Genomic DNA, 346,298 nt, shown 5'->3' with positions numbered 1-346,298 from the left:
TTTATTATATATACGCAGGAAACAAGAGAAAATGTATGGGAGAATTGCTGTTGATAAAGAAGAAATAGATTTTTTATATAAAAACCGGAAATATAACTTTAGATATGCTAAAGATTATTTGATAAAAAAAACTGAATTAAGAAGTGAAGTATAACAAGTAGTAAAAAGATAAGAATATAAGTAATTTGTTCTAAATAGATTTACCAAAAATTGGATGAAATAATGATAAATTTTAAATTAAAATTTTAATCAAGTTAAATCTATTAAAATCAAAATAAAAACTAATTATAAAAAATTTTGAATCAGAATGTTAAATTGTGAAAAAAATTTTTTAATTTTGCAGTCCGAAAAAATATATAAATAGAACAAATGTCAGGTATTATTGGAAAAAAAATTGGCATGACCAGCTTGTTTGACGAGGAAGGTAAAAACATTCCTTGTACTGTTATAGAAGCGGGTCCATGTACAGTTTTACAGGTCAGAACCGAAGAAAAGGACGGCTATTATGCGGTTCAGCTAGGTTTCGATGACAGAAGTGAAAAAAATGTCGGCAAAGCCCTTTTAGGTCACTTCAAAAAAGCAGGTTCAACACCAAAAAGAAAAATGGTGGAGTTTCGTCATGGGTTTGACGGATTGAAAATTGGAGAAGAAGTAAAAGTTGATTTATTTTCAGAAGGAGAATATGTTGACGTTACCGGAACTTCAAAAGGTAAAGGATTCCAAGGGGTGGTTAAAAGACACGGCTTTGGAGGAGTTATGCAAGCAACACACGGTCAGCATAACAGATTAAGAGCTCCGGGTTCTATTGGAGCGGGATCAGATCCATCCAGAGTATTTAAAGGAATGAGAATGGCTGGAAGAATGGGTGGAAATCAAGTGACAGTGCAAAATTTACAGGTTATAAAAGTGGACAATGAAAAAAATCTTTTAATTGTAAAAGGTGCAGTTCCGGGTCCTAAAAATTCATATGTAATTGTAAGAAGATGGAATTAGTAGTACTAGATAGAAGCGGAAAAGAAACCGGAAGAAAGGTTACTTTAGACGAAACAATATTTGGAGTTGAACCGAATACACATGCTGTTTACTTAGAAGTAAAGCAATATTTGGCATCACAGAGACAAGGAACCCATAAATCTAAAGAAAGATCCGAATTAAGTGGATCAACTCGTAAACTTCACCGTCAAAAAGGAACAGGAGGTTCCCGAAAAGGGGATATCAACAACCCTTTGTTCAGAGGTGGAGCAAGAGTATTTGGACCTAGACCAAGAGATTACAGGTTCAAATTAAATAAATCATTAAAAAGAATAGCAAAAAAATCAGTTTTTAGTCAAAAATTAAAAGAAAACAACTTAAAAGTAGTTGAAGACTTAAATTTTGAAGCACCTAAAACAAAAGATTTTACTAAAGTTTTACAAGATTTAGGACTAGCTAACAAAAAAGCTTTGTTTATTTTAGGGCAGTCTAATAAAAATGTATACTTGTCATCACGAAATTTACAAGACGCTAAAGTATTAGGATATAACGAGATAAGTAGTTATGATATCTTAAAAGCGAATGAAGTGGTTTTGTTTGAAAGCTCAGTAGAAAAAATACAAGAAAATTTAAGAAAATAGAATTATGTCTGTACTCATAAAACCTATTATATCAGAAAAAGCTAACGAAATCGCTGAAAAAAGAAATCGTTATACTTTTTTAGTAAATACTAAAGCGAATAAGTCAGAGATTAAATATGCTGTAGAACAAGCTTACGGAGTTAATGTAGTTGCAGTAAGAACATTAATTTCTGCACCTGTTGTTAAATCAAAATATACAAAAACAGGTCTTCAAGTTGGAAAAACTAATAAATTGAAAAAAGCAATGGTTGATATAAAAGAAGGTCAAACCATTGATGTATTTGGAAATATATAATTTATAAAGAATCATGTCGGTAAGAAAATTAAAACCTATCACCCCCGGACAAAGATTCAGAATTGTTAACAATTTTGAAGAAATCACTACTTCAAAACCAGAAAAATCCTTACTAAGAGGAATTTCTAAATCAGGAGGTAGAAATAATTCCGGAAAAATGACCATGCGTTATACCGGAGGTGGACACAAGAAACGATACAGAGAGATCGATTTCAAGAGAAATAAGTTTGGCATTCCGGCTACTGTAAAATCAGTAGAATATGATCCAAACAGAACTGCATTTATCGCATTATTGGTTTATGCAGACGGTGAAAAACGCTACATTGTGTCTCCTCACGGTATTAAGGTAGGACAAAAAGTCGTTTCAGGAGAGAGTGTTGCTCCTGAAATTGGAAACGCAATGAAATTAAAAAGCATACCTTTAGGTACTGTTATTTCATGTATTGAGTTACGTCCCGGACAAGGAGCAAAAATGGCAAGAAGTGCCGGAACCAGCGCACAACTTATAGCCAGAGACGGTAAATATGCCGTTCTTAAAATGCCTTCCGGAGAAACTCGTATGATTTTAGTTGAATGTATGGCAACAATTGGTTCAGTTTCCAATTCAGATCATCAGCTAATCGTATCTGGTAAAGCAGGTAGAAGCAGATGGTTAGGAAGAAGACCAAGAACAAGGCCGGTAGCAATGAACCCTGTAGATCACCCAATGGGAGGTGGTGAAGGTAGATCAACCGGAGGACATCCAAGATCTAGAAAAGGTATGCCTGCAAAAGGATACAAGACTCGTTCAAAGAAGAAAGAATCGAATCGTTATATTTTACAAAAAAGAAAATAATCTAGTATGGCACGTTCGTTAAAAAAAGGACCTTATATTCACTATAAATTAAACAAGAAAGTTCAAGCAAATATAGAGTCAGGAAAAAAAGTCGTGATTAAAACATGGTCTAGAGCATCAATGATATCTCCGGATTTCGTTGGTCAAACGTTTGCAGTACATAACGGAAAACAATTTGTACCGGTATATGTAACTGAAAATATGGTTGGACATAAGCTAGGAGAATTTTCACCTACTCGTGTGTTTAGAGGTCATGCAGGAAATAAAAATAAAGGTAACAGATAATAAGCAATGGGTAACAGAAAACAAAATAGTGCAACAGCACGTAAAGAAGCTAAGAAAAATTTAGCAATTGCTCGCTTGAATAATTGTCCTACCTCGCCTAGAAAGATGAGATTAGTAGCAGATATCATTAGAGGCGTTGATGTTGATAAAGCATTATACATATTAAAATATTCAAAAAAAGAGGCTTCAATCAGATTAGAAAAACTTTTATTAAGTGCCATAGCTAATTGGCAAGTTAAAAATGAAGGCAAAGACATCGAAGAAGCTAAACTTTATGTAAAAGAAATTTTTGTTGACGGTGGATCTATGTTAAAAAGATTACGTCCTGCTCCTCAAGGGAGAGGATATAGGATTAGAAAAAGATCTAATCATGTAACAATTATTCTAGGAAACAAAAACGAAGTAAATTAAGTATGGGACAGAAAACAAATCCAATAGGTAATAGATTAGGAATCATTCGAGGATGGGATTCTAATTGGTATGGTGGAAAAAACTTTGGAGATAAAATAGCAGAAGATTATAAAATCAGAAGATATTTAGAAGCAAGATTATCCAAAGCAGGTGTTTCCAGAATTTACATCGAAAGAACTTTGAAATTAGTTACTATTACCATCACCACAGCAAGACCTGGAATTATCATAGGAAAAGGTGGTCAGGAAGTAGATAAATTAAAAGAAGAGTTAAAAAAGATTACTAAAAAGGAAATTCAAATAAATATTTTTGAAATTAAAAGACCTGAACTGGATGCAAAATTAGTTGCAGAAAGTGTAGCTCGTCAAATTGAAAGCCGTATCTCATATAGAAGAGCTGTTAAAATGGCTATCGCATCTACAATGAGAATGAACGCTGAAGGAATTAAAATTATGATTTCCGGACGTTTAAATGGTGCTGAAATGGCAAGATCAGAATCTTTTAAAGAAGGAAGAATTCCTTTGTCAACTTTCCGTGCTGATATCGATTATTATATTGCTGAAGCTCATACAACTTATGGTCGCTTAGGGGTAAAAGTATGGATTATGAAAGGCGAAGTGTATGGTAAAAGAGAGTTATCTCCGTTAGTAGGTCTTCAGAAAAAGACTCAGAAAAGAAAAGTTAAAGAAAGAAGATAAAAAAATATCTTAGGTAATTATGTTACAACCAAAAAGAACAAAATTCCGTAAACAGCAAAAAGGACGTATGAAAGGTCTTTCTTACAGAGGAAGTAAATTAGCATACGGTACTTTTGGAATTAAAGCGTTAGATTCAGTATTTATTACTGCAAGACAGATAGAAGCTGCACGTATTGCTGCCACTCGATATATGAAAAGAGAAGGACAATTATGGATTAAAATATTCCCGGATAAGCCTATTACCAAAAAACCTGCTGAGGTTCGTATGGGTAAAGGAAAAGGTGCTGTGGAATATTGGGTAGCAAGAGTATCGCCGGGAAGAATTTTATTTGAAATAGGGGGAGTTCCTTATGATGTTGCAAAAGAAGCATTACGACTTGCAGCTCAAAAATTACCGGTGAAAACTAAATTTGTTGTTGCTAACGATTTTGTGCAATCATAAATAATAAAATCGATGAAAGCAGTTGATATAAGAAATTTAAGTCAAGAAGAAGTTAAAGCAAAATTAGCTGAAACAAAAGCTGAGTATGCTAAACTAAGATTATCACATAAAGTGTCTCCAATTGGAAATCCGATTCAATTAAGAGAGATGAGAAAAACAATAGCAAGGTTGTTAACAGCCTTAAAGTAATTTAAAATCCGAAAAAGAATTTAATTTCAATTATGGAAAGAAATTTAAGAAAAGAAAGAATCGGAGTAGTATCTAGCAATAAGATGGATAAAACTATCGTTGTTAGTGAGACAAGCAGAATGAAACATCCCATGTATGGGAAATTCGTTTTAAAAACTAAAAAATATACTGCTCACGATGAGAAAAACGAATGCAATGAAGGAGATACCGTTCGCATTATGGAAACTCGTCCATTGAGTAAGAGTAAAAGATGGAGATTAGTAGAAATATTAGAAAGAGCTAAATAATTTAGAGATGCTACAAACAGAATCAAGATTAAAAGTTGCAGATAATACTGGAGCAAAAGAGGCTTTAGTTATCAGAGTGTTAGGAGGTTCAAAAAGAAGATATGCATCTGTAGGTGATAAAATAGTTGTTACTATAAAAGATGCTACTCCATCAGGAAACGCTAAAAAAGGTCAAGTATCCAAAGCAGTAGTTGTTAGAACTAAAAAACCTGTAAGAAGGAAAGATGGTTCTTATATTAGTTTTGAAGATAATGCATGTGTATTGTTAAATGCAGCAGGAGAAATGAGAGGAACTCGTGTTTTTGGACCGGTAGCCAGAGAATTACGTGATAAAGAGTATATGAAAATTATATCATTAGCTCCTGAGGTATTATAAGGTAAATTAAAAAAAATGGCAAAAGTTAAAATAAAAAAAGGAGATAAAGTTCAAGTTCTTGCCGGATCTTACAGAGGAAAGCAAGGACAAGTTTTAGTAATTTATCCTGAAAAAAACAGAGCGATAGTTGAAGGAGTTAATATAGTTAAAAAACATAGAAAACCTTCAGCAGAAAATCCTCAAGGAAGTATTATTGAAAAAGAAGCTTCTATACATATTTCTAACTTAGCTCTATTGGATCCAAAATCCGGAAAACCAACAAGAGTAAGTTATAAAATGGATGGTGAGAAAAAAGTTAGAGTTGCAACCAAATCAGGAGAAGTGATTTAATTAAATTTGAAAGATTATGCAATACATAGCAAGACCGAAACAATTATATAAAGATAAGATCATCTCTGCTCTAAAAGAGGAATTTGGTTATACATCTGTAATGCAAGTTCCAAAACTAGAAAAGATTGTGATAAGCCAAGGATTAGGGGCAGCAACAGCAGATAAAAAAATTGTTGATTATGCAGTTGAAGAAATTTCTTTAATTGCAGGACAAAAAGCAATACCATGTCTATCTAAAAAAGATGAAGCCGGTTTCAAATTAAGAAAAGGAATGCCAATCGGCGCAATGGTTACCTTACGAGGTGATAGAATGTATGAATTTTTAGATAGATTAATTACTGCTGCTTTACCTCGTGTTAGAGATTTTAATGGAATAAAATCAGATGGTTTTGACGGTAGAGGTAACTATACATTAGGAATTACTGAACAAATCATATTTCCAGAAATAAATATTGATAAAGTGAAGAAAATTCAAGGTATGGATATTACCTTTGTAACTAATGCAAAAACCGATAAGGAAGCAAAAGCATTATTAACCCACTTTGGATTACCATTTAAAAAGAATTAATTAATAGTATGGCTAAAGAATCAATGAAAGCGCGTGAGCGCAAAAGAGAAGCACTTTCAGCTAAATATGCCGCTAAAAGAAAAGCTTTAAAAGAAGCCGGAGACTACGAAGCACTTCAAAAGCTTCCTAAAAACTCTTCTCCGGTAAGATTACATAATAGATGTAAGCTTACAGGAAGGCCAAGAGGATATATGAGAGTTTTTGGAATTTCCAGAGTAACTTTTAGAGAAATGGCTAACGAAGGATTAATACCGGGAGTTAAAAAAGCTAGTTGGTAAAAATTAAAAATTAATAGATTTTAAAAGTAGAATTTAAATTCTATACTCTAAAATTAAATAAATATGGTTACAGACCCAATTGCAGATTACTTAACAAGAGTAAGAAATGCCATGAGAGCAGGACACAAAGTTGTTGAAATTCCTGCATCAAAAATTAAAAAAGAGATTACTAAAATTCTCTTCGATCAAGGATATATCCTTAACTACAAATTTGAAGAAGGTAGTGTACAAGGAATTATTAAAATTGCTTTAAAATACGATAAAGCAACTAATCTTCCTGCTATCAAAAAAATTCAAAGAGCATCTAAACCGGGCTTAAGAAAATATTCCGGTTGTAAAGAACTTCCAAGAGTTTTAAATGGATTAGGTATCGCTATTATCTCAACTTCAAAAGGAGTAATGACAGATAAGAAAGCTAGACAAGAAAATGTTGGTGGAGAGGTAATTTGTTATGTTTATTAAAAAATTGAAGAAATGTCAAGAATAGGAAAAGCAATAATAAATATTCCAACAGGTACTACCATTGATTATAAAGATAATGTAGTTACAGTTAAAGGAAAAAACGGTGAGTTAAAACAAGAACTTACCGGAGGAATAACTATAAATATTGAAAATTCTGAATTAGCAGTTCAACGTCCATCCGACAGTAAAGAACATAAATCTTTGCATGGATTATACAGAGCTCTTATTAATAACATGATAGTTGGTGTATCTGAAGGATTCACCAAAAAATTGGAATTAGCGGGGGTAGGTTATAGAGCATCTAATCAAGGCCAAAAATTAGAATTGGCTTTAGGATTTTCGCATTTAGTAGTTATAGAGTTACCTCAAGAAGTAAAAGTGGAAACTTTAACAGAAAAAGGTAAAAATCCAATAATTACTTTATCTTCGTATGATAAACATTTATTAGGGATGGTTTGTGCAAAAATAAGATCACTTCGTAAACCTGAACCTTATAAAGGTAAAGGAGTTAAATTTGTAGGAGAACAAATCAGAAGAAAAGCAGGTAAATCTGCATAAAAAATTAAGTTATGGCATTAACTAAAAGAGAAAAAAGAATAAGAGTTAAAAGGAGAGTACGTAAAAATATATTCGGTACAGCTGAAAAACCTCGTTTGTCAGTTTTTAGAAGTAATAAAGAAATTTACGCTCAACTTATAGATGATAATTCTGGCAAAACTTTAGCTTACGCATCTTCGCGTCAAAAAGAAATTGCCGGAGAAAAAGGAACTAAAACTGAAATTTCTGCTTTAGTAGGTAAGAAATTAGCTGAAAATGCTAAAGTAGCCGGTATTGAAACTGTAGTTTTTGATAGAAATGGCTTTATATATCACGGAAGAGTGAAAGCCTTAGCTGATGGTGCTAGAGAAGGAGGTTTAAAATTTTAATACATTAAAAAATTATGTTAGGAATAAATAATATTGAAAGAGTAAAACCGGGTGGGTTAGAACTTGTAGATCGTTTAGTAGGTGTACAAAGAGTAACAAAAGTAACCAAAGGTGGTAGAGCATTCGGATTTTCAGCTATTGTGGTTGTAGGTGATGAAAAAGGAGTTGTAGGATTCGGTTTAGGTAAATCAAAAGAAGTGGCTAGCGCTATTTCAAAAGCTGTAGAAGATGCTAAGAAAAATTTAGTTAGAGTACCGATATTAAACGGTTCACTTCCACATGAACAATCTGCAAAATATGGCGGTGCTGATGTATTTATACGTCCGGCATCTCATGGTACAGGTTTGATTGCCGGAGGAGCTGTTCGTGCCGTATTGGAATCTGCAGGAGTTAAAGATGTACTTTCAAAATCTAAAGGATCTTCAAATCCGCATAACGTAGTAAAAGCAACAGTAAAAGCACTATTAAACTTAAGAAGTGCTGAAACTATTGCACAACAAAGAGGAGTTTCACTTTCTAAAGTATTTAAAGGATAAGAACATGGCAACGATAAAAATAACTTTAAAAAGAAGTTCAATTAAAAGACCGAAAAATCAAAAGCTTACTTTAGAAGCATTAGGTTTAACTAAATTGAATAAGACCGTTGAACATGAAGCAACCCCACAAATATTAGGTATGGTTGCAGTAGTAAAACATTTAGTAACTGTTGAAGAATAATAAGATATGAATTTACATACTTTAAAACCTGCACAAGGTTCAACACATAATAGCAAGAGACTAGGTAGAGGTCAAGGAAGTGGTAAAGGAGGTACTTCTACTAAAGGTCACAAAGGAGATAAATCTCGTTCAGGACATAAAGATAAAGTAGGATTTGAAGGAGGTCAAATGCCTTTACAAAGAAGGATTCCTAAATTTGGCTTTAAGAATATCAATAGAAAAGAATATGTAGGTATTAATTTAGACACAATTCAAGGTTTAATTGATAGTAATAAAATTTCTACTGAAATCACCAAAGAAACTTTAATCGAAAATGGGTTAATTTCTAAAAATGATTTAGTTAAAATTCTTGGTAGAGGAGAATTAAAATCAACCGTTAATATAACTGTTGATAAATATACTAAATCAGCAAAAGAGGCTATAGAAAAAGCCGGAGGGAAAGCTAACATCTTATAAAATAGCATGAAAGGATTTATACAGACATTAAAGAATATCTGGAGTATAAAAGAGTTAAGAGATAAACTTATTTTCACTTTTGTTCTAGTATTGGTATACAGATTTGGTACGCATGTTTCACTTCCTGCTATCAATATGGTTGAAGTAGATAATATTCTTGAAATCTACAAAAACAATGGTGGAAACCAACAGGCTACCGGCCTGTTAGGGTTATTATCTTCATTTACGGGAGGTGCATTCAGTAAAGCATCAATTTTTGCTTTAGGTATTATGCCGTATATATCTGCTTCTATTGTGGTGCAATTAATGGGATTAGCTATACCTTATATACAAAAACTACAAAAAGAGGGAGAAAGCGGTCGTAAGACGGTTAATCAGATTACTAGGTGGTTGACAATTTTAATATGTTTAATACAAGCTCCTGCCTATTTGACATCTATTACACAAGTCTTTCTACCTATTGAGCAATTTAGAACAGCCTATTTAGTAGATCCCAATAATATTTTCTTATTTTGGGTGCCAAGTATTATAATCTTAATTTCAGGCACAATTTTTGCTATGTGGATGGGGGAAAAGATAACTGACAAAGGAATCGGTAATGGGATATCTATTTTAATTATGGTTGGTATTTTAGCAGGTTTTCCAACAGCATTTGTTCAAGAAGTTGGTGTACAAATGGGAGATACCGGAAAAGGACTTATCATGATGTTTATAGAAGTAATTGCTTGGTTGTTAGTTATCATATTATGTATTATGTTGACTGTAGCCGTAAGAAAAGTTCCTGTACAATACGTTAGTAGAACAAAATCTGGATCATTACGTTCCATAACAAATGCGGCAAGGCAATATATACCATTAAAAGTTAATGCAGCCGGTGTAATGCCAATCATTTTTGCACAAGCATTAATGTTCATACCGGGTTTATTGGTACGTTCTGAAACAACTACTAATACTTTTTGGGCAGGATTTAGTCAAGTATTTAGTTGGCAATATAATTTATTATTTGCCCTATTAATAATTGTCTTTACCTTTTTCTACACAGCTATTACAATTCCTATAAATCAAATGGCTGATGATTTAAAAAGAAATGGAGGATTAATTCCACGTGTAAAACCAGGTAAAGAAACAGCTGATTATTTAGATGATGTTTTATCTAAAATTACACTACCTGGAGCTATTTATTTAGCTCTTATAGCAGTTCTTCCTGCAATAGTTAAAATTATCGGTCTCACCGCAACCGATAAATTTGCTTTATTTTTTGGTGGAACTTCTTTATTAATTATGGTAGGTGTATTATTAGATACTGTACAACAAATTAATACTTATTTATTAAACCACCATTATGATGGTTTAATGCAGTCAAGATTAAGTAGAAATCCGAATTAATATATGGCAAAACAAAAACATATAGAACAAGACGGAACTATTATTGAAGCATTGTCTAATGCAATGTTCAGAGTAGAATTAGAAAATGGCCACATTTTAACCGCACATATTTCTGGTAAAATGAGGATGCATTATATTAAACTATTGCCTGGAGATAAAGTACGGTTGGAAATGTCACCCTATGATTTATCAAAAGGAAGAATAACTTTCAGATATTAAAATAGAAAGAAAAATGAAAATTAGAGCATCACTTAAAAAAAGAAGTTCAGATGATATTGTTGTAAGACGTAAAGGTCGTCTATACATTATAAACAAAAAAAATCCTAAATTTAAACAAAGACAAGGTTAATACTATGGCTAGAATTTCCGGTGTAGATTTACCAAAAAATAAAAGAGGAGTTATAGGCCTTACCTATATTTACGGTGTTGGTAAAAGTACTGCAGCTAAAGTTTTAAAAGATGCAGGAATTAGTGAGGATAAAAAAGTTTCTGAATGGAATGACGATGAAGTTAATGCTATCAGAAAATTCATTTCCGAAAACGTTAAAGTAGAAGGAGAATTACGTTCTGAAATTCAATTAAATATTAAACGTTTAATGGATATTGGATGTCAGAGAGGTATCAGACATCGTCTAGGTTTACCACTTAGAGGTCAAAGAACCAAAAATAATTCTCGTACAAGAAAAGGTAAAAGAAAAACTGTAGCTAATAAGAAAAAAGCCACTAAATAATAAATAGAAACATGGCAAAAACAGCATCAAAAACAGCTAAAAAAAGAAAAGTTAAAATTGAAGCAGTAGGAGAAGCTCATATCCAAGCCTCATTTAATAATATTATTATCTCTTTAACTAATAAAAACGGAGAGGTAATATCATGGGCATCTGCTGGAAAAATGGGTTTTAAAGGCTCTAAAAAAAATACCCCTTATGCAGCTCAAATGGCAGCTGAAAATTGTGCGCAAGTTGCGTATGAATTAGGATTAAGAAGGGTAAAAGTTTTTGTGAAAGGTCCGGGAGCTGGAAGAGAATCCGCTATTCGAACTATTCATAATGCTGGTATTGAAGTTAGTGAAATCGTTGATGTAACTCCTATACCACATAATGGATGTAGACCACCAAAAAGAAGAAGAGTTTAATACTATTAATATTATTCAAATTTTATAATGGCAAGATATATTGGTCCAAAAACGAAAATAGCTAGAAAATTCGGACAAGCTATTTATGGGGAAGATAAGTATTTTGAAAGAAGAAAATACCCTCCAGGACAACACGGTCCGAACAAGAGAAGAGGTGCTAAAAAATCTGAATATGCAGTTCAGTTGGCTGAAAAACAAAAAGCAAAATATACTTACGGTATATTAGAAAGACAATTTGCAAATTTGTTTGACAAGGCACAAAGAAGTAAAGGGATTACCGGTGAAGTATTATTACAATTATGTGAATCAAGACTTGATAACGTGGTTTATAGATTCGGTTTGTCTAATACTAGAGCAGGATCTCGTCAATTAGTATCACACAAACATATCACAGTTAATGGAGAGATTGTAAATATACCTTCTTATCTATTAAAACCTGGTGATGTGATTGGAGTTAGAGAAAAATCTAAATCATTACAAGTAATTAAAGATGCTTTAGCTAATAATTCTCATAAAACTTATGAATGGTTAGTATGGAATGATGAAAAACTATCAGGAGATTTTAAAGTAGTTCCTGAAAGAATTCAAATTCCTGAAGATATCAAAGAACAATTGATAGTCGAATTATATTCTAAATAAAACAAAAAATTAGCTAAGATTTATATGGCAATTTTAAACTTTATAAAACCTGATAAGGTAATTTTAGTTGAATCAGATGATTTTAAAGGTCAATTTGAATTCAGACCCTTAGAGCCTGGATTTGGATTAACCGTTGGAAATGCTTTAAGAAGAGTTTTATTATCTTCGTTGGAAGGGTATGCTATTACATCAATAAAAATTGAAGGAGTTGAACATGAGTTTTCAACTATACCGGGTGTAATAGAAGATGTGACTGAAATCATATTGAATCTTAAAAAAGTTAGATTTAAAAATCAAATCAATAAAGGTGGAAATGAAATTGTAACAGCTCAAATTTCCGGAAAATCAGAATTAACAGCCGGAGATTTAGGTAAATTTATTTCTTCTTATCAAGTTTTAAATCCTGATTTAGTGATTTGTCATATGGATAAATCAGTTAAATTTAATATAACTTTTAATATAGATAAAGGAAGAGGGTACGTACCTGCAGAACAAAATAAATCTAATCACGCTCCAATAGGAACTATAGCAATTGACTCTATTTATACTCCAATCAGAAATGTTAGTTATAGCATTGAAGATTATCGTGTAGAACAGAGAACTGATTACGAAAAGCTTATTTTAGATATTCAAACAGATGGTTCAATAACTCCTCAAGAAGCTTTAACAGAAGCAGCTAAAATATTAATTCATCATTTTATGTTATTTTCTGATGAGAGAATAACACTAGAAGCAGATGTTGTTTCATCCGCAGACACTTATGACGAAGAAGCTCTTCATATGAGACAGTTATTAAAAACTAAACTAGTTGATATGGATCTATCTGTTAGAGCTCTTAATTGTCTTAAGGCTGCAGAAGTTGAAACTTTGGGAGAATTAGTTTCCTTTACAAAATCAGATTTAATGAAGTTTAGGAATTTTGGTAAAAAATCTCTAACCGAATTGGAAGATTTAGTTTATTCTAAGAATCTGACTTTTGGTTTGGATGTTTCAAAGTATAAATTAGAAGCAGAATAATAAGAAATCATGAGACACGGAAAAAAGTTTAATCATTTAGGGAGAACTGCATCACATCGTAAAGCTATGCTTTCCAATATGGCTACTTCCCTTATTCTTCATAAAAGAATTAACACAACTGTTGCTAAAGCTAAAGCATTAAGAACGTATATAGAACCATTATTAACTAAATCTAAAGAAGACACTACTCATAATAGAAGAACGGTTTTTAGTTATCTTCAGAATAAAGAGGCGGTTACTGAATTATTTAGAACAGTAGCAACTAAAATTTCTTCTAGAAATGGTGGTTATTGTAGAATAATTAAAACTGGTTTTAGATTAGGAGATGGTGCAGATACAGCTCTTATCGAATTAGTGGATTTTAATGAAACCTATAATTCAGGAGAATCTAATAAAAAAGTAACTAGAAGAAGTCGTCGTTCAACCAAAAAGGCGGATTCTGCAGAATCAACATCTGAAGCTGTAGTTAATGAGACTAGTGAAGTTGAATCTGAGAATAAATCAGATGAAACAAAAGAATAAAAAATAAACTCAATTTTATAAAAAGCAGGTTTAAAAAACCTGCTTTTTTATTTTATACTTATCCCTTTATACTTACATAGATTTTCAATAATCGTTTTATTATAGATCTACATATTAGTATCTATTCTATATATTATTGATAAAATAATTAATTGAAACTTTAATATTATTTATAAACGTTTAAATGTGACTGTATTTCAATAAAATAGATTAAAAGGTCTTTTACATTAATAATAAATTAAATTATATTAAAATAAAATACTCTATGCAGGTCAAAACTGAATATTTAATCTAATATTTTTATTTAAGTGTTTCACTTATAAATTAATAAAATCATGCTTTATAAGTTGGTTTTAAAGCTTTTAAAATTATTTTAGATACTTAAAAACAACTAATTATATTATATAAATAGTAAATTGAAACTAAAAATATAACTTAAAAAGTAGGTAGGGTTTAAATACTTTTAAATAAAAAAAGCCTCTTAATATATAAGAGGCTTTTTTATATCATTAGTTTTTTTATTCTGCAGAATCAAGTAATTTGAAAACCACTCTTCTGTTTTCTTTATTTTTCCATTCAGGACATTTAGAAGCAGGTTTACATTCAGGATATTTAGGGTTAGTGAATCCCATACCTTTACCTGTTAATTGATAAGGAGGCACACCTTTAGAAACTAAATATTTAATCACAGAAGTTACTCTTCTTTTTGATAGATTAAGATTGTAAGCATCTGTTCCTCTAGCATCAGTATGTCCTTCAACTAAAAATCTTGTACCTTGACCGTATTTAATTATAATATCAGCTACTTGATCTAAAATAGGTTGCGATTCTAAAAGAATTTTGTCTGAATCAAGATTAAACTGGATACCTCCCATAGTTGCAATAAGTGGATTAATAGCATCCTCAGCAAGTTTTTGCGGTTCAGGACATCCATCGTTTGATGCAGGACCAGGGAAAGTAGGGCATTTATCATATAAGTCAATAATACCGTCCATATCTACGTCTAAAGCTCTACCGGAACCATCAACACGAGCACCTTTAGGAGTGTCTAATTCTCTATCCCAATCATCACAAACACCGTCATCATCTTTATCCCCAAAAACACAAACTTCTAATTGTTGTTGACTTGCTACATCATTGATTTTTGTAAACATTTCACGTAATGGATCAACCCAACCTAAATATTCATTATGTTTTCCTATTTTATACGTTACCCCCAAAGATGTTGTTAGGAAGTTATCGGATTTACTTCCTTTATGCAAATCAGCGTAATGACCGTTATTACCGGAACCATCAAATAGTTCATCACCAGTAATAATGTATATAGCTCTCACTGATGCATCCCATCTTTTGTTAATTTTATATGTTAATCCGGTACCCACCTGAGCAAAAATAGACTTAAGGCCCATATCTTCATCAGCCATAGTTTCATAAACGGTTGAACCTTTTTCTAAAAATTTAGTTTTAGCTTTATATTGTATTGTTCCTAAACCGGCATATGCATGTAGGGCCCATCTGTAAGGAGATCTGTTGTCAATTCTTCTAAATAAAGAAGAAACGTTTAAATCTCCTAAAACGCTTAATGCGAAATAATTAGTTTTAGCGTCTACTTTATTTGAACCATACCCCTGCTTGGTTTCACCAAACTGACCTAATAAACTTAATCCAAAGACATGTGAAATTTGTTTATTTATTGAAGCTTGAAAATCATATCCAACTCTCCATTTGCTAGATGCCCCGTTATCTACAGAGGTAAAGTCAGATGTAATTAACCACGGAACACCTCCATATATAGATACAGACCAGTCATTAAATTGCTTTTGATCATTAGTAAACTTTACATAATCATCAGTGAAATTACTACTATCTACATTTTGAGCTTGTACATTTAAGCATGTACAAATAACTGCTAGTAAAAATAGAATACATTTTTTATTCATAACTATAATTAATTAGTAAGTATATTAAGTCTTCTCCTATACAAAATGATTGAAGGTTGTAAAATTATCAAAATTTTTTAAATAAAAAAATATATTAAAGCAGTTCATATAAAATTTTTTTTGAAAAATTTCTTTTTGAAATATGACTAATATGAGGTATATTTAAAGAAGCAGAGTAAAATGTTATAGAATTAAAATATATTATATCAATATCTATAGTTCTATCCTCATATTTTCCGCTAAAATAACTGTCATTAATTCTACCTAATGATCTTTCAATTTCTTTAATAGATTTTAAAAGTTTAATAGGGGACAAATCGGTACTAACGATAATTCCAATATTTAGATAATTATTTGACGAATAATAATCTTCAGGTTCAGATTCGATTATTTTGGTTTTTTTCAAAATTAAACCAATTTTAGAATCTATTAAATTTATAGCTGATGTTATATTATTTTTTTTATTTCCTAAATTGCTGCCTAGTAACAAAGTAACCTTATTCATCTACTAATTAATTATTTGTTAATAGAAAGAAATGAAAAAATTTATCATTCAAGTATTGGCAACCATTGTTGGTATTGTGTTGTTAACCAGTATAGTTGTATTTAGCTTGATTTTAATAAATATTATAGCATTTATTCCATCTAAATTTGTTGTTAAAGATAAATCAATTTTAGAAATAAATCTAAACAATTCCATTTTAGAATCCTCAAATGATCGAGAAGTACCAATTTCACTAATAAATAATGTTAAGCATGTTTATTTAAAAGATATTTTAGATGTAATAAATCATGCTAAAACAGATGATAAAATAGAAGGAATAAGTCTTAAATTATCCAATATAAATGCAGGATATTCACAAATAGCAGAAATTCGTCAAGCCTTGCTAAATTTTAAAGAAAGTAAAAAGTTTATATACTCATATAGTAATGAATGTGATCAAAGATCATATTATTTATCTTCTGTGGCCGATTCTCTATACATTAATCCAAATGCAAGTATAGAGTTGGCAGGTTTATCTGCAGAAGTTTTATTTTATAAAAATTTAGGACAAAAGTTTGGAGTAAATTTTGAAGTTATAAGACACGGTAAATATAAATCAGCCGTTGAACCGTATCTTAGAGATAATCTTTCAGTAGAAAATAGATATCAGTTAAAAAATTTGTTACAGAATTTTTGGAATAAAATATCATCTGATATAATCTCTTCAAGAAAAATTACTAACGAGAGTTTAAATAAATCTGTAGATAGTTTATATGGTTTTATTCCAGAATTGGCATATAAAAATAAATTAGTAGATAGGTTGATCTATGAATCCCAATATGATAATTTAATTAAGAAGAGATTAGGTTTGTCAGATGAAGATTCCATTAATAAAATATCTTTGGAACAATATAAAGAATTTACTGAAGATGTTTCATTTATTAATGATAAAATAGCCATATTATATGCATCAGGACAAATATATACAGGTAAAGGAGACACAGAGGTTTACTCCAAAACATTTATCAATCTTATTAATGAAATAAAAAATAATGATGATATTAAAGCAGTGGTTTTACGAGTAAATTCACCTGGAGGAAGCGCTAATGCTTCAGCTGAAATATTGTATGAATTATATGAGCTAAAAAAGAAAAAACCTTTAATAGTATCATTTAGTGATATAGCAGCCTCCGGAGGATATTATATTTCTATGGCTGCTGATAAAATTTATGCCCAAGATAATACACTAACAGGATCCATAGGCGTTTTAGGCATGATTCCGGATGTTAAAAAATTAGCCAATACTATTGGTATTACTTCAGACTATGTTTCGACAAATTCAAACTCTAATTATTATTCAATTACCCGGGGAACATCTAAAGGATTCAAAGAAATAATGAATAAGGGGATTACTATAACATATAATAAATTTGTTAATGAAGTAATGAAGGGTAGACATATGACCTATGCTCAAGTAGATTCGGTGGGACAAGGTAGAATATGGAGCGGAAGGGATGCATTAGAAAAGGGTTTGGTAGATGAAATCGGCGGATTCAATGAGGCTATTGAATATGCTGCAAAAAAAGCAGGGGTAACATCCTATAATTTAGTTTCCTATCCCGAAGAAAAAACCAATTGGGATCTTATAGTAAATATGTTTACCTCTGATGACAATGATGATTTGAATCAATCGGGTATAATAGAAAACCTTATTAAATATGAATTAGGTAAGGATCATTATAAATTATATCAAAAAATAAAAAATATAGAAAGTAATCAAGGAATAATCTACTTAATGCCGTATGATGTAGAAATTAAATAACGGATAAAAAGTCTTGAATAAAAATATTCTAACTAATATATCATTTTCAATAAAGATGTTATATCTTTGCAAAACTTAAAAGTTTGAGAAAAGTATTTTTATAATTTTTTCGAGAATTTATTCAACCAAATAGTACAATTATTTAAAAGTTAAATGGGATTATTTGATTTTCTTACACAAGAAATAGCAATTGATTTGGGTACAGCAAATACCTTAATCATTCATAATAATAAAGTAGTAGTAGACAGCCCTTCTATAGTAGCAATAGATAGAAGAACCATGAAGCCTATTGCAGTCGGAGAGATAGCTAAGCAAATGCAGGGGAAAACGCATGATGATATAAAAACTATTAGACCTTTAAAAGATGGTGTAATAGCTGATTTTGGCGCGTCCGAGCATATGATCAGGGAATTTATAAAACAAATTCCGGGAATTAAAGGAAAAATTTTTAATCCTTCATTGAGGATGGTTATTTGTATTCCTTCAGGTATTACAGAAGTTGAGAAAAGAGCAGTAAAAGATTCTGCAGCTAAAGTAAATGCTAAGGATGTAAAATTAATTTATGAGCCAATGGCTGCAGCTATCGGAGTTGGAATTGATGTAACACAGCCTAAAGGTAATATGATTATAGATATAGGGGGAGGAACTACTGAAATAGCAGTTATAGCTTTAGGAGGAATTGTTTGTGATAACTCTATTAAAATTGCAGGAGACGTATTTAATAATGATATCTTATATTATTTAAGAACTCATCATAATTTGTTTATTGGAGAAAAAACAGCAGAACATATTAAAATGGAGGTAGGTTCAGGGCTTGAAGAACTGGATAATCCCCCTGAAGATCTACCAGTTCAAGGTAGAGATTTAATTACCGGTAAACCTAAAGAAATTATGGTTAATTATAAAGAAATGGCCAGAGCTCTAGATAAATCTATTTTAAGAATCGAAGATGCTATCATGGAAACTTTATCAAGAACACCTCCGGAATTATCTGCAGATATCTATAATACCGGTATATATTTAGCAGGAGGAGGAGCTTTACTTAGAGGTCTCGATCAAAGAATAGGAAGGAAAACAGGATTACCTGTTTTCATAGCTGACGATCCATTGAGAGCAGTTGTGAGAGGTACTGGAATTGCACTAAAAAATATTGAAAAATTTGAGAATTTTTTAATCAAATAATAAATTATTCTTAAGATAAAACTTATTAATGTCTGTATTGATAAATTTTCTATCAAAAAATAGTAGATTTCTGCTATTTCTATTTTTGCAGATATTAGCTCTTTTTTTTACGTTTAACAGAAATGTTTATCATAATTCGATACTTGAAGAAAAAATAATTTCATTTACCGGTTATGTAGATTCTAAAATATCTTATTTAACGTACTATATAAATCTCAAAAAAGAGAATGAACGTCTAATAGAAGAGAATAAAGAATATAGAAATAAATTTCTAGGGAAAACCGGAAAAATTAAGCCTGAGTTTTTTGCTATGTTAGATTCTACAAAATATAAGCAAAAATATTATTATACCACTGCTGATATAATATCAAACTCAATTACAAGGTCAAATAATTATTTAATTATAGATCGAGGGACAGATCAAGGTGTTAGTCCGGAAATGGGCGTTGTTACCTCAACCGGCGTTGTAGGAATGATTATTAATTGTACGAAAAATTATTCCAAAGTTATTTCCATTCTTAATAGGAATACCAGGATAAATGCCAGATTAAAATCAAGTAAATATTACGGTACATTATTATGGCAGGGAGAAGATCCCAGAATCATGCATTTATCAGATATACCTAAATATGTAGGTGTAAAGATAGGAGATACTATTGAAACGGATGGAAAATCTAAAATATATCCTGAAGGTATATTAATTGGAAGAGTGAGCAGTAAATCCATAGATGAGGAGACCGGTAATTGGAATATTTCAGTTGAATTATTTCAAGATATGGGAAATATACAAAAAGTATATGTAGTGGATAAACTGGATAGAGAAGAAATTAAAAGTTTGAAAGATTCTATAAATTAATAATGCTTAACAGATACACATTAATAAATCTCATCTTAATTCCCATCTTACTATTATTGCAAGTTTTTGTATTTAATAATATCTATTTTTTCCATAAATATAATCCTATCATATATATTATTTGGATCATTTTTTATCCATATGATAAATCTTTTAATTATCTGTTTTTAATTTTTTCATTCCTTTTGGGATTTGGAATTGATTGTTTTATGGACACCGGAGGCGTTAATGCTTTCTCATCCGTATTAATTTCTTATATAAGAAATACAGTACTTCGATATATCTCAGATTTAGATCGAGAAATGAAAATATTAAACTTTTCAGATTTAAATTTCCTTCAATTACTATCGTATATAATAATAATTATATTAATTCATCATTTAAGTCTTTTTATTTTAGAAAGTTTTAAAATATCTATGATATTAGATGTAATAGAAGACGCTCTTATAACATCAGTATTTTCATTTTTATTTATCATTATAATTTACGCTTTCTTTAAAAATAAGATCGGATAGTGAAAAAATTTCAGATTATAATAGGGGTGTTGATTTTCTTAGCGTTACTGTTTATAGCGCGTATATCCTACCTACAATTATTTACAGAAAAATATAAGCTTAACGCAGCAAATACTTCAATAAAAGCAGAATATCAAATTCCATTACGGGGATATATAATGGACAGAAACGGTAAAATATTAGTAGGAAATACTCCTTCCTATGAGTTGACTTTTACCCAATCACAGATGGAAAAAAATTTTGATACCTTAGGTTTTTGCAAATTAGTTAATATTTCGAAAGCTGATTTTATAAAAAAAATCAAAAGTATTAAATCTAATAAGAAAATTTATAATAACCTGGTTCCTATGACCTTTATGAAAGGTCTGACAAGTGAAGATTTAGCCAGAATACAAGAAAAACTTTTTAAATATAATGCATTTTCAATTGTTAGAACTCCTGAAAGAAATTACTTGGTCCATTCTGCAGGAAACATATTGGGTTATATTAATGAAGTTAATGAAAAATATATAAAATCAGATTCATCTTATTACATGCCCGGTAATTTAGCTGGTATGACAGGAGTAGAAAAATCGTATGAAAAATATTTACGAGGAATAAAAGGAATTAAGTATATACAAAAAGACAGAAGATTAAGAAGTATAGGCTCATATAAGGATGGAGAGTATGACCAGCAAATGCAGAGTGGTAAAGATATAACACTCTCAATTGACTATGATTTACAAAATCTGGCAGAAAAATTGTTAGTTAATAAAAGAGGCGGTATAGTAGCTTTAGATCCCAATAATGGAGAAATATTGGTTATGGCCTCAGCTCCCGTTATTGATCCTTCAGTATTTGTAGGAAGAGATAAGAATAAACATATATATTCTCTTCAAATGGATTCAATGAATAAGCCAATGTTTGATCGAGCAGCTCAAGCAGCATATCCTCCAGGATCTACTTTTAAATTGATAAATGGTTTAGCTGCTTTACAAATGGGAGTAATAGATGAAAAAACAACCTTTATATGTAAGCATGGTTTTCATTATGGAAACAGGAAGATAGGTTGCCACTGTGGATATTTTTACACTCCTATTGCTATGGATAAAGCTATTCAAAAATCATGTAATAATTTCTTTGCAGAGGCTTACGTAAGAATACTTAACAAGTATCCGGGTAACATTGAAAAAAGTATTGATGAATGGAGTGATATAGTTAAAAGTTTTGCCGTCGGTGAATTTATGCATAATGATTTAGCAGTGGGAAGTAGAGGAAACATTCCGGATGCAAATTATTATAATAGACGTTACGGAAAGGATAAATGGAATATCTATACTATAATTTCGAATTCAATAGGGCAAGGTGAAGTTTTAGCAACTCCTTTACAAATCGCAAATTATACGGCTGTTATTGCCAACAGAGGATTTTTTTACACCCCTCATATTGTAAAAGCTATTGATGGAAAACCGATAACAGATCCTCAATTTACTGTACCCAAACAAGTAAAAGTCGAGAAAAAATATTTTGATATTGTTAATAAGGGAATGAGTATGGTAGTTTTATCGGGTACAGGTCATAGGATTTTTACCAATACATTTAGTCAGGAAGGCAAAACAGGTACCTCACAAAATCCTCATGGAAAAGATCATTCCATATTTGTTTTAATAGCTCCCGTAGATAAACCAAAAATAGCTATAGCTGTAGTCGTTGAAAATGGAGGTTTTGGAGCTACTTATGCCGGACCCATGGCCTCTCTACTTGCAGAAAAATATCTTACCGGAACCATTGAAAGAAAATCAATGGAAGAAAGCATCATAAAATCTGATTTCAGTAATGAATATTTGAGACAATGGAATGATTATTTAAAAAGAACAGGGAAATATGTTCCAAATAATTTACCTCAAGCGTTAAAAGATAGTATAAATAAGATTAATTCGAATAAAAAACTATCATTAAAAGAAAAGCAACGATTAATACAAAATATAATTAATCAGGGAGAAGCAGCTAAAAAATTAGATAATTTTATTGGTGATTAAAGATGAATAAAATTTTTAGGGGAGTAGATGGCTTAATGTTATTTTTATATTTGCTTATAGCCTTATTTGGTATCGCAAATATATACAGCGTTGATAGTTCCAGTGGTACTAAACAATTCATCTGGCTGTTAATATCTTTAACAGTAGGAACTTCAACCTTTCTTGTTCGTCCTAAATTTTTTGAGAATTTTGCGGGCTTATTTTACTTATTTGGCTTATGTTTACTTACCGGTGTTTTACTATTTGGAAGCTATGTTAATGGAGCTAAAGCCTGGTATCGAATTGGAGGTTTTAGTTTACAACCGGTAGAATTAGCTAAAATTTCCACAGCATTAATGTTAGCTAATTACGTAGATTCTCCTAATTTTAATATTAAAAATAATCAATCATTAGGAATTGCATTTCTAATTATATTTATTCCCATAGTATTAATTTTGCTGCAACCCGATGTAGGATCCATTTTAGTTTTTACTGCTTATTTTATCGCTTTATATAGAGAAGGAATGACGGGATGGTTGTTCATCATTGGTTTTTATTTTGCGATTTTATTTCTGACTTCCATCTGGGTCCCATCATGGATCGTTATTTTAATATTAACACTTTTGCTGTTTCTATTATTATTTTTGCTTAGAAAGAAAATTAAATGGAATCAACACCTTAATATTTTATTTATCATAGTATTTGTACTAATATCAAGTGTTATAAGCATATCCTCACCTTTTATATTCGAGCATTTACCAAAGCATCAAAAAGAAAGAATATTAGTACTTTACGAAGGAGAAAAAAAATACAGAGATACCGCAGGATATAATTTGCTTTATTCTAAAACAGCCATAGGATCGGGAGGTTTCTGGGGTAAAGGATATAAACAAGGTAGTGTTACAGCAGGTAAATTTGTGCCGGAGCAACAAACAGACTATATATTTTGTACAGTGGGTGAAGAATGGGGATTTGTAGGATGTACCCTATTGATCGGGCTATATACTTGTTTAATAGCAAGAATATATTATTTGGCAGAAACACAGAAAAGCGCATTCTCCAGAGTTATGGGATATTCATTAGCTTCCATATTATTTATGCATTTTTTAATTAATATAGGAATGGTAATAGGATTGTTTCCAACTGTAGGGATTCCATTACCTTTCTTTAGTTATGGTGGTAGTTCACTATTAGGATTTTCCTTATTTATTTTTATATTCTTGCGTTTGAATTATTCTGATAAAAATAGTCTTATCTAGATATCCATTAGTATTAACTAATTTTTGACCATTTAATTTTATTCTTATGATATTTTAAGAAGAATTTTCTTATAGCTTGATTTTTTTCCTTTGTAAGATCAGGATCATCTTGTAATAAATGATCTACACAAGATTTAGATAATGATACTATTACCTTATCATGAATCAAATCTGTTTTTTTAAAATCAATTGTACCGCTTTGCTGAGTTCCTAAAATATTACCTGGTCCTCTTAATTCCAAATCCACTTCAGATATTCTAAATCCGTCGTTTGTTTCACACATTGTTTTAATCCTTTTCTGTGCATCATTCGATAGCTCTGATTTGGTCATCAAAATACAATAGGATTGTTCAGCACCTCTACCCACTCTTCCTCTTAATTGATGCAATTGAGATAATCCGAATTTCTCTGCACTTTCAATAACCATGACACTTGCATTCGGAACATTTACTCCCACCTCAATAACAGTAGTGGCAATCATAATTTGCGTCTGATTATTGACAAATCGTTGCATTTCATATTCTTTATCCGCTGCTTTCATTTTCCCGTGAACGATGCTTATTTGATAATCAGGCATTGGGAAATCTCTGACTATACTTTCATATCCATCCATAAGATCTTTATAATCAAGACTTTCACTTTCTTCTATAAGGGGATATACAATATATACTTGTCTGCCTTTTTTAATTTCATTTTTCAAAAAGCCAAAAACGGATAGCCTGTTTGAATCTGTTCTATGATAGGTTTTAATTTCTTTCCTTCCACTTGGTAATTCATCAATTATAGATACATCCAAATCACTATAATAACTCATGGCCAATGTTCTCGGTATAGGAGTAGCCGTCATCACTAATATATGAGGAGGTATCGAATTTTTCCCCCACAATCGAGAGCGTTGTTCAACTCCAAATCGATGTTGTTCATCAATTATAGCTAAACCTAAATTTTTAAATTGTACTTTTTCTTCAAGTAAAGCATGTGTACCCACCAATATATTTATTTTTCCCGACAGTAATTCTTGATGAATTAGTTTTCTTCCCGAAGTCGAAGTTGATCCCGTTAGTAGATGGACAGAAATATTCATTTCATCAACCAATTTACAAATGCTTTTATAATGTTGAACGGCTAAAATTTCAGTGGGAGCAATCATACAAGCTTGAAATCCATTATCAATAGCTAAAAGCATGGATAAGAGAGCGACCATCGTCTTTCCACTTCCTACATCACCTTGCAATAACCTATTCATTTGAATATTTCGGCTAAGGTCTTTACGAATTTCTTTAATTACTTTTTTTTGAGCATTTGTTAATTGGAACGGAAGATGAAAATTATAAAATTCATTAAAATGATGTCCGACATTAGAAAAAGGATTTCCTAAATTTATACGTTGTCTATGAATTTTTTGTAATCCAAAACCAATTTGAAAAAAAAACATTTCTTCAAATTTCAACCTGTATTCGGCCTGTTGTAATTCAACGTAAGAATTTGGAAAATGAATTTGTTGATAAGCTTTTTTACGAGAAATTAACTTATAATTTACTAAAATTTCTTGCGATAAGTTTTCCTCTATTTGATCATCAATAGCGACTAAAATTTCCCTAATTGATTTTTTAAAAAAACGTTGATTGATCCCTCTTTTTTGTAATTTTTCCGAGTTTGAATAAATTGGTTCTAAAACTATAGGAGCTAATTTTGCATCATTCATTTTTTCGATTTCCGGATGCGCAAGGGTTAATTTTCCATTAAAAGAATTTACTTTACCAAATAATAAAACTTCTTCATGTAAAGGAATGCTTTTTACTAACCAATTCGTTACATTGAACCAAATAAGTTCTAATTTTCCGGTACTATCTTCAAATATACCTGTTAATCTACTTTTCTTGTTAAAAGTAGTTTCTTTTAAAGATATTATTTTACCTCTTAATTGAATTTCAGCAGAAGAAGAGCCTAATTGATTTACTTTATAAATTTTACTTTTATCCACATATTTAAAAGGAAAATAATTAAGTAAATCCTCGCATGAGTGTATATTAAGCTGTTTTTTTAATAAGTTTGCTTTTTCAGTTCCTATACCTTTAACATATTCAATAGAAGATTGAAGATATAATGCACTCATATTACAAAATTAAGAAACTGATCTTACTATAACTAGCAATAGAGATATAAATTAATTGAAATTTACTATTTAAAGAAAACACATAAGAAGGGAATTATTCCCTTCTTACGTGAAAGTATATATTTGAGTATCTTATTTAATTAAATTACTGATATCAGATATTTTAGAAGTAATTTTTAAAATTTTATTTTTTTGATCTACTAAAATTAGAGTAGGGGTACCGGTTATATTTAGTTCTTTTACAAATTTACTATCCCAATATATTAAATCTGAATCGTTTAACCAAGAAGTTTCTTTAATAGCATTTTGCCAATCCTCTTTATTATAATCAACAGAAAGGGCTATAATTTCACCACCCGATTTTTTAAAATTTTCGTAAAACTGTTTAACATATGGCATTTCTTGTTGGCAATGACTACACCAAGAAGCCCATACCATAATTAATTTATATTTAGTTTTAATGTCATATAAATACGTATACTTATCGTTTAATTTTTGCGTAAATTTTATGTTTGGAATTATTTTTCCTTCCTTTATAGAATTATTGTCTTGAATTGTTTTTTTAAGTTCCGCACTTATTTCGCATGTTAGTGATTCGGCTCTTTTCATATATTTATCAGTAAGATTTACTAAACCATATCCATTTAGAAAATTGATAGTTGCGGATAATATCTCTTGTCCTCTGCTTGTTTCTTCACCAACTTCATCCAATAAAACTTCTATAGCTTTATCAATTTTATTTTCCCAATCTTTTTGAGAAGTGGCTCCCATTGCAGACAGTTTAAAATAATTATATAAAAGAGATTTACCAACACCGGAAGTTTCAAATTCTTGTCCGGCATTTTTAAAATGATCTAAAATTAAATTTTTATTAGAAATAGCATCGCCGTTTCCTATTTCAGTGTTTTTAATTAGATCTGAAGTTTTTAAATAATAGGATAAAAATGGAAATTCAGAAATATCAGGTTCATTCATTTCAGATATTCTTAGAATTTCATTTTTTAAAGGTATATAAAAATCATCTTTAGAATTATAATAAAAATTTATATTTTGTAATTGAGGAAGAATTGAATTTTTTTTAATATCATAGTTTAAATAATTTTGATAACGTTCATTAATTTGATTACCCGGTATATTTATAATAAATTCATCATTTGCAGTAATTGATGCGCTAAAATCTATATTGGTATTATCAGAGATGAATATGTAATTCTTCTTGGCATCCAGTAATGAAATTTCAATTATACCGGAATAGTTATCTTTAACAGGAATTGAAAAAGATCCATTTGAATTTGTAGTTATGTTTCCTATTAAAATATCATCAAATGCTCTATCTATTTTTACTAATATTCTTTTATTAGAATAATTGGCAATAGTACCTTTAAATGTAAATTGAGCTTGAGCTATTAAGCTTATTAGAACTAATAAGAATGTAATTGAAATTTTTTTCATAAAAAAAGCCTTGTTATTTATTTAACAAGGCTAATTTATGAAATTTAAATCTTTATACAGATTTAATTCTTTTCTTTTTAAAGATATAAAACATTATAAAAATAGCACTTATTAATAAAAAAGGCACTATAAAATTAATTGGAGTTGAGTTTGGTTCCATTATACCTATCCCACCACCATAGGCTACTACTTCACCTTCGGCGTTTGGAATTGGAGGTACTTCTTCCGTTTCAACTACAACTTGCAAAATATTGTAAGCAAAAGATTGATTATAAACTAAAGCTATGAATATTATGGAAAATAATTTTTTCATTTCAATTTTACTTTATTATTTAACTATTTTTTTAGTTACTTTCTCACCAGTAATTTGATTCGTCACTACTATAACGTACAAAGATGACGATGTAGTATGAATAGGTAGCAAATAATCATTTTGGGTATCGATATTTGTTTCTGTGGAAATTAACTGACCTAAAACGTTAAATATAGTTACTTCTGCTTTTTTCCAATTTTGATCAAAGTGAATTTTATATTCATTTCCGGTCTTATAAATAGTTGTTAAACTATTTAAAGTAGTAATGTCTTCATTTCCTAAAGTTCCAGGCTCTTTCCAGAAAATTTCAAATCTGTCGTTAGTTGATTCATTAAGAGTTACAGAATAGGTAAAATTAGAATCAATTTCTTTAATAACTTTTAATTGTTTATCATGAAAATAAAATTTTGCATTAGGATTATCAAAGTTATTTTTTCCTTCTTCTTTTATAGGGTTCATGTTATACTTAAGTTCTGATTTAAAGGTAAATTCTTTTCCTTTATCCAGAGTATTAACAGTTACACCTACTGGAACAGCAACTTTAGAAGAATTATCCGAGTTAATTACATTAATATATAATTCAGTATCTTCATAGCCGGGGTATTTTCCACCATTTATAGATTCCGGTATGGTATAGATATTGGTAGACACATCATTATCATTTTCTGTATTGGATTTGATTTTAGCTTCAAATTCATTTAATTCTCCGGTGATCAAATTTGGACCGGCTGCAAGATATGTGTTACCATAGAAAGTTTTACCGGAAACTAATTCAAGATTTAATTGATATAGATCTTGTGAATTAGATTTTGATCGTGTACCCCATACTTTTCCCTTATTGAATTCATATTTGGATTGTTCAAATGTTTGAGGTTTACTATCTTTATATAAATCAACTTTTACGTAGTCACTTTTCGCTTTGATGAAAAAATTAGTCATTGGAGGGATAATTCTTATATCATCACCAATTATTTGTCCATTACTATCAAATGTAAACATTTGTGTTTTTCCTTCATATCGGGTAGTTCCATCCACAATTTTATTAGTGATTGGTCCATCACTTGCGCCTCCTATTATGTTTGGAATTTGATCTTTAAGTAATATAGTTATGTCAATATTGGAAGTATAAGGATTTACCATACGCAACATCCTATCCCAGTATCGGTTTGAATTTAACACTTCATCAGTAGTAGTTTTAGTAAATTTAATAGTAGAAGCAAACGGGTCATCCAAATAAGTCCAATAATATAATCCATAAGGATTTTTAGCATTATTTCCAATATTATAGCCTGTAGCAACTCTACTACTTATAGGTACAGATAAGTCTGCTGCAGAAGCTGTACCTCCGTCAGTAGGTTTAGTGCCCGCAACATAAGGAGTTCCTTGAAATGAAATTACACCATCAAAATTTGATCCGGTATTATACAATTCTTTTCTAAAAGAATAATATTTTCCGGGAACAAAATTTTCATCTTTTTGAAATGGATCGTATCTAAATCGATCTTCTCTCCATGTAAATAAAGGGTGACGATTCCATCTAGAGCTATTTTTACAATTATTATTAATATAAAATAGCCCACAAACAAGCTCTGGTTTTAGTTGATTATTAGTTAAATCACCTGAGAAATTATCATAGGTATATTTGATAAAAGGTATACCGAAAAGAACCTCACCGGAACCATAATCATATAGATGTTTTTGAATAGTAACACCTCCAACAGTACTTTTATTGTTTACGATTATTAATTGACCATAGTTTTTTTCATCGTCATAAGTTATAACAAACTTATTTGGATCTCCATTATTTTTTAGAGTACCTTCTGATATTTTAACATTACCTTTATTAGTAAATACATCAGAACTGTTGTCTATGGTTATATCTCCAGTACTAAATAAAGTCGTACCTGGACTCACAAAGAACTTAGCACCGTTAGTGGTGGTTATTTGTGAATTGCTTGCAATACAACCCAGTACAAAAAGCAAGGGTATAAATTTCATTTTCATTTATTAAGCATTTATTAGTTAAATTTATTTATTAAATATAATATATACTAGTAGTGCAAATATAAATAAAAATATTATTCGCAAGTCTTTTTTTTTTATTTTATTGATTTGTGTTTCGTTAACGCAACAAATTTATCCATATCTATAAGTAAATTTCCGTTATAATTGTCAATATCATAACTAATTTTAGAAAATAGGTTTTCAGAGATACTTCGCAACCCTCTTGCCCCTAAACCTAAAATTCTGGTTTCTTTTACAATTTCTTTTAATACGTCATCGGTAATGGAAAGATTGATTCCATCTAATTTAAATAGTGCCTGATATTGTTTGATTATTGCATTTTTAGGTTTAGTAAGAATTTGTAACATAGCCTCATCATCCAATGGCTCTAAATTAGTTATTACAGGGAATCTTCCTAATAGTTCGGGAATAAGTCCGAAAGTTTTTAAATCGGTAGCATTTACCTGAGATAAAATGTGTTCTTCTTCAAGTGTTTTTTCATCAGTTTTGCTGAAACCTATCGTGTTTTTATTTAGTCTGTTTGAAATAATTTTATCAATACCTGAAAAAGCTCCCCCTGCAATAAATAAAATATTTTGTGTATTTACTTGAATGTATTTTTGATCGGGATGTTTTCTGCCTCCTTGAGGAGGAACATTAATAATACTTCCTTCTAAAAGTTTTAATAAAGCTTGTTGCACTCCTTCCCCGGAAACGTCGCGGGTTATACTTGGATTATCGCTTTTTCGACTAATTTTATCTATTTCATCTATAAAGACTATACCTTGTTCAGCCTTTTCAACGTTATAATCAGCAGCTTGTAATAATCGACTTAATATACTTTCAACATCTTCACCCACATATCCGGCTTCTGTTAAAACAGTTGCATCAACTATAGTAAAAGGAACATCCAAAAGTTTAGCAATTGATTTGGCAATTAGAGTTTTTCCGGTTCCTGTTTCACCAACCATCAATATGTTGGATTTTTCAATTTCAACCTCCCTGTCAACTTCTAAAGAATGTGCTAACCTTTTATAATGATTGTAAACGGCAACAGATAAGGTTTTTTTTGCGTTTTCTTGACCTATTACGTATTGATCTAAAAATTCTTTTATTTCTTTAGGTTTTCTTACTTGCAATTCAAAATTGCTGTCGTCTTTAAAATTTTCTTCCTGTATAACAATGTTATGTGCTTGTTCAATACAATCATTGCATATATGTCCGTGAAGTCCGGCAATTAATAGTTGAACTTCAGATTTTTTTCTTCCGCAAAAAGTACATTTTTGTTCCATAAGCTTTAATAAAGCTGATATTAATTTAAAATTCAGGTTTCAAAATTAATTTATTAATTAAAATTGAAACCTGAAAAATATTTTTTAGTTTATATTATTAAAGAAAATAACTACGATTACTTTTTATATAAAGTATTTTTAACAGCGGTTATTACTTGGTTCACATTCGGATACCATTTAGAAAATAAAGAAGAAGAGTAAGGGGCTGAAGTATCAGCAGTTGTAATTCTTTTTATAGGTGCATCCAAATAATCAAAAGCTTTTTGTTGTACCATATAAGCAATTTCACTTGCAACAGATGCAAAAGGCCATTCTTCAATTAATAATACCAAACGATTGGTTTTCTTAACAGAATTAATAACGGTGTCATAATCTAAAGGTCGAACAGTTCTTAAATCTATAACTTCTGCATTAATGCCCTCTTTTTCAAGTTCAGAAGCAGCTTGTAAAGCAACTTTCATTATTTTACCAAAAGAGACTATAGTTACATCGGATCCTGGTTTCTTGATGTCTGCAACACCTATAGGGATAAGATATTCATCATCAGGAATCTCCATTTTGTCGCCATACATTTGCTCAGATTCCATGAAAATAACAGGGTCATTATCTCTAATAGCTGATTTCAATAATCCTTTGGCATCATAAGGATTGGAAGGTACGATAACCTTTAATCCGGGACAATTAGCAAACCAACTTTCAAACGCTTGAGAGTGAGTAGCTCCTAACTGTCCAGCTGAAGCGGTTGGACCACGAAATACGATTGGTACATTCCATTGACCACCGGTCATTTGATAAATTTTAGCTGCATTATTTATGATTTGGTCGATTGCAACCAAGGAAAAATTAAATGTCATAAATTCTACAATAGGACGGCATCCATTCATGGCTGCGCCAACACTAATTCCGGTAAAACCACTTTCTGCAATAGGGGAATCAATGACTCTTTTGGCACCGAATTCGTCTACCATTCCTTTGGAAGCTTTATAAGCTCCATTATAATTAGCAACTTCTTCGCCAATCAGATAAATGGAAGGATCTCTTCTCATTTCTTCGCTCATAGCTTCACAAATTGCTTGTCTAAATTGAACTTCCTTCATTGTACTTAAAATTATTACGGCAAAAGTACAAATTTTTTGAACAATCAAATTCTTTTATGTTTAAAAAGAAAAGAAAATTTGTATAAAAATTAAGAAATAATTTTATATAAAATAAATTGACTATAGGTTTTTGTAGTATTTTATATTGTTAATATGTTAATTTTTCGAACGTTATCAATTTTTGATATACTGTAAGTTGTTAATCTAAGTTATTAGAGTTGTTGTTATTATGAAATAATTTTAGGTATAATAACAGAAAAAAAATACTGAATTATAAAACAGTTTGACTTTTTATTTTATTTAGGATATAGGAACATTCCAAATTTCTTGTACATGCCCAATCATTTCTATAACAAGGTTTATTTCCAAAAATCGAACAAGGTCGGCAAGAAAGATCATTTATTTGTATCACATCATTTAATTGTTGACCATAACCTAAAAAACCGGCAAAAGGGTGAGTAGCTCCCCAAATTGAGATAACTTTGGTTCCCACTAAAGACGATATGTGCATATTGGCAGAATCCATAGTTATCATTAAAGGCAATTGGCTAATTAAATTCATTTGTTCCTTTAAGGTAATTTGCCCTGATAAAGAATGAATATTTGGATGCATTTTCTGCCAAGAATCAAGAATTTCAGTTTCTTCCTTTCCGCCTCCAAATAAATATATTTGATAATCATCTTTTGCAAGATGTATGCAAATATCTTTCATTTTATCTAAAGGTAGCATTTTTTCCTTGTAATTTGCAAAAGGTGCAATGCCTATAGAATTTTTCTTCTTTATGGGGTTTGATGATAATTTATGAGATAATTGTAAATCAAATCCCAATCTTCTGAAAACATCGGCGTAATATTCGGATACGGGGCGAAGTGGAAAAAGTTTTTTATTTTTTCTTCGAGTTAATAATTTTTTTTCTTTTCGATTTTTATCAAGGGTAGCAATTTTTTTTACATGTTTAGATAAAAATAATTTTAAAATTTTGGTTCTTAATACATTGTGTAAATCAGCTACCATAGTAGGTTCGTAAACCTTTAATTCATCGGCAAGTTTTTTTAAACCAAAAATTCCATTATAGTTTTCGATATCTACCCCTATAAAAGTTATATTAGGAATTGATTGAAAAAAAGGAGCAAAAAAATGGCGGGTAACTATCAGCAACTCAACATTTTTATTTTGCTCGATAAATTCTCTTATAACGGGTACAGTCATTGCGACATCTCCCATTGCAGAAAAACGAAAGACTAAAATTTTTTCTTTGATCTTACTCACTTTTTTTACTAATTATTTTTTTGCAGAGTAAGCAATTGCGTAATATTTAATTTGTTTAATCATTGCCAATAACCCATTAGCTCGAGTAGGAGTTAAAAATTCTTGAAGACCTATTTCTTCAATAAAATTTTCATCCGATTTTAAAATGTCTTCAATGGGTTGCCCTGAATAGATGCGTACTAACATGGCTGCTATTCCTCTCGGTAAAATGGCATCAGAATCTGCTTCAAAAAATAATTTACCATTTTCCGAACGAGTAGTTAACCAAACCTGTGACTGACATCCTTTGATTAATTTATCTTTAGTTTTATCTTTTTCAGGCATTTTGGGCAGTGATTTACCTAATTCTATAACATATTCATACCGTTGTTCCCAAGAATCAAATAAATTAAATTCATTTATAAGTCCTTGTTGTATTTCAGAAATTGTCATGGAAAAAATATTTAATTAATTAAGTCGAAACCGGTATAAGGAACTAATACCTTCGGTATTTTAATTCCTTCTTCCGATTGGTGATTTTCAAGTAAAGCAGCTAAAACTCTAGGTAATGCAAGAGATGAACCATTAAGTGTATGGCATAGCTGATTTTTTCCTTCTGATTTATATCGTAATTTTAATCGGTTTGCTTGAAAGGTTTCAAAATTTGATACTGAGCTAACTTCCAACCATCTTTCTTGAGCAGCCGACCAAACTTCAAAATCATAAGTAATTGCTGAGGTAAAGCCTAAATCCCCGCCACATAGACGTAGTATTCGGTAAGTGAGTTGTAGTGACTCCAATAAAGATTTTACATGTTCAACCATTTCATCCAATGCCTCATAAGAATTTTCTGATTTTTCGATTCGAACAATTTCAACTTTTTCAAATTGATGTAATCTATTAAGCCCTCTAACATCTTTACCATAAGAACCGGCTTCTCTTCTAAAACAAGGAGAATAAGCAGTTAATTTAATTGGTAGTTGATTTTCGTTTAGCAATACATCCCTGTACATATTGGTTACCGGAACTTCTGAGGTAGGAATCAAATATAATTTGTCTTCATTAATATAATACATTTGACCTTCTTTGTCAGGAAGTTGTCCCGTGCCATATCCGGAAGCTTCATTTACTACAAATGGCGGAACAATTTCCATATAACCGGCTTCAGCATTTTTATCTAAAAAATATTGAACCAAAGAGCGTTGCAATCGAGCTCCTTTTCCTTTATAAACGGGAAAACCGGCACCGGTTATTTTTACTCCTAATTCAAAATCTATTAAATCGTATTTTTTAGTAAGTTCCCAATGAGGTAAAGCATCATTTATGATATTTTCATGTGCAGTATGCTTAAATACCTCTAGATTAGCCTCTTCATTTGTTCCTGCTGGAACTAAATCGTTTGGAATATTGGGTACTTCATATAAAACTAATTTTAACTTTTCCTCTGTTTCAGATAAATTTTGTTGCAATTTTTTAGTGGATTCTTTTAAAGAAAGAGTTTGTGATTTAGCTTTTTCGGCTTCATCTTTTTTACCTTCTTTCATTAGAACTCCAATATCTTTTGAAATTTTATTCATTTCCGAAAGCTGAGAATCCAAATCAAATTGTATTTTTTTTCTGGATTCATCCAGTGAAATAATTTCATCGATAAGCTCTAATTTGCCGAAATTTCTTTTTTTTAATCCGGCTAAGACCTTTTCTTTATTATCTTTAATATATGCAACCTGTAACATATCAATGTAAACTTTAAATGGCAAATTTAGTGTAAAAAAATAAATATCTAATAAGGAATAGAAAAGCTCAGTTAAATATACGTTCAGACATTAAAAAAATATCTGATGAATAAAAATCATTTAAAGATTTAATAAGATGGAAAAAGTACGAAAAAGCTCTTCAAGTAAGAAATGATCGATTTATTTAAAATCTAAAATGACTCATCAAGGATATACTGTTTAGGTGTTTTTCCAAACATTTTTTTGAAAGAGGTTATAAAATGAGAAGTGCTTTTATAACCTATTGCCAATGCAATTTCGTTTATTGGGTAATGGTTATTCAACATGTGAAGCGCTTTTTTCATCCGTAATTTTATAATATAATAATGAATGGTACAACCATAAGCCTGTTTAAATCCCGTTTTTAATTTTAGTTCATTTAAATGAATAATTTTAGATAGCTGGTTAATGGTAGGCGGTTCTTCGTAATGTGTAGTTAGATAGGCATTAGCTAGTTCAATTTTTTTGAAATCATCCCCTTTTATAGACTTTATTTCTTTCTTGTTGGCTGATAATTTTATAAAGATTTTTAAAAATAATTCTTTTAACTTAATCTGATAATAACTGTGTCCGAATACTCCCGTATCTTTAATTTCAATTAATTCATTTACAACTGTAAGCATATTGAAATCAATCGGTAAAACTATTTCGTTGAAATCAGAATGAGTATTCCGTTGAATATCTTTACAAAAAAAACTATCCGAAAACCACTTTTCATCTTTTAAAATTGAAAAAATAAAAGGTTTAGATATAAAAATACTAATAGAATAAAATGTCTTTTCATAAGGATCTATCTTAATTTTTATATTATTTTTATTTTGATAAGTCATTTGTAAAATACCGGGCTTAATGCCATAAATGGTTTTATTTATAGAAGATTCAATAGTTGCTTTTCCTTGTAATAATAATGATACTTGAATGTAATCCTTTTCAATATTTAATGTTTGAATACAATTATGCACTACAGTAAATTTTTGAATAAGAATACATAAACCACCGGTATATATACTTTTTTGAATACCACTGGCAAAATGTGTTTTAAAATGGTTTGTCTTAGTAATTATAGGTGAATTAATATTTAATCTGTCTTCCAATTCAATAGTCAATAAAAGCTCTTGATTTATTTCCGAATAAATATTCATAATACTATTTATATTATTTTTTATACCAAATATGATATTATTATATGATTATTTAATTATACTTTCGCAAATAATATTTATTTAGTCTAAACAAAAATAAGAAATAAAAAATTGTTGTGGTCTTAAACTTACTGCTCCATGAAAGTAATTATCAATATTCTAATTATATGCTCATTTTCAATCTGTTTATACTCTCAAATGGCAGTAGTAGAAGGAATAGTTACCTCTAATTACCAAGTATTGGAAAATTGTTCTGTTCAGGTAGATAATATAGATTATATAACTAAAACCGATCAAAAAGGATATTATAAGATAATGCTTCCGGAGGGAAACTATTGGTTAACGTTTTCAAATCCTAAATTTGACACCCAACGTATTCCTGTTTATTTAAAAAAAGGAGAAAAGAAGAATATATCGATTAAACTTAAACCTATAACCTATACCGATATTGATAATGTTGTAATTATCGGAAAATCAGCCTTACAAAAAACTAAAGAAACCCCGTATAATGTAACTGTTTTAGATGCTAAATCATTTTATAATAGCTCATTAGATTTAGCTCATATGCTTGAAAAAGCACCCGGAGTAAAAATAAGAGAAGCCGGAGGGGTAGGTTCGGATCTGTCAATTTCTTTAAATGGTTTTACGGGAAAACATGTTAAAATATTCATGGATGGTGTTCCTATGCAGGGTTTCGGTTCTGCTTTTCAATTAAACAATATTCCGGTAAATATAGCGGATCGAATTGAGATATATAAAGGAGTGGTGCCAATTGAATTTGGTACCGATGCAATTGGTGGAGTTATCAACATTGTGACGGCGCAAAGTACTAAAACCTATATGGATTTATCGTATTCTTCTGGCTCATTTAATACCTACCGAACCGATTTAAATATGGGGCATACCTCAAAATCAGGATTTACGATTCAACTCAATGCTTTTCAAAATTATTCAGATAATAATTACAAAGTAAAGACTTCTATATTGGATTTGAAAACAAATGTCTTTTCATCCGAAAAATTTTGGGTCAAAAGATTTCATGGAAAATATCACAATGAAACAGGTATTTTAAAATTAGGCTTTATTAAGAAACGATGGGCAGATAAATTTCTAATAGGGATTACATTAGGACAAGAATTTTCCGACATACAAAATGCCAATTTAATGGAAATTGTTTACGGAATGAAAAAACGAATGGGTACAACTGTTATGCCCTCTTTAGTCTACGGGAAAAATAATTTTTTGATCAATAAATTAAATGTTAAACTCACGGCAAATTATAATAGAAATTATAATAAAAATACGGATACAGCAGCCAGACAATACAATTGGTTAGGAGACTATGTACCCAAAAAAACTAGAGGAGAAGGTATTTATTCTCTTTCAAAATTTTATAATGATAACTATTCATCAACAGCAAATTTAACGTATCGATGGAATGATATGCATTCCTTTGCTGTAAATGATGTTCTTTCCGGCTACAAAAGAAAGAAATCCGATCGGGTTTCTATAGTGGAAATCGGTTCCGTGCGCGATACTATGAGAAGAACCAATTTAAAAAATATTTTAGGAGGTTCTTATAGTTTTAATTATAAAAATATATGGAATGCGAATGTTTTTGGTAAATATTACTATCAAAAAGTGAGAGGTCCTAAAAATATTTCTACCATAACCAATAGTACAAAATATATTGAGAACACGGAAAAATTTAACACCAACGGGTATGGCTTAGCCGTCACTTATTTTTTGAAAGATTTTCAATTTAAAGGATCATTAGAAAAGGCATACCGTCTGCCCACAGATAATGAACTCTTTGGGGATGAAGTATTAGAATTGGGAAATTCAGTTTTAAAAGCAGAAAATTCCATGAATTACAATCTAGGAATCCTTTTAAATAAACAATTTAAAAATAATAATGTTATCTACTTTGATATCAGTGGTTATATAAGAGATACTAAAGATTATATCCGAAGAATTATTGAACAACATTATGGAACAGCAACTTATGTCAACCATGGAAAAGTAAAAAATATTGGAATAGATGCTGAAATAAAATTCTATTACAGAAATAAATTTTCGTTAGGAGGAAATGTAACTTACCAAAATTTAAGGAATAAAGAGCGATATTCTTCCGTCAGTGGAAACAGGAAAGATATCACCTATAATGACAGAATACCCAATGTACCTTATTTTTTCGGAGCAATTGATGCAGCATATTTTATTAACGATCGGGTAAAAAGAAAAAATAATTTAAGTATTGGTTATACATTCAACTTTATTGAAAAATTTTATCTTAATTGGGAAAGTTTGGGAAATAAAAAGTCGAAATACACTTTACCCCAACAACTATCACATGATCTAATTATAAATTACACTTTATACAAAAGTGCATTGAGTGTTTCATTGGAACTTAAAAATATTACCAATGAATTTCTTTATGACAACTACAGTTTACAAAAGCCCGGTAGGGCATACTATATCAAGCTAAGATATTCATTTTCAAAATCACATAAAAAGTAAATAAATCAATAATATGAGAAATAGATCATTTAAAAGAAAATACCTATTAATAGCAGCACTATCAGTTTTCATAATCGGATGTGGAAGCGATGACAATGATAGCATATCAGAAAATCCGGGTACAGATTCAGCTACACAAAAATTTGTTATTGCTGCAACTATGGGCAGTTCCAGCTATATGTTAACTTCCGATAATCTGGATATAGGCAGAACCTCGCTATCGGGAAATGGCGTGGAAGTAGGAAGAGTATTTACACATTTTATAAATAACCACTATAAATCATTAGTAGGGCTGGTATACGGACAAGGGGGAGCATACGTTGGATATTGCTTCATTTTGGCTCCAAACGGCAAAATTCAAAAATTAAAAGGAGATCAGGATATGGGATTTCAAGTAAACAGTTATAATACCGTTGGAAATTTCGGAAATTATATGATTGCTGCACGAGGATCACAGGCTTTAGCAGACGGAACGACAGGAGCCATCTTCAGTTTTATAGAACAAGAAGGAACAAATATGTCTATAACTCAAAAAACATTACATACCGATAATATTGTTGGAAACGGCTATAATCCAACGATTAGCGGAATTGTTGATACCGAAAATGGTGAATTTCTTACCTCAGCCGTTAGTCCCAATGATCCCGATAAAGTGCATGTGCTAGCTTTAGACGCAAATTTAAATGTTAAACGAATTTATTCGGATGATAGAATCAGTTACTCTGCGGGAAGATGGCGATCTGCCATGTATTCTCAAATAGGAAAAGATGATAACGGAAATACCTATGTATTTTCAGGTTCATACGAAAGCGCTACCACAAAACCTGCGGGTGCGTTATGTATAAAAAAAGGAAGTACCGCCTTCGACAAAGATTACTATTTTAATATTGAACAAGCATCAGGGGGCTACCGATTTCGTAAAGTATTTCATATAACGGAAGACTATTTTCTGTTAGAATTTTATAACGAATTGGACTATAACATTATAAGTCCTGCATCTCAATATGCAATTCTAAAAATGAGCACAAAAAATTTTAATTGGTTAAGAGATGGTTTCCCATCTAAAGAACAAATTACGGCAACCGGATGGCCATTGAGTTATGACGGTAAAATATATCTTCCGGTTACCACTTCTAATGAACAGCCTACCGTATACGTGATCGATCCTAAAACTACTTCAGCTAAAGCAGGATTAGTGGTTGAAGCAGATGGCATTACGGGATTATCCCTGTTAAAAAAACAATAAAATTCAATAAACTCTTAAATAAAATATAGTATGAAAAAAACAAATTTTATCCAAAAAGTATTAGTAAGCTTTTTGGCCGGATGCATGACTATATCATGTAGTAGCGATGATGATAATACGATAGCCACACAACCCATTCCTACTAAAGCAGATAAGTTTGTAATAGCGGCTGCTCCCGGGAGTGGAAAATTAGGTACAGGAACTTATTTTTTGACTGTCAATCATTTAGATAGCGGTAAAGATAGTATTTCAGGAAATTCTAATTCAGTGAAAACAACCAGTTCTTTTACACAGATCGTAGTAAACAATGCAAGCACATTGGTTGGATTTATTTATCCCAACGGATCAGATTTAGGGCAAGGAAAATCAGGATGCAGAGCATTTAAATATGACACAGATGATAAAATGAAAGAATTACAAGGAAGTCCGATAATTATTGGTAGATTTTCAGTAACAGGAAATTTTGGAAAATATATTTATGCCATATCCAATAAAGACAACAGCTTACTGTATGAAAGAAATGGAGATAATATTTCCATGATAGATAAACCTATCGATTTAAGTTCGCACATGATTGATGACAAAAAACCAACCATTACAGGAATTGCAGACAGAGGAAATAACGAAATAGCTGCTGCATTTAAATATACAAATTCAGATAATGTTTATGTTGCCTTGATGGATTATAATATGACTATTAAATCTGTCATTAACGATTCGCGTCTAAGCTTTTCAGGAGGCCAATGGAAAGGTGCTGTATATTCTCAAATTTGGTCGGATGGATCAGGCAACGTATACGTATTTTCAGGAGCCGGATCCGGGAATACCACTGCTAAAAAAGCCGGTGCTTTAAAAATTAATAAAGGGTCTCAAACATTCGATTCAAATTATTATTTTGATATTGAAACCGCATCAGGAGGATATAAATTCAGAAAAGTTTTTCCGATTACTAAAGATTACTATTTACTTGAATTTTACAACGAAACAGCAAATACCGGAAACGGTTCCAAAGCAACACGTTTTGCAGTCGTTAAAATGGAATCCAAAACTTTTAAATGGGTAGAAGGAATTCCGGACTATACACAAATATCAAGTAATGGATGGCCGTTAGCATATAAAGGTAAAATATATTTACCATTAAATCCGGTAAGCGGAAATTCAGCCATATATGCCATAGATCCGGTAACGGCAACAGCCAATAAAGGATTTGAACTTTCCAATGATAAGGAGCATATTAGAGCGGTCACTTTCTTGAAAAATTAATTAATTTTACTCAGATAATTTTTTAATAAAAGCAGTTGATTTATTCAACTGCTTTAAACTATTTTGTTTTTATTTAGTCTATATAAGTATTATTGAAAAAAAATTACTATTATAGTACTCTCATTTAAAATATAAAAAAAATGAAAAGAAGTTTCATAACTCTACTTTGCATGGCATCCATTTGGATGAATGCTCAAATAAATAATACCTTGTTAGATAATAACTTTTGGAAAAATAAACCCGATTTACAAGCAGTTGAAACAGAAATTAAAAAAGGTAACAGTCCGATTGAGTTTAATGATAACAAATTTGATGCTGTTACAGTTGCCATACTAAATGAAGCCCCTTTAGAAACTATTAAATACCTGTTAAAACAAAAAGGAAATGACATAAATAAATTAACTCATGATAACAGAATTTATTTACATTGGGCAGCTTTAAAAGGAAACACAGAATTAATAAAATATTTAATCGATAAAAAGAGTAATATTAATTTAGAAGATTCCCACGGGCTCACTCCTTTAGTATTTTCAGCTAATGCAGGACAAACCAATGTTGAAATCTATCGCTTGTTTTTTGATGCCGGATTAAATCCTAAGCAAAAATATAAAAACGGGGCAACCATATTGCTTTTAGCTATTCCCTATGATTCTGATCTTCACCTTTCCGATTACTTACAATCCAAAGGTCTTTCTTTATCGGACACAGACGATAAAGGAAGCACAGCATTTGATTATGCGGCCAGAAAAGGCGATATAGAATTACTAAAAAAATTAAAATCTAAAGGGGTAAAAAGCACCAACAATGCTCTTTTACTGGCAGCAGAAGCTACACGGAGAACAGCCAATACCTTAGATGTTTTTAAATATTTGGTAGAGGATATAAAATTAAATCCTTTAGTTGTCAACGACGATCAACAAACCGTACTTCATTTAGTTGCTACAAAACCTGATCAGGCAGAAATTATCAACTATTTTATTTCTAAAAAGGTTGATCCACAAAAAAAAGATAAAGAAGGAAATACAGCATTTATAAAAAGTGCTTCAGGAAAAGATATTAAAAATACACAAGTATTTTTACGTTTAGTTAAAAATATCAATGAAGTAAACAATAAGGGAGAAAGTGCTCTAATGTTAGCAGTAAAATCTAGTACACCGGAAATGATTGTTTTGTTACTTGCTAATGGAGCTAATATAAATCAGAAAGATAACAAAGGAAACAGTTTGGTTTATTATCTTATCCAATCCTATCATCCTAGAAATAAAGATTTTGATGCAAATTTAGAATTACTAAAAGATAAAGGAGTTGATTTTAATGCAAAACAAGAAGAAGGCAATACCCTCTATCATTTAGCAGTCGGTAAAAATGATATCAATTTGATTAAAAAAATTTCAGGATTAAAAGTAGACGTTAATACAGCAAATAACGAGGGGATAACTCCTTTACAAAGAGCTGCAATGATTGCTAAAGACGATACTATTTTGAAATATCTGCTATCTTTAGGGGCAAAAAAAGACCTAAAAACAGAGTTTGGAGAAACAGCCTATGATTTAGCAAAAGAAAACAAAATCTTAACTCAAAATAAAGTATCCGTTGATTTCTTAAAATAATCTATTATGAAGATGAATATTAAAATAGTAGCTTACAGTTTACTTCTAATGTTGTTGCCTTTTATGGCCCATGCGCAGACTCATAAATATAAATGTTTACTTCAAATGAATAATTATATAGGAGAAGGTGCCTACATAGTAGTATCATTAATTTCTCCGCAAGGTCAATATGAAAAGACATTATACATAATGGGAGAAGATAAAAGATGGTATAATACCTTAAAAGAATGGCATAAATACAATTCAAAAAAGAAAACTATAGATGCTAAAACCGGAGCATCAGTAACCGGAGGAGATCGGAGCATAACCACGTTGGAAATTGAAGATTCTAAAATTGATAAGGGTTATAAACTCCGATTTGAAACCGCTGTTGAAGATCAAAATTATTATGTAAAAGATCTGGAAATCCCTTTAAATTCTCAAGCCTTTACGGGTAAAATATCCGGAACGGGATATATAAATTATGTGAGACTAAGTAAGATTCAATAATTCAATGACGCTTTCCATTTGGAGATATGCTCACTTAACTTTAGCATTAGTTTCTTTCATATTTTTGAGTATGGCTTCCATTACGGGATCCATACTTGCTTTTTATACCATTGAAGAAAATACGTCACCATACTGCATTCATGATTTAAATCGTATAAGTATTGCGCAAACTCTTTCAGCATTACAATCTAATTTTCAGGAAATTTCAGAATTGGAAATTAATGAAAAATCGTTTGTAAAATTACAAGGTACCGATACGAATGGGGAGGAGGTAGTAGGATACATAAACCCTAAAACGGGAACTATCATAGGAAAACCTCAAAAAAACAATTCTTTTATCTTGTGGGTTACCTCATTACATAGATCCTTGTTTATGCATGAAACCGGACGCATACTTGTGGGTATCAATTCATTTTTACTTTTTTTAATAGCAACATCGGGAGGTATACTTATAATAAAAAGACAAAAAAAATTCAGCAATTTTTTTTCAAAAATAAAAAAAGCATCTTTTTCTCAATATTATCATACTTTATTTGGACGTGTACTGCTTATACCTATTGGTATAATTTCATTAACCGGAAGTTATCTATGTTTAGACAGGTTTCATTTTTTTTCCAAAGAAGGTGAAAAAATTATTTATAATTCCGTTCAAGGTCAAAATACAACAAAGAAATTATTATATAAAGATATCCCTCTTTTTTCACAAATTAAACTTTCAGAAGTTCGTAAAATAGAATTTCCGTTTTCCGATGATCCCGACGAATGTTTTATTTTAAAATTAAAAGATAAAGAATTAACCGTCAGTCCTTTAACAGGAGCTGTTGTCTCTCAAATTAATGATCCGATTTCAAAAAAATTAGCAACTCTAAGTTTAGACCTTCATACCGGCAGAACCCATGTGGTATGGGCTGTCATTCTATTTATAGCCGGTGTATATATATTGTTTTTTATAGTTTCAGGATTTACCATAACTTGGAAAAGGGGAAAACGTAGTTTTAAAAATAAATACCTCCCTGAAGATAGTAAAATTATACTTTTGGTAGGATCAGAAAATGGAAGTACGTTCAACTTGGCTCATTTAATTCATCAACAAATGGTTTCGCAAAATTATCGATCCTATCTAACAGAGCTTAATAAGTACCAAGTATTTCCAAAAGCGGAATATATACTAGTTTTAACTTCAACCTATGGACTGGGAGATGCTCCCTCAAATGCGCGTAAATTCGAAACACTTCTAAAAGAAAATCCACAAAAGCAAAACGTTAAGTTCAGTGTAGTAGGGTTTGGTTCAAAGTCCTATGAAGATTACTGTTTGTTTGCTAAAACTGTAGACGAACAAATCAAAAAAGAGGCATGGAGCGAACCGATATTAGATTTGCATACAGTAAACGACCAATCAATTGATGAATTTACAACATGGATAAAAGAATGGAATAATAAAACGGGTATCAAACTATATGCTGATGCTAAATTTTATACAAGTAAACCTAAGAATCGTATAAAAATGAAAATAGAGGAGGTTTACATACCCAATGATTCTAAAGAAACTTTTATAGTACAAATAAATCCCGGTAAACAAAAATTTAATTCAGGCGATATCCTGGCTATTTATCCTTGTAAAGACAATAAGGAAAGATATTATTCCATAGCCAAAGTCAATCATAACATACAGTTATCAATAAAATATTATCCGAACGGCTTGGCGTCCGAATATTTAATAAATCGGAAAAAAGGAGATACCATATATGGGAAAATCATAACTAACACCTCTTTTCATTTTCCTGTAAAAGCAGAAAAAGTAGTTATGATTGCCAATGGAACAGGAATAGGTCCCTTTTTAGGAATGATCGATCAAAATTTAACCAAAGTTAAAACTTATTTGTATTGCGGATTCAGACAACGAAGTGAAATGGTAGATCAATATATTTGTTTTTTGAAAGAACAAATAAACAAAGGATATTTAGAACAATATAATTTTTCGTATTCATCAGATACAGAAAATAAATATGTGATGGATTTAATTCAAAATGACAGAAATTTTTTTGTTAATTTATTGGAAGAGGGAGGAGTAATCATGATTTGTGGAGCCTTGCGAATGCAACTGGAGGTAGAAAAAGTCTTGGATGAGGTAGTTTTTGTAGATAGCCTAAAAAAATGTAATGATTACAAAAGAAAAGGACAAATTGTAACCGATTGTTATTGATGAATTTCAAGAAAAGTAGTAAAAATATGAGAGAGAAATATGTTCTATTGGCAGCATTATTTATATTATCTTACATAAACGGTAGTTCGCAAGTACAACGAAACCGCACGGCAACTTTAATGGGTTGTAAGTTTGATTTTTCAATAATAGCTGAAGATTCCCTACAAGCAGAAAAATACATAGATAAGGCGATCGATGAAATAGTACGGATTGAATATTTAATATCGGATTGGAAGCCTGATTCACAAGTTTCAAAGGTTAACCAAAATGCAGGTATACATCCTGTAAAAGTAGATCGAGAAGTATTGGAACTTACCCGAAGAGCAATTAAAATCTCAGAGATTACAGAAGGAGCATTTGATATAAGTTTTGCAGCTATGGATAAAATTTGGAAATTTGACGGTTCTATGAAAAAAGTGCCGTCAGAGGAGCAAATTAAAGAATCCATAAAAAAAATAGGCTATAAAAATATCATTATAGATACTTTACACTCTACTCTCTTTTTAAAGCTTCCCGGAATGAAAATCGGATTTGGATCCATAGGAAAAGGATACGCAGCTGATAAAGCAAAAGAACTAATGGTAAAAAATAATGTAAAAGCGGGGATAATTAATGCATCAGGAGATATAAGTGTTTGGGGGCATAAAATTAATGGAGAATATTGGAACATTGGAATAATTAATCCCTTTGAGCCTTCGGATATTACAGGTTTTTTTACACTTAAAGATGAATGCGTCACGACATCCGGTTCTTATGAAAAATATGTCGAATTAGAAGGTAAAAAATATTCTCATATTATCGATCCTCGCACGGGATATCCTGTAAAAGGAATTAAAAGTGTCAGTGTGATAGGTCCGAATGCAGAAACGGCCAATGGATTCAGTACCTCAATAATGGTACTTGGAGTAAAAGCCGGACTCAAACTCATTAACCAATATCCGGATTATAGTTGCCTCATTATTACAGAAACGGGGAAAATCCGTAAATCAAAGTATTTTAAAACAAAAGTAGAATTTTATAATAAAAAATAAAGTCTGCAGCCCGACTTTAACTTTCTACTAATCGCTGAAACAAATTCATCCATTTTTGCATGATTATATCCTGTGAATAACGCAGAATATTTTCAGAAGACGCTTTTCCCATTTGTTTTCTTATACTTTCATTTTCTATTAAGTAGGAGAGTTTTTGAGCAAAAATTTCTTTATCATTAAAAGGAACTAATAATCCGTCTACTTCATCATGGATAATTTCTTTAGGTCCGCATTTGCAGGTATAGGAAACAGGAGGGACTCCATGAACCATAGATTCAATTAATGTTAATGGAAATCCTTCATATTTAGAGGTCATAGCATAAATGGAACTATTTAGCAAAACTGAACTTATATCCGAAGTCGCCGGATGTAATTCAATGTTGGAATTTAAATTTAATCGATCAATCATTTCTTCAAGCTCTCTTTTTTTCTCACCATTACCATATAATAATAATTTCCAATCCTGATGTTTTTTAACGATAGTGTTCCATATTTCAATAAGATGATCAAACTGTTTTTGCTGGTTTAATCGGCCTAAGCTAATAACTATTTTATTTTCTAGAGGTGCATGATTTTTAGGTAATATAGTAAGTGGATTTTCAATTACATCAAGGTTGGGAAGAGTATTTCCCCAGGATTCTCTGTCTTCATTCGTTAAAACTATAAATCGGTCAAAATTCTTACCAATATCATAATCTGTTTTACGGTATAAATACGTTATGATTCTCCCTAGAAAATAATTATCCAATTTTGAATAATATTGTGCACGTTTGTATTTAGCGAAATGTCGTTCTATAATTTTTTTACTTCCATCATTTAACTCATATATATATTTCGAGTACTTACAAAAAGTGGAAATAGCAATATCGGGCTTAATTTCCTGAAATAGATTTCCGATTGTTTGAAGAAAAATTTTTTTATTTTTTTTAAAATTAATATGTTTTTTCAATCCCCTGTCTTTTTCAAAATCCAAATTCAAATAATGAAATTTAATACGGGAATCAAAGCTAAAAAAAGGCTTTTGAGAAGATGGGTATATAACGACAATATGCACTTCATAGCCTTTGTCAACCAAATAATTGGCTTTAATTGAGATCACACGTTCTATTCCTCCGGAATTATGAATATTACCTATACAGTATGCAATTTTCATTTAGGAATTGGTTTTTAATTACGATAACGTCTAAAAAATTTATACAATATTATGCAAATATTTTTTAGCTGTAATTATTTGAATTTTAACTTAGGAAAGTTTACTCTAACATTAAGTATAAACTTTTAGTCTATAAAGAAAATTCAAGGTTATAAGAAATAGTATTTATAAAAAAGAATTAATAAATATTTCAATATATATAATTAAAATCCAAAAAAAATTGATATATTTTTTTAGAGTTTAAATAAATTGTTTTTTAAAAAATGAGTTATATGATAGTTGGATTATTTGATTCCCTTTTTAGCAAAGTATTCTAAAAAGTGATCGGGATGAGCTCCGGTTCGATCATTGGAATCTAAAGAATCTATTTTTTTTACATCTTCATCACTTAAATAAAAATCGAAAACATCAGCATTAGAAATTATTCTTTCTTTTTTAGTACTTTTTGGAATAGTAACTACCCCTTTTTGTAAATCCCATCGAATAATAATTTGTGCTACATTTTTATTATACTTATGAGCTAATTCTAAAAGTAAAGGTTCGTTAAACAAAGCCCCTCTTTTTAAAGGAGACCAAGCTTCGTATTGAATTTGATTTTTTTTGCAAAAATCCAACAAATCCTGTTGCACTAAATTGGGATGGAATTCCATTTGATTTACCATAGGAACTGTTTGTCCCAAATCTATGATTTTTTGGATATGATGCTGTAAAGAGTTACATAAACCTATTGCACGTATTCTACCCGCTTTATATAATTCTTCCATTGCTTTCCACGCTTCCAAATAAAAATCCGGATGAGGCCAATGGATTAAATATAGATCAAGATAATCAAGACCAAGTTTTTCCATGGATTCATCAAATGCTTTAAAAGTGTCCTCATATCTTTGTCTGCTGAACCATATTTTGGTAGTTACAAAAATTTCTTCACGAGGAATTGAAGCAGATTGGATGGCTTTTCCAACTCCCTCTTCATTATAATAATAAGCAGCCGTATCAATATGACGATATCCTGCATCTAAGGCATCATGTATAGCAGTGATTACTTCTTGTCCTCCCTCAGCTTTATATACGCCTAAACCCAAATAAGGCATTTTTACACCGTTGGAAAGAGTAGTTGTTCCTGAAATATCTGTAATATTCATGATTCCTGTATTATAATTTAATCAAATATACGAGAAATATTTTTTTGCCGGAAATTATGGAATAAGGAATAATTTCCTATAATTTTAATTAGTAAACATGCAGTTAAATATATAAAAAATCTACCATAGCGTTAGCTTTAGGTTTAGGAATGTTTCAATTTAGGATGATAAGTTTTATCCTGGATATTGCTCGAGATATTTAAAAATTTTCAATCGAAAAGTACCAATCCAGAAAATATCTTCAAGTTCAAACATAATTTTTATAAAACTTTTTACTAAATGATTAACTTATAGTAAATCTAGGTAATTATTTTATTCTAAACGTAATAAAGCTGATTTGATTTTATAGATGATTTCCTCCATTTCTTCTGTGGTAAAACTTCCAAATCCCAATCTTATAGCAGATAAATCGTGGGTTTGGTAAAGCAAAGACTTAGGAATGAGCAAGTCTTCCTTTAGACAATACTCTCGTAATTTCATCAAATTTACCGATGAATTCCATTGTGTCCAAAAAGCCAATCCACCGGTTGGCAAAGAAAAATTTAAATAATCCTTCAAATGAGTGTTTAATAAAGATGCCAGATAATTTCTTCTTTCTTTATAAATAGCAGAGGTTCGTCTCAGGTGTCTGTTAAATTCACCCTCTTCAATAAGTTCGCCCAAAGCATATTCCATAAAAATATCTCCTTGCCTGTCAAGCATGTTCGATAATTTTTGCATTTCTAAAATTAAATTCTCAGGAGCGACCACAAAGCCTTTACGGAATCCCGGGGCTAAAGATCTTCCAAACGAACCGATATAAACGACCATTCCCGAGGTATCTGCACTTGCAAGAGGCAGAATCCGATTGTTTTCGTAATGAAAATCATAATCATAATCATCCTCTAAAATAATGAATCCGTACTGTTGAGATAATTCCAATAATTCCATACGACGTTTTACACTTAATGAAACCGTTGTTGGATAATGATGGTGTGGAGTTATATATAACATACGAATCTTTCTTTTGTGACAAATTTTTTTAACAGCATCCGGAGAAATGCCTTCTTCATCAACAGGAATGGTTATTATATCTGCACCGACTTTTTGCAAAATCATATTGATCAAAAAATAACTAGGTTCTCCGACCAATACAATATCTTTTGGGGTAATAAGTAATTCTGCTGCGATATAACCTCCCATTTCGATGCTTCGCGTGATAAGAAGATTTTTTGGTGAAATATGTAATCCCCGAGATATATTTAAAAAATTAGATAAGTTTTTTTTTAGAAATTCACTTTTTTCAGGAACTTCATTATTTCCTTTAGTAAAATGTCTTTTTCTTTTAAGGTTCGATGAATAGAGGCTCGACAAGGTATTCATTTGTAAAAGTCGAGTATCGGGTCCTCCATCGTTTAACATCCATGAGCAAGTTGAAGATTCAAAGGGGTTATCCAATAAATTGGAAGTTCTATATGAAAATCCCGTTTTAGAAGGATAATGAGTCAGAGAATCTTTAGATATGGATTTAATTTTTTTATTAGTCACATTGTCTTTTTGAATGATAAAACTGCCTTTATTGGGATGAACTTCAATCCATCCTTGTGCATGCAATTCATCATATACTTTAACAATCGTGTTGCGATTTACATGAATAAGGTTACTTAAAATACGCGTTCCGGGAAGTTTCGTACCTATACTTAAATAACCTTTTTGAATAGCATTGATGATCTGAGTGGTAATTTGAAGATATACAGAAACTTTAGCGTTTCGGTCGATATGTATCAAGCTATAATAAGGTAGTAAATCCGGACTAGTCATAATAATAAAACTGGTATAGTTTATCATCCGGAAAGTTACTACTTTTGTATAAACTAACTGTTATAAAAATAAATTTTAACTAACTACTGCGAAAATTTGCTGTGAACCATAGAATATGAAACTATTTTATTCAATTAATGCCTTGTTTATATGTTTAGTACTGGTTGCGCAGGAGAGTAAAGAACTTGAAGGAGTTGTAATTCAAGGGAAAACACTTTCCTTACCTTTTAATAAAACTTCACAAAATGTTCAGATAATTACGAAAGAACAAATCAAAGCTATGCCTGCCTCCAGTATTGAAGAAGTTCTTTCTTATTATTCAGGAATAGATATAAGACAAAGAGGAGCGCATGGAGTACAAGCCGATGTTAGTATAAGAGGAAGTTCTTTTGAACAAGTATTAATTCTTATCAATGGAATACGCATGAATGATAGCCAAACCGGACATAATACCATGAATCTTCCGATAGATTTAGCATCCATTGAACGAATTGAAATAATTAAAGGTCCTGCTGCTCGTCGTTTTGGACAAAATGCATATGCCGGTGCTATTAATATTGTTACTCGTCCGTCTACCAAGAATGATATAACAATTTCAGGATCTTTAGGTGATTTTAATACGACATCTTTAGGTGCATCAGTAAATGTATCAGGTAAAAAATTTTCTCAGTTTATTCAAGCGGAAACTTCACAATCTGATGGATATCGTTATAATACGGACTATCAAGTTAAAAATGTATGGTATCAGAATCAGTATAAATTAAACGGGGGAGAACTTCGTTTACAAGGAGGATATATTGATAAAAAATTTGGAGCTAACGGATTTTATTCATCCCCATTTGCAAAAGATCAATACGAAGCGATTCAAACTTCCTTGGTTAGCATTGGTTGGAATCAAAAATCAGGTAAATTCAAATGGGAATCCAATGCATATTGGAGAAGGTCCCAAGACGAATATATTTTCGAAAGAAATAATCCTTCAAAATATAGAAACCTTCATATAGGTAATAATGCAGGAATCGAAGCCAATACAAACTATTCATCTTCTTTAGGAATCACCGGCGTTGGATTTGACTTTAGAAAGGAATATTTATCTTCCAATAATTTAGGTGAAAATCATCGGACAGTTTATTTTGCATTTTTGGAACATCGATTTATGTTTTTTAAAAACAGATTGGATATTACTCCGGGAATTAGCTTTTCCGACTACTCGGATTTTGGGAATTTTTGGTATCCGGGAATTGATATTGGATACAGTATAAACCAACAAAATAAATTATTTGCTAATTTAGGAAAAACCTATAGAGTTCCTACGTATACAGATCTTAATTATACAGATCCGGTCACAGAAGGAAATACTAATTTAAAACCGGAGAATGCTTTGTCATATGAATTGGGATATCGATTGAATCATAAAAACATAAAAACTACCATCAGCCTTTTTAGAAGGGAATCAAGAAAAAGTATAGATTGGACAAAAGATAGTGAAGAAGGTAAATGGAAGCCCGAAAATATTTCAAGAATAAATACGGATGGTGTAGAGGTTGATTTTAATTATTCTTTTACGGCTCTCTTCATAAAATCAATCAATTTAGGTTATACCTATTTGGATAAAAATTTAAAATATTCTGACCGAGCATACTCCAGATCATCTTTAGATAATTTAAGACATCAGTTGGTTGTAAAAGTAGAGCATAAACTCCTCAAGAATATATCCAATCAAATAATTTATAGATACAATGACAGAGTAAACTTAGATGATTACCATTTATTGGATGATCGTCTTATGTATCAAACCAATCATTTACAGTTATACATCCAAATGACCAATATACTCAATACTAAATATACAGAATCAAATTTGGTACCTATGCCGGGTAGATGGATACAAGGAGGAGTAGTTTTTAAGAATTTTTTATAAAGTTTGTACATATATGTTAATAGCCATACATTTTTAAAATGTATGGCTATTATATTAATAAAGCTAAATTAAATGTTTAAATAACAGAATATTTTTATTTATTCATAAAATTTAAGCTTGTTTTTAAGTTCGGTCATCTCAAGTTGAAGTTTACGTATTTTAAAAAGTAAATTTTTTACAGCATCAATTCCTGCAAGGTTTATATCCATGTCATAAAACATTCTGGAATAAGATTCCAAATCGGAAAGAATATCAAAAGGAATGTATTTTATTTCCTCCTTTTGAACGGTATGGATAATACCCAAATTTTCTAAATCCTCAATAAATGATACATCTACATTATAATGTATGGAATATTCTTCTATAGTTATCAAATCATTTTTCATGTATCAGATAATTTTATGATTCTGCTAATTGTTTAAATAAATTTTTTTGCTTTTCAGAAAGATGAGTAGGTATTTTTACTTGGTAAATCACGAATAAATCTCCATGTTCTCCTTCTTTTTTATACACAGGAAATCCTTTACCTTTCAATCGCACTTTAGTTCCATTTTGTGTACCCGGACTCACTTTGAGTTTAACTTTACCATCCAGAGTATCAACGGTTATTTCTCCCCCTAAAACAGCTGTATAAAGGTCTACTTCTGCAGTAGTGGTTAAATCATTATGTAATCTTTTAAATTTAGGATCTTCCAAAAGATTAAAAGTAATATATAAATCTCCGTTAGGCCCTCCGTTTGCACCCGGGCCCCCTTGACCTTTCAATTTTATTTGCTGACCATTAGAGATACCTGCAGGAATGGTAATACGTATTTGTTTACCGTTTACGTTAAGAGTTTGTTTGTGTGTATTGGCAGCGTCTCGCAAAGAAAGACGTAATTCTGTGGTATAATCTTGCCCTTTAAATTGAGAACTTCTTCGATGAGTTCTACCGGTTCTTCCACCAAAAAGATCACTAAAAAAATCAGAAAAACCTTCCGTACCAAAACCTTGGGAAAAACCTTCAAAAGGATTACCGGAATTATCATAATAGTATTGACCACCACCGCCTCCTTGTTGTTGACGTGCTTGTTCAAATTGTTCTGCATGTTTCCAATTTTCGCCGTATTGATCATACTTCTTACGTTTTTCGGGATCGCCCAAAACTTCATTAGCTTCATTAATCTGCTGAAATTTTACATTAGCTTCTTTATCATTAGGATTTAAATCCGGATGATACTTTCGGGCTAATTTTCGGTATGCCTTTTTGATATCATCCTGAGAAGCATTTTTACTTAATCCTAAAACTTTATAATAATCAATATATGCCATATAGTGTAAGTCAAATTTTTTATATTCGTGGATATTTCGTGTATAAAGTATCGGTACAAATTCTAAACCAAAGTACACTTTGTCATATATTTATCTGATATATGCAGTTTAACTTCACTACTGAAAACTTTTACTAAACTTATTATAAATCTAACAGAATAAAAAATATTGTTAACTAAAACGGAGTCCCGCATTTGAAAAGATAAATAAGAGGTAAGAGGAAATGATCGATTAATGAAATAAATTTTTAAATGTATGAATTTCTCTTTTTTATAAAGCTTAGCATACTTCATAAAAAAATAAAACCATCTATACGAAGATAGATGGTTCCATTTATAAAATAATTGATATTATAAGATAAAAAACCTCAAATTAGCTTAATCTTGAAGATTTACCACTCTTTATAACAGAGTCAATCAAATTGTCATTTGATTTAGTATCCTTGGTAGCTACAACAGAGTCGATAGATAGGGCATATAAAGCATCAATGGTTGATAGAGTACCTAAAGCTGAATTTTTTCTACCGTTAAAAGGAAGCGTATCAGGTCCACGTTGACATTGAGCATTAATGTTGATTCTACCTACTTGACAACATAGGGCATCAACAAGATATGATACAGTATCTTCATCATTACTGAAGATGGCTGCTTGTTGACCTTTAGTTGAATTGGTAATATAGCTAATCGGAGTTTCAAGATCGTCAAAAGGAACTATCGGAATGATAGGAGCAAATTGCTCATTATTATATAATAGATTCATTTTCTCATTAGCCGGATAAATTACAGTTGGGCTAACTAATGAATTTAAAATTTGTCCTCCTCCATTTTCTTTATTAATAATTTCACCGTTATTTTCTAAAGCTTCATCAATACATTTTTGAACATATTGAGGTTTGTCCGGTTCAGCTAACGGAGTAATGGTTACATTATCATCCCATGGCATTCCCACTTTCAATTTAGAAATTTCCTCAGTGAATTTTTTATTAAATTCATCAGCAATTGAAGAGTGTACAAATAGTATTTTTAAAGCTGTACATCTTTGTCCGTTGAAAGAAAAAGTACCCAAAATAGCTTCTTTAACCGCTAAATCGATATCAGCAGTTTTGTCGATAATAGCTGCATTTTTAGCGTCTAATCCTAATACGGAATGAAGACTGTTTGCATTAGGATGTTCTTTAATCATTCCATTTACTACCTTACTGGATCCGATAAATGCTAATACATTAATTTTACCTGATTGCATTAAAGTAGGAATAACATCTTTACCTCTACCGTATAAAGTATTGATAACCCCTGCAGGAAAACATTCTTTAAAGGCATTTAATAAAGGTTCAAACAATAATGTACCACGACGCGGCGGTTTGAACAATACAGTGTTACCCATTAATAAAGCAGGTATCAAAGTCGCAAAAGTCTCATTTAACGGATAATTGTAAGGGCCCATACAAAGGACAACTCCGTAAGGAGATTTTTTAACCTGAGCAACCACCCCTTCATCTGTTTTTGTACGAGATGAATTTATATCTAATTCTTTCAGAGCTTCAATAGAACATTTTATTGCATCAACCGTTCTGTCGAATTCTTTTTCGGAGTCTTTATAGCTTTTACAAATTTCCCAAACTAGTAATTTTACTACTTTTTCTCTTTGCTCAACCATTTTAACGATGAAATTTTCCATCGCCGAGATTCTTTGAGAAACAGACATAGACGGCCATTCTCCTCTTCCTCCGTTAAAAGCTTTTAAAGCAGCCTGTAAGGCTTTTTCAGCTTCTTTAGTAGTACAGATTGGATAGCTGCCTAATTTAGTTTGTACTAACTCATCTGTAGAGTTTGAACGGGTATAAATAGGAGAATAAACTTCTTGAAATGGACCTTCCCATTCAATAAATTCTCCATCGATCAATACTCTTTTCTGAGAGATTTCGTTTTGAAGTCGAAAATGTTCAGGAATTTCATTTTCTTTTGGAAAAAAATTTATTAAGTTCTGATTCATAATACTTAATTATATTTATTGAGCAAGAAAAAATTTACTTTCAAGCTAATTAGCGTTTGCAAAGATAATAAGTTTATTTTTTTTCGTCATGATTATTTTTAGATTCATATGAAAGAAATAAAATAAATATTGAAATTAAAAGAAACTTTATTTTCTAAAGTATTGATGGATAATTATATATAGTTAATTGAAACAAAATTATCTTTTAGCATATTTTAATTGTTTGTATCCAAAATTTATATTGGAAAGACGCAAAATTTTATGAAAATGAAAATATTTAAGATTAATGTAATTTATTTAATACAAAATTATTTGAAGATAAAATTACTATAGTATAAATAATTTAAAATAATTAATGATTATGAGAAGTTTGAATTAATTTTTCAAGTTTACTGTTTTTTCTACCATATAAGAAGTAAATTGATAATCCGATCAATAGCCATAGTATAAACATTCCCCAATTAGACCATCCTAATTCCGTCATTAAATATAAATTAAACAAAATACCCAGAATAGGTATTAGCGAAAATTTATATTTAAATGCACCTATAGATAGACCGAACCAGATAATCCAAAAAATAGCTAATAAAGGTTTATCAGTAAGGATTTCCTTATAATTGGTTTGAGTTAAGAACAAAATGATTGCCAAACAAAAAGATAAAGGTATTAAATATTGACCGTTGATATAAATTAATTTAAATTTTGCTTGGTGAGAAAGACCTTTGTTATCTAAATATAAAACTCCGGAACAAACTAAAATAAAAGCGAAAAAAGTTCCCACACTTGTCAAATCCACAACCAACTGCATATCCAGGAACATAGCAGGTATTCCCACAAAGAAACCGGCAATAATAGTTGCAAATCCGGGGGTGTGATATTTTTTATGAATTGTACCAAAAGGCTTCCACAATAAACCGTCTCGACTCATGGTCATCCATATTCTCGGTTGTCCGATCTGGTAAACAAGAATGGCTCCTGTCATGGCGATTACCGCACTCACGGAAATGATTCCGGCTATAAAATTTATTCCTATTTTATTGAAAACATACGCCAACGGATCATCAACGCGTAATTCTTTATAATTAACCATACCGGTTAAAATTAATGCAATTGAAGCATATAAAACGGTACAAATTATAATACAATATAGCATGGCGCGAGGCAAATCCCTTTGTGGATTTTTAGCTTCTTCAGCTGTAGTTGATATAGAATCAAACCCGATAAAAGAAAAAAATACGGCAGCCACTCCTCCCATAACTCCTCCTAAACCATTAGGAAAGAAAGGCGACCAATTATCCGGTTTTATATAAAAAACACCAATCAAAATAATACCTATGATTACAGATAACTTAATCCAAACTAAAGCATTACTTACACGGGTAGATTCTTTAATTCCTACGTACGCCAGGGTGGTAACTAGTAAGGTAATTAGTCCCGCCGGTAAATTAAATATTATTTTTATGTTGGCAATTTCCGGAGCAGATTGATATATTTCCGATAGTCTAACATCATTTTGGGATAGACTTTGAGGATGTGCCAGATATTCAAGATAAGCTCTGTGAGCATTCCAATAATCAATGGAAAGCCAATCAGGCCAATGAATGCCAAAACCTTGTAACATAGAGACAAAATATCCCGACCAAGAGATTGCGATCACCATGTTTGATACAGCATATTCAAGTATTAAAGCCCACCCGATAGTCCAAGCAAATATTTCACCTAAAGAAACATAAGCATAAGTATAAGCGCTGCCGCTCACCGGAATCATAGAGGCAAATTGCGCATAACATAATGCGGTAAAAATACAAGCAACAGCCACTAAGATAAAGAGTAATGAAATGGCGGGTCCACCTTCATAAGAGGCTCTTCCGATGGTACTGAAAATGCCGGCGCCTATAATCGCAGCAATTCCAAAAAAAGTTAAATCCTTTACAGTTAATACTCTGCTTAATTCAGATTTTTGTGTTGTATTCTGTAAATCAGATATATTTTTTTTACGAAAAAATGTGTTAAAATTCATTCCGGCTTTTTTGAATTTTTAAATAAGGGAAATGATATCAAGTGCAAAAGTATAAATATCTTTTAATTCTTGTTTAAATATTGAAAAATTTTTACAAATTTTCATAAAAAAATAATGATTTAGCTAGTTTAAAATTATCTCATTTATTATAAAAATTAATAGAAAATGAAACACATAGTAAATCCTCAGAAGTATAATTTTTTTTAAAAAATTATGAACAAATAATGAGTCTCTACTTTGGAAGAAGTCTTACAATTGTTACCGTAAAGCAGCTATATTGTACTAAATTTTGAGACAAAAAGAGTAGAGTTCTTACTTATAGTGTGAGGTTTTCATATCCCTATTGACATAGATAAATCCTTTCCAATCATTATGTCACTTTGGCAGATAGGGTAAATATTAAAAAAACTTGAAAGACTAAAGATTTTTTGGGAAATTATATGAGTACTTAATTAATTTCCTACAAAAGTTTTATAAAAAGTCTTATTAATAAATTTAGAGGAAAAATTTTTTGCAACTAATTTAAAAGGATGATCTCGTTTAGCAATGGGAGTTAATATCTAGATAATAGATATCAAAAAACATAAATTATTAGTAAAAAAAATAGTTTAGATTAGATAAATTAAAGCCTCAAAATTTAAATTTTGAGGCTTTAATGTGTTTATCTTTTTTAATAATATGAGTTATTTTTCTTTTTAGGCGGATAATAATTAAATATTTTTTGAATGGCTTTATTTATTTGTTCATCTTTATTTTTGATATTACCAACATCAAAACCGTCAACCATACCCTCCCAAACTAGAATATTTTTTTTAGCATCCACTAAATGAAACGTTAGTTTTCCTTCACGAGTTTCATAAACTGTACTGGAAGGAGCCCAATAATATCCCCATCCCCACGGACCGTTCCAATAAGGATCATTATCAACGTTAATAACTTTTTTTGATGAAGCAAGAACATTGACGATCAAATCTCCGTCGGCACTTTCGGTTAACCCCTTGCTTTTTAATTGATCCTCTAAAGCACGGATGATACGACTTTTGTCAATATCATTCAATTTTAATTTATCGATACCCTGTTGATAAATGGTAAAAGATTTATAATTTGAAAAATCAACCGTTTTATCAAAATCATAGGAAGTAGTTAATGCACAGCTGGAAAGTAAGATGCAAAAAGCAGTCATAACTAAAAGTTTTAATTTCATAGACCTTTATTTTTTTAATTAATATTTCAGAACTAAAAATTTTCTCATCTAATATTATACCAAAAATTATAAAAATTATAACCGAATTTGATATAAATGATTTCTTTAATTATTTCAGGCTTATATCCAAGTGGATAACAAAAAATTTATTGATTAAAAACTTGTAAATTTGGAAAATTAATGACAATTTAGAACACTAATTTGAACACTAAACTTAAAAGAGTAAACAGAACTAACTTGTAGTATATTTATATGAATAATAAGATTATAGCTATTGATTTTGATGGAACAATTGTAGAAGATAAATATCCGGAAATTGGTAAACCGATGATTTTTGCTTTTGAAACAATGAAAAGACTTCAGAGCAGAGGTTTTCGATTAATTCTTTGGACTTATAGACATGGTAAGAGATTAGATGAAGCCGTAGAATTTTGTTATAAAAACGGAATTGAATTTTATGCAGTCAATTCTAGTTTTGAAGGAGAAATATTTGATAGAGAGACCCAAAGTAGAAAAATAAATGCCGATTATTTCATTGATGACAGGAATTTAGGTGGATTTCCCGGATGGGGAGAAGTTTATGAAATTATAAAGGAAAAGATAGAATTTGGCGTAGAGGGAAGACAAGTGTTGGCTTATTCAAAAAGAAAACATAAAAATAAGAGAGGTTTTTTTTCAAGAATTTTTAAATTATGATACAATTAAAAACAAAAGAAGAAATTGAATTGATGTACGAAAGCGCTCAATTAGTTTCTAAAACTTTGGGAGTACTGGCTAAAGAAGTTAAACCCGGAGTGACTACCTTACACTTAGATAAAATTGCTGAAGAATATATACGAGATCACGGTGCTATTCCCGGTTTTTTAGGATTGTATGATTTTCCTAATACATTATGTATGTCTCCTAATGAACAAGTGGTTCACGGTATACCTAATAATAAGCCGCTCGAAGATGGAGATATAATTTCCATTGATTGTGGAGCCTTAAAAAATGGATTTTACGGAGATCAAGCGTATACATTTTCTGTAGGAAGCATTGATCCTGAAGTTGATAAAATGATGCGAATTACTAAACAAAGCTTATATGCAGGAATAAAAAAATGCAAAGCAGGAAATAGAATAGGGGACATAAGTTTTGCGATACAGTTAATTTGTGAAAATGCAGGATATGGAGTAGTACGCGAATTAGTAGGTCATGGTTTAGGTAAAGAAATGCATGAAGATCCGCAAGTTCCCAATTATGGAAGAAAAGGCAGCGGTCCGAAAATAGAAGAAGGGTTAGTAATAGCAATTGAACCGATGGTCAATTTAGGTACTTATAAAGTTAAATTCCATAACGACGGTTGGACAGTAACCACGCGGGATAACAAACCATCTTGTCATTTTGAACACGATGTTGCAGTAGTAAATGGAGAGCCTAAATTACTTTCTACCTATAAATACATATATGATGCTTTAGGCATTACTTCCAATGAAGAAGATGAATTTTTATACCAACCCGCGCAGAATTAATTTAGTTAATGAAGCAAGTATTTAAGTTTTTTTTGAATTTAATGCCCAGACCGATTCTTATTAAATTCAGCTATTTCTTTGCTCCTTTTTTTGCGTGGTTTTACAAAGGAGATCAATTTGTAGACCCAATAGATGGTAAAAAATATCGAAAATTTTTGCCGTACGGTTACGGTAAACCTAGAAATAATGCTTTAGCACCGGGGACATTATCTCTTGAAAGACATAGGTTAATGTGGTTGTATTTGCTAAGAGATACTGATTTTTTTTCAGCTAATTTAAAAGTTTTAAGTATTGCTCCGGAGCAATGCTTCCTAAAAAGGTTTAAAAAATTAAAAAATTTAGACTATATAACCGCTGATCTTTATTCTCCTATTGTAGATGTTAAAGCGGATATTTTGAACCTGCCTTTTAAAGATAATGAATTTGATGTGATTTTTTGCAATCATGTTTTGGAACATATAGAAGATGATCGTAAAGCAATGTCAGAATTATACAGGGTGATGAAACCGGGAGGATGGGGAATTTTTCAAGTGCCTATGAGATATGGATATGACAAAACATACGAAGATTTCTCTATCACAGACAAAGAAGAAAGAAAAAAACATTTCGGACAATATGATCATGTGAGATGGTATGGGTTGGATTATTTTGAACGTTTAGAAAACGCGGGGTTTCAAGTAGAGCAAGTAAAGTATTATGAAACTTTACCCGAAAGTGAAATGGAAAAATACGCATTATCGAAAAATGAAATTTTACCGGTAGTAAGGAAAAGGTAAAAAAATATATGTAACTTCTAAAAATCAATCAACATTACTGAAAATATGCAGCAACAGGAAAGAGTAGAGAAATTAAAATTAGAATCGTTAAACAGAAAATCCCTTGAAGATTATAAAGAAAGTGAGAAAATTCCCGTGATAGTATTGCTGGATCAAGTTCGTTCCATGCATAATGTTGGATCGCTTTTCAGAACCTCAGATGCTTTTGCTATAGAGAAAATTTATTTATGCGGAATTACGCCGTGCCCTCCTCATCGTGAAATCCAAAAAACAGCCTTGGGTGCTACGGAAAGCGTTGAATGGGAGCATCAGGAAAATATAAGTGAATTAATAACTAACTTAAAAAACGAAGGGTATATTATTGTAGGAGTTGAACAAGTGAAAGGTAGCATTTTATTACAAGATTATCCAATAAACAAGGAACAAAAGTATGTTCTAATTTTCGGAAATGAAGTTGAAGGGATCAGTGATTCTATTCTCCATTTAATAGATATTTTTATTGAGATCCCTCAATCTGGAACAAAACACTCTTTAAATGTAAGCGTTTGTGCCGGAATAGTTCTTTGGGAATGGTATCGTAATCTTTTAAGATAGTATTAAAAAAAAGTTCGGAACTAAAATTCCGAACTTTTTTATAGTATAAATTAATAATTTTATCTTACTACATTTCGAGAATATAAGCAAAAACTAACGGAGCTACAATAGTTGCATCACTCTCAATAATAAATTTAGGAGTATCAATATCTAATTTCCCCCAGGTTATTTTTTCATTGGGAACAGCCCCCGAATAAGAGCCATAGCTTGTAGTTGAGTCAGATATCTGACAGAAATAGCTCCAGAACGGAACATCTTCCCACTCTAAATCTTGATACATCATAGGAACTACACAAATAGGAAAATCTCCGGATATTCCTCCGGCTATTTGGAAAAATCCTACACCTTTACCTTCCGAATTGTTTCGATACCACTCGGTTAAATATATCATATATTCAATACCGCTTTTCATGGTTGAAGCTTTTAAATTTCCTTTAATCACATTAGCAGCAAAAATATTACCCATAGTACTGTCTTCCCAACCCGGAACAACAATAGGTAAGTTTTTTTCAGCAGCGGCCAACATCCAACTGTCTTTTGGGTCTATTTCGTAATATTGTTCCAATACTCCCGAGCGAAGCATTTGATACATATATTCATGAGGGAAATATCTTTCTCCTTTATCGTCTGCGTCTTTCCATATTTTTTCAATATGTTGTTGGATACGTCGAAAAGCTTCTTCTTCCGGAATACACGTATCTGTAACGCGATTTAAATGATTTTCAAGCAATTCCCATTCTTGTTGAGGAGTTAGGTCGCGATATTCAGGAATTCTCTTGTAGTGGGAATGAGCCACCAAATTCATGATGTCTTCCTCTAAATTAGCACCCGTACAAGAAATAATGGATACCTTATCTTGGCGAATCATCTCAGCCAAAATTTTTCCTAATTCAGCGGTACTCATGGCACCTCCCATAGTAATCATCATCTTACCCCCATCTTTAAGATGAGCTACATAACCTTTAGCAGCATCTACTAAGGTTGCAGAATTGAAATGTAAAAAATATTTTTCAATAAATTCCGAAATAGGTTTATTCATTGTAAATTCTAATTTTTATTTTAAATTATTAAACATTTTTTTCTTTTTTTTCAGGAAAAGTTAATGAAAGCAATACTGAAATTACAAGTACTCCTGCCACAACTCCTAAAGAAACTATAGATGAAATATGTATAAAAGGAGCTACCAACATTTTAACTCCTATAAAACTTAAGATCACAGCCAATCCATATTTTAATTTACTGAACATATACATAAAATTAGCCAGTAAAAAGTAAAGAGATCGCAAACCTAAAATGGCAAATATATTAGAGGTATATAATATAAACGGATCATTAGGTGCAATAGCGAAGATAGCAGGTATGGAGTCCACGGCAAAAATTAAATCTGTAAATTCAATGATAACTAGAGCAGTAAATAAAGGGGTTGCCATTTTAATCCCATTTTTGACTGTAAAAAATTTACTTCCGTCTAATTCATCAGATACTTTAAAAAATCGTTTTACAAAACGAGCACCGAAACTCTCATTTAGATTTTTTTTGTCGGAGTTGTCATCATCTTTGGATGTCCAAGAATGAATACCGGCATAAATAAGGAAGAATCCAAAAATAGTTAAAATTATATTAGGTCTGAAAAACAGCATTTGACTATAATCGGCATGTTCCGCACTTTGTTGGTCTAAAATAAAATGAAAATTTCCGACGGAAAAAGGTGGAAGATAGGTTTTATTAATCATTTCTACACCTAAGAAAATAAATACGGCGCGGAAAGCCAAGGCACCAATAATACCCCAAAATAAAATTTTATGTTGATATTCTTTTGGAATTTTAAAAAATCCAAAGACCATTATAAATACAAAAAGATTGTCAACGGATAGTGCTTTTTCTATCCAATAAGCAGATTGAAATTGAGAGAATTTTTCAAGGGCGAATTTTGATCCATCAGCCTCCTTAAAAACAAAATAAATAATCCCACTGAAAATCATGGCTAATGATATCCAAACTACCGACCATATCGCAGCTTCCTTATTAGAAACAGCATGAGATTTTTTATTGAGAATTCCTAAGTCAAGAAGTAGCATAATAATAATCGAAACCGCGAATATGGTAATTAATCCGGGATGATTAAGCATATTGTCCTGCATGTACAGCTATTTAAAATTATTAATCCCAAAGGTACTTATTTTTAAATACAAGGGCAAAAAGTAAAAATAATTTAAATCTTGTAGAAATTGTTAAAAAAATAAAAGATAAAATATAAAATTGTATAATATTAATTTAGTATTTGTAATTTTACCGAAAAATGAGAATATCAGATATACATACAGTAGAATTAGACGGTATTGATAAAATCATTTTAAAAGCATTAATGGAGAATTCGAAAATACCGGTTTCAACAATAGCAAAACAGGTAGGAGTTTCATCCACAGCAATTCATCAACGAATTAAAAAACTGGAAGCAGCAAAAATCATAGAAGATCCTGTTACCCCTTTAAATTATAAATTATTAGGATATAAAACTACCGCTTATGTCGGTATTTTTCTTGAAAAATCAGCTCAGTACAAAGAAGCCATTAAAAGCATGGTGCAAATTCCTGAAATTATCGAAGCACATTTTACAACAGGAAATTATGCTATTTTCATCAAAATATTATGTAAAGATAATGATCATCTCATGTCGGTTTTAAGAAATGAGATACAAAATATTAAGGGAATTGAAAGGACTGAAACTATTATTTCTTTAGAACAAAGTATTTCACGACAAATTATACCCTAAAAACACAATTAAAAATTATAAGATAAATGAATATAACAAAGTATTTAGATTCAACTTACCTTAAGCTACCTTCTCAAAGTGGATTAACCGAAGAACAAACTTGGGAAGAAGTTAAAAAACTTACTGAAGAAGCAATTGAAAATCATTTTTATTTAGTAATGATTCGTCCCGAATACATTAAAAAAGTGAAAGAAATGATTCAAAAAGTTGATTCTGAGGTAAAAGTAGGAACCGTCATTGGGTTTCATGAAGGTACCTATTCATTAACTGAAAAAATCGCAGAGGCACAGAAAGCTATTGAAGATGGAGTGGATGAGTTGGATTATGTAATCAACTACGAGGCTTTTAAAAAGGGAGATATCGATTTAATTAAACAAGAATTTATTACCGGAACGTCATTAGGTTTAAAAGCATCCAAAGTGGTTAAATGGATTATTGAGATTGCGGCATTAACTGACGAACAAATCCAATCTATTTGCACTTATTTTTCCACCTGGGCTCAAGAAAACTTTGATAAGAATGATTTTGGTAACATTTTTGTGAAATCTTCCACCGGTTTTTACCAAGCAGAAGAAGGAAAACCAAATGGAGCGACGTTCCATGCAATGGAAATTATGCTTAAATATTCTCAACCCTTGCCGGTAAAAGCAGCTGGTGGAGTTAGAACCTATGACGAAGCAGTGAAAATGATTGAAATGGGAGTAAAAAGAATTGGAACTTCATCGGCAAAAGCCTTATCTCAAAAAGGTAATACAAATGATTCATACTAATGAAAAAACTAATTAATATAGCGCTAAAAGCTGCTATAGAAGCTTCTCAAGAAGTCCATAAAATATATGAGGGTGGCTTTTCAGTTTCCTTAAAAAAAGATCAATCACCCGTAACAACGGGTGATCTTAAGTCAAATGAAATTATTACCACTTATTTAAAACAAACATCAATTCCTATTTTAAGTGAGGAAACCGAGCACGAATCGGAAAAGGTAATGGAAAGTTGGGAAAAATATTGGTGTGTAGATCCAATTGACGGAACTAAAGAATATGTGAATAAAACTGGAGAATATTGTATTTCAATTGGCTTACTGACTCCCGAAACTTCTCTGCTCGGAGTTTTAGCGGCTCCCTCTATGGGATTGTTTTACTTTGCTGCGGAAGGATTAGGTAGCTATAAATGGAATGGAAAGTATGAAGATTTATATGCGTTACTGAATGAAGATGATCTTACGGAAAAACTACTGGAACAATCCGTTACTTTACCTTTAAAACCCGATTTAAAAAAATATACCGTTTTAACAAGTCGTTCCCACTATAGTCATGTGGATGAAGAGTATATAAAAAACTTAAAATTACAACATTCAGAAATTGTTGTTTTACAGATGGGAAGTGCTATTAAAATCGGCCTGGTAGCTGAAGGAAAAGCAAACGAATATGCACGGTTAAGTCCCATTAATTTTTGGGATATTGCCGGTGGACACGCCATTGCCAAATATGCCGGATTGAATATCATAGATTATGAAACCAAAGCACTAATTACTTATAAAAATCTTTCATCATTAAAAATATCGGGGTATATCGTTAAAAATAATTAATGTATTTTTACCTGTGACAAACATACTTTTATGAGAAAAATATTTTTGATAGGGCTCACCTTTATTTTCTTATGTTCTTCTTGTGAAAAAGAATATAAGGTAATTGACGGGACATCAAAGGAAACCTTTACTAAAAGTGTAAAATCTATCTCGTCCAAATTGACTATCCTACAACAGGATAAAATTCAAGAAGCGGTTAAACTGATTTATAAGTTTAAAACTGAAGGATCCGATGAAAATAAGAGATGGGAACAACTCTATACTTTACTTAATGGTAAAAATGCCGAACAAATTTTCGATATAGCAGAGGATATAGCAAAGAAAAACAAGATCCCTTGGTCCAGCACTTCCATGAACTCAGTAGATCCTTCTGTATTCGATAATGATTTAAAGCCATTAACAGAAGCTGAACAAAAACTAAAACAAATAGAAAAAGCAACACGGATTAATATTCGTTATTCTCCGATTAGCAAAGATGAAACCATCAATGATGGATTTTATTTATACCCCGAGTTAATCGATGATTCAGGAGCAGAAATTTTTTATGCTGATTTACCATTAACTTTATCCATATCATTTATAAACAATGGTACCATTATTTATGTAATCGATAGAGAAATTAATTCTTCGGCAGTGGGAGATCCCTCATTAAATAAAGGTATTAAAATTCCTTTTTTTATGTTTGATAACAAAAAATTGGCAACATCTTCCCTGGATGTTGAAATAAAGATTAATGCCGAAGATAAATACCTATACGGTAAACTGTCGGGTATTCCTATAGATTTATCCAAAACAAGAGATGCATCCACTCCTATAGAGGATGAAATTAATAAACAAGTTGCGTTGGACAATGTTAAAAAATTTATACAATTAATTGGTGATAAGCAATATTCCGAAGCTTATAATTTAGCACAGAATCCTAAATGGACTTCTTTAGATCAATTTTCGTCTACAACCAATGGATTTGGAACCATTGCTGCTACTAACTTAATAAACGCACAATTAGAAGAAAAGAATGATGATAAACAAACTGTTAATGTACAATATCAGATCAAAGACATTAATGGAAAAATAAAAACTTTAACTCAAAATTTTATACTAAAAAAAGTTAAAGATAATTGGTTAATAACAAATACAGAAACTAAAGAAATAAAAGAAGATACTTGGAAATAAGATTATTTTAAGTAAAATTAAAAATGAATTGAATGAAAGAATTAAGTTTAAGCCAAGAAATAGATTTACATATTGATAGAGTTCAAGATTTTCCAAAAGAAGGCATTCAATATAAAGATATTTCTCCCATATTTTTAAATGCAGATTTGTGTACCAAAATTGTAAAAGCTTTTGCTGATTTAAGTAGAGGTAAAATTGATGCAGTTTGTGGTATTGAGAGTAGGGGGTATTTATTCGGAGTTCAAATTGCCAGGGAGCTTGGTTTGCCGTTTATATTGGTACGTAAAGCAGGGAAATTGCCTCCTCCGATAATCTCCCAAGAATATGATTTAGAATATGGTTCAGCAATTATTGAAGTTAAAAAAGGACACATTAAGCCGGGACAAAGAATTCTAATTCATGATGACGTTCTAGCAACAGGAGGAACAGCTTCTGCATGTGCTAAATTAGTTCAAAATTGTGATGCAGTAGTCTCTCAATTTAGCTTTATATTGGGACTTTCCTTTTTAGGAGGTCTAGATGAGTTAAAAAAGTATACACAAGATATTAAATTACTGGTAGAATATTAAATTTAAAAAATCGATTTATAAATATAACAACGCTCTGTTTATAATTAAACAGAGCGTTATCTATATATGAAATTTTAACTAAGTATCAATTTACATCCCAAACTAATTTTGTTTTCATATCATCAGGTCCTCCCAATCCTTTAACAGCTTCATTATAATTTTTTGAATTCTGTGTAGAAAGATGAGAAGGATAAGGAATACGAGTCGGTAGATCAGTCATATTATTGATTAAAGGTATAAAAGTATAGGTAGTTCCTTCGGGAGTTTTATTATACGCCGGAAGAGTATGCGATTGATTAGGTAATAATAAAGTTTTAGGATACCCGGTTCTTCTATATTCAGCCCATGCCTCATGAGGTTGCATATAAAGTGCAATATATTTTTGTGTTAGTACATTTTCTTCGTTTGCCGGCGGCAAAATGCTTAAAAAGGCTGTTTGTTCTGCAGCAGATACATTCCACTTATCAAGCGAAGCTTTTACACCACTTTCATAATGTGCTTGATCCCAATTATTTAATTCGGATAATATAAATTCAACTTCAGCATATTCCATAAGTACTTCACCTCTGTTAATATGTAAAACGTCATAACTAGGGAAAGAAATAGTGCTGGAGGTGAACACTTCAGATGCCATTTCGCTTTTAACACCATAAGGCATTCCTTCATAATCATCTAAATTAGTGGATGATATATACGTATTATTTTTTACATCATCGATACTTGCTTTTTTAGGAGAGGAGAATTTATAAAGTCTTGGATCAGCAGAAAAATTACCTGTTTTTCCTTTTAATAATTCAATAAAAGTATTGGTTACTGCAAAATCAGTTCTATTTTTAACAAAATAAGCCATCCACATTGGATTAGCATCAGATGTAGTATTTCCATACGCAAATACTGCGTTATCATCATTAGATGTAAATACACCCATTGAAATCGCATCATTAGCTTCGGCTAAGGCTTCAGGTAAAACGCTTTTTAAACGATTAGCTAATCTTAGACGTAATGAATTGGCAAATTTTTTCCATTTTACCGCATTACCTTCATACATGTGATCTCCTGTAGTGACTTTTTCAGAAGGATCAAGTTGGCCGGAAGCTTCTTTTAATTCTTTTAAAATGTCTTTATATATGGTTATTTGTGAAGCAAATTTTGGAGTTTTATATTTTTCAACCTGTAAAGCCTGAAAATCCGGATTAGATTGTCCCCCGTAAGACCAATAAGGAACATTTCCGTAGGTATCTGTAAGTTGTATAAATAAATAACTTAACATTATTCTTGCGATAGCTATTTGATTGTTTATAGCACCAAATTGCACATTGCTTATCGGATCGGCTTCTACTAATTCAATGGAGGTTTTAAGATTTTCTGCAGCGCGATAATAATCTTTCCATAAGTTTTGATTAGCTCCGTCTCTATACTGATATCGATCTTCTTCCGTATAATTTACCTGACACCAATACTGTATCCAAGGAAGAACCATTCTTCCGGATCCCCATTCATCTCGAGTGTTATCAATGAAATATCGGCTACCGTATCTAAAAGTAGTATAACCGGGAACTTTCTCCGGATTATTGGGATTGGTATTGATGTTTTCAAAATCATTGTCGCAAGATACAGTGGCAGATAGAAAAATTAGAGAAGCTATATAAATGGTTATTTTTTTCATATTGAATATTTTAATTTAGAACTTAACTTGCACATTAACTCCAAATGATCTGGTTGTAGGCATCGATCCCCCTTCAATTCCTGAAGCATTTCCACTACCATAATTAGCAACCTCAGGATCCATGGATTTCCAATCTAATCCCCATACAAATAAATTTCTTGCAAAGGCAGAAAATGTTATGGAATTAATAAAATCTCCTAAATATTGAGAGGGAAGAGAATAAGCTATTGACAATTCACGCAGTTTGATGTAATCCGCGTCGAATACATTTTGTGCACTAGGTCCACTAAAAAAATGCTTAGAATACTCTGTTGCCGAAACTCTAATATCATTAGGTTTTCCATTTTCTTTAACACCGTCTACAATAATACCGTTTTCTCTAATTCCATTTGCAGCAGTTTCAGGTAATATTCCGGAGCTCATACCCCACATATGAGTAGTTGAAAAATATTTACCGCCTTTTTGCCAATCAATTTGAAATCCTAAATTCCAATTTTTGTAAGTGAAGGAATTTCTAAAGCTCATATTAAAATCGGGAAGTATTGATCCTAAGGGTACGTTTTTATCGGTTTTCAGATATAGCCCATCACTACCTACTACTTTTTTTCCATCTTTATAAACAAAGTCTGTCCCGTAAATTTGTCCGTATCTATACCCGGGTAGTGCAACGACAAAAGCATTAAATGGAGCTTTAGCTATGGTTAGTGAACTTAAATCCTCACTCAAAGATTTGATTTCATTATCAGATTTTGAAAAATTATAATTAAAATCCCATCTAAAATTCTCTTGTCTAATTGGAACTATATTCAATGAAACTTCTATTCCTTTATTAACTAATTTTCCGGCATTCATCATTGCATATTTGAAACCGGCAGAACCGTCTAAAGGTACTTTAGTTATTAAGTCTTTGGTGGTAGTTTGATATAATGAAATATCCCCATTTAATCTTCTTTGGAACATTTGAAACTCAACCCCTAATTCAAAAGATTCCAATTTTTCGGGTTTTAATTTATCTGTTTTAGCAACAGTTGTTAACCAAAACCAAGGATCTTTTAAATACAAGCTGCCATAATTCGGATCCTCATCCTCATCTATATTGTAAAATGTATTGATGAGTTGATAAGGGTCAGTATCATTTCTAACTTCAGAATATCCCCCTCTAATTTTTAAAAATTCCAACCAATTGCTGGTAAGATATCTAGTAACTACAAAACTGGTTGCTACCGATGGATAGAAAAAAGAATTGTTTTTAGAAGGTAATGAAGAAGACCAGTCATTTCTACCGGTAGTTTCTAAGAATACAAAATTGTCATATCCTAAACTAAATGAATAAAACAAACTGTTTACTCTTTTCTTCTCTTTTTCATTCATAACTAAAGACGGCTCTAATGAATTATTTAGATTATACCAGTCTCTTATAATTAGCCCTCCTTTAGTTTTCCCATTCATTCTTCTATATGTGTATTCCCTTCGATTAGTTCCGGCAAAAGAATTAAGTGAAAAGTTCCCTATATTTTTGTCATAATGTAAAGTTGCTTCATAATTTAGATCAGTATATTTTCTCTCTGAAATTTTAAATTGAGAAAGAGCATGTGATCCAACAGCAGTCCTGTTTTCTGTATGAAGAGTATAGGTATCAAGCATTACCTTTCCATTTACATACATATCTTTTGTTAAATTATAAATTAAACCGGCAGTACCATACAAACGATCTCTATTGTCTTTATTGGTATTTTTGTTTATAGTCCAATAAGGATTATCTGAATAAGCGGGTTTTGGATTATCCCAAGATTCTCTGTTCCAAGTTCTTTGTGTACCGTCTGCTAACTCATATTTTTGTAGATCATTATAGTCTAATGAGGTTTGACCAAAATGAAACATTTTTTGAATAATGTTGTTATTGTCATATCCCACTTCAGGTCTGTTGAAACCTCTTGTAGAAGTATAAGCTGCAGAAGCATTTATTTTTAAATCATCAGATAATTTAGAATTCAGATTCATGGATAATGAATTTTTGGTTAAGTCTGAATTTGGAGTTATTCCGGATGATTTAGTATTATTATATCCCAATCTGATATTAGTATTTTCAACGCTTCTGCTAAAAGAAATACCATTATTGTACGTTACACCGGTCTTGAAAAATTTCTTGTAATCATTTTTAGGATATATCCATGGTTTTGCAACTAAATAATCATTTGAAAATTCAGGATCGAATGCATTCCAATGTAAAACTTTAACATTCGGATCGTATTTTGGCCCCCAAGATTCATCGGTTCTATAGTCAACCACCAGATAATCCACACCATTAATATTTTTTGTTGCAAATGTTTTGCTTCCGCCACCACCATACAATTTTTGCTGATGAGGCATTTTGTAAACTTTGTCAAATACAACACCTGAATTAAAGACAATCTCAGTTTTACCTCTTTTTGCTTTTTTTGTAGTAATCATTATAGCTCCATTCATTGCTCTGGATCCGTATAATGCCGCGGCAGTAGCTCCTTTAAGTACAGAAATATTTGCTATATCGTCGGGATTAATATCACCGAATGAATCTCCATAATCAATACCACCGGCACCTCGTTCAGTGTTTTTATCATTGATATTTTGATCAATTAAAGGAATACCGTCTACAACAATAAGAGGTTTATTGGATTGAGATAGAGACCTCATTCCTCTTAATCTGATTTGTGTTGAACCTCCCATGGTTCCACTATTATTAACGATTTGCAATCCCGAAACTTTTCCCGAAAGTGAATTAATTGGATTACTTTCCCTGGTAACGGAAAGATCGTCGCCATTTACTGATTGAGTCGCATAACCCAACGACTTTTTTTCTCTTGTAATACCTAAAGCAGTTACCACGACTCCTTCAATTACTGTTTCCTTTTTTTCAGCAGGTTCTTTGTTTTCTGTAACTAGAGGCTGTAGAACCACATCATAGAAACTTTGATCATTAACAATAAAACTTGCAGTTTCGTCATCAAATGATAAAATTTCGATGGTTTGTCCGGGTTCAGCATCAATTGAAAAATTTCCTGAGTCGTCAGTATACGTTTTTTTGGTAGATCCTTGTATCGTAACAGAAACATCAGCTTGTGGCTGACCGTCACTCCCAAGAACTTTCCCGCTAATCGTTTTCATCTGAGCCCAGGCAAAAGCCGAACCCAAGAAGATAAACGAAAATCCTAAGAAAATTCGGTTTACTCTCATATCTAATACATTAATTTATCGTTTCAAATATATAATATATTTTTTAATTATCGTAAAATAATTGTTAAATAATTACATAATTCACAAATTAATTCCTTTATTTAGTTGTCTATATTATAAAAATATCGGCCTTTTATGATGTAAACTATTAAACCATTAATAAAAAAAGCCGAGGGTTTACCTCGGCTTCATTATTATTATAAATAATTTGTTGACTTTTAGACTATTTATGCTTGACCTTTAGGACCAAAATTTAAATGGTAGGTATCATCTTTAACTGCACCAAATTGTTGTTCAAATTTTTGAATATTATCAGTTAAAGCTGTTAATAATCGTTTCGCATGTTCAGGAGTTAAAATGATTCTTGATTTAACTTTAGCCTTAGGGACTCCCGGCATTATTTGTATAAAATCTACTACGAACTCAGTCGGAGAATGATTTATTAATGCCAAATTTGAAAATACCCCGGAAGCTACTTCATCCGTCAATTCAATATTTAAGTCTTGTTGATTCTGATTTTGATTTTCCATTTCGAATTAGTTTTTGGTTAAATTTTTTCGGTTATCATTTCCTCAAATTCCTTATTCGAACCTACAACTACGTGTTGATATTCAGTTAAACCGGTACCGGCAGGGATTCTGTGTCCTACAATAACATTTTCTTTCAATCCGTTTAGATAATCAACTTTACCGGCAACAGCAGCTTCATTTAAAACTTTAGTTGTTTCTTGGAAAGATGCTGCAGAGATAAATGATTTGGTTTGTAAAGAGGCTCTTGTAATACCTTGTAGTACAGGACTGGCAGTAGCCGGAAGCGCTTCTCTAGCTTCTACCAATTTCTTATCTTCACGTTTCAATTTAGAATTTTCATCGCGAAGTTCTCTTGAAGTAATGATTTGTCCGGCTTTTAATTCCAAACTGTCTCCGGGATCAGTAATAACTTTCATTCCGAAAATACGATCATTTTCCTCAATAAAGTCAATTTTATGTTCAAGATTACCTTCTAAGAATTTAGTATCACCGCAATCAACAATTTCTACTTTAGTCATCATTTGACGTACAATAATTTCGAAATGTTTATCATCGATTTTTACCCCTTGTAATCGGTATACTTCTTGAATTTCATTTACCAAATATTCCTGAACGGCAGTAGGCCCTTTGATGTTAAGAATATCGTTAGGAGTTATAGCACCGTCAGATAAGGCATCTCCAGCATGTACGAAGTCATTTTCCTGTACAAGAATCTGATTAGATAATTTAACCAAATATCTTTTAATTTCACCGGTTTTAGACTCAATAACTATTTCTCTATTACCTCTCTTAATTTTACCGTAACTAACTACACCGTCAATTTCTGAAACAACAGCCGGATTAGAAGGATTTCGTGCTTCAAACAGCTCGGTAACACGTGGTAAACCACCTGTAATATCCCCGGCTTTAGCTGATCTTCTTGGTATCTTTACTAAAATTCTACCTGCCTTAATTTTTTCACCATCATTTACGATAAGGTGTGCACCAACCGGTAAGTTAATTGATTTTAACTCATTCCCTTTAGTATCTAATATTTTTAAGGTAGGAATTAATTTTTTATTTCTAGATTCTGAAATTACTTTTTCTTCAAATCCGGTTTGTTCGTCTATTTCTAATTGATAAGTGGAACCTTGCTCAATTTGTTCATATTCGATCTTACCGGCAGTTTCTGAAAGTATAATTGCATTATACGGATCCCATTTACAAATGATATCTCCTTTCTTAACTTCATCACCTGATTCAACTAATAAAGTAGAACCATACGGGATATTGGTAAGCATTTGAATGTTTCCTTCCGCATTTAATAATTTAAATTCTGTGGAACGAGAAACAACGATTGAAACTTTATTTCCGTTTTCGTCTTCACTTTCAACAGTTCTAATATCATCAAACTCAACTTTTCCGTCTCTTTTAGCAACAATGCTGCTAACTTCTGCAACGTTTCCTGCAGTACCTCCCACGTGGAAGGTTCTTAAGGTAAGCTGTGTACCCGGTTCACCGATAGATTGAGCTGCAATAACTCCAACCGCTTCCCCTTTGTTGATTAATTTATTGGTTGAAAGGTTTACACCATAACATTTAGCACAAATACCTTTTTTAGATTCACAAGTTAATGGCGAACGAACTTCTACTGATTCAATTCCGGATTGTTGAATTAGTTTAGCTATTTCGGAAGTTATCATTTGATCTGCTTCAATTAATAGCTCATCTGTATCAGGATGGTATACATCATGAAGAGATACACGTCCTAAAATTCTTTCAGATAATGGTTCAACAATTTCGTCATTCTTTTTCAACGGGGAAATTTCGATACCTCTTAAAGTTCCACAATCTTGCTCATTAATAATAACATCTTGAGCCACATCCACTAAACGACGAGTCAAATAACCTGCGTCAGCGGTTTTTAATGCGGTATCTGCAAGACCTTTACGAGCCCCGTGAGTAGAAATAAAGTACTCTAAGATGGAAAGTCCTTCACGGAAATTAGAGATAATAGGGTTTTCAATAATTTCACCTCCGGAAGATCCCGCTTTTTGAGGTTTGGCCATCAATCCACGCATACCTGCTAACTGACGAATCTGTTCTTTAGATCCCCGTGCACCGGAGTCAAGCATCATATATACAGAGTTGAATCCACCTTTATCGGTTTTCATTCGTTGCATGATTAAATCTGTTAATCGTGCATTGGTATTAGTCCATACATCAATTACCTGATTATATCTTTCATTATTGGTAATTAATCCCATATTATAGTTAGCTCTGATCCCGTCAACCTGTTCATTCGCTTCCTGAATCATGATTTTCTTTTCTTCAGGAGTTTTAATATCTCCTAAGCTAAATGATAATCCACCTTTAAATGCAGTAGCATATCCTAAGGTTTTCATATCATCCAAAAACTTAGCAGTAGTAGGGAAATCGGTTCTTTGTAATATGGTACCGATAATGTTACGTAATGATTTTTTAGTCAACACTTCATTGATGAAACCTACTTTTTTAGGTACGATTTTGTTAAATAACACACGTCCCACAGTAGTTTCAATCATTTTTTCAACTAATTCTTCACCTTCTACAACTGTTGCTTTTACTTTAATGATAGCATTTAAATCTACTGCTTTTTCATTATAAGCAATGTCTACCTCTTCAGAAGAATAGAAAATAGATCCGTGTCCTTTAACTTTAATTTCATCCGTAGGTGTTAATGATTTAGTCATATAATATAATCCTAAAACCATATCTTGTGAAGGTACTTGAATAGGAGATCCGTTAGCCGGATTTAAAATGTTTTGAGAAGCCAACATCAATAATTGAGCTTCCAAAATAGCTTCCGGTCCTAAAGGTAAATGCACCGCCATTTGGTCACCATCAAAGTCTGCATTAAACGCAGTACAAACTAATGGGTGAAGACGAATAGCTTTTCCTTCAATCATTCTAGGTTGAAATGCTTGAATACCTAAACGGTGAAGAGTAGGGGCACGGTTCAATAATACCGGATGTCCTTTCATTACATTTTCCAGGATATCGTAAACTACCGGCTCTTTTCTTTCAATAATTCTCTTGGCAGATTTTACAGTTTTTACAATTCCTCTTTCAATTAATTTTCGAATGATAAAAGGTTTATAAAGCTCTGCAGCCATATCTTTAGGAAGTCCGCACTCATGAAGTTGAAGGGAAGGACCTACAACAATTACCGAACGAGCAGAATAATCCACACGTTTACCTAATAAGTTTTGACGGAAACGTCCTTGTTTTCCTTTTAAAGAATCAGACAGAGATTTTAAAGGTCTGTTAGATTCAGATTTAACCGCAGATGATTTTCTGGTATTATCAAATAAAGAATCAACAGCTTCCTGAAGCATACGCTTTTCATTACGTAAAATAACTTCAGGGGCTTTAATTTCGATTAATCGTTTTAAACGATTGTTTCTGATAATAACCCTACGATATAAATCATTTAAGTCAGAAGTAGCAAAACGCCCTCCATCTAAGGGAACTAACGGACGTAAGTCCGGTGGAATTACAGGTATCACTCTCATGATCATCCATTCCGGTCTGTTAATGCGACCATTGGAATTAGCATCTCTGAAAGATTCAACTACTTGTAATCGTTTTAACGCTTCTGTTCTTCTTTGTTTGGAAGATTCATTATTGGCTTTATGTCTTAATTCATAAGATAAAGCATCTAAATCTGTTCTCTTTAAAAGTTCTTCCAAACATTCTGCTCCCATTTTGGCAACAAATTTATTTGGATCAGAATCATCTAAATATTGATTTTCAATTGGAAGAGTTTCTAATATATCTAAATATTCTTCTTCCGTTAAAAATTCAAGATGTTCTAATTCTTCACCATTCAATTTTTTAGCTATCCCGGCTTGAATTACTACAAAACGTTCGTTGTAGATAATCATATCCAGTTTTTTGGATGGAATACCTAATAAATATCCAATTTTATTGGGTAAAGAACGGAAATACCAGATATGTGCCACAGGCACTACCAAGTTGATATGTCCGATTCTTTCACGTCTAACTTTTTTTTCCGTTACTTCAACTCCACATCGATCACAAACAATTCCTTTGTAACGTATTCTTTTATATTTCCCACAAGCACATTCGTAGTCCTTTACCGGACCGAATATTCTTTCACAAAACAAACCGTCTCGTTCAGGTTTATGAGTCCGATAATTGATTGTTTCAGGTTTTAAAACCTCTCCTCTGGATTGTTGTAATATACTTTCCGGAGAAGCTAATCCGATTATAATTTTACTAAATTTGCTAGTTCTTTGTTTAACTGCCATTATTTTGTAATCAATTAAATTGAAAAAAATTTAAATTTATTAAGAGTTAAGAAAGAAATATTTATTCTTCCAATCTTACATCCAACCCTAAACCTTGTAATTCATGTAAGAATACATTAAATGATTCAGGTATACCCGGTTCCGGCATTGGTTCACCTTTAACAATTGATTCATAGGCTTTAGCTCTACCTATTACATCATCAGATTTAATTGTTATAATTTCTCTTAGAATGTTTGATGCTCCGAAAGCTTCTAAAGCCCAAACCTCCATTTCTCCGAATCTCTGACCTCCAAATTGAGCTTTACCTCCTAATGGTTGCTGAGTAATTAATGAGTATGGTCCGATTGAACGTGCGTGCATTTTGTCATCAACCATATGTCCTAATTTCAACATATAGATAACTCCCACAGTTGCTTTTTGCTCAAAACGTTCTCCGGTTCCGCCATCATATAAATAAGTAGTTCCCCACTGTGGTACTCCTGCTTCTTTTGTAAGTTCATCGATTTGCTCGGAAGTAGCTCCATCGAAGATAGGAGTTGCGAATTTTTTACCTAATTTTTTACCGCACCATCCTAAGATAGTTTCATAAATCTGTCCAATGTTCATACGGGAAGGTACCCCTAATGGGTTAAGGACAATATCTACCGGTGTTCCGTCTTCTAGGAATGGCATATCTTCATCACGTACAATTCTAGCAACAATACCTTTGTTACCGTGACGACCTGCCATTTTATCTCCAACATTTAGTTTACGTTTTTTAGCAATATAAACTTTTGCCAATTTAACGATACCGGCCGGTAATTCATCTCCAACAGAAATAGTATGTCTTTCTCTATTTAGAGAACCTAGTAAATCGTTATGTTTTATTTTATAGTTGTGAAGCAATTCTTTAATAGAATTGTTTTTGTTATCATCTAAGGTCCAATTTTCTCCGGCTAAATTAAAATAGTCATCAATACTAGATAAAAGCTTTTGAGTGAATTTTACTCCTTTTGGTATTACTTCTTCATTTAAATCATTATAGATTCCTTGAGAAGTTTTACCATTTAGAAGGACATATAATTTCTCTAATAGTTGATTTTTTAAATCATTAAGCTTAACTTTAAATTCAGCTTCTAGTTGTTCAATTTTTAATTTTTCGTCCCCTCTTTTACGTTTGTCTTTAATGTTACGTGTAAATAATTTTTTATTAATTACCACACCTTTTAAAGAAGGTTCTGCTTTTAGAGAAGCATCTTTTACATCTCCGGCTTTATCCCCGAATATGGCACGAAGTAATTTTTCTTCTGAAGTTGGGTCAGATTCTCCTTTAGGAGTAATTTTTCCTACTAAAATATCTCCGGGTTTAACTTCTGCTCCAATACGGATCATACCGTTTTCATCAAGGTCTTTAGTAGCTTCTTCACTTACGTTTGGAATATCCGGTGTAAGTTCTTCCATACCTAATTTGGTATCACGAACTTCTAAAGAATATTCGTCTACGTGAATAGAAGTAAACCAGTCTTCGCTAACTGCTCTTTGATTAATAACAATCGCATCCTCAAAGTTATAACCTTTCCAAGGCATGAAAGCTACTAGAAGGTTTCTACCTAAAGCAAGTTCTCCATCTTCAGTAGCATAACCTTCAGTTAAAACTTGACCTTTAGAAACTCTATCACCTGCTTTAACGATTGGTTTAAGCGTTATAGAAGTACTTTGATTGGTTTTTCTGAATTTCGTTAATTTATATGTTTTACTTGCAGAATCAAAGCTAACTAATTCTTCTTCTTCGGTTCTGTCGTATTTAATAGTAATAATGTTAGCATCTACATATTCTACTACTCCTTCACCTTCTGCATTAATTAAGATACGTGAATCTTTAGCTACTTGAAATTCTAAACCGGTTCCTACAATTGGAGCTTGAGGTTTCAATAAGGGTACTGCTTGACGCATCATGTTTGAACCCATCAAAGCACGGTTCGCATCATCGTGCTCAAGGAAAGGAATTAATGAAGCGGAAATACCTGTAATTTGATTAGGTGCAACATCCATCAGATCCACCTTATCAGGTTCAACAACCGGATAATCAGCTTCCTCTCTGGCAACGATTCTCTCATCAAGAATTTTACCGTCGCTGTCCATATTGATGTTCGCTTGAGCAATAATTTTTCCTTCTTCCTCTTCCGCAGTTAAATATTGAGGCTCAGATTCTAAATCTACTTTACCGTCAACAACTTTTCTGTATGGGGTTTCCATAAATCCTAAGTCATTGATTCTAGCGTAACAGCCTAAAGAAGATATCAAACCGATGTTCGGTCCTTCCGGAGTTTCGATAGGACAAATTCTACCGTAGTGAGTGTAGTGTACGTCTCGCACTTCAAATCCGGCTCTTTCTCTTGATAAACCACCTGGACCTAATGCAGACATACGTCTTTTATGGGTAACCTCAGATAGTGGATTGGTTTGATCCATGAATTGAGATAACTGATTGGTTCCAAAGAAAGAGTTGATAACTGAAGTTAAGGTTTTAGCATTGATCAAGTCAATAGGAGTGAACACTTCATTATCACGAACGTTCATTCTTTCTTTAATGGTTCGAGCCATACGAGCTAAACCTACACCAAATTGACCGGCTAATTGTTCACCAACAGTTTTAACACGACGGTTAGATAAGTGATCGATATCATCAACTTCAGCTTTTGAGTTGATTAATTCAATTAAATATTTAACAATTGCGATAATATCGTCTTTTGTTAAAACTTGAATATCTTCTGATATATTTAATCCTAACTTTTTATTAATACGATAACGACCTACTTCACCTAAAGAGTATCGAGCATCAGAGAAGAATAATTTATCGATAATTCCTCTAGCCGTTTCTTCATCAGGTGGTTCAGCATTACGTAATTGACGATAGATATATTCTACAGCTTCTTTTTCGGAATTGGTAGAGTCTTTTTGTAATGTGTTATGAATTATTGAGAATTCATTGCTGTTTTCTTTATGAACTAAAATAGTTTTAATTCCGGAATCTATGATTAAATCAAGATGTTCCTTTTCTAAAACAGTTTCACGGTCAAGGATAATTTCATTTCTTTCAATAGAAACCACCTCACCGGTGTCTTCATCAACAAAGTCCTCGAACCAAGTATTTAAAACTCTTGCAGCTAGAGTCCTTCCTAACATCTTTTTTAGGTTGGATTTATTTACTTTTACTTCTTCTGCAAGATCAAATATTTCTAATATATCTTTATCACTTTGATAACCGATTGCACGAAGCAAGGTTGTCATCGGAAGTTTTTTCTTTCTGTCAATGTAAGCATACATCACGCCATTGATATCGGTAGCAAATTCCATCCAAGATCCTTTAAATGGAATAATTCTGGAAGAATATAATTTAGCACCGTTGGCATGATAAGATTGTCCAAAAAATACACCAGGTGAACGATGTAATTGGGATACCATAACTCTTTCAGCACCGTTTATAATAAACGAACCGCTTGGTGTCATATAAGGAATAGGCCCTAAATATACATCTTGAACTACTGTTTCAAAATCTTCATGTTCGGGGTCGGTACAATATAATTTAAGACGTGCTTTAAGTGGTACACTATAAGTTAATCCTCTTTCAATGCATTCTTCAATAGAGTATTTTGGAGGATCAACAAAATAATCTAAAAATTCTAAAACGAACTGATTCCTAGTATCGGAAATAGGAAAATTTTCAGTAAACGTTTTAAAAAGTCCTTCGTTTTTTCTTTGATCAGGACGAGTTTCTAATTGAAAAAAATCCTGAAATGATTTAACCTGTATATCCAGGAAATCAGGAAATTCAATTTGTCCTTTAGAGTGAGAGAAACTAAATCTCTTAGGGTTTTGAGTTTTTGACGCCAATGATTTACTCATATGATATATTAAAATCTTTAAAACACAAATAGGCTTAGACCTTACCAATGTTAAATTGGAGGCCTAAACCTTTATTTTTAGGTAGAATGAATTATTTCAATTCAACTTCAGCTCCAGCTTCTTCAAGCTGTTTTTTAAGACTTTCTGCTTCGTCTTTAGCTACTCCTTCTTTAATTGGAGTAGGAGCTCCATCTACAGCATCTTTAGCTTCTTTTAGACCTTTACCTGTAAGATCTTTAACTAATTTAACAACAGCTAATTTGTTAGCTCCTGCAGCTTTAAGAATAACATCGAATTCTGTTTTTTCTTCAGCAGCACCGGCATCAGCACCAGCAACAGGTGCAGCCATAGCTACAGCAGCAGCAGCAGGTTCAATACCGTATTCTTCTTTTAATATTTCAGCTAATTCATTAACTTCTTTTACTGTTAAATTTACTAGAGTTTCAGCTAATTGTTTTAAATCTGCCATTTTTAATTTTGTTTTAATTTTTGTTTAACAACTATTTATTATGAGTGTGAAATTATTCTTCTTTTTCAGATAAGGTTTTAACCAAACCGGCAATGGTATTTCCACCGGATTTAAGGGCAGAAACAACATTTTTAATTGGAGATTGAAGTAATCCAATAATTTCTCCAATAAGCTCTTCTCTGGATTTAAGATTTGCCAATGTTTCTAATTGAGCATCTCCTACAAATACTGCAGAATCAATCCAAGCAGCTTTTAGTAATGGTTTTTCAGTTTTCTTTCTGAAATTTTGTATTAATTTAGCCGGAGCATTTCCTTTTTCTGAAATGAAAATAGTAGAGTTTCCTTTTAGACTTTCAAAAACACCTGAAAAATCTTTATCTTCTACATTTTCCATTGCTTTTCTAAGAAGGGTGTTTTTAACAACTTTCATTGAAATTTCACCTTTGAAACAAGCTCTTCTTAGTTCTGAAGTCTGTTGTGCATTTAATCCATCAGTATCAGCTATATATAATACATTTGTACTTTCAAGTACTTCCTGTAATTCTTTAATTACCTCTGTTTTTTCTTGTTTTGTCATGTTTTGGTAAAATTAAAATTAGTTAATACCTTTAGGATCAATAGCAATACCCGGACTCATAGTAGACGATAGGTATATACTTTTCACATAAACTCCTTTTGCTGCCTGAGGTTTTAATTTTATTAAAGTAGAAATAATTTCTTGTGCATTCTCTTGAATATTTTTTGCATCAAAAGATACTTTACCTATTGCAGCATGTACAATTCCATATTTATCTACTTTAAAATCTATTTTACCTGCTTTCACTTCTGAAATTGCTTTTCCTATTTCAGTGGTAACTGTTCCGGTTTTAGGATTGGGCATTAATCCACGAGGACCTAAAACTCTTCCTAAAGGACCTAATTTACCCATTACTTGAGGTTGAGTAACAATTACATCAACATCTGTCCATCCATCTTTTATTTTTTGTAGATAATCATCCAAACCTACATAATCAGCACCTGCGTTTTTAGCTTCTTCTTCCTTATCGGGAGTAACTAAAGCTAAAACACGAGTTTCTTTACCTGTACCATGAGGTAAAGATACAACTCCACGCACCATTTGATTAGCCTTACGTGGATCTACTCCTAAACGTACAGCTATATCAACGGATGCATCAAATTTAGTATAATTAACTTCTTTAACTAAATTGGAAGCTTCCTCTAATGTATAAAGTTTTGATTTATCTACTTTAGCAACTACTGCTTTTTGTTTTTTCGTTAAAACTGCCATGATTCCTACAATTAATTATTAAAGGGATTTTGCCCAGTTACTCTAATACCCATAGATCTTGCTGTACCTGCAACCATGCTAACTGCTGACTCTATAGTAAAGCAATTTAAATCTACCATTTTATCTTCAGCAATTTGTTGTACTTGACTCCAAGTAACGGATGCTACCTTATCTCTGTTTGGTTCGCCGGAACCTTTTTTAGCTTTAGAAGCTGCTAAAAGTTGAACGGTTACAGGAGGAGTTTTAACTACAAAGTCAAAAGATTTATCCTCATATACAGTAATGATAACCGGTAATACTTGTCCTTGCTTTTCTTGTGTTCGGGCATTAAATTGTTTACAAAACTCCATAATGTTAACCCCGGCAGCACCTAATGCAGGTCCTACTGGTGGTGAAGGATTTGCTTGACCTCCTTTCACCTGGAGTTTTACCATTTTAAAAATTTTTTTTGCCATTTTAATTTTTACTTAAAAATGTTTTATTTATATCTGTGGAAGCAGCCTATATTTTTTCTACTTGAGAGAAACTTAATTCAATGGGGGTTTTTCTTCCGAAAATCAACACCATCACATCTAATTTTCTTTTCTCTTCATTTATTTTTTCGATGGTTCCATTAAAACCATTAAATGGACCATCAATAACTTTCACGGTTTCACCAAATACAAAAGGAATGTTTACGGTATCTTCAGATTCTGATAATTCATCCATTTTACCGAACATTCTACTCACTTCGCTTCGTCTCATTGGAAGTGGATCTCCTCCTTTAGTAGCACTTAAAAAACTAATTACGCCGGGTATATTCTTTATAGTATGTGGTAATTCGCCAATTAAATTAGCTTCAACCATAACATAGCCGGGATAATAGACTTTTTCTTTACGAATTTTTTTTCCGTTTCTAATTTGTACTACTTTTTCCATAGGTACAACTACTTGGCCAAGATTTTTTTTAAGATGTTCGTATCTTAAAACTTCATTTTCAATATACATTTTCACCTTAGATTCTTGCCCACTGATCGTTTTCAGTACATACCATTTCATTTCATCCATCGCTTCCTAATATTAAGATTTTAATCCTATTAATATAGAATAAATATTCTGAAGCGCTTTAGCAAAAATCCAATCTACACCAAAGCAGAACATAGCCAAAATGATCGATGTAATCGCTACAACAGTTGTTGAGGATTGCAGATCGGACCATTTAGGCCACTCGACGTGATCTTTAAATTCTTCTATTGCGCCCTTTAAATACTTAATGAGTCCGTTCATTTATTATTATTTTGCGCGGGCGGAAAGATTCGAACTCACGACCTTTGGTTTTGGAGACCACTGCTCTACCAGCTGAGCTACACCCGCTTAAAAAAGAAAGAACTTTAAGTTCTTTCTTTTGTTATGATTAAATTAATCTAAAATCTCAGTTACCTGACCTGCACCAACAGTTCTACCACCTTCACGGATAGCGAATCTTAAACCGTTATTAAGTGCGATTGGTTGGTGTAATTCAACTGTAATAGTTAAGTTATCACCAGGCATTACCATTTCAGTTCCTTCCGGTAAAGTAATTGTACCGGTTACGTCAGTAGTTCTAACGTAGAATTGAGGACGGTAGTTATTGTGGAATGGAGTGTGACGTCCACCTTCTTCTTTAGTTAAGATATAAACCTCTGCTTTGAATTTTTTGTGAGGAGTGATTGAACCCGGTTTAGCGATAACCATACCACGACGGATATCAGTTTTTTCAATACCTCTTAATAATAATCCAACATTATCTCCGGCTTCACCTCTATCTAATATTTTTCTAAACATTTCAACTCCGGTTACAGTAGATGTTAATTTTTCATCTCCCATACCAACGATATCTACAGCTTCACCTGAGTTAATAACTCCGGCTTCAATACGTCCTGTAGCTACAGTTCCACGACCTGTAATAGAGAAAACGTCTTCGATTGGCATTAAGAATGGTTTATCTTGGTCACGTACCGGTAAATCAATCCAGTTATCAACTGCTGCCATTAATTCATCAACAGTAGCAACCCATTTTGGATCTCCGTTAAGTGCACCTAAAGCAGAACCTTGGATAACAGGAGTGTTATCTCCGTCATAATCGTAAGAAGATAATAATTCTCTTACTTCCATTTCAACTAAGTCTAATAATTCAGGATCGTCAACCATATCCACTTTGTTCATGAATACAACGATTTTAGGTACGTTTACCTGACGACATAACAAGATGTGCTCTCTTGTTTGAGGCATAGGTCCATCTGTTGCAGCAACTACTAGAATAGCTCCGTCCATTTGAGCAGCACCGGTAACCATGTTTTTTACATAGTCAGCATGCCCCGGACAGTCAACGTGTGCATAGTGACGGTTTTCTGTTTGATATTCTACGTGTGCAGTATTGATTGTGATCCCTCTTTCTTTTTCTTCAGGAGCTGCATCAATTTGAGAGAAATCTCTTTTTTCTGCTAACCCTTTTTCTGCTAATACTTTTGTAATAGCAGCTGTTAAAGTCGTTTTTCCGTGGTCTACGTGACCGATTGTACCTATATTAAGATGTGGTTTGGTACGCTGAAAAGTTTCTTTTGCCATGATAAATATGTTTGTTTATATTTCCAAAAATGAGTGCAAATATACTCAATTTTTTTTAAATAACAATAGCTTATAAAAAATAAATACTTTTTTATAAACAACTGTTTTGTAAATATGTCTTTAAGAAAGTTTAGGCTTATTAATAATTTGTGATTGTATGTTTGGATAATTGAGAGCCAATGACGGGAATTGAACCCGTGACCTCGTCCTTACCAAGGAAGCGCTCTACCCCTGAGCTACATCGGCTGTTAAAAAATTGAGCGGAAGACGAGGGTCGAACTCGCGACATTCAGCTTGGAAGGCTGACGCTCTACCAACTGAGCTACTTCCGCTTATTTTTTGATTACCTTTGTAATTCGGTTGCAAAGGTAGAAATTTTTTTTGAATTACAAAATTTTTTTTAATTTTTTTTGTGGGGAGAGGAGGATTCGAACCTCCGAAGGTAAAAACCAACAGATTTACAGTCTGTCCTCGTTGGCCGCTTGAGTATCTCCCCTTCAAAAACGAGCCGGTAGAGGGATTCGAACCCACGACCCCGAGATTACAAATCACGTGCTCTGGCCAACTGAGCTATACCGGCGTTAAATTTTTTATTTCAAAGAAAATATTTCGTTATTTTTCTAAGATCATTATCTTCGTCTAACGGATTGCAAAGGTAGATAAATTTTTAATATTTCCAAATTTTTATGAAAAAAAAATATGATTTTTTACCTACATTTTTTCTTTCCTTTTGAGTATCATCTTTTTAGCGGCTTCACAGGCTAAATCAATACTTTCTTCAAATGTTGGGGACGTTTTTTTAGCTACTAATTCATCACCGGGAACTTCTAAAACGATTTCCGTAGTCTTATTTTCTTTATTTCCAACGTTTTCCAATTTTAGGAATATATTAGCATTGATAATTTTGTCGTAATATTGATCTAATTTTAAAACTTTTTTATTTAAAAATGCCAATAGGGTGTCTTGTGCATTAAAATTTACTGCTTGTACGTTAATTTTCATCTTTTTTATTTTTAAGCCCAAAAGGATGGGACCGGTTGAATACTTTTTTTAAATCTTCTATTGTATTATGTGTATAAACCTGTGTAGCTGCTAAACTACTGTGACCCAATAATTCTTTTATGGAATTGATTTCGGCTCCGTTGTGTAAGAGATGACTTGCAAAGGTATGACGGAGCATATGCGGACTTTTTTTATCCTTAGTAGTTACCATGCTAACATACCTATGAATTAGGTTATATACATACTTTTCACTTAAAATTTTACCGTTTTTATTGGTAAATAAATATTCATAAGGTATACCAAAATTGATTTTATAGGCTAGAAATGCATTTATTTGCTCTGATAATTTTTGAGTTATAGGAATTAATCTTTCTTTATTTCTTTTTCCTGTAACTCTAATCGTGTGATTTTTTAAATCGATTGTTGAAGTTTTAAGTTGCAGGAGTTCCATTCTTCTGATACCTGTTTGATAAAATATCTCAAATATGAGATGGTTTCTAAGAGTTTCAAAGGAATCTGAATTATCTTTTCCTGCCTCACAAGAATTTATATAAGTTTCGATTGAATAAATTTCATCTTCAGTATAAGGAAGTAAAACTTTCTTCTTTTGTTTAAGATTTTTTAAGTGTAGGGTTGGACTTGTATCCAAATAACCAATTTTAAGCAAAAATTTAAAAAAGCTTCTTATAGAAGAAATTTTTCTATTGATGGAATTTTCCGATAAATTTTTATTGGATAGATGAATAATGAAATTCCTTAGTTGTTTGGCAGTAGCATGTTCTGCATCAGAAATGCTTTCAGATTCTAAAAGAAAGCTTTGAAGATCCAGCAAATCTCTTTCATAACTTTGTATGGTAAGAGGAGAATAATGCTTCTCTAAGGTAAGGTATTCAAGAAATTTTTGTAACATATAAAAAGCCTACTTTTCAAAATTAAAAATAATTTCGAAAAATAGGCTAATATTTTATAGAAAAAGTTTCTTATGCTTCTTCTTGACTTTGCAATCTTTGTTTGTAAGCTGCTCTAATAACCTGTTGTCTTTTAGTAACAGAAGGCTTAATAAACTGTTGTCTTTTTCTTAATTCTTTAACAACACCGGTTTTATCGTATTTTCTTTTATATTTTTTTAGAGCTTTATCAATAGACTCTCCATCTTTTACTGGAATAATTAACATAATAACATCTCTTTTTTGTTCTTCATTTATTTCGAAGTGCAAATATATGAAGATAATTTGCAAACGCAAATTTATTTTTAATATCAACGAAAGATTCGGTTGAATTATTAGAAATATTTTGTTTTCCTTTATAGAGGTATATAACAGTTATAGGGTAATATCTCATTTTTTATAGTAAATTTGAACGTTAAATATAAATATCTAACCAAGTATATATATGAAATCTCAAGAAGATGTTTTAAAAAAGGTAGTTGCCCATGCCAAGGAATATGGGTTTGTTTTTCCTTCCAGTGAAGTTTATGACGGATTATCAGCCATTTATGATTACGGTCAAAATGGTGTTGAATTAAAAAATAATATTAAACAATATTGGTGGAAAGCAATGGTGCAGTTGAATGAAAATATTTTGGGATTGGATTCTGCTATATTTATGCATCCTACAATTTGGAAGGCTTCAGGGCATGTTGATGCGTTTAATGATCCGTTAATTGACAATAAAGACAGTAAAAAGAGATTTCGTGCGGATGTTTTAGTGGAAGATTTTGCGGAGAAGTTTGAAGATAAAGCAAAAAAAGAAATTGAAAAGGCAAGAAAACGATTTGGAGAAGCTTTTGATTTGGAACAGTTTGAGACTACTAATCCTAAAGTTTTAGAATATAGAAAACAAAAAGCAGATATCTTACAAAGATTAGCTAAATCTTTGGAAACTAATTTAGCAGATACTAAAGCTTTAATCGAAGAACTGGAAATTGGTGATCCCGAAACAGGTTCTAAAAACTGGACAGAAGTTCGTCAGTTTAATTTAATGTTTGGGACAAAATTAGGCTCTACTGCTGATTCTGCTACCGATTTATATTTAAGGCCTGAAACGGCACAAGGAATTTTTGTAAATTACTTAAATGTTCAAAAGACAGGAAGAAAAAAATTACCTTTTGGAATTGCACAAATTGGTAAAGCGTTTAGAAATGAAATTGTGGCTAGACAATTCATTTTTAGGATGAGAGAGTTTGAACAGATGGAAATGCAATTTTTTGTTCCTCCGGGCACAGAGCTGTCTTATTTTAAAGAATGGAAAGAAAAACGTTTAAATTGGCATTTAGCTTTAGGATTGGGTAAAGATAACTATAGATTTCACGATCATGAAAAGTTAGCCCATTACGCAAACGCTGCCACCGATATTGAATTTAATTTTCCATTCGGATTTAAAGAATTGGAAGGTATCCATTCCAGAACCGATTTTGATTTATCGGCACATGAAAAATATTCCGGTAAAAAACTTCAATATTTCGATCCGGAACAAAATAAAAGTTATGTTCCTTATGTAGTGGAAACTTCTATAGGATTAGACCGAATGTTTTTAGCTCTTTTATCTAAATGTTTAAAAGACGAAACATTGGAAGATGGCTCATCAAGAGTTGTTTTAAGTTTGCCTCCTGCTTTAGCGCCTAATAAAGTAGCTATATTTCCATTACTTAAAAAAGATGGATTGCCGGAATATGCAGAAAAGATTTTCAATGATTTGAAATTTGATTATAATGTAATGTATGAAGATAAAGACGCCATTGGTAAACGATATAGAAGACAAGATGCTATCGGTACTCCTTACTGTATTACCGTAGATCATGACACGCTTTCCGATCATACGGTTACTATAAGAAACAGAGATACTATGAAACAGGAAAGAGTTTCAGTAGATTCCTTACGAACTATTTTAGGAGAGAATGTTGAATTAAAATCTCTTTTAAAGAAAATATAACCATAATATGCTTCCGTTACTAACGGGACATATACTTATTCCTATCTTTTACTATTTTCAATTATAAATTAATTTTTATAATATAGGAAGATAGGAATATTTATTTATACATATTTAATTTAATTCTTACTTATTAAATCACTAACATAAATACGACGGATTTCATACATTTACAATTATGAAAGATTATACATATACTTATAAAATTTCAGCAGATGATTATCTTACTCATCAGCTTTTTAGTGCTTCGATGAATGAAATAGTAAAACAACAAAGGAAAAAAGGCCTACTTTTATGGACTTCCGCTTTTTTTGTACTTGCTGTAATTTTTGTTTTTTTAAAAAACTATGCATTAGCCGCTTATTTTGGAGTATTTGGAATTGGTTTTATATTTATTTATCCGATTTATTCTCGTTGGATATATAAAAGATTTTATAAACGTTTTGTTTATAGAAATTTTAATAAAACACAATTAGAGACCATTGGACTTACTTTTACAACGGATGATATAATCCTTTCCAACGGTGAAAATGAAGGAAAAATACCTATTTCCGGTATAGAACTAATCTATGAAATTCCTTCGCATTTTTTTATAAAGTTAGACAGGGGAAGAAATATTATTATTCCTAAATCTCAAATTGAAACTAAAGACACACTTACTAAAACTCTTACTGATTTAGCTGAATCAAAATCGATCCCGTATAAAAGAATGTTAGATTGGAAATGGAAATAATTTCGATTAAGACCTTTTACTGTTTAACTATGGTTAATACATTATGTAAAGGTATAGGCTAAGTAATTTTAAATTTATAAAATTGTTTAGGTGAGATGTATAAATTGAACGTATATTTTTTATCTTTGAATTCCAACCTAATAGAAAAATAAATCATGAGTAATTTCGATATAGTAATCATTGGATCGGGGCCCGGGGGGTATGTCTCAGCCATTCGTTGTGCACAATTAGGATTTAAAACCGCATTGGTCGAAAAATATTCCCATTTAGGAGGCACCTGTTTACATGTGGGATGTATTCCTTCTAAATCCTTGCTAGATGCTTCCGAGCTTTATGATAAAGCTTTACACCAATTTAAAGACTTCGGGATTGAAATTACTAAGCCAACGATTGATTTTAGCAGAATGATTCAACGGAAAAATGAAGTCGTTGAACAAACAGGTAAAGGAATCGATTATTTAATGGATAAAAATAAGATTACGGTTTTTCATGGTTTGGGTTCTTTTAAATCTCCCAATCAATTGGAAGTTAAAGATGAAAAAGGAAATATAAAAATCCTTGAAGCTCGATATTTCATCATAGCAACCGGTTCCAAACCTGCAAACCTTCCGTTTGCTCCCGCAGATAAAGAACGTTTGATCACTTCGACAGAGGCATTAAATCTTAAAGAAATACCTAAGCATTTATTGGTTATCGGGGGAGGAGTTATCGGATTAGAACTAGGATCTGTATACAAAAGGTTAGGAGCAGAAGTGACCGTCATTGAATTTTTAGACCGGTTAATTCCTACTATGGATGGCGGTTTATCTAAGGAATTACTGAAAGTGTTAAAAAAACAAGGAATGAAATTTTCTTTATCCACTCAAGTTACCAAGATAGAACGTAAGGGAGATAAAATATTTGTTCAAGCTGTGGAAAAGAACGGCAAGGAAATCAGGTTTGAGGGTGATTATTGTTTAGTCGCTGTCGGAAGGAAACCCTATACTGAAAATCTTGGATTGGAAAAGGCAGGTATTGAATTGGATGATCAAGGAAGAATAAAAGTAAATGAACATTTGCAAACGAACATTCCGAATATATATGCTATAGGAGATGTGGTTCGTGGACCAATGTTGGCACACAAGGCGGAAGAAGAAGGAGTTTTAGTTGCCGAACAGTTAGCAGGACAAAAACCTCATATAGATTATAATCTTATACCCGCTGTGGTATATACCTGGCCGGAAGTTGCGGGAGTAGGAAAAACTGAAGAACAATTATTAAAGGAGGGGCGTAGTTACAAAATAGGACAATTTCCCATTCGTGCTTTAGGAAGGGCTCGAGCCAGTGGCGATACGGACGGATTTGTAAAAATATTGGCTGATGAGGCTACCGATGAAGTATTGGGAATTCATATGATAGCCGCTCGTGCTGCCGATTTAATTGCGGATGCCGTGACTTTATTAGAATATCGAGCATCTGCTGAAGATATCGCTAGAATGAGCCATGCACATCCTACCTATGCTGAAGCCATAAAAGAGGCTGCCTTAGAAGCTACCGAAAAAAGAGCAATTCACAGTTAAAATAGTTATAACATCAGATTAAAAAAACACTTTCAATATTATTTGAGAGTGTTTTTTTATTTTTTATCAATTCAGTTAAATAAAACAAATGATTTGAATAAAATCAGTAAAATAAAAAAAGAGATTTTAACACTAAAACCTCTTTAAATTATTATCTAAATTGAAATCCTTTATTTATTCAATAACTTTTCCAATAATTCATCTTTTTCTTTCAGCATGCGCTCGTATAAAGCCTCCTTTTCGTTATAGAGTTCTACAATTTTATCAATAGGATTGAAGGTACAATTTATTGGATTATTTAAAAATGAACTTTCTACTTTATCATTAAAAGTGTTTATATAATTGAAAGTAGCTTCATCATTCATATTTTTAATAGCATCAATCGGAACGTTAAGAGTTTTGGCTACTTTTTTTAGTGTAGAATCATCGATAAATTCTTTTTGCTCAAGTTCAGAAACGGATTGTTGGGTAATATCCAAATCAATAGCGATCGCCTCTTGTTTTATACCTAACATTTCGCGCAATCGTTTGATATTTCTACCATGATGTGTTTTTTGAGGAGCAATATCTAATTTCATTCTGTGTTACTATTTATTTATGTATACAAAAATACTAAAAATACGGCTAAAAATAATGTATTTGTGAAATACATCTCATTAATTGTATTATACAAGTAAGTACTTGTAAAATACCATCTCAATAATGAGCTAATTTTGACAATATAATAACAAATGAGAATGACAGATACTAAAGATTTTTGGCTTGATAAAGCGCGTCATTATTTACAATCTTCTCAAGGAACAGAGGATCTTGGATCGGGAGTTGCGTTTGAAAATTATGTGCAGTTGGGAGCTTTGCTTTACTCCATTATTCATATTTCACAAAAATCGTTGTTTTTTAAAGAAGATAAATTAGAAGAAGAGGTGCGTACAGATATATATAATCTATTGGATATAGCTAAAAAATTAATTCCACGTTCCGAATTGGAATTTTTGGATGAAATTAGAAAGGAAATAGCGTAATATCTAGTTATTGTTAGTTTTAAAAAACCGGAATGATTTTTAAAATCATTCCGGTTTGATATATGTAACATTTTAAAATGAAAAATTATTTATTTTTATAAAAGTTATATACTACCTGAGAAATATCGGCAATCATTCGAGCATTGGTTTTGTCGTCTTCTTTGGAATCTTTAATAAATACTGCAATAGAATATTGTTTCCCATTGGGTAAATAAACAAAACCGATGTCGTTATCGGCGGCTTTTAAACCTTCCAAATTTCTGGAAGAACTGCCGGATTTATGTCCAATTAAAACTTTTTTTGGTAAAAGAGCTTTTAACTTATCCGAACCTGTTTCAGATTCTGTCATTGCTTGGAATAAGAAATCTTTATAATTTTTACAAAAGATATCTTTATTTATAAAAATATCCAATAAACGGGCAGCTTCTAACGGAGTCGTCCAATTTATATATTGGTTATTAAAATCTTTGCTCATTTCCTCTTCGGTTGCTTGAATGGAAAAATTTTTACTTCCTAGTGTACGTAAATACAGATCTGTCATTTTAGTACCGTTCATATAATAATATAAAGCATCAGAGGCATTGTTGTCACTTTTGGAAACCGTATAATTTAACAAATCGCCAATAGGAATAGTAAAATTGCCTTCAGGATGCTCTTTTGCTAAAGGGCTGTAAGTATCTTTTTTTATGTCTGATTTTTTCAGATAAATATTAGATTCCAAAGAAAGTAAATTTTTGTTCATATAGTCCAACAAAGCAAGTGCTTGATGAAATTTAAAAACGCTCATCGCCGGATACTCCATATCGTTATTAACTGTTAAGGTATCTTTTCCGTCGAAAATTACGGCCACTCCCACAGTGGCTTTCTTATTCTTAGTAATGGAATGAATTTTTTTTTCTAAACTTTGCATTTGCGCTTGTAGAACACAAAAAGGCATTGAAAGAAAAAATAGTAATTTAAAATATTTCATAAGATAAAGTTAAATGCAATTTTTTAAATAAAGAAATTATTTTTTATTTCATTAATAAAATTTATTTCTTAATTGCTTTCTTTTCTCTAACTAATGCATTTTTTTTATCTTTATATGTTCTTTCAAGTTCGTTTTTTTGAATTTTTATTTCATTTTTGCTTAATTGACGGTTATTTTCAATTCTTTCTTTATCTCTTTTATGTCTTTCTTCTAATTGATCAATTTGAGCGTCTAATTCTTTTTTCTTTTTGTCGGCAAGCTCTGAGTGGTGATCGTATGCATGATCATGAGAGTTCGAGTAATTTAAATTATCTTGTTTTTGTTGAAGTGAAAGTTCACGTTTTTTTTGTGCTTTTTCGTATCCGGATAAATTTTGATTTTTGCCTATCTCTTTATATTGTCTACCGTATTCTTTGTTCATTTCTTTTCTTCCGGATTGAGCAAAGGCAGATGTGGACAGCATTAATAGAAATGCTAAGGTTAAAAACTTGTTCATTATTATTTTGGTTTTATAAAATTAATTAACAAAGAAAACCAATCTAAAAATATGCCAGTTTTAAAAGCTTTTATGTGTTTAATTACTAGCTACATAACTGTAATTTCGTAAATCATTTGAGGTAAAATTAATTAAAATTAAGATAAAAATTCTTCAATTTCATCAATAGATAAATTTTTCTGATCGCCCGTTTTTATATTTTTAAGTGTTACTGTATTCGTATTAATTTCATCTTCTCCATAAAAGGCTACAAAAGATATTTCCTTTTTTTCTGCGTAGCTAAATTGTTTTTGAAGTTTAGATTTTTCAGGATATAAATCACAAGCAATGTTTTTACTTCTAAGTTCTTTAATTAGTTTCAATGCTTGAAGACATTCATTTTCACCGAAATTGAAAAAGAGAATTTGTTTTTGATGTAATGTAGCCTCAGGGAAAAGATTAAGTTCTTCCATAACCAAATATATTCGATCCAATCCGAAAGAAATACCTACTCCCGGCATGTTTTTAACTCCGAATATTTCGGTGAGGTTGTCATATCGTCCACCTCCGCCAATTGATCCCATGGAGATATTTTTAGCTTTCACTTCATAAATTGTTCCGGTATAATAATCCAAACCTCGCGCAAGGGTGAGGTTGAAGATCAGTTCTGCAGAGGTAAGACCAATTTCTTTTACCCGATTGTAGATAAATTCCATTTCTTGTATACCTTCTTGCCCTATTTCAATATCTGTGAGTATATCTTTAAGTTGAGAAATTTTTTCTTCAAAAGTTCCTGAAAGTTCAATAATCGGAATAAGTTTTTGTAAAGAATCTTGTCCAATACCTTTAGTTGACATTTCTTCTAAAACTTTATCTAAACCAATCTTGTCCAACTTGTCCAAAGCAACGGTAAAATCGATTAATTGATTTTCGATAGATGCATATTGAGCGACAGCTGCCAATAACTTTCGATTGTTTACATGAATTTCAATTGGAATATGTAAATCCGAAAAAGCCGAATCATATAATAAAGTAAGATTTACTTCATGCCACAAACTGGCTGAACCGACAATATCGGCATCGCATTGATAAAATTCACGGTATCGTCCTTTTTGAGGTCGATCTGCTCTCCACACCGGTTGTATTTGGTATCTTTTGAAAGGTAGAGGAAGTTGCCCGTGATTCATGGCAACGTAACGTGCAAAAGGTACGGTAAGATCATACCGCAAAGCTTTTTCTGAAATAGAACCGATTATATTTTTGGAACTCCATTGAGACATATCCGGATTCTTTTTTTTCGCTTCAGCCAGAAAATCACCGCTGTTTAATATTTTAAAAATTAAACGATCTCCTTCTTCTCCATATTTACCGGTTAATGTATCTAAATTTTCAAAAGAAGGAGTTTCCAACGGTTGAAAGCAAAATTTTTCAAAATTGGATTGCAACTTAGTAATTATGTATCTTCTCTTTTGTAATTCTTTAGCGGTAAAATCTCTGGTGCCTTTAGGAATTCCGGGTTTCATTTCTTTATGTCTTATTTTTAAAACAAAGGTATAGAAATGTTTTGATTTTTTTTTAGGTAAATAAGGCAAAAAAAAGAGCATAAAAATATGCTCCTTTTTACATGTATATTGAAATATAAAATTTTTACCTGAAAGGAGAGGTAAGAGGAATTTCGGAATCCGGTTGTTTCGTAATTCGGTTTCGTAAATCTCTACGCGTAATTTCAATTATCCAGGTCCAGAACGCATGTCCGAAAAATTCTGAGAAATGTTCTGCAAAAGGCTGATCCCACGGGGCAGGTACCGTTCCCAGTATTGGCATTATAATAATATGGAACATTATATAAATAAATATTCCGAAGGCAGTTCCCTGCCATAATTTAATTTTAGGATAATATTCTGCAACTAGGCAATAGAATATTGCACAGATAATTGAGAAGGAAAAGTGAATAATAAAGCTCATGATCGGTCGCGGATTATCATTAAAATAATACATGAGATGGGAAAGGTCATGAGACATTCCCAGTTGTTCCAGGAGGTGTTGCGGCGGATTGGTCATATCTCTTTCGGGAGTACGGGGAGGAAATGGAACTTCCCAACCGAATTTGATAAAACCTGAAATGATTCCTGAAATGATTCCTACCCATACGGCAACATTTTTCTTAGGATGTAAAGCATTTTTCATAAACAGAATTATATAAATGATTAATTAAAATAATAATGTAATTTTTTGATACTAATGTATGCTATTTAAAAACATATGTTTAAAATTATTTTCAAAAAAAATGCCTAAAATTTCACATTTATTCAGTATAATACTAATTAAATTACAATTTTATTCATGAAATTGATAGGATGGTTAAATAGTGTTTACTTATTTCTGTATTACCAAAGTTTTAGTAATTATTTAAGGAACTATGATTTTAGCATAAATATATTCAATGTGTTTATGTAACCAGTTCACAGGGGTATATATTAAAATATTGATAATATTAAATTTATTAAATTCGCATTCAAAAATTGATTGTATAATGCATATTCCTGATATTCCCAGTTATTTTGCCTTAAAAGCGATTCACATTATTTTTATGGTAAGCTATTTTGCGGGGATTTTTTACTTAATACGTTTATTTGTTTACTTTATAGATACCAATGAAAAACCGGAGCTTGAGCGTGAGATTCTTAGAAAGCAATACATATATATGATTTCTCGTTTATGGGATATCATAACGGTACCGGCAGGAATTATAATGCTTATTACCGGAACATTAATGATGATTAATACCCGCGGGGATATTACTTTTTACATTTTAAGAGAACCTTGGTTCCATATTAAGCTGGTATTTGTTGGAGCGTTGGCTCTATATCATTACTGGAGTTGGAGGTGTATTAGGAGAATAAAGGCCGGAAAATTCAATACGACTTCTATTAAGCTCCGTATGATGAATGAAGTTGCTACTATTATTTTATTTGCCGTAATATTTATAGTTATTTTTAAACAATATTTTATGGGAATGTGGCTAAGCTTATTGATCAGTTTTATTGTTCTGGTTCTTGTAATTATGTTGGTTGTAAAATTAGTTAACAGAAAAAAGAAAAAGTAAGAATCGTATGTTTTCAATTTTTAAAAAAGAACTTTGGGCATATTTTGGAACATTAGGAGCTTATATTGTTTCGGCTGCTTTCTTGTTAATCTGTTCGTTATTTTTATGGTTTTTCGATAATGATTTTAATGTTTTCAATGTAGGACTGGCTACATTAAATAACTTTTTTATACTTGCTCCCTGGGTGCTGATGTTCCTATTACCTGCCTTGACAATGAAAAGCATTGCGGAAGAAGAGCAAAACGGTACTTTGGTCTGGTTATTTTCTCAACCTTTGTCTGTTTCATCTATTGTTTTAGGTAAATATTGGGCGATTCTGATTTTAGTCTTATTTTCTTTACTTCCTACTTTTACCTATGTTTATACGATTAATTATTTGAGTTTACCGAAAGGAAATATAGATTCAGGAATCATTGTTAGCGGATATATCGGATTACTCTTTTTGTCTATGACCTTTGCTTCAATTGGTATTTTTTGTTCTTCTTTAGTAAAAAATCAGGTATTAGCGTTTGTAACGGGTGTCTTTTTTTGTTTTATTTGTTTTTATGGATTTGAAAATTTGGCATCGTATAATCTGCTAGGAAATTTAGATTATACCTTGCAAAAAATAGGATTCTTTCAACATTATACCAGTTTTACCAAAGGGATTGTAGATACAAGAGATATAGGTTATTTTATCTTTGTAATAGTTGTTTTTCTTTTATTATCGATTCGAATAATCAACAGCAAAAAGTAATGAGATATTTAAAAAAGATAAATATTAGCTTAGTATTCCTACTTATTGCAGGACTTATATTGGCTAGTGGTTTTTTTTATAAAAGGTTTGACTTAACTTCGGATAAACGATATACGTTAACTGAAAGTACACGTCAAGTATTAAAAAAAATTGATGAGCCGATGCAGATTGATGTATATTTAGAAGGAGATTTTCCTGCAGATTTTAAACAACTGCAGTCTGAAACTCTCAGTCTGCTGGACGAATTTAAAAGGTTAAATTCCAATATTAATTTTCAATTAATAGATCCAATAAAGGAAAAATTATCACAAGAGACATTAGAAGCTATGGGTATGGCTCCTTCGGCTCTGCGGGTTGAAAAAGATGGAGCATCATCTCAACTAATTTTATTTCCTTATGCTACCATAAAATATAAAGGCAATGGGCAAACAGTCCCCTTAATAATTTCTCAGGCAGGAATAACAGGAGATGAGCAAATGGCTAAATCTATAGAAAACCTGGAATACGGTTTTATCAGTGCTATTGATAAGTTATCCAATAAACGTTTGAAAAGTGTAGGTATTTTAGTAAATCAAAAAGAACTGAACCGATTGGAAATGTTCAGCCTGGCTAACAGGATTCATCAAAGTTATAACTTCGGACCTATTTTTCCTAAAGATAGTCAGACCTTGTCACTTCAGGATTTACCAACTCTTAAGAAATTTGACGCCATACTGATTGCCAAACCAAGAAAAGCTTTTACTGATAAGGAAAAACTAACGATTGACCAATATATCATGAGTGGAGGTAAAACACTATGGGCAATTGATCAAGTTAATGCCGAAATGGATACTTTGCTTAAGTCCAGTAAAATATTGGCTTATCCGTATGATCTTAATTTAACTGATTTATTATTTTCTTACGGAGTAAGGATAAATTCCGGAATTGTTAAGGATATAAAAAATCCTACCTATATAAATTTACAGGTTGGAGAAATACAAGGAAATGCACAAAATGCAAGAGTACCTTGGGTATATTTTCCTATGGGATTTTCATTGAATAATCATCCGATAACCAAAAACATTAATCCGGTATCCTTTCAGTTTCCTACTTCCATAGATACCTTAGATACTCCCGGAGTTAAAAAAACAATTCTCTATCAAAGTTCTTCCTATACGTCGCTTCAAGGAGTACCCTCCTATATATCACTTGAAGAAGCAAAATTATTTGAAAGAGACAACGTAAATTGGAACGAATACAATAAAGGTCCTAAGATATTGGGAGTTTTGCTTGAAGGTAAATTTACCTCGGCATACAAGGATAGGATAGAGTCTAGCGGAATTAAAAATTTTGTGGACCGGTCAAACAATAATAAGATGATTGTTATATCCGATGGAGACATAGCAAGAAATCAGGTGATAAAAGGTCAACCCTTGCCTTTAGGTTTTGATTATTCAACAGGTATTACTTATGGAAACGAAGAATTTTTAATAAACGCCCTGGACTATTTATTAGATGATCACGGTTTAATGCTTTTAAGAAACAGGACGGTACAAATGAGAATGCTGAATAAGCCTCTAATTGTTCAGGAAAAATCATATTGGCAATGGTTAAATTTAGGGGTTCCTATCGTTTTAGTCAGTATCGTAGGGGGGGCTTTTATATTTGTAAGAAGAAAAAAGTTTAGTAAAAAATAATTATGGCTGTATTATATTTACTTCCTGCCTATTTAGGTGAAACCTCTCCCAAAGATATATTTTCTCCGAGAGAAATCGAACTATTACATACGTTAAAATTTTTTGTTGCTGAAAATCAAAAATCGGCTAGAAAATTTATTAAATTTTTGTGTCCGGATATAATTCAAAGCGAATTAAGTATTTCAATATTAGATAAAAGAACCACGGAAAATGAATTGGATTATCTTTCACAGCCTTTGAAAAATGGGGAGGATGTTGGATTAATTTCAGAAGCGGGATTACCTTGCATAGCAGATCCGGGTAATATTTTAGTTTCTTGGTGTCACAGACACGATATTCGAGTAGTTCCTATTACAGGTCCTTCTTCCATTATATTAGCTTTAATAGCCAGTGGCTTGAATGGTCAAAATTTTGCTTTTAACGGTTATCTTCCCATAGATTCCTATGAAAGGAAAAAGACAATAGTAAATCTTGAAAAGGTTAGCAGAAATCAAGGATCTGCACAAATCTTTATGGAAACACCGTATCGCAATCAAGCGTTATTTGATGACTTAATTAAATACTTAAATCCAAAAACTTCTTTATGTATTGCCACGAATGTTACTCTTCCTAACGAGTCTATTAAAACATTATATTGCAAAGATTGGAAAGCTAAAAAACCAAATTTTCACAAAGAACCCACCATTTTTATAGTACAAGCTTAAATTTTATTTTACACTTTAGCGTGTTTATCTATCTAAAATTGAGGGGTAATAAAAAACGTACTATTTACACTATAAAATAATTTTATTAATAAAACCTTTTATAGAACCATAATTAGATTATTTTTGCATCAAGAAAGTAAGAGATATCTTTAAAAAGATTTTTAATGATCTTTCAAGACATGATTACTTAAATGTAATCGCTTTCTCATTTTTTTGTGGTTTTAGTTTGAGGTCGCTTATGCGACCTTTTTTTATTAAAAAAAACAGATGTTTTAAGTTACCAACTATTCTAAAGAATAACCGATGAATTTTTTTGTCAATAAGCGGGTCTGATCTTTCTTAAAAACTTTTTTTCTCAACCGGGTAACGGGCAGTAATCCATTTTCATCACTAAGAATAAAAAATTCATCTGCAGATTGAGCTTCGAAAGGAGATATTGGGGCTTCTTTAAAGATGTAATTTGTTTTTTCTCGTAGAAAAAGGATGTAATTTTTCTTTAAAACAGATTGGATGGCTCCCTCAGTAGAAGGAGGGGAAACAATTATATTATCTTGAATTAAAAATATATTGCCTAATACAGATCTAGCTATTCTTTTTTCACTATTCAGCAAAATAACGTCCTGTAACTCATTTTCTATTGCATATTGTTCTGCTATGCTATTAAGAGGCTGATAAATTAATAAATCAGACAATAAATTGGGATATATAAGAACTTCTTTATAAACATCAACTTCATTTTCAGTAGTTACAAAGAAATTTTTATGGGGTACAATTTGTATTATAAATGAAGGGGGATGATTTTGGATATTTCTATAAATTGTTATTTTTACTCTACCTTCTGTGGTGTTTAATTTTTCAGAGAGTATTTTAATTTGATTTTCAAATAATTCAGGAGTAAAAGCTAGAGGTATATCTATCCTCATTTTTCTCATGGATGCCATCAATTGGAAATATACATATTCCCAATAAAGGAGTTTATTTTGAAATAGCCAACAGAAACCATTTACAAAATCCCCGGAAAAATAATTGTTTTCAGTGTAATTGATTACTAATTGATTTTCTTCAATACATTTTTGATTGAAAATAATTTTCATACTAAATAATTAGTATTTTTTTGTGTTAGTAGTTTTTTTGTTGGCCCTAATACGGGGATTAATTATTATTTAAGAACCTATAATCTTTTTTAGGTCTTCAATTAAATTTTCCCAATATAATTTAGAGTGTTCTAAGTCGCTTTCTTCGGCAAAATCAGTAATTACAAGAGCTACGTCACTGGTTACATCATCAACATGTATCGCAAGTTCCCAAAAATATTTGGTTCCTTCATCTTCTTCCCATCTGAAACGCACAAATGATTCTTCTTTATATCGTATTAAGTTGGCTGATTCTTCTTGATCTCCCCATACAAAAGTAAATTTATCTCCTCTTTCAATTACGTCATCTGCTAACCATTCACTCATACCTGAAGAAGTTCCAATATATTCAAACAAAAGAGTAGTGGAACATTTCATAGCAAATTCTAATTGGTATTTTATCTTATTCATATTAATATTTAGATTTCAAGTTGCAATATATAAATTTGTTCTATATTTTAAAAATTATATTGCTTAATGAAAAAGTTTTGATTTTACTTCATGATATTTAAGTTTTGATAGTAATAGTAGGATTTTGCAATATAAATAAGAAAAAAATAAATCAATTTTATGTTGCATGAATAAAATATTATAATTTCATTAACATTTTTTAGGTTTTTTTAAAATTTTATATATACATTTGTTCCCTAAGAAGTTGTCTTGGTTGAAAATTGAAATTATTAGATATATAGAATAAAATTTTACTCTATTAACTAACAAATATCATAAGTGATGATAAAAAGAACTGACTGTGAATTAGTTCATTCTTATATTAATGGAAATGAAAATGCTCTTAAAACATTGTTGGATAGGCATAAGTTAAAGATATATAATTATATCAATCGAAAGGTTAATAACCCGGAGTTAGCTGAAGATCTATTTCAAGATGTTTTTATAAAAGTTATATTAACTCTTAAGGAGAAAAAATATAACGAAGAAGGGAAGTTTCTACCATGGGTTTTGAGAATTTCACATAATTTAATTATCGATCATTTTAGGGTTTCGAATAAAACGAAAATAATTAACGAATCCAGTGGACAGAATGAGGATTATAATATATTTGATTTTGTAAAAGTATCCGAACTATCCATAGAGGATTTAATAATAAATGAGCAAATTAACCTGGATCTTAAAAGACTTATAAATGAGCTGTCTGAAGATCAAAAAGAAGTTTTAGAATTACGCTTTTATAAAGGTTTAAGCTTCAAAGAAATTGCAGAAGAAACAAATGTCGGGATTAATACGGCATTAGGAAGAATGAGATATGCAATTTTAAATCTAAGAAAACTAATTGAGACCAAAAATTTAACATTCATTTACAATAATAAAATTTAATTTAATATCGTTATCTATACTATAACAACTAGTAAAGAACAATATTCAATGTACAAAAAATCTATTAATTTGTCAAATGAAAGGAGAGGTCCTTCCGATTATACTATAAATTTAATTTTAAACTTTTCAAAAAGTATAAAAATTATTGAATTAAATAAAATTAAACAGTCAGTAATTTATTGCAATTAAAAGCTGCCGGTAGATATATATAATTTCAAAAATTATATATATCTATTAGTTTTTTACATTAATTTTCTGAAATATCATTATTTTTTTGGAAAAATAACTTAACTACTACAGGGGCGGTGGTTACTATAACCATTACTAATACTATAGTTTCAATATAACGTTTCAAATCGAAATTAAATTCCTTAAGGAATATTTGGTAAAGGTAATGTCCCGCAAATAATAAGGAAAAAGACCAAGCCGTTGATCCCAAAACATTATACAATAAGTATTTACCCTTATTCATCTGAACAATTCCGGCAATTATAGGTGCAAATGTTCTCAAAATAGGTAGAAACCGAGCAAGAATAATGGCTCTTCCCCCATGTTTTTCATAAAATTCTTTTGCTTGGAAAAGATATTTTTTTTTGAATAAAAAGGTATCTTTTTTATTATAAAGATAAGTTCCGCTTTTTTTTCCAAACCAATAACCTATTTCATTACCAATTATACCGGCAATTGAAATTAGGCACGATAATAAAAAAACACTTAAAAAATCTGATTCAATATAAAAAATTTCTCGAATTAATTCCTTACTGTATATACCTGAGAGAAATAATAAACTATCTCCGGGAAGGAAAAATCCGGCAAAGAGACCCGTTTCAGCAAAAACTATAAATAAAACTAAATAAATACCGCCTAACTTTATATAAAACTCCGGATTAACTAATTGGCCCCAACTAAAATCATTCATAGGAACAAAGAAAAATTAAATATTAACAGGTGCAAAGATATTAATATTTAATTAAGAAAAATATTGTTATAGGAGTTCGATGTTGTGTTAAAAAAATTAACATATTTATAATTAATGGCTACCCAAAAAAATAATAGGTAATAAAAATGGCTGTGATTACGCCTAATAAATCGGTCAGCAAACCTGCAGAAAGAGAATATCTAATTCTTTTAATACCAACACTTCCAAAATAAAGAGCAACTATATAGAAAGTAGTATCTGCACTTCCCTGAAATATACAAGTAAGTCTTCCTACAAAAGAATCAGCACCATAATTTTGCATGGCCTCAATCATCAATGCACGGCTACCACTCCCACTAAGGGGCTTCATTAAAGCAGTAGGGAGTGCAGGTAAAAAATCGGTATTGATATGTAACGAGGATAAGCAATAAGAAATAGAATCAATTAGATAATCCATTATACCACTGGTTCTCAATAAACTGATAGCAGCCAACATGGCTACTAAATAAGGAATTATTTTTACAGATACTCCGAAACCTTCTTTAGCACCATCAATAAAACTATCAAAAACATTTATTTTTTTTATAAAAGCGCCTGTAATAAATACAACGGGAATTAGTAATAAAAGTACGTTGCTAATCACTCGAGAGGCTGTACCACGCTCAAAATTTATATATTCTTGGTTAGTTTTACTGATCAACTCAGGTGTTATTTTTTTATCTTTTATGTTAATCTCTTTCTGAAATGAATCAGGATATAATTTAACGAAATCTTCTACAGTTACATTTTCAATCGATAAAGTTTGAGGGTTGATATGAGATACATACTCGACAGCATATTTTGTCCGAGAATCTGTGGAATATTTTATGAAATAGGAAAGCCCAAAAATCAGTACTAGAGCCCCTAGTAGACCGATCAATATTTGGCGACTAAATAAGTTTAAGCGTTGTTTAATTCCTACTATAATTATACCGAATAAAGTTGTGCAAAAAGTTCCCACAATACATGGTACGAATATATCGGTAGGATCTTGTGCACCATTTAAATAACGGTAGAGCATAATGGAAGTCGGGATTAAAGTTAGTCCAGAAGTATGCAAAACTAAAAACATGATCTGTGCATCCGTTGCAGTATCTTTTTTAGTATTCAGCGCTTGCAAACTGTCCATTGCTTTTAATCCTAAAGGAGTGGCGGCATTATCCAGCCCAAGAAGATTGGCACTAAAATTCATCATCATATTTCCTATTGCAGGATGACCTTTGGGAATGGAAGGAAATAATTTGGAAAAAAAAGGGGAAACCAGTTTAGAGAGAAAACGTATAGCGCCTGCATTTTCACCAATTTTCATTATTCCTAACCAGAAAGTCATCATTCCTGCCAAAGGTAAAGCTATATCCATTACTGCTACTTTAGTAGTACTAAATAACCCGTCAACCATATGTTTAAAGATTACCGTATCTCCTAAAAACAGGAACTTAAGAATTCCTACAAAAAAAGATAAGATAATAAAGGCAATCCAAATATAATTAAGGGTCATTTATTTGAGGAGATTATAAATTTTTAGGTAATGGATTAAAAAAAGAAAAGCTAATAATTATTAGCTTTTTCTTTGTTTTTTATATTTTATTTAACTTCTTTATTCATTAACATGTCAACACAATGTGAAATGGTATTTTTTAAATCTTTTCTGTGTGCTATAATGTCTATAAAGCCTTTTTCTAATAGGAATTCAGAAGATTGGAAACCTGGAGGTAAATCTTTTCCGATAGTTTCTTTAATTACTCTTGGTCCTGCAAATCCGATCAATGCGCCGGGTTCTGCAATTATAATATCACCGGTAGAACCATATGAAGCGGTTATTCCTCCAAAGGTTGGATCGGTTAGTACAGATATATAAGGAAGTCCGGCATCACTTAATTGAGCTAATTTAGCTTCAACCTTCGCCAATTGCATTAAAGATAGCCCTGCTTCTTGCATTCTAGCACCTCCGGATTGACTTATAATTACATAAGGTAATTTATTTTTAATACAGTAATCGATGGCTCTTCTAATTTTTTCTCCAACCGCAGATCCCACAGATCCTCCGATGAAACTAAAGTCCATACAAGAAATATAAATTTCTTTTCCATTTACTTTACCTACAGCATTTCTTATGGCTTCAGTTAAATTAGTTTTAGATTGTGCTTCCTTTAATCGATCTTTATACGGTTTGGAATCGACGAAATTTAAAGAATCTTTGCTGTGAACTTTTACGTCAAGTTCTTTAAATTTACCATTATCAAATAAAATCTGGAAATATTGGGAACTACCAATTCTAACATGAAAATCATCTTCCGGACTTACATAGAAATTAGCTGTTAATTGATCTGTTTCAATAATTTTTCCGGATGGAGTTTTATAGTATAATCCCTCAGGAACCTCTCTCTTTTCGCTAATGTCAGTACTGATGTTTTTTTTCTGTCTAGTAAACCATCTCATATATTCTGTTTTACATTTAGATTGTAAATATAGGAAAAAATTGTACAAACGGAATTTTATGTTAAAAAATCCTTAATAGGATTAATCAATCGTGTTTATGACTACCGTGTCTTTGCATTTAGTAAATGTAACTTTTAAGCTTTCATAATGAAGAACATAATGAGGACAAGGCAATGCTTGAGCATTACTCATCTTAAAATTTATTTTACCTTTACTAAGAACCGTATCTTTTATAAAATTGAGAGATATTTTTTTTAGTTTAAGACTTTCCAGACTTTGATTTGAAAACTTTAATGGTTTAGTTTTTATTTCAGCTAAAACCCTGTCATTGGGCAAGTATGACCATGAAAATACCTTATTTCCAAATACAAATAATATAAATACAAGACCCATAAAAAAACCCGTAAGATAGAGTCTTAATCTTTTAGAAAATGACATGCTTAAATAATTAGTAAGTGAATGTCTTGGTAGGGTAGGTCATACCAAGAAGATATCTGTCTATTAGTTATTCTGCCTTTGTACATATAAATGCCTTGACAAATTCCACGGTTTTTTCTAAACATAGCTTCAAATCCTCCTTGATTATTCAGATTGAGAAAATAACTTAAAAAGAAATTACTTAAAGCTTTTGAAGCGGTTCTTGCAAATTTAGAAGTGATGTTGGGAACACAATAATGTAGGACTTCATGTTTAATAAAAGCTTCATTTTTAGCATTTATTTCTGAAGTTTCAAAAACGCCTCCGTTATCGATGCTTATATCAATGACAACTGATCCCGGTTTCATTCTTTTAACAGTATTTTCTGGTACAATAATCGGAGCCCTAAGTTCTCCCTTTAAGCAACCAATGGCAACATCACAGCGAATTAACGCTTTGCTGAGCTCTTTCGGGTCTATCGTAGACGTATATAACCGTCTTCCCAGTAATTCTTGAAGTCTTCTAAGTCGAGTAAGAGAATTGTCAAACACTTTTACGGTGGCCCCTAATCCTAAAGCCGAACGTGCGGCGCTTTCTCCAACATTTCCTGCTCCTATAATTACTACGTTGGATGGTCTAACGCCGGTTATTCCTCCTAGTAAAAGTCCATTTCCCCCATGAGTTGAAGATAATAATTCAGCGGCGATAAGTATGCTGGAAACTCCTGCTATTTCACCAATAAGTCGTACAATGGATAATTCATTATGGCTGTCTCGTATATATTCAAATCCTAAAGCCGTAATCTTTTTTTTAGAAAGTTCTTCGAAATACTCTTTGCATTGAGTATTTATTTGTACAGCTGAAATCAAATAGGAGTTTGGCTGCAGGTGCTTTATCTGATCTGTAGATAAAGGTTCAACTTTTAAAATGATGGGTTGAGACAGAACCTCTCTAGGATCGTATGAAATTTTTGCCCCTGCTTCGCAATATAAAGCATCGGAATAATGAGCCCCTAAACCGGCTCCACTTTCCATTATAATTTCAATACCATTAGAGCTTAGAACCGATACAGCATCGGGAGTGAGAGCAATTCTGCTTTCAATAAAATGATCTTCTTTAGGAATACCAATACTGCATTTTCCTCCTTTTTTTATCACTTCAATTCGTTCCTCCAGGGGAATCAGCTCTTCTTCAGAAAAAGGTGTATAAATACCCATATTAGTTAAATGTTAAATGCCTGGTTTGATCCATCAAATTTAATAAAATTTTATGATGTTCAGGTAATTCATTTTCACATATATCCGGCCATTCTATAAAACAATAATTATCGGAATCAATGTATTCATAAAAACCAATATTTATTAATTCTTCCATATATTTAATTCGATATAAATCAAAGTGATAAATTCTACCAGTAGGACACAGATATTCATTTACTAATGAAAAAGTAGGACTGGTTATATTATCCGGACATTCAAGTGTTTTGCATAAATATTTTATTAAAGTGGTTTTTCCGGCACCTAAATTTCCCTTAAGTGTAAAAATTTTATATTTTGAATTTGAAATTATTTCTTTAGCAACATCTTCTAAGTCTGAAAATGTATTAATAACAAAATCCATATAATTTATTTTTTAAAAAGATTATAAGAATAGTAACTGCAAAAATAAGTAAATAAATATTTTTATATTTGTTATTTAGAATTCTTCAAAAAAAGAAGTATGAAGCTAAGTTATAAATCACTTTCCATATTTATTGGAATTGGGTATTTTATAATAGGAATATTAATTATTGTTTATAAAAAGTTTTTTATTGAATTAGAACCGGAATACTCTTGGATTTTAGGGGGATTATTAATAGTTTACGGATTTTTTAGAGCTTACCGAGCGACTAAATATATTAGACAAAATGAACAATAGATTAATAATCAGATCCATAGTATTTTTAGCTTTTTTTATTATATGTATTTCGTGCCAAGAAGATATAAAAAAGAAACAAGCGTATAGGCAAGGAAATATAACTTTAGCTATTGATCCGTCACTTATGAATTTAGGCTCTGCTTTAGTTGAAGTTTTTCAATCCTCTTATCCCGAAACAAAAATTTTATTCAAGCCGGAAGTTGAAGATTTAGTGATCGGTGATCTTTTGAATGGTAAGGTTCCCATAGCAATGACTACCAGGGATTTATCTTCAGAAGAAGCCGGAATTTTATACAATCATACTAACGTTACTTATATTTCCACACAAATAGCGTGTGATGCAACCATTTTTGTTGTGTCAAAAGAAAGTTCCATTAAAGAAATTGACCAAAGTTCTTTAAAATCAAATATTATTTCAAACGATAGTAAATTTGTATTTGATGGAGGAAATTCAAGTAATTTTAATAATTTAAAAAAAAAATTAGGGTTTAATCTGACTAAAAATCAAAAAATTAACTCTTTTTCAAATGGAAAAGAGGTAATCCAATTTATTAGTAAAAATAGCTCTCATATAGGAATTATTGGTTTGGATGTATTAAGTGAAGAAAATAGTAATGAAGTGAAGGAGTTCCTTTCAAAAGTGAGAATATTGCCTATAAGAAGAACGGATGGTAAATTAATAAATCCAACGGTGCCTAATTTGCGTGAAGGTATATACCCTTTCACCAAAAGAGTTTTTCTATTAAATGCTGAAAACAGTTTTAAAATAGGGAGCAGTTTTTCAAGATTTTGTGGCTCTCAGAGAGGACAGCTTATTGTTAAAAGGGCAGGACTTCAACCCTATTATTTGTATGAAAGAAGGATTGAACTTCATGGAAGGTAAATTTGAAAAAATTGTTTAAAAAAAATAAATAAGCTTAATACTATTTAAATACAAATAATAGTTAAAAATAAAATAAATAAGAAAAAAAATAAAGACTTAGAATGAATTACGCGAAAAAAGAAATAGGTGCAACATTTGTAATCTCTGCTATGATGTTATCAGGATTTATGAATGCACAAAGTATTCAAGAGGGCATTAAGTATTTAGGAAATGATCAATATAGCAAAGCCCAAAATACTTTTGAAAAATTAGCAGCTCAATCACCATCGTCAGACAATTATTATTATTTAGGAGCATATTATTTATCAATTTCTAAACCTGATATAGAACAGGCCTCACAAAATTTTAATAAAGGATTGGCTTTAGATACAAAATCTGATTTAAACAAAATCGGATTGGCGACAATAAAATTATATCAAGGAAAAAAATCGGAAGCAAATGCAGATTTTGAATCCATCGCCAAAGGATCAAAGTACAAAAATGCGGATGTATTATATCAAATATCAAAAGCCTATCAATTATTTACCAATAAGCCGCAAAGTACGGATTATGATAAAAGTATCGAATATGGCCAAAAGTTATTAGACTTGGTTAAGAATAAAGATAAGTCCGAATACTATATAGTATTAGGAAATGCCTATTTTGAAAAAAAAGATCCGGGTAAGGCAGTTTCCAATTATACTAAAGCCTTAGGAATTGCCGAAGATAAATCCATACCTTATGCATTAATAGGAAACATATGGGGGAGAACCAACGGACAAGGAAAATTAGCTTCAGAAAATTTTGACAAGGCCATAGCAGCTAATCCTAATTATCCCTTAACATACAAATATTTGTCAGACTTTAATGTGAGAAGCGGTAATTATAATGAAGCTTTTAAAAACTTACAAAAATATATTTCTTTGTCAGGGAACAACGATGCCGAAACACAATTTGAATTAGCTAAAGTTTCCTATTTTATTAAAGATTATGCAAAGTCTTTAGATTTACTGACTAAAAATTGGAATGATATATCCGATCCGTTAAAATTTAAGTTAAAAGCATTGGATTTAATTGAAAATTCTGATTTTTCCGAAGCCTATAAAAATATAAATCAATATTTACAAACCATTCCAGAATCAAAAAGAGAAGGTTCGGATTATGGAGTTTTAGGAAAAATACAATCCTCATTAATTAAAACTGCGAGCGGTCAAGAAAAAGAGGAATTAACTAAAACCGCGATATTAAATCTAACCAAAGCCATCGGTCAAGGAGATAAAACTTACGATTACCAATCAATTCTTTTATCCTTACAACCGGGAGCTAAAACAGAAGCATCTATAACTAATTCCAAAATCGAGGCTTTGAAAAAATCGGTTGCGGCTGATGCCAACGATACAACTTCATGGTATAATTTAGCTTTAGAACAATACGAAGCTAAAGATTACTTAGGCTCTGTTGCTTCATGGGATCAATTGATTTCTCTAATTCCTACCTGGGAAGTAGCTTATGCCGGAAAAGGTATGGCATTATACGCGTATGATTCGAGTGATAAAAGCGGTCTTACAGCTCAAGCCTTCCAAAAATATATTGATATGGTTGAACCGAAGAAAGAATATTCAGCCAATGAAAAAGCATATTTAGCTATTGCCTATACATTTTTCGCTTACAAAGAATATCATGAAGGAAATAAAGATAAAGCAGAAACTTATTTGAACAAAACATTATCTGTGGATCCTCAAAATGCAGATGCTTTAAATCTTCAAAAACTTTTACAATAATTTTTACAATTAACAAGATTAAAAGGCTATTTCATTTAAATGAAATAGCTTTTTTTATTGCTAAACTTTATAAGTTGTAAAGTTCAAAAAAATTTAGAAAATATAAGTTTAGATTTAATATCTGAAAAGGTAGAGATTGAATTCTTGGTTAGGCTTTAAAATTGACGGGTAAGAATTAATATTTAATTAAAAAATTCTAACTCAATCTGAGTTAGAATTTAAATATTTTAAAATTATACTAGTTATAATTGAGTGATTTTCTCGTAATTATCTTCAGGTAAATTCCATGAACAAGATGTAGCCTTATCATTTAAGATGGCTATTTTTCTATTTTCATAATCAAAAATTCTAACACCTTTTAAAGAAGTTTGAGGAGTATGATAGATATGTAAGCTAACAGATATTTCCGAAGAATTATTAACTACCGAATGAATACCTCCTAAATCTTCAGGAAAAATAGCACCTTCAGGAGCTACGCCTTCCCCTTCGTATACTATGAAATTTTTATCTTCCAAGTAACTAACTTCTGTAAGATTTCCTTTTAAAACTTTTATTAATCCGTCGTAGTTTAAGTGGTCATGAATGGCTGTTTTATTATTTATCCCCCAAAGCATTAAAATCGCACAGCATTTATTAGCAAAAATAGGTAAACGAACATAACTGCCTTCCGGAACATTTACTTTATTAATAGAAAAAGCTGCCTCGTAATCATTAAAATTATATTTAAATAATTCTGATGCAACTTGTTCGTAATCAGAGTTACTCAATTTTAGATTTTCTATACTGTTAAGTAATTCTTGACTTTTATTTTTAAATATCGTTTCCATAATCATTTATTTATTTTGATTTTAAACAAAGATAATAAATATGAATTTAATATCATCTAATTCCTATAGATTTAGTGGTAAATAAAAACATTTTTTTTAGTTCATTTTTTCAAATTGACTTATAATAGAATGTAAGGGTTCTAAATTCGATATATTTTAATTTAAAAAGGCTATCTAAAAAGATAGCCTTATAAATGTTATTTCAAAATATTTTTATGAAATTAATTCAACTGTTTTATTTTCATTAGTAACAGTAACAGTAATCAATGAATGTTTAGAAAGCGATTTCATGGCTTTGTCCCATTTTTTTCCACTTAGTCCGGCCAGAGATTTTAATTCATTTAATTCCATAGAAGAATTATTATCTTGTAATAGTTTGATGATAATTTTTTCTTCCTCAGAATGTTCGATGGAAGATGCTTTTTGTTCGGGTTTCATTTGCGGGAAAAATAATACTTCTTGTATAGACGGATTATTAGTAAGGAACATAATTAATCGATCCATTCCTATACCTAAGCCAGCAGTCGGAGGCATACCGAATTCCAATGCACGTAAGAAATCCTGATCAATAAACATTGCTTCATCATCTCCTTTTTCAGACAATTTTAATTGTTCTTCAAAACGTTCTCTTTGATCTATGGGATCATTTAATTCTGAATAAGAATTAGCAATTTCTTTTCCGCAAACCATTAATTCAAAACGTTCGGTTAATTCAGGATTATCGCGGTGCTGTTTGGTTAGTGGAGACATTTCTTTGGGATAATCAGTAATGAAGGTTGGTTGTATAAAATTACCTTCACACTTTTCTCCGAATATTTCATCTATGATTTTTCCTTTACCCATAGTTTCATCAACTTCAACACCCATTTCTTTTGCTGCATTTCTCAATTCCTCCTCAGATTTTCCTGTTATATCAAAACCCGTAAATTTTTTAATAGCATCGGTCATGGAAATCCGGGCATATGGAGCTTTAAAATCAATTTCATGCTCTCCAAATGTTGCTCGGGTAGTTCCGTTAACTGCTAGGGCGCAATGTTCCAATAATTGTTCAGTAAACTTCATCATCCAATTATAATCCTTATAAGCAACGTAAATTTCCATTGCAGTAAATTCAGGATTATGTGTTCTGTCCATTCCTTCATTTCTGAAGTTTTTAGAGAATTCGTACACTCCTTCAAAACCGGCAACAATAAGACGTTTTAAATATAACTCATTTGCAATTCGTAAATATAATGGAATATTTAAAGCGTTATGATGGGTTATAAACGGTCGAGCCGCAGCTCCACCGGGAATAGATTGAAGTATAGGGGTTTCAACCTCAAAATATCCCTTATCATTAAAAAAGGATCTCATTGCATTAAACAGACGAGTCCGTTTAATAAAAATATCTTTAATATGGGGATTGACTACTAAGTCAACATATCTCATTCTATATCTTAATTCAGGATCATTAAATGCATCATGGACTTTTCCTTCTTCATCAACTTTAGGTAGAGGAAGCGGTCGCAATACCTTTGAAAGAAGTTTAAAATCGTTAACCATTACGGTTTTTTCGCCCATTTTAGTAACAAATAATTCTCCTTCAACTCCTATAAAATCACCTAAATCGAGCAATTTTTTATAAAAATCGTTATATTTAAATTTATCATCGTCGGGACAAATTACATCTCTGTTAAAATACAGCTGAATACGCCCGGTGGTATCTTGCAGCTCAGAAAATCCCGCTTTTCCCTGAATACGATTAGACATAAGTCTTCCGGCAATCACAACCTTTTCTCCTTCTTTAAATTGATCTTTTATTTCTTGGGCAGTATGCGTAACTTTATATTCTGCAGCGGGATATGGATCGACACCCGCATCCTTAAGTTTTTGTAATTTTTCTCTTCGAATTAGTTCTTGTTCTGAAAGTTGCATAATAACAATTTTATCGTGCAAATTTAGTAATAATCTGTAAGTCCTTTAAAATGTTTACCGTATTTATTTACTATTCTTTTCAAAAATTCTTCATGATAACTTATACTTCTTAAGAAAAATTTAAATATTGATAATTTTTTGATATTATACGTTTTGATTTTTTTGAGGAAATACTAGTTCTATAAAAAAAGGTAGACAATGAGCGTCTACCTTTACAAATATATTACTAAGAAAAATTACCTTACAAATGCAATTTCAGTAACCGGGCTTCCGGTCAATGGGTCTAATATTCCATTTGCTATATATCCGTTAGCATCTTTAATAGTTATATTTTTAACATAACTAATTTTAGATATATTGAAGAAATTGATTTTTCTGAAAGGAATACACATATTGAATTTAAATGAGTTAGAAGTTATATTATATGGTAATACTTTAACTGTTTTATTAGACTCAAGAAGAGTACCATTATCAGCATATACATCATAAGTTATTTCTAAATCACCGGAAATTGTTTTTCCTGGTAAGCTGTATTTATAATCTAACAAAACATCATATCCAAAAGAGGTCAAACCGCTACATGGTACAATGGTTGCTTTACCCGCTTTAAAATTTGAAAAAGAAACAGAATTAATATATTCTCCTTTTTTCCATATATTTATTGATTTTTTGAAAATATCGGTGCTATAGGCAGGTAAACCTAAACTTGAAAAAGTGAATGCCGCAGAAGTATAAACGGTTCCTTGTGAAAAACTTTTAGAGTCATCTGAAGAAGTTCCGTTACCGATATTAGAAGTTTTAAGTCCTACAGTTATTTTACCTTTAACATCAATTAATTTAGATTGGAAAACTTGAACTTGAGGTATGATGATGAATTTCATGTCGGTTAAAACTTCTCCGTATAAATTATTATTAAATCCGTCTATTTTTTGAATTCCATTTTCATAGATATAATCCGGATTATTATTAAGTGTAAATTTAACTCCTAATTTTACATTACCTTCTGCTTTAAAGCTCACGTTAGATCCTCTATAAACGTTTGCTTCAATTTCAGTTGGAAAATTAATTTGGTTTACACTAATTTTAACCGGAACGTCTCCTAAATATTTGCCGGTAGGAATTTTAATAGTTACACTATACTTTTTTAAATAATCGATAAGAATTTGTGGGACATTATCAATAAAATCATGAGAAAATTTACCCTTAACATCTTTATCTAAAGTTATAGTTGGGTTATATTCTGTATGGCTGTTAAAATACATCTCAATTACGCTAGGTATAACGCGTGATTTGTCAAAACCTAATTTCACAGCAATTGAAGGGGTTAATTTACTGTCCGGATTAAAAATTAGTCCTTTTACACGAAATTCTTTATTAAAAATCAAAGGATGAAAAACATAATCTTTATCGTATGCATTTTTAAGCGCTAGTAAAGAACTATTCTTATTTTTGTTAGTATCATCAATATTTAAAGATAAGCTTAACGTACCGTTTTCAAAAACATCGCCAATATTGGCATCCGTTGTTTCTAAATTATAAATATCATTTTTCTGATTAATTGAGGTGATATTTCTTATATACGTCGAATCTTGAGTAATTAAATAAACCGTGTTACCCGGGATTAATTCTTTTCCGATTTTTTCAGATATATTATTCAAGCTAATAAATCCTCTAGATAACTCCTCTTTAGTACTAAGAATAGAACTATTTTCCGTATTCAAGGTTACTAAATTAGGATTTACTTCCACATTATCAAATGAATAGGTTACTCCTTGTATAGAACCGGACTGATTGATAATTTTCTTATCATTCAAAGAATGGGAAGGTGATGATCCATCATGTAAATCTTCATTATTACATGAATATAGCGCTAAAATAGTGCTAAGTGTTAAAAGAATTTTTTTCATAAAAATTGTTATTAAAAAATTAGTAATTCATTTTAAATCAGTTGTTTATAATTTTCATTAATATAGTTTTTAATTCCAGATAAATATATATTATTTTTTAATATATAGAAATAAAATATATTAATATTTATCTAAATATTTTTTATATATAATTATATAATAATTTATATGTAATAATATTTATAGAATTGATATTGTTGTGAGAAATATTTAATGCTAGATACATTTTTAAAAGAATTTTGCAAGTCTAGTTTGAAAAGAACATGTGGATTTAATTTTAAAATATTATTGAATGAATCACAAATATTATAAAAATTTTTAAAAAAATTATATAAAATAAATTTAATTTTAGTGGTTGCATCTGTTTATTGATATAATTTTATAGTTTTTTAAATTGTATGAATTTATAGGGTAACAAATTTTTTTAAATAAAATATACGAATAGTTCTTTAAATAAGAGATAAATAAATTTATCAAACAATTTAAATAATCAAATTATTAAATTAAATTTTTTACCCAATATAATATATAGCTGAAATTAAAAAAAAATGGTAATATTAAAAAATAGGGGTTTATCTTAAAATTTATAAATATTTTCAATTTTTACCCGTTAAAAAATAGATGTTTATTTTGTTTTTAATTAAAAAATTATATTTTTGCTGTATAAAATATTGGGTATGCGAAAATATATTTTAGTTTTAATTTTAATTGTTGTAGGTTTAGTAAGCCTTTTTTCAAATACGTTATTTTCAGCAGAGTCTTCAAAGGCTGTTGCAGAAGGCATAAGTTTTAATTCTGCTGACGTAGCTTGGATGTTAGTAGCTTCAGTGCTTGTTTTTTTAATGACTCCCGGAGTAGGTTTTTTTTATGGAGGAATGGTCAATAGTAAAAATATAATAAGCACTATATTTCAGAGCTTTATAGCAATGGTGACAATAACCGTTTTATGGTTTATCTTCGAGTTTGGATTGGCATTTGGACCGGATATAGGGGGTATCATAGGAAATCCATTACCTCATATGTTTATGCAAGGAATTGGAACAACTTCTGCCTGGGTAGGAGCGCCTACGATCCCCATACTTTTATTTGCCCTCTTTCAATTAAAATTTGCCATTATAACTCCGGCATTAATTTCAGGAGGTGTTGCAGAACGTATAAAATTCTGGGGTTATTTATTATTTATAGTTATGTTTTCAATTTTTATTTACTCCCCCCTGGCACATGCTACATGGCATCCGGAAGGAATATTGGCAAAGGCAGGAATATTGGATTTTGCCGGAGGCACAGTAGTTCATATGAGTTCCGGTTGGGCGGCATTAGCAGGTGCTATTTTTTTGAAAAAAAGAAGAGATACAACTCTAGCATCTGCACAAATACCTTATGTAATTTTAGGGGCCAGTTTGCTTTGGATTGGTTGGTTTGGATTTAATGCGGGATCATCGTTTGCGGCTAATGAGTTAGGTGTACTGGCTTTTGCAAATACAACGGCAGCCTCTGCTTTAAGTGCTTTAACTTGGGGATTTTTAGAAAAAATAAATGGAAAAAAATTATCTTCAGTAGGAGTTTGTGTAGGAGCAGTAGTGGGTTTAGTAGCTATAACCCCGGGTGCAGGATTTGTTTCTTTAGGACATTCATTGTTTATCGGATTAATTGCCAGCGTGATTAGTTTTTACATGGTTAAATTTTTCCATACTAACGGGGTAGATGACACCTTAGACGTTTTTCCTTGTCATGGAGTGGGAGGTATGGTAGGAATGCTCTTAACCGGAGTTTTCGCGGATAAGTCTATAAATGAAGATATTCCTTCAAACGGATTGTTTTTTGGAGAGACCTCATTGTTTGTTAATCACTTTATAGCAATGATTGCCGTTTCCATATTTGTTTTTTTTGGAACGTTATTATTATTATTTATTGTAAATAAAATTATTCCATTAAGGGTTGATCCTGATAAAGAAGAATTAGGTTTAGATATAACACAACACGGTGAAAAAGTTTTTTAATAGTTATTAGAATATTTATTCAATGTTTATTTTAAAAGGTGCTTAATAGGAAAAGGATTTCGTAAGAAATCCTTTTTCTTTTATAATTTTGTATAATAAATAGTATGAAGAAAAATAAAATTATAGCAGATTATTTATTAGCATTATTATGCTTTATTATTTTTCTTGTGCCCATGGTATTTATATTTATTGCGGTTACATTTGACACAGGTATGATTGGAATCTTTACTCAAAATAGAATAGGTAAAAACGGTAAACATTTCAATTTGTTCAAATTTAGAACGATGAAAGGGGTATATACATCAACGGTCACCACACATAATATGCAAATCACCCAATTAGGTAAATTTTTAAGAAAATATAAATTGGATGAATTACCCCAAATTTTAAATATTCTTATGGGTGATATGTCATGGGTGGGTCCCAGGCCCGATGTTCCGGGTTATGCGGACAAATTAGAAGGGGAAGATAAAATTATTCTTTCCGTAAAACCGGGGATTACAGGTCCGGCTCAACTAAAATACAGAAATGAAGAGGAAATTTTATCTAAAGTTGAAAATCCACAATTATACAATGATACGATCATTTGGAAGGATAAAATTAATATAAATAAAGATTATGTGAAAAATTGGTCATTAACGGGAGACTTTAACTATCTGTTTAAAACTATATTTGTAAAATAAAAAAATAAAATTATGACTAAGTTGGCTATTTTTGATTTAGACGGAACTTTACTTAACACGCTAAATGATTTAGCTGATTCGTGTAATTATATTTTAGAAAAAAATCATTTACCGGTACATGCTTTAGATTCATACAAAAATTTTGTCGGTAATGGAATGACTCAATTGATTGAAAGAGCTTTGCCATCCGAATCAAAAAGTGATCTTGAGGTAATTGAAAAAATTAAAGATGAATTCATTGAATACTATACTAAGCACTCAGCTATAAAGACAGCACCATATGACGGAGTAATTGAAATGTTAAAATCACTGAGTTCCATGAATATAAAACTGGCAGTAGCATCCAATAAATTTATGGAAGGTGCTCAAGCATTAGTAAAAAAATATTTTAGTGAAATAAAATTTTCATCTGTTTTTGGACAAAGAACTAAAGTTCCCATGAAGCCGAATCCACAGATTGTTTACGACATTATGAATGAATTAGGTATAACAAATAAAGAAGAAATAATTTATGTTGGAGATACCGGAACAGATATGCAAACAGCTGTAAATGCAGGCATAACAAGTATAGGGGTTCTATGGGGATTTAGATCCGAAGAAGAACTTAAAAAATATGGAGCCGAATACATAGTAAAAAGACCTGAAGAAATTTTAAGGTTAGTAAAAAATAATTAAAATCTAACTGCCATAAGTAAATTAAATCATGAAAAATTCAAGAGTGCCTATATTAGATGGACTAAGAGTGTTAGCTATAGGAATGGTTGTTTTAGGACATTATTATAATTTTTCAAAAAATGAAATAGTTAAATTTTTAGCTTATCAAGGATATTTAGGGGTTCAAATCTTTTTCATTATATCCGGTTTTGTTATTTCTATCTCATTGGAAAATTCTAAAAATTATTTACAATTCTTAAAAAAAAGATATATTCGGTTAGCTCCGGGGATGTTTATTTGTTCAACATGTACTTTCTTATTTTTTAGTTATATATACAAAGGCGAAGGATATTATAGTTCTAAAAATATAATTAATTATTACATAGCTAATACATTTATAGATCCAAACTTCGTAGATATATTCGTCGGTTATACCAAATATTACTATATAGATAATGCATATTGGAGCTTATGGGTTGAGGTGAATTTTTATTTTTTAATAGGATTTTTATATTTTCTATCGCCTAAAAAAATGATAAGAAATTATATATTGACTTGTATAATAGGTATCCCGATTTTTCTTTTATTTTCAAGTGAAATAGGACATGATATTTTGAAAAATTTTATATCACCGGAAAAAATTAAATACTATAAATTTGTCAGTAGAGGATTTATTTTTTTTCATGAATGTTTATGGTTTCTTGTGGGGCTTTTTTTATATAAATTATACAACAATAAAAAAGAATATAAGAACATAAGCATAATGATTATATTGATATTTATTTTGTCCATTTGGGGGAAAGATATAAAGCTGTTGTTTATTTACCTTTCCATTTTGTTATTGTTTTTAATTTTCGTTTATTTTCCAAAATATCTTTCTTTTTTAAATAATAAATGGGTTTGTAAATTGGGTGTTGCCTCATATTCTTTGTATTTAATTCACTATCATATTGGAGTGGCTACCATAAATAGTATCTATGATTTTTTAGGAAAGGAAATACTTTTCATACCTTTACTTATTGCTTCATTAGCTTGCATTTTTTCATTACTAAGCTATAAGTATTTAGAAACCCCTATATCCAGAGTTTTAAAAAAAGTATTATTAAATAAAAAGATTTGAAAGAATAATGAAAATTCATTGAAAAATTCAAAAAGATTTTAATAGAAAAAAAAATTTTATTAGCTTTGCACGCAAAATAAATGGCCGCGTAGCTCAATTGGATAGAGCGTCAGATTACGGCTCTGAAGGTTGAGGGTTCGACTCCTTCCGCGGTCACTAAAGTAAGTCATTTTAAACGAGTCAAATAGCTTGTTTTTAATGACTTTTTTTATTGAAATTAGAATTTAACAGTGTTTATTTAATGTATACTGCTTAATTATATTTCATCAAAATAGATAATAAGCATTTACTAAAAGAAATTAACTAAATAGTAAGCAAATTAACTTCAAATGTGAAATACGATTAAATTAGAGTGAAGTTCATTAGTGTCTAATATTTTTTTACCAATACATATAATAAACTTTCCATTGTTCTAAAATTATTTTACAATAATTAAAGAAAATTACAAGATACTTACATCCTATACGTTCTTTTATATAATTAGTTTAGTAAATAGATACATCGTTAAAGTATTCTTTATGAAATCTCTTAAATTTCAACACGTTATATTTTCATTCTTCCCTCTAATTTTTGTTGCTCAAGAAAGAGCTTTATTTATATTTAAAGATTCGATAGAGAATAATAAAATTAAGTATGTAGATCATTGGGATGTAAAACATTATGATCTAATCATTGAACCGGACTTTACAACTAAATTTTTAAAAGGATCAAATAAAATCAAATTCCTAAATAAAGGATCTGACATTATTCAAATTGATTTACAAAATCCAATGAATATTGATAGTATTTTGACTGTAAAAAATAACCGTGTACCCTATATAAAAAAAGGGAATTATTACTATTTAGACTTAAGTCGCAATGCAGAAAAAGAAAATGTCGATCAGGAACTCATTATTTATTTTAGCGGAAAACCTAAAATTGCAGAAAATGCTCCCTGGGATGGAGGTTGGATATTTTCTAAAGATAGAAATGGTAAAGATTGGATGACTGTTGCTTGTGAAGGCATTGGTGCCAGTGTATGGTTTCCATGCAAGGGCTATTTGGGAGATGAGCCGGATGAAGGAATGACCTTAACTATTGTTACCAATAACCACTTAAAAGGTATAGGCAATGGGAAACTAATAGGTAACTGGAATGAATCACAAAAAAATTATTTTAAATGGCAGGTGATTAATCCCATAATTTCATACAATATAATTCCCTATATAGGAGATTACGTAAATTTTAAAGATGAATATAATGGAGAAAAAGGAAATTTAGAATTAAGTTATTGGGTTATGCCTGAAAATTTAAATAAAGCTAAATTTCAATTTTCACAAGTAAAAAAGATGCTTGAAGCATTTGAATATTGGTTCGGCCCGTATCCTTTTTATGAGGATGGTTATAAGATCGTTGAAGCGCCTTATTTGGGCATGGAACATCAAAGTGCAATTGCTTACGGCAATAATTATAAAAATGGCTATTTAGGTCAAGACAGAAGCGGCACGGGTATAGGGTTGGAGTGGGATTTTATTATAGTTCACGAATCCGGACACGAATGGTTTGGCAACAATATTTCTAATGCAGATATTGCAGACATGTGGATACATGAAGCATTCACTACCTATTCGGAAACGTTATTTGTTGAATATTTTTATGGAAAGGAAAAAGCAAATAGGTATATAATTGGACAAAGAAAAAATATTAAAAATGATATTCCCATTATAGGAACGTATTCTAAAAATAAAAAAGGGAGTATAGATATGTATGATAAAGGAGCCAATATGATACATACCATTAGACAAATTATAGGAAATGATGAACTGTTCAGAAATATACTCAGAGGTTTAAACCAAGATTTTTATCATCAAACTGTTACTTCGAGTCAAGTAGAAAATTATATATCAGATAAATCAGGAATTAATTTTTCTAAAATTTTTGACCAATATTTAAGAACTATAGATATACCCGTATTAAATTATTATATAAAAGATAATACCTTATTTTATAAATGGTCAAACGTTGTTAAAGGCTTTTCAATGGAAATAAACACGTCCATAGGTAAAATCAAACCTACAGAAAATTGGAAATCCGTCAAATCTAAGGATTTAACCAATAAATTTTATGTTGATGAAAATTTTTATGTTAAAATCTATAAATCAAATGAATAACTCATTTCTTTTTTAACTTTTTAATAGTAATAATTGAAATACTTAAAAATCCTATCATCGTAGCAAAAAGATAGGTTAAGAACATAAAATTTAAATACTTAGCAGGTATGGGATCATACCAATAGATAATAATCATTTCTGCTGCCTGAAAAAATAGTAATATACCGACTATGTATAAAATAATGAAAAACATATACTTCATTATATCGGTAGTTTTTAGTAAAAACCGATAAAGCATAAATGAAATAATAATAAATCCAATAAAGAGCAAACTATAAATAAAGTAAACCATAAAAAATAGTATTAATCAGTAATCTCATCTTCAGCGGAACTCTCCTCGTTTTCCTCCGTAGAATTAAGTTTTTCCATTAATACTTTATCTATTCTATATGCATCTTTATCTACAATTTCAAATGAAAATCCGTTATAATTGAATTTTTCAGCAACTTCAGGAATATACTCCATGTGATAAATAATAAATCCGGCTAACGTAACATATTCATCATCGTCTAATTCTATAATAGTATCATCAAAAAAAGAATTTAAATCTCTAATTCCTATATTTCCGTTAACTAAATATGAACCATCTTCACGTTGCACAATTTCTGTCTCTTCTTCATCGCTCTCAGGCATGTCACCCACAATACCTTCAATAAGGTCTTGCAAAGTGATAATACCTTGAAAAGTACCATATTCATCTACAACAAAACCCATATGCTGTTTATTTTTACGGAATTCTTGTAAAATATCAACAGAATGCATATTTTCATGAATGAAGATCGGAGTTTTTAAAATGGTTTTTATATCAAAATTTGGAGTGTTTATATTTTCATAAAATTCTTTTATAGCCAAATAGGCATTAGCTTCATCTAAATTACCGTCACATACGGGAAATTTGGTAAAATTGCTGTCTTTAATTTGCTTTTCAATTTCTTCGAAACTATCTTTTAAATTAATCCATTCAACTCTTTTGCGGTATGTCATTAAACTTTTTGCTTTTTGTTCTGAAAAAGCAAAAACGTTCTGATGCAATTCACTTTCCTCTTTTTCTAAAACCCCCTGTAAACTTGCCGTCTTAAGCATATAAATTAATTCGTCCTCAGAAATTTTTTCACCTTCCACATTTGAAATTTTAAATATCTTGTTAAATACATGGGTTGAAAATGAAAGGATTTTAACAAACGGATACAAAGCCATTGAAAAAACTTTGATAATTGGAGCAACAGTCAACGCTATTTTTTCAGGATTTCTCATGCCGAAAGTCTTAGGAATCAACTCTCCCAAAACTATGGATACATAAGTAATTAATGCTATAATGACCATATAAGAAAGTTCATTAGCATGGGTTGCTGTCAATGAGAAATGCTCAAAAAATGGAGTAACGTATTTTACTAAGGTAGCACCACCATAAGCACCCGATACAATACCGATCAAAGTTATACCCACTTGAATAGAAGATAAAAAATCTTCCGGTTTTTCTAAAAGACTGAGTACTATTTGAGCCTTTTTATTTCCTTTTTTTACTTTATTTTCAATTTTTTGCCTCTTAACTGATACTAAGGCAATCTCAGATATAGCGAAAAAGGCATTTAAAAGAGTTAATAATAAAAGAATTCCTATTTCTAACATTTTAATATAAAAAAAATTAAGTTTATTCCCAGGTAGTTGTTTCAATCATTTTAATAATATCTTTTTCAATATATTCAACAGCAGGTTGTAAAGAATCAGGCCGAGGCTGAACTTTAAAATATAAATTTCCTGAAAGGAAATGTTTAATACTGTCTGTTACATAAAATTGAATATTTGAAGCAGATTCGCCTCCCAATCGATAAAGATTCCCAAATACTTTTTTTTCCGGATAGGAAAATGATTTGGTTTTTATAGAATTGGCTTTTATGGTATGTTCATATACAAGTCTCTGAGCTTCTTTTAATAGCGAATTTAAATTCCCGTTAACCTCAGAATAAGTTAAATATAGAGTTGCTTTCATGAATGGATAACTAAAATTGTACCAACAATTTTTGTGTTTATCCGCTACTTTAGTAAGGTCTGAATACTGAAATTCAAAAGGACATTTTTCTTTTTTAAAAAGTATGTAATTGGGTGCAGGGTATTCTAATCTTACCTGGCCGATTGGCTTAGGTAAATATTCTTCTTTCTTACAACTAAGTACTAAAAAAGAAAATAGAATAATAAAATATAAAATATATAATTTTTTTAATGAATTACTCATCTAATAAATAAATTTGGTATTTAAATAAATAATGTATATAACGAATTTTTAGATACAATACGTGTATTATCCCATCTATTACCTATGAATAGAAACTTTTTATATAAATATTTTATCTTGTAAAAAGAATATTTTTGAGGGGATAAAGCATATGCTAAAGTAGTTGATGCACATACCTGTAGATTTTTGCTAAATAACTTACAGAAATTATTTCTCTTAAAATAATAGGAGAAGAGAAAAATATAAAATAAGAGGATATAAATTAATGAAACACTCGTGGGCCCGGGCTCGTCCATATAAATTGAAATTTTATTATAAGTATTTTTGAAGTTTAAAAATCATGTTGAATTATGTCTTCATTTTCAGGTTGTTTACCCAATAAGTTGGATAAAAATAATATATTATCTGCAATAACTTCGGTAATATGTTTAGTAATACCGTTATCATCAAATTTACGGGTTTTAAGTTTTCCTTCAATGTAAACTTTACTTCCTTTTTTCAAAAATTTTTCACAAAGTTCTGCCAGTTTATTTCTTGCCGTTATATTATGCCAATCAGTTACATCTACTTTTTCTCCGGTTTCTTTATTCATATAACTTTCAGATGTGGCAACCGGAAAGTTAACAACAATATTTCCATCACTAAACCTATAAGATTTTACGTCAGTACCTAAATTCCCAACTAAAATTACTTTATTAATAGATGTACTCATTTTTATATATAAATTGATCGCATTGATGAGCAAAAATAATAAAAAATTTAATTATAAAATAAAAAATTTTCCATAGGTTTTGGAAAAGCGTAGCTTTTTAAGTTGTTTTTATTCAAAATTATAGCATTTATTTTATGGGCGACTTGATAAAAATCATTTTCATCAATTTCAATTTCTGAAATGGTAATAGTTAACAATCTATGACTAAGCTTATGTTTGATCTGATGGTTATGGATAATTTGGTAACTCTTAAAATTTTGGTCAAATAAGGGAAATTCATATAGCCCTTTCCAAATCGAATTGTTATTTCTTTTTTTTATTAATGTTAAATTTTTACAAAAAAGATAGGCATAATGTATATTTTCTTCTTTAATTTTAACCGAGGAAGATTTAATAGGAATAACGCTTTGTAAATTATTAGTATAGGCCAAACATTCCTCCTGAATAATACATTGATCGCATTTTGGATGTAACGGTGTGCAGACCATTGAACCGAAATCCATGATCGCTTGATTGAAATCACCCGGATTTTCCGGCATTAAAGGTTTAATTAAATTAAAAAAGTAGGTAAAAGTGCTACTTTTACTTATATCTTTTTCTGAGCCAAAAACTCTGGAATATACTCGAAAAGCATTACCGTCCAGGGCAGGCACTTTTTCATTAAAAGATATTGATGCTATGGCAGCTGCAGTGTATTTTCCGATTCCTTTAAGTTTGATTATTTCATTATAAGAATTAGGGAAAATACCATTTAATTCATTTACAATGTATTTTGCGGTAAAGTGTAAGTTATGCGCTCTAGAATAATACCCCAATCCCTGCCAGGAATTTAATACTTCATCTTCGGAGGCATTTGCCAGAACTTCAACATTAGGAAACCGTCGAATAAAATTTAAATAATATTCATATCCTTGATTAATACGAGTTTGTTGAAAAATAATTTCCGAAATCCAAATGTTATAAGGAGAAAGAGTTTCCCTCCATGGCAGCAAGCGTTTATTAATTTTATACCATTTCTGTAAAAGACTAATAAAATTCACACTTTTAAATGTTTATAAGTTTTACTTTCCAAAAATAATATTATATTTGCAAACTCAAAATTTAATTAGAAGTATAATAATATAATATTAAAAGTATGACAAAAGCAGATATCGTAAATTCGATTTCAAGTAAACTGGGTCTTGAAAAAGTTGAAACTCAAAAAGTCGTGGAGGTTTTTATGGATGAGATTAAAACTGCTATGGCTAAGGGTGATAATGTTTATTTAAGAGGTTTTGGAACTTTTTTAATTAAAAAAAGAGCAGCTAAAACAGGAAGAAACATTTCTAAAAATACAACTATTAAGATTCCGGCTCACAATGTACCTGCTTTTAAACCAGCTAAGTCTTTTGTTGAAGACGTAAAAACAAATGTTAAAGTCAAAAATTAGTAATAATTAATAAATAAAAGAACACTATGCCAAGCGGAAAAAAAAGAAAACGTCATAAGGTAGCGACCCATAAACGTAAAAAAAGAAGAAGATTAAACCGTCATAAAAAGAAAAATAAATAATTTTCTTCTAACATAAAACTAAGGTTTTTTTACTTAAGATATTTGTACATTCTTTACCAAAGTTTAAACTCAAAAACAATAGGTAAAGAATGTTTTTGTTCAAAAATGAATGTGTATAAGGGTGGATAATTAATGTAAAAGATGAGTAAAGAATTAATAGTATCATACGAACATTCAAAAGTTAGAATTATAATATTAGAAGGAGGGAGGATTCAAGAACTTCATGAAGAAGAAATAGGAAATAATTTTACGGTTGGAGATATTATTATGGGCAAAGTAAAAAAACTTGCCCCAAGTCTTAATGCTTGTTTCGTAAACATCGGATACGAAAAAGATGCTTTTTTACATTATCTTGATTTAGGTCCACAAATTAAATCTTCATTAAAATATTGTAAAGGAGTATCTTCCGGTAAAATAAATTCCCCCAAATTAACTTCGTTCCCTTTTGAAGAAGATATAAATAAGGACGGAGTTATACAAGATGTTCTAACTCCTAATCAGGATATACTCGTACAAATTACCAAAGAGCCTATTTCAACCAAAGGTCCTCGATTATCTTCCGAAATTTCTTTAGCCGGAAGGTATCTTGTATTGATTCCTTTTGCATCCAAAACATCAGTTTCAAGAAATGTATCTACTGCTGAAGAAAAAGACAGGTTGAAACAAATCGGAGAACAAATACGCCCTAATGGTTTCGGACTTATTATTAGAACGGTAGCAGAAGGTAAATCCGCTCAAGAATTACAATCGGAATTAACTAATCTTTTAAATAAATGGAACAATGTGTGCTTTCGTAATATTAAAAAAAGCAAAGCACCTGCTAAAATTTTGGGAGAATTAGATAAAGCTTCATCAATTCTTAGGGATAATTTAAATGAAGATTTTGTTAGTATTGTATGTGATAATGAGGAACTGGCCGGAGAGATGAAAGAATACCTCAATAGTATAGCTCCCGAAAAATCTAAGTTAGTTAAATATTACGATTCCCATATTCCCATCTTTGAATATTACAATATAGATAAGCAAATAAAACAATTGTTTGGTAAGCATGTTAATATCTATCAATCGAAAGGCGCATATTTGATAATTGAACATACTGAAGCCATGCACGTTATAGATGTTAATTCAGGGAACGTTACAGCCAATCAAAAATCCCAAGAAGATGCAGCCTTACATATCAACAAATTAGCTGCAGCAGAAATTGCACGTCAATTACGTTTACGGGATATCGGAGGAATCATCGTTATAGATTTTATTGATCTTACTTCATCTCAGCACAAAAAAGATCTTTATGAGTATCTAAAAAAGGTAATGAAAGATGATAAAGCAAAACATAAAATCTTACCTCCAAGTAAATTTGGAATAGTTCAAATCACCAGACAAAGAGTACGCCCTCAAAAACAGTTGAATACAACAGAGGAAAACCCTAATATTAATGGAAAAGTAGAATCTCCTATTGTATTAGTAGATAAAATTCAACAACAAATCTTAAATGCCATAGTTTCTAATAAAGGCAAATTGTATTTGCATACACATCCTTTTGTTGCAGCATATTTAACTAAAGGCATTAAAAGCATACGCAATGAATGGTTTCTAAATTACAAACGATGGATTAGGGTAATTCCTAGAGACAGCTTTAAATATCTTGAATTCCAAATTCAAAACGAAGAGAAGGAAGTCATTTATAAATTTTCAAATTAAACTTTATACTTATTTTTCATTCCTTACAAGCTCTATCTACCCTTCTTTTTTGGGCAGAAAATCTAATTGAATAGTAGATTTAAGCTTAAAAATCCGGTTTCATAACATTCCTAGAAACAACAATCATAATTCGACTTTTACTCAAAAATTTAGTAGTATATCAGATTTTAGAAATAAAATTTCCTATCCAAACACCCAAAATTCCTATAAAGATGCTGATACCTATATATAAAGCTAAAGTGAAGAATTGATGATTTTGATATAATTGCAAATTTTCCGCTGAAAAAGTTGAAAAAGTAGTATATCCACCACAAAAACCGGTTATTAATAGTAATTTTATTTCATTATTTATAAAATTAAATCGTTCAGATAATCCTAAAAATAATCCGATGACAATACATCCGCTACAATTTATAAGAAAAGTAGCTAAAGGAAATATTCCTCCATAATATTTTTGGATATAAAGAGATAATAGATAACGAATGATTGAACCTAAAGATCCACCTAATCCAACTAAAAATATATTATAAATCATAAAATTTTCTTTATCTAAATCTTTACTATTAATAAAAAGAATATTTAGTTAAAAAGTTTTTGCGTCGAATCCTTAAATGCCGTTGTCATCATCATCATCTTCATTACTATACCATTTGCTATATTTAATATAATTGGAAGCCGTCTGATGAATTTTATTTTTCATTAAATCATCTGAAACCATACCTATTTTTTTTGCCGGAATTCCTGCCCAAATTTCACCACGTGATATAAATGTACCTTGGGTGACTACAGCTCCGGCAGCAATAATTGCATTGCTTTCTACAGTTACCTCATCCATGACTATAGCTCCCATACCAACCAGAACATCATCGTGAATGGTACATCCATGGACAATTGCATTATGACCTATAGATACGTTATTTCCAATAAGGGTAGGATGTTTCAGATAGGTACAATGAATGACTGCATTGTCTTGAATATTTACTCTGCAGCCAATTTTTATAAAATTAACATCACCACGGATTACAGTATTAAACCAAACAGAACTTTGGCTTCCTATGGTCACATCTCCGATGATTACGCATGTTTCTGATAAATAACAATCATTTTCAATAGAGGGAAATTTATCTAATACTTTTTTAAGTAGCGCCATATTTTTTAATAATATTATAAGATTCTGTTTATAGATACTAGCAAGTTATGTAATTTTGAAGAATTAAACTAAATGACATGAAATTAAAAATTGAAAAAACTCCCAATAAAAATATAATTAAATTCGTTGCCCCCTCAACATTAGTAGAAGGCAGTTATGAAATATCGGATATAAAAAAAGCGGGTGATATTCCTATAGCACAAGAATTACTTCAATTGCCATTTGTGTCTCATATTTTTATTACAGCAAATTTTATTGCTGTTCAAAAAAATGATATGGTAGAATGGGATATCGTTTTAAATGAAGTAAAAGAACTTATTGAAGACGAATTATTGGCAAATCCTTCAGTTGTTTTACAGCCGCGTAATACTCCCATATCTGTGTATGTTGAAATGACACCTAATGCCTCTGTGATGAAATTTGTTACCAACAAAATTTTAGTTGAAGGAATAATTGAATTAAAAAATGTAAGCGAAGCTAAAGAAGTCCCTTTAGCACAATATTTATTTAGTTTTCCTTACGTAAAAGAAGTGTTTATATCGGATAATTTCGTTTCCATAACTAAAGCCGATGATTATCAATGGGAAGATATCTCTATGGAACTAAGGTATACCATTTCTGAATATTTAAGAGAAGAAAAAGAGATCAGCAACATAAAAAATTTTTCCACCTATAAAACTACAGATTATACGGAAAGAGAATTTTCAGAAATTGAAGTTAAAATTAAAAATATTTTGGATGAATATGTGTTACCTGCAATTGCCGGAGACGGAGGTAATATAGAACTTATTTCTTTCGATGAAGAAACGAAAGTAGCTAAAATGCTTTTACAAGGGGCATGCAATGGTTGTCCATCCTCAACATTTACTTTAAAAAATGGAATTGAAGAACTTTTAAAACAAATGTTACCTAATGAAATTGAAGCAGTAGAAGCGATTAATGGGTAAGTAACTTATCCATTAATCCTTTGTAAGTTTTTCAGCAATACTAGTACAAGCTTCATTCAATAGGTTGAAAACATTTTCAAAATCTTCTATATCACCGTAATAAGGGTCAGGAACACTTTGTTTGACAGCGGTAGGAGATTCAGACATAATTAGCTTAACCTTTTTCTTATCTGCTTCTTTTTTTGCTTTGAAGATTATATCGCTGTAGTTGGCATGATCCATAACATAAATGGCGTCAAACTCATCGAAATCAGAAGTAATAAATTTTCTGCCTCTTAGCTGAGAAATATCAATATTGTTTTTTTTACAAACTTGAATCGCACGTTTATCAGGTTTTTCATTTACGTGATAATCGGTTATACCTGCACTATCTACAGTAAAACTATCGGGAAGTTTTGAACGTAAAATTCCTTCTGCCATAGGAGAACGACAAACATTACCTAAACAAACCATTAATATTTTCATATATCAGAAGTCAATTTTTTATTTAAATCGTCAACATAAGATTTGAATAACTTATCTGTTTCAAATAAGTTGTCAACCGTTTTACATGCATGTAATACAGTTGCGTGATCTCTTTTACCAATTTGAATACCAATTGAAGAAAGAGAGGCATTGGTATATTTTTTAGCGAAATACATAGCTAATTGTCTCGCCTGAACAATATCTCTTTTTCTGGTTTTTGATTGTAAAGCATCAATTGATACTTTAAAATAATCGCAAACCAAGTTTTGAATATAATCTATGGTAATATCTTTTTTGGAATTAGTAATAAGATTAGAAAGTGTTTTTTCAACAAGATCTAAGGTTATTTCCTTTTTATTGAAAGTTGCCTGAGCAATTATGGAATTTAGAGATCCTTCCAGTTCTCTAATATTGGTTTTTATATTTTTAGCAATATATCCTAAAACTTCATCAGAAAGCGCAATACCATCAAATTCCATTTTTTGTTGGAGAATTGCTAACCTTGTAGTATAATCAGGGGATTGTATTTCAGTTGAAAGTCCCCATTTGAATCGAGAGATTAATCGTTGCTCAACATCTTGAATGTCTACCGGCGATTTATCCGAAGTTAATATAATCTGTTTTCCGTTTTGATGTAAATGATTAAAAATATGGAAAAATACTTCTTGTGTACCTTTTTTGCCCGATATGAAATGAATATCATCGACGATCAACACATCAATCATTTGATAAAAATGAATAAAATCATTTCTATTGTTTGATTTTGTAGCTTCCTGGAATTGTTGACAAAATTTTTCCATGGAAACATACAAGACAGTTTTTTCAGATTGAATTCTTTTAACTTCTAAGCCGATAGCATGAGCCAAATGGGTTTTTCCTAAACCTACACTACTATAAATAAATAAAGGGTTGAAAGAAGTACCGCCGGGTCTTTTAGCAATTTGTTTTCCCGCAGAACGGGCAAGACGATTAGAATCTCCTTCAATAAAATTATCAAATGTATAATTTGTATTGAGTTGACTATCAATTTTTAATTTTTGTAATCCGGGAATAATAAATGGATTTTTAACTCCTCTTTCAATAAATAGGGGAGCTTCGACTTCCTGAACCTTTATTTGTGCTTTTTGGGAACTTGGAATGTTAACAGTATAGGAATTTTCAGATTGTTGGTTTTTTTCCATCATAATGGAATAAACCAATTTGGCATCTTTTCCCAAATTTTTGGTTAAGGCACTTTTTATTATCTTTATGTAATTTTCTTCAAGATATTCATAGTAAAATTTACTGGGTACCTGTATGGTTAATATTTTATCTTGAAGCTTTACGGCCTTGATAGGTTGGAACCATGTAAAATAGGATTTCTCAGAGATATTATCTTTGATATATTGTAGACAGGCTTCCCATATTGAAATCGCAGAATTTAACATTTTTTTAAATTTGTATAAAAAATAAAGGATAAAATTTTACCCACCTTTTAGATCACAAAATTGTTAATTTATTTTAGAAAAAAAAAGAGGATTACCTGTTGTATTTTTAGAAATTTATTAGTAAGTAAATATGTATTCTATCTTGGATGAATTAAAGCTTAAAAAGTAAGAACAAGATAGGATAAATTGGATAAAAAATAATAGTTCCAGAATATTGATTATTAGTAATAATTTGGATCGTATAAATTCGAGCTATTTAAGGCCAATAAAGGGATTGCAGAATATGAGCCAATAGTTGTGAAAAACAATTTATTCATCAAATAGGCAAAAATAGAATTGAAATTTTGTTGAACAAATTATTTATTTTAATATCCATCATTTTTCTAAAGAAATAGCTATATTTTAGGTCTGTGAAATCAAAAAACAAGATGATTTTTTATGGCTTTTAAAGAAGGAAAATAAGTGTTATTTTGGATTAATAAATCGGTAGAAAATTTGTTGCTCAGTTCGATAAGGGAGCTATAAAATTTTATTTATGGCAATAAAATTTTGGGCCAAATAAGAATCGAATTTTTCAAAAAATAATTCTTTATTTTTCATGGGGACTTCTACTTCAAGATAACATTTATCGGAAAAAGTGCTTGATAATATTTCAATCGATAATTTTTTTAAAAGAGTCATAACAGAAGATTGATACGCATAATCAAATAAGAGCTCATAGTTCTCACTTAATTCCTTAGAAATGATTTTAGCGCACTCAATAGTATATTGAGCACTTTCTTTATAAGCTTTTATCAATCCCCCAACTCCAAGTTTAGTTCCTCCAAAATATCGTACTACAATTAAAAGTACATTGGTTAGTCCTGAAGAGAGCAATTGATTATAAATAGGCAATCCGGCAGTACCTGAAGGTTCTCCATCATCATTGGCTCTGAATAGCTCTCCCGAAATGCCAATTCGAAAAGCATAACAATAATGCGTTGCATTGGGATATAATGTTTCACTAAATTTTATATAATCCTTTACTTCTTGTTCATTATTGACATTAAATATTAGCCCGTAAAATTTACTGCCTTTAATTTTTAAAAGAGCATCCGTTATTTCAGTATCAATAGTTTTATAAATAAATATATCATCCATGTATATTTAAGAAATTGATTTATAGATAATTGATTAGTATATCGTTGATGGATTCTTAAGATATGAAATAAGGTTGTCTCCCACCAATTCTTGATAACTAATATCTCCGAAAAGAATAGGAGCATTAGTGCCATTTTTTAATATATTTGGAGACGTGATGATCATTGCTTCGTCCCACATTCCTTTATCAATAAAATGTTGTAAGGTTTGTTTACCGCCTTCGATAATTACCGATTGGATATTTTTGTCGTATAAAACATTTATAATTTGAGGAACTAAATCCTTGTCAAAATCTAATTGAAAATAATTTAAATGAGTAGTTTTTTGAGATTTTTTTTCAGTAAAGATAAAAGTCTCAGCTTGGTCATCAAAAATAGAATGACTGAGAGGAATTTCTAAATTTTTATCGATGAGTAATCTTATTGGGTTATTACCATAAACAGATCGGGTAGTTAAACTAGGATTGTCTATTAAAGCAGTATTTTTTCCGACTAATATAGATTGTTCTTCATTCCTTAACACATGTGTTTTTTGTATTGAAAACGGATTGCTGATCCAGAACGGATAGTTTCTATCTCTGCCGTTATCTATTTTCTTATTTAAAGTTTCTGCCCATTTTAAAATAATATAAGGTCGTTTTTTCAAATGATAAGTAAAAAATCTTTTATTTAATCTTTTACATTCTTTTTCCAAAACACCGGTAACTACTTCTATACCCGAATTGCGAATTATTTCAATTCCTTTACCGTTAACTTTACTCGTTGGATCCTGAGTACCGATCACCACTTTTTTAAACTTTAAATCCTTTATTTTTAAAGCGCAAGGAGGAGTTTTTCCGTAATGAGCGCAAGGCTCTAAGGAAACATAAATAGTACTTTTTTTAAGTAAACTTTGATCTTTAATCGAGGAAATGGCATTAATTTCAGCATGAGCTTCACCGGATTTTCTATGCCAGCCTTCTCCAATTATTTTATTGTTGTAAACTATAACAGAACCTACTAAAGGATTAGGATAAGTGGTTCCCAAACCATTTTGAGCAAGATATATACAACGCCGCATGTAGACTTCATCGACATTATTACCCATAAATACTTTTTATAAGCGGTGAAATAGATTATTCTTCCCCGGTTTCTTCAGAAATACCTTCACCATCTTCGTAATTTGAATCGCTATTAGACAAATTTAAATTAACCAGTTTTGAATAAGTCTGTTTTAATTCATCCAATTTAGTTTTTTTAGATTCAATATTGTTTAATGTATTCTGTAAAAGCGGATTGTTTTGATTGGCATTTGAAAAGTATGATAAATTATTCTCCAATTGAACAATTTCATGTCCCAAATCTTGAATTTGCTTTCTCATTTTTCGTAGATCTTCATCCAGCTTTTTATCATCTTTAGATTGCTTATAATTTTCTACTTTAATATTTAATTGAATTTCATCAATGATGTTTTTATCAATATCGAATTTTTTAATAAGATTTTTAATAGCTGAATTAAATTCTTTATTGATGTTCATATTCTCTCTGGGAACTTTTCCTATTGAATTCCATTGAATGCTGTAATCATTGATTTTAGCAAGGGCATCTTCTTTATCAGTAGCAGAAATGGAGGAAATTTCTTCCAAAAGACTTTGTTTTCTTTTTAAATTTTCGATCCATTCTTCATTAACTTTATTATTTCTTAATTTATATCGGTTAAAGAAATAATTGCAATTTTCTCTAAATTCATCCCAAAGTTTATCAGAATATTTTCTTGGAACATGACCAATATTTTTCCATTCATTCTGAATCTTTTTATAAAGATTTAAAGCAACTTCCCAATCTTCGCTGTCCTTATTAGCTTTAGCGATTTCCAATAGGTCGTTTTTCTTTTTAAGATTTTCTTGTTGGATCTTTTTTAAATCTTTATAAAATGTATTTTTCTTATTGTTGATTTCATGAAGCAGACTTTTAAATTTGCTCCACGTGTCACTACTGGTTTCTTTAGGAATTCTTCCTGTAGTAAAGAAAGCTTCTCTTAAATTTTCTATTTTCTTAACATTATTTTGCCAGAAGGAATGATCGGGATTTTCAGCGGATGCTATGGTTTCAAGTTGAGAAATGATGGCTTGTTTTTTCTCCAAATTCGCTTGTTGCTCTTCTTTAATTTTTTCAAATAGTTCAGATTTGCGTTCGTGAATTTTTTGAGTTATTGCTTTAAATTCTTGCCACGTACTTTCTCTAAACTCTTCCGCCACAGGTTCTGCTTGTTCTTTCCATAGCTTGTGCAAATATTGCAGCTCATTTAATGCTTTTTGCACACTTGGCTCAGTTGTCAATTCTTCGGCTCTGCTAATAATAGCTCTTCTTTGTTCCAAATTATGTGCATAATCTAATTCTTCTAGTTCCTTATTTAATTTGATGAATTCATGTGCATTATCTAAATGATGAAAATATGTTCTGAAAACATCACCGGCTCTTGATTTAGGAATCTTACCTGCATTATGCCATCTTTCTTTTATATCTCTGAATTTTTTAAAAAAAGAACTGATCGATTCCATAGGGGTTGTATACAGCTCTTTTAATTCTTCAATAATCTGAAGTCTTTTATTGAGATTATTTTGCTCGTTTTGTTCTTGTTCTTTATAATATGAGTTTAGTTTTGTTTTATAGTCGTGGTAGGCTGAATTGAATTTGTTTTTTAAGAATTGATCGGGTTGATAACTTAGCTCGTCTCCACCTTCATCAAGGAACTTTTGTTTTCGTTCCGTTTCATGTTCATCAAATTTTTTTAAAAATATATCCCTTATGGAATTGATATTTTCTCCAATTAATTGAATTGGATAATGATTGTGAAGATGTTTAAGCTCATCAATGAGTTTTTCTAATGAAAAAGATTCATAATCTTTTTCAGGAATGGTTGTTTCTTCAACGGATTGATCCTCCTTGTTATTTTCAGAATTTAGCTCATCAATAGAATCTTCCTTAGAAGAATTTTTATTATATGTTGATTCTAAATTTTGAGTTGATTCAACCTTTTTTTCATTTCCTTCTGCATTATGCAGGTTATCCGATTCAGTACCCATATTTTTGATATTTTTCCAAACAAAAATATAAAAAATATTGCAAATGTGCGATATAAGTGATAATAAAATGTAAATAGATTAAATATTCAAAAAAACATTATTTTTATGTTGTTAAATAAATAAATCAAAAAAAAATATTAGAGTTAAATAAATCACAAAAAGTGTTAAATAAAGTAGAAATTCAATTTTTTTAGATTTTAAAAATTTAAAATCTAAAAATTATATTAACAAATTCTTAAAGATATAAAGCACAATGTAAATATTACTAAAAAAAATTTTATCTTTTTTTACTATATCAATTTATAAGATGACTAATTAAATTGACGAAGAATTTAATTTATGGAAGATGAAATATCCATTTAGATAGTAATTATAATAAAAAACTATAGAATATAAATATTAAATCCATTCAAGATCAAATATTTCAGAAAAGTATTTTTTAATAACTTTTTTTACCTCATCCGGTTTTACGGATATTCCTAACTCTTTTTCCAAAGAAGTAACATATTTGTTTTGTATGCCGCAAGGAACAATATAGTCAAAATAGGAAAGGTTGGGGGATAGATTAAGGGCAAAACCGTGCATAGTGACCCATTGGGAGGCCTTTACACCAATAGCACATATTTTTCTGGCCATAGGTTTATTTACATCAATCCATACACCTGTTTCGCCGTTAGATCTTTCTCCTTTAATTCCATAAAAATTTATGGTTTTTATAATTACTTCTTCCAACAAGCGCATGTATTTATGGATGTCATTGAAAAAATTATCAAGATCAAATATAGGATATCCAACAATTTGTCCGGGACCATGATACGTAATATCTCCGCCTCGATTGGTTTTAATGAACTGAGCATTAATTTCTTGAAGTTTGATATTGCTGATAAGAAGATGGTCTAAATTACCATTTTTACCTAAGGTAAATATATGCGGATGGGAAACAAACAAAAAATAATTGGGAGTAAGATTTATTTCGTTAGTTATTGATTTTTTGTTTTTTAATTTGATTGAAACAATATATTGGAGTAATTTTTCTTGCAACTTCCAAGTTTTAAGATAATCAGCATGAAGTAAATCTTTATATATTACTTTTTTATTTTGGATTTTATTCATTAAGCTAAAATAATTGTATAAATATAAAAAAGATAATATTTATATATGTTATAAATGAAATATTAGGATTAATGACTTGTTAAAATAAAGTGGGGGATTAGGATAAGGGAAAAAAATTTTAACATTAATGTAACGTTATTATATGTAAAACCCTTTCAATAGAAACTATGAAAGGGTTCATTAACACTAAAAAACTTTATTAAAGAACAACTAATTATTGATGCAAATATACATCATTTTTCTTAAATACAAAATTATTTAATAGATTTAAGTAAAAATTGTTAATAAAACGTTTAAACTTGTTACTATAATGTTAAGGCTAAAGTTTAAGGTAAAAAAATAATTTGCGCTCATTTTATTTTCAAGAATTAATATATATTAATTTTTTATTCACATAAATCATTAAAAATGCAATTTCTTTACTAGTGCAAAATGAAATTTTTAAATTAATTTTGCTTTAAAAATTAGTGAAGATATAGATATAAATAATACAAATATGAGTTTAGAAATTAGTGATCAAACATTCAAAGATGAGGTATTAAGTTCCAAAGAACCAGTTTTGGTTGATTTTTGGGCTGAATGGTGTGGACCATGCAGAAGTTTAAAACCTATAGTTGATGAATTATCTGAAGAATTTAAAGGAAAAGTAAAAGTTGCTAAAATTGATATTGATGCCAATCAAGAAGTTTCAGTAGAATATGGAATCAGAAATATTCCTACACTTTTATTCTTTAAAAACGGACAAGTTGTTGACAAAGTAGTAGGGGTTCAGCCAAAAGAAAAGCTAGCAGAAAAAATGAATGCATTATTGGATTAATCCATTTCTCTGATGAAAATAAAAATATCCTGAAATATTCAGGATATTTTTATTTATATAAAATGCTATTTAAAAGTATATTAAATTTTACGCATACGTAAGCTTTTAGGAGTTATTTCAAGATATTCGTCATCTTTAATATATTCCATAGCTTCTTCTAATGAAAATTCAACTTTAGGGAAAATTTTAGCAGCTTGGTCAGATCCGGAAGCTCTCACGTTAGTTAACTTTTTACCTTTAATAAGATTTACTTCCAAATCATTATCACGACTATGTTCTCCGACTACTTGACCTTTATATATTTGATCTCCCGGTTCAACAAAAAATTTACCTCTATCCTGAAGTCGATCGATTGCATACGCCAAAGCCTGTCCCGTTTCAGATGAAATCATAGATCCGTTTTGTCTTTGCGGAATAATGTCTTTTACCGGTTCAAAATCTTTAAAACGATGATTAATAATGGCTTCTCCGGAAGTTGCTGTTAGAAGAAGGTTACGTAATCCGATAAGACCTCGAGAAGAAATATCAAATTCCAAATGTTGTAAATCACCTTTAGGTTCCATCACTTTTAATTCTCCTTTTCTTTGAGTAACCAATTCTATAGCTTTGCCGGATACAGCATCAGGAACATCAATTACTAAATGTTCATAGGGCTCATGCTTAACACCGTCAATCTCTTTAATAGTTACCTTTGGTCTACCTACTTGCAATTCATATCCTTCACGTCTCATAGTTTCGATAAGGACAGATAAGTGAAGAATACCTCTACCAAAAACATTGAACTTATCTTCGGAATCAGTTTCTTCCACTCGAAGGGCTAAGTTGATTTCAGTTTCCTTCATTAATCGATCTCTAAGGTGTCTTGAAGTAACGTATTTTCCTTCTTTACCGAAAAACGGTGAAGTATTAATTGTAAACAACATACTCATCGTAGGCTCATCAACCGCAATACGAGGCAAAGCTTCCGGTTCGTTTAAGTCAGCAATAGTATCACCAATTTCAAAATCATCAATACCGATAACAGCACATAAATCACCGCTTCTTACAGATTCAACAGGTTTTCTTCCTAAACCTTCAAAGACTTGTAATTCTTTTATGCGTATTTTTTTATTTTGACCATCTTCCTGGCAAAGAGTATAATCTTTACCGGAAATTAAATCTCCACGATACACACGACCTATGGCAATTTTTCCCACAAAACTTGAGAAATCAAGAGAGGTAATTTGCATTTGAGGCGTTCCTTCTACATAAGGTGCTTCCGGTATTAATTCAATAATTTTATCTAATAAATATGTAATGTTATCAGTAGGTTGTTTATAATCTCCAGACATCCAACCTTGTTTAGAAGAACCGTATACCGTTTCAAAATCCAATTGTTCTTCAGTAGCATCTAAATTAAACATCAATTCAAATACCTGATCATGTACATGTTCCGGTTGGCAGTTTTCTTTATCAACTTTATTAATTACTACGATGGGCTTTAATCCCAATTCAATTGCTTTACTAAGAACAAAGCGAGTTTGAGGCATTGGTCCCTCAAACGCATCCACAAGCAATAATACACCGTCAGCCATTTTAAGAACACGTTCAACCTCTCCACCAAAATCCGCGTGTCCGGGAGTGTCAATGATATTAATTTTGACACCTTTATAGTTAACCGATACATTCTTGGATAAAATGGTTATTCCTCGTTCACGTTCCAGATCATTATTATCCAGAATCAAATCCCCGTCATTTTTTTCAACAACATTACAAGACTGAATAATTTTATCTACTAATGTTGTTTTTCCATGATCGACATGAGCAATAATTGCTATATTTCTAATTGATTGCATATATGATATTAAAATTCAGGTGCAAATGTAAGATATTATTGCTAAATATATGGTTTTGTGTTAGTAAATAAAAGCATACTATTATTCATAATTTAAGGTTTTATTAATTGAAACTTAAAATCACTATTAAAATGAATAATTTAATTGTACTTTTGATTAGTATTTAAAAATTAGAAAATGAAAATATCTTATATCGTATTTTTTTTAGGTATTGCTTTAAGCATAAGTTCATGTAACAAATCTAAAAAATCAGAGAAGGCCCCAAATACGACCCAATCTAAAGATAGTACTCTGGTGGTACAATCTACGTTATTAGATACGATAAGTTTATCTCCAATTAAAAAAGTTCCGAAATTTGAAAATAAAGAGGTGGACAACTTTATTCAGGAAACTAAATTATATTTTGAGCAAATAGCAGAAGCTACTCAAGCAGGTAATGATAGTAAAATTTTAGAATTGCAACTTAAAGCTAATGATATAGATGAAAATTACAAAAGGGTTTTAAAAAAATTAGATACCGAACAACAAAAAAATCTTAGAAATTGGTATATGCAATTAGTCGATGCCGCATCCCAATAATAACAGCATATTTTTTTATCATCTTTAAACAGATCAGTAAATAATATAATTATTATTTTAAGTATAAAACAGATATTCATCATTATACATTATCTAAAATAAACTAAAATAGTTTTATCTTTATACAGATAAAACTATTTTTTATGCTAATTAAAACGTATGGAAGTTCTGTCTATGGTGTCAATGCTCAATTAATCACCGTTGAAGTAAATGTAGATAAAGGAGTAGGGTATCAGTTGGTAGGTATGCCGGATATGGCAATAAAAGAAAGTGCACATCGAATTTCGGCAGCCTTGAAAAACTGTGGATATAAAATGCCGGGTAAAAAAATCACAGTAAACATGGCACCTGCAGATCTAAGGAAAGAAGGATCAGCTTATGATTTAACTATTGCTGTTGGAATATTGGCAGCATCCGAGCAAATAAAAGGAGATCATCTCGATCAATATTTAATTATGGGCGAATTATCTTTAGATGGTTCTTTACAACCCATAAAAGGTGTTTTACCTATTGCATTACAAGCAAGAGAAGATGGTTTTAAAGGCTTTTTTCTTCCTAAACAAAACGCTAAAGAAGCCGCTATAGTCAATGATCTCAAAGTTTATGGAGTTGACAATATAAAAGAAGTTATTGATTTTTTTGATAAAAACATTCAATTAAATCCAACCATAGTAAATACAAGAGAAGAGTTTTTTGAGAATAATAATAAATTTCAATTTGATTTTTCAGAAGTCAAAGGTCAGGAAAATGTAAAAAGAGCTTTGGAAATTGCTGCTGCCGGAGGACACAATGTACTTTTAATCGGTCCACCGGGAAGTGGAAAAACCATGTTGGCAAAAAGAATTCCTTCCATCTTACCTCCATTAACCTTATCGGAAGCACTAGAGACAACCAAAATACATTCCGTTGCCGGAAAATTAGGATCAGAATCTTCTTTAATGACTGTAAGACCTTATCGCAATCCTCATCATACCATATCGGGAGTAGCTTTAGTTGGAGGAGGAAGCTATCCACAACCCGGAGAAATTTCTCTTTCTCATAATGGTGTACTTTTTCTGGATGAACTGCCTGAATTTAATCGGCAAGTATTGGAAGTCATGAGACAACCTTTAGAAGACAGGATTGTAACTATCTCAAGAGCAAAATTTACGATCACCTATCCGGCCAGTTTTATGTTGATTGCTTCCATGAATCCTTCTCCTTCCGGTTATTTTCCAAATGACCCTAAAAATACGAGCACTATACAGGAAATGCAAAGATATATGAATAAAATATCCGGCCCGTTACTCGATCGAATCGATATTCATGTGGAAGTTTCACCCGTTCCTTTTGATGATTTGTCGGATAAAAGGAAAGGAGAGTCAAGTTCAGAAATAAGGGCAAGAGTGGTAGAAGCAAGGAAAATTCAAACTCAAAGATATAAAACAGCGGAAGGAATCCATTATAATGCTCAAATAGGTCCTAAACAATTAGATGAATTTTGTTTGTTGGATGACATCTCTAAAAATTTACTAAAATCTGCCATTGAAAAATTGGGTTTATCTGCCCGTGCCTATGATCGAATCTTAAGAGTGGGCAGAACGATAGCAGATTTAGATAAATCCGAAATTATCCAAGCACACCATATTGGAGAAGCTATACAATATCGTAGTCTTGATCGGGAAGGATGGTGTAAATAAATGTAAATTTTTAAAAAATTATTATTAATTTAAACAAAGAAAATAATAATAAATTATGATAAGAAATGTTCAACTATCCGATGCATTAAGAATAGCTGAAATTTATAATTATTATATTGAAAATACGGTCATTACCTTTGAAGAAAAAAAAGTTAGTGCCCGGGAAATAGAAAACAGAATTCAAAAAATATCGGCAAAAGGCTATCCATATATAGTATATGAAAAAGAAGGAATAGTACTAGGATATGCATATCTGAATACTTGGCGAGAACGTTCGGCTTATGATATAACATTAGAAAACAGTATTTACCTGGATTATAATCAAACCCATCAAGGAATAGGCAATGAATTGCTTACAGCCCTGATTGAAAAATCAAAAAAGATAGATATACATTCCATTATAGGAGTAATATCCTTACCGAATGAACCCAGTAGAAAATTGCATCGGAAAACAGGATTTAATCTGATAGGAAATTTTAAAGAATCAGGAAAGAAATTTAATCAGTTGATAGATGTTGAATTTTGGCAATTACTACTGGATTGAATAAATTAAATCTAAAAAAAAAAATCAAAATAAATTTAAAAAACAGTAAAAATGATACATCATATTGTAATGTGGAAGCTTAAAGAAAGCGATAAAAAAAATAATGCTTTAAAAATAAAAAATGATTTAGAAGCCTTAAAAGATCGTATTAAGGAGTTACAGTATATCCAAGTAAATACCAATATGGAGATTGCTCCACAGTCAAATTTTGATATACTATTAGATTCCCGATTTAAAAATTTTGAAGATCTTACTTTGTATGCAAATCATCCGGAACATCTTAAAGTGGTGGAGTTTATAAAAACAGTGGTTGATCAAAGAGTAGCTATCGATTACGAAATATAATTAAATAGTAATCGTTTAGTATAAAGGATGTTTACTTACGCTATACATCCTTTTTTATTCTTGCTTTATGGATAATATAAACTCATACTACCAATCTAACCTCAACTACTAACTAAAATATCCGATTATTGCTTCCCCCAAATACGATCTATTTATGGGTTAAAAGATGGATGGTGAAATGCGAATAATGTAATTTTTTAGAATATTTATCTATAAAAATTACAAATTATTTATTAAATGACTCTTTTTTTTAAAATTTAAACAAAGATGATTAAATTTGCATCCACTATTTAACAAATTAATTATTCATGAAATTACCGGCAATAGTTCAATTGCATATTATCGTATTTATTTGGGGATTTACCGGTGTAATTGGTAAGCTTATCTCTCTTAATGCTATACCTTTGGTATGGGGTAGGACCTTAGTTGCAGCTTTTATTTTATTTTGTTATTTATATTTTTCAAAAGGAAAAAATTTTAAAATTTCCAAAAAGCTGATGTTCCAACTTTTGGGATGTGGAGTAATTGTAGGTACACATTGGTCATTGTTTTATGGATCCATTAAAATATCCAACATTTCTATTGCCACTTCAACCCTATCAACAGGAACTTTATTTGTAGCTTTTTTAGAGCCCTTTTTTTTCAAACGAAAAATCAAAATTTCTGAAATAATTTTAAGTTTAGTTATTATAATATGTATACTTTTTATCTTTAATACAGAAATGAGTTATTGGAAAGGTATACTACTTGGTATCGGATGTGCATTCCTGTCGGCCTTATTTTCTGTAGTAAACGGAATAATGCATTCAAAAGAAAGTCCCGAAATAATAACTTTCTATGAAATGGCAGGAGCTTTTGTAACCTTGACGGTTTTTATGTTTTTGTTCAATGATTGGGAAGCTATAGCTACCATAAAAGCTTGGGATATCCTATGGCTTTTAGTGTTGGGCGGACTTTTAACCAGTTTTCCTTTAGTTATGACCATGAAGCTGATGAAACACATTACGCCTTTTACACTTATGCTTTCCATAAACCTAGAGCCTGTATATGCTATTTTAATAGCCTTTTTAATTTGGAAAGATTCAGAAAAAATGAGTCCTGTATTTTATATTTCAACAGCTGTCATGATTGCTGCCATCTGTTTTAACGGTTATTTAAAATCTAAAAATAAAAAGATCCAAAATCAATAAAGTTAGCATTTGCATTATTTTTGAGTTTACATAAGATTAATATTAGACATATGCGTATTGTCCCTAAAATTCTTATGATATTCAGATTCTTACTAGCTCCCCTAAGCATTATTTTATCTTATCACTATGGGGAAGCATGTGTTCCCATGCTTGTTTTAATACTATGCCTGGGGTTGACTTCCGATATATTAGATGGAATTATTGCCAGAAAATATCAGGTAGCAACTGAAAATTTAAGAAGAATGGATAGTTTTATAGATATTATATTTTGGCTGTCTCTTGCAACTTCAATAGGAATAGTTCGACCCGGGATCATAGAAGCCAATTTGAAATTTATTATAGGTTTAGTAATATTAGAAGGAATAAGTGCGCTAATTAGTTTCTTGCGATTCAGAAAAGAAGCTAGTACCCATGCGTATTCTTCAAAATTTTGGGGTTTAACTTTATTTTTAGCGCTTATATCAATACTGGGTTTTAATTACGGTGGATTCTTTTTATATCTGACTATAATTGTGGGATATATTTCCTATGTTGATGTTTTGCTTATACTTGTACTATTACCTCATTGGATGCATGACGTACCGAGTTTTATTCATGCTTATTTAATTAGAAAAAAAATTAATTTAAAAAAGGGTACATTGGGTTCAGTTACTAATTAAATATTTTAGAAAGTTTATATAAAGTAGTTCATACCAATCGGAAACAACTTATTTTAAAAAATTTAAAATTTTAATTTTAAATGTTGAAAGATTACAAAAAAGACCTAATTATAGCGCTATATTCCTTACCGGGTATATTAATAATCTATTGTTTCGGATTTATCTTCAATAATATCATTTTTGCAAGTATTGCTGCAGGAGGTGCTGTGACGGCGGGATATGGAGCAAATAAAAAAATATTAAAATATCCTTTCGCGCCCATGATCATAGCCGTTCTAGGAATGAGTATATGTGCTGCATTGGGATCATTAATAGGACATTTCTATTTTTGGTATATAATCTGTTGTGTATTATTAGCCTGTTTAGCAACTTGTGTGGGAACTATCGATCAAAATGCTTGGTGGATTGTTTTACAATGGTCTATTGCTTTTTTTGTAGGAGGCTATTATGTGGGGGATATTTATGCCGCTCTGCATAGAGGTGTTTTAATTCTTGCAGGAGGTTTATTTCAATCTATTTGTATTATTTTTCTCATTGAGAAATCATCATTTGAAAGAAATATCAGTAACCCAGAAGAACTTCTGATCATTTTTAAAAACATATATGAAGATATTGATAAAAAAATACGCTTTCATATGACCATCATCTATACTGCATTAACCATATTAGTTTGTTTTTTCTTTATTACTGTTTTCGATATCAAATATTATTACTGGGCTGTTATGACTGCCTTAGTTATTTTGAAACCTGATTTTATTGATACCCTGAAAAAAGCAAGTATAAGGTTGATGGGAACACTTCTGGGAATTATTATAGCTTCTTTTTTAATATGGTGGTTTCCATCAAGATATATCATGGCATTGGAAATTCTGATATCTTTATATGTATGCTATGTATTTGCCAACCACAGATATGCAATTTTGTCAACCTTTTTAACCATTACAACTGTATTAATGTTTGCTATTAATGGATCTTCGGGTAAAGAAATTGCTATGGACAGATTAATTGCCACTTCTGTAGGTGGAGTATCGGCCATATTAATTATGAGTTTAAGTTTATTGCATATTCAATTTTTAAAAAGTAAAAACTAATAATGAACTTTTATGATTAGTGGTTTTTATTATTTTTTAAAACTTCTTCAAAATGATTTTCAGCCCAAGTGATCATCATCTGAATGGAGGGCATTAAACTGATACCTGTTTCCGTAAGACTATATTCAACTCGAGGCGGGATTTCAGCATAGGCTTTTCTTTTAATTAAGTTATATTTTACCAAATTTTTTAGCGTGCCGGTAAGCATCTTTTGAGAAATATCAGGAAGTTCATTTTTTATTTCTCCGTAACGCATCGTTTTTCCGGTATATAAAACAGCTAATAATAATAAAGACCATTTATCGCTAAATCGGCTTAATATATTTCTTATCGGACAGATGGGATATTTTAAATCGAGTTTATGAGCTTTCATTTTTCTATCAAATATACATATTACTCTCCAATAGAATACAACTATAAATAATAAAGTAATAAACTTAGTTAAATAAATGTTAAAATCAAACATATAATTAGTTGATAATCAATAATTCTAACTTTAGTGGTTCGTTACGATCCTGCTTGTAAACATAAGCTGTTCGGGCTAAATTCGAATCATAAACTTATTTAAATATTTAAACATGAAAATATCAATACTAGGAACAGGAAATGTTGCACAAGCGTTAATTAACGGATTAATTAATGAAAAGTATAATGTAATAGTTGGTTCAAGAAATTTTGAAAAAAGAAGTGAAAATATAGAAAAACTAAAACAAGTTCATAAAACCCTATCCATTGTTTCCTACCAAGAGGCTGTTGCATTAAGTGAAATTATACTTCTTTCAATTCCCGGATTTGCGCTTATAGAAACCATAAAGGATATTGGAATTAAAAATATTGAAGGAAAAATACTTTGGGATATTATAAATGCATTTTCATCGGAAGCTCCGGCTAATGGAGTAATAAAATTAATTTCATCTCAGGACGAATCTCTGTCAGAAAGTGTACAAAAGCTTTTGCCATTATCGCATGTTGTTAAAGGTATGAATACCATTGGTGCGCATCTTATGTATCAGCCTTCACTGAAAGAAAACGGTACTGCATTTATTGCCGGAAATAATGAAGAGGTTAAAAATACAATTTCTACAATAATTAAATCTTTAGGTTGGAATACCTATAATGCAGGTAAACTAGAATCTTCACGAGCATTAGAGTATATGGGACAATTATATGTAGCTCAAGGTATTTTATATAATAAATGGAATTCGACATTTAAATATATCGATTAAATTTTATCATATAATAAAAATTATATAAATTAAATAAATTGAAATTCGATGAAAATAAATATTATAAAAAATACATATTTTCTACTTTTTGTTATGATTATAAATATTTCAGAAATAAAAGCACAAAAAGTTATAGATTTAACGGCGAGCCATTTGAAAGCGATAAATACATTTATGACATTTGAAGAAATGGATGGTGATAAAGTGGTAAGAGTCGTAAAGGATCCATCAATTAAAAAATTTGATGAACCAACTTATGTACGAATCAATAATGTAAATTTTACCAATGGGATCATAGAAGTGAAGGTGTTAAGTCGAATTTTAGATGATGCTCCGAATTTTGCCAGAGGATTTATTGGAATAGCCTTTCATATAAATGATTCAAACTCTAAGTTTGAAAGCATATATGTTCGCCCTTTAAATGGAAGATCCGAGAATCAGGAACACAGAAACAGGACCATACAATATTTTTCTTATCCGAATTATAAGTATCAACGATTGAGAAATGAATTTCAAAATAAATACGAGTCCTATGCAGATATGGCTCTAAACGAATGGATACAGTTAAGAATTGAAGTTCAAGGGCAAAAAGCTCAATTATATATAAATGATAATAAACAACCCTCACTCATCGTAAATGATTTAAAATTAGGAGGAAATGCGACAGGAGCTATCGGACTCTTTGTTGATGTAGGCACTGAAGGATATTTTAAAGATTTGAAGGTTTATCTACAATAATAAAACCTAAAATAAAATTCCGACTTTAAAATAGAGCCGGAATTTTTATTAATTCAACCTGAAATCTAAATACAGATCGTTTCTTAATACATCTAGAATTTGTTTATTTATATTTACTCTTCGGTTCATTGACTGTGATTCTAAATACACATTGTTCTTTTTATCGATAATTTCAAAGTGTATATCTTTTGAACCTGCATTTTCATCACATACTTTATTTAAAGTAGTAATGGTATTTTCATCTAAATTTTCCAAGTTTATCTTAATGGTTAATTTTTTAGCATGTTTTCCGATTACATCGCTAAGTTCTTCGATATTCAGCACGTTTATATATACAAAGCCGTTATCTTTAATCATTCCTACCGTGATTTTTACTAAAACAAATAAATTAGGAATAAGATATTTTTGTAAATCCAGATAATTCTTTTTAAGCTTAAGAGAAATAGTACCTGTTTTATCTTCCAAATCAAAATAGGCGATTCTTGTTCTGCCGTCGTTTATTTCCTTGTGCTCAAAACGAGAGATCATACCGGCAATATAAACTTCCTTATTAATATAATGTTCTTTATTTTCATTAATTTCGGAAATATCAACAGGTTTAATCAAAGCAATTTCGTATTTGTAATTATCCATTGGATGAGCGGATATATAGATACCTACTACTTCTTTTTCTCTGCCCAATTTATACATGGTACTCCATTCTTCCGTTTCAGGAATTACCGGTTTCATAACATCAAATCCTTCATCCCCCAAGTCTCCAAATAATGAATTTTGAGCAGAATTCTTATTATCCTGATAGGCAATCCCGTATCTTACCAGCTTTTCAATAGTGCTTGTACCATTTTCTTCTTTAAAAAATTGGGCACGATTATTATTGGCTAATCCATCAAAAGCCCCTGCCAATACTAAATTTTCTAGAACTTTTTTATTTATATTTTTTAAATCTGTCCTTTCAAAAAATTCAAACAGATTTTTATATTTTCCCTTAGTTTGTCTTTCACTTACTATAGCTTCAACAGCATTTTCACCGATTCCCTTAATGGCTCCCATACCAAAACGGATAGCACCTTGATCATTTACGGTGAATTCATAATCACTTTCATTAACATCAGGTCCTAACACTTCCAATCCCATATTTTTACATTCTTCCATAAAGAAACTCAATGTGGTAAGATTGTTAAGGTTATTGCTGAGCAATGCGGCCATAAACTCTGCAGGAAAATGAGCTTTTAAATAAGCGGTTTGAAAGGCAATAAAAGCATAACAAGTGGAGTGAGATTTGTTAAATGCATATTGAGCAAAAGCTTTCCAGTCTTCCCATATTTTTTTTAATTTATCTTCAGGATGACCTCTTTCGATAGCTCCCTCAAGAAAACGAGCTTCCATTTTATTTAAGACTTGAATTTGCTTCTTACCCATAGCTTTTCTTAGCACGTCCGCATCACCTTTGCTAAATCCGGCTAATTTTTGAGAAAGAAGCATTACTTGTTCTTGATAAACAGTAATTCCGTAAGTATCCGCAAGATACTCTTCCATATCCTCTAAATCGTAAGAAATTTCTTCCTTTCCATGTTTACGATTGATAAAGTTGGGAATATATTGTAAAGGTCCGGGACGATACAAGGCATTCATGGCAATCAAGTCCTCAAACTTATCGGGTTTCAATGCTTTGAGGTGCTTTTGCATTCCGGGGGACTCGTATTGGAAGATCCCAACTGTATTTCCATTTTTGAATATCTCATAGGTTTTATCATCATCCAAAGGAAAATCATCGGGATTTAAAACTTCACCGGTTCTTTTTCTAATAATTTCAATGGTATCGGCAATAATCGTCAAGGTACGTAAACCTAGAAAATCCATTTTTAACAATCCGGCACTTTCTACCACGGAGTTGTCAAATTGGGATACCAACAAAGAGGAATCTTTGGCTACAGCAACCGGTATTAAATTGGTAATATCTTCCGGAGTAATAATTACTCCACACGCATGAACTCCCGTGTTCCGTAAACTACCTTCCAGTTGGTAAGCATTTTGTATTACCCTCCCTTCCAGGTCATATTCATTAAATTTTTGTTTGAGTTGAAGCACTGGAACAGACTCCTCCTTACCGAAATCTTTAATTAACTCACTTTCTGTTTTATTTTTTAGCTTAGTTAGATTTAAGGTAGAGGGTAGGTTTTTTGATAAGCGGTCCGTATCGCTTAAGGGCAATTCAAGCACTCTTCCTGCATCCCTTATTGCGGAACGTCCGGCTAACGTACCGTAAGTAATTATTTGAGCAACCTGATTTTCTCCGTATTTATCTACCACCCATTGAATGATTTTTTCACGTCCTCTATCGTCAAAATCGATGTCTATGTCGGGTAAGGATACCCGATCCGGATTTAAGAAACGCTCAAAAAGTAAATCGTATTTAATAGGGTCTATATTAGTAATTCCTATGCAATAAGCAACGGCTGATCCGGCTGCAGAACCTCGTCCCGGACCAACAGATACACCCATTTTACGCGCTTGAGAGGTGAAATCCTGTACAATGAGAAAATAGCCGGGATATCCCGTTTTGGCTATGGTTTCCAACTCAAATTGTAAACGATCTTTAGTATCTTCGGATAATTGGTCACCATATCTTTTTTTAGCTCCTTCCCATGTAAGATATGCTAAGTAGGCATTTTCTCCTCGCTTACCTCCGTCCACTTCATCTTGAGGGTCTTTAAACTCATCAGGTATATCAAATTTAGGAAGTAAAACATCTCGGGTTAATTGATAAGGTTCAAATTTTTTAATAAAATCTTCAAAATTTTCAATTGCTTCCGGTATGTCTGCAAACAATTGAGCCATTTCTGTTTGAGATTTAAAATTATACTCATCATTAGGAAGACCGTATCTTTTACCAAAACCTCTGCCCTTAGGGGTAGATTGTTTTTCTCCGTCTTTAATACATAAAAGGATATCCTGGGTTTCTGCTTCTTTTTTACTAATATAAAATGTATCGTTTTGAGCTAAAACCTTGACTCCGTATTTTTTTGCAAATTTTATTAAAACTTTGTTGAGGTGTTCTTCTTCATCTAAATGGTGCCTTAGTAACTCTACATAAAAATCATCACCAAATAATCCATGCCAATAGATAAAGGCCTCTTCTGCTTGCTTTTCTCCCACATTTAAAATTAGGCTGGGAATTTCTGAAGATAAACTTCCGGTAGTTGCAATTAAATTTTCTTTATATTGTTCAATAAGTTCTTTACCAATTCTGGGATAGCCTGCATACAAACCTAGTTTATATCCTAAAGTTGATAATTTAGAAAGATTTTTAAATCCTTCATGATTTTTAGCAAGTAATATCTGAGTATATCTACGATCCGGATTATCTTTTGTAAACTTATTTTGTAAATAAGTTTCAGATATATACAGTTCACAACCGATAATTGGTAAAATCTCATTTTTTAAAGGTTCAGAACCATTGCCTTCTAAAATTTTAGCATTATGATCTTTAATAGATCCATTAGCTTTTTTTATTTCATTGAGAAAAGCAAATGCACCCATCAAGTTGCCCGTATCCGTTACACCTAAAGCGGGCATGTTATATTCTAAGGTTTTTTTTATTAAATCAGAATGTTTACTGGTAGAAGTAAGTATTGAATAAACCGAATGATTGTGAAAGTGGAAAAAAGATGAATAATTTATTTCATCTACAGATTTTTTAGTACTTTCTGTTTTCCCTTTTAGTTGCTTATTAAAATCTTTAACCTGTTCACGAATAACAATATCAAAAGGTTGAAAAGGTTCAGGATGATTTTCAATAAAAGCTCTTAATTCTTCTTCTGTAAAATTCAGCTTATTAGCACTTATTTGGTTTCGTCTAACCAACTCCCAAAATGCCTGAGCAGTAGCATTAACGTCTGCCGCAGCATTGTGTGCCTCATCAAAACCATGCCCAAATAATTTTTCATATAATTCGGAAAGTTTAGGAAATTTAAATCCACCTCCCATACCTCCGGGCAAAGCACAAAAATTAGTTCCCTCACGAGCTGTATCTATTAACGGAAGATCCGCAATATGGTTTTCAATTGATTTTCGATAAAATTCAGCTCCGACAATCGGGATGTCGAATGCTATATTTTGTCCGACTAAAATCGGATTATCTGCCAGTACCGCATTAAATTGATCCAATACGGTTTTAAGATCATGACCTTCCGCTAATGCTTTTTCGGTACTTATACCGTGAATTTTTTGAGCATTGAAAGGTATGTCGTATCCTTCGGGTTTAATTATATAGTCATAGTTTTCAATTAAATCACCATTTTCATCATGTAACTGCCAGGCAATTTGAACCATTCTAGGCCAATTGTCTGAATCGGAAACAGGTGCATTTGCATTGGCAGGAAGACCTGTGGTTTCAGTATCAAAAACTAGGAATTTCATACTACAAAGTTAGGGATTTCTTTATGAATGTAACTTTTAAATCTTAAGTTCTTTCAATATTTCATTCCTTAAAAATAAAATTGAAAGATATTGGAATTGAATAAAATAGAGTGAAATTTTACACTAAAAAAATTACGGGTAAAGAAAGATTAGTTTCAATTTAAACAGAATGTAAAATATAATTTAACAGCCTGAAATTTTACATGTATTACATATAAAATATTTATAAGCAAATCATTTATTAGGTCTAATTTTTGATTTTTTATTTTACTAAAACAATAAAAAAACATAGTGTATGGAAAATATTATTGAAAAACTTCAAAAAGAAGTAGGTCTCAGTGAAGATCAAGCGGTGAAATCTTTAAATGTAATAAAAGAATATATGGATAAAGAAGATTTACATGTTGATTGGGAAAAATTCTTTAAAGGGAAATACGAACATTTTAAAGATTCAGTATCTAATTTTATTAGTAAAATATCCAATAAGGCAGAAGATTGGAGTGACAAAATAGGAGATAAGGTAGAGGATTTAACCACAGATGCTAAACGAAAAATTAGAGATGCATCTAAAAAAGAATAGATTAAGTTTTTAACTTATATAAATTTGTGCAAGAAGCTTATCAATTAAGCTTCTTTTTTTATTTAAAAAAATCTTTTTTTGATTTAGAAATTGATATTTCAGCTATAAAAATAAGATAGATTTTTAATGAATTAATTTAATTAGGACTGAAATTGAAATCTAGTTTAAATACCTATTATTTGTTTTAAATTCATGATAAAAAATTACTAATGTTTTTAATATAAAAATAGTTGATAAACCATAAAATATGTATTTTTGTATCTCTTCTATAATAGGATAAAAATGTTAGTATTAAAATTTGGAGGCACCAGCGTAGGAAGTGCAGAACGTATAAAAAATTTAGCTGAATTAACTAAAGGTCAAAAACCAAAGATTGTTGTTTTGTCTGCCATGAGTGGGACAACTAATGCCTTAGTAGAAATATCCCAAGCTCTGTATGAAAAAAATACATCTAAAGCAAAAGAATTAATACAATCTCTAGAAGATAAATACAGAAAGGAAATAAAAGACTTATACAAGAATGAAACCATTACCAAGAAGGGGAACGAACTTTTGGATGATTATTTCAATTATATAACTTCATTCCTGGACTTTCCTATATTTACTTCCAAGGAAGAAAAAATAATTTTGGCTCAAGGTGAACTTTTGAGCACTCATATGTTCCATTTTTACATGAGTGAAATCGGAGAAAAAACGATATTGCTTCCGGCCTTAGAGTTTATGAGAATAAACAAAGACGGTGAACCGGATTTTCCTTATATAGAAGAACGTATTAAAGAAGAAATTAAAAAGTATCCTGATATAGATTTTTTTATTACTCAAGGATATATTTGTAAAAATGCTCAAGGAGATATAGATAATTTGCAAAGAGGGGGAAGTGATTACACAGCTTGTATAATTGGAGCCGTAATTGATGCTGAAGAAATACAAATATGGACCGATATCGACGGGATGCATAATAACGATCCTAGATTTGTTAATAAAACTCATCCCATAAATGAATTAAGTTTTGATGAAGCTGCAGAATTAGCCTATTTCGGAGCAAAGATTTTACATCCAACCTGTATTCTTCCTGCACAGAAAAGAGGAATACCCGTAGCTTTGAAAAATACAATGCAACCTGAAGCTAAAGGTACTTTAATAGGTAATATTAATACTCCGGAAGGAATTCGTGCCGTAGCAGCAAAGGACGGTATTTACGCCATAACCATAAAAAGTGGTAGAATGCTATTGGCGTATGGATTTCTAAAGACTATTTTTGAAATATTCGATAAATATAAAACCTCTATAGATATGATAACCACTTCAGAGGTTGCTGTTTCATTAACCATTGACAATCCTTCTAATTTAGAATATATATTAAAGGAATTAAGAGAAATAGCCAATGTAGAATATGAAAAAGATCAAACCATTATTGCCATTGTGGGAAATATTGCAAAAAATGAATCAGGTTATGCTGTTAAAATTTTGGAAGCTCTTAAAAATATACCTCTTCATATGATATCTTATGGGGGAAGTGAGCATAATATATCTGTAGTAATTGACAGCAAAAGTAAAAAAGAAGCATTACAGGCATTGAATACTACTCTTTTTGGATATTAAAAATATAAGATAATTTAGTTAAATTTAAATAATAGATATATCATTAATCAAAATACCTTTAAGTTAATTACTTAAAGGTATTTTTTATATCGTAATTATACTATTAATCTAAATTGTAAATGCAATTTTATCGATGTAATGATTCTAATTGATTTTTGAAAATAGATAACATGTAACATAATTATATTTTTTCAATACTAGAATCTATAACTACTAATTTTTACTTTAAAAATATCAACTAAAAATAAGTGCAAGTAATATAAAATTTACCCTAAAAAACATTAAATAAACTTGAACAAATGAAATAAAATAAAGTAAATGAATTTTAGCGTTACGGTATAATAAGAAAAATACAATGCTATGAGTGTTAATTATTTATATCTGGATAAATTTGTTTATTAGAAAATAAAAAATCAAAGTTGAACTATAATATTGATAAAAAATTTCTAATTTCGCAAAAAAATCTTAGCATGAATTTGGTAATTGTTGAATCGCCCGCAAAGGCCAAAACAATAAAAAAATTTTTAGGAAATGACTTTGAAGTTGAATCAAGTTATGGTCATATAACTGATTTGGCAAAAAAAGACATGGGTATAGATATGAAAACTCTAGAGCCCATATATCAAGTCTCCTCAGATAAAAAAGAAGTCGTTAAAAAACTAAAATCATTAGCAAAAAAAGCAGATACTGTATGGTTGGCTTCCGATGAAGACCGTGAAGGGGAAGCTATTGCTTGGCATTTATTTAATGAATTACAACTTAAATCAGAAAACACTAAAAGAATTGTTTTTCATGAAATAACCAAAAATGCCATACAAAAAGCCATTCAAAACCCAAGAAATATAGATATTAATCTGGTTAATGCACAACAGGCTCGAAGAGTGTTGGATCGATTGGTAGGATTTGAAATGTCACCTATTCTTTGGTCTAAAATAAAAGCCGGATTATCTGCAGGAAGAGTACAATCTGTGGCTGTACGTTTGATCTGTGAAAGAGAAAAGGAAATTGAAAAATTTATTCCGGTTCCTACGTATAAAGTTGAAGCAGATTTTTACAATAAATCTCATAATTTATTAAAAAGTAAATTAAATACTGATTTTCAAGACTATTCTAAGGCATTAGATTTTATACAAAGAGCCCAAGGTAAAACATTCACTATATCCAATGTTGAGACTCGCCCAAGTAAAAGAAGTCCATCAGCCCCTTTCACTACATCTACTTTACAACAAGAAGCTGCCAAATTAGGATTTTCAGTTAGTAGAACAATGATGTTAGCTCAACAGCTCTACGAATCGGGGTACATTACCTACATGAGAACTGATAGCGTAAATTTATCTGAAGAAGCGTTGAATTCTGCAAAAGATGTAATTATTGGACAATATGGAAAAGAATATTTAAATACACGACAATATACAACAAAAAATAAGTCGGCTCAAGAAGCTCACGAAGCAATTCGTCCAACCAATTTATCCGTACAAGAAGCAGGGGCAGATGATTCACAAAAGAAACTATATCATTTAATTTGGAGAAGAACTTTGGCCTCACAAATGGCCGATGCTAAATTAGAAAGAACAATTGTCGATATATCAAATCCGGAATTAAAAGAGAAGTTCGTAACAAAAGGAGAAGTTATTGTCTTTGATGGATTTTTAAAAGTGTACCAAATTCAAAAAGAAGAAGATTCAGCCGATGAAGACAATAATGAAGGACTCTTACCTGTCGTAGAAAAAGGAGAAGAAGTACAGCTATCTCAAATTATTGGCGAAGAAAAATTCAGTAGACCGGCAGCTAGATATAATGAAGCCTCTTTAGTAAGGAAATTAGAAGAATTAGGAATCGGGCGTCCTTCCACATATGCTCCTACTATTTCTACAATTCAAAAAAGACAATATGTGGAAATCAGAGATTTAGATCCCAAACAAAGGGAGGTTAAGAAGATTCTTTTAAAAGATGATATTATAAAAGAAAGTGTTGAAATTGAAAATTATGGAGCTGATCGAAGAAAATTAATGCCGACAGATATAGGATTAGTCGTAAATGAATTTTTAACTGAACATTTTCCAACCATATTAGATTATGGCTTCACAGCCAAGGTTGAAGAAGACTTTGATAATATAGCCGGAGGAAATGAAAACTGGAAAGAAATGCTGACCGGTTTTTATGATGATTTTCACCCCCATGTAGAAGAAGTAAAAGAAACGGCAGAAAGAGCTACAGGAGAAAGATTATTAGGACAAGATCCTATAAGCGGTAAAAATATTTACGCTCGCATAGGCAGATTCGGTCCGATGATTCAAATGGGTGAAACCGAAGATGAAGAAAAGCCTAAATTCGCAGGTTTAATGAAAGGGCAACACATAAATTCAATAACTTTAGAAGAAGCGCTTAAATTATTTGAATTGCCTAAGTATTTAGGAGATTATGAAGATAAAAAAGTTGAAGTAAATACGGGAAGATTTGGTCCTTATGTAAAACATAACAGCAAGTTTTTTTCCTTGAAGCCTAAAGAAGGAGATGAAATTTCAACCATTACTTTAGAAAGAGCTATCGAATTAATAGAAGCGAAAAGGGAGGCAGACAGAAATAAATTTATCAAAGCATTTGAATCAGAAGATCCAATTATTGAAATTTTAAATGGAAGATGGGGGCCTTATATTAAACAAGGAAAAGAAAATTATAAAATCCCTAAAGACACGGAAGCCGATAAATTAACTCTCGAAGATGTCAAAAAATTAATCTCGGAATCAGGTAGTAAAACTAAACCTAAATCCAAAACCAAATCAAAAAAGAAATAAGTGGAAGCATTGCGAGATTTTTTGCATCCGGTAGATGAATCCTTAATATATGCTCAACCGGATTCTATAGGAAGCAAGATACAATTTTACTGGGATAAAAAACTTGAAGAGAACAGTGTTGTAATTATTGGTTGTCCCGATTTAAGAGGTACCGGCCATAAAAAAGAGTTTTCCAATTTAAGGTTGATCCGTGAAGAATTCTATCAATTAGTATGGAATGATTGGAATTTAAAGTTATATGATTTGGGAGATATAATTCCTGGAAATGAATGGGAGGATACAGATTTTGCTCTCAAAAAAGTATTGGAAGAATTATTGGAAATGAAGGTACAACCCATAATCTTAGGTGGAAATATGGGACTGAATTATACCGCCTATAAAGCACTTTCTATACTAAAAAAGCCTTTAAATTATACCGCAGTTGATACGAAAATTGAAATTGGAAATACAGAAGGAAAGCTAACGGATAAAAATTATCTTTCCAAGATGATAGTTGAAGATTTTAATTTACTTTTCAATTTTACCAATATAGGATATCAAAGCTATTTCGTACCACAATCAACATTAAAAAAATTTAACACCTTAGATTTTGAAGGCATACGTTTAGGGAATATAACAACAAATATAAAAGATTCAGAACCTATATTCAGAAGTTCTGATTTTGTAGGGATCAATTTGGACTCTGTAGAGTCATATGATGGTACTCTCTCAACCGGAAGTACGGTAAACGGATTCACCAATCGTGAAATTTGTAGTTTATCAAGGTATATAGGTTTATCTAAACAGGTAAAAATAATAGGGATCTATAATTTTTTAGGATATTCATACAATAAAATGAATGAAAAATTAGTTTCTCAAATTTTGTGGTATCTGATAGAAGGTAAAAATCAGCAAGAATATTATGAAAATGATGAATACATAAAATACACTGTCTTACATGAAGATAAAGAGTTGGTCTTTTTAAAAGATAAATATGTTGACAGGTGGTGGTTGGCTATCGATTTTGAGGACAATGAAAATTTTCCTTTCTTAGTACCTTGTTCATTAAATGATTACAAAGAAGCTTTAGAAGGAAATGTTCCCGAGCGATATTGGAAAACTTTCAAAAAGTTTTTATAAACGGTCACAGATAAAATTAACGCTGATTTTAATAGAAGAACAAAAAAATTTTTAAATAAAATAAAAAAATAGTAGTTTTACAATTTTTAAAAGAAACATTTTGGTTATAATGAGAAAAGTATTTTTACTCTTATTGGCAACGTCAACAATAATTTCTTGTAATTCATCCAAAAAAGGAAGAGCAGGAAAACCGGGATCACAAGGAGAGATTGTAGTTACGCAAAAGAGTCAGCAATGGAATAACAAAAAACCGTATGGTATGGTTCCTATTCCGGGTGGAGCTTTTGTTTTAGGGCAATCTGACATGGATTTCACCGGCACAAACACAAAAGCCCCTTTAACTACTGTTACCGTATCAGCATTTTATATGGATGATACTGAAGTAACCAATGCTGAATATAGAGTATTTGTAAACTATGTGAAAGATTCCATTGTTCGTTCCTTATTAGCAGAAAGAGGAGGTGAAGAAGGAGGTGAAGGAATAGGACGATATTCTTATTTAAACAAAAAATCAGAAAAAGAACAAACTGCATATCAGCAAATGTTGGAAGAACAGGGGGGTAGAGAAGGATATGACGAATCTAAAAAGTTAGATTGGTCGGTGCCTTTAGAATGGAATACTTCCAGATACCCGGATGTTGCTTATGCAGAAGTACTAGAATCATTATATTACCCGCCGGAAGAAAGATTCAACAATGAAAGAGTTATAGATGCTAGAAAATTAATTTACCAATTTACATGGATTGATCAACTGGAGGCAGTTAAAAATAAAGGTAGAGGTAAAGATTTTCTTAGAAGAGAAGAAATAGCTATTTATCCGGATACTACTGTATGGCTAAGAGATTTTAATTATTCTTTTAATGAGCCTTTATTTGAACAGTATTTTTGGCATAAAGCTTATTCTAAATATCCTGTAGTAGGGGTAACATGGGATCAAGCAAGAGCTTTTTGTGCTTATAGTACAAAATCCAAAAACGATTATAACCAAAGCAGAAAAAGAAAAATAGATAAAGTATTTCCGTATAGATTACCTTCAGAAGTTGAATGGGAATATGCTGCACGAGGAGGTTTAGAAAATGCTCCTTATCCATGGGGAGGACCTTATCTAATAGATGATAGAGGTTGCTATTTAGCTAATTTTAAACCTAAAAGAGGGGATTATATGGAAAATGAAAATGGTTATTTATACACAGCCCCTGTTAAATCTTTCCGTAAAAACGGGTTTGGATTATATGATATGGCCGGTAATGTTTCTGAATGGACTGTTTCCGCATATAATAATAGTTCTTATATAATATCATCCACCTTAAATCCTTATTTAGGAAATAGAATTGAAGACCCTCGAAAAGTTATAAAAGGAGGATCATGGAAAGACATAGGTTACATGCTTATGGTGAGTGAAAGAGATTGGGAACATAAAGATTCAGCCAGAAGTTTTATTGGTTTTAGACGAGTTCAAACCATACCGGAAGGGGCTAAGGGTAGATTCCCGGTTGTTAAAAAACATGCTCCGGTAAGATAATTAGTACTGATAATTAAATAATATATAGATAATAATTTAGAAAATTTAGAAAAATGGCAAATCAAACAAAATCAAAGGATAAAGTGTTAAATATGGTGTACTCTTTAGGTGCAGCAGTAGTTATCATTGGTGCTTTATTTAAAATTAATCACTGGGGATTAGGTCCTATAACCGGTAGTACCATATTGGCAATAGGTTTAATTGTAGAAGCTTTTATATTTGTGGTATTTGCGTTTGATCCACCTCCGGCTGAATATGAATGGGAAAAAGCATATCCGGAATTATTAGACGGTTCATCAGCACAGAGAAAATCAAAATCTCAAATACAAGACTCATCCATACAAGAAGCAGAAATATCTTTGTCAACTAAATTAGATCAAATGCTTTCTCAAGCTAAATTAGATGCAGGATTATTGGAAAGATTACGAGGGGGGATAGAAAACTTTGGACAAGCAGTTGAAGGAATTAACAAAACAGTAGAAGCTAGCTCTGTAACAGAAAAATATAAAAACCAATTAAGTATAGCTTCCTCACATTTAGAAAATTTAAATGCTTTATACCAATTGCAATTAGATAATGGAAAAAAATATGCAGAAGCGAACCAAAAATTTGTGGATGATTTATCCAAAGCAGGAGAGTATTCTCATACATTCCAAAAACAATTAGCTGAATTAACAGCAAATCTAAACAACTTAAATAAGGTATATGGTGGTATGCTTAATGCCATGAAAGCTTAATAATTTTAAATTTAAAAATTAAATAAGTAAAAATGGCAGCAGGAAAACAGACACCACGCCAGAAGATGATAAACCTAATGTATTTAGTGTTTATTGCTATGTTGGCAATGAATGTAGACAGAGAGGTTTTACGTTCTTTCGAAGGTATAAATGAATCTTTACAATTATCCACAAAATTAACGGATGAAAACAATAAAACCTTTTATGAACAAATCGAAGCTAAAAAAGCCGATGGAAATGAAGGGTATGTAGAGATAGCAAAAAAATCAGATGAAGTAAAAAAACAAGCGCAAACAGCTGTAGATGCGATTGAAGAAGTAAAAAATCGTTTAGCGACAGCTGCAGAATATACTCCTCCTTCAGCAGGTGAAGAAACTAATTATAACTCGCTTCAAAATACAGATGTAGTTAATAAAGTGTTCTTTGCAAATGATAACACAGCTACAAAAGATGTGCAAGATATGATTGCAAAGGTTAAAACATTTACCCAATTTATTTTGCAAGGAGCGAATGAGAATGCAAAGAAAAGGATTGATCAATTATTTGATTTTACAGATAAACAAAATAAACCGTGGATTGTTAATCAATTTTATGATCAACCTATGATTTCAGCTCTAACTAACTTAACAAGATTACAATCAAATATTAGAACTGAAGAAGGAAACAGAGTTAGAGATTTATTAGCTAACAAACTGCAAGATGAAATCGAATTGAAAGCCTTTGTTCCAATCGTTTCTGCACCTAAATTCGTTAGAGCAGGAGAGAAATTTAATGTTACAATTGGTTTCGGTGCATATGATAACTCATTAAAAGGATCTATAACTCTGAACGGACGAAATATTCCTTTATCAGAAGGAAAAGCTATAGTTAATATGGTTGCTTCCGGAGTAGGAAAACAACGTTTATCAGGTAATATCTCATACCAAACAGCAAATGGTATTAAAACAGAATCGTTCGACGAAACATATGAAGTTGTTCAAGATGTTGTTAAGGATTTACCAACCGGAGGAACTGTAGTAGCAGATAAAATGAATGTAGTTTATAGAGGTGTAGATAACCCTATGAGCGGGTCGGTTACCGGAGTTGATGCATCTACTATTAGTATGAGTACTTCAAACGGTAGTCTTTCAAGATCAGGAAAAGGTTGGATATATAAAGCAGGTTCAGGAACAACTACAAACTTTACCATTTCAGGAAAAACTTCTTCTGGAAAAACTGTTTCAACAACTGTTGCATTTAGAATTAAGAATGTACCTAAAGCGCAAGGTACCATACGAGGTGCGAATGTAGTAAGTATGCCGCCTAGCTCCGTATCTAATCAAACTGTATCAGCAGCTATACCGGATTTTGAATTCCCTGTTACCTTTAATGTTACCGGATTTAAATTGAAGAGACCGGGAGCTGCAGCAAGACCTTATTCCGGAAATTCGCTAAGACCGGCTGCAGATTATTTAAAAGGATTAAAATCAGGTGATCAAGTATTAATATTTGATATTTCTGCTACAGCATCCGGAATATCTCAACAAAGTATTTCACCTATTCTTATAAATGTTCAATAAAAAAGAAATTAATAATACTATTTTTAACATGAAATCTTTATTACTTAGCTTAACAGTCTTAATAAGTTCAGGAGCATTTGCACAAAATATCTTAAATGCAAAGTCCCCTGTTGAATTAAGAGAAATGAGAGAAGAGAGGTATGATATTGTAAATGGAACGGATACAATTTCTACTGCTCCGACTGTCTTACCCTATGGGTATATTGAAGATAAAGATATTTTATGGTCTAAAGTAGTATGGGAGATTATAGATTTAAATGAAAAATTAAATCAACCTTATTACTATTCTTATGAGGATGTTTCAGCTACTTATATCTCCCTATACGATGCTCTTTTTAAGGGTATTGATTCAGGAAACATAACTGAAGTATATGATGATGATAACTTTACATCAAGAATTTCACCCGAAAATCTTCAAAATAAAATCCAAGCAATAAGAGAATCCGAGTGGCTTCAAGATAAAAGAGCTTCCGGGGAAGAAATTACTGCTCAAGATTTGGTTGAAGGAGTAGATCATTTTAAAACAGATACACGTAGCGTGAAATTAATTAAGATTAAGGGAATGTGGTATATAGATAAACGATTAGGTCAAATGAAATATCGTTTATTAGGAATTGCACCTATGGGACCGGATCCTCAAGTCATGGGGCTTTCAGAAGCTGCTATGCTTGGATATCAAGGAGATGAAGAGTTGATCGACTTATTTTGGATATTTTATCCGGGAGCCAGAGAGGTTTTATCCAGTTGTACAGTGTATAATCCTAAAAACGGATCTTCAGCAATTACCTATGATGATGTTCTTAACGCAAGACGATTCAGTTCCATTATTTATAAATCACAATCTGAATATGGTGACGGGTTGATATCAAATTATATACCCGGAGATGCAAAATCTCAGCTTGAAGAAAGTAATAGAATTAAAAATGAAATTCTACAGAAAGAAAACAATATGTGGAATTATTAATCAATGAATTTTAATAAAATACAGTCCTGAATCACACAAATTGATTCAGGACTTTTTTTTTAACTTTACAAATAAAATACACTACTTCCGATAATATAAAAAGTATGCTAGATTATCTTATTATAGGTCAAGGATTGGCAGGTTCCTGTTTGGCTCATAAATTATATAAAGAAAACAAATCATTTAAAATAATGGATATAGTTTCCAATTCGGCTTCATTTGTTTCATCGGGAATGTATAATCCCGTGGTGTTAAAACGATTTACGCCCGTTTGGAACGCAGAAATTGAAATTGATAAATTACGTGAAGAATTTACAGAATTTGAAGATTTATTACAGGTAAAACTAGTTTATAATTCAAATTTATACAGAATTTTTGCGAATGAGGACGAAGTTAAAACTTGGAAAAAAAAGTCTGTAAGGAATGAAAATTTAAAACCTTTTTTAGATCCTGAAATTTATGATTCGATCAATCCAAATATTATAGCAAAATTTGGAATGGGAAGAGTTTATAAGGCAGGAAAGATATTTGTTAGAGAACTTTTAAGGGAATTTAGAAAATTTTTACTTAACGAAAATAGGATAATTGATGATATTTTTGATTTTAATCAATTAAATAATGAGATAAATCATTATGAATATAAAGGGATTAAAGCTAAAAAAGTCGTATTTTGTGATGGATATGCTTTAAAGTATAACCCTTTTTTTAGCTATCTTCCTATGGAAGGTGTCAAAGGGGAAACCATGGTAATTCATGCCAATGGATTAGGCCTCACTGATATCGTTAAAGCTAAAGTTTTTATTATGCCTATGGAAAAAGACTATTATTATATAGGAGCTACTTATCATTATCGTGAAGTAAATGATGAAATATCTGAAGAAGGACAAAGCGAACTAATTAATAATTTGAATAAATTTTTAACTATTGATTATAAAATTATTAAAAAATTCGCAGGAATACGACCTACAGTTATTGATCGTCGACCCTTATTAGGAGAGCATTCTGAACATAAAAATATGTTTATATTTAATGGTTTGGGCAGCAGGGGAGTTATGTTAGCCCCTATTATGGCTGAAGAGTTATTTGATTATATGGAAAATGGAAAAGAATTAATGTCAGAAGTAAATATTAATAGATTTAATTTATAAAATGGAAAATTCAAATATTATTGTAATAGGTATTATTATAATTACCAGTGTACTTAGTTTTAAAGGATTTAAAGATCAGAATTTTTTTAACCGTTATAAGTTTAACATCGATGCTATTTTAAAAGGAAAACAATGGGAAAGGATGATTACTTCAGCATTTTTACACGGAGATATTGCTCATTTGTTTTTCAATATGTATACCTTTTATTTTTTTTCAGTCTTTTTACTAAATTATGGAAACCTATTTTTTCTTATAACTTACTTCGGATCCATTATAAGCGGTAATTTATTGGCATTATGGATGTATAAAAATAATCCACAATATAGTGCAATAGGAGCTTCAGGTGGTGTATCCGGGATCTTATTTGCTACAATTATTATAAATTCAGAAATTTCAATAGGAATTTTTCCTTTACCATTTTCTATTCCGGGATGGATTTTTGGTGTTGTTTATTTAACCTATTCTTTATATGGAATGAAGACTCAATTGGGTAATATTGGACATGATGCTCATTTAGGAGGAGCACTTTTTGGTATTCTTTGCGGGCTCTTGTTTGTTAGTGAGTATCCCTATTATCCTTTTACTAATTTTAGACCCATTTATTTATTATTAATGCTAATTCCTATCGCATATTTAATCTACTTAATTGTTAATAAACGCAAAGAATAAGCACTTTTAATCAACCATAATTTTTAAATGTTTTTTATTTTAAGTAATAGTGATTGTATTATAATTAAAATTTAAGATATAATTTAATTGGTTAAAATAATCATAGAAACAATTACTTAATTTACTTTAAAATCTTATATCCTATTTTACAGCTTAAACATTGTTTTTTTAAACACTTATTTTCATATAAATATAAAAATGCTTGAGAGTCTAAAGCAGAATTAATTTTAATACCTAATTGATTATAACTTTTTATAATCGAATTATTTTCAGCTTTAACTTCAGAAAGTATTTCAAAAATTTCTTCTTCCATAGGTTTTCCTATACTTAAAGAATAAGCATATTTTATGGGAAGAAATGCATTTAATATTAGCAAATCTTTTAGTGAGTTAGATAATTTTTTTTCAGAAATTGACGATGTTTTTTTATCAAAAACATAATGATCATTCCAATAGCCGGATGCTTTGACATCATCTAATAGCCGATAATACTGATTTACAGATTTGATACCTATGATATAAGAAAATAAATTTTGATAAGTAGAGATAATGTTTGCAAGTTGGGATAATCTAATGGTAGGAAAATTTGAAGGCCTTAATCTCAAATATTTTACATCAGTAATTTTTTCCGGTAGATTAAATTTTGATTGCAAGAATTTAAATTCTTTATATAAATCTTGAGGATACGTATCAACGCTATTTTCCAGTTTATGAGTTGTTCCAAATAATAAAGATTCGGTTTGAAAAAGATTTTTTGAAATTTTTCTGATAATCCCATACTCTAAATATAAAAATATATATTCAAATGCATAAGCATTTATTTTGAGACCTAATGTATACCCTAAAACAGTAGTTAGGGTGGCTTCCCAATCATTCTTTTTTCTTTTCAAAATTTCATAGATACGTTCACATTTATTTTTTAATTTATCCAAGTATAAATTTTCTGAGAAAGAAAAAATATCAGAAATTAATGAGGTGTCAATTAAATTTTCGCAAGGGATAAATTTGAATGTTTGATGATCCAAAAATTCATAATTATTATAAATCTCATTGGAAATATAGGATTTCAATTCAAGAACAGGAAAAGATAAATTTCGGATTTTATCGTTATTATTATCAATTTCGTATACAACGTGAAGAATTATATTTTTGTAATAATTATTGAGATCATGTTTATGCTTAAACCAATCCGATGATTTTACATGAATTTCAACATTACCGTTCCATTCAATATCATCTATTTTTAACTTAGCAAAAATAAAATCCGGGCCTTCATTCGTATTATAAGTTCCCGCTTGAATTATTTCAACTTTTTTGCCATCATTAGTATACAGCTCTAAAGTGTTAAATTTTTTAAATTGCCAAATATAATGCAGTAACTTTTCTTTCATAATTTAGTCTTATTCAGGTAATTAATAAGATAAATTTAATGAAAATAAAAAAAGTTTTAGCTAATTACTAAAACTTTTTCTACAATGAATTGATATTTTTATCTTTTATCTATATCGATATAATCTCTTTTAGGACTGCCGATATAAATTTGTCTTGGTCTGTTAATAGGCTCATTATTCATTCTCATTTCTTTCCATTGAGCAATCCACCCGGGCAATCTGCCTAAAGCAAACATAATAGTAAACATCTCTGTAGGAATGCCTAAAGCTCTGTAGATAATTCCGGAATAAAAATCGACATTAGGGTAAAGCTTTTTCTCAATAAAATAAGGATCATTTAAAGCTACCTCTTCTAATTTCTTAGCAATTTCAAGGGTTTCATCTTCAACACCTAATCTATTGAATACATCGTCTGCCACCTTTTTTATTACCTTAGCTCTAGGATCAAAATTTCTGTATACCCGATGTCCAAATCCCATAAGACGGAAACTATCATCTTTCGATTTTGCTTTATCAATCCATTTTTGAAGATCACCTCCGTCATTTTTAATCATTTCGAGCATTTCGATTACTGCTTGATTAGCTCCTCCGTGTAAAGGTCCCCAAAGAGCTGAAACTCCTGCAGATATTGAGGCAAATAATCCGGTCTGAGCTGAACCTACCATTCGGACAGTCGACGCAGAGCAATTTTGCTCATGATCAGCATGAAGTATAAGCAATTTGTTGATGGCATCAACAACTACTTCATCAATTTCTAGATCCTCAGTTGGCATTCTGAACATCATTTGATAAAAGTTGTGAGGATAATCCAGTCTGTTGTTAGAATAATTCAAAGGTAAACCCAATTTTAATCGGTATGTCCAAGCGCATAATACAGGAAATTTACCCAATAATAAGGTATATGCGTTATATAGATCTCTTTCAGATTTAACATTAACAGCGTGAGGATTGAAAGCAGTTAAGGAACTGGTAAGGGTAGATAAAACACCCATTGGATGAGCAGAGCGAGGAAATGCTTTTAAAATTTGTTTCATTTCTTCACTTACCAAACTATTCTTTTTTATGTCCGCTTCAAATCTGTTTAATTGTTCCAGAGTAGGTAGCTCCCCTTCTAACAATAAATACATAACCTCGGTGAAGGTTGATTTTTTAGCAATTTGTTCAATGGGATATCCTCGATAATATAATTGACCTAAATCTCCATCAAGATATGTAATTTTACTTTTAGTTGAACCTGTATTTTTGAAGCCGACATCTAAAGTAATTAGTCCGGTTTCATCTCGTAATTTGGATATATTTATGCCTCTGTCGCCAATAACACTCTCAACAATGGGATATTCATATTCTTTGCCTTCATAGGATAATTTTACTGTGTCTGACATATTTTATTTTCTTTCTTATTTTATTAGTTGTTTTATTCCTTGAATATATGAAATTAAAATTAGTAGAAAAAAAATTATAAAAGAAATATTGAAAAAAAACATTCAAAAACAGTAAATTAGAAGAAAAAGTTAAAATAAATATCGTCTATTTTTATAATTTTTTGGAAGTATGGATAAGTGTACTTATCAAATATGGGAGGAAATCCCAAAAAATTCTTATTCTTCCCATATAAGTCAATAATTTTTAATGGAGATAATTTAGTCGAGAATTTATGCAATAAAAAAACGGAAAGAATTAACTAATCTTTCCGTTTATCTTTATTTATAAAATAAATTATCTTTTAACTTTAAAAGCTTTGAATTGAGGATAAACAGCAACTTCTCCTAAGTTTTCTTCAATTCTTAGTAATTGGTTGTATTTAGCCATACGATCTGATCTAGAAGCAGAACCTGTTTTAATTTGACCACAGTTTAATGCAACGGCAAGATCTGCAATCGTATTATCTTCTGTTTCACCGGAACGGTGAGACATTACTGCAGTATATCCGGCATTTTGAGCCATTTGTACAGCATCAATAGTTTCTGTAAGAGTTCCGATTTGATTAACTTTAATTAAGATTGAGTTTCCTACTCCTTGTTTAATACCGTCTTCAAGTCTTTTAACATTGGTAACAAATAAATCATCACCTACTAATTGAACTCTTTTACCGATTTTTTCAGTAAGTATTTTCCAACCTTCCCAATCGTTTTGATCCATTCCGTCTTCAATAGAAATAATTGGATATTTTTCAGTTAATTCAGCTAAATAAGAAGCCTGCTCTTCACTGGTTCTTACTTTACCTCCTTGACCTTCAAAAATAGAATAATCATATTTATTGTCTTTGAAGAATTCAGATGAAGCACAATCTAGAGCTAGCATAACATCTTGACCCGGAGTGTATCCTGCTTTTTTGGTAGCATCTAAAATGGTATCTAATGCATCTTCAATATTTTTAAAGTTAGGAGCAAAACCACCTTCATCACCTACAGCAGTACTTAAACCTCTGTCATGTAAAACTTTTTTAAGAGAATGGAAAATTTCAGTTCCCATACGAATAGCAGTAGAATAACAATCTGCAGCAACCGGCATAATCATAAATTCTTGAAACGCAATAGGAGCATCAGAATGCGCACCTGCGTTGATAATATTCATCATTGGAACAGGTAGAACTTTACCGTTTACACCTCCAACGTATCGATATAATGGTAATCCTAATTCTTTAGCAGCAGCTTGAGCAACAGCTAAAGATACGCCTAAAATAGCATTAGCACCTAATTTACCTTTATTAGGTGTACCATCCAGGTCAATCATTGTTTTATCTATTAAAGCTTGTTCAAAGACATCAACTCCAACTAATTCAGGTGCAATAACATCATTTACATTTTCAACAGCTTTTAAAACTCCTTTACCTAAATATTCTTTTCCTCCATCTCTTAATTCAACAGCTTCATATTCACCGGTTGATGCTCCAGATGGAACAGCTGCTCTACCCAAAGTACCGTATTCGGTGATTACATCAACTTCAACTGTTGGATTTCCTCTGGAATCCAAGATTTGTCTTGCATGAATTTGTGCTATTAGACTCATAATATTATAAAATTTGTTTGTTAAAATTTTATACAAAAATACTCATTTATTAATATATAGAGGTTATGAAAAGTTTATTTTTTATTGTATTGTTGATGCTATAAAATATAAAATTATTTATGGAGAAATAAATTTTAAACAGACCGGCATATCAATTTTTATATTTTGATTGGTGTCTTGTAAAAATCCTGTATTTTGGTCAACGGAAAATATTTGAATGGTATCACTATCTTGATTAGCTACTATCAAAAATTTACCATTAGGAGATATAACGAAATTTCTGGGATTGATATTAGTTCTTTCATAATCAATGGGAGTTAATTTACCTGTATTCTGATCGATACTGAAAATTGATATTCCATCTTTTTTTAATCTATTGGAAGAATATAAAAACTTGCCATTAGGATGTATATGAATATCTGCACTTCCCTCGGCCTTATATTCATCAGAAACAGTCGTCTGAATTTCTTCTAAATTTCCATCCTCATATTTAAAAACAACTACTGTTCCACCCAATTCATTAATTAGATAAGCAAATTTTTTATTTTGATGAAATACGAGGTGTCGAGGTCCTGAACCGGGTGCAACATTTATATAAGCCGGATCAAAAAACGTTAGAAAATTCTTTTCTGTGGAATAATTTACATTGAACTTATAAATTCTGTCACTTCCTAAATCCGTAGCAAAAAGATATTTATAATCGGGAGAGAACACCACGCAATGAAGGTGCGATTGATTTTGTCGTACATCGTGTACGCTGCTCCCCGAAAAATTAACCTGTTGAATCATGGGACTTAAACTTCCGTCAGGTTTTGTTTTAAAAACAGAAATACTTCCTCCTATATAATTTGCCGTAACTATGTATTTATCTTGATATTCAATAGTAATATAACAAGGTGCAGCGCCATAGGCTGCCTGTGAGTTTTGAAAGGAAATTTTTCCGGAAGCTTTATCAAATAAAAAGGAATTTACTATGGAACTTTCTTTATCATCATTTTCACTAACTGAATATATATGATTTTTTTTATGGTTAATAACCAAATAGGATGGATTATTAACTGAAACATTATCAATAAATGAAGTACTTCCGGTTTCTGAATCAAAATCATATATATAGATACCGTTGCTTTCTCCATCAGTATAAGTACCTATAACTAAATAAAATTTCATTTTGTTTTTTTAGTATTAAAATAATTATTTAAAATTATTAAAAAATATTTATATAAAATTATTTTTATTTTTAAAATTTTGAAATATAAATAAAGTAAAAATACTTTATAACATAATTTCCTGGTTTATATAATGAATATTTATTTCTGTTTTTTTCAGTTAAGTACAATATTTGATATAACATTAAAAAACATATATTTTATAGCTTCTTTTTTTGAGTTTTTTCGAAATTAAGACGTAAAAATTTTGTTTTTATATCTTATAACTTAACTACTCTACAACAATTACTTACTACTACATAATTTTTGGCAAAGAAATCTAAATAAGTGTTATTTAAATTATAAATAAATAGAAATTATTTAAGGAACAAAAAGTGTAATTAAGGAATTTAAAAATTTCATTTAATACTTTACTTAGTTAGTAATATAAAATAGTAATGTGATAAATGAATCATATAATAAAATAATAAATATAAATAAATTCATCAATTTATAAATAATATAATATTAAATAATTAAACATGGGAATTTTACAAAATAAAACAGCATTAGTTACAGGTTCAAGTTCAGGTATTGGTAAATCTATTGCGGAAAAATTTGCGCATGAAGGCGCTAATGTTATTATAACTTATCATTCGGGAAAGGAAAGAGCAGAAAATTTGGTGCAAGAATTATCAGGATTGAACGTAAAAGTTAAAGCATATCAGGTGAATGTTTCAGACTATAATGAAACGCAAAGTTTTTTCAATTTGGTTAATCAAGATTTTAACGATATAGACATTTTAGTTAACAATGCGGGAATTAATGGTAAAAATACATATGTGGAGGATATGAACTTGGAAGATTGGGATAGAACTATAAAAACCAATTTATATGGACCGTTCTATTGTATCAAAGAATTTTTAAAACTTAAGAAAAAAAATAATTCATATAAAGGATCAAGAATTATTAATGTGACTTCTATACATGAATATATTTGCAGACCGGGAGATGCTGATTATAATACAGCTAAAGCCGGAATGAGGAATTTGGCAAGAACTTTGGCTATTGAATTAGCATCAAGAGAATTAACGGTTAATAATATTGCTCCGGGAATGATACTTACTCCTATCAATAAACAATTTACAGATGAAGCGAAATTATTAAAAGAAAAAGAAGATATTATCCCTATGAAAAGAGGCGGTACACCGGAAGAAGTTGCTAATGTAGCCTTATTTTTAGCTTCCGATGCAAGTTCTTACGTTACGGGTTCAACTTATACAGTAGATGGAGCATTGTCAATATTAGGGCAAAATGCCTAAGTGATTTCACACTATATCTTTAAAATATGAATATTACAGACTTTTTAATAGCCTGTATTCCTATTTTATCTTGGGGTTTTGTTCCCGTTATTGCTACCCTAATAGGTGGAAAGGTTATAGAACAATCATTTGGTATTGCAATAGGGAGTTTTATATTTGCTTGCGTTATATATGCCATTAAACATCCTGCTTTAAATCTTCATATTATAGGAATTGGAATCGTATCCGGATTATTTTGGACAATCGGATCGGTTGGACAATTTATGGGATTGAAATATTTGGGAGTTTCAAAATCAATGCCAATATCCAATGGGACTCAGATCATAGGTACTTCTATTTTAGGAGTATTTTTAGGAGATTGGTCTACTCTTACTTCAAAAATATTTGGTTTTACCGCATTGGCGTTAATTATTGTAGGAATTATTTTCACGTCATATAAGGAAGTAATTGAAAATGATGATGCTAAAAAAATAAATTGGAGTAAAGGAATATCAGTTAATTTATTATCATCCTTAGGTTTTACATTATATGTTGGTATTTTAAAATACTATAATATTGATAGTTGGTCGAGTCTTTTACCTCAATCTGTTGGCCAACTACTAGGTATTAATATTATAGCATTTTTATATTTCAAAGTAAATCCCTATAATCTTAATTCTTTGAAAAATAGTGTTGTAGGGGTGGTGTGGGCTATAGGTAATTTAGCTATCTTAATTTCTCAAATGAAATTAGGCTTATCAGTAGCTTATCCGGTTGGTCAAGCATCTATAATTGTTTCGGTAATTGCGGGAGTTTATTTTAACGAAGAAAGAAAAACCAAAAAAGAGTGGATATCATCTATAATTGGTATGACTGTGATCGTGGTAGGATTGTTTTTTATTTATTTGTCAGGCGTATTCGATAAATCCTAAGTTAGGAATAGATACATTAGTCTTTATTGAGGCATATGAGAAACAATTTCTCATATGTAAACTAGTGATAATATTTATACGCTATAAAAAATATAATTGAATAATATATGAGTTGTAATTAGATAGAAATTACAATCAAATATTTTCATTTAAGCCTAAGGATAATTTGCTGAAATTGATTTCATTTTCATCTCCTGTATTTTTACCTAAAACATCAGATAACTTTACAGCATTTAAATAATCATCAGAAGGTTTTTCTTTTACATGAGTTAATTTAATTACCATATTAAGAGGCTTAACACCCACATCATTAGACAAGTATGTCCCGATGCCATAAGTGTCATGGATTCTGTCTTTGACATGTTCTTTTATTTTTTTAACCTCATTTAAATTTAATGAATCACTAAATACTATAGTTTTTGAAGAAGGATCGATTCTATTTTTCTTATAAAAATCAATAGTTTTTTCTGTAAATTCTAGTGGATCTCCACTGTCACAACGCACTCCGTCAAATAATTTTGCCAATTTTAAATTAAAAGATTTAAAAAATGATTGTGTTGTATAGGTATCCGTTAAGGTAATACCCAGGCTTCCCTGGAAAACATCCACCCAAGCTTCCAGAGCTTTAATGTTAGCTGAGCGATAACCGAATAAAGCTCCATGGTACATAAACCATTCATGAGGCATAGTGCCGATTGGAGTTGTATTATATTTCATGGCAAGATATACATTGCTGGTTCCTTTAAAATATTTATCGGAATTTTCCTTTAATACTCCTACAACTTTATCTTGAACATCGAAAGAATACCTTCTACGAGTACCAAACTCAGAATAATCGGCTTTTAAATTTTTAAGTCCAATCGCTTTTTCTTTAGCTTTAATTTCAATATCTTTTGGCTTTGTGCCGATCATTTCAAAATACAATTCCGATATCATAGCCATAAGCGGAACTTCCCATAAGACAGTTCTATACCAATATCCTTCAACATACAAGTTTAATTTTCCGCCTTCTTGGGAAATATGAACTTCATCAGGATTGTATCTGTACCCTTCTAAAAAATCTACAAAAAACGGATCTAAAAAATAGCATCTTTTTAAAATAAAATTTTTTTCATCATTAGTTAATTTCAAACTAATCATTTTATTTATTTCTTCTTTCAGTCTTTCTGCAAAACCTTTTGGAAAATCATCTTTTCCTCGATTTATAAAGTCATATCTAACATATGCCCATGGATATAATTTTTGAATGGCATGCATTACTGAAAATTTATATAAATCGTTGTCTGTAAAATGCTTAATTATCATAATTAAAATATGTTTTCTAAAAAGGTATTTGTCAAAGTTACAATTTTTATGATTAAAACTATTATTAATAAGCCATTTAATTAATAAAACCTTTTGTTTTTATCGAATATAAGATAAAAATAAAAAGATTATATTTATCGGATCAAAAACAATATAGGGTTAAAATGAAAGCATTAATAGTAGTTGATATTCAAAACGATTTTCTTCAAGGAGGAAGCTTAGCCGTACAAGGGGGTAAAGAAATAATCCCCATTATTAATTCCATTCAGGAAAAATTTGATTTGGTTGTTGCCACTCAAGATTGGCATCCCAAAGGACATAAAAGTTTTGCTTCGCAACATAGTAATAAAAGCGTGTATGACAAAATAGATTTAAATGGTATAGAACAGGTTCTATGGCCGGATCATTGCGTTCAAGGCACTTTTGGAGCCGAAATATCTTCGGAACTGAATCAAAATAAAATAGAAGCGATCTTCAGAAAAGGAATGAATACTATTATTGACAGCTATAGTGGTTTTTATGATAATGGAAAATTAAAATGTACGGGTTTAGGAGATTTTTTAAAGGGGAGAGGGGTGAAAGAAATTTTTGTCTGTGGATTAGCGGCTGATTATTGTGTTTACTTTACAGCCAAAGATGCTCTGGAATTAGGATTTACATCCACTATTATTGAAAATGCTACAAAAGCTATTGATGTATCAAATTTTGAAAATATTAAAAGAAATTTTATACAAAGTGGAGGTAATATTATTGAAAAAATATAACAATAATATTTTTAGAATTATTTTAAAATTAAATACTAGTATAAGTATATATACTATTGATTTTATTGTTTTATTTAATCATAATAAAAAAACCCCGTTATAGAACGGGGTTAAAACTAACTACTATGAAAATTCACTGCCTTATGAACATTTATAGTTAGACAAATTCCATGCCATAAAATTTCAACTAGTTTAATTATTATAAATTATATGTGTTTATATAATTTTTAAGATAATTTTTAGTAAATAAATTATTTTTCTTTTTAAAATGAATATGAATTAACGTTTTTTGATCTAATATGTTATAAAATCTTCCATTTTAAATTATTTCAACAAATAATTATTTAAAAGAATAATATGAAGCATATATTGGAAAAATAATAATATTCTGTATTTAATTTATTAATAAAGTTCTTATCAATTTAAAAAGAACGGGATTTAAAAAAAACTTATCTCAAATCAAACTTATTATTCAATTGTATTTTTTTAGCTGACTAATTCGATAATGAATTTAGTTAAAAATAATTTTTCTGTTAATAAAAAAGCCCCGTAATACGGGGCTTAAAACTAACTACTATGAAAATTCACTGCCTTATGAACATTTATATTAAAACAAAATTCATGCCATAATATTTGTGCTTAATTTATTTAATTGTAATAATCTGTTGATAATAATTTTGTAATTGAAATAATATATTTTAAATAAAGTACTAAATAAAGAAAGTCCCATTAATGATAATGGGACTTAAAACTAACTACTATGAAAATTCACTGCCTTATGAACATTTATGTATAAACAAAATTTATGCCATAATATTTGTGCTTAATTTATTTAATTGTAATAATCTATTGATAATAAATTTGCAATTGAAATAATATTGTTTAAATAAAGTACTAAATAAAGAAAGTCCCACTATTATTAGTGGGACTTAAAACTAACTACTATGAAAATTCACTGCCTTATGAACATTTATATGAAAACAAAATTCATGCCATAAAAATTATATTTAATTTAATTAAATGCAATAATATAATTAATGTTATATATTATATGAAATAATAATCTTTTAAATTTTGTTAAATAAAAAAAGTCTCACTACTTAAAGTGAGACTTAAAACTAACTACTATGAAAATTCACTGCCTTATGAACAATTGTTTATAGGCAAATTCTATGCCATAATAGTTATATTTAATTTATTTATATATTATAAATATGGTAAAATTTTATACGTTATGAAATAATATGTCTTATTGATTACTTTAAATAAAAAAGTCTCACTACTTAAAGTGAGACTTAAAACTAACTACTATGAAAATTCACTGCCTTATGAATAATTATTTAAAAACAAATTTCATGCCATAATATATAATCATATGATAGTAATATATTATAATTTTAATAATATTATTATATAATTAAAATAATATATTGATAAAATGACTTAAATAAAAAAAAGTCCCGCAAATGAATGCGGGACTTAAAACTAACTACTATGAAAATTCACTGCCTTATGAACAATTATTTTAAAACAAAATTCATGCCATAATTTTATGAAATTGTTATTTGTATATAATATTTATTCTAGAATAATTAAATGTTATAAAATTTTGGGGATGATATAATTGTATAAGATAAAATTTTAATTAAGATTATAAAAAAGCCCTATTAATAATAACAGGGCTTAAAACTAACTACTACGAAAATTCACTGCCTTATGAACATTTTAAGTAAGGCAATATTTGTGCCATTGAGTTGCGGAAGTAATTTATAAATTTTAAAATTTAATGTTTACTACTATGAAAATAGTAATAAATATATCATAAGGTGTTTTGTAAAATAAATATTATCAATATTTTAAATATATAAATAAAAAACCCCATAATTAATGGGGTTTAAAACTAACTACTACGAAAATTCACTGCCTTATGAACATTTATAGTAAAACAATATTTGTGCCATTTAGTTGCGCAAGTAAATTAAATATTTTAAATATAAGGTTTAAAATATCCTTAAAAAATTATAATTGTATGATGAGTATTGTGAAAATGTCAGAATTAATTTTTTGTTTTAAATAAAAAAAAGCCCTATTAAAAATAACAGAGCTTAAAACTAACTACAACAAAAATTCACTGTCTTATGAACATTGGACTTGAACACTCAATAGTGCCGGTAAAGCCTATTGGTTTAAAAACTGAAGCAAAAGCCTGCTAAAAACTTCAAACATTAAAGAAACAGTACCTTAACGCATTGATGTAGGACTTGGGCAAATGAATATTAACTATTTTATACAACGAGTTAAATCTAATTGCTAATTACTTGAGCTGTATACCCATTTGTATATTGCTGCCAGTTTATTAAGACAGCACTATAAACCCTCTAAAAACTGGTTAATGGTTGTTGATCGTTATTATTATCGTCCGGCCGGAGGTAAGCAGCAGTATATTATCAATAGCAAGTAAAAATCCATCCGGATCGTCTCTTATATCTAGATATTAATACTATTTCCGAAGAACTTTAGTAAGAAGAATAGATATTACCTTCATTTTGCTGATAATCGACTTATTTTATCTTATAAATAATAAAAATTGAAAATGTAACTTATTTCAGCAGTTCACTAAAAGTAAGCTTAAAGTGAATATTAATCAAGTAATGTTACCAAGTCTTAGTTTCCATAAAATAAATATGGATGTACATAGTAATGGAATACAAATTAAATTAACTAGTTGCCAGCCAGATAGGTACATTAAAGCGCCGGCTGAAAATGAAGCAACGATATTACCTGTATATACAAATAAGGAGTTTAATCCTTGAGCTTTTGTTTTCATGGCTGGACTGTATGTTTTTGTCAATAGAAGTGTTCCTCCATTGAACATAAAATTCCATCCTATACCGGATAAGCCGAGTTCAATCATATAAATTTCAAGAGTTTGGTTAGGTAATAAAGTTAATAAGCAACCTAATGCACTACTTAAAACTCCGATGGTAACTAGCCCCTTAAGCCCAATAATTTTCACTAAGCTAGGATTAAAAAAGGACGGCAAATACATCATAATAAAATGTACCTGCAAGACAATAGATGCAGTCGTTAAAGCAAAGCAAGATTTATGCAATGATAATGGTGCGGCATTCATGGTTAGAGTCATTACAGCAAAAGCAATAGTACAAATAATACTAATCTGAATAAAATTCGAGCTTAATAACTTATGTTTGTGATCTGATGTTTTAATTACATCTGGAGTAGGGCTAACCGTACGTCCTAAATCACTGGAAAGGAATAACTGTGATAAGGCTAAACAAACACAAACAGCAATAATAGCTACAAAAGAACCAGCGTAGGGTACCGGTGAAAATAGCTCGGAAAAGTGACTACTGAGAAAAGGACCGGCGATACCACCTATCACACCGGCCCCCATTACAACAGATATTGCAGAAGCATGCTCCTTTGGGTTTTTAGCGGCATCAATTGCAGCAAACCGATAATATTGACCAAAAGCACTAAAAATACCTAATAACAAAGCCCCTAGGACGAGTACATAAAAATGATTCAACAACAAGGCTGAACAGCATATTATTCCTCCTAAAATTCCCACACCGGCTTTAAATATAAATCCACCTTTACGACCAAGTATCCCCATCAACCATGAGGCAGGATATATCATCAATAAAGTACCAATAACTGTAGCAGTTACTGGTAGTGTATTAAGTGAAGGGCTGGGTGATAAATATGAACCGGAAAGGCTTGAGACGGTTGTTAGCATCGAAACAACAGTTGTAGTTAATGCCTGTCCCACAGCCAACACAATAATATTTTTCGATGGTAGATGCATAACATTCACTCCTTTTATATGAAATTGATTTAATAAATTAATTATGTTTATTCAATTATGCATGTTATTTAAAGCTTCATTTATTAACTCTTCAGTTGGTATAAGTCCCAGCTCAACCATACATAATGGCTGTTGTGAACCAACTAACCAATCAAATAAAAGATATGACTCACCTGACTTAAGCTGAACAGGAACAACATTATTACGTATAGTAAATTCTGCAAAGCTTTCAAAAATAATATCTTTGGATTGAAGACAACCCAACAAAACATGTTGAGAAAACTGATTACCACCACTATGTCCTAATGTATAAATAGCAGGTTTATCCTTTTAATCTCGTTTTTTCATGTACTGTTAATCTTAATGTTTTTCTACCTGATAAGTAAATAATACCAGCACTTTCATCATATATGTAAGGCAATATATTTACGAATTGATTTCCAAGCTACATTTTGTATAAAAGAAATAGCATCTTCTAGAACCTCCTCATTTTCGAACTGTGCCGACCATTCGGTTTGATGGTGATTAATTATTAAACTATTAATTGAGCCTCTAATTAAATGATTGCAAGATAAAAAAACTAATCATTATACCACTGATGCTTGCAAATTAGTCTCGTGAGGTAATTGATATCTAGAGGTTCGTGATGGATCAAATAAATTATCCCAATCAACATTTAGTAAAATTGCATCAAACCTTGCTGCAACATTTCATTGATTAAATTGGAAAGTATTTCCCTTTCACCAGCAATAGCAGAATGACTATTTCCTCCCACAACACTAGAATATAGTACAAATTTGATAATGTTTTGGTTAGATATATAGGACAAAATCTATGCCATTATACCATTATAAATATTTAATATAATATAAATTCGGGTGAGTTGAAATTGTAAAAGACAACTATTAATTGTCATTCTATATAAATCAGTATAATATATTTATTATGTTGCTATGATTCAATATACTACTGTTTGTGAATATAATTTTTATTTAAGTTTTTAATTAAATAATTATATTAAAAGTAACAATTAAATTATTAAATAAAAACACTTTAAATATTCTTGTATTATTAGCTATTTCAATGGTGATTGGTAAATTATTTAATAATTTAAAATTTAGTTTAATAAATTTAATTGTAAGATTATGTTAAAATAAAAATTATTTATTATCCCAATTTTTATAAGGATTTTTCATAAGCACTGAATTGTAATATTTGGGATCATCTGTGACTTCTTTCCCTAACCAATTCGGTTTCTCAATATTTTCATTTTCATCATCTAATTCAATTTCTGCAAGGATTAGTCCTTCGTTCTCCCCGTAAAATTCATCTACTTCAATTATTTTATCTCCAAAGGGAACAATATATCTTATTTTATCTATAATACCTACTTCACATAATTGTATAAGTTCATTAGCCTCTTCTTTTGTGATTTCCTTTTCCCACTCAAATCTGCTTATACTATTTTTTTTATTTGAACCTTTAATGGTTAAAAAACCTTGATCGTCTTGGATTCTAACACGTACAGTTCTTTCAGGTATTGAAGATAGATATCCTTGTTTAATTTGTAAACTTTTAATAGCCTTCGATTTAAATTCTCCTGTAATTAAATATTTCCTTTCAATTTCTTGTCCCATATGATGTAATAAACAATTTTATTGAATATTTCATTTGTAAATTATAAAAAAATACAAATTTTTGAAGTTAATTTTTATTCTTTTTAGCTTTCCAAAGTTGATCTAAATATTTATATCTGTCGGAAACATATTGAGAATACATTTTAGAAATAATATATCCCTCTTTTCCATCTAAAAAACCAAATTGAATAATATAATGATGGAGAAAACGATATATAGGTTTAATATAGTGATGTAGAAAATTAGATTTTTTACCTTTTTCAAATAGTTCTTTAGCTTTAAGTCGGGAATATTTATCTAACTTATCTAAATATTTTTTTTCAGAATTAAAAGAGTAATGGTCCAATCTATTTTTTAAATAACCCGGTTCGGTTTTACATTCTATTTCTTCATGAACAAGTTTACTGCTTTTATATAAGGATTTATCCTTTTTAAATAAACGTATTACTTTATCATTCTTCCATCCGCTATGTTTCAGGAGTTTGTCTTTAAAGTAAAAATTTCTTTTTATCCAATAGGCGTCTTTAGGGTTAAGGGAATTTACAGTATTTAAAATTTCATTAATTAAAGGAGTGGGGATATGTTCGTCTAAATCAAAAAAGACGATCCATTCATGAGTTGCGCGTTCAATTGCAAAATTCTTTTGATTAGTGAAATTATCAAATACTCTTTCAATGAAAATTACATTAGGATATTTTTTGAAACGTTCCTTAGTTTTATCTGTGCTAAATGAATCCACTACAATTATCTCATCGGCAAAAGAAATGTCTTTCATAAAACGATCTACATTATCTTCTTCATTATATGTGATACATAAAGCGGTGATTTTTGGTTTATTGTCTTTAATTTCTTGAGGTAAATAGGAATTTGTTTTCTCAATTCCTAAGATATTTTGTAAAAAATGATCAATTTTGCCAAGTAACATTTTCGGTTTCATTAGTTTATAAAAAGGTTCAGGCTTACGTAAAATTTCTTTAAGAGGATATTCCGTATAAATTTCAGGATATATATCCATAAGATGAAAACTCTTATGAATAAATAAATTTTCATAGCATCCCCAATCTTTTCTGAACTTGTGTGGGGAAAAAATTGAAAAAGTGGGCTTTTGTATAGCCTTTGCAATATTAACAGCTCCTCCCTCGTTGGCTATAAGTGCATTGCAATTAGATAAAATGGAAGCAAATTCTCGAATATTATTTCCAAGAATGGAAGTAAATATTTTTTCTTTATGTTCAATTTCTTTTAAAAGATCATCCGCTTCTTTTTGCTGACTAGGAATATAATTAAATAAAATATCTATATCATAATATTTTAACAAGTAATTGATTAACTCCGCCATATACGATAGAGGCCAAGATTTTTTTAAACTGCTTCCCAATATACCAACCATTAGGACCGGTTTAATAAAACTGACTCCGGAACTGATCATTAATTTTTTAGCATTATTAATTTCTTGATCAGTTAAAAATATTTCGGTTTGAAAATCAATTTTTGTGATATCATCTACAAAAGGAGAAAGTAAAAGGCATCTATTTTCAATAGAAGTACAATGGATAAATTTAGGAAACTTTTCCTCTACAAAAACATCCGTATAAAAATATTTAAAAAAAGGCTTATCATAACTAATTTTCCTCTTAGCTTTAGAAAACAAAGTTATGAAACGACTTTGTAATTTAGCGTAAGGATCTAAAAGTATATCATATTTTTCATTTTTAATATATTTTGTATACTTCCATAAAACAGAAAGCTTTTTTAATTCAATATCATCAAACTCAATTATTTTGTCGATATAAGGATTGTTTTGAAGGATATAACTAGCATTGTTATAACAAAAAAAATGAACTTCGATGTTGGGAAATATTTTTTTTAAATTTTTAGCAAGTACACTGGCCACTAAAACATCCCCGATAAATTTATTTTGTATAATTAATGCTTTTTTCAAAAATATAATATTTAGTTATAAAATAGTTCGGCAAAATTAGAAAAAAAAAATTATTCATAATTAAGAACATAGGTCATGTAATAATTATTTATTTTTCTATAGTAGGCATAATATTTAACACTCGCTTTTTCATCAATAATCCAACATACAATAGGTTTATCACTTTTCAATTGAAAGGGTTCTACTCTATAGTGATTTAAAAAAGACCATAAGTTTCCATGGTGTATTTTATATAAGGCTTCTTTTAATCCCCATAAAATATGATAATAGTCCTTTTCCTCACCTTTCGGTATGAATTCAAATTCATCCTTTCGAATAAACTTATATTTTATAGTATTAATTTTTTCATCTCTTTCCAATTCAATATCTACTCCAATATTAAAAGACGAAGCACCAACACAAACTACCCCATGTGAATGAGATACGGAAATATTGTAAGTTCCTTCAACATAGGGTTTTCCTTCTTTAGTGTATTTCACGGTATTATCTAAACCTAAAGCCATCAAACAAGCTCGTAATCCCAAGTATTCTCGTTTTCTTTTAGGGGTTAAGGAATCATATTTACCTTGTCTTATGTTATCTAATTTTAATATCCGTAACAATTCCTCATTAGTTTCACTGACTTTCCAAGTAACTATTCTCGTAAAATAATCAGGTATAATAAAATCTACAATAGGCATTTAAGATAATTTAAATAGATTAGTAAGTAAATATATAAAATTATAATAATTCTCTTATAACTCTGAATTGTAAAATACTTTGTAATAAAACATTTTCTTTTCTTCATCATACCCTTGCTCAAGAAAATCTTCGGAAGCTTCAGGTCTGTTAATGTCTAATTTAATTTGAATATATGTATCTAATTTGATATCAGTTTTAATTTTTCTTTTTTCCCTAGCTAATGCATTGGTTGACACATCAAAAATTTCCGAAAATTGAACCCCCGAGTTTTCTGAATAATCTTTTTTATATGATTTGAATTCATTAACCATATCATAATTTTCCAATAATTCCTTTTCTAAAATTTCTTCAGTTATCGTTTCGTTTTCATTGAATACTTGAAGACAATTACTGATAAATTCAGTTTGAATTTTTTTTCCTTTTTCCTCAAAAATTACTTGTTGTGAAAAATCAGATAATAAATTAATATAATTTTTTGTTTGATACGAATCATCTTTAATATAATCTACTTCCAGAAAAGACTTTTTCCAATATTCGGATTCAACATGAGCATCATCATGTACCAATATTTTATAACCACTTTCTTTATGTGTATTGAGTATTAAACAACTCTTATCAATGGATGAATCTAATCGAAAACCTTTCTGTATGGCGCATTCAACAATGTCAGAATGCTTAAATCGAAGAAATTTGTTCTTATTTTCAAGTTTGAATATCCCGATGCCGGAAATATTAGATTCCTGTCCAATATCAATATCATTGAATAAAGCAATAAAAATTTCGCCTTTTTTAATTTGTGGGTGATTAGATCTTTCGTAAAGATGATCCAAAACTTTGTCTGAAAAACTTACAAAATCGATAGCATCTTCAAAAACATCTTTACATAAAGAATATAAAATATTAAAATTTATGTCTTGGGTATAATGAGTAAATTCATAGTATTCCAAATTTTTTTTAAAAGGAGAAAGAAAATAGGGTTGCATAGCCTCTTCCTCTTTTTCATTTAAATGAAATAAATCACCGGCATAAATGTTTTTTTCTTCACGTAGTTTATTACCGGAAAATTGTAAAGTTAATTTGGAAATTACAGCATGTTTTAAATTAATCGTCATAAATTTGCCTGATAAAGAATTACAAAAGTAATTCATTTAAAAATATCAGTAAATAATATTCATTACTAATTTATTTTGATTAATGAAATAATGTAATTTACTCAAAACAAACTCCTTGTCTTAAAATAAATTAGTGAAATCCAAAATCAAAAAATCTTATTTTCATTTAAAACGATATCAATATTTTTTTAGAATTCAGTTAAAGTTATTTAAAATAAAAACATTTATAAATTGACTCTAATATTCTTCTAAAAAAATTGAATAGAATTTTTATTAATTTTTTATCTTATTTATTACGGAAATTCTACGAAAAACTAAACAGTTACATTAAAATTAGAAATTTTAAATAGTTTATATTTGCAAACATTTAATAAAATATGGGAACCACTCTAGAAAAAGAAATTAAAAGAAGGAAAACTTTTGGAATTATATCACATCCAGATGCTGGTAAAACAACCTTAACAGAAAAATTACTTTTATTTGGTGGAGCAATTCAAGAAGCAGGAGCTGTAAAAAGCAATAAAATCAAAAAAGGAGCAACCTCAGATTTTATGGAGATTGAAAGACAAAGAGGTATTTCGGTTGCTACTTCTGTATTAGCCTTTGAATATAAAGGAAAAAAAATAAACATATTAGATACACCCGGGCATAAAGATTTTGCCGAAGATACCTATAGAACACTAACTGCCGTAGATTCAGTAATTGTTGTTATAGATGTAGCCAAAGGAGTTGAAGAACAAACCGAAAAATTGGTTCAAGTTTGTAGAATGAGGAATATTCCTATGTTGGTATTTATCAATAAACTCGATCGCGAGGGTAAAGATGCTTTTGATTTATTAGATGAAGTTGAACAAAAGTTACAATTAAGGGTTACACCATTATCTTGGCCCATCGGTATGGGATTAGATTTTCAAGGAATCTTTAATATGTGGGAGAATAATTTTAAATTCTTCACCGAAGAAAAAAAACAAAAAGTAGGAGAGAGTATTGAGATTAAAGATATTAATGATCCAATAGTCAATGAACTTATTGGCGACCAAGCAGCTGAAAATCTTAGGAATGAACAAGAATTAATACACTCGGTTTACCCAAAATTTTCAAAAGAAGAATATTTGAACGGAACCTTACAGCCGGTATTTTTCGGTTCCGCATTAAATAACTTTGGAGTTCAGGAATTATTAGATGCATTCGTTGAAATTGCACCTAATCCGCTTCCTAAAATGAGCGATATACGATTAGTAAAACCGGAAGAAACGAGTTTTACGGGATTTGTATTTAAAATTCATGCCAATATGGACCCTAAACACCGAGATCGTTTAGCTTTTGTGAAAATTGTATCCGGAACTTTTAAACGAAATACCAATTACCTGCATGTTCGTCAAAATAAAACAATGAAATTTAGCAGTCCTGCAGCTTTTTTTGCCGATAAAAAAGAAGTTGTGGAAGAAAGTTTTCCAGGAGATATTGTTGGTTTGCACGATACCGGTAATTTCAGGATCGGGGACACCTTAACAGAAGGAGAAAAATTAAACTTCAAGGGAATTCCATCGTTTTCACCGGAACATTTCCGTTATATAAATAATGAAGACCCTATGAAGACAAAGCAGTTGGCAAAAGGTATTGATCAATTAATGGATGAAGGAGTTGCACAATTATTCACGTTGGAAATGAATAATAGGAAAATCATAGGAACAGTGGGTGCGCTGCAATTTGAAGTAATACAATATCGTTTAGAACATGAGTATTCAGCAAAATGCAGTTATGAACCAATTCATATACATAAAGCATGTTGGGTGGAAACAGAGGATGAAAAATCATCGGAATTTTTAGAATTTAAGCGGGTGAAACAAAAATTCTTAGCTAAAGATAAGTTTGGGCAATTAGTGTTCTTAGCTGATTCAGCATTTAGTATAACTATGACTCAAGAAAAATTTCCATCGGTAAAACTTCATTTTACGAATGAATTTTAGGTAAAATATATAAAAAGTATTGTAAAAGAGAGCTAAAATTTTTTAGCTCTCTTTTTTTGACGAACAATAGTATCTGTTACTATTATCTTAAAATATAAAATGCTATGCCTTCATATCTATAGATATTAATGGGAATATAACTTTTACCTTTACCTAAAACTAACGAACCATCTTCGGAAATCCAGATTTTAATTTCATTTTTGTTGGTGGTGAGCAAATGATCCGATTTCTTTTTATATGATTTGTAAAAACGATAAACCGGAATTGTATTCGGTTTTTGAGTATTGAATGCATAACCGGATATGCCTTCAAAAATCCATCCTCCTTGTCCACCGTTTTTTAATTCGTTCCAATCGAGTGTAGATAAACGATCACCGTTTAAAAAATTATAATATCTGTATATAGGATAAGATCCTTCAACTTGATTAGCATATATTTTTCCTAATATCCCTTCAAAATGTTTATTTCCTAATTCATTATAATTAGATGTATAAAAATGCTGTCCGTTTATATTATATCTGTAGAAATTTTTTGTTTCCACATAGGCATACCTACCGGGATATTGTTCAGATATAAATCTTTTATCCATTTCGGAAAGTGCGGTATTCCAATCGCTTGACCACCCATTTAAAGTTAAAGATGCAGGAATAGAATAAAGCATGATTGATTGACTGTCAAAAGAAGAATAATTAGTTGTAGTTGAATTATATTTATTTAAAACATTACTATCAACATACGCTTGGTTCCAATAATTAGGTTCTCCGGCATAATATTCATATACTTTCTGTCTATTCCACTGAATATTAGCAGCGGGGCTTTGATGCTCATGTTGTAAACCAAGTGCATGTCCGAATTCGTGAATTATTGTCCTTGAAAACTCGTAATCAGGAGTTGAATCTGTAAACCACCCGAAATTCATGGTAGGAATACGTTGAGTAATAAATCTAGCATCAGTTCCAATATAAGACCAAGACTGACCACTATTATCAAAATTTATTTTTATATCAGCATATTGATAAGCAGGAACATATTCAAAGTTTAAATTAGCATATTTCAACCATTCACCGGCAAATTGTTTTACTTTATTCTGTAAATAAGAGTTTCCGTTTAAAAATTTAATTTTTATAGTTTGTCCTGTATTCCATTTATTAAATTTATTAATTACTCCATTAGCAATAACTTCTTGAGTTGAATCTTGGGGTTGAATAATGTCATTTGGTAAATAAGCATCTAAACAAAAATGTTCTTTTTGAGCTGTACTTTTGTCCGGAACAATATCAGAATTTAATGAATCTTCAGTACAGGAAACCATATATACCAATAGGCTTACGTTTAATAAAAATATGTAGGAAAATTTATTCATATTTAAGATTTTTTAAGGTTTTATAAATCCAGGATAAATGTTTAAGAATATTACTTTATATAAAATAATTGGAGTTATATAAAGTGATTTTAAACATTTATTTATTTCTTGGATATTGCTTAGCAATAAATTTCTTGTCTGTAGAAGATAATTTATAATTGGGTTGACTATACCAATGATTTAAGGTGAATGAAGCAGGAAATGAAATAAGCATGATAGAATGTTTATCAAATGCCGAATAGTTAGTTAAAGCTTTGCTGTATTTATAAAAAATTTCAAAATCCACTTTATCCTTATTCCAATAATTAGGTGCACCTTCAAAATAAGCATATACTACCGGTTTATTCCATTTTATATTTGAATTAGGGTTTTGATGTTCATGATGTAATCCAAGAACATGACCGAATTCATGAAGAATTGTTTTAGATAATTCATTTTCAGGAGTAAAATCCGTAAACCAACCAAAGTTCAATGAAGGATTATGTTGAGAAATATATTTTGAATCGGTGCCCACATAAGACCATGATTTTCCACTGTTATCAAAATTGATTTTAATATCGGCATATTGATCCGCAGCAACATATTTGAAATTTAAATTAGCGTATTGTAGCCATTCGCTTGCATATTTTCTCACTTTATCTTGCAAAAATTTTGAACCATTTAGAAATTTAATTTTAATAGTATCCCCGGGATTCCATTTTTTTACAACTGTAGTTACACCGTAACCGGAAACTTCCTTATCCAATTCTGAGGTCTGAAAATTATCTCCGGGTAAAAAGGCATCCACACAAAATTTTTCAGTTTCTGAGGATTTGTTTTCAGGATAAATGTCAGAAGTTAATGATTCCTCATCACAAGAAACCAGGAAAGCAGATGTAAATAATAGTAAAAAAAAAGTAAAATTTTTCATAATCATAATATTTATAAATTTATCAAATATAGAAAAAAATATTTAATTTTATATTCTGAATTAAAATTCAAAGTATATATAATATTGTGATTATGTGATATAAATGTATTTTTAAATTATTATATGATAATTCTATTAGATTAACCGGTTGTCTTTTATAAAATTTTTAATTCTGCAAAAAGCAGAGGTTGAATAAAAATTTAATTATTTAGATTTATAAAAAGATAAAAAAATAAGTTTATTATAATTCAAATAATAAGTAAGTTTGCCTATCAGTTTAATAGGAATTAAACTTTGTTATTTTTTATATTGAATAAAATAATATTGCTTGTGAATAACCAATTATTTAAAATAGATCTTCGATTTTATACTTTGTTTTCTAAATATGTATACGTGCTAATCTTTCTATTTAGTACAACGATTTATCAATCACAAACTCTAAAAAAAGGCGAATTAGCGGTTGGTATTGACCTAACTTATGCTCCCTATGCCTATTTAGAAGGAATTCCCAGAGGTTTTGACCCTGACTTAATGAGATTAATAGGAGATAAATTAAATCTTAAAGTAGTCTTTAAAGATACCAGAATAGAAAATATAATTATGGGCTTAAATGCAGGACATTATGATCTTATAGCATCAGCATTGTATATTAATCCGCAACGAGCTCAACAAGTTTCGTTTTTACCCTATCTACAAACCGGAGGTGTATTAGTTGTTAGAAAAGACGAATCCTACCGTCCGTTATCCTTACAAGACTTATGCGGAAAGAAAATTTCTTCCATGAAAGGGGCGGCATGGATTCCTAAATTGAATGATGTTACCAAGAATTTCTGTTTTAAGAATAATAAACAAGCAATTGAAGTTAAAGAATACCCCAGCGCTCCCGAGGCTTCACATGCGTTATTATCCAAAGGCGTGGACGTACAATATGAAGATGCGGCAGTAGCTAAAATGTTAATTGACAGATTAGGAGATAAATTGGTAATTTCTACACACGAAATGATAGATCCCGTATTAATAGGTTTAGCATTTAAAAATGATAACATAGCCTTAAAAAATAAAATCGCACAAGTTATACAAGAACTAAGGAAATCGGGAGAATATCAGCAGCTGTTGGACAAATATAATTTGGCTTATCCAAGTCAAGAATTACTACATAAATATAAGATAGATGAAGAATCGATTTCATCTCAAGAAAAGAATACAATTTTCGATTGGAAATATTTTAAAAATCAATTTATTAACACAGATTTTTGGAAAGCTTGTTTAACTGTAATCGAGTTAAGTACATTAACTTGGTGTATAGGAGTAGTTTTAGGCTTTTTGGTAGCATTAATGAGACAGAGTTCTCATTCTTTTTTAAGAACTATTTCCAAGGGTTATATTTGGTTTTTCAGGAGTTTACCTTTATTGGTATTATTAATATTTATATATAATCTACCTCAAATTTGGCCTAAAAGCTCGATAATACTATCTAATCCCTTCATATCCGGTTTAATAGCCTTAGTTTTAAGTGAAACAGCCTATATAGCGGAAATACATAGAGGAGCATTACAAGCTATACCCAAAGGACAATATGAAGCGGGAAAAGCACTGGGTATATCCTACTGGGGAATCATGAGATTGATTGTTGCCCCTCAAACATTTAGGATAGCCTTACCGTCACTCGCTAATCAATACATTACCATAGTTAAGTTAACCTCATTGGTATCGGTGATTTCCTTGACTGAAATATTGATGGTTGGACAGCAATTGTATACACGTAACTTTCTGGTTATGGAAACCCTGTTAGCAGTTGCTATCTATTACATACTAATAGTTACTTTCGTAACATGGGTTATTAACAAATTTGAAGCAAAATTTGATGTCCATAAAAAAAGCACAGACATTGATAGTTCAATACAAGTTAATTTTGAAAAATTAAGAGAATATTCGAAGATAAAAAATACGAATAAGGGCTCAACCGCTTTAGAATTAAAAAATATAACAAAAACATTTGGAGCTACATTAGTATTAAATAATATATGTTTAAGCGTTCCTTGGGGAAAAGTAATTAGTATTATAGGTCCATCAGGATCCGGAAAAAGTACCTTAATAAGATCCATAAACGGTTTAGAAACAATAGATGAAGGAGATATTGAAATGGGAGAAGTTTCTCTTATAGCTAAAAATAAAAGTAAATTTCATAAATCAAAAATGAAACTTCAGGAAATGAGGATAGGTATGGTTTTTCAATCGTATAATCTTTTTCCACACAAAACGGTCTTAGAAAATATTATGTTGGCCCCTTTATATCATAAAAAAAATAAAGATAAACAGCTGCTGCGTATGTACGCATTGGCAATGTTAGATAAAGTAGGTATGTTGGTTCATGCCAATAAATACCCCCACCAATTATCAGGAGGGCAGCAACAGCGGGTAGCGATAGCAAGAGCATTGGCTATACAGCCCGACATTATGTTATTTGATGAACCTACATCCGCTTTAGATCCTGAATTAGTTCAAGAAGTATTGAAAGTTATAAAAGAATTATCTACTGAAGGCATGACTATGATAATTGTTACTCATGAAATGAAATTCGCATTTGAAGTATCAGATAGAATTGTTTTTATGGAATCAGGAAAAATTTTATATAATGAAGAACCTCAACAAATGAAAAAATCCAAGGATGAAAGATTGCTAAAATTCATTGGAAATGTTGCTCCCATTGATTATACTATTTAAAATAAACATAAGTAAATACAAGTATGAAGAATCAAAAAGAAGAAATAGGTATTTTACAAAGAAGAAAAATTGAAGCAGAAATAATAAAACCCATATACGATATTTTAAAGAGAGAGTATGGACTTGAACAGGCAAAATCGATTATTGAAGAAGCCGTAGCTAATGCAGCCATTCAGGCCGGAAAAGATTTTGCCCAAAAAGAAGATGGACCAACCTCAGTACAAAGTTTTGTAGCTCTCCAATATTTATGGGAAAAAGATGATGCACTAGAAACAGAAGTGGTTGTTAATAATGAGAACCAATATGATTATAATGTGAAAAGATGTCGATATGCAGAAATGTATCATGAAATGGGATTGGGCGAAATTGGATTTTTACTATCCTGCAACAGAGATGCTAAATTTATTGAAGGATATGCTCCAAATGTAAAATTAACTCGTCCCCATACTATAATGAATGGAGACGGTTTTTGTGATTTTCATTATAAACTAGAAAAAGGGAAAACAGATATTTCCAATGAATGATAATTTACATATAAATTCAAAGAGACTACAAACGTGGTTAGCCGATTTCGCTACCATAGGAGGTACACCAAATGGAGGGGTACATCGTTTAACGCTCACAGATTTAGATAAACAAGCTCGTGATTTGTTTATATCTCTGGCGAAGAAAGCCGGGTGTTCAATAAAAATAGATGCAATGGGAAACATTTTCGCCAGAAGATCCGGTGAAGATAACCGTTTGAGCCCTGTCCTTATAGGTTCTCACATAGATAGTCAGCCCTTAGGAGGTAAATACGACGGTATCTATGGGGTTTTAGCTGCCATGGAAGTTGTTTACTCATTGAATGACCATAATATAAAGACTGATCGCCCCATAGATGTTGTAAGCTGGACCAATGAAGAAGGTTCACGTTTCGCTCCTGCCATGATAGGTTCGGCCGTTTTTTCAGGTTTAACTTCTTTACAAGATGGTTGGTCGTGTATAGATAGTGAAGGAAATACCATTAAACAAGAATTAGAAAGAATCGGATATGCTGGAAAAGATAATTTTTCAAATTATAAAATCCATGCTTCACTGGAACTGCATATTGAGCAAGGGCCGATATTAGAAAACCATAATGAATTAATAGGAATCGTGACCGGCGCTTTAGGTCAAAAATGGTACGATGTAGAATTCACAGGGATGGCCTCTCATGCCGGAACAACTCCTATGGAAGTACGTCAAGATGCCTTACATGGGCTTGCCGAGGCAGTTCTTGAAGTCAACACGATAGGAAAAAATGAAAAACCGGAGGGCAGGGCAACCGTTGGAATGGTAAAAATTACCCCAAATTCCAGAAATGTTATTTCCGATAAAGCTTGGTTTTCAGTTGAATTTAGACATCCTTCAGAAAAGGGATTACAAAGGATGGATCAACAATTGTTCGAAAAAATACATCAAATAGCCGAGAAATTAAATCTAACCTATAACATCCGTCCTATATTATCCTTTCCTCCCTTACCTTTTGATGATACCTGCATTGAAGTGGTACGCCAAGTAACTAAAAATCTAAACTATCCCCATAGAACAATGGTTTCAGGAGCCGGACATGACTCGTGTAATATTTCTAAAATAGCCCCGACTTCCATGATTTTTATACCTTGTATTAAAGGAATAAGTCATAACGAAAAGGAAGAAATTAAACCGGAATGGATGAGTGCCGGTGCTAATGTTTTATTAAATGCAGTAAAACATTTATCTAAAAGATAAAGAATAAACCAATTAATAGATTAAATAGATTAAGTGGGTAAGGTAGAGCATTAAAGTTCTACCTTTTTAATTAACATTATAGATGAAATCGAAGGTGAAGTAAATATGCTTAGACAATATGTCAGCTTGCAAAAAATTAATTATGACAAATGTTTATATAATGCTTCATGGCATAATCATTGAAATTGCATAAACAATTATATAAGTAATAGTAGTATTTAGTATAATTAATAACCATAAGTAATTAAAGAAAAAATATAAACATGAGTAAAATTATAGGAATTGATTTAGGAACAACGAATTCTTGTGTAGCTGTAATGGAAGGTAGCGATCCTACCGTTATTACTAATGCTGAAGGAAAAAGAACTACTCCATCCGTAGTTGCTTTTATGGAAGATGGAGAAATTAAAGTGGGGGACCCTGCTAAAAGACAAGCAGTAACCAATCCACACAATACCGTATATTCCATAAAAAGATTTATGGGTACTAGATTTTCATCAGATGCAGGTGAAATTTCAAGAGTTCCTTATAAAGTAGTAAAAGGTGATTCCGATACTCCAAGAGTAGATATTAACGGAAGATTATATACTCCACAAGAAATTTCTGCTATGATTCTTCAAAAAATGAAGAAAACAGCAGAAGATTTCTTAGGAGAAACTGTAGATCGAGCAGTAATTACAGTTCCTGCTTATTTTAATGATGCGCAAAGACAAGCAACGAAAGAAGCAGGTGAAATTGCCGGTTTAAAAGTGGAAAGAATTATAAATGAGCCTACCGCGGCAGCCTTGGCTTACGGATTAGATAAAGCTCATAAAGACCAAAAAGTAGCAGTATATGACTTAGGTGGAGGTACTTTTGATATTTCTATTCTTGACTTAGGAGACGGAGTATTTGAAGTATTGTCAACTAATGGAGATACACACTTAGGAGGGGATGATTTTGATGATGTAATCATTAATTGGTTGGCAGAAGAATTCAAATCTGCAGAAGGTGTAGATTTAAAAGCAGATCCAATTGCATTACAAAGATTGAAAGAAGCCGCTGAAAAAGCGAAAGTAGAATTATCTTCATCTACTCAAACAGAGATAAATTTACCTTATATTACCGCTACAGCTTCCGGTCCAAAACACTTGGTAAAAACGTTAACAAGAGCAAAATTTGAACAATTAGCAGCCGATCTTGTTAAAAGATCTATGGAACCTTGTAAAAAAGCGTTAGAAGATGCAGGATTAAAAACTTCAGATATTGATGAAGTATTATTGGTCGGAGGTTCAACACGTATCCCGGTGATCCAAGAAGAAGTTGAAAAATTTTTCGGTAAAAAACCTTCCAAAGGAGTAAACCCTGATGAAGTGGTTGCTATTGGAGCTGCAATTCAAGGAGGTGTATTAACAGGAGATGTAAAAGATGTTTTATTATTAGATGTTACTCCGCTTTCCTTAGGAATTGAAACTTACGGAGGTGTATTTACCAAATTAATTGATGCCAATACCACCATTCCAACTAAAAAATCTGAAACGTTTTCAACTGCAGCAGATAATCAACCGGCAGTTACTATTAGAGTAGGGCAAGGAGAGCGACCTATGTTCAACGATAATAAAGAAATCGGAAAATTCGATTTAGTGGATATACCACCGGCACCAAGAGGAGTCCCACAAATTGAAGTAACCTTCGATATTGATGCTAATGGTATTTTAAGCGTATCGGCTAAAGATAAAGGAACTGGAAAAGAACAATCCATAAAAATTCAAGCATCTTCCGGATTAAGTGAAGCAGAAATTGAAAAAATGAAGAAAGAAGCAGAAGCTAACGCTGAAGCAGATAAAAAGAGAAAAGAAGAAGTTGAGAAATTAAATTCTGCGGATGCAATGATTTTCCAAACAGAAAAACAATTAAAAGAATTTGGAGAAAAATTACCGGCAGAGAAAAAACAACCGATTGAAGATGCGTTGGCAGACTTGAAAAAAGCACATGAAAGCAAAGACATTCCGGCAATTGAAACGGCAATGGAAAAAATTAATGCTGTATGGGCTTCCGCTTCAGAAGATTTATATAAATCCGGTCAAACAGCTGAAGGAGCAAATCCGGGAGCTCAAGGCGGAGGAGAAGGATCATCAAGTAATCCTAATCAAGGGGGAGATAATGTTGAAGATGTAGATTTCGAAGAAGTGAAATAAAAATAGAAATAATACACAGTATAATTGGAAAACCTCAGAATTTTAATTCTGAGGTTTTTTTAATGTATATATAAGAGGAAAAAACAAATTGTACATTTTTGATAAATTAAAAAATTAGGAAAATTCAATCTAGTAAAGGGTTTAAATGATTTTGAAAATATTGGCTAGAAAAATAAAATTTCTACTTACTACCATTAAAAATGCTTAATACCTCATCTTTATTAATAAACATTCTAAAAATCCTTGAATCCTATAGAGGCATAATTTAAAAGGGTTTATTTAATATTTAAAACTAAAAAAGAGTATGTATTATCATAACTCTTTTTTTATTTGTTTTATATGATAAAGAAAAGTTGGTTAGTCTATTAATTAGTCAAAACATGAAAAAACAGTATATTAATGTATGAATATTGCTTTAAAATGGTAAAAAAAGCAGAATAATAAATTATTCAAAGTCATAATATATTTAAAAAAAATAACTGACTATAGATTTAAGTAATTAATAATCAGTCATTTGTTTTAATTGTATTAAAGTTAAATGTGTATATTAAAGTAAATTTTATTATATGAGATAATTGATAGATATGATCTGCATAGTTAAGTGGGGTTGTTAACTTATTTGGATTCAATTTTATATATAATACTAAAAAGATATCAGGCTATAATCATTGCGAAGACTTTTTAGCATATGTTACTTTTGATGAAAAAAAGCAGATGCAATCCTTATTTAAACTTGTAAACAAGAATAAATTATCATTTTATTATTAAAGCAAAATATATTATACAAAAAAAGCCTTAAAAATAAAAGGCTTTTTTTGCGTTTTATGTACAATTTGTTTTTCTAAAATGACACATTTTATTTTTCCAATTATAAATTAAAATAAATAAAAAAAATGTTAAAAATTGTATTTGGTATATAACCAATTAAAAATGCAGCAATATTTGTTAAAAAAATCATTTTAAATTTTTATTTACAAATATTTTTTCTTAAAAAATTAATATTAATTTAATAGAAAACGCAAAATTTGCATGTAAAAAAATAAATTAAGTATCAAATTACTTTATAAGAGAGTATTTATTTATATTTGCATGCTAAATTTAGATATTGTTTATAAAAATATAACTGAATAATTATGCAAAGTTAATTTATTTGTATATTGATCCAATATAAATTAATAGTAGATATGATGTTTTTTTTAACATAATGTTAACTTTGGCACGGTATTTAGTATAGTTTTAACACGAAATTAGCTAAATTTAGGTTCTACTACGTTTTTAAGTGGAAGAATTAGAATTAAATAAATTTTGAATTAAATTATTTTACAAAAAAGAAAATTATGAAAAAGTTAGTGTTGTTTGCAGCAGTAGTTTTTGGATTATCAACTATGAATGCACAAAAAAACAGTATTTTATTAGGAGGTAATGTAGGTTACAATCACACCGAAAACAAATTTGGAGGAAATTCAGGAAAACAAAAATTGGACACTTACGAATGGGCTCCTTATTTAGGATATCAATTTACTGATCATTTAACTATTGGAGCAAAAGTAGCTTTTACAAAAGCGGATTTAGATAGTAAAGCACTTCAAGAATCTAATTTACTTGATGGAGATACTAAAACTTCAAAAATCGGAGGTTTTATACGTTATTCACAACCATTAAGTGAAACTTTTGCAGTATATGCTGATTTGGGTGCAGGTTGGCAAGAGCAAAAAACCAAAGGACATGATGCTTTCGCAAAATATGAAAATAAAGCAGATGGATTTTACATAGGATTTAACCCTGCACTATTCATTAATTTCAAAAATAATTTTGGATTGAATTTTAGCATTGGTGGAGTTGAATACAACCATTTAAAAGAAAAAGGAACAAAAAATAAATCTAACGGGGTTGATGTAACGTTTGGAAATGCTTTCAATATTGGTATTTCTAAAAACTTTTCACTATAATTTAATTATAGGATAAAATTATTTAACGCAAGTTATATAACTAATTAAAAAGAAAAAGCATGAAAAAAATTATAATAGCAACCCTTACCCTTTTTAGTGTGTTGTCTGCTCAAGCTCAAAAGAATTCTATCCTTTTGGGTACAGATTTTAGCCTTAAAAGAGTTAATGGTTATAATGAAGAAAAAACCAATAATGTTACTTTTACACCTGTAATAGCTTATGAAGTAGCTGATAATTGGTTTGTAGGAGCCAAAACCAGCTTATCTTATGATAAACATACTTATGAAAAGCTTCCAAACTACAGTATTCAAGATAAAGCATACGAAAGTAGAATTGGCGGTTTTGTTCGTTATTATAAACCTTTTAGTGAAATTTTTGGTGTATACGCAGATTTAGGAGCCGGGTATCAACAATACCGTTCTGACAGCAAAAAAACTCCAGGTAATTCTATCTACAATGAGGCAGATATGTTAGTTGAAAATAGAGTTAGAGGATATGGATATTACATCGATTTTGCCCCTGCTTTATTTATAAACTTTAAAAATAATTTTGGTTTAAATGTTTCTTTTGGAGGAGTTGAATGGAGCGATACAAAAGAAAACGTAGCCTTGGATTATAAAAATTATAACAAAAGCAAAGATTTTGACTTAACGTTTGGAAAATCTATTCACGTAGGAGTTACTAAAAAATTCAGTTTTTAATTTTATAAATTAAAAAAAATAATATAAAAAACCTCTGATTTATTTCAGAGGTTTTTTTGTTGATTACATGTGATAAATAAGTAAATTTGCTAGTATTTACTAATAAATAAATGTATTATGGCATTATCTAAGATTAATCCAACAGAAACCCGTGCATGGCAATTATTAAAAGAACATTACGACCAAATAAAAGATAAACACCTTCGTCAATGGTTTAAAGAAGATCCTCAAAGATTTGATAAATTTTCAATACAATTTAATGATATTCTTTTTGATTATTCTAAGAACAGAATAGAAGAAAAAACATTGAAATTATTAATCCAACTGGCTGAGGAAACCCAAGTTAAAGAAGCAATTGAAAAACAATTTAGTGGCGATAAAATTAATGAGACAGAAAATAGAGCAGTTTTACACACAGCTTTAAGAAATCGAAAAAATACACCGGTAATAGTTGACGGAGAAGATGTAATGCCTAAGATAAACAAAGTTCTTTCGCAGATGCAAAAATTTTCTGAATCAGTAATTTCAGGCGAATGGAAAGGGTATACAGGAAAAGCAATTACTGATGTGGTTAATATTGGTATTGGTGGTTCTGACTTAGGACCTTTGATGGTTGTAGAAGGGCTAAAATATTATAAAACCAGACTCAATTTACATTTTGTATCCAATATTGATGGAACTCACATAGTAGAAACATTAAAACCGTTAAATCCGGAAACAACAATGTTTATTGTGGCATCTAAAACATTTACTACTCAAGAAACTATGACCAATGCTCAAACAGCAAAAGATTGGTTCTTAAAATCAGCAAAATTAGAATCTGAAGTAGCAAAACATTTTGTTGCCCTATCAACCAATCAAGAAGCCGTAACAAAATTTGGAATTAGTCAAGACAATATGTTTGAATTTTGGGATTGGGTAGGTGGAAGATATTCTATTTGGTCAGCTATTGGACTGAGCATATGTTTAGCTGTCGGATATGACAATTTTACCGAATTGTTAGAAGGAGGAAATGAAGTTGATATACATTTTAGAAATACGGAACTAAATAAAAACATACCGGTAATTTTAGCTTTATTAGGTATTTGGTATAATAACTTTTTTGGCGCTGAAGATGTTGCTTTACTTCCCTATGAACAATATTTACATCGGTTTGCAGCCTATTTTCAACAAGGAGATATGGAATCCAATGGAAAATATATAGACCGGAGCGGTAAAAAAGTTGATTATCAGACCGGACCAATAATTTTCGGAGAACCGGGAACTAATGGACAACATGCATTTTATCAATTGATACATCAAGGAACAAAACTTATTCCTTGTGATTTTTTTGCAGGTGCCCAAACACTAAATAAAGTCTCAGATCATCATGAAAAACTTATATCCAACTTTTTCGCACAAACAGAAGCATTAGCTTTTGGTAAAACGGAAGAAGTAGTTTATAAAGAATTAAAAGATCAGGGGAAAAATGAAGAGGAAATTAATAAATTAAAACCATATAAAATATTTGAAGGAAATCGTCCAACCAATTCCTTTTTGTATAAAATTCTAACACCTAAATTATTAGGAAAATTAATTGCTATATATGAGCAAAAAATATTTGTACAAGGAGTTATCTGGAATATTTTCAGTTTCGATCAATGGGGCGTAGAATTAGGCAAACAATTGGCCAACAAAGTGCTGCCTGAATTATCAGGAGATCAAGAAATAACTACACATGATTCTTCAACTAATGGGCTGATAAATGCCTATAAAAAAATGAGATAATTTTATATATGTCTAAATAAAAAAAAGATCGACTCATTAGACGATCTTTTTTTTATTCGTAAAATCAAAAGTTTACGGTTCACTATAAAAAACAAATTACAGCTTTATCATAGGTTTTTAAAATAATATAGAGTTAAACGCTTTAGGTCTGATATTTGCATTTTATAAATACAAATCAAATATTAATAAATAGAAAACTAAAAATTTAAAATTATGATCAAAGAACAAAACGTAGTGAAAAGCACTTACAACGACTCTTCAAAAAACAAAAAATTAGGTAAATTTTTTGGTGAAATTTTTTCATATAACAGCAGTTTAAAACTATATCATTGGCAAGTAACCGGCAAAGGAAGTTATGCAACACATATTGCTTTAGATCAGGCTATTGATTCAGTATTAGATGTAATTGACCGCTTGGTTGAAACAGCTTATGCTCAATTTGGAGATATTGAAGTAACTATTAAAGAAACTCCTACGCCTAAAGATATTATTAAACATTGTGAGAATTTTTACCTATTACTACAAGACGGTAGAGAATTATTTGTCGATGACTATGCATTGTCCATTTTTGATGATTATCAAGAAGCCATTCAACAATTATTGTTTAGATTGAAAAGGTTACAATAATCATTTATTTATTATTATAGAGTATGTAAAACCTATATAACATAAATTTATTTTGAAAACAAAAACCAAAAAACCTGTGTCTGAAAAAGTAAGGCACATAGAAGCCAACATAGGGCTTAGTGAAGAAAATAAACAATTAGTGTCCGATGCACTAAACAGATTGTTAGCCAATGAATATTTTCTTTATACGAAAACCAGAAAATTTCATTGGAATGTAGAAGGTCCACATTTCAGATCTATACATTTATTATTAGAAGAGCAATATAAAGAAATTGCAGAAATTATTGACGAAGTGGCAGAAAGGATAAGGAAATTAGGTCATTATGCGCTGGGATCATTTAAACAATTCAGTGCAGTAGTTGACTTACTAGAACATGACGGAGAAGAAGTAGATGACGAAAAGACTATATTAGTAGAATTATGTCAGGATCATGAAACGATCATCCGTTTGATCCGGGCAGAATTTATACCAACTGCTGACCAAAATAAAGATGATGGAACCAGTGATTTTTTAACCGGAGTTATGGAACAGCACGAATCTATGGCATGGATGCTACGTGCCTCAGCTAAATAATTATAAATTAAGTACAAAAAACCTCTTTTAAAGAGGTTTTTTTTGTTACAAACCTGAATATTTAGCTATAATTTTTTCAAACCACAATTGTGGAATTATGGTTTTAACCCAAATAGATAATTTTTGGATAGCTGTTCCAAAATAATAATGGGGTTTTAATTTATTTTTTTGAGTAAATAATTTTTCTATAAAGGGAGCAATAGTCTCGGGGTCTAAACCATTTGAAACATCCGCATTCATATGATCATATACTTTATCAAAAACTTTAGCATAGTCAACCGAAATATCACTTTTAATCCTATGAGCTGCTATATCTGTTCGTATGTCCCCTAAATTTACTGTACATACCTCAATACCCGAATTTTTTAATTCATAACGCAACGATTCTGTAATCATGTCTAAAGCAGATTTTGAACCCGAATAAAAACCTCTGAATGGTAGACCCATTTCACTTCCAATCGATGATATATTAAAAATTTTACCTTTATTACTTTTACGCATAATTGGTAAAACCTTTGAAGTCAGATAAGAGGGTGCCACAATATTTAGGGTGAATAAATCTAAAATTTCATTTTTTTTAGCGTTTTCAACAGGCCCAACCATACCTTTACCTGCATTATTGATTAACAGATCAATGGTTGAATTTTTAGCAAGAATTTGATCTAATGCATCATCAACTTCTTTTTCATTAGTTATATCAGTTGGAATAGTAGTAAATTTAGCATTTTTAGGTACTGAACGACTCAAACCGTATACATTGTAACCCTTCTTAAATAAATAATTTCCCAAAGCCAATCCCACGCCGGATGAGGTTCCTGTAATTATAATTATTTTAGACATTTTTATAGTTTAATACTAAACAAAAATAAAATTAATTTTAAAATCTAGCTATCCAAAAAGAAAAAAGGAATGACATACTCATTCCTTTTAAACCAATTAAAATTCAAATTTTAAGTAAGTCTATGAGTACAGATATAGTCAATCAGACCATCAATAGGTCTTCGTAAAGCTATACCTAATTTCATTCCATTTTCAGATAATTTTTTCTCTAATTCATCTTTTAAATAAAAACCGATGGAACCGTTAAAATTGATTGGTACTTGAGTGCAATTATCGTATTGTTTTATATATAAATCGATAAAGGTTTGAATTTGTTTATCAATGATTTGCTGGATAAATTCATGATCTTTGTTTTGAATAATAAATTTAGCAAATGTGGCAAGATAAGCATTGGGATTAGGTTTTTTATATAGATTTTCTTTTATAAAATCTATATCCATATTATACTCTTTCGACAATTTTATTGATAATTCATGAGGAAGTGTTTTAAAATTATAGGCACGAATCAAATCTGCTCCTAATTTATTACCGCTGCAATCATCCATTAAAAGATATCCTAGAGATAAAACTTTTTGATGTAAAAGTTCTCCGTCATAATAACTGCAATTAGATCCGGTACCTAAGATACATACTATGGCTTGAGTTCCCGGAGGCGTGGTTGCATAAACGGCTCCATAGGTATCTTCTTCAACCACAATTTCTTCAGCATTAGGGAAAGATTCTGTTAATGCATTTCTTACAATATCTTTCATATTATCAGTTCCACATCCTGCCCCATAAAAAAATATTTTTTTTACAGCGGGTTTATTTTGGTAAATGTCAAAACGTTCATTTAATCTTTTGATCATTTCCTCTTTATTTATGGCTTCGGGACTTAAACCTTTAGTTTGTGTTGAAAATAGACGATTGCCATTATTATCAATGGCTATCCAATCGGCTTTAGTAGCACCTGAATCTGCTAGAAGAATCATATTTTTTGTTTTTAATTTTAGTTATGTTTCAAAAGTACAAAATAAAAATATTTATAATAAAAATAAATATTCAATAAATGCTGGTTAAATTATCTTATTAGTAATGGTTGATGTGCTCAATTTATTACAACTGATAAGTATATATACTAATGTTTGAAATAGTTAAACTATCTCTTTACAGACTAAAATTAATAAAAGATATCATTGAAACAGTAAATATTTATCAATTATTGATTTAAATCATATGATTAGGTTTAAAAAATAAAATAAATTTAATTTTATACGTATTAAATTTATGGATACTCTGTTCTGCCAATAGAATATAGAGAAATTAAAATTTTGTTAAAAAATTAACATTTACTTCAATTAAGTCAATGAAGTAGTAAGGTTTCCAAGCATCAAAAACACCATTTTAACCTTGATATTAGATAAAATTATTCATTTATAAATATGATATTAATCAATTACAATATTGTTAATTATATGATAATGATATATTTAAATGTGTAATGATTTAAGGTTAGCTTACATCTCTTTGATAATTTATACTATAATAGGATATTTAATTTATATTTGTATAAACACGTTAAACATACATGTTTATAGTAATTTTTATAAAAAATAAATTAAAAAACTACATATATGAGAAGAAAGATTTTTACTACTTTAACAATCTTGTCTCTTTTTTTTTCAAAAGCGCAGCAAAAAGAATTTATTTTAATCGATAATGGAAATGGAGTCAATTTAGGATATTCCCCATTATCAGGTGTAAAAATTATAACTGTTGACGGTTTGAAATTCAAAGACCTTAATAGAAACGGAAAACTTGATAAATATGAAGATTGGAGATTATCCGCAGATGAAAGGGCTAAAGATTTAGTTCAAAAAATGTCCTTGGAACAGATTGCAGGATTAATGCTTTATAGTAATCACCAAGCCATACCTTCAAACGATAGTGGATTCGCATCAGGAACCTATAATGGAAAAATCTTTTCTGCCAGTGGTGCACAACCTTGGGAACTATCAGACGCTCAGAAAAAATTTCTGCAAAAGGATAATTTAAGACATATATTAATAACTTCGGTTCAAAGCCCTGAAGTTGCGGCACGATGGAACAATCAAATGCAAGCATACGTGGAGGGGTTGGGATTAGGAATTCCGGGAAATACAAGTTCAGATCCCCGACATTCTGACCAAGTTACCGGAAATATAAAATCTGAATTTAATGCAGGAGCAGGAGGTGCCATATCTCTTTGGCCGGATGGGTTAGGCTTAGGAGCAACATTTGATCCGTCACTTGTACAAAAATTTGGTAACATAGCAGCACAAGAATATAGGGCTTTAGGAATAACTACAGCTTTATCTCCTCAAATAGATTTAGGTACAGAACCCCGATGGTATAGAATCTACATGACATTTGGAGAAAGCCCGGAACTAACTACAGATATGGCCAGGGCCTATATAGATGGTTTCCAAACATCTTTTGGTAAAGATGAAATTGCAGATGGATGGGGATATAAAAGTGTTAATACTATGGTTAAACACTGGCCGGGTGGAGGACCGGAAGAGGGCGGTAGAGATGCGCATTGGGCGTTTGGAAAATATGCGGTATATCCAGGAAATAATTTTGATACACACATGAGCCCTTTTGTTAACGGAGCTTTTAATCTCAATGGAAAAACTTCCAAAGCTTCAGCAGTTATGCCTTATTACACCATTTCATATAATCAATCAAAAGACGGAAGTAATTATGCAAATGGCTTCAATAAATATATCATTACCGATTTACTTAGAGATAAGTTCGGATATGATGGGGTGTTATGCACAGATTGGCTGATAACAGCCAATGAGGGTAAAACTCCGGATGAATTTAAAGGTAAGCCTTGGGGAGTGGAAAATAAAACCATAGCTCAAAGACATTATATTGCCTTAATGGCCGGAATGGATCAATTTGGAGGCAACAATGTTATGCAACCCATATTAGAAGCCTACAAAATGGGAGTGAAAGAATACGGTAATAAATATATGAGAAATCGTTTTGAGCAATCTGGAATTCGATTATTAAAAAATATTTTCAGGCTAGGTTTGTTTGAAAATCCCTATTTAAACGTTGAGCAAAGCGTTAAAACAGTTGGAAATCCTGAATTTATGCAAGCGGGTTATGAAGCACAAATAAAATCAGTGGTATTGCTTAAAAATAAAAAACGAATACTACCTATAAAAGATAAAAAAACGGTATATATACCAAAAAACTATCAACCTTCCATAAAAGATTGGTGGGGAAAATGGTCTGAACCAAAATTAGATTATTCGGTTAATATAGAGTTAGTTAAGAAATATTATCATGTTACAGAAGATCCTGAAAAAGCAGATTTTTCCATAGTCTTTGTTTCAAGTCCTCAAACTAACAACGATGGCGGGGGATATGATATAGCCGATAGAAATAATGGAGGAAATGGATATGTTCCCATCTCCTTACAATATAACAGCTATACGGCTACAAATGCGCGTGAGCACAGTATAGCAGCAGGAGATCCCGTAATAGATCCTTCAATTAAAGATCGAAGTTACAAAGATAAAACGGTTACCGTTTCCAATTCATCCGATCTATCTACCATATTAACTACAAAAAGTCAAATGGGAAATAAACCGGTCATAGTAGTAGTAAATATCAGTCGCCCTATGATTTTTAATGAATTTGAATCTAGAGTTGATGGAATAATAGCAAGATTTGGGATTGGAGAACAAGCCATAATGGATATTATTTCCGGGAAATACGAACCCTCCGGATTATTACCCCTTCAAATGCCCGCAAATATGAACACAGTTGAAAATCAAAAAGAAGATATTCCTTTTGATATGGAATGTCATCAAGATAGTGAAGGGAATGTCTATAATTTTGGTTTTGGTTTAGATTGGAAAGGAGTTATCAAAGATTCTAGGACAGCAAAATACGGCATAAAAAAATAAATAAATATTTTAATTAATGATTTATCACAATTAAAAAAACAAAATTTATAATGATATAAAATATAAAGCTATAAACAAACTAAAACCACAAAAAGATTAATTAAGTATGAGAAGAGCAGTTAAGTCTCTTAGTGCTTTTATGATTGTTTCTACTATGAATTTGATACAGGCACAAGAGAATAAATCTGATAGTTTAAAAACTAAAACAGATGTAAAAAAAGATCAGAACACATCCGTGATGTTAAATGCCTCAGCCGATAACGGTCCAAGAAATGTAAACATTGGTTTACCGGCAAGTGTGGGAGGAACTACTATTTTAGAAAATGGCTTACCGGTTGTGATGGACTACGTCGTACAAATGCCCGTGAGGGCCTGGAGGTCAGATTCCAGTTTTGAAAAAATGGACGTATTAGATGTTGCTAAGACCGCTATAAGCGTAGGGGATGTGGGGGTATCAGTAAATACTTATACCAATAAAGGAACAGATAAACTACAAGGTAAAGGTGAATTTGTCACCAATTCTTACGGATTATTAAGAGGAAGCTTTAATGTTAGCGGACCTATGAAAAACGAATTTTATTATTCGGTTAGTGCTTATGCTAATATGGATCCCGGGACATTTACATCTGCCTTTTCGCAATTTTTAGATAAAACTCAAATTTATAAAGTATTTATAAATAAAAAATATAATAATGGAAAAGGAGAAATTGGAGTACAATATAAATTTATCAGCTCACAAGCGATAACAACTAAACAAAATCCTTATTACTATCGTTCCAATGGAAAAGTAGATGCTGTAGAAGGGTTCAAATTAGGCAGAGATTCCTATCTGGAAAAATCCGGTTTGGTGCATTATATAGATCCGCTTTCAGGAGAATATACTACTCGAGATATAATGAAAGGAAGTGGAGGAGAAAATCATATTTTCGATATCATCGGAAAAAATAGCCTTACAAATGGGATGAAGCTGGATTATATTTTTAGATATCAATATGCTGAATCCGGATATTTTAATCCGTACTATTCGTCCATAAGCAACCCGGTTGAAGGTAAGACACGTTTCCGTTATGTAGGTTCCGATAATATTTATAATGGAAAAGTACAATCGGTTTTAATGCTTTTCACCCCCCGAGCTCCATTCAATACTTATATGAGCCGCGTGGAATTAAGCAAAAAAACGACTAAACACAATTGGAATATCGGATTTAATGAATGGTATTACCACATCAACAATTATAATACGGCCTCTTATTCCTATTATCATGAAGTGGCTCCAAATCCATCACTGTTAATTCAAGAAAATTACGATCCACTTACCGGGACTTGGACACCAAGAAAAGGTTCAGACGAATTCGGAGGATATAATCATAATGGCGCTATGCAATATTATACCGGAGGAGAAAATAAGATGGCTGTATATGGTACTGAAAAATGGACGCCTTCCGATAAAATACAAGTGGGTGGAGGTGTGAGATTGGAATGGCAAAATATTAACGGAGAATGGTATAAAGGAGAAGACAGAAAATTAGCCGGAACAAATTGGGTATCCGGAAATAAAACAAAAGTTAAAAAAGATTGGATTAATAAAACTTTTACAGTCAATGCACTATGGAAAATCATCCCTTCATTTGGACTTCAAGGAGAAGCAACCTATGGTGAATTGGGTGGAAAGTTAAGTAGTTATGCAGGTGCAGACGACCCGGGAATTAAAAAGTCAAAAATACCCGGAGCTTCTTTCGGAGTATACTTTAACCATGCTTTGGTAAGAGTAGTATCAAAAGTTACCTACATTCAAAGAAGTAATTTTACGAATAATTCCACTTTTACCAATCCAAAAGATCCAACCGATTACATGAAAAAAACTATTAGCTATGACGTTAAAACCATAGGATGGACAACCGATGCCTTGGTTACACCATTTAAAAATTTTCAATTTCATATGTTACTTACCCTACAAAATCCCGAATACAAAAATTACAAATTTGAAGCATATGATGTAAAATATGATTACGATGGAAATATAGCACGAAGCGTTTCAAAAACCATAATAGAATTAGATCCAAGCTATAATTGGAAGAAATTTAAATTTTGGGGAAGTGCGCGATATTTCAGTAAAGAATATGCAAATTATACGAATTCATTATTTTTTGCAGGAAGATGGGAAACTTTTGCGGGTATAGATTTTAAATATAACAGTAACCTGAGTTTTGGAGTAAGTGCAGTTAACTTATTAAACCAAAGTGGAGCACAAGGCTCTATATCTGGAACTAATACAGCTGTAGATCCTACTCCTTATTATAATAAACCGGTAGCAGGAACTTACATCCGACCTTTTACCTTGGAATTTAAAACTAAGTTTAAATTTTAAAAAATAAAAAATGAGCAAGTATTGGATTTATTATACATATAAGTTGGTATTCTTTTTATTCCTTCTAATTCCTTTAAGCCCTATTCATGCACAAGGCAATATCAAAAAGAAAATAATGAAGCTGATTAGCTACAATGTTTACTGGGGAATGAAACAGGACTCAACCAAAGATAAATCCAAATTTGCTGAATGGATTCGTAAACAAGATCCGGATATTTTGGCCTTGCAAGAAATGAATGGATTTACTGCAGGAATTTATGAGTTTGCCCCTGAAGGAGCGAATCCAAAAAATTTAAGAAAATTAGCTGAAAGTTATGGTCACCCTTATTGTGTTATTGTCAGAGAACCCTCTACCGATGGCTCTGTAACTTTTCCGGTAGCTATAACTTCAAAATACCCGATTGTAAATGTTCATCGGGTATTAGATAATAATATTCATGGATATATAGAAGCTGAAATTGAAGGATTTCATTTTATAGTTACTCATTTTCACCCATTTTCATCTGAGAAAAGAGGCTATGAAGTGGATCAAATTTTAGCTACCATTCAATCCAAACCATCTAATGATAAATGGTTGTTTATGGGGGATTTAAATTCAGTTTCTCCATTGGATAAAAGTGCATATAAAGATAATAAACTCAGAAATTTTATACGGGAAGACAGAAAGAAAAGACAGTATAATTTGAATTTAGGCAAAGACAATGAGTTAGATTATACTATCCAGCAAAAAATTCTTGATTTTGGATTTATAGATGCACTTCGTTTATTCCATCCTGAATTTGAAGCGACTGCACCAACTAAATTATTTTATGATCAATCTAAATCTCCCGTAAGATATGATTATCTCTATGTAAGCGGAAATATGAAAAAAGATCTTGTAAAATGTGATGTAATTAAAGATGAATTTACGGATATCTATTCAGATCATTATCCTGTAGTGTTGTATTTTAATAATTAAAATAAATAAAATGTAAATAAATGAAAAACTCTGTACTACTAAACATTAAGTTGATAGTTTTCATGCTATTGACTGTATCAATTAACCCACATGTTTATGGGCAAAATAAAAAAACATCAAAACAAGATAAGACGGTAATATTATATGTTACCCGCCATGGTAAGACTATATTGAATACCATGGATAGAGTGCAAGGTTGGGCAGACACCCCTTTAACACCCGAAGGAGTGGAAGTGGCTAAGTTTCTAGGGGAAGGAATTAAAGATGTTAAATTTAAATCAGCTTATTCCAGTGACTTAGGAAGGGCCAGGCAAACAGCTCGTATAGTCTTAGATACTAAAGGACAAGAAAAATTAGCAATAACAGAAGTACCTCAACTAAGGGAAACCAATTTTGGTAGCTATGAAGGTGATTTAAACTCGAAAATGTGGGGAGATGCGGCTCTTTATTTACACTATAAATCTTCTAAAGAACTTTTTGCCGATATGGCCAAAAATCCTGAAATATTAAAAAGAGCCATGAACACATTTAAAACATTGGAAACCTTAGGAATAGGAGAAAATTATGAAGATGTTAAAACTAGAGGCCAGAAAGCTATTCGTGAAATAGCAGAAAAAGAGGCTTTATCAGGAGGAGGAAATATATTATTAGTCGCTCATGGTATGGCAATTAGCGTTTTTCTTTCAGATCTAGACAGTAGCGGTAAAAAAATAGCAGGAACACACATGGGAAATGCAGCAGTTTCCAAAGTAATCTATAAAGACGGAAAATTTACGATTGAATCTTTTGGAGATATGAGTTATGTGGAAAAAGGAAAAAAGGTATTAGGCAAATAAAATAAATCAAGTAAGAAATTAAAGAACAACTAAAATTTACTGCATTCTAAATAATTGAATAAGATGATTTATACGCATTTACATAATAGTATAAATACTTTAATTTATTGTAATATATGGTTTTCATGAAAAACTATCATTAAGTCGGCTTTAAAATTTTTAGTGTTTGATACTGTTATAATTCATCAATTTCAAAGAACATAAAGCTCTGTATATAAAAAAGAGCAGAGCACGTAACCACTGAAATAAAATTTATAAAAGATGAGAAATAAAAATAGTATATATTCATTGTCAGTACTTTTATTACTGATAAGTACCAATGAAATATATAGTCAAAATCAAACGAAAAATGATACGATAAAAGTAGACATAGAACAGAAAAATGATAGGAATGTCATGTTAAATGCAGCAAATAGTACCGGTCCCAGGGATGTAAATATCGGTTTACCTGCTTCAGTAGGAGGTACTACTATTCTTGAGAATGGATTGCCGGTAGTATTCCACTATTGGCCGGAACTACCTACTAAGGCATGGAGATCTGATGTTACCCTTAATCGTACGGGGTTATTTGACTTAGGACAAACCTTTATCAATATTGGAGATGTAGGTTTTTCCTTAAATACCTTTGATAATCTAGGCACAGATAAGCTTCAAGGTATAGTTAATTTGGAATCTAATCATTTTGGATTAATGAGAGGAAGTGCAAATGTGAGCGGACCTGTAAATACTAAGGGACTTAAATATTCAGCCGGTGCTTATCTGAGCTTTGACCCGGGAACTTTTAAACCATCAATTATAGATAAATACTATGCCGATAAGACCCAAATGTATAAAATGGCCTTAACTCAAGACTATAAATACAGAGGAGGAGAAGGCTCTATTTCAGTATTATATAAATATGTTAATGTTAAAAATCTAACGTATAATTACAGCCCTTTTATGTATGGAAAAGATGGGGATGTAAGTGAAATATCGGGATTTAAAATTGGGCGGAAATCATATCATGAAAGATCTGGAAAAATAACATTAATGGATGCTTTTACCGGAAATTTGGTAGAAAAAGATATATTAGACGATTTCGGTACAGAATCCCATACAGTTGATCTACTGGGTAATAACAAATTTGATAATGGATTTTATTTAAATTATATGGTTCGTTACCATTCATCCAAAGTGGGAATTTACATACCTATTATGGCAGGAGTTTCCGAAGCAAAACCGGGAGAGTATGTATATGCTGATACGGGAGAAGCCTATATGGGAAATAACGCACAAGGAGTATTAATATTAGCAACCAGAAAAACTCCTGTTAAATCTATAACCGGTACCATTGAATTAGGCAAAAAGATTGGAAACCACGATTTGAAAGTTGGTTTAAACGAATGGCATTATAAAGTGGATAAATATGCTACAGAATCAGCAATGTATTTTCAAGAGGTAGCACCGAATCCAAGAAAATTAATTCAAGTAGGAGGTACGGCAAATGCCAATGGAGATTTTAATTTAAATCAAGGGTTAGAATATCATAATGGGAATGAAAATAAATTAGCATTATATATATTAGATAAATGGTTATTGGCGGATAAATTAGAATTAAATTTGGGTGGACGTATTGAGTATCAAGCATTACGGGGAGATTACCAGGACAGAAATTTAGGATTGCAAACATTAACAGGACCTAAAACCGATATTGATAAAGATTGGGTTAATCAATCCTACATGTTAAATGCAGTATATAAAATGACCTCTAAATTTGGTTTACTGGGTGAGGTTAATTACAATGAACAAGCCGGACACTTAGAATACTATAACATTGGAGTTGATCCTAATATCAAAAAATCTAAAATACCAACTGCAGGGTTTGGAGTATATTTTAATCATCCGTTAGCAAGTATAGTTTCTAAGGCAACGTATATTACCCGTAATGAATATCGTTCAACAGTAAATTTTTCCAATCCCAATAATCCGGGAGAAGTGAAAAGAGAAACTACTAATTATGATATTGAAACCATAGGATGGACTACAGATATCATATCAAAACCCATAAAAAACTTTGAATTACACTTTTTAATCACTTTACAAAGTCCAAAATATAAAAATTTTATCGGAGAAGTTAAATTTAAAGACGGTGCAGCAGCTAAATACGATTTCACAGACAAATATGTAACGGGTATTTCTAAAGTTTTATTAGAGATTGATCCGAGTTATGTTTGGAAAGATTTAAGGATTTGGGCGAGTGCAAGATATTTCAGTAAACAATATGCCAATAGACCAAATACAATATATTTTGCAAGTCGTTGGGAAACTTTTGCCGGTTTACAATATGCTATTACCAAAAACTTAAGTTTCTCTTCAACTGTGATAAATTTATTCAATCAAAGGGGAGCTAAAGGAGATATGGGGGATTCTGATTTGATCTTAACTTCTGAAGAAGCTAAAAAGAAGGAAGGAACTATTCTTTCAGGAACATACATCCGACCTTTTACAGTTGAGTTTGGTCTTAAATACTCTTTTTAACCTATAATAATAATTAAAAATAATACTAAATATGACTAATAAAGAAAAAAATTATGCATTACCTATAGCAATGATGTTTGCCCTGTTTTTTATGATTTCATTTGTAACAGGCTTACAAAATCCGATGGGAATAATTGTCAAAAATCAATTTGGCGCATCCAACTTTATGTCTCAACTAGGTAATGCCGCAAACTTTATAGCCTATGCATTTATGGGTATTCCGGCGGGTATGCTGTTACAAAAAATAGGATATAAAAAAACAGCCTTAGTAGCCATTGTGGTTGGATTTTTAGGCGTTGGAATTCAATACTTATCCGGAGGAATGGAAAGTTTTGTTGCCTATTTAATAGGAGCTTTTGTTTCAGGATTCTCTATGTGTATGTTAAATACCGTTGTAAATCCTATGCTAAATACGTTAGGAGGAGGAGGTAAAAAAGGGAATATTTTGCTGCAATTAGGCGGTTCAATAAACTCAATGGGAGCAACTATTGTACCTGTATTGGTAGGGTATTTAATCGGAAATGCATCACGAGCAACCATAAAAGAAGCAAATCCCGCTCTTTTCTTGGCCATGGGGATTTTTGTCCTTGCCTTTATCGTGTTGTTGTTGGTGAATATACCGGAACCTTTTTTAGATAAAAAAGAAAAAATTGAAGGAAAATATAGCGCATTTTCATTTAGACATTTTTGTTTAGGAGTAGTTGCCATATTTATATATGTAGGTATTGAAGTAGGAATTCCCAATACCGCCAATTTATTTATGACTTCTGCACCAGACAAAGGAGGTTTAGGTATTGATACAACTGTGGCTGGAACGGTGGTAGGAACCTATTGGTTTTTAATGCTCATCGGTCGATTAATAGGAGCATCGTTAGGAGCTCGTATTTCCAGTAAGGCTATGTTGGCCTTCACCTCACTGCTAGGGTTAATATTCATAGTTTTAGCAATAATTAGTCCTATTTCATCTACGGTCAGTATGCCTGTATTTAAATCGGATATATCTATAGGTTTTGCAGAATTACCTATTACCATCGTATTTTTTGTATTGTGTGGATTGTGTACTTCCGTAATGTGGGGAGGTATATTTAATTTAGCGGTAGAAGGATTAGGAAAATACACATCAGCAGCATCCGGAATTTTTATGATGATGGTATGTGGAGGAGGAATTTTGCCCCTTATACAAAATTATTTTGCTGATTTATTTGGTTTTTTATCCAGTTATTGGTTGATTATCATAGAATTTGCTTATATCCTTTATTATGCATTAATCGGAAGTAAAAATGTAAATAAAGATATACCCGTTAACTAATCATATTTTTATATAAAGATATATTCCCCTAACATTTTAGGGGAATTTTTTTATAGGTAAAACGCATATTTTAAACTACAGAAATTAAAAAACCTACGAACATTCCACTAAATACTAAAAGTAATTTTTGCCAATTTAAGGAATGCTTCTCATTACTTTCAAATATAATCACAGAAGAAATATGTAAAAAAATTCCGGCTACGATACCCAATAATTTAGGATAAATATGAGGATCTAAGAATGAACCAAAGAAAGCCCCAATAGGAGCTGAAACGGCAAACAAAACCAGAATAGAGAAAGAATATATCCTTTTAATAGGTAAAGAAAATAAAAAGGTAGATAAAACAATGGATTCCGAAACTTTATGGATGCTTAGCGCCCATAAGATATTTGAAGAATGCATGGAATGATCATGAGCACCATGATTATGTATATGATGAACTTCCAATGGAGTTCCTTCTAAAAATGAATGAATAAACAAACCCAGCATTACACTAATCGGAATAACGCTGTCCGTATGATGTTCTGAGCTGTGTAAGTGACCGTGTTCGATTCCCTTAGATAATCCTTCTAAAATTAATTGTATGGAAACCCCGATAATAATCCATATTCCTGCATTTATTCCTCCATCTATATACAAGGAAGGAAACATGTCTAAAACAGTTATTGCTAAAAGCAATCCCGCACTAAACATTAAAAGTTGTTTATTAAATTTTGAATTATTTTGGAAAAAATAAGCTATTCCTGCTCCGATGATTACAGCAGAAATCAATACGACATAATCCATTTATTTTTCAAAAATTAAAATTAGACGGGGGGAATTTTTTTCATCAAATGGGAGGAGTTGATAATCACCGAATACATTTTTTAAAGTAAATCCTACTTTTTTCGCCAGACTTTCAAAATAATTCAGTTTAAAAGTTCTTACTCTTTCTTGAAAATGAAAATTTTTACCTTTGTCTTGAAATGTAATATCTTTTATAATAAAACCATCTTCAATTTTCCTTTGCAGATGAAATAAAATACCGTCTACTTCTTTGTCCTCATGTTTAACAAGCGTATCCATTGCTAAGGAAACATTCATAAAATCCATCACAAATATTCCTTTACTTAACAATTGTTCAAAAACAGATTGAAAAACTTTTAAATTGTCTTCATCATCACTAAAATAGCCAAAACTGGTAAATAAATTGAAAATGGCATTAAAATGGTTCGGAAAATTGCTTCTTCTCATATCTGCAACAAAGAATTTAAGATGTTCATTTTCAAAACGCTTTGCATAAGCAATGCTTTCCGGTGCAAGGTCAACGCCTATAACATCGTATCCCAATTTATTTAAAAAAATACTATGTCTACCTTTACCACAAGCCAAATCTAAAATTTTACTCTCCTTACGTAAGGCAAGGTATTTTAATAAATTTGTTATAAACTCTTGAGCTTCCTGATCATCACGATTTTTATATAATATATGATAATAAGGAGTATTAAACCATTCTGCAAACCAATCCATACCTCAAATTTAATACAATTTTTTTACCTATTAATAACATTATCCCTAGAATTAGTAAGATTTTTTATTTATAATAGATAAGTCTTATTTTAACTTATTTTAATTTTAAAAACCAAAAGATCATTATAGTATATCTAGTATTATAATTTAATAATTGAACTTGAAATATAAATTTATATGGCTTTGTGTTCAGAATACTCGAATTCATGATTTTATAAAACTTATTGGGATTTATCATTTGGTTTTATTTTAATGGTTAGTATTTTTTACTTAGGATTTTTGAAAAGAAAATTAGTTTTTTAGATAGTAGTATATTGAAATATAGTTGGTTAATAAATTAAAAAAAGCTATAATAGACTATTTTTTAAGTATTTATATTTCTAAGAGCTAAAAGGATGTAATTTTTATTAAATATTGATTAACTTAAAGTAAATCAGTAAAAAAGAAGATAAAAATTAAGTTTAATTAAAATTTTTTTAGTATATTTGCGCCTCGATTTGGCGAAAGTAAGAAAATCGTAATAACATCAAGTATAACCACTTCCTAAGCATCAATTTCGCCTTTATCTTACATTGAAAAGCAAAGGAATACAATGTTTATAAAAATATGTCCGAAGAGACTAAAAATTTAGTAGAAGAGCAAGAAACTCTTAAAAATGCAAATGTTGCTCCTGAGCAATTTGACTGGGATTCTTTTGAATCCGGATTAAATGCTGAGGATAGAAAAGAAAAGTCTGAGTTAGAAAAAATGTATGATACTTCTTTGAGAGAACTTGACGAAAATCAAGTTTTCAAAGGTAAAGTTGTTCGTATTACTGACAAAGAAGCAATCGTTGATATAAACTTTAAATCAGAAGGAGTTATCTCTTTGAATGAGTTCCGTTACAATCCGAATCTTAAAGTTGGAGATGAGGTTGAAGTTATGGTTGCTCAAAGAGAAGATAAAACCGGCCAATTACAACTTTCTCATAGAAAAGCAAGAATGCTTAAAGCATGGGATAGAGTTAATGAGCTTCATGAGACCGGCGAAATCGTTGAAGGTTATGTAAAATCAAGAACTAAAGGAGGAATGATTGTAGATGTATTTGGCATCGAAGCTTTCTTACCGGGTTCACAAATTGATGTAAAACCAATCCGCGATTACGATCAATACGTAGGAAAAACTATGGAATTTAAAATCGTTAAAATTAACCACGAATTTAAAAATGTAGTTGTTTCTCACAAAGCATTGATCGAAGCAGACATTGAAGATCAGAAAAAAGAAATTATCGGACAACTTGAAAAAGGTCAGGTATTAGAAGGAGTTGTTAAAAATATAACTTCTTACGGAGTATTTATTGATTTAGGAGGTGTAGACGGATTAATCCACATTACAGACCTATCTTGGAGCAGAATAAATCATCCATCTGAAGTAGTTCAATTAGATCAAAAAGTTAATGTGGTAATTCTTGATTTTGATGATCAAAAATCTAGAATCCAATTAGGAATGAAACAATTAGAACCACACCCTTGGGATGCATTAGATCCAAACTTACAAGTAGGAGATAAAATCAAAGGTAAAGTAGTTGTTTTAGCAGACTATGGAGCTTTTGTAGAAGTTGCACCGGGAGTAGAAGGATTAATACATGTTTCTGAAATGTCTTGGTCTACTCATTTAAGATCAGCTCAAGATTTTGTTAAAATCGGGGATGAAGTAGAATGTGTTATTCTTACCTTAGATAAAGAAGAAAGAAAAATGTCTTTAGGTATGAAACAATTAACTCCGGATCCATGGACTGATATAACAGCAAAATATCCAATTGGTTCTAAACACAAAGGTACAGTAAGAAACTTTACCAATTTTGGAGTATTTGTTGAATTAGAAGCAGGAGTAGACGGTTTAATTTACATTTCAGATCTATCTTGGACTAAGAAAATTAAACATCCTTCCGAATTCTGTTCAGTTGGTGACGTATTAGATGTAGTAGTTTTAGAATTAGATACTGATGCTAGAAGATTGAGCTTAGGTCACAAACAATTAACAGAAAACCCTTGGGAAAAATACGAAGTTAAATACGCTGAAGGAACTGTACACACAGGTAAAGTAGTTCAGCTATTCGACAAAGGAGCTACTGTTCAATTTGAAGACGCTGAAGTAGAAGGTTTCTGTCCATCTAGATTATTAGAAAAAGAAGACGGTTCTAAAATTAAAAAAGGTGATGAAACTGAATTCAAAGTAATTGAATTTAATAAAGAATTCAAAAGAATTGTAGTTTCTCATACCGGAACTTTCCGTGAAGAAGAAAATAGAGAAGAAACTGAAAAACAAGTTAAATCACAAAATCAAACTGTTGAAAAATCTACTTTAGGTGATTTAGACGAATTACAAGAATTAAAAAGAAAAATGGAAGAAGGACAATAATCCTTATAATATAACCATTTCCTAAAATAATTCATAAAGAACCGTATTTATTTACGGTTCTTTTTTTATTTAATATAATCAACATGTAAATTTGTTATTTAGATTAACTTATTGAATATAAATTTATTACCTATTATACCGCCTGTTTATATTTTATCTTTAAAAAAATAAACTTTATACCGGAAAAAATTTATATATAATTTTGTACAATATTTGTAATTATATAAAAATTAAGTTTAATGATAAAAATTTAAATATGAAGGTATCATTTTTTTCAACACAGCCCTATGATATAAAATTCTTTAATGAATGTAACAAAAATTTTAATTTTGATTTAGAATATTTTGAACCCAATTTGGATGAACATACAGTCAATATAATTGAAGAAGGAACCGATGCCATTTGCGTTTTTGTAAATGATAAATTAAACGAAGGGGTAATTAAAAAACTAAAAAAAAGAGGAATTAAATATATAGCATTAAGAAATGCAGGATTCAACAATGTAGATTTAGAAGCTGCTAAAAAATATGAAATAAAAGTATGCAGAGTTCCTGCGTATTCTCCTCAAGCTGTAGCAGAGCATACATTGGCGATGCTTTTAACCTTAAACAGAAAAACACATAAGGCATACAATAGAGTTAGAGAGCAAAATTTTTCCCTTAATGGATTACTGGGTACCAACATCTATAAAAAAACGGTGGGTGTTATAGGAACAGGTAATATTGGTAAAGTATTTTGTAAAACAATAAAAGCCTTAGGTACAAACGTATTAGCTTACGATGTCTATCCCAATGAAGAACTAAAAAAAGAAGGATTTCAATACGTTACCTTAGAAGAATTACTAAAACAATCCGATATAATTTCTTTACATTGCCCTTTAACACCTGAAACACATCACATAATAAACAAACATACGATAAGCTTAATGAAAAACGGCGTGTATTTAATTAATACCAGTAGAGGAGGTCTAATTAATACACAAGATATTATTGACGGATTAAAATCTAAAAAAATTGGAGCATTAGGAATTGATGTTTATGAACAAGAAGATAAATTATTCTTTAGGGATTTATCTGAAACCATCATTGAAGATGACAAAATACAATTATTACTTTCGTTCCCTAACGTTTTAGTAACGGCGCATCAAGCATTTTTCACAGAAGAAGCATTAACACAGATAGCATTAGTAACATTAGATAACTTAAGACAATTAAGCAAAAACAACAGTATTGACAATAAAGCGGCAGAATTAGTATAGGTAGCGAAACTTTATTTTCATTTTTGAAAGTTTAAAAGAACATAAAATCGAATTTCAACTTCATATAGGGTAAAAAAATAAATTCTATATATATTATATTTCTTTATAAAATAAAATATATTTTAAGTATTTTTTTTAAAATTATAAATAATTTGATTAATGTTTGATATATAAATAAAAAAAACTTGATTTCATCAGGTGATTTTAGATAAATAAAATAAAATGTTATTTTTATTAATCAAATTTTATTTTAATAACTTATAATTCAAAAAAAGTACTTATTTTTACCGATGTGAAGATAAAATGAGAATCGATACTAAATTTTTTCAAAAAGAAGCATTTTTTGTAGCGCAGGAATTATTAGGGAAAAAAATCGTAAGAGCTTATGATTCCGGAGAAATAGTAAAATATACTATTACGGAAACAGAAGCATACGGAGGAGAAGAAGATTTAGCCTGTCATGCAAGTAAAGGTAGAACCAAAAGAACAGAGATTATGTACCATGAAGGAGGAAAAGTATATGTTTATCTGATATATGGAATATATTGGATGCTAAACTTTGTTACGGGTAAAAAGAACGAACCTCAAGCAGTATTAATAAGAGGCGTTGAGGGATGTTCCGGTCCGGGACGAGTTGGCAAATTATTACAGTTAAATAAAGATTTTTATGGAGAAGATTTAGCTTCTTCTAAAAAAATTTGGGTTGAAGATTCTCAAATTAAACCAAATTTTATTACCACCGTACGAGTAGGAATAGACTATGCAGGAGAAATTTGGAAGAATAAACTTTGGAGATTTATAATAACTTGAAACTAACAATACTTATGAAGATATTAACATCAACGCAAATAAAAGAATGTGCAAGTCAATTCATCGAAAGTGAAATGACAACATCCTTAGATTTAATGGAAAAATCAGCTTTAGCTTGTTTTGAATGGCTAAAAAGCAGATACTCGAACGAATATACCTATTACATTTTTTGTGGAAAAGGAAACAATGGAGGAGATGGTTTAGCTTTAGCTAGATTGTTGAACAATGAAAATTATAATGTCGAAGCCTTTATCATACAATCTTCTTCTGACTTTACAGAAGATACTCAAATCAATTTTGATAAATTTCCAAAATCAGTAGATTTTATTGAAGGAGATGATTTTGAAGTAAACGAAGAAAAAGCGATTATTATTGATGCTTTATTTGGTATAGGATTAAATAACAAATTGAAAGGAGAAGCTGAAAAAATAGTTTCAAAATTAAATGAAATCAATGCTATAAAAATTTCAATTGATATACCTTCAGGATTATTTACAGATTCACTTCCCGAAGAAAACCAAACGGTGTTTAGAGCAGATGAAACCTTGACTTTTGAATTTTATAAAAGATCTTTTTTACATCCCGAAGCTGCACAATACGCCGGTAAAATACATGTACTGGATATAGGTTTGGATAAAAAATTTATTGAAAATGAACAAACCGATAATTACCTTATAGAAAATGATTTTTTTGAGAAAAATTATAAAAGAAGAAGTCCGTTCAGTAATAAAGGAACTTTCGGAAAAGCCATTATAATTGGGGGAAGCTATGGAAGAATGGGATCTATTACCTTTTCTACATTGTCTGCTTTACGCGTGGGTACCGGATTGGTATTTACCGGAGCTCCTGAATACGGCAGTTTAGTACTTCAAACCGTTGCTCCCGAAGCTATGTTTTTCTCATGCGGAGATAAATATATAGAAGATATACAAATTCCATTTAAAAATTATACCATAGGTATAGGCCCGGGGCTGGGTACAGAGGTATTAACAAAAATGGCATTTGAAAAAATGCTGCAAAATGAAAAAAATCCGATGGTTTTGGATGCTGACGCACTCAATATAATTTCAGAAAGCAAAGATTTATTAAATTTAGTTCCTAAAAATTCTATAATCACTCCACATCCTAAGGAATTTGAGCGATTGTTTGGGAAAACTAATTCTACTTTAGAGCAATGCGAACTAGCCAGGAAAAAAGCAAAAGAGCATGAAATTGTTATAGTCATTAAAGGGCATAACACAGCAATTTTATTACCGGATGGTCTTTGTTATTATAATGCTACAGGTAATGCCGGAATGGCAAAAGGGGGAAGTGGAGACGTTTTAACAGGTATTATCACCGGACTATTGGCACAAGGTTATGACTCGAAATTGGCAGCTATTTTAGGGGTTTACATTCATGGTAAAGCAGGGGATTATGCCTCAGAGAAATTTTCTCAAGAAGCTATGACAGCTCAAAGTATAATAGAGTGTCTTTCCGATGTTTTCTTGGAATTAAATAAGTAAACACAAATAAAAATAATTTTTTAGTAAACATTACCGGCATTACACTTAATACTTAGCGACATAAGAAATCTATTATTCCAATAGTTTTTAATTCCGGTAATGTATTATTAAATAAATAACTTAATCTTCTGAAAAATCTACGATTAATTTTCGGTATTTATCCAATAATTTAGATTTAGAAAGCATTCCGATAAATTGATCATTTTCAACAACCGGTAAGTACAAAGAATTTGAATTATCGAAAACTCTAAAAATAGTTTCATTATCATCAAGTAAAGAAATACACTCAGATGGTTGGGTTATAAGATCAACAATATGTAAACTTTCATAACGTTCCTTATGGAGCAAAATATTAATAAGATCATCCAAAATGATATATCCTTTAAATTTCTGATCCGAATCTTCAACGATAAAAAACTTTTTACTTGAAGAAGGAATTACTTCATTTATAAACTCAGAAAAGGATAAAGATAAAGAAATTTTAACGAAGTTCTTTTCAATAAGATTTTTAATATTCATCCTACGAATAGCCTCTTTGTCTTTATTATGAGTAATCATCTCATTATTTCTTTTTAAATTATAGGTATACACAGAATGTTTATCAAAATGATATTTCACAAGATAAGCAATGGTAGAAGTAATAATTAAAGGAAATAATAAACTATATCCTCCTGTAATTTCAGCAATAAGGAAAATCGAGGTCATGGGAGCATGCATGATACCTGCCATTACACCCGCCATTCCCACTAAAGTAAAGTTATGTTCAGAAAGCTTGGTGAAGCTAGTAAGATTAATAATTTTTGTAAATACAAAACCTAAAATTCCGCCGGTAAAAAGAGCAGGAGCGAATACTCCGCCAATACCCCCCGACGAAGTAGTAAAGCTACTGGCAACCACTTTTATAAACAAAATGCCTACTAAAAAAAGAATAAGAAAATAATCATTTTCTCTCAATATATAAAAGAATGAATTTTTTGCTATACTTTCCGGGTGAGAACTCATTAAATGTTGCAGCCCAATATACCCTTCACCAAAAAGCGGTGGAAAAATAAAGATCAAGATACCTACTGCTAAACCGCCCAAAATAGCTTTTAAATAAATGCTTTTACTGGTAGAAAATTTCTTCTCAATTAAACGACCGATTTTTATAAAATACAATGAAAAAAAGCCACAAATAACACCTAAAATTATATAGTAAGGAATTTTCGATTTATCAAATGGTTCAAAAATCGCAAAATAAAACGATATATTATCACCTAATAAAAAATAGGAAATTAGAGCCCCGGTGGTTGAAGATATTAAAATTGGTATTAATGACCACATACTTAAATCGATCATAATAACTTCAAGCGAAAAAATAATGGCAGCTATCGGAGCCTTAAAAATACCTGCAATGGCTGCGGAACATCCACAAGCAATGAATAAAGTTCTTAATTTTAAGTTAAGTTTAAATTCCCGGGCTATATTAGACCCAATGGCTGCTCCTGTATATACAATGGGAGCTTCGGTACCTACAGATCCTCCAAAACCGATGGTTAAACAACTGGCTATAATCGAACTGTATGTATTTTTTTTATCTATTATACTACGTTTCTTGGAAATGGCAAATAAAACTTTTTCAACTCCATGACTTATATCCATTTTAACCCAATATTTAATAAAAATAACGGTCAAAATAATACCGATGGTAGGGAAAAAAATAGTCCAATAATTGAAATTAAAATTTTTATTATGATAAATTAGTTCTTCAGTTAAACTAACTAAATTTTTTAAAATTACCGCACTTATTCCTCCAATTATTCCAATTAATGTACTTGCTAAATAAATAAATGCTTGAGGATTTTGATTCCTGAATTTTCGTATTACGATGTTATATTTTACTCGTAATTTTTTAATTGAATCCCAATAGGACTCAAAATATTTTTTTATAATAGATTGATTAATTTTCATTTATTTCATCATCAACATCTATTGAGCCAACAGTATTTTTATACAAAGAATAAACAATGGCTTGAGAAAAAGAGTATGTGAAAATAATACCTACAACACACAAAAAGATTCCTAAAACTTTACTAATTAAACAAGAAATTACTAATAATAAAAATACTTTTCCAAATTTCTTATTTACGATTCTAAAACTATAAGTAATAGCTTGAATTAAGGGGACATCATCAATAATTATAAAAGCTCCGGCTAAAATGAAAGCAGGTGTAAAATAAAGAGAAGGAATAAACAAAAAGAAAGTACTAATGAAATGTAAAATTAGTACGATGAAAGCTAATCCAATAAGTTTAAAAAACTTAGTACCTTGATAGCCACTTATTAACTCTTTAAAACTTGCTTTTCCGTTTCTATCTTTTTGATAAGCACAATAAACAACGCCTGCAGTTAAAGGGTATAAAAGAATTCCAATAACTGAAGACAATAAATTTTTTACAATTATTAAAGGATTTGATATATAGTTTTGAACTAATGGGATAATTTTGTTGAACGCTTGAGGATTATTTAATTTATTAATCGCTTTAATAAATTCCAGATCAATTATATTAGTTCCTAGATAACGGCCCAATAAATTATTAATTAAGTTAGTAAAAAGATAGGTAAACAAAACACAAAATACTCCATAAAAAATAATATTTTTCCAAGCGGTAAACCCGTCCATAATTACTTGATTAACAGATAAATTATAACCGTTCTCCTTTAATTTATCTAATTTACTTTGTAGAGTACTATTCATAAATAATTTATTAGCTTACAAAATTAAACAAATATTACCTATAATATATATATTTAGGCGCATTTCGTAAGGATAAGCCCGTTAAAAATAAATATCTGAAAAATAAAATATAAAAACCATTGGAAATGCTAAGTAGGTATATTATTGCGATATAATTAAAACAATTATGTATTTTAAAAAAATATAAATTCATGGATATGTAACATTTAATTTAAAAATATACTAATTAAGTGATTGTCTATAAGTTAATAAATTATAAATTCTATATATTTTTATCATATAAACTATAGATAAAAAATAGTATCTATGTTATAAAATAAAAATATTTACTTTTGTATGTCAAAATATTATTAAAACAATGTCACGAGAAAAAAATTTAAGAGAAGCTGCTTTAGAATATCATAGTTCCAAACCAGAAGGTAAAATAGAAGTTATACCTACCAAACCACATTCAACTCAAACAGATTTATCATTAGCCTATTCTCCGGGAGTGGCGGAACCCTGTTTAGAAATACAAAAAAATAGTGCAGATAGTTACAAATACACCTCAAAAGGAAATTTGGTAGCAGTAATTTCCAACGGAACAGCCGTGTTAGGGTTGGGAGATATTGGTGCAGATGCTTCTAAACCGGTTATGGAAGGTAAAGGTTTATTATTTAAAATTTTTGCCGGAATCAATGTTTTTGATATTGAAGTAAATGAAAAAGATCCGGACAAATTTATTGAAATAGTTAAATCGTTAGCTCCAACCTTTGGAGGTATTAATTTAGAAGATATAAAAGCTCCTGAAGCTTTTGAAATCGAAAAACGATTAAAAGCGGAATTAAATATTCCGGTAATGCATGATGACCAGCATGGAACAGCAATTATATCAGCCGCTGCCTTATTAAATGCATTGGAAATTTCCAAAAAAAATATTGCAGAGGTAAAAATTGTAGTCAGTGGCGCAGGTGCAGCGGCCATTTCTTGTACTCGATTATACAAAGCATTAGGAGCCAGCCCACAAAATATATTAATGTGCGACAGCAAAGGGGTGATATATAAAGGTCGAACCGGATTGAATGAAGAAAAGCTTGAGTTTGCTGTAGATACTCCGGATAGAACTTTGGAAGATGCTATGAAAAACAGCGATGTATTTATTGGATTATCTAAAGGAAACTTGGTTTCTCCTGAAATGCTTTTGTCTATGAATGAAAATCCGATTGTTTTTGCCATGGCTAATCCAACTCCCGAAATTGATTATAATCTGGCAGTTGAAACTAGAAAAGATGTTATTATGGCTACCGGTAGAAGTGATTATCCTAATCAGGTAAATAATGTCTTAGGTTTCCCATATATTTTCAGAGGAGCATTAGATGTTAGAGCAACTGACATAAATCAAGAAATGCAATTAGCTGCAGTTAAAGCCTTAGCTGATTTAGCTAAACAAAACGTCCCTGAGCAAGTGATACAAGCCTACAATGTTAAAAATATGAAGTTTGGAAGAAATTATATCATCCCTAAACCATTTGATAAACGATTAATAACTAAAGTTTCGATGGCAGTGGCTAAAGCTGCAATTGATAGCGGGGTAGCACAACACATTATTACTGATTGGAATGCATATGAGGAAGAATTATTAGATCGAATGGGAAGTAACGATGAAAAAATTATAAGACAATTCAAGGCAAAGGCTAAAAGTAATCCCAAAAGAATAATTTTCGACAATGCTGAAGAATACAATGTATTAAAAGCTGCGCAAATCATAGCTGAGGAAAAGATCGCTCAACCAATTTTGTTAGGTAAAAAAGATCTCATTGAAAAAACAAAGCAATACTATAATTTAGAAATTGAGGCAGAAATATTGGATATTGATACAGTTTCGTCTACTCATAAATTTGACAAATATGTAGAATATCTTTATGATCTAAAACAAAAAAATGGTAAAGGAATAACCTCTAGACAACAAGCCGCTCAATTATTAACTAACAGAGAATATTTGGGAGCCATTGCTGTTGAAATGGGTGAAGCAGATTCATTTTTAACCGGATTTACTAAAAATTATACGGAAGCTTTAAATCAAATTATAAAAGTAGTAGATTATTCTGAATCATCAAATATAAAAGTAGCATCTGCCATGATTCTTCTTTCTAAAAATGGACCGATATTTATCGCGGACACTTCATTAAGTAGAAATCCTTGCAGTAATGACTTAGATTTAATAGTTCAAATTACAGCCGATTTCGTAAAGAAAATGAGTATTGAACCTAGAATAGCTATGGTATCTAATGAAAATTTTGCAGGAAATTCAGTAGCATCTAAAAGTGTTGATGCAGTGGTTAAGAAACTTAACCAAACTAATCCTGATTTACTGATTGACGGAGAAATTCAGCCCGAATATGCATTAAATGAACAATTAATAAGTGAATTTCCTTTTAGCAAATTAGGAGGTAAATCGGCAAATGTTTTAATATTCCCAGACATAACATCAGCTAATTTAAGTGCGAGTTTAGCAAAAGGTATTGGGTCTATAAAATCTATTGGTCCGGTTCTATTAGGATTAGATAAATCTATTCAAATAATTACAGAAAATTCTAAGGTAGAAGATATAGTAAATCTAGCAACCCTTGCTGCCCTTGCTGCTCAAGAAAAAAAATAATTACTATTTCCGTAAAATAAGCAAAAATGATAACCCATTTATCAGGAATTATTTTTGAAATATCCCCTTCCAGTGTAGTTATAGACTGCAATGGAGTGGGGTATTTTGCCACTATAAGTTTACAAACCTATAAAGACATTCAAAATGAAAAAAAAGCCTTAGTATATATTCAAGAAATTATACGGGAAGATTCCCATTCGTTATATGGATTTTCAACTAAAACCGAGCGATCCTTATTTAATCTTTTAATAAGTGTTAATGGAGTAGGTCCGGCTTCCTCCATTATGATGTTGTCCTCAATGTCTGTATCGGAAATAACCTCGGCTATTTCAGGCGGCAACAACCTGGCACTTCAAAAAATTAAAGGTATAGGAGCTAAAACCGCTCAAAGAATAATAGTTGATTTGCGGGATAAAATTTCTATATTTGAAACGTCTGAAATATTAGATTATAATTTAGGCAATAAAAACAAATCTGAAGCGTTAAGTGCATTGGAGGTGTTAGGTATTTCTAAAAAAATTACCGAAAAAATAATTGATAAAATTTTAAAGGATAATCCGGATATCGAAGTAGAAGAGCTTATCAAGGATACTTTAAAAAAACTATAAACGTTGAAAGTGTTAAGGTATATTCGTGACTATTTGCTATTGGCAACCATATTTTGTTTAAGTGGTAGTGTTTTATTTGCTCAGGAAAATGATGATGAACAAGTTTTGCAATTGGATGACCCTGTAAAATATGAGGCGTATTATGATTATAAAAGTGGAAATTACATATTATATCCCAAGCTGGGAGGTGTAGTTGTCGGTACTCCGATAACTATGACAGCCGAGGACTATACCCAATATGTAATGCAACAAAAGTTTGATGAATATTACAAAGAACGTTCACGTTTACAAGATGAAATAGGAAGAGCGAAAAAAGAAGGAAGAGAAGTAGAAAAAAAAGGCTTTATTCCGGGTATTACGGTTAAATCCAAATTATTTGAGCAAATATTCGGAGGTAATAAAATTGAACTAAAACCTTCAGGATTTGCATCCTTTGATTTAGGAATATTGCATCAAAAAATAGACAATCCGCAAATTTTACCACAAAACAGAAAGAACTTTACCATCGATTTAAGGCAAAGAATACAAATGAGTCTTATAGGAAATGTTGGTAATAATGTACATTTAGGAGTAAACTATGATACTCAGGCAGGTTTCAACTTCGAAAATAAATTAAATTTAGCATGGATTCCGGGCTCAGGAAGTGGGGCGAACTTACCCAATGGGACAAGCGGTGGAGAGGATAATATAATTAAGAAAATCGAATTTGGTAATGTAAATATGCCCCTTAGCACCAGTTTAATTACAGGCGCTGAATCACTTTTTGGAATCAAAGGGGAATTTCAATTCGGAAGAACATTTTTAACTACCGTATTTTCAGAACAACAATCCGAAGCCCGAAATATAACAGTTCAAGGAGGAGGAGTAATTAATACATTTAAAATTAAAGCAATTGATTACGATGAAAATCAACATTATTTCTTAACGCACTATTTTAGAAACAATTACGATAAAGCTTTGGAGAGTTATCCGGTAATAGGTTCAACCATTAACATCACTAAGATGGAAGTGTGGAGAATCGATTTAGGAAACTCAAACCTTCAAGAGCAGCATCCCGTTATAGCATTAAGAGACTTAGGAGAAAGTACCACGGGACAACTTCCCGATAATTCAAATTTAAATTTATATAGTACCATTTCAAATCTATCGGGAATCAGGGACGCTTCCACAGCATACAATAGCGTGAATGGTGTTTCTTTACCGGTTGTACCCACCTCAAGTTCTTCAGCAACTATGAAGAATTATGAAAGTGGAAAAGAATTTGTTGTTCATAAAAGAGTAAAAAAACTTTCTGAATCAGAATATACTTATAATCCACAATTAGGATATATATCATTAAATCAAAAACTAAATAATGATCAACTTTTAGCGGTAGCATTTCAATATACAGATTCCAAAAATCCGGGCAAAATATATAAAGTTGGGGAATTTTCCAATGAAGTGACCGGAGTATTGATCTTAAAATTGCTAAAACCTAATCAAATCGTTTCTCCTGAATCACCTATGTGGGATTTGATGATGAAAAATATCTATTCAATGGATGCATCTCAAATTTCTCCTGATGGTTTTATGGTTAATGTTATGTACCAAGATGCCTCTCAAGGAAAAATCAATTATTTACCGGATCCAAATGTAAGAAATTTACAGTTATTGCAATTATTAAATTGGGACAGGTTAAATCAAAATAACGATGCTACCAGTAGTGGTAAAGGAGATGGTATATTTGACTTTGTAGAAGGAATTACCATAAACTCAGAGAAAGGTAAATTGATATTTACTAAAGTAGAACCATTCGGGGAATTCTTAAAAAGTAAATCAGTAGACGAAAAATTTATATTTGAAAATTTATACAAAAATCTAAAAGGAGGCAATACAGTCACATCAGATCCTCTAGCAAATCGATACACTATTGAGGGTAGATTTAAAGGCAGTATAGGAAACGGTATATCTCTGGGAGCATTTAACGTTCCGAGAGGGTCAGTTAAAGTTACGGCAAACGGTCAAACATTAAATGAAGGAATTGATTACGTAGTGGACTACCAAATGGGAATGGTAACCATTATCAATGAAACCTACAAAAATTCAGGAGTTCCGATCAATATAAGCTTGGAGAATCAATTTGCATTCAATATGCAGAAAAAAAGGTTCATGGGATTAAATGTAGAACATAAATTCAGTGATGAATTTATAGTGGGAGCTACCTTTCTTAATTATAAAGAAAGACCGTTAACGCAAAAAGTACAATTTGGCTCTGAACCGGTTAATAATTCAATGATCGGATTTAATATGATGTTGAATAAAGAATTTCCTTTTTTAACAAAACTTACCAACTGGATTCCGGGAATTAAAACGGAAGCAGAATCCAATGTAAGTTTTAAAGTAGAAGGAGCAGCTTTATTACCTGGAGAAAATAAAACAATCAATGATAATTCTTACATTGATGATTTTGAAACAACTGCATCAAAAATAAGTCTTAAAGAACCCGGCTATTGGGGAATCGCAAGTAAACCCGAAAAAGGTGGATTTGGTACCACTTATATGAATGATATAAGAAATGGCGATGGAAGGGCATTGATTAGTTGGTATAATATTGACCCTAGATTTTTTGGAATTGGTGGAGGTCAACCATCGGGGATAGATAATAATGCATTATCCTTACACTTACAACGAAGAGTTAAATATCAAGAAATCTTTACGGATAGAGATTACATAGCCGGAGAACAATTATACATGAATACGTTTGATGTATCTTTTTATCCCAAAGAAAGAGGACCGTATAATTTTAATACCCGTAATGAAGACCCTGAATCAGAACGATGGGGAGGTTTAATGAGACCCATATCGGTAACAAATTTCGCTGAAGCGAATATTGAATATCTTGAATTTTGGATGATGGACCCGTATGCTGACAGTAAAACACCGGGATCTAATCCATTAGGTAGTAAGCCTGAATTAATTCTTCAGTTAGGAAATGTGTCTGAAGATGTATTAAAAGATGGCTTTATGCAATATGAAAATGGTATCAGTGACGATATGAGTCAAATGACAACCACTAATCTTGGGAAACAACCTAAAAATTATCCGTTAGTATATGCTTTTGATACAGAAGGAGAGGCCAGAAGAAAACAAGACGTTGGATATGACGGATTAACAAGTTTTGAAGAAGCAGATTACTATAAAAATAAAGGATACGATATAGGTAGTAACGCCAATTATGTAAATCCTATAACGGGTGAAATAGACCCGTCTGCAGACGATTACGTATTTTATTTACATGGCGCATGGGATTCTTCCAATGAAAAAAATTCAATTATAGGAAGATATAAATACTACAGGAATTTAGAAGGCAACTCACCTTCAAATTCTATGGATGCTTCTTCAGCATCTCCGGATACTGAAGACTTGAATAAAGATTTTAACTTAGATGAGACAGAAAATTATACACAATATCGTCTTTCTTTATTAGATTCCGATTTAAGAAATAATCAAAATCCATTGGTTGTTGATAAAAAAGAGGTTGAAGTATCATTACCCAACGGAAAAAAAGGAAATACAACTTGGTATTTGGTTCGAATCCCCGTGAATGCATATGAATTTGGTTCCGCTGAAATTTTAAATAATGTACGATATATACGTATGTTAATGAAAGGATTTTCCAATACTGCAACGTTGCGTTTTGCAACTCTGGATTTAGTTAGAAGTGATTGGAGAAAATACGAAAAAAATATTTCCTCAGTTAGTGGAGAAAGCAAACAAGATACAGACGAAGGAAATGCAACCCTTTTACCGGTATCAAATGTCATCATCAGCGCTGTTAACTTAGAAGAAAATTCTACATCGCGTCCACCATATGTATTGCCTCCGGGAATAAGCAGAGAAATTTTAGGTAATACTACCGGAACGCAAATGCAAAATGAATCCTCATTAAAGTTAGAAATAAAAGATTTAAAAAATTCAGAACCTAGAGGTATTTATAAAAATATTGCATTAGACATGAGACGTTACAAAACATTAAAAATGTTTGTACACGCTGAAAATATGCAAGATGCCTCAAGTAATATTGTAGACAAAGAAGCTAAGTTTTTCATCCGTATCGGTAGTGACTTGTCAGATAATTACTATGAATACGAATTTCCATTAAAATATACTCCGAATACTGCTACGTCTGCTGTTGATATATGGCCGATTGAAAATACAATTGAATTAAAATTAAAAGATTTAGTAGCTGCAAAAAATGAAAAAGATAAGAATAACTTATATAATAGTACTGTTCGATATCGCAGTTATGTAACCGGTAGTGATGATAAAATCATCTATGTTAAAGGTAGACCTTCCATAGGAAATGTTAATTCAATAATGATGGGAGTAAGAAATACTTCCAGCATAGACAAGCATGTTGTTTTATGGCTGGATGAACTTCGTTTATCTGATATTGATAACGAAGGAGGATATGCAGCCAATGCAAGTATCAATTTTAATTTGGCTGATTTTGCTCAAGTATCTGCGTCCGGAACGTATCAATCGGTTGGTTTTGGAGCAATCGATAGTAAACCGAGTGAAAGAAGCCAAGACGAAACCAAACAATATATGGTAAGTGCTGCCGTAAATGTAGATAGAGTTCTTCCGGATAAATGGGGAATGAAAATACCGGTTAGCATTAGTATGTCTGAAACATTTATAGATCCAAAATATAATCCGTTGGATAATGATGTGAAGTTAAAAAATGATCCAAGAAAAAATGAACTTAAAAAAGTGGTGAGAAGCTATTCCTCACAAAAAAATATTTCTATTTCGAATTTAAGAAAAGACAGAACTACCAGTAAAACGCCTAGATTTTATGATGTAGAAAACTTATCGGCTTCTTTTTCTTATTCCACTGATTATTTTAGAGATATATATACAACTTATAACATATACCAAAATTTACAAGCCTATATTGATTATAACTTCTCACCTAAAGGTGTTTATTATCAACCATTTAAAAAAATGAGAGCGGTGCAAGATACCAGCCGATTCGCAAAATATTTAAAATGGTTAAAAGAAGTTAACTTTAATCCGGTTCCTTCTCGTTTATCTTTTAAAGCTGATATTGCGAGAACTTATAATGAATTCCAATACAGAGACATCAATGCTTATCTCAATAATAACCCTAACAGTTATACTCCTATTTTTGCCAATAATTTCTTGTTCGGTTGGCAATACAATATAGGATTTAATCTAACTCGTTCGCTTAAATTAGATTTCTCTTCAGGAACTAGAACCATATTAGATGATATAGGAAACGGAGTACCGGACGACGGAATGATCTGGAATGGATTGTTTACTGCAGGAAGACCTATCAATTTCAATCAAAGATTCCAATTAAACTACAGAGTACCTATACATTTACTTCCTTATTTAGATTTCACTTCTATGGAAGTAGGATATACAGGTCAATACGATTGGCAGGCTGGTTCTAATTTCCTAACTTCATACGATCCTGCAAATGCCGATCCAAGAAAAAGAAGTTTGGGAAATACCGCACAAAATGCACAAACTATAACAGTCATAGGAAATGTTGATTTCAGTAAATTCTATAATTATTTTTCAAACTATAAAAAATTTGAAGAAAAAAAACGTAAGAGACAAAGAGAAATAGATTCTTTAAATAGGGCTTATGAAACAAATTTTGCCTTAAAAAAACCTAAATCCTATAAAAAATATACTATTAAAAATAAGTATAAGGCTACAGATTATTTATGGATGATTGCAAGTAGTTTTAAAAGAGGTCAAATTCAGGTAAACGAGAATAAAGGAACAATTTTACCGGGATTCTTGCCTGAACCAAGTTTTTTTGGAGTTGGTAGATATGCCGGTTCAACAAGTGGTCCTACATTCGGGTTTTTATTTGGTTCTCAATTCGATTTAAGGAATAAAGCAGTAACAGAAGGTTGGGTTTCTTTAAATGAATATATGACCAGTCCATATGTGAAAACCAATAATTCGCAATTGTCAGCTACCCTTCAATTAGAACCGATTAACCATTTACAAATTGATTTAAATATCATTCGTAATCATCAAAAGACATTATCTCATTCAGGGTTTAATTCTATAGATCCATTAACAGGACAAATTGCTAATACATTCGTCAATCGATCTGCTATGTTCAGTTCTTCAGTTATATCTTTTGCGACTGCATTCAAATCAGGAGATTATGTATATAATAAAATGATTAGCAATTCAATGATTTTATCACAAAGAGTGGCTGCAAAACAAGGGCAACCTATAGTCGATACTAATAATGACGGATATGTAGATGGTTATGGGTTAACCAATTCAGAAGTTTTATTACCTTCTTTTGTATCTGCATTTTCAGGAAGAAGTGCAGGAAGTCAAAAGTTAGGTTATAAACGCAGTATGCCGGTTCCAAATTGGAAAATTACCTATGGAGGATTAAAAAATATTCCATTTATTAATTATTGGTTCAAAGAATTTAGAATTAATCATAGTTATATTTCAAACTATACCGTTAATGGGGTACAAACCAATCCCGATTATTATTTGGCACAAAACGATTCAACAGCACCTGAACGAGATTTAAACGGGAACAGATATAACTATTACACCTACGGAACAGTAGTTATGTCAGAAGGGTTCAGTCCACTTGCAGGAGTAGATGTCACTATGAGAAATAATATCCAAATTAGAATAGCTTACAATAAAGATAGAATCTATTCTTTAGGATTAACAAATTACACCCTACAAGAAGATTATGGCAATGAAGTAGTTTTCGGTCTGGGATATATTGTAAAAGATGTTAAGTTAAAATTGCGTTATCGAGGAGCTACTAAACCGGTAACGGGCGATTTAAATATTAGAGGAGACGTTTCTATTAGAGATAACAAAACTACCATTAGACGATTGGTTGAGTTGGATTCTCAAGTAACGGGTGGACAAAACTTAGTTTCATTGAAATTTTCAACAGATTATAACTTTACTAAGAATTTTAATCTTAAATTCTTCTATGAGCAAATGATTACTAAATACAAGGTTTCAACTGCATATCCGCTTTCAACGATAAGAGCGGGATTAAGTGCTACATTTACTTTTGGAAATTAATTATATATGTAAAGATAAAATATTGATATGAAGACTCCATCGGATTTACTTTATAGTTCTAAACATATTTGGATAAAAATTGAAGGTAATACAGCACTTATCGGTATAACTGATTACGCACAACAACAATTGGGAGATGTTATTTATATAGATGTAAATAGCCTCGGTAATCAACTAAAGTTAGATGAAATTTTTGGAACAGTGGAAGCTATAAAGACCGTATCAGACCTTTTTATGCCTCTTGATGGAAAAGTGCTTGAAATGAATCTTGAGCTTGAAAATTTGCCGACTTTAGTAAACACCGATCCTTATGGAAAAGGTTGGATTATAAAGGTTCAAATACAAAATAATACTTTACTAGATCAACTATTGAATGCTGAAGACTATAAAAAACTGCTTACTTAAACAGTATAAAAAAGTACGTATTATACTTTTCTTATATTTTGGGATATTGACATGGTTATTATTACGAGCCCCTCAAGGAAATAAAAATTTATTAAACTATTTTCCTCATTTCAGTGATAAATTAATCCATACCCTAACATTTTTAGGATTAGCTTTTTTAGCTAAAATTTCTTTTCCTAAAAAAAATCAATTGCTAATAATAGGAATAGGTACTCTCTATGGAATTTTGATTGAATTTTTACAAGAATATATGAAATTGGGAAGGACCTTTGAATATTCTGATATGGTGGCGGATTTTATAGGTTGTATAATTGGTTATTTTATGGCAAAAAAAATGATTGAAATATTATAAGCTATTTTTTTACTTGAAATCAATGATTATTCGAAAATATAATTTTAATCGAAGATAAATTTTCATAAATCAATAGAAATTTTAGAAATTTAAAAATACTCCCGTTCGATACATATAGCAGTTTTACTTCTAAATTAGATAAAATAAAAATGTTTTGCATATAAATTTTATAATAAAATACCCTTAAGACTTAAGATAAGTGTAAAAAGTAAGTATGAAAAGCATTTTTTTATTCTTATAAAAAATAAAAAATAAAATTAGAGTTTATTGATAAAATTGTGTAAATTAGCACGTTGAGATTGTTATTATACTTCCTTCTACTTTTTAATTTGAATAGCTAGTTTTTAGTCTGATTTCTTCTCAATTAATTTTTTACCAATTTTTTAAAATTTTTATATGAACATTTTTATTTCAAACCTGAATTACAGGTTGACCAACGAAGATTTACATGACTTATTTTCAGAGTACGGAGAAGTTGAATCAGCAAAAATAATACAAGATCGTGAAACCGGAAGATCCAGAGGTTTTGGATTTGTTGAAATGGCAGATGCAGAAGCTAAAACGGCAATTCAGGAATTAAATCAAAAAGAATTTGACGGTAAAGTTATTAATGTCTCAGAAGCTAGACCAAGAGATGAAAAACCAAGAAATAACTTTAGAAGAAGTTATTAATTATGGGTTTACTAATTAATAAGTAAAATAAAAAACGACTGAATTCTATTCAGTCGTTTTTTTTACAGGTCAATGTAAATAATTTTTATAATTTAAAATCAAATCCCAAATAAAACATTGAAGATACAATAGGAGCATAAATTAAAGAAGTATCGAAATAAGAACCAAAAGGGTTTTCCGGATTTATAATAGGATTTCTTTGTTTATAGCCTCCCAAATTTTCCACTCCTAGATAAGATCTAAACTTATCTGTAAAATATCTGGATAGTTGAGCATTCATTAAAGTATAATTAGGCGAAAACGATTTTCGCTGATATTCTATCGGGTTTTTAGAAGTATCCGGAAGTCTTTGTTTTCCTATATATTGCAATGTAAAGTCTAATGCCCATTTACTTTTGTTTTCAGTTTCTAGAGTAGAATATGATATAGAAAATAAACCTCTATTTTTTGAAGTAAAAGGAACTTGTCGCCTGCCATCCATATAATCGGCTTTAATATCATACCATTTATAAGCAAAATGCAATTCCAGATTGGAAATAGGAATAATATCCCATACTGCCTGAAAAGTATTTGAAAAAGATTTTCCATCTAAATTATAAAACCAAAGCGCCTGAGACGATCGATCCAAGTCTATAAGAGCTTGTTTTTTAAAATCCGTTCGGTAAAAATCGATCGTAAATGTATTCTTGATAGCTCCAATTTTAAAATCTTGAATTATACTACCTCCATAGTTCCATGCAATTTCAGGTTTTAAACCATAAATATCGCCATGGTTTGATTGAATATGTACCTTACGAGACGAAGCAAAATACTGCATATTTTCAGAAAATATATTGGCTGTTCTCATGCCTTTTCCCGCAGCTAATCGAAGGGTTGTTTTAGGCAAGAAAGAATATTTAATATTAATTCTTGGTAACACTTGGTTTCCCGCCAAATTGTGAAAATCAGTTCTGGCGCCCAATACTAAAGTTACATTTTTAATTGCAGTAGTAGTATATTCGGCAAAAATCCCGGGTGCATTTTCAGTTCTTTTGTAATTGGAATTTTCAAAATCCTCATTGAAAGCATCATGAAGATAACTTGCACCTAAGGTATATTTGTGATTTGTGTTACCAATGATACTTTCAAATAATAAATTGGTAAAAAATGAATTTTCATTTCCATTATATATTCTTTGACCGAAATAACTATCAATAGTATGATGGATAAATTTAGTTTGTAAACCTATACTTTGATAAGGTTTAGTAAGAAAGACAAATCCGGTTTTATTCCAGATTTCAAAATGTGTATTTTCAATACCTAGTCCATAATGATTTTGAGTCAAACGGTCAGTTGATTCTCTAAATTTTTTTTGACCTCCGATTTGTTTATCATAAAGCGCCTGAATACCTATTTGAGAACCCCATCCGTTTTTTTTAATACCATCATAATGGATGATATCCATTACATTTAATTGTTTGGAAAGAGGACTATCAAGATATCCGTCATGATTCATATCTTCTTTAGCAAACCTTCCGCTCAAATGAGTTAATGTGGTATTACTCCAATTATTGGAAATAGAAGATGCATTGACAACATTAAATTCCAAACGAGCATTTTGATTTGCAAAAAAATTGATAGTGGTAAAATTTTTATCTTTATACTTCATCAATTCAGTATTTATTTGACCGGTTATAGCCTCGTAGCCATTAGTAACTGTGCTGCCTCCTTTAGTAAGTTGAATGCTGTTTATCCATGTGCCTGGTATAAAATTTATACCACTGGCGGTGGACAATCCCCTTACCTCAGGCATATTATCAACGGTTAAGGAAGTATATTTCTGATCTAGTCCTAACATTTTAATTTGTTTTGAACCCGTTACTGCATTGGTTGTAGAAATATCCACAGTAGGATTTGTTTCAAAACTTTCAGCCAAATTACAACAGGCGGCTTTCAACAATTCCGTTTTATTAATTGTATAGGTAAGAGCAGCAGAATTGGCTTTTATACTTACCGCCTTGGCTCTTTGTCGGACAACAATCTCATCCAATACTTTCTCAGAAGAAGAAGGTTTGGGTTCTAAAAAAATATCTAGGGGATGATCGACATCATCAATTTTAATTTCTTGAGAAATAAAGCCGTCCTTTGCAGCTTCAATAGTATACAGCCCGTCGTGGTACATCAGCTCAAAATTGCCTAAGCTGTCGGTTACAGTTTTCATAATCGGGTGTTCTTTCCAATTTACATCAGCTCCCTGAACGGGTATATTTTCTCCATTTTCCAAAGTAGTTAGTATACGACCTTTTAATGTTTTATGCTGGGCTACAGCCAATAGACCGTAAACGAGCAAAAACATACTTATATATTTTTTCATTTTTTGTTATTTAGTTATAAAAAATTGATTTTTAAACCGGCATTACTGAATGTTGATTATATACAATAATGCGAAATATCCTATCTTATATAAAATAGAATAAGCTGAATCATGAAAAAATATACGTTATCCGTAGTAGGTATAACGGCAATAAAATTTATATAATTGATAAACAGGGGGAGGAGGGTTACAGTAAAGTTGAGCTATACCCTCTTGTTGAAAAGATGCCCAATTAAATATATTCCAATTTACATTGGGAATAATTCCTAAAACTGTAAAAATTAAATGTTGAAAATTGGAATCAAATGAAAAAAAGCTATTTTCGTTCGATTTTATTAGGACGTCCTTACAGCAAAAATCTCTTTCAAAAGAAGGATAATCCTTTTTCTCAGAATGTTTTAATTCGTTGGAAAATTTTTTGAAATTAATGGTATAGCCAATATTTTCCCCGTGACACCAATTTTGGTATACGAAGAGATTAAGATTTGCAAATAAAACCAAGCAAATCAAAAGTATAGACTGAATTAATTTCATCAAGTAAAGATAAAAAAATTATTTGGATTGGCAGGTTGAAATTAATTGCATGATATAAAAATCAATGATACTAATGCTTAAAATGACGAATTCCCGTAAATATCATAGGAATATTGTATTCATTACAAGCCTCAATGCTTTCTTTATCACGTATGGAACCTCCGGGCTGAATAATAGCAGTTATACCATTCTTTGCAGCGGTATCTACTACATCTCGAAAGGGAAAGAATGCATCAGAAGCCAAAACCAATTGATCGGTTCTTTTTTCTTTGGCGCGTTCAATTGCTTCTTGAGCCGCCCATATTCTATTAGTTTGTCCCGAACCAATACCCAGGGCTTGAAAATCGGAAGCAACCACAATAGCATTGGATTTAGCATGTTTAACTATTTTTTGAGCAAAAATTAAATCTTCCAATTGTTTTTTGTCAGGAGCTGAATTTGTTACTTGTGTAAAATCAGTAGCTGTAGCATGATCCACGTCCTGAACTAATAAACCGCCATCTACCTTAACGAATTCAATTGAATCCGATACAGGGTTGTTTACTTTTATAACGCGCAAACTTTTTTTAGAAGATAATAATTGTAAAGCTTCACCCGTAAATGATGGAGCAATAACTATTTCTAAAAAAACGGTAATCAATAAACGAGCCGTTTCCTCATCAACTGTTCGATTAAAGGCAATGATCCCTCCAAAAATTGAAATTGGATCACATTCAAATGCTTTTTGATAAGCTTCAACTATAGTATTACCCAGAGCTACTCCGCAGGGAGTAGAATGTTTTACCGCACAACAAGAAATTTCTGAAAATTCATTAACAACCTTATACGCCATATCCATATCTCGGAAATTATTAAATGAAAGTTCTTTGCCTTGTAATTGTTCAAAGTCTTTCATAGCTCCGTTTTTGGTTTTATCTATATAAAAGGCTGCTTTTTGATGGGGATTTTCTCCATACCTTAGATTTTCGACTTTTTCAAAAGAAGTGTTCAAATACTTAGGATAATCATCCTGCAAAAGATAGTTGGAAATGGCTGCATCATAGGAAGAGGTCAGGTTAAACACTTTACCGGCCAATTTTTTTCGCGTAGCTAAAGAAGTATTTCCATCTTTTTTTAACTCTTCTATTACTAAACTATAATCTTCAATTTGAGATATAACTGTTACAGAGTGAAAATTTTTTGCTGCAGATCGTAGCATAGTAGGTCCGCCTATATCAATAAATTCTATCATTTCCTGCTCTGATAACCCTTTATTTAGTTTATCGAAAAACGGATACAGGTTCACAATAACCAGATCTATGGTTTTTATTTTAAGATCATGAATGGATTGTAAATGTTCTTCTTTTGTTCTGGAAGCCAGTATCCCCCCATGAATAGATGGATGTAACGTTTTAACTCTTCCATCCAATATTTCAGGAAAACCGGTATATTCACTAACTTCGGTGACATTAAGGCCGTTTGATTTAAGATGCTTATAAGTTCCTCCGGTTGAAATAATTTCATACCCTTGAGATTGTAAAAAAATTGAAAAATCAATTATATTGGTTTTGTCTGAAACACTTATTAAAGCTCTTTTCATTACTTAGATTTTACATTTATTCGGTAATTAAATAAAAGGCTTTTCCTTTTACATCATCATCAACAGATTGAGGGATATCCTGATATTCTTCCCAGTAAATATTTTTAAGTTTAACTCCATTTTCTTTAGCATATTTATCTAAAATGTAACGGGTTTTAAAAAGGGTATGAACGTTTTCATTTATAGGAGATTTGATAGCTTTTCCGGCAGGTAAAGTTATCAAGCTCATAGCAGAATTAGGAGGGTTTATATTGGATTCCACGGGATAACCTGTATAGAAAATGGTACTTTTAGCCAATGTGTCAAAAGTACTGTAATAAACAATAGGATTATCAATATCTTTATAAGAATATTTTAAACTATCTGTTAAATAATTTGATATTTCATGTAAAGATTTATACATAGCTTTATAAACATCCTCGGCATTTGTGGAAGTTTCATTTTTAATGGCTAACAATTGAATCCCTTTGAAATCAATATATTCAGCATCACCTTCGTGGAGTTGTTTATTGGATCGTCCATTCTGCAATAGTATAGAAAGTTTATCAAGACTTTTATTTAAGCTTTCTTCCAATTTTTGAGAATATAAATAAGCAAAAATGCGAGTAAAATAAGTAAAATTTTCTGTTGTGAGGTGGATGGTTACATCGGTCACTCCTCCGTTTGATTTAAAATCTATATCCTCGATACAAACTACACCGTTTTCTACAAAAATTATTTGAGATTTTATGGTGTTATTTATTTTACTTTTTAAAATTTTATATTCTCCTTTACCTATAGAATGATCCTTAGCATTATTCCAAGTTAAACTGCTTCCTGTACCTTTATAAGGGGCAAAATAATTAATCCGTGTATTTACAGAATCTTCATTAATTAACAAGCCCCAAGAAGCGTAATTTTCAAGATCATTAAATTCCGCAAAGACTTCACTGATTGGATTGTTAAATTCTTTAGTAGTTGTAATTTCTATTTTTTTTGGAAGAAAAGATGGCATTATGCATCCGGCAACAATTATCAAAAAAACTAAAAAAAGAAAAATATTAACAATCTTTTTCATGTAAATAAGAAGTTATTAGACGTAAATAATGAATTTAGTGTGAAAACACAAAGCTACAAAAAACATATATACAGACGTATAAAAAGACTATTAATTTTAAAAAGTAAGGACACTGAACTATGCAATGTCCTTACTTTAAATATTTTAAATTATTACAATTATTTATCGGTACTAGGATTGCTTTCAGGAGCTAAAACAACACCTTCTATTCTTACCGGTAAATTGGGTTTTTTCTCATCATTAGAAGATATGGTAATGGTTCTGCTGAATCTTCCTACATTAGAAGTATTGTAGGTTACCGTAATTTCTCCTTTTTTTCCCGGAGCGATCGGTTCTGTAGTCCATTGAGGTACAGTACATCCGCAAGAAGTGTTTATATTGGAAATAATTAACGGTTTATCTCCTACATTTTGAATTTTTATAATTCTTTTACCATTAGATCCTTTGTTTACATTCCCATAATCTACCGTATTATTTTCATAATTGGTAATTTTAATTTCCTGAGCATTGCTGCAAATGTATACTCCCAATAGGAATGCCGAACTTAAAACGAACTTTTTCATGTTTGATATATATTTAACTATTTTTTTAACTATTGAACTTCCCCTTTAATTTTTAAAAGTTTTCTTGAAATTTTGGGATCATTACTGAATACCTCAATTGATTTTGAAAATTTACCGAGATTCTTTGTATTATACTTAACATTTATTTCACCTGATTTACCCGGTAAAATAGGAGTTCGGGTCCATGAGGGTACAGAACAATCACATGAAGATTTAACGTTAGAAATAATCAAAGGTTTGTCACCTGTGTTGGTAAATTTGAAAATTTGATTACCGTCAGAATTTTTTTTAATTATTCCATAATCTATCTGATCTTGACTGAATGTTATAGATTGAGCGGAAATGAAACTTCCTAAAAATAGGAGAAAAACTAATATAGCAGTTTTTTTCATACTTGTAAAGATATAAAATTTTAAATTCACTTTATCTTAATTTTATTTTCAAAAATAATACCATCTACTAATATAATTGGTAATAAAAATGATTTTTTTAAAATCATAAACAGAAGGTACTATCTAAATTTAGCTCTTTCATAGGGTAGGGGCCATAAGGTGTCTTTTTCTAAAATATGGGCGGCTTCCAAAGCAAAATATGGATTGCGTAACAGCTCTCTACCCAGGAAAATTAAATCAGCTTCGTTATTTTCGAGTATTTCTTCTGCTTGAACAGCTTGGGTTATCAATCCAACCGTTCCGGTTATTATGGCAGAATTATTTTTTATTTTATTGGCAAAAGGCACCTGGTAATTAGGCTTATTGGGTATTTTAGCATGAGGAGTTAACCCACCGGATGAGACGTCTAAAACCTCTACACCTAAATTTTTTATTATTTCGGCCAATTCTACTGATTCATCTACACTCCATCCGCCTTCTATCCAATCGGTGGCAGAAATTCTAACCCATAGAGAAATTCTTTTAGGAAGTATCTGTTTAATTGCTTCTATAATTCTAACCAAAAATCGAATTCTATTTTGAAAATTACCTCCGTAATCATCTTTTCTTACATTACTTAGAGGAGATAAAAATTCATGAATAAGATATCCATGAGCGGCGTGTATTTCAATAATATCATAACCAGCTTTCACAGCTCTTTCTGCACCTTCTTTAAAATCATTAATAATGATATTTATTTCATCAATAGAAAGTTCCCTTGGTTTTTGGGAATTGCCGTCGAAAGGGACAGGAGAAGGCGCTACAATAGCCCATTTTTTATATCCTTCATCCAGTTTTTCATTGGGAAGCCAAGGAATAGGAGTACTGGCTTTTCGTCCTGCATGAGCTAATTGGATACCCGCTAAACAGTTATTATCGTGTATTGATTGCACAATTTCACTTAATTTAAGAATATGTTCGTCTTTCCAGATACCCAAATCTTTATAGGTAATTCTACCTTGGGGAGAAACGGCAGAGGCCTCTTGAATAATTGCCGCAACTCCTCCCACCGCACGGGTTCCATAATGTATTAAGTGCCAATTATTGGCAAAACCATCATGAGCAGAATATTGACACATGGGAGACATTATAATCCTGTTTTTTAGCGTGTTACCCTCTAAAGGTAAAGGTTTAAATAATTTTGACATACTATTTTTAGGTTTTTATTGTTTTTTTAGATAATATATAATAACTATGATGTTGTTTTTAAAACATATACAAATCAAAGTTAATAACTTTACAATGGATACCCCAATTAAAAATAAATTATATTAAAAAATATTATATTTTTGTAATTATAATATTTATAAAAGTATGATAGGATATATCAGAAATTCCTTGACATTAGTGTTAGCTTTTAGCATATCTTTAAGACTCTGTTCTCAATCACTATCATTTTCTGAATCTCAGATTATTATGTATAAAGAAAATAATCTGATTAAAGCAGCCGAGAAGCAAGAAGAAGCCTATCAATTTGACTTAAAATCTTACAAAGGATTACGTTTTCCTCAATTAGACATTTTTGGAGCCGGTATATACCGAGATAAAAAAATTGGAACCAATTTAAATGGTGCCAGATCAGAAGTTGCAGATGCTTTAAATATTTCAGATCCTGAAGAATTAGGAAATTGGGATGTAAATCTTCTCAAAAGAGATATAGCCTTAGGAGGAGTTAAATTTACTTGGCCATTGTTCACAGGAGGAAAAATTAATGCCGCAATTGAAGCTTCGAAATTAAAGGCAGAAATAGGAAATAAAGAGTTAGTAAGTACTAAAAATAAGTTGATCTCGGAATTAGCCGAAAGATATTTTCAAGTTAAACTAGCTGAAGATGCAGTTTTAGTAAGAAAACAAGTGTTGGACGGAATGAATCAACATTTGTATAATGCCACTAAAATGGAACAACAAGGGTTGATAGCACCTGTTGAAAAACTTCAAGCAGATGTTGCCGTATCAGAAGCTAATCGACAATATCTTGCCGCTCAAAAAGATGCTGAATTGGCAAGGGTAGCATTGGCAAATACTTTAGGAATAGATCAAGTTAATGAAGAATTAACAACTCCATTTTTTATTGTTCCTTATTTACATCCGTTAGATTATTACCAGGATTTCGCCGTTGAAAATTATCCGGAATTACAAAAGCTTCAACTTCAAGTTGAATTAACCGAACAATCAATTAAATCTAAAAAATCAACCTATTATCCAACCATATCAGCCTTAGGAAATTCAATTTTAATTCATAATAACCCGATAGGAGGTATGAAAAAAAATAGAAAACCCTGGTCTTTGGGTGTAGGAATGACCTATACTATTTTTAATGGTCTGCAATACAAAAATGAAATAAAATCAGCAAAAGCAACCAAAGAAAGTGTGTTATATTCTCAAGATAAAGCTAAAAAAGACATTCGGACTCTGATTGAAAAAATATTTCAAGACATACAAAAACAAGAAGAACAAATACAAAACTTAGATGTTCAAATAGTTCAAGCAGAAGAATTACTTCGAGTGAGAGTAAAAGGATTTTCAGAAGGGGTTCAAACCTCAACAGATGTGGTCGATGCTGAAGTTAATTTATCGGGTATAAAGCTGCAAAAAATACAAGCCAGTTATAATTATGTGGTCGATTTAGCATCTTTATTAGAATATAGCGGATTAAGTCAAGATTTTATAAAATATACGAATCAATAATCATTTTATATGAAAAGTAAACTTATAAGTTCCATCATAAGTATCATAATAATTGTAGCCATAATAGGCCTTTCTATATGGTTTATGAATAAACCGACCCAAGTAACCATTCAAGGTCAAGTAGATGCTACCCAAATTAATGTATCACCTAAAATTGCAGGAAGACTTGAACAGGTACTAATCAAGGAAGGAGATATGGTAAAAGAAGGTGATTTGTTGGCTGTCTTAAATACGCCGGAATTAGATGCTAAATTAGTACAAGCAGAATCTGCAAAAGCTGCAGCTGAAGCACAAGACAAAAAAGCCAAAAAAGGAACTCGAACAGAACAAATACAAGGAGCTTACAATCAATGGCAACAAGCAAAAGCATCAGCAGAGCTGGCAGATAAGACTTATGAAAGAATGCAGAATTTATATAACGATAAAGTAATATCTGCGCAAAAAAGAGATGAAGCATACACTCAAAGTAAGGCTTCCAGAGAATTAGAGAAAGCAGCCTATGCAAATTATAAAATGGCAATAAATGGGTCAAGAAGTGAGGATAAAGAAGCAGCATCTGCCCAAGTTAACCAAGCGCAAGGAGCAATCGATGAGGTATTAGCTTATAAAAAAGAAGCTAAAGTACTTTCCCCTTCAAATGCCGAAGTATTAAAAATAATTCCGAATAAAGGAGAGGTTGTGAGTGCGGGATATCCAATTGTAAATCTGGTTGATTTAAATGATGTTTGGGTGGTGTTTAACATCAAGGAGAATTTAATGTCAAGTTTTAAAAAAGGTTCCACTTTCGAAGCACAAATTCCCGCGTTAAACAATAAAAAAATTAAATTACAAGTTCGATATATTGCAGCACAAGGTGACTTTGCTACTTGGAGTGCTACCAAAACTCAAGGCGATTTTGATATGAAAACCTTTGAGATTAAAGCATATCCCATGGAAAAAGTGGAAGGCTTAAGACCCGGTATGAGTGCATTAGTTGATGAAAAATCATTGAAAAAAGATTAATGCAAAAAGGCTTTTTTTCCATATTTTTAAATGAGGTTCAAAGGCTTTTAACCAGTCCAAGATTAATGTTTTTGGCTGTAATTTTGCCTTGTGGATTGTTTTTATATTATGCTAGTCTTTTGCAGGAAGGAGTACCTCGAAAATTTCCCGTAGTTTTATTAGATCAAGACAAATCAAATACATCCAGAGAATTGGGAAGGATGCTGAATGCAACATCTTCTATGGATATCGTGGCTGAAGTGGAGAATCAACAAGATGGGGAGAAAATGATACGAACGGATAAGGCTTTTGCCTTAATAATTATTCCGGCAAATTTTGAAAATGATATTTACAGAAATATCGATACTCAGGTAGCTTGTTATTACAATAATAACTATCTCTTAGCCGGAGGATTGATTAATAAAGCTTTTCAATCAACGGTAGGATCTTTTGCTGCCGGAGCTCACATCAGCGGTTTAACACAAAAAGGACTTACTCAACAACAAGCTTTAGCAGCTACATCTCCCATAAATTCAAAACAACATATACTGTTTAATCCCTACACAAACTATTCCTATTATCTTACCATTGCTTTAATGCCTATGGCCTTGCAAATAATAGTGATGGTAGTATCAATCTATGTGTTAGGATCAGTATTGAAAGACCGAAAAGGCAGAGAACTATATGTAAGGAGTAGAGGAAATGTCTGGGTTTCATTTTGGGCCAAAACTTTACCGTATACCCTTTTGTTTTCTTTAATCGGTTTTTTTATGAATAGCTTATTGTACTATAAAATAGGAATTCCTTTAAGAGGTAATTTTCTTATTGTGAATATTTATTTTATAATATTTGTAATCGTTTGTCAGTTATTTGGATTATTTTACGTCAGTTTTAATAAAGATTTGCGTTCGGCCTTGACGTTAGGCGGTTCCTATTCAGCTATAGCATTTTCATTTACCGGATATACCTTTCCTAAGGAAGGCTTACCGGATGTGATACAATATTTGAGTTATACTTTTCCATTTACTTCTTATTTGCGGTTTATTATTGATTATGCCGTTAGAGGAATTGCGATAGGTAGTCTTAACTTCGGTTATATAATAGCTTTTATGATATTTTGTCTGATAGGATTCGCGTCCATGCCCGGCTATAATCGATTATTAAAAAAAGGAGGATATTATGTTTAAAGATTTAGTAGAATATATATCGGTAATAGGCAAAACATTTGTAAAAGAAATTCGTCTTATATTTTCAGATGCAGCCGTAAAATCATCCTATCTTATTAGTCCCATAATAGTTGGCTTTTTATATTCATATATTTATTCTAATGAAATAGTTACTAAAATACCCATAGCTGTTGTAGACCAGGACCAGTCACAGATGACTCATACCATTACACGAATGGTAAATTCATCTCAACAGGTTAAAATAGATCATTCTGCAACCAGCTTATTAGAAGCTGAAAATCTTTTTAATTTAGGAAAGGTTAAAGGTATTATTCTTTTACCTAAAGATTTTACCAGAAAATTACAAAGAGGGGAAGTACCTTCCATTTCCGTATATTGTGATGCATCATACATGCTTTATTATAAACAGTTTTTAACTTCTGTAACCGCTTCTATAGGAACTTATAGTGCTCAAATTGAAGTTAATAAATTGATGGCGGGTGGAACGCCTCAAAAACAAGCAGTTGCCTCAAGAAGACCTATTGATACGGTTTCTGTTCCGTTATTTAACATAGATTCGGGATATGCAACTTTTGTTATGCCGGTTGTATTTTTAATTGCCATACAAACGCTGCAAATTTCTGCCATGGGAGTTTTGGGAGGAACACAAAGAGAACGAAAATCATATACGAAATTATACCCTTTTATTAAAAAGCCGTTGGGAACTATTCCGGTATTATTGGGTAGATCAGGTGCTTATTTGTTAATATCAATGATCTTGATGGTAATTCAAGTAGGATTGGTTATGGGTATTTTTAAATTTCCACAACGGGGTAATCCTTTTGAGGTATTTGTATTTTTAATTCCCTTTCTCTTTTCCGTTACATTTTTAGGAATATTTTTGATGAATTTTTTTAAAAAACGAGAAGATGCCATTATGATCGTCACTATATTTTCCATCCCCTCATTATTTCTTTGCGGGGTATCTTGGCCAACATTGGCATTTCCTGAATGGATAAAAGTAATATCCTATATATTTCCGACTACGTTAGCCGTAAAAGGCTTTTTGGAAATTACCCAATCGGGAGCTTCACTTATAGAAATAAAAGAATTGTGGGTGCAAATGTGGATCATGTGTCTGGTTTATTTCGTAATTGCTGCGTTAACGTTAAAAAGATTAGCTTATGTGAATTTAAGCAAATAAGATAAAAATAAGCCACTTTAGAACATAATACTCAAATTAAGCAGGGATCTGTTATTTTAATATTCTGATAATTTGCCATAAATTTTAATTTTTTAATAATTACATTTTTTCGACTAGTGAGTTATATCATATATAAGAGAAAAAAATATGTAGATTTATATTGTTAGATTTGTATATACAAAAAAAAGAAATTAATTTATTTTAAATTATGGAAAACTTAATAAAATCACTAGAGAAACATGGGATCTCAGGTATTAAAGAAATTGTTCACAATCCAACCTATGAACAACTATATCAAGCGGAAATGGATCCTAAAAATGAGGGGTATGAAAAAGGAGAATTAACTACTTCAGGAGCCGTAGCCGTTAAAACAGGAGTTTTCACCGGACGTTCGCCAAAAGACCGATATATTGTAAAAGATTCAGTAACTGAAAATACTATATGGTGGGATGGTAAAATTAATGTACCAACAACTCCACAAACTTTCGATAATCTAAAAGGTTTAGTAGCTAAACAACTATCTAATAAAAAATTGTACGTGGTTGATACTTTTTGTGGAACCAATAAAGATACAAGAATGAAAGTAAGATTTGTTATGGAAGTAGCATGGCAGGCACATTTTGTTACCAATATGTTTATACGTCCATCTCAATACGAACTTGAACACTATGGAGAACCGGATTTCTTTATTATGAACGGATCTAAGGTTACCAATCCAAACTGGAAAGAACAAGGGCTGAATTCAGAAAACTTTGTTATGTTTAATCTTACCCAAAAAGTTCAAATTATTGGAGGAACATGGTATGGAGGAGAGATGAAAAAAGGTATGTTCTCCATGATGAATTATTATTTACCTTTAAAAGGAATGGCCTCTATGCACTGTTCAGCAAATGTTGGAGAAGCCGGAGATGTAGCCATTTACTTTGGTTTATCAGGTACAGGAAAAACTACTCTATCTGCTGATCCGAAGCGTTATCTAATTGGTGATGATGAACACGGATGGGATGATAACGGAGTATTTAACTACGAAGGAGGTTGCTATGCAAAAGTAATTGACCTTTCCGAGGAAAAAGAACCGGATATTTGGAGAGCTATCAGAAGAGATGCTTTATTAGAAAATGTTGTTGTAAAATCAAATGGAGAAGTAGATTTTAAAGATAAATCTATTACAGAAAACACCCGTGTTTCTTATCCTATTTACTATATCAATAAAATTGTTCTTCCATCTAAAGCAGGACATGCTAAAAAAATAATTTATTTATCAGCAGATGCTTTTGGAGTATTGCCTCCGGTTTCCATTTTAGATGAAGAACAAGCACAATATCACTTCCTATGTGGATATACTTCCAAATTAGCAGGAACTGAAAGAGGAATAACAGAACCTCTACCATCTTTCTCACCGGCTTTTGGTGAAGCATTCCTTTCGTTACACCCAACCATGTATTCAAAAACATTGGTTTCTAAAATGAAAAAACATGGAGCTAAAGCGTATTTAGTAAATACCGGATGGAACGGAACAGGAAAACGTATATCTTTAAAAGATACTCGTGCTATTGTAGATGCTATAATTGATGGATCTATTGAGAAAGCAGATACTAACAAAATCCCATATTTAAATCTAACTTTCCCTACTAAATTGCCAAACGTTTCCGATATATTAGACCCAAGAACTACCTATTCTAATGTATCAGAATGGGAAACAAAAGCTAAAGACTTAGCAGCTAAATATATTGCAAACTTTAAGCAATATACGGATACTGAAGAAGGTAAAAAATTAGTAGCAGCAGGACCGAAATTATAAATAACAAACATAATCACATTTTTAAATTCTCTGATTAGTTAGAATCAGAGAATTTTTTTTGAATTAAAAACTGTTAACACTATAAATTGAAAAACGTTGAAATTTGATTTACCTTCAAAATCATTATATAGAAATTTAATGAATAATTCCTAACTTTGACTTCGTATGAAAGATTTATTTGCAGATTTAAACGAAGTTCAAAAACAGGCAGTTAGTACAACAGAAGGCCCCTTAATGATAATAGCAGGTGCAGGTTCAGGAAAGACCAGGGTTTTAACTTACAGGATTGCCCATTTAATAGATAAAGGAGTAGATTCCTTTAATATCCTTGCGCTTACATTTACGAATAAAGCAGCACGAGAAATGAAAGAAAGAATAGCTGCATTAATTGGAGGAACTGAAGCTAAAAATTTATGGATGGGAACATTTCATTCCGTTTTTGCTAGAATTTTACGTGCAGAAGCAAATAAATTAGGGTTTCCTTCTAATTTTACTATTTATGATCAACAAGATTGTCTTAATGTTATAAAAAAAATAATAAATGAACTACAGCTTGATACTGATATATATAAACCCAAACAGGTTTTAGGACGCATATCAAGTTACAAAAATAATTTAATCACGGTTCGTGCATATTTTAATAATCCGGAATTAATTGAAGCAGATACTGCCGCTATGCGACCAAAAATTGGTCACATATATCAAGCCTATGTAGATCGTTGTTTCAAATCGGGAGCGATGGATTTTGATGACCTTTTGCTTCGAACCAATGAATTGCTTACCCGTTTTCCGGAATCCTTAGCAAAATACCAAGACCGTTTTCGCTATATTATGGTGGATGAGTATCAAGATACGAATCATTCTCAATATTTAATTGTAAAAGCACTTGCATCCAGATTTGAAAATATATGTGTGGTAGGAGATGATGCGCAATCTATATATGCATTTAGGGGAGCAAATATTAGAAATATCCTAAATTTCAAAAAAGATTATCCGGATGCAAAAATAATTCCTTTGGAACAAAATTATCGATCCACACAAATTATTGTGGAAGCGGCGAATGAGGTAATTGCCAAAAATAGGGATCAGCTTGAAAAAAATGTATGGACGCAAAATCCTTCAGGAGATAAAATTCCTGTTTATAGAGCTCTCTCGGATGCGGATGAAGCAAATTATGTAGCATCAGAGATATTTTCATTAAAAATGTCTCAACAGAAAAAAAATAAAAATTTTGCCGTACTTTATCGCACCAATGCCCAATCAAGAGCTATAGAAGAAGCCTTACGAAAGAAAAATATATCTTATAAAGTATTTGGAGGACTTTCTTTTTATCAAAGAAAAGAAATTAAGGATCTCTTGGCTTATTTAAGAATATTAGTGAATCCAAAAGATCAGGAAGCACTATTAAGAATTATAAATTATCCTGCCAGAGGTATAGGAGATACAACTGTCAATAAGCTAATTGTAGGAGCAGATCAACAGCAAAAGTCTTTGGATGAAATTCTGGAACAGATTGAGTTTTTAGGAAATTCTTTAGGATTAAACAAGCCAACCATTGATAAATTAGTCAACTTTTGGACTATGATTAAAAGTTTTCAGGTTTTATTGAAGACAGAAGACGTATATGAAGTTGCCATGAAAGTTGCCGTTACCTCAGGAATTCTAAAAACATTAAAAGAAGACGACACACCTGAAGGAATTTCAAGAGTAGAAAATATACAAGAATTATTAAACAGTTTACAAGGATTTGTAGATGAACAAAGACAGTTGGATGAAGGTGATCCTAGTTTGAATTTTTTCCTGGAAAATATAGCTTTGGCTTCAGATTTAGATTCAGGAGAAGAAGACGATGATAAAGTTTCATTAATGACGATCCATTTAGCCAAAGGGTTGGAATTTCCGGTGGTTTTTATAGTTGGTTTAGAAGAAAATTTATTTCCTTCACAAATGTCATTAAATACTCGTCAGGAATTAGAAGAAGAAAGAAGATTATTTTATGTAGCATTAACCAGAGCTGAAGAAAAAGCCTATTTTACATACGCTACTACACGTTTCAGATGGGGTAAAATAGTGGATGGAGAGCCGAGTAGATTTTTGGAGGAAATCAGCGAAAAGCATTTGGAAGTCTTGAATATCAGTTTTACGAATTCGATAAGAAATAATTCGGGATTGAACTCGGATATCTTTGCCGATGATTTTGCACCTAGATATCCTAAAGGACCCAATCCTGTTTATCAGAAGTCGAAAGATCCGATTAAATCACCTCAAAACTTAAAGCCCATATCTAATGCAAAATTAGCAAATCCGGTAGGTGGTTCGGTTGCCAATTTAAAAATAGGAGATCATGTCTTGCATGACCGTTTCGGAAAAGGTACAGTAGTATCTATTGAAGGGGATCCCGAAAATGCTAAAGCACTTATAAATTTTGAAAATGAGGGAGATAAAAAATTATTGTTAAAATTTGCTAAACTCAAAGTTTTAGAATAAATAACTATTTTCAAAAATATATTTAATCTTTTTGCACAAAAAATTCAAACCCCATAAAGACAGAAAAATTAATAATAAAATGTAATAAAGAAAACGGTTGATAAAACCGTTTTATTGTTTAATCGTTTTAAATTATTTCCACTCTATTTAAAGTTGCGGATTTCAATAAAATTTCTATGAATTTTGACTTACCTAATTTTAAGACCTAATATCTAAATAATTCACATTACCTATTCTTATGTCTTTATAAGATATTAAAAATGAATTGTCTAGTATAAAAAAGGATATGATTTTAAAAATTATTTTTTTAATTTTTAAAGGAAATTGAAAAATTGATTTATTTAAACGTTAAAATTTTATATTACTAACAAAAATCATATAATTTTTACTAATTACTATAATATTGTTTTTTATAATTAAAATCGATATAATATATATTATATATATTTTAATATGTTAATTATATTGTTAATTTTTTTTTATATACATAATGTTAAATTTTAAAAGTAAAAATAATATTGGATAATAATTTGTAATTTGGCATAGTAATAGCTATATTGCATGTAAATATTATAATATGAGGAATATTTATACTATATTAAAATCAATCAATTGATTTGATGTAAAGGTTTATTAAACACTCAAAAAAAACTTTATTAACACTTAAAGAGCAATTCAAATGAGCAACGAGAAGTTGACTACTACTGCTGGAAATCCGATAGCTAATAATCAAAAATCATTGACGGCAGGCATAAGAGGTCCGGTTCTAATACAAGATTATCAACTAATTGAAAAATTAGCCAATCAAAATAGAGAACGTATACCGGAACGAGTAGTTCACGCTAAAGGTTGGGGGGCTTTCGGGACCTTTACGGTGACTCATGACATTACCCGCTACACACGGGCAAAAATCTTTTCAGAAATCGGGAAAAAGACCAGGATGTTAGCACGTTTTTCTGTAGTTGCAGGTGAATCAGGAGCATCAGACTTAGATAGGGATGTTAGAGGTTTCGCACTGAAATTTTATACAGAAGAAGGAAATTGGGATATGGTTGGAAATAATACACCGGTATTCTTTATTAGAGACGGTTATAAATTCCCTGATTTTATACACACACAAAAAAGACACCCTAAAACAAATTTAAGATCAAGTGAAGCCATGTGGGACTTCTGGTCATTGACTCCGGAAAGCTTACATCAAGTTACCATATTGATGTCAGACCGAGGTATACCTAAAAGCCCGATGCATATGCATGGATTTAGTTCACATACTTTTTCGTTTTGGAATAATAATGGAGAACGTTTTTGGTTTAAACTTCATTTCAAAACTCAACAAGAGATACAAAACTTAACCAATCAAGAAGCACAAGATATCACCGGTAAAACCAGAGAATATTATCAAGAACAATTGTTTGGGGCAATCGAAAAAGGAGACTTTCCCAGATGGACCGTATATGCTCAAATCATGCCGGAAGAAGATGCCTTAAAAACTCCATACAATCCTTTTGATTTAACTAAAGTATGGCCTCATTCAGACTATCCGTTAATCGAAATTGGAGTAATGGAATTAAATGAAAATCCGAGCAATTATTTTCAATATATTGAAAATGCAGCATTTTCACCTTCCAATATAGTTCCCGGAATATCCTTTTCACCGGACAAAGTTTTACAAGCCAGAATTTTTTCTTATGCTGATGCGCACCGTTATAGATTAGGAACTCATTATGAGTTTTTACCGGCAAATCATCCTTTATCAGAGAACAATCCTTATTATAAAGACGGACAAATGCGTTTTTTTGAAAATTTAAACGAAAATCCGGATGCCTATTATGAGCCAAATTCTAAAAATGGACCGGTTGAAGATCGCTCGTTTCAAGAACCGCCTTATAAAATCCATGGTGATATAAATCGTTTCGAAGAAAATGATACTTATGGTGATTTTAAGCAACCCGGAGATTTATTTAGATTGTTTACGGATGAAGAAAAACAGAGGCTTTTCAATAATATCAAAGATGCTATGCAAGGAGTATCCAGAGAAATAATTGAGAGACAATTGAAATTATTTGATCAAGCAGATCCTGAATACGGAAATGGTGTTAGAAAAGCACTTGGAATTTAAAAATACACTAAAAATTAATATTCACTAATAAACTTTTATTCTGCCGAAATACTATTCGGCAGATTTTCTTTAATATTTTTTATATGGGAAATCCAGAAGTATTATTTCAAGCAATAAGAGATAACAATTTAGATCTTGTAACTGAAATTTTGAAAAAAGATTTATCTCTATTAACTTATAAAGACAGACGCGGTTATAATCCTTTACTTTTAGCTACTTATTATGGTCATGAGGAAATCGTTGATTATTTATTGGAATTTGATTCTAGGGTAGATGAAAAAGATGCTTCGGGTAATACCGCATTAATGGGAGTATGTTTTAAAGGGTTTGATACCATTGCTGATAAATTAATAAATGCAGGCGCAAACGTTAATGAAACTAATTATAGCGGAGCTACTGCACTAATATATGCTGCTTCATTTAATCGGCCTTCTATAGTTAAATTATTATTAGAAAGTGGAGCAGATCCATCGATCGCAGATTTAAGAGGGAATACCCCTGCTATTCATGCAAAAATTCAAGGTTTAAAAGAAATATCCGCTTTATTGGAAAAGATATATTAACTTTATAGATTTAATATATTTATTTTTACTTGTATATCGTTATAATTAATTTATGACGATATGCACTTGTTCATAGAGTTTACAGATAAAAATAAAGTATATAAAATGAGATATTAAAGTTAGTCGGAAGATAAAGATGGAAGAGAAATTAATTAAAATTTTAAATAATAGAGAAGAGCGTAATTTTTTACTGAGTTTACTAAAATACGGTAGAAAAAATTTTGATAACTCTATTGATTTTATAGACTATATTATCAACTTATTACATACGAAGGATTCCATAAAAGAAAAATTTATCGGGCGTCTTATTCCTTTATTCAGGAATATATACATGCAGAAATTTTTAACGGATTTTGGAATATTTACTAATGATAAACTGATATCATTATTTTTCAGACAAATAGGTAATAAAATTTTACCTCAAATTTCTGATGACCAAACGCTCCTCTCATTAGCTAATGAAGTTCTTTATTCTAATGTAAACCATAATTTCATGAAACTGATTCCGCTGGATCGGTGGGAAAAATTTTATGAAGTTTTATTTAACGATGATGTAATTATTTGTAATAGGGGATATGTAATTAAACAAATCAGAGAAGGAGCCCTCATATTAATTGACAGGGTTATAGGTGGTGCTGCGGATACAGAAGTTTTTAAAATGAGTTACATAAGGAATATTGAAGAAAACCCGTTTCAAAAATTAACCAGCAGTCTTATAAAGATATTACAAGATCATGAAATTATAAATCAAGAAAAAATAGATACTTTATCCGATCAAATCAAATTATGTAAAATTTACTTAGATAATATCATTGATCAAAAAGAAAGTAAAGGTATATCTTTACCGATTACGATTAAAGTGACTTGTTTAAGACAACAATTGGATCGTATACTTATACTTTTAAATGCTCTCTATCTACTGGATAATAAATCTTTATCCCTTGCAATGGCTAACATTACTAAAAAATTATTGGGTATATACTCAACAAAAAGTAGTGTTACAAACTCATTTCAAAGTACACTTTATGTAGTTGCTTCTTTAGTAACATGGCACAATAGACAAGCGGGAAAAAAATACATAACCAATACATCAAAAGAGTACATCCAAATGCTTTATTCTGCAATGGGAGGAGGTTTTTTGGTGGCTATCTTATGTTTTATAAAAGCTCAAATTGGCATGCGTACTTATACGCCTTTTATCCAAGCCTTATTGTACAGTCTAAATTATTCCTGGGGATTTGTTTCTATATACCTAATTCATTGGACCTTAGCAACCAAACAACCCGCCATGACAGCGGCTACATTGGCTCATGCTTTAAATCAAGATGAAAAATCTGCCAATGATTATACAGAGTTTGGATTGTTATTTTCAAGAATATTCAGAAGCCAGTTTATCGCTTTTATAGGTAATGTTTTTGCAGCTTTTATTGTTGGCGTAGGATTATATTACTTTTTGTCGTATTTTACAGGAATTCAGCTATTAAACTTGCATAAAGCAACCGATTTTAGAGATGAAGTGGTTCACCTTGATTTTAAAATTTTTTGGTTTGCTTCCATTGCCGGTCTATTTTTGTTTATATCTGGCTTAATATCAGGAATCACAGAAAATTATACCCGTTATCACAATATACCGGAAAGGCTTTATAATCATCCTTTACTTAAACGTTTTGTCAAAGAAAAAAGAAGAAGGAGCTGGGCCAATTGGTATAATAAAAAAATAGGAGGTATCTCGGGAAATGTTTTTTTAGGTTTTTGTTTGGGGAGTGCATTTCTGATCGGTAACTTTTTAGGCGTACCTTTCGATATTCGCCATATTACATTTTCAGGAGGTAATTATGCAATGGCCTTATCATTTTTTAACTTTGATATTTCATGCGGAGACTTTATTTTAGGATTTGTAGGGATTTTCGGGATAGGATTATTTAATTTTCTGGTAAGCTTTTCGTTATCATTATGGGTTGCTATGAAATCCGTTAATGTGCCGACTAAAGAAATGGGAAAAATACTTTATTCTGCTTTAAAATTATTTATAAAAAATCCGGCTCGTTTTTTCTTACCAATAGAATAAAAAAACAACTTTCAGTGATCTTCTGAAAGTTGTTTTTAAATCCATTATCTCTTAGGATTTATTTTATAATACTTATTTTCTTGGAAATTTTTTTACCGTCGTCTAATTGAAAATGTATAAAATATATTCCCGGTTGTGAAATATAAAAGCTATCAGTAGTCAATCCGTTAATAGTTTTAGATTGAATAATCTGTCCCAAATTAGTAAAAATGGTAATTTGTGTAGTATTTGAAGGAAAATCACAAGTAAATTTATATTTAGCCGGATTGGGATATATTTTTACACTTTTTTTATTTAAATCATTATTTTCATCAATAATTTTTTCTGAAAGAGCACGATAAGCATTGATTCTTCCATATCCGTAATATTTATCCCAACCGGGGGTATCCTCTATAGGATTGCCCATTTGATCGTCAGCTGTTTTTTCAATAATAGCTTTAATATCGGCGGGAGTTCTGCGTGAATCTTGAGCCAAAAGTAGAGAAGCTAATCCCACAACATGAGGAGTAGCCTGAGAAGTGCCACTTAAGCAATTATTTAGATTAAATATTGAATTATCATGTATACTGCAAATAACATCTCCGGGAGCTACAACAGAAATATGATTTCCATAATTACTTCCGGTATTCGATGTGCGAAAAAAAGGATTAGAACGGTTAGATTCAGCATTTATAGAACCAACCGCAATAACACCGGGATAGGCTGCGGGATAATTCTCCTGAATGCTATTTTCATTTCCCATAGCTGCTACTACGACCACATTATTTTTTATGGCTTTTTCAATAGCCGTGCTCATTAATTGAGAATAATTTCTACTTCCCAAAGACAAATTTATTACTCTTGCACCATTATCAACGGCGTAATGTATTGCATTGGCAATAGCAGTTGTATACCCGGAACCGTCGTTATCCAAAGTTTTTAGAATCATAAGCTTACAATTCCAATCAATTCCGGCAAATCCCATACCATCATTAGCATTTGCTGCGATAATACCTGCTATATTGGTTGCATGGTCATTGGTGGAAGATAAGTCGTTTGGGTTTTGATTTTCGATAAAATTTTTACCTATATTAGACCAGAATCGGTTTTTAAGTTCCGGATGATTTATATTTAATCCTGTATCAATTATTGCCACAATTATAGAATCGCTCCCTTTTTCAATTTCCCAGGCTTTTTCCATATTTATATCCACACCTGTTTTGGAAGGATAATTATTTATAGCGGTTGAAATCGATCCGTCATTATGCAATCCCCATTGATATTTATAAAACGGATCATTTGGGTGAACAGTTGCAGATTGAACTTGAGTAGTGTAAATATAGTCCGGTTCGGCGTATTCAATTTCTCCGGTTTTATAATATTCTTCAATAATTTTTTTTAAATCAGAATGTTCCGGAAATTCTACGGTGTAAATGGTATTATGGTCTTTTTCGCTCAGTACGATTTTCTCTGCTTTACTCGACGAAAATAATCTATTTATGCCGGATACTTTATTCGCGCGATTCAATTCTCCATGAGAACTATCTTTTAGCTTAACAATAATTTTGTTACCTGTTTGAGCATTTATAAAAAGTAGAGAAAAAAGGTAAAAAAGAACAGCATATTTTTTTTTCATACGGAGTGAATTTTAATTTTTACTTTATATTTTGAGAAATCTCTATTATTACTTGAGTTGCTTTAATCATAGATTCTAATGGTACAAATTCATAAGGTCCGTGAAAATTAAGACCTCCGGCAAATATATTCGGACAAGGCAATCCCATATAGGAAAGTTTCGAACCATCTGTGCCTCCTCTGATTGCTTTAATATTAGGGGTAACTCCAACCTTTTCCATTGCGGTTTTTGCAATGTCAATTATGTACATTTTATCTTCAATTTTTTCCTTCATATTGAAATATTGATCTTCTATTTCAATCTTAAAAGTTCCCTCGCCGTATTTGGAATTAAATTTCGTGCTAACATCCTTCATAAAGGCTTTTCTTGATTCATATTTTTTGAAATCATGATCTCGAATGATATATTGCAATTGAGCTTTTTCAACGTTACCGGTAATTTTTGTCAAATGATAAAATCCTTCATAGCCATCGGTGTTTGCAGGTGTTTCATCTGAAGGCATGGCATTTGCAAATTCAACAGCCAGTAAGCCCGCGTTAATCATTTTTCCTTTAGCAGATCCGGGATGAACACTTTTACCGGTAATCGATATGACAGCTCCTCCGGCATTAAAATTTTCAAATTCCAGCTCGCCAACTTCACCGCCATCTACAGTATACGCCCACTTAGCACCAAATTTTTTTACATCGAACAAATCGGCACCCTTTCCAACTTCTTCATCGGGAGTAAATCCAATGGCTATTCTTCCATGTTTAATTTTGGGATGCTGTAATAAATATTCCGCAGCGGTTACTATTTCTGCAATTCCGGCTTTATCGTCAGCTCCTAGTAAGGTGGTTCCATCGGTAGTAATTAAAGTTTCTCCCATGTGATCTTTAAGCTCAGGAAATTCAGTAATTTTTAATGTAAAACCGGTGACTTCATTTAAAAGTAAATCATTACCATCATAATTCTTCCAAATTTTAGGTTTTACGTTTTCTCCTGAAAAATCCGGTGAAGTATCATAATGAGATATAAATCCCACGGTGGGTATTTCTTGAGAACTGTTTGAAGGAATAAAACCCATAACATAACCGTTTTCATCAATGGAAACATTTTCCAATCCTATGGATTTTAATTCATTGAAAATGTAGTTGGCTATATTCCATTGTCTTTCAGTACTGGGTATTTTTTCTATACCTGCTTCGCTGGTTGAATGAAAGCTAACATATTTTAAGAAACGATTAAGAAGTTTATCTTCCCAATGTGAGGTTAAATTTGTTGACATTATTTAATAGATAGTGATAATTTCATCAAATTTATAAAAAAATATATTTGTTATTAAAAGATTTAATAAATGATATAGATGAACACTTAAACTTTTTATTGGGTCTAAAGGAATTAAATCATTTAATTAGTTATATTTTTAATTAAAATCATTAGATTTTAATTTAAATGAAAACCAATAGTTCCTAAAATTTAGTATAAAATATAAAAAATAATATAAATACTCACGTTGTAAATAATTTTACTTTAATGGAGTAAATATATTTTTTTAAGAAATATTATTTAGAAAATGACCGAAGAAATCCTTTTTAGTTTTTAAATATTCTAAATTTTCTTTTTCCGGATTAATTTCAAGAGGGATTCTATGAACTAATTTAATCGAACTATCTTTTATAAATGATATCTTTTCCGGATTATTAGTTAATAAATTTACAGATTGAATACCTAAGTCCTCCAAAATTTCCACGGCAATTTTAAAATCTCTTGCATCGGCAGGAAATCCTAATTCAATATTAGCTTCAGCAGTATTGAGTCCTTTGTCTTGAAGATTGTATGCTTTAAGTTTATTAATAATTCCGATATTTCGACCTTCCTGTCTTAAATAAAGGAGAACCCCTCCATTTTCATGGATATATTTCATGGCAGCATCTAATTGCTTTCCACAATCACATCGTTTCGAATGAAATAAGTCTCCTGTAATGCATTCAGAATGTATACGAATATTTACGGTTTTTCTTAAATCCGTATTTTTACTGATCATTGCCAGATGAGGCATCCAATCGTTTTCATTGTCCGAATATGCTATTATTTTGAATTCTCCCCATTCGGTGGGTAAATTAGCTTCCGCTTGTCTTTTCATCTTCATTATTTACAAATAGCAAAATTAATACAATTATTGATATGTGAAATTGGCAGTATTCATGAACTTTATTTAGGATAAATCTAAATGAGTAACTATATAGCAATCAATTTTTAACCTAAAAGCAGTATCTTTGTAAGTACAAATAAATTAATTTATGACAAAAATTTTAATTGTTGAGGATGAGGAAACTATACGAAGAGTTTTAAAAAACATACTGCTTGAAGAAAATAAAAAATTTGAGATTGATGAGGCTAAAGATGGATTGGAAGCTAAGCAATTAATTGACAAGAATGAATATGACCTCGTAATTTGTGATATCAAAATGCCAAAGATGGACGGTGAGGAATTATTATGTCAGGTCATGAAAGAAAAACCTTTATTGCCCTTTATTATGATTTCGGGACACGGTACTATTGAAATTGCAGTTGATTGTATTAAAAAAGGGGCTTTTGATTATATTCCTAAACCCCCGGATTTAGGCAGGTTATTAAGTGCAGTAAGAAACGCATTGGATAAGAAAAATTTGATCACTGAAAACCAAAAGTTATTTTCTCAGAATAAAATACTAAAGAAGAAAGTAAGCAAGAAGTATGAAATGATCGGAAATTCTAAAAAGCTAAACGAAATTAAAGAAATAATTGATAAAATAGCTGCAAAAGATGCCAAGGTATTAATTACCGGTCCCAATGGTACAGGTAAAGAATTGGTAGCTCATTCCATACATGAAAAAAGTGATCGAGCCGCAATGACTATCGTCGAAGTAAATTGCGCTGCTATCCCTTCTGAATTAATTGAAAGCGAACTTTTCGGTCATATGAAAGGATCTTTTACGGGAGCAGTAAAAGATAAGCAAGGTAAATTTGAATTAGCAGACAAAGGAACCCTGTTTTTGGATGAAATAGGTGATATGAGTTTATCAGCTCAGGCAAAAGTTTTAAGAGCTTTACAAGAGGGAAAAGTTAGCAGAGTGGGTAGTGATAATGAAATTTCTGTAGATGTTCGTGTAATTGCTGCAACGAACAAAAATTTAAAAGAAGAAATTAAACAAGGACGATTCAGAGAAGATTTGTATCATAGATTGTCTGTTATTGAACTAAAAGTTCCTGCATTGAAAGACAGAATTGAAGACATCCCTCTGTTAATTGAACATTTTTCAGGAATTATTGCAGAAGAACAGGGTTCTAAAGTTAAAAAGTTTGATAAAGAAGCTATTGAATTATTAAAAACTTTTGAATGGACCGGAAATATCCGAGAATTAAGGAATGTTGTGGAGAGATTAATTATTTTGGGAGGAGATACAATCACTAAACAAGATGTTATAAATTTTTGTTAATACTAATCCAGCTAAAAAGACTTTTATTTTATAAAATCTATAATTTTATTTTCTTTTACTAATTTTAAATTGTATAATATAAATTAAAATATATTTATATAAATATATTCAATAGGGCTAAATATTGAATTATTTATGTTATTTTAAATAATTATTTGGTTTTAATTAATTGTAGATAATAGTACTATAAATTAAATACATTTTACCATAATTTAACATATATTTATTATATGGAGTAAATATGTTATAAAGCCGTAAATGCTGAATGTAGAAATCTATTATAAATTTTTTAAATTTGCAAAATTTTAAAAGTAAAACCCTATTTAATTTAAAATTCAGCCGGAACTCATTTTGAAGTATTTAAACCAATGATTGAAAAATATATACATTAATTTCGGTTTAATAAAAACTGATTTTAAGTACACACATACCTATCATAAGGTTTTTATTTTAATAAAGTTCATCGGTGGCATTAAAAATATATTTATACGATACTTAATGAAAAATGGAATTATCATTTTGGATTTCGGTTCCCAATATAATCAATTGATTGGACGTCGAATCCGCGAATTTGGTGTATACTCTGAAATTTTACCCTATTATACTCCATTAGAAGAAATATTATCACATCGACCTAAAGGAATTATACTTTCCGGAGGTCCTTCGTCCGTAAATTCAAAGGATGCTCATTTGGTTGAAAAGGAACTATACGAGCAAAATATACCGGTTTTGGGAATTTGCTACGGTATGCAGGTTACGGCTAAAATTTTAGGAGGCGAAGTATCGGAAGGAATAAAAGGAGAGTATGGGAAATCTGATTTTAAAATTGTTAAGAATACTCCGTTACTGACTAATTTACCTGAAAACTCTACAGTATGGATGAGTCATTTCGATGAAGTAACTAAATTACCCGAAGGTTTTGAACTTATTGGAACATCCACTAATTCTATAGCATGTATTGCTCATGAAAATAAAAAAATATATGCTGTTCAATTTCATCCTGAGGTTTCCCATAGTGACTATGGAGAGCATATATTAAGAAATTTTGTTTTTGATATTTGTCAATGCAGTAAAAACTGGGAAATTTCTGATTTTATAGAAACAGAAATCAGAAATATCCGAGAGAAAGTTGGCAGCAAAAAAGTAATGCTCGGTCTATCAGGAGGGGTGGATTCTTCCGTTGCAGCTGTTTTAATACATAAAGCCATAGGAAATCAACTTACCTGTATTTTTGTAGATACGGGCTTATTGCGTAAAAATGAAGGAGACAAGGTGATGAAAGTGTACGGAGAGCATTTCCATATGAATATAAAAAGAGTAAATGCGGAAGAAAGATTTTTCTTTAAACTTAAAGGTGTAGATGAGCCGGAAAGAAAAAGAAAAATTATAGGCAATGAATTTATACGAGTTTTTGAAGAAGAAGCATTTAAAATGGAAAATATAGATTTCCTTGCTCAAGGAACTATATATCCCGATGTAATAGAATCTAAATCTATAAAAGGACCTTCAGCAGTAATTAAATCACATCATAATGTAGGCGGATTACCCGATGAACTTAATCTACAATTACTAGAACCTTTGCGAGAATTATTTAAAGATGAAGTTAGAAAAGTGGGTATTGAATTAGGCATTCCAAAAGAATTGGTATACCGTCATCCATTCCCCGGACCCGGTTTGGGAATACGCGTGATAGGTGAAGTTGATGAAGAAAAAGTAAAAATTTTACAAGAAGCAGATGATATATTTATAGAGGAATTAAATAAACACGATTTATATGATAAAGTAAGTCAGGCATTTGTAGTTCTTTTACCCGTAAAATCGGTTGGAGTTATGGGGGATGAAAGGACATATGAATATACAGCAGTGATACGCTCAGCCAATACTGTAGACTTTATGACGGCTACTTGGTCAAAATTCCCTTACGAATTTTTAGAATTGGTTTCTAATCGTATTATCAATGAAGTTAAAGGTATAAATCGCGTGGCCTATGATATTTCTTCTAAACCACCGGCTACTATTGAATGGGAATAATAAAATAATAGATATAAAAAAACATCCTGAATTAATTCAATTCAGGACGTTTTTTATTTTAACATTTCATGCATAAATGGACAAGATAACTAAATGTTCATATTTTTATAATTAAATATAATGTTTATTGATATATTTGTATATAGTAAATAAAATGGCATGTTACATAAAGAATCTATAAATTTTCTATCAGAATTAACTAAAAATAATAATAGAGAATGGTTTGCTGAAAATAAAGACTGGTATGAAAATTCACGCAAAGATTTTGAGCAATTAGTGACTGAGCTGCTTCAATCAATTTCTCAATTTGATATCCAAACTAAATATTTAAATCCAAAAAAATGTATATTCAGGATTTATAGAGATATACGATTTTCTAAAGACAAAACTCCTTATAAAACGCATTTTGGTGCGGTATTCAATGAAAAAAAAGGATCAGGATTTTATATACACATACAACCGAATAATAATTTTCTAAGCTGTGGATTTTATGACTTAACTCCAAAACAATTAAAGAGCGTTCGAAAAGGTATTGAAGAAAATTTTGAAGAATTTAAATCGATTCTATCTGAAAGCAAATTCAAAAAAGAAATTGGCGATTTATCCAGAGATTCCGATGTTTTAAAAAGAGTACCTGTAGGATTTGATATAGAAAGCCCTGCAGTTGAATATTTGAAATTAAAACGATTTTATGTAACCAAACCCTTCGCCCAAGAAAAATTATTTACTAAAAGCTTTATAGAATATGCTACGAATCTATATAAAATTATGCATCCGATTTACGAATTTTTAGAAGAATTCGCCCACGAATAAATCCAATTAAGGTATAATGATTGATGATTAATTCATTATGATGGAAAAAAAATCTTATACCTCAGAAAAACATTATGTTCATAAGATCGGTTGGTTGCGTGCAGCAGTTTTAGGAGCAAATGACGGTATACTTTCTACAACCAGTTTAGTAATAGGAGTTGCAGCAGCTAGTACCAATAGAGAATTTATTATTTTATCTGCCGTATCGGGTATAATTGCCGGAGCCATGTCTATGGCTTCAGGAGAATATGTTTCGGTGAGTTCCCAGGAGGACATTGAAAAATCGGATTTAATCAGAGAGCAAAGAGAATTAGATGCGACACCTGAGGTAGAATTACAAGAACTAGCTAAAATTTATCAAAAACGGGGATTAGATAAGGAACTATCAATTAAAGTAGCTGAACAACTTACAAATCATAATGCGTTAGCAGCCCATGCAAGGGATGAGCTGGGAATTAATGAAATATCTAAAGCTCGTCCTTTACAAGCAGCTTTAGCATCCTTATTTTCTTTTTTATCGGGTGGAATTTTACCTTTACTTCTGTCGATTTTTGCACCTCTCACTCATATGGTTTTAATGCAATATTTATTTTCAATTATCTTTCTTATTATACTTGGAGCCATATCTGCAAAGACCGGAGGGTATAGCATGCTAAAAGGAATGTTCAAAATTGCTTTTTGGGGCACTCTTTCAATGGGTTTAGCAGCCTTAGTTGGACATCTTTTTGGCGTTCAAGTCGGATAGTATAAATTCATAAGAGTTAATCTGTTAAATTGTTTTTATCTAATGGAATGTTTCAGAAATCAAATGTATTACCTGTATTTTAGTTAAGGTACAATTAAACCTTTAAATCATTAATGATTACAATAAATACTAACTAAAAATAATATGGAATGATTCAATTTATAGAAAATATATATACACATAAATTTAAAAGCCACGATTATATAACGAAATAGGCTAAAAAAGGTTAAAATAGTAAACAATTATTTATATTTGAAAAAAATTTCCGAGTTGAATTTTACCTGGTTTATATCCAAAAAAATAGCTTTATCAAAAAGTAATAAAAATAATCTTTCGCAAACCATCATTCGTATCGGTCAAACGGCTATTGCAATAGGTATCGTAGTATCTGTTTTAACTATGGCTATAGGGCTTGGATCTAAAAAAGCCATTAAACAAAAAATGGCTGATTTCAACGGTCATATCACCATTAGAAGTTACGACAGTAACAATTCATTCAACAGTTCCAAACTAAATAGAAAAAATGTACAGCTTGAAAAAATAAAAGATAACCCGGAGGTTTCCAATATTCAGGAATATGCTACCCGAAGCGGCGTAATTAGAACAGATATAAGTTTTGCCGGGGTTATTTTAAAAGGAGTTTCAGAAGATTTTGACCGCAAACGATTTAAAGAGTTCATGATTAAAGGGGAAATTCCCAAATATTCTAAAAATTCGATAAGTAATGAGGTGATATTGTCCGAAAAAATTGCCAAAGAAATGAAGCTGGATATTGATTCAACCTTTGTCATGTTTTTTGTAAGAGAAAATCAAACACCTATTTACAGACGATTTACGTTGAAAGGGGTTTTCAGGACAGACATAAAACAAATAGATGATGTCTTTTTGATAGGAGATATACAGCATATCCAAAAATTAAATCATTGGAACGGAGATGATATAGGAGGATATGATATTTTTATAAAAGATATTGAAGATTTAGACACGGTTTTCCCTAAAATTGAAGAATGTGCCGGATTTAATAATTATGCAGAAAAGGCAACAACAACATTTTCACAAATCAATGATTGGATACGTATTTTTGATACCAATATTTTCATAATTATGTCGATTATGATGGTTGTAGTTGTCATCAATATTATCATGGTTCTTCTTATTTTGATAATTGAGCGAACCAATTCAATAGGAATGTTAAAAACGTTGGGAGCATCAAATAAACAAATTAGAAAAATTTTTATAAATTATACTCTTTTCATAATGATTCCGGGATTGTTGGTGGGAAATTGTATTGCTATTGCATTGTTATATATTCAAAAGTATTTTGAGGTTATAAAACTGAATCCTGATAATTACTATGTAAGTTCAGTACCGGTTTACATAAATTTCTTTTATATTTTTATTATATCTTTGGTTTCTTTAGTTATTAGCGGAATAGTATTACTTTTACCTTCTTATTTAATAACTAAAATATCTCCTATAAAGGCTATAAAATTTCAATAAATATGTTAATTAAGAAGAAAATAAAAGTAAGTATAAGCGGTTTATTATCTTCACTTTTGTTGCAATTTTTCATATTTCAAGTTATAAAATTGAGTTTAAATCCGACCGATAGTTGGTATTGTCGTTTTATAATAAAAGTAAAGTTTTTTTTAAATTCAATATTCGGAAATATTTCAATTTCAATAGGAGATATATTTTATATAATTTTAGCCGTATTTATCTTAGCATGTTTGATACAAGCATTCGTTTTTTTTATACAAAAGAAGAAAGAAAAAATAACAGCATGTTTTATAAAGATCTTACTTCTTTTAAACATTTTATATGGATGGTTTATGTTGTCTTTTGGGCTTTTATACAATTATAGAAATTTCTCTCAATATGAAAATTCTCAAGAAAAATTATTTCTAATTGATTATAAAATTGTTGCGGGACATTTGTTGAATGAATGTGTTAAGTTAAAGGAAGAGGTTTCCAACAATAAAAAAGGAGAATTTACGGTCAACCGTGAAAAAATGATTCAAATAATTAATCAAGAACAAAGTGCTTTTTATGGTATTCCGAGACAAAGCGAAAACGTTAAAAAATCAATCTTTAATCCCATTTTAATTAAATTGGGAATACTGGGATATTATAATCCATTTACAGGAGAAGCTCAAGTTGCTGAAGGAATTCCCGATACATCGATCCCCTTTACCATAGCACATGAAATGGGACATCAGGTAGGAGTAGCCAGAGAAGATGAAGCAAACTTTTATTCCTTTTATATGGGAGAATCTTCACCTAATAAAGATTTTCAATATAGTGTTAAATATAAAGCGTTAAATTATCTATTGCGAGAGATCTATGTAAATGATTCTGCATTTGTGCATTTACTTTTAAGAAATTATTCGGAAGGAATGAAATTGGATCGAGAAAAAGAAAAAAAATATTATCTGGGAATGTCAGGGTTAGGATCAGATGTATTTTCTTATATGAATAATATATACCTTAAATCAAATTCGCAAAAAGAGGGAATTATTGCTTATAATCTTGTATCACAAATGATTGTCAGCTATTACAAAAAACAATATCCTTCCTTGTTTTTAAAAGAAAACCCTTTAATTCAATAAAATAAAAATTAAGAGTAGCAATAGTATATAGTTATATAAATTTATATCTTCACTAATCTCATAAACTTTGCAAATAATCAACCGGTTATAGTTAATATCATACCCGGTTCCTCCCTTTACTTTATTGCCCGGTCATACATCATATTATCCTAATTTGTTGAATCAATAAAATCAGTTATTTTATAGTATAAAACAAAAATTTACATCGATGAAGATAAATTAAGAATTAAATACTTGACAATGGGACACAATAAGTATATTTGTAAACACTATACTAAACTTTGTATATGTATAAAATAATAAAAATTCTTGTAGTAAGCAGCCTAATAATTTCATGTGCACGTGTTGGGAGTCCAAGCGGAGGTCCTAAAGATATTACACCTCCTAAATTTTTAGGCTCTAAACCGGATACATTAGCTACAAATGTTAATCCTAATACTAAAGAAATTGTATTAAATTTTGACGAATATGTGATTTTGAAAGACATAGCACAACAGGTCATCATTTCACCACCTCCCGCAATTACCCCAACCATTTCTCCTGTTGGTACGGCTAGGAAATATGTAACCGTCCGTTTTTATGAACCGTTACTTCTGAATACTACCTATACTATCAATTTTGGATCGAGTATTCAAGATAATAACGAAGGAAATAAATTAAACAATTTTTCCTATACATTTTCTACGGGAAATACAATTGATAGTCTACAAGTTAATGGTACGGTTAGGCAAAGTTTAAAAAAAGAATTGGCAAACCCAACGATCGTATCCTTGTATAAGATTGAAAAAGATAAATCAGGTAAAGATTCCATAAATTTAAAAAATAAACCGTATTACATTTCAAGAGTAGATTCTGCAGGAAATTTCAGATTAAAACATTTGCATGAAGGAAAATATAGATTATTGGCATTTAATGATCTAAATTCAAATTTAATTCCTGACACGGATAAAGAAATGGTGGGATTTGCAGCAAAAGATATTAATCCTCTGTATCCGGAAACTTATTCATTAGTATTGTCTCCTGTAAAGCAATCGTATAAAGTTTTAAAAGCAGAACAAGAGGGACAAGGCATAATAAAAGTTAAATTTAAAGGACACCCAGATAAGTTAAGTATAACTCCTGTTGATCATGATTTTCCTTCTTATAAAATAGAACATCAGCCCTTTGCCGACAGTTTATATGTATATTTTAATAATGCAGAATTCAAAAAAACAGATAAGAAATTTAGAATAAAATTACTTTTAAAATACCTTCAAAAAGTAGATACGCTTAATTTATTATATGATAATACCTTAAAGTCAGAGTTGTCAATTACCCCCATCGAAAAAGAAGTTTCACCCACTACCTGTTTTATGTTAAAAGCTTCCAATTATATTGATCGGATTGACAAAAACAGAATAGAAGTAAGTAAAAATAATGAACCCATAAATTTTAATGCGGAAATAGATTCCTTAAATGCTAAAAATATTGCTATTAAATTTCCTGTATCTTATGATACAGAATACAAGGTTACCATCAAAGATCAATCATTTAAAGATTTTTTAAATCAAACTAATAAAGATACGTTGTCATATGTTATTAAAACCAAAAAGCAGAATGAATTTGGAAATTTAAGTATCAGATTACAAAATAAGCCTGATTCAAAATTTTTCTTTCAACTGGTAAATGAAAAATACGAAGTATTGGAAAATATTTATGGATCACAAGATACTTTTATATTTCAAAACATGAAACCGGGAAAATATTTGATTCGTATATTGGTGGATGAGAATAATAACGGAATTTGGGATCCGGCAGATCTGGAAAATTTCAAACCGGCAGAACCTACCTATTTATATCCCAATGTTATCGATGTCAGACCCTTATGGGATATTAATGAAGTTTGGATTTTATAAATTCAGTATCCATATTTAAACTATAAACGGTAATTGATTACTCATGAAGAAAGTATTGCTTTATGGAATTATCATTTTTTTATCTTTTCAATTAATTCAAATAGATAAAGAAAATCCATCGGTTAACAAAAAAATAGACTATAACCAAATAACACATACAACTCCTGAAATACAAAAAATTTTAAAAAAAGTCTGCTATGATTGTCATTCCAATGAAGTAAATTATCCATGGTATTCATCCATTGCTCCTGTATCATGGTTTATTAAAGAACATGTAAATCAAGGAAAAGAATACGTTAATTTTTCAGAATATGGTAAATATAATCGTTATCAGAAAGAACATATTAATTCATCCCTATACCGAGTAATTGAAAATAAAACCATGCCCCTCAACAGTTATCTTTGGATGCACAAAGAGGCGAATTTATCGGAAGAAGATTTTATCCTTTTACTTAATTGGTTTCGTACACAATGTAGCATAAAAAATTAAAAATGCATACATTTTGTAGATACCTGTTAGATGGAAAATGTAAAAGGAATATTAAATCAATCAATAGAACAGGATAGTAATGAGTTTATATCATAATTTTATGAAACCTATTAAAAAAGGAGACACTATTTTAATTGTTGCACCGGCAGGAGCAGTTAAAAAAGAGGACATTCAACCGGCAATAGATTTAATTACTAAACAAGGCTGGAAATATGAAATAGGTAAAAATACATTCAATCATTATTATTTCGGATATAATTATTCGGGAACAGTAAAAGAAAGGTTGGAAGATTTGCAATGGGCATTAGATCATCCCCGAGCTAAAGCTATATGGTTTGCCCGAGGCGGCTATGGAGGAGTGCAACTAGTGGATTTTTTAAAATTGAATAAATTTAAAGAAAACCCTAAATGGTTAATCGGATATTCGGATAATACGGTTTTTCATCAGCATTTTAATAGAAGAGGAATTCCTACTTTACATGCAACCGTTTGTAAATCATTACCGCAAGGACAGTCAGATGAAACCTATACAACCCTTGTGGATGCTTTAGAGAATAGAAAACTTGAATATGAAATAGAAAGCACTTCTTTTAATAAACCAGGAAAAGTTGAAGGAATTTTGACAGGAGGCAACCTATCGATTTTATACAGTCTGTTAGGAAGTAGATCCTTAGATCATTGGGAAGATAAAATTATATTTATGGAGGATTGGTATGAAAATTATTATCATATTGATCGAATGCTGATCGGATTGAAAAGAGCGGGAGTACTTAATAAAATTAAAGGATTACTGGTAGGAGCTTTTACGAAAATGGATTCAAAAGATGAAAATAAATTCTATGATGAACCGTTTGATCAAGAAGCCTATAAAATTATTGCTTTACGATTTCAAAAATACAATATTCCCATGGCATTTGGTTTTCCCGGGGGACATATTTTCGATACACGCGCCTTAATGATGGGAGGAAACATAATTCTAGATATACAAAAAGATAAGGTTTTTCTTAGAAATACAATGTAATAAATAGATATAGTTTATAGAAAATAAATATTTCAGATCCGATTATATATAAAAGGAAGTACCATCTGTAAGCTTAAAACTTACCTCAAAGCATGAAAATCCTAAATACAGTAAATGTTATACTGTATTTAGATTATAAGATTATAAATTTTTATTAATTAGAAAATACTATTTTCTTTTTTGCGATATAATTGATTATAGATACTGCGAAAATAGCGGCAGCTTTACAAAATACTATGTCTCCTATAGTATAAAAGTAAAAATTAATGGGTTTATTAACGAAGAAATGAAAAAACGCAAATGCTCCCCAGCTCATAAACATAGTAATTATAGAAAGGCTAAAAAATAATACAAATTCCTTTCTTCTGGAATGTTTGCCTCGTTCAAAAACATAGCGAATGCTAAAAAAATAATTGCTTAAAATACCCGCTCCGGTAGATAAAAGATTGGATAATGGATAGGCGTTGGACTTGTTTTCAAAGGAAAAAAAATGAGGCAGCATATTAGGCAAGCTTAGTAATTTCATACAAAAAATTTCAATTACGGCACTTAAGGCTCCTGCTAGAAAAAACAAAACTAATTGTTTTTTGTGCTTATTTATGGAAGTGATCACTTAATAGAAATTATTAAAAATTTTTACAAAAATAGATTAATTTTTTTTATTTCTGTAATTTTGGATTAAATAAATAATAATTTAAAACATAGATTGAATATGTCAAGCAAAGATTATATGAAATATACTCCGCAAGAATTTTTAAATAAAACTCCTAAAGAATTGGGATTCTTTTTTCCGGCTGAATTTTATCCTCATAAATCTACTTGGTTATCTTGGCCGCACAAAGAATTATCATGGCCGGGTAAAATTGAAAAAATCTATGCCCCATATGCGCAATTTATAGCAGAGGTATCTAAAGGGGAAGAAGTTAATATAAATGTGGTTAGTGTTGAGATGAAAGACTTTGCCATGAGTTATATAGAAAAAACAAATGCTAATTTGGATATGATCAATTTTTACATTCATCCGACTGATGATGCATGGTGTCGCGACCATGGTCCTGCGTTTGTAATTAATCCCCATTCATTAGAACATAAAAAAGCCATTGTAAATTGGAATTATAATGCCTGGGGTGATAAATATCCTCCTTATGATTTGGATAATGAAATACCTCTTCATATAGCCAAAGAAGAAAGATTACCTGTTTTTAATTCGGACATAGTGATGGAAGGTGGTTCCGTTGAGTTTAACGGTAAAGGAACGGTACTAACATCTAAGTCATGTCTACTTAATAAAAACAGAAATCCTCATTTAAGTCAAAGTCAAATTGAAGAATATCTAAAAAATTATTATGGAGTAAATCAAGTCCTATGGATCGATGAGGGAATTGTTGGCGATGATACAGATGGTCATATAGATGATACCGTACGTTTTATAAATGAAAATACCGTACTTGCTGTGGTAGAAGATAATAAAAATGATGAAAACTATCACATATTACAACATAATCTAAAACAATTAAAAGCTATGAAACTTCCCGATGGTTCTCCTTTACAAGTAATAGAATTACCTATGCCCGAACCGGTATATTACGATGGATGTCGTTTACCTGCTTCTTATGCAAATTTTTACATAGCTAATAAATCAGTGATTGTACCAATTTTTAATGGTGAAAATGATAAACGAGCGTTGGATATCATAAAAAAATGTTTTCCTAATAGAAATGTAATAGGAATAGATTCCACTGATATCATTTGGGGATTAGGTAGTTTCCATTGTTTGAGTCAACAGGAACCGGCGATTTAATAGCTATAATTAAAAAAGTGGAATGGATCTTTTTAACGATTTAATTTGAACCCAAATTATCTGAAACAAAGAACACTTTTTGATTTACAAATGAAGAGATAAAAATGCTAGTTTCTAACAAATTAAAGTAAATAAAAAAGTCGCAATTATATTGCGACTTTTTTATTTGTATGATATATCATTATACGTATCTTTTTAAATGATATTGTTGAACTAATTTTATAATGCCCAACCATTAAAACTGTTTATTTCTTAATTAGCCAAAGCTAAACAAGAAAACACTGGTTCAGGATAAACTCCCAAAAGGATTATTAAAATTACCAATATAACAGCAATAACATTGTAAATAATTGGAGCTTTTTTAGCCTCATTTAATTCTTTATAACCCGGTTTAAAATACATGGCAATGATTAGCTTAAGATAGTATCCAATACTAATTGCAGATCCTATAATAGCTATAATGACTAATATCGGTTGAGTATATAATGCTTGTGAAAACAACGTAAATTTAGCAATGAATCCGGAAGTTAACGGAATACCTGCCATAGATAAAAGAGAGATTGTAGTTACCAAAGCTAAGATGGGTTGTTTCTTGGCCAGCCCGTTGAAAGCATTTATATCGGTAATACCATTTGAAATTCTTTCGATATAAATAAGGCTGATAAAAGCACCTATAGTTGATAGTGAATAAGCTAATAAATAGAATGCTAATGTATAGATAGAATTAGCATCCGTGTTAAAATAAATTAGCAATAAATAACCGGCATGCGAAATACTGGAATATGCCAACATTCTTTTAGCATTTTTTTGCAATACACCTACAATATTGGCAGATAATAACGTTAAAATCGCTGCGTAGAAAATTATATATTGCCATTGGTTTAATTGACCGATAAAAGCTGTTTCAACCAATTTATATAAAGCAACAAAACCTGATATTTTTACTACGGAAGCCATAAAAGCCGTGATTAGGGAAGGAGAGCCTTCATATACGTCCGGAGCCCAAAAATGAAAAGGAACTATGGATATTTTAAATAGTAACCCGACTAACAATAGAATTATACCGGTTATGTACATGGTAGGGTAGTGAGTCGCTTGTATGCTGTATAAACGAATGGTTTGTAAATCAAAAGATCCGGTTATACCGTATATTAATGCAATTCCGAAAAGTAAAAATCCGGTTGCAAATGCTCCTAACAGGAAATATTTGATAGAAGCTTCATTGGAACGTAAGTCATTCTTATTGCTTCCTGCTAATACATATAAAGGAATTGATAAAATTTCTATACCTAGAAATAAAGTAATTAAATTTTGGTAGGAGAAAAGGACTATACCGCCACAAAGTGCAAAAAGCATTAAGCTATATACCTCTGCCTGATGATGATCTATGAGACGAAATGCATATTTTCCTAAGAATACGATTAACAAAGTGGTTAAAATAGATATTTGAGTAAATATTTTGGCCGTTTGATCAAAAGCAAACATGGACGCATATCGTGTGAAAAAAGGACTATCTCCGTAAAAAGAGACGATCAAAGCGATAAGTAATCCTAAAATTGCAAATGGTTGAGAGTATTTTCCTTGCCCGAAAACACCTGAATATAAACTCAGAATGGCTGCTGCGAAAATAATGATGGTGATGCTCATTATATTTTTAGTATTTTTTGTAAAGTTTTGCTGCCAAAGTTACAATTTTTGATGAAACTGTGAAATTAAAAAATGAAAATAGTATCGTATTATAATAACGCCGATATATTTGATAAATTTATGAAATATAATAAGTTGTTTTAAATTTCAGATGCCTTGCCAATTTATAGATTTTATCTTAACACTTAGTAATAGTATTATTTATTTACCCATTTTTCATCAGTTTTCCGGCAATATTTTTATGCTATATAATAGGTAGGATATTAAGATATAGTACCAAAAAAGTAAAAAGATTGTTTCAACAATCTTTTTACTTTTTAAAGCTATAGTAATTTAATAAATTTATTTACTTACTAAGGCAAAATGTCCGGGAGATACGCCGGTTGATTTCCACCATTGTAAGTCGCCATTTTTTGAAAAATAATATATTTTTCCATTGGAAACAAAATCCATAGCATCTCCAATATAAAAGCTTCCATTTTCAGGATCGGCAATTATCCCATACGGAGACATAATTTCAGACTTTGAACCCTCTTTGATTAATTCAGAACTTATCACTTTTTGTGTATCTATATTTATAATACCATAATTATTTATAGTTTTTCCTGAAGAATATTCCGATCCATAAAAATAAAGTTTTTCTTTATAAAAAGTGAAGTCTGAAACCGCTAAATCCAGTGTATTGATGACTTGATCAGTCGATGGATCAATAACAGCAACGAAAGGTTTTAAATTAGCATAATCGCCTCTTGAAGTAACCCAAATATGATTATTCTTATCTTTTCGTATTCTATGTAAGTTCTTACCGACTTCGATATCATTAATTTTTGTAAAACTGTTCATGTCAATTACAGAAACCGTTGTGTCATAATCCGGAGAATAATAACCTCCTGAATTAGCAACATAAAGCTTATTATCTACAATAGTCATTTCTTCCGGATTGCGTCCGACAGTAACTTCATTTACAATGGTGCCGTTAGTAAGATCAACTTTGGCAACATATCCTTGTCCGTTGGGAGTAGAACCGGCATATGAAGATACATATGCATAGTCGCCGTTAAATGTAATGTATCTGCAATTTGGAATAGTTATTTTTCCTATATGTTTGGCTGTTTTAGCGTCCATAATTTCAACATAATTGGAACCGTTGATTACGGCATACATTTTATCCTTATAAATTTTTAAATCATTACCGGTGTCGCCCAATCCACCTTGATCAGGGTTGATTTTAGTAAAATAGTTATTAAAAAAATCGGCTGTATCATAATCAAAATAGGATAGAGAAGAGTTGTTTTGTTGATAATTACCTTCATTCAAAATATATAACCCTTTTTTGGCATCCGGTTGGGATATAATGTTTGAATCATCTTCAGACCATGAATCGTCATTACTACAAGAAACAATGAACCCTGTAATAATTATTAAAATTGGTACTAAAAATTTCCTTGCTACCATAGTTTCTAGTTTTTTCATATGTTTAATTTAATGATGATCGTATAGTTTCTACCCGGCATGGGATAATTGGCTACTATGTCGTAATATTTATTAAAAATATTATTGATTTGTAAAGATGCTTTGCATTTGATATGAGTTAAAAATAATTCTCTTGAGAGTTGTATATCATGAGTATACCAGGCTTTTACATGATTATCAGGATTATTAGAAGGAGAATTGTACCGTTCTCCTGTATACATAAAGCTATAATTTAGATTCCAATCTCTGTAAGCAGCTTCTAAAGTAAATGTTCCACTGTGCCAAGGTATATAAGGAAGTTGATTTTTATAATTTAAAATAGGAGAAGATAAATTTTGTGCATCTTCATACGTATAGGTTACAAGGGTTGAAACTAAAACGTTTTTTACTAATATTGAAGTCTTAGAAGATAAATCTAATCCTTTTATTCGTGCTTTACCAAAATTTAACATGGTCCAACGAAATTGTTGTCCTTTAGGATATGCTATGATTTTATCTTTGACCGTATTATAATAGGCATCAATAGTAAAATCAAAATGAGTACAACTACCGGAAGTAAAGTTTTTATTTATACGAATACCTGCATCAAACTGATTAGTATATTCAGGTTTTAAGTTTGAATTTCCAAAATCCGTATAGTATAAATCATTAAATGTTGGCATTCTAAAAATTCTCTTGTAAAAACCATGAATGCTAATATCTTTAGAATGTAAAGGTTGGTAATTTAAGAAAACAGCAGGAGTAAATTCATTTCTGTCTGAAGCTGTACCCATGCTGTTCATGTGTTTAGTTTTTTCTTGCACAAATGTACCTAAAACACTTGTTTGAATTTTAATTTTATCCCAATGAAAAGCAGTAGCCAAAGCGATCATTTCTGTATTCCTCGAAGGAGAAGCGAAATTTTTTAAATCGGCATTCATTCCGTTATGTTGGTAATCTGCAGATAAAGAAATATCCCAAAAAGAAAATAAAGTAACCAGTTGTGAGGAAGAAATATATAGTTCATCCTGTTTATAAGTATTATTGATATGATTGGAAAATTTATTTCCCCAAATAGGGTCATTAAAAACTTCTAAATTTTTATAATGGGTAAAATCATGAGCATATTTAGCGTTTAATGCTATTCTGTATTTTGTGCTGATTATTTTTTCAAAAGAACCCTGCAAAAAGAAATTACGATCCCATTGTTGAGCAAACTGATACCTTTTATAAGAATTTTTTAAAACGGCACCGGGTATTCCTCTGCTTGAATCATAATAATATCCTTTCAGATTCCATTTACCATTAGGTAGGGTACCAAATAAATTTCCTTCTGTTCGAAAAGCACTTATGTTACCATTTTGTCTTACAGCGATCGTATCCCAATTACCTTTCTTTTGTTGAAATTTATATTTTCCATCTGAATTAATATATTCCATACTAAGAGAAGATGAAATTAATGTGGATAATTTTTGTTCCCATAGGAGGGAGGGGTTAATTAAATGAAACGATCCGGAACGATAAGTGGCACCTATATTAGTTTTTTTTTCACCCGTAAAAACAGGGCGTTTGGTAGTTAAATAGATACTTCCGGCAGAGCCGAAATCTTTAGCGGGTTGGAATATTTGACTTTTTTGTCCGTTGTATATTGAAATTGATTCTAAATTATCCATGGAAAATTTTCCTAAATCAACCATTCCATTTTGAGCATTTCCTACTGCTATTCCATCATAAAATACACCCACATGTTCGCTTCCCATTCCTCGGATATTAACAGTTTTCATTCCTCCGACACCTCCATAATCTTTAAGTTGAATTCCTGAAAATAATCGTACGGCATCAGCTACCGAAGAGCTGTTTAGATTTTCTAATTCTTTTCCTTTCAATTCTTGGAAAGGAATTATTCCCTTATCATTTCTTTTTCCCGTTGTCAGTATTTCCTGTAATTCTGTTACAGTTATGCTGTCTTTTTTTTCTTGGGAATAAGATAATGGACTCATCAGGCTTATTAAAAAAGCAAATACACTATATTTATGATTGATGTTCATCATCATGGAGTCGAATATCCTAAATTACAGATATAGTAAACTAGTTTCCGGAAAAGTAAACAGGAAAAGTGAATATGAAATGCTTTTAATGTTTCAGCCTTGTTCCACGAAAGCTTGTAAAACTATAGTTAAATTTGGCAGGTATTCTGACTTACTTCATTTTAAGAACCTTCCCAAGAAACCAACTCCTCAGTGGTATATCTCTTAAAACGTATTAGAAGATTACAGCAGCGGGCCTGTTTCGGATTTTACCGAATTCCCTTTTAAGATTGCGTATTTATCGGTAAATAACAATCACCAAATTTAGGCAAATATAAATAAATATTTTTAGGGCATCTTTATTGATTATTTGGGTCGTACTAATAATTCTAAAAAAAGATTAATTTTTTAAACGAACTATAGTAAGTTGAATTAAAAAATCATTAGATTTGAATAATGAACGTACAACTTCCTGAAAAATTATATTATTCTATAGGCGAAGTAGCGCAGGCTTTTAATGTTAATACTTCACTTATAAGGTTTTGGGAAAAAGAATTTGATAGTATTTCACCCAAAAAGAATAAAAAAGGAGACCGTTTTTTTACCCCAAAAGATATTGAAAATTTTAAAATAATTTTTCATTTAGTAAAAGAAAAAGGATATACCTTAGAAGGAGCAAAAGTTGTTTTACAATCACAAAAAAATTTATCCAAAAAAGTTGAAATCATTGCTCGTTTAGAGTTAGTGAAGGCAGAATTAATTAAGTTAAAAGAATTATTAGACGAATAAAAATTTAAATAAAGACAATATGAAATTACCTAAGTTTTTAATGGCAGACAATTCAGATTTTCCTGAAGATTTATTTGTTGTGCATACAGAGTATCCTAGATTTATATTAAATGTAGAAGAAGAGGAGGTTGAATGGTTCGACGATTTGGAAGGAGAAGAAGAAGAGGTAGCTAATGAAGTAAATTCATTGATTCAACAAGCATTCGATTTTTGCGATGCTGAAATCGAAAAATACGAAGATGATGAAGAGGAGTAATGACTTCTTAGATTAAATTATGATATTAAAAAAGTAAGCAGTACATCACTGCTTATTTTTTTGCTCATTGATTCGATTGGATTAATTTAATAAATGATATATTTTTTTAATCATCAACAGCACACCCCTGGTTCCTATATTGATTTTTAAATTTTTCTGACCATTTTTTCCATTCTTCCGGTTTTATTTTTTTATTATTTTCATTTTTCAAGAATGATAGGATGTAATCTTCTGAGAAATCCTTAGGAAAATTTTGCATGGGATCAAATGCATCATTATACCATTTTTCATTAATTAAATAATTAAGTTGATTTACATCAAAATCGAATCCATAATTATGATAGGAATTGGTAGCAGAAGAATTAAACGTAGTTTTCATAACTTCATGATTTAATTGAGCGATCATGTTTTTGTGTTTATGCTTTCTAAAATACAGGGTAGCATTGTATAATTGTTTTTTTTCATCAACTTTTCCATTAATATTTTCCCAAGTTTTAAGCCAAAATTCTTTTTTATGAACACCCATAAGTATTGAAATTAATATCCAATATTTAGTTTTAGTAGTGTTAGATACCAAACCCAATTTGTATAAAATGCTAAAAAACTTATATTTATTATAAAAAAAACATTTCAGAATGAAAGGAGGAGCAGTAAAAAGATCCGGATAAATGGAAATTATATCGGAATTGATTTTATTATGTTTAAACTGATCAACAAAATTTTTATTTCCCGACCAACCTAATTTGAGTAAGGATATATTTTCTTTTTCCATTACTTCATTGATTTCATTCACATTAATTTTTCTCGTAAACCAAACATCATCTTCCGTTATAATGAAATAATCTGAAGCTTCTTTTACTGAATTGATCCACAGTTGAGTAGGGATTTTAAAACCATTTATATCTTTTCCTGACTTTAAATTTTCTTTAATTGCTTCTTCCTTTTCTGTATAATTTTCAGATTTTATAATTTTAATGGATGGATACTTTAATTTAATTTTATTTAGATATTTTTCAGGAGTTCCATCATCTAATACTTTAACTAAATAAGTACCCATTACAAATTTTTGGATACTGGCTAAACATCTGTCCAAATAAAAGGGGCGGTTAAAAGATTTAATTAAAATATCCATAGTTTAAAGTTTGGAATAAATTTTACAAATGAGATTAAAAGTATTTTTATTTAGGGAAGATAGAAAATAAAGTAAATAATCTAAAGATATAGGATAATACTTACGATATTTTTTTACTAAAAATTTTAATTGGTTTGCATCTTTTCTGTAAAAACAAATTTTCATGGCATATAACAAATCTTTTTTATTAATTGGGCAATGAATATCTTCTATATTAATAAATGATTGTGGATTAAACGCATCATAACTGTCTTTACCATTACTGAGCCTTTCTTTATAAAATTCACGGGCTTTATTGATAAACAACCATTGCACTAGTCTGTTTTTGGTTTTAGAAAGTGAATGATTGGTTTGTCTGTATGATATTAAGATATCAGGTAGATTTACAATTTTTTTACCTTCTGAAAATAACCGTAAAATGAGATCATAGTCTTCCGAATAAATCAATTTTTCTCGATAAAAAACTTTTTCGTTTCTAAAAAGTATAGAAGAATGATAGAATAAATTGTTTTTGAGAATATTTCTTTTTAGTTCATGATAATCGGTTAAAGCTATAAAATTATTACAAATAGTATTGTTTTCATCAATTATATGAGCACTGCTTCCTATTAAAAATACATCCGGATTATTCTCCAGAAATTCAACTTGTTTTTCCAATCGATTGGGTAATGCAAGATCATCAGCATCTAATATGGCCAAATATTTACCTTTAGCATTCTCAATTCCGATATTACGGGATTTTATAACAAATAAGTTTTTATCGTTGTTAATAAGCTTGATTCGGGAATCTCTTTTACATAATTCTTCTACAATTGATTGAGTTCTATCGGATGAGCCATCATTAATAACCAGCAATTCAAAATTAGAATACGTTTGATTGATTACCGATTCAATTGATGCAGATATATGTTTTTCTGCATTGTAAGCAGCCATAATAACCGATACCAAGGGAGTCATAAGTAAGATATATAAATACAAAAGTAAAATATTTTTAATTAAACCGTGTATATCAGCTTTTTTTAAGATAAAAAATTTTAGAAAGTGAGTCTTACGTCAACTTATAGGTATCCGCAACGAAAAATGTATAGGAGTAATTAAAAATATAAATAAAATTCTATTAAGATATTTATAATTAATTTGAGTTAAATTCAAAGAAAATTTTTAATTTAGCAAAAAATTTAGGGCGTTCATATATAGTAGAGATTCTGATAATTAAAGCTCAGGTTTTTATAACAGTATGTAGAGCACCTGAATATAACTTTTTTAGTTTAGTGTTTTAATTAATTCAGAAAAAAATAAATAGATCATGGTACAAATTCTTTTTAAGATGGTGTTAGTTATTATGGATTACATAATGTCAATGTTAAGTTAATTAGAAAATTATATACATGTGAAAAAGTTCAGTTAATGTAAATTAACTGAACTTTTTAATTATTTTTAATAAGTAATCAAATTATGAAAAAATTACTAGGAAGGTTAATGCTGTTCGTTATGGGATGGAGATTTAAAAATGAAGTACCTGTTAATGAATTAAGAAAATGCGTATTAATTTGTGCACCTCATACCTCTAATTGGGATTTATATTATTGTTTAGCCAGTTTTTGGTGTTTAAAAATTCCTTATAAAGTAATGATTAAAGATGCTTATACCAAACCTTGGTATGGATTCTTTTTCAAAGCACTCGGATGTTTAGGAGTCGATCGAAGTCAATGGAATAATTTGGTTCAGTATTCATCGGAACTAATTAAAAATTCAGATTCGATGGCTTTAATAAATACTCCGGAAGCCACACGCTCCCGTGCCTTACAATGGAAAAAAGGTTTTTACTATATAGCTAAGCAAGCGAATGTTCCTATTGCTCTAGCCTATGCCGATTATAAAAATAAAGTAACCGGTGTTTCCAAATTAATTTATATCGGCAATCAAACGATTGAAGAGATATTTGATCAAATAGAAGATTTTTATAAACCGGAAATGGCTAAATTTCCTGAAAACTATAATCCTAAAATTTATTAAATTGGATTATCTAAATTTCTAGACATTAAAAATATTTTTTTGACTTCTTTTATTGCGGAACAAGTCGGCAAATTTCAGATTTTATTTGTAAAAATCAGATTTCCGGCAAGAATATTCTGTTAATAATTATTGCCTGTAATTTTGATCGATATATAACATATATCAACGTTATGAATGATCGTAATAAGACTCATGATCTGGATAATTGCACCGCATTAAAAGTCATTGATTTCTATGTCCTTCTGCATTATATAGAAGAACCTTTTAGTGATTTTGTCCAGCAAATCTATTTGATGTATAAAAAAAATAACTTAAATTTAGCTTCCATCAATAATTAACAGAGCATAATTGTTGATAGCAATGGGTTATATGATTGTCTGAACGATAGATTCAAACAATATATAAAATATATAAATTTAATTACATGTTTGATCTTGAGGACAAACTTTATACAATTCAAAATTTAAAATGAAAGTAGCATCTTTACTGTTTATATAATTGGATTCTCTACCGTATGCCAATCGAGAAGGCACGATAATTAAACCTTGTAATACGTGGTAAAGGTCATTTTTAGATTTATTAGTTGGCTTGAAATTCTTTAAACCGTCAACAATACCTTTAATTACATAATAGTTTTCACTTTGAATCGTATCGTTTTTGGGCTTTTTATAAAAGAAAGGGTCTTCTTGTGCAACCCCTGAATTATCAATTGTGCTTGATGAAGTATTTAAGGTTGAATATCCATTACCTCCTTCGGTAGCAACAAAATATTTTAAAGAATAATGAATAAGTATATTATTTTTACCGTCAGCTATATTGGATGTGTTTATACCCTGATCTGCCTTTGGATTTTTAACTACCCAGTACCCTAAAGGAGATTTTATTGCATTTTTGCTCAAAGGCTCTTTATTAGTTGGAGTAACCGTATCAGAAAATTTGGTTACTTTCCCAAGATCATCAAAATAATAGTTATTTAAAAAATTAACAATAGCCATATCATCTGCTGTATTTTGCTCATCAACGGATAAGGTTGAGGCGTTATTATCATCGCTACCACACGAAACAAAAAATAAAAGTGATAATATACAGGCGGTTAAAAGGGATTTTTTAATCATGTAAATAAAATATGTTAATTTAGTTGCTAATTTACAATTAAATTTAATTTTAAAGACCAATTTTTTCAACCAATGAGAATAGATAAATTTTTATGGTGTGTGCGTTTTTATAAAACGCGGGCAATTGCTACCGAAGAATGTAAGAAAAACCGTGTATTTTTAGATGATGCTCCCTTGAAACCTTCAAAAGAAATATTAGTTGGTGAAACGTATAAAATTAGAAAAAATCAGATTGACTATACGATCCAAGTTATACAAATTCCTCCCAATCGGGTAGGAGCAAAATTGGTTCCTTTATATATAAAAGATCTGACAGATCCTGAGCAGATTGAAATGATGAAATCAAGAACACAAACGCAAAACTACTACAGGCAAAAAGGATTAGGCAGGCCCACCAAAAAGGATAGGAGAGAATTAGACGATTATACTCTGGAATGGGAAGATGAATAAATACACTAAATGTTTAATAATTAGTATTTTTTAGAACGGCTATAATTTCATTGCTTATTTCTTCCGGAGTTTTTTGGTTAACCGCTATCTTATAAGCAGCCGACTCATAAAATGTTGAACGTTCAAATAAATGCTTGGCAATAAATTCCGGTAAAGATTTTTCTTCTAAATGCGCAATAAGAGGGCGGTGTTCTTTTTCATTACTTAACCTTTTTGCTAATTCCGAAGCATTCATTTTTAAATAGAACGAGAAGCTTTTTTCTTTAATTTTATCCATGTTACGATGATAAATAGGAGTACCTCCTCCTAAACTCAACACTATATTGTCACCGTTCAATAATTCATTCAGATAAAAATTTTCTTTTTTACGAAAATAAATTTCTCCATGGATTGAAAAAATTTCTTGAATAGACTTATTTTCTTGAGCAGAAATATACTCATCTAAATCAATAAAGGTTATGTTGAGAGATTTCGCAAGATATTTGCCAACAGTAGATTTACCACTTCCCATATAACCCAATAAAGAAATTATCATACAATCAGATTTTTTTACAAATATCATATTTTTTTATCAAATATATTTGCATACCCAAAAAAAGTCATTATATTTGCACTCGCTAAACGAAAATGCTTAGCAAACACTAAATAAAGACCTGGTAGCTCAGTTGGTAGAGCACAACACTTTTAATGTTGGGGTCCTGGGTTCGAGCCCCAGCCAGGTCACAATCTATTCAAAGAATAGATTAAATATACATTTAGGGAGACCTGGTAGCTCAGTTGGTAGAGCACAACACTTTTAATGTTGGGGTCCTGGGTTCGAGCCCCAGCCAGGTCACATTTTGAAAATTCGCGCTTGAGATTCTCAAGCTTTTCTTGTTTATGACTCCGTAGCTCAGTTGGTAGAGCAATTGACTCTTAATCAATGGGTCGAGAGTTCGAGCCTCTCCGGGGTCACTTAAAAATCAATGAGTTACAAATTTTTTGTAGCTCTTTTTATTTCGCGTACGTAAACAAACTAGAAACAACAACAGAAAAAAGTTCGACTTCAGTGTTAGTATTTATTTTATTCATTTATACTATTTCAATATTTCTTTAAATTACGGCTATTAGTTATTAAAAATACTGTTGGAAAATACTGTTGGAAGTTTTTGTGCAAAAATTTTTGTCTTACTATTATCTAAAAATTTAACTTTATATTGTAAAATTTATTGTTTGAATTATCTTCTGGTTTCTTGATCTAATAATTTAAGTAGGGTGGGAATTCTATAATTACCATGCATATTTTGAACACATTGAGAAGCTTCATTAAGTGAAATTCCGACAGAACTAATATATAAGGGCTTTTTACTTTCTCCTCTTGTTATTTCCTGAACAATAGATTTGCCGGTAGAAAAAGGATTTTTAGCTACCCCTATAATTGGAATTTTCTCGTCCAATGCATTAAATAAGTATTTACCCAAGCCCGGTCGATGGGTGTCATCTAAATATACAAAGCCGTCAACTATAATCTGACTCATATCTTTTAAATTTATTTGCTTCAATAACTCTAAAATACAAGGAAGCTCTCTTTTATAAAACATTCCCGATTCATATTCAGATACTTCATAAATATATGTAGTAATTAAATCATTAGGAATGGGTTGATCCCAGTTTTTAAATAGTATACCCACAACTTTTGCTCGGTTCGGATAGTAATAAACATCAATAGCAAGTTTCATTTTTATTTAATATTAATTTATTTTAAAAGTAATTCCTTATTGTCTTATTAAACAGAAATTTTCAAATTAAATTTTAAGATTAACGACTAATCCTCTTTTTAACGGTGGTTAATTACGGAATGTATAGTTAAGAGTACTTAAATCCTTAAAAAATTTATCTGTTGTCATAATTTTTTTAAAGAAAAATTTTTAAAAATATGTTGGTGTCTGTATTGTGTTTAGTTAAAATTGATATAGTAATTAGATGTCATTTAATATAATGGACCCTATAAGAAATAAGTAATTGTATTATTCAAATTAAAAAATAATTTAATTATTTATACTTATAAATTTTCACACATGTATTAATTATCTTAAATTAGCCTAAATTTAAAAAATAATACTAATATGAAAAAAAATCTACTTTATGTTTTATTATGGTGTATGTTATCAACACCTTTATGGGTACAGGGATCTGTATTGGAAAACGAAAAAAATGTGCATGGAAAATTTGTTTCAACTTCTACTACAAATTATGATCCCATGGATTTACTTGGAATATTGAATTTATTAATGCAATATTCAGAAGATTCACATGTTTGGAATTATGAGGCAGTAGGGTTAACCTTGGAAGATTTAGTTAAAGCAATTCCTTGTAATCCAGAAGCTATTTTAAATAAAATACCCGGAATGTTTACATGGAAAGAAAAAGATGGTTATCAGGTTTTGACAAAAATACTTTACAATGGTAAATTAAAAGGAACTAAGAATAAACTTCACGAAAAATTTGATGGAAAATTTTTTAAAAATTTAGAATCCATAAGTTTTGACTCAAATAACTTTCATAAAATTGATGTTTCCAAAAATTTAAATTTAGTTGAGTTAGTTTGTTCAAGTAATTGGTTACAAGGTTTAGATGTATCCAATAATATAAATTTAAAAAAATTAGAATGTTTTAATAACCACGATCTTAAATCTTTAGATGTATCAAAAAATGTTAATTTAATTGAACTATATTGTTGGTCATGTTCCTTATCAAAATTGGATGTGTCAAATCTTAATAAATTAGAAAAATTAAGTTGTGATTATAATAATTTAAAAGTTTTAGATTTATCTAATAATCCTAATTTAAACAATTTGGGCTGTGCGTATAATAAATTATCCACTCTAGAATTTTCTAATAATCCAAATTTGGAGTATTTATATTGTTATAATAATAATTTAACTTCATTAAATGTGTCAAATAATCCTAAATTATTACAATTATATTGCCATGACAATAAATTAACTTCTTTAGATGTTTCTAATAAACCTAAGTTAGGTAGGTTATTTTCTGCAAATAACCAAATAACCACATTGAATATTTCAAATACGCCCAACTTAGTAACCGTCAGTTTATTTAATAATCAATTAACATCTATAGATGTATCAACAACAAGTACCACCCAAAATATGTATTTGTTAGAGTGTCACCATAATCAGTTAAAATTTTCAACAATAAAAGGTAAAGACTTCAGAACAGTAAAAAATTTTAAATTAAATCCTCAAGAAATTATAAAAGGAGGTACAAAAGGTTTTGTTGAAATAATAAATCTATCTTCAGAATATGATATTAATAATACAGTAACCACTTATACCTGGTATGATAAAGCTACTAATCAAGAAGTAAGTATGTATAAGCTAAGAGGATTATTTATTGCCGGGCCTTCTAATATAGGTAAAACGTTGATATGCAAAATGAAAAATGAGTTATTTCCTTCTTTAGAGTTAGAATATGAAGTAAGTATATCCAATTCAATCAATTATGAGGGGACGCCAGACTCAACGATTCCTTCAGAATTTAAATTAACGGGACCGGATGCTAATTTAGCAGATTTAATTCAAGTTTATCCTAATCCGATTATAGATGTATTAAAAATAAATTCTACAATTAAAATACATTCATTAAGTGTTTATAACTTTTCTGGTAAAGAAGTTAAGAGATTTCCATCTTTTACCCATAATGCTGTGAATTTGCAAGATATATCAACGGGAACCTATTTGTTGGCCTTTAAAACAGATCAGGGCATTATTTCTAAAATAATTATAAAAAATTAATAAGAAACATAATAGATAATTAAAATTTAAACCTGCCGATGTGCAGGTTTTTTGGTTTAAATAAGGTAAGGATAATAAAGAAACTGAAATGAAGTGATTTAATAATATTATTTTTACTGAAATTAAAATTTTTTAGATTAAAAAGACATTTGATATAAGAATAGTTAAATCAAATCCTTATAATGATAATTTTATAATTTATTAACTAAAACCATGTAATAGTTTTTCAAACATAAGCTTAAATTAAAGGAATTATATTTTTCTAAAATTATTGAAATAATAATGTTGGTCTGGTACTCTTTTCGACATTTATATATTTTAATTAAAAATCGAACAAGTGAAATAATCCAATAAATAATAAAAAAACCTGCTATTTAGCAGGTTTTTTATGTTAAAAATAGTTGATGTGATATTGGAAAGTGACAAATTTTTTTAATTGAAACTAGAGGGTAAAATAATTCATAAAATAAATATTTATTTTTAAATAAGGTTAAAATAAAAATAAATATACTAAATTAGCATAATTAATCTAAAATAATCTAAAATGTTATGAAAAAAAATCTATTTTTTATTTTATTATGGTGTTTTATAACTACGCCCATATTCGCAACAGTTGATATTTCAAAACAAGAAAATTACTTGAGAGAACATTTTGTAATATCCACAACCACCAATTACGACGCGATGGATGTATATGGAATATTGAATTTTTTTATGCAATATTCGGAAAATGAAAAAAAATGGAATTATGAACTGGCGGGGTTAACCTGGGAAGAAATGGCTAAGGCTATTAATGGTAATCCGGAGGTTATTTTTAGAAAATTATCCGGAAGATTAGGATGGAAAGTTACCAATAGTTTTAAAGTTTTAACTCGAATTAACTTAAATTACAAAAATTATAATGGAGTTTTTAATGGAAGTTATTTTAAGAACTTAGAAACATTATATTGTACTGGCAATCGATTAATAACTATAGATGTAACTAAAAATGTTAATTTGAAGGGGTTGTATTGTAATTCGAACCAATTAACAACTATAGACGTATCCAAAAATATTAATTTAACTTATTTAAATTGTTCATCCAATCGGTTAACCACATTGGATATATCTAAAAACGTTAATTTGAAGGAATTATATGGTTATTCCAATAAGCTAAAAGCCTTGGATGTATCTAAAAATGTTAATTTAATGCTTTTAAATATTTATTCAAATCAACTAACCACCTTGGATGTATCTAAAAATGTTAATTTGTTTGTTATAAAGTGTTTTTCGAATCAATTGAAAACCTTGGATGTCTCTAAAAATCTTGATTTATATAGTTTAAATTGTAATTCCAATCAATTAACAACCTTAGAAGTTTCTAAAAATAGTAATCTGACATTTTTAGATTGTTATTCGAATCAATTAAAAACCTTGGATGTATCTAAAAATGTTAATTTAAAAGAATTATATTGTTATTCCAATCAGTTAACAACTTTGGATGTATCTAAAAATGTTAATTTAATAACATTAAATTGTAATTTGAATCAATTAACAACCTTAGATGTATCTAAAAATGTTAATTTGACAACATTAAATTGTTATTCCAATCAATTAACAACCTTGGATGCCTCTAAAAATTTTAATTTAAAATACTTTTATTTTAGTGATAATAAGATAGCTCAATTGCTTATTCCGAAAGTTCATAAAATAAGTGAATTAACTGGTGATCATAACAATCTAAAGCTATCCACTTTAAAAGGGAATTTTCTTACGATTAAATCTTTAAAATTAAGCCCGCAAGCAACGCTTCAAGGTGGGGCTAAAGGTATTTTTGAAGTGTTGGATATATCATCAGAATATACTATTGATGGAAAATATACTACTTATACCTGGTATGATAAAACAACTCAACAAGAAGTCGGCGCCTATGCACTAAAAGGTAAATTTTATGCCGGTCCGGAAAATGCAGGCAAAACTTTGATCTGTAAGATGAAAAATGAATTATTTCCAAACTTTGTTTTAGAATATGAAGTAAAGATAAAAAATACCGTATCATTTGCATCAAGAAATATAAAAGAAAACATACCGGAAGGTTTTGTATGGGTAGATACTCAAAAAAATGAAACAGAATCAATACATTTATTTCCTAATCCGGTAATAGATATATTAAAAATAAATATTACAGCAAAGGTAACATCAGCAAGTGTTTACAATTATGCAGGAAAAGAAGTTAAAAGATATCCAAGGATAATAAATAATGAATTGGATTTACAAGATTTATCTGCGGGAATTTATATTGTAAATCTTACAACCGATCAGGGAATACTTTCTAAGAAAATCATAAAAAAATAATTTAAAAATTAAAAGAGTGAAAACCTGCTATACAGCAGGTTTTTTTTATTGAAAATAAATTATAGAATAAAAATTAAAATATTTATTTTCAAACAAGGTTAAAATAAAAATAAATATATTATATTAGCATACATAAATAATAAATAAAAAAATGTTATGAAAAAAAATCTACTTTTTATTTTATTGTGGTGTTTTATAACCACACCAATGTTGGCAACAGTTGATATTTCTAAACAAGAAAATTACTTGAGAGAACATTTTGTAATATCCACAACCACCAATTACGACGCGATGGATGTATATGGAATATTGAATTTTTTTATGCAATATTCGGAAAATAAACAAAAATGGAATTATGAACTGGCGGGATTAACCTGGGAAGAAATGGCTAAGGCTATTAATGGTAATCCGGAGGTTATTTTTACAAAATTATCCGGAGTATTTACATGGAAAACTAGTAATAATTTTAAAGTTTTAACTAAATTAAATATAGGCGCCAAATACTTTAATGGAGTTTTTGATGGAAGATATTTTAAGAATTTAGAATATTTAGATTGTGATGGGGATTACTTAACATCCTTGGATGTATCTAAAAATGTTAATCTAACAGAATTATATTGTGATAGAAATCAATTAAAAACTTTGGATGTATCTAAAAATGTTAATCTAATAAATTTAAATTGTAGTTTTAATCCGTTAACATTCTTGGATATATCTAAAAATGTTAATTTGAAACAATTAAAATGTTACTACAATAAGCTAAAAGCTTTGGATGTATCTAAAAATATTAATTTAACATATTTAAATTGTTATATGAATCAATTAACAACTATAGATGTGTCTAAAAATGTTAATTTAACATATTTAGGTTGTTTTTATAATCAATTAACTACTTTGGATGTATCAAAAAATGTTAATTTAAATGATTTATTTTGTTATTCAAATCAATTAACAGCCTTGGATGTATCAAAAAATGTTAATTTAAAAAATTTACGTTGTTTTGAAAATCAATTAACAGTCTTGGATGTCTCTAAAAATGTTAATCTAACAGAATTATATTGTTATAGAAATCAATTAACAGTCTTGGATGTCTCTAAAAATGTTAATCTAACAGAATTATATTGTTATAGAAATCAATTAACAACTTTAGATGTATCTAAAAATGTTAATTTAAAATACTTTTATTTTAATGATAATAAGGTATCTCAATTGCTAGTTCCGAAAGTTCATAAGATAAGTGAATTAACTGGGTATTATAACAATTTAAAGCTATCCACTTTAAAAGGTAATTTTCTTACAATTAAATATTTAAAATTAAACCCACAAGCAACGCTTCAAGGAGGAGATAAAGGGATTTTTGAATTGATAGATTTATCATCAGAATATAGTATTGATGGAAAATATACGACCTATACCTGGTATGATAAAACAACTCAACAAGAAGTCGGCGTCTATGCACTAAAAGGTAAATTTTATGCCGGCCCGGAAAATGCAGGCAAAACTTTGATCTGTAAAATGAAAAATGAATTAATTCCAAACTTTGTTTTAGAATATGAAGTAAAGATAAAAAATACCGTATCATTTGCATCAAGAAATATAAATGAAAATATACCGGAAGGATTTGTATGGGTAGGTCCTCAAAAAAATGAAACAGAATCAATACAACTATTTCCTAATCCGGTAATAGATATATTAAAAATAAATACTGCAGCTAAGGTAACATCAGCAAATGTTTACAATTATTCAGGAAAAGAAGTTAAAAGATATCCAAGGATAATAAATAATGAATTGGATTTACAAGATTTACCTGCGGGAATTTATATCGTGAATCTTACAACCGATCAAGGAATAGTTACTAAGAAAATTATTAAAAAATAATTTAAAAATTAAAAGAGTGAAAACCTGCTATACAGCAGGTTTTTTTTATTGAAAATAAATTATAGAATAAAAATTAAAATATTTATTTTCAAACAAGGTTAAAATAAAATAAATATATTATATTAGCATACATAAGTAATAAATAAAAAAATGTTATGAAAAAAAATCTACTTTTTATTTTATTGTGGTGTTTTATAGCAACACCACTTTTGGCAACCGTTGATATTTCTAAACAAGAAAATTACTTAAAAGAACATTTTGTAGCATCCACCACCACTAATTATGACGCGATGGATGTATATGGAATATTGAATTTTTTTATGCAATATTCGGAAAATAAACAAAAATGGAATTATGAACTGGCGGGGTTAACCTGGGAAGAAATGACTAAGGCTATCAATGGTAATCCGGAGATTATTTTTACAAAATTATCCGGGGCATTTACATGGAAAACTACTAATAATAATTTTAAAGTTTTAACTAAATTAGATATAGGCGCCTATAACTTTAATGGAGTTTTTGATGGGAGATATTTTAAGAATTTAGAATATTTAGATTGTGCTGGAGATTACTTAACAGCTTTGGATGTATCTAAAAATGTTAATCTAACAGAATTATATTGTGATAGAAATCAATTAAAAACTTTGGATGTATCTAAAAATGTTAATCTAATAAATTTAAATTGTAGTTTTAATCCAATAACATTCTTGGATATATCTAAAAATGTTAATTTGAAACAATTAAAATGTTACTACAATAAGCTAAAGGCTTTGGATGTTTCTAAAAATGTTAATTTAACATTATTAAATTGTGAATCCAATCAATTAATAGTATTGGATGTATCTAAAAATGTTAATTTAACAGATTTACGTTGTTTTTATAATCAATTAACAACCTTGGATGTATCTAAAAATGTTAATTTAACAGATTTACGTTGTTTTTATAATCAATTAACAACCTTGGATGTCTCTAAAAATGTTAATTTAACATATTTAATTTGTTTTAAAAATCAATTAACAACTATAGATATATCTAAAAGTATTAATTTAACATATTTAAGTTGTTCTAATAATAAACTAACAACCTTGGGTATCTCTAAAAATGTTAATTTGAAAGATCTAGATTGTTCTTATAATCAATTAACAACGTTGGATGTCTCTAAAAATGTTAATTTGAAAGAATTATATTGTAATTATAATCTATTAACAACTTTAGATGTATCTAAAAATGTTAATTTAAAATACTTTTATTTTAATGATAATAAGGTATCTCAATTGCTAGTTCCGAAAGTTCATAAGATAAGTGAATTAACTGGGTATTATAACAATTTAAAGCTATCCACTTTAAAAGGTAATTTTCTTACAATTAAATATTTAAAATTAAACCCACAAGCAACGCTTCAAGGAGGAGATAAAGGGATTTTTGAATTGATAGATTTATCATCAGAATATAGTATTGATGGAAAATATACGACCTATACCTGGTATGATAAAACAACTCAACAAGAAGTCGGCGTCTATGCACTAAAAGGTAAATTTTATGCCGGCCCGGAAAATGCAGGCAAAACTTTGATTTGTAAAATGAAAAATGAATTAATTCCAAATTTTGTTTTAGAATATGAAGTAAAGATAAAAAATACTGTATCATTTGCTTCAAGAAATATAAATGAAAATATACCGGAAGGATTTGTATGGGTAGGTCCTCAAAAAAATGAAACAGAATCAATACAATTATTTCCTAATCCGGTAATAGATATATTAAAAATAAATACTGCAGCTAAGGTAACATCAGCAAATGTTTACAATTATGCAGGAAAAGAAGTTAAAAGGTATCCAAGGATAATAAATAATGAATTGGATTTACAAGATTTACCTGCAGGAATTTATATCGTGAATCTTGCAACCGATCAAGGTATAGTTACTAAGAAAATTATTAAAAAATAATTTAAAAATTAAAAGAGTGAAAACCTGCTATACAGCAGGTTTTTTTTATATAAATTAAATTTAACAAATTAGTTAGATTTTTAAAAGTATTTTTTTTAATATATCTAATATTTTTAACTAATCTTATCGATAATTATCAATTAGAATTTACCGTTTTTATTTTTATGCTCAGCATTCGCAGGTATGGTTTCCACAATATCCCAATGTTCAGCAATTTTACCATTTTCAATTCTGAATAAATCATAGAAAGAAGTGGGTTTATTGGCCATAACGCCTTCAGAAACTACTAATACATAATTTCCTTCTCCTAAAATTTTGTGAATTTGAGTATATTTGAAAGTAAGTCCCATTTTATTCAATTTCTCTAAGCCGGCTTTTAATCCGTCTAACCCGTCACCAATGAGTGGGTGGTGTTGAATGTAATTATTTCCGTTAAAATAATTTTCTAAGTTGGAAGGATTTTTACCCATCAAGACATCCGTAACAAAACCTTCGGCTACCGCTTTGTTTGCTTTCAATCCGGCCTCATCGGTTTCTTTAATAGTAGTATCCCCATCTATTAACGTATGTCCGCTTGGATTCTTCGGTTGTTCAGCTTGTAAATTGTCCCAATGTTCTACAATTAATCCGTTTTCAAAACGGAAAATATCAAATCCAACGGTTGGAGTTTTATACCCATATTCCGTTTGGGCAACAACATAATCCCCGTCACTTAACATACGTACAATGTTAACACTCGGTTTAGAAGCTGATAAACTTTTCACAAGGGTCTTAAAACCTTCAACGCCGTCAGCTGCTCCCAAATTGTGTTGAATATACTTATTTGGATTAATGTATTTCAACGGTGCTTCATTTCCTGTGCTAAATGAAGAAAGTAACTCCCTAACTTTTTCTTTATTAGAGGGTTCTTCGTTTTCCGCGGTATGATCTTCTACCTTTTCAGTGTTCGTTTGATCCGTAGCTTCAACAGGTTCTTTTTTAGTTTGGTTGCAAGAAACTGCTAACAAAGCTATTCCGACTACCGCTGCTAGATAACTTATTTTTTTCATATTATTATAAATTAATTATTTATTATTCATCAATTCACTTATAGGTATTTTTAATTTTTATGTTTATAAAAACAGGCGTATTCAGTGTAATTCAACTGTTGTAAGAATTTTATTCGTGTAAAGGTAAGTGTGGATTTTATGAGTGTAATGATAAAAAGTATGCCAAAGCTGATAAATTTAAGACAGGTGTTGCTTTTTAAAATCGATAGGGCTAATACCTACCCACTTTCTAAAAAATTTGCTGAAATTGGTGGGTTCGTCAAATCCCAGTTCAAAAGAAATTTCCTTTATATTGAGTTCACTGTAAACCAAAAGTCTTTTTGCTTCTAATAAAATTCGTTCATCAATATATTCTTTGGGACTTTTACCGACAGTGTTTTTAAGAGCTTTTGATAAAGCTTTGGGCGATATACCCAAACCGGAGACATAATCATTTACTTTTCGCAGGATCTTGTAATTTTTTTCTACTGCGAGTGAAAACTCTAAAGTAACAGAATAACACGAAGAAGAAAGAATATTTAACGAATGACTAGTAATTTTTTTTGAATAAATTAGAAAACTACTCAGTAAATGATGTAAAACATCGGGAATATAAGGATCTTGTTCAGGAGAATAGATTTTTTTCATCAATTCCCAAATTGAATCTAAATATTCATGCGTTTCAATAGGAATATTTTTGGTAAAAGGGTTGAAAAGCTCCGATTGCTTAATCAAGCGCCTTTCGTATTCATTACGAATATAAAAATCATCAGTAAACAAAATAATTTCACCCGTATAGGTAGATTCCACATCAAAAGATAAAACTTGATCTTTGCCGATAAATAAAATTTGTCCTTCCCTGACTTCAATCGGACTAAAATCTACTTTTTGAATTGTTTTACCGCTTGTAATCCGTATAATTTGATAAAAATTTGTTCTATGCGGCTTACTGGTTATAGAACATGCCCTTTGATTCATCTGAGTCAAATTTTTTATTTCGAAACCAAAAGGTAAAAGTTCATTAAAGGTGTAAGATTTCAAAAGAAAATTTTATACAAAGATAAAAAAATCGAAGTCATATAAACAATGCATTATTTTATACACATTTTTATGATACTGTTTATGCTTTTGCATAAAAATATCTCTGTTTCGAAAAACTAATTGATTATTTTTTATAATTTAAAAATCGTTTACGTAACCATTCTCGAATCGGCATATCATAAAATTTCATGGACAAATAAGCAACAATGATGGAAATTAAAACTACCAGCAATCCATATTGCCATGATTGCTCCAATGAAAGTTGATGATTGGCAATGTAAGCCATATAAATATTAATAAATGGAAAATGGGTAATATAAATAGGGTAGGAGATGTCTCCCAAAAATTTACATACTGTCATGGCTTTCGGATCCTTTATTTTTCCTCCTGCGCCCAGCCATATAATCAGAGGAAAGAAAATCATTAAACATATACACTCATACCAGCGATTCCATAGGTTATTTTCACCTCCTAAATGAGGTACGGATAAAAGTATGATCAACAAAAGAGAAGTTATCAAAAAAGCATGATTAATAAAACGAAGTTTTCCAATCCTGGCTAACAATAATCCGGCTAAAAAAGGAAAAGCTAAACGGGTAAAACCGATTCTTAACTGAATAGGGTCATCAATAGACCATCCCCCAATGATGTCACCTATCGGATTTGTAAACGCATATTGAATCGTAACTCCGGCAGCAACAAGTACCAAAATAGAAAGCATTAATTTGCTGATTCTTCGTAAAATAAGGGCATAAATGATATTGGCTATATATTCAAGAAATAAGGACCAGGCAGGACCGTTCAGCGGATACATTTCATTCCACCCGCGAATGTCTAAACCTTTGCCCACAGGAATTAAAAACATGCCGATAATCATCAATAGAACTAATTTCAAAAGAGAAACATCAGAAGTAGCTTTCCATCCCAATGAAGGAGCATCCTGGAAATAATATAATAAAGCTCCTAAAAGCATTCCGGCAATAATCATAGGATGAAGACGAATGATACGGCGTTTAAAAAAATCTTTTAAAGTCATACTTCCCCAGCGATCATCGTATGCATATCCCAAGACAAATCCGGATAACATAAAGAAAAAATCTACAGCCAAGTATCCATGGTTTATAATTTGTAAGCTATGATCACCGCCCGTATAAATTTCAAGAACATGGAATAAAACTACCATAATAGCAGCAACTCCTCGTAAACCGTCAAGAATTACATAATGTGGCTTGGAAGCTTTTAAATCCGTTATATTTTTCATTATTAGAAGATATTGATTTCTTATTTGGATAACAAAAGTAAACTAATGATTAGTTGAACTATTGAAATATATTCTATTATTATTGTCTTATATTTGTATACAAATAATGCGTAATATTAGTAAGTGTATAAAAATATCAAATACATTCACTTGCCAACATTTGAAAATCAATCTTTTCGATTTGATCATGTAAAAATATATTGGAATGAACAGGTAACTTTCCATGAACAAAAAACATGGGAATTATCCTACATAATAACCGGCAGTGGAACCAGAAAAATGGGGGATCGGCTCGAACCCTTTCAACGCAACGAAATCGTTCTTATCCCCCCTCATATCCCTCATTGTTGGCTTTTTGAAGAATCTGATTATGATGCGGAAGGTAAGATTGAGAACATAACCCTTACATTTTCTGATCGATTTCTTGATAATTGTAAATTAACTTTTAACGAATTGCACCCATACATCCAAAAAATACAAAATTATAAACAAGCAATATCATTTATAGGAGCTCATCTGGCGAAACTTCAAAAAATTTTGAAACAGATGATTGATCAATCGGAGATTGAAAGGATTTCATCTTTCATTCAAATATTAACATTACTAGGTAATTCCGATCATAGGATTTTAGCAGGTAACCGAATAGAGGAAGATAAACAAATCCTTCGGTTGCAAAAAATACAGCTTTATATAATGAACAATTATCAAAATACCATCACTTTAGAAGAAATGTCCCAATTAGTGAATATGAATAAATCGTCATTTTGTATTTTCTTTAAAAAGATGATGGGTAAATCTTTGATGACTTACTTAAATGAATTTAGAGTGGAATCTTCCTGTCAAATGATTCAAAAAACCAATATGACCATTGCTGAAGTATGTTATTATTCAGGTTTCAAGGATGTGCCTTATTACAATAGAATTTTTAAGAAAATTAAAAATTGCACACCCAATGAATATAGAAAAAGATTTTTTCTAACGGGAAGGTAATAACTGTCGAAAAATTAGACTAAAAAAATTACTTATCTAAGTATGGAAAAATTTAAAATTACCTTAGAGGTGAAATACTAATATTAGTATATTTGCAAAGCTAAAAATAAACAACTTTTAAACTCACGTGGTGGAATTGGTAGACACGCCATCTTGAGGGGGTGGTGTCCATAGGATGTGCCGGTTCGAATCCGGTCGTGAGTACTTTCTTCAAATTAATAAAATAAATTTTACCTTTTTTTGCAATATATTGCTAAGTAAATTTATTTTTAAAATACCCATTCATAGCTTAATTTCAACAATTGTAAACAAGTATTCAATTTAAAATTAAATTTTATTATAAATTTACGTGAATAAAAATTTGACTTGAAAATGAACGAAGCCCAACTTTGGAGTAAAATTGAACAATTTTTCAAAGAGAAGTTTGCACATGAGGATATTCCCGATTTAAATACGATGATATTTTTAATTGGTTTGCAAGAATTAGGATTAGGATATAAAAAGTATAAAAAAGACGAAAAAATGAACCTGATACATATAGCCGTATGCAAGTTATTGGAACCTTTTGGATATTATAAACTCGATGGATATGATAAAGACAACTGGCCGCATTATAAATTAATTGAAAAGCTGCCCGATTTAAAGCCTAATGAGCAAACTTTGCTTATGAAAAAAGCAATCATCCAATATTTCATGGATGAAAAATTATTGGATATTTAAAATAAAAAAGACAAACTTTCGTCTGTCTTTCTATTCAAAATTATATAAAGTATAAAATATATTAATTAGTTGGATTCAGCTTTTGCATCACGAATCATTTTTTCGTTGGCAGTAATAGAAAATTCAACTCTTCTATTTAAAGCTCTACCGGCTTCAGTGCTGTTATCTCCAATTGGATCCGCTTTACCAAAACCTTTAATGGTGAATCGGCTGGAGCTGATACCATTACTGGATAAATAATTAGCAACACTTTTTGCTCTGTTTTCAGATAAATTTAAATTATATTGATCTGCACCTTTTGCGTCAGTATATCCGAAAATACCAATATTAGTATCCGGGTATTGTTTAAAAACAGATACAATTTTATCTAAATTTTGTTGAGCAGTAGGAGTTAAAGTAGCTTTATCAAAATCAAAACGAATAGCATTTTCATTAAGTACAACTTTAATTCCTTCCCCTACACGTTCAACGGAAGCACCCGGTACACTTTCTTGTATTTGACGTGCTTGTTGATCCATTTTGTGTCCAATTAAACCTCCGGTGGTTCCACCTACGGCAGCACCGATAACGGCTCCTAAAGCAGCATTGTTTTTATTTCCTACATTATTTCCAATTACAGCACCTAAAACACCTCCTGCAACAGCTCCTAAACCGGCACCTTTTTGGGTGTCGTTGGTGTTACAAGACATTAGAATGCTAACAGATAATAAGATTAAAGTTAATCTTGTAAATATTGATTTCATAATTATATATATAGTGTATTTCAAGTTATTTATTTTAATTTACCGGATGATAATTTACTGAAATGATAAGTAATAGTAACCCCGCTGATAACCTGACTTAATTTAAATTCATTTTCAGAAAGAATTTCATATAAATACGTAGTTCCTGTAGTTACTTTTCTTGCTTTATCACCTTCATTAAGCAATTTTAAAACAAGCATGTTTTGCTTATCGATATACCAAGTAAAGTTTTGAGTTAAAGCCGGACAAGTATTGCCTCCCTGCAAAGTAAAATTACCTCTGTTATTATTAGCAATAAAATACCATACACTGTTTTTTAAACATTGGGCATCATATTCATCAAAAGCTTTAACCTTTACCAGGTTTTCAGAATATGAAACGCGGTCAAGATTCCATGTACCTCTTACATCTCTTTGAGAAGATCTGTCAAGAGCAACAGAATTTGAAGAAGAGCAAGAATAAAAAATAAACATGCTCAAAATTCCTAAAATCATTAATTTTTTCATAAAAGAAATTTATTTTAATTCATAATTATTATTAATTAAAAACTTACGTTGAATCAATCGATTAAAAAGTTAGTTTTCCACTTTCAGAACCTTTTTTACACACTAAAGATTTCTTTTGTCCATTGACGATAAAATTTATAAAATTCTGCTGATCAGGAAATTTATCCAATAACAAAGAATTCTTTATAGTGATTGATGAAACCGAATTGATACCCGATACCTCATAATAAATCCAAACTACATTTCCATCCGGATTTTTAGAAGAAAAAGTAAAATTCACAGGAGTATCATCTATACTTATTTTAACGTTATTTTGAAGATATTTATTTAATGCGATATCAAAATCGTTGGAATTAACTTTTTTTCCAATAGTTTGTTCAATATGTTCAAGGTTAACTTTTGAAGAAACTTTTAATGTTTTGCTGCTGGAAACATATTCCACTTTAGTTATCGAAGTAAAAAAATCCGAAGAATAAAAATTATAGAAACCTAAACATATAAAAGATAAAACAAAAAAAAGAATAAACTTTTTCATTATAGGTTGAATTATATTATCACTCATTCTGCAACTGCAAACAAATTTAATGCCAAATAGTTTTAAAAATTTTGTTTAATACTGTATTTATTATAAAAAGCATGGATGTGTCCTACTGCTTCATCAGCAGTATCAACTAGTCGGAACAAACTAAAATCAATTTCCTTAATATATTTATCTTCAAGCATAGACTTTCGCATCCATTCCAATAATCCGGTCCAATAGTCTGTACCAACCAATACAATCGGGAATTTACTTGTTTTTTTTGTTTGAATTAAAGTTAAAGCTTCAAACAACTCATCCATAGTTCCCAAACCGCCGGGCATAACAATAAAACCTTGCGAATATTTGAGAAACATAACTTTCCTGACAAAAAAATAATTGAAATTCATACTTAATTTATGATCAACATACGGATTGCTACCTGTTTCAAAAGGTAATTCAATATTTAAACCAATTGATTTTCCACCTGCAGCCTGTGCTCCTTTATTTCCCGCTTCCATAATTCCGGGTCCTCCTCCCGTAATAATACCAAAACCTATTTTAGTAAGCTTATAAGAAATTTCTTCCGTTAATTGATAATATTTATTATCAGGATTAGTTCGAGCAGAACCGAATATGGATACGCAAGGGCCTATTTTAGTCATTGTTTCAAAACCGTTGGTAAACTCAGCCATAAGTTTAAAAAGCATCCAACTGTCCCGCGTTTTTATTTCATTCCAATTTTTTTGATTAAAATTCTGAGCTATAAACTCTTTATTTTCTGAATTATGCATTTTTTAATATTTAAATTACATGTACAGCAAAATTACTGTTTATTACGATTTCTACATCATAAAATTGTTAATCATTTTATTAAAATTTTACTATTTTCACGAGGAAGTATCAATTTTTTTAGCAAAATATTTTAGATTTTTTAAAATAAGAAAATAATATATCAATTTTTTGATGAAAAAGGGTAGAAAATAAAAAAGGAAACTTAGGGAATGTAACCATATATTATATTATTTTTGTATTTATAATTAAGATAAAATTTGAGTATGGAAAACAACAGATACGAATTAAATAAAAATTTAGCGCAAATGCTGAAAGGAGGAGTCATTATGGATGTTTCCACTCCGCAACAAGCAGAAATAGCTGAAGCAGCAGGAGCTGTTGCAGTAATGGCCTTGGAGAGGATTCCCGCAGATATACGCGCTGTAGGAGGAGTTTCTCGGATGAGTGATCCCAAAATGATTAAAGGAATACAATCGGCAGTAAGTATACCGGTTATGGCTAAAATCAGAATAGGACATTTTGTAGAAGCACAAATACTGGAAGCCTTAGAAATCGATTATATTGATGAAAGCGAAGTTTTAACACCCGCCGATGATACCTATCATGTAAATAAAACCAAATTTAAAGTTCCCTTTGTATGCGGGGCTAAGAATTTAGGTGAAGCCCTGCGAAGAATCCAAGAAGGGGCATCCATGATTCGCTCCAAAGGCGAACCGGGAACTGGTGATGTAGTTCAAGCCGTAAGGCATTTACGCGCAATGAATGAAGCCATACGTAAGATACAAGGTATGCAGGAAGATGAGCTTTTTAATGAGGCAAAGGAGCTTCGAGTGCCTTATGAATTAGTAAAATACGTACACGAAAACGGAAAATTACCGGTAGTTAATTTTGCGGCCGGAGGTGTAGCAACTCCTGCCGATGCGGCATTAATGATGCAATTGGGAGCAGAAGGAGTTTTTGTAGGTTCAGGTATTTTCAAATCCGGTGATCCGATAAAGAGAGCTCAGGCCATTGTTAAAGCAGTTACTAATTTTAACGATCCTACTATTTTATTGGAAGTATCTGAAGACTTAGGAGAAGCGATGGTTGGAATAAATGAAGCTGAAATTGAATTACTAATGGCAGAAAGAGGAAAATAATTTTTTTATAAAAAAACAAACGAATATAAGGTCATTTGGAAAGAGTAAACTTTCCAAATGACTTTTTTAATTCTAAATATAGAGTAATATGAAAATAGGGGTATTAGCAGTACAAGGAGCATTTATAGAGCATATTCGGAAACTACAAGAACTGAAGGTAGAAACCTTTGAAATAAGGCAAAAAAAAGACATGGATCAATCTATGGATGGATTAATCATTCCGGGAGGGGAGAGTACCGCCATTGGTAAACTTTTGAGAGATTTAGACTTACTCGAGATAATCAGAATCAAAATACAAACAGGATTACCGGTATTCGGAACGTGTGCCGGATTAATTTTACTGGCTAAACGGGTAGAAGAAGGTACGGTACATCTGGGAGTTATGGATATTACCGCAAAAAGAAATGCATATGGTCGGCAGTTAGGCAGCTTTTCAATTGATGAAAATTTTGAAGGAATCGGTTCTATTCCCATGACATTTATACGAGCGCCCTATATAACCGAAGTAGGAGAAAATGTTAAAATTTTATCCCGTGTGAACGGTCACATAGTTGCAGCTCAAGAAAAAAACATGCTAGTTACTTCTTTTCATCCCGAATTAACGGAGTCTGCTAAAGTTCATCACTATTTTATAGGAGAATTATGTAAAAAGAAATGATAATTTAATCTTATGACTAAAGATTGATCAATAAACCTAAGAATTAAATTAAGATAACTAATAACTAATACATAAGAAAATTCTTATCTTGTCTGTCTAAAATGAACCTCCAACTATGGACACTTCGAAAACTATAAATTATTCAGGAATTTTTCTGACCTATTATGCCAATAACAATACCAGTTGTTTACATTCCGCTCAAGACCACTGTTTGATCTATATATATTCAGGAAAATTAATCATTGAAGAAAAAGGAAAAAAAGAAAAAGTTTTAAAAGCAGGAACTTGTGCATTTGTACGGAGAAATCATAATATAAAAATGACTAAATTTTATTCCGGAGATCAGCAATATAAAGGAATAACCATGACGTTGAAACGTTCATTTTTAAGAGATTTTTATTATAAAAAGGTAAGTAAAGAGAAACCCGAAGAGGTTAGTCTTCCCAAAGAAAATGTTTTTACTTTACCTTTACGTCCTGAAATTATAAGTCTTTTTCAATCTTTAAATCCCTATTTCGACACAACGCTACAACCTTCTGATGAAATCATTAAATTAAAAGAACAAGAAGCCGTACTGGCATTGTTACACATCAATAAGAATTTTTATTCGATACTATTTGATTTTACAGAACCTTGGAAGATCGATATTTTAGATTTTCTCAATGAAAATTATATGTATGACCTTTCCATGAATGAAATAGCTGCTTATACCGGAAGAAGTTTAGCAACTTTCAAACGAGACTTTGCTAAAATCAGCGATATACCTCCCCAAAAATGGTTAATACGTAAACGACTCGAAGTTGCCTATGAAATGCTGAAAGACAGAAAAAAGTGGAAAGTAAAAGATGTTTGTTGGGAAGTAGGTTTTAAAAATATTTCTCATTTTTATACAGCTTTTAAAAAGTTATACGGATTTTCTCCTTCGGAAGAACTGTAACCGTTCTTCAGAACAAAAAAAATTGATCTTCCCGACAAAAGCCCAATATTGAACTGGCATTAACTTTGTTTATAAATGACTATAAACTTAAAAAATCTTAATTTAAAAAGTTATGAAAGAAAAAGTAATAGTTGTGATGGGGGCTTCTAGTGGAATTGGTGAAGCTACCGTAAGGAAAATTGCCGAAAGGGGAGCTAAATTGGTTATTTCTGCCAGAAGAGAAGAAAAATTAAAAGCAATTAAAGATTCTCTTCCAAATGCTCAAATAGAGTATAAAGTAGCCGATGTTGCCAAATTCGAGGAAGTAAAAGCGGTAGTAGATTTAGCTATAAGCAAGTATGGAAAAATAGATGTTATCTACAATAATGCCGGAACCATGCCTTCATCCTATCTTATAGATTGTAAACTTCAAGATTGGCATGATATGTTGCATGTAAATGTATTGGGCGTTTTACATGGAATAGCCGCGGTTCTTCCTCATTTTGTAAAACAAAAATCCGGTCATATCATCACTACCGATTCCGTTGCAGGACATTATGTATATCCGGGATCTGTAGTATATTGTGCTACTAAATCAGCCATCCGTGCAGTAATGGAGGGACTACGACAAGAGCAAAGAGAAAATAACATAAAATCTTCCATGGTTTCTCCGGGAGCTGTTCGTACAGACCTCTACAAAACAATGAAAGATGAAAAATTACTTGAAGATCAACGTAAAATGCAGGATACAGAAGGTTACGGTTTGAATCCGGAAGATATTGCAGAAGCTGTAGTTTATGCGATAAATACTCCACAACATGTATCTGTAAGTGAAGTTATTGTTCGTCCAACTAAGCAATCTCTCTAATTTATTGTAATAAAAAATTACAGATAAAATATAAAAATTTAATTTTTTAAACTATTTATCCGACAAAAGATTTTAGTTTATTGCAAATTTTCTAAAAATTAAATAAAAATTATTTTTTAGTTAATCATTTGTCGGATAATTAGTTCTATATAAAAGAATTATAGTAGTTCATTATCCAAATTGAAACCTACTAATTTTTACACGCTAAATGAAGTACACACCTATTTGATTTTCAGCAAACAAGCTAATAAATTAATATTAAAAAAATAACTAGTTAATAAATGAATAATTCAGAAATACCTAAAATCAGTGAATTTCCGATCGGAAATGAAAATACAGAATTTCAACAATATTTTTCCGGTAAATCATGGCTGCAACCTCTTACCAACCATAAGGAATTAAATGTTCCCTTATTCAACGTTACATTTGAACCCGGTTGTAGAAACCATTGGCATACGCACTCCGGGGGCCAAATACTAATTGCTGTAGGGGGTGTTGGATTATATCAGGAAGAAGGAAAAAAAGCCATACGAATGAAACCGGGAGATGTCATTGAAATAGACCCTAACGTTAAGCATTGGCACGGTGCAGCACCTAATGAATGGTTTTCTCATTTAGCCATTACCTGTAATCCTCATACCAATGAAAATACTTGGTTGGAACCGGTATCAAACGAAGACTATCATACAGCCTCTGAACAAGCAGTTAATCTGAAATAAATAATAACCTTTATAAAGTAAGTTAAAATCAAATTCAAATGGATTATATTAAATTAAACAACGGAAATGAAATGCCAATCTTAGGGTTTGGAGTCTATCAAATTCCCCCACAAGATTGCGAACGAGTGGTGTTAGAAGCCATAGAGGTGGGGTATCGCTCCATAGATACAGCACAAGCCTATTATAATGAAGAAGAAGTGGGTAAGGCGGTAAAATCCAGTAATATAGATCGCTCTAAATTTTTCATAACCACAAAAATTTGGGTTTCAAATGCAGGATATGAAAGAGCTAAAAAATCATTTGAAGAATCATTGAAAAAATTGCAAACCGAATACGTGGACCTTTTGTTAATACATCAACCTTTTGGAGACTATTACGGTACGTATCGAGCCCTGGAAGAAATGTACAAATCAGGAAAAGCAAAAGCTATCGGGGTGAGTAATTTTTATCCGGATAGGTTTGTAGACCTTTGCGAACATGTAGAAATAAAACCGGCAGTAAATCAGGTTGAAACCCATATTTTTAATCAACAGAAAATAGCTAAAGAAGTAATGAAAGAATACGGCACTCAAATTGAATCCTGGGGTCCGTTCGCAGAAGGAAAAAATAATTTCTTTACGAATGAAACTTTAGTTTCCATCAGTAAAAAATACAATAAAACACCCGCCCAAATTGCACTCAGATTTTTAATACAGCAACAGGTAATTGTAATTCCAAAATCTACACATAAAGAACGCATGATTGAAAATTTTAATGTTTTTGATTTTAAACTTTCAGAGGAGGATATCCATTCGTTAGAATCTTTAGATCAAGAAAAATCCTTGTTCTTTTCACATAATGACCATGAAACCGTACGATTTATTTTAGATTTTAAAAAGAAACATCATCTATCCTAAGAACTTAAGACAATTGATAAGTAAAAATCAAACATATGAATAGAACAGAGATTTGTAAAGATAACTTTAAAAAGCTGTTTAAAGGAAATGCCTTAAATGGAGAAGGTAATGATCCCGAATTGATGGAAATTCTTCAAAAATTTATTTTTGGTCAAGTTTTTACGGTTGGAAAATTAAATATAAAAACCCGAGAATTGATAACTTGTGTAGTTCTTGCCTCGTTGCAGCAACTGCCTCAATTAAAATCTCATGTACATGCCGCATTGAACGTTCAGGTAACACCGATAGAAATAAGAGAAGCTATTTATCAATGTGCCCCGATTATTGGTTTTCCTAAAACCCTAAATGCTATTGCAAGTATGAATGAAGCTTTTACCGAAAATAATATCTCTCTACCTTTAGAAAAACAAAGTATTATAGAAGAGGAAACCAGATTCGAAGAAGGACAAAAAATTCAGATTCCTCTATATGGAAATCATATGAAAGAGTTAATGTCTGCTTTGCCGGATGGTATGGGTGAAGAGGTTGCCAAATTTCTTATTGAAGTTTATTTTGGAGATTTTTATACAAGAAAAGGACTTGACCTTGCCATACGTGAGTTATTAAGTTACTGCGTGTTGGTTTCACTGGGAGCGGAAGACCAACTTACTTCTCATTACTTTGCAAATCTTAAACAGGGCAATAATAAAGAACTGATTGTAGCAGCTATCATTCAGACATTGCCTTATATTGGATTTCCACTTGCAATTAATGCATTGAAAATCATCAGGGATTTACCTGAGAAATGGCAATAATATCTTTTTTTAAAGATCTTTAAAAGCTTATTAAAAACGATTAAATAAAATTGATATTCCGGCATTTTTGCTTAAATCTTAGAAAGGTTATAGTCAATCAATAGAAATTAATAGTTAAAATGCCGAATAACGTTTAATAAAGATAAATAAAGTTGCATGAGGAATTTATTAATTTAATCCTCTGCTTTCTCACCTGTTTTTTCATAAAAAATTATTTCCGATTTTTTTAGATAATTAGTCTTTGATTTACAAATAATAGTCGATTCTATCATTAAAATACACTACATTTGTTAGGTAAATATGATAAATAATACAAGTACAGCTAAGTTTTCTTAACTAAAAACTTTAAAATAATTGTAGTTGTTCCATCATTTAATTTTCCAATAGGAAACTAAAAAAAGAATAGATTGTTGATATTAAACAGCAACGATGTTTCAATTTTTACTATTGTAAATTAATATAACGGATTCTTACCTATCATCTGATGAATTGATTCAATAAGTTATCCGTAAATTATTTTGAAAAAAAATAGATAATTTAATACTAAGACATTATGCTAAAAGCGGGTTTAGTCGGAGCCGGACATTTAGGAAAAATACATTTAAAATTATTACAGCAGTCTGAAAAATATAATCTGATCGGTTTCTATGATACAGATGAAGAAAACGGGAAAAAATTAGAGAAAGAATTTGGTTATAAATTTTTCACAAATTTTGATGAATTATTACATCAGATTGATTTACTGGATATAGTAACTCCAACCTTTGCCCATTTTGAATATGCTAAAAAAGCCATACAAGCAGGTAAGCATTTTTTTATTGAAAAGCCTATCGCGGGGACTTTACAAGAAGCAGATGAAATAATTCGGTTATCCCAAGAACATAACGTACAGGGGCAAGTTGGACACGTGGAACGTTTTAATCCTGCATTCACAGCGGCTAAACCCTATATAGTAAATCCCATGTTTTTGGAGATACATCGCTTGGCAGAGTTTAATCCGAGGGGAACAGATGTTCCTGTAGTATTAGACTTAATGATCCATGACTTAGATATTGTTTTATCCATAGTTGAATCAAAAGTAAAAGAAATCCATGCCAGTGGAGTAGCTGTGGTTAGCAATACTCCGGATATTGCCAATGCCCGGATTGAATTTGAGAATGGTTGCGTAGCCAATGTTACAACCAGCAGAATATCCATGAAAAATATGAGGAAAAGTAGGTTTTTCCAGAAAGACGCCTACATTTCAATAGATTTTTTAGAGAAAAAATCCGAAATCATAAGAATCAAGGAAGTACCTGAAAAAATACAACCATTTGATATGATTATTGAAAATGCAGAAGGTGAAAAAAAACAAATTATATTTCAATATCCTGAAATTGAAAGCAATAATTCTATTTTGGATGAATTAGAGTCTTTAGCCGATTCCATTGAAAATAAACAACCAATCAAGGTAACTTTAATGCAAGGTAGAGAGGCTTTACGTGTAGCTTTGGAAGTGATGAGGCAAATAGAAGGAAAAAAATAGAATTAGAATTTATTTGAATGTAAAATTTTGAGCATATTATGGGAGGATTAAATTTTTTTTACATGATTATTCTATATGCCGAAATTAACTAGGTTATGAGCAATGAAATCGTAGACCAAGAAGAGGAAGAAGTTTTAAAAGAGGATGTCCCGGATAACTATTTGGCGTTCGCTATTATTTGTACTGTGGCTTGTTTTGCCCCGGTAGGTATATTTGCCTTATTTTATTCTTTACGGGTTAATCAATATTGGGAACAAAAAATGTATGATAAAGCAAGACGATCATCCATCATTACACGCATTCTTTGTATTTGGACAATTATTGCAGGAATAGTCTTTTGGCTCGGTATTCTATCGGGGGCAATTTATAACATCTTTGGTCAAAAATTCCATCATTGACATAAGTTACCTGTGAAATGCATGATTTTTGATTAATTATTCATTTTATTGTTAAAATCAGTATGAATACCACGTATATCAATTTAAAAAATTTATTATGGAAAGCTGCTTTCCTTTTTATAATAAGTTTGAGTTTTACGGCTTGTGGAGATAAAGCAAGCTTATCAGAAGATGTCGCTTTAAATTCAATTGAAGCCTATTTAAAATCCAATCCCATTTATGAAACAGTGGAGATAAACATTGGTGAAGTTAAATTTAGTCTTAAAAAAGATAAAAACGACCTCAAGGCCTATAAAGAATTAGAAGAGAAAGGATATGTAAACCTGAATTTGGTTAAACAAAAAAAGAAATTTCTCAGTAAAGATAGTGTCTTTACCTATGAAGTGAAGCTTACCGAAAAAGCTCGTCCTTTTGTGCTAAAACAAAAAAAAGAAACGGTTGAAGTAAAGTCTTTGGAATATCAATTAGGTGACAAAGAACAAGCTCGAATTGAATTGACCGGTAAAAAAACAGCTAAAGCTGTACTTACCCTTAAAAAGGTAGCTAATGACTTTTCCATATTGGGATATGATAAAAATCCTCATACCGATTTTATAGTGAAAACGTTTAATTTAAACTATAAAAAAGATAAAGGTTGGATAGTTACTAAAAGTAAGTAACTTATTTTTTCCTTTGGTAAGTTACAAAGCGGAAATCATACAGGTGCTTATCATCTTTTGGATGAAATTCATCAAATGTTTTATTCCATTCTGAAAAGTCAATTTCAGGAAAATAAGTATCGGCCTTATCTATTTGTGTATGTACTAACGTAAGTTCTAATGTATCGGCATATTTTAAAGCTTGTGAATAGATCGTTCCTCCTCCAATAATATACGGGTTGGAATCTTTATTACGTGCAGCTTCGATGGCTTCGGGTAAAGAAGAAAACAAATATACGTTATTCGGAACCGGATAATCTGCTTTAGAAGATATTACCATATTTTGACGATTGGGAAGAGGCCGTCCTAACGATTCAAAAGTCTTCCTACCCATAAGGATCACATGATTTTGTGTGAGTGATTTAAATCTTTTTAAATCCAAGGGAAGATGCCAAAGTAATTGATTGTTATTTCCTATCGCGTTATTTTCATCTATAGCTGCAATAATTGTCATGTAAATGGATGTTAAATGAAATTTAAATATATAAAAAAAAGAGTAAAGAAGAAATCTTTACTCTTTTTTCATGTAACATTAAAATGGTTGTTTATTTCATTTTATTCAATCCGTCGGTAATATAGTTTACTTGGTCTTTAAGACTCTTATTAAGAGGTGATGCATTCGAAGCCTGTTGTTTCATTTGTAAAGAACCTTGCATAATTTGAAGCATCACTTCACCAAAGCTGTATTTTTTAGCTTGCGGGTAAATTTTTAAAATAGAATCAACAATAGTTTGTGTTTCATTAGGATAATCTCCCATCATAATAGTTTGTAGACCTTCAAAATAAGTGTCTGCTTCCTCCTGAGACTCAGCCGAAAGTAAAAGATTCAGGAAATTTTTTGAAATAACGGATAATTTAGAATTATCTTTTGTTACAATTGCAGTTTTGGCAATAGCTATGGATAAATCACTGCCCGGGTTTTTGTCATCTATTTTAGAAACCAACTCAGATGCCGCATTTTTATCCACTTTTAAAACTCCAAGTATGGAGGCCGCTTTTACACTATAAGAGGGACTATTAAATGATTTTATAAACAAGTCCTTATATTTTGAAGCATCAATTGTTGCTAACTGTTTAATAGCTTTAGCCTGAACCAATGTCTTTGCGTCTGAAGTTGCAATTTTTTCCAGTACTGATGCCGACTTTTGCTTAACCGTTGGATTAGTCTCATCCAATTTTGAAATAGCAAATGTTCGCAATCCTTCAAATTTATCAGAAGAAGCCGCTTTCAATAATGTTTCCAACGCTTCAGCATTTGAAGTTTGAGCATCCGCTAATTTACTTACAGCTTCTTTTCTTGAACTGTATTCTGGAGCATATTTATATTGAATTATATATTGTTCAGTAGTTTTATCGTCATTCAATTCGCAAAGTAGAATTTTATCAGGATTTATATTTACCAATTGAGGTTTAGATTTATAAGGAAGCTCAAAAGAATTAGTTTCGGCAGCTTTTGCCCAAACATGATGCCTGGTAGGTTTCCCGTTTTCATAAACATCAATACCCACAGGAAATTGAAATTTCGGTTCTTGACTTTGAGTTAAAGTTACAGTTACGGTTTTTTTAGCTTCATTGTACGCATAGGCTGCTTTTAACTTAGGATGTCCATTGCCAAAAAACCATTGGTTGAAAAACCAGTTGAGATCTTTTCCGCTAACTTCTTCCCAAGCCAAACGGAGTTGGTGGGCCTCGGTTGCCTTGTATTCATTGGTTTTAAGATATAGGCTCATACCGGCAAAAAATGCATCATCGCCCAAATAATTTCTCAACATATGTAAAATTAATCCTCCTTTGTTATAACTTACGGCATCCATCATATCTTCTCGATCTTTATATTTAAAGCGAATTAAATCCTTGTCAAAATTTTCACCACCATACATATATCCGTCTCTTTCATTATCCCGGTGTTCTTCCGCATAATCTTTTCCGTATTTATGTTCCAGCCATAAATATTCCGAATAATTCGCAAAGGATTCGTTTACCGGAAGGTTAGACCAACTTTCTGTAGTAGCCAAATCTCCAAACCAATGATGAAATAATTCGTGGGCGATAACCGGTTCCCAGATGTTTTTATCTACAAGTTGTCCGGGTTTTTGTAAGGCGCTTTCATCATGAAGCGTACAAGTGGTATTTTCCATGGCACCGCTTATATAATCTCTTGCCACCATTTGACTGTATTTTTCCCACGGATACGGATATTGTAACAGGGTTGAAAAATATTCAATCATCGAAGGGGTATCTCCAAAAATTTGCTTTGCATAGGGCTCATATTCCTTATCTACATAATAGTCTACCGGTATATTTTTCCATTTGTCTTTAACAATAGAAAATTCTCCAATACCCATAAAAAATAAATAAGGGGCATGTTTTTTATCAAATTTCCAATAATCGGTACGAGTACCGTCAGCATTTTTGGTTTGATTTTTTAAAGTTCCATTGGATAAAGTCACGTATTTATCAGGAACCGTAATATATATTTCTTCTGAAGTTTTCTGATTGGGTTTATCTATAGTCGGAAACCAACAACTGTTGGATTCAGTTTCACCTTGTGTCCAAATTTGGGTGGGCTTGTCTTTGTTTTCTCCTCGCGGATTAATAAAATACAGACCTCTGGCATCATGAATTGCTTCACTTCCTTTTTGTTTAATAGAACCGGGAATGGCTATGTATTTGATGTAGACTGTGTAATTTTCGTTTTTAGTGTAACTTTTGTCTAATTTTATTTTTAACTGATCGTTACTATACGTGTACTTTAACGCTTTATTTCCATTTAAAGTTAGCGAGGAAATTTCCATACCTTTTGCATCTAAAGTCAAAGAGTCGGTAGGGTAGAAGTGAGGTTTTAAAGTTATCCAGGCTTCACCGAATAGCTTTTCGTTGGGAATGTCAAAACCCACTTTAAGCTTCGTATGAACTAAATCATTAACCATAGTAGCAGAAGGATGATACGTTGAATAATCCTGAGCTCTAGTATAACCAATGGTTAGAATGGAAATCAGAATAATAATACCTTTTTTCATTAAAATTTATTTAAATTAATTATATATTAAGAAAACATACAGTAAGAAAAATCTAAATTTTTATTCAAACCCTATGTTTCTATTCCATTAAAGGAGTTTTTATAAGTATGATAAAAAATACTATCGGCTAATTTAACTAATTATCTTAATAAGTTAAGTTAAGAAAGTATTAATACTTCTCAATTAAGTACGTTGGTGAAATTTTATATGTTCTTAAAAAAAGTGAAGGTTGGAACTTTTAAGATTTTCAACTATAAATACTAACCACTTGTTAATTTTTAAATAAAGATCCCTATAAATCTTACTTCTATAAAAATAAAAAGTTTGTATAAATGCTAGTTATACTTAAAAAGTAAGATAAAAAGACTAGATAAATTTAATTTTAGTAAAAAAAGTTTGTGAACAATCTTTAGTTAGTTCAGAAAGAATTTTGTTTTGACTGTAATTTAATTCATGACGTAAAGCAGACGAGTCCAGTTGTATGTATAAAGTTTCATTGTCTATAAAAATTCGTTGAGTATGCTTAGCGATAGGGTTACCCATCATCTTTCTCCATTTTTCTTCCATTTCAAGAATAAGAAGTTTTTCTTCCATTCCTAATTTTTTTATGAGGTTTTTAATGGCAGAATTGCTCGTTTGCTCTTTTCTTCTAAGACTCATATAATAGGATTGTTGGTTAAAAAAATTACAGTTCAAAAATCAGATAATCCGAGCTGATTTGTCGGACTATTTTTTCCGTTCGGTCTTTATGCGTATCGGAAAGAAATATTTGTCCAAATTGTTCTTCATGAGCCAATTTTACCAATTGCGCCACTCGATGATCATCCAATTTATCGAATATGTCATCCATTAATAAGACCGGACTTTTAGACGAAAATTCTTTGATAATTTGTAATTGTGCTAATTTTAATGCAACTAAAAAAGATTTTTGCTGCCCTTGAGATCCAAATTTTTTTATAGGGTATTGAAATAATTTAAAAATGAGGTCATCTTTGTGTATACCTCGAGTAGTATAAGCAGCAGCTCGATCTTTGTCTAAATTTTCTTTTAAGAGATTGCTTAGTTCTTTTTGTTCTAAATCCGATATATAGTCAATGGTTACATCCTCTTCACCTTGGGAAAGTGCAGAGTAAAAATTACAAAATTTAGGCACATAAGACGAGATAAATTCTTTTCTGATTTGATGTATTTTTGTTCCGTGTTCAATCAATTCGGAATCATACATTTCTAAGCTGATGGCATCAAAATAATTGTTCGCTGAAAACAATTTCAATAAAGCATTTCTTTGGGCTAGAGCTTTTTGATACCTAAGAATCAGATGGAGATAATCAGGGTTAATTTGACTGATCATTCCATCCATAAATTTTCGTCTAAACTCACTGCCTTCACTAATTAAGTTTCGATCATAGGGGGAAATCATCACACAAGGATATTTACCAATATGATCGGAAAGCTTTTCGTACGTCTTAGAATTTCTTTTAATAACTTTTTTTTGTCCCGCTTGAACTACAATCCTGATCGAATCTTCTGTAGTTTCATCCGAAAAATTGCCTTCCACCGAAAAAAAGTTTTCATGAAAACGTATATTGTTTTGATCTGAATAGTTTAAGTAACTTTTAGTCAAAGAAAGATAGTGAATAGCGTCCAATACATTCGTTTTTCCAACTCCGTTATTTCCTACAAAGCAATTTATTTTTTCGGAAAAAGTGAAATTTTTTTCAGAAAAGTTTTTAAAATTAAATAATCTAAGATTTTTTAGATACATGTACGGGTTAACTTATTTTCGGGTATTCGGTGGGATTTACTTCATGCATAACCTCATATATTTTTTCAACCACATCATCCACAGAAGGTTTTGAAAAATAATCTCCATCGGAACCATAAGCCGGTCGATGATCCTTAGCCGTAATAGTTTTAGGAGCTGAGTCTAAATATTGAAAACCGTTTTGTTCTTCAATTATTTTTTGCAAAATATACGAACTTGCCCCTCCGGAAACGTCTTCATCAGCAATAACCAAACGGTTGGTTTTTTTAAGACTTTCCACAATTTCATGGCTTAGGTCAAACGGTATTAAAGATTGAATATCAATAATTTCAATATCTATGCCTAATGTCTGTAATTCTTTGGCAGCTTCTGAAACAATTTTCCAAGTTGCTCCATAGGTCACCACAGTGATATCTTTACCTTCTCTTGTAATTTCAATCTTTCCGACCGGAGTTGTAAATTCACCTAAATTAATTGGCAAGTTTTCTTTCAATCGGTAACCGTTTAAACATTCAATAATCAGGCACGGTTCATCAGCTTGAAGCATGGTGTTATAAAATCCGGCTGCCTGCACAAAATTTCTGGGAACCAAAACATAAATACCTCGTATATAATTAATGATTCCGCCCATAGGAGATCCCGAATGCCAAATGCCTTCCAATCTGTGTCCTCGAGTACGGATAATCAACGGAGCTTTTTGCCTTCCTTTCGTACGATAACTCAAAGAAGCAAGATCATCGCTTAAAGTTTGAATACAATACAACACATAATCCAGATATTGAATTTCAGCAATGGGACGCAGTCCTCTCATAGCCATTCCCAATCCTTGCCCTATAATAGTACTCTCTCGAATGCCGGTATCGGATATTCGGTATGATCCGTATTTATCTTGCAATCCTTCAAATCCTTGATTTACATCGCCAATCTTTCCTACATCTTCACCAAAGGCTATTATTTCAGGATATTTTTCAAAAAGTTTATCGAAATTGTCTCTAATTACTATTCTTCCATCCACTGATTCCGGATTATCATCATAAACAGGGGCAATATACGGAACATGTAGTGCTGAATATCGGGTATCTGTATATAATTTGGAATTGTAATTAAGGCTTTCATTGTCTGATATTTGATTATACCAAGTAAGCAAATTAGTTTTGGCCTGCGTATTTTCTTCTCTGACAATTCGAAGAACTTTACGTATAAAATGGAAAATATCTTTTTTGTAAGGCAGAGACAGCTGTTGAAAGTTTTCTTTTTCCAAATTTATAAAAGCCTTTTTAACACTTTCATCAGCTAGGGCGGAGATTAAATAAACCGTTTGATTACTTAGAGCATCCATGTCTGTACGGAATTTATTCCATTCATTTTTTTGATGTTCCTTAACCAATTGTTTAATTTCTTTTTCTAAACTCAATAATTCTTCTTCGGTTGCAACTTGTATTTTTTGATTGTTCGTTTGGTCGTACGCTTCATAATCAATAATCCATTCTCTGAATTTCTTAATACAATCGTGTTCTTTTTCCCATTCCAAACGTTCGGCAGATTTATATCTTTCATGAGACCCCGAACTGGAATGTCCTTGAGGTTGAGTAAGTTCACTTACGTGTATAATAACGGGGATATGTTTTTCACGGGCTATTTTTTCTGCACGAGCATAGGCTTCAATTAATTCGGCATAATCCCATCCGCGCGCCGTAATGATTTCACATCCTCTGGAATTTTTTTCCTTGGTTCTTTTAAATCCTTCCAAAAGCTCAGAAAAATTGTCTTTGGCTCTCTGTTTAGACGATTCAACGGAGATTCCATAACCGTCATCCCAGATGGAAAGAACCATAGGGATTTGCAAAGCGCAAGCAGCATTTAATGCTTCCCAAAAATGTCCTTCTGATGTACTCGCATCTCCGATAGTACCAAATGCTATTTCATTGCCTTGATGGGAAAATTGTATTTTATCTTCAAGTCCCGAACAATTTCTATAAATTTTAGAAGCGTAAGCTAATCCGAATAAACGAGGAATTTGACCGGCTGTGGGAGATAAATCTGCAGCATTATTTTTTTGTTCCGTAAGAACTTTCCAATTACCTTCTTCATCAATTAAATGAGTAGCATAGTGACAATTCATCATTCTTCCGCCTGATTCCGGTTCTCTTTGGTCATCGGTATCAGCATATAATTGTGCAAAATAATTTTCAATAGTAATTTCACCTACTGCAAATGCTAGGGTTTGATCGCGATAATACCCCGAACGAAAATCTCCATTCTTAAAAACTTTAGACATGGCTATTTGCGGAAGTTCTTTTCCGTCTCCTAAAATGGCAAATTTTGCTTTTCCCGAAAGAACTTCCTTTCTTGCCAATAAACTGGAATAACGGCTGATTAAGCACAATCTATAATCATTTAATACTTCTTTTTTAAATTCCTGGAAGCTTAAATTAGCATCTGAGATAGTAGAATTTATATCTTTAATCACTCCTATAAATATTTTTAGCAGAAACAAAGTTACAGATTTTATTCGAACCTAAACCTATTGAAAAAAGCAATGTATTTAAAAGTTTAAGTTATAAAATTACTCGCCTTTTAACAAATATAAATTCAAGTATTTATGAAATTAAAAGGTTTTATTTTAGTATAATGGAGAGATTTCATTATTTAAATATTTTCGCAAAATAGCTATCTATCAAAACTTTTAAATAAAAAAACAAAAATTATATAAAATAAAACACTTAGGTAATATAAAGTTAAATTTCTGTAGCCTAAGTATATAATTTTAAATCGAAATAGATAGCGGATTAAAATATTTAATATAATCGTTAAATATTAGGAATAAAAGTTAGTCATTTATAAATATTATTATTCGTTGACTTGAACAGATTTTTGATAGGGTGTTACAAGAAAATATAAATTAGAAGCAATCCAACCGATCCAAAATAAATAACCACCTAAATGAAAACGTTCTTTCATGATTTTATGTTCATATACCGTTGAAAAATCATGATATGTATAGGCAAGCCCCAAACAACCGAGTAATAAAAATAAAAAAAAGAAAAGCCGGGAGAACGTCAAATTGCATATACGCTTGATGAGGTATTGAATAAGTATTAGCATGAGTAAAATACTAAAAACAAGAAGAGCGGTTTTCCACCATATTTTTAATATTTTATATTCACCTCTAAATAAATTAATTCCCATTCGACCGATCCAAGACATTTTAGACATTAATATTCCAATGGAAACGGATACCATTGCTTCGAAAAGTACTAATAAAGATAATCTTTTCATTACATAAAAATTTATTAAGAGAAAATATAATTTAAATCCAACAAAGTAAAAATACTAAGAAATCATGAAATGATAAAGCATGTATATTGAAGGAGTTTAAAAATTTTAAGATGTATTAAAATGATTGAACTTTAATATAACAGAAATAAAAATTTCTAATTTTGAGAAAGCAACCTAATATTTAGTATTTAATAAATTTACTATAACAATGTTTTCTAAAACTTCATTTAAAATTGTAGATTGAAATAGTATTTACGGCTACATTTGTTTATTTTATATAAGTATTAAGTGCTTAAATTTAACTAGACAATATATTAAAAAAAATTTTTAAAATTTTTTATGGAAAAATAGTAAGAAAAACATCTATAAGAATAAATCAAAAATTGAAAAATAATATAATGAAAACAATTAGAAAAATTTTAACAGGAATTATTTTAGGCAGTATTTTAGTATCTTTTACTCAATTAAGTAGAGAATCAATGCATCAAAAAGAAGTAAAAAATGATCCCGGAAAAGAATTAGTAAATTTTCCAGAGGCAAAATCCGGCATGATGCGTCATGTGATTATTTTAGATAAGAAAAATAATGAAGAATTTTATAAAGTAGAACTTATTCCCGGAAAAATAATGAAAGTGGATTGCAATAAACATACTTTACTGGGAAAAATAGAAGAAAAAGAGTTGGAAGGCTGGGGATATAACTTTTACGAGTTTTCTTCAGAAGGAAAGACTATTTCTACACGAATGGCTTGTCCACAGATACTAAATAAAGAAAAATTTATTTCTTCTGAATCAATCATTATTACATATAACAGTAAACTTCCTATAGTAATTTATACCCCAAAGGGATATATTGTGAAATACAAAATTTGGGAAGCCGGAAAAGAAAAAACAGCTTCAGTGAAATAATTAATAGGGTTAAAAAAAGGAATTCTTTTCAATTTGAAAAGAATTCCCTACTATATAAAAGTTTAACTTTTAAATATCTTTAATAAAAATTATTAGTAATTAATTCAACATATACGATTTAATATAATCTTTGAATTGAAATATAAAATCTTCTTAGGTTATCTGAATTAGTACCGGTATCCATATTATCTATAAATCCAAAAAAATAAATTTTATACCATTTATCATCCAGAGAAATATCTGCGGTTAATATCTCAGTCTGATTATAGGAAGGATTAATACTTAAACTTCCTCCATTAGCCATGAGCATATTTTCACCCATGTTAGCCCAAATACCGTCATCTAAACTCACATACCCTCCCCTGGGAGCTAAAATTATGTTGGCATTACTTTTAAACGTTGCACTAGCTGTCGCTCCAAACCATAATTTAACTGGGGAAGAGGTGATATTTACTAATCTGGGATTATAGGAAACAGCACCTATTGTACTAGCCCCATTCAATAAATAAGCATCTACCCTTAGTTTACCACCTAAAATGGGTAGATCACTAACGTATTTGCTTAACCAATAATCGGGAACATTATTATATGGATTAGTTATTAAATCACCAAAATTGGCATTAACATACGGAGATCGATAGTAAACATGTTCGCCGGGTGCAAGCCCTAAACCCGCACCAATGGTAGCATCACAGTTTTGCATAGCTACGCTAAGCGGAAATGTTGTTGTCTGAGGACTTGTAACTGTTGGAATTCCATCTATCACATAACGTAAAGCACCGTTTCCAACATTAAATTGTCCGGCTTCAAGTGTTGCTGTAAGACCGTTTACAGGTCCAATTGATTGAGCAGGATAGGTACCACCGTCACCACCGGTATAAGGAACCGTCATAACTCCATGATACCTTTCATCGGCAGTATAAAAACTTGGAACAGTAATAGCGGCATTACAGGTCAAATTTTGGATGATCCCCGGAATGATGGGACGACCATCTAATGTCTTCCATTGTTTTCCATTCCAAAAAACATATCCATTAAAAACAAAATTTGGATTATCTCCCAGATTATAAACTAATAATCCTACAGCGGGATCCGGAATTGTGAGAGTGTCTATATTTGATGTTAAAGATACACGAGGACCTAAAAAACCTTTTTTACTGCCGGAACTAAGTCCGTCTACATTTAATTCCAGGATGGAAGAAGCATCGGGATCCGTGGTACCAACACCCACACTACCATCTGAAGTAACAATAAAATCGTTCGCTCCTTGAAACGGGGTAGGTACACCAATTTCCGCATTATCCTTCATGCCATCAACATGAAAGGTACCTTGTGGGTTATTTGTATTTACGCCAATTTGGCTAAATGATAATATGGGAACTAATAACATCCCTAAAAAAATAAACTTAGTTTTCATAAATTAAGTTGTTTTTAATGATTAGTATATTAATAAATATGTATTTAGAAGAGATCTTACTTGTTATAAGGTTATTTTAAATAATGTTAAACATTTATTTTAGAATTTATTTTAAAATATAAGTCTAAAAGTGTTTACATAAGTTTTTTAGTGAAAGTAGTGTCTATTATGTTATAATAATATTAAATACAAATGTAAATATTTATTTTAAATTTAGCATTATAATTTTAATAATTATATAATTTTTTAAAATAGTTGATATAAATTACTTTTAAACTAAAATTAATATTCACATCCTAATACAGTAATAGGCTTGCTGTACGTATAGCTAAGAATACATCTAGTCTGAATTTAAAATTTACTGTTTAAAAATTCAATAGTTTTTCTAATATAATTCTAATGTTCCTTTAATATAAAAATAACTTGGGTCAAATAGCACTCTAATATTTGGTAAATAAATTTGTCTTAAGACAAAAAATAATGCTTATATAATGCGTAAATACGTTTTTTTACTGGTTTGTATCTTCCTTACAAGTATGGTTTTTGCACAAAAAGCAGAAATAATTCAATTAACCAAGGAACAAGCAGAAGGTTTGTTTCTCAAACAAAATTTACAGTTGTTGGCAGAAAAAATGAATATAGATGCTGCCGAAGCTGCTGTTGTACAAGCAAAACTATGGGACAATCCTAACTTTTCGTTAGGTGATGTAAATTTATGGAGTACGAAATCTCAACGAGAACAAGAGCAAATTCCGGCACTCTTTGGAAAGTTTGCTAAAAATACAGAGTTTACGATGGAACTTAGCCAAATGGTTAAAACAGCCAGAAAAAGAGGTAAACTAATAAATAGAGAAAAGGTTTCGAAAGAAATCGCTGTTCAGGAGTTTGAGGAGACATTACGGGGTTTAAAACTAGAAGTACGAAAATCGCTGCAAGAGCTCATCTATTTACAATCCTATCAAAAAATATTAAATCACCAGCAAGAAGCGCTTTCAAAGCTTATTGCGGCTTATAAAAATCAAGTTGCTGAAGGAAATATAGCAAAAAAAGATTTAATTCGTTTGCAATCCTCGCAACTAGAGCTTAGTGGAGAAATATATGAGGTTAAAAATAATTATAATGAACAACAGAAAATTATAAAATCGTTATTGAATATTCCTCCCCTGAATACGGTTGAAATAATCGAAGGAGACAATGAAGTAAAAAATCCGGATGATATCTTATTACCAAAAATTTTAGAAGAAGCATCTGAAAGCAGACCCGATATTAAAATTGCTAATCTTCAAATTGAATATTTTGATAAAGATTTATTATATGAAAAAGCACAAAAAGTACCCGATTTAACCTTTGCTGTCAATTATGATCGTATAAGTGCCCCATGGAAAGATTTTATAGGGTTCGGCGTAAGCTTTGATTTGCCCTTTTTCAATAGAAATCAAGGAAATATAAAGTTAGCCCAAGTTAACAAAGAGCAAAGCAAATATCAAGCAAAACAAGTAGTAACTACCGCACAGCATGAAATTACCGAAGCTTATACTAACTATTCCGACACCTACCACCTGTTTAAAGATATACAAAAAGAAAATATTTCCGAAGATTTGGACTATATGTTAGATGCTTATACCAGAAACCTGATGAAAAGAAACATAAGCATGTTGGAATTTATAGATTTCATGGATGCCTATAAAACCAATAAAGAAACCCTATTAAATACCCAAAAAAATCTTTATACACAATTTGAAGAGTTACAATATACTGTTGGAAAAGAAATAAGATAAATCCCATGAAAAAAAATATATACATACTTTCCGTTCTGGCACTTGCCCTATCCTGCACCAATGTAAAAGATAACCAATCAAAAACTCAGGAAGAAGCTGCAATAAACCGGTCGTTTTTTAAACAAGTAAAAACCATAAAAGCGGAATTAAAGCCACAAGAAGAAGAATTGACACTTACGGGTAAAGTAGAATATGATCCGGATAAGATCGTTAATTATGTTCCGTTAATTAATGGGGTGGTAACAAAAACCTATTTTTCATTAGGAGATCAAGTAAAACAAGGACAAGTATTAGCAAATGTTCGAAGTTTAGAAGTAAACTCTTTACATTCCGAAAAATCCGGGTTACAATCTGAATTGGAAGTCGCTAGAAGAGAACTAAAAAGTGCGGAATCCATGTATAAAGACAACATGCTATCCGAAAGCGAATTGGTTGAAGCAAGAGCTAAAGTAAAACAAGCTGAGGCCTCTTTAGCAAGAGTACATACGGATATGTCTGTTGTAGGATCCAACGGAAGCGGCAGCTCTTCCATCGTTTCTCCTATGACCGGGTATATTATAAACAAAAATATAACCTCAGGCAGCACTATATCTCCGGATGCTGAGCCAATATTTACGGTTGCAGACCTAAGTAAAGTATGGGTGATAGCCAATGTATACGCGAGTAATTTACAATTTGTAAAAGTAGGAATGCCTGTAGAAATGAGTTCTTTATCCTATCCCGGAGAGATATTTCACGGAACCATACAGTCCATTTCTCAAGTTTTTGATTCTGAAGAAAGAGTTTTGAAAGCAAGAATAGTTATGGAAAATGCAGATTTGAAATTTAAGCCCGAAATGTCCATGACTATCAAACTAAAAAACAATACAGAAAATACCCATGTGTCAATTCCGGTAAACGCACTCATTTTCGATGACGATAAATACTATGTAATCGTTGAAGAATCCAAAGAAAATTTCAAAGTTAAAGAAGTTCAACTTCAAGGTCACAACGAAGAAACCGCATATATCCTTTCCGGTCTTTCCGAAGGAGAAAATGTTGTGGTTAACAATCAATTACTAATTTATTCAGCTTTAAAAAACAAATAACAAAACATGCATAAGTTTGTTGAAAAATGTATTGCCTTTTCATTAAGGAATCACATACTAATACTATTTCTTAGCGTACTCTTATTTATCGGCGGAATTGTGTGTTATTTAAACACACCTATTGAGGCTTATCCCGACGTAACCAACACAAGAGTACGAATTATAACCCAATGGCCGGGAAGAAGTGCGGAAGAAATTGAAAAATTTGTTACTCTTCCTATAATGAAGGAAATGAATACCATTCCCAGAAAAACGGAAGTACGTTCTACTTCTCTATTTGGTCTTTCAGTGGTAACCGTAATTTTTGAAGATGGAGTAGATGATTTCTTTGCTCAGCAATATGCTTCAAATCGTATGCAGGATATGGATCTTCCGGAAGGAGCTGATCCATCTATAGAGCCGCCTTCCGGTGCTACCGGTGAAATATACCGTTATACTATTAAAAGTGACCTTCCTGTTCGCGAAATATCTGCTCTTAACGAATGGGTAGTTGAGCGTGAGCTTTTATCGGTTCCCGGAGTAGCCAGTATTGTAAGTTTCGGTGGAGAAGAAAAATGCTATGAAATAAAAGTAAATCCTACAGAACTAGCAAATTACGGACTTTCGCCTTTGGAGGTTTACGAAGCTATTTCAAAAAGTAATATAAATGTAGGCGGAGATGTCATACAAAAAGGAAGTCAAGCCTATGTAGTACGCGGAGTTGGATTACTGGACAATATCAAAGACATTGAAAATATACTTATTGAAGTAAAAGGCAGCACTCCCATACGAGTAAAACAAGTTGCCAACGTTTCTGTTTCTTCTAAACCACGTTTGGGACAAGTAGGGTTGGACGATAGAGATGATGTCGTTCAGGGAATTGTGGTAATGTTGAGAGGACAAAATCCGGGAGACGTGATTAAAAATTTAAAGGTTAAAATAGCCGATTTAAATGATCGTATATTACCTGAAAACGTAAAAATCGTACCTTTTTTAGATCGAACAACCTTAGTAGATGCTACTGTTCATACCGTAATGAAAAACCTGATCGAGGGTATTGTGTTGGTTTCCATTGTAGTATTTATTTTCCTGTTTAACTGGAGAACCACCTTGATTGTGGCTACGGTTATCCCGCTTTCTTTCTTATTTGCCATTATTATGCTTCGAATACAAGGACTTCCGGCGAACCTTATTTCAATGGGAGCGCTAGACTTTGGATTGTTGCTCGAGGGAACATTGGTTATTGTTGAAATTATATTTGTCTCGATGGTAAAGAGAACGGAAGAGTTGGGAGGAGAACGATTTTTAAAATCGTCCAAAGGGGGATTAATTAAAAAGAGTGCCGGAGGAGTTGCTTCTCACATATTTTTTGCTCAAATTATTTTGGTCGTTGCCTTATTTCCTATCTTTTCATTTCAAAAAGTGGAAGGTAAAATGTTTTCACCGTTGGCATTTACTTTAGGATATGCTTTAATGGGATCATTAATTTTATCTCTTACCTATGTGCCGGTTATGTGTAAAATTTTGCTTACCAAACCGGTTAAAGAAAAATCAAATGCAATCAGCAGATTCTTTTCCTCTCATTTATATAAAATATTCCTGTTTGCATCCCGTCATCGTAAAGGAAGTATTATAACCTTCTGTATACTCTTAGTGCTTTGCATCGTAAGATTTAGTTTTTGGGGTACGGAATTTATACCCAGTATGAACGAAGGAGCAATTTATATACGTGCTACCTTACCCAACAGTATTAATTTGGATGAATCAGTAAAAATCACTCAACAAATGAAAAAGAAGTTGAGGAGTTTTGATGAAGTACAATTTGTCTTGTCACAGACCGGACGTCCGAATGACGGAACAGATCCAACCGGGTTTTTTAACATAGAATTCCATGCCCAGTTGAAGCCGGAAAATCAATGGAAGAAAAAAGTTAAAAAAGAAGAACTTATCCGAGAAATGAAAGATTCTTTAGACATTTATCCCGGAACAGTTTTCGGCTTTAGCCAACCCATACAAGATAATGTAGAAGAATATGTAGCAGGAGTAAAAAGTTCCTTAGTAATTAAAATATACGGAGATGATCTACAAAAGTTGGAACAAATGGCAGATCATGCAGCTTCTATCATACAAAAAGTGAAAGGAGTAGAAGATGTGAATGTGTTTCGAAGCATCGGTTTACCTGAATTACAAATCCGTTTATCCGAAGATCGCATGGCCCGTTATGCGGTGTCTATGGCAGATGCTCAGGCAGTAGTGGAAATGGCAATAGGAGGTAAAGCTGCCACCCAGTTTTATGAAGGCGAAAAAATATTTGATGTCAGAGTTCGATTTCAAAAAGAATACAGAGATAATGAAGATAAGATCGGGGAAATTCTAATACCTACCATGGATGGAAAGCATGTCCCGTTAAAAGAAATTGCCGATATCAAATTTGTAACCGGCCCGACGTTTATCTATCGAGATGGAAGCAGCAGATACATCGGAGTTGGGTTTAGTGTTCGCGACCGTGATTTAGGATCTACTATTAAAGAAGCCCAAGAAAAAGTAAATAAAGAAGTCAAACTAGGTCGAGGAAATCGCATGGTATGGGCAGGAGAATTTGAAAGCCAACAAAGAGCAACACAACGATTGATGATTATTGTTCCTTGCGCCTTACTATTGATCTTATTTTTACTCTACATGAATTTCAGAACCATCAAAGACACTTTAATTGCAGCAAGTGCCATGCCTTATGCCTTTATCGGTGGTTTTATTTCCCTGTGGATAACCGGTACCACTTTTGGAATTTCTGCAGGAATAGGATTTATCATACTCTTTGGAATTACCGCTATTGACAGCATTTTGTTGATTGCTTTGATGAAGAAAAAGATGAATTCAACCGGAAATTTAAGATTAGCCATAGATAGTGCAGTTAAAAGCAGGATACGTCCGGTGCTGATGATAGCCCTTATGGGATCGATGGGATTATTACCGGCCGCCATGTCCAATGGAATGGGTTCTGAAGTTCAAAAGCCTTTAGCAATTATGATAGTTGGAGGTATAATCACCTGTATGCTTTTATCATTTACTATTTTACCGCAAGTTTTTTATTTTGCTTACCGCAAGAAAAGAAAAATTAAATCATAAAATAGTAACTTTATAAAGCAAAAAGTAAAATATGGAGTTGTTATTGGTAGAAGATAATAAAAAAATCAGTGAGTTCATGATCAAAGGATTAGAAGAAAGCGGTTTTTCAGTCACTTTGGTTGAGAATGGTGTGGATGCGAGAAGTCGTTTAAATGATACCAATTGGAATATGATCTTATTGGATATTATGCTGCCTGATATTGACGGAATGGAGTTGTTGCAGTATATCCGCTATAAAAAAATAACCACTCCTGTTTTAGTAATCAGTGCTTTAGGAGATCCCGATGATAAAGTAAAAGCCCTTAGTTACGGTGCCGATGATTATCTGACCAAGCCTTTTCATTTTAAAGAACTCGTAGCACGAATTCATGCATTGGACAGAAGAAGGAAAATGAATTATGATTCTTCTTCCAATGTATTGGTTTGCGGAGATTTAAAAATGTATTTGGATGAACATAAAATTCTTAGAGGAGATACAGAAATAGTTCTAACCCATCTTGAATTTAAATTATTAAAATTCTTAATGGAAAATAAAAATAAAGTTGTTTCAAGAACCCAAATTCTAACCAGTGTTTGGGGAATTAACCATGATATAAATACCAATATAGTAGAAGTATATATTTCTTACTTACGAAATAAAATTGATGGCGAGTTTGAAACAAAAATCATAGAAACCATAAAAGGAAGGGGATATCGTATTAAATCTTTATAAGCTGAATAATGAAAATACAGACAAGATTAAGTTTACTAAGCTCCGGTTTTTGGGGAATTGTCTTTATTGCCGTAGCGCTTCTGATATTCAGCTTCTACAAAAGGAGCATTGAAAACTCCGTTTACAGGAATTTACAAAAGACAGCTCAAATTATCGGCTATTACTTTTTTGAAGAAGATGAAATAAGCGCAAAAGAATTTCAAAAAATAAAAAAACAATACGAAAAAATAAACAATCCCTATTTTGAAATTTACGACGATCTGAATCAATTAAAATACGGAAATATACAAGATGTTCCCGAATCGGTAATTAATGAAATACGCTATCAAAAGAAATTATCCTTTACCACCGATAACTTTTTATGTTATGGAATGTATTATAATGACAACGAAGGCAATTTCGTAATCATTGCTAAGGAAAATAAACACGATGTGTATCAATACATCAATCCCCTTATTGGAATATTAGTATCTGCCTTTATTTTAGGGTTATTGGCTACCATATTGCTAAACCGTTGGATAGCCAATATTGCTTATCGTCCCATAAGAGAAGCCATTAACCAAGTAAAACAAATGACTCCGGGCGATTCCATGGAATTGAAGACGAGCCGAAATACAGTTAAAGACGAATTATACGATCTTACTGAAACCTTTAATGAATTGCTTAAAAAAATTTCCGATTCAATTAAAATACAACAAAATTTTGTGAGCTATGTCTCCCACGAATTCAAAACACCTTTGGCAGCGATTCAAGGAAATTTGGAGGTATTTTCCATGAAAAACCGTTCACCCGAAGAATATCAAGCCTTAGCCCAAACATTGATGGAGGAAATAGACCGGCTTCAAGAAATATTAGATATTTTGCTCATTGTTTCCGATTTGCGAAAAAATACAGACATATCAGAACAAATACGTATTGACGAACTCATATTTGAAATTATTAAACGGGTTTCAGATAAATATTCTGACTGCAGTGAGATCATAGATTATACTTTAGATGTTACTTCGGAAAATATAGAGTTGCTTTACATTAATATAGATAAAACACAATTATTTATAGCCTTATTCAATTTAATTGAAAATGCCGTTAAATTCTCACAAAGAAAATTAGTACGCATTCAACTGTATGAACGTGAAGGAAAATTACATCTTTTGATACAAGATCATGGGATTGGAATTCCCAAAATGCAATTAAGCGAAATAAGTCGTCCGTTTTATCGAGCCCCAAATGCTGAAAAAGTATCTGGATCGGGGATAGGGCTTTCCATTGCCCTTCGTATTTTAGAAAAAAACCATATAGAATATACCATAGAATCCGAAGAAAATAAAGGTACTAAAATTACCTTAACTTTTTTCGGCACGAATCTGGAGTAAATTTACACTCATATTTGTTTTAGCTGTTTATTGTTAAGTAAAATTAGTGTCAGTAAGATATTAATTCACTTAGCTGGAAAAGGTGAATTTTAAGTAATTCACCTTTTCATTTTTTAATAATAGAATCTTCCAAAAAAAAGATATTTTTAATAATATCAAAAACAAAGTGAATTAGTAAACTTTCATAATTTAAAATTTTTAAAGGAGCATCTTAATTAAATCCTTATTTTTGAGCTGATTTAATCAATATAACCAAGAAGATAAAATGAATACGTATCAAAATCCGTTGGAAAGCCGCTATTGCAGTGATGAAATGTTGTACAATTTTTCTCCTGAAAAAAAATTTACTACTTGGAGAAAATTATGGTTAGCCCTGGCAGAAATACAAAAAGAGCTTGGTTTAGATATTTCGGACGAGCAAATAAAAGAGCTTAGAGAACACGTATCGAAAATAGATTTTAAGAAAGCAGACGAATACGAAAAAAAATTTCGTCATGATGTTATGGCCCATGTACACGCATATGGAGATGCAGCACCGGCAGCACGTCCCATTATTCATTTAGGGGCAACTTCTGCCTTTGTAGGGGATAATACGGATCTTATCCAAATACGTGACGGTTTCGAACTGGTGAAGAAAAAATTGATTAATGTTATTAAAGGATTGCATTCGTTTGCTCTCAAGTATAAAGACCATCCTACCTTAGGGTTTACTCATTTTCAACCGGCACAATTAACAACGATTGGTAAACGAGCTACTCTTTGGTTGCAATCGGTTTTATTAGATTTGGAAGATTTAGAATATCGTTTGGAAACATTACGTTTCAGAGGAGTAAAAGGTACTACCGGAACAGCTGCCAGTTTTAAAGAATTGTTTGACGGGGACTTTTCAAAAGTCAAGGAATTGGACCGGAAATTATCAGAACGATTCGGCTTTAAAAAAGTTTTTAAAGTAAGTGGACAAACCTATGACCGAAAGATAGATGCTCAGGCACTAGAAGTACTTTCCAATATTGCACAATCTGCACATAAGTTTACGAATGATTTGCGTTTGTTGCAAAGCTTAAAAGAAATAGAAGAACCGTTTGAAAAAAATCAGATAGGTTCCAGCGCCATGGCTTACAAGCGTAATCCGATGCGATCTGAAAGAATTGCTTCATTAGCTAAATTTGTAATCTCTTTAGCAACTTCTCCTGCAATGGTTGCTTCTACTCAATGGTTTGAAAGAACATTAGACGATTCTGCAAATAAAAGGTTGAGCATACCTCAGGCATTTTTAGCCATAGATGCCATCTTATTAATCTGGAATAATATCCTGGACGGATTGGTCGTATATCCTAAAATGATTGAAAAGCATATTAATGAAGAATTGCCCTTTATGGCAACCGAATACATCATTATGGAAGGAGTTAAAAACGGAGGAGACCGACAGGAACTTCATGAAATCATTCGTCAACATTCTATGGAAGCAGCAAAAAAAGTAAAAATGGAAGGAAAGCCAAATGATTTAATCGAACGAATTATCAAAGATGAAAAAATAAATATTGACAAAGAAAAATTGATGAAATTGATTAATCCATCCAATTTCATCGGCTTTGCTCCGGAACAAACAGAAGAGTTTTTAGATCAGGAAGTAAATCCTATTTTACTAAAATATGAACATCTACTAGGAATAAATTCCGATCTTAGAGTCTAAAAATATATATACTGAAATAACCACTGTGGCAGTTCTGATTGTTTAAACTAATTTAAACTAAACATAAACTAAATATTTATTCAATTTTGCCGATTATAGGGCTATCTAACGATCTTTGTGTCCGGTGGTTTTCAGTATAGAGTGTATTTATTAATTCGGTTTTATTATCTAGAGTATCCAATTTCTTTATAAAATTCTTCCAAAAATTTCAGCATAAATAAATGTCTTTCTTCAGCCATTTCTTTAGCAATATTGGTATTCATCAAATCTTTCAGCTTCAATAGCTTTTCATAAAAATGATTGATCGTACACGAAGTGCTTTTTTGATAGGAAGCACTTTCCGTATATTCGGTCGGTTTTTCGTTCGGATCAAACAATTCTCGACCTTTGGTGCCACCATAAGCAAATGCTCGAGCTATTCCTACAGCACCTATCGCATCCAATCGATCGGCATCCTGAACAATTTTTGCTTCAAGTGAAGTAGGAGGGGGATTATGTCCGCCCTTATACGAAACTTCGTTAATAATCTTAATGATATCTTCAATGAAACTTTTCGGATATGATAAAGAAGACAGTAATGGAAATACGAGTTCTTCAGTACGGTCCGTTCCATTATGGAGTTTATAATCTCCAACATCGTGAAGCCAGGCTGCCAATAAAACTTTAGAACGATCAGCTTTTTCGTGAAGGAGAATATTTTGGGCATTAGTGACTACCCGCTCAATATGCCAATAATCATGTCCACTTTTATCCGAAGAATGTTTATTTTTTATATAATCCCGAATGATTGATATTGATAGGTCTAATTCCATGCTTAAATATAGAATTTTAATAAGAATTATATAAATATAAGTTCAATAATTTAACAGCCCTTTAATTATATTAGAGGGGTATAAAGATATTGAATAGGTCTTTTCAACTTCAATTGAAAGTATTGAAATGAAAGAATAAAAAAGAAAAAGCCCCTTTATAAAAAACAGGGGCTTGTATTATATTATAATATGGAAAATGTATGTAGATAACTATTCGCTATATACACCCATATTAATAAACTTATTTTGTCTGTGTTCCACCAACTCATCAGGAGACATTTTAGAAAGCTCATTATAGGCCTCCAAAACTTGATTTTTTAGAGACATAAAAGCTCCTTCCGGGTTGTAATGAGCCCCGCCAAGCGGTTCCTTAATAATTCCGTCAATAATGCCTAATTCCAAAGAATTTTTAGGAGTTAAACGAAGATTTTCGGCAGCAACTTCTTTGTATTCCCAACTTCTGAATAAAATTGAGGAACAACTTTCCGGGGAAATTACGGAATACCAAGTATTTTCCATCATGTAAACCTTATTTCCTACACCGATTCCCAACGCACCTCCACTGGCACCTTCACCAATAACAACGCAAATAATCGGAACTTTAATTTGGCACATCTGAGCAATATTATACGCGATGGCTTCTCCTTGTCCTCTTTCTTCGGCATCTAGTCCCGGATAGGCTCCCGGAGTGTCTATTAAAGTTAGAATAGGAATGTTAAATTTTTCAGCAACTCTCATCAAACGTAGTGCTTTTCGGTAGCCATCAGGATTGGGCATACCAAAACGACGGTATTGTCTTTCTTTGGTATTTTTACCTTTTTGTTGCCCGATAATCATAAAGGTTTTACCGTCAATTCTTCCCAATCCTCCAATCATGGCTTTATCATCGCCATAGTTGCGGTCTCCGTGTAACTCAATAAACGTATTATCAGTGATGGCACTGCAATAGTCTAACGAATAAGGACGAGAGGGATGTCTGGATAATTGTACGGTTTGCCAAGGGGTAAGGTTATCGTATATTTGATGTTTGGTTTGTTCGATTTTCTTTTCGATTTCTTTGCAAGTAGAATTTATATCTACTCCGCTTTCTTTACCAAGCTCGATCCATTTTTTAAGCTGGTCTTCTAATTCTTTTATAGGCAATTCAAAATCTAAATATTCCATTTTATGAGTATTAGTGACTAAATATACTAACTTTTAAATAAATCAAATTAAATTCTCATTTTTGAAACTACTTAGAAATGGTATTTTCAAAAATAAATTTCCAATGAATTATAAATCCAAAATTCCTTCAGGTAAAGTCATTGAAATGTATTGATCATTTCTGTTTACTTCAATAATCCAATCATTAATAACAGGAATGTAAATAAATTTATCATTTTTCGATAGTTTTATAATAAAAAGAGCTTGTGCGCTGTTATCGTTTATTTCAGTAATTTCTCCAATCTTTTGTAGGTTTTCGTCTACTAAAGAAAAGTGTATAACTTCATGATAATAAAATTGTTTTCCTTTTAATTTAGGTAATGTATTTAAAGGAAGGTACAGCTGCGTTCCTATTAAGTCTTGTGAATTGATAGAAGTATCTTCAAATTTTACACGTAATGAATCTTTATTATAGAGTTGACATTCATTTAGAAAAAAAGGAACCGGCATTTCATTGATATTAATAAATACCGATTCCAAATTATTGTAAGCCTCCGGTTCATCTGTGTCTAGCTTAACAATCAGATGACCTTTCAGACCATGAGTTTTAGTGATTGTGCCTAGGTAGTAACAATCTTCCAATTGCATGAATCTAATTAGGCTTTAGGTTCTTCATTAGTTTCAGCCTGAGCATCAGTAGCAGCTTCATCTTCTGCGATGATTGCTTCTACTACTTCCTCTGCATCGTTAGCTTCTGCTTCTTCTGCTTTTTGTTGAGCAGCGATACGGCTTTCATTTACTTTTCTTTCAGCTTCAAGCTTTTCTTTTTTCGCTTGTTGCTTAGAAGAAGCCAATTTGTCTTTTTTAGCTTGAATAGCTTTTTCTTTGTCTTCCAACCAAGCTTGGAATTTTTTCTCTGCTTCTTCCGCCGAAAAAGCTCCTTTTTTAACCCCTCCGTTCAAATGCTTTTTTAATAAAGCACCTTTATAAGAAAGGATAGATTTTGCTGTATCTGATGGTTGAGCTCCTTTTTCTAACCAGCTCACTGCTCTGTCAACATTTAATTCAATGGTTGCAGGGTTGGTTGTAGGAACGTAAATTCCTAATTTTTCGATGTTTTTACCATCTCTTTTAGCTCTAGAATCTGCTACAACAATGTGAAAAACCGGTTTTCCTTTTTTACCGTGTCTTTGTAATCTAATTTTTACTGCCATAATTTTTTATTTTGGGATCCCGTCCCGTTATTAGTTAAGTTTGCAAATATACTACTTGTTTTATTATTGCTGCAAATTTTTGTATACAAATTATCGTTTTATACTCTTAGTTTTTCTTGGAAAAATGAGCATCCCAGCCTTGAGCATTCAACGGAATGCGCTGTGTATTTCCTTTGGTTATCAAAACATTTTCAACCGTTTCGGTAGCATGACCGATAATGGTGAAGTTAGGATTATGTTTGATCTTATCATGATCTTCAATAGGGATGGTAAATAAAATTTCATAATCTTCTCCCCCGTTTAATACACCTGTTACGGGATTGATACCGAATTCTTCCGCCGTGGTAATTACCTGGCTGTCCATCGGGATTTTTTCTTCATAAATGGAGAAGCCAACGTTACTTTGTTGAGAAAGATGAATGATTTCAGAAGCCAATCCGTCAGAAATATCGATCATAGAAGTAGGATGTACGTCCATTTCTTTAAGTAACACTTTAATTTCCGTACGTGCTTCAGGTTTTAATTGCCTTTCCAAAATATAAGTATACCCCGATAAATCCGGTTGAAGGTTTGGGTTAACTTTAAAAACAGAATTTTCACGTTCCAATACTTGTAATCCGAAGTAAGCACCGCCCAGATCACCGCTGACAACCAAAAGGTCATTGGGTTTTGCTCCTTTTCGGTAGACAATCTCGTCTTTATGAGCATAACCCACGGTAGAAATATTTATTACCAATCCCAGCTTGGATGAAGTGGTATCTCCTCCGACTAAATCTATAGAATAGTGTTTACACGCCAGGTTGATTCCCGTGTATATTTCTTCCAATGCTTCTACCGGAAAACGATTGGATACGGCTATGGAAATCAGTATTTGTTCCGGAACGGCGTTCATGGCAACCAAATCGCTGAGTCCGATAACTACAGACTTATAACCTAGATGTTTTAAAGGGGTATAAGCCAAATTGAAATGAATATTTTCCAATAGCATATCGGTAGAAACTAACACCTTTTTATCTTTTGGATCCAACACGGCGGCATCGTCTCCGACTCCTTGTAGAGTAGAAGGATGGTTGGGTTTGAAATTTTGAGTAAGATGTTCGATCAGTCCAAATTCACCATATTCTGAAATTGAAGTTTTATATGGATTCTTATTATCAAGCATACTGCGGATATCTATTAATTTATTTTGAATTCGATTTTCGAATTTACGGCTTTTTCGGGTATATGCCTTATTATTTGTATTACGATCCTTAATTTTTTCGATTTTTTTCTAAATAGAAAAAGTGTAATTAAATGTTTTTACAAGGATAGAATGATATAAAGTTTTTTTAGAAAAAAAAATCCATACAGATTCAAAGATTAATATTTAAGGCTGTTACCCATAACAAAAACAACACCAATACCCAGATATTCATAAACTACAAACAGATACCCATACTTATTTTCAAAATAAGACCCAAACTAATCAATTATTTTGTTGAGACTTGCAAACAGCATCTTAATGACGATCAATAAGTTAAATTAAAAATAAGAAATCTCTAATCTAATAGGTATAAAAAGCTTAATTGAAAAAAAGGCGTGAATAAGTAGTTAAATAAATTTGAAAACAATTCACAGCTGCTCAGGCAATGCATTAATTTTTGTATACTATACAAGTATATTATTATAACTAATAAGTATAAAAAATATTATATAAAATTAATACGATATTATAACTGTATTTCCAACCAATTGCGCAGGATAAATTTTAGGTGCCCGATCAGCTATTTCTAACGGTTGACCTGAGGTTAGAGACCATTTTGCTCCATCTTCAGGACAATAGATATAAAAATCGTCCTTTACTTCCAATTGGGTATTAGGTCCCGGGCAAATATGCGGAGCATTTCTATCATAGGCTAAAAACTTATTAGCCTCTATTCTAACCAATATTAAGCCCTTAGTACCGGTTAATGGACCCGCTTCAATATATGCATAACCATTAATACCGGATAATTTTTGGAACTGAGGTAAATTGAGATCGGCTGAATAACTTATAGAAGAATTAGGAAAACAACTAATTGTTTTATTTCCATTTTCGCATTGGATGAAGAAGAATAACTGTGAAATTAATAATATATAAAGAATTAATTTTTTAATCATAATAAATTTGCTAAATTTGCATACGGATAATCCGACAGTGAAGAGTCGGGTTATTTTTTTTATGTTTATAAATTACAACGCAAAATTACAAAAAATAGTATCATGAATTATGTAACGAAAGAAGGTCTAGATAAATTACGTAAGGAACTTGATCAATTGGAACAAGTTGAAAGACCTAAAATCACACAGCAAATTGCTGAAGCTAGGGATAAGGGTGATTTATCTGAAAATGCGGAATACGATGCGGCTAAAGAAGCACAAGGTTTGCTTGAAATGCGTATATCTAAGCTTAAAGATATAATTTCAAATTCTAAAATAATAGATCAATCGCAAGTTGATACTTCTAAAGTAGCTATATTATGTTCTGTTAAAATAAAGAATACTGCCAATGGACAGGAGATGAAGTATACCTTGGTTCCGGATACGGAAACCGACTTAAAAACCGGAAAAATTTCTGTTAATACCCCCATAGCTAAAGGTCTTTTAGGAAAGGAAGTAGGAGAAACTGCCGAAATCAATTTACCGAACGGTAATCGAATTAATTTTGAAATTTTAGAAATTTCATTAGATTAATAAGCTAAATTTACAACCTATGGCAAGTATATTTTCAAAAATCGTAGCAGGAGAAATTCCCTGTTATAAAGTTGCAGAAAGCGAAAAACACCTTGCTTTTTTAGATGCATTTCCAATAGTAATAGGTCACGTATTAGTAATTCCTAAAAAAGAAACCGATAAACTGTTTGATTTGCCCAAAGAAGAATATGATGAATTAATGGATTTTACCTATAGAGTTGCTCAGGCAGTAGGGAAAGCTATTCCATGTTTACGGGTAGGAATGTCTGTACAAGGATTGGAAGTTCCCCATGTTCATGTTCATCTGATCCCATTAAACGCTATCGGAGACATGAATTTTGGTAACAAATTGACACTGAGTTCGGAAGAATTTACTGAAATTGCTGACAAAATAAAGTCTTATCTATAGGGACTCTTGTTTGGTATAATTTTAGTGAGAAAATTAAGTAAAAAATTTTAGAAAAAGATTAATAAAAATGGATTTAGGAAAAGAGTTCCATAAATATGCAGTAAAACACCAGGGAATTAATAGTCTGGCGGTAGATCAGTATGTAAATTCAATGACTCCATATATTACTGAAGAACGAAAATTAAATGTAGCACAAATGGATGTGTTCTCTCGGTTGATGATGGATAGAATTATATTCCTGGGAACAGGTATAGACGATCAAATAGCCAATATTGTAACCGCTCAATTATTGTTCTTGGAAAGTACAGATGCCAATAAAGACATTCAAATATATATTAATTCTCCAGGTGGAGGAGTTTATGCCGGACTAGGTATATACGATACCATGCAAATTATTAAGCCCGATGTGGCTACTATTTGTACCGGTATGGCTGCTTCTATGGGAGCCGTATTATTGACAGCCGGTGCTGCCGGAAAAAGATCAGCATTGAAACATTCCCGAATTATGATTCATCAGCCATTGGGAGGAGCTCAAGGGCAAGCCTCCGATATGGAAATTACATTAAAGGAGATCTTAAAGCTGAAAAAAGAATTATATGAAATTTTGGCAGAGCATTCCGGTCAACCTTTTGAAAAAATTGAGAAGGATTCAGATAGGGACTATTGGATGATTGCTTCAGAAGCTAAAGAATATGGACTTATTGATGAAGTTCTTGAAAAACGGTAAAGCTTTGTTTTGTTGAGAACCACATACATATAATATAATATTTATACTAAGACTTTCGTTTGTTCGATATCTACAAACGAAAGTTTTTTGTTTTTTTAAATAACGTTCAATGAGTAATAAATTACTTTTTTTGTTTGCATTTTTATTTAGTTTATCTTATAATGCACAAATCAAAATTACGGGGGTAATTATAAACCAGGATACCCAACGTCCTATTGAAGGAGCAAAAATATCTTTTCCTGAAGCTCCCGAGATTTCAACCCTTTCAAATAATATTGGATATTTTTCACTCGAATCTAAAAATAACTTTGATTCTATAGTTGTTCAGATTGTAAATTATAAGAAAAAGTCATTTCCTGTCAATAAAAAACAAAACTTAAATTTAATTATTAAATTCTCTGAAAAAGATAAGATTGGTTCATCCTCAATTCCTCCATCAACTACCAATCAAACTAAAATTGATACGGATACTATATCATCATCTTCAAACCAGCAAGTTAATTACGTTAGAGTTACCGGTCAATTGCTAGATGAAGATACAGAAAAGCCAATTCCGGATGCTGATATTTTTCTTAAAAATACTCAGGTTTATGCTTCTACCGACAGTGACGGGAATTTTGAATTACAATCCAATAAATACATTGACACGTTACAAATTATTACAGATAAATACCCAACAAAATATATACCTTTACAAAGGGGTGATAATCTAGGCTTAATTGTAAATCTCAAATTAAAAAACAAAAATAGTAGCCAATCAACCGATAAAGGAACCGTAAGCAAAGAAAAAGAAATAGACGAGGTAGTAGTTACCGGTTTTCCGAAAAAACGTTTACCAAAAAAAGAAAATCCTGCATACCGCATATTGCGTGAATTATGGAAGAGAAGAAGAACCAACGGTTTGACTAATTTTAAGAATTATCAATATAAAGAATATGAGAAAATCGAATTTGATTTAAATAATGTTGATAGTGCTTTTATAAGTAAAAAAATCTTTAAAAAATTAAACATTTCAGCCAAAGACATAGATACATTAGATATCTCAGGTAAAACGTATATTCCTGTTTTTCTTAACGAATCCCTTTCCGATATAGTAGGACAAAATACACCTTCCAAAAGAGAAAAATCCTTTTTAAGAGGAAATAAAGCTTCCGGAATTCCTAATAATGATATTGTAGCCAATACGGTTAAAAATTTGTATAAAGATGTTAACATATACGATAATGTGTTAAACTTTTTTAATAAAGGATTCACTAGTCCGGTAGCTACTATTGGATTTTCCGTATACGATTATTTATTAGCTGATACAGTTTCCGTAGATGGAGTTGATTGTTATTATATTAAATATAGGCCTCGAAGAGATAATGAGCTTACTTTTAAAGGAGATTTATATATTACCAAAGATACTTATGCAGTAAAGCAAGTAACCTTACAATCCACTTCGGGTATTAATGTAAACTTCGTTAAAGACATCTATATGGAATTGAATTATGACAATGTCAATGATTCAATTTTTATTCCATTACGAAATTACACTGTTCTGGATATGTCTCTAATAACTAAAAAAGAAGGAGGAAAAGGTATGTTTGCGAAACGTACTATAACTTATAATGATTATAAATTCGATGAGCCGCAAGGTACCGTAGAAAAACTATTAGATCAACAATGGGAACCTATTTCCGAAGGAGCTTACAATAGGAAAGATGATTTTTGGGCCAACAATCGTCCGGATCGTCTCAATGAAGATGATAAAAAGGCTTATGAAATGGTAGACAAGGTATCTAAAACCCGATTATTTAGAAATATTGTAGATGCCGTACAAATCCTTTCCTCAGGTTATATCAATGTGGGTAATGCTATTGATATTGGAAATCTGTATCAAACACTAGGATATAACGATGTTGAAGGAACCAGAATTCGTTTAGGAGCTAGGACGTTTTTCTCTCCCAATGATATGTGGAGAGTGGAAGGATATACGGCATACGGATTTAAAGATGATCAATTTAAATACGGTTTTGAAGGGCGCTTGATGTTAAACAAATACAATCGTTTTACGATAGGTGCGGGAACAAAAAGGGATATAACTCAGTTAGGGACTTCGCTTACAGAAAATGAGGGAATAATGACCCGTTCTTTTGCGTCATCTTCCATCATATCCCGAGGAAGTAATGAATATTTGAGTTCTGTCAATCAAACCAATGCATTTTTATCTATTGAACCGTGGAAAAACGTACAATTGCGATTAGATGGAACTTATCAATACATACAATCGGCGAATCCTTTCAAATTTAATATAGGGTATTACAACAAAAAAGGAGATATTAAAAACGATTTGTATGATTCTCATTTAACATTTAGTATTCAAGCAAGACCGGGAGCTAAATATTCTCGTTTTGGATTAGACAGATATGAGCATACAACTTTATCTCCGACTCTAATTTTAAAATATATAAAAGGATTCAATGGAGTGTTGGATGGTGATTTTAACTATGATAAAATACAATTTTTATACAATCATCCGATCCTTTGGGGACCGATTGGTAAATCGAATGTTACTTTTGAATTCGGTAAATCGTTCAATAAATTGCCCTTATCCTTGTTAGGAATCATACCGGGTAACCAGTCTTACGGTATTGTAAATAATACCTTTTCATTGCTGGATTACTATGATTTCGTAACCGATATTTATACGGCATTGCATGTTGAACATCACTTTAACGGAAGGATATTTTCCTATATTCCTTTATTGAAAAAATTACAATTAAGAGAAGTAGCAATTTTCAGAGGTGTTTGGGGAGATATATCTGAAGGTTCTAAGAATATGAATGCTTCTAATATCAGATATGTAGCACCTAATAAAGATATTTATTATGAATATGGTTTTGGTATCGAAAATATAGGGTTTGGAAATTTAAGAATTTTTAGAGTAGATTTTAACTGGAGAGGAAATTACTTACATATGCCGGATGTTAATAAATTCGGAGTTAAATTTGGAATGCAATTTACATTCTAAAAATCATACGATTTAAAAAGAAAAAAAGGAGTAATTATAGTACTCCTTTTTTTATTGAATTTTATATTAATTATTTTTTAATTCGAGAATTAGTTAAAACATAAGTGTCGACTAATTCCCTGATATTTACATAGGTTTTCTTCATAAGCTTAGGAATATCCTTTTTTCTAATCCATTGGGCTTTATCAATTCCTTCATTTTTTTGAGGTTTAGGTTTTTCATTTCCATCATACATCATTTCAAACCATTGAACTATTTTTAAAAAGTATTTTTTTTCAGATTGATACACATGATAAGTTGTCGTTAGGTATTTTTTTAATTTTAAATTAGAAATAGAGCATTCTTCTTCTACTTCTCGTTTGGCAGCTTTTTTAAAAGTTTCATTTTCTTCCACATGACCTTTCGGTAAATCCCAATAACCGTTTCTTTTAATAAATAAATAATTGTCTTTACTATTATTAACTAATCCTCCCGCTGCATACACGGGCGTAGCTATTTTTTGTAATTTTTTCCAAACTTTTTTTGTTTCAGAAGAATAAACATGAATGGAGTTTACTTTCGTATGGTACAAAATATCCAGAGCGTATACCAAAGTTTTCGAATTTTCGTATGGAAGGTTAATAGCACCTTTTCTCTTATTTTTACCAAGGGTAAGAAATCTTTCGTTTACAGAAATTTTGTACATTTGTGTTTGTTTTTACCAAAATTACAAAAATGAATATTAAAGGAGAAAAAATACTGGTTAATAAATCGGCAGAAGATATTTACACGTTAGCATCTCAGCCTTCTGAATTTAAAAAGTTCATGCCTGAAACCATAGATAAGTTTGAGGCAGATGAAGATGGATTTGTTTTTGCATTAAAAGGAATGCCTGAAATTGCCTTGAAAATGAAAGAAAGAATTCCTTATTCAAAAATTATATTAAGTTCGGCTAAAGAAACTTTGAATTTTGACTTAAGTTTATTGATAGATCAGGTTACAGAAAGTTCAAGTGAAGTTCAATTTACTTTCGATGGTAAATTTAATATGTTTATATCTGCCATGGTTGAAAAACCTTTAAAAAATTTAATTAAAGCTTTAACGGAAGGAGTTAGTAAAATTTCATAATGTTAATTTTAAAACATAAAAAAAAGCTATTTTATTTAAAATAGCTTTTTTTATATAAAGAATATTCAACTTATTTTTTTCCTTTTTTACTCCCTTTGTCAGGATTGAAATTTTCATACGCATATTTAACGGCTCTAAAAACATCTACAACACCTCCGGTCGCTGAAAGCTGATCAAAAGTTGTTTTAATCATAGGACTGTTTTCACTCTCGCCACCTGCCGTTACTTCTATAGTAGATTTATTTGCTGTTATAAATAATATATTTTTCACTTGTTCAGCAGTTAACTGAGGAAAATAAGACCATAAAAGGGCAGCACATCCTGCAACAACCGGAGAAGCCATACTGGTACCTTGTAAAAATTTATATTTTCCTTTGGTAACGGTAGAGTAAATTTCTAATCCTGGTGCAAAAATATCAACTTTTTCTTTTCCGTAGTTGGAAAAAGATGCTTTCAATGCATTATTATATCGAGTACTGGCTCCTACGGTAATCCAATTGTTTACAAAAGATTTATGCTCATTGTCCTTAAAATTGGTTGGATAATTATACTCAGTATCTACATTTTTATTATCATTACCGGCAGCATGAACCATTAATACGCCCTTTTTTTCCGCGTATTTCATAGCTTCCCATACTCTCTCTTTATTAGGAGAAAAAGGCTTACCAAAACTCATATTTATAACTTTAGCACCATTATCAACAGCATAATATATAGCATTGGCAATATCTTTGTCTCTTTCATCACCATCCGGAACGGCTCGAACTACTAAGATTTTTGCAACATCCCCGGCTATACCGTCCATACCTATATTATTATTTCTAACTGCTGCAATTATACCGGAAACATGAGTTCCATGTAATGCATCCGGGCCTTCCACTTCATTGTTACCGTAATGTTTTTCCTTAATATCTGTATAATCATCACCTACAATGTAGCGAGGATCATAACTTTTATTAAGCATGTAATCTACTTTACCGGAATAGTATTTAACTGCTTCCCCCATTTCACTATCTGCTAACATATTGATTTGAGTTGCATTTTTTCCTTCCAAATCGCTATTGTTTGCAATCATCTGAAGGAAAGCCTGTTTATATTGAGGAATGCTAAAAGTTGCCTCATTTACATTTTCAAGAGTCAAAGGTTTGTCACCCAGAGCATTTTGTAATTCAGTGGTCATTTGTCTTATCAAAGCTTTTTGCTCGTCAATATTAGATAGGGCATCTTTAGCTTCTCCTAAATCTTTATCATATATAAATTTAGCTCTTTGATATTCTTTAAATTCGTTCGGATACTTTTCCCGATTTTTTTCATTCGTTTTCAGATCACCGGTTTCGAATAGTTTTTCATATAAAGAAACTATACGGGTTGATTCCATAGTATCGTGGTCTACATCTTTTCCATCTTTTCCACCGATAAAATCCCATCCATGAACATCGTCAGCATATCCATTACCGTCGTCATCTTTACCGTTATTAGCGATTTCTTTGGGATTATTCCAAATATTATTTTTCAAATCCGGATGATCAATTTGTACACCACTATCAATTACTCCTACGATAATAGGAGAGGGTTTAAGTCCCTTAGACTTTAGAAATTCAATAGCATCAGTAGTCCCTACACCATAAATACCGGTTTTTTCATAACTTTGATGATACCAGTTTTTTAAAGCAAGGGAATCAACTGCCGGAACGTTATTTTGAGCAAATGCATTGGCAGTAAAGAATGCAAAAGCGAAGCTTAGGCTTAATAGTTTTATCTTCATTTAAAATTATTTATTTATTCGACATTAGTAAGGTAACTAGCAGATTTCGGGCCAAGATTGCATATAAGATCTAGTATGGAAAGATCATTCATAAACTCGAATCGGTCTGAAAATACCTGAATGTATTTTTTATTTTTATAAGGACTTTCTTTTTTAGCATTGAACGCTTCTCGCGCATCGGTAAACAGAGGATTTTTTACATATTCATCCGTGAGTTCGTACGAACAATTCAACTTTAGGATAGAACATGCCCATTCTAATGTGTTTAGATTTAAATCTAATAAAAAGGTTTCTTTTTTTTCCAATAATTGGATTAGCTTATCTTCGTAATATTCAAAGTAAGGGGAACTTTGATATGCAGATTGTAATGATTTACTGTGTAATTTTTGCCATGAAGAAGCATAGGAAATCTTAATATCTTTTATAATTCTGGCTCCGGAATGTTCAATAGGAACAATAAGAGGCAATTTTCCATTAGCTCCTTGAACAATGCAACGATTACGATAAGTTTGTTTAGGAAAATTTTCCCACTGTTCCAAATAGATCTTTTCCGAATGGATCCATTTTTCAAAATAAGAAACAGGAGGAAAATAAAAACAAGGTAAGACGATCATAGTTATTTTTTATGAAAGTGCTAATTTACCATAAAAATAAATATGATCTTCTTATTTTAACAAAATATGTATGCGATCTATTTTATATGAAATTTACTTTTTTTCTGTCTTTAAAATTAATTAGAAAAAATTATATCGTATACCCATAAATCCTCTTAATTTTTGCAAGGAGGCATAATTATAAGAAGTATCAAAAGTGTACCCGTTAGGATTGGTAATCGGATTATCTACCTCTTTATTGAATGGGTCAAAAGGACGCATGATCGGATTTTTAGGCGTAAAATTAAATAGGTTTTTAATTCCTCCGTAAATTTCCATTCCATTATGGAATTTCTTGGTTACTTGTATATTTGCAATGCAATACCACGGGGAATATTCACTTCTAAAATCATTAGGCTCGATAGGCAACCTCATTTTTCCGTTCCATTGTCCGGAAAAGTCCAATATATAATTTTTAGGAAATGTGTAAGTCATAACAAATGTTCCGGACCATTTGGGAGCATAAAGCTGATCTGTTCTGAAATAAGAACCCTTGTCATCTTTTTCTTTGGTGTAAACATCCATATAAGTAACACCGGCCATAATTTTAAAAGGAATTAAAAAAGACCATTCTGTATTTAAAGATATACCTTGCGAAACAGCATGTCCGTCCAAATTATCATATATGATTTTAGTAGGATCGGAATCG

Annotated in this window: 300 protein-coding genes, 10 tRNA genes, 1 pseudogene and 1 riboswitch (1 of these 312 running past the window's edge); of the genes and pseudogenes, 176 read left to right on the top strand and 135 right to left on the bottom strand. The window is 30.9% G+C overall.

Annotated features, from left to right (window positions below; all coding sequences use genetic code 11):
• Positions 1–369: 369 nt before the first annotated feature.
• From rplC to rplQ, 28 genes are all read left to right on the top strand, one after another.
• Positions 370–993 carry a 50S ribosomal protein L3 gene (gene rplC / locus C4S75_RS09990; protein ID WP_055425373.1) on the top strand — a complete coding sequence of 208 codons (624 nt, stop codon included), beginning with the start codon at positions 370–372 and terminating at the stop codon, positions 991–993.
• On the top strand, positions 984–1,613 hold the full coding sequence (gene rplD / locus C4S75_RS09985; protein WP_105298129.1) for a 50S ribosomal protein L4: 630 nt from the start codon (positions 984–986) through the stop codon (positions 1,611–1,613). The genes rplC and rplD overlap by 10 nt, the downstream gene beginning before the upstream one ends.
• A gap of 4 nt (positions 1,614–1,617) precedes the next feature.
• Positions 1,618–1,908: a 50S ribosomal protein L23 gene (gene rplW / locus C4S75_RS09980; protein WP_105298128.1), complete on the top strand. Its 291-nt coding sequence runs from the start codon at positions 1,618–1,620 to the stop codon at positions 1,906–1,908.
• Positions 1,909–1,921: 13 nt separating this feature from the next.
• Positions 1,922–2,743 (top strand): 50S ribosomal protein L2, encoded by an 822-nt coding sequence (gene rplB, locus C4S75_RS09975; protein WP_105298127.1) that lies wholly within the window; start codon positions 1,922–1,924, stop codon positions 2,741–2,743.
• Positions 2,744–2,749: 6 nt separating this feature from the next.
• On the top strand, positions 2,750–3,028 hold the full coding sequence (rpsS, locus tag C4S75_RS09970) for a 30S ribosomal protein S19 (protein ID WP_055425369.1): 279 nt from the start codon (positions 2,750–2,752) through the stop codon (positions 3,026–3,028).
• Positions 3,029–3,034: 6 nt separating this feature from the next.
• Positions 3,035–3,439, top strand: a complete 405-nt coding sequence (rplV, locus tag C4S75_RS09965) for a 50S ribosomal protein L22 (RefSeq protein WP_055425368.1) — start codon at positions 3,035–3,037, stop codon at positions 3,437–3,439.
• Between the two features lie 2 nt (positions 3,440–3,441).
• Entirely contained in the window at positions 3,442–4,137 is a 696-nt protein-coding gene (rpsC, locus tag C4S75_RS09960; protein ID WP_055425367.1) for a 30S ribosomal protein S3, read from the top strand.
• A gap of 19 nt (positions 4,138–4,156) precedes the next feature.
• Complete coding sequence (gene rplP, locus C4S75_RS09955) at positions 4,157–4,579, top strand: 50S ribosomal protein L16 (RefSeq protein ID WP_055425366.1); 423 nt, start codon at positions 4,157–4,159, stop codon at positions 4,577–4,579.
• A gap of 12 nt (positions 4,580–4,591) precedes the next feature.
• Positions 4,592–4,768, top strand: a complete 177-nt coding sequence (gene rpmC / locus C4S75_RS09950; protein WP_105298126.1) for a 50S ribosomal protein L29 — start codon at positions 4,592–4,594, stop codon at positions 4,766–4,768.
• Between the two features lie 32 nt (positions 4,769–4,800).
• Positions 4,801–5,055, top strand: coding sequence for a 30S ribosomal protein S17 (rpsQ, locus tag C4S75_RS09945; RefSeq protein ID WP_055425364.1), 255 nt, complete (start codon positions 4,801–4,803; stop codon positions 5,053–5,055).
• Positions 5,056–5,062: 7 nt separating this feature from the next.
• Positions 5,063–5,431 carry a 50S ribosomal protein L14 gene (gene rplN / locus C4S75_RS09940; RefSeq protein WP_055425363.1) on the top strand — a complete coding sequence of 123 codons (369 nt, stop codon included), beginning with the start codon at positions 5,063–5,065 and terminating at the stop codon, positions 5,429–5,431.
• 15 nt (positions 5,432–5,446) lie between these two features.
• On the top strand, positions 5,447–5,761 hold the full coding sequence (gene rplX / locus C4S75_RS09935) for a 50S ribosomal protein L24 (RefSeq protein WP_105298124.1): 315 nt from the start codon (positions 5,447–5,449) through the stop codon (positions 5,759–5,761).
• A gap of 16 nt (positions 5,762–5,777) precedes the next feature.
• Positions 5,778–6,329 (top strand): 50S ribosomal protein L5, encoded by a 552-nt coding sequence (gene rplE, locus C4S75_RS09930; RefSeq protein ID WP_105298123.1) that lies wholly within the window; start codon positions 5,778–5,780, stop codon positions 6,327–6,329.
• An 8-nt stretch (positions 6,330–6,337) separates the two neighbouring features.
• The gene (rpsN, locus tag C4S75_RS09925) at positions 6,338–6,607 is read left to right on the top strand and encodes a 30S ribosomal protein S14 (RefSeq protein ID WP_055425360.1); all 270 of its coding nucleotides are present in this window, start codon (positions 6,338–6,340) and stop codon (positions 6,605–6,607) included.
• Between the two features lie 63 nt (positions 6,608–6,670).
• On the top strand, positions 6,671–7,069 hold the full coding sequence (gene rpsH, locus C4S75_RS09920; protein WP_105298122.1) for a 30S ribosomal protein S8: 399 nt from the start codon (positions 6,671–6,673) through the stop codon (positions 7,067–7,069).
• Positions 7,070–7,081: 12 nt separating this feature from the next.
• Positions 7,082–7,627, top strand: coding sequence for a 50S ribosomal protein L6 (gene rplF, locus C4S75_RS09915; RefSeq protein WP_105298121.1), 546 nt, complete (start codon positions 7,082–7,084; stop codon positions 7,625–7,627).
• A gap of 11 nt (positions 7,628–7,638) precedes the next feature.
• Entirely contained in the window at positions 7,639–7,995 is a 357-nt protein-coding gene (gene rplR / locus C4S75_RS09910; protein WP_105298120.1) for a 50S ribosomal protein L18, read from the top strand.
• A 14-nt stretch (positions 7,996–8,009) separates the two neighbouring features.
• The gene (rpsE, locus tag C4S75_RS09905; RefSeq protein WP_055425356.1) at positions 8,010–8,531 is read left to right on the top strand and encodes a 30S ribosomal protein S5; all 522 of its coding nucleotides are present in this window, start codon (positions 8,010–8,012) and stop codon (positions 8,529–8,531) included.
• A gap of 4 nt (positions 8,532–8,535) precedes the next feature.
• Entirely contained in the window at positions 8,536–8,712 is a 177-nt protein-coding gene (gene rpmD, locus C4S75_RS09900) for a 50S ribosomal protein L30 (protein ID WP_055425355.1), read from the top strand.
• A 6-nt stretch (positions 8,713–8,718) separates the two neighbouring features.
• A complete protein-coding gene (gene rplO, locus C4S75_RS09895; RefSeq protein WP_105298119.1) occupies positions 8,719–9,168 on the top strand; it encodes a 50S ribosomal protein L15 in 450 nt (149 codons plus the stop codon).
• Positions 9,169–9,174: 6 nt separating this feature from the next.
• Positions 9,175–10,554 carry a preprotein translocase subunit SecY gene (gene secY / locus C4S75_RS09890; protein ID WP_105298118.1) on the top strand — a complete coding sequence of 460 codons (1,380 nt, stop codon included), beginning with the start codon at positions 9,175–9,177 and terminating at the stop codon, positions 10,552–10,554.
• Positions 10,555–10,557: 3 nt separating this feature from the next.
• Complete coding sequence (gene infA, locus C4S75_RS09885) at positions 10,558–10,773, top strand: translation initiation factor IF-1 (protein ID WP_055425352.1); 216 nt, start codon at positions 10,558–10,560, stop codon at positions 10,771–10,773.
• A gap of 13 nt (positions 10,774–10,786) precedes the next feature.
• Positions 10,787–10,903, top strand: a complete 117-nt coding sequence (gene ykgO, locus C4S75_RS09880; RefSeq protein ID WP_073961215.1) for a type B 50S ribosomal protein L36 — start codon at positions 10,787–10,789, stop codon at positions 10,901–10,903.
• A gap of 4 nt (positions 10,904–10,907) precedes the next feature.
• A complete protein-coding gene (gene rpsM, locus C4S75_RS09875) occupies positions 10,908–11,285 on the top strand; it encodes a 30S ribosomal protein S13 (RefSeq protein ID WP_105298117.1) in 378 nt (125 codons plus the stop codon).
• Positions 11,286–11,296: 11 nt separating this feature from the next.
• Positions 11,297–11,689, top strand: a complete 393-nt coding sequence (gene rpsK / locus C4S75_RS09870; protein ID WP_105298116.1) for a 30S ribosomal protein S11 — start codon at positions 11,297–11,299, stop codon at positions 11,687–11,689.
• Positions 11,690–11,716: 27 nt separating this feature from the next.
• Entirely contained in the window at positions 11,717–12,328 is a 612-nt protein-coding gene (gene rpsD, locus C4S75_RS09865; protein ID WP_105298115.1) for a 30S ribosomal protein S4, read from the top strand.
• Between the two features lie 24 nt (positions 12,329–12,352).
• Positions 12,353–13,345, top strand: coding sequence for a DNA-directed RNA polymerase subunit alpha (locus tag C4S75_RS09860; RefSeq protein WP_055425348.1), 993 nt, complete (start codon positions 12,353–12,355; stop codon positions 13,343–13,345).
• 9 nt (positions 13,346–13,354) lie between these two features.
• Positions 13,355–13,867 (top strand): 50S ribosomal protein L17, encoded by a 513-nt coding sequence (gene rplQ / locus C4S75_RS09855; protein ID WP_105298114.1) that lies wholly within the window; start codon positions 13,355–13,357, stop codon positions 13,865–13,867.
• 518 nt (positions 13,868–14,385) lie between these two features.
• On the opposite strand, the gene C4S75_RS09850 is transcribed toward rplQ, so the two are convergent.
• The gene (locus tag C4S75_RS09850; protein WP_105298113.1) at positions 14,386–15,807 is read right to left on the bottom strand and encodes an OmpA family protein; all 1,422 of its coding nucleotides are present in this window, start codon (positions 15,805–15,807) and stop codon (positions 14,386–14,388) included.
• 94 nt (positions 15,808–15,901) lie between these two features.
• The gene (gene folK, locus C4S75_RS09845) at positions 15,902–16,312 is read right to left on the bottom strand and encodes a 2-amino-4-hydroxy-6-hydroxymethyldihydropteridine diphosphokinase (RefSeq protein WP_105298112.1); all 411 of its coding nucleotides are present in this window, start codon (positions 16,310–16,312) and stop codon (positions 15,902–15,904) included.
• Between the two features lie 31 nt (positions 16,313–16,343).
• Between folK and sppA the strand changes: the two genes are divergently transcribed.
• The 5 genes from sppA to C4S75_RS09815 all read left to right on the top strand — a co-directional run bounded on the left by sppA (position 16,344) and on the right by C4S75_RS09815 (position 23,922).
• Complete coding sequence (gene sppA, locus C4S75_RS09840; RefSeq protein ID WP_105298111.1) at positions 16,344–18,113, top strand: signal peptide peptidase SppA; 1,770 nt, start codon at positions 16,344–16,346, stop codon at positions 18,111–18,113.
• A 153-nt stretch (positions 18,114–18,266) separates the two neighbouring features.
• Positions 18,267–19,295 carry a rod shape-determining protein gene (locus C4S75_RS09835; protein ID WP_055425343.1) on the top strand — a complete coding sequence of 343 codons (1,029 nt, stop codon included), beginning with the start codon at positions 18,267–18,269 and terminating at the stop codon, positions 19,293–19,295.
• Positions 19,296–19,323: 28 nt separating this feature from the next.
• Positions 19,324–20,151 carry a rod shape-determining protein MreC gene (mreC, locus tag C4S75_RS09830; protein WP_105298110.1) on the top strand — a complete coding sequence of 276 codons (828 nt, stop codon included), beginning with the start codon at positions 19,324–19,326 and terminating at the stop codon, positions 20,149–20,151.
• Positions 20,152–20,665: 514 nt separating this feature from the next.
• A complete protein-coding gene (locus tag C4S75_RS09820; protein WP_255410620.1) occupies positions 20,666–22,684 on the top strand; it encodes a penicillin-binding transpeptidase domain-containing protein in 2,019 nt (672 codons plus the stop codon).
• 2 nt (positions 22,685–22,686) lie between these two features.
• Positions 22,687–23,922 (top strand): M50 family metallopeptidase, encoded by a 1,236-nt coding sequence (locus C4S75_RS09815; RefSeq protein ID WP_105298108.1) that lies wholly within the window; start codon positions 22,687–22,689, stop codon positions 23,920–23,922.
• Between the two features lie 13 nt (positions 23,923–23,935).
• Here the strand turns inward: C4S75_RS09815 and recG are convergent, their stop codons facing one another.
• The 10 genes from recG to C4S75_RS09765 form a co-directional block, all read right to left on the bottom strand.
• Positions 23,936–26,038: an ATP-dependent DNA helicase RecG gene (gene recG, locus C4S75_RS09810; protein WP_105298107.1), complete on the bottom strand. Its 2,103-nt coding sequence runs from the start codon at positions 26,036–26,038 to the stop codon at positions 23,936–23,938.
• A gap of 132 nt (positions 26,039–26,170) precedes the next feature.
• Positions 26,171–27,490: a TlpA disulfide reductase family protein gene (locus tag C4S75_RS09805; RefSeq protein ID WP_105298106.1), complete on the bottom strand. Its 1,320-nt coding sequence runs from the start codon at positions 27,488–27,490 to the stop codon at positions 26,171–26,173.
• A gap of 52 nt (positions 27,491–27,542) precedes the next feature.
• Positions 27,543–27,803 carry a hypothetical protein gene (locus tag C4S75_RS09800; RefSeq protein WP_105298105.1) on the bottom strand — a complete coding sequence of 87 codons (261 nt, stop codon included), beginning with the start codon at positions 27,801–27,803 and terminating at the stop codon, positions 27,543–27,545.
• 15 nt (positions 27,804–27,818) lie between these two features.
• On the bottom strand, positions 27,819–29,801 hold the full coding sequence (locus C4S75_RS09795) for a T9SS type A sorting domain-containing protein (protein WP_158254247.1): 1,983 nt from the start codon (positions 29,799–29,801) through the stop codon (positions 27,819–27,821).
• A 101-nt stretch (positions 29,802–29,902) separates the two neighbouring features.
• Positions 29,903–31,099, bottom strand: coding sequence for an ATP-dependent Clp protease ATP-binding subunit ClpX (gene clpX / locus C4S75_RS09790; protein WP_105298103.1), 1,197 nt, complete (start codon positions 31,097–31,099; stop codon positions 29,903–29,905).
• Positions 31,100–31,215: 116 nt separating this feature from the next.
• A complete protein-coding gene (locus C4S75_RS09785) occupies positions 31,216–32,196 on the bottom strand; it encodes a pyruvate dehydrogenase complex E1 component subunit beta (protein WP_105298102.1) in 981 nt (326 codons plus the stop codon).
• Between the two features lie 271 nt (positions 32,197–32,467).
• Positions 32,468–33,466, bottom strand: a complete 999-nt coding sequence (locus C4S75_RS09780) for a glycosyltransferase family 9 protein (RefSeq protein WP_370431231.1) — start codon at positions 33,464–33,466, stop codon at positions 32,468–32,470.
• A gap of 12 nt (positions 33,467–33,478) precedes the next feature.
• Entirely contained in the window at positions 33,479–33,898 is a 420-nt protein-coding gene (locus tag C4S75_RS09775; RefSeq protein WP_105298100.1) for a SufE family protein, read from the bottom strand.
• Between the two features lie 11 nt (positions 33,899–33,909).
• Positions 33,910–35,178 (bottom strand): serine--tRNA ligase, encoded by a 1,269-nt coding sequence (serS, locus tag C4S75_RS09770; protein WP_105298099.1) that lies wholly within the window; start codon positions 35,176–35,178, stop codon positions 33,910–33,912.
• Between the two features lie 191 nt (positions 35,179–35,369).
• Positions 35,370–36,359, bottom strand: a complete 990-nt coding sequence (locus C4S75_RS09765; protein WP_105298098.1) for a helix-turn-helix transcriptional regulator — start codon at positions 36,357–36,359, stop codon at positions 35,370–35,372.
• Positions 36,360–36,497: 138 nt separating this feature from the next.
• Between C4S75_RS09765 and C4S75_RS09760 the strand changes: the two genes are divergently transcribed.
• From C4S75_RS09760 to C4S75_RS09730, 7 genes are all read left to right on the top strand, one after another.
• The gene (locus C4S75_RS09760) at positions 36,498–38,879 is read left to right on the top strand and encodes a TonB-dependent receptor plug domain-containing protein (protein ID WP_105298097.1); all 2,382 of its coding nucleotides are present in this window, start codon (positions 36,498–36,500) and stop codon (positions 38,877–38,879) included.
• A 13-nt stretch (positions 38,880–38,892) separates the two neighbouring features.
• Positions 38,893–40,125 carry a DUF4374 domain-containing protein gene (locus C4S75_RS09755; RefSeq protein WP_105298096.1) on the top strand — a complete coding sequence of 411 codons (1,233 nt, stop codon included), beginning with the start codon at positions 38,893–38,895 and terminating at the stop codon, positions 40,123–40,125.
• 30 nt (positions 40,126–40,155) lie between these two features.
• Positions 40,156–41,388, top strand: coding sequence for a DUF4374 domain-containing protein (locus C4S75_RS09750; protein ID WP_105298095.1), 1,233 nt, complete (start codon positions 40,156–40,158; stop codon positions 41,386–41,388).
• Positions 41,389–41,528: 140 nt separating this feature from the next.
• On the top strand, positions 41,529–42,998 hold the full coding sequence (locus tag C4S75_RS09745; RefSeq protein WP_105298094.1) for an ankyrin repeat domain-containing protein: 1,470 nt from the start codon (positions 41,529–41,531) through the stop codon (positions 42,996–42,998).
• 12 nt (positions 42,999–43,010) lie between these two features.
• Positions 43,011–43,487 (top strand): DUF2271 domain-containing protein, encoded by a 477-nt coding sequence (locus C4S75_RS09740; RefSeq protein WP_370431230.1) that lies wholly within the window; start codon positions 43,011–43,013, stop codon positions 43,485–43,487.
• 4 nt (positions 43,488–43,491) lie between these two features.
• Entirely contained in the window at positions 43,492–45,690 is a 2,199-nt protein-coding gene (locus tag C4S75_RS09735) for a PepSY domain-containing protein (protein ID WP_105298092.1), read from the top strand.
• Positions 45,691–45,716: 26 nt separating this feature from the next.
• Positions 45,717–46,721, top strand: a complete 1,005-nt coding sequence (locus tag C4S75_RS09730) for an FAD:protein FMN transferase (protein WP_105298165.1) — start codon at positions 45,717–45,719, stop codon at positions 46,719–46,721.
• Between the two features lie 16 nt (positions 46,722–46,737).
• Here the strand turns inward: C4S75_RS09730 and C4S75_RS09725 are convergent, their stop codons facing one another.
• From C4S75_RS09725 to C4S75_RS09715, 3 genes are all read right to left on the bottom strand, one after another.
• Positions 46,738–47,874, bottom strand: coding sequence for a glycosyltransferase family 4 protein (locus C4S75_RS09725; RefSeq protein WP_105298091.1), 1,137 nt, complete (start codon positions 47,872–47,874; stop codon positions 46,738–46,740).
• Positions 47,875–48,158: 284 nt separating this feature from the next.
• Positions 48,159–49,016, bottom strand: coding sequence for an aldo/keto reductase (locus C4S75_RS09720; RefSeq protein WP_105298090.1), 858 nt, complete (start codon positions 49,014–49,016; stop codon positions 48,159–48,161).
• A gap of 312 nt (positions 49,017–49,328) precedes the next feature.
• On the bottom strand, positions 49,329–50,843 hold the full coding sequence (locus C4S75_RS09715; RefSeq protein ID WP_255410619.1) for a PLP-dependent aminotransferase family protein: 1,515 nt from the start codon (positions 50,841–50,843) through the stop codon (positions 49,329–49,331).
• A gap of 88 nt (positions 50,844–50,931) precedes the next feature.
• On the opposite strand from C4S75_RS09715, the gene C4S75_RS09710 reads away from it, so the two are divergent.
• Positions 50,932–52,737 carry a TonB-dependent siderophore receptor gene (locus C4S75_RS09710; protein ID WP_105298089.1) on the top strand — a complete coding sequence of 602 codons (1,806 nt, stop codon included), beginning with the start codon at positions 50,932–50,934 and terminating at the stop codon, positions 52,735–52,737.
• A gap of 98 nt (positions 52,738–52,835) precedes the next feature.
• On the opposite strand, the gene C4S75_RS09705 is transcribed toward C4S75_RS09710, so the two are convergent.
• The 5 genes from C4S75_RS09705 to C4S75_RS09685 form a co-directional block, all read right to left on the bottom strand.
• The gene (locus C4S75_RS09705; RefSeq protein WP_105298088.1) at positions 52,836–53,123 is read right to left on the bottom strand and encodes a chaperone modulator CbpM; all 288 of its coding nucleotides are present in this window, start codon (positions 53,121–53,123) and stop codon (positions 52,836–52,838) included.
• Between the two features lie 13 nt (positions 53,124–53,136).
• The gene (locus C4S75_RS09700; RefSeq protein ID WP_105298087.1) at positions 53,137–54,048 is read right to left on the bottom strand and encodes a DnaJ C-terminal domain-containing protein; all 912 of its coding nucleotides are present in this window, start codon (positions 54,046–54,048) and stop codon (positions 53,137–53,139) included.
• Positions 54,049–54,420: 372 nt separating this feature from the next.
• Positions 54,421–56,040 (bottom strand): aldehyde dehydrogenase family protein, encoded by a 1,620-nt coding sequence (locus C4S75_RS09695; protein ID WP_105298086.1) that lies wholly within the window; start codon positions 56,038–56,040, stop codon positions 54,421–54,423.
• 352 nt (positions 56,041–56,392) lie between these two features.
• The gene (locus C4S75_RS09690; protein ID WP_105298085.1) at positions 56,393–58,060 is read right to left on the bottom strand and encodes an amino acid permease; all 1,668 of its coding nucleotides are present in this window, start codon (positions 58,058–58,060) and stop codon (positions 56,393–56,395) included.
• Between the two features lie 670 nt (positions 58,061–58,730).
• Positions 58,731–59,264 carry a DUF4136 domain-containing protein gene (locus C4S75_RS09685; RefSeq protein ID WP_105298084.1) on the bottom strand — a complete coding sequence of 178 codons (534 nt, stop codon included), beginning with the start codon at positions 59,262–59,264 and terminating at the stop codon, positions 58,731–58,733.
• A gap of 252 nt (positions 59,265–59,516) precedes the next feature.
• Between C4S75_RS09685 and C4S75_RS09680 the strand changes: the two genes are divergently transcribed.
• The 4 genes from C4S75_RS09680 to C4S75_RS09665 are packed head-to-tail and all read left to right on the top strand — an operon-like array spanning position 59,517 to position 62,145.
• A complete protein-coding gene (locus tag C4S75_RS09680) occupies positions 59,517–59,960 on the top strand; it encodes a BT0820 family HAD-type phosphatase (RefSeq protein ID WP_105298083.1) in 444 nt (147 codons plus the stop codon).
• Positions 59,957–60,775 carry a type I methionyl aminopeptidase gene (map, locus tag C4S75_RS09675; protein ID WP_105298082.1) on the top strand — a complete coding sequence of 273 codons (819 nt, stop codon included), beginning with the start codon at positions 59,957–59,959 and terminating at the stop codon, positions 60,773–60,775. The genes C4S75_RS09680 and map overlap by 4 nt, the downstream gene beginning before the upstream one ends.
• An 8-nt stretch (positions 60,776–60,783) precedes the next feature.
• Complete coding sequence (locus C4S75_RS09670; protein ID WP_105298081.1) at positions 60,784–61,551, top strand: class I SAM-dependent methyltransferase; 768 nt, start codon at positions 60,784–60,786, stop codon at positions 61,549–61,551.
• A 45-nt stretch (positions 61,552–61,596) separates the two neighbouring features.
• On the top strand, positions 61,597–62,145 hold the full coding sequence (locus C4S75_RS09665) for an RNA methyltransferase (protein ID WP_105298080.1): 549 nt from the start codon (positions 61,597–61,599) through the stop codon (positions 62,143–62,145).
• A 67-nt stretch (positions 62,146–62,212) separates the two neighbouring features.
• Here the strand turns inward: C4S75_RS09665 and C4S75_RS09660 are convergent, their stop codons facing one another.
• Complete coding sequence (locus tag C4S75_RS09660) at positions 62,213–63,184, bottom strand: deoxyhypusine synthase family protein (protein WP_105298079.1); 972 nt, start codon at positions 63,182–63,184, stop codon at positions 62,213–62,215.
• A gap of 28 nt (positions 63,185–63,212) precedes the next feature.
• Positions 63,213–64,286: a TerC family protein gene (locus C4S75_RS09655; RefSeq protein ID WP_105298078.1), complete on the bottom strand. Its 1,074-nt coding sequence runs from the start codon at positions 64,284–64,286 to the stop codon at positions 63,213–63,215.
• Positions 64,287–64,444: 158 nt separating this feature from the next.
• Here C4S75_RS09655 and C4S75_RS09650 point away from each other — a divergent pair, with 158 nt between their 5' ends.
• Genes C4S75_RS09650 through C4S75_RS09630 form a run of 5 tightly spaced genes read left to right on the top strand, consistent with a single transcriptional unit; the run spans position 64,445 to position 68,248 of the window.
• Positions 64,445–64,918 (top strand): Lrp/AsnC ligand binding domain-containing protein, encoded by a 474-nt coding sequence (locus C4S75_RS09650; RefSeq protein WP_105298077.1) that lies wholly within the window; start codon positions 64,445–64,447, stop codon positions 64,916–64,918.
• 26 nt (positions 64,919–64,944) lie between these two features.
• A complete protein-coding gene (gene deoC / locus C4S75_RS09645; protein ID WP_105298076.1) occupies positions 64,945–65,688 on the top strand; it encodes a deoxyribose-phosphate aldolase in 744 nt (247 codons plus the stop codon).
• Positions 65,688–66,506, top strand: a complete 819-nt coding sequence (locus C4S75_RS09640) for a 3'(2'),5'-bisphosphate nucleotidase CysQ (RefSeq protein ID WP_105298075.1) — start codon at positions 65,688–65,690, stop codon at positions 66,504–66,506. The genes deoC and C4S75_RS09640 overlap by 1 nt, the downstream gene beginning before the upstream one ends.
• Positions 66,507–66,536: 30 nt before the next feature.
• The gene (locus tag C4S75_RS09635; protein WP_105298074.1) at positions 66,537–67,679 is read left to right on the top strand and encodes a hypothetical protein; all 1,143 of its coding nucleotides are present in this window, start codon (positions 66,537–66,539) and stop codon (positions 67,677–67,679) included.
• 32 nt (positions 67,680–67,711) lie between these two features.
• On the top strand, positions 67,712–68,248 hold the full coding sequence (locus C4S75_RS09630) for an adenine phosphoribosyltransferase (RefSeq protein WP_105298073.1): 537 nt from the start codon (positions 67,712–67,714) through the stop codon (positions 68,246–68,248).
• Between the two features lie 85 nt (positions 68,249–68,333).
• Here C4S75_RS09630 and C4S75_RS09625 read toward each other — a convergent pair whose 3' ends face one another.
• From C4S75_RS09625 to rpsU, 20 genes are all read right to left on the bottom strand, one after another.
• Positions 68,334–69,914, bottom strand: a complete 1,581-nt coding sequence (locus C4S75_RS09625) for a SusD/RagB family nutrient-binding outer membrane lipoprotein (RefSeq protein WP_105298072.1) — start codon at positions 69,912–69,914, stop codon at positions 68,334–68,336.
• A gap of 15 nt (positions 69,915–69,929) precedes the next feature.
• The gene (locus C4S75_RS09620) at positions 69,930–73,127 is read right to left on the bottom strand and encodes a SusC/RagA family TonB-linked outer membrane protein (RefSeq protein WP_105298071.1); all 3,198 of its coding nucleotides are present in this window, start codon (positions 73,125–73,127) and stop codon (positions 69,930–69,932) included.
• 227 nt (positions 73,128–73,354) lie between these two features.
• Positions 73,355–73,657 (bottom strand): DUF3467 domain-containing protein, encoded by a 303-nt coding sequence (locus C4S75_RS09615; protein ID WP_105298070.1) that lies wholly within the window; start codon positions 73,655–73,657, stop codon positions 73,355–73,357.
• A gap of 17 nt (positions 73,658–73,674) precedes the next feature.
• Positions 73,675–77,949, bottom strand: coding sequence for a DNA-directed RNA polymerase subunit beta' (rpoC, locus tag C4S75_RS09610; RefSeq protein WP_105298069.1), 4,275 nt, complete (start codon positions 77,947–77,949; stop codon positions 73,675–73,677).
• A gap of 61 nt (positions 77,950–78,010) precedes the next feature.
• Positions 78,011–81,835, bottom strand: coding sequence for a DNA-directed RNA polymerase subunit beta (rpoB, locus tag C4S75_RS09605; RefSeq protein ID WP_105298068.1), 3,825 nt, complete (start codon positions 81,833–81,835; stop codon positions 78,011–78,013).
• Positions 81,836–81,926: 91 nt separating this feature from the next.
• Positions 81,927–82,304 (bottom strand): 50S ribosomal protein L7/L12, encoded by a 378-nt coding sequence (gene rplL / locus C4S75_RS09600; protein ID WP_105298067.1) that lies wholly within the window; start codon positions 82,302–82,304, stop codon positions 81,927–81,929.
• Positions 82,305–82,356: 52 nt separating this feature from the next.
• A complete protein-coding gene (gene rplJ / locus C4S75_RS09595) occupies positions 82,357–82,881 on the bottom strand; it encodes a 50S ribosomal protein L10 (protein WP_105298066.1) in 525 nt (174 codons plus the stop codon).
• 18 nt (positions 82,882–82,899) lie between these two features.
• Positions 82,900–83,592: a 50S ribosomal protein L1 gene (gene rplA, locus C4S75_RS09590; protein ID WP_105298065.1), complete on the bottom strand. Its 693-nt coding sequence runs from the start codon at positions 83,590–83,592 to the stop codon at positions 82,900–82,902.
• A gap of 11 nt (positions 83,593–83,603) precedes the next feature.
• Positions 83,604–84,047: a 50S ribosomal protein L11 gene (gene rplK, locus C4S75_RS09585; protein ID WP_105298064.1), complete on the bottom strand. Its 444-nt coding sequence runs from the start codon at positions 84,045–84,047 to the stop codon at positions 83,604–83,606.
• A 46-nt stretch (positions 84,048–84,093) separates the two neighbouring features.
• Positions 84,094–84,639 (bottom strand): transcription termination/antitermination protein NusG, encoded by a 546-nt coding sequence (gene nusG / locus C4S75_RS09580; protein ID WP_105298063.1) that lies wholly within the window; start codon positions 84,637–84,639, stop codon positions 84,094–84,096.
• Positions 84,640–84,651: 12 nt separating this feature from the next.
• Positions 84,652–84,858, bottom strand: a complete 207-nt coding sequence (gene secE, locus C4S75_RS09575; protein WP_105298062.1) for a preprotein translocase subunit SecE — start codon at positions 84,856–84,858, stop codon at positions 84,652–84,654.
• Positions 84,859–84,872: 14 nt separating this feature from the next.
• Positions 84,873–84,945 (bottom strand) — tRNA-Trp (locus C4S75_RS09570).
• A 45-nt stretch (positions 84,946–84,990) separates the two neighbouring features.
• Positions 84,991–86,178, bottom strand: coding sequence for an elongation factor Tu (tuf, locus tag C4S75_RS09565; protein WP_105298061.1), 1,188 nt, complete (start codon positions 86,176–86,178; stop codon positions 84,991–84,993).
• A gap of 174 nt (positions 86,179–86,352) precedes the next feature.
• Positions 86,353–86,424: transfer RNA gene (locus C4S75_RS09560), tRNA-Thr, on the bottom strand.
• 13 nt (positions 86,425–86,437) lie between these two features.
• Positions 86,438–86,510, bottom strand: a tRNA-Gly gene (locus tag C4S75_RS09555).
• A gap of 81 nt (positions 86,511–86,591) precedes the next feature.
• A tRNA-Tyr gene (locus tag C4S75_RS09550) sits at positions 86,592–86,674 on the bottom strand.
• Between the two features lie 10 nt (positions 86,675–86,684).
• Positions 86,685–86,758: transfer RNA gene (locus C4S75_RS09545), tRNA-Thr, on the bottom strand.
• Positions 86,759–86,889: 131 nt separating this feature from the next.
• On the bottom strand, positions 86,890–87,180 hold the full coding sequence (gene hpf, locus C4S75_RS09540; RefSeq protein ID WP_105298060.1) for a ribosome hibernation-promoting factor, HPF/YfiA family: 291 nt from the start codon (positions 87,178–87,180) through the stop codon (positions 86,890–86,892).
• Positions 87,170–88,090, bottom strand: a complete 921-nt coding sequence (locus C4S75_RS09535; protein ID WP_105298059.1) for a tyrosine-type recombinase/integrase — start codon at positions 88,088–88,090, stop codon at positions 87,170–87,172. The genes hpf and C4S75_RS09535 overlap by 11 nt, the downstream gene beginning before the upstream one ends.
• Positions 88,091–88,160: 70 nt before the next feature.
• A complete protein-coding gene (rpsU, locus tag C4S75_RS09530; protein WP_055425292.1) occupies positions 88,161–88,355 on the bottom strand; it encodes a 30S ribosomal protein S21 in 195 nt (64 codons plus the stop codon).
• Positions 88,356–88,572: 217 nt separating this feature from the next.
• On the opposite strand from rpsU, the gene C4S75_RS09525 reads away from it, so the two are divergent.
• The 3 genes from C4S75_RS09525 to lpdA all read left to right on the top strand — a co-directional run bounded on the left by C4S75_RS09525 (position 88,573) and on the right by lpdA (position 92,403).
• Entirely contained in the window at positions 88,573–90,111 is a 1,539-nt protein-coding gene (locus tag C4S75_RS09525) for a glycine--tRNA ligase (RefSeq protein ID WP_105298058.1), read from the top strand.
• Positions 90,112–90,289: 178 nt separating this feature from the next.
• Positions 90,290–90,844: a YcxB family protein gene (locus tag C4S75_RS09520; RefSeq protein WP_105298057.1), complete on the top strand. Its 555-nt coding sequence runs from the start codon at positions 90,290–90,292 to the stop codon at positions 90,842–90,844.
• Positions 90,845–90,999: 155 nt separating this feature from the next.
• Positions 91,000–92,403 (top strand): dihydrolipoyl dehydrogenase, encoded by a 1,404-nt coding sequence (lpdA, locus tag C4S75_RS09515; protein ID WP_105298056.1) that lies wholly within the window; start codon positions 91,000–91,002, stop codon positions 92,401–92,403.
• Positions 92,404–92,573: 170 nt separating this feature from the next.
• Here the strand turns inward: lpdA and C4S75_RS09510 are convergent, their stop codons facing one another.
• Positions 92,574–92,981 carry a helix-turn-helix domain-containing protein gene (locus tag C4S75_RS09510; RefSeq protein WP_105298055.1) on the bottom strand — a complete coding sequence of 136 codons (408 nt, stop codon included), beginning with the start codon at positions 92,979–92,981 and terminating at the stop codon, positions 92,574–92,576.
• A 159-nt stretch (positions 92,982–93,140) separates the two neighbouring features.
• Between C4S75_RS09510 and C4S75_RS09505 the strand changes: the two genes are divergently transcribed.
• Positions 93,141–93,425, top strand: coding sequence for a hypothetical protein (locus tag C4S75_RS09505; RefSeq protein ID WP_105298054.1), 285 nt, complete (start codon positions 93,141–93,143; stop codon positions 93,423–93,425).
• An 85-nt stretch (positions 93,426–93,510) separates the two neighbouring features.
• Here C4S75_RS09505 and bla read toward each other — a convergent pair whose 3' ends face one another.
• The 4 genes from bla to C4S75_RS09485 form a co-directional block, all read right to left on the bottom strand.
• Entirely contained in the window at positions 93,511–94,395 is an 885-nt protein-coding gene (bla, locus tag C4S75_RS09500; protein WP_105298053.1) for a class A beta-lactamase, subclass A2, read from the bottom strand.
• A gap of 61 nt (positions 94,396–94,456) precedes the next feature.
• The gene (locus tag C4S75_RS09495; RefSeq protein ID WP_105298052.1) at positions 94,457–94,891 is read right to left on the bottom strand and encodes a hypothetical protein; all 435 of its coding nucleotides are present in this window, start codon (positions 94,889–94,891) and stop codon (positions 94,457–94,459) included.
• Positions 94,892–95,028: 137 nt separating this feature from the next.
• The gene (hisS, locus tag C4S75_RS09490) at positions 95,029–96,393 is read right to left on the bottom strand and encodes a histidine--tRNA ligase (protein WP_105298163.1); all 1,365 of its coding nucleotides are present in this window, start codon (positions 96,391–96,393) and stop codon (positions 95,029–95,031) included.
• Between the two features lie 124 nt (positions 96,394–96,517).
• Entirely contained in the window at positions 96,518–97,057 is a 540-nt protein-coding gene (locus tag C4S75_RS09485) for a DUF1440 domain-containing protein (RefSeq protein ID WP_105298051.1), read from the bottom strand.
• 346 nt (positions 97,058–97,403) lie between these two features.
• On the opposite strand from C4S75_RS09485, the gene C4S75_RS09480 reads away from it, so the two are divergent.
• The 4 genes from C4S75_RS09480 to C4S75_RS09465 are packed head-to-tail and all read left to right on the top strand — an operon-like array spanning position 97,404 to position 101,092.
• Positions 97,404–97,976 carry a CopD family protein gene (locus tag C4S75_RS09480; protein ID WP_105298050.1) on the top strand — a complete coding sequence of 191 codons (573 nt, stop codon included), beginning with the start codon at positions 97,404–97,406 and terminating at the stop codon, positions 97,974–97,976.
• Between the two features lie 7 nt (positions 97,977–97,983).
• Positions 97,984–98,712: an ABC transporter permease subunit gene (locus C4S75_RS09475; RefSeq protein ID WP_105298049.1), complete on the top strand. Its 729-nt coding sequence runs from the start codon at positions 97,984–97,986 to the stop codon at positions 98,710–98,712.
• A complete protein-coding gene (gene gldG / locus C4S75_RS09470; protein WP_105298048.1) occupies positions 98,712–100,388 on the top strand; it encodes a gliding motility-associated ABC transporter substrate-binding protein GldG in 1,677 nt (558 codons plus the stop codon). The genes C4S75_RS09475 and gldG overlap by 1 nt, the downstream gene beginning before the upstream one ends.
• Positions 100,389–100,390: 2 nt before the next feature.
• Positions 100,391–101,092: an SAM-dependent methyltransferase gene (locus C4S75_RS09465; RefSeq protein WP_105298047.1), complete on the top strand. Its 702-nt coding sequence runs from the start codon at positions 100,391–100,393 to the stop codon at positions 101,090–101,092.
• 284 nt (positions 101,093–101,376) lie between these two features.
• On the opposite strand, the gene C4S75_RS09460 is transcribed toward C4S75_RS09465, so the two are convergent.
• On the bottom strand, positions 101,377–102,186 hold the full coding sequence (locus C4S75_RS09460) for an aminotransferase class IV (protein WP_105298046.1): 810 nt from the start codon (positions 102,184–102,186) through the stop codon (positions 101,377–101,379).
• A 69-nt stretch (positions 102,187–102,255) separates the two neighbouring features.
• Entirely contained in the window at positions 102,256–102,636 is a 381-nt protein-coding gene (locus tag C4S75_RS09455) for an START-like domain-containing protein (protein WP_105298045.1), read from the bottom strand.
• Between the two features lie 321 nt (positions 102,637–102,957).
• Between C4S75_RS09455 and C4S75_RS09450 the strand changes: the two genes are divergently transcribed.
• The gene (locus tag C4S75_RS09450) at positions 102,958–103,560 is read left to right on the top strand and encodes an RNA polymerase sigma factor (RefSeq protein ID WP_105298044.1); all 603 of its coding nucleotides are present in this window, start codon (positions 102,958–102,960) and stop codon (positions 103,558–103,560) included.
• Positions 103,561–103,807: 247 nt separating this feature from the next.
• On the opposite strand, the gene C4S75_RS09445 is transcribed toward C4S75_RS09450, so the two are convergent.
• From C4S75_RS09445 to tsaE, 6 genes are all read right to left on the bottom strand, one after another.
• A complete protein-coding gene (locus C4S75_RS09445; RefSeq protein ID WP_105298043.1) occupies positions 103,808–104,479 on the bottom strand; it encodes a DedA family protein in 672 nt (223 codons plus the stop codon).
• Positions 104,480–104,597: 118 nt separating this feature from the next.
• Positions 104,598–106,016, bottom strand: coding sequence for a nucleoside recognition domain-containing protein (locus C4S75_RS09440; protein WP_105298042.1), 1,419 nt, complete (start codon positions 106,014–106,016; stop codon positions 104,598–104,600).
• A gap of 86 nt (positions 106,017–106,102) precedes the next feature.
• Positions 106,103–106,957 carry an acetyl-CoA carboxylase, carboxyltransferase subunit beta gene (accD, locus tag C4S75_RS09435; RefSeq protein ID WP_105298041.1) on the bottom strand — a complete coding sequence of 285 codons (855 nt, stop codon included), beginning with the start codon at positions 106,955–106,957 and terminating at the stop codon, positions 106,103–106,105.
• An 81-nt stretch (positions 106,958–107,038) separates the two neighbouring features.
• Positions 107,039–107,395 carry a DUF4258 domain-containing protein gene (locus C4S75_RS09430; protein WP_105298040.1) on the bottom strand — a complete coding sequence of 119 codons (357 nt, stop codon included), beginning with the start codon at positions 107,393–107,395 and terminating at the stop codon, positions 107,039–107,041.
• A 2-nt stretch (positions 107,396–107,397) separates the two neighbouring features.
• Positions 107,398–108,591, bottom strand: a complete 1,194-nt coding sequence (locus C4S75_RS09425) for an alanine dehydrogenase (protein ID WP_105298039.1) — start codon at positions 108,589–108,591, stop codon at positions 107,398–107,400.
• A gap of 1 nt (position 108,592) precedes the next feature.
• A complete protein-coding gene (tsaE, locus tag C4S75_RS09420) occupies positions 108,593–108,994 on the bottom strand; it encodes a tRNA (adenosine(37)-N6)-threonylcarbamoyltransferase complex ATPase subunit type 1 TsaE (RefSeq protein WP_105298038.1) in 402 nt (133 codons plus the stop codon).
• A gap of 99 nt (positions 108,995–109,093) precedes the next feature.
• Here tsaE and C4S75_RS09415 point away from each other — a divergent pair, with 99 nt between their 5' ends.
• The 3 genes from C4S75_RS09415 to C4S75_RS09405 all read left to right on the top strand — a co-directional run bounded on the left by C4S75_RS09415 (position 109,094) and on the right by C4S75_RS09405 (position 111,934).
• Complete coding sequence (locus tag C4S75_RS09415) at positions 109,094–109,291, top strand: C4-dicarboxylate ABC transporter (protein ID WP_105298037.1); 198 nt, start codon at positions 109,094–109,096, stop codon at positions 109,289–109,291.
• Positions 109,281–110,174: a PstS family phosphate ABC transporter substrate-binding protein gene (locus C4S75_RS09410; RefSeq protein ID WP_105298036.1), complete on the top strand. Its 894-nt coding sequence runs from the start codon at positions 109,281–109,283 to the stop codon at positions 110,172–110,174. Before C4S75_RS09415 ends, C4S75_RS09410 begins: the two co-directional genes overlap by 11 nt.
• A gap of 101 nt (positions 110,175–110,275) precedes the next feature.
• Positions 110,276–111,934, top strand: a complete 1,659-nt coding sequence (locus tag C4S75_RS09405; RefSeq protein ID WP_105298035.1) for a hypothetical protein — start codon at positions 110,276–110,278, stop codon at positions 111,932–111,934.
• Positions 111,935–112,176: 242 nt separating this feature from the next.
• On the opposite strand, the gene C4S75_RS09400 is transcribed toward C4S75_RS09405, so the two are convergent.
• The 3 genes from C4S75_RS09400 to C4S75_RS09390 form a co-directional block, all read right to left on the bottom strand.
• Positions 112,177–112,761, bottom strand: coding sequence for a cysteine dioxygenase family protein (locus C4S75_RS09400; RefSeq protein WP_158254246.1), 585 nt, complete (start codon positions 112,759–112,761; stop codon positions 112,177–112,179).
• 213 nt (positions 112,762–112,974) lie between these two features.
• Complete coding sequence (gene lysS, locus C4S75_RS09395) at positions 112,975–114,675, bottom strand: lysine--tRNA ligase (protein WP_105298033.1); 1,701 nt, start codon at positions 114,673–114,675, stop codon at positions 112,975–112,977.
• A gap of 236 nt (positions 114,676–114,911) precedes the next feature.
• On the bottom strand, positions 114,912–116,582 hold the full coding sequence (locus C4S75_RS09390) for a hypothetical protein (RefSeq protein WP_105298032.1): 1,671 nt from the start codon (positions 116,580–116,582) through the stop codon (positions 114,912–114,914).
• A gap of 677 nt (positions 116,583–117,259) precedes the next feature.
• Here C4S75_RS09390 and C4S75_RS09385 point away from each other — a divergent pair.
• From C4S75_RS09385 to C4S75_RS09360, 6 genes are all read left to right on the top strand, one after another.
• Positions 117,260–118,582, top strand: coding sequence for an ammonium transporter (locus tag C4S75_RS09385; protein ID WP_105298031.1), 1,323 nt, complete (start codon positions 117,260–117,262; stop codon positions 118,580–118,582).
• 104 nt (positions 118,583–118,686) lie between these two features.
• Complete coding sequence (locus C4S75_RS09380; protein WP_105298030.1) at positions 118,687–119,265, top strand: sugar transferase; 579 nt, start codon at positions 118,687–118,689, stop codon at positions 119,263–119,265.
• 12 nt (positions 119,266–119,277) lie between these two features.
• Positions 119,278–119,940 carry an HAD family hydrolase gene (locus C4S75_RS09375; RefSeq protein ID WP_105298029.1) on the top strand — a complete coding sequence of 221 codons (663 nt, stop codon included), beginning with the start codon at positions 119,278–119,280 and terminating at the stop codon, positions 119,938–119,940.
• Between the two features lie 28 nt (positions 119,941–119,968).
• The gene (locus C4S75_RS09370; RefSeq protein ID WP_105298028.1) at positions 119,969–121,039 is read left to right on the top strand and encodes an acyltransferase; all 1,071 of its coding nucleotides are present in this window, start codon (positions 119,969–119,971) and stop codon (positions 121,037–121,039) included.
• Between the two features lie 82 nt (positions 121,040–121,121).
• A tRNA-Arg gene (locus tag C4S75_RS09365) sits at positions 121,122–121,195 on the top strand.
• 362 nt (positions 121,196–121,557) lie between these two features.
• Positions 121,558–123,189, top strand: coding sequence for a M1 family metallopeptidase (locus C4S75_RS09360; protein WP_105298027.1), 1,632 nt, complete (start codon positions 121,558–121,560; stop codon positions 123,187–123,189).
• Between the two features lie 303 nt (positions 123,190–123,492).
• On the opposite strand, the gene C4S75_RS09350 is transcribed toward C4S75_RS09360, so the two are convergent.
• The 4 genes from C4S75_RS09350 to mutY all read right to left on the bottom strand — a co-directional run bounded on the left by C4S75_RS09350 (position 123,493) and on the right by mutY (position 127,174).
• A complete protein-coding gene (locus C4S75_RS09350) occupies positions 123,493–124,818 on the bottom strand; it encodes a hemolysin family protein (RefSeq protein WP_105298025.1) in 1,326 nt (441 codons plus the stop codon).
• Positions 124,819–124,840: 22 nt separating this feature from the next.
• Positions 124,841–125,422, bottom strand: a complete 582-nt coding sequence (gene gldD / locus C4S75_RS09345; RefSeq protein ID WP_105298024.1) for a gliding motility lipoprotein GldD — start codon at positions 125,420–125,422, stop codon at positions 124,841–124,843.
• A 331-nt stretch (positions 125,423–125,753) separates the two neighbouring features.
• Complete coding sequence (locus C4S75_RS09340) at positions 125,754–126,134, bottom strand: single-stranded DNA-binding protein (protein ID WP_105298023.1); 381 nt, start codon at positions 126,132–126,134, stop codon at positions 125,754–125,756.
• A 47-nt stretch (positions 126,135–126,181) separates the two neighbouring features.
• Positions 126,182–127,174, bottom strand: coding sequence for an A/G-specific adenine glycosylase (mutY, locus tag C4S75_RS09335; protein ID WP_105298022.1), 993 nt, complete (start codon positions 127,172–127,174; stop codon positions 126,182–126,184).
• A 95-nt stretch (positions 127,175–127,269) separates the two neighbouring features.
• Here mutY and C4S75_RS09330 point away from each other — a divergent pair, with 95 nt between their 5' ends.
• Together C4S75_RS09330 and C4S75_RS09325 are read left to right on the top strand one after the other, a co-directional pair.
• Positions 127,270–127,563, top strand: a complete 294-nt coding sequence (locus C4S75_RS09330) for an HU family DNA-binding protein (protein ID WP_105298021.1) — start codon at positions 127,270–127,272, stop codon at positions 127,561–127,563.
• 263 nt (positions 127,564–127,826) lie between these two features.
• Complete coding sequence (locus C4S75_RS09325) at positions 127,827–129,386, top strand: Rne/Rng family ribonuclease (protein WP_105298020.1); 1,560 nt, start codon at positions 127,827–127,829, stop codon at positions 129,384–129,386.
• A 160-nt stretch (positions 129,387–129,546) separates the two neighbouring features.
• Here C4S75_RS09325 and crcB read toward each other — a convergent pair whose 3' ends face one another.
• On the bottom strand, positions 129,547–129,921 hold the full coding sequence (gene crcB / locus C4S75_RS09320) for a fluoride efflux transporter CrcB (protein WP_105298019.1): 375 nt from the start codon (positions 129,919–129,921) through the stop codon (positions 129,547–129,549).
• Positions 129,922–129,993: 72 nt separating this feature from the next.
• Positions 129,994–130,536: a gamma carbonic anhydrase family protein gene (locus C4S75_RS09315; protein ID WP_105298018.1), complete on the bottom strand. Its 543-nt coding sequence runs from the start codon at positions 130,534–130,536 to the stop codon at positions 129,994–129,996.
• A gap of 77 nt (positions 130,537–130,613) precedes the next feature.
• Here C4S75_RS09315 and C4S75_RS09310 point away from each other — a divergent pair, with 77 nt between their 5' ends.
• Positions 130,614–131,483 carry a NifU family protein gene (locus C4S75_RS09310; protein ID WP_105298017.1) on the top strand — a complete coding sequence of 290 codons (870 nt, stop codon included), beginning with the start codon at positions 130,614–130,616 and terminating at the stop codon, positions 131,481–131,483.
• Positions 131,484–131,495: 12 nt separating this feature from the next.
• Here C4S75_RS09310 and C4S75_RS09305 read toward each other — a convergent pair whose 3' ends face one another.
• From C4S75_RS09305 to lipB, 6 genes are all read right to left on the bottom strand, one after another.
• The gene (locus tag C4S75_RS09305; RefSeq protein ID WP_255410618.1) at positions 131,496–131,948 is read right to left on the bottom strand and encodes a low molecular weight protein-tyrosine-phosphatase; all 453 of its coding nucleotides are present in this window, start codon (positions 131,946–131,948) and stop codon (positions 131,496–131,498) included.
• A complete protein-coding gene (gene dnaA, locus C4S75_RS09300) occupies positions 131,945–133,375 on the bottom strand; it encodes a chromosomal replication initiator protein DnaA (protein ID WP_105298016.1) in 1,431 nt (476 codons plus the stop codon). Before dnaA ends, C4S75_RS09305 begins: the two co-directional genes overlap by 4 nt.
• A gap of 519 nt (positions 133,376–133,894) precedes the next feature.
• A complete protein-coding gene (locus C4S75_RS09295) occupies positions 133,895–134,515 on the bottom strand; it encodes a YigZ family protein (RefSeq protein ID WP_105298015.1) in 621 nt (206 codons plus the stop codon).
• A 33-nt stretch (positions 134,516–134,548) separates the two neighbouring features.
• On the bottom strand, positions 134,549–135,601 hold the full coding sequence (gene ribD / locus C4S75_RS09290; protein ID WP_255410617.1) for a bifunctional diaminohydroxyphosphoribosylaminopyrimidine deaminase/5-amino-6-(5-phosphoribosylamino)uracil reductase RibD: 1,053 nt from the start codon (positions 135,599–135,601) through the stop codon (positions 134,549–134,551).
• 28 nt (positions 135,602–135,629) lie between these two features.
• A complete protein-coding gene (locus C4S75_RS09285; protein ID WP_105298013.1) occupies positions 135,630–137,579 on the bottom strand; it encodes a DUF349 domain-containing protein in 1,950 nt (649 codons plus the stop codon).
• 399 nt (positions 137,580–137,978) lie between these two features.
• Positions 137,979–138,692, bottom strand: coding sequence for a lipoyl(octanoyl) transferase LipB (lipB, locus tag C4S75_RS09280; protein ID WP_105298012.1), 714 nt, complete (start codon positions 138,690–138,692; stop codon positions 137,979–137,981).
• Between the two features lie 496 nt (positions 138,693–139,188).
• Between lipB and trxA the strand changes: the two genes are divergently transcribed.
• Complete coding sequence (gene trxA / locus C4S75_RS09275; protein WP_105298011.1) at positions 139,189–139,509, top strand: thioredoxin; 321 nt, start codon at positions 139,189–139,191, stop codon at positions 139,507–139,509.
• Between the two features lie 80 nt (positions 139,510–139,589).
• Here the strand turns inward: trxA and typA are convergent, their stop codons facing one another.
• Complete coding sequence (gene typA, locus C4S75_RS09270; protein ID WP_105298010.1) at positions 139,590–141,344, bottom strand: translational GTPase TypA; 1,755 nt, start codon at positions 141,342–141,344, stop codon at positions 139,590–139,592.
• Positions 141,345–141,521: 177 nt separating this feature from the next.
• On the opposite strand from typA, the gene C4S75_RS09265 reads away from it, so the two are divergent.
• From C4S75_RS09265 to C4S75_RS09235, 7 genes are all read left to right on the top strand, one after another.
• Positions 141,522–141,923 carry a hypothetical protein gene (locus tag C4S75_RS09265; protein ID WP_105298009.1) on the top strand — a complete coding sequence of 134 codons (402 nt, stop codon included), beginning with the start codon at positions 141,522–141,524 and terminating at the stop codon, positions 141,921–141,923.
• A 143-nt stretch (positions 141,924–142,066) separates the two neighbouring features.
• Positions 142,067–143,602 carry a YifB family Mg chelatase-like AAA ATPase gene (locus tag C4S75_RS09260; RefSeq protein WP_105298008.1) on the top strand — a complete coding sequence of 512 codons (1,536 nt, stop codon included), beginning with the start codon at positions 142,067–142,069 and terminating at the stop codon, positions 143,600–143,602.
• Between the two features lie 55 nt (positions 143,603–143,657).
• Positions 143,658–144,146: a GNAT family N-acetyltransferase gene (locus C4S75_RS09255; protein WP_105298007.1), complete on the top strand. Its 489-nt coding sequence runs from the start codon at positions 143,658–143,660 to the stop codon at positions 144,144–144,146.
• Positions 144,147–144,197: 51 nt separating this feature from the next.
• Positions 144,198–144,491 carry a Dabb family protein gene (locus tag C4S75_RS09250; RefSeq protein ID WP_105298006.1) on the top strand — a complete coding sequence of 98 codons (294 nt, stop codon included), beginning with the start codon at positions 144,198–144,200 and terminating at the stop codon, positions 144,489–144,491.
• A 308-nt stretch (positions 144,492–144,799) separates the two neighbouring features.
• Positions 144,800–145,681, top strand: a complete 882-nt coding sequence (locus C4S75_RS09245; RefSeq protein WP_105298005.1) for a DMT family transporter — start codon at positions 144,800–144,802, stop codon at positions 145,679–145,681.
• A 50-nt stretch (positions 145,682–145,731) separates the two neighbouring features.
• A complete protein-coding gene (locus C4S75_RS09240) occupies positions 145,732–146,340 on the top strand; it encodes a CDP-alcohol phosphatidyltransferase family protein (RefSeq protein ID WP_105298004.1) in 609 nt (202 codons plus the stop codon).
• A gap of 80 nt (positions 146,341–146,420) precedes the next feature.
• On the top strand, positions 146,421–147,431 hold the full coding sequence (locus tag C4S75_RS09235; RefSeq protein ID WP_105298003.1) for an FUSC family protein: 1,011 nt from the start codon (positions 146,421–146,423) through the stop codon (positions 147,429–147,431).
• A gap of 16 nt (positions 147,432–147,447) precedes the next feature.
• On the opposite strand, the gene C4S75_RS09230 is transcribed toward C4S75_RS09235, so the two are convergent.
• Positions 147,448–147,804: a helix-turn-helix domain-containing protein gene (locus C4S75_RS09230; protein WP_105298161.1), complete on the bottom strand. Its 357-nt coding sequence runs from the start codon at positions 147,802–147,804 to the stop codon at positions 147,448–147,450.
• 205 nt (positions 147,805–148,009) lie between these two features.
• On the opposite strand from C4S75_RS09230, the gene C4S75_RS09225 reads away from it, so the two are divergent.
• Positions 148,010–148,657 (top strand): NADPH-dependent F420 reductase, encoded by a 648-nt coding sequence (locus C4S75_RS09225; protein WP_105298002.1) that lies wholly within the window; start codon positions 148,010–148,012, stop codon positions 148,655–148,657.
• Between the two features lie 48 nt (positions 148,658–148,705).
• Positions 148,706–149,395, top strand: a complete 690-nt coding sequence (locus tag C4S75_RS09220; protein WP_221404071.1) for a DUF1080 domain-containing protein — start codon at positions 148,706–148,708, stop codon at positions 149,393–149,395.
• Between the two features lie 48 nt (positions 149,396–149,443).
• Here C4S75_RS09220 and dnaE read toward each other — a convergent pair whose 3' ends face one another.
• A complete protein-coding gene (gene dnaE, locus C4S75_RS09215) occupies positions 149,444–153,814 on the bottom strand; it encodes a DNA polymerase III subunit alpha (RefSeq protein ID WP_105298000.1) in 4,371 nt (1,456 codons plus the stop codon).
• Positions 153,815–154,109: 295 nt separating this feature from the next.
• Here dnaE and C4S75_RS09210 point away from each other — a divergent pair, with 295 nt between their 5' ends.
• From C4S75_RS09210 to C4S75_RS09165, 10 genes are all read left to right on the top strand, one after another.
• Positions 154,110–154,394 carry a hypothetical protein gene (locus C4S75_RS09210; RefSeq protein WP_105297999.1) on the top strand — a complete coding sequence of 95 codons (285 nt, stop codon included), beginning with the start codon at positions 154,110–154,112 and terminating at the stop codon, positions 154,392–154,394.
• Between the two features lie 282 nt (positions 154,395–154,676).
• On the top strand, positions 154,677–155,996 hold the full coding sequence (locus C4S75_RS09205) for an aspartate kinase (protein ID WP_105297998.1): 1,320 nt from the start codon (positions 154,677–154,679) through the stop codon (positions 155,994–155,996).
• 470 nt (positions 155,997–156,466) lie between these two features.
• The gene (topA, locus tag C4S75_RS09200) at positions 156,467–158,791 is read left to right on the top strand and encodes a type I DNA topoisomerase (RefSeq protein WP_105298160.1); all 2,325 of its coding nucleotides are present in this window, start codon (positions 156,467–156,469) and stop codon (positions 158,789–158,791) included.
• The gene (locus C4S75_RS09195) at positions 158,792–159,910 is read left to right on the top strand and encodes a hypothetical protein (RefSeq protein WP_105297997.1); all 1,119 of its coding nucleotides are present in this window, start codon (positions 158,792–158,794) and stop codon (positions 159,908–159,910) included.
• A gap of 109 nt (positions 159,911–160,019) precedes the next feature.
• On the top strand, positions 160,020–161,432 hold the full coding sequence (gldK, locus tag C4S75_RS09190; RefSeq protein ID WP_105297996.1) for a gliding motility lipoprotein GldK: 1,413 nt from the start codon (positions 160,020–160,022) through the stop codon (positions 161,430–161,432).
• A 53-nt stretch (positions 161,433–161,485) separates the two neighbouring features.
• Positions 161,486–162,169 (top strand): gliding motility protein GldL, encoded by a 684-nt coding sequence (gene gldL / locus C4S75_RS09185; protein WP_105297995.1) that lies wholly within the window; start codon positions 161,486–161,488, stop codon positions 162,167–162,169.
• 32 nt (positions 162,170–162,201) lie between these two features.
• Entirely contained in the window at positions 162,202–163,728 is a 1,527-nt protein-coding gene (gldM, locus tag C4S75_RS09180) for a gliding motility protein GldM (protein ID WP_105297994.1), read from the top strand.
• Positions 163,729–163,756: 28 nt separating this feature from the next.
• Positions 163,757–164,692: a gliding motility protein GldN gene (gene gldN / locus C4S75_RS09175; protein ID WP_105298159.1), complete on the top strand. Its 936-nt coding sequence runs from the start codon at positions 163,757–163,759 to the stop codon at positions 164,690–164,692.
• Between the two features lie 104 nt (positions 164,693–164,796).
• Entirely contained in the window at positions 164,797–165,840 is a 1,044-nt protein-coding gene (locus tag C4S75_RS09170) for an FAD-binding oxidoreductase (RefSeq protein WP_105297993.1), read from the top strand.
• A 1-nt stretch (position 165,841) separates the two neighbouring features.
• Entirely contained in the window at positions 165,842–166,510 is a 669-nt protein-coding gene (locus tag C4S75_RS09165; protein ID WP_105297992.1) for a rhomboid family intramembrane serine protease, read from the top strand.
• Positions 166,511–166,631: 121 nt separating this feature from the next.
• On the opposite strand, the gene C4S75_RS09160 is transcribed toward C4S75_RS09165, so the two are convergent.
• From C4S75_RS09160 to C4S75_RS09145, 4 genes are all read right to left on the bottom strand, one after another.
• On the bottom strand, positions 166,632–167,900 hold the full coding sequence (locus C4S75_RS09160) for a DUF2851 family protein (RefSeq protein WP_105297991.1): 1,269 nt from the start codon (positions 167,898–167,900) through the stop codon (positions 166,632–166,634).
• 98 nt (positions 167,901–167,998) lie between these two features.
• Positions 167,999–169,282 (bottom strand): citrate synthase, encoded by a 1,284-nt coding sequence (locus C4S75_RS09155; RefSeq protein ID WP_105297990.1) that lies wholly within the window; start codon positions 169,280–169,282, stop codon positions 167,999–168,001.
• 334 nt (positions 169,283–169,616) lie between these two features.
• Positions 169,617–170,909 (bottom strand): phosphopyruvate hydratase, encoded by a 1,293-nt coding sequence (gene eno / locus C4S75_RS09150; RefSeq protein ID WP_105297989.1) that lies wholly within the window; start codon positions 170,907–170,909, stop codon positions 169,617–169,619.
• 117 nt (positions 170,910–171,026) lie between these two features.
• Positions 171,027–172,079: a lactonase family protein gene (locus tag C4S75_RS09145; protein ID WP_105297988.1), complete on the bottom strand. Its 1,053-nt coding sequence runs from the start codon at positions 172,077–172,079 to the stop codon at positions 171,027–171,029.
• Between the two features lie 520 nt (positions 172,080–172,599).
• Here C4S75_RS09145 and C4S75_RS09140 point away from each other — a divergent pair.
• Both C4S75_RS09140 and C4S75_RS09135 read left to right on the top strand, forming a co-directional pair.
• Entirely contained in the window at positions 172,600–173,379 is a 780-nt protein-coding gene (locus tag C4S75_RS09140; RefSeq protein WP_105297987.1) for an SDR family NAD(P)-dependent oxidoreductase, read from the top strand.
• A 26-nt stretch (positions 173,380–173,405) separates the two neighbouring features.
• The gene (locus C4S75_RS09135; RefSeq protein ID WP_105297986.1) at positions 173,406–174,290 is read left to right on the top strand and encodes a GRP family sugar transporter; all 885 of its coding nucleotides are present in this window, start codon (positions 173,406–173,408) and stop codon (positions 174,288–174,290) included.
• 135 nt (positions 174,291–174,425) lie between these two features.
• Here the strand turns inward: C4S75_RS09135 and pncB are convergent, their stop codons facing one another.
• On the bottom strand, positions 174,426–175,595 hold the full coding sequence (gene pncB / locus C4S75_RS09130; RefSeq protein ID WP_105297985.1) for a nicotinate phosphoribosyltransferase: 1,170 nt from the start codon (positions 175,593–175,595) through the stop codon (positions 174,426–174,428).
• A 164-nt stretch (positions 175,596–175,759) separates the two neighbouring features.
• On the opposite strand from pncB, the gene pncA reads away from it, so the two are divergent.
• A complete protein-coding gene (gene pncA, locus C4S75_RS09125) occupies positions 175,760–176,359 on the top strand; it encodes a bifunctional nicotinamidase/pyrazinamidase (RefSeq protein ID WP_105297984.1) in 600 nt (199 codons plus the stop codon).
• A gap of 2,644 nt (positions 176,360–179,003) precedes the next feature.
• On the opposite strand, the gene C4S75_RS09120 is transcribed toward pncA, so the two are convergent.
• The 6 genes from C4S75_RS09120 to C4S75_RS09095 form a co-directional block, all read right to left on the bottom strand.
• The gene (locus C4S75_RS09120) at positions 179,004–180,188 is read right to left on the bottom strand and encodes an MFS transporter (RefSeq protein WP_105297983.1); all 1,185 of its coding nucleotides are present in this window, start codon (positions 180,186–180,188) and stop codon (positions 179,004–179,006) included.
• 51 nt (positions 180,189–180,239) lie between these two features.
• Entirely contained in the window at positions 180,240–180,452 is a 213-nt protein-coding gene (locus C4S75_RS09115) for a hypothetical protein (protein WP_105297982.1), read from the bottom strand.
• An 896-nt stretch (positions 180,453–181,348) separates the two neighbouring features.
• On the bottom strand, positions 181,349–181,825 hold the full coding sequence (locus C4S75_RS09110) for a CYTH domain-containing protein (RefSeq protein WP_105297981.1): 477 nt from the start codon (positions 181,823–181,825) through the stop codon (positions 181,349–181,351).
• A gap of 67 nt (positions 181,826–181,892) precedes the next feature.
• Entirely contained in the window at positions 181,893–183,767 is a 1,875-nt protein-coding gene (locus tag C4S75_RS09105; protein WP_105297980.1) for a glycosyltransferase, read from the bottom strand.
• A 50-nt stretch (positions 183,768–183,817) separates the two neighbouring features.
• Complete coding sequence (locus C4S75_RS09100) at positions 183,818–184,447, bottom strand: 4'-phosphopantetheinyl transferase superfamily protein (protein WP_105297979.1); 630 nt, start codon at positions 184,445–184,447, stop codon at positions 183,818–183,820.
• Positions 184,448–184,501: 54 nt separating this feature from the next.
• A complete protein-coding gene (locus tag C4S75_RS09095) occupies positions 184,502–185,560 on the bottom strand; it encodes a nucleoid-associated protein (RefSeq protein WP_105297978.1) in 1,059 nt (352 codons plus the stop codon).
• 377 nt (positions 185,561–185,937) lie between these two features.
• On the opposite strand from C4S75_RS09095, the gene C4S75_RS09090 reads away from it, so the two are divergent.
• Entirely contained in the window at positions 185,938–187,530 is a 1,593-nt protein-coding gene (locus C4S75_RS09090) for a peptide chain release factor 3 (protein WP_105297977.1), read from the top strand.
• Between the two features lie 82 nt (positions 187,531–187,612).
• Here the strand turns inward: C4S75_RS09090 and C4S75_RS09085 are convergent, their stop codons facing one another.
• Both C4S75_RS09085 and C4S75_RS09080 read right to left on the bottom strand, forming a co-directional pair.
• On the bottom strand, positions 187,613–188,893 hold the full coding sequence (locus tag C4S75_RS09085; protein ID WP_105297976.1) for a matrixin family metalloprotease: 1,281 nt from the start codon (positions 188,891–188,893) through the stop codon (positions 187,613–187,615).
• 97 nt (positions 188,894–188,990) lie between these two features.
• A complete protein-coding gene (locus tag C4S75_RS09080) occupies positions 188,991–189,803 on the bottom strand; it encodes a peptidase M12 (protein WP_105297975.1) in 813 nt (270 codons plus the stop codon).
• 330 nt (positions 189,804–190,133) lie between these two features.
• Here C4S75_RS09080 and C4S75_RS10245 point away from each other — a divergent pair.
• From C4S75_RS10245 to C4S75_RS09035, 10 genes and pseudogenes are all read left to right on the top strand, one after another.
• Positions 190,134–191,654: pseudogene (locus C4S75_RS10245) on the top strand (ABC transporter substrate-binding protein/permease); the annotation flags it as partial.
• Between the two features lie 87 nt (positions 191,655–191,741).
• On the top strand, positions 191,742–192,527 hold the full coding sequence (locus C4S75_RS10240) for an amino acid ABC transporter ATP-binding protein (protein WP_255410621.1): 786 nt from the start codon (positions 191,742–191,744) through the stop codon (positions 192,525–192,527).
• A gap of 23 nt (positions 192,528–192,550) precedes the next feature.
• Complete coding sequence (locus tag C4S75_RS09070; protein ID WP_105297973.1) at positions 192,551–193,051, top strand: L-2-amino-thiazoline-4-carboxylic acid hydrolase; 501 nt, start codon at positions 192,551–192,553, stop codon at positions 193,049–193,051.
• Entirely contained in the window at positions 193,044–194,279 is a 1,236-nt protein-coding gene (locus C4S75_RS09065) for a M20 family metallo-hydrolase (RefSeq protein ID WP_105297972.1), read from the top strand. The genes C4S75_RS09070 and C4S75_RS09065 overlap by 8 nt, the downstream gene beginning before the upstream one ends.
• Positions 194,280–194,542: 263 nt before the next feature.
• Complete coding sequence (gene dnaK / locus C4S75_RS09060; protein WP_105297971.1) at positions 194,543–196,456, top strand: molecular chaperone DnaK; 1,914 nt, start codon at positions 194,543–194,545, stop codon at positions 196,454–196,456.
• A gap of 1,337 nt (positions 196,457–197,793) precedes the next feature.
• On the top strand, positions 197,794–198,405 hold the full coding sequence (locus C4S75_RS09055; protein WP_105297970.1) for an outer membrane beta-barrel protein: 612 nt from the start codon (positions 197,794–197,796) through the stop codon (positions 198,403–198,405).
• A gap of 59 nt (positions 198,406–198,464) precedes the next feature.
• Entirely contained in the window at positions 198,465–199,106 is a 642-nt protein-coding gene (locus tag C4S75_RS09050) for a hypothetical protein (protein ID WP_105297969.1), read from the top strand.
• Between the two features lie 117 nt (positions 199,107–199,223).
• A complete protein-coding gene (pgi, locus tag C4S75_RS09045) occupies positions 199,224–200,873 on the top strand; it encodes a glucose-6-phosphate isomerase (RefSeq protein ID WP_105297968.1) in 1,650 nt (549 codons plus the stop codon).
• Between the two features lie 213 nt (positions 200,874–201,086).
• Positions 201,087–201,500, top strand: a complete 414-nt coding sequence (locus C4S75_RS09040; protein ID WP_185150282.1) for a hypothetical protein — start codon at positions 201,087–201,089, stop codon at positions 201,498–201,500.
• A 52-nt stretch (positions 201,501–201,552) separates the two neighbouring features.
• Positions 201,553–202,074, top strand: a complete 522-nt coding sequence (locus C4S75_RS09035) for a Dps family protein (RefSeq protein ID WP_255410616.1) — start codon at positions 201,553–201,555, stop codon at positions 202,072–202,074.
• Between the two features lie 45 nt (positions 202,075–202,119).
• Here C4S75_RS09035 and C4S75_RS09030 read toward each other — a convergent pair whose 3' ends face one another.
• The gene (locus tag C4S75_RS09030) at positions 202,120–202,914 is read right to left on the bottom strand and encodes an SDR family NAD(P)-dependent oxidoreductase (protein WP_185116745.1); all 795 of its coding nucleotides are present in this window, start codon (positions 202,912–202,914) and stop codon (positions 202,120–202,122) included.
• A 110-nt stretch (positions 202,915–203,024) separates the two neighbouring features.
• On the bottom strand, positions 203,025–203,885 hold the full coding sequence (locus tag C4S75_RS09025) for an N-acetylglucosamine kinase (protein ID WP_105297966.1): 861 nt from the start codon (positions 203,883–203,885) through the stop codon (positions 203,025–203,027).
• A gap of 642 nt (positions 203,886–204,527) precedes the next feature.
• On the opposite strand from C4S75_RS09025, the gene C4S75_RS09020 reads away from it, so the two are divergent.
• The 6 genes from C4S75_RS09020 to C4S75_RS08995 all read left to right on the top strand — a co-directional run bounded on the left by C4S75_RS09020 (position 204,528) and on the right by C4S75_RS08995 (position 214,843).
• On the top strand, positions 204,528–206,855 hold the full coding sequence (locus C4S75_RS09020) for a glycoside hydrolase family 3 N-terminal domain-containing protein (RefSeq protein WP_105297965.1): 2,328 nt from the start codon (positions 204,528–204,530) through the stop codon (positions 206,853–206,855).
• Positions 206,856–206,961: 106 nt separating this feature from the next.
• Entirely contained in the window at positions 206,962–209,223 is a 2,262-nt protein-coding gene (locus C4S75_RS09015; protein WP_146105603.1) for a TonB-dependent receptor, read from the top strand.
• A gap of 10 nt (positions 209,224–209,233) precedes the next feature.
• Complete coding sequence (locus C4S75_RS09010) at positions 209,234–210,181, top strand: endonuclease/exonuclease/phosphatase family protein (protein ID WP_105297963.1); 948 nt, start codon at positions 209,234–209,236, stop codon at positions 210,179–210,181.
• Positions 210,182–210,201: 20 nt separating this feature from the next.
• Complete coding sequence (locus C4S75_RS09005) at positions 210,202–211,017, top strand: histidine phosphatase family protein (RefSeq protein ID WP_105297962.1); 816 nt, start codon at positions 210,202–210,204, stop codon at positions 211,015–211,017.
• 261 nt (positions 211,018–211,278) lie between these two features.
• The gene (locus C4S75_RS09000; protein ID WP_221404070.1) at positions 211,279–213,534 is read left to right on the top strand and encodes a TonB-dependent receptor; all 2,256 of its coding nucleotides are present in this window, start codon (positions 211,279–211,281) and stop codon (positions 213,532–213,534) included.
• Positions 213,535–213,565: 31 nt separating this feature from the next.
• Positions 213,566–214,843 carry an MFS transporter gene (locus C4S75_RS08995; protein WP_105297961.1) on the top strand — a complete coding sequence of 426 codons (1,278 nt, stop codon included), beginning with the start codon at positions 213,566–213,568 and terminating at the stop codon, positions 214,841–214,843.
• A gap of 70 nt (positions 214,844–214,913) precedes the next feature.
• On the opposite strand, the gene C4S75_RS08990 is transcribed toward C4S75_RS08995, so the two are convergent.
• Together C4S75_RS08990 and C4S75_RS08985 are read right to left on the bottom strand one after the other, a co-directional pair.
• Complete coding sequence (locus C4S75_RS08990; protein WP_105297960.1) at positions 214,914–215,630, bottom strand: ZIP family metal transporter; 717 nt, start codon at positions 215,628–215,630, stop codon at positions 214,914–214,916.
• Positions 215,631–216,353 (bottom strand): bifunctional 2-polyprenyl-6-hydroxyphenol methylase/3-demethylubiquinol 3-O-methyltransferase UbiG, encoded by a 723-nt coding sequence (locus tag C4S75_RS08985; RefSeq protein ID WP_105297959.1) that lies wholly within the window; start codon positions 216,351–216,353, stop codon positions 215,631–215,633.
• A 606-nt stretch (positions 216,354–216,959) separates the two neighbouring features.
• On the opposite strand from C4S75_RS08985, the gene rpsA reads away from it, so the two are divergent.
• The 4 genes from rpsA (at position 216,960) to C4S75_RS08965 (ending at position 222,326) form a co-directional block, all read left to right on the top strand.
• Entirely contained in the window at positions 216,960–218,753 is a 1,794-nt protein-coding gene (gene rpsA, locus C4S75_RS08980) for a 30S ribosomal protein S1 (protein ID WP_105297958.1), read from the top strand.
• A gap of 256 nt (positions 218,754–219,009) precedes the next feature.
• Positions 219,010–220,011 carry a 2-hydroxyacid dehydrogenase gene (locus tag C4S75_RS08975; RefSeq protein ID WP_105297957.1) on the top strand — a complete coding sequence of 334 codons (1,002 nt, stop codon included), beginning with the start codon at positions 219,010–219,012 and terminating at the stop codon, positions 220,009–220,011.
• Positions 220,012–220,314: 303 nt separating this feature from the next.
• On the top strand, positions 220,315–220,821 hold the full coding sequence (locus C4S75_RS08970) for a DNA-3-methyladenine glycosylase (RefSeq protein ID WP_105297956.1): 507 nt from the start codon (positions 220,315–220,317) through the stop codon (positions 220,819–220,821).
• A gap of 14 nt (positions 220,822–220,835) precedes the next feature.
• Positions 220,836–222,326, top strand: coding sequence for an NAD(P)H-hydrate dehydratase (locus tag C4S75_RS08965; protein ID WP_105297955.1), 1,491 nt, complete (start codon positions 220,836–220,838; stop codon positions 222,324–222,326).
• 120 nt (positions 222,327–222,446) lie between these two features.
• Here C4S75_RS08965 and C4S75_RS08960 read toward each other — a convergent pair whose 3' ends face one another.
• Both C4S75_RS08960 and C4S75_RS08955 read right to left on the bottom strand, forming a co-directional pair.
• On the bottom strand, positions 222,447–224,276 hold the full coding sequence (locus C4S75_RS08960; protein WP_105297954.1) for a chloride channel protein: 1,830 nt from the start codon (positions 224,274–224,276) through the stop codon (positions 222,447–222,449).
• Positions 224,266–225,063, bottom strand: a complete 798-nt coding sequence (locus C4S75_RS08955; RefSeq protein ID WP_105297953.1) for a hypothetical protein — start codon at positions 225,061–225,063, stop codon at positions 224,266–224,268. Before C4S75_RS08955 ends, C4S75_RS08960 begins: the two co-directional genes overlap by 11 nt.
• Before the next feature lie 358 nt (positions 225,064–225,421).
• Between C4S75_RS08955 and C4S75_RS08950 the strand changes: the two genes are divergently transcribed.
• The 6 genes from C4S75_RS08950 (at position 225,422) to C4S75_RS08925 (ending at position 236,836) form a co-directional block, all read left to right on the top strand.
• Positions 225,422–227,701: an NADP-dependent malic enzyme gene (locus C4S75_RS08950; RefSeq protein ID WP_105297952.1), complete on the top strand. Its 2,280-nt coding sequence runs from the start codon at positions 225,422–225,424 to the stop codon at positions 227,699–227,701.
• A gap of 26 nt (positions 227,702–227,727) precedes the next feature.
• Positions 227,728–228,309 carry a Holliday junction branch migration protein RuvA gene (gene ruvA / locus C4S75_RS08945; protein ID WP_105297951.1) on the top strand — a complete coding sequence of 194 codons (582 nt, stop codon included), beginning with the start codon at positions 227,728–227,730 and terminating at the stop codon, positions 228,307–228,309.
• Positions 228,310–228,318: 9 nt separating this feature from the next.
• On the top strand, positions 228,319–235,407 hold the full coding sequence (sprA, locus tag C4S75_RS08940) for a cell surface protein SprA (protein WP_255410615.1): 7,089 nt from the start codon (positions 228,319–228,321) through the stop codon (positions 235,405–235,407).
• A gap of 27 nt (positions 235,408–235,434) precedes the next feature.
• The gene (gene gcvH, locus C4S75_RS08935) at positions 235,435–235,812 is read left to right on the top strand and encodes a glycine cleavage system protein GcvH (RefSeq protein ID WP_105297949.1); all 378 of its coding nucleotides are present in this window, start codon (positions 235,435–235,437) and stop codon (positions 235,810–235,812) included.
• Between the two features lie 46 nt (positions 235,813–235,858).
• Positions 235,859–236,164 (top strand): VanZ family protein, encoded by a 306-nt coding sequence (locus C4S75_RS08930; protein WP_158254244.1) that lies wholly within the window; start codon positions 235,859–235,861, stop codon positions 236,162–236,164.
• A gap of 396 nt (positions 236,165–236,560) precedes the next feature.
• Positions 236,561–236,836, top strand: a complete 276-nt coding sequence (locus tag C4S75_RS08925) for an RNA-binding protein (protein ID WP_105297947.1) — start codon at positions 236,561–236,563, stop codon at positions 236,834–236,836.
• A gap of 85 nt (positions 236,837–236,921) precedes the next feature.
• Here C4S75_RS08925 and C4S75_RS08920 read toward each other — a convergent pair whose 3' ends face one another.
• From C4S75_RS08920 to C4S75_RS08890, 7 genes are all read right to left on the bottom strand, one after another.
• On the bottom strand, positions 236,922–239,189 hold the full coding sequence (locus tag C4S75_RS08920) for a TonB-dependent receptor plug domain-containing protein (protein ID WP_105297946.1): 2,268 nt from the start codon (positions 239,187–239,189) through the stop codon (positions 236,922–236,924).
• A 126-nt stretch (positions 239,190–239,315) separates the two neighbouring features.
• On the bottom strand, positions 239,316–239,723 hold the full coding sequence (locus C4S75_RS08915) for a hypothetical protein (protein WP_105297945.1): 408 nt from the start codon (positions 239,721–239,723) through the stop codon (positions 239,316–239,318).
• A 70-nt stretch (positions 239,724–239,793) separates the two neighbouring features.
• The gene (purH, locus tag C4S75_RS08910) at positions 239,794–241,302 is read right to left on the bottom strand and encodes a bifunctional phosphoribosylaminoimidazolecarboxamide formyltransferase/IMP cyclohydrolase (protein ID WP_105297944.1); all 1,509 of its coding nucleotides are present in this window, start codon (positions 241,300–241,302) and stop codon (positions 239,794–239,796) included.
• Positions 241,303–241,318: 16 nt separating this feature from the next.
• On the bottom strand, positions 241,319–242,359 hold the full coding sequence (locus tag C4S75_RS08905; protein ID WP_105297943.1) for a hypothetical protein: 1,041 nt from the start codon (positions 242,357–242,359) through the stop codon (positions 241,319–241,321).
• 158 nt (positions 242,360–242,517) lie between these two features.
• On the bottom strand, positions 242,518–242,922 hold the full coding sequence (locus C4S75_RS08900) for a DUF1573 domain-containing protein (protein ID WP_105297942.1): 405 nt from the start codon (positions 242,920–242,922) through the stop codon (positions 242,518–242,520).
• A gap of 29 nt (positions 242,923–242,951) precedes the next feature.
• Positions 242,952–243,314 (bottom strand): DUF1573 domain-containing protein, encoded by a 363-nt coding sequence (locus tag C4S75_RS08895; protein WP_105297941.1) that lies wholly within the window; start codon positions 243,312–243,314, stop codon positions 242,952–242,954.
• Positions 243,315–243,433: 119 nt separating this feature from the next.
• Entirely contained in the window at positions 243,434–244,501 is a 1,068-nt protein-coding gene (locus tag C4S75_RS08890) for an NADH:flavin oxidoreductase/NADH oxidase (RefSeq protein ID WP_105297940.1), read from the bottom strand.
• Positions 244,502–244,667: 166 nt separating this feature from the next.
• Here C4S75_RS08890 and C4S75_RS08885 point away from each other — a divergent pair, with 166 nt between their 5' ends.
• The 9 genes from C4S75_RS08885 (at position 244,668) to C4S75_RS08845 (ending at position 258,430) form a co-directional block, all read left to right on the top strand.
• The gene (locus tag C4S75_RS08885; RefSeq protein WP_105297939.1) at positions 244,668–246,041 is read left to right on the top strand and encodes a TolC family protein; all 1,374 of its coding nucleotides are present in this window, start codon (positions 244,668–244,670) and stop codon (positions 246,039–246,041) included.
• A gap of 9 nt (positions 246,042–246,050) precedes the next feature.
• Positions 246,051–247,043 (top strand): HlyD family secretion protein, encoded by a 993-nt coding sequence (locus tag C4S75_RS08880; protein ID WP_105297938.1) that lies wholly within the window; start codon positions 246,051–246,053, stop codon positions 247,041–247,043.
• Complete coding sequence (locus tag C4S75_RS08875; RefSeq protein ID WP_105297937.1) at positions 247,043–248,209, top strand: ABC transporter permease; 1,167 nt, start codon at positions 247,043–247,045, stop codon at positions 248,207–248,209. Before C4S75_RS08880 ends, C4S75_RS08875 begins: the two co-directional genes overlap by 1 nt.
• A complete protein-coding gene (locus C4S75_RS08870; RefSeq protein WP_105297936.1) occupies positions 248,202–249,392 on the top strand; it encodes an ABC transporter permease in 1,191 nt (396 codons plus the stop codon). Before C4S75_RS08875 ends, C4S75_RS08870 begins: the two co-directional genes overlap by 8 nt.
• 208 nt (positions 249,393–249,600) lie before the next feature.
• On the top strand, positions 249,601–251,193 hold the full coding sequence (gene pckA / locus C4S75_RS08865; protein WP_105297935.1) for a phosphoenolpyruvate carboxykinase (ATP): 1,593 nt from the start codon (positions 249,601–249,603) through the stop codon (positions 251,191–251,193).
• Positions 251,194–251,358: 165 nt separating this feature from the next.
• Positions 251,359–253,680 (top strand): ATP-dependent helicase, encoded by a 2,322-nt coding sequence (locus C4S75_RS08860; protein WP_105297934.1) that lies wholly within the window; start codon positions 251,359–251,361, stop codon positions 253,678–253,680.
• 679 nt (positions 253,681–254,359) lie between these two features.
• On the top strand, positions 254,360–255,799 hold the full coding sequence (locus tag C4S75_RS08855; protein ID WP_105297933.1) for a catalase: 1,440 nt from the start codon (positions 254,360–254,362) through the stop codon (positions 255,797–255,799).
• Positions 255,800–255,882: 83 nt separating this feature from the next.
• Positions 255,883–256,362 (top strand): ankyrin repeat domain-containing protein, encoded by a 480-nt coding sequence (locus C4S75_RS08850; RefSeq protein ID WP_105297932.1) that lies wholly within the window; start codon positions 255,883–255,885, stop codon positions 256,360–256,362.
• A gap of 136 nt (positions 256,363–256,498) precedes the next feature.
• A complete protein-coding gene (locus C4S75_RS08845) occupies positions 256,499–258,430 on the top strand; it encodes a site-specific recombinase Gcr (protein WP_105297931.1) in 1,932 nt (643 codons plus the stop codon).
• A gap of 58 nt (positions 258,431–258,488) precedes the next feature.
• On the opposite strand, the gene C4S75_RS08840 is transcribed toward C4S75_RS08845, so the two are convergent.
• The 3 genes from C4S75_RS08840 to ribA form a co-directional block, all read right to left on the bottom strand.
• Positions 258,489–260,045 carry a S8 family serine peptidase gene (locus C4S75_RS08840; protein WP_105297930.1) on the bottom strand — a complete coding sequence of 519 codons (1,557 nt, stop codon included), beginning with the start codon at positions 260,043–260,045 and terminating at the stop codon, positions 258,489–258,491.
• 19 nt (positions 260,046–260,064) lie between these two features.
• The gene (pepT, locus tag C4S75_RS08835; RefSeq protein WP_105297929.1) at positions 260,065–261,312 is read right to left on the bottom strand and encodes a peptidase T; all 1,248 of its coding nucleotides are present in this window, start codon (positions 261,310–261,312) and stop codon (positions 260,065–260,067) included.
• A gap of 267 nt (positions 261,313–261,579) precedes the next feature.
• A complete protein-coding gene (ribA, locus tag C4S75_RS08830) occupies positions 261,580–262,170 on the bottom strand; it encodes a GTP cyclohydrolase II (RefSeq protein WP_105297928.1) in 591 nt (196 codons plus the stop codon).
• Positions 262,171–262,327: 157 nt separating this feature from the next.
• Between ribA and C4S75_RS08825 the strand changes: the two genes are divergently transcribed.
• From C4S75_RS08825 to C4S75_RS08785, 9 genes are all read left to right on the top strand, one after another.
• Positions 262,328–263,506 (top strand): sigma-54 dependent transcriptional regulator, encoded by a 1,179-nt coding sequence (locus tag C4S75_RS08825; RefSeq protein ID WP_105297927.1) that lies wholly within the window; start codon positions 262,328–262,330, stop codon positions 263,504–263,506.
• A gap of 498 nt (positions 263,507–264,004) precedes the next feature.
• Positions 264,005–265,537 carry a glutamine-hydrolyzing GMP synthase gene (gene guaA, locus C4S75_RS08820; protein ID WP_105297926.1) on the top strand — a complete coding sequence of 511 codons (1,533 nt, stop codon included), beginning with the start codon at positions 264,005–264,007 and terminating at the stop codon, positions 265,535–265,537.
• Between the two features lie 159 nt (positions 265,538–265,696).
• On the top strand, positions 265,697–266,350 hold the full coding sequence (locus C4S75_RS08815) for a DUF2461 domain-containing protein (protein ID WP_105297925.1): 654 nt from the start codon (positions 265,697–265,699) through the stop codon (positions 266,348–266,350).
• Between the two features lie 40 nt (positions 266,351–266,390).
• Positions 266,391–267,095: a VIT family protein gene (locus C4S75_RS08810; RefSeq protein WP_105297924.1), complete on the top strand. Its 705-nt coding sequence runs from the start codon at positions 266,391–266,393 to the stop codon at positions 267,093–267,095.
• A 270-nt stretch (positions 267,096–267,365) separates the two neighbouring features.
• The gene (locus tag C4S75_RS08805) at positions 267,366–268,595 is read left to right on the top strand and encodes an FtsX-like permease family protein (RefSeq protein WP_105298155.1); all 1,230 of its coding nucleotides are present in this window, start codon (positions 267,366–267,368) and stop codon (positions 268,593–268,595) included.
• 2 nt (positions 268,596–268,597) lie between these two features.
• Positions 268,598–269,704 (top strand): DUF3810 family protein, encoded by a 1,107-nt coding sequence (locus C4S75_RS08800; RefSeq protein WP_105297923.1) that lies wholly within the window; start codon positions 268,598–268,600, stop codon positions 269,702–269,704.
• Between the two features lie 287 nt (positions 269,705–269,991).
• Positions 269,992–271,599: an Ig-like domain-containing protein gene (locus tag C4S75_RS08795; RefSeq protein WP_105297922.1), complete on the top strand. Its 1,608-nt coding sequence runs from the start codon at positions 269,992–269,994 to the stop codon at positions 271,597–271,599.
• Positions 271,600–271,642: 43 nt separating this feature from the next.
• Positions 271,643–272,089 carry a heme-binding domain-containing protein gene (locus tag C4S75_RS08790; RefSeq protein ID WP_105297921.1) on the top strand — a complete coding sequence of 149 codons (447 nt, stop codon included), beginning with the start codon at positions 271,643–271,645 and terminating at the stop codon, positions 272,087–272,089.
• A gap of 100 nt (positions 272,090–272,189) precedes the next feature.
• Positions 272,190–273,110: an LD-carboxypeptidase gene (locus C4S75_RS08785; RefSeq protein WP_158254243.1), complete on the top strand. Its 921-nt coding sequence runs from the start codon at positions 272,190–272,192 to the stop codon at positions 273,108–273,110.
• A 154-nt stretch (positions 273,111–273,264) separates the two neighbouring features.
• Here C4S75_RS08785 and C4S75_RS08780 read toward each other — a convergent pair whose 3' ends face one another.
• Complete coding sequence (locus C4S75_RS08780; protein WP_255410613.1) at positions 273,265–273,723, bottom strand: GtrA family protein; 459 nt, start codon at positions 273,721–273,723, stop codon at positions 273,265–273,267.
• Between the two features lie 99 nt (positions 273,724–273,822).
• On the opposite strand from C4S75_RS08780, the gene C4S75_RS08775 reads away from it, so the two are divergent.
• A complete protein-coding gene (locus C4S75_RS08775; RefSeq protein WP_105297919.1) occupies positions 273,823–274,911 on the top strand; it encodes an agmatine/peptidylarginine deiminase in 1,089 nt (362 codons plus the stop codon).
• Positions 274,912–275,163: 252 nt separating this feature from the next.
• Here C4S75_RS08775 and C4S75_RS08770 read toward each other — a convergent pair whose 3' ends face one another.
• From C4S75_RS08770 to C4S75_RS08760, 3 genes are all read right to left on the bottom strand, one after another.
• Positions 275,164–276,558, bottom strand: a complete 1,395-nt coding sequence (locus C4S75_RS08770) for an NADH-quinone oxidoreductase subunit N (protein ID WP_105297918.1) — start codon at positions 276,556–276,558, stop codon at positions 275,164–275,166.
• Positions 276,559–276,900: 342 nt separating this feature from the next.
• A complete protein-coding gene (locus C4S75_RS08765; protein ID WP_105297917.1) occupies positions 276,901–278,031 on the bottom strand; it encodes a YncE family protein in 1,131 nt (376 codons plus the stop codon).
• Positions 278,028–280,010 (bottom strand): TonB-dependent receptor, encoded by a 1,983-nt coding sequence (locus tag C4S75_RS08760; RefSeq protein WP_105297916.1) that lies wholly within the window; start codon positions 280,008–280,010, stop codon positions 278,028–278,030. Before C4S75_RS08760 ends, C4S75_RS08765 begins: the two co-directional genes overlap by 4 nt.
• Before the next feature lie 166 nt (positions 280,011–280,176).
• A riboswitch (cobalamin riboswitch) is annotated at positions 280,177–280,375 on the bottom strand.
• Positions 280,376–280,493: 118 nt separating this feature from the next.
• Between C4S75_RS08760 and C4S75_RS08755 the strand changes: the two genes are divergently transcribed.
• Positions 280,494–280,826 (top strand): MerR family transcriptional regulator, encoded by a 333-nt coding sequence (locus C4S75_RS08755; RefSeq protein ID WP_105297915.1) that lies wholly within the window; start codon positions 280,494–280,496, stop codon positions 280,824–280,826.
• A 19-nt stretch (positions 280,827–280,845) separates the two neighbouring features.
• Complete coding sequence (locus C4S75_RS08750; RefSeq protein WP_105297914.1) at positions 280,846–281,082, top strand: hypothetical protein; 237 nt, start codon at positions 280,846–280,848, stop codon at positions 281,080–281,082.
• Between the two features lie 106 nt (positions 281,083–281,188).
• Here C4S75_RS08750 and C4S75_RS08745 read toward each other — a convergent pair whose 3' ends face one another.
• Together C4S75_RS08745 and C4S75_RS08740 are read right to left on the bottom strand one after the other, a co-directional pair.
• A complete protein-coding gene (locus C4S75_RS08745; protein ID WP_105297913.1) occupies positions 281,189–282,214 on the bottom strand; it encodes a glycosyltransferase family 2 protein in 1,026 nt (341 codons plus the stop codon).
• A gap of 3 nt (positions 282,215–282,217) precedes the next feature.
• Positions 282,218–283,171 (bottom strand): glycosyltransferase family 2 protein, encoded by a 954-nt coding sequence (locus C4S75_RS08740; protein ID WP_105297912.1) that lies wholly within the window; start codon positions 283,169–283,171, stop codon positions 282,218–282,220.
• Positions 283,172–283,669: 498 nt separating this feature from the next.
• On the opposite strand from C4S75_RS08740, the gene C4S75_RS08735 reads away from it, so the two are divergent.
• Positions 283,670–284,230 (top strand): 1-acyl-sn-glycerol-3-phosphate acyltransferase, encoded by a 561-nt coding sequence (locus C4S75_RS08735; protein ID WP_105297911.1) that lies wholly within the window; start codon positions 283,670–283,672, stop codon positions 284,228–284,230.
• A 416-nt stretch (positions 284,231–284,646) separates the two neighbouring features.
• Here C4S75_RS08735 and C4S75_RS08730 read toward each other — a convergent pair whose 3' ends face one another.
• Positions 284,647–285,345: a hypothetical protein gene (locus tag C4S75_RS08730; protein WP_105297910.1), complete on the bottom strand. Its 699-nt coding sequence runs from the start codon at positions 285,343–285,345 to the stop codon at positions 284,647–284,649.
• Between the two features lie 72 nt (positions 285,346–285,417).
• Between C4S75_RS08730 and C4S75_RS08725 the strand changes: the two genes are divergently transcribed.
• The gene (locus tag C4S75_RS08725; RefSeq protein WP_105297909.1) at positions 285,418–285,795 is read left to right on the top strand and encodes an RNA-binding S4 domain-containing protein; all 378 of its coding nucleotides are present in this window, start codon (positions 285,418–285,420) and stop codon (positions 285,793–285,795) included.
• Positions 285,796–285,808: 13 nt separating this feature from the next.
• Here the strand turns inward: C4S75_RS08725 and C4S75_RS08720 are convergent, their stop codons facing one another.
• A complete protein-coding gene (locus C4S75_RS08720) occupies positions 285,809–286,330 on the bottom strand; it encodes a shikimate kinase (RefSeq protein WP_105297908.1) in 522 nt (173 codons plus the stop codon).
• 115 nt (positions 286,331–286,445) lie between these two features.
• Between C4S75_RS08720 and C4S75_RS08715 the strand changes: the two genes are divergently transcribed.
• From C4S75_RS08715 to C4S75_RS08705, 3 genes are all read left to right on the top strand, one after another.
• A tRNA-Lys gene (locus tag C4S75_RS08715) sits at positions 286,446–286,518 on the top strand.
• A 39-nt stretch (positions 286,519–286,557) separates the two neighbouring features.
• Positions 286,558–286,630, top strand: a tRNA-Lys gene (locus C4S75_RS08710).
• 46 nt (positions 286,631–286,676) lie between these two features.
• Positions 286,677–286,749: transfer RNA gene (locus C4S75_RS08705), tRNA-Lys, on the top strand.
• 263 nt (positions 286,750–287,012) lie between these two features.
• On the opposite strand, the gene C4S75_RS08700 is transcribed toward C4S75_RS08705, so the two are convergent.
• Positions 287,013–287,513, bottom strand: coding sequence for an endonuclease V (locus tag C4S75_RS08700; protein ID WP_105297907.1), 501 nt, complete (start codon positions 287,511–287,513; stop codon positions 287,013–287,015).
• A 387-nt stretch (positions 287,514–287,900) separates the two neighbouring features.
• Here C4S75_RS08700 and C4S75_RS08695 point away from each other — a divergent pair, with 387 nt between their 5' ends.
• The 4 genes from C4S75_RS08695 (at position 287,901) to C4S75_RS08680 (ending at position 295,744) form a co-directional block, all read left to right on the top strand.
• Positions 287,901–289,589: a T9SS type A sorting domain-containing protein gene (locus C4S75_RS08695; RefSeq protein ID WP_105297906.1), complete on the top strand. Its 1,689-nt coding sequence runs from the start codon at positions 287,901–287,903 to the stop codon at positions 289,587–289,589.
• A gap of 549 nt (positions 289,590–290,138) precedes the next feature.
• Positions 290,139–291,923, top strand: a complete 1,785-nt coding sequence (locus C4S75_RS08690) for a T9SS type A sorting domain-containing protein (RefSeq protein WP_105297905.1) — start codon at positions 290,139–290,141, stop codon at positions 291,921–291,923.
• 156 nt (positions 291,924–292,079) lie between these two features.
• Complete coding sequence (locus C4S75_RS08685; protein ID WP_105297904.1) at positions 292,080–293,801, top strand: T9SS type A sorting domain-containing protein; 1,722 nt, start codon at positions 292,080–292,082, stop codon at positions 293,799–293,801.
• Positions 293,802–293,956: 155 nt separating this feature from the next.
• Positions 293,957–295,744, top strand: coding sequence for a T9SS type A sorting domain-containing protein (locus tag C4S75_RS08680; RefSeq protein ID WP_105297903.1), 1,788 nt, complete (start codon positions 293,957–293,959; stop codon positions 295,742–295,744).
• A gap of 140 nt (positions 295,745–295,884) precedes the next feature.
• Here C4S75_RS08680 and C4S75_RS08675 read toward each other — a convergent pair whose 3' ends face one another.
• The 3 genes from C4S75_RS08675 to C4S75_RS08665 all read right to left on the bottom strand — a co-directional run bounded on the left by C4S75_RS08675 (position 295,885) and on the right by C4S75_RS08665 (position 299,074).
• A complete protein-coding gene (locus C4S75_RS08675; protein ID WP_146105602.1) occupies positions 295,885–296,793 on the bottom strand; it encodes a nuclear transport factor 2 family protein in 909 nt (302 codons plus the stop codon).
• A 177-nt stretch (positions 296,794–296,970) separates the two neighbouring features.
• The gene (locus tag C4S75_RS08670; RefSeq protein WP_105297902.1) at positions 296,971–297,813 is read right to left on the bottom strand and encodes an AraC family transcriptional regulator; all 843 of its coding nucleotides are present in this window, start codon (positions 297,811–297,813) and stop codon (positions 296,971–296,973) included.
• Between the two features lie 124 nt (positions 297,814–297,937).
• Positions 297,938–299,074 (bottom strand): acyltransferase, encoded by a 1,137-nt coding sequence (locus C4S75_RS08665; protein WP_105297901.1) that lies wholly within the window; start codon positions 299,072–299,074, stop codon positions 297,938–297,940.
• Between the two features lie 150 nt (positions 299,075–299,224).
• On the opposite strand from C4S75_RS08665, the gene C4S75_RS08660 reads away from it, so the two are divergent.
• The 3 genes from C4S75_RS08660 to C4S75_RS08650 all read left to right on the top strand — a co-directional run bounded on the left by C4S75_RS08660 (position 299,225) and on the right by C4S75_RS08650 (position 300,784).
• The gene (locus C4S75_RS08660) at positions 299,225–300,064 is read left to right on the top strand and encodes an AraC family transcriptional regulator (RefSeq protein WP_146105601.1); all 840 of its coding nucleotides are present in this window, start codon (positions 299,225–299,227) and stop codon (positions 300,062–300,064) included.
• 121 nt (positions 300,065–300,185) lie between these two features.
• Positions 300,186–300,268 (top strand) — tRNA-Leu (locus C4S75_RS08655).
• Positions 300,269–300,436: 168 nt separating this feature from the next.
• Positions 300,437–300,784, top strand: coding sequence for a hypothetical protein (locus C4S75_RS08650; RefSeq protein WP_105297899.1), 348 nt, complete (start codon positions 300,437–300,439; stop codon positions 300,782–300,784).
• 65 nt (positions 300,785–300,849) lie between these two features.
• Here the strand turns inward: C4S75_RS08650 and C4S75_RS08645 are convergent, their stop codons facing one another.
• The 4 genes from C4S75_RS08645 to C4S75_RS08630 form a co-directional block, all read right to left on the bottom strand.
• Entirely contained in the window at positions 300,850–301,527 is a 678-nt protein-coding gene (locus tag C4S75_RS08645; RefSeq protein ID WP_105297898.1) for an OmpA family protein, read from the bottom strand.
• A gap of 29 nt (positions 301,528–301,556) precedes the next feature.
• A complete protein-coding gene (locus tag C4S75_RS08640; protein ID WP_105297897.1) occupies positions 301,557–302,033 on the bottom strand; it encodes a lipocalin family protein in 477 nt (158 codons plus the stop codon).
• Positions 302,034–302,094: 61 nt separating this feature from the next.
• Entirely contained in the window at positions 302,095–302,568 is a 474-nt protein-coding gene (locus C4S75_RS08635; protein ID WP_146105600.1) for a DUF6702 family protein, read from the bottom strand.
• A 62-nt stretch (positions 302,569–302,630) separates the two neighbouring features.
• A complete protein-coding gene (locus C4S75_RS08630; protein ID WP_105297895.1) occupies positions 302,631–303,344 on the bottom strand; it encodes a TIGR00730 family Rossman fold protein in 714 nt (237 codons plus the stop codon).
• 264 nt (positions 303,345–303,608) lie between these two features.
• On the opposite strand from C4S75_RS08630, the gene pdxS reads away from it, so the two are divergent.
• The 10 genes from pdxS (at position 303,609) to C4S75_RS08580 (ending at position 311,917) form a co-directional block, all read left to right on the top strand.
• Positions 303,609–304,484: a pyridoxal 5'-phosphate synthase lyase subunit PdxS gene (gene pdxS, locus C4S75_RS08625; protein ID WP_105297894.1), complete on the top strand. Its 876-nt coding sequence runs from the start codon at positions 303,609–303,611 to the stop codon at positions 304,482–304,484.
• An 88-nt stretch (positions 304,485–304,572) separates the two neighbouring features.
• Positions 304,573–305,142, top strand: a complete 570-nt coding sequence (gene pdxT, locus C4S75_RS08620; protein ID WP_105297893.1) for a pyridoxal 5'-phosphate synthase glutaminase subunit PdxT — start codon at positions 304,573–304,575, stop codon at positions 305,140–305,142.
• Between the two features lie 115 nt (positions 305,143–305,257).
• Entirely contained in the window at positions 305,258–306,079 is an 822-nt protein-coding gene (locus tag C4S75_RS08615) for an AraC family transcriptional regulator (protein WP_105297892.1), read from the top strand.
• Positions 306,080–306,191: 112 nt separating this feature from the next.
• Entirely contained in the window at positions 306,192–306,926 is a 735-nt protein-coding gene (locus C4S75_RS08610) for an SDR family oxidoreductase (protein ID WP_105297891.1), read from the top strand.
• Between the two features lie 281 nt (positions 306,927–307,207).
• Positions 307,208–307,645: a cupin domain-containing protein gene (locus C4S75_RS08605; RefSeq protein WP_105297890.1), complete on the top strand. Its 438-nt coding sequence runs from the start codon at positions 307,208–307,210 to the stop codon at positions 307,643–307,645.
• A gap of 38 nt (positions 307,646–307,683) precedes the next feature.
• Positions 307,684–308,541 (top strand): aldo/keto reductase, encoded by an 858-nt coding sequence (locus C4S75_RS08600; protein ID WP_105297889.1) that lies wholly within the window; start codon positions 307,684–307,686, stop codon positions 308,539–308,541.
• Positions 308,542–308,576: 35 nt separating this feature from the next.
• Positions 308,577–309,335, top strand: a complete 759-nt coding sequence (locus C4S75_RS08595; RefSeq protein ID WP_105297888.1) for a carboxymuconolactone decarboxylase family protein — start codon at positions 308,577–308,579, stop codon at positions 309,333–309,335.
• Positions 309,336–309,888: 553 nt separating this feature from the next.
• Positions 309,889–310,860: a Gfo/Idh/MocA family protein gene (locus C4S75_RS08590; protein ID WP_105297887.1), complete on the top strand. Its 972-nt coding sequence runs from the start codon at positions 309,889–309,891 to the stop codon at positions 310,858–310,860.
• Positions 310,861–310,955: 95 nt separating this feature from the next.
• Positions 310,956–311,258 (top strand): CD225/dispanin family protein, encoded by a 303-nt coding sequence (locus C4S75_RS08585; RefSeq protein WP_105297886.1) that lies wholly within the window; start codon positions 310,956–310,958, stop codon positions 311,256–311,258.
• A gap of 62 nt (positions 311,259–311,320) precedes the next feature.
• Positions 311,321–311,917, top strand: coding sequence for a hypothetical protein (locus tag C4S75_RS08580; protein WP_105297885.1), 597 nt, complete (start codon positions 311,321–311,323; stop codon positions 311,915–311,917).
• Position 311,918: 1 nt separating this feature from the next.
• Here C4S75_RS08580 and C4S75_RS08575 read toward each other — a convergent pair whose 3' ends face one another.
• The 6 genes from C4S75_RS08575 to C4S75_RS08550 all read right to left on the bottom strand — a co-directional run bounded on the left by C4S75_RS08575 (position 311,919) and on the right by C4S75_RS08550 (position 320,020).
• Positions 311,919–312,410: a dihydrofolate reductase gene (locus C4S75_RS08575; RefSeq protein WP_105297884.1), complete on the bottom strand. Its 492-nt coding sequence runs from the start codon at positions 312,408–312,410 to the stop codon at positions 311,919–311,921.
• 91 nt (positions 312,411–312,501) lie between these two features.
• Entirely contained in the window at positions 312,502–314,976 is a 2,475-nt protein-coding gene (locus tag C4S75_RS08570) for a M1 family metallopeptidase (RefSeq protein ID WP_105297883.1), read from the bottom strand.
• A 366-nt stretch (positions 314,977–315,342) separates the two neighbouring features.
• Positions 315,343–315,636 (bottom strand): DUF721 domain-containing protein, encoded by a 294-nt coding sequence (locus tag C4S75_RS08565; protein WP_105297882.1) that lies wholly within the window; start codon positions 315,634–315,636, stop codon positions 315,343–315,345.
• A gap of 25 nt (positions 315,637–315,661) precedes the next feature.
• Positions 315,662–316,741: a DNA replication/repair protein RecF gene (locus C4S75_RS08560; protein ID WP_105297881.1), complete on the bottom strand. Its 1,080-nt coding sequence runs from the start codon at positions 316,739–316,741 to the stop codon at positions 315,662–315,664.
• 7 nt (positions 316,742–316,748) lie between these two features.
• Positions 316,749–319,199: a thiamine pyrophosphate-dependent enzyme gene (locus tag C4S75_RS08555; protein ID WP_105298153.1), complete on the bottom strand. Its 2,451-nt coding sequence runs from the start codon at positions 319,197–319,199 to the stop codon at positions 316,749–316,751.
• 392 nt (positions 319,200–319,591) lie between these two features.
• A complete protein-coding gene (locus C4S75_RS08550) occupies positions 319,592–320,020 on the bottom strand; it encodes a hypothetical protein (protein ID WP_105297880.1) in 429 nt (142 codons plus the stop codon).
• A 398-nt stretch (positions 320,021–320,418) separates the two neighbouring features.
• On the opposite strand from C4S75_RS08550, the gene eco reads away from it, so the two are divergent.
• The gene (gene eco, locus C4S75_RS08545; protein WP_105297879.1) at positions 320,419–320,928 is read left to right on the top strand and encodes a serine protease inhibitor ecotin; all 510 of its coding nucleotides are present in this window, start codon (positions 320,419–320,421) and stop codon (positions 320,926–320,928) included.
• 118 nt (positions 320,929–321,046) lie between these two features.
• On the opposite strand, the gene C4S75_RS08540 is transcribed toward eco, so the two are convergent.
• Positions 321,047–322,345 (bottom strand): hypothetical protein, encoded by a 1,299-nt coding sequence (locus C4S75_RS08540; protein ID WP_105297878.1) that lies wholly within the window; start codon positions 322,343–322,345, stop codon positions 321,047–321,049.
• A gap of 491 nt (positions 322,346–322,836) precedes the next feature.
• Here C4S75_RS08540 and C4S75_RS08535 point away from each other — a divergent pair, with 491 nt between their 5' ends.
• The 6 genes from C4S75_RS08535 to purB all read left to right on the top strand — a co-directional run bounded on the left by C4S75_RS08535 (position 322,837) and on the right by purB (position 332,094).
• Positions 322,837–324,123 carry a TolC family protein gene (locus C4S75_RS08535; protein ID WP_105297877.1) on the top strand — a complete coding sequence of 429 codons (1,287 nt, stop codon included), beginning with the start codon at positions 322,837–322,839 and terminating at the stop codon, positions 324,121–324,123.
• A 5-nt stretch (positions 324,124–324,128) separates the two neighbouring features.
• Positions 324,129–325,211 (top strand): efflux RND transporter periplasmic adaptor subunit, encoded by a 1,083-nt coding sequence (locus tag C4S75_RS08530; protein WP_105297876.1) that lies wholly within the window; start codon positions 324,129–324,131, stop codon positions 325,209–325,211.
• 6 nt (positions 325,212–325,217) lie between these two features.
• Positions 325,218–328,316, top strand: a complete 3,099-nt coding sequence (locus tag C4S75_RS08525; RefSeq protein WP_105297875.1) for an efflux RND transporter permease subunit — start codon at positions 325,218–325,220, stop codon at positions 328,314–328,316.
• Between the two features lie 31 nt (positions 328,317–328,347).
• Positions 328,348–329,028: a response regulator transcription factor gene (locus C4S75_RS08520; protein ID WP_105297874.1), complete on the top strand. Its 681-nt coding sequence runs from the start codon at positions 328,348–328,350 to the stop codon at positions 329,026–329,028.
• Positions 329,029–329,036: 8 nt separating this feature from the next.
• Positions 329,037–330,401, top strand: coding sequence for a HAMP domain-containing sensor histidine kinase (locus tag C4S75_RS08515; RefSeq protein WP_105297873.1), 1,365 nt, complete (start codon positions 329,037–329,039; stop codon positions 330,399–330,401).
• Between the two features lie 265 nt (positions 330,402–330,666).
• Entirely contained in the window at positions 330,667–332,094 is a 1,428-nt protein-coding gene (purB, locus tag C4S75_RS08510) for an adenylosuccinate lyase (protein WP_105297872.1), read from the top strand.
• 164 nt (positions 332,095–332,258) lie between these two features.
• Here the strand turns inward: purB and C4S75_RS08505 are convergent, their stop codons facing one another.
• The 6 genes from C4S75_RS08505 to C4S75_RS08480 all read right to left on the bottom strand — a co-directional run bounded on the left by C4S75_RS08505 (position 332,259) and on the right by C4S75_RS08480 (position 337,402).
• Positions 332,259–332,906, bottom strand: coding sequence for an HD domain-containing protein (locus C4S75_RS08505; RefSeq protein ID WP_105297871.1), 648 nt, complete (start codon positions 332,904–332,906; stop codon positions 332,259–332,261).
• 210 nt (positions 332,907–333,116) lie between these two features.
• A complete protein-coding gene (locus C4S75_RS08500; RefSeq protein WP_105297870.1) occupies positions 333,117–334,070 on the bottom strand; it encodes an acetyl-CoA carboxylase carboxyltransferase subunit alpha in 954 nt (317 codons plus the stop codon).
• 108 nt (positions 334,071–334,178) lie between these two features.
• Positions 334,179–334,697, bottom strand: coding sequence for a ribosome maturation factor RimM (rimM, locus tag C4S75_RS08495; protein WP_105297869.1), 519 nt, complete (start codon positions 334,695–334,697; stop codon positions 334,179–334,181).
• An 8-nt stretch (positions 334,698–334,705) separates the two neighbouring features.
• On the bottom strand, positions 334,706–335,263 hold the full coding sequence (locus C4S75_RS08490; protein WP_105297868.1) for a 30S ribosomal protein S16: 558 nt from the start codon (positions 335,261–335,263) through the stop codon (positions 334,706–334,708).
• A 106-nt stretch (positions 335,264–335,369) separates the two neighbouring features.
• Complete coding sequence (gene thiL, locus C4S75_RS08485; protein ID WP_105297867.1) at positions 335,370–336,425, bottom strand: thiamine-phosphate kinase; 1,056 nt, start codon at positions 336,423–336,425, stop codon at positions 335,370–335,372.
• A gap of 536 nt (positions 336,426–336,961) precedes the next feature.
• On the bottom strand, positions 336,962–337,402 hold the full coding sequence (locus C4S75_RS08480) for a hypothetical protein (protein ID WP_105297866.1): 441 nt from the start codon (positions 337,400–337,402) through the stop codon (positions 336,962–336,964).
• A 102-nt stretch (positions 337,403–337,504) separates the two neighbouring features.
• Here C4S75_RS08480 and greA point away from each other — a divergent pair, with 102 nt between their 5' ends.
• The 4 genes from greA to C4S75_RS08460 all read left to right on the top strand — a co-directional run bounded on the left by greA (position 337,505) and on the right by C4S75_RS08460 (position 342,124).
• Positions 337,505–337,975, top strand: coding sequence for a transcription elongation factor GreA (greA, locus tag C4S75_RS08475; protein WP_105297865.1), 471 nt, complete (start codon positions 337,505–337,507; stop codon positions 337,973–337,975).
• 19 nt (positions 337,976–337,994) lie between these two features.
• On the top strand, positions 337,995–338,384 hold the full coding sequence (locus C4S75_RS08470) for an HIT family protein (protein WP_105297864.1): 390 nt from the start codon (positions 337,995–337,997) through the stop codon (positions 338,382–338,384).
• Between the two features lie 67 nt (positions 338,385–338,451).
• A complete protein-coding gene (gene clpP, locus C4S75_RS08465) occupies positions 338,452–339,111 on the top strand; it encodes an ATP-dependent Clp endopeptidase proteolytic subunit ClpP (protein ID WP_105297863.1) in 660 nt (219 codons plus the stop codon).
• Between the two features lie 109 nt (positions 339,112–339,220).
• On the top strand, positions 339,221–342,124 hold the full coding sequence (locus tag C4S75_RS08460; protein WP_105297862.1) for a DUF5686 family protein: 2,904 nt from the start codon (positions 339,221–339,223) through the stop codon (positions 342,122–342,124).
• Between the two features lie 70 nt (positions 342,125–342,194).
• Here the strand turns inward: C4S75_RS08460 and C4S75_RS08455 are convergent, their stop codons facing one another.
• Positions 342,195–342,809, bottom strand: coding sequence for an NUDIX hydrolase (locus tag C4S75_RS08455; protein WP_105297861.1), 615 nt, complete (start codon positions 342,807–342,809; stop codon positions 342,195–342,197).
• A gap of 29 nt (positions 342,810–342,838) precedes the next feature.
• Between C4S75_RS08455 and C4S75_RS08450 the strand changes: the two genes are divergently transcribed.
• The gene (locus tag C4S75_RS08450) at positions 342,839–343,231 is read left to right on the top strand and encodes an SRPBCC family protein (RefSeq protein ID WP_146105599.1); all 393 of its coding nucleotides are present in this window, start codon (positions 342,839–342,841) and stop codon (positions 343,229–343,231) included.
• A gap of 70 nt (positions 343,232–343,301) precedes the next feature.
• Here the strand turns inward: C4S75_RS08450 and C4S75_RS08445 are convergent, their stop codons facing one another.
• From C4S75_RS08445 to C4S75_RS08435, 3 genes are all read right to left on the bottom strand, one after another.
• Entirely contained in the window at positions 343,302–344,996 is a 1,695-nt protein-coding gene (locus C4S75_RS08445; protein ID WP_105297859.1) for a S8 family peptidase, read from the bottom strand.
• A gap of 14 nt (positions 344,997–345,010) precedes the next feature.
• On the bottom strand, positions 345,011–345,610 hold the full coding sequence (locus tag C4S75_RS08440) for a WbqC family protein (RefSeq protein ID WP_105297858.1): 600 nt from the start codon (positions 345,608–345,610) through the stop codon (positions 345,011–345,013).
• A 120-nt stretch (positions 345,611–345,730) separates the two neighbouring features.
• Positions 345,731–346,298: the end of a TonB-dependent siderophore receptor gene (locus tag C4S75_RS08435; protein ID WP_105297857.1), read on the bottom strand. 1,472 nt of this gene lie beyond the right edge of the window; 568 of the gene's 2,040 nt are visible here — the last part of the coding sequence; its start codon lies beyond the right edge, outside the window; the stop codon is at positions 345,731–345,733.

The sequence above is a fragment of the Apibacter sp. wkB309 genome (assembly GCF_002964915.1).
GTDB lineage: Bacteria > Bacteroidota > Bacteroidia > Flavobacteriales > Weeksellaceae > Apibacter.
This window is presented reverse-complemented; position numbering and strand designations above follow the sequence as displayed.

Coding starts and splice junctions, on each gene's coding strand:
- rplC (WP_055425373.1), top strand. CDS start 370: ATGTCAGGTATTATTGGAAAAAAAATTGGCATGACCAGCTTGTTTGAC.
- rplD (WP_105298129.1), top strand. CDS start 984: ATGGAATTAGTAGTACTAGATAGAAGCGGAAAAGAAACCGGAAGAAAG.
- rplW (WP_105298128.1), top strand. CDS start 1,618: ATGTCTGTACTCATAAAACCTATTATATCAGAAAAAGCTAACGAAATC.
- rplB (WP_105298127.1), top strand. CDS start 1,922: ATGTCGGTAAGAAAATTAAAACCTATCACCCCCGGACAAAGATTCAGA.
- rpsS (WP_055425369.1), top strand. CDS start 2,750: ATGGCACGTTCGTTAAAAAAAGGACCTTATATTCACTATAAATTAAAC.
- rplV (WP_055425368.1), top strand. CDS start 3,035: ATGGGTAACAGAAAACAAAATAGTGCAACAGCACGTAAAGAAGCTAAG.
- rpsC (WP_055425367.1), top strand. CDS start 3,442: ATGGGACAGAAAACAAATCCAATAGGTAATAGATTAGGAATCATTCGA.
- rplP (WP_055425366.1), top strand. CDS start 4,157: ATGTTACAACCAAAAAGAACAAAATTCCGTAAACAGCAAAAAGGACGT.
- rpmC (WP_105298126.1), top strand. CDS start 4,592: ATGAAAGCAGTTGATATAAGAAATTTAAGTCAAGAAGAAGTTAAAGCA.
- rpsQ (WP_055425364.1), top strand. CDS start 4,801: ATGGAAAGAAATTTAAGAAAAGAAAGAATCGGAGTAGTATCTAGCAAT.
- rplN (WP_055425363.1), top strand. CDS start 5,063: ATGCTACAAACAGAATCAAGATTAAAAGTTGCAGATAATACTGGAGCA.
- rplX (WP_105298124.1), top strand. CDS start 5,447: ATGGCAAAAGTTAAAATAAAAAAAGGAGATAAAGTTCAAGTTCTTGCC.
- rplE (WP_105298123.1), top strand. CDS start 5,778: ATGCAATACATAGCAAGACCGAAACAATTATATAAAGATAAGATCATC.
- rpsN (WP_055425360.1), top strand. CDS start 6,338: ATGGCTAAAGAATCAATGAAAGCGCGTGAGCGCAAAAGAGAAGCACTT.
- rpsH (WP_105298122.1), top strand. CDS start 6,671: ATGGTTACAGACCCAATTGCAGATTACTTAACAAGAGTAAGAAATGCC.
- rplF (WP_105298121.1), top strand. CDS start 7,082: ATGTCAAGAATAGGAAAAGCAATAATAAATATTCCAACAGGTACTACC.
- rplR (WP_105298120.1), top strand. CDS start 7,639: ATGGCATTAACTAAAAGAGAAAAAAGAATAAGAGTTAAAAGGAGAGTA.
- rpsE (WP_055425356.1), top strand. CDS start 8,010: ATGTTAGGAATAAATAATATTGAAAGAGTAAAACCGGGTGGGTTAGAA.
- rpmD (WP_055425355.1), top strand. CDS start 8,536: ATGGCAACGATAAAAATAACTTTAAAAAGAAGTTCAATTAAAAGACCG.
- rplO (WP_105298119.1), top strand. CDS start 8,719: ATGAATTTACATACTTTAAAACCTGCACAAGGTTCAACACATAATAGC.
- secY (WP_105298118.1), top strand. CDS start 9,175: ATGAAAGGATTTATACAGACATTAAAGAATATCTGGAGTATAAAAGAG.
- infA (WP_055425352.1), top strand. CDS start 10,558: ATGGCAAAACAAAAACATATAGAACAAGACGGAACTATTATTGAAGCA.
- ykgO (WP_073961215.1), top strand. CDS start 10,787: ATGAAAATTAGAGCATCACTTAAAAAAAGAAGTTCAGATGATATTGTT.
- rpsM (WP_105298117.1), top strand. CDS start 10,908: ATGGCTAGAATTTCCGGTGTAGATTTACCAAAAAATAAAAGAGGAGTT.
- rpsK (WP_105298116.1), top strand. CDS start 11,297: ATGGCAAAAACAGCATCAAAAACAGCTAAAAAAAGAAAAGTTAAAATT.
- rpsD (WP_105298115.1), top strand. CDS start 11,717: ATGGCAAGATATATTGGTCCAAAAACGAAAATAGCTAGAAAATTCGGA.
- C4S75_RS09860 (WP_055425348.1), top strand. CDS start 12,353: ATGGCAATTTTAAACTTTATAAAACCTGATAAGGTAATTTTAGTTGAA.
- rplQ (WP_105298114.1), top strand. CDS start 13,355: ATGAGACACGGAAAAAAGTTTAATCATTTAGGGAGAACTGCATCACAT.
- C4S75_RS09850 (WP_105298113.1), bottom strand. CDS start 15,807: ATGAATAAAAAATGTATTCTATTTTTACTAGCAGTTATTTGTACATGC.
- folK (WP_105298112.1), bottom strand. CDS start 16,312: ATGAATAAGGTTACTTTGTTACTAGGCAGCAATTTAGGAAATAAAAAA.
- sppA (WP_105298111.1), top strand. CDS start 16,344: ATGAAAAAATTTATCATTCAAGTATTGGCAACCATTGTTGGTATTGTG.
- C4S75_RS09835 (WP_055425343.1), top strand. CDS start 18,267: ATGGGATTATTTGATTTTCTTACACAAGAAATAGCAATTGATTTGGGT.
- mreC (WP_105298110.1), top strand. CDS start 19,324: ATGTCTGTATTGATAAATTTTCTATCAAAAAATAGTAGATTTCTGCTA.
- C4S75_RS09815 (WP_105298108.1), top strand. CDS start 22,687: ATGAATAAAATTTTTAGGGGAGTAGATGGCTTAATGTTATTTTTATAT.
- recG (WP_105298107.1), bottom strand. CDS start 26,038: ATGAGTGCATTATATCTTCAATCTTCTATTGAATATGTTAAAGGTATA.
- C4S75_RS09805 (WP_105298106.1), bottom strand. CDS start 27,490: ATGAAAAAAATTTCAATTACATTCTTATTAGTTCTAATAAGCTTAATA.
- C4S75_RS09800 (WP_105298105.1), bottom strand. CDS start 27,803: ATGAAAAAATTATTTTCCATAATATTCATAGCTTTAGTTTATAATCAA.
- C4S75_RS09795 (WP_158254247.1), bottom strand. CDS start 29,801: ATGAAATTTATACCCTTGCTTTTTGTACTGGGTTGTATTGCAAGCAAT.
- clpX (WP_105298103.1), bottom strand. CDS start 31,099: ATGGAACAAAAATGTACTTTTTGCGGAAGAAAAAAATCTGAAGTTCAA.
- C4S75_RS09785 (WP_105298102.1), bottom strand. CDS start 32,196: ATGAAGGAAGTTCAATTTAGACAAGCAATTTGTGAAGCTATGAGCGAA.
- C4S75_RS09775 (WP_105298100.1), bottom strand. CDS start 33,898: ATGACAATTTCTGAAATACAACAAGGACTTATAAATGAATTTAATTTA.
- serS (WP_105298099.1), bottom strand. CDS start 35,178: ATGTTACAGGTTGCATATATTAAAGATAATAAAGAAAAGGTCTTAGCC.
- C4S75_RS09765 (WP_105298098.1), bottom strand. CDS start 36,359: ATGAATATTTATTCGGAAATAAATCAAGAGCTTTTATTGACTATTGAA.
- C4S75_RS09760 (WP_105298097.1), top strand. CDS start 36,498: ATGAAAGTAATTATCAATATTCTAATTATATGCTCATTTTCAATCTGT.
- C4S75_RS09755 (WP_105298096.1), top strand. CDS start 38,893: ATGAGAAATAGATCATTTAAAAGAAAATACCTATTAATAGCAGCACTA.
- C4S75_RS09750 (WP_105298095.1), top strand. CDS start 40,156: ATGAAAAAAACAAATTTTATCCAAAAAGTATTAGTAAGCTTTTTGGCC.
- C4S75_RS09745 (WP_105298094.1), top strand. CDS start 41,529: ATGAAAAGAAGTTTCATAACTCTACTTTGCATGGCATCCATTTGGATG.
- C4S75_RS09740 (WP_370431230.1), top strand. CDS start 43,011: ATGAATATTAAAATAGTAGCTTACAGTTTACTTCTAATGTTGTTGCCT.
- C4S75_RS09735 (WP_105298092.1), top strand. CDS start 43,492: ATGACGCTTTCCATTTGGAGATATGCTCACTTAACTTTAGCATTAGTT.
- C4S75_RS09730 (WP_105298165.1), top strand. CDS start 45,717: ATGAGAGAGAAATATGTTCTATTGGCAGCATTATTTATATTATCTTAC.
- C4S75_RS09725 (WP_105298091.1), bottom strand. CDS start 47,874: ATGAAAATTGCATACTGTATAGGTAATATTCATAATTCCGGAGGAATA.
- C4S75_RS09720 (WP_105298090.1), bottom strand. CDS start 49,016: ATGAATATTACAGATATTTCAGGAACAACTACTCTTTCCAACGGTGTA.
- C4S75_RS09715 (WP_255410619.1), bottom strand. CDS start 50,843: ATGATAAACTATACCAGTTTTATTATTATGACTAGTCCGGATTTACTA.
- C4S75_RS09710 (WP_105298089.1), top strand. CDS start 50,932: ATGAAACTATTTTATTCAATTAATGCCTTGTTTATATGTTTAGTACTG.
- C4S75_RS09705 (WP_105298088.1), bottom strand. CDS start 53,123: ATGAAAAATGATTTGATAACTATAGAAGAATATTCCATACATTATAAT.
- C4S75_RS09700 (WP_105298087.1), bottom strand. CDS start 54,048: ATGGCATATATTGATTATTATAAAGTTTTAGGATTAAGTAAAAATGCT.
- C4S75_RS09695 (WP_105298086.1), bottom strand. CDS start 56,040: ATGAATCAGAACTTAATAAATTTTTTTCCAAAAGAAAATGAAATTCCT.
- C4S75_RS09690 (WP_105298085.1), bottom strand. CDS start 58,060: ATGAATTTTAACACATTTTTTCGTAAAAAAAATATATCTGATTTACAG.
- C4S75_RS09685 (WP_105298084.1), bottom strand. CDS start 59,264: ATGAAATTAAAACTTTTAGTTATGACTGCTTTTTGCATCTTACTTTCC.
- C4S75_RS09680 (WP_105298083.1), top strand. CDS start 59,517: ATGAATAATAAGATTATAGCTATTGATTTTGATGGAACAATTGTAGAA.
- map (WP_105298082.1), top strand. CDS start 59,957: ATGATACAATTAAAAACAAAAGAAGAAATTGAATTGATGTACGAAAGC.
- C4S75_RS09670 (WP_105298081.1), top strand. CDS start 60,784: ATGAAGCAAGTATTTAAGTTTTTTTTGAATTTAATGCCCAGACCGATT.
- C4S75_RS09665 (WP_105298080.1), top strand. CDS start 61,597: ATGCAGCAACAGGAAAGAGTAGAGAAATTAAAATTAGAATCGTTAAAC.
- C4S75_RS09660 (WP_105298079.1), bottom strand. CDS start 63,184: ATGAATAAACCTATTTCGGAATTTATTGAAAAATATTTTTTACATTTC.
- C4S75_RS09655 (WP_105298078.1), bottom strand. CDS start 64,286: ATGCAGGACAATATGCTTAATCATCCCGGATTAATTACCATATTCGCG.
- C4S75_RS09650 (WP_105298077.1), top strand. CDS start 64,445: ATGAGAATATCAGATATACATACAGTAGAATTAGACGGTATTGATAAA.
- deoC (WP_105298076.1), top strand. CDS start 64,945: ATGAATATAACAAAGTATTTAGATTCAACTTACCTTAAGCTACCTTCT.
- C4S75_RS09640 (WP_105298075.1), top strand. CDS start 65,688: ATGAAAAAACTAATTAATATAGCGCTAAAAGCTGCTATAGAAGCTTCT.
- C4S75_RS09635 (WP_105298074.1), top strand. CDS start 66,537: ATGAGAAAAATATTTTTGATAGGGCTCACCTTTATTTTCTTATGTTCT.
- C4S75_RS09630 (WP_105298073.1), top strand. CDS start 67,712: ATGAAAGAATTAAGTTTAAGCCAAGAAATAGATTTACATATTGATAGA.
- C4S75_RS09625 (WP_105298072.1), bottom strand. CDS start 69,914: ATGAAAAAAATAACCATTTATATAGCTTCTCTAATTTTTCTATCTGCC.
- C4S75_RS09620 (WP_105298071.1), bottom strand. CDS start 73,127: ATGAGAGTAAACCGAATTTTCTTAGGATTTTCGTTTATCTTCTTGGGT.
- C4S75_RS09615 (WP_105298070.1), bottom strand. CDS start 73,657: ATGGAAAATCAAAATCAGAATCAACAAGACTTAAATATTGAATTGACG.
- rpoC (WP_105298069.1), bottom strand. CDS start 77,949: ATGGCAGTTAAACAAAGAACTAGCAAATTTAGTAAAATTATAATCGGA.
- rpoB (WP_105298068.1), bottom strand. CDS start 81,835: ATGAGTAAATCATTGGCGTCAAAAACTCAAAACCCTAAGAGATTTAGT.
- rplL (WP_105298067.1), bottom strand. CDS start 82,304: ATGGCAGATTTAAAACAATTAGCTGAAACTCTAGTAAATTTAACAGTA.
- rplJ (WP_105298066.1), bottom strand. CDS start 82,881: ATGACAAAACAAGAAAAAACAGAGGTAATTAAAGAATTACAGGAAGTA.
- rplA (WP_105298065.1), bottom strand. CDS start 83,592: ATGGCAGTTTTAACGAAAAAACAAAAAGCAGTAGTTGCTAAAGTAGAT.
- rplK (WP_105298064.1), bottom strand. CDS start 84,047: ATGGCAAAAAAAATTTTTAAAATGGTAAAACTCCAGGTGAAAGGAGGT.
- nusG (WP_105298063.1), bottom strand. CDS start 84,639: ATGGATGAAATGAAATGGTATGTACTGAAAACGATCAGTGGGCAAGAA.
- secE (WP_105298062.1), bottom strand. CDS start 84,858: ATGAACGGACTCATTAAGTATTTAAAGGGCGCAATAGAAGAATTTAAA.
- tuf (WP_105298061.1), bottom strand. CDS start 86,178: ATGGCAAAAGAAACTTTTCAGCGTACCAAACCACATCTTAATATAGGT.
- hpf (WP_105298060.1), bottom strand. CDS start 87,180: ATGAAAATTAACGTACAAGCAGTAAATTTTAATGCACAAGACACCCTA.
- C4S75_RS09535 (WP_105298059.1), bottom strand. CDS start 88,090: ATGTTACAAAAATTTCTTGAATACCTTACCTTAGAGAAGCATTATTCT.
- rpsU (WP_055425292.1), bottom strand. CDS start 88,355: ATGTTAATTATTCCAGTAAAAGATGGAGAGTCTATTGATAAAGCTCTA.
- C4S75_RS09525 (WP_105298058.1), top strand. CDS start 88,573: ATGAAATCTCAAGAAGATGTTTTAAAAAAGGTAGTTGCCCATGCCAAG.
- C4S75_RS09520 (WP_105298057.1), top strand. CDS start 90,290: ATGAAAGATTATACATATACTTATAAAATTTCAGCAGATGATTATCTT.
- lpdA (WP_105298056.1), top strand. CDS start 91,000: ATGAGTAATTTCGATATAGTAATCATTGGATCGGGGCCCGGGGGGTAT.
- C4S75_RS09510 (WP_105298055.1), bottom strand. CDS start 92,981: ATGAAATTAGATATTGCTCCTCAAAAAACACATCATGGTAGAAATATC.
- C4S75_RS09505 (WP_105298054.1), top strand. CDS start 93,141: ATGACAGATACTAAAGATTTTTGGCTTGATAAAGCGCGTCATTATTTA.
- bla (WP_105298053.1), bottom strand. CDS start 94,395: ATGAAATATTTTAAATTACTATTTTTTCTTTCAATGCCTTTTTGTGTT.
- C4S75_RS09495 (WP_105298052.1), bottom strand. CDS start 94,891: ATGAACAAGTTTTTAACCTTAGCATTTCTATTAATGCTGTCCACATCT.
- hisS (WP_105298163.1), bottom strand. CDS start 96,393: ATGAAACCCGGAATTCCTAAAGGCACCAGAGATTTTACCGCTAAAGAA.
- C4S75_RS09485 (WP_105298051.1), bottom strand. CDS start 97,057: ATGAAAAATGCTTTACATCCTAAGAAAAATGTTGCCGTATGGGTAGGA.
- C4S75_RS09480 (WP_105298050.1), top strand. CDS start 97,404: ATGCATATTCCTGATATTCCCAGTTATTTTGCCTTAAAAGCGATTCAC.
- C4S75_RS09475 (WP_105298049.1), top strand. CDS start 97,984: ATGTTTTCAATTTTTAAAAAAGAACTTTGGGCATATTTTGGAACATTA.
- gldG (WP_105298048.1), top strand. CDS start 98,712: ATGAGATATTTAAAAAAGATAAATATTAGCTTAGTATTCCTACTTATT.
- C4S75_RS09465 (WP_105298047.1), top strand. CDS start 100,391: ATGGCTGTATTATATTTACTTCCTGCCTATTTAGGTGAAACCTCTCCC.
- C4S75_RS09460 (WP_105298046.1), bottom strand. CDS start 102,186: ATGAAAATTATTTTCAATCAAAAATGTATTGAAGAAAATCAATTAGTA.
- C4S75_RS09455 (WP_105298045.1), bottom strand. CDS start 102,636: ATGAATAAGATAAAATACCAATTAGAATTTGCTATGAAATGTTCCACT.
- C4S75_RS09450 (WP_105298044.1), top strand. CDS start 102,958: ATGATAAAAAGAACTGACTGTGAATTAGTTCATTCTTATATTAATGGA.
- C4S75_RS09445 (WP_105298043.1), bottom strand. CDS start 104,479: ATGAATGATTTTAGTTGGGGCCAATTAGTTAATCCGGAGTTTTATATA.
- C4S75_RS09440 (WP_105298042.1), bottom strand. CDS start 106,016: ATGACCCTTAATTATATTTGGATTGCCTTTATTATCTTATCTTTTTTT.
- accD (WP_105298041.1), bottom strand. CDS start 106,957: ATGAGATGGTTTACTAGACAGAAAAAAAACATCAGTACTGACATTAGC.
- C4S75_RS09430 (WP_105298040.1), bottom strand. CDS start 107,395: ATGTCATTTTCTAAAAGATTAAGACTCTATCTTACGGGTTTTTTTATG.
- C4S75_RS09425 (WP_105298039.1), bottom strand. CDS start 108,591: ATGGGTATTTATACACCTTTTTCTGAAGAAGAGCTGATTCCCCTGGAG.
- tsaE (WP_105298038.1), bottom strand. CDS start 108,994: ATGGATTTTGTTATTAATACATTTTCAGACTTAGAAGATGTTGCTAAA.
- C4S75_RS09415 (WP_105298037.1), top strand. CDS start 109,094: ATGAAGCTAAGTTATAAATCACTTTCCATATTTATTGGAATTGGGTAT.
- C4S75_RS09410 (WP_105298036.1), top strand. CDS start 109,281: ATGAACAATAGATTAATAATCAGATCCATAGTATTTTTAGCTTTTTTT.
- C4S75_RS09405 (WP_105298035.1), top strand. CDS start 110,276: ATGAATTACGCGAAAAAAGAAATAGGTGCAACATTTGTAATCTCTGCT.
- C4S75_RS09400 (WP_158254246.1), bottom strand. CDS start 112,761: ATGGAAACGATATTTAAAAATAAAAGTCAAGAATTACTTAACAGTATA.
- lysS (WP_105298033.1), bottom strand. CDS start 114,675: ATGCAACTTTCAGAACAAGAACTAATTCGAAGAGAAAAATTACAAAAA.
- C4S75_RS09390 (WP_105298032.1), bottom strand. CDS start 116,582: ATGAAAAAAATTCTTTTAACACTTAGCACTATTTTAGCGCTATATTCA.
- C4S75_RS09385 (WP_105298031.1), top strand. CDS start 117,260: ATGCGAAAATATATTTTAGTTTTAATTTTAATTGTTGTAGGTTTAGTA.
- C4S75_RS09380 (WP_105298030.1), top strand. CDS start 118,687: ATGAAGAAAAATAAAATTATAGCAGATTATTTATTAGCATTATTATGC.
- C4S75_RS09375 (WP_105298029.1), top strand. CDS start 119,278: ATGACTAAGTTGGCTATTTTTGATTTAGACGGAACTTTACTTAACACG.
- C4S75_RS09370 (WP_105298028.1), top strand. CDS start 119,969: ATGAAAAATTCAAGAGTGCCTATATTAGATGGACTAAGAGTGTTAGCT.
- C4S75_RS09360 (WP_105298027.1), top strand. CDS start 121,558: ATGAAATCTCTTAAATTTCAACACGTTATATTTTCATTCTTCCCTCTA.
- C4S75_RS09350 (WP_105298025.1), bottom strand. CDS start 124,818: ATGTTAGAAATAGGAATTCTTTTATTATTAACTCTTTTAAATGCCTTT.
- gldD (WP_105298024.1), bottom strand. CDS start 125,422: ATGAGTAATTCATTAAAAAAATTATATATTTTATATTTTATTATTCTA.
- C4S75_RS09340 (WP_105298023.1), bottom strand. CDS start 126,134: ATGAGTACATCTATTAATAAAGTAATTTTAGTTGGGAATTTAGGTACT.
- C4S75_RS09330 (WP_105298021.1), top strand. CDS start 127,270: ATGACAAAAGCAGATATCGTAAATTCGATTTCAAGTAAACTGGGTCTT.
- C4S75_RS09325 (WP_105298020.1), top strand. CDS start 127,827: ATGAGTAAAGAATTAATAGTATCATACGAACATTCAAAAGTTAGAATT.
- crcB (WP_105298019.1), bottom strand. CDS start 129,921: ATGATTTATAATATATTTTTAGTTGGATTAGGTGGATCTTTAGGTTCA.
- C4S75_RS09315 (WP_105298018.1), bottom strand. CDS start 130,536: ATGGCGCTACTTAAAAAAGTATTAGATAAATTTCCCTCTATTGAAAAT.
- C4S75_RS09310 (WP_105298017.1), top strand. CDS start 130,614: ATGAAATTAAAAATTGAAAAAACTCCCAATAAAAATATAATTAAATTC.
- C4S75_RS09305 (WP_255410618.1), bottom strand. CDS start 131,948: ATGAAAATATTAATGGTTTGTTTAGGTAATGTTTGTCGTTCTCCTATG.
- dnaA (WP_105298016.1), bottom strand. CDS start 133,375: ATGTTAAATTCTGCGATTTCAATATGGGAAGCCTGTCTACAATATATC.
- C4S75_RS09295 (WP_105298015.1), bottom strand. CDS start 134,515: ATGGATGATATATTTATTTATAAAACTATTGATACTGAAATAACGGAT.
- ribD (WP_255410617.1), bottom strand. CDS start 135,601: ATGGGTAATAATGTCGATGAAGTCTACATGCGGCGTTGTATATATCTT.
- C4S75_RS09285 (WP_105298013.1), bottom strand. CDS start 137,579: ATGGGTACTGAATCGGATAACCTGCATAATGCAGAAGGAAATGAAAAA.
- lipB (WP_105298012.1), bottom strand. CDS start 138,692: ATGAATAAAATCCAAAATAAAAAAGTAATATATAAAGATTTACTTCAT.
- trxA (WP_105298011.1), top strand. CDS start 139,189: ATGAGTTTAGAAATTAGTGATCAAACATTCAAAGATGAGGTATTAAGT.
- typA (WP_105298010.1), bottom strand. CDS start 141,344: ATGCAATCAATTAGAAATATAGCAATTATTGCTCATGTCGATCATGGA.
- C4S75_RS09265 (WP_105298009.1), top strand. CDS start 141,522: ATGAAAATATCTTATATCGTATTTTTTTTAGGTATTGCTTTAAGCATA.
- C4S75_RS09260 (WP_105298008.1), top strand. CDS start 142,067: ATGCTAATTAAAACGTATGGAAGTTCTGTCTATGGTGTCAATGCTCAA.
- C4S75_RS09255 (WP_105298007.1), top strand. CDS start 143,658: ATGATAAGAAATGTTCAACTATCCGATGCATTAAGAATAGCTGAAATT.
- C4S75_RS09250 (WP_105298006.1), top strand. CDS start 144,198: ATGATACATCATATTGTAATGTGGAAGCTTAAAGAAAGCGATAAAAAA.
- C4S75_RS09245 (WP_105298005.1), top strand. CDS start 144,800: ATGAAATTACCGGCAATAGTTCAATTGCATATTATCGTATTTATTTGG.
- C4S75_RS09240 (WP_105298004.1), top strand. CDS start 145,732: ATGCGTATTGTCCCTAAAATTCTTATGATATTCAGATTCTTACTAGCT.
- C4S75_RS09235 (WP_105298003.1), top strand. CDS start 146,421: ATGTTGAAAGATTACAAAAAAGACCTAATTATAGCGCTATATTCCTTA.
- C4S75_RS09230 (WP_105298161.1), bottom strand. CDS start 147,804: ATGAAAGCTCATAAACTCGATTTAAAATATCCCATCTGTCCGATAAGA.
- C4S75_RS09225 (WP_105298002.1), top strand. CDS start 148,010: ATGAAAATATCAATACTAGGAACAGGAAATGTTGCACAAGCGTTAATT.
- C4S75_RS09220 (WP_221404071.1), top strand. CDS start 148,706: ATGAAAATAAATATTATAAAAAATACATATTTTCTACTTTTTGTTATG.
- dnaE (WP_105298000.1), bottom strand. CDS start 153,814: ATGAAATTCCTAGTTTTTGATACTGAAACCACAGGTCTTCCTGCCAAT.
- C4S75_RS09210 (WP_105297999.1), top strand. CDS start 154,110: ATGGAAAATATTATTGAAAAACTTCAAAAAGAAGTAGGTCTCAGTGAA.
- C4S75_RS09205 (WP_105297998.1), top strand. CDS start 154,677: ATGTTAGTATTAAAATTTGGAGGCACCAGCGTAGGAAGTGCAGAACGT.
- topA (WP_105298160.1), top strand. CDS start 156,467: ATGAATTTGGTAATTGTTGAATCGCCCGCAAAGGCCAAAACAATAAAA.
- gldK (WP_105297996.1), top strand. CDS start 160,020: ATGAGAAAAGTATTTTTACTCTTATTGGCAACGTCAACAATAATTTCT.
- gldL (WP_105297995.1), top strand. CDS start 161,486: ATGGCAAATCAAACAAAATCAAAGGATAAAGTGTTAAATATGGTGTAC.
- gldM (WP_105297994.1), top strand. CDS start 162,202: ATGGCAGCAGGAAAACAGACACCACGCCAGAAGATGATAAACCTAATG.
- gldN (WP_105298159.1), top strand. CDS start 163,757: ATGAAATCTTTATTACTTAGCTTAACAGTCTTAATAAGTTCAGGAGCA.
- C4S75_RS09170 (WP_105297993.1), top strand. CDS start 164,797: ATGCTAGATTATCTTATTATAGGTCAAGGATTGGCAGGTTCCTGTTTG.
- C4S75_RS09165 (WP_105297992.1), top strand. CDS start 165,842: ATGGAAAATTCAAATATTATTGTAATAGGTATTATTATAATTACCAGT.
- C4S75_RS09160 (WP_105297991.1), bottom strand. CDS start 167,900: ATGAAAGAAAAGTTACTGCATTATATTTGGCAATTTAAAAAATTTAAC.
- C4S75_RS09155 (WP_105297990.1), bottom strand. CDS start 169,282: ATGTCAGACACAGTAAAATTATCCTATGAAGGCAAAGAATATGAATAT.
- eno (WP_105297989.1), bottom strand. CDS start 170,909: ATGAGTCTAATAGCACAAATTCATGCAAGACAAATCTTGGATTCCAGA.
- C4S75_RS09145 (WP_105297988.1), bottom strand. CDS start 172,079: ATGAAATTTTATTTAGTTATAGGTACTTATACTGATGGAGAAAGCAAC.
- C4S75_RS09140 (WP_105297987.1), top strand. CDS start 172,600: ATGGGAATTTTACAAAATAAAACAGCATTAGTTACAGGTTCAAGTTCA.
- C4S75_RS09135 (WP_105297986.1), top strand. CDS start 173,406: ATGAATATTACAGACTTTTTAATAGCCTGTATTCCTATTTTATCTTGG.
- pncB (WP_105297985.1), bottom strand. CDS start 175,595: ATGATAATTAAGCATTTTACAGACAACGATTTATATAAATTTTCAGTA.
- pncA (WP_105297984.1), top strand. CDS start 175,760: ATGAAAGCATTAATAGTAGTTGATATTCAAAACGATTTTCTTCAAGGA.
- C4S75_RS09120 (WP_105297983.1), bottom strand. CDS start 180,188: ATGCATCTACCATCGAAAAATATTATTGTGTTGGCTGTGGGACAGGCA.
- C4S75_RS09110 (WP_105297981.1), bottom strand. CDS start 181,825: ATGGGACAAGAAATTGAAAGGAAATATTTAATTACAGGAGAATTTAAA.
- C4S75_RS09100 (WP_105297979.1), bottom strand. CDS start 184,447: ATGCCTATTGTAGATTTTATTATACCTGATTATTTTACGAGAATAGTT.
- C4S75_RS09095 (WP_105297978.1), bottom strand. CDS start 185,560: ATGACGATTAATTTAAAACATGCTGTAATTTCCAAATTAACTTTACAA.
- C4S75_RS09090 (WP_105297977.1), top strand. CDS start 185,938: ATGGGAACCACTCTAGAAAAAGAAATTAAAAGAAGGAAAACTTTTGGA.
- C4S75_RS09085 (WP_105297976.1), bottom strand. CDS start 188,893: ATGAATAAATTTTCCTACATATTTTTATTAAACGTAAGCCTATTGGTA.
- C4S75_RS09080 (WP_105297975.1), bottom strand. CDS start 189,803: ATGAAAAATTTTACTTTTTTTTTACTATTATTTACATCTGCTTTCCTG.
- C4S75_RS09070 (WP_105297973.1), top strand. CDS start 192,551: ATGAAGAATCAAAAAGAAGAAATAGGTATTTTACAAAGAAGAAAAATT.
- C4S75_RS09065 (WP_105297972.1), top strand. CDS start 193,044: ATGAATGATAATTTACATATAAATTCAAAGAGACTACAAACGTGGTTA.
- dnaK (WP_105297971.1), top strand. CDS start 194,543: ATGAGTAAAATTATAGGAATTGATTTAGGAACAACGAATTCTTGTGTA.
- C4S75_RS09055 (WP_105297970.1), top strand. CDS start 197,794: ATGAAAAAGTTAGTGTTGTTTGCAGCAGTAGTTTTTGGATTATCAACT.
- C4S75_RS09050 (WP_105297969.1), top strand. CDS start 198,465: ATGAAAAAAATTATAATAGCAACCCTTACCCTTTTTAGTGTGTTGTCT.
- pgi (WP_105297968.1), top strand. CDS start 199,224: ATGGCATTATCTAAGATTAATCCAACAGAAACCCGTGCATGGCAATTA.
- C4S75_RS09040 (WP_185150282.1), top strand. CDS start 201,087: ATGATCAAAGAACAAAACGTAGTGAAAAGCACTTACAACGACTCTTCA.
- C4S75_RS09030 (WP_185116745.1), bottom strand. CDS start 202,914: ATGTCTAAAATAATTATAATTACAGGAACCTCATCCGGCGTGGGATTG.
- C4S75_RS09025 (WP_105297966.1), bottom strand. CDS start 203,885: ATGATTCTTCTAGCAGATTCAGGTGCTACTAAAGCCGATTGGATAGCC.
- C4S75_RS09020 (WP_105297965.1), top strand. CDS start 204,528: ATGAGAAGAAAGATTTTTACTACTTTAACAATCTTGTCTCTTTTTTTT.
- C4S75_RS09015 (WP_146105603.1), top strand. CDS start 206,962: ATGAGAAGAGCAGTTAAGTCTCTTAGTGCTTTTATGATTGTTTCTACT.
- C4S75_RS09010 (WP_105297963.1), top strand. CDS start 209,234: ATGAGCAAGTATTGGATTTATTATACATATAAGTTGGTATTCTTTTTA.
- C4S75_RS09005 (WP_105297962.1), top strand. CDS start 210,202: ATGAAAAACTCTGTACTACTAAACATTAAGTTGATAGTTTTCATGCTA.
- C4S75_RS09000 (WP_221404070.1), top strand. CDS start 211,279: ATGAGAAATAAAAATAGTATATATTCATTGTCAGTACTTTTATTACTG.
- C4S75_RS08995 (WP_105297961.1), top strand. CDS start 213,566: ATGACTAATAAAGAAAAAAATTATGCATTACCTATAGCAATGATGTTT.
- C4S75_RS08990 (WP_105297960.1), bottom strand. CDS start 215,630: ATGGATTATGTCGTATTGATTTCTGCTGTAATCATCGGAGCAGGAATA.
- C4S75_RS08985 (WP_105297959.1), bottom strand. CDS start 216,353: ATGGATTGGTTTGCAGAATGGTTTAATACTCCTTATTATCATATATTA.
- rpsA (WP_105297958.1), top strand. CDS start 216,960: ATGTCCGAAGAGACTAAAAATTTAGTAGAAGAGCAAGAAACTCTTAAA.
- C4S75_RS08975 (WP_105297957.1), top strand. CDS start 219,010: ATGAAGGTATCATTTTTTTCAACACAGCCCTATGATATAAAATTCTTT.
- C4S75_RS08970 (WP_105297956.1), top strand. CDS start 220,315: ATGAGAATCGATACTAAATTTTTTCAAAAAGAAGCATTTTTTGTAGCG.
- C4S75_RS08965 (WP_105297955.1), top strand. CDS start 220,836: ATGAAGATATTAACATCAACGCAAATAAAAGAATGTGCAAGTCAATTC.
- C4S75_RS08960 (WP_105297954.1), bottom strand. CDS start 224,276: ATGAAAATTAATCAATCTATTATAAAAAAATATTTTGAGTCCTATTGG.
- C4S75_RS08955 (WP_105297953.1), bottom strand. CDS start 225,063: ATGAATAGTACTCTACAAAGTAAATTAGATAAATTAAAGGAGAACGGT.
- C4S75_RS08950 (WP_105297952.1), top strand. CDS start 225,422: ATGTCACGAGAAAAAAATTTAAGAGAAGCTGCTTTAGAATATCATAGT.
- ruvA (WP_105297951.1), top strand. CDS start 227,728: ATGATAACCCATTTATCAGGAATTATTTTTGAAATATCCCCTTCCAGT.
- gcvH (WP_105297949.1), top strand. CDS start 235,435: ATGAAGACTCCATCGGATTTACTTTATAGTTCTAAACATATTTGGATA.
- C4S75_RS08925 (WP_105297947.1), top strand. CDS start 236,561: ATGAACATTTTTATTTCAAACCTGAATTACAGGTTGACCAACGAAGAT.
- C4S75_RS08920 (WP_105297946.1), bottom strand. CDS start 239,189: ATGAAAAAATATATAAGTATGTTTTTGCTCGTTTACGGTCTATTGGCT.
- C4S75_RS08915 (WP_105297945.1), bottom strand. CDS start 239,723: ATGAAATTAATTCAGTCTATACTTTTGATTTGCTTGGTTTTATTTGCA.
- purH (WP_105297944.1), bottom strand. CDS start 241,302: ATGAAAAGAGCTTTAATAAGTGTTTCAGACAAAACCAATATAATTGAT.
- C4S75_RS08905 (WP_105297943.1), bottom strand. CDS start 242,359: ATGAAAAAGATTGTTAATATTTTTCTTTTTTTAGTTTTTTTGATAATT.
- C4S75_RS08900 (WP_105297942.1), bottom strand. CDS start 242,922: ATGAAAAAGTTCGTTTTAAGTTCGGCATTCCTATTGGGAGTATACATT.
- C4S75_RS08895 (WP_105297941.1), bottom strand. CDS start 243,314: ATGAAAAAAACTGCTATATTAGTTTTTCTCCTATTTTTAGGAAGTTTC.
- C4S75_RS08890 (WP_105297940.1), bottom strand. CDS start 244,501: ATGTCAAAATTATTTAAACCTTTACCTTTAGAGGGTAACACGCTAAAA.
- C4S75_RS08885 (WP_105297939.1), top strand. CDS start 244,668: ATGATAGGATATATCAGAAATTCCTTGACATTAGTGTTAGCTTTTAGC.
- C4S75_RS08880 (WP_105297938.1), top strand. CDS start 246,051: ATGAAAAGTAAACTTATAAGTTCCATCATAAGTATCATAATAATTGTA.
- C4S75_RS08875 (WP_105297937.1), top strand. CDS start 247,043: ATGCAAAAAGGCTTTTTTTCCATATTTTTAAATGAGGTTCAAAGGCTT.
- C4S75_RS08870 (WP_105297936.1), top strand. CDS start 248,202: ATGTTTAAAGATTTAGTAGAATATATATCGGTAATAGGCAAAACATTT.
- pckA (WP_105297935.1), top strand. CDS start 249,601: ATGGAAAACTTAATAAAATCACTAGAGAAACATGGGATCTCAGGTATT.
- C4S75_RS08860 (WP_105297934.1), top strand. CDS start 251,359: ATGAAAGATTTATTTGCAGATTTAAACGAAGTTCAAAAACAGGCAGTT.
- C4S75_RS08855 (WP_105297933.1), top strand. CDS start 254,360: ATGAGCAACGAGAAGTTGACTACTACTGCTGGAAATCCGATAGCTAAT.
- C4S75_RS08850 (WP_105297932.1), top strand. CDS start 255,883: ATGGGAAATCCAGAAGTATTATTTCAAGCAATAAGAGATAACAATTTA.
- C4S75_RS08845 (WP_105297931.1), top strand. CDS start 256,499: ATGGAAGAGAAATTAATTAAAATTTTAAATAATAGAGAAGAGCGTAAT.
- C4S75_RS08840 (WP_105297930.1), bottom strand. CDS start 260,045: ATGAAAAAAAAATATGCTGTTCTTTTTTACCTTTTTTCTCTACTTTTT.
- pepT (WP_105297929.1), bottom strand. CDS start 261,312: ATGTCAACAAATTTAACCTCACATTGGGAAGATAAACTTCTTAATCGT.
- ribA (WP_105297928.1), bottom strand. CDS start 262,170: ATGAAAAGACAAGCGGAAGCTAATTTACCCACCGAATGGGGAGAATTC.
- C4S75_RS08825 (WP_105297927.1), top strand. CDS start 262,328: ATGACAAAAATTTTAATTGTTGAGGATGAGGAAACTATACGAAGAGTT.
- guaA (WP_105297926.1), top strand. CDS start 264,005: ATGAAAAATGGAATTATCATTTTGGATTTCGGTTCCCAATATAATCAA.
- C4S75_RS08815 (WP_105297925.1), top strand. CDS start 265,697: ATGTTACATAAAGAATCTATAAATTTTCTATCAGAATTAACTAAAAAT.
- C4S75_RS08810 (WP_105297924.1), top strand. CDS start 266,391: ATGGAAAAAAAATCTTATACCTCAGAAAAACATTATGTTCATAAGATC.
- C4S75_RS08800 (WP_105297923.1), top strand. CDS start 268,598: ATGTTAATTAAGAAGAAAATAAAAGTAAGTATAAGCGGTTTATTATCT.
- C4S75_RS08795 (WP_105297922.1), top strand. CDS start 269,992: ATGTATAAAATAATAAAAATTCTTGTAGTAAGCAGCCTAATAATTTCA.
- C4S75_RS08790 (WP_105297921.1), top strand. CDS start 271,643: ATGAAGAAAGTATTGCTTTATGGAATTATCATTTTTTTATCTTTTCAA.
- C4S75_RS08785 (WP_158254243.1), top strand. CDS start 272,190: ATGAAACCTATTAAAAAAGGAGACACTATTTTAATTGTTGCACCGGCA.
- C4S75_RS08775 (WP_105297919.1), top strand. CDS start 273,823: ATGTCAAGCAAAGATTATATGAAATATACTCCGCAAGAATTTTTAAAT.
- C4S75_RS08770 (WP_105297918.1), bottom strand. CDS start 276,558: ATGAGCATCACCATCATTATTTTCGCAGCAGCCATTCTGAGTTTATAT.
- C4S75_RS08765 (WP_105297917.1), bottom strand. CDS start 278,031: ATGAAAAAACTAGAAACTATGGTAGCAAGGAAATTTTTAGTACCAATT.
- C4S75_RS08760 (WP_105297916.1), bottom strand. CDS start 280,010: ATGAGTCCATTATCTTATTCCCAAGAAAAAAAAGACAGCATAACTGTA.
- C4S75_RS08755 (WP_105297915.1), top strand. CDS start 280,494: ATGAACGTACAACTTCCTGAAAAATTATATTATTCTATAGGCGAAGTA.
- C4S75_RS08750 (WP_105297914.1), top strand. CDS start 280,846: ATGAAATTACCTAAGTTTTTAATGGCAGACAATTCAGATTTTCCTGAA.
- C4S75_RS08745 (WP_105297913.1), bottom strand. CDS start 282,214: ATGGATATTTTAATTAAATCTTTTAACCGCCCCTTTTATTTGGACAGA.
- C4S75_RS08740 (WP_105297912.1), bottom strand. CDS start 283,171: ATGACTCCCTTGGTATCGGTTATTATGGCTGCTTACAATGCAGAAAAA.
- C4S75_RS08735 (WP_105297911.1), top strand. CDS start 283,670: ATGAAAAAATTACTAGGAAGGTTAATGCTGTTCGTTATGGGATGGAGA.
- C4S75_RS08730 (WP_105297910.1), bottom strand. CDS start 285,345: ATGATTAAAAAATCCCTTTTAACCGCCTGTATATTATCACTTTTATTT.
- C4S75_RS08725 (WP_105297909.1), top strand. CDS start 285,418: ATGAGAATAGATAAATTTTTATGGTGTGTGCGTTTTTATAAAACGCGG.
- C4S75_RS08720 (WP_105297908.1), bottom strand. CDS start 286,330: ATGATAATTTCTTTATTGGGTTATATGGGAAGTGGTAAATCTACTGTT.
- C4S75_RS08700 (WP_105297907.1), bottom strand. CDS start 287,513: ATGAAACTTGCTATTGATGTTTATTACTATCCGAACCGAGCAAAAGTT.
- C4S75_RS08695 (WP_105297906.1), top strand. CDS start 287,901: ATGAAAAAAAATCTACTTTATGTTTTATTATGGTGTATGTTATCAACA.
- C4S75_RS08690 (WP_105297905.1), top strand. CDS start 290,139: ATGAAAAAAAATCTATTTTTTATTTTATTATGGTGTTTTATAACTACG.
- C4S75_RS08685 (WP_105297904.1), top strand. CDS start 292,080: ATGAAAAAAAATCTACTTTTTATTTTATTGTGGTGTTTTATAACCACA.
- C4S75_RS08680 (WP_105297903.1), top strand. CDS start 293,957: ATGAAAAAAAATCTACTTTTTATTTTATTGTGGTGTTTTATAGCAACA.
- C4S75_RS08675 (WP_146105602.1), bottom strand. CDS start 296,793: ATGAAAAAAATAAGTTATCTAGCAGCGGTAGTCGGAATAGCTTTGTTA.
- C4S75_RS08665 (WP_105297901.1), bottom strand. CDS start 299,074: ATGAAAAATATAACGGATTTAAAAGCTTCCAAGCCACATTATGTAATT.
- C4S75_RS08650 (WP_105297899.1), top strand. CDS start 300,437: ATGAACGAAGCCCAACTTTGGAGTAAAATTGAACAATTTTTCAAAGAG.
- C4S75_RS08645 (WP_105297898.1), bottom strand. CDS start 301,527: ATGAAATCAATATTTACAAGATTAACTTTAATCTTATTATCTGTTAGC.
- C4S75_RS08640 (WP_105297897.1), bottom strand. CDS start 302,033: ATGAAAAAATTAATGATTTTAGGAATTTTGAGCATGTTTATTTTTTAT.
- C4S75_RS08635 (WP_146105600.1), bottom strand. CDS start 302,568: ATGAAAAAGTTTATTCTTTTTTTTGTTTTATCTTTTATATGTTTAGGT.
- C4S75_RS08630 (WP_105297895.1), bottom strand. CDS start 303,344: ATGCATAATTCAGAAAATAAAGAGTTTATAGCTCAGAATTTTAATCAA.
- pdxS (WP_105297894.1), top strand. CDS start 303,609: ATGGAAAACAACAGATACGAATTAAATAAAAATTTAGCGCAAATGCTG.
- pdxT (WP_105297893.1), top strand. CDS start 304,573: ATGAAAATAGGGGTATTAGCAGTACAAGGAGCATTTATAGAGCATATT.
- C4S75_RS08615 (WP_105297892.1), top strand. CDS start 305,258: ATGGACACTTCGAAAACTATAAATTATTCAGGAATTTTTCTGACCTAT.
- C4S75_RS08610 (WP_105297891.1), top strand. CDS start 306,192: ATGAAAGAAAAAGTAATAGTTGTGATGGGGGCTTCTAGTGGAATTGGT.
- C4S75_RS08605 (WP_105297890.1), top strand. CDS start 307,208: ATGAATAATTCAGAAATACCTAAAATCAGTGAATTTCCGATCGGAAAT.
- C4S75_RS08600 (WP_105297889.1), top strand. CDS start 307,684: ATGGATTATATTAAATTAAACAACGGAAATGAAATGCCAATCTTAGGG.
- C4S75_RS08595 (WP_105297888.1), top strand. CDS start 308,577: ATGAATAGAACAGAGATTTGTAAAGATAACTTTAAAAAGCTGTTTAAA.
- C4S75_RS08590 (WP_105297887.1), top strand. CDS start 309,889: ATGCTAAAAGCGGGTTTAGTCGGAGCCGGACATTTAGGAAAAATACAT.
- C4S75_RS08585 (WP_105297886.1), top strand. CDS start 310,956: ATGAGCAATGAAATCGTAGACCAAGAAGAGGAAGAAGTTTTAAAAGAG.
- C4S75_RS08580 (WP_105297885.1), top strand. CDS start 311,321: ATGAATACCACGTATATCAATTTAAAAAATTTATTATGGAAAGCTGCT.
- C4S75_RS08575 (WP_105297884.1), bottom strand. CDS start 312,410: ATGACAATTATTGCAGCTATAGATGAAAATAACGCGATAGGAAATAAC.
- C4S75_RS08570 (WP_105297883.1), bottom strand. CDS start 314,976: ATGAAAAAAGGTATTATTATTCTGATTTCCATTCTAACCATTGGTTAT.
- C4S75_RS08565 (WP_105297882.1), bottom strand. CDS start 315,636: ATGAGTCTTAGAAGAAAAGAGCAAACGAGCAATTCTGCCATTAAAAAC.
- C4S75_RS08560 (WP_105297881.1), bottom strand. CDS start 316,741: ATGTATCTAAAAAATCTTAGATTATTTAATTTTAAAAACTTTTCTGAA.
- C4S75_RS08550 (WP_105297880.1), bottom strand. CDS start 320,020: ATGAAAAGATTATCTTTATTAGTACTTTTCGAAGCAATGGTATCCGTT.
- eco (WP_105297879.1), top strand. CDS start 320,419: ATGAAAACAATTAGAAAAATTTTAACAGGAATTATTTTAGGCAGTATT.
- C4S75_RS08540 (WP_105297878.1), bottom strand. CDS start 322,345: ATGAAAACTAAGTTTATTTTTTTAGGGATGTTATTAGTTCCCATATTA.
- C4S75_RS08535 (WP_105297877.1), top strand. CDS start 322,837: ATGCGTAAATACGTTTTTTTACTGGTTTGTATCTTCCTTACAAGTATG.
- C4S75_RS08530 (WP_105297876.1), top strand. CDS start 324,129: ATGAAAAAAAATATATACATACTTTCCGTTCTGGCACTTGCCCTATCC.
- C4S75_RS08525 (WP_105297875.1), top strand. CDS start 325,218: ATGCATAAGTTTGTTGAAAAATGTATTGCCTTTTCATTAAGGAATCAC.
- C4S75_RS08520 (WP_105297874.1), top strand. CDS start 328,348: ATGGAGTTGTTATTGGTAGAAGATAATAAAAAAATCAGTGAGTTCATG.
- C4S75_RS08515 (WP_105297873.1), top strand. CDS start 329,037: ATGAAAATACAGACAAGATTAAGTTTACTAAGCTCCGGTTTTTGGGGA.
- purB (WP_105297872.1), top strand. CDS start 330,667: ATGAATACGTATCAAAATCCGTTGGAAAGCCGCTATTGCAGTGATGAA.
- C4S75_RS08505 (WP_105297871.1), bottom strand. CDS start 332,906: ATGGAATTAGACCTATCAATATCAATCATTCGGGATTATATAAAAAAT.
- C4S75_RS08500 (WP_105297870.1), bottom strand. CDS start 334,070: ATGGAATATTTAGATTTTGAATTGCCTATAAAAGAATTAGAAGACCAG.
- rimM (WP_105297869.1), bottom strand. CDS start 334,697: ATGCAATTGGAAGATTGTTACTACCTAGGCACAATCACTAAAACTCAT.
- C4S75_RS08490 (WP_105297868.1), bottom strand. CDS start 335,263: ATGGCAGTAAAAATTAGATTACAAAGACACGGTAAAAAAGGAAAACCG.
- thiL (WP_105297867.1), bottom strand. CDS start 336,425: ATGCTTGATAATAAGAATCCATATAAAACTTCAATTTCAGAATATGGT.
- C4S75_RS08480 (WP_105297866.1), bottom strand. CDS start 337,402: ATGATTAAAAAATTAATTCTTTATATATTATTAATTTCACAGTTATTC.
- greA (WP_105297865.1), top strand. CDS start 337,505: ATGAATTATGTAACGAAAGAAGGTCTAGATAAATTACGTAAGGAACTT.
- C4S75_RS08470 (WP_105297864.1), top strand. CDS start 337,995: ATGGCAAGTATATTTTCAAAAATCGTAGCAGGAGAAATTCCCTGTTAT.
- clpP (WP_105297863.1), top strand. CDS start 338,452: ATGGATTTAGGAAAAGAGTTCCATAAATATGCAGTAAAACACCAGGGA.
- C4S75_RS08460 (WP_105297862.1), top strand. CDS start 339,221: ATGAGTAATAAATTACTTTTTTTGTTTGCATTTTTATTTAGTTTATCT.
- C4S75_RS08455 (WP_105297861.1), bottom strand. CDS start 342,809: ATGTACAAAATTTCTGTAAACGAAAGATTTCTTACCCTTGGTAAAAAT.
- C4S75_RS08450 (WP_146105599.1), top strand. CDS start 342,839: ATGAATATTAAAGGAGAAAAAATACTGGTTAATAAATCGGCAGAAGAT.
- C4S75_RS08445 (WP_105297859.1), bottom strand. CDS start 344,996: ATGAAGATAAAACTATTAAGCCTAAGCTTCGCTTTTGCATTCTTTACT.
- C4S75_RS08440 (WP_105297858.1), bottom strand. CDS start 345,610: ATGATCGTCTTACCTTGTTTTTATTTTCCTCCTGTTTCTTATTTTGAA.